At 66.8% G+C, this 459,365-nt stretch carries 431 protein-coding genes, 5 tRNA genes, 7 pseudogenes and 2 riboswitches (2 of these 445 only partly in view); of the genes and pseudogenes, 253 read left to right on the top strand and 190 right to left on the bottom strand.

Features of this window, described 5'->3' with window-relative positions:
• From MNAB215_RS06445 to MNAB215_RS06435, 3 genes are all read right to left on the bottom strand, one after another.
• A protein-coding gene (locus MNAB215_RS06445) for an alpha-(1->3)-arabinofuranosyltransferase (RefSeq protein ID WP_077077964.1) crosses the window boundary here: on the bottom strand, positions 1-3,020 show its 5' portion. 1,210 nt of this gene lie to the left of the window's left edge; 3,020 of the gene's 4,230 nt are visible here — the first part of the coding sequence; its start codon is at positions 3,018-3,020; its stop codon lies off the left edge, out of view.
• Between the two features lie 64 nt (positions 3,021-3,084).
• Positions 3,085-3,258 carry a DUF2613 domain-containing protein gene (locus tag MNAB215_RS06440; RefSeq protein WP_066947240.1) on the bottom strand — a complete coding sequence of 58 codons (174 nt, stop codon included), beginning with the start codon at positions 3,256-3,258 and terminating at the stop codon, positions 3,085-3,087.
• Between the two features lie 89 nt (positions 3,259-3,347).
• On the bottom strand, positions 3,348-3,554 hold the full coding sequence (locus MNAB215_RS06435; protein ID WP_077077963.1) for a DUF2613 family protein: 207 nt from the start codon (positions 3,552-3,554) through the stop codon (positions 3,348-3,350).
• Between the two features lie 168 nt (positions 3,555-3,722).
• On the opposite strand from MNAB215_RS06435, the gene MNAB215_RS06430 reads away from it, so the two are divergent.
• The 3 genes from MNAB215_RS06430 to MNAB215_RS06420 all read left to right on the top strand — a co-directional run bounded on the left by MNAB215_RS06430 (position 3,723) and on the right by MNAB215_RS06420 (position 6,878).
• Complete coding sequence (locus MNAB215_RS06430) at positions 3,723-4,865, top strand: glycoside hydrolase family 3 N-terminal domain-containing protein (RefSeq protein ID WP_077077962.1); 1,143 nt, start codon at positions 3,723-3,725, stop codon at positions 4,863-4,865.
• A gap of 66 nt (positions 4,866-4,931) precedes the next feature.
• Positions 4,932-5,585: a TetR/AcrR family transcriptional regulator gene (locus tag MNAB215_RS06425; RefSeq protein WP_077077961.1), complete on the top strand. Its 654-nt coding sequence runs from the start codon at positions 4,932-4,934 to the stop codon at positions 5,583-5,585.
• A 24-nt stretch (positions 5,586-5,609) separates the two neighbouring features.
• Positions 5,610-6,878, top strand: a complete 1,269-nt coding sequence (locus MNAB215_RS06420) for a chloride channel protein (protein WP_077077960.1) — start codon at positions 5,610-5,612, stop codon at positions 6,876-6,878.
• Positions 6,879-6,885: 7 nt separating this feature from the next.
• Here MNAB215_RS06420 and MNAB215_RS06415 read toward each other — a convergent pair whose 3' ends face one another.
• Complete coding sequence (locus MNAB215_RS06415) at positions 6,886-7,737, bottom strand: MaoC/PaaZ C-terminal domain-containing protein (RefSeq protein ID WP_077077959.1); 852 nt, start codon at positions 7,735-7,737, stop codon at positions 6,886-6,888.
• Positions 7,737-9,101 (bottom strand): 3-oxoacyl-ACP reductase, encoded by a 1,365-nt coding sequence (locus tag MNAB215_RS06410; protein WP_077077958.1) that lies wholly within the window; start codon positions 9,099-9,101, stop codon positions 7,737-7,739. The genes MNAB215_RS06415 and MNAB215_RS06410 overlap by 1 nt, the downstream gene beginning before the upstream one ends.
• Before the next feature lie 144 nt (positions 9,102-9,245).
• On the opposite strand from MNAB215_RS06410, the gene MNAB215_RS06405 reads away from it, so the two are divergent.
• Positions 9,246-10,559, top strand: coding sequence for an acetyl-CoA C-acetyltransferase (locus tag MNAB215_RS06405; RefSeq protein ID WP_077077957.1), 1,314 nt, complete (start codon positions 9,246-9,248; stop codon positions 10,557-10,559).
• A gap of 307 nt (positions 10,560-10,866) precedes the next feature.
• On the opposite strand, the gene MNAB215_RS06400 is transcribed toward MNAB215_RS06405, so the two are convergent.
• Positions 10,867-12,702, bottom strand: coding sequence for an acyl-CoA dehydrogenase (locus MNAB215_RS06400; RefSeq protein ID WP_077077956.1), 1,836 nt, complete (start codon positions 12,700-12,702; stop codon positions 10,867-10,869).
• Positions 12,703-12,903: 201 nt separating this feature from the next.
• Here MNAB215_RS06400 and MNAB215_RS06395 point away from each other — a divergent pair, with 201 nt between their 5' ends.
• Together MNAB215_RS06395 and MNAB215_RS06390 are read left to right on the top strand one after the other, a co-directional pair.
• On the top strand, positions 12,904-13,929 hold the full coding sequence (locus tag MNAB215_RS06395; protein ID WP_077077955.1) for an isopenicillin N synthase family dioxygenase: 1,026 nt from the start codon (positions 12,904-12,906) through the stop codon (positions 13,927-13,929).
• A gap of 38 nt (positions 13,930-13,967) precedes the next feature.
• On the top strand, positions 13,968-14,456 hold the full coding sequence (locus tag MNAB215_RS06390; RefSeq protein WP_077077954.1) for a flavin reductase family protein: 489 nt from the start codon (positions 13,968-13,970) through the stop codon (positions 14,454-14,456).
• Positions 14,457-14,474: 18 nt separating this feature from the next.
• On the opposite strand, the gene MNAB215_RS06385 is transcribed toward MNAB215_RS06390, so the two are convergent.
• From MNAB215_RS06385 to MNAB215_RS06370, 4 genes are all read right to left on the bottom strand, one after another.
• Positions 14,475-15,224, bottom strand: coding sequence for a succinate dehydrogenase/fumarate reductase iron-sulfur subunit (locus MNAB215_RS06385; protein ID WP_077077953.1), 750 nt, complete (start codon positions 15,222-15,224; stop codon positions 14,475-14,477).
• Complete coding sequence (locus MNAB215_RS06380; protein WP_077077952.1) at positions 15,224-17,137, bottom strand: fumarate reductase/succinate dehydrogenase flavoprotein subunit; 1,914 nt, start codon at positions 17,135-17,137, stop codon at positions 15,224-15,226. The genes MNAB215_RS06385 and MNAB215_RS06380 overlap by 1 nt, the downstream gene beginning before the upstream one ends.
• 43 nt (positions 17,138-17,180) lie before the next feature.
• Positions 17,181-18,008, bottom strand: a complete 828-nt coding sequence (locus MNAB215_RS06375; RefSeq protein ID WP_077077951.1) for a hypothetical protein — start codon at positions 18,006-18,008, stop codon at positions 17,181-17,183.
• 79 nt (positions 18,009-18,087) lie between these two features.
• Complete coding sequence (locus MNAB215_RS06370) at positions 18,088-18,384, bottom strand: hypothetical protein (protein WP_077077950.1); 297 nt, start codon at positions 18,382-18,384, stop codon at positions 18,088-18,090.
• Positions 18,385-18,496: 112 nt separating this feature from the next.
• Between MNAB215_RS06370 and MNAB215_RS06365 the strand changes: the two genes are divergently transcribed.
• Entirely contained in the window at positions 18,497-19,258 is a 762-nt protein-coding gene (locus MNAB215_RS06365; RefSeq protein ID WP_077077949.1) for an isocitrate lyase/PEP mutase family protein, read from the top strand.
• Here the strand turns inward: MNAB215_RS06365 and MNAB215_RS06360 are convergent.
• Entirely contained in the window at positions 19,255-19,755 is a 501-nt protein-coding gene (locus tag MNAB215_RS06360; RefSeq protein ID WP_077077948.1) for a winged helix-turn-helix transcriptional regulator, read from the bottom strand. The two genes, MNAB215_RS06365 and MNAB215_RS06360, sit on opposite strands and share 4 nt — an antisense overlap.
• Before the next feature lie 85 nt (positions 19,756-19,840).
• Here MNAB215_RS06360 and MNAB215_RS06355 point away from each other — a divergent pair, with 85 nt between their 5' ends.
• Together MNAB215_RS06355 and MNAB215_RS06350 are read left to right on the top strand one after the other, a co-directional pair.
• Positions 19,841-20,842 (top strand): quinone oxidoreductase family protein, encoded by a 1,002-nt coding sequence (locus MNAB215_RS06355; protein WP_077077947.1) that lies wholly within the window; start codon positions 19,841-19,843, stop codon positions 20,840-20,842.
• An 8-nt stretch (positions 20,843-20,850) separates the two neighbouring features.
• Positions 20,851-21,378, top strand: a complete 528-nt coding sequence (locus MNAB215_RS06350; protein ID WP_077077946.1) for a DUF302 domain-containing protein — start codon at positions 20,851-20,853, stop codon at positions 21,376-21,378.
• Between the two features lie 56 nt (positions 21,379-21,434).
• Here MNAB215_RS06350 and MNAB215_RS06345 read toward each other — a convergent pair whose 3' ends face one another.
• On the bottom strand, positions 21,435-21,875 hold the full coding sequence (locus MNAB215_RS06345; RefSeq protein WP_077077945.1) for an Hsp20/alpha crystallin family protein: 441 nt from the start codon (positions 21,873-21,875) through the stop codon (positions 21,435-21,437).
• A 224-nt stretch (positions 21,876-22,099) separates the two neighbouring features.
• Here MNAB215_RS06345 and nirB point away from each other — a divergent pair, with 224 nt between their 5' ends.
• Complete coding sequence (gene nirB / locus MNAB215_RS06340) at positions 22,100-24,667, top strand: nitrite reductase large subunit NirB (protein WP_083746018.1); 2,568 nt, start codon at positions 22,100-22,102, stop codon at positions 24,665-24,667.
• Between the two features lie 13 nt (positions 24,668-24,680).
• On the top strand, positions 24,681-25,040 hold the full coding sequence (gene nirD / locus MNAB215_RS06335) for a nitrite reductase small subunit NirD (RefSeq protein WP_077077943.1): 360 nt from the start codon (positions 24,681-24,683) through the stop codon (positions 25,038-25,040).
• 3 nt (positions 25,041-25,043) lie between these two features.
• Here nirD and MNAB215_RS06330 read toward each other — a convergent pair whose 3' ends face one another.
• The 9 genes from MNAB215_RS06330 to MNAB215_RS06290 all read right to left on the bottom strand — a co-directional run bounded on the left by MNAB215_RS06330 (position 25,044) and on the right by MNAB215_RS06290 (position 34,146).
• A complete protein-coding gene (locus tag MNAB215_RS06330) occupies positions 25,044-25,496 on the bottom strand; it encodes a TetR/AcrR family transcriptional regulator (protein ID WP_077077942.1) in 453 nt (150 codons plus the stop codon).
• Positions 25,497-25,520: 24 nt separating this feature from the next.
• Positions 25,521-26,261 (bottom strand): sirohydrochlorin chelatase, encoded by a 741-nt coding sequence (locus MNAB215_RS06325; protein WP_077077941.1) that lies wholly within the window; start codon positions 26,259-26,261, stop codon positions 25,521-25,523.
• Positions 26,258-27,403: a uroporphyrinogen-III synthase gene (locus MNAB215_RS06320; protein ID WP_077077940.1), complete on the bottom strand. Its 1,146-nt coding sequence runs from the start codon at positions 27,401-27,403 to the stop codon at positions 26,258-26,260. Before MNAB215_RS06320 ends, MNAB215_RS06325 begins: the two co-directional genes overlap by 4 nt.
• A 509-nt stretch (positions 27,404-27,912) precedes the next feature.
• Complete coding sequence (locus MNAB215_RS06315) at positions 27,913-29,322, bottom strand: nitrate/nitrite transporter (RefSeq protein ID WP_108637582.1); 1,410 nt, start codon at positions 29,320-29,322, stop codon at positions 27,913-27,915.
• Positions 29,323-29,532: 210 nt separating this feature from the next.
• Complete coding sequence (locus MNAB215_RS06310) at positions 29,533-30,078, bottom strand: GNAT family N-acetyltransferase (protein WP_077077938.1); 546 nt, start codon at positions 30,076-30,078, stop codon at positions 29,533-29,535.
• Between the two features lie 34 nt (positions 30,079-30,112).
• Positions 30,113-31,030, bottom strand: coding sequence for a 5-oxoprolinase/urea amidolyase family protein (locus MNAB215_RS06305; protein ID WP_077078463.1), 918 nt, complete (start codon positions 31,028-31,030; stop codon positions 30,113-30,115).
• A gap of 14 nt (positions 31,031-31,044) precedes the next feature.
• The gene (locus MNAB215_RS06300) at positions 31,045-31,707 is read right to left on the bottom strand and encodes a 5-oxoprolinase subunit B family protein (protein ID WP_077077937.1); all 663 of its coding nucleotides are present in this window, start codon (positions 31,705-31,707) and stop codon (positions 31,045-31,047) included.
• Between the two features lie 111 nt (positions 31,708-31,818).
• Entirely contained in the window at positions 31,819-32,829 is a 1,011-nt protein-coding gene (locus MNAB215_RS06295) for an ABC transporter substrate-binding protein (protein ID WP_077077936.1), read from the bottom strand.
• 57 nt (positions 32,830-32,886) lie between these two features.
• The gene (locus tag MNAB215_RS06290) at positions 32,887-34,146 is read right to left on the bottom strand and encodes a DNA polymerase domain-containing protein (RefSeq protein WP_077077935.1); all 1,260 of its coding nucleotides are present in this window, start codon (positions 34,144-34,146) and stop codon (positions 32,887-32,889) included.
• Between the two features lie 57 nt (positions 34,147-34,203).
• Here MNAB215_RS06290 and fadD2 point away from each other — a divergent pair, with 57 nt between their 5' ends.
• On the top strand, positions 34,204-35,883 hold the full coding sequence (gene fadD2 / locus MNAB215_RS06285; protein WP_077077934.1) for a long-chain-fatty-acid--CoA ligase FadD2: 1,680 nt from the start codon (positions 34,204-34,206) through the stop codon (positions 35,881-35,883).
• A 13-nt stretch (positions 35,884-35,896) separates the two neighbouring features.
• Here the strand turns inward: fadD2 and MNAB215_RS06280 are convergent, their stop codons facing one another.
• Positions 35,897-36,286, bottom strand: coding sequence for an ATPase (locus tag MNAB215_RS06280; protein ID WP_077077933.1), 390 nt, complete (start codon positions 36,284-36,286; stop codon positions 35,897-35,899).
• A gap of 595 nt (positions 36,287-36,881) precedes the next feature.
• Between MNAB215_RS06280 and MNAB215_RS29930 the strand changes: the two genes are divergently transcribed.
• Complete coding sequence (locus MNAB215_RS29930) at positions 36,882-37,259, top strand: hypothetical protein (protein ID WP_108637542.1); 378 nt, start codon at positions 36,882-36,884, stop codon at positions 37,257-37,259.
• 129 nt (positions 37,260-37,388) lie between these two features.
• On the opposite strand, the gene MNAB215_RS06270 is transcribed toward MNAB215_RS29930, so the two are convergent.
• From MNAB215_RS06270 to MNAB215_RS06255, 4 genes are read right to left on the bottom strand one after another with little or no spacing between them, the layout of a single operon-like run.
• On the bottom strand, positions 37,389-39,587 hold the full coding sequence (locus tag MNAB215_RS06270) for an acyl-CoA dehydrogenase family protein (RefSeq protein ID WP_077077932.1): 2,199 nt from the start codon (positions 39,585-39,587) through the stop codon (positions 37,389-37,391).
• A gap of 54 nt (positions 39,588-39,641) precedes the next feature.
• On the bottom strand, positions 39,642-40,589 hold the full coding sequence (locus MNAB215_RS06265) for a 2-hydroxyacid dehydrogenase (RefSeq protein ID WP_077077931.1): 948 nt from the start codon (positions 40,587-40,589) through the stop codon (positions 39,642-39,644).
• Between the two features lie 7 nt (positions 40,590-40,596).
• The gene (locus tag MNAB215_RS06260; protein WP_108637541.1) at positions 40,597-41,730 is read right to left on the bottom strand and encodes an alpha/beta hydrolase; all 1,134 of its coding nucleotides are present in this window, start codon (positions 41,728-41,730) and stop codon (positions 40,597-40,599) included.
• A 5-nt stretch (positions 41,731-41,735) separates the two neighbouring features.
• Entirely contained in the window at positions 41,736-42,374 is a 639-nt protein-coding gene (locus MNAB215_RS06255; protein WP_245830202.1) for a TetR/AcrR family transcriptional regulator, read from the bottom strand.
• A gap of 103 nt (positions 42,375-42,477) precedes the next feature.
• Between MNAB215_RS06255 and MNAB215_RS06250 the strand changes: the two genes are divergently transcribed.
• Both MNAB215_RS06250 and MNAB215_RS06245 read left to right on the top strand, forming a co-directional pair.
• The gene (locus MNAB215_RS06250) at positions 42,478-43,059 is read left to right on the top strand and encodes a VOC family protein (RefSeq protein WP_077077927.1); all 582 of its coding nucleotides are present in this window, start codon (positions 42,478-42,480) and stop codon (positions 43,057-43,059) included.
• A 34-nt stretch (positions 43,060-43,093) separates the two neighbouring features.
• The gene (locus MNAB215_RS06245) at positions 43,094-43,642 is read left to right on the top strand and encodes a hypothetical protein (RefSeq protein ID WP_077077926.1); all 549 of its coding nucleotides are present in this window, start codon (positions 43,094-43,096) and stop codon (positions 43,640-43,642) included.
• On the opposite strand, the gene MNAB215_RS06240 is transcribed toward MNAB215_RS06245, so the two are convergent.
• Positions 43,575-44,279 (bottom strand): TetR/AcrR family transcriptional regulator, encoded by a 705-nt coding sequence (locus tag MNAB215_RS06240; RefSeq protein WP_077077925.1) that lies wholly within the window; start codon positions 44,277-44,279, stop codon positions 43,575-43,577. The genes MNAB215_RS06245 and MNAB215_RS06240 overlap by 68 nt on opposite strands.
• A gap of 81 nt (positions 44,280-44,360) precedes the next feature.
• Here MNAB215_RS06240 and MNAB215_RS06235 point away from each other — a divergent pair, with 81 nt between their 5' ends.
• From MNAB215_RS06235 to MNAB215_RS06225, 3 genes are all read left to right on the top strand, one after another.
• A complete protein-coding gene (locus MNAB215_RS06235; protein WP_077077924.1) occupies positions 44,361-45,272 on the top strand; it encodes an oxygenase MpaB family protein in 912 nt (303 codons plus the stop codon).
• A gap of 100 nt (positions 45,273-45,372) precedes the next feature.
• On the top strand, positions 45,373-47,061 hold the full coding sequence (locus MNAB215_RS06230) for a PPE family protein (protein ID WP_077077923.1): 1,689 nt from the start codon (positions 45,373-45,375) through the stop codon (positions 47,059-47,061).
• Positions 47,051-47,326, top strand: coding sequence for a type B 50S ribosomal protein L31 (locus MNAB215_RS06225; RefSeq protein WP_077077922.1), 276 nt, complete (start codon positions 47,051-47,053; stop codon positions 47,324-47,326). Before MNAB215_RS06230 ends, MNAB215_RS06225 begins: the two co-directional genes overlap by 11 nt.
• Here the strand turns inward: MNAB215_RS06225 and MNAB215_RS06220 are convergent.
• From MNAB215_RS06220 to MNAB215_RS06210, 3 genes are all read right to left on the bottom strand, one after another.
• Positions 47,290-48,264, bottom strand: a complete 975-nt coding sequence (locus MNAB215_RS06220) for a sulfotransferase family protein (RefSeq protein ID WP_077077921.1) — start codon at positions 48,262-48,264, stop codon at positions 47,290-47,292. The two genes, MNAB215_RS06225 and MNAB215_RS06220, sit on opposite strands and share 37 nt — an antisense overlap.
• Positions 48,257-49,438 carry a cupin domain-containing protein gene (locus MNAB215_RS06215; protein WP_077077920.1) on the bottom strand — a complete coding sequence of 394 codons (1,182 nt, stop codon included), beginning with the start codon at positions 49,436-49,438 and terminating at the stop codon, positions 48,257-48,259. The genes MNAB215_RS06220 and MNAB215_RS06215 overlap by 8 nt, the downstream gene beginning before the upstream one ends.
• A gap of 455 nt (positions 49,439-49,893) precedes the next feature.
• The gene (locus MNAB215_RS06210) at positions 49,894-51,117 is read right to left on the bottom strand and encodes a cupin domain-containing protein (RefSeq protein ID WP_077077919.1); all 1,224 of its coding nucleotides are present in this window, start codon (positions 51,115-51,117) and stop codon (positions 49,894-49,896) included.
• A gap of 92 nt (positions 51,118-51,209) precedes the next feature.
• On the opposite strand from MNAB215_RS06210, the gene MNAB215_RS06205 reads away from it, so the two are divergent.
• From MNAB215_RS06205 to MNAB215_RS06140, 14 genes are all read left to right on the top strand, one after another.
• Positions 51,210-52,115, top strand: a complete 906-nt coding sequence (locus MNAB215_RS06205; protein WP_077077918.1) for a class I SAM-dependent methyltransferase — start codon at positions 51,210-51,212, stop codon at positions 52,113-52,115.
• A gap of 206 nt (positions 52,116-52,321) precedes the next feature.
• Positions 52,322-53,890 (top strand): PPE family protein, encoded by a 1,569-nt coding sequence (locus tag MNAB215_RS06200; protein ID WP_077077917.1) that lies wholly within the window; start codon positions 52,322-52,324, stop codon positions 53,888-53,890.
• 396 nt (positions 53,891-54,286) lie between these two features.
• A complete protein-coding gene (gene eccA / locus MNAB215_RS06195) occupies positions 54,287-56,140 on the top strand; it encodes a type VII secretion AAA-ATPase EccA (RefSeq protein ID WP_077077916.1) in 1,854 nt (617 codons plus the stop codon).
• Positions 56,137-57,747 (top strand): type VII secretion protein EccB, encoded by a 1,611-nt coding sequence (gene eccB / locus MNAB215_RS06190; RefSeq protein ID WP_077077915.1) that lies wholly within the window; start codon positions 56,137-56,139, stop codon positions 57,745-57,747. Before eccA ends, eccB begins: the two co-directional genes overlap by 4 nt.
• On the top strand, positions 57,744-61,724 hold the full coding sequence (gene eccCa / locus MNAB215_RS06185) for a type VII secretion protein EccCa (protein WP_077077914.1): 3,981 nt from the start codon (positions 57,744-57,746) through the stop codon (positions 61,722-61,724). Before eccB ends, eccCa begins: the two co-directional genes overlap by 4 nt.
• A 31-nt stretch (positions 61,725-61,755) precedes the next feature.
• The gene (locus tag MNAB215_RS06180; RefSeq protein ID WP_077077913.1) at positions 61,756-62,064 is read left to right on the top strand and encodes a PE family protein; all 309 of its coding nucleotides are present in this window, start codon (positions 61,756-61,758) and stop codon (positions 62,062-62,064) included.
• A gap of 2 nt (positions 62,065-62,066) precedes the next feature.
• Positions 62,067-63,563 (top strand): PPE family protein, encoded by a 1,497-nt coding sequence (locus tag MNAB215_RS06175; protein ID WP_077077912.1) that lies wholly within the window; start codon positions 62,067-62,069, stop codon positions 63,561-63,563.
• A gap of 66 nt (positions 63,564-63,629) precedes the next feature.
• On the top strand, positions 63,630-63,923 hold the full coding sequence (gene esxG / locus MNAB215_RS06170; RefSeq protein WP_077077911.1) for a type VII secretion system protein EsxG: 294 nt from the start codon (positions 63,630-63,632) through the stop codon (positions 63,921-63,923).
• Positions 63,924-63,953: 30 nt separating this feature from the next.
• Complete coding sequence (locus MNAB215_RS06165; protein WP_077077910.1) at positions 63,954-64,241, top strand: WXG100 family type VII secretion target; 288 nt, start codon at positions 63,954-63,956, stop codon at positions 64,239-64,241.
• 11 nt (positions 64,242-64,252) lie between these two features.
• Positions 64,253-65,131 (top strand): ESX secretion-associated protein EspG, encoded by an 879-nt coding sequence (locus tag MNAB215_RS06160; protein ID WP_077077909.1) that lies wholly within the window; start codon positions 64,253-64,255, stop codon positions 65,129-65,131.
• Between the two features lie 37 nt (positions 65,132-65,168).
• Entirely contained in the window at positions 65,169-66,626 is a 1,458-nt protein-coding gene (gene eccD / locus MNAB215_RS06155) for a type VII secretion integral membrane protein EccD (RefSeq protein ID WP_108637539.1), read from the top strand.
• A complete protein-coding gene (mycP, locus tag MNAB215_RS06150; protein WP_077077908.1) occupies positions 66,623-68,011 on the top strand; it encodes a type VII secretion-associated serine protease mycosin in 1,389 nt (462 codons plus the stop codon). The genes eccD and mycP overlap by 4 nt, the downstream gene beginning before the upstream one ends.
• Positions 68,008-69,018, top strand: a complete 1,011-nt coding sequence (eccE, locus tag MNAB215_RS06145; RefSeq protein ID WP_077077907.1) for a type VII secretion protein EccE — start codon at positions 68,008-68,010, stop codon at positions 69,016-69,018. The genes mycP and eccE overlap by 4 nt, the downstream gene beginning before the upstream one ends.
• 95 nt (positions 69,019-69,113) lie before the next feature.
• A complete protein-coding gene (locus MNAB215_RS06140) occupies positions 69,114-69,899 on the top strand; it encodes a trans-aconitate 2-methyltransferase (RefSeq protein WP_077077906.1) in 786 nt (261 codons plus the stop codon).
• Positions 69,900-69,908: 9 nt separating this feature from the next.
• Here the strand turns inward: MNAB215_RS06140 and MNAB215_RS06135 are convergent, their stop codons facing one another.
• The gene (locus MNAB215_RS06135) at positions 69,909-71,279 is read right to left on the bottom strand and encodes a sulfatase family protein (protein WP_077077905.1); all 1,371 of its coding nucleotides are present in this window, start codon (positions 71,277-71,279) and stop codon (positions 69,909-69,911) included.
• Between the two features lie 100 nt (positions 71,280-71,379).
• Here MNAB215_RS06135 and MNAB215_RS06130 point away from each other — a divergent pair, with 100 nt between their 5' ends.
• Positions 71,380-72,276, top strand: a complete 897-nt coding sequence (locus tag MNAB215_RS06130) for an SMP-30/gluconolactonase/LRE family protein (protein ID WP_245830140.1) — start codon at positions 71,380-71,382, stop codon at positions 72,274-72,276.
• Here the strand turns inward: MNAB215_RS06130 and bluB are convergent.
• On the bottom strand, positions 72,189-72,917 hold the full coding sequence (bluB, locus tag MNAB215_RS06125) for a 5,6-dimethylbenzimidazole synthase (RefSeq protein WP_083746015.1): 729 nt from the start codon (positions 72,915-72,917) through the stop codon (positions 72,189-72,191). The two genes, MNAB215_RS06130 and bluB, sit on opposite strands and share 88 nt — an antisense overlap.
• A 127-nt stretch (positions 72,918-73,044) precedes the next feature.
• Positions 73,045-73,527: a mitochondrial porin family protein gene (locus tag MNAB215_RS06120; protein ID WP_077077904.1), complete on the bottom strand. Its 483-nt coding sequence runs from the start codon at positions 73,525-73,527 to the stop codon at positions 73,045-73,047.
• A 163-nt stretch (positions 73,528-73,690) separates the two neighbouring features.
• On the opposite strand from MNAB215_RS06120, the gene MNAB215_RS06115 reads away from it, so the two are divergent.
• Positions 73,691-74,377 carry a L,D-transpeptidase family protein gene (locus MNAB215_RS06115; protein ID WP_077077903.1) on the top strand — a complete coding sequence of 229 codons (687 nt, stop codon included), beginning with the start codon at positions 73,691-73,693 and terminating at the stop codon, positions 74,375-74,377.
• A gap of 1 nt (position 74,378) precedes the next feature.
• Here MNAB215_RS06115 and MNAB215_RS06110 read toward each other — a convergent pair whose 3' ends face one another.
• Positions 74,379-74,858, bottom strand: a complete 480-nt coding sequence (locus MNAB215_RS06110) for a nuclear transport factor 2 family protein (RefSeq protein WP_174604526.1) — start codon at positions 74,856-74,858, stop codon at positions 74,379-74,381.
• A gap of 4 nt (positions 74,859-74,862) precedes the next feature.
• The gene (locus MNAB215_RS06105) at positions 74,863-75,483 is read right to left on the bottom strand and encodes a TetR/AcrR family transcriptional regulator (RefSeq protein WP_077077901.1); all 621 of its coding nucleotides are present in this window, start codon (positions 75,481-75,483) and stop codon (positions 74,863-74,865) included.
• A gap of 38 nt (positions 75,484-75,521) precedes the next feature.
• On the opposite strand from MNAB215_RS06105, the gene MNAB215_RS06100 reads away from it, so the two are divergent.
• The 4 genes and pseudogenes from MNAB215_RS06100 (at position 75,522) to MNAB215_RS29635 (ending at position 79,416) form a co-directional block, all read left to right on the top strand.
• Positions 75,522-76,751, top strand: coding sequence for a hypothetical protein (locus MNAB215_RS06100; RefSeq protein WP_077077900.1), 1,230 nt, complete (start codon positions 75,522-75,524; stop codon positions 76,749-76,751).
• A gap of 153 nt (positions 76,752-76,904) precedes the next feature.
• Positions 76,905-78,735 (top strand): annotated as a pseudogene (locus MNAB215_RS30475) (Hsp70 family protein).
• Positions 78,736-78,826: 91 nt separating this feature from the next.
• On the top strand, positions 78,827-79,216 hold the full coding sequence (locus MNAB215_RS06090; RefSeq protein WP_077077899.1) for a hypothetical protein: 390 nt from the start codon (positions 78,827-78,829) through the stop codon (positions 79,214-79,216).
• A gap of 53 nt (positions 79,217-79,269) precedes the next feature.
• Positions 79,270-79,416: a hypothetical protein gene (locus MNAB215_RS29635; RefSeq protein ID WP_165691529.1), complete on the top strand. Its 147-nt coding sequence runs from the start codon at positions 79,270-79,272 to the stop codon at positions 79,414-79,416.
• Positions 79,417-79,420: 4 nt separating this feature from the next.
• Here MNAB215_RS29635 and MNAB215_RS06085 read toward each other — a convergent pair.
• A pseudogene (locus tag MNAB215_RS06085) lies at positions 79,421-80,189 on the bottom strand (DUF3060 domain-containing protein).
• Positions 80,190-80,236: 47 nt separating this feature from the next.
• On the opposite strand from MNAB215_RS06085, the gene MNAB215_RS06080 reads away from it, so the two are divergent.
• Complete coding sequence (locus MNAB215_RS06080) at positions 80,237-81,262, top strand: NADP-dependent oxidoreductase (protein ID WP_077078459.1); 1,026 nt, start codon at positions 80,237-80,239, stop codon at positions 81,260-81,262.
• A gap of 4 nt (positions 81,263-81,266) precedes the next feature.
• Here MNAB215_RS06080 and MNAB215_RS29395 read toward each other — a convergent pair whose 3' ends face one another.
• Complete coding sequence (locus tag MNAB215_RS29395; RefSeq protein WP_077077898.1) at positions 81,267-81,914, bottom strand: hypothetical protein; 648 nt, start codon at positions 81,912-81,914, stop codon at positions 81,267-81,269.
• Between the two features lie 118 nt (positions 81,915-82,032).
• Between MNAB215_RS29395 and MNAB215_RS06070 the strand changes: the two genes are divergently transcribed.
• The 3 genes from MNAB215_RS06070 to MNAB215_RS06060 all read left to right on the top strand — a co-directional run bounded on the left by MNAB215_RS06070 (position 82,033) and on the right by MNAB215_RS06060 (position 84,247).
• Positions 82,033-82,452, top strand: coding sequence for a MarR family winged helix-turn-helix transcriptional regulator (locus MNAB215_RS06070; protein WP_077078458.1), 420 nt, complete (start codon positions 82,033-82,035; stop codon positions 82,450-82,452).
• Positions 82,433-83,287 carry a glycoside hydrolase family 16 protein gene (locus tag MNAB215_RS06065; RefSeq protein WP_108637537.1) on the top strand — a complete coding sequence of 285 codons (855 nt, stop codon included), beginning with the start codon at positions 82,433-82,435 and terminating at the stop codon, positions 83,285-83,287. The genes MNAB215_RS06070 and MNAB215_RS06065 overlap by 20 nt, the downstream gene beginning before the upstream one ends.
• A gap of 126 nt (positions 83,288-83,413) precedes the next feature.
• A complete protein-coding gene (locus MNAB215_RS06060; RefSeq protein ID WP_077077896.1) occupies positions 83,414-84,247 on the top strand; it encodes a glycoside hydrolase family 16 protein in 834 nt (277 codons plus the stop codon).
• Here the strand turns inward: MNAB215_RS06060 and MNAB215_RS06055 are convergent, their stop codons facing one another.
• The 3 genes from MNAB215_RS06055 to MNAB215_RS06045 all read right to left on the bottom strand — a co-directional run bounded on the left by MNAB215_RS06055 (position 84,248) and on the right by MNAB215_RS06045 (position 86,337).
• A complete protein-coding gene (locus MNAB215_RS06055) occupies positions 84,248-85,774 on the bottom strand; it encodes a glycosyltransferase family 39 protein (protein ID WP_077077895.1) in 1,527 nt (508 codons plus the stop codon).
• 31 nt (positions 85,775-85,805) lie between these two features.
• The gene (locus MNAB215_RS06050) at positions 85,806-86,030 is read right to left on the bottom strand and encodes a hypothetical protein (protein ID WP_077077894.1); all 225 of its coding nucleotides are present in this window, start codon (positions 86,028-86,030) and stop codon (positions 85,806-85,808) included.
• Positions 86,031-86,112: 82 nt separating this feature from the next.
• Positions 86,113-86,337 (bottom strand): hypothetical protein, encoded by a 225-nt coding sequence (locus MNAB215_RS06045; RefSeq protein WP_077077893.1) that lies wholly within the window; start codon positions 86,335-86,337, stop codon positions 86,113-86,115.
• A gap of 116 nt (positions 86,338-86,453) precedes the next feature.
• On the opposite strand from MNAB215_RS06045, the gene MNAB215_RS06040 reads away from it, so the two are divergent.
• The gene (locus MNAB215_RS06040) at positions 86,454-86,759 is read left to right on the top strand and encodes a hypothetical protein (protein WP_077077892.1); all 306 of its coding nucleotides are present in this window, start codon (positions 86,454-86,456) and stop codon (positions 86,757-86,759) included.
• 58 nt (positions 86,760-86,817) lie between these two features.
• Entirely contained in the window at positions 86,818-87,489 is a 672-nt protein-coding gene (locus MNAB215_RS06035) for a GAP family protein (RefSeq protein ID WP_077078457.1), read from the top strand.
• A 5-nt stretch (positions 87,490-87,494) separates the two neighbouring features.
• Here MNAB215_RS06035 and MNAB215_RS06030 read toward each other — a convergent pair whose 3' ends face one another.
• Positions 87,495-88,265 carry a hypothetical protein gene (locus tag MNAB215_RS06030; protein ID WP_077077891.1) on the bottom strand — a complete coding sequence of 257 codons (771 nt, stop codon included), beginning with the start codon at positions 88,263-88,265 and terminating at the stop codon, positions 87,495-87,497.
• A 2-nt stretch (positions 88,266-88,267) separates the two neighbouring features.
• Positions 88,268-89,032 (bottom strand): alpha/beta hydrolase family protein, encoded by a 765-nt coding sequence (locus tag MNAB215_RS06025; protein WP_077077890.1) that lies wholly within the window; start codon positions 89,030-89,032, stop codon positions 88,268-88,270.
• A gap of 75 nt (positions 89,033-89,107) precedes the next feature.
• Here MNAB215_RS06025 and MNAB215_RS06020 point away from each other — a divergent pair, with 75 nt between their 5' ends.
• Entirely contained in the window at positions 89,108-90,337 is a 1,230-nt protein-coding gene (locus tag MNAB215_RS06020) for an amidohydrolase family protein (RefSeq protein ID WP_077077889.1), read from the top strand.
• Here MNAB215_RS06020 and MNAB215_RS06010 read toward each other — a convergent pair whose 3' ends face one another.
• The gene (locus MNAB215_RS06010; protein ID WP_077077888.1) at positions 90,338-92,458 is read right to left on the bottom strand and encodes a DUF7159 family protein; all 2,121 of its coding nucleotides are present in this window, start codon (positions 92,456-92,458) and stop codon (positions 90,338-90,340) included.
• A gap of 278 nt (positions 92,459-92,736) precedes the next feature.
• Between MNAB215_RS06010 and MNAB215_RS06005 the strand changes: the two genes are divergently transcribed.
• A complete protein-coding gene (locus MNAB215_RS06005) occupies positions 92,737-93,264 on the top strand; it encodes a hypothetical protein (RefSeq protein WP_174604522.1) in 528 nt (175 codons plus the stop codon).
• Between the two features lie 186 nt (positions 93,265-93,450).
• Here the strand turns inward: MNAB215_RS06005 and MNAB215_RS06000 are convergent, their stop codons facing one another.
• The 4 genes from MNAB215_RS06000 to MNAB215_RS05980 form a co-directional block, all read right to left on the bottom strand.
• Positions 93,451-94,251, bottom strand: a complete 801-nt coding sequence (locus MNAB215_RS06000; RefSeq protein WP_077077886.1) for a L,D-transpeptidase — start codon at positions 94,249-94,251, stop codon at positions 93,451-93,453.
• A gap of 898 nt (positions 94,252-95,149) precedes the next feature.
• The gene (locus MNAB215_RS05990; protein WP_077077885.1) at positions 95,150-95,551 is read right to left on the bottom strand and encodes a hypothetical protein; all 402 of its coding nucleotides are present in this window, start codon (positions 95,549-95,551) and stop codon (positions 95,150-95,152) included.
• 219 nt (positions 95,552-95,770) lie between these two features.
• Positions 95,771-96,871: a ferritin-like domain-containing protein gene (locus MNAB215_RS05985; protein WP_077077884.1), complete on the bottom strand. Its 1,101-nt coding sequence runs from the start codon at positions 96,869-96,871 to the stop codon at positions 95,771-95,773.
• 130 nt (positions 96,872-97,001) lie between these two features.
• Positions 97,002-97,805: a mycofactocin-coupled SDR family oxidoreductase gene (locus MNAB215_RS05980; RefSeq protein ID WP_077077883.1), complete on the bottom strand. Its 804-nt coding sequence runs from the start codon at positions 97,803-97,805 to the stop codon at positions 97,002-97,004.
• Between the two features lie 125 nt (positions 97,806-97,930).
• Here MNAB215_RS05980 and MNAB215_RS05975 point away from each other — a divergent pair, with 125 nt between their 5' ends.
• Positions 97,931-99,079 (top strand): hypothetical protein, encoded by a 1,149-nt coding sequence (locus tag MNAB215_RS05975; RefSeq protein ID WP_131829085.1) that lies wholly within the window; start codon positions 97,931-97,933, stop codon positions 99,077-99,079.
• A 37-nt stretch (positions 99,080-99,116) separates the two neighbouring features.
• On the opposite strand, the gene MNAB215_RS05970 is transcribed toward MNAB215_RS05975, so the two are convergent.
• Positions 99,117-99,190 (bottom strand) — tRNA-Gly (locus MNAB215_RS05970).
• 126 nt (positions 99,191-99,316) lie between these two features.
• On the opposite strand from MNAB215_RS05970, the gene MNAB215_RS05965 reads away from it, so the two are divergent.
• The 9 genes from MNAB215_RS05965 (at position 99,317) to rfbA (ending at position 109,375) form a co-directional block, all read left to right on the top strand.
• Positions 99,317-99,952 (top strand): VldE C-terminal domain-containing protein, encoded by a 636-nt coding sequence (locus MNAB215_RS05965; RefSeq protein ID WP_217348907.1) that lies wholly within the window; start codon positions 99,317-99,319, stop codon positions 99,950-99,952.
• A 41-nt stretch (positions 99,953-99,993) separates the two neighbouring features.
• Positions 99,994-100,566 (top strand): dCTP deaminase, encoded by a 573-nt coding sequence (gene dcd / locus MNAB215_RS05960; protein WP_077077880.1) that lies wholly within the window; start codon positions 99,994-99,996, stop codon positions 100,564-100,566.
• Between the two features lie 106 nt (positions 100,567-100,672).
• Positions 100,673-102,493 carry a DUF7159 family protein gene (locus MNAB215_RS30145; RefSeq protein WP_165691528.1) on the top strand — a complete coding sequence of 607 codons (1,821 nt, stop codon included), beginning with the start codon at positions 100,673-100,675 and terminating at the stop codon, positions 102,491-102,493.
• Between the two features lie 143 nt (positions 102,494-102,636).
• Positions 102,637-104,211: a DUF7159 family protein gene (locus MNAB215_RS05950; protein ID WP_083746059.1), complete on the top strand. Its 1,575-nt coding sequence runs from the start codon at positions 102,637-102,639 to the stop codon at positions 104,209-104,211.
• Positions 104,212-104,364: 153 nt separating this feature from the next.
• Positions 104,365-105,879 (top strand): DUF7159 family protein, encoded by a 1,515-nt coding sequence (locus MNAB215_RS05945; RefSeq protein WP_077077877.1) that lies wholly within the window; start codon positions 104,365-104,367, stop codon positions 105,877-105,879.
• Between the two features lie 97 nt (positions 105,880-105,976).
• Positions 105,977-107,302, top strand: a complete 1,326-nt coding sequence (locus MNAB215_RS05940) for a UDP-glucose dehydrogenase family protein (RefSeq protein WP_077077876.1) — start codon at positions 105,977-105,979, stop codon at positions 107,300-107,302.
• A 23-nt stretch (positions 107,303-107,325) separates the two neighbouring features.
• On the top strand, positions 107,326-108,081 hold the full coding sequence (locus MNAB215_RS05935) for a maleylpyruvate isomerase family mycothiol-dependent enzyme (protein ID WP_077077875.1): 756 nt from the start codon (positions 107,326-107,328) through the stop codon (positions 108,079-108,081).
• 24 nt (positions 108,082-108,105) lie between these two features.
• The gene (locus MNAB215_RS05930; RefSeq protein ID WP_077077874.1) at positions 108,106-108,480 is read left to right on the top strand and encodes a nuclear transport factor 2 family protein; all 375 of its coding nucleotides are present in this window, start codon (positions 108,106-108,108) and stop codon (positions 108,478-108,480) included.
• Positions 108,481-108,508: 28 nt separating this feature from the next.
• A complete protein-coding gene (gene rfbA / locus MNAB215_RS05925) occupies positions 108,509-109,375 on the top strand; it encodes a glucose-1-phosphate thymidylyltransferase RfbA (RefSeq protein ID WP_077077873.1) in 867 nt (288 codons plus the stop codon).
• On the opposite strand, the gene MNAB215_RS05920 is transcribed toward rfbA, so the two are convergent.
• The 4 genes from MNAB215_RS05920 to iniR form a co-directional block, all read right to left on the bottom strand.
• On the bottom strand, positions 109,326-110,597 hold the full coding sequence (locus MNAB215_RS05920) for a YibE/F family protein (RefSeq protein ID WP_077078456.1): 1,272 nt from the start codon (positions 110,595-110,597) through the stop codon (positions 109,326-109,328). The genes rfbA and MNAB215_RS05920 overlap by 50 nt on opposite strands.
• A 31-nt stretch (positions 110,598-110,628) precedes the next feature.
• The gene (locus MNAB215_RS05915; RefSeq protein WP_077077872.1) at positions 110,629-111,918 is read right to left on the bottom strand and encodes a pyridoxal phosphate-dependent aminotransferase; all 1,290 of its coding nucleotides are present in this window, start codon (positions 111,916-111,918) and stop codon (positions 110,629-110,631) included.
• 30 nt (positions 111,919-111,948) lie between these two features.
• Complete coding sequence (locus tag MNAB215_RS05910; RefSeq protein ID WP_077077871.1) at positions 111,949-115,050, bottom strand: (Fe-S)-binding protein; 3,102 nt, start codon at positions 115,048-115,050, stop codon at positions 111,949-111,951.
• Between the two features lie 98 nt (positions 115,051-115,148).
• Positions 115,149-117,602, bottom strand: a complete 2,454-nt coding sequence (iniR, locus tag MNAB215_RS05905; protein ID WP_077077870.1) for an isoniazid response ATPase/transcriptional regulator IniR — start codon at positions 117,600-117,602, stop codon at positions 115,149-115,151.
• Positions 117,603-117,771: 169 nt separating this feature from the next.
• Here iniR and MNAB215_RS05900 point away from each other — a divergent pair, with 169 nt between their 5' ends.
• The 4 genes from MNAB215_RS05900 to iniC all read left to right on the top strand — a co-directional run bounded on the left by MNAB215_RS05900 (position 117,772) and on the right by iniC (position 123,915).
• Positions 117,772-118,299, top strand: a complete 528-nt coding sequence (locus MNAB215_RS05900; protein WP_077077869.1) for an Rv0340 family IniB-related protein — start codon at positions 117,772-117,774, stop codon at positions 118,297-118,299.
• A 201-nt stretch (positions 118,300-118,500) separates the two neighbouring features.
• Positions 118,501-120,501, top strand: a complete 2,001-nt coding sequence (locus MNAB215_RS30470) for an IniB N-terminal domain-containing protein (RefSeq protein WP_077077868.1) — start codon at positions 118,501-118,503, stop codon at positions 120,499-120,501.
• Between the two features lie 58 nt (positions 120,502-120,559).
• Entirely contained in the window at positions 120,560-122,401 is a 1,842-nt protein-coding gene (locus tag MNAB215_RS05890) for a dynamin-like GTPase family protein (protein ID WP_077077867.1), read from the top strand.
• Positions 122,398-123,915: an isoniazid-induced dynamin-like GTPase IniC gene (iniC, locus tag MNAB215_RS05885; protein ID WP_077077866.1), complete on the top strand. Its 1,518-nt coding sequence runs from the start codon at positions 122,398-122,400 to the stop codon at positions 123,913-123,915. The genes MNAB215_RS05890 and iniC overlap by 4 nt, the downstream gene beginning before the upstream one ends.
• On the opposite strand, the gene MNAB215_RS05880 is transcribed toward iniC, so the two are convergent.
• From MNAB215_RS05880 to MNAB215_RS05855, 6 genes are all read right to left on the bottom strand, one after another.
• A complete protein-coding gene (locus tag MNAB215_RS05880; RefSeq protein ID WP_077077865.1) occupies positions 123,912-125,576 on the bottom strand; it encodes an Hsp70 family protein in 1,665 nt (554 codons plus the stop codon). The genes iniC and MNAB215_RS05880 overlap by 4 nt on opposite strands.
• Before the next feature lie 57 nt (positions 125,577-125,633).
• Positions 125,634-126,116, bottom strand: coding sequence for an oligopeptide transporter substrate-binding protein (locus tag MNAB215_RS05875; RefSeq protein ID WP_131829084.1), 483 nt, complete (start codon positions 126,114-126,116; stop codon positions 125,634-125,636).
• A gap of 97 nt (positions 126,117-126,213) precedes the next feature.
• A complete protein-coding gene (locus MNAB215_RS05870) occupies positions 126,214-126,720 on the bottom strand; it encodes a hypothetical protein (RefSeq protein ID WP_077077863.1) in 507 nt (168 codons plus the stop codon).
• A 27-nt stretch (positions 126,721-126,747) separates the two neighbouring features.
• Positions 126,748-127,347, bottom strand: coding sequence for a hypothetical protein (locus MNAB215_RS05865; RefSeq protein ID WP_077077862.1), 600 nt, complete (start codon positions 127,345-127,347; stop codon positions 126,748-126,750).
• A gap of 120 nt (positions 127,348-127,467) precedes the next feature.
• A complete protein-coding gene (locus MNAB215_RS05860) occupies positions 127,468-128,418 on the bottom strand; it encodes an amidohydrolase family protein (RefSeq protein WP_077077861.1) in 951 nt (316 codons plus the stop codon).
• Positions 128,419-128,424: 6 nt separating this feature from the next.
• Positions 128,425-129,915: an aldehyde dehydrogenase family protein gene (locus MNAB215_RS05855; RefSeq protein ID WP_245830137.1), complete on the bottom strand. Its 1,491-nt coding sequence runs from the start codon at positions 129,913-129,915 to the stop codon at positions 128,425-128,427.
• A gap of 53 nt (positions 129,916-129,968) precedes the next feature.
• On the opposite strand from MNAB215_RS05855, the gene MNAB215_RS05850 reads away from it, so the two are divergent.
• Positions 129,969-130,895 carry a LysR family transcriptional regulator gene (locus MNAB215_RS05850; RefSeq protein ID WP_245830136.1) on the top strand — a complete coding sequence of 309 codons (927 nt, stop codon included), beginning with the start codon at positions 129,969-129,971 and terminating at the stop codon, positions 130,893-130,895.
• Here the strand turns inward: MNAB215_RS05850 and MNAB215_RS05845 are convergent.
• Together MNAB215_RS05845 and MNAB215_RS05840 are read right to left on the bottom strand one after the other, a co-directional pair.
• The gene (locus tag MNAB215_RS05845) at positions 130,892-132,034 is read right to left on the bottom strand and encodes a sulfotransferase family protein (protein WP_077078452.1); all 1,143 of its coding nucleotides are present in this window, start codon (positions 132,032-132,034) and stop codon (positions 130,892-130,894) included. The two genes, MNAB215_RS05850 and MNAB215_RS05845, sit on opposite strands and share 4 nt — an antisense overlap.
• Positions 132,034-133,437 carry a cytochrome P450 gene (locus MNAB215_RS05840; protein WP_077077860.1) on the bottom strand — a complete coding sequence of 468 codons (1,404 nt, stop codon included), beginning with the start codon at positions 133,435-133,437 and terminating at the stop codon, positions 132,034-132,036. Before MNAB215_RS05840 ends, MNAB215_RS05845 begins: the two co-directional genes overlap by 1 nt.
• Positions 133,438-133,950: 513 nt before the next feature.
• On the opposite strand from MNAB215_RS05840, the gene dnaK reads away from it, so the two are divergent.
• The 7 genes from dnaK (at position 133,951) to MNAB215_RS05805 (ending at position 140,973) form a co-directional block, all read left to right on the top strand.
• The gene (dnaK, locus tag MNAB215_RS05835; RefSeq protein WP_077077859.1) at positions 133,951-135,807 is read left to right on the top strand and encodes a molecular chaperone DnaK; all 1,857 of its coding nucleotides are present in this window, start codon (positions 133,951-133,953) and stop codon (positions 135,805-135,807) included.
• On the top strand, positions 135,804-136,463 hold the full coding sequence (gene grpE, locus MNAB215_RS05830) for a nucleotide exchange factor GrpE (RefSeq protein WP_077077858.1): 660 nt from the start codon (positions 135,804-135,806) through the stop codon (positions 136,461-136,463). The genes dnaK and grpE overlap by 4 nt, the downstream gene beginning before the upstream one ends.
• Before the next feature lie 44 nt (positions 136,464-136,507).
• Entirely contained in the window at positions 136,508-137,689 is a 1,182-nt protein-coding gene (dnaJ, locus tag MNAB215_RS05825) for a molecular chaperone DnaJ (RefSeq protein WP_077077857.1), read from the top strand.
• Entirely contained in the window at positions 137,689-138,075 is a 387-nt protein-coding gene (locus tag MNAB215_RS05820) for a heat shock protein transcriptional repressor HspR (protein WP_077077856.1), read from the top strand. The genes dnaJ and MNAB215_RS05820 overlap by 1 nt, the downstream gene beginning before the upstream one ends.
• A gap of 100 nt (positions 138,076-138,175) precedes the next feature.
• Positions 138,176-139,351 carry an oxygenase MpaB family protein gene (locus tag MNAB215_RS05815; RefSeq protein ID WP_077077855.1) on the top strand — a complete coding sequence of 392 codons (1,176 nt, stop codon included), beginning with the start codon at positions 138,176-138,178 and terminating at the stop codon, positions 139,349-139,351.
• Positions 139,348-140,139, top strand: a complete 792-nt coding sequence (locus MNAB215_RS05810) for a DUF5995 family protein (RefSeq protein ID WP_131829083.1) — start codon at positions 139,348-139,350, stop codon at positions 140,137-140,139. The genes MNAB215_RS05815 and MNAB215_RS05810 overlap by 4 nt, the downstream gene beginning before the upstream one ends.
• Positions 140,140-140,151: 12 nt before the next feature.
• Positions 140,152-140,973, top strand: a complete 822-nt coding sequence (locus tag MNAB215_RS05805) for a class I SAM-dependent methyltransferase (protein ID WP_083746011.1) — start codon at positions 140,152-140,154, stop codon at positions 140,971-140,973.
• Between the two features lie 8 nt (positions 140,974-140,981).
• Here the strand turns inward: MNAB215_RS05805 and MNAB215_RS05800 are convergent, their stop codons facing one another.
• The 5 genes from MNAB215_RS05800 to MNAB215_RS30745 form a co-directional block, all read right to left on the bottom strand.
• Positions 140,982-144,170 carry an ATP-binding protein gene (locus tag MNAB215_RS05800; protein WP_077077852.1) on the bottom strand — a complete coding sequence of 1,063 codons (3,189 nt, stop codon included), beginning with the start codon at positions 144,168-144,170 and terminating at the stop codon, positions 140,982-140,984.
• A 60-nt stretch (positions 144,171-144,230) separates the two neighbouring features.
• Entirely contained in the window at positions 144,231-144,761 is a 531-nt protein-coding gene (locus MNAB215_RS05795; RefSeq protein WP_077077851.1) for a hypothetical protein, read from the bottom strand.
• A gap of 11 nt (positions 144,762-144,772) precedes the next feature.
• On the bottom strand, positions 144,773-145,663 hold the full coding sequence (locus tag MNAB215_RS05790; protein ID WP_077077850.1) for an aldose 1-epimerase: 891 nt from the start codon (positions 145,661-145,663) through the stop codon (positions 144,773-144,775).
• Between the two features lie 108 nt (positions 145,664-145,771).
• Complete coding sequence (locus MNAB215_RS05785) at positions 145,772-146,941, bottom strand: FAD-binding oxidoreductase (protein WP_077077849.1); 1,170 nt, start codon at positions 146,939-146,941, stop codon at positions 145,772-145,774.
• Between the two features lie 36 nt (positions 146,942-146,977).
• Positions 146,978-147,931, bottom strand: coding sequence for a DUF3060 domain-containing protein (locus MNAB215_RS30745; protein ID WP_245830134.1), 954 nt, complete (start codon positions 147,929-147,931; stop codon positions 146,978-146,980).
• A gap of 118 nt (positions 147,932-148,049) precedes the next feature.
• Between MNAB215_RS30745 and clpB the strand changes: the two genes are divergently transcribed.
• The 7 genes from clpB to MNAB215_RS05745 all read left to right on the top strand — a co-directional run bounded on the left by clpB (position 148,050) and on the right by MNAB215_RS05745 (position 156,856).
• Complete coding sequence (clpB, locus tag MNAB215_RS05775; RefSeq protein ID WP_077077848.1) at positions 148,050-150,596, top strand: ATP-dependent chaperone ClpB; 2,547 nt, start codon at positions 148,050-148,052, stop codon at positions 150,594-150,596.
• A gap of 147 nt (positions 150,597-150,743) precedes the next feature.
• Positions 150,744-151,598 carry a trehalose monomycolate transport factor TtfA gene (gene ttfA / locus MNAB215_RS05770; protein WP_077077847.1) on the top strand — a complete coding sequence of 285 codons (855 nt, stop codon included), beginning with the start codon at positions 150,744-150,746 and terminating at the stop codon, positions 151,596-151,598.
• 46 nt (positions 151,599-151,644) lie between these two features.
• The gene (pyrE, locus tag MNAB215_RS05765) at positions 151,645-152,178 is read left to right on the top strand and encodes an orotate phosphoribosyltransferase (protein ID WP_077077846.1); all 534 of its coding nucleotides are present in this window, start codon (positions 151,645-151,647) and stop codon (positions 152,176-152,178) included.
• Between the two features lie 12 nt (positions 152,179-152,190).
• Positions 152,191-153,090, top strand: a complete 900-nt coding sequence (locus MNAB215_RS05760; protein WP_077077845.1) for a hypothetical protein — start codon at positions 152,191-152,193, stop codon at positions 153,088-153,090.
• Entirely contained in the window at positions 153,087-153,731 is a 645-nt protein-coding gene (locus MNAB215_RS05755; protein WP_077078450.1) for a TrmH family RNA methyltransferase, read from the top strand. The genes MNAB215_RS05760 and MNAB215_RS05755 overlap by 4 nt, the downstream gene beginning before the upstream one ends.
• 37 nt (positions 153,732-153,768) lie before the next feature.
• Complete coding sequence (locus tag MNAB215_RS05750; protein WP_077077844.1) at positions 153,769-154,887, top strand: glycoside hydrolase family 76 protein; 1,119 nt, start codon at positions 153,769-153,771, stop codon at positions 154,885-154,887.
• A 7-nt stretch (positions 154,888-154,894) separates the two neighbouring features.
• Entirely contained in the window at positions 154,895-156,856 is a 1,962-nt protein-coding gene (locus tag MNAB215_RS05745) for an acetoacetate--CoA ligase (protein ID WP_077077843.1), read from the top strand.
• Here the strand turns inward: MNAB215_RS05745 and MNAB215_RS05740 are convergent.
• Positions 156,812-157,504 (bottom strand): DedA family protein, encoded by a 693-nt coding sequence (locus MNAB215_RS05740; RefSeq protein WP_077077842.1) that lies wholly within the window; start codon positions 157,502-157,504, stop codon positions 156,812-156,814. The genes MNAB215_RS05745 and MNAB215_RS05740 overlap by 45 nt on opposite strands.
• A 92-nt stretch (positions 157,505-157,596) precedes the next feature.
• Between MNAB215_RS05740 and fbaA the strand changes: the two genes are divergently transcribed.
• Positions 157,597-158,631 (top strand): class II fructose-bisphosphate aldolase, encoded by a 1,035-nt coding sequence (fbaA, locus tag MNAB215_RS05735; protein ID WP_077077841.1) that lies wholly within the window; start codon positions 157,597-157,599, stop codon positions 158,629-158,631.
• Here fbaA and MNAB215_RS05730 read toward each other — a convergent pair.
• On the bottom strand, positions 158,628-159,476 hold the full coding sequence (locus MNAB215_RS05730) for an Rv0361 family membrane protein (protein ID WP_077077840.1): 849 nt from the start codon (positions 159,474-159,476) through the stop codon (positions 158,628-158,630). The two genes, fbaA and MNAB215_RS05730, sit on opposite strands and share 4 nt — an antisense overlap.
• A gap of 44 nt (positions 159,477-159,520) precedes the next feature.
• Between MNAB215_RS05730 and MNAB215_RS05725 the strand changes: the two genes are divergently transcribed.
• A complete protein-coding gene (locus tag MNAB215_RS05725) occupies positions 159,521-159,934 on the top strand; it encodes a DUF3151 domain-containing protein (protein ID WP_077078449.1) in 414 nt (137 codons plus the stop codon).
• Here the strand turns inward: MNAB215_RS05725 and MNAB215_RS05720 are convergent.
• The 3 genes from MNAB215_RS05720 to MNAB215_RS05710 are packed head-to-tail and all read right to left on the bottom strand — an operon-like array spanning position 159,931 to position 162,357.
• Positions 159,931-160,830, bottom strand: coding sequence for a cation diffusion facilitator family transporter (locus tag MNAB215_RS05720; RefSeq protein WP_077077839.1), 900 nt, complete (start codon positions 160,828-160,830; stop codon positions 159,931-159,933). The genes MNAB215_RS05725 and MNAB215_RS05720 overlap by 4 nt on opposite strands.
• A 40-nt stretch (positions 160,831-160,870) precedes the next feature.
• Positions 160,871-161,641, bottom strand: coding sequence for a site-2 protease family protein (locus MNAB215_RS05715; protein ID WP_077077838.1), 771 nt, complete (start codon positions 161,639-161,641; stop codon positions 160,871-160,873).
• A 44-nt stretch (positions 161,642-161,685) separates the two neighbouring features.
• Positions 161,686-162,357 (bottom strand): peptidase M50, encoded by a 672-nt coding sequence (locus MNAB215_RS05710; RefSeq protein ID WP_077077837.1) that lies wholly within the window; start codon positions 162,355-162,357, stop codon positions 161,686-161,688.
• Between the two features lie 80 nt (positions 162,358-162,437).
• On the opposite strand from MNAB215_RS05710, the gene MNAB215_RS05705 reads away from it, so the two are divergent.
• From MNAB215_RS05705 to MNAB215_RS05685, 5 genes are read left to right on the top strand one after another with little or no spacing between them, the layout of a single operon-like run.
• Positions 162,438-163,736: an adenylosuccinate synthase gene (locus tag MNAB215_RS05705; RefSeq protein WP_077077836.1), complete on the top strand. Its 1,299-nt coding sequence runs from the start codon at positions 162,438-162,440 to the stop codon at positions 163,734-163,736.
• Positions 163,733-164,380 carry a PaaI family thioesterase gene (locus MNAB215_RS05700; RefSeq protein WP_077077835.1) on the top strand — a complete coding sequence of 216 codons (648 nt, stop codon included), beginning with the start codon at positions 163,733-163,735 and terminating at the stop codon, positions 164,378-164,380. Before MNAB215_RS05705 ends, MNAB215_RS05700 begins: the two co-directional genes overlap by 4 nt.
• A gap of 41 nt (positions 164,381-164,421) precedes the next feature.
• On the top strand, positions 164,422-165,636 hold the full coding sequence (purT, locus tag MNAB215_RS05695) for a formate-dependent phosphoribosylglycinamide formyltransferase (protein ID WP_245830133.1): 1,215 nt from the start codon (positions 164,422-164,424) through the stop codon (positions 165,634-165,636).
• 19 nt (positions 165,637-165,655) lie between these two features.
• Positions 165,656-166,072 (top strand): rhodanese-like domain-containing protein, encoded by a 417-nt coding sequence (locus MNAB215_RS05690; RefSeq protein ID WP_077077834.1) that lies wholly within the window; start codon positions 165,656-165,658, stop codon positions 166,070-166,072.
• Between the two features lie 7 nt (positions 166,073-166,079).
• Entirely contained in the window at positions 166,080-167,300 is a 1,221-nt protein-coding gene (locus MNAB215_RS05685; RefSeq protein WP_077077833.1) for an O-succinylhomoserine sulfhydrylase, read from the top strand.
• On the opposite strand, the gene MNAB215_RS05680 is transcribed toward MNAB215_RS05685, so the two are convergent.
• Complete coding sequence (locus MNAB215_RS05680; protein ID WP_077078447.1) at positions 167,297-168,682, bottom strand: NAD(P)/FAD-dependent oxidoreductase; 1,386 nt, start codon at positions 168,680-168,682, stop codon at positions 167,297-167,299. The genes MNAB215_RS05685 and MNAB215_RS05680 overlap by 4 nt on opposite strands.
• A gap of 630 nt (positions 168,683-169,312) precedes the next feature.
• Here MNAB215_RS05680 and MNAB215_RS05675 point away from each other — a divergent pair.
• Both MNAB215_RS05675 and MNAB215_RS05670 read left to right on the top strand, forming a co-directional pair.
• The gene (locus tag MNAB215_RS05675; RefSeq protein ID WP_077077832.1) at positions 169,313-169,573 is read left to right on the top strand and encodes a hypothetical protein; all 261 of its coding nucleotides are present in this window, start codon (positions 169,313-169,315) and stop codon (positions 169,571-169,573) included.
• Positions 169,574-169,728: 155 nt separating this feature from the next.
• On the top strand, positions 169,729-170,079 hold the full coding sequence (locus MNAB215_RS05670; RefSeq protein ID WP_077077831.1) for a hypothetical protein: 351 nt from the start codon (positions 169,729-169,731) through the stop codon (positions 170,077-170,079).
• 1 nt (position 170,080) lies between these two features.
• Here MNAB215_RS05670 and MNAB215_RS05665 read toward each other — a convergent pair whose 3' ends face one another.
• Genes MNAB215_RS05665 through MNAB215_RS05655 form a run of 3 tightly spaced genes read right to left on the bottom strand, consistent with a single transcriptional unit; the run spans position 170,081 to position 173,122 of the window.
• The gene (locus MNAB215_RS05665) at positions 170,081-170,680 is read right to left on the bottom strand and encodes a hypothetical protein (RefSeq protein WP_077077830.1); all 600 of its coding nucleotides are present in this window, start codon (positions 170,678-170,680) and stop codon (positions 170,081-170,083) included.
• Between the two features lie 18 nt (positions 170,681-170,698).
• A complete protein-coding gene (locus MNAB215_RS05660) occupies positions 170,699-171,931 on the bottom strand; it encodes a serine hydrolase domain-containing protein (RefSeq protein ID WP_077077829.1) in 1,233 nt (410 codons plus the stop codon).
• Positions 171,932-171,937: 6 nt separating this feature from the next.
• Entirely contained in the window at positions 171,938-173,122 is a 1,185-nt protein-coding gene (locus MNAB215_RS05655) for an acyl-CoA dehydrogenase family protein (protein ID WP_077077828.1), read from the bottom strand.
• A 42-nt stretch (positions 173,123-173,164) separates the two neighbouring features.
• Between MNAB215_RS05655 and MNAB215_RS05650 the strand changes: the two genes are divergently transcribed.
• From MNAB215_RS05650 to MNAB215_RS05625, 6 genes are read left to right on the top strand one after another with little or no spacing between them, the layout of a single operon-like run.
• On the top strand, positions 173,165-173,536 hold the full coding sequence (locus tag MNAB215_RS05650) for a DUF3054 domain-containing protein (protein WP_077077827.1): 372 nt from the start codon (positions 173,165-173,167) through the stop codon (positions 173,534-173,536).
• Between the two features lie 7 nt (positions 173,537-173,543).
• A complete protein-coding gene (locus MNAB215_RS05645; RefSeq protein WP_077077826.1) occupies positions 173,544-174,470 on the top strand; it encodes an SAM-dependent methyltransferase in 927 nt (308 codons plus the stop codon).
• A gap of 10 nt (positions 174,471-174,480) precedes the next feature.
• A complete protein-coding gene (locus MNAB215_RS05640; protein WP_245830132.1) occupies positions 174,481-174,966 on the top strand; it encodes a GNAT family N-acetyltransferase in 486 nt (161 codons plus the stop codon).
• Positions 174,963-176,060, top strand: a complete 1,098-nt coding sequence (locus MNAB215_RS05635) for an LLM class flavin-dependent oxidoreductase (protein ID WP_077077824.1) — start codon at positions 174,963-174,965, stop codon at positions 176,058-176,060. Before MNAB215_RS05640 ends, MNAB215_RS05635 begins: the two co-directional genes overlap by 4 nt.
• Complete coding sequence (locus tag MNAB215_RS05630; RefSeq protein ID WP_077077823.1) at positions 176,057-177,178, top strand: LLM class flavin-dependent oxidoreductase; 1,122 nt, start codon at positions 176,057-176,059, stop codon at positions 177,176-177,178. Before MNAB215_RS05635 ends, MNAB215_RS05630 begins: the two co-directional genes overlap by 4 nt.
• On the top strand, positions 177,175-178,497 hold the full coding sequence (locus tag MNAB215_RS05625; RefSeq protein WP_077077822.1) for an NtaA/DmoA family FMN-dependent monooxygenase: 1,323 nt from the start codon (positions 177,175-177,177) through the stop codon (positions 178,495-178,497). The genes MNAB215_RS05630 and MNAB215_RS05625 overlap by 4 nt, the downstream gene beginning before the upstream one ends.
• Here MNAB215_RS05625 and MNAB215_RS05620 read toward each other — a convergent pair.
• Positions 178,494-178,829 carry a YnfA family protein gene (locus MNAB215_RS05620; protein ID WP_077077821.1) on the bottom strand — a complete coding sequence of 112 codons (336 nt, stop codon included), beginning with the start codon at positions 178,827-178,829 and terminating at the stop codon, positions 178,494-178,496. The two genes, MNAB215_RS05625 and MNAB215_RS05620, sit on opposite strands and share 4 nt — an antisense overlap.
• A complete protein-coding gene (locus MNAB215_RS05615; protein ID WP_077077820.1) occupies positions 178,826-179,578 on the bottom strand; it encodes an MBL fold metallo-hydrolase in 753 nt (250 codons plus the stop codon). The genes MNAB215_RS05620 and MNAB215_RS05615 overlap by 4 nt, the downstream gene beginning before the upstream one ends.
• 194 nt (positions 179,579-179,772) lie before the next feature.
• Between MNAB215_RS05615 and fgd the strand changes: the two genes are divergently transcribed.
• From fgd to MNAB215_RS05600, 3 genes are read left to right on the top strand one after another with little or no spacing between them, the layout of a single operon-like run.
• Positions 179,773-180,783, top strand: coding sequence for a glucose-6-phosphate dehydrogenase (coenzyme-F420) (gene fgd, locus MNAB215_RS05610; protein ID WP_077077819.1), 1,011 nt, complete (start codon positions 179,773-179,775; stop codon positions 180,781-180,783).
• Entirely contained in the window at positions 180,776-182,851 is a 2,076-nt protein-coding gene (pta, locus tag MNAB215_RS05605; RefSeq protein WP_077077818.1) for a phosphate acetyltransferase, read from the top strand. The genes fgd and pta overlap by 8 nt, the downstream gene beginning before the upstream one ends.
• Positions 182,844-183,998, top strand: a complete 1,155-nt coding sequence (locus MNAB215_RS05600; protein WP_077077817.1) for an acetate kinase — start codon at positions 182,844-182,846, stop codon at positions 183,996-183,998. The genes pta and MNAB215_RS05600 overlap by 8 nt, the downstream gene beginning before the upstream one ends.
• Here MNAB215_RS05600 and MNAB215_RS05595 read toward each other — a convergent pair.
• Both MNAB215_RS05595 and MNAB215_RS05590 read right to left on the bottom strand, forming a co-directional pair.
• On the bottom strand, positions 183,993-185,186 hold the full coding sequence (locus tag MNAB215_RS05595; protein ID WP_077077816.1) for a DUF1501 domain-containing protein: 1,194 nt from the start codon (positions 185,184-185,186) through the stop codon (positions 183,993-183,995). The two genes, MNAB215_RS05600 and MNAB215_RS05595, sit on opposite strands and share 6 nt — an antisense overlap.
• 15 nt (positions 185,187-185,201) lie before the next feature.
• Positions 185,202-186,524 carry a DUF1800 domain-containing protein gene (locus MNAB215_RS05590; protein WP_077077815.1) on the bottom strand — a complete coding sequence of 441 codons (1,323 nt, stop codon included), beginning with the start codon at positions 186,522-186,524 and terminating at the stop codon, positions 185,202-185,204.
• A 123-nt stretch (positions 186,525-186,647) separates the two neighbouring features.
• On the opposite strand from MNAB215_RS05590, the gene MNAB215_RS05585 reads away from it, so the two are divergent.
• Complete coding sequence (locus MNAB215_RS05585; protein ID WP_077077814.1) at positions 186,648-187,502, top strand: hypothetical protein; 855 nt, start codon at positions 186,648-186,650, stop codon at positions 187,500-187,502.
• Positions 187,503-187,869: 367 nt separating this feature from the next.
• Here MNAB215_RS05585 and MNAB215_RS05580 read toward each other — a convergent pair whose 3' ends face one another.
• From MNAB215_RS05580 to glnX, 3 genes are all read right to left on the bottom strand, one after another.
• The gene (locus MNAB215_RS05580) at positions 187,870-190,158 is read right to left on the bottom strand and encodes a serine/threonine-protein kinase PknG (protein WP_077077813.1); all 2,289 of its coding nucleotides are present in this window, start codon (positions 190,156-190,158) and stop codon (positions 187,870-187,872) included.
• Positions 190,158-191,081: a glutamate ABC transporter substrate-binding protein gene (locus MNAB215_RS05575; RefSeq protein WP_108637577.1), complete on the bottom strand. Its 924-nt coding sequence runs from the start codon at positions 191,079-191,081 to the stop codon at positions 190,158-190,160. The genes MNAB215_RS05580 and MNAB215_RS05575 overlap by 1 nt, the downstream gene beginning before the upstream one ends.
• Positions 191,082-191,143: 62 nt before the next feature.
• Entirely contained in the window at positions 191,144-192,463 is a 1,320-nt protein-coding gene (gene glnX / locus MNAB215_RS05570) for a protein kinase G-activating protein GlnX (protein ID WP_077077811.1), read from the bottom strand.
• A gap of 131 nt (positions 192,464-192,594) precedes the next feature.
• On the opposite strand from glnX, the gene MNAB215_RS05565 reads away from it, so the two are divergent.
• Positions 192,595-193,221: an NUDIX hydrolase gene (locus MNAB215_RS05565; RefSeq protein ID WP_077077810.1), complete on the top strand. Its 627-nt coding sequence runs from the start codon at positions 192,595-192,597 to the stop codon at positions 193,219-193,221.
• Here MNAB215_RS05565 and thiE read toward each other — a convergent pair.
• Positions 193,193-193,864 (bottom strand): thiamine phosphate synthase, encoded by a 672-nt coding sequence (gene thiE / locus MNAB215_RS05560; RefSeq protein ID WP_077077809.1) that lies wholly within the window; start codon positions 193,862-193,864, stop codon positions 193,193-193,195. The genes MNAB215_RS05565 and thiE overlap by 29 nt on opposite strands.
• A 34-nt stretch (positions 193,865-193,898) precedes the next feature.
• A riboswitch (TPP riboswitch) is annotated at positions 193,899-194,022 on the top strand.
• Between thiE and thiO the strand changes: the two genes are divergently transcribed.
• From thiO to MNAB215_RS05540, 4 genes are all read left to right on the top strand, one after another.
• On the top strand, positions 194,013-195,023 hold the full coding sequence (thiO, locus tag MNAB215_RS05555; protein ID WP_077077808.1) for a glycine oxidase ThiO: 1,011 nt from the start codon (positions 194,013-194,015) through the stop codon (positions 195,021-195,023). (Overlaps the previous riboswitch by 10 nt.)
• The gene (gene thiS, locus MNAB215_RS05550; protein WP_077077807.1) at positions 195,023-195,220 is read left to right on the top strand and encodes a sulfur carrier protein ThiS; all 198 of its coding nucleotides are present in this window, start codon (positions 195,023-195,025) and stop codon (positions 195,218-195,220) included. The genes thiO and thiS overlap by 1 nt, the downstream gene beginning before the upstream one ends.
• Positions 195,213-195,971 carry a thiazole synthase gene (gene thiG / locus MNAB215_RS05545; RefSeq protein ID WP_077077806.1) on the top strand — a complete coding sequence of 253 codons (759 nt, stop codon included), beginning with the start codon at positions 195,213-195,215 and terminating at the stop codon, positions 195,969-195,971. The genes thiS and thiG overlap by 8 nt, the downstream gene beginning before the upstream one ends.
• Positions 195,968-196,735 carry an SGNH/GDSL hydrolase family protein gene (locus MNAB215_RS05540; protein ID WP_077077805.1) on the top strand — a complete coding sequence of 256 codons (768 nt, stop codon included), beginning with the start codon at positions 195,968-195,970 and terminating at the stop codon, positions 196,733-196,735. Before thiG ends, MNAB215_RS05540 begins: the two co-directional genes overlap by 4 nt.
• A 3-nt stretch (positions 196,736-196,738) precedes the next feature.
• Here the strand turns inward: MNAB215_RS05540 and MNAB215_RS05535 are convergent, their stop codons facing one another.
• The gene (locus MNAB215_RS05535) at positions 196,739-197,260 is read right to left on the bottom strand and encodes a hypothetical protein (protein ID WP_077077804.1); all 522 of its coding nucleotides are present in this window, start codon (positions 197,258-197,260) and stop codon (positions 196,739-196,741) included.
• A 93-nt stretch (positions 197,261-197,353) separates the two neighbouring features.
• Positions 197,354-197,905, bottom strand: a complete 552-nt coding sequence (locus MNAB215_RS05530) for a serine/threonine protein kinase (protein WP_077077803.1) — start codon at positions 197,903-197,905, stop codon at positions 197,354-197,356.
• A 155-nt stretch (positions 197,906-198,060) separates the two neighbouring features.
• Between MNAB215_RS05530 and MNAB215_RS05525 the strand changes: the two genes are divergently transcribed.
• From MNAB215_RS05525 to MNAB215_RS05500, 6 genes are all read left to right on the top strand, one after another.
• On the top strand, positions 198,061-198,405 hold the full coding sequence (locus MNAB215_RS05525; RefSeq protein ID WP_077077802.1) for a CD225/dispanin family protein: 345 nt from the start codon (positions 198,061-198,063) through the stop codon (positions 198,403-198,405).
• A 104-nt stretch (positions 198,406-198,509) separates the two neighbouring features.
• Positions 198,510-198,845 (top strand): DUF2752 domain-containing protein, encoded by a 336-nt coding sequence (locus MNAB215_RS05520; RefSeq protein ID WP_083746057.1) that lies wholly within the window; start codon positions 198,510-198,512, stop codon positions 198,843-198,845.
• A 52-nt stretch (positions 198,846-198,897) separates the two neighbouring features.
• A complete protein-coding gene (locus MNAB215_RS05515) occupies positions 198,898-200,397 on the top strand; it encodes a M28 family metallopeptidase (RefSeq protein ID WP_077077800.1) in 1,500 nt (499 codons plus the stop codon).
• The gene (locus MNAB215_RS05510) at positions 200,394-201,866 is read left to right on the top strand and encodes a M28 family peptidase (protein ID WP_077077799.1); all 1,473 of its coding nucleotides are present in this window, start codon (positions 200,394-200,396) and stop codon (positions 201,864-201,866) included. The genes MNAB215_RS05515 and MNAB215_RS05510 overlap by 4 nt, the downstream gene beginning before the upstream one ends.
• Positions 201,867-202,004: 138 nt before the next feature.
• A complete protein-coding gene (locus tag MNAB215_RS05505) occupies positions 202,005-203,465 on the top strand; it encodes a neutral zinc metallopeptidase (protein ID WP_425436424.1) in 1,461 nt (486 codons plus the stop codon).
• A 78-nt stretch (positions 203,466-203,543) separates the two neighbouring features.
• Positions 203,544-203,972 carry a DUF4190 domain-containing protein gene (locus tag MNAB215_RS05500; RefSeq protein WP_077077798.1) on the top strand — a complete coding sequence of 143 codons (429 nt, stop codon included), beginning with the start codon at positions 203,544-203,546 and terminating at the stop codon, positions 203,970-203,972.
• A 12-nt stretch (positions 203,973-203,984) separates the two neighbouring features.
• On the opposite strand, the gene MNAB215_RS05495 is transcribed toward MNAB215_RS05500, so the two are convergent.
• Genes MNAB215_RS05495 through MNAB215_RS05485 form a run of 3 tightly spaced genes read right to left on the bottom strand, consistent with a single transcriptional unit; the run spans position 203,985 to position 205,590 of the window.
• Entirely contained in the window at positions 203,985-204,860 is an 876-nt protein-coding gene (locus tag MNAB215_RS05495; protein WP_077077797.1) for an LLM class F420-dependent oxidoreductase, read from the bottom strand.
• 16 nt (positions 204,861-204,876) lie between these two features.
• Positions 204,877-205,314 carry a MarR family winged helix-turn-helix transcriptional regulator gene (locus tag MNAB215_RS05490; protein ID WP_077077796.1) on the bottom strand — a complete coding sequence of 146 codons (438 nt, stop codon included), beginning with the start codon at positions 205,312-205,314 and terminating at the stop codon, positions 204,877-204,879.
• Between the two features lie 51 nt (positions 205,315-205,365).
• Positions 205,366-205,590: a hypothetical protein gene (locus tag MNAB215_RS05485; protein WP_083746010.1), complete on the bottom strand. Its 225-nt coding sequence runs from the start codon at positions 205,588-205,590 to the stop codon at positions 205,366-205,368.
• A 37-nt stretch (positions 205,591-205,627) separates the two neighbouring features.
• Here MNAB215_RS05485 and MNAB215_RS05480 point away from each other — a divergent pair, with 37 nt between their 5' ends.
• Complete coding sequence (locus MNAB215_RS05480; RefSeq protein ID WP_077077795.1) at positions 205,628-205,885, top strand: hypothetical protein; 258 nt, start codon at positions 205,628-205,630, stop codon at positions 205,883-205,885.
• 3 nt (positions 205,886-205,888) lie between these two features.
• Here the strand turns inward: MNAB215_RS05480 and MNAB215_RS05475 are convergent, their stop codons facing one another.
• From MNAB215_RS05475 to thiC, 3 genes are all read right to left on the bottom strand, one after another.
• Complete coding sequence (locus MNAB215_RS05475) at positions 205,889-206,521, bottom strand: alpha/beta hydrolase family protein (RefSeq protein WP_077078444.1); 633 nt, start codon at positions 206,519-206,521, stop codon at positions 205,889-205,891.
• An 8-nt stretch (positions 206,522-206,529) separates the two neighbouring features.
• On the bottom strand, positions 206,530-207,357 hold the full coding sequence (gene thiD / locus MNAB215_RS05470; RefSeq protein ID WP_077077794.1) for a bifunctional hydroxymethylpyrimidine kinase/phosphomethylpyrimidine kinase: 828 nt from the start codon (positions 207,355-207,357) through the stop codon (positions 206,530-206,532).
• Complete coding sequence (gene thiC / locus MNAB215_RS05465; RefSeq protein WP_077078443.1) at positions 207,354-208,994, bottom strand: phosphomethylpyrimidine synthase ThiC; 1,641 nt, start codon at positions 208,992-208,994, stop codon at positions 207,354-207,356. Before thiC ends, thiD begins: the two co-directional genes overlap by 4 nt.
• Positions 208,985-209,095: riboswitch (TPP riboswitch) on the bottom strand. (Overlaps the previous gene by 10 nt.)
• 146 nt (positions 209,096-209,241) lie before the next feature.
• Here thiC and MNAB215_RS05460 point away from each other — a divergent pair.
• From MNAB215_RS05460 to MNAB215_RS05445, 4 genes are all read left to right on the top strand, one after another.
• On the top strand, positions 209,242-209,895 hold the full coding sequence (locus tag MNAB215_RS05460) for a PAS and ANTAR domain-containing protein (RefSeq protein WP_077078442.1): 654 nt from the start codon (positions 209,242-209,244) through the stop codon (positions 209,893-209,895).
• Positions 209,896-209,962: 67 nt separating this feature from the next.
• Positions 209,963-210,325: an STAS domain-containing protein gene (locus tag MNAB215_RS05455; RefSeq protein ID WP_077077793.1), complete on the top strand. Its 363-nt coding sequence runs from the start codon at positions 209,963-209,965 to the stop codon at positions 210,323-210,325.
• Positions 210,322-214,209, top strand: a complete 3,888-nt coding sequence (locus MNAB215_RS05450) for a SpoIIE family protein phosphatase (protein ID WP_077077792.1) — start codon at positions 210,322-210,324, stop codon at positions 214,207-214,209. Before MNAB215_RS05455 ends, MNAB215_RS05450 begins: the two co-directional genes overlap by 4 nt.
• Positions 214,202-214,528 carry an STAS domain-containing protein gene (locus MNAB215_RS05445; RefSeq protein ID WP_077077791.1) on the top strand — a complete coding sequence of 109 codons (327 nt, stop codon included), beginning with the start codon at positions 214,202-214,204 and terminating at the stop codon, positions 214,526-214,528. Before MNAB215_RS05450 ends, MNAB215_RS05445 begins: the two co-directional genes overlap by 8 nt.
• Here MNAB215_RS05445 and MNAB215_RS05440 read toward each other — a convergent pair.
• Positions 214,525-214,800, bottom strand: a complete 276-nt coding sequence (locus tag MNAB215_RS05440) for a hypothetical protein (RefSeq protein ID WP_108637576.1) — start codon at positions 214,798-214,800, stop codon at positions 214,525-214,527. The genes MNAB215_RS05445 and MNAB215_RS05440 overlap by 4 nt on opposite strands.
• Positions 214,801-214,863: 63 nt before the next feature.
• On the opposite strand from MNAB215_RS05440, the gene MNAB215_RS05435 reads away from it, so the two are divergent.
• Positions 214,864-215,163 carry an Rv1535 domain-containing protein gene (locus MNAB215_RS05435; protein ID WP_131829082.1) on the top strand — a complete coding sequence of 100 codons (300 nt, stop codon included), beginning with the start codon at positions 214,864-214,866 and terminating at the stop codon, positions 215,161-215,163.
• Between the two features lie 32 nt (positions 215,164-215,195).
• Here the strand turns inward: MNAB215_RS05435 and MNAB215_RS05430 are convergent, their stop codons facing one another.
• The 4 genes from MNAB215_RS05430 to MNAB215_RS05415 all read right to left on the bottom strand — a co-directional run bounded on the left by MNAB215_RS05430 (position 215,196) and on the right by MNAB215_RS05415 (position 218,045).
• Positions 215,196-215,645: a hypothetical protein gene (locus MNAB215_RS05430; RefSeq protein WP_077077788.1), complete on the bottom strand. Its 450-nt coding sequence runs from the start codon at positions 215,643-215,645 to the stop codon at positions 215,196-215,198.
• A 176-nt stretch (positions 215,646-215,821) separates the two neighbouring features.
• Positions 215,822-216,643, bottom strand: a complete 822-nt coding sequence (locus tag MNAB215_RS05425) for an exodeoxyribonuclease III (protein ID WP_077077787.1) — start codon at positions 216,641-216,643, stop codon at positions 215,822-215,824.
• Between the two features lie 2 nt (positions 216,644-216,645).
• Positions 216,646-217,452: a GNAT family N-acetyltransferase, cg3035/Rv0428c family gene (locus tag MNAB215_RS05420; protein ID WP_077077786.1), complete on the bottom strand. Its 807-nt coding sequence runs from the start codon at positions 217,450-217,452 to the stop codon at positions 216,646-216,648.
• A complete protein-coding gene (locus tag MNAB215_RS05415) occupies positions 217,452-218,045 on the bottom strand; it encodes a peptide deformylase (protein WP_077077785.1) in 594 nt (197 codons plus the stop codon). Before MNAB215_RS05415 ends, MNAB215_RS05420 begins: the two co-directional genes overlap by 1 nt.
• Positions 218,046-218,251: 206 nt before the next feature.
• On the opposite strand from MNAB215_RS05415, the gene napA reads away from it, so the two are divergent.
• Genes napA through MNAB215_RS05380 form a run of 7 tightly spaced genes read left to right on the top strand, consistent with a single transcriptional unit; the run spans position 218,252 to position 223,458 of the window.
• Positions 218,252-218,560, top strand: coding sequence for a nucleoid-associated protein NapA (napA, locus tag MNAB215_RS05410; protein WP_077077784.1), 309 nt, complete (start codon positions 218,252-218,254; stop codon positions 218,558-218,560).
• 19 nt (positions 218,561-218,579) lie between these two features.
• Positions 218,580-219,062 carry a LytR C-terminal domain-containing protein gene (locus MNAB215_RS05405; protein ID WP_077077783.1) on the top strand — a complete coding sequence of 161 codons (483 nt, stop codon included), beginning with the start codon at positions 218,580-218,582 and terminating at the stop codon, positions 219,060-219,062.
• A 32-nt stretch (positions 219,063-219,094) separates the two neighbouring features.
• Complete coding sequence (gene sodC / locus MNAB215_RS05400; RefSeq protein ID WP_077077782.1) at positions 219,095-219,829, top strand: superoxide dismutase[Cu-Zn]; 735 nt, start codon at positions 219,095-219,097, stop codon at positions 219,827-219,829.
• Entirely contained in the window at positions 219,810-220,973 is a 1,164-nt protein-coding gene (locus MNAB215_RS05395; protein WP_077077781.1) for a glutamate--cysteine ligase, read from the top strand. The genes sodC and MNAB215_RS05395 overlap by 20 nt, the downstream gene beginning before the upstream one ends.
• The gene (locus MNAB215_RS05390; RefSeq protein WP_077077780.1) at positions 220,973-221,620 is read left to right on the top strand and encodes an LON peptidase substrate-binding domain-containing protein; all 648 of its coding nucleotides are present in this window, start codon (positions 220,973-220,975) and stop codon (positions 221,618-221,620) included. The genes MNAB215_RS05395 and MNAB215_RS05390 overlap by 1 nt, the downstream gene beginning before the upstream one ends.
• Positions 221,621-222,643, top strand: coding sequence for a TIGR03617 family F420-dependent LLM class oxidoreductase (locus MNAB215_RS05385; RefSeq protein ID WP_077077779.1), 1,023 nt, complete (start codon positions 221,621-221,623; stop codon positions 222,641-222,643).
• A complete protein-coding gene (locus tag MNAB215_RS05380; RefSeq protein WP_077077778.1) occupies positions 222,640-223,458 on the top strand; it encodes an enoyl-CoA hydratase-related protein in 819 nt (272 codons plus the stop codon). The genes MNAB215_RS05385 and MNAB215_RS05380 overlap by 4 nt, the downstream gene beginning before the upstream one ends.
• Positions 223,459-223,529: 71 nt before the next feature.
• Here the strand turns inward: MNAB215_RS05380 and MNAB215_RS05375 are convergent, their stop codons facing one another.
• Entirely contained in the window at positions 223,530-224,459 is a 930-nt protein-coding gene (locus MNAB215_RS05375; protein ID WP_077077777.1) for an SDR family NAD(P)-dependent oxidoreductase, read from the bottom strand.
• Positions 224,460-224,565: 106 nt separating this feature from the next.
• On the bottom strand, positions 224,566-226,008 hold the full coding sequence (locus MNAB215_RS05370; RefSeq protein WP_245830131.1) for an MFS transporter: 1,443 nt from the start codon (positions 226,006-226,008) through the stop codon (positions 224,566-224,568).
• Between the two features lie 12 nt (positions 226,009-226,020).
• Between MNAB215_RS05370 and MNAB215_RS05365 the strand changes: the two genes are divergently transcribed.
• On the top strand, positions 226,021-226,314 hold the full coding sequence (locus MNAB215_RS05365; protein WP_077077776.1) for a hypothetical protein: 294 nt from the start codon (positions 226,021-226,023) through the stop codon (positions 226,312-226,314).
• Here MNAB215_RS05365 and MNAB215_RS05360 read toward each other — a convergent pair.
• Genes MNAB215_RS05360 through moeA form a run of 4 tightly spaced genes read right to left on the bottom strand, consistent with a single transcriptional unit; the run spans position 226,288 to position 231,288 of the window.
• Complete coding sequence (locus tag MNAB215_RS05360; protein WP_077077775.1) at positions 226,288-228,465, bottom strand: AAA family ATPase; 2,178 nt, start codon at positions 228,463-228,465, stop codon at positions 226,288-226,290. The two genes, MNAB215_RS05365 and MNAB215_RS05360, sit on opposite strands and share 27 nt — an antisense overlap.
• The gene (pssA, locus tag MNAB215_RS05355) at positions 228,462-229,364 is read right to left on the bottom strand and encodes a CDP-diacylglycerol--serine O-phosphatidyltransferase (RefSeq protein ID WP_077077774.1); all 903 of its coding nucleotides are present in this window, start codon (positions 229,362-229,364) and stop codon (positions 228,462-228,464) included. The genes MNAB215_RS05360 and pssA overlap by 4 nt, the downstream gene beginning before the upstream one ends.
• Positions 229,361-230,056: a phosphatidylserine decarboxylase gene (locus MNAB215_RS05350; RefSeq protein ID WP_077077773.1), complete on the bottom strand. Its 696-nt coding sequence runs from the start codon at positions 230,054-230,056 to the stop codon at positions 229,361-229,363. Before MNAB215_RS05350 ends, pssA begins: the two co-directional genes overlap by 4 nt.
• 26 nt (positions 230,057-230,082) lie before the next feature.
• Positions 230,083-231,288, bottom strand: a complete 1,206-nt coding sequence (gene moeA, locus MNAB215_RS05345; protein WP_077077772.1) for a molybdopterin molybdotransferase MoeA — start codon at positions 231,286-231,288, stop codon at positions 230,083-230,085.
• Between the two features lie 145 nt (positions 231,289-231,433).
• On the opposite strand from moeA, the gene MNAB215_RS05340 reads away from it, so the two are divergent.
• Positions 231,434-231,916 (top strand): VOC family protein, encoded by a 483-nt coding sequence (locus tag MNAB215_RS05340; protein ID WP_077077771.1) that lies wholly within the window; start codon positions 231,434-231,436, stop codon positions 231,914-231,916.
• A complete protein-coding gene (locus MNAB215_RS05335) occupies positions 231,913-233,358 on the top strand; it encodes a flavin-containing monooxygenase (protein ID WP_245830130.1) in 1,446 nt (481 codons plus the stop codon). The genes MNAB215_RS05340 and MNAB215_RS05335 overlap by 4 nt, the downstream gene beginning before the upstream one ends.
• Before the next feature lie 97 nt (positions 233,359-233,455).
• Here MNAB215_RS05335 and MNAB215_RS05325 read toward each other — a convergent pair whose 3' ends face one another.
• On the bottom strand, positions 233,456-234,382 hold the full coding sequence (locus MNAB215_RS05325) for an SDR family NAD(P)-dependent oxidoreductase (protein ID WP_077077770.1): 927 nt from the start codon (positions 234,380-234,382) through the stop codon (positions 233,456-233,458).
• A gap of 100 nt (positions 234,383-234,482) precedes the next feature.
• On the opposite strand from MNAB215_RS05325, the gene MNAB215_RS05320 reads away from it, so the two are divergent.
• The 3 genes from MNAB215_RS05320 to MNAB215_RS05310 all read left to right on the top strand — a co-directional run bounded on the left by MNAB215_RS05320 (position 234,483) and on the right by MNAB215_RS05310 (position 237,904).
• Entirely contained in the window at positions 234,483-235,049 is a 567-nt protein-coding gene (locus MNAB215_RS05320; RefSeq protein ID WP_077077769.1) for a TetR/AcrR family transcriptional regulator, read from the top strand.
• 198 nt (positions 235,050-235,247) lie between these two features.
• Positions 235,248-236,873: a chaperonin GroEL gene (groL, locus tag MNAB215_RS05315; protein WP_077077768.1), complete on the top strand. Its 1,626-nt coding sequence runs from the start codon at positions 235,248-235,250 to the stop codon at positions 236,871-236,873.
• Between the two features lie 194 nt (positions 236,874-237,067).
• The gene (locus tag MNAB215_RS05310) at positions 237,068-237,904 is read left to right on the top strand and encodes an SDR family NAD(P)-dependent oxidoreductase (protein ID WP_077077767.1); all 837 of its coding nucleotides are present in this window, start codon (positions 237,068-237,070) and stop codon (positions 237,902-237,904) included.
• Here MNAB215_RS05310 and MNAB215_RS05305 read toward each other — a convergent pair.
• The 4 genes and pseudogenes from MNAB215_RS05305 to MNAB215_RS05290 all read right to left on the bottom strand — a co-directional run bounded on the left by MNAB215_RS05305 (position 237,893) and on the right by MNAB215_RS05290 (position 241,527).
• On the bottom strand, positions 237,893-238,456 hold the full coding sequence (locus tag MNAB215_RS05305; RefSeq protein ID WP_077077766.1) for a carboxymuconolactone decarboxylase family protein: 564 nt from the start codon (positions 238,454-238,456) through the stop codon (positions 237,893-237,895). The genes MNAB215_RS05310 and MNAB215_RS05305 overlap by 12 nt on opposite strands.
• An 18-nt stretch (positions 238,457-238,474) precedes the next feature.
• Entirely contained in the window at positions 238,475-238,903 is a 429-nt protein-coding gene (locus MNAB215_RS05300) for a hypothetical protein (RefSeq protein ID WP_077077765.1), read from the bottom strand.
• A gap of 329 nt (positions 238,904-239,232) precedes the next feature.
• Positions 239,233-239,764: pseudogene (locus tag MNAB215_RS30740) on the bottom strand (PPE family protein); the annotation flags it as partial.
• A 38-nt stretch (positions 239,765-239,802) separates the two neighbouring features.
• The gene (locus MNAB215_RS05290) at positions 239,803-241,527 is read right to left on the bottom strand and encodes an N-acyl-D-amino-acid deacylase family protein (RefSeq protein WP_077077764.1); all 1,725 of its coding nucleotides are present in this window, start codon (positions 241,525-241,527) and stop codon (positions 239,803-239,805) included.
• A gap of 45 nt (positions 241,528-241,572) precedes the next feature.
• Here MNAB215_RS05290 and MNAB215_RS29630 point away from each other — a divergent pair, with 45 nt between their 5' ends.
• The 3 genes from MNAB215_RS29630 to MNAB215_RS05280 are packed head-to-tail and all read left to right on the top strand — an operon-like array spanning position 241,573 to position 243,149.
• On the top strand, positions 241,573-241,725 hold the full coding sequence (locus MNAB215_RS29630; RefSeq protein ID WP_165691545.1) for a VOC family protein: 153 nt from the start codon (positions 241,573-241,575) through the stop codon (positions 241,723-241,725).
• A 22-nt stretch (positions 241,726-241,747) separates the two neighbouring features.
• Positions 241,748-242,266 carry a mycothiol transferase gene (locus MNAB215_RS05285; RefSeq protein ID WP_077077763.1) on the top strand — a complete coding sequence of 173 codons (519 nt, stop codon included), beginning with the start codon at positions 241,748-241,750 and terminating at the stop codon, positions 242,264-242,266.
• Positions 242,267-242,276: 10 nt separating this feature from the next.
• Positions 242,277-243,149, top strand: a complete 873-nt coding sequence (locus MNAB215_RS05280; protein ID WP_077077762.1) for a hypothetical protein — start codon at positions 242,277-242,279, stop codon at positions 243,147-243,149.
• 19 nt (positions 243,150-243,168) lie between these two features.
• Here the strand turns inward: MNAB215_RS05280 and MNAB215_RS05275 are convergent, their stop codons facing one another.
• From MNAB215_RS05275 to MNAB215_RS05260, 4 genes are read right to left on the bottom strand one after another with little or no spacing between them, the layout of a single operon-like run.
• Positions 243,169-243,876, bottom strand: coding sequence for an anti-sigma factor (locus MNAB215_RS05275; RefSeq protein WP_077077761.1), 708 nt, complete (start codon positions 243,874-243,876; stop codon positions 243,169-243,171).
• Entirely contained in the window at positions 243,873-244,436 is a 564-nt protein-coding gene (locus tag MNAB215_RS05270; protein ID WP_077078439.1) for a sigma-70 family RNA polymerase sigma factor, read from the bottom strand. The genes MNAB215_RS05275 and MNAB215_RS05270 overlap by 4 nt, the downstream gene beginning before the upstream one ends.
• 45 nt (positions 244,437-244,481) lie before the next feature.
• Positions 244,482-246,209, bottom strand: a complete 1,728-nt coding sequence (locus tag MNAB215_RS05265) for a cytochrome c biogenesis protein DipZ (RefSeq protein ID WP_077077760.1) — start codon at positions 246,207-246,209, stop codon at positions 244,482-244,484.
• 52 nt (positions 246,210-246,261) lie between these two features.
• A complete protein-coding gene (locus tag MNAB215_RS05260) occupies positions 246,262-249,153 on the bottom strand; it encodes an MMPL/RND family transporter (RefSeq protein WP_077077759.1) in 2,892 nt (963 codons plus the stop codon).
• Between the two features lie 286 nt (positions 249,154-249,439).
• Here MNAB215_RS05260 and MNAB215_RS05255 point away from each other — a divergent pair.
• From MNAB215_RS05255 to MNAB215_RS05240, 3 genes and pseudogenes are all read left to right on the top strand, one after another.
• Positions 249,440-250,127 (top strand): annotated as a pseudogene (locus MNAB215_RS05255) (TetR/AcrR family transcriptional regulator).
• Between the two features lie 222 nt (positions 250,128-250,349).
• Positions 250,350-250,757, top strand: a complete 408-nt coding sequence (locus MNAB215_RS05245) for an MmpS family transport accessory protein (RefSeq protein ID WP_077078438.1) — start codon at positions 250,350-250,352, stop codon at positions 250,755-250,757.
• A 53-nt stretch (positions 250,758-250,810) separates the two neighbouring features.
• Entirely contained in the window at positions 250,811-253,738 is a 2,928-nt protein-coding gene (locus MNAB215_RS05240; RefSeq protein WP_077078437.1) for an MMPL/RND family transporter, read from the top strand.
• A 13-nt stretch (positions 253,739-253,751) separates the two neighbouring features.
• Here the strand turns inward: MNAB215_RS05240 and MNAB215_RS05235 are convergent, their stop codons facing one another.
• The 5 genes from MNAB215_RS05235 to MNAB215_RS05215 form a co-directional block, all read right to left on the bottom strand.
• Positions 253,752-254,012: a hypothetical protein gene (locus tag MNAB215_RS05235; RefSeq protein ID WP_077077756.1), complete on the bottom strand. Its 261-nt coding sequence runs from the start codon at positions 254,010-254,012 to the stop codon at positions 253,752-253,754.
• A gap of 106 nt (positions 254,013-254,118) precedes the next feature.
• Positions 254,119-254,571, bottom strand: a complete 453-nt coding sequence (locus MNAB215_RS05230; protein WP_077077755.1) for a DUF5078 domain-containing protein — start codon at positions 254,569-254,571, stop codon at positions 254,119-254,121.
• Positions 254,572-254,635: 64 nt separating this feature from the next.
• Positions 254,636-255,562: a crotonase/enoyl-CoA hydratase family protein gene (locus MNAB215_RS05225; protein ID WP_077077754.1), complete on the bottom strand. Its 927-nt coding sequence runs from the start codon at positions 255,560-255,562 to the stop codon at positions 254,636-254,638.
• The gene (locus tag MNAB215_RS05220) at positions 255,559-255,870 is read right to left on the bottom strand and encodes a hypothetical protein (RefSeq protein WP_077077753.1); all 312 of its coding nucleotides are present in this window, start codon (positions 255,868-255,870) and stop codon (positions 255,559-255,561) included. Before MNAB215_RS05220 ends, MNAB215_RS05225 begins: the two co-directional genes overlap by 4 nt.
• Before the next feature lie 26 nt (positions 255,871-255,896).
• Positions 255,897-257,927, bottom strand: coding sequence for a prolyl oligopeptidase family serine peptidase (locus MNAB215_RS05215; RefSeq protein ID WP_077078436.1), 2,031 nt, complete (start codon positions 257,925-257,927; stop codon positions 255,897-255,899).
• 77 nt (positions 257,928-258,004) lie between these two features.
• Here MNAB215_RS05215 and exaC point away from each other — a divergent pair, with 77 nt between their 5' ends.
• Genes exaC through MNAB215_RS05185 form a run of 6 tightly spaced genes read left to right on the top strand, consistent with a single transcriptional unit; the run spans position 258,005 to position 262,565 of the window.
• Positions 258,005-259,528 carry an acetaldehyde dehydrogenase ExaC gene (gene exaC / locus MNAB215_RS05210; protein WP_077077752.1) on the top strand — a complete coding sequence of 508 codons (1,524 nt, stop codon included), beginning with the start codon at positions 258,005-258,007 and terminating at the stop codon, positions 259,526-259,528.
• Positions 259,528-260,025: a DUF779 domain-containing protein gene (locus MNAB215_RS05205; RefSeq protein WP_077077751.1), complete on the top strand. Its 498-nt coding sequence runs from the start codon at positions 259,528-259,530 to the stop codon at positions 260,023-260,025. The genes exaC and MNAB215_RS05205 overlap by 1 nt, the downstream gene beginning before the upstream one ends.
• 10 nt (positions 260,026-260,035) lie before the next feature.
• Positions 260,036-260,314: a putative holin gene (locus MNAB215_RS05200; RefSeq protein ID WP_174604519.1), complete on the top strand. Its 279-nt coding sequence runs from the start codon at positions 260,036-260,038 to the stop codon at positions 260,312-260,314.
• Positions 260,307-260,873, top strand: a complete 567-nt coding sequence (locus MNAB215_RS05195) for a hypothetical protein (RefSeq protein WP_077077750.1) — start codon at positions 260,307-260,309, stop codon at positions 260,871-260,873. Before MNAB215_RS05200 ends, MNAB215_RS05195 begins: the two co-directional genes overlap by 8 nt.
• A gap of 18 nt (positions 260,874-260,891) precedes the next feature.
• Entirely contained in the window at positions 260,892-262,286 is a 1,395-nt protein-coding gene (gene lpdA, locus MNAB215_RS05190) for a dihydrolipoyl dehydrogenase (protein ID WP_077077749.1), read from the top strand.
• 3 nt (positions 262,287-262,289) lie between these two features.
• Positions 262,290-262,565: a hypothetical protein gene (locus MNAB215_RS05185; protein ID WP_077077748.1), complete on the top strand. Its 276-nt coding sequence runs from the start codon at positions 262,290-262,292 to the stop codon at positions 262,563-262,565.
• On the opposite strand, the gene MNAB215_RS05180 is transcribed toward MNAB215_RS05185, so the two are convergent.
• Positions 262,556-263,146: a carboxymuconolactone decarboxylase family protein gene (locus MNAB215_RS05180; protein ID WP_077077747.1), complete on the bottom strand. Its 591-nt coding sequence runs from the start codon at positions 263,144-263,146 to the stop codon at positions 262,556-262,558. The two genes, MNAB215_RS05185 and MNAB215_RS05180, sit on opposite strands and share 10 nt — an antisense overlap.
• Complete coding sequence (gene ramB / locus MNAB215_RS05175) at positions 263,143-264,561, bottom strand: acetate metabolism transcriptional regulator RamB (protein WP_077077746.1); 1,419 nt, start codon at positions 264,559-264,561, stop codon at positions 263,143-263,145. Before ramB ends, MNAB215_RS05180 begins: the two co-directional genes overlap by 4 nt.
• 162 nt (positions 264,562-264,723) lie before the next feature.
• On the opposite strand from ramB, the gene MNAB215_RS05170 reads away from it, so the two are divergent.
• The 4 genes from MNAB215_RS05170 (at position 264,724) to MNAB215_RS05155 (ending at position 268,995) form a co-directional block, all read left to right on the top strand.
• Positions 264,724-265,518, top strand: coding sequence for an acyl-[acyl-carrier-protein] thioesterase (locus MNAB215_RS05170; protein WP_077077745.1), 795 nt, complete (start codon positions 264,724-264,726; stop codon positions 265,516-265,518).
• A gap of 268 nt (positions 265,519-265,786) precedes the next feature.
• Positions 265,787-267,073 (top strand): isocitrate lyase, encoded by a 1,287-nt coding sequence (gene aceA, locus MNAB215_RS05165; protein WP_077077744.1) that lies wholly within the window; start codon positions 265,787-265,789, stop codon positions 267,071-267,073.
• Between the two features lie 126 nt (positions 267,074-267,199).
• A complete protein-coding gene (locus MNAB215_RS05160; protein WP_077078434.1) occupies positions 267,200-268,063 on the top strand; it encodes a 3-hydroxybutyryl-CoA dehydrogenase in 864 nt (287 codons plus the stop codon).
• A 71-nt stretch (positions 268,064-268,134) separates the two neighbouring features.
• The gene (locus MNAB215_RS05155) at positions 268,135-268,995 is read left to right on the top strand and encodes a cyclopropane mycolic acid synthase family methyltransferase (protein WP_077077743.1); all 861 of its coding nucleotides are present in this window, start codon (positions 268,135-268,137) and stop codon (positions 268,993-268,995) included.
• Positions 268,996-269,015: 20 nt separating this feature from the next.
• Here MNAB215_RS05155 and pcaA read toward each other — a convergent pair whose 3' ends face one another.
• Positions 269,016-269,879, bottom strand: a complete 864-nt coding sequence (pcaA, locus tag MNAB215_RS05150; RefSeq protein WP_077077742.1) for a cyclopropane mycolic acid synthase PcaA — start codon at positions 269,877-269,879, stop codon at positions 269,016-269,018.
• A gap of 195 nt (positions 269,880-270,074) precedes the next feature.
• Positions 270,075-270,776 (bottom strand): TetR/AcrR family transcriptional regulator, encoded by a 702-nt coding sequence (locus MNAB215_RS05145; RefSeq protein ID WP_077078433.1) that lies wholly within the window; start codon positions 270,774-270,776, stop codon positions 270,075-270,077.
• A gap of 122 nt (positions 270,777-270,898) precedes the next feature.
• Here MNAB215_RS05145 and MNAB215_RS05140 point away from each other — a divergent pair, with 122 nt between their 5' ends.
• From MNAB215_RS05140 to deoC, 6 genes and pseudogenes are all read left to right on the top strand, one after another.
• Positions 270,899-272,248 (top strand): DUF445 domain-containing protein, encoded by a 1,350-nt coding sequence (locus MNAB215_RS05140; RefSeq protein ID WP_425436398.1) that lies wholly within the window; start codon positions 270,899-270,901, stop codon positions 272,246-272,248.
• 100 nt (positions 272,249-272,348) lie between these two features.
• Positions 272,349-272,768 (top strand): helix-turn-helix domain-containing protein, encoded by a 420-nt coding sequence (locus MNAB215_RS05135; RefSeq protein ID WP_077077740.1) that lies wholly within the window; start codon positions 272,349-272,351, stop codon positions 272,766-272,768.
• A gap of 298 nt (positions 272,769-273,066) precedes the next feature.
• The gene (locus tag MNAB215_RS05130) at positions 273,067-273,672 is read left to right on the top strand and encodes a heparin-binding hemagglutinin (RefSeq protein WP_077077739.1); all 606 of its coding nucleotides are present in this window, start codon (positions 273,067-273,069) and stop codon (positions 273,670-273,672) included.
• 72 nt (positions 273,673-273,744) lie between these two features.
• Positions 273,745-274,032, top strand: coding sequence for a DUF2516 family protein (locus MNAB215_RS05125; RefSeq protein WP_077077738.1), 288 nt, complete (start codon positions 273,745-273,747; stop codon positions 274,030-274,032).
• A 4-nt stretch (positions 274,033-274,036) separates the two neighbouring features.
• Positions 274,037-274,472, top strand: a pseudogene (locus tag MNAB215_RS05120) (DUF2599 domain-containing protein).
• Entirely contained in the window at positions 274,472-275,152 is a 681-nt protein-coding gene (gene deoC / locus MNAB215_RS05115; protein WP_077077736.1) for a deoxyribose-phosphate aldolase, read from the top strand. The pseudogene MNAB215_RS05120 and the gene deoC overlap by 1 nt, the downstream one beginning before the upstream one ends.
• Before the next feature lie 9 nt (positions 275,153-275,161).
• Here deoC and MNAB215_RS05110 read toward each other — a convergent pair whose 3' ends face one another.
• Genes MNAB215_RS05110 through MNAB215_RS05100 form a run of 3 tightly spaced genes read right to left on the bottom strand, consistent with a single transcriptional unit; the run spans position 275,162 to position 277,575 of the window.
• Positions 275,162-276,196 (bottom strand): LmeA family phospholipid-binding protein, encoded by a 1,035-nt coding sequence (locus MNAB215_RS05110; protein WP_083746006.1) that lies wholly within the window; start codon positions 276,194-276,196, stop codon positions 275,162-275,164.
• Positions 276,193-277,023 carry a carbon-nitrogen hydrolase family protein gene (locus MNAB215_RS05105; protein WP_077077735.1) on the bottom strand — a complete coding sequence of 277 codons (831 nt, stop codon included), beginning with the start codon at positions 277,021-277,023 and terminating at the stop codon, positions 276,193-276,195. The genes MNAB215_RS05110 and MNAB215_RS05105 overlap by 4 nt, the downstream gene beginning before the upstream one ends.
• 27 nt (positions 277,024-277,050) lie before the next feature.
• Positions 277,051-277,575 (bottom strand): DUF2505 domain-containing protein, encoded by a 525-nt coding sequence (locus tag MNAB215_RS05100; protein ID WP_077077734.1) that lies wholly within the window; start codon positions 277,573-277,575, stop codon positions 277,051-277,053.
• Between the two features lie 26 nt (positions 277,576-277,601).
• On the opposite strand from MNAB215_RS05100, the gene MNAB215_RS05095 reads away from it, so the two are divergent.
• Together MNAB215_RS05095 and MNAB215_RS05090 are read left to right on the top strand one after the other, a co-directional pair.
• The gene (locus MNAB215_RS05095; RefSeq protein WP_077077733.1) at positions 277,602-278,702 is read left to right on the top strand and encodes a UDP-N-acetylmuramate dehydrogenase; all 1,101 of its coding nucleotides are present in this window, start codon (positions 277,602-277,604) and stop codon (positions 278,700-278,702) included.
• Between the two features lie 25 nt (positions 278,703-278,727).
• Complete coding sequence (locus tag MNAB215_RS05090; protein ID WP_108637572.1) at positions 278,728-280,101, top strand: L,D-transpeptidase; 1,374 nt, start codon at positions 278,728-278,730, stop codon at positions 280,099-280,101.
• Here the strand turns inward: MNAB215_RS05090 and MNAB215_RS05085 are convergent.
• Positions 280,098-280,847 (bottom strand): SDR family oxidoreductase, encoded by a 750-nt coding sequence (locus tag MNAB215_RS05085; protein WP_077077731.1) that lies wholly within the window; start codon positions 280,845-280,847, stop codon positions 280,098-280,100. The two genes, MNAB215_RS05090 and MNAB215_RS05085, sit on opposite strands and share 4 nt — an antisense overlap.
• Positions 280,848-281,016: 169 nt before the next feature.
• On the opposite strand from MNAB215_RS05085, the gene MNAB215_RS05075 reads away from it, so the two are divergent.
• The 6 genes from MNAB215_RS05075 (at position 281,017) to regX (ending at position 287,100) form a co-directional block, all read left to right on the top strand.
• Positions 281,017-282,330 carry an ROK family protein gene (locus MNAB215_RS05075; protein ID WP_083746005.1) on the top strand — a complete coding sequence of 438 codons (1,314 nt, stop codon included), beginning with the start codon at positions 281,017-281,019 and terminating at the stop codon, positions 282,328-282,330.
• 57 nt (positions 282,331-282,387) lie between these two features.
• Complete coding sequence (gene mshA / locus MNAB215_RS05070; RefSeq protein ID WP_077077728.1) at positions 282,388-283,722, top strand: D-inositol-3-phosphate glycosyltransferase; 1,335 nt, start codon at positions 282,388-282,390, stop codon at positions 283,720-283,722.
• The gene (locus tag MNAB215_RS05065; protein WP_077077727.1) at positions 283,719-284,270 is read left to right on the top strand and encodes a type III secretion system chaperone family protein; all 552 of its coding nucleotides are present in this window, start codon (positions 283,719-283,721) and stop codon (positions 284,268-284,270) included. The genes mshA and MNAB215_RS05065 overlap by 4 nt, the downstream gene beginning before the upstream one ends.
• Before the next feature lie 12 nt (positions 284,271-284,282).
• Positions 284,283-285,038 carry a phosphoglyceromutase gene (locus tag MNAB215_RS05060; RefSeq protein WP_077077726.1) on the top strand — a complete coding sequence of 252 codons (756 nt, stop codon included), beginning with the start codon at positions 284,283-284,285 and terminating at the stop codon, positions 285,036-285,038.
• A gap of 152 nt (positions 285,039-285,190) precedes the next feature.
• The gene (locus tag MNAB215_RS05055; RefSeq protein ID WP_108637534.1) at positions 285,191-286,420 is read left to right on the top strand and encodes a sensor histidine kinase; all 1,230 of its coding nucleotides are present in this window, start codon (positions 285,191-285,193) and stop codon (positions 286,418-286,420) included.
• Positions 286,417-287,100, top strand: a complete 684-nt coding sequence (gene regX / locus MNAB215_RS05050) for a two-component sensory transduction protein RegX (RefSeq protein ID WP_077077725.1) — start codon at positions 286,417-286,419, stop codon at positions 287,098-287,100. Before MNAB215_RS05055 ends, regX begins: the two co-directional genes overlap by 4 nt.
• Here regX and MNAB215_RS05045 read toward each other — a convergent pair.
• The 3 genes from MNAB215_RS05045 to MNAB215_RS05035 all read right to left on the bottom strand — a co-directional run bounded on the left by MNAB215_RS05045 (position 287,097) and on the right by MNAB215_RS05035 (position 289,475).
• Positions 287,097-287,576 carry an NUDIX hydrolase gene (locus MNAB215_RS05045; RefSeq protein WP_077077724.1) on the bottom strand — a complete coding sequence of 160 codons (480 nt, stop codon included), beginning with the start codon at positions 287,574-287,576 and terminating at the stop codon, positions 287,097-287,099. The genes regX and MNAB215_RS05045 overlap by 4 nt on opposite strands.
• A gap of 25 nt (positions 287,577-287,601) precedes the next feature.
• Complete coding sequence (locus MNAB215_RS05040) at positions 287,602-288,552, bottom strand: hypothetical protein (protein ID WP_077077723.1); 951 nt, start codon at positions 288,550-288,552, stop codon at positions 287,602-287,604.
• 137 nt (positions 288,553-288,689) lie between these two features.
• Positions 288,690-289,475 (bottom strand): DUF3109 family protein, encoded by a 786-nt coding sequence (locus tag MNAB215_RS05035; RefSeq protein ID WP_077077722.1) that lies wholly within the window; start codon positions 289,473-289,475, stop codon positions 288,690-288,692.
• A 125-nt stretch (positions 289,476-289,600) separates the two neighbouring features.
• Here MNAB215_RS05035 and MNAB215_RS05030 point away from each other — a divergent pair, with 125 nt between their 5' ends.
• The 9 genes from MNAB215_RS05030 to MNAB215_RS04990 all read left to right on the top strand — a co-directional run bounded on the left by MNAB215_RS05030 (position 289,601) and on the right by MNAB215_RS04990 (position 297,281).
• Positions 289,601-290,617, top strand: a complete 1,017-nt coding sequence (locus MNAB215_RS05030) for a Ppx/GppA family phosphatase (RefSeq protein ID WP_077077721.1) — start codon at positions 289,601-289,603, stop codon at positions 290,615-290,617.
• Positions 290,614-291,666, top strand: a complete 1,053-nt coding sequence (locus tag MNAB215_RS29625; RefSeq protein WP_077077720.1) for a hypothetical protein — start codon at positions 290,614-290,616, stop codon at positions 291,664-291,666. Before MNAB215_RS05030 ends, MNAB215_RS29625 begins: the two co-directional genes overlap by 4 nt.
• A 16-nt stretch (positions 291,667-291,682) precedes the next feature.
• The gene (locus tag MNAB215_RS05020; RefSeq protein ID WP_077077719.1) at positions 291,683-292,525 is read left to right on the top strand and encodes a sugar phosphate isomerase/epimerase family protein; all 843 of its coding nucleotides are present in this window, start codon (positions 291,683-291,685) and stop codon (positions 292,523-292,525) included.
• A 37-nt stretch (positions 292,526-292,562) separates the two neighbouring features.
• Entirely contained in the window at positions 292,563-293,393 is an 831-nt protein-coding gene (locus tag MNAB215_RS05015; RefSeq protein ID WP_077077718.1) for a thioesterase family protein, read from the top strand.
• A 35-nt stretch (positions 293,394-293,428) separates the two neighbouring features.
• Positions 293,429-294,298 (top strand): pyrroline-5-carboxylate reductase, encoded by an 870-nt coding sequence (gene proC, locus MNAB215_RS05010; protein WP_077077717.1) that lies wholly within the window; start codon positions 293,429-293,431, stop codon positions 294,296-294,298.
• Between the two features lie 143 nt (positions 294,299-294,441).
• On the top strand, positions 294,442-294,699 hold the full coding sequence (locus tag MNAB215_RS05005) for a cell division/environmental response transcriptional regulator (RefSeq protein ID WP_077077716.1): 258 nt from the start codon (positions 294,442-294,444) through the stop codon (positions 294,697-294,699).
• A 195-nt stretch (positions 294,700-294,894) separates the two neighbouring features.
• On the top strand, positions 294,895-294,996 hold the full coding sequence (locus MNAB215_RS05000) for a 30S ribosomal protein bS22 (protein WP_003402602.1): 102 nt from the start codon (positions 294,895-294,897) through the stop codon (positions 294,994-294,996).
• A gap of 84 nt (positions 294,997-295,080) precedes the next feature.
• Positions 295,081-296,208, top strand: coding sequence for an SDR family oxidoreductase (locus tag MNAB215_RS04995; RefSeq protein ID WP_077077715.1), 1,128 nt, complete (start codon positions 295,081-295,083; stop codon positions 296,206-296,208).
• A complete protein-coding gene (locus MNAB215_RS04990; protein WP_108637533.1) occupies positions 296,190-297,281 on the top strand; it encodes a lysophospholipid acyltransferase family protein in 1,092 nt (363 codons plus the stop codon). The genes MNAB215_RS04995 and MNAB215_RS04990 overlap by 19 nt, the downstream gene beginning before the upstream one ends.
• A gap of 81 nt (positions 297,282-297,362) precedes the next feature.
• Here the strand turns inward: MNAB215_RS04990 and MNAB215_RS04985 are convergent, their stop codons facing one another.
• The 6 genes from MNAB215_RS04985 to MNAB215_RS04955 all read right to left on the bottom strand — a co-directional run bounded on the left by MNAB215_RS04985 (position 297,363) and on the right by MNAB215_RS04955 (position 303,822).
• Positions 297,363-298,286, bottom strand: a complete 924-nt coding sequence (locus tag MNAB215_RS04985) for a cyclopropane mycolic acid synthase family methyltransferase (RefSeq protein WP_077077714.1) — start codon at positions 298,284-298,286, stop codon at positions 297,363-297,365.
• A gap of 11 nt (positions 298,287-298,297) precedes the next feature.
• Entirely contained in the window at positions 298,298-298,813 is a 516-nt protein-coding gene (locus tag MNAB215_RS04980; RefSeq protein ID WP_077077713.1) for an FAS1-like dehydratase domain-containing protein, read from the bottom strand.
• Positions 298,814-298,856: 43 nt separating this feature from the next.
• Positions 298,857-299,777, bottom strand: a complete 921-nt coding sequence (locus MNAB215_RS04975) for an HAD family hydrolase (protein ID WP_077077712.1) — start codon at positions 299,775-299,777, stop codon at positions 298,857-298,859.
• Positions 299,778-300,598: 821 nt separating this feature from the next.
• The gene (locus tag MNAB215_RS04965) at positions 300,599-303,223 is read right to left on the bottom strand and encodes a TNT domain-containing protein (protein WP_077077710.1); all 2,625 of its coding nucleotides are present in this window, start codon (positions 303,221-303,223) and stop codon (positions 300,599-300,601) included.
• A gap of 4 nt (positions 303,224-303,227) precedes the next feature.
• Complete coding sequence (locus MNAB215_RS04960; RefSeq protein WP_077077709.1) at positions 303,228-303,518, bottom strand: WXG100 family type VII secretion target; 291 nt, start codon at positions 303,516-303,518, stop codon at positions 303,228-303,230.
• On the bottom strand, positions 303,511-303,822 hold the full coding sequence (locus tag MNAB215_RS04955; RefSeq protein WP_077077708.1) for a WXG100 family type VII secretion target: 312 nt from the start codon (positions 303,820-303,822) through the stop codon (positions 303,511-303,513). Before MNAB215_RS04955 ends, MNAB215_RS04960 begins: the two co-directional genes overlap by 8 nt.
• Positions 303,823-303,901: 79 nt before the next feature.
• Between MNAB215_RS04955 and MNAB215_RS04950 the strand changes: the two genes are divergently transcribed.
• The 7 genes from MNAB215_RS04950 to MNAB215_RS04920 all read left to right on the top strand — a co-directional run bounded on the left by MNAB215_RS04950 (position 303,902) and on the right by MNAB215_RS04920 (position 310,125).
• Complete coding sequence (locus MNAB215_RS04950; RefSeq protein ID WP_077077707.1) at positions 303,902-304,171, top strand: glutaredoxin family protein; 270 nt, start codon at positions 303,902-303,904, stop codon at positions 304,169-304,171.
• Between the two features lie 114 nt (positions 304,172-304,285).
• Positions 304,286-305,659: a glutamyl-tRNA reductase gene (locus MNAB215_RS04945; RefSeq protein WP_077077706.1), complete on the top strand. Its 1,374-nt coding sequence runs from the start codon at positions 304,286-304,288 to the stop codon at positions 305,657-305,659.
• 13 nt (positions 305,660-305,672) lie between these two features.
• Positions 305,673-306,620, top strand: coding sequence for a hydroxymethylbilane synthase (hemC, locus tag MNAB215_RS04940; protein ID WP_077078429.1), 948 nt, complete (start codon positions 305,673-305,675; stop codon positions 306,618-306,620).
• Between the two features lie 23 nt (positions 306,621-306,643).
• Entirely contained in the window at positions 306,644-308,311 is a 1,668-nt protein-coding gene (locus MNAB215_RS04935; RefSeq protein ID WP_077077705.1) for a bifunctional uroporphyrinogen-III C-methyltransferase/uroporphyrinogen-III synthase, read from the top strand.
• A gap of 3 nt (positions 308,312-308,314) precedes the next feature.
• On the top strand, positions 308,315-309,295 hold the full coding sequence (gene hemB, locus MNAB215_RS04930; RefSeq protein WP_077077704.1) for a porphobilinogen synthase: 981 nt from the start codon (positions 308,315-308,317) through the stop codon (positions 309,293-309,295).
• 42 nt (positions 309,296-309,337) lie between these two features.
• Positions 309,338-309,883 carry a DUF3093 domain-containing protein gene (locus tag MNAB215_RS04925; protein WP_077077703.1) on the top strand — a complete coding sequence of 182 codons (546 nt, stop codon included), beginning with the start codon at positions 309,338-309,340 and terminating at the stop codon, positions 309,881-309,883.
• The gene (locus tag MNAB215_RS04920; RefSeq protein WP_077077702.1) at positions 309,880-310,125 is read left to right on the top strand and encodes a hypothetical protein; all 246 of its coding nucleotides are present in this window, start codon (positions 309,880-309,882) and stop codon (positions 310,123-310,125) included. The genes MNAB215_RS04925 and MNAB215_RS04920 overlap by 4 nt, the downstream gene beginning before the upstream one ends.
• On the opposite strand, the gene MNAB215_RS04915 is transcribed toward MNAB215_RS04920, so the two are convergent.
• On the bottom strand, positions 310,122-310,565 hold the full coding sequence (locus MNAB215_RS04915; RefSeq protein ID WP_077077701.1) for an STAS domain-containing protein: 444 nt from the start codon (positions 310,563-310,565) through the stop codon (positions 310,122-310,124). The genes MNAB215_RS04920 and MNAB215_RS04915 overlap by 4 nt on opposite strands.
• 299 nt (positions 310,566-310,864) lie before the next feature.
• Here MNAB215_RS04915 and MNAB215_RS04910 point away from each other — a divergent pair, with 299 nt between their 5' ends.
• Both MNAB215_RS04910 and MNAB215_RS04905 read left to right on the top strand, forming a co-directional pair.
• Positions 310,865-312,103 (top strand): acyltransferase family protein, encoded by a 1,239-nt coding sequence (locus tag MNAB215_RS04910; RefSeq protein WP_077077700.1) that lies wholly within the window; start codon positions 310,865-310,867, stop codon positions 312,101-312,103.
• 153 nt (positions 312,104-312,256) lie between these two features.
• Positions 312,257-312,958, top strand: a complete 702-nt coding sequence (locus MNAB215_RS04905) for an Rv0518 family GDSL lipase (RefSeq protein ID WP_077078428.1) — start codon at positions 312,257-312,259, stop codon at positions 312,956-312,958.
• A 371-nt stretch (positions 312,959-313,329) separates the two neighbouring features.
• Here MNAB215_RS04905 and MNAB215_RS04900 read toward each other — a convergent pair whose 3' ends face one another.
• Together MNAB215_RS04900 and MNAB215_RS04895 are read right to left on the bottom strand one after the other, a co-directional pair.
• Entirely contained in the window at positions 313,330-315,492 is a 2,163-nt protein-coding gene (locus MNAB215_RS04900; protein ID WP_077077699.1) for an acyltransferase family protein, read from the bottom strand.
• A 17-nt stretch (positions 315,493-315,509) separates the two neighbouring features.
• Positions 315,510-316,388, bottom strand: coding sequence for an alpha/beta hydrolase (locus tag MNAB215_RS04895; protein ID WP_077077698.1), 879 nt, complete (start codon positions 316,386-316,388; stop codon positions 315,510-315,512).
• Positions 316,389-316,541: 153 nt separating this feature from the next.
• Between MNAB215_RS04895 and MNAB215_RS04890 the strand changes: the two genes are divergently transcribed.
• The 5 genes and pseudogenes from MNAB215_RS04890 to MNAB215_RS04870 all read left to right on the top strand — a co-directional run bounded on the left by MNAB215_RS04890 (position 316,542) and on the right by MNAB215_RS04870 (position 323,035).
• The gene (locus MNAB215_RS04890) at positions 316,542-318,143 is read left to right on the top strand and encodes a phospholipase C (RefSeq protein WP_077077697.1); all 1,602 of its coding nucleotides are present in this window, start codon (positions 316,542-316,544) and stop codon (positions 318,141-318,143) included.
• Between the two features lie 126 nt (positions 318,144-318,269).
• Positions 318,270-319,415: an LLM class flavin-dependent oxidoreductase gene (locus tag MNAB215_RS04885; RefSeq protein WP_077078427.1), complete on the top strand. Its 1,146-nt coding sequence runs from the start codon at positions 318,270-318,272 to the stop codon at positions 319,413-319,415.
• Between the two features lie 2 nt (positions 319,416-319,417).
• Positions 319,418-320,752 carry an MFS transporter gene (locus MNAB215_RS04880; RefSeq protein ID WP_077077696.1) on the top strand — a complete coding sequence of 445 codons (1,335 nt, stop codon included), beginning with the start codon at positions 319,418-319,420 and terminating at the stop codon, positions 320,750-320,752.
• Positions 320,753-320,843: 91 nt separating this feature from the next.
• Positions 320,844-321,580, top strand: a pseudogene (locus MNAB215_RS30735) (class I SAM-dependent methyltransferase).
• A gap of 105 nt (positions 321,581-321,685) precedes the next feature.
• Positions 321,686-323,035 (top strand): amino acid permease, encoded by a 1,350-nt coding sequence (locus tag MNAB215_RS04870; protein ID WP_077077695.1) that lies wholly within the window; start codon positions 321,686-321,688, stop codon positions 323,033-323,035.
• Here the strand turns inward: MNAB215_RS04870 and MNAB215_RS04865 are convergent.
• Both MNAB215_RS04865 and MNAB215_RS04860 read right to left on the bottom strand, forming a co-directional pair.
• Positions 323,019-323,414, bottom strand: a complete 396-nt coding sequence (locus MNAB215_RS04865; RefSeq protein WP_077077694.1) for a nitroreductase family deazaflavin-dependent oxidoreductase — start codon at positions 323,412-323,414, stop codon at positions 323,019-323,021. The genes MNAB215_RS04870 and MNAB215_RS04865 overlap by 17 nt on opposite strands.
• Positions 323,415-323,499: 85 nt before the next feature.
• Positions 323,500-324,693, bottom strand: a complete 1,194-nt coding sequence (locus MNAB215_RS04860) for a cytochrome P450 (protein WP_108637568.1) — start codon at positions 324,691-324,693, stop codon at positions 323,500-323,502.
• A gap of 79 nt (positions 324,694-324,772) precedes the next feature.
• Between MNAB215_RS04860 and MNAB215_RS04855 the strand changes: the two genes are divergently transcribed.
• From MNAB215_RS04855 to MNAB215_RS04820, 8 genes are read left to right on the top strand one after another with little or no spacing between them, the layout of a single operon-like run.
• Complete coding sequence (locus tag MNAB215_RS04855; RefSeq protein ID WP_245830128.1) at positions 324,773-325,345, top strand: TetR/AcrR family transcriptional regulator; 573 nt, start codon at positions 324,773-324,775, stop codon at positions 325,343-325,345.
• Between the two features lie 56 nt (positions 325,346-325,401).
• Positions 325,402-326,745 (top strand): glutamate-1-semialdehyde 2,1-aminomutase, encoded by a 1,344-nt coding sequence (gene hemL / locus MNAB215_RS04850; protein WP_077077693.1) that lies wholly within the window; start codon positions 325,402-325,404, stop codon positions 326,743-326,745.
• A complete protein-coding gene (locus tag MNAB215_RS04845) occupies positions 326,745-327,353 on the top strand; it encodes a histidine phosphatase family protein (protein WP_077077692.1) in 609 nt (202 codons plus the stop codon). Before hemL ends, MNAB215_RS04845 begins: the two co-directional genes overlap by 1 nt.
• Positions 327,350-327,952 carry a TlpA disulfide reductase family protein gene (locus MNAB215_RS04840; RefSeq protein WP_077077691.1) on the top strand — a complete coding sequence of 201 codons (603 nt, stop codon included), beginning with the start codon at positions 327,350-327,352 and terminating at the stop codon, positions 327,950-327,952. Before MNAB215_RS04845 ends, MNAB215_RS04840 begins: the two co-directional genes overlap by 4 nt.
• On the top strand, positions 327,949-328,728 hold the full coding sequence (locus tag MNAB215_RS04835; RefSeq protein ID WP_077077690.1) for a cytochrome c biogenesis CcdA family protein: 780 nt from the start codon (positions 327,949-327,951) through the stop codon (positions 328,726-328,728). Before MNAB215_RS04840 ends, MNAB215_RS04835 begins: the two co-directional genes overlap by 4 nt.
• Before the next feature lie 50 nt (positions 328,729-328,778).
• On the top strand, positions 328,779-330,350 hold the full coding sequence (locus tag MNAB215_RS04830; RefSeq protein WP_077078424.1) for a cytochrome c biogenesis protein ResB: 1,572 nt from the start codon (positions 328,779-328,781) through the stop codon (positions 330,348-330,350).
• On the top strand, positions 330,347-331,324 hold the full coding sequence (gene ccsB / locus MNAB215_RS04825; RefSeq protein WP_077077689.1) for a c-type cytochrome biogenesis protein CcsB: 978 nt from the start codon (positions 330,347-330,349) through the stop codon (positions 331,322-331,324). The genes MNAB215_RS04830 and ccsB overlap by 4 nt, the downstream gene beginning before the upstream one ends.
• A 45-nt stretch (positions 331,325-331,369) precedes the next feature.
• Positions 331,370-332,644, top strand: a complete 1,275-nt coding sequence (locus tag MNAB215_RS04820) for a MinD/ParA family ATP-binding protein (protein WP_077078423.1) — start codon at positions 331,370-331,372, stop codon at positions 332,642-332,644.
• 6 nt (positions 332,645-332,650) lie between these two features.
• On the opposite strand, the gene MNAB215_RS29620 is transcribed toward MNAB215_RS04820, so the two are convergent.
• On the bottom strand, positions 332,651-332,803 hold the full coding sequence (locus MNAB215_RS29620) for a hypothetical protein (protein WP_165691527.1): 153 nt from the start codon (positions 332,801-332,803) through the stop codon (positions 332,651-332,653).
• 119 nt (positions 332,804-332,922) lie between these two features.
• On the opposite strand from MNAB215_RS29620, the gene MNAB215_RS04815 reads away from it, so the two are divergent.
• Complete coding sequence (locus MNAB215_RS04815) at positions 332,923-333,237, top strand: DUF4229 domain-containing protein (protein ID WP_245830194.1); 315 nt, start codon at positions 332,923-332,925, stop codon at positions 333,235-333,237.
• Here MNAB215_RS04815 and fabH read toward each other — a convergent pair.
• Both fabH and MNAB215_RS04805 read right to left on the bottom strand, forming a co-directional pair.
• Positions 333,234-334,241 carry a beta-ketoacyl-ACP synthase III gene (gene fabH, locus MNAB215_RS04810; RefSeq protein ID WP_077078422.1) on the bottom strand — a complete coding sequence of 336 codons (1,008 nt, stop codon included), beginning with the start codon at positions 334,239-334,241 and terminating at the stop codon, positions 333,234-333,236. The two genes, MNAB215_RS04815 and fabH, sit on opposite strands and share 4 nt — an antisense overlap.
• 124 nt (positions 334,242-334,365) lie before the next feature.
• Positions 334,366-335,238, bottom strand: a complete 873-nt coding sequence (locus MNAB215_RS04805) for a 1,4-dihydroxy-2-naphthoate polyprenyltransferase (protein ID WP_077077687.1) — start codon at positions 335,236-335,238, stop codon at positions 334,366-334,368.
• Positions 335,239-335,272: 34 nt separating this feature from the next.
• Here MNAB215_RS04805 and MNAB215_RS04800 point away from each other — a divergent pair, with 34 nt between their 5' ends.
• Together MNAB215_RS04800 and MNAB215_RS04795 are read left to right on the top strand one after the other, a co-directional pair.
• Complete coding sequence (locus tag MNAB215_RS04800) at positions 335,273-336,049, top strand: S-methyl-5'-thioadenosine phosphorylase (protein ID WP_245830127.1); 777 nt, start codon at positions 335,273-335,275, stop codon at positions 336,047-336,049.
• The gene (locus MNAB215_RS04795) at positions 336,046-337,086 is read left to right on the top strand and encodes an NAD-dependent epimerase/dehydratase family protein (protein ID WP_077077685.1); all 1,041 of its coding nucleotides are present in this window, start codon (positions 336,046-336,048) and stop codon (positions 337,084-337,086) included. Before MNAB215_RS04800 ends, MNAB215_RS04795 begins: the two co-directional genes overlap by 4 nt.
• Here MNAB215_RS04795 and MNAB215_RS04790 read toward each other — a convergent pair.
• Complete coding sequence (locus MNAB215_RS04790) at positions 337,083-338,621, bottom strand: DUF7937 domain-containing protein (RefSeq protein ID WP_245830192.1); 1,539 nt, start codon at positions 338,619-338,621, stop codon at positions 337,083-337,085. The genes MNAB215_RS04795 and MNAB215_RS04790 overlap by 4 nt on opposite strands.
• Positions 338,622-339,083: 462 nt before the next feature.
• Between MNAB215_RS04790 and MNAB215_RS04785 the strand changes: the two genes are divergently transcribed.
• The 3 genes from MNAB215_RS04785 to MNAB215_RS04775 are packed head-to-tail and all read left to right on the top strand — an operon-like array spanning position 339,084 to position 342,206.
• The gene (locus tag MNAB215_RS04785; protein WP_077077683.1) at positions 339,084-340,886 is read left to right on the top strand and encodes a DUF7159 family protein; all 1,803 of its coding nucleotides are present in this window, start codon (positions 339,084-339,086) and stop codon (positions 340,884-340,886) included.
• A gap of 4 nt (positions 340,887-340,890) precedes the next feature.
• Positions 340,891-341,547, top strand: coding sequence for a glycosyltransferase family 2 protein (locus MNAB215_RS04780; RefSeq protein ID WP_217348906.1), 657 nt, complete (start codon positions 340,891-340,893; stop codon positions 341,545-341,547).
• Positions 341,544-342,206, top strand: a complete 663-nt coding sequence (locus MNAB215_RS04775; RefSeq protein WP_077077682.1) for a TIGR04282 family arsenosugar biosynthesis glycosyltransferase — start codon at positions 341,544-341,546, stop codon at positions 342,204-342,206. Before MNAB215_RS04780 ends, MNAB215_RS04775 begins: the two co-directional genes overlap by 4 nt.
• Positions 342,207-342,345: 139 nt before the next feature.
• Here the strand turns inward: MNAB215_RS04775 and MNAB215_RS04770 are convergent, their stop codons facing one another.
• The 11 genes from MNAB215_RS04770 to MNAB215_RS04720 form a co-directional block, all read right to left on the bottom strand.
• Positions 342,346-343,596 (bottom strand): APC family permease, encoded by a 1,251-nt coding sequence (locus MNAB215_RS04770; RefSeq protein WP_077077681.1) that lies wholly within the window; start codon positions 343,594-343,596, stop codon positions 342,346-342,348.
• A 6-nt stretch (positions 343,597-343,602) separates the two neighbouring features.
• Entirely contained in the window at positions 343,603-344,955 is a 1,353-nt protein-coding gene (locus MNAB215_RS04765; protein WP_077077680.1) for a hypothetical protein, read from the bottom strand.
• Positions 344,956-344,966: 11 nt separating this feature from the next.
• Positions 344,967-346,070, bottom strand: coding sequence for an o-succinylbenzoate--CoA ligase (gene menE / locus MNAB215_RS04760; protein WP_217348905.1), 1,104 nt, complete (start codon positions 346,068-346,070; stop codon positions 344,967-344,969).
• Positions 346,071-346,114: 44 nt separating this feature from the next.
• Positions 346,115-346,438 carry a DUF3349 domain-containing protein gene (locus tag MNAB215_RS04755; RefSeq protein WP_077077678.1) on the bottom strand — a complete coding sequence of 108 codons (324 nt, stop codon included), beginning with the start codon at positions 346,436-346,438 and terminating at the stop codon, positions 346,115-346,117.
• A gap of 49 nt (positions 346,439-346,487) precedes the next feature.
• Complete coding sequence (locus MNAB215_RS04750) at positions 346,488-346,787, bottom strand: hypothetical protein (protein ID WP_077077677.1); 300 nt, start codon at positions 346,785-346,787, stop codon at positions 346,488-346,490.
• Entirely contained in the window at positions 346,784-347,986 is a 1,203-nt protein-coding gene (locus MNAB215_RS04745) for an inorganic phosphate transporter (protein WP_077077676.1), read from the bottom strand. Before MNAB215_RS04745 ends, MNAB215_RS04750 begins: the two co-directional genes overlap by 4 nt.
• 97 nt (positions 347,987-348,083) lie before the next feature.
• The gene (locus MNAB215_RS04740) at positions 348,084-348,491 is read right to left on the bottom strand and encodes a VOC family protein (protein ID WP_077077675.1); all 408 of its coding nucleotides are present in this window, start codon (positions 348,489-348,491) and stop codon (positions 348,084-348,086) included.
• A gap of 35 nt (positions 348,492-348,526) precedes the next feature.
• On the bottom strand, positions 348,527-349,423 hold the full coding sequence (locus MNAB215_RS04735; protein WP_077077674.1) for an SDR family oxidoreductase: 897 nt from the start codon (positions 349,421-349,423) through the stop codon (positions 348,527-348,529).
• Positions 349,424-349,456: 33 nt separating this feature from the next.
• Positions 349,457-350,359 (bottom strand): 1,4-dihydroxy-2-naphthoyl-CoA synthase, encoded by a 903-nt coding sequence (locus MNAB215_RS04730; RefSeq protein WP_077077673.1) that lies wholly within the window; start codon positions 350,357-350,359, stop codon positions 349,457-349,459.
• 12 nt (positions 350,360-350,371) lie between these two features.
• Complete coding sequence (locus tag MNAB215_RS04725; RefSeq protein ID WP_077077672.1) at positions 350,372-350,827, bottom strand: nitroreductase family deazaflavin-dependent oxidoreductase; 456 nt, start codon at positions 350,825-350,827, stop codon at positions 350,372-350,374.
• A gap of 14 nt (positions 350,828-350,841) precedes the next feature.
• Positions 350,842-351,795 carry an aldo/keto reductase gene (locus MNAB215_RS04720; protein ID WP_077077671.1) on the bottom strand — a complete coding sequence of 318 codons (954 nt, stop codon included), beginning with the start codon at positions 351,793-351,795 and terminating at the stop codon, positions 350,842-350,844.
• An 84-nt stretch (positions 351,796-351,879) separates the two neighbouring features.
• Here MNAB215_RS04720 and MNAB215_RS04715 point away from each other — a divergent pair, with 84 nt between their 5' ends.
• Positions 351,880-352,428 (top strand): TetR/AcrR family transcriptional regulator, encoded by a 549-nt coding sequence (locus MNAB215_RS04715; RefSeq protein ID WP_077077670.1) that lies wholly within the window; start codon positions 351,880-351,882, stop codon positions 352,426-352,428.
• Here the strand turns inward: MNAB215_RS04715 and fadD8 are convergent.
• Positions 352,425-354,026 carry a fatty-acid--CoA ligase FadD8 gene (gene fadD8, locus MNAB215_RS04710; RefSeq protein ID WP_077077669.1) on the bottom strand — a complete coding sequence of 534 codons (1,602 nt, stop codon included), beginning with the start codon at positions 354,024-354,026 and terminating at the stop codon, positions 352,425-352,427. The two genes, MNAB215_RS04715 and fadD8, sit on opposite strands and share 4 nt — an antisense overlap.
• 131 nt (positions 354,027-354,157) lie before the next feature.
• Here fadD8 and MNAB215_RS04705 point away from each other — a divergent pair, with 131 nt between their 5' ends.
• The 6 genes from MNAB215_RS04705 to MNAB215_RS04680 all read left to right on the top strand — a co-directional run bounded on the left by MNAB215_RS04705 (position 354,158) and on the right by MNAB215_RS04680 (position 361,018).
• Positions 354,158-355,774 carry an amidohydrolase gene (locus MNAB215_RS04705; RefSeq protein ID WP_077077668.1) on the top strand — a complete coding sequence of 539 codons (1,617 nt, stop codon included), beginning with the start codon at positions 354,158-354,160 and terminating at the stop codon, positions 355,772-355,774.
• Entirely contained in the window at positions 355,771-356,745 is a 975-nt protein-coding gene (locus tag MNAB215_RS04700; protein WP_077077667.1) for an o-succinylbenzoate synthase, read from the top strand. Before MNAB215_RS04705 ends, MNAB215_RS04700 begins: the two co-directional genes overlap by 4 nt.
• The gene (locus MNAB215_RS04695) at positions 356,738-357,526 is read left to right on the top strand and encodes an alpha/beta fold hydrolase (RefSeq protein ID WP_077077666.1); all 789 of its coding nucleotides are present in this window, start codon (positions 356,738-356,740) and stop codon (positions 357,524-357,526) included. Before MNAB215_RS04700 ends, MNAB215_RS04695 begins: the two co-directional genes overlap by 8 nt.
• Positions 357,527-357,618: 92 nt before the next feature.
• Positions 357,619-359,268, top strand: coding sequence for a 2-succinyl-5-enolpyruvyl-6-hydroxy-3-cyclohexene-1-carboxylic-acid synthase (gene menD, locus MNAB215_RS04690; protein ID WP_077077665.1), 1,650 nt, complete (start codon positions 357,619-357,621; stop codon positions 359,266-359,268).
• On the top strand, positions 359,265-359,786 hold the full coding sequence (locus MNAB215_RS04685; RefSeq protein ID WP_077077664.1) for a DUF3592 domain-containing protein: 522 nt from the start codon (positions 359,265-359,267) through the stop codon (positions 359,784-359,786). Before menD ends, MNAB215_RS04685 begins: the two co-directional genes overlap by 4 nt.
• 80 nt (positions 359,787-359,866) lie before the next feature.
• Positions 359,867-361,018, top strand: coding sequence for a glycosyltransferase family 4 protein (locus MNAB215_RS04680; RefSeq protein ID WP_077078420.1), 1,152 nt, complete (start codon positions 359,867-359,869; stop codon positions 361,016-361,018).
• 25 nt (positions 361,019-361,043) lie between these two features.
• On the opposite strand, the gene MNAB215_RS04675 is transcribed toward MNAB215_RS04680, so the two are convergent.
• Positions 361,044-361,868 carry an SDR family oxidoreductase gene (locus tag MNAB215_RS04675; protein ID WP_077078419.1) on the bottom strand — a complete coding sequence of 275 codons (825 nt, stop codon included), beginning with the start codon at positions 361,866-361,868 and terminating at the stop codon, positions 361,044-361,046.
• 64 nt (positions 361,869-361,932) lie between these two features.
• Here MNAB215_RS04675 and MNAB215_RS04670 point away from each other — a divergent pair, with 64 nt between their 5' ends.
• Positions 361,933-362,625 (top strand): demethylmenaquinone methyltransferase, encoded by a 693-nt coding sequence (locus MNAB215_RS04670; protein ID WP_077077663.1) that lies wholly within the window; start codon positions 361,933-361,935, stop codon positions 362,623-362,625.
• Positions 362,626-362,632: 7 nt separating this feature from the next.
• Here the strand turns inward: MNAB215_RS04670 and MNAB215_RS04665 are convergent, their stop codons facing one another.
• From MNAB215_RS04665 to menJ, 3 genes are all read right to left on the bottom strand, one after another.
• A complete protein-coding gene (locus MNAB215_RS04665; RefSeq protein ID WP_077077662.1) occupies positions 362,633-363,046 on the bottom strand; it encodes a DUF732 domain-containing protein in 414 nt (137 codons plus the stop codon).
• A 45-nt stretch (positions 363,047-363,091) separates the two neighbouring features.
• Positions 363,092-363,769, bottom strand: a complete 678-nt coding sequence (locus MNAB215_RS04660; RefSeq protein ID WP_077077661.1) for a class I SAM-dependent methyltransferase — start codon at positions 363,767-363,769, stop codon at positions 363,092-363,094.
• A gap of 84 nt (positions 363,770-363,853) precedes the next feature.
• The gene (menJ, locus tag MNAB215_RS04655; protein ID WP_425436397.1) at positions 363,854-365,074 is read right to left on the bottom strand and encodes a menaquinone reductase; all 1,221 of its coding nucleotides are present in this window, start codon (positions 365,072-365,074) and stop codon (positions 363,854-363,856) included.
• A gap of 21 nt (positions 365,075-365,095) precedes the next feature.
• Between menJ and grcC1 the strand changes: the two genes are divergently transcribed.
• From grcC1 to msrB, 3 genes are all read left to right on the top strand, one after another.
• Positions 365,096-366,103 (top strand): nonaprenyl/(2E,6E)-farnesyl/geranylgeranyl diphosphat synthase, encoded by a 1,008-nt coding sequence (grcC1, locus tag MNAB215_RS04650; RefSeq protein ID WP_077077659.1) that lies wholly within the window; start codon positions 365,096-365,098, stop codon positions 366,101-366,103.
• A gap of 92 nt (positions 366,104-366,195) precedes the next feature.
• Positions 366,196-367,065 carry a zinc metalloprotease HtpX gene (htpX, locus tag MNAB215_RS04645; protein ID WP_077077658.1) on the top strand — a complete coding sequence of 290 codons (870 nt, stop codon included), beginning with the start codon at positions 366,196-366,198 and terminating at the stop codon, positions 367,063-367,065.
• A gap of 33 nt (positions 367,066-367,098) precedes the next feature.
• Positions 367,099-367,632, top strand: a complete 534-nt coding sequence (gene msrB, locus MNAB215_RS04640; protein WP_077078418.1) for a peptide-methionine (R)-S-oxide reductase MsrB — start codon at positions 367,099-367,101, stop codon at positions 367,630-367,632.
• Positions 367,633-367,641: 9 nt separating this feature from the next.
• Here the strand turns inward: msrB and MNAB215_RS04635 are convergent, their stop codons facing one another.
• The 5 genes from MNAB215_RS04635 to MNAB215_RS04615 all read right to left on the bottom strand — a co-directional run bounded on the left by MNAB215_RS04635 (position 367,642) and on the right by MNAB215_RS04615 (position 373,109).
• Complete coding sequence (locus MNAB215_RS04635) at positions 367,642-369,186, bottom strand: SulP family inorganic anion transporter (protein ID WP_077077657.1); 1,545 nt, start codon at positions 369,184-369,186, stop codon at positions 367,642-367,644.
• 247 nt (positions 369,187-369,433) lie between these two features.
• A complete protein-coding gene (locus MNAB215_RS04630; RefSeq protein ID WP_077077656.1) occupies positions 369,434-370,459 on the bottom strand; it encodes an NAD(P)H-dependent glycerol-3-phosphate dehydrogenase in 1,026 nt (341 codons plus the stop codon).
• Between the two features lie 81 nt (positions 370,460-370,540).
• Positions 370,541-372,019: a flavin-containing monooxygenase gene (locus tag MNAB215_RS04625; RefSeq protein WP_077077655.1), complete on the bottom strand. Its 1,479-nt coding sequence runs from the start codon at positions 372,017-372,019 to the stop codon at positions 370,541-370,543.
• Between the two features lie 74 nt (positions 372,020-372,093).
• Positions 372,094-372,594, bottom strand: coding sequence for a DinB family protein (locus MNAB215_RS04620; protein ID WP_083746000.1), 501 nt, complete (start codon positions 372,592-372,594; stop codon positions 372,094-372,096).
• 23 nt (positions 372,595-372,617) lie between these two features.
• Complete coding sequence (locus MNAB215_RS04615) at positions 372,618-373,109, bottom strand: YajQ family cyclic di-GMP-binding protein (protein WP_077077654.1); 492 nt, start codon at positions 373,107-373,109, stop codon at positions 372,618-372,620.
• 68 nt (positions 373,110-373,177) lie between these two features.
• Between MNAB215_RS04615 and MNAB215_RS04610 the strand changes: the two genes are divergently transcribed.
• Positions 373,178-373,263: transfer RNA gene (locus tag MNAB215_RS04610), tRNA-Tyr, on the top strand.
• A 249-nt stretch (positions 373,264-373,512) separates the two neighbouring features.
• Entirely contained in the window at positions 373,513-374,493 is a 981-nt protein-coding gene (locus tag MNAB215_RS04605) for an acyl-ACP desaturase (protein ID WP_077078416.1), read from the top strand.
• 1,712 nt (positions 374,494-376,205) lie between these two features.
• Here the strand turns inward: MNAB215_RS04605 and MNAB215_RS04595 are convergent.
• The 6 genes from MNAB215_RS04595 to MNAB215_RS04570 all read right to left on the bottom strand — a co-directional run bounded on the left by MNAB215_RS04595 (position 376,206) and on the right by MNAB215_RS04570 (position 386,258).
• The gene (locus MNAB215_RS04595; RefSeq protein ID WP_425436396.1) at positions 376,206-377,564 is read right to left on the bottom strand and encodes a hypothetical protein; all 1,359 of its coding nucleotides are present in this window, start codon (positions 377,562-377,564) and stop codon (positions 376,206-376,208) included.
• A gap of 104 nt (positions 377,565-377,668) precedes the next feature.
• Positions 377,669-380,287 carry an ATP-binding protein gene (locus tag MNAB215_RS04590; RefSeq protein WP_165691526.1) on the bottom strand — a complete coding sequence of 873 codons (2,619 nt, stop codon included), beginning with the start codon at positions 380,285-380,287 and terminating at the stop codon, positions 377,669-377,671.
• 57 nt (positions 380,288-380,344) lie between these two features.
• Positions 380,345-381,328: a DUF1214 domain-containing protein gene (locus tag MNAB215_RS04585; protein WP_425436395.1), complete on the bottom strand. Its 984-nt coding sequence runs from the start codon at positions 381,326-381,328 to the stop codon at positions 380,345-380,347.
• Between the two features lie 34 nt (positions 381,329-381,362).
• On the bottom strand, positions 381,363-382,598 hold the full coding sequence (locus MNAB215_RS04580; RefSeq protein ID WP_077077650.1) for a cytochrome P450: 1,236 nt from the start codon (positions 382,596-382,598) through the stop codon (positions 381,363-381,365).
• A gap of 158 nt (positions 382,599-382,756) precedes the next feature.
• Positions 382,757-384,007: a cytochrome P450 gene (locus MNAB215_RS04575; RefSeq protein WP_077077649.1), complete on the bottom strand. Its 1,251-nt coding sequence runs from the start codon at positions 384,005-384,007 to the stop codon at positions 382,757-382,759.
• 82 nt (positions 384,008-384,089) lie between these two features.
• A complete protein-coding gene (locus tag MNAB215_RS04570; RefSeq protein ID WP_077078414.1) occupies positions 384,090-386,258 on the bottom strand; it encodes an FUSC family protein in 2,169 nt (722 codons plus the stop codon).
• Positions 386,259-386,289: 31 nt separating this feature from the next.
• On the opposite strand from MNAB215_RS04570, the gene galT reads away from it, so the two are divergent.
• Positions 386,290-387,453: a galactose-1-phosphate uridylyltransferase gene (gene galT / locus MNAB215_RS04565; protein WP_077077648.1), complete on the top strand. Its 1,164-nt coding sequence runs from the start codon at positions 386,290-386,292 to the stop codon at positions 387,451-387,453.
• A complete protein-coding gene (locus MNAB215_RS04560; protein ID WP_077077647.1) occupies positions 387,450-388,565 on the top strand; it encodes a galactokinase in 1,116 nt (371 codons plus the stop codon). Before galT ends, MNAB215_RS04560 begins: the two co-directional genes overlap by 4 nt.
• Here MNAB215_RS04560 and MNAB215_RS04555 read toward each other — a convergent pair.
• Positions 388,549-389,034: a hypothetical protein gene (locus MNAB215_RS04555; RefSeq protein ID WP_077077646.1), complete on the bottom strand. Its 486-nt coding sequence runs from the start codon at positions 389,032-389,034 to the stop codon at positions 388,549-388,551. The genes MNAB215_RS04560 and MNAB215_RS04555 overlap by 17 nt on opposite strands.
• Before the next feature lie 135 nt (positions 389,035-389,169).
• Here MNAB215_RS04555 and MNAB215_RS04550 point away from each other — a divergent pair, with 135 nt between their 5' ends.
• Positions 389,170-391,791: a GH92 family glycosyl hydrolase gene (locus MNAB215_RS04550; RefSeq protein WP_077077645.1), complete on the top strand. Its 2,622-nt coding sequence runs from the start codon at positions 389,170-389,172 to the stop codon at positions 391,789-391,791.
• Between the two features lie 6 nt (positions 391,792-391,797).
• Here the strand turns inward: MNAB215_RS04550 and MNAB215_RS04545 are convergent, their stop codons facing one another.
• A complete protein-coding gene (locus tag MNAB215_RS04545; protein WP_077077644.1) occupies positions 391,798-394,176 on the bottom strand; it encodes a lysylphosphatidylglycerol synthase transmembrane domain-containing protein in 2,379 nt (792 codons plus the stop codon).
• A gap of 161 nt (positions 394,177-394,337) precedes the next feature.
• Between MNAB215_RS04545 and MNAB215_RS04540 the strand changes: the two genes are divergently transcribed.
• From MNAB215_RS04540 to MNAB215_RS04530, 3 genes are all read left to right on the top strand, one after another.
• Positions 394,338-395,285: a class I SAM-dependent methyltransferase gene (locus MNAB215_RS04540; protein ID WP_077077643.1), complete on the top strand. Its 948-nt coding sequence runs from the start codon at positions 394,338-394,340 to the stop codon at positions 395,283-395,285.
• Positions 395,286-395,430: 145 nt separating this feature from the next.
• Positions 395,431-396,894 (top strand): CehA/McbA family metallohydrolase, encoded by a 1,464-nt coding sequence (locus MNAB215_RS04535; RefSeq protein WP_077077642.1) that lies wholly within the window; start codon positions 395,431-395,433, stop codon positions 396,892-396,894.
• Between the two features lie 60 nt (positions 396,895-396,954).
• Positions 396,955-397,470 (top strand): nitroreductase family protein, encoded by a 516-nt coding sequence (locus tag MNAB215_RS04530; RefSeq protein WP_077077641.1) that lies wholly within the window; start codon positions 396,955-396,957, stop codon positions 397,468-397,470.
• Between the two features lie 8 nt (positions 397,471-397,478).
• Here MNAB215_RS04530 and MNAB215_RS04525 read toward each other — a convergent pair whose 3' ends face one another.
• Genes MNAB215_RS04525 through MNAB215_RS04515 form a run of 3 tightly spaced genes read right to left on the bottom strand, consistent with a single transcriptional unit; the run spans position 397,479 to position 400,350 of the window.
• Complete coding sequence (locus MNAB215_RS04525) at positions 397,479-398,747, bottom strand: cytochrome P450 (protein ID WP_077077640.1); 1,269 nt, start codon at positions 398,745-398,747, stop codon at positions 397,479-397,481.
• Between the two features lie 4 nt (positions 398,748-398,751).
• Positions 398,752-400,140: an NAD(P)/FAD-dependent oxidoreductase gene (locus MNAB215_RS04520; protein WP_077077639.1), complete on the bottom strand. Its 1,389-nt coding sequence runs from the start codon at positions 400,138-400,140 to the stop codon at positions 398,752-398,754.
• A 9-nt stretch (positions 400,141-400,149) separates the two neighbouring features.
• Complete coding sequence (locus MNAB215_RS04515) at positions 400,150-400,350, bottom strand: ferredoxin (protein ID WP_077077638.1); 201 nt, start codon at positions 400,348-400,350, stop codon at positions 400,150-400,152.
• Positions 400,351-400,492: 142 nt separating this feature from the next.
• Here MNAB215_RS04515 and MNAB215_RS04510 point away from each other — a divergent pair, with 142 nt between their 5' ends.
• Positions 400,493-401,500, top strand: coding sequence for a patatin-like phospholipase family protein (locus tag MNAB215_RS04510; protein WP_077077637.1), 1,008 nt, complete (start codon positions 400,493-400,495; stop codon positions 401,498-401,500).
• Between the two features lie 131 nt (positions 401,501-401,631).
• Here the strand turns inward: MNAB215_RS04510 and MNAB215_RS04505 are convergent, their stop codons facing one another.
• From MNAB215_RS04505 to MNAB215_RS04495, 3 genes and pseudogenes are all read right to left on the bottom strand, one after another.
• Entirely contained in the window at positions 401,632-402,327 is a 696-nt protein-coding gene (locus tag MNAB215_RS04505; protein ID WP_077077636.1) for a crotonase/enoyl-CoA hydratase family protein, read from the bottom strand.
• Positions 402,328-402,361: 34 nt separating this feature from the next.
• A pseudogene (locus MNAB215_RS04500) lies at positions 402,362-403,251 on the bottom strand (hypothetical protein).
• An 88-nt stretch (positions 403,252-403,339) separates the two neighbouring features.
• On the bottom strand, positions 403,340-404,062 hold the full coding sequence (locus MNAB215_RS04495) for an MBL fold metallo-hydrolase (protein ID WP_077077635.1): 723 nt from the start codon (positions 404,060-404,062) through the stop codon (positions 403,340-403,342).
• A gap of 114 nt (positions 404,063-404,176) precedes the next feature.
• Here MNAB215_RS04495 and MNAB215_RS04490 point away from each other — a divergent pair, with 114 nt between their 5' ends.
• The 12 genes from MNAB215_RS04490 (at position 404,177) to rplA (ending at position 409,218) form a co-directional block, all read left to right on the top strand.
• Positions 404,177-404,386 (top strand): type II toxin-antitoxin system VapB family antitoxin, encoded by a 210-nt coding sequence (locus MNAB215_RS04490; RefSeq protein WP_077077634.1) that lies wholly within the window; start codon positions 404,177-404,179, stop codon positions 404,384-404,386.
• A 97-nt stretch (positions 404,387-404,483) separates the two neighbouring features.
• A tRNA-Thr gene (locus MNAB215_RS04485) sits at positions 404,484-404,556 on the top strand.
• A 36-nt stretch (positions 404,557-404,592) separates the two neighbouring features.
• A tRNA-Met gene (locus MNAB215_RS04480) sits at positions 404,593-404,666 on the top strand.
• A gap of 46 nt (positions 404,667-404,712) precedes the next feature.
• Positions 404,713-404,880 (top strand): 50S ribosomal protein L33, encoded by a 168-nt coding sequence (gene rpmG / locus MNAB215_RS04475; protein WP_066818100.1) that lies wholly within the window; start codon positions 404,713-404,715, stop codon positions 404,878-404,880.
• A gap of 56 nt (positions 404,881-404,936) precedes the next feature.
• On the top strand, positions 404,937-405,416 hold the full coding sequence (gene hadA, locus MNAB215_RS04470) for a (3R)-hydroxyacyl-ACP dehydratase subunit HadA (protein WP_077077633.1): 480 nt from the start codon (positions 404,937-404,939) through the stop codon (positions 405,414-405,416).
• Positions 405,403-405,831, top strand: coding sequence for a (3R)-hydroxyacyl-ACP dehydratase subunit HadB (hadB, locus tag MNAB215_RS04465; protein ID WP_077077632.1), 429 nt, complete (start codon positions 405,403-405,405; stop codon positions 405,829-405,831). The genes hadA and hadB overlap by 14 nt, the downstream gene beginning before the upstream one ends.
• A 3-nt stretch (positions 405,832-405,834) precedes the next feature.
• Positions 405,835-406,335 carry a (3R)-hydroxyacyl-ACP dehydratase subunit HadC gene (gene hadC / locus MNAB215_RS04460; protein WP_077077631.1) on the top strand — a complete coding sequence of 167 codons (501 nt, stop codon included), beginning with the start codon at positions 405,835-405,837 and terminating at the stop codon, positions 406,333-406,335.
• 150 nt (positions 406,336-406,485) lie between these two features.
• Positions 406,486-406,558, top strand: a tRNA-Trp gene (locus tag MNAB215_RS04455).
• Positions 406,559-406,651: 93 nt separating this feature from the next.
• Entirely contained in the window at positions 406,652-407,098 is a 447-nt protein-coding gene (gene secE / locus MNAB215_RS04450) for a preprotein translocase subunit SecE (protein ID WP_077077630.1), read from the top strand.
• Between the two features lie 32 nt (positions 407,099-407,130).
• Positions 407,131-407,928, top strand: a complete 798-nt coding sequence (gene nusG / locus MNAB215_RS04445) for a transcription termination/antitermination protein NusG (protein ID WP_077077629.1) — start codon at positions 407,131-407,133, stop codon at positions 407,926-407,928.
• 26 nt (positions 407,929-407,954) lie between these two features.
• Entirely contained in the window at positions 407,955-408,383 is a 429-nt protein-coding gene (gene rplK, locus MNAB215_RS04440) for a 50S ribosomal protein L11 (protein ID WP_077077628.1), read from the top strand.
• Between the two features lie 127 nt (positions 408,384-408,510).
• Positions 408,511-409,218 (top strand): 50S ribosomal protein L1, encoded by a 708-nt coding sequence (gene rplA, locus MNAB215_RS04435; protein WP_077077627.1) that lies wholly within the window; start codon positions 408,511-408,513, stop codon positions 409,216-409,218.
• A 141-nt stretch (positions 409,219-409,359) separates the two neighbouring features.
• Here the strand turns inward: rplA and MNAB215_RS04430 are convergent, their stop codons facing one another.
• The 9 genes from MNAB215_RS04430 to MNAB215_RS04390 all read right to left on the bottom strand — a co-directional run bounded on the left by MNAB215_RS04430 (position 409,360) and on the right by MNAB215_RS04390 (position 418,419).
• Positions 409,360-410,577 (bottom strand): RNA polymerase sigma factor, encoded by a 1,218-nt coding sequence (locus MNAB215_RS04430; protein ID WP_077077626.1) that lies wholly within the window; start codon positions 410,575-410,577, stop codon positions 409,360-409,362.
• 10 nt (positions 410,578-410,587) lie between these two features.
• Positions 410,588-411,286, bottom strand: coding sequence for a YciI family protein (locus MNAB215_RS04425; RefSeq protein ID WP_077078412.1), 699 nt, complete (start codon positions 411,284-411,286; stop codon positions 410,588-410,590).
• Positions 411,287-411,378: 92 nt separating this feature from the next.
• The gene (gene mmaA4 / locus MNAB215_RS04420; protein WP_077077625.1) at positions 411,379-412,275 is read right to left on the bottom strand and encodes a hydroxymycolate synthase MmaA4; all 897 of its coding nucleotides are present in this window, start codon (positions 412,273-412,275) and stop codon (positions 411,379-411,381) included.
• A gap of 140 nt (positions 412,276-412,415) precedes the next feature.
• The gene (locus MNAB215_RS04415; RefSeq protein ID WP_077077624.1) at positions 412,416-413,297 is read right to left on the bottom strand and encodes a cyclopropane mycolic acid synthase family methyltransferase; all 882 of its coding nucleotides are present in this window, start codon (positions 413,295-413,297) and stop codon (positions 412,416-412,418) included.
• A 195-nt stretch (positions 413,298-413,492) separates the two neighbouring features.
• On the bottom strand, positions 413,493-414,356 hold the full coding sequence (locus MNAB215_RS04410; protein ID WP_077077623.1) for a cyclopropane mycolic acid synthase family methyltransferase: 864 nt from the start codon (positions 414,354-414,356) through the stop codon (positions 413,493-413,495).
• A 147-nt stretch (positions 414,357-414,503) separates the two neighbouring features.
• Positions 414,504-415,370, bottom strand: a complete 867-nt coding sequence (locus MNAB215_RS04405; RefSeq protein ID WP_077077622.1) for a cyclopropane mycolic acid synthase family methyltransferase — start codon at positions 415,368-415,370, stop codon at positions 414,504-414,506.
• Positions 415,371-415,467: 97 nt separating this feature from the next.
• Positions 415,468-416,373 carry an alpha/beta fold hydrolase gene (locus tag MNAB215_RS04400; protein WP_077077621.1) on the bottom strand — a complete coding sequence of 302 codons (906 nt, stop codon included), beginning with the start codon at positions 416,371-416,373 and terminating at the stop codon, positions 415,468-415,470.
• Between the two features lie 10 nt (positions 416,374-416,383).
• Positions 416,384-417,730: an ABC1 kinase family protein gene (locus tag MNAB215_RS04395; protein ID WP_077077620.1), complete on the bottom strand. Its 1,347-nt coding sequence runs from the start codon at positions 417,728-417,730 to the stop codon at positions 416,384-416,386.
• A 74-nt stretch (positions 417,731-417,804) separates the two neighbouring features.
• Positions 417,805-418,419: a DinB family protein gene (locus tag MNAB215_RS04390; protein WP_077077619.1), complete on the bottom strand. Its 615-nt coding sequence runs from the start codon at positions 418,417-418,419 to the stop codon at positions 417,805-417,807.
• Positions 418,420-418,495: 76 nt separating this feature from the next.
• Here MNAB215_RS04390 and MNAB215_RS04385 point away from each other — a divergent pair, with 76 nt between their 5' ends.
• From MNAB215_RS04385 to rplL, 5 genes are all read left to right on the top strand, one after another.
• Positions 418,496-422,701, top strand: coding sequence for a glycoside hydrolase family 38 N-terminal domain-containing protein (locus MNAB215_RS04385; protein WP_077077618.1), 4,206 nt, complete (start codon positions 418,496-418,498; stop codon positions 422,699-422,701).
• Positions 422,698-423,315 carry a DUF7158 domain-containing protein gene (locus MNAB215_RS04380; RefSeq protein WP_077077617.1) on the top strand — a complete coding sequence of 206 codons (618 nt, stop codon included), beginning with the start codon at positions 422,698-422,700 and terminating at the stop codon, positions 423,313-423,315. Before MNAB215_RS04385 ends, MNAB215_RS04380 begins: the two co-directional genes overlap by 4 nt.
• Positions 423,316-423,320: 5 nt before the next feature.
• Positions 423,321-424,226: an ROK family protein gene (locus MNAB215_RS04375; RefSeq protein WP_077077616.1), complete on the top strand. Its 906-nt coding sequence runs from the start codon at positions 423,321-423,323 to the stop codon at positions 424,224-424,226.
• Between the two features lie 336 nt (positions 424,227-424,562).
• Positions 424,563-425,207: a 50S ribosomal protein L10 gene (rplJ, locus tag MNAB215_RS04370; RefSeq protein WP_077077615.1), complete on the top strand. Its 645-nt coding sequence runs from the start codon at positions 424,563-424,565 to the stop codon at positions 425,205-425,207.
• Between the two features lie 42 nt (positions 425,208-425,249).
• Positions 425,250-425,642 carry a 50S ribosomal protein L7/L12 gene (gene rplL, locus MNAB215_RS04365; protein WP_077077614.1) on the top strand — a complete coding sequence of 131 codons (393 nt, stop codon included), beginning with the start codon at positions 425,250-425,252 and terminating at the stop codon, positions 425,640-425,642.
• A 26-nt stretch (positions 425,643-425,668) separates the two neighbouring features.
• Here the strand turns inward: rplL and MNAB215_RS04360 are convergent, their stop codons facing one another.
• A complete protein-coding gene (locus MNAB215_RS04360; protein WP_077077613.1) occupies positions 425,669-426,379 on the bottom strand; it encodes a TetR/AcrR family transcriptional regulator in 711 nt (236 codons plus the stop codon).
• Positions 426,380-426,450: 71 nt separating this feature from the next.
• Between MNAB215_RS04360 and MNAB215_RS04355 the strand changes: the two genes are divergently transcribed.
• The 10 genes from MNAB215_RS04355 to MNAB215_RS04310 all read left to right on the top strand — a co-directional run bounded on the left by MNAB215_RS04355 (position 426,451) and on the right by MNAB215_RS04310 (position 442,982).
• The gene (locus MNAB215_RS04355) at positions 426,451-427,965 is read left to right on the top strand and encodes a carotenoid oxygenase family protein (RefSeq protein WP_077077612.1); all 1,515 of its coding nucleotides are present in this window, start codon (positions 426,451-426,453) and stop codon (positions 427,963-427,965) included.
• A 179-nt stretch (positions 427,966-428,144) separates the two neighbouring features.
• A complete protein-coding gene (locus MNAB215_RS04350; protein ID WP_077077611.1) occupies positions 428,145-429,149 on the top strand; it encodes an ABC transporter ATP-binding protein in 1,005 nt (334 codons plus the stop codon).
• Between the two features lie 467 nt (positions 429,150-429,616).
• The gene (rpoB, locus tag MNAB215_RS04345; protein ID WP_077078411.1) at positions 429,617-433,114 is read left to right on the top strand and encodes a DNA-directed RNA polymerase subunit beta; all 3,498 of its coding nucleotides are present in this window, start codon (positions 429,617-429,619) and stop codon (positions 433,112-433,114) included.
• 47 nt (positions 433,115-433,161) lie between these two features.
• Positions 433,162-437,112 carry a DNA-directed RNA polymerase subunit beta' gene (locus MNAB215_RS04340; protein ID WP_077077610.1) on the top strand — a complete coding sequence of 1,317 codons (3,951 nt, stop codon included), beginning with the start codon at positions 433,162-433,164 and terminating at the stop codon, positions 437,110-437,112.
• A 142-nt stretch (positions 437,113-437,254) separates the two neighbouring features.
• Positions 437,255-438,013 carry a deoxyribonuclease IV gene (locus MNAB215_RS04335; protein WP_077077609.1) on the top strand — a complete coding sequence of 253 codons (759 nt, stop codon included), beginning with the start codon at positions 437,255-437,257 and terminating at the stop codon, positions 438,011-438,013.
• 10 nt (positions 438,014-438,023) lie between these two features.
• Positions 438,024-438,860, top strand: a complete 837-nt coding sequence (locus tag MNAB215_RS04330; protein ID WP_077077608.1) for an extracellular catalytic domain type 1 short-chain-length polyhydroxyalkanoate depolymerase — start codon at positions 438,024-438,026, stop codon at positions 438,858-438,860.
• Positions 438,861-438,906: 46 nt separating this feature from the next.
• Complete coding sequence (locus MNAB215_RS04325; protein ID WP_077078410.1) at positions 438,907-440,535, top strand: acyl-CoA dehydrogenase family protein; 1,629 nt, start codon at positions 438,907-438,909, stop codon at positions 440,533-440,535.
• Positions 440,536-440,543: 8 nt separating this feature from the next.
• A complete protein-coding gene (locus MNAB215_RS04320; RefSeq protein WP_077077607.1) occupies positions 440,544-441,482 on the top strand; it encodes a crotonase/enoyl-CoA hydratase family protein in 939 nt (312 codons plus the stop codon).
• A 13-nt stretch (positions 441,483-441,495) separates the two neighbouring features.
• Complete coding sequence (locus MNAB215_RS04315) at positions 441,496-442,218, top strand: PaaX family transcriptional regulator C-terminal domain-containing protein (RefSeq protein ID WP_077077606.1); 723 nt, start codon at positions 441,496-441,498, stop codon at positions 442,216-442,218.
• Positions 442,215-442,982 carry a crotonase/enoyl-CoA hydratase family protein gene (locus MNAB215_RS04310; protein WP_077077605.1) on the top strand — a complete coding sequence of 256 codons (768 nt, stop codon included), beginning with the start codon at positions 442,215-442,217 and terminating at the stop codon, positions 442,980-442,982. Before MNAB215_RS04315 ends, MNAB215_RS04310 begins: the two co-directional genes overlap by 4 nt.
• Positions 442,983-442,992: 10 nt before the next feature.
• Here MNAB215_RS04310 and MNAB215_RS04305 read toward each other — a convergent pair whose 3' ends face one another.
• Both MNAB215_RS04305 and MNAB215_RS04300 read right to left on the bottom strand, forming a co-directional pair.
• Positions 442,993-443,436, bottom strand: a complete 444-nt coding sequence (locus MNAB215_RS04305) for a DUF3060 domain-containing protein (RefSeq protein WP_077077604.1) — start codon at positions 443,434-443,436, stop codon at positions 442,993-442,995.
• A gap of 79 nt (positions 443,437-443,515) precedes the next feature.
• Complete coding sequence (locus tag MNAB215_RS04300; RefSeq protein ID WP_077077603.1) at positions 443,516-443,893, bottom strand: DUF3060 domain-containing protein; 378 nt, start codon at positions 443,891-443,893, stop codon at positions 443,516-443,518.
• Positions 443,894-444,075: 182 nt separating this feature from the next.
• Between MNAB215_RS04300 and MNAB215_RS04295 the strand changes: the two genes are divergently transcribed.
• From MNAB215_RS04295 to MNAB215_RS04250, 10 genes are all read left to right on the top strand, one after another.
• On the top strand, positions 444,076-444,723 hold the full coding sequence (locus MNAB215_RS04295) for a TetR/AcrR family transcriptional regulator (protein ID WP_077077602.1): 648 nt from the start codon (positions 444,076-444,078) through the stop codon (positions 444,721-444,723).
• Between the two features lie 269 nt (positions 444,724-444,992).
• Positions 444,993-445,367 (top strand): 30S ribosomal protein S12, encoded by a 375-nt coding sequence (gene rpsL / locus MNAB215_RS04290; protein WP_007167812.1) that lies wholly within the window; start codon positions 444,993-444,995, stop codon positions 445,365-445,367.
• The gene (gene rpsG / locus MNAB215_RS04285) at positions 445,367-445,837 is read left to right on the top strand and encodes a 30S ribosomal protein S7 (RefSeq protein ID WP_077077601.1); all 471 of its coding nucleotides are present in this window, start codon (positions 445,367-445,369) and stop codon (positions 445,835-445,837) included. The genes rpsL and rpsG overlap by 1 nt, the downstream gene beginning before the upstream one ends.
• Before the next feature lie 87 nt (positions 445,838-445,924).
• A complete protein-coding gene (gene fusA, locus MNAB215_RS04280; RefSeq protein ID WP_077077600.1) occupies positions 445,925-448,030 on the top strand; it encodes an elongation factor G in 2,106 nt (701 codons plus the stop codon).
• A gap of 219 nt (positions 448,031-448,249) precedes the next feature.
• Entirely contained in the window at positions 448,250-449,440 is a 1,191-nt protein-coding gene (gene tuf / locus MNAB215_RS04275; protein WP_077077599.1) for an elongation factor Tu, read from the top strand.
• Positions 449,441-449,614: 174 nt separating this feature from the next.
• Positions 449,615-450,397 carry a PE family protein gene (locus MNAB215_RS30465; protein ID WP_077077598.1) on the top strand — a complete coding sequence of 261 codons (783 nt, stop codon included), beginning with the start codon at positions 449,615-449,617 and terminating at the stop codon, positions 450,395-450,397.
• A gap of 128 nt (positions 450,398-450,525) precedes the next feature.
• Positions 450,526-451,353 (top strand): SHOCT domain-containing protein, encoded by an 828-nt coding sequence (locus MNAB215_RS04265; protein ID WP_077077597.1) that lies wholly within the window; start codon positions 450,526-450,528, stop codon positions 451,351-451,353.
• A 77-nt stretch (positions 451,354-451,430) separates the two neighbouring features.
• Entirely contained in the window at positions 451,431-452,258 is an 828-nt protein-coding gene (locus MNAB215_RS04260) for a mycofactocin-coupled SDR family oxidoreductase (RefSeq protein ID WP_077077596.1), read from the top strand.
• 9 nt (positions 452,259-452,267) lie between these two features.
• Positions 452,268-453,479: an NAD(P)/FAD-dependent oxidoreductase gene (locus tag MNAB215_RS04255; RefSeq protein WP_077077595.1), complete on the top strand. Its 1,212-nt coding sequence runs from the start codon at positions 452,268-452,270 to the stop codon at positions 453,477-453,479.
• A 6-nt stretch (positions 453,480-453,485) separates the two neighbouring features.
• A complete protein-coding gene (locus MNAB215_RS04250) occupies positions 453,486-454,475 on the top strand; it encodes a D-2-hydroxyacid dehydrogenase family protein (protein WP_077077594.1) in 990 nt (329 codons plus the stop codon).
• A 31-nt stretch (positions 454,476-454,506) separates the two neighbouring features.
• Here the strand turns inward: MNAB215_RS04250 and MNAB215_RS04245 are convergent, their stop codons facing one another.
• Together MNAB215_RS04245 and mftR are read right to left on the bottom strand one after the other, a co-directional pair.
• Positions 454,507-455,547, bottom strand: coding sequence for a DUF2332 domain-containing protein (locus tag MNAB215_RS04245; RefSeq protein ID WP_077077593.1), 1,041 nt, complete (start codon positions 455,545-455,547; stop codon positions 454,507-454,509).
• Positions 455,544-456,140 carry a mycofactocin system transcriptional regulator gene (gene mftR / locus MNAB215_RS04240; protein WP_077077592.1) on the bottom strand — a complete coding sequence of 199 codons (597 nt, stop codon included), beginning with the start codon at positions 456,138-456,140 and terminating at the stop codon, positions 455,544-455,546. Before mftR ends, MNAB215_RS04245 begins: the two co-directional genes overlap by 4 nt.
• An 88-nt stretch (positions 456,141-456,228) precedes the next feature.
• Here mftR and mftA point away from each other — a divergent pair, with 88 nt between their 5' ends.
• From mftA to mftE, 5 genes are all read left to right on the top strand, one after another.
• Complete coding sequence (gene mftA, locus MNAB215_RS04235) at positions 456,229-456,318, top strand: mycofactocin precursor MftA (protein WP_077077591.1); 90 nt, start codon at positions 456,229-456,231, stop codon at positions 456,316-456,318.
• Positions 456,303-456,632, top strand: a complete 330-nt coding sequence (gene mftB / locus MNAB215_RS04230) for a mycofactocin biosynthesis chaperone MftB (protein WP_217348904.1) — start codon at positions 456,303-456,305, stop codon at positions 456,630-456,632. Before mftA ends, mftB begins: the two co-directional genes overlap by 16 nt.
• Positions 456,629-457,831 carry a mycofactocin radical SAM maturase gene (gene mftC, locus MNAB215_RS04225; RefSeq protein WP_077077589.1) on the top strand — a complete coding sequence of 401 codons (1,203 nt, stop codon included), beginning with the start codon at positions 456,629-456,631 and terminating at the stop codon, positions 457,829-457,831. Before mftB ends, mftC begins: the two co-directional genes overlap by 4 nt.
• 2 nt (positions 457,832-457,833) lie before the next feature.
• A complete protein-coding gene (gene mftD / locus MNAB215_RS04220; protein ID WP_077077588.1) occupies positions 457,834-459,021 on the top strand; it encodes a pre-mycofactocin synthase MftD in 1,188 nt (395 codons plus the stop codon).
• A gap of 220 nt (positions 459,022-459,241) precedes the next feature.
• Positions 459,242-459,365: the start of a mycofactocin biosynthesis peptidyl-dipeptidase MftE gene (gene mftE / locus MNAB215_RS04215; RefSeq protein ID WP_077077587.1), read on the top strand. Its footprint extends 620 nt past the window's final position; the window shows 124 of its 744 coding nt (coding positions 1-124); the start codon lies at positions 459,242-459,244; the stop codon falls past the right edge of the window.

Genomic DNA, 459,365 nt, shown 5'->3' with positions numbered 1-459,365 from the left:
AGCCCGGTGACCACGGTGGGCCGCGGCAACGTGATGGTCAATGTGGGCGGCGTCTTGTGCTGCACCACCCGCTGCGGCGCGGTCCACGCGGTGGCCGGGTCGCCATCGGTGGCCGCGTATGCCGAGCCAAGCACGTCCAGGGTGTCGGAATCCCCTTGAGCCCGAGTGGTATTCGGCTCGGCGATCAAATCGGCCAGCTTGGGTCCCTGTCGTGGCCGCACCCACACCGTCGGGCTCACCGACACCGGCGCCGCCACCGTCAGGGTCCGGCTGAAGTTCACCGGCTCTTCCGGTGCCAGTGCCATCGACGATGCACAGCGCACGGTGTCGGAAGCCGCGGCACAGCCCGGCCTGCCGAGCAGTTCCGATCCCAGATCCCATGCCGCGACCGCAGCGCCCGCCGGCGGTCCGGGCACCAGCACGGTGTGCCGCAGGTTCACCGGGTGCGCGAAGCCGGCCGCGTCGTACTGCGTGACAGAGAAGTCGGTGATGCCGAACTGCACACCGCCCGAACCGTCGTCGGTGCCCGTGGCGGTGACCCGCACCCACGGCGTCTCGCCGTACGGCAGCGCCGCGGTGAGCGGCTTACCTGCTTCGTCGAACCGCAATGTGGTGCTGCCCGTGGCGGTTTCGATCAGCATGCGTCGTACCTGTGCGCCGACGGCCGTCGCGCTGGGCGTCAGGGGGATCGCCGCGTTGGTCACCGGGTGGTCGAAATCCACTCGCAGCCACTGCCCGACGGCGGTCTGCAGTGCGCTGGATACCCACGCCGTTGCCGGGTCGCCGTCGATCGCGGCCGCGGGTGAGGTGGCCGGGGCCACGTCGGGCATGGCGGTGGAGTCCGACGACGAACTCGACACGGTGATGCGGCCGCCGGTCCAACCGCCGAAAACCGTGTCGGCGCCGGGAACGGGGTAGTCGGGCACGCGGTTGTAGGTGTGCCGGGTATCGCCGGCGGCCCGGGTCGCCGATGAGTGCTCGTCGACGCGACCATAGTCGGTTTCGCGCGCGACCGGGGTGTCGGTCACCGTCACTCCGGCGCCGGGAGGCGTTGTCATACCGGCATTTTGGGCGTCCGCGGTCATCAAGACCGGACCCAGCGGCGGCTGGCCCAGCAGCCGGCGCCGCTCGGCGAGGCGCAGCAGCACCTCTGGCCCGCCGTCGACTCGGGCCAGCTGGTCGGTGTCGACGAAGTAGGGCGCTCCGGGATCGCCTGCCGCCTCCCCTATCGGAGAGACCCGGTATATCTCCACCGCCGGGTAGCGCGGGCGCAGCCCGCTGTCGGCGACGAACCCGGCCAGAGTGCCGGGCCCCACCGGCTCACCGAATTGCGCGACCTTCTGCAACCCCGGCGATCCGTCGATGGCGCGGTGCACCAGGATCGGGCGGGCCGAGCGTGACGTCTCGGGATCCAGGTCGTTGCGCAGCACCACATACGAAATACCTTGGCGGGTAAGGGTATCGGCAAGACCGGCCGAGGGGCGCCCGGCGGCGAACAGGCGCTGCACCGAATCCAGCGCCCGGATGGTCTGCGGCGGTGTCAGCGGGATGGAGTCGCGCACGCCCCACGGGCTGCTGCCCAGCACCTGCAGCGGCTCGTCATGAGTGGTGCCCCAGACCTGGGTGGCGAACGGCGCACCGGGGACCACCAGCACACGTCCGGGGGACGGGCTCCCGTTCGGCGAAGAATTGTGCTCGCTGAGCCAGTCGGCGGCGTCGTGCCAGTACCGCGGTATCGCGCTGAACGTCCCCGGCGGGGCGAGTCGACCGGTCCACGCCAGCGAGGTGCTGACCATCAGCGCGGTCAGCACCACCACGGCCGCCGCCACCCGCTTGTCGCGCTCCAGGTGGGCGAATGCACGCAGCCACACCGGCCGCGGCGCGCTGCCCGGCAGCGGTATCCGGCTCAGCAGCTGCGCGATGCCCAGCACCATCGGGATCCGGATCACCGACTCCAGCTTGTGCACATTGCGCAGCGGCGCCCCGGCGGCGTCCAGGAACACCTGTACCTGGTGGGCCACCGGGGAGCCCAGCCCCCCGCTGTAGCCGACGGCCATCAACACCACCCCGACCAACAGCATCGTCACCAGCCGTCCCCGCGCCGGCATGCCCGGAAGGGCCAGACCGGCCAGCCCGGCCGCTGCGACCAGGCAGGTCGCCAGCACGGCCGCCGACCCGGTCACCAGCGGCGCGCCCGCGGTCGCCGTCGGTGCCACGAACGGGGTCCAGCTGTCGGTGCCGCGCAGCATCTCGACCAGCGACGACCACTGCGTCGTCACGCCGGAGGACTCGATGAAATCCAGAAACGGCGGGCTGACCTTGCGCAACAACGCCAGCGCCACCACCCACCACAGCGTGGCCAGGGCCAGGGCCAGCAGCCACCACGCGGTGTAGCGCCGCCACAATCGGTTGGGCCGGTGGCTTGCCCACCAGATCACCGCGGGCAGACAGCCCGCCAAGGTGGCGATGGCGTTCACGGCGCCCATCAACGCGACGGCCAGCCCGGCCTGGGCGGCCAGCGCCCGGACCGACCTGTGGGCCGGAGCCCGCAGCGCCAGAATCGTGGGCAGCAACACCCACGGCGCCAGCATGATCGGCAAGGTTTCCGACGAGATCGAGCCCAGCGTGGTCAGCACCCGCGGCGACAACGCGAACGCCACCGCGCCGATCACCCGCGACGACGGACTACCGACTCCCAGTGCCTCGGCGACCCGCAGCAACCCCCAGAAGCCGACAGTCAGGAGCAGCGCCCACCACAGCCGCTGCGTCACCCAGCCGGGCAGCCCGAGCAGGTGGCCGGCCAAGAAGAAGGTGCCGTGCGGAAATAGGTAACCGTAGGCCTGATTCTGGGCCTGGCCGAATGGCAGATCGCTGTTCCACAGGTTGGTGGCGCGCATCAGCAACCGCAGCGGATTAGCGGTCAGATCGAGCTTGGTGTCGGGCGATATCTGCCCGGGCGCCTGCAGGAACGTCAGCCCCAGCGCTGTCGCCCCGACCAGCACCAGCCAGCGGCGGGACAGCGGAGTTGCCGACGAGCCCGCGGCTGATTCCGCAGGCGCGGCCGGCGGAGTCTTGGCCGCCGGGTTAGCTACGGTTGCCGTACTCGACCCGGTTGAGCACTGACGACTGCGGATCGCCCCCGGGGAGTGGCGGCTTCGTGTCCTGTTGCACCATCAGCGTGACCCCGAAGATCGCCGCCGCGCCCAGCAGCAAACCCACCACAACGCTCGCGGCGGCGGGCGCAATGATCCGGTTCATCGACTGGCTCCTTGGGGAATCGCGGTCGTAGCTGAGGACAACCCAAAGGCCAACCTAGCAGAATGGCCGTCGCCCTCCTGGCCGGTGAGTCACGGCCAGGGTATGCAATGCCCGTGAAAGCACCGATCGCCGTAGTTCACCGGCAGTGGCCCGGAAATGTTCACCGGCGTCGGCGGAGCCTGGGCGGGCACCATGGTGTGGCCTTCGACCGCGAGCGTGGCGCCGACCGCCGCCGCGGCCCCGATCGACAGGCCCGCCGCGATGCTGGCGACGGCTGCCAAGGTGAACCCGGTCATCGCTGGCTCCCTCGCGTTGTCCCCTGCTAGCTCGCGCTAGTCCCTGCCAGTCAATAGGGTCAATCGCCAAGGTAACAGGGGTTGCCCCGGCCAGCAGTGAAGCGAGCGGCGGTGGCGCGCCTCGGTGCGGGGCGCCGGGCCCGATATGCGTCGTGACAACATGACCCGATGGCCTTCCCGCGCACCCTCGCTGTGCTCGCCGCCGCATCGGCGCTGGTAGTGGGCTGCGGGCACGACACGCCACGGCCCGGAGCGTCGACCCCGGTCAGCAAGCCGGTGGCCGCGCCCGCCCCACCGGTCTGCGGCGATCCGGCAACGGCGTTGTCGACCCGCGACAAGCTGGCGCAGCTGTTGATGGTCGGAGTGAAGAGCGCCGACGACGCCCGGGGCGTCGTGAACGGCTACCACGTCGGCGGCATCTTCATCGGCAGCTGGACGGACCTCTCCATCTTCAAGGGGGCGTTGGCCGACATCGCGGGCAGCGCCGGGCCGCTGCCGCTGGCCGTCAGCGTCGACGAAGAGGGCGGCCGGGTGTCGCGGCTGCGATCGTTGATCGGGTCGTCTCCGTCACCCCGGACGCTGGCCCAGACCCAGACACCCGCTCAAGTCCACGATCTGGCGGCCGATCGCGGCAAGAAGATGCACGACCTGGGCATCACGATCGACTTCGCGCCGGTCGTCGACGTGACCGACGCCCCCGACGACGGCGTCATCGGCAACCGCTCGTTCGGCAACGATCCGAATACGGTCACCCAGTACGCCGGGGCCTACGCACAGGGTCTGCGCGACGCCGGGGTGCTGCCGGTGCTCAAGCACTTCCCCGGCCACGGGCATGGCTCGGGTGATTCACACACCGGCGCCGTCGTGACCCCGCCGCTGAGCGACCTGCAGAACGTCGACCTGGTGCCCTACCGGACGCTGCTCACCGCGAACCCGGTCGGAGTGATGGTGGGCCACCTGCAGGTTCCCGGGCTGACCGGTGACGACCCGGCCACCCTGAGCCGGCCCGCGGTGCAGTTGCTGCGTGACGGCATCGGCTACGGCGCACCGCCTTTCAACGGTCCGGTGTTCAGCGACGACCTGTCCAGCATGGGCGCGATCTCGGATCGCTACGGCGTGGCCGAGGCGGCGCTGCGCACCCTGCAGGCCGGGATCGACGTCGCGCTCTGGGTCACCACCGACGAGGTGCCCGCGGTGCTGGACAGGCTGGAGAAGGCCGTGGCCGCAGGCGAATTGAGCATGCCTTCAGTGGACCAATCGGTGGCGCGGCTGGCGACGATGAAGGGCCGTAGCCGGGCGTGTGGACACTAACGCGCTGCATCATCGTTACTCTGGATTCAGATAGACAGGCGAGAAGGGCTTAGAAGGGCACAGCGGATGGCAGGTGGTACCAAGCGGTTACCGCGTGCTGTCCGTGAACAGCAGATGCTCGACGCCGCCGTGCAGATGTTCTCGGTCAACGGCTATCACGAGACCTCGATGGACACCATCGCCGCCGCGGCCGAGATCTCCAAGCCGATGCTCTACCTCTACTACGGTTCCAAAGAGGACTTGTTCGGCGCCTGCCTGAACCGCGAATTGAGCCGCTTCATCGAGGCGGTGCGCGCCGATATCGACTTCACCAAGAGCCCGAGGGACTTGCTGCGCAACACCATCGTCTCGTTCCTGCGCTACATCGAAGCCAACCGGGCGTCCTGGATTGTGATGTACACACAGGCGATCAGTTCGCAGGCCTTCGCGCACACCGTGCGTGAAGGCCGCGAGCAGATCATCGAGCTGGTGGCGGGGCTGGTGCGGGCCGGCAGTCGCACCCCGCGGCCGGACACCGAGCATCAGATGATGGCGGTGGCGCTGGTGGGCGCGGGCGAGGCGATGGCCAACCGCCTTTCCACCGGCGATGTCGACGCCGACGACGCCGCCGAGCTGATGATCGAGCTGTTCTGGCACGGCCTGCGGGGTGTACCGCAGGACCGCGACCTCGATGCCGCCGCGCTTCCCGACAAGGGCGGCCATAACGTCGCTGCCGGCTAGTCGCCGGTGACATAGATTCGTGCAGTGGCCTTCCAGGGGCGCTCGAAGCACGTCGACTTCTTTTGCGCGGTGGTCATCGTTGGATTGCTGGCCGGGGTCGCGGGCCTGTCGACGACATTCGTGCTGCGCTTCGTCCAGCACCTGACCTATCACTACAGCTTCGGCACCATGCTCACCGGGGTCAGCGGCAGCAGCCCGGTTCGCCGCGTGCTGGGACCGATGGCCGGCGCCGCGCTGGCGGGGATCGGCTGGTGGATCCTGCGGCGCAGATCCCAGGTTCCACCGTTGGCCGGGATCATCGCCCGTCATGAGCGGATACCGCGGCTGTCGTGGAGCGTCGACGCCATGCTGCAGGTGCTGCTGGTCGGTTCCGGCGCTTCCCTGGGCAGGGAGGGCGCCCCTCGCCAATTCGCCGCGGTGCTAGGCGATTTGGCGACGGGATGGCTCAAGCGGCTCTCGGCCCGCGACCGCGAGATCCTGCTGTCCTGCGCCGCGGGCGCCGGACTGGGTGCGGTGTACGCCGTTCCGCTGGCCGGCGCGCTGTTCTCGGTGCGGATCATGCTCAACACCTGGCATCCGCGCGCCGTGGGTGCGGCGCTTCTCACGTCCAGCCTGGCCGTCGCGGTCGGCTCGGTGGACACCCGCGATCAGCCCATCCTGGACTGGCCGATCGGGGAGTCGACGTATCTGCTGACCGCGCACGGGCTGATGATGGCGCCGCTGGCGCTGGGGGTCGGACTGGCGTTCAACCGGATCATGGCCGCGGCCCGCCCGGCCCGCCAGATCCGCAGCTGGGTTCTGGTCCCGGCGCTCGCCGGGGCGGGGCTGGTGATGGGCGTCTGTTCGCACTGGTGGCCGGAGTTGCCCGGCAACGGACGCAGCATCCTGACCGTCAGTCTCGCCAGCGGGCTGACGCTGTCGGCGGCGGTCGCGATCCTGATCCTGAAGCCGCTGCTGACCGCGCTGTTCCTGCGCGCGGGCGGGGCCGGCGGGATGCTGACCCCCTCGCTGGCCACTGGGGCTGCCGCCGGAGCGTCGATGGTGCTGCTGATCAACTGGGTGACCGGCGTGCACTTGCACGTGCCCGCGGTCTCGCTCGCCGGTGCAGCCGGGGTGCTCGCGGTAACCCAGGGGTCGCCGATCTGGGCGGCGATTTTCGTCTGGGAGCTCGCCCGGCCCCCGCTGTGGCTGTTTCTGGTGTTCCTGCTGACCGCCACCGGCGCACACGGACTGAACGTGCTGCTGCGACGCCGCGGCGTGCGGGCGCAGAAGCAGGACGAACGCGTCGGCTGAACGGCTACTACAGCGCCCGCACCGTGCCGGTCAGGTACGGGTACCCCTTGGCGATATTGCGCAACGACAGCTCCCAGCCGCCGGCGCGGGCGTCACCTTCGTCGATGTAGAGGCCGGTGGTCGCGGGCAGTATCACCGGCTTACCGAAGCGCACCGAATACCGCACGGCGTCGGGTAGTCGAGCCTCGATGTTGGCCAACACCGCTGCGGCACTGAACATTCCGTGTGCGATGACGGTCGGGAAGCCGAACAGCTTGGCGGCGATCGGGTTGGTATGGATCGGGTTGTGATCACCGCCTACGGCGGCATATCTCCGAATCTGGCCGGGGGTGATGCGCAAGATCGCGCTGGGCGGCGGCAGCTTCGGCTGCTTCTGCGGCGGCGGTTTGGGCTCGTCGGACAAGCTGGTGCGTTGCTGATGCAGGAACGTCGTAACCTGGTGCCAGGCAACGTCATTGCCCACGCTGACGTCGGTCACCAGGTCGACCAGCATGCCCTTGCGGTGCTCGCGCAGGTTTTCCGCGTGTACGCGCACCCCGACGGTGTCGGTGACCGCGATCGGCCGGTACTGCGTGATGTGATTCTCGGTGTGCACCGATCCCATTGCGGCGAAGGGAAAGTCGAAGCCGGTCACCAGGGACATCAACGCCGGAAAGGTCAGCGCGAAAGGGTAGGTGAGCGGCACGTTGTTGCCGTAGCGCAGTCCGGTGATCGCCGCGTACTCGGCCACGTTCGTGTGGTCGATGGGCAGCTCTTCGACGGTCACCGTGCGGCTGGGTAGCTGATCACCGCGGGGCACCAGTGGCAGCGCTCCTGCGGCCGCGCGCAACATGTTCCTCAGGCCGCTTGGCTGGTTCATCACGCACCCAACATGGCTTGGCCGCAAACGCGAATAACGTTTCCGGTCACTGCATTTGATGCAGGGCTGGCGAAGTAAGCGATGGCCTCGGCGACGTCGACGGGCTGGCCGCCCTGCAGTAGCGAGTTCATCCGGCGGCCCACCTCGCGGGTGGCCAACGGAATGGCCGCCGTCATCTGGGTTTCGATGAATCCCGGCGCGACGGCGTTGATGGTGATGCCCTTCTCGTAGAGGCTGGGTGCCAGCGCCTGGGTGAGCCCGATCATGCCGGCCTTCGTGGTCGCGTAGTTCGTCTGCCCGCGGTTGCCCGCGATGCCCGCCATCGACGACAGGCCGATCACCCGGCCGCCTTCGCCGATGCTGCCGTTACCGACCAGGCCCTCGGTAAGGCGTTGCGGGGCAAGCAGATTCACGGCCAAGACGGCATCCCAGCGGGCATCATCCATGTTGGCGAGCAGCTTGTCGCGGGTGATACCGGCGTTGTTGACCAGGATGCCGGCGTGCCCGGCGTAGTGGTCGCGCAGGTGCTCGGTGATCTTGTCGACGGCGTCGTCCGCGGTGACGTCGAGCCACAGTGCGGTGCCGCCGACCCTGCTGGCGGTTTCGGCCAGGGCGTCGGCGGCGGACTCCACGTCGATTGCGACCACCCGGGCGCCGTCGCGGGCGAACACCTCGGCGATCGTCGCCCCGATTCCGCGGGCGGCACCGGTCACGATGGCGACTTTCGAGTCCAGCGGCCTGTCCCAGTCGGCCGGGGGCGTGGAGTCGGCCTCCCCGACGTAGAACACCTGGCCGTCGACGTAGGCCGACTTGGCCGACAGGATGAACCGAAGGGTGGATTCCAGACCGGTCGCGGCGGGTTTGGCCGCAGGCGAGAGGTATACCAGCGCTGCGGTGGAGCCGTTGCGCAGCTCCTTGCCCAGCGATCGGGTGAAGCCCTCCAGCGCGCGCTGCGCGATCCGCTCGTCGGTGCTGCCCGCCAAGTCGGGCGTCGTGCCCACGACGACGACGCGGGCGGAGTGGCCCAGGTTGCGCAGCAGCGGCGTGAAGAAGTCGTGCAGGGCTTTGAGCCCGGCCGGTGCCGTGATCCCGGTGGCGTCGAAAACCAGGCCGCCGAACTGGTCGGCCCAGCGGCCGCCCAGGTTGTTGACCACCAGGTCGTAGTCCCTCTCCAGCGCGGCGCGCAGCGGCTCGACCACCCTGCCCTCACCCCCGATTAACAGCGATCCGGCCAGCGGGGCATCACCGGGCCGGTAGCGGCGCAGGTTCTCGGGTTGCGGGACGCCGAGTTGTTTTGCGACGAAGGAACCGGGGCCGGAGTTGACGACGTGGGAGAACAGATCGGACGAACCATTGGGAGCCACTGAGCTGCCTTCCGTTTGCTTGCGAGGTCTGCCGTTACAGGTCAACCGTATCGAGGACGAACTTACTGCAGAGTAAGAACGGTGAGTAGTATGGCCTCATCGGCCGATCCCCAAACTGACGAAGCTGGAGACACGGAGAAAAACATGGCCCCTGTAAGTGCTGAGAACAGGCAAAAGGTCGCCGTGTTGGGCGGCAATCGCATCCCGTTCGCGCGATCCGACGGCGCTTACGCGGAGGCGTCCAACCAGGACATGTTCACCGCGGCCCTGGGCGGGCTGGTAGACCGGTTCGGGCTGGCCGGCCAGCAACTGGGCGTGGTAGTCGGCGGGGCGGTGCTCAAACACAGCCGCGACTTCAACCTGATGCGCGAGTGCGTGCTCGGTTCGGAGCTGTCGTCCTACACGCCGGCGTTCGACATCCAGCAGGCCTGCGGCACCGGACTGCAGGCGGCGATCGCTGCCGCGGACGGCATCGCGGCAGGCCGCTACGACGTGGCCGCCGCCGGTGGGGTGGACACCACCTCTGACCCGCCCATCGGCCTGGGCGACAACCTGCGCCGCACCCTGCTGAAACTGCGCCGGGCCAAATCCAACGTCGCGCGGTTGAGGCTGGTGGGCACGCTGCCCGCCACCCTGGGCATCGAAATCCCCGCCAACAGTGAGCCCCGCACCGGGCTGTCGATGGGGGAGCACGCTGCCATCACCGCCAAACAACTCGGGATCAAGCGCGTCGACCAGGACGAGCTGGCCGTCGCCAGCCACCGCAACATGGCCGCCGCCTACGATCGTGGCTTCTTCGACGACCTGGTCACGCCCTTCCTGGGGCTCTACCGCGACGACAATCTGCGGGCCAACAGCAGTGTCGAGAAGCTGGCCACGCTACGTCCCGTTTTCGGTGTAAAGGCCGGCGACGCGACGATGACAGCGGGCAACTCCACTCCGCTGACCGACGGCGCCTCGGTCGCGCTGCTGGCCAGCGAGCAATGGGCAGCCGATCATTCATTGGCGCCGCTGGCCTATCTGGTGGATGCCGAGACGGCCGCGGTCGACTACGTCAACGGGCGTGACGGCCTGCTGATGGCGCCGACCTACGCGGTGCCCCGGCTGCTGGCCCGCAACGGGCTGAGCCTGCAGGATTTCGACTTCTACGAAATCCACGAGGCGTTCGCCTCGGTGGTGCTGGCTCACCTGCAGGCCTGGGAGTCCGAGGATTACTGCAAGGAGCGGCTGGGCCTGGACGCCGCGCTGGGATCGATCGACCGGTCGAAGCTCAACGTCAACGGTTCGTCACTGGCTGCCGGCCATCCCTTCGCGGCCACGGGCGGGCGGATCCTCGCGCAGGCGGCCAAGCAGCTGGCCGAGCAGAAGGCGGAGCGAAAGGGCGGCGGACCCGTCCGGGCGCTCATTTCCATCTGCGCTGCTGGGGGCCAGGGCGTGGCCGCGATTCTGCAGGCCTGACGGGTTTTCGGCCCGCCTCTTTGGCCCGCCCGCCGCGGGGATGAACTTTGTCACAGTGGCTTAGGAGCGGGAATAGATGGGTAATCCAAGTGTCGGATGGCCCTGTGTTGTGGTCAGAACCCCGACCCCGACGGCAACACGGGGCATCCCCGATACGGCCGCCGGTCTTCGGAACGGCGTGCGAAAAGGGCCGCCGCTGGAGTGAGGGGATCCAGCGGCGGTCTTTTTGGGACGCACCCCGAGACACAAGATCCCCCGCTTCAATGGCGAAGCGGGGGATTCTTGCGTTCGTGGTCGCAGAGGCGGCCTAGAAAGCGGCCTCGTCGAGCTCCATGATGTCGTTATCCAGCGTCTCGATGATCTCGCGAGTGCTGCTCAACAGCGGCAGGAAGCTCTTCGCGAAGAACGAGGCCACCGCGATCTTGCCCTCGTAAAAGGACCGCTCGGATCCGCTGGCGCCCTCGTCGAGCGCCTGCACGGCCACTGCGGCCTGGCGCTGCAGCAACCAGCCGATAACCAGGTCGCCGACGCTCATCAGGAAGCGAACCGAACCCAGCCCCACCTTGTACAGGCTGCTGACGTCTTCCTGGGCAGCCATCAGGTATCCGGTCAGCGTGGCCGCCATCGACTGGACATCGGCCAGCGCCTTGGCCAGCAGCTCGCGCTCACTCTTGAGCCGTCCGTTGCCGGACTCGCTGTCGACGAACTCCTGGATCTCACCCGACACGTGGGCCATCGCCGCACCCTTGTCGCGGACGATCTTCCGGAAGAAGAAGTCCTGCGCCTGGATGGCGGTGGTGCCCTCGTAGAGGGAGTCGATCTTCGCGTCACGAATGTACTGCTCGATGGGGTAGTCCTGCAGGAAGCCGGAACCACCGAATGTCTGCAGGCTCTCGGTCAGCTTGGCGTAGGCCTGCTCGGAACCCACACCCTTGACCACGGGCAGCATCAGGTCGTTGATCCTGACGGCCAGATCGGCGTCCACACCGTGCAGCGCCTCGGCGACCGCCGCGTCCTGGAAGGTCGCGGTGTACAGGTAGAGCGCACGCAGACCCTCGGCGTAGGCCTTCTGGGTCATCAGCGACCGGCGCACGTCCGGGTGGTGCGTGATGGTCACCCGCGGCGCGGTCTTGTCTGTCATCTGGGTGAGGTCGGCGCCCTGCACCCGGGACTTGGCGTACTCGAGTGCGTTGAGGTAGCCGGTCGACAGGGTGGCGATTGCCTTGGTGCCCACCATCATTCGGGCCATCTCGATGACCTCGAACATCTGCGCGATGCCGTTGTGCACCTCGCCGACCAGCCAGCCCTGGGCCGGCACATCGTGCTGACCGAAGGACAGCTCGCAGGTCGCGGAGACCTTCAGGCCCATCTTGTGCTCGACGTTGGTGACGAATACGCCGTTGCGCTCACCCGGCTCGCCGGTCTCGTGGTCGAACAGGAACTTGGGGACGATGAACAGCGACAGCCCCTTGGTGCCGGCGCCCGCGCCCTCGGGCCGGGCCAGTACCAGGTGAACGATGTTCTCGAACAGGTCATCGGAGTCGGCGGAAGTGATGAACCGCTTGACTCCTTCGATGTGCCAGGAGCCGTCCGCCTGCTGGACCGCCTTGGTGCGGCCGGCGCCGACGTCCGAGCCGGCATCCGGCTCGGTCAGCACCATGGTCGCGCCCCACCCGCGCTCAGCGCAGAGCACGGCCCACTTCTTCTGCTCCTCGGTGCCGAGGTGGTAGATGATGTTGGCGAATCCGGCGCCGCCGGCGTACATCCAGACCGCGGGGTTGGCGCCGAGGATGTGCTCGTGCAGCGCCCAGACCAGCGCCTTGGGCATCGGCATGCCACCGAGCACCTCGTCGATGCCGGCCTTGTCCCAGCCTGCGTCCTGCACTGCGCGGACCGACTTCTTGAAGGCTTCCGGCAACGTCACGGAGTGGGATTTCGGGTCGAAGACCGGCGGGTTGCGGTCGCCCTCGACGAATGACTCGGCGACGGGCCCCTCGGCCAGCCGGCTCATCTCGGTCAGCATTTCGTGGGCGGTGTCGACGTCGAGGTCGCTGTACTCGCCTTGGCCTAGGGCCTTGTCAACGCCGAATACCTCGAACAGGTTGAAAACCTGGTCACGGACGTTGCTCTTGTAGTGGCTCACTACGTTCCTCCTCGTTGAGAAAACCACGTGTGGTTGGGTACTTGGGCTAAGTTACCCACCAGTAACACGATTAAAATTAAACCGTTAGCGAGCTTGACGCAAGTCAATGTGAGCTATATTGCACCGTCTAACTAACCAACCGGTTGGCCAGTGTCGCCCTACCGCTTGGGTGGCCCCGCTACCTGCGGCGATAATGGAAACATGACGAGTGTGCAGCGCGCCGCAACGCTGCCCGTCGTGGATTTGCGGGCGTGTTCCGGCCAACTTCGCACGACCCTGCGTGAGGCAGCTCACGAGGTGGGATTCTTCTATCTGACCGGCCATGACGTGCCAGCGGCGCTCGTCGGACGGATGCTCGCGGCCGCCCGCGAATTGTTCGAACTCCCGCAGGCCGACAAGGATGCGATCGCCATGATGCGCAGCCCGCACTTCCGCGGCTACACCCGGCTGGGCGGCGAGCTGACCCGCGGTGAGGTCGATTGGCGCGAGCAGATTGATATCGGACCCGAGCGCCCGTCGGCCGGCGGTACCGGCGCACCGGACTATCTGTGGCTGCAGGGCCCGAATCAATGGCCGGCGGCGCTGCCCGAGCTGCCGGGGATCGTCGGCGAATGGGATGCCGCACTGTCCTCGGTAGCCCGGACGCTGCTGGCGCATTGGGCGGCGTCGTTGGGCGCTTCGCCGGACGTCTTCGATTCGGCATTCGCCGAAGCGCCCGCCACGCTGATCAAGATCATCCGCTATCCCGCCCGCGCCGCCAGCTCGCAGGGCGTGGGTGCGCATCGAGACTCCGGGGTGCTGACACTGTTGCTGCCCGAGCCGGGCAGCCGCGGCCTGCAGGTACGCCGCGGAGCACCCGCGCAGCCGGACGGGGGCTGGGTCGACGTGCCACCCATGGACGGCGCGTTCATCGTCAACATCGGCGAGCTGCTCGAGGTCGCGACGCGCGGCTACCTGCGGGCGACCGAGCACCGGGTACACCTCGACGGGCCGGCGACCGAACGGATTTCGGTGCCCTTCTTCTTCAATCCGCGCCTGGACGCGCAGCTACCGGTGCTGTCGCTGCCCGACGACCTCGCGGCGCGCACCGACACACGCTGGTCGCCAACCGAGGACCCGTCGGACCCGATCTTCTCGGTTTACGGGCGCAACGCGTGGAAAAGCAGGTTGCGTGCGCACCCGGATGTGGCTGACGCACATGGATACTCGGCAGGTAGGGTCGAATGAAGGATTCCGTCTTCGGCTCAAGGGGCGAATGAAGTCTGGTGAACGAGACGAACAAGCTGACAGCGTCGACGCTGCGTGAGGCCTTCGGCCACTTCCCGACCGGCGTGGTGGCCATTGCCGCGGAGGTGTCCGGAACCCGGGTGGGCTTGGCGGCCAGCACATTTGTCCCGGTTTCGCTGGACCCGCCGTTGGTGTCGTTCTGCGTGCAGAACACCTCGACGACCTGGCCCAAGCTCAAAGACCTGCCGATGCTGGGCATCAGCGTGCTGGGCGAGGCCCACGACGAGGCCGCGCGCACGCTGGCCGCCAAGAACGGGGACAGGTTCGCCGGCATGGAGACGGTGTCCAACGACTCGGGTGCCGTCTTCATCAAGGGCACCGGCCTATGGCTGGAAAGCGCGATCGAGCAACTGATTCCCGCCGGCGATCACACCATCGTGGTGCTGCGGGTTTCGGAGGTGACAATCGACGCCGAGGTCGCGCCGATTGTGTTCCACCGCAGCGCTTTCCGCCGGCTCGGCGGCTGAGGTTTCAGCGCCCGCTCGTCAGCGGCGAAACAGCTTGTTGCCCAACCACACGACGGGGTCGTATTTGCGGTCGGCGACGCGCTCTTTCATCGGGATCAGCGCGTTGTCGGTGATCTTGATGTGTTCCGGGCAGACCTCGGTGCAGCACTTGGTGATGTTGCAGAAGCCCAGGCCGAATTCCTCCTGGGCCTGGTCGCGCCGGTCCAGTGTGTCCAGCGGATGCATCTCGAGCTCGGCGGCCCGCATCAGGAAGCGGGGACCGGCGAAGGACTTCTTGTTCTCCTCGTGGTCGCGGACCACGTGGCAGACGTTGTTGCACAAGAAGCACTCGATGCACTTACGGAACTCCTGCGAGCGCTGGACGTCGACCTGCGCCATCCGGTACTCGCCGGGTTGTAGATCCTTGGGCGGCGCGAAAGACGGTATCTCGCGGGCCTTCTCGTAGTTGAACGAGACGTCGGTGACCAGGTCGCGGATCACTGGGAAGGTTCGCAACGGCGTCACGGTGACGACTTCATCCTCGGCGAACGTGGACATCCGGGTCATGCACATCAGCTTGGGCATGCCGTTGATTTCGGCCGAGCACGATCCACACTTGCCCGCCTTGCAATTCCAGCGGACTGCGAGATCGGGTGTCTGGGTCGCCTGCAGGCGATGGATGATGTCGAGCACCACCTCGCCCTCGTTGACCTCGACGGTGAAGTCCTGCAGCGCGCCGCTGGTGTCGTCACCGCGCCACACCCGCAAGTTCGCGTTGTAGCCGCTCATCAGCTTCTCCGTCCTGGGTGTTCGGTCAGCTCTTCGTCGGTGAAGTACTTCTCCAGCTCGGAGATCTCGAAGAGCTCCAGCAGATCCTCACGCATCGGGGACTGGTCTTCTCGGGTGATGGTGACGTCGGGAATCACGTCGTCGCCGGCCACGCGGCAGACCAGCAGCACCTTGCGCCACGACGGGTCCATCCCGGGGTGATCGTCGCGAGTGTGTCCACCGCGGCTCTCGGTGCGGGTCAGCGCGGCCTTGGCGACACATTCGCTGACCAGCAACTGGTTGCGCAGGTCGATGGCCAGGTTCCACCCGGGGTTATACGGGCGATCGCCCTCGACGTGGATGTGCTTGAAGCGCTCGCGGAGTTTGGTCAGCCGTTCGAGGGCCTCGGTGATCTCTTCCGACTTGCGGATGATCCCGACCAGGTCGTTCATCGACTGCTGCAGTTCGGACTGCAGCGTGTACGGGTTCTCCGCGGTGGCGCCGTTCGCCGGTGCCTCGAAGGGGGCCAGCGCCCGCTGCGCCGCGATCTCGATGGCCTCGTCGGACACCGTGGGGCGGCTGGCCAGCGCGCGTGCGTAGTCGGCGGCGCCCAGCCCGGCCCGGCGGCCGAAGACGAGCAGGTCCGACAGCGAGTTGCCGCCCAGCCGGTTGGAGCCGTGCATGCCGCCGGAGCACTCACCCGCGGCGAACAGCCCGGCGACGGTGGCCGCGCCGGTGTCGGGGTCTACCTCGACACCGCCCATCACGTAGTGACAAGTGGGCCCGACTTCCATCGGCTCCTTGGTGATGTCGACACCGGCCAGCTCCATGAACTGGTGGTACATCGACGGCAGCCGTCGCTTGATCTCCTCGGGTGTCAACCGGGAGGCGATGTCGAGGTAGACCCCGCCGTGCGGGGTGCCGCGACCCGACTTGACCTCGGAGTTGATGGCGCGCGCGACCTCATCGCGGGGCAGTAGGTCCGGGGTGCGACGGGCCGAGTCGTTGTCTTTGAGCCATTGGTCGGCCTCGTCCTCGGATTCGGCGTATTGGCCCTTGAACACCGGGGGGATGTAGTCGAACATGAAGCGCTTGCCCTCGGAGTTCTTCAGCACTCCACCGTCGCCGCGCACACCCTCGGTGACCAGGATCCCCTTCACGCTCGGTGGCCACACCATGCCCGTCGGGTGGAATTGGATGAACTCCATGTTGATCAGCGTCGCGCCGGCCCGCAGTGCCAGCGCGTGGCCGTCGCCGGTGTACTCCCACGAGTTCGACGTCACCTTGAACGACTTGCCGATCCCGCCAGTGGCCAACACCACCGCTGGAGCGTCGAAGACGATGAAGTTGCCGCTCTGGCGCCAGTAGCCGAACGCCCCGGCGATCCGGTCGCCGTCCTTGAGCAGCTCGGTGATCGCGCATTCGGCGTACACCTTGATCCGCGCTTCGTAGTCGCCGAGCTCGGCGAAATCCTCCTGCTGCAGCGAGACGATCTTCTGCTGCATGGTGCGGATCAGCTCCAGGCCGGTCCGGTCACCGACGTGTGCCAGCCGCGGGTAGGTATGCCCGCCGAAGTTCCGCTGGCTGATCTTGCCGTCCTTGAGGCGGTCGAACAGCGCGCCGTAGGTCTCCAGCTCCCAGACCCGGTCGGGAGCCTCCTTGGCGTGCAGCTCGGCCATCCGCCAGTTGTTCAGGAACTTCCCACCGCGCATGGTGTCGCCGAAGTGGGTCTTCCAGTTGTCCTTCGGGTTGGTGTTGCCCATCGAGGCCGCGCAACCGCCCTCGGCCATCACCGTGTGGGCCTTGCCGAATAGCGACTTGGACACGACCGCAACCTTGAGGCCGCGTTCGCGCGCTTCGATGACCGCGCGCAAACCCGCGCCGCCGGCACCGATCACGACGACGTCGTAGGAGTGCCGTTCGACCTCAGTCATAAAACCTCGCTCAACTATTCCTTGTTGTCCTCGGGAGGGCTTCTCAGCCAACAAATCTCAGGTCTGAAATGGTTCCGCTGGCCACTAGTGCGACATAGGCGTCGGTGAACATCAGCGTGCCCAGCGTGATCCACGCGTACAGCTTGTGCCGGGTGTTGAGCCGGCTTACCTGGGTCCAGATCCAGTACCGCACAGGGTGTTTGGAGAAGTGCTTGAGGCGCCCGCCGGTCACATGCCGGCAGGAATGGCAGGACAACGTGTAGATCCAGAGCATGATGACGTTGCCGAGCAGGATCAGGTTGCCGAGTCCGAAGCCGAAACCGCCCGGCCCGTTCCCGGAATGGAACGCGACGATCGCGTCGTAGCTGTTGATCACCGAGATGATGCCGGCGACGTAGAAGAAGTACCGGTGGGTGTTCTGGATGATCAGCGGAAGCTTGGTCTCGCCGCTGTAGTGCACGCGCGGCTCGGCCACTGCACAGGCGGTGGGCGATTGCCACACGGTGCGGTAGTAGGCGCCGCGGTAGTAGTAGCAGGTAAGCCGGAACAGCAGCAGGAATGGCAGCGTCAGCGCCGCGTACGGCACAAACCACCAGTTCGGCAGGATCTGCGGCCAGAATTCGCTGGCCTCACCGCAGGCCTTCGCCATGCACGGCGAGTAGAACGGCGTCAGGTAGTGATACTGCGGGACGAAGAAGTATTCCTTCTGCAATCCTCGCGCCGTCGCGTAAATGAGAAATGCGGCGAAGCCGAGGTCGATCCGCAACGGCGACAACCACCACCGGTCGGTGCGGAGCGTTCGCTCCTGGATGCGGGCGCGCGTCGGTGAAAAGACACCGGACGCAGGACTGTTCGCCGTGGGTGCGCTCATCTAGTGTTCCTCTTCGAACGGGCTGTTGATTCGAAGGGTACACAGAAAGACCCCCACTTTTCGCGGGGGGCTTGGATTGTCAGGCCCGGTTGTGACCCCCGACACCCTCGTCGTCGACATCGCGCCAAAAATCGCTGTCGTATTCGGTATCGGGAATGACGATCTTCTCACCGGATTGCTGCACGGTGGCGCCCGCTAGGTCTAATTCAGAAACATCGGTGTCGAGTAGTTCGACATCGCTGAGGATTCGGTCGGCGTCGATAACAATGCGGCGCATGGCCGGGCTGTCGCCGTAGCGCGCCTTCAACGAACTCACGCACCGCCGAAGGCCGCCGATGAGGTCATGCAGCTCGGCGAGTTCAGTGGTGGTGGACAACGGATCTCCTAGGGCTGAGGGTGTCACGGATCACAGTACGCTCTCGATAGTATCCACAGCACTGGACCGGACGCTGGACTCGCGACTTCGGGGGACGACGGAGCAAACACCGATGACAGGTCAAACCACGCTGGCGCAACGTGCCGCGGCGCTGCTCGAATTGCACCAGCCGGGCAATCCGGTGATCCTGCCGACGGTCTGGGATGCCTGGTCGGCTCGTCTGGCCACGGACGCCGGATTCGCCGCACTCACGGTGGGCAGTCATCCGCTGGCCGACTCGGTCGGCAAACCCGACGGCGAGGGCATGTCGTTCGACGATGTCCTGGCCCGCGTCGCCCAAATCACCGCGGCTGTCGACGTTCCGGTGTCGGTGGACATCGAATCGGGCTATGCCGAGCCGGCACAGCGCCTGATCGGGGGACTGCTGAGTGCCGGCGCCGTCGGGCTCAATATCGAGGACACCGTCCACTCGGAGGGCAAGCGGCTGCGGTCAGCCGGTGAACACGCGGAGTTGGTCGGCGCGCTGCGGTCGGCCGCCGACGCGGCCGGGGTGCATGTGGTGATCAACGCCCGCACCGATCTGTTCCTGCGCAATGACGGTGACGATGCCGATCGGGTCGAAAGGGCTGTGCAGCGACTGACTCAGGCAGCCGCGGCGGGCGCTGACGTCCTCTATCCAGTGGGTCGTCACGACCCGGAGACGTTGCGGCGCTTGGCCGTTGAGCTGCCGTTGCCGATCAATGCGATCGCACTGCCGGACCAGGACGATCCGGCGTCATTCGGTCCGCTCGGGGTGGGCCGGATCAGCTTTGGTCCCTTCCTGCAGGCTGCGCTGGGCCGTCGGGCCGCCGAACTGCTGGCCCGCTGGAGCTAGCCCGACCTGATCGGTTCGAGCATCCGGTGCGGCCGCCGCAGCGCCTCGCTGACCGGGTCGTCCCGCGAATCGCGGGGGCGTCGTGGCGGGTGCGCGACGAGATCGCCGACCTCGGGAACCTGTCCGCACCGCAGGCAGCCGCGGTCCCGGCCGATGGCGCCGCCGCAGTCCGCGTGCCGGTAGGTCCGGGTCGGCTTGTCCAGCAAGTGCTCGCCTCCCCACGTGATCATTGACCAGATCACTGGCCACAGTTGCCTGCCTTTGGCGGTCAGCTCGTACTCGTTCGCCTGCTTGGTCAGCACACCTTCGGAGACAAGGAACGCAAGCCGGTCGGCCAGCACCGCCTTGGGAATGCCGAGGTGATTGTGGAGGTCGCTGAAGCGTCGCGCCCCGTAGAAGGCGTCGCGCACGATCAGCAACGTCCAGCGTTCGCCGACGATCTCCAGGGACCGAGCGATCGGGCAATTCTCGTCGGGGTACTCGCGGGGAAGGGCCACGTCCCGATACTACCCCTTGCCGGTTCGTTCACCGAACCGTATAGTTCAAGCAGTCAGGTTCATTCACCGAACCAGCGAGGGCCCGATGAAGGCAGTCAGTTACGACCGCTTCGGCGGACCGGAAGTGCTGCATTACCTGGACCTTCCGGATCCCACGCCCGGTGCCGGGCAGTTGCTCATCCAAACCATCGCGGTGGGCGTCAACTTTCCCGACATTCGCGAGCGGCTGGGCGTCTACAACAAGGCCGAGACTCGCGTGGGCGGTGTGCAGCTTCCCCAGGTGGGTGGTCTCGCCGTCGCGGGCACCGTGGTCGCGACCGGTCCGCAGACCTCGGTGCCGGTGGGCAGTCGGGTGGTGGCCCTGATGAAGAAGGGGGCCTACGCCCAAGTCGCCGTCGCCGAGGAGCCATTGTGTGCCGTCGTCGACGAAGACGCTGACCTCCGGGTGTTGGCAGGGTTCGCGGCCCAGGCCGCGTGCGCACACCTGTTGCTGCAAGCGTCGACGACGCTGCGCACAGGGGAGTCGCTGTTGGTGCACGGCGCGGCGGGCGGGGTGGGCGGCCTTGCGGTGCAGATCGCGAAAGTGCTTGGAGCAAAGCCGATTATCGGCACCGCAAGCACGTCGGAGCGGCGGGAGTTCGTCAGGGCACTGGGCGCCGACGCGGCGATCTCCTACGACGAGCCGGGATGGACGGACCAGGTGCTCGAGCTGACGTCGGGGCGCGGTGTCGACGTCCTGATCGAGTCGATCGGCGGGGAGGTGTTCGAGCAGAACTTCGACGCGCTGGCCCCCTTCGGCAGGTATCTGTTGCTCGGCTCGTCGCGCGGCCCCGGCGAGCCGTTCGCTCCCCGTCGACTCATGACGAAATCACAAGCGCTGATTGGCTTTTACCTACCAGTCTTTTATGACCGACCCGAGCTGATCGGCAACGCGCTGCGCTTCCTCACCGACGGCCTCAAAACCGGGCAGATCACGTCGCAGGTGGACGAGGTGCTGCCGCTGAACCAAGCCGCCGAAGCCCATCGGCGGCTGGAAGGCCGCGAAGTGCGCGGCGTCATCGTCCTAGACCCAACTATCGAATCGTGAGGAATGCCATGACAAATAGCGTCGAGTTTGAAGTCACGCCGCACACCCTGAACCGCATCGACATCGCGACGGGTGTCGAGTTCGACGAATTCATCAGGGCCTTCGAGAAAGCGGCGCCCAACTTCGACCCCGCGACAGTGCGGCAAATTGTCGAACGTGGCGGCAGTTGGGATGACGTCCTGGCAGCCGCGGCGATCAACGCGCCGAATGACCTGATGGTCTACGCCAAGATCGACGGGCTGCCACTACTCGGCCTGGCCGGCCACGCCACGAAAGCAATCGAGTACCTGCTCGGCAACCACACCATCGCCGAGACGATGTTTCGGCACGACCCGAAGGCGTTGCTGTACGCGCCATTACGGCTGCTGATCCACGCCGACGCCGACGGCAATGCTGTCTTCTCGATGGACCAGCCCAGCGCCGCATTCGGCAGCCTCGGCATCGCGGAGGTGACGAAGGTGGGCGAGAGCCTGGATCGCAAAGTGGTAAACCTGTTGCGCATCATCGGCGTTGACGCCGATCTCGCTTTTGGCTAACGGAAGCGTGACATCCGGCGAAGCCTGGTGGCTTCGCCGGATGTACTCGTCGGGAACTACTTGGTGATCTCGATGCGCTGGGCCTGGCTTCCGGCGTACGCACCGGTGACCCGTACCGTTAGCACGCCGGCGTCGTAGGAGGCCGCGATGGCCTCGCCGGTGACGTGTGCGGGCAGCTGGAACGACCGGCGGAACGAGCCGTAGCGGATTTCGCGCAACGTGCGGCCGTTCTGCTCCTCGGAGTGCTCGTCGCGGTGTTCGCCGTGGATGACCAGGCGACCCTTGTCCACCTCGACGTTGACGTCCTTGTCGACGTCGACACCGGGCAATTCCAGCCGTACCACCGCGTCATCGCCGTCCTTGACGATCTCGGCAGCCGGCGTGAAACCGCTGGTCACTGGCTTAGCCCAGTCCGCTGCCGCGGCGGGGCCGAAGAAGTCGCGCAGCCACCGGTCGGTGTCCCAGGTCGGTCGCGACCACAATGCGAGGTTACTCATGGCATCTCCTTTTTCTTCCTTGAGTTCCGTTGTGAATGTGCTGTGACCGGCGCCCTGCCGGCCGGCTGTAAGGAATAACTTGAGTCGACCACGCTTAAGTTCCACATGGGTGTTCGCCGTGGGCGAACGAACATCACACAGGCGTTTGGAAGGAGTGAGACTGCCGTCACGCCGGCTTCACATTTTGCGATTTCCCCTTAATTTCCGGCTCCTATCCTCTTGGCATGGCCCCAGTCCCCAATGCGCACGCGCACTGTGCTGCCCGTCACATGGTTATGGTCGGGCACGGCATGGTGGGCCACCGCCTGGTCGAAGCGCTGCGAGCCCGCGATACCGACGGGTATTGGCAGATAACGGTTTTGGCCGAGGAAACCGACGCCGCCTATGACCGCGTCGGATTGACTTCGTACACCGAAAGCTGGGACCGCACCTTGCTGGCGCTGCCCGGCAACGACTACGCGGGCGACGAGCAGGTGCGGCTGCTGCTGAACGCGCGGGTCACCGAAATCGACCGCGCGACAAAGTCTGTACTCACCGCCGACGGTCAACGGCATCGCTACGACGCTCTGGTGCTGGCCACCGGCTCGTATGCTTTCGTCCCGCCGGTGCCCGGGCACGACCTGCCCGGCTGCCATGTTTACCGCACTCTCGACGACCTCGACGCGATTCGTGCGGCCGCCGAGCGGGCGCGTGACGGCGGTCATGACACCGCGGGTGTGGTGATCGGCGGCGGTCTGCTCGGACTCGAAGCCGCCAACGCGTTACGGCAATTCGGCTTACAGACGCACGTCGTCGAGATGATGCCGCGGCTGATGGCCCAGCAGATCGACGAGGGCGGCGGTGCGCTGCTGGCCAGGATGGTCACCGAACTTGGTATCTCGGTGCATGTCGGCACCGGTACCGAATCGATCCAAACCGCCCAGCGACCGGACGGCACGGCATCCACGCAGGTGCGGCTGACCGACGGCGACATCATCGACGCCGGCGTGGTGATCTTCGCGGCCGGCATCCGGCCGCGTGACGAACTGGCCGCAGCGGCGGGGCTGACGCTCGCCGAACGGGGCGGCGTTCTCACCGACTTATCCTGTCAGACAAGCGATCCCAACATCTACGCCGTCGGCGAGGTGGCTGCGATCGGCGGACGATGCTACGGCCTGGTCGGGCCGGGCTACACCTCCGCCGAGGTGGTGGTGGACCGGTTGCTGGGCGGTGCCGCCGAGTTCGGCGAAGCCGACATGTCCACCAAGCTCAAACTGCTGGGCGTCGACGTCGCCAGCTTCGGTGACGCGATGGGCGCGACAGAGAACTGCCTCGAGGTCGCCGTCAATGACGCGGTAAGCCGGACCTACGCCAAACTTGTGCTCTCCGACGACGCCAAGACCCTGCTCGGCGGGGTGCTGGTGGGCGACGCCTCCTCGTACGGCGTGCTGCGGCCGATGGTCGGCAGCGAGCTGCCCGGCGACCCGCTGGCGCTGATCGCACCGGCCCAATCCAGCAGTGGGGCTGCGGCTTTGGGAGTCGGTGCATTGCCGGACTCCGCGCAGATCTGCTCGTGCAACAACGTCACCAAGAGTGATCTGAAGTGTGCGATCGCCGACGGCTGCGCCGACGTGCCCGCACTCAAGTCGTGCACGGCGGCCGGCACCTCGTGTGGATCCTGCGTCCCGCTGCTCAAACAGCTGCTGGAAGCCGAGGGTGTGGCGGAGTCCAAGGCGCTGTGCGAGCACTTCGGCCAGTCTCGCGCCGAGCTGTTCGAGATCATCTCCGCCACCGAGATCCGCACCTTCTCGGGCTTGCTGGAGCGCTACGGCCGCGGAAAGGGTTGCGATATCTGCAAGCCCGTGGTCGCATCCATCCTCGCCTCCACCGGTTCCGAGCACATTCTGGAGGGCGAGCAGGCCTCGCTGCAGGATTCCAACGACCACTTTCTGGCCAACATCCAGAAGAACGGCAGCTACTCGATCGTGCCGCGGGTCGCCGGCGGTGACATCAAGCCGGAGCATCTGATCCTGATCGGACAGATCGCACAGGACTTCGGGCTATACACCAAGATCACCGGCGGCCAGAGGATTGACATGTTCGGGGCCCGGGTGGACCAGCTGCCGGAGATCTGGAGGCGGCTCGTCGACGGCGGCATGGAATCGGGGCACGCCTATGGGAAGGCGCTGCGCACGGTGAAGAGCTGCGTGGGCAGCGACTGGTGCCGTTACGGGCAGCAGGATTCGGTGCAGCTGGCGATCGACCTGGAGATGCGCTACCGCGGTCTGCGGGCACCGCACAAGATCAAGCTGGGCGTCTCGGGCTGTGCCCGCGAGTGCGCCGAGGCCCGCAGCAAGGACGTCGGCGTCATCGCCACCGAGAAGGGATGGAATCTCTACGTCGCCGGCAACGGTGGGATGACTCCCCGGCACGCCCAGTTGCTGGCCGGTGACCTGGACACCGAGACGTTGGTCCGATACGTCGACCGGTTCCTCATGTACTACATCCGCACGGCCGACCGGCTGCAGCGCACCGCGCCGTGGGTCGAGGCGATCGACGGCGGGCTCGACCACGTGCGCGAGGTCGTCTGCGACGACTCTCTGGGCCTGGCAGCTGAATTCGAGGCCGCAATGGAGCGGCATGTGCAGAACTACAAGTGCGAATGGAAGGGTGTGCTGGAGGATCCGGACAAGCTGTCGCGGTTCGTCTCCTTCGTCAACGCCCCGGATGCCGTCGATGAAACGGTGACCTTCACCGAACGGGCAGGGCGCAAAGTGCCTGTGCCCATTGGCATGCCGCAGATCCGTTCATGATTAGGGGGCAACTGTGACACTGGTCAACGACATCGTGGCGTGGACGACGGCCTGCTCATACGATCACCTCATCCCGGGGCGCGGCGTCGGCGTGCTGCTTGACGATGGCAGCCAGGCGGCGTTGTTCCGGCTGGACGACGGGTCGGTGCACGCGATCGGCAACCTGGATCCGTTCTCCGGCGCTTCGGTGATGTCGCGCGGCATCGTCGGCGACCGCGGCGGGCGGGCCGCCGTCCAATCGCCCATTCTCAAGCAGGCCTTCGCCTTCGACGACGGCTGCTGCCTGGACGACCCGCGGATCTCGGTGCCGGTGTATCAGGTTCGGGTCACCCCCGACGGACAGATCCAGATCGCCCGGCTGGCTACCGAGTAGACATCAGCGGCCGATATCGCCGACCAGGTAGCGCTGCATGGTCGGGCCGATCGCGTCGACGAGCGTCTCCACCGACATGGAGTGCAGCGGCTCGGAGCGAACGCCGTAGCGCATGATGCCCAGGCCGACCAACTGCGAAGCGCACAACGATGCGCGTACGGCGGCCTTGTCGGCGCCCAGCATTTTCAGCAGGGGGCCGAAAACCGGTCCGATGAACATGCTTTGTACGATCTCGGCCGTCTTGGCCATACCGGTCGATGCGATCGCACTGGCCGCGAACGGTCCACCGCCCGCGGCGTCCCATGTGGTGATCAACAGGTACAACGTTTGGCGGCCCACCTGGTTGACCCCGCCGGTGACGATTCGATCGACGAATTCCGGTGTGCCGAAGGGCAACCGCAGCATCTTGGCGACCGGGTCGAGGAGCCCACGCGATGGTTCTTCGCGACGGGGCATGATGCCAGGATCACCCCTGGGTGATCAAAGATCAAGCATTGCCGGCGTCGGCGCGCCCTGCCGGAGATGACGGTAGCGGGCTGCGGTGGCCAGCGCGGGTGGAACCGCGCGACGGAATCGGTCCGCGATCAGCCGCACCATTCCCGGATGATTGCCCAGCGGCCGGCTGACCACGTCGGCCCCGCAGGCGCGCAGCCGCTCGTGAAATAGGCCATCGGACAGTAGATACGACGCCACCGCCACCCGTCGCGCACCGCCGGCCCTTGCCTTTTCCACGGCCTCGCCGATCTGCGGGCCGCCGGCGGCAAAGCCCAGGCCCACCGGCGAACTGGTCATCGCTGACAACAGCGTGGCGGTGGTCTGCAGATCCGACCGAGCCCTGGCGTCCGATGTCCCTGCCGCGCCGAGGATTACGGAATCGCCTGGACGCCAACCCGATTCAATTAACTGATCGGCGACGATGCGCGTGATCCGGGCGCCCGGGCCCAGGGCGGGCGTGACGACGACATTGCGATGCCCGCTGGCCTCGACATGGGCGGGCAGATCGGCGCGGACGTGATACCCGCGGGACAAGAACGCCGGCACCACGATGGCCCGCGGGCCCGGGTCGGCGGAAAGCACCTCGTTGGGTGTGGGTCCCAGCACGTCGACGAACGCAACCTGTACCGTCTGCCCGAGCTGCGCGCCCACCCGCGCGGCGAGATTTCCGACCATTGCGACACCACCCGGGCGGCGGGTGCCATGCGCGGCAAGTATCAGGCTCACCAAACCCCTGCCGGTTCATCGATCGCCAGCCGGTAGCCCCGCTTGACGACGGTTGCGACAATCTGCTTGTCGCCCAACGCCGTTCGCAGGCGCAGCACAGCCGTATCAACGGCGTGCGTGTCGTTGCTGTTGCCGGGCAGCACCCGCAGCAAGTCGCCGCGGGAGACGACGTCTCCGGGCCGTTGTGCCAGCGCCCGTAGCACCGCCATTCCCGACCCGGACAGCGACTTGACGCAACCGTCGACCAGCACGCAGGTTCCCCGGATCTCGATCGCGTGGTCGGCGGCCTTCACCGTGCGAGACACCAACGGCGGCAGTTCCACGGCGATATGGCGGGCCAAGGCCCCCAACCGCATTCGTTCGGGCGACGATGTCGGGACGCCTTTTCGGATCAGCGGCTGGGAGGTCACCGGGCCGACGCACATCGCATGAACGTCAGTGCGCAGTGCGTCGAGCACCTGTCCCTCGATATCCAAGTCACGGCTGCGCTCCAGCACTGCCGCGGCGGCAGGTGCCGAGGTGAAGCTGACCGCGTCGAATTGCCGCCGGGCGATTCCCGTCACCAGCTGGTCGAAGTTCCCGCCCAAAGGTGTTGATTTCCAGCGATATACGCGGATCGATACCACCTCGGCACCCCCGGCACGCAGGCCGCCGAGAAATTCCGGGAACGGATCCCAGGCGTCCGCGGCTCCGTGCAGCTGGACGGCGATGCGCGCACCGGACACCCCGGACTTGAGCAGGTATTCGAGAAGCTCTTGAGAGGACTCGGATTTCGGGGACCACTCCTCGTGCAGCCCGGCCGCACGCAGGGCCCCGGTCGCCTTCGGCCCGCGGGCCAGGACCCGCGCCTCGGATAATGCCGCGAGCAGCTGAGTGGATAACCCCCACCCCTCAGCCGCGGCCAACCAGCCGCGAAAGCCGATGCCGGTGTGTGCGACCAAAATGTCGGGGGGATCGGCGATCAGAGCTTGGGTGTTGCTGTGCAGTTCGTCGTCGTCAGGCAGTGCGATCATGTTGATGGCCGGGGCGGCGCAGACCTCGGCGCCATTGCGGCTGAGCAGCGCGCACAGCTCCTCGGAGCGGCGCGCCGACGTCACCGCAATGCGGTAGCCGGTCAACGGTGGCGAGGCGGGCTGGCCCATATGCACTGTGTATGCCCGTGACGTTTCGGCCGTATTACCTAGCAATTGCTGACGCATTGCCCGCCCGTCTCAGACGCGGGCCAGGGCAGGTGAGGGCTGCGGCGCTGTTCGCCGCTGAGGTCCAGCGACAGAACCGCAGGTGCGCTGGAAGCTCGCAACGTGGTGCGCATGCAATCCTCTCGGCGAGCCCATGCATCAAACGAGCTCAATCCCTACGTCGAAGTGGGTGCCCCGAATTGAGAGGCCAACCCGGCCGTGCTTTCGATGCTCACATTTGCAGTGGAAGTCCGTCAACTCATTCTCGCCCAATTTCGCCTGTAGGTTGATTATCAGTTATCTGATAAGTCGCTGAACGACAACGCATTTGAATACCCGCAGCTCAAAACCGCCCGCTGACGGACAATTCCGTAAAGAACCCGTAAATATTTGGGGTTCATCGAACGCCTGTGGAATTCGGTGTGAGCTGAAATACATTTCGTGCTGAATGCGATGCCCCTCCCATGCCGGGGCTAGACCCGCGCCAGTCCGGCCGATATCTGCGCGCCCGGCTCGACGGGCGCAGTGACCTCGAGCGGCCGCCGCACGTAGATCGCCCACGTCAGCGCGGAGGCGCCCACGTAGACCAACATGAACGCCCAGAACGCCGCGGTGGCTGTGCCGCTGTGCAGATAAGACTGCCGCAGAGCCAGATTGACGCCGACGCCGCCGAGCGCGCCGACCGCCCCGGCAAAGCCGATCAGCGCGCCCGACATGGATCGCGACCACTGCCGGCGCTCACCCTCGCTGACCTGCAGCCGGTGGCTGCGAGCTTCGAAGATCGACGGAATCATCTTGTACACTGAGCCGTTGCCGATGCCGGACAAGACGAACAAGGCAACGAAGCCGATGACGTAACCCGCCATCGTCGCGGCCGACGTGCGCCCGTGCGCGTGGCCCCCGAAAGCGCTTGCACTGACCAGGATTCCGGCGGCGAGGATCATGGAACAGAACACCGCCAGGGTGACCCGGCCACCGCCGATGCGATCGGCCAGCTTGCCCCCGTACACCCGGGACAGCGATCCCAATAATGGCCCCAGAAAGGCGATCTGCGCGGCATGCAGCGATGCCTGTGCCGCGCTTTGACCGCTGGCCACGAAGTTCATCTGCAGCACCTGACCGAACGCGAACGAGAAGCCGATGAATGAGCCGAAGGTGCCGATGTAGAGCAGCGCGATCACCCAGGTGTGGGGTTCGGACAGCACCGCGCGCATGGTCCTCATCTCGATGCGGTACTGCTGCAGGTTGTCCATATAGATCGCGGCGCCGATTCCCGCAATCGCCAGCAGCACAAGGTAAATCGCGCATACCCAGTAGGGCTGGCGGTTACCGGCGGTCGCGATGACGAGCAGGCCGACCAGTTGCACCACCGGCACCCCGAGGTTGCCGCCGCCCGCGTTGACCGCGAGCGCCCAGCCTTTGAGTCGCTGGGGATAAAACGCATTGATGTTCGTCATCGAGGAGGCGAAGTTGCCGCCGCCCAGACCCGCCAGTGCCGCACACACCAGGTAGGGCCACAACGGCAGTCCGGGGTGCGCCAGTAACAGCATGGTGCCGACGGTCGGGATCAGCAGCACGAAAGCCGAGAAGATCGTCCAGTTGCGCCCGCCGAATCTCGCCGTGGCGAACGTATACGGGAAGCGCAGGCATCCGCCGACCAACGTTGCGGTGGCGCCCAATAAGAACTTGTCGCCCGCGGAAAACCCGTACACCGACGCAGGCATGAACAACACCATCACCGACCAGATGGACCAGATCGAGAAGCCGATGTGCTCGGCCGCCACTGACCAGATCAGGTTGCGACGGGCGATCTTCTTGTTGCCCGCCTCCCATGCGACGGTGTCTTCGGGGTCCCAGTCAGAGAGGACATGCGAACGGCCCAGCGAGATTCCCATGCGATCACGCTAGGAATCGTTTGTTGCCCGGGCGCTGCGTGCAGTGACTCGGGCGTGAATTTCCGCTCACCACATCAAGACTGATGCTGTGAGGCCGATCAACCAATGTGGCGCACGCCACAGCCACGCGCTGTGACTATCCCGATGTGGCGGGAGGATATCGGCGAATCATACTGGAAAATAACGTGTTTCGCATCGTTACCAGACGTCACCCGCGCGCCAATCGCACATCAGTGCCGTGGAGGTGTCCACATCGGCCATAACCGGCAACACGAAGATCGTTCCGTCGTCATCGGGGGTGCGGGTCGGACCGGTCGGGCTCAGCACCGACGTTGTTCCGCGCCAGGGCAACCAGCCGCGCTTGGCGTAGAGGCCGCGGGCCCGGGCCGATGAACTGAGCGCGCCCAGTTGGTAGGCGCCCCGCGTCACCTGCTCGACGCCGTCCAGTAGGGCGTGTACCAGCCCCTGGCCGCGGCAATCCTCCCGTACCGCGACGCCCTCGACGTAACCGCAGCGCAGCGCGGTGTCCCGGTAAAACAACCGCCGCTGGACAACCGACGCGTGCGCGATGATCGCGCCGTGCCGCCAGACCAGGGCGTGCATACCGCCCAGTGCGTGTTCCCAATCGTGCTCGGTGAAATTGCCGGCGAACGCGTCGCTGACCATGTCGTGGACCCGCTGCAGAGTCGTGCTGTCGAGATCGGCGGTGTGGACCAGGCGGGCGGTTTGTACCTGGGGGCGCACGATCCCTGTCTACCAGGCCCCCCGGGTGCCTGCATTAGGAGAACTGCCAGCCCGCGGAGTTCGCCTGCGACCCCGCCCCGACGGGAGACCGGGGCCGTGCCCAGTGCAGCCGGACAAGCTGGCCGGCCCGCACCTGAGCGACTTTGTCCATGTCGTCTTCGATGACCACGCCGACGACCGGGTAGCCACCGGTGACGGGATGGTCGGGCCCCAGAATCACCGGTAAACCGTTGGGCGGCACCTGAATTGCGCCGCGGGTGGCTCCCTCGCTGGGCAGTTGGCGGTCCGGGAACCGATATTGCAGCGGGCGCCCGACCAGCCGCATGCCCACTCGGTCACTGCGATCGGATGCCACCCAATCGGTGTGCACCAGGTTGTCGGGATCGGTGAACCAGTCGTCACGGGGCCCGGGCACCACCGACAGCTCGACGACATCGCCGGTGATGGCGGCGACCGGGGCCTGATCGAGTTCTGGGTAGTCGTCGGTGTGCTCGCCGACCGGCAGTCGGTCTCCGGTCTGCAGTGGCGACGGCCCGATCGCGGCCATCACGTCATAGCTTCGCGAGCCCAGCACCGGCTCCACGCAAATGCCACCACGCACCGCCAGGTAGGAACGCAACCCGGCGCGCGGGGTGCCGAACGAGATCACCTCGCCGGCGCGGACGCGGTGAATACTGTTGGTGCCGAACTTGATTCCGTTGATCGTCGGGTCGGTGTCGGCACCGGTCACCGCGATGTCGACGTCACCGCCGTGCACGCGGGCGCAGAATCCGCCGAACGTCACTTCGATGGTGGCGCGGTCGTCGGGGTTGGCGACCAGCCGGTTGGCCAGCTTGTGTGAACGGCGGTCGGCGGCCCCGGACCTGCCGACGCCAAGGTGGGCTTGTCCGACCCTGCCGAGGTCCTGGACGACGGCGAGCGGTCCGGTTCGGAGGATTTCCAGGGTTGTCACGGCATCCTCCTTGGTTACGCGGCCCGGAATCGGACCCACATGCCCTGCGTCAGCAGCGCGGGGTTCGGTCGACCGAGATCCCACAGCACCGCGTCGGTGTGGCCGATGAGTTGCCAGCCGCCGGGCGATTGGCGCGGGTATATCGCGCTGAATTCGCCGGCCAGGGCGACCGAGCCGGCCGGTACCGACGTCCGCGGCTCCGCGCGGCGTGGCACCCGCAGGCGCGCGTCGCCGTCGACCAGATACGCGAAACCTGGTGCAAATCCACTGAATCCGACTCGCCATAACGTGGCGGTGTGGGCGTCGACGACCTGTGCCGTCGACAGTCCGGTGTGGCTGGCGACCTCGGCGAGGTCGGGCCCGTCGTAGACGACGTCGATCACCACGTCGGCGTTGCGTTCCGTCGGGGCGGTGGTGTCGGCGATGACCCGCATCTTGCGGAGCCGCTGCCGGATGACGCCTTGATGGCGGGGGCCGACAAGCTTGACCAGTACCGTGCGGGCGGCCGGGACGATGTCGAGCACACCGGGCAGCGCCGCGGCACGCAGCGCGTCCACCCAGGCCAACACCTCAGCGCTGCTGCCGCATTGCACCATCAGCGCGTGGTCGCCGTAGTCGAAAACGGTGTTGCCGACCAGCTCGGTGGGCAGGTCCATGGGGAGATCCGTCACGCTCATTACTCGACAGTAACTTGCAATCCGTGCAGGCGGGAGGGGGCGGAGCGGGATTTTCGAGCACTGCCAGAGCTGCCTTACCGAACGCTCAAACAGGCGTTGCCCAAACGGGGTTTAACCGAGGATCTTGCTGATGAGCGGCGGCAGTTGGTCGGCGATCGTCGGGTAGCTGAGCACCGACGAAAACGCGATCGCACCGGCCTGGTCTTTGGTGGTGAAGATGTGCCGGTTTTGGGCGGTCGCTTGCGACCCTGCGACCTCGGGGTCGGCCAGCAGCGCCTTCTGGTCGTCCGCGCTATTGGTCGTCCAGATCACCACGTCGGCGGAGTCGAGCACCGTTTTGATCTGATCACGGGGAATGAGAGCGCGGTGATCGTCGCTGCCGAATCCCTTGATGCTGTCCGCGATGACCAGACCCATCTCGTTGAGGAAATCGGTCCGCCACCCGGCGAGGGTGGCCACCACGGTGCCCTGCCACAGCTTGCCCTGCATCAGCAATGCCTTCTTGCCCTTCCACTGCGGGTACTTCTGGGCAACGGCGGTAAACCCTTTGTCGACGGTGTCGATCAGTGACTTCATCTGGTCGGCCTGGAACACCGCCTGACCGATCGTGGTCGCCTGCACCTTCCACGGCTCGAAGAACGCGTCGCCGCCCGATTGCGCCACCGTGGGGGCGATCGCCGAGAGCTTCTGATACGTGTCCGCATCCACGCCAGCGTTGATCGCCACGATCAAATCCGGCTTCAGGCCGGCGATTTGGTCGACGGGGATTCCGCTGTCCAGGTTCAGCACCACCGGCTGTGCCGCGCCGAGCTTGGGCTGGGCCCATGGCCAGACGGCGAACGGCTGATCGCCGAACCAGTTGGTGACCGCGATCGGCACCACGCCCACCGCAAGCAGATCGTCCTGCTCGGTGTAGCCGGCGCTGACCACGCGCTTGGGCGGCTCCTTGACCACGGTCTGGCCGAAGAGGTGGGTGATGGTTACCGATCCTCCGCCGGAGGTGCTCGGTGTCGGCTTGGGCGACGAGCACCCCGAGGACAGGCCGGTCACCCCGGCCGCCGCCGCGGTCGCGGCAACCCCGGCGAGCTGCAAGAAGCCCCGCCGATTCCATCCCTGTCGCATCGCGTGAGAGTATCGCGTTCGGAACCCTCACCTGCATCGCCGCGCTGTTCTCGCCGGTCAGCCCCGCGGAATCTCGCGGCCCTGCTCCTCCTTGTTCCAAGGGCTGTAATCGGCGATCAGGTCCTCCTGGGGCGGCCGCTCGCCGATCGGGATGTGCTGCAGGTTGATTCGGATCCGGTACCAGATCGAACTCGGCCCGCGCATGCCGTCGACCAGCACGTCGGCCGGCTGCAGCCGGCCGGCCACCGCGGGGTATCGGCCCCGCCAGGTGTCCAGCGCGGCCATCGCCTCGTCTTTGGTTTTGGTGCGGGCGATTTCGATGAGCGGCATCGAAGACTGCCGCCGGCCGTCGGTTCGTTTTCCCGAGCCCCTCGGAGCCCGCTCCGGGGGGCCGAGTTCCTCGGCGAGCATGAGCAGCCGGTCCAACTCGCCGACCGCGTCATCCATCCCCGCCCACGGATCGCCGAGTTCGGCGAATCGGGCGGGCACGGTGTCGATGGTGAACGCCTCGGGCCGGCAGCCGGCGACCTCGTCCCAGTGCAGGGGAGTCGACACCCGGGCGTCGGGAGTGGCCCGCACCGAATAGGCCGAGGCGACGGTGCGGTCCTTGGCGTTCTGGTTGAAGTCGACGAAGCCGCCTCCGCGCCCCCCCTCCCCCCGGCGGCTGGCCGCCGCGTCGGGCCCCCGCCGCTCGACCTCACGCGCAACGGTCTGAGCGGCCAGTCGCACCTGACGAAACTCCCAGCGCGGGGCGATCCGCGCGTAGATGTGAAAACCGCGCGAGCCCGACGTCTTCGGCCACGCGACCAGGCCGTGGTCCTCCAGCACGTCGCGGGCCACCAATGCGACGTCGACGATCCGCTGCCAGCTAACCCCGGGCATCGGGTCCAAGTCGACCCGCAATTCGTCGGGATGATCGAGGTCGTCCGCCAGCACGGGATGCGGGTTGAGATCGACGCAGCCCAGATTGATCGCCCAGGCCAGTCCGGCGGCATCGTGGATGACGGCCTCCGCGGCCGATGTGCCGCGGGCGTAGCGAAGTTCTGCGACGTCGACAAAGTCCGGCCGTTTCGCCGGCGCGCGTTTCTGGAACACCGCCTCCTCAGCGATGCCCTTGACGAAGCGCTTGAGGATCATCGGCCGCCCCGCCACGCCCCGCAATGCCCCGTCGGAGACGGACAGGTAATAGCGGACCAGGTCGAGCTTGGTGTAAGGCCCTGTGTGGCCCCGGGCTTCGAACACGACTTTGTCGGGATGGGTGATGGTGACCTCGTGCCCGGCAACCTCTAGTGACGCCGGGCCGGACATGAGCCTCATCGTATTCCGAGAAAATTTTCTGGCCGCGTTGCGACCTGCGTCACATATGGTGAGATTATGCCTAATCTTTCTGGCCTCCCCGGGCAAGCCGTTTCCAAGGTCCAGCAGTACGTCGAGCGCGGCTCGGCCGAGCTGCACTACGTGCGGAAGATCTTCGAGGCGGGCGCGTTCAAGCTGGAGTCGCCGCTCAAGACGGCCGCGATGGCAACTGACATCGCGAAGTGGGGCGAGTTCGGCATGCTGCCCTCGCTGAACGCCAGGCGTACTCCCGATCGCGCGGCGCTGATCGACGAAGACGGCGAGTTCAGCTATCGCGAGCTCGATGAGGCCGCCCACGCGGTGGCCAACGGCCTGATCGACAAGGGCGTGAAGGGCGGCGACGGCGTCGCGATCCTGGCGCGCAACCACCGTTGGTTCGTCATCGCCAATTACGGCGCGGCCCGGGCCGGCGCCCGCATCATCCTGCTTAACAGCGAATTCTCCGGGCCGCAGATCAAAGAGGTCTCCGAGCGCGAGGGTGCCAAGGTGATCATCTACGACGACGAGTACACCAGCGCGGTCAGCAAGGCCGAGCCGGCGCTGGGCAAGCTGCGGGCGCTCGGCGTCAACCCGGACAGCGACGAACCGTCGGGCAGCACCGACGAGACGCTGGAAGAGCTGATCAAGCGCAGCAGCAAAGAACCCGCACCCAAGGCCGCCAAGCACGCGTCGATCATCATCCTGACCAGCGGGACCACCGGAACACCCAAGGGTGCGAACCGCAGCACCCCGCCGACCCTGGCCCCCGTCGGCGGCATCCTGTCGCATGTTCCGTTCAAGGCCAACGAGATCACCTCGCTGCCGGCGCCGATGTTCCACGCCCTCGGATATCTACACGCCACCATTGCGATGTTCCTGGGCTCCACGCTGGTGCTCCGGCGCAAATTCAAGCCGCCCCTGGTTCTGGAAGACATCGAGAAGTACAAGGTGACGGCCATGGTCGTGGTGCCGGTGATGTTGTCCCGCATCCTGGACACGCTGGAAAAGATCGACAAGAAGCCCGACCTGTCCAGCCTGAAGATCGTCTTCGTGTCCGGATCGCAATTGGGCGCCGAGCTGGCCAGCCGTGCGCTCAAGGACATCGGTCCGGTGATCTACAACATGTACGGCTCGACGGAGATCGCGTTCGCCACCATCGCCGGGCCACAGGACTTGGAAAAGAACGCGTCAACGGTCGGGCCGGTCGTCAAGGGAGTCAAGGTCAAGATCCTCGACGACAACGGCAACGAGTTGCCCCAGGGCGACGTCGGACGCATCTTCGTCGGCAATGCCTTCCCGTTCGAGGGCTACACCGGCGGCGGCCACAAGCAGATCATCGACGGCCTGATGTCCTCGGGTGATGTCGGCTATTTCGACGAGCATGGCCTGCTGTACGTCAGCGGCCGCGACGACGAGATGATTGTCTCCGGCGGCGAGAATGTCTTCCCGGCCGAGGTCGAGGACCTCATCAGTGGGCATCCCGAAGTGATCGAGGCCACCGCGATCGGCGTGGAGGACAACGAATGGGGCCATCGGCTACGCGCCTTCGTCGTCAAAAAGGACGGTGCCGGGGTCGACGAGGACACCATCAAGACCTATGTGCGCGACCACCTGGCCCGTTACAAGGTGCCCCGGGAGGTCGTCTTCCTCGAAGAGCTGCCGCGTAACCCGACGGGGAAGATCCTCAAGCGCGAGCTACGCGAAATCGAGATCGACTAGCCGCACCGGGCTATCAGCGCCGGTCCTCGATGGCGCGGACGATCTGGGACGCAAGTTTGGGGTCGGCCAGCAGTCGGTCGATGAGTGCGGTGAGCACCTCTTGGCCGGTCACCCGGGCGACGCCCAGGCGGTCGGCCGCTTCCCGCTGCCAGATGTCCAGGGCCCGGTGGGTGGCCGCGGGCAGGTCGACGGTGCGCCGTGTTCGTTGGATACGTGCCGGTTGATCGCCTGTGGATCGCTCGGGTGAGCGGGGCTCGGCCGGCTGGGTGACCGTCCGCGGAGGGCGCGGCTGCCGGAAACCGGTGAGGCGCTCGGTCGGCGCGGCGTCGCCGGGAGGTGTGGCGGACATGTTCGCGCGGAACGAGCCGGCACCTGATCCGATCTGGCCGGGGTTGAAGTTCACTGCGGCGTCCGTCCCTCCGTGGCTGCCAATCAGTATTTCAGTGCTTACAGCTACTGATTGTCGCACTGGCCCCGGCGTAAGTCGCGCCGCCGAGCCGTGAGACTTCCGTGCCCGGCTGACGGCACTTGGCGGCGGACTCGGCCGCAACCAGGCTCTACCAGCGGGTTTAGGTCGCAATTAGATCGATTTGCTGCAATATCCGTTTAGGCGCCAGAATATGCAACGATCTGATTTAAGACTTCAGTTCGTCGCCTCCGATTGCCCTTTGCATGAATTGGACTTTGTGCGAATTAGCGAATACGCATCGAATGATCTACTGAGATGCGCATTTACGTACATCAGTGAGTCAGTATAACCGCTATGAACTGCATCTTTATCGACTTCCGTACGTACTGATCTCAGTATCTACTCAAGTCCGTAGTGACGTATTTAATGGTTCGCGTAGCCATTTTTACTTCCGGAAGTCCGGAAATATGTGGCCGCAATTGTTGCCAACAAATTCACAGCATCGAATATCGATATTGCTATTGTTTGCCTAGCTATTTATGAGTAGCGTCCTGATCTGTCAGTACCAAGGTCTCGGAAGGAGCTCCTGATGACAATCTCACTGCGATCGATCCGCGGGGCGGCGGCTGGCACAGTCGGCGCCGCAGCGGTAGCCGGCGCGATGCTGTTCGGCGGCATGGCCACCGCTCAAGCCGCCCCAGCGCCCACTACCGGCACAAGCTTCGCTGAAGTCGGCCCGCACGGCCCCGCTGACATCCCGACCTGGGGTGGACGTGGTTTCGGCCACGGCGGTGGTTTCGGCCACGGCGGCTTCGGCCGCGGCGGCGGCGGCTGGGGCCGCGGCGGCGGCGGCTGGGGCCACGGCGGTTGGGGTCACGGCGGCTGGGGCCGCGGTAGTTGGGGCAACGGTGGCTGGGGTCACGGCTTCGGTGGCTGGGGCCACCGTGGATTTGGCCCGTGGTTCTGAAGCCTTTAAGCCTGCGTGGGTAGCGGCCATCCTCCCTGCCTGAGTCACCAGTTGGCCGCCCCACGCGGAGGGGGGATTCATGCCGACCTGGCAACCGCCGGGTCGGCATGGATCTGTTTAGGGGACTGTTTACGGGTCGCGGGGCAGACCCAGCAGCCGCTCGGCGATGATGTTGAGCTGGACCTCCGACGTGCCCCCATAGATAGTGGTGGCCCTGCTGGCCAGCAGGTACTCGCCCCACATGCCCGCCGGCTGATGGGGATCGCCGATCGCGGCGTCGGTGCCGAAGGAGGACACGGCGAATTCCGCGTAGCCCTGGCCGGTCCGCATCGACAGCAGTTTGGAGATAGCCGCCGACGGCATGGCGTCGCCGCCGGCCAGCGTCAACAGCGTCGAGCGCAGATTCAGCACCTTGGCCGCATGACCTTCAGCGATCAACTGCCCGGCCCGGTGCTGAGCGACCTGGTCGAAGTGTCCGTCGCGAACGAACTCGACGAACTGGGGCAGCGTCGCCAGGAAATTCGCGTCGCTGCTGCCGATCGACACACGCTCGGCCGTCAGGGTGTTGCGGCTGACCTCCCAGCCGCGGTTGACCTCGCCCAGCACGCACTCGTCGGGTACGAACACGTCGTCGATGTAGACGGTGTTGAACATTGCGTTGCCGGTGAGCTCGCGCAGCGGCTTGACGTCGACTCCCTCGCTCTTCATGTCCAGCAGGAAATACGTGATGCCGTTGTGTTTCGGCGCCGACGGATCCGTGCGGGCCAGCAGCGCTCCCCACTGGGAGAACTGTGCAGCGGTGGTCCAGATCTTCTGGCCGGTGATGCGCCAGCCACCGTCGACGCGGGTTGCCTTGGTGGTCAGCCCGGCCAGGTCCGATCCCGCACCCGGCTCGGAGAACAGCTGGCACCAGATCATCTCGCCGCGGAAGGTGGGCGGCAGGAACCGTTGTTTCTGCTCCTCGGTGCCGAACGCGACGATCGACGGGATGATCCACGCCGCGATACCCACCTGCGGCCGCTTGACCCGCCCGGTGCTGAACTCCTGGGCGATGAGGACCTGCTCGACCGGGCCGGACGCCCGGCCCCACGGCGCGGGCAGGTAGGGGAGCACCCAGCCGCCCTCGGCGAGCGCGACCGTGCGCGCTTGGCGGTCCATCTCTTTGAACGCGGCCACCTCGGCCCGGATCTCGGCCCGCAGCTTCTCGGTCTCCGGGTCCAGGTCGATATCCACCGCACGCATGCCGGTGGTGGTCGCGGTGTCCACGACCTTCTGCGGGTACTCCGAGCGGCGCCCGAAGCAGGCGGCCAGCATCAGCGCCCGGCGGTAGTAGACATTCGTGTCGTGCTCCCACGTGTAGCCGATGCCGCCGTGCACCTGGATGCAGTCCTGCGTGCAGCGCTGGGCGGCCGCGGGTGCCAGCGTCGCCGCCACCGCGGCGGCGAACTCGACCGCCGGTGCGGTGATGTCCCAATTATGTTGGCGCGCTTCATCAATCGCGCGGGCGGCATCCCACACCGCGGCGGTAGCCCGCTCGGTGTCCGCGATCATCTCCGCACACTTGTGCTTGATGGCCTGGAATTGGCCGATCGGCCTGCCGAACTGTTCGCGGATCTTGGCGTATTGCGACGCGGTGTCGGTCGCCCAGCGTGCCACGCCGATCGCCTCGGCGGACAGCAGTGTGGAAATCAGCGCGTACGCGGTGGCCATGGTCAAGGTGCTCAACACGGCGGCGTCGCCGACCTCGACCGCGTTGGCCCGCACGTGTGCGATCGGGCGCAGGGGGTCCAGGCTTTTGACTGGTTCGATCTCGAGGTCGTCGGCGCGCAGCACCACCCACTCGTCGCGGCTCTCGATCGCCACCGGAAGCACCAGCAGCGACGCCTGCGCCGCTGCGGGCACCGCACGGACCTCACCGCGGATCACCAACGCCTCGCCCTGCTTGGTGGCGGTCAACCCAGAATTCAGCGCGTAGGCGGCGACGGCCGCCCCCGACGCCAGGTCGGCGAGCACTTTCGCGTTTGGGTCGTGCGCAGAGATCAGCGCGCTGGCGATCGCCGACGGCACGAACGGCCCGGGCACCGCGCCGTAGCCGAACTCGGCGAGCACGATAGCCAGCTCGAGGATGCCGAATCCCTGCCCGCCGACATCTTCGGCCAGATGCACACCCGGCAGGCCCTGCTCGGCGGCCGCTTGCCAGTACGCTGGCGGGTTCTCAAGCGGCGTTTCCATGGCCGCGTGCAGCACCTCCGACGGCGCGACTCGCGCCACCAGAGACCGCACCGAGTCGGCCAGGTCTTGATGCTCAGGATTGATCGCGATCGGCATTGGTCGCCTTCCCATGCTTGCGGGGCCCGTTTCGGCCAAGCCCCCTCAATGTAACTAACCGGTCGGTTGGTTAACCACATTGGCCAGTGGCTGCCCATCGCGCAGCCGTCGGCAGTTGGCCACGGCTTCAGTCAGGTAACTCCGCATGCTGTCGGCGGTCAGTCCGCTGATGTGCGGCGTCACCACCACGTTGTCCAGGCCGAGCAGCGGATTGTCGGGGGCGACCGGCTCGAGCTCGAAAACGTCCAGTCCGGCGGCGGCCAGCTGTCCGCCGCGCAGCGCATCGACGAGCGCGCCCTCGTCGGCGATGGCGCCGCGTGAGGTGTTGACCAGTACCGCACCGGGTTTCATCCGCGCTATCCCGTCCCGGCTGAGCAGATGATGGGTGTCGGTCGTCAACGGCAGGTGCAGCGAAACGATGTCGCTGGCTGCCAGCAATTCGGGCAGCGCGCGCCAGCCCGGCGTCCCGTCGTCGTGGGTGCTGTTGTGCAGGACGGTGGCGCCCATTGCCGCAACGATGTCGTCCACCCGTCTGGCGATGTTGCCGTAGCCGACCAGGCCGACGGTGCAGCTGCCGATGTTGCGTACCTTCTCGCCGAGTTCGGGATTCGCCGGCCAGCCGCGTCCTTGACGGGTGGCGCCGTCCAGTGCCAGTAGCCGACGCATTGCGGCGAGCATGAGCAGCACCGTGCCTTCGGCCACCGCCGGCGCATTGGCGCCGGGCATATTGGCGACCGCGATGCCGCACTCCGTCGCGGTCGCGACGTCGATGGTGTTCACCCCGGCACCCAGTTTTTGCACCAGCCGCAGCCTCGTCCCGCGTCGCAAGTCGTCGCCCGACAGCGGCCGCAGCACGTGCCAGATCACCTCGGCCTCGGGCAACTCGCGGTAGAAAGTCGTGTCGTCGTCCTCGGCACACCACCGGATATCGATCCAATCCGCCTCGGCAGCAAGCAGATCCAGCGCCTTATCGCCGGCAACGAAGTGGGCTAGGACTCTCACGAGACCTTCAGCGCCAGCGCTTGCTGATCCATTTGGCGATGGTATCGGCTTGCTCGGTGCGCGCGCCCGGGGTGGTGAAGTAGTGGTCGGTGTCGATCGAGACCTGCGCCTTGTCGGCGCCGGCGAGTGCGTCATAGATGCGCTGGGCGTCGGACGGGAAGACTCCGCTATCGGCCTCGGCGTTGATCACCAGAGCGGGACAGGTGATCCGGCCCAGATGCGGCTCGGCCCGGGTCTGCGCCACCCGCAGGCTCCACATGTTCAGCCAGTTCCGCAGCGTGCAGGCCGCGGCGATGCCGTGCGCGGAGCGGTTCGCCTTGACCGGCACGCCCGCGTAGCACTGATTGGCCGGTCGCTTGCTCGGCTCGATGTTCGGGTCCACCATCCGCGGGTCCGCCCAGGTCCGCATCACGGTGAACGGGCGGTCCGAAAAGCCGGCAGCACGAACACGTTTGAGCTCGTCCTCCACCCAGTCGGTGATGGCGTGGTTGCGGGCGACCTGCGCCGCGCGGTAGCGGTCGAGGAACTCTGGTGGGTACGGCGGGCCGTTGGCGTCGTTGAACAGATCGAGGCTGGGATCGGTGGCAACGGGATCGTTCTCATCGACGACGGCGGCGTCCATCCATGCGGTCAGCACCTCGGGGCGCCCGGGGTGCGCCGCGGTGGCCAGGTACCCGTCGGCGGGAATCAACTCCGTCAGCCCGGCGGCCGGCCGCATCCCATCGAGCGGCGTCACGTTCGGTTCCACGGCCTGCGACTGATAGGCGGCCATCAACGAGCCGCCGCCCGAATTACCCAGTAGCACAACGGCATCAACGCCTTGAACGTCACGCAGCCAGCGCACCCCGACACCGATGTCGACCAGTGCGTGGTCGAGCAGAAAATTGGACTCGAAACCGCGGAACCTGGTGTTCCAGCCCAGGAATCCGATGCCGCGGATGGCCAGGTAATCGGCGAGATAGTGCTCGGAGAAATCGATTTGATAGTGCGTGGCGATCACCGCCACCTTCGGCTTGCGTCCCACTCCGCGGTGGTACAGCCCCTGGCATGGATGCCCACCCGCGGCTGCGCGCCCGGCCGTGCGCGACGGCAGCCCGACGAACTCGCGGATCACCCCGGCGGAACCCCCTCGACCGGCCAATTCAGTTATCCCCCTGGAGAGTAGATAGCGCGGTAGTAGATGTTGGCGAGGGTTTGGATGCAGGCCTCGTCGTCGGGTTCGCCGGAACGCGCCCCGCTGAGCTGGATGTAACAGAACTGGTTGAACATCGCCACGATGGCCTCGGCGATCAGCCGGGGGTCGTCGTCGGCGCAATGGCCATCGGCCTGAGCGCGCCTCACCGTCTCGGCGATGAATGAGATCGGTATCGCGCAGATTTCGGCCCAATACTGCGCGAAGTCGTCGTTGACCATCGCCAGCTGAGACACGCTGATGATCTCCGCGAGCCGGTTGCGGTAGGTATGCCAGTGCGCGGTGGCGGCCTGGTGCGCGCGGTCGCGGTGGGACAGGCCATGCCGGGTCACCGGAAGTGCGCGCTCGTTGGCCTCGTCCCGGAAACGCAGGGCCCACTGCCGGACCATTGCTTCCTTGGAGTCGTAGTAGTTGTAGAAGGATGCCGCCGAGCGGCCCGCCTCCGTGGCGATGTCGGCAATGGTCGTCGCCAGGATTCCCTTGCGCGCGATGACCGTTCGAGCGGCTGTGTCGATGGCGGCCTGTGTCCGCCTGCCGCGATGGGTCGGGAATTCGGTTGGCCGGGGGGGCCGGCTATTGGATTCCGCCGCGATCGACACCTGCTGCAAACCTCCCCTGGACAAAACTGAACCTGATGTTAGATTCAGATTCGGATCTTGGCTAGGCCGAGGCCCGGGGAACGATGGGAGCCGCATCATGATCAGGCCGGACTACACCAACACCGAGTTCGAGCTCGGCGGGATCAATCATGTTGCGCTGGTGTGTTCCGACATGCGGCGCACCGTGGAGTTCTACCGCGACATCCTCGGCATGCCGCTGATCAAGTCTCTTGATCTGCCGGATGGAGCGGGGCAACACTTCTTCTTCGACGCCGGCAACGGCGACTGCGTCGCGTTCTTCTGGTTTGCCGATGCGCCCGACCGGGTGCCGGGTATCTCGTCGCCGGGCGCGATCCCCGGCATCGGCGACATCACCAGCGCGGTTAGCACCATGAACCACTTGGCCTTTCATGTTCCGGCCGAGAAGTTCGACGCCTACCGCCAGCGGCTCAAAGACAAAGGCGTACGGGTGGGCCCGGTGCTCAACCACGACGAGAGCGAGAGGCAGGTGTCGGCGACGGTGCATCCCGGCGTGTACGTGCGCTCGTTCTACTTCCAGGATCCCGACGGGGTAACCCTCGAATTTGCTTGCTGGGTAAAGGAATTCGCCGAGGGTGACACGAAGGCTGTGCCGAAGACAGCGTCGGACCGGAGGTCGCGGGCGGCCGTCGTACGCTGAACGGTAAGACCGTGCCGAACCGGGGGACGCCACGATGACCGAGGGCATTTTGACCGATGAACAGATCGCAGCGCTGACGCCCGAGGAGCGGCGGGATCTGGTCACCCGGCTAGAGCAACCGCTGAGCGAACTGATCGATCCGATGCTGTTGGCCCGGATACGGCGTATCCGACTGGGACTCATGGTCCTTTGTTCGATCGCGATGATTCCCTGGCTGGTGTATCTGGCCCTGACGCTGCCGGACAGTTACGTCGCCCACAACTGGACGCTTACCTGGGTGGGTTTCGACATCCTGTTGGTGACGTTCATGCTGGCAACCGCCGTGTTCGGTTATTTTCGCCGCCAGGTGCTGATGTTTGCGGCCTTCACCGCCGGGGTGCTGCTGATCTGTGATGCGTGGTTCGACCTGATGACCGCGGGGCCCAACGACATTTGGCTGTCGGTGTTCACGGCGCTGGGCATCGAAGTGCCGTTGGCGATCTTCATGATCACCGGGGCGCAGCGGATCATGCGGCTCACCATGATGCGCCTTTGGCTGCTGGACCCGAAGATGCGGCTCTGGCACCTGCCGCTGTTTCCTTGAGGCCGAACAGGTTTGGATTGGCGAGTTTGTCGATCAGTGCCGCCAGCTGATCGACCAGCTGGTCGGGCTCCAGTCGTACGTCGGCGGCCAGCCAAGCGCTCAGCGTCTGTCCCACACCGCCGACCACGAAGTGCGCACCGGCCTTCATGCGATCGTTTGCCGGAATCCGCAGCGTGTCGCCGGCCTGCTGGCCGGTCAGCACGGCGAACAGGGCGGTTGATTCCGCGCGCTTGCGCACGATCACGGCATCGGCGAGTTGGGTGCTGAACAGCAGGCGTCCGATGCGGGCGTCTGCCGCGATGGTCTGCACGATGTTGGCCATCGCGGCGCGTGCTTGTTCGCGCGCCGGCACCGCCGCCACCGCGGCCTGGGTGGTGGCGGCCACACCGGCCACCACCCAGTCGAAGACAGCACTCACGAATTCGTCTTTGTCGCTGAAGCTTTCGTAAAAGTAGCGCGGGGTGAGTCCGGCCTGCCGGCAGGCGGCGCGAACCGTCAGCGCCGGCGTGCCCTGCGTGCCGGTTCCCAGCACGTCCAGGCCCGCGGCCAGCAGCCTGCCGCGGCGCTCGGCTACCCGCTTGGCCGCTTTGACGCCGCGGTACGGGCGCTCGCTTGCGGTCTCGGACATGAGCACCATCTTGACACCGAAGCCGGGCCGAGGGCAATATCAGGAAACAGGCGTTATCACATTAACCGCGAGGGCCCAGGAGGTCGTGGGATGGCAATTCGTGAGACGGTCGAGCCGCCGATCCCGCACGTCGAGCGCCCGATCGCCGATCCGCCGCGAAGGCAGTCGGGCAGGCAGCGCGGTCGCGCCCTGGGCAGCGACGAAGGTTTGATGGGCGTGGCGCTCCTGGCCGGCCCGGCCAACGTGATCATGCAGCTGGCGCGCCCCGGTGTCGGGTATGGCGTCATGGAGAGTCGCGTCGAGAGCGGACGGATCGACCTGCACCCGATCAAACGGGCGCGCACCACGTTCACCTACCTTGCGGTCGCCACCGCCGGCAGCGACGCGCAGAAAGACGCCTTCCGACGCGCCGTGAACCGCGCGCACGCGCAGGTGTACTCCACTGCGGAAAGCCCGGTGCAGTACAACGCCTTTGACCTGGACCTGCAACTGTGGGTGGGGGCGTGCCTCTACAAGGGCGGGGTCGACATCCACCGCATCTTCATCGGCGAGTTGGACGCCGAGGACGCCGAACGGAGTTATCGCGAAGGCATGACGCTGGCCACGACGCTGCAGGTTCCGTCCGAGATGTGGCCCGCGGATCGGGGGGCCTTCGACCGGTACTGGCAACAGTCGCTGGCGCAGGTGCACATCGACGATGCCGTACGCGACTACCTGTATCCGATCGCCGCGGGCCGAGTGCGCGGGGTGACACTGCCTCGTCGGTTGCAGCGTCTCTTGGACGACTTCAACCTGCTGATCACCACAGGCTTTCTGCCGCAACGGTTTCGCGATGAGATGCGGTTGCCCTGGGACGCGGCCAAGCAACGGCGATTCGATCGGCTGATGGATGTCTTGCGCACCGTCAACCGGCTGATGCCGCGGTTCGTCCGGCAGTTTCCGTTCAACGTGCTGCTGTGGGACGTCGACCGCCGAATCAGGACGGGACGGCCGTTGGTCTAGCGCCTGGCAGGGGCGCCGCGCGCGCACGTGTTGATAATGACAATCATATTCATTAAGCTCTGTTCGGTCTGGTTCCTCTCCCAGCCCGAGGAGTTCTGCGATGACGGCGCCCATTTGGATGGCCTCACCCCCGGAGGTGCACTCGACGTTGCTGAGTGCCGGCCCGGGGCCGGGGTCGTTGTTGGCTGCCGCGGGGGCATGGAACTCGTTGAGCGCCGAATACGCTTCAACGGCAGAACAACTCAGCGTCGTGTTGGCCGAGGTCCAGGCCGGGGCTTGGGAGGGGCCGAGTGCGGAGTCGTACGTGGCCGCTCATGTGCCGTATCTGGCGTGGCTGATAAAGGCCAGCGCCGACAGCGCGGCCACGGCCACCCAGCTGGAGACGACGGCCGCCGCCTACACCGCCGCGCTGGCGGCCATGCCCACGCTGCCCGAGCTGGCCGCCAACCACGTCGTGCATGGGGCGCTGCTGGCGACGAATTTCTTTGGGATCAACACCATTCCGATCGCGGTGAACGAAGCCGACTACGCGCGGATGTGGGTTCAGGCCGCCACCACCATGGGTACCTATGACGCGGTGTCCACCGCGGCGGTCGCCGCGACCCCGCAGGCTGACCCCGCGCCGACGATCGTGAAGGTCGATGACGCGGAAAGCGGTGACAGCCCCCCTAACCAGCCCCCCACCGACATCTCCGGCGACAACCCGCTGGGACTTCCGCAATGGCTCCGCGACCTCTTGAACCAGCTCGGTATCGGAAATGAACTGCTCGCCCACGACCCTACGGTTGATACACCGCTCGACCAACTCATCGCGAGTTTCCTGCACACCTTCGGGATCAATTGGAACCCCGCCATGGGCACCGTCAATGGCTTCACCTACGACCAATATACGAACCCACTCACACTGATTTTTTGGGTCGTGCGAGGGCTCGAAAAACTTGAGGATTTTCAGCAGTTTTTCCACTACTTGCTGCAAAATCCGATCGTGGCCTTCCAGTACCTGGGTAGCCTCATTTTGTTCGACTGGCCGCTCCACATAATCGAAGAACTTCCTTTCTTGCCGGAGTTGCTGTCGCCCGCGATCGCCGCAGGGGTGGCCCCATTCGCGGCGGGAGGCGCGCTCGCGGGGTTGGCCGGGCTGGCCGCAATACCTGCACCCCCGGTCCTACCGGTACCCGCCCCCATTGCGCCGCCCATCGCGCCGCCCATCATCCCGGCTCTGGGCTCGACTCCGATGGCCGCGCCGGCCCCGGCGCCTACCTCCGCGCCGTCACCGGCGCCCGCGACGAGTCCGGCGGCCAGCCCGGCGCCGCCACCGCCGGCGGCGACGCCGGCCGGGCCGGGTTTCGCCCCTCCGTACGCCATCGGGCCCGGCCTCGGGCTTGGCTCGGGGATGAGTAGCAGTGCTAGTTCGAGCGCGAAAAGGAAAGCGCCCGAACCCGATAGCGCCGCGGCGGCCGCAGCCGCTACGGCGGGCGAGGCGGCACGAGCCCGACGTCGCCGGCGGGCACGCCAACGCGGCTACGGCGATGAGTACATGGATATGAACGTCGACGTCGATCCGGACTGGGGCGCGCCAGCTGGCGAGGAGTCCCTCGTCTCAACGACGGCTTCGGACCGCGGGGCCGGGAATCTGGGCTTTGCCGGCACGGCACGCAGCGAAATAGACACGAAGGCAACGGGTTTGACGACACTGACCTCCGACGAGTTTGGCAGCGGCCCGAGGATGCCGATGCTGCCGGGCAGCTGGGGTTCCGACGGAGATCGAGAGGCTGCGAATGAAACCTGACATTCACCCCGATTACCACCCTGTGGTCTTCCAGGACGCCACTACCGGTGCGACGTTCCTGACTCGATCGACGATCACAAGTTCGCGGACCGTCGAGTGGCAATCGCCGGACGGAGCGCATACTTACCCACTCGTCGTTGTTGAGGTCACCTCGGATTCACACCCGTTTTGGACCGGGGGTCGCCGCATCGTCGACACCGCGGGGCAGGTGGAGAAATTCCACCGCCGCTACGGCAACCGGCAATCGCCGGCCAGCGCCCGATAGCCCGGTTCCACGAAGCGCCGAGCGGCCTCCCGCATGTCGTCGGTCAACGGGCGAAGCTGGGGGCTATCGCCCGAAAAGGGCTGGCGGATCAGACTCTTGGCGTAAAAACGAGACTCGAACCTCATGCGCTCGATTGCCGCATCATTGGCCTCGATGCCGAAATGCGATGCCGCGCTTTGCCATATCGCATCGGGAAGCTCACTGTAGTCGACGCACAACCGCCCCGACGGGTCGGTTGCGGCGGCGTCCAGCATCGCGGCAAGCACGCTGGCCGCGAACTCCGGACGCGTCATCGCCGGGATCGTCACCGGGTCAAGACCGAAACGCTGTGCGGCGTGCTGCGGCGTGGCCTGTAGTCGCAACCAGCCCGGTGGCATCGCGAGGAGTGAGGCCAGCACGCGCGCTGGTTCGCGCTGAACCCAGATCCACGGCGTTTCCGGAAACGCGGCAGCCAGAATCGCTCGGCGGCGGATATTCCAGCTCGTGCACTTGAGCACCAACCGTTGTTCGTCGCCGTGCCGACGGCGGCCGAGCGCCCGCACGACGAGTCGCACCAGCCGCACCAGCGTCGCGTCCTCGATCTGGCCGGGGCCGAGGCCGAGCAGCGTATTCAGCGGAGAAGGCTCGGAGACGACCACGACGCCGGGGAGCGTGCCCAGGAGCCGCGACACCAGCGTCGAGCCGCACCGAGAGAGGTGAAAGATCATGCCCGCCGGTTCGAGTGAGGGCTCGCCGTCGAGAACGTCGAGCGCCTCGAGCCCAGTGCGTACGACCGGACGGGCATGCGGGCCGGCCGCCCAACGAGCGATGGTCTGGTCGAAGAATGGATCGACGAAGCGCTCCGACGACAGATCGGCCCAGTAGACGACCGGAGCGGGCCCGGAGAACTCCAGCCTGACCGGTGTCCAGCGCGCCAGACCGGCGTGCGAATCAGTCATCGGTAAGCCGGATTAGGAATCCGCTCACAATCAACGATCGGACCAGCTCGATCTGCTGCTGGGTGCTCAGGTCGGGTAGGTCGCAAACCCGAAACGGCTCAGTGCTTTTCGAGATGAACTTCATCGCGGTTTCATGGTCGAGGCCGGCGCCCACCGACAGGGTTGCGAATTGCAGGGAGACGCCGCCGTCGACGGATTTCACTCGCGAATAGAGCGGCTGGTACTTCTGCACGAGAGTTTGCCCGTCGACATCGGCGCTGTGTGAAATCGGGCCGATTGGTGGGCATTTACCACGGCGGACTAGCACGTCCGCCAGTGTGTCGAGGCCTCCCGCGAGCGCATTCGGGTCCTCGAGTGTTTGGGCCGCCTCACGCATCAGAGCGCCCACAGTTGTGCGGACGTCGGCGTCATCGAGATGCCGTGACGGCAGAAGGGCGTTCCAGCGGTCATCCTGAAAGCTCTGCGAATACAACGTCCCGATCGCAAGCATCATCAGGGTCGGCGCGTGAATTCCGACGGTCAGGTGGACGGAAGACTCGGAGTGGGTCTCTGCCTCATGAATTCGGCCACGTGGCAGATAGAGCACGTCGCCGGCTTCGAGGCGTAGGTCGCTCGGTGGGGGAAGGCTGTCCGGAGCGATCGCTTTGTTCTTCTCGGGCCGCATCTCGCGGGGCAGTAAATCGACACCGTCATAGATATGCCAGGTTTTCGATCCCCGGATCTGCAAGATCAAAACGTCGTGGGCGTCGTAGTGCGGGACGAGCCCTTGTGACTCGGGCGGCGTGATGTAGGCATTGACCTGTATCGGAAAGTTCAGCTCGACCTCGATCGACTGGGACAGCAAAGCAATTGGGCGTACATACTGCTCGACGCCTTCACAGACGATCGTGTAGCCGTCCGCAAAGTCGTTACGGATGTGGAGGAGATCGAGACTGCCGTCGCCCAGCTGGTAGCTGTCGCCCCTTTTTTTGTCCTGTTGCCGTACCAGGCGCAGCGCCGAAGGGTAGCGGCGATACCGCTCCAGCAGTTCTTCCACCGCCGACGATCCTTCCAAGAGGCTATCGAAGTAGCCCTCGCAGCTACGTTTGATGTGGTACTGCGTCACTCCCCATATCTCGTCGAGAAATGTTTGCACCGTGAGGGGTTGAAGCAACCCGGCTAGCGATGGCTCGATGGTCGACCTCCCAAACCTCGTCGTGGTGTCGCACTTCGAAACTGTGTCTGGCCTTGCATCATCCCAGTTCGCAAGTCAGTTTGCCACGCCTATGTTCACTACTACCGTTGCGCCCCATAGGGAAAGCTGCGGCCGAGCGACCCTATGACGAGCCGCACCAGTTTAATCAGTGTTGCGTCTTCGATCTCATCGGGCGCCGGTCCGAGAAGTGCGTTAAGCGGCGCAGGCTCGGAAACCACGACGACGCCGGGAAGGATGCCCAGCAGCCGCGAGACCAGCGTCGACCCGCATCGCGAGAAATGAAAGATGACGCCCGCCCGCCCAGCGGGCGATGGTCTGATCGAAGAACGGGTCGACGAGGCGCGCTCTACCGAGAGGTCGGCCCAGTCGACCCGGGCGTGGGCCCGGAGAAGTCCAGCCGCACCGGCGTCCAGCGGACGAGGGCGGCGAACGAATCAGTCGTCGGGTAATCGGACAAGGAATCCGCTCACAATCAACGATCGGACAAGCTCGATCTGCTGGTGGATGGCCAGCTCGGGTAATTCGGAAACCCGAAATGGCTCAGTGCTTTTCGCGATGAACCGCAGTGCGGTTTCGTGGTCGGCGCCTACGCGTACCGATGAACTCGCGAACTGCAGCGAAACGCCGCCGTCAACAGCCCACACCCGCGCATAGAGCGGTTGATATTTCCGCACGAGTGTTTGTCCGTCGATTCCGAAGTGTGAAATCGGGCTGACGGGTGGGCATTTGCCGCGGCGGACCAAATCATCCGCAAATGCGGCTAGTACTTCGGCAATGGCCTTCGGGTCCCCGGCGGCTTGAAAGCCGTCACGCACCAGATCTCCAAGGGCGGCAGGTACGTCCGCGTCGTCGAGGTAACGCGGCGGTAGTTGGGCGTTTAAACGATCGTCGTTGAAGCTGTGCGAACGGAGCGCCCCGATGGCGAGCATGAGCAGGGTGGGCGGGTGCATTGCGACGGTCAGATGGATCGATGGCTCCGAGGTCGTCTCGGCCGCATGAAATCTGCCGCGTGGGAAGTAAAGCACGTCGCCGGCGTCCAGGCGCAAGTCTGTAGGCGTTAAGAGGTCGTCGACAGCAACCACTTTGTTTTTGTTGCGCTCGATCTCCCGCGGCGGTACCACGACGCCGTCGTACAGATGCCAGATCTTGGATCCCAGGACCTGCAGGACCAACACGTCGTGTGTGTCGTAGTGGGGAATGAGTCCCTGCGACACGGGCGGGGTGATGTAAACATTGACCTTTACGGGAAAGTTCAGCTCGACCTCGATGGAGTGCGACAACGTCGCAATCGCGCGCACGTGGCGCTCCACGCCGTCCAGCACGATTGTGTAGCCATTGGCAAAGTCGTTGCGAACGCTGTCGACATCGAGGCGGCCATCGATGAGTCGATAGCTGTTGGGACCCATCTTTTGGTCATTTCCCCGGACTAGGCGCACCGCCGACGGCTCGTGGCGAAATAAGTTCACAAGTTCGTCAATCCCCGATGAGCCCGGCAGGAGACCATCGAAGTAGCCCGCGCAGCAACGCTTGACGTGGTGCTGCGTTGCTCCCCATATCTCGTCGAGAAATGTTTGCACCGTGAGGGGTTGAAGCAACCAGGCTAGTGACGGCTCGATGATCGACCTCCCAAACGCCGGAAATGCGGTATTATCCAGCATTCCAGTTCGAGGACCAGTTTGCATCCCCAAGTTCACCACTACCGTTGCGCCCCATAGGGAAAGCTGTCCCGGACGCGGCGTAGTCTCGTGGCATGCGCAGTGAAGGCGATACCTGGGACATCACAACGAGTGTCGGTTCGACCGCGTTGTTCGTGGCGACAGCACGGGCGCTGGAGGCGCAGAAGCCCGATCCGCTGGTCGTCGACCCGTATGCCGAGATCTTCTGCCGGGCGGTCGGCGGTCCCGCTGCCGACGTCCTCGACGGCAAGATTCCCGACCACCAGCTGAAGACCGCCGATTTCGGCGAGCACTTCGTCAACTTTCAGGGGGCGCGCACCAAATACTTCGATGAGTATTTCCGCCGGGCCGCCGATGCGGGCGTGCGGCAGGTGGTCATCCTCGCGGCGGGACTGGACTCGCGCGCCTACCGGTTGGACTGGCCGGCGGGGACGACGATCTTCGAACTCGACCAGCCGCAGGTCCTCGATTTCAAGCGCGAGGTGCTCGCCGGCCAGGGGGCTCAACCACGGGCCGAGCGCAGGGAGATCGCCGTCGACCTGCGTGACGACTGGCCACAGGCCTTGCAGGACAACGGCTTTGATCCGGCTAAGCCTTCGGCGTGGATCGCCGAGGGGCTGCTGATCTATCTGCCGGCCAGCGCCCAGGAGCAGCTGTTCACCGGCATCGACTCGCTGGCCGGTCCCGGCAGCCACGTCGCGGTCGAGGACGGTGCGCCGATGAAGTCCGACGACTACGAGGCCGCTCTCGAAGAAGAACGGGCAGCCACCGCCGCGGGCGACGGCCGGGTGTTCTTCCAGCTGGTGTACAACGAGCAGCACGCGCCGGCCACCGAGTGGCTGAACAAGCATGGCTGGAACGCAGCCGACACTCCGCTGGCCGATTACCTGCGTCAGGTAGGCCGCCCAGTGCCCGGTCCGGAGACCGAAGCCGGGCCGATGATCGCGCGCAACACTTTGGTGAGTGCCGTCAGGGCGTGAGTCGATCAGAGCCACGTCGCCGGCGATCAGCGCTCCGGTTCCGATGAGCTTTTAAAGAATCGGCCTAGCGCCGGAACTCTTGCGGGCTTCCGTCCGACTACTGGTGGGGTCTTATTGTGCCGCCTTCTAGCCCAGGCGGTTGCTCTCACCCACTGAGGAGTCCGTGATATGGCGATACGCGCTGTTTGGCCTGGATCGGGCGGCGAATGACCGCACCGGTGTGGATGGCGCTCCCCCCAGAGGTGCATTCCACGTTGCTGAGCGGCGGTCCGGGGCCCGGCGGCTTGATGGCGTCGGCTGCGTCGTGGAGTTCGCTGAGTGCGACCTACGCTTCGGCCGCTGAAGAGCTGAGCTCGATCTTGGCGGCAGTGCAGGCCGGGGCGTGGGAGGGCCCCAGCGCCGAGCAGTACGTGGCTGCGCACGTGCCCTACTTGGCGTGGCTCGTCCAGGCCAGCGCCGACAGTGCGGCGGAGGCCGCCCAGCAGGAAACCGCGGCCACCGCCTACACCGTGGCCCTCGCCGCGATGCCGACCCTGCTGGAGTTGGCCACCAACCACGTGGTGCATGGGGCCTTGCTGGCAACGAACTTCTTCGGTATCAACACGATTCCCATTGCCGTCAACGAGGCCGACTACACGCGGATGTGGGTCCAGGCAGCCACCACGATGACTACCTATCAAGCGGTCACGACCGCCGCGGTAGCGGCGGCGCCGCAGGCTGATCCGGCGCCGCAGATCGTTCGGGCGGACGGCCCCGTCCAGACCGGACCGGGCACCACCGGTGGTGCCTACGGAGGCGACGGCGACAGCGACCTGGGCGTATTGCCGATTGTCGACAATGACGCCGGTGACCCGTGGAACCTGAGTTGGTGGATAAATCGATTCCTCGAACCCTTCCAAACCCTGTTCAGAGATGTCGGATTGATAGGGAAGGAACCCTTCTCACAGGTCCTATTCCAGTTCGAGGAGGACGTTGCTGGGGTATTCGCGGATGAGTTCGGCCATGCGATCCAGGCGCTTCAGTCTTTCGTCCCCCAACTTGTGACAATGGGGTTGGCCTTGCCGGCGGGACTGGCGGGAGCAGGAAGTTTGGTGAGCCTGGCCGCGCTGATCGAAACTCAGCCCGAAATTGCCCCACCCGTGGCACCACTGCCGCAGGCTCCCAACCTTCCGGTAGCCACGAGCAGTCCACCGACGATGAGTGCCGCAGCAGGGGCCCCGGCGCCTTCTTCGGCTCCGGCTTCGGCGCCGGCCAGTGCACCGGCCACAGCCCCTGCACCGTCGGCCCCTCCGCCCTCGACCGGTGTCGTCTCCGGTCCCTTCCCATACGTCGTGGGCGGTCCGACCCTCGGCGGCAACATGGGGATGAGCGCAAGTGCCCAGCGGAAGGCCCCGGAACCCGAAGCGGCCGCGGCAGTGGCGGCGGCGTCGGCACGCGAAGCGCAACGGGCGCAGCGGCGCCGTCGGGCGGCGCTGAGCGATCAGCACCGGGGCTACCGTTTCGAATTCCTCGATGACGGCCCCGTACCGGCGGTGGATGCCGGCCTACCAGGGGCCTCGGCCGGCTCGGCCCACCCGTCAGACCGGGGTGCCGGGTCGTTGGGCTTTGCCGGAACGGTCCGCAAAGACGCCGTGGAGGCGGCAGGGTTGGCCACGCTGGCCGGTGACGAGTTCCAGCGCGGGCCCACGCTGCCGATGCTTCCGGGAACCTGGGAGCCCGACGGGCCGCCGCCCGACTCGGGGGAGTCAGGCTCGTCACCGGGGCAAGACCGTTGACCTGGCCTGCGGAACTTTTTTGGTACGACAGCCGACTACTACGAGGATGCTCGTAGAGGCGCTCCGGCCCAGACGGTCACTCGAGCGAAACCGGATCGAAAAGGAGTCGCTGCCATGATCGCGCCGGTTTGCGTAGCCCCAGCGGCCGAGGCCCGTTCGGTGTTGCTGGCATGGCGCCCGGGGCCTTGTCGCGCGGTCTGTGCAACGCCCGACAGCTGGGAAATGAACATCTTTTGCTAATGAAAATCATTTTCAGTAAGCTACGCTACGGATGCCACCGAAAAGGAAGCAAACTCGCATGTCCAACGGGCTCAAGCGCCTCGACAGTTAGCTTATGCAATGCTAACTTCAGGCGAATCAGGTTAGGGGAGACTACCTAGATGGAAAGCAGCAACCGTGGAACGCGGTGACATTGGCATGCTCGCAGCTCAGCCGACTAATTCCGGAGTGAACGGCAAGGTCGACGGCGACACGGTGACCCGGTTCGCCACGTCCTGTCGCGCGCTGGGCATCGCGATCTACGAGCGCAAGCGCCCGGCCGATCTGGCGGCCGCTCGCTCGGGCTTCACCGAGCTGACCCGGACCGCCCACGACCAGTGCGACGCGTGGACGGGTCTGGCCGCCGCCGGCGACGTGTCGCTGCGCGTGCTTGAGGCCATCTCTCGCACAGTGACCACAGCGGGCAGGCTGCAGCGTCAGGTGGAACTGGAGCCCGGCGCACTGGGCTTCCGCTACGACACCGGTCTGTATCTACAGTTCCGTGCCAGCAACACTGACGAATTCCACCTCGCTTATGCGGCGGCGCTGGCAACTGCCGGGCGGTTCGCCGAAGCCCATCAAATCGTCTCCGGCTTCACCAAGCGCCGCCCGAGTTGGCGCGAGGCCCGCTGGGTCGATGTCGTCATCAACTACCGCGCCGAGCGGTGGTCCGACGTGGTCAAGCTCCTGACCCCGATCGTCAACGACCCCGAACTCGACGAGGCCTTCACCCACGCGGCCAAGATCGCCCTGGGCACCGCGCTCGCCCGGCTGGGCATGTTCGCCCCGGCGCTCTCCTATCTGGAGGAGCCCGAGGGGCCCGTCGCGGTGGCGGCCGTCGACGGCGCGTTGGCCAAAGCGCTTGTGCTGCGCGCGCACGTGGACGAGGACTCGGCAAGCGAAGTGCTGCAGGATCTGTACGCGGCCCATCCCGAGAACGAACAAGTCGAACAGGCACTGATCGACACCAGTTTTGGGATCGTGACCACCACCGCAGCACGGATCGAAGCTCGCACCGATCCGTGGGATCGCGAAACCGAGCCCAGTCCCGGTGATTTCGTCGACCCCGGAGCACAGGAGCGTAAGCGTGTGCTCCTGGCTGAGGCCGAACGCGAACTCGATGAATTTATCGGCTTGGACAAGGTTAAAGACCAGGTGGCTCGGTTGAAGAGTGCAGTGGCGATGGAGCTGGTGCGCAAACAGCGTGGGCTCGAAGTCGCTCAGCGCACCCACCATCTGGTCTTCACGGGGCCGCCCGGGACGGGCAAGACCACCATTGCCCGAGTCGTCGCCAAAATCTATTGCGGCCTCGGCCTTTTGAAGCGGGAGAACATCAAAGAGGTGCACCGCGCCGACCTCATCGGGCAACACATCGGGGAGACCGAGGCTAAGACGAACGCGATCATCGACAGCGCGTTGGACGGGGTGCTGTTCCTTGATGAGGCTTACTCGCTGGTGGCAACCGGTGCGAAGAACGACTTCGGCCTAGTGGCCATCGATACCCTGTTGGCCCGGATGGAGAACGACCGCGATCGGTTGGTGGTGATCGTGGCCGGGTACCGCGCTGACCTGGATCGCTTCCTTGACACCAACCAGGGGCTGCGCTCGCGCTTCACTCGCAGCATCGACTTCCCGTCGTACAAGCCGATTGAACTGATAGAGATCGCGAACTTCATGGCCGCCAAGCGCGACAGCGGATTCGATCAGGACGCGCTCGACACTCTCGAGGGGTTGTTCGCGCATCTGGCCAACTCGTCGAAACCGGATGCAGCCGGTGTGGAACGTCGCGGTCTTGATATTGCAGGCAACGGCCGATTCGTTCGTAACGTCGTCGAAAAGTCGGAAGAGGAACGTGAATTCCGGTTAGACCACTCCGAGCACGCCGAAACCGGCGAGTTCACCGATGAGGAGCTGAGGACGATCATCGCCGAGGACGTACGCAATTCGGTGGAGCCGCTGCTACAAGGCCTTGGCTTGCAGGTGCCCGCATGACCAACCCGGATTCCCAGGACGAACGGCGTTCGTTCACGTCGCGAACACCGGTCAACGACAACCCCGACCAAGTTGTCTACCGGCGCGGGTTCGTCACTCGTCACCAGGTGACCGGCTGGCGTTTTGTGATGCGCCGGATAGCCTCCGGAATTGCCTTGCACGACACCAGAATGCTGGTTGACCCGCTGCGCACCCAGTCGCGTGCCGTGTTGATGGGTGTGGTCATCGTGGTCACCGGCTTGGCGGGCTGCTTCGTGTTCTCGCTCATCCGGCCCAACGGGCAGGCGGGCAACAACGCGGTGCTCGCTGACCGCGAGACCGCGGCACTGTATGTGCGGGTGGGGGACGAACTGCACCCCGTGCTGAACCTGACCTCGGCGCGGCTGATCGTCGGCCGACCTGTTAATCCGGCTACGGTGAAAAGCACTGAACTGGACCGCTTTCCGCGTGGCAACCTGATCGGCATTCCTGGTGCACCCGAGCGAATGGTGCAGAATTCGTCGCACGACGCGAACTGGACGGTGTGCGACACGGTCAGTGAGCCCGCCCAAGGTGGGCGCGCCGCCCACAGCACCGGCGTCACGGTGATCGCCGGTCAGCCCGACACTCGCGGCGCACGGGCCACCACTCTCGGTGCAGCGCAGGGCATTCTGGTCGACAATTCCAACAGCACCTGGTTGCTGTGGGACGGCAAGCGCAGCCAGATCGACCTGGCCGATCACGCCGTGACCAATGCGCTTGGACTGGGTGCTGACGTGCCCGCGCCGCGGCCCGTCGCGCCCGGGTTGTTCAACGCGATCCCGGAGTCGCCGGCACTGGCGGCGCCGTCCATCCCCAATGCCGGTGCCGCGCCGGCGTTCGGCGCCCCCGGCCCGATCGGTGCGGTGGTCGTGTCCTACGCGTTGGACAAGACTTCGTCCGACGCGACACGGTACTACGCTGTGCTGCCCGACGGTCTGCAGCCGATCTCACCCGTGCTCGCCGCGATCCTGCGTAATACCAATTCATATGGTCTGGAGCAACCGCCCCGGCTTGGCGCGGACCAGGTCGCTAAGCTGCCGGTGTCGCGGCTGCTGGACACCGCTCGCTACCCGGGCCAGACCGTCAGCCTGATCGACGCTGCGAAAAGTCCCGTCACGTGCGCCTATTGGAGCAAGCCGTCTGGCGCTGCCAGCAGCTCACTAAGCCTGTTGTCCGGCTCGGCGGTGCCCGTGCCGGACGCGGTGCGCACCGTCGATCTGGTTGGCGCCGCCAGCGGTGCCCAAGGTGTCGCGACCCGGGTCGCGGTGGCGCCCGGCGCCGGATACTTTGCCCAGACCGTGGGGGGCGGCCCGACCTCACCCGGGGCCGGGTCGTTGTTCTGGGTCTCCGACACCGGAGTGCGCTACGGCATCGACACCGAGCCGGACAATTCCGGCGCCGGGCATGGGAAAGCCGTTGAGGCCCTTGGGCTGAGCGCCCCGCCGGTTCCGATCCCGTGGTCGATCCTGTCGCTGTTCGCGAGCGGCCCGACGTTATCGCGCGCGGATGCGTTGCTCGCGCACGACGGATTGCCCCCCGACAGCAAACCCGGCCGCCCCTTGTCGGCCGAAGGAGGGCTTCGATGAGCCGACTGATCTTTGAAGCCCGCCGACGGCTGGCGCCGCCAACCACTCGCAAGGGCACCATCCACATCGAGCCGCCGCCCGAGCTGCCCCGGGTGATTCCGCCGTCCTTCCTGCGGCGCGCAATGCCCTTTGTGATCGTCATCTTGATCGTCGGCATGATCGTCGCGTTGGTTGCCACCGGGATGCGGGTGATTTCCCCGCAGACCCTGTTCTTCCCGTTCGTGCTGCTTTTGGCGGCCACGGCGCTGTACCGCGGGAACGACAACAAGATGCGCACCGAAGAGGTGGACGCCGAACGCGCCGATTACCTGCGTTACCTGTCGGTGGTGCGGGACAACATCCGGACCCAGGCGGCCCAGCAGCGTGCCTCCGCTCACTGGTCACATCCGGAACCGGTTGCGCTGGCTGCTATCCCGGGCTCGCGGCGTCAGTGGGAGCGCGACCCGCACGACCCCGACTTCCTGGTGGTGCGGGCCGGCCGCGACGACGTGCCGCTGGACACCGCGCTGCGGGTCAAAGACACCGCCGACGAGATCGACCTGGAACCGGTGTCGCACAGTGCATTACGCAGCCTGCTTGACACCCAGCGGACTGTCGCCGACGTGCCGACCGGGATCGATCTGACCAAGGTCTCCCGCATCACCGTCGTGGGCGAGGCCGAAGAGGTACGGGCGGCGTTGCGCGCCTGGATCGCTCAGGCGGTCACCTGGCACGACCCGACGGTGCTCGGGGTGGCGCTGGCCACCCGCGACCTGGAGGGCCGCGATTGGGCCTGGCTGAAATGGCTGCCACACGTGGACATTCCCGGCGAGATCGACGGCGTCGGTCCGGCCCGTTATCTGTCGACCAATCCCGACGAGCTGATCTCGCTGCTGGGCCCGGCGCTGGCCGATCGGCCGGCGTTCACCGGTGAGCTCGCGGATGCGCTGCGGCACTTGCTCATCGTCGTCGATGACCCCGACTTCGACCTCAATGCTTCGGCGCTGGCGGCAGGCCGGTCCGGCGTCACCGTCGTGTACCGGTCGGCGACGGAGCCGAACCGCGAACAGTATTCGGATCCGGAGAAGCCGATCCTGCGCGTCGCGGACGGCGCCATCGAGCGCTGGCAGACTGGCGGCTGGCGGCACTACATCGGCGACGCGGATCAATTCGGCGTTGACGATGCCGCCCATCTGGCCCGGCAGCTGTCTCGCTGGGACTCCAATCCGACCCATACGGGGCTGCGCTCGGCGGCTACCCGGGGCGCCAGCTTCAACGCGCTGGTGGGGATTCCGGATGCGTCGCAGCTCGACGTGCCGACCCTGTGGGCTCCACGCCACCGTGACGACGAGTTGCGGGTGCCGATCGGCGTCACCACGACCGGCGAGCCACTGTTCTTCGACCTCAAGGACGAAGCAGAAGGCGGCATGGGTCCGCACGGCCTGATGATCGGTATGACCGGTTCGGGCAAGTCGCAGACCCTGATGTCGATTCTGTTGGCGCTGTTGACGACTCATCCGGCCGACCGGCTGATCGTCATCTACGCCGACTTCAAGGGTGAGGCCGGGGCCGACAGCTTCCGCGACTTCCCCCAGGTCGTCGCGGTGATCTCGAACATGGCCGAGAAGAAGTCGCTGGCCGACCGGTTCGCCGACACCCTGCGCGGTGAGGTGGCCCGTCGTGAGACCCTGCTGCGCGAGGCCGGCCGCCGGGTACAGGGCAGCGCGTTCAACTCGGTGGTGGAATACGAAAACGCGATCGCCGCCGGGCACGACCTGCCGCCGATCCCCACCCTGTTCGTGGTCGCCGACGAGTTCACCCTGATGCTCGCCGACTACCCGGAGTATGCGGAGCTTTTCGACTACGTGGCGCGCAAGGGCCGCTCGTTCCGCATCCACATCCTGTTCGCGTCCCAGACGCTGGACGTGGGCAAGATCAAGGACATCGACAAGAACACCTCGTACCGCATCGGGTTGAAGGTGGCCAGCCCCAGTGTTTCCCGTCAGATCATCGGCGTGGAGGATGCCTATCACGTCGAATCCGGCAAGGAGCACAAGGGCGTGGGATTCCTGGTGCCCGCCCCCGGCGCGGCTCCGATCAAATTCCGCAGTACCTACGTCGACGGCATTTACGACCCGCCGCGGACGGCCAAAGCCCTTGTCGTGCAATCGGCCCCGGAGCCGAAGCTGTTTCCGGCCGGACGCGTTGAGCCGGACCAGGGCACCGTGATTTCCGGCGCCGAGGAAGAGGAAGTGGTCGGGCCCCCGCGCAAGCTGATCGCGACCATCGGCGAACAACTCGCGCGTTACGGGCCGCGGGCGCCTCAGCTGTGGCTGCCGCCGCTGGACGAACCGATCCCGCTGACCGAGGTGCTCGCGCGCGCCGAGTTGCCGCAACGGCAGTGGCGCTGGCCGCTCGGTGAGATCGACAAGCCGTTCGAGATGCGGCGCGACCCACTCGTATTTGATGCCACGTCGGCGTCCGGCAACGTAGTGATCCACGGGGGGTCCAAGTCCGGCAAATCGTCTGCGCTGCAGACATTTATCTTGTCGGCGGCTAGCCTGCACTCGCCGCGCGACGTCACGTTCTACTGCCTGGACTACGGCGGCGGTCAGCTGCGCGCGCTGGAGGACCTAGCGCACGTCGGCAGCGTCGCGTCGGCGCTGGAGCCCGAACGCATCCGCCGCACCTTCGGTGAGCTGGAGCAGCTGCTGCTGTCCCGGCAGCAGCGCGAGTTGTTCCGTGACAAGCATGGGTCGGCGCCCGATGACGGCTTCGGCGAGGTGTTCTTAGTCATCGACAACCTGTACGCGTTCGGCCGCGACAACACCGATCAGTTCAACACCCGTAACCCGTTGCTGGCCAAGGTGACTGAACTCGTCAACGTCGGACTAGCGTACGGGATCCACGTAATCATCACCACGCCGAGCTGGTTGGAGGTGCCGCTGGCGATGCGGGACGGCCTCGGACTGCGCCTCGAACTCAAGCTGCACGACGCGCGCGACAGCAACGTGCGGGTGGCCGGCGCGCTGCGACGTCCCGCCGAGGCTGTGCCACACGACCAGCCCGGCCGCGGGTTGACCATGGCAGCCGAGCATTTCCTGTTCGCGGACCCCGCGCTGGACGCGGAAACAAACCCAGTGGCCGCGATCAACGAGCGCTACCCCGGGGTGACCGCGCCGCGGGTCCGACTGCTGCCGACCAACCTCGCGCCCGATGCGCTCGGGTCGCTGTATCGGGGCCCGGAGCAGGTGGTCATCGGTCAGCGCGAAGAGGACCTGGCGCCGGTCATTCTCGACTTCACCGAGAATCCGTTGCTGATGGTGTTCGGCGACAGCAAGTCTGGCAAGACCACACTGTTGCGCCACATCATCCGCACCGTGCGCGAGCACTCGAGCGCGGATCAGGTGGCCTTCACCGTGCTGGATCGGCGGCTGCATCTCGTCGAGGAGCCGCTGTTCCCGGACAACGAATACACCGCCAACATCGACCGCATCATCCCGGCGATGCTCGGACTGTCCAACATCATCGAATCGCGGCGGCCACCGGCGGGCCTGTCCGCGGCCGAATTGGCCCGATGGACCTATAGCGGCCACACCCATTACCTGATCATCGATGATGTCGACCAGATCCCGGATTCCCCGGCGATGAGCGGCCCGTACATCGGGCAGCGGCCGTGGAGCAGCCTGATCCCGCAACTGTCGCAGGCGGCGGATCTGGGGTTGCGGGTGATCGTCACGGCACGCGCCACCGGGTCGGGCCACGCACTGATGACCAGCCCGCTCCTGCGCCGATTCAACGACCTGCAGGCGACGACGCTGATGCTGGCGGGCAACCCGCAAGACAGCGGCAAGATCCGCGGACAGCGATTCGGCCGGTTGCCCGCCGGACGCGCGATTCTGTTGGGCGACAGCGATAGCCCGACGTATGTACAGCTGGTCAACCCCTTGGTTGGCGAGTCGGTAATTGGGGGAGCCGACGAGGGTTTCGCCCGCTGATGGTGAGTGAGATGCAGCGAAAGGAGCAGCTATGACGTTGCGAGTAGTGCCCGAAGGCCTGGCGGCGACCAGTGCGGCGGTGGAGGCGCTGACGGCGCGGCTGGCGGCCGCGCACGCGGCGGCGGCCCCGGCGATTACCGCGGTGGTGCCGCCTGCTGTCGATCCGGTGTCGCTGCAGACCGCCCTGGGCTTCAGCGCCCAGGGGCAGGAGCACGCTGCCGTCGCCGCGCAGGGTGTCGAACAGCTGGGCCGGGCCGGTGTCGGCGTTGGCCAGGCGGGAGCCAGCTATCTCATGGGCGATGCCGCGGCGGCCGCGACGTATGGAGCGGTGGGCCGCTGACAATGACCGCGCCCGTCTGGATGGCTTCTCCGCCGGAAGTGCACTCGGCGTTGCTGAGCGCTGGCCCGGGACCGGGGTCGCTGTTGGCGGCCGCCGGGGCGTGGATGTCGCTCAGCGCCGAATACGCTTCTACCGCAGCCGAACTCAGTGGGCTGTTGGGTGCGGTGCAGGCCGGAGCGTGGGACGGGCCGAGCGCCGAACAGTATGTGGCCGCGCACCTGCCGTATCTGGCGTGGCTGCAGCAGGCCAGTGTCGACAGTGCGGGTGCGGCCGCGCAGCATGAGGTCGCGGCGGCGGCGTACACCAGCGCGTTGGCGATCATGCCGACGCTGCCGGAGCTGGCGGCCAACCACGTCGTCCACGGCGTGCTGGTGGGGACGAACTTCTTTGGAATAAACACGATTCCGATCGCGCTGAACGAGGCCGACTACGCACGGATGTGGGCCCAGGCGGCTACCGCGATGGGTACCTACCAGGCGGTCTCGGGTACGGCGCTGGCCTCGGCACCCAGAACGTCCGCCGCGCCCAACATCGTGAATCCCGCTGGCGTGCAGGCCAACAACCTGTCCTTCGCGCCGCAGGCCGCTTCGGACTCCGGCAACTGGCTGGAGAACCTCCTCCAGCAGATCGCGCAGTTCCTGCAGGACATCGTGCAAGACCTGCAAAAGATGATTCAGCAATTGGCGTCGAGCTTGGGGCCGTGGCTGGTCGCCAACTTCCCGCTACTGTTCTTCATCGCCTACGAGGCGTTTTTCATTCCGGTCGGTTTTACGACCTGGGGCCTGGTTCTCAGCGCGCCATTACTGATACCGCTTGCTTTCGCCATCGGGATCACTGTCTTTTTGCAGATGTTCGACCTTCCACCGCTCGACGACTTCCCAGAGGCGGCACCAGCTCTCGCGCCCGAGGCTCAAGCGCCGCTACCGGTGGCGGCCATGGCCCCCACAACGGCCAGCCCCGCCGGCGCTCCGGCGTCGACGGCAGCGGCGGGTGCCGGTGCGGCTGCCGTGCCGGCTCCAGCTCCGGCGCCCTGGGTCTTTCCCTACGCGGTGGCCCTCGGCAATGATCCGGAAACGGGTTTCTCGCCGACGGTAGGTGGCCGCGGCGGGATGAAGGCGCCGTCGGCGACCATCCCCGCGGCCGCGGCGGCGGTGCCCGCCCGGGCGATTGGAGCCCGGCGGCGCCGGCGCTCGGCGATGCATGACCACGGCGACGAGTTCCTGGATATGAACGTCGACGTCGACCCCGATTGGGGCGGTCCGGCCAATGGCGCTGAGCGACTGGCCTTCGCGACGGCCTCCGCCAGCGGTGCCGGGCAGCTGGGATTCGCCGGGACGGCGGCCAGGGACGCGGATCTGGGGGCGGCGGGGTTGACCAAGTTGGCCGGCGACGAGTTCGGGGACAGCCCGCGCATGCCGATGGTGCCAGGCACCTGGGATCAGGACACTGAGGGCCCGAATGAGCCCGAGGAATCAGCAAGGGGGGGTCGAGACAGTTAGCAACGAGGCTTTCAGGATGGCTTTTGCAGACCGAAATTCGAAGAGACGGAATAGAAAGGAATCACTATGAGTCTTCTGGATGCTCATATTCCGCAGTTGGTGGCCTCGCAGTCGGCGTTCAGCGCCAAGGCGGCGCTGATGCGCAGCACCATCAGCCAGGCCGAGCAGGAAGCGTTGTCCGCGCAGGCATTTCACCAGGGGGAGTCCTCGGCAGCATTTCAGGCCGCGCACGCCCGCTTCGTCGAAGCCGCCACAAGGGTGAACACCCTGCTGGACATCGCGCAGGCCAACCTCGGCGACGCCGCGGGAACCTACGTGGCCGCAGACACCGCCGCAGCGTCGAGCTACACCGGATTCTGATCCGGCCGATAACACACGAAAGGGCTTGTGATGTCACAGATTATGTACAACTACCCGGCCATGCTCGGCCACTCCGCGGATATGTCGGGTTTCTCCGGCACGCTGCAGGGGCTCGGCGCCGATATCGCCACCGAGCAGGCCGCGCTACAGAACGCGTGGCAGGGTGACACCGGGATGACCTACCAGGTTTGGCAGGCGCAGTGGAACCACGCAATGGAATCGCTGGTGCGGGCCTACCAGTCGATGGCCGCCACCCACGAATCCAACACCATGGCGATGTACGCGCGAGACACCGCCGAAGCTGCTAAGTGGGGATAGTTCCTACCTAGATGAGTGCCGAACCCAACGCCGTCGAGCTGACAGTCGAGCAGGCGTGGTTCATCGCCGAAACCATTGGAGCGGGGACCTTTCCGTGGGTGCTGGCGATCACCACGCCGTACTGTGATGCCACGCAACGAAACGCGTTCTTGCAATGTCAGCAGGACGAGCTGACCAGGATGGGTCTGGTGTCGGCGGATGGTGTCGTCAACCCAGCGGTGGCCGACTGGATCCGGGTGGTTTGCCATCCGGACCGGTGGCTGGATTTGCGTTACGTGGGGTCTGCCGCGGCCACCGGTACCGGCGAGCTGCTGCGCGGGGTTGTCGCGCAGCGCGCCGGGACCACCGGTAAGACCTCGAAGACGATCGTGGCGCTGCGCAGTGCGCAGCTGATCACGTTCACCGCGATGGATATCGACGATGCACTGGCGTTGGTCCCGGTGTTGGGTGTAGGGCTGGCGCATCGGGCGCCGGCACGGTTCCACGAGTTCAGCATGCCGGCCCGTGTCGGAGCCCGCGCCGATGAACGGCTGCGCTCCGGCGATACGCTAGCGGAAGTCGTTGACTACCTGGGTATCCCGAAGTCGGCACGGCCAGTGGTGGAGGCCGTGTTCAATGGCCCACGCAGCTATGTCGAGATCGTCGCCGGCTCTCGCCGTGATGCTCAGCACGCCACCACCGAGGTTGGGGTGAGCATCGTGGACACCACCGCGGGCCGGGTACTGGTCAGCCCGTCCCGCGCGTTCGACGGCGAGTGGGTCTCGACGTTCAGTCCGGGCACCCCCTACGGGATCGCCATCGCGATCGAACAGCTGACCGCTAGCTTGCCGAACGGCCACTGGTTCCCCAGCCACCGGCTTTCCCGAGATTTCTCCACCCAAAACGCGTAATCGCACCCAGATAGAGAGAGAGCACGATGTCCCAGCAATGGCCCCAGCCAAATTCGGGGGTCCGGTGACCGCCGGTACCGTCATGCCGATCGTCCGCGTTGCCATCCTCGCGGACAGCCGCCTGACGGAGATGGCCCTGCCCGCGGAGTTGCCGCTGCGCGAAATCCTGCCCGCGGTCCAGCGATTGGTGGTCCCAGCGGCGCAGAACGGCGACGGTGGTGCCCTCAACGGCGCAGCTGGCGGCACGGTTTCGCACCTGAGCCTGGCTCCCATCGGCGGGGCGCCGTTCAGCCTGGACACCAGCCTGGACACCGTCGGAGTCGTCGACGGTGACCTGTTGGCGTTGCAGCCGGTGCCCGTCGGTCCGGCCGCACCCGGCATCGTCGAGGACATCGCCGACGCCGCGATGATCTTCTCGACCTCACGGGTAAAGCCTTGGGGCACAGCGCATATCCAGCGCGGAGCGCTCGTCGCGGCTATCGCCGTCGTCTTCGCGGCAACTGGTCTGGGTGTCACCTACCGGGTGGCGACCGGCGGACTGTCCGGCGTGGTCGCCGTCGGCGTGATCGCCGCTGTCACCGCGGTGGCCGGCCTGCTGATCACGGCGCGCGCCGAGCGCGCCGGGACGGCGCTGTCGATCGCCGCGTTGGTGCCCATCGCCGCCGCCCTGGCGTTGGCAGTGCCCGGGACATTCGGGCCGGCGCAGCTGATGCTGGCCGCCGCGGGTGTCGCCGCGTGGTCGCTGGTCGCGCTGCTGGTGCCGAGTCCCGAGCGTGAGCGCATCGTGGGTCTGTTCACCGCCGCGGCGGTGGTCGGCACGGGCGTGCTGCTGGCGGCGGGAGCCGAATTGCTCTGGCAATTACCCATACTCACCATCGGTGGCGGCCTCATCGTTGCGGCGGTGCTGGTCGCCATCGAGGCGGCCCAGCTGTCCGCGGTGTGGGCGCGCTTTCCGCTGCCGGTCATCCCGGCACCCGGTGATCCCAGCCCGTCAGCGCCGTCGTTGCGGGTGCTCGAGGACTTCCCGCGGCGGGTTCGCATCAGCGATGCCCATCAGAGCGGTTTCATCGCCGGCGCAGTGCTGCTCAGCGTGCTGGGATCCGTGGCGATCGCGCTGCGTCCCGAAACCCTCAGCGCCGCAGGCTGGTACGTGGTGGCGGCGACCGCGGCCACGTCCGTCCTGCGGGCCCGGGTGTGGGATTCGGCCGGCTGCAAGGCGTGGTTGCTTGCCCAGCCGTTCCTGGCCGCCGGCGTCCTGCTGGTGATCTACACCGCGACGGGACGTTACGGCGCAGCCCTGGGGGCGGCGCTGGTGCTCGGTGTGCTGGCGGTCCTCTGGGTCGTGGTGGCGCTGAACCCGGTCATCGCGTCCCCGGAAAGCTATTCGCTACCGGCGCGACGGCTGCTGGGTTTTGTGGCCTCCGGCCTGGATGCCTCGCTGATCCCCGTCATCGCCTTCCTGGTCGGCCTGTTCGGCTGGGTACTGAATCGATGATTCGGGCTGGCTTGGCCTGTCTCGCCGCGACGGTGACCGTCACGGTGTGGGCCTGCCCGTCGGCGCTGGCGATCAGCCAGCCCGCGGTCGACCCCGGGGTGCCACCGCCGAGCGGCACGCCGGGACCGGTGCAGCCGATGGAGCAGCGCGGCCCGTGCAGCGCGTCGGGCGTCATCGCGGGCAGCGATCCAGGCGCCGTCACGCCCAGCCAGGCGACGCTGAATCTTCCTGCGGCATGGCAGTTTTCCCGTGGTGACGGCCAAATCGTGGCGGTCATCGACACCGGTGTGCGTCCTAGTTCACGCCTGCCCAACGTCGACCCCGGCGGCGATTTCGTGGAGACGACCGACGGCCTGACCGACTGTGACGGCCACGGAACGCTGGTTGCCGGCCTCGTTGCCGGCCAGCCCGCCGACGACGGCTTCTCGGGCGTCGCACCCGCGGCACGCGTGCTCTCGATCCGGACGACGTCGGCGAAGTTCTCGCCCCGCACCACCGGCGGCGATCCGCTGCTCGCCCGCGCGTCGCTGGAGGTCACGGCGCTGGGCCGCGCGATCGTGCATGCCGCCGACCTCGGCGCCAGGGTGATCGATATCTCGACGGTGACGTGCGTGCCCGCCGATCGGCCCATCGACCAGGCGGCGCTCGGCGCGGCGATTCGCTACGCGGCCGTCGACAAGGACGCGGTGATCGTGGCGGCCGCCGGCAACACCGGGGCCACCGAATCGGGCGGCGGCGGAACCTCGTGCGAGGCCAACCCGCTGACCGACCTCAGCCGTCCGGGCGACCCACGCAACTGGGCCGGCGTCACGTCGGTCTCCGTCCCCTCGTTGTGGCAGCCCTATGTGCTGTCGGCGGCGGCGTTGACCCCGGACGGCCAGCCGTCGAAATTCACTATGTCCGGCCCGTGGGTGGGCGTTGCGGCGCCCGGCGAAAACATTGTGTCCGTGAGCAATCGCGACGGCGGTGGCCTGGCCAACGGCCTGCCCGACGACCACCAGCAGCTGGCGGCGCTCAGCGGCACCAGCTATGCGGCCGGCTATGTGGCGGGAGTCGCTGCGCTGGTGCGCAGCAAGTATCCGGCGCTCAGCGCGGCGGACGTGCTGCGTCGCATCACCGCGACCGCGCACAACGGCTCGCGGGCACCGTCGGATGTCGTCGGCGCCGGCAGCGTGGACCCGGTCGCCGCGCTGACGTGGCAACTGCCCGCGGGCAACCAGCCCGCTATGCCGTCGGCAAAGCCGGTCGCCGTTCCGCCGGCCCCGGCGCCCAAGGACACCACACCGCGCACCGTCGCCTTCGTCGGCGCCGCCGCTCTGGCGTTGGTTGTCGCGGTGGTCGCCGCAGTCGTGGCGATTGCCCGCAGAAAGGAACCCTCTTCATGAGCCAGTTGCGCTCGATCCCGCTCCCAGGCAGCGGCCGAATTACGTTGGCGGCGCTGGCTGTAGTGCCCGCGGCGATGGCGTACCCCTGGAATTCGACCCGCGACTACTGGGTGCTCGGCATCGCCGCCGTCGTCGTGGTCGTGCTGTTCGGGTGGTGGCATGGACTGCACTTCACGACCATCGCGGGCCGCCGGCTGGCGATGGCGGGTCGGCGCGGTAAGCCGATCCCACCCGCCAGGCCCGCCACCACAACCGCGCTGCTGCGCATCGGGCCGCCGGTCGACGACAACGAGGTGCTGCCGCTGCCGCTGATCGCCCGGTACCTGGACCGCTACGGTATCCGTGCCGATAAAATCCGAATCACCAGCCGCGACAACGCATCCGATGCTTCGCGGCGGGAGACCTGGATCGGGATCACAATATCGGCCGCCGACAACCTGGCGGCGCTGCAGGCCCGCTCGTCGCGGATCCCGTTGCAGGAGACCGCCGAAGTGGCGGCCCGTCGGCTCGCCGACCATCTTCGTGAGATCGGTTGGGAGGCCAACACGGTCGGTGCCGACGACGTGCCGCGGCTGGTCACGCCGAACATCCGCGAGACCTGGTCCGCATTGCAGCGGGGCGCCTCAGATTACGTTGTGGCGTACCAAATTAACGTGAACAACGCGTTGCCCGAGACGTTGGAGGCGATCCGGTCGTATCCGGCGCGCGAGACGTGCACGGCGCTGGAGATCGCCTGCGGTGGCACGGGCGGTCTCAACACGATCGCGGCCGCCTGCGCGTTTCTCACCGAGACGCCTGCCGATCCGGGGACACCGTTGCCCGGCCTGGTCGCCCAACGCGGCAATCAGCTGCCGGCACTGATCGCGCTGGATCTGTTGTCCACCCGACGACTTGACGGACACGTGGAGGCAGCCGACGGTGTGCTGGCGGGCCTCGACTGGCCCACTCCGTCGGCGGGGGCGCACCGGGCGCCCGACCCGAGATCCCTCGTCGACCAGGACGCCTGAGCAAATTCCGGGGCCTCTGGGGCGCCGATTGGCACCATGCGGTAATACGGATTGTCTATCCGCCGATTGCCGACGGTGCTGATCAGGAGGACGATATGTGGGATCCCGACGTCTACTTGGCGTTTGCGGACCATCGCAGCCGCCCGTTCTACGACCTGCTCTCGCGGGTCGGGGTCGAGCGCGCGCGTCGGGTGGCTGACCTGGGGTGTGGGCCCGGCAACCTGACGAAGTATCTGGAGAAGCGCTGGCCCGGCGCGGTCATCGAAGCTCTGGACACCTCGCCGGAGATGGTCGCCGCGGCGCGCGAACGCGGCATCGATGCCAGCGTCGGTGACGTGCGGGACTGGGCACCGAAGCCAGACACCGACGTGGTCGTCAGCAATGCGGCCTTGCATTGGGTGCCCGAACACGCCGATCTGCTGCAGCAGTGGGCCGGCCAGCTGGCTCCGGGAGCGTGGATCGCCGTGCAGATCCCCGGCAACTTCGAGACGCCGTCACATGCCGCGGTGCGCGCGGTGGCGCGTCGCGAGCACTACGCAAAAGCGTTGAAAGACATACCATTTCGAGTAGGCGCTGTGGTCCAGCCGCCAACGTACTACGCCAACATGCTGATGGATGCCGGCTGCCGGGTCGACGCCTGGGAAACGACGTACCTGCACCTGCTGACCGGCGAACACCCGGTGCTGGGCTGGATCACCGGCACCGCGCTGGTTCCGGTGCGCGAGCGTCTCGACGACGCGGGATGGGAGGAGTTCCGTCAGGAGCTGATCCCGCTGCTGGACGATGCCTACCCGCCTCGGGCCGACGGCACCACGATCTTCCCGTTCCGGCGGGTGTTCATGGTGGCCGAGGTCGGTGCGGCCGGTCGCTCGGCTCAGTAGTCGATTCGGCTATTCCTCGACGCCGCGGTCGACGGCGATCGCCGACCTGCTGGTCGGCGTGGTCCGATGGATCTGCAGATACGTTTCGGTGTAGCGCATCGCGATGCGGGTCCCGGCAAAGTCGGAGGGGATGACGTCGCCGGTCCGCTGCCGCCAATCATGCAGTCGGACAGCCAGATCGGCCGCGATCGCATCCATGCCGGGATCGCCGTCGGCGAGCAGGTTGCGTGTCTCGGTGGGATCGGTGCGCAGATCGTAGAGTTCGCGTTCGGGACGCGGTGACGTGACGAATGGCGCGACCGCCAGCCCCGACGGGCTCTCCTGGATATCCCAGGGCAGATCGAGCAGCGGCCTGGGCACGTAGTTCTCGATGTAGCTGTATTCCTTCGTGCGGATTGCCCTTATCGGATCGAACGAGTCGTGGTAGGTCTTCATGGTGTAGACCTGATCGCGCACCGGATCGGCCGGCGTCTGTGGCGCGAGCAGGGCGTGCGCATGTGACACGCCTTCGATGTCGGCCGGCACGTCGAGGCCCAGCAGCTCCAGCAACGTCGGGACCAGGTCGACGCCGCTGAACAACTCGTCGTAGACCACGGGCGCGGCGGCCCGGCTGGTGGGCGGGCGGATCAACAGCGCGATGCCCGTTCCAGCGTCGTAGAGTGTGGATTTCGCGCGGGGGAGGGCCGGGCCGTGATCGGTGAAGAACACCACCCAGGTCCGCTCGTCCAGGCCGGTCTCGGCCAGCGTGTCCAGCAGCCGGCCAACCGCGGCGTCGGCGGTGCTGATGGCCCCGTAGAAGTCGGCGAGGTCGCCGCGCACCTCGGGGGTATCGGGCAGGTAGTCGGGCGGGTCGACGATCGCGCTATCGGCCGGCTCGTAGCGATCGCGCGGGTAGGGCCGGTGGGTCTCGAAGAACCCGGCCGTCAACAGGAATGGCTGTCCGCGGCGTTGCGGAGCGTCGTCGCGCAGCCAGTCAGCTGCCTTCTCCACCACGTACTCGCAGTAGGAGTTCGACACGTCGAATTCGTCGAAGCCCAGCCGCTTCGGGTAAGAGGTCTCGTGCTGCATACCGAAAAGTACTGAATACCAACCAGAGTCGGATAAAATCTGGGGCAGCGTCTGTACCCCGCTGCGGTACTCCCAACCGTGGTGGGCCAGCCCGACCAGGCCGTTGCTCTGCGGGTAGCGGCCGGTGAAAAACGAACCGCGCGACGGCGAACACAGCGGTGCGGTGGCATGGGCCCTGGTGAACAGGAAGCTTTCGGCGGCAAGCCGATCAAGTCGCGGGCTGGACACGTCTGGGTGACCGTAGGCACCGAGGTAGCGTCCCAGGTCGTGCCAGTGCACGATCAGTACGTTGTCGCCCGTCAATTCCTTCACCTCTTCACCTTGCCTTGCGACCGGCGACGATACCGCAGTCACCTGCGGTGAGTCTGAGTGTGCTGACAAGTCAGACAACGTGGATGGAATTTAGCTCTCGTTGAAGGGAACCGGAGTGGACACGGTGCTGACAGGCCTGGGCATGCTGGAATCACCGCGCTGGCGGGCTGGACAGCTCTGGGTGGCTGACTGGACGGCCGGGCTGATCCGCGCGATCGACGCGTTCGGCAAGTACCGGATCGTGGTCGAACACCAGTCATTGCCAATGTGTTTCGACTTCCTGCCGGGCTCACCCGCCGAGGAAGGGCTGGTGCTGACGTCGAGCTCGCACAAGGCGTTGCTTCGGCTCTCGGCGGACGGGACGCTGTCGCGCTACGCCGACCTGTCGGCGCTGTCACCGTATGGCCCCAACGACATCGTGATCGACGGCCGCGGCAACGCCTACGTCAACAACGTCAACTTCGATTTCGCCGCGGGCCCGCCCGCCGGTGATCCCGCGCCCGGGTTCGTGGCCCTGGTGAACAACGGCGGCGTCCGCATCGTCGCCGACGACCTGGCCTTTCCCAATGGGATGGCCGTCACCGCCGACAACTCCACGCTCATCGTGGCCGAGTCGTACCGGCACCGGCTAACCGCGTTCGACATCGGCGCGGACGGATCGCTGTCGAATCGCCGGGTGTGGGCAGATGTGGGAGGGCACTCACCCGACGGCATCTGCCTGGACCGCGACGGCGCCACCTGGTACGCCGACGTCGGCGACGCCTGTTGCGTGCGCGTGTGCCAGGGCGGGGAGGTGCTGGACCGGGTCCAGCTCGATCGCGGCGCGTTCGCCTGCATGCTCGGCGGCGACGACCGCTCCACTCTGTTCGTGGTGGCCGCGCACTGGCCCGGCCCGCAGCGGTTGTTGGATCACACCGAGTGGGATGGCACCGTGCTGGCCGTCGCAGCCCCGGCCCCCGGTGCGGGCTGGCCGGGCGCCGATTCCCCGGGCGGTTGACCCCAGCGGTTTTCAGCGACGAACTCCGACAGCGGCCGGGCGTACGTCCAGCCGTCCAGTTCGAGGGCCGGCCGGTCCGGGAAGTCGGGGACCGGTCCCACGCACAGGATGGCCACGGGTTCTGCGTCGGCGGGCATCGCCAGCAGGGCCGCCAACGGCTGCGGGTCGAACAGCGACACCCAGCCCACCCCGACGCCCTCTGCCCGGGCCGCCAGCCACAGGTTCTGGATCGCACACGACACCGACGCGAGGTCCATGTGCGGCAGCGTGCGCCGGCCGAAGATGTGCGCGTCGCGTTTGTCGGACAGCGCCACCACCAAGAGTTCGGCGCAGTCGAGAATGCCCTCCACCTTCAGCTTCAGGAATTCCTCGCCCCGCGGCCCCAGGGCTTCCGCGGTGCGCGGGCGCTCCTCGGCGACCAGCGCGTGGATGCGCTTGCGCAGCGCGTCATCGGTGACGCGGATGAAGCGCCAGGGCTGCATCAGGCCGACGCTGGGCGCGTGGTGCGCGGCCTGCAACAGCCGGGCCAGCACGTCCTCGGGCACTGAGCTGTCGGGCACGAAACGGCGCATGTCGCGCCGCTCGGCGATCACCCGGTAGATGGCCTGGCGATCCCGCGCGCTGAACGCGTAGTCGGTCATAGCGCCATCGTAGAAACGACGTGGCCGATATCCATACCACGAGATAGTGCAGCGGGTTACCACCAGGCGAGATTGACATTATTGCGTGAATACACCAATGGCACGGTCCCGTGGCCGCGGATGACGATCACGGACTGTAGGTGACACCGACGGCCCGGTAGACGTATTCCGGTGGCACGTCGAAGGCCAGCGATTGCCGCGGCAGCCGGTCGAGCACGTCGGCTGCGATGTCGGTCTTGTAGTGCAGCGAGAGCTCGCCGGAGAACTTCGGGTCGACCTCGGCGACGTCGAGGTCGACCCGCAAGCCCGTCGACGAGATGGTGGCCTTCGCCGCCCCGGTCTGCGCCGCGTCCCAGCGCACGTCGACGGTGGGGCCGGCGAGCTTGGGCAGCATGGACAGCGTGGCCAGCACCCGCTGTGCGGTGAACACCAGCGAACCCGTGTAGCTGGCGACGCTGTGCGGTGCCCGCACGCCGGGGATGACGCCGCTGAAGCGCCGGGTCACGGAGACGTAGTCGGCGAGGTGGATGAGGCCTTCCGCCTCGACCTGAGCGTGCAGGTCGTCGGGGAGCTTGCCGATGCCGAAGAGCCTGCGGACAAAGACAGCCATGACGCCAGTATGACTCCGGTTGGCGGAGCCGCGTCACACCGAATTTGCCCGGTCTGCCGAAACCGCTGCTGTGCTGTAGTTTTCGTTGATCACGGGCCAGTGACCTAACTGGCCCTAAAGCTTTACTTGACCTTGAGTGAGGCGCTGCTTGACGATTGACGGTATGCGCCGACTGCTAGCTCTGCTGCGCACCGCGGCGTGCGCACTGTTCGCGATGCTTGTGCTCGCCCCGGCAAGCAGCGCCGCCCCGACGTCGACGGGCAACCCCCTGGCCGGCACCCCGTGGTTCGCCAGCCAGGTTGGCAATGCCACGCAGGTGGTTTCGGTCGTCAGCACCGGCGGGTCGAACGCGACTATCGACGTCTACCAGCGCACCGCCGCCGGCTGGCAGGCGCTGCGCACCGGCGTCCCGACCCACGTCGGCTCGGCGGGCATGGCCCCGCAGGCCAAGAGCGGGGTTCCGGCGACTCCGACCGGCGTCTACTCCCTCGACTCCGCCTTCGGCACCGCGCCGAACCCGGGCACGGCCCTGCCGTATACCCAAGTGGGACCGAACAATTGGTGGAGCGGCGACGACCATAGCCCAGCCACCTTCAACACCATGCAGGTGTGCGCGAAGGCGCAGTGCCCGTTCAACACGGCCGAGAGCGAGAACCTGCAGATCCCGCAGTACAAGCACGCCGTCGTGATGGGCGTCAACAAGAACAAGGTGCCCGGCGGGGGTGCGGCGTTCTTCTTCCACACCACCGACGGCAAGCCCACCGAGGGCTGCGTGGCGGTCGACGACGCTCAGCTGGTGTCGATCATGAAATGGCTGCAGCCCGGCGCGGTCATCGCGATCACCAAGTAGCTCAGTCGGCGCCCGCGACAGCACGGCCGGGCTTGACGTTAAAGTCCATGCCCTTCAACGACATTGTGGCGTCGTAGGTCCGGTCGTAGCCGGTTCCGCTGATCTTCCAGCCGTTCTCGGTACGCCGGTAGGTGTCGCGGTAGAAGGCCGCACCGATCAGCAGGAAGTCCAAATCGGCGACGATGACCTTGTCCTGCAGATACCAACTGCCCGTTGCGGTGTCGCCGCTCACGTTGATCTCGGGATGGGTCACCCGGTGTTCGGTGAGGACGTTGGCGGGCAGCGAGGTCCGCATGTACTCAACCAGGTCGGCGCGGTTGGTGAAGTGCAGCTCGTTGCCGATCGACGGCCCGTAGTCGGCCTTGATGTCCTCGGCCAGGGTGTCGGTGAACTCGTCCCAGTGCTTGGTGTCCAGGGCACGCAGATAGCGGTATTTGACTTGCTTGATGGCTTCGATATCGGCGAGATCGTCGAGGGTCATCCCGTCATTGCAGCACACGCGTGACCATGTCGATCAGGGCCCGTCGTTCCAGGGTCCAATCGATGGCGCTACCGGTGACCATCTGGGCCAATATCACACCGCGCAGTGTGGCCCAAATAACCTCGGCGACACCGGCATTGGCCGGATCGCTGGTGATCAGCCGGCCCAGCTGGCCGATCGCGGAGTTCATTTCGACGAGGTGGCGCCGCGACGATTGGCCCAGGCCGCCGCGGGTGGCCCGCAGGATTTCGAAAGCCGCCATCGACGTCGGACTGCTGTAGCAACTCCACGCGGTGTCGATGACGACCTCGATGCGCTCGCGCAGCGGCAATTCGCTGACATCGGCCGACGACAGGCTCTCGATCAGTCGGTCCACGCCGTCGTCGACGACGGCCATCAGCAGCCCGTTGCGGTCGCCGAAGTGGTACTGGATGACGCCCCACGTCACCCCCGCGCGCTCGGCCACGTGTTTGGCGGTGGCGGCGGCGAATCCTTCCTCGACGATGCAGCGGACCGTCTCGTCGATGATCCTCGCGCGGGTGGCGTCGCCGCGCTTGCGGGGCGCGCTGGTGCGCCGGGTGGGGCTCGCGGAGCGTCCGGGCGTCTGGCCTGCAACGATGGACATTGTTGACTTTATAACATAGTCAAGTCTATTTTTGTGCTGTGAACAGCCCTTCACGCTATGCGCAATTGTCCCGTGAGCAGCTGGCCGTGTTGGTCCCTGAGCTGCTGTTGATAGGCCAGCTGATCGACCGTTCCGGGATGGCCTGGTGTATCAGCTCGTTCGGCCGCGACGCGATGGTGCAGATCGCCATCGAGGAGTGGGCGGGCGCCAGCCCGATCTACACCCGGCGCATGCAGCAGGCGCTGAAATACGAGGGCGTCGACGTGGTGACCATTTTCAAGGGTCTACAGCTCGACATCGGCGCCCCGCCGCAGTTCATGGATTTCCGCTACACCGTCCACGATCGATGGCACGGCGAGTTCCAACTGGACCACTGCGGCGCCCTGATGGACGTCGAGCCGATGGGCGAGGAGTACGTCTTCGGCATGTGCCACACCATCGAGGACCCGACGTTCGACGCCACCGCGGTCGCGACCAACGTCCACGCTCAGGTGCGCCCGCTGCACCGCCCGCCGCGGACGCCCGCGGACCGGCATCCGCACTGCGCGTGGACCGTCATCATCGATGAGTCGTACCCCGAAGCGCAGGAAATTCCGGCGCTCGACATCGTGCGCCAAACCCGCGCCGCGACATGGGAACTCGCTCCCATCGATCCCTCCGACGAGGGGGAGGCGGACTACTCGGGCCCGTTGTTGTCCGATTTCGACTTCGCCTCGTTCTCACATTCGGCACTGGTCCGGATGGCCGACGAGGTCTGCCTGCAGATGCACCTGCTCTTTCTGTCCTTCGCGATCGCGGTGCGCGCACGTGCCGCCGATGAGGCCGAAGCTGTCTCGGTGTGCACCCGCGGCTTGATCGGCATCGCGGGCGTCGCCGCCGAACGCATACACAAGGCCCTGAAATTGCCGGGCGGGCCCGAAGGTGTGCTGCGAGTGCTGGAACTGCACCCCCTGCTCAATCCCGCGGGGTATGTCTCGGCGGACATCGAGGCCAACCGGCTGACCGTGCACCGGTCGCCGGGTCACGACGACGGTTCCTGGATCTCGTTGTGCTCGCCGGACTCTGTGCAGCCGCTACGAGCGATCGCTACCGCCGTGGACCCGCGTATCGAGGTGCGTGTTAGCGGGACGGACACCGACTGGACCGCGGGATTCACCGAAACCGATGCCACGGCAGCCGAACTACCTGAGGTGGAAGTCGTTAAGTTCAGTGGCGGCGCGTCGTTCCAATTCGAGCCGAGGCGTTCGCTGCCACTGACCGTCGTGTGACCACGGCGCGTTTGTCAAGGGGTTTTTAGTACCGCTTCGGTGACGCAATCGCATCGGGGCGATACCAATGACATTGCAAGCCATCGGCTTTCCGCGTGTCCGCGGCTATCGTTAACGCTGGCCATCGACCCCTATAGACGAAGGTTTCGCTCTATGTACGACCCCGTTGGGTTGTCGATCGGGACCACAAACCTGGTCGCCGCGAGTAGTGGAAGTGCACCGGTTACGCGCCGTGCTGTACTTAGCCTCTACCCGCACTGCGCGCCGAAAATCGGTGTGCCTGGCGAGAACCTGCCCCTGAGTGAGCCCGGCATGCTGCTGAGCGGCTTTGTGGAGCGCATCGGCGACTCGGTGGCGCTGGTGTCCAGCGACGGCTCGGCACACGACCCGGATCTGCTGATGGTCGAAGCCCTGGACGCTATGGTGCGCGCTGCCGGCGCGGACGCGGGGTCCTCGGAAATCTCGATAGCCGTCCCCGCGTACTGGAAAGCCGGGAGCGTCCAAGCGTTACGTAACGCGCTACGAACACATCTCGGCTTCGTGCGAAGCGGGATGGCGCCCCGCCTGGTAGCCGACACCGTCGCGGCATTGACCGCCGCGAATGCGGAGCTCTGCCTCGCGGCGACCGGCGTGGTCGGGCTGGTCGATTTCGGCGGCTCGGGAACGTCTGCCACACTGATGAATATCGCGGGGGATTTCGAACCCGTCACTCCCACACTGCGTTACCCGGACTTCTCCGGCGACGAGATCGACGCCGCGATTCTGCTGCGCGTTTTCGAGGAATTGGGCCACGGCAGTGGCATCGACCCGGCCAGCACGGCGGCGGTCGGGCAACTCGCGGCGCTGCGCGAGCAATGCCGTCTCGCCAAAGAGCAGCTATCCGTGGACACCGCCGTGGAATTCGTCGCTGAGCTCGGTGGGCGCAGGTCGAGCATGCGGGTGACCCGCGACGAGCTGGGCGACCTGATCCAGGACCGGCTCACCGGCTTCATCTTCGCCTTCGACGAGATGCTGGTCCGCAACCGCAAGAGCTGGACCGACCTGGCCGCCGTCGTCACCGTCGGCGGCGGTGCCGCCATTCCCCTTGTCAACGAACGCCTTTCGGTGCACACCCGCCGACCGGTGGTGTCTCCGTCGCAACCGGCATCCGCTGCGGCGGCCGGAGCCCTGCTGCTGGCCTCCCGCGGGGAAGAGCTGGATCTCCGGACCCGCACCTCAATTGGACTGCTGACGTCGGCCGCCGCCGCCGGCGAGGTCGTCGACCTGGGCGCCGGTGACCTTCTGGTGATCGACCATGACGCGATGACCGATCGCGAATTAGCTTGGTCGCAAACCGAATACCCCGGCGACATCCGGTTGCCCTACACGCCCGAAGCCTACGACGAGGACATTCAGGCCGGCTGGTCGATGCGGCTGAACCTGATCGACGACGAGGTCCCCGTGGGCCGGCCTTGGCGGCGCTTGCGGTTCTCGCAGTTGATCGTCGGGATGTGCGCCCTGGTCGCTATGACGGCGATCGGCGGTGTGGCCTACACGCTGGCGGGCATCGAGAATCGGGAAGCTCCACCGGTGCCCACGGTGGTTCCGGTGCCGGCGCCGCCGGGTGCCACCGCCGCCCAGTGCGGAACCGGCGCCCGTGAGCGTGCCGCCGCCGGTCGTCACGCATCCGCGTCCGCGTCCGCAGCCGCAGACGACGCAGCCACCGGTCATGACGACGCCGACGACGACGCCCCCTCCGCCGCCGCCCTCGACGACAACGCCGCCTCCGCCGCCGACCAGCACGACGACATCGGTGCCGATGACCACGCAGTGGATCCACGTCCCGCTGCTGCCGGTGCCGATACCGATCCAGGTTCCGGCCACCCAGGCCCCCCAGGCGCCGCAGTATCCGCAGCAGTACCCGGGCGGACAGTACCCCGGTGGCGGGTACGGCGGCGGCGGGTACGGGGGCGGCGGAAACCCGTTCCTGGGGCCCGGCTACTAGCGAGCCGCGTTCGGCTTGCAGCGGAGCCGATGGCGGATCGTCGCGACCGGGCGCACACTGGCAGTAACGCTACGAGCTGCAAGGAGGACGCATGGGCGAGCACGGTGCGTTCGGATTTGATCCCGACGACTTCGATCGAGTGATCAGGGAGGGCAGCGAGGGGCTGCGCGACGTGTTCGAGCGCGTCAGCAGGTTCGTCGGTGCCCCGGGCGCGCGGCCCGGGTGGTCATCGATCTTCGACGACCTGTCGCGGCGGCCCCGCCCGCAGCCGGAGACCACCGGCGAGGCCGGTGACGGGGTGTGGGCCATCTACACGGTGGACGCGTCCGGCGATGCCCGGGTCGAGCAGGTCTACGCGACCGAACTCGACGCGCTGCGGGCAAACAAGAACAACGTCGATCCCAAGCGCAAGGTTCGCTTTCTGCCGTACGGCATCGCGGTCAGCGTTCTGGACGACGACTCCGAGGAAGAGCCTGCGTAACCGCGGGTTTTTCTCGGTTCCCCCTGGCGGGGAATGCGCCTAGGGTTCGAACCGTGACGGCCGCAGCGTCGATGTGCCACCTGTGTAGGGCACAGCCGCGCGAGGGATGCCGGGAATTCTCGCACCGCTGTCGGGCCGGGGCGCAGGACGCCGACTTCGAGGGCTGTCTGGCGCAGGCCGACGCGATGGCCGGCGCCTGACGGATCAGCCCTGCCCGACGACATTCCCGTCGCCGGAGTTCGAGATCTGCGGCGAGCCCGAGTGGAACGTGACCTGGTTGTTGATGCCGGAGGCGTCGATGGAGTCGGCGGCGTCGACGGTGACGGAGTTCTTCATCCCGGACACGGTCACACTCGCGCAGTGCCCGACGATCACGATCGTGTTGGAGATCCCGCTGACCGTGACCACGCTGTCATTGCAGGCGATGGTTTTGTTCTCGCTGATGCCCGAGACGCTGAGCTGGCCACCCAGCGGCGGCAGCGGGGGCGTCGACGGACCGGCACTGGCCGTTGCAGATCCGCCGGCCGACGGAGTCGAGCTGCGCGGCGAGGTCCTCGGCAGATTCGTGACCGGCGCGGTCGATGTGGCCGAGGAAATGATCGATCGGACACCGGAGAGTTGGTGTGCGGCAAAGGCTGCGATCACGCCCGCGAGGACGAGCACGCCAACGACGACGGCGGTGCCCAGAATCCACCACAGGCGGTTGCCCCCGCCCGATTTCGGCGCCGCCGCGGTGTAGGGGCCACCGTAGTTGTAGGGCGGTGGCGCCAGTGGTGGCGGCACCGGAGTTGTAGGGCGGTGGCGCCAGTGGTGGCGGCACCGGACCGGGTGGTGGCGGGACGGGGCCAGGGGGCGGCGGGTAGGCCTGACCGCTGTAGGACGCGGGAGCGCCCAATTCGGACGCGCGTGCGGTGTCTGCCAACGGGCGCTCGAGGTCCCGGATCCGCTTTTCCGGATCATCTTGGGTTTCCATGCACAGATGCTCCCACCGGAACGCGCGCAATGGGTAGTTTCAGCACCGTGCCTGACTTGCCGAACCGCCAGATTGTGTTGCGCCGCCGTCCCGTCGGGCTGGTTCAGCCCGACGACACCGAGATGATCACCGCCGCCGCACCCGAGCCCGCCGAGGGCGAGGCGCTGCTCCGAACCACCTACGTGGGGCTCGACGCCGCCGTGCGGACCTGGCTGGACGACCAGCCAAGCTACCTTCCGCCGGTGCAGCTCGGCGAGGTCATCCGGGCGGCCGGCATCGGGGAGGTGGTCACGTCGCGCTGCGACGCCTATGCCGTCGGCGACGTGATCACCACGCTGACCGGCTTCCAGGAGTACGCCATCGTCCGTGACGACTTGTTCAGCACGCCCGTCTCGGAAGAGGACGCGGCGGACCAGCCGGCGGTGATGTCGCTGTACGGCCCAACCGGGGCCACCGCCTACATCGGCATGACCGACGTCGGCATGCCCCAGCCGGGCGAGACGGTGGTCGTCTCGGCGGCCGCGGGCGCCACCGGATCGATAGCGGGACAGATCGCCAAGATCGCCGGCGCCCGGGTAGTGGGCATAGCGGGCGGGCCGGAGAAGTGCCGGGCGGTGGTCGAGGACTTCGGGTTCGACGCGTGCATCGACTACAAGAACGACGACGTGGCGGCCGCGCTGAAACAGCATTGCCCGAAACGGGTCGACGTCTACTTCGACAACGTCGGCGGGCCGATCCTCAACGCGGTGCTGGGGCGGCTGGCCGCCAACGCGAGAGTAGTGCTCTGCGGCGTCATCTCGAGCTACCTGACCGGGGAGCACCCGGGGCCGGCCAACTACGTGAATCTGTTGGCGAAGACCGCGCGGATGCAGGGATTCAACGCCCTCGACCAATGGGGCCGCTTCGATGAGGCGCACGCCGCGCTGCGCAAGTGGGGGGCCGAGGGCCGCCTCGCGCACCGCGAGACCGTTTTCGACGGAATCGAGTCGTGCGTCGACGCCCTCAATGGGCTGTTCACCGGGGCCAACATCGGCAAGACGTTGGTCAAGCTCAGCGAACCCTCGGCCCCCTGAGGCGTTAGTCCTCGGCGAGGACGCGGTGCAGCGTCTTCTTGGCCTCGCGCACGGCCTCCAACACCTTGGTCCGGGCCTCGGCGAGCTGCTGCTTCTGCTCGTCGGTGCCGGTCCAGGTAATCGTGCGGGCAAGCCCGGCGAACTCGAACATCTCCCTGCGAATCTTGAAGGCATCGCCGAACTTGGCTGCGCGCCCCAGGAACGCATGCGCGGTTTCGCTGCTGACGCCTCGCCAGGCGAGCAGGTTCTGGCCGAACTCGGTCAGTGTCGCCACGCCGTTGTCGACGGACACCACACCGCGGCCCGCGAGCAGTCCGATGGCAAGCTCTGCCACGTCCTGCGGCGGAGTGAACGCCCCCTCGGTCGCCTCCGTTACCCGTTGCACGATCTGCGCGGCATCTGCCGGACCATCGAGCAACAACGCCGCGGTGACGAACGCCGCGCGCTTCAGCGGCGGGCGACCGCCACCGCCGGGGCCGAAGCCGCCGCCGCCGCCATGACCCCCGCCTTGCTTGCCCCAGCCACCGCCGAAGCCCCCGAAACCGCCTGGGCCAACACCGAAACCGCCGGGACCGCCAAAGCCGAAGCCACCTGGGCCACCGGGGCCGCCGAAGCCGGGACCGCCGGAGCCACCAAAAAATCCACCAGACATCCTTGTCTTCCTTTCCACATCGGACTATCAAGTTCCTTGATACCACCGAGCGCGGCAATGTCAATTAAATTGATGGTTGCCTGCGGTGAACCATTCGGGACATGCCAGCATGAGTGGCATGAGCGCATGCCGCGAAGAGCCGCTGGGGTTCCTGATGTACCGGGTGATGACGTCGTTGCGGCCCGCGGTGGCGGCCGAACTGAAGCCGCTCGGGCTCGGTCTGCCTGAGTTTGTGTGCATGCGGATCTTGTCCGAGCGCCCCGGACTCACCAGTGCCGAACTCGCCCGCGGCACCAACGTTTCGGCGCAGGCGGCCAACCAGGTGCTGCGCGCGCTCGAGGACCGCGGCGCGCTGAGCCGCCCTCCGGTGACCCCGGCCGGCCGGGCGATGCCGGCCCAGCTCACCCGGCGTGGCAAGGCGCTGCTGAAGCGCGCTGACGCCGCCGTCCTGCGAGCCGAACAGCAAATTTTGACGCGGCTCACCGCTGAACAGCAAAGCCAGCTCAAACAACTGCTTTATGCTGCGGGAACCCCGTAACAGAAGGGCTCAGATGGACCGTCGCCGGATGATGATGATGGCGGGGTTCGGTGCGCTCGCGGCGGTGGTCTCGATGCCGGATGCCGACGCGGCGCCCGCGACGGCGAGCGGGTCCTATCTGTTTCACGACGAGTTCGACGGTCCGGCCGGCTCGGCCCCTGATCCATCGAAGTGGGTGGTGTCGAGCAACCGGACACCGATCAATAACCCCGCGGGTTTTGACCGGCCGCAGTATTTCGGGCAGTACCGAGACAGCCGCCAAAACGTGTTCGTGGACGGCAAATCCAATCTCGTGCTGCGCGCGACCCGCGACGCCAACGGTTACTTCGGCGGCCTGGTGAGTGGCACGTGGCGGGGCGCGATCGGGACCACCTGGGAAGCCCGCATCAAACTCAACTGCCTCACCGGTGGTTGCTGGCCGGCCTGGTGGCTGTCCAACGACGACCCCGGCCGCAGCGGCGAGGTCGACCTGATGGAGTGGTACGGCAACGGGGACTGGCCGGCCGGTACCACGGTGCACGCCAACCCGGCCGGCACGGCATTCAAGACGCATCCGATCGCCGTGGACGGCGGGTGGCACACCTGGCGCGTGACGTGGAACCCCAGCGGCATCTACTTCTGGGAAGACTTCGTGGACGGCGCGTCACCGTACTTCAGCGTCCCGGCGACCGGCATCGACGACCTCAACGACCCGGTCCGCATGTGGCCCTTCAACGACGTCGGCTACACCCTGTTTCCCATCTTGAATCTGGCGGTGGGCGGCTCGGGCGGCGGCGACCCCGCCACCGGCTCCTACCCGGCGGAAATGCTGGTCGACTGGGTGCGGGTGTTTTGAGGCCCACGGGTGCAGGATGCGGCCCATCGCGGCGCATGGTTGTATAACCACGTTTGCGAGAGTTGGCCGAGGGGGATCGTGCCGAGTCGGACATCCCGGGGTTTTAGCGATGGGTGGTACGTGGATATGGATCGTCGCAGCATGTTGTTGACGACAGGGTTAGGCATGTTGGCGGCGGCCGCGTCGATGCCTCTCCCGGAAGCCGCGGCGCGCCCGGCATCGCCGGAGGCGCCGCCGTCGGCCGGCGGCGGGGGCTACATCTTTTCTGACGAATTCGACGGTCCCGCCGGCTCGCCTCCCGACCCGCGCAAGTGGACGATCCAGACCTGGCAGGACGACGTCTATCCACCGGTCGAGGGGATCTATCGCGACGACCGCCAAAACGTGTTCCAGGACGGCCACTCCAACCTCGTCCTCCGCGCCACGCACGATTTCCTGGGCAACGCTTATTACACCGGCAAGCTGCGCGGTAACTTCCGCAGCATGATCAACCAGACCTGGGAAGCCAAGATCAAGCTCGACTGCTTGTTCCCCGGCCTGTGGCCGTCGTTCTGGGGCGTCAACGAGGACCCGCTGCCGGACGGCGAGGTCGACATTTTCGAGTGGTACGGCAACGGCGAATGGGCCCCCGGTACCACGGTCCACGCGGCATCCAACGGGAAGACCTGGGAAGGCAAATCGATCCCTGGCCTGGTCGACGGTGACTGGCACACCTGGCGGATGTTTTGGGGCGAAAAGGGATTCGCCTTCTCGCGCGACGGCTCCGAGTACTTCAAGGTTCCCAACAAACCCATTCACGTCGCCGGCAACCCCCCGGAGGACATGCGTTGGCCGTTCAACAATCCCGGGTACTGGATGACGCCGATGTTCACCCTCGCCGTCGGCGGGGTGGGCGCCGGTGATCCCGCCGCGGGTGTCTTCCCGGCGTCCATGCTCGTGGACTACATCCGCATCTGGTAGCTACCGCTGCGCCTTGATCACCTGAACCAGGTTGAACTGCCAGCGCTCGACGAGCCGGAAGCCCAGGTCGTGTGGCACCGCGAAGGCCGGTGTCGGTCCGTAGACCGGGCCCGGCAGCAACGCCGAACCCTGCTCATGAGCGGGCAGTGACGCGTCGGCCTGGGTGATTATCCAGACGACACCGCAGTGACTCAACGGCGCGGCAACAACTTCGGGTATGAGGTTGGTGTCGAAAACCTCGTTGCGATCGGTGGCCCGCTGCCACAGGGTGAGGTCGATCAGCTTCCGGTACGCGTCCGGGCGCGCTGCCAGCAGCGGGCGCATCGGGGCCGGCATGAACGTCACCGTGTCGTTGACCAGTAAGCAGTCGCCCGGTGCTGCCTTCGCGGTGATCAGGTCGGCCACCTGACTGTAGTCCATCCCATATTTGGCATATGGATTGCGTTGCGCCCGAATATAATTCGGTGCCGCGGCGACGGTGAACAGGCCGACGATCGCGGTGGCCACCCAGGGTTTGGCGGCCACGCCGCCTACACAGACGCCCAGGATCAGGGCCATCGCCGGGGCGGTGAAAGCCAAGTAGCGCGGCGTGTAGATCGGATGAGCGAACGCCGACCATCCGACGATCAGGGCGGTCGGTAGCACCAACCAGGCCACGGCCAGCGTCAACAGCTGGCGGTCTTGCGCTGCGGGCTGGCCGGATGTGCGGAGCCACAAGACGATAGCCGTCGCGACGACCAACGCCGCCAGCACCGCGAACGGCGGGCTTCGTTCGAAGTATTGCTGAACCACCACGTCCTCGATCGTTCGGTGCCCGATCGGTGCGATCCATTTGAGCTGTCCAGTCTGCCCGACGGCCTCGATCACGAACGGCGCCAACGCACAGACCGTCAGGACCGACGTGACGGCGAACCGGACGACGACCCGTCGAGTGCGCCGCCAGGTGGCGATGAAGACGGCGTGGGCCAGCAACAGCAGCGCGAGGTAGATGTCCAGCAGAATCGACGCCGCCAGCCCGATGCCGTAACCCAGCCAGAGCCAACGGCTTTCACGCCGTGCCGTGTACACCAGCAGGATGGTCAGCCACGCCGCGGCCATCATCGAGACGGCATAGGGGCGGGCCTCGACACCGGCCCATGTCGACCGCGGCAAGATCGCGCAGATGACTCCGGCGGCCAGCGCGACGGTGCGGGACGAGAACTGCCTGCCCAGCACGACGACCCCGGCTGCGGCGCCGCCAACCGCCAAACCACTTGGCACACGGGACCAGAACTCGGTGGGCGGGACGATGTGAAACCAGCCGTGCATGAGCAGGTAGTACAGGCCGTGCACGGCATCGACGTTGCCCAGCATGTGCCACAACTGGGGCAGGGAACGGCTGTATGCGGCCGAGATGGTCGCGGCCTCGTCGTACCAGAACGACGGGCGGGCCGCGCCACCCAGACTCATTGCCGCGGCCAGGACTCCGACGATCAGCGGGTCACGCCAGGGCGCCGCACCAGGGTGCGGCCGTGACTCGCTGAACACGCCCGCTATGTTGCCAGAGGCGGGCGCAAGGCTAGGGGCTCAGCCAAACGTGCCAGAACCCGTCGGGACCGAACCGGCAGTCGAAGTGGTTGTACAGGTGGTCGTTGTAGGTGAGCTCGACGTGCGGGCCGTCGGCCATGCAACCGGCTTCGCTCGAGTAATTGCCATCGACCTCGACGTCGGCGCTGGCCACGCCAACTCCAGTCGTCATCAGCCCGCCGAATGCCACCAAGCCGGCAGCGAAAAGTCTGATCATCTCGACCCCCTTTAGTGTCCGTCGGTTTCGAGGCGAACTATATCGACCGGACCCGGCCGCCGCCTGGTGAATGAGCGGACTCCTAGTTGGTCAGATACAGGTAATACAGTCCGTCGCCGCGCTGGCGGCAGTCCCAATGGGTCCACAGCTGGTTGTTGTGGGCAACCTCGGCGTACGGGCCGTCGGCCGAGCAGGCGGACAACGTCGAATAGCCGCCGTTGACCTGGATTTCGTCGGCGCTGGCCACACCCGCCGGGGCGGTCAGCAGCGCGCCGCATGCCAGCAAGCCGGCAGCGATGACCCTCATGCGGATTCCTTTGGCTATCTGGCGGTTTCGAGGCGAACTATATCGACCGGCAGGGCACGCCGGGTAGATCAAGGAGAGGACTCCACCAACAGTTCATTCGAACGTATGATCGATCGATGGGTTCGCTCGCGTCGATCGGGTACAACGGCCAGCCGGCCCGAAACCCGTTTCGGGTGGTCCATCCGCCGATCACCGTCCTGGTCGACCTGACGGTTCTGTTTCCGCGCCAGCCGCACCGCTCGGGCCGGTATCAGCCGAACGGTCTACAGCTGCACAAGGTCGTCGAGGGACGGCTGAGTTGCTGGGGCATCTGCGAGCAGGGCGATTGGTGGGGGTTGGTGACCTACCCGGTCGTCTACGGATCCAAGCGACGAACCGTCACCCACTGGGTGCCGGCCTGGACGCTGCGCCGAACACGCTAGCCGGTCGGCCCGGGCCATTCAGTAGCACGAGCGTGGTGTGAATGAGAGGATTCTGCCCGTGGCAGGAAGCTGGAGCTCGTTGTTGACCACGCTCATTCCGCTGGCGCTCGTTAACGCCGTTTCACCACTGACGATCATCCCGGCCGTACTGGTTTTGCATGCCCCGCGGCCACGGCCTGCCGGGCTGGCTTTCCTCGGTGGCTGGGTGCTCGGACTGGCCGCGCAGACCGCGCTCTTCGTCGCGGGTTCCGGCGCGCTGGGCGGCATGCACAAGTCGCCACCGACGTGGGCGTCCTGGCTGCGCGTGGTCCTGGGTTCCGCGCTGATCCTATTCGGCATCTACCGGTGGCTGACCCGGCATCGCCATACCGAGTCGCCGAAGTGGATGCGGTCGTTCGACACCATCAGCCCCAGACGAGCGGCGATCACCGGATTGGTGCTGACGGTGGTTCGGGTCGAGGTGCTGGCCCTCAGCCTGGCCGCCGGATTGGCCATCGGTACCGGCGAACTCGATGACGTCGGTGAGGTCTGGGCGGGGCTGTTCTACGTTGCCCTTTCCGCGTCGACGGTCGCAGTTCCCATCCTGGCCTACGCCGCCGCGGGTCATCGCCTCGACAACTTCCTGGAACGCCTCAAAGAGTGGATGGAGAAGAACAACGCCGCGCTGCTGGCGGGAATACTGATACTGATCGGTTTGATGGTGCTTCACAACGGAATTCGCGCCTTATAGCGCACTCACCGGTAGCCGCCGTCGGACAGTCCGGCGGCCTCTTCGAGCCGGTTCGTCTTGCGAAACACTATGTCGCGCAGCACTTCCCAAATGTAGGCCGTGATCATGCGAGCATGGCCCTTAGCGGCCCACTGCTGGGAGTGGAGTTCCTCGTGATGGAGCACCCGGTCCAGCGCGAGGTTGCTTTCAAACGGCCTGCCGGTGCGGTCGGTGAACCAGGAGTGTCCCGACTCGACGATCTCGCGCAGCCACCGTGCGGGATCGCCCGCGCCGTCGATGTTGACCATGAAGATGTCACCCCAGGCCGTGCCGCCCTGCTGGCTGAACTGCCGCTGAATCCAGTTGCCGCCGAGGCCCATCAGCATGCCGTTCGGTGTCGCGACAAGGCGGCCGCCGTTGCCGTCGACGAACGCGACGTCCTGGTCGTAGCTCCACGCGTTGGCCTGCTGCCGGTCGATAATTCGCTGCACCTCGTCGGCGCTGTACGGCGTCTCGGCGAAGTCCGCGGGTCGCTCGCCTGCCTTGTCGTAGTCGGTGCCGGCGTTGAGGACATAGGTCAGCAGCGTGGCCGTGCGCGCCTCTCCCCCGCTGCAGCCGCGGGGGAGAAGGAAGAAGGACTTGCCGTCCGGGTCGTAGATCTCGGTTAATTGCTCAAGGACTGCGAAGCTCTGCGCGGTGATGCCGTGCCGCCGGGCGATTTCGGCGAGAACGCCGGATGGCACGCGCCGGCTCTCGGCATTCTGTCGCCACCGCCTGTGGAAGTCCTTCGGGTCCATCGCTAACTTGGATCGCCGAGGTACGCGTCGGCCCAGGCGCCGATGATTCGGCCCGCCCGGTGCGCCTGGCCGCGCGCGGTGAGCAGATGATCGGAGCCCTCGAGCGAGACGAAGCTGCGCGGGTGGCGGGCCAGGCGGAAGATCTCGCTGGCGTTCTCGATGCCGACCGTGTTGTCGGTGGGCGAGTGCAATATCAGCAGCGGCAGCCGCAGGCTTTTGATTTTGTGATGCAGATGGGCGGCGCGCACGTCCTCGACGAACGCTCGCTTTAGGGTTAGCTTGCGTCCACCCACCATCCACTCGGCGGTGCCCTCGGAGAGCACGCGTTCAACCACTGCGTCGTAATGCTTTTCGACGTGACTGGGATCAAACGGCGCCGCGACCGTCACGACCGACCGCACGCCCGGCGCCTGCATTGCCGCGGCGATGACGGCCGCGCCGCCCCACGAGTGCCCGATCAGGATGCCGGCCGGCGTCCCACGCGCGGCCATGAATTCGCATGCCCTGATGATGTCGTCGACCTTGACGGTGAACGACCCGTCGCCCCAGCCTCCCTCCGATCCGCCGAGGCCCAGCGCGTCGAAGCGCAGCATGCCGATGCCGTCGTCGGCGAGCTGTTTGCAGATCCGGGACGCGGCCGGGCAGTCCTTGCCGAGCGTGAAGCCATGCGCGAACACGCCCCAACCGCGCGCCGCCTGTTGCGGCAGCTCGATGATGCCGGCCAGGCTCGGCCCCGTGGAGCTCTGGAACGTGACACGTTCGGCCATGATGAAGATCTAACCTGCCGCAAACGATGTGCGTAAGGTATTGAGGCCCAAGGAGGCGGAAATGGCCGACGAGCGATGCTCGACCTGATCGTGCGCCGGGCCCGCTTCGGCACTGCCGACGGCCTGCGCACCGCCGATATCGGCATCGCGGACAAGCGAATCGCGGCGATCGCGCCGTCGCTGGCAACCGACGCACCCGTCGTCGAGGCCGATGGCGGCCTGGTGGTGCCGGGCCTCGTCGAGACTCATGTCCATCTCGACAAAACCTGCATCCTCGATCGTGTCGCGATCAGCGATGGCACGGTGCAGGAGGCCATCCGAGAGACCGCCCGAGCCAAGCGCGGTTTCACGGCCGAGGACGTTTTCGCCCGCGGCAGTCGCACCCTCGAGAAGAGCATCGGCCACGGGGTGATGCTCATGCGCACGCACGTCGAGGTCGATCCGACCATCGGGTTGCAGGGATTCTTCGGCGTGCAGGAACTGGCGCGCGCCTATGCGTGGGCGATCGATCTGCGGCTCTGCGTGTTTCCGCAGGAAGGACTCATCAATAATCCCGGCACGGATGCGCTTCTGGTGCAGGCGCTACGCGAGGGCGCGGAGGTGATCGGAGCCGCGCCCTATGCCGACAGCGATCCTCGCGGCCAGATCGACCGAATATTCGAGATAGCAAGGGATTTCGATGTCGACATCGACATGCATCTCGACCTCGCCGAGACGACGCACGACATGCAGGCCGAGTACGTCTGCCGCAAGAGCGAGGAATTCGGCTGGGGCGGACGCGTGACCATTGGGCATGTGACGCAAGCATCGTTGCTGCCGCCTGACGAATTCGATTTGCTGGCAAGGCGTCTCGCGAACGCTGGCGTGGGCGTTACAATCCTGCCGGCGACCGATCTCTACCTGATGGGCCGAGCGCCTACCCATGCCAAGCCGCGCGGAGTGGTGCACGCGGCGCCGCTACTGGCCCACGGCGTCAACTGCGCGATCTCCACCAACAACGTGCTCAACCCGTTCACGCCGTACGGCGACGCGTCGCTGATCCGCATGGCGAATCTGTACGCCAACGTCTGCCACGCGGCGGGCGAGGCGGCACTGGGCGAGTGCATGGCGATGATCACCGATCGCGCGGCGCGGCAGATGGGCGTTGCGGGGTATGGGATTACGGAGGGAGCGCCCGCGGATCTCGTGCTGCTCGACGCGACCGATCCCGCCGCCGCGATCGGCGAACTTGCGCAGCCACTGTGGGGCCTCAAGGCAGGGCGCACGACATTCCGGCGCGAGCGCCCGGTGCTGCTGCCGCCGTAGCTAGCCGCTGTCGGCACCGCCGGAACTGCTGCTGCTGGAGCCGCCGCTGTCGGCACCGCCGGAACTACTGCTGCTCGAGCCGCCGCTGTCGCTGCTGCCGGAGCTGCTGGAGCCGCCGGTGTCCGCGCCCCCGGCGGAACTGCTGGAGCCGCCGGTGTCCGCGCCGCCCGAACTGCTTGAACCGCCGCCAGTTTCGGCGCCGCCGCTCGAACTGCTGGTGCCGCCACCACTCTCGCTGCCGCCGCCTACCGAGCCGCCGCCTATTGAGCCACCGCCGGTCTCCGCGCCGCCCGAACTGCCGCCCCCGCCCGCCGAACCGCCACCGCTGTGCGGCTCGGCGCCGAATGGCCCACTGCCACCCGGAGATTCGCTTCCACCGCCAGGTGGCAATCCGCCGGTGTGGGGCTCGCTACCCCCAGGGGGCAGCCCGCCGGTGTGGGGCTCGCTCCCGCCAGGGGGCAGCCCGCCGGTGTGGGGCTCGCTACCGCCAGGAGGCATACCACCCTCGGGAGGCCCGGTGGGAGTGCCGTGCCCCGAACCGGGCCCACTGAGCGGGCCGCCGCCGTGGGGTCCACCGCCGCCGGGATTCCCATGCACGGGACCCGGCCCACTGGCCGGACCGCCGTCCCCGGGGCTGCCCGAGGGGCCTCCGGGCCTGCCTCCAGGATTCGGCCCTGGCCCTTGCCCCGGAGGGTTTTGATAGGGCGGCGGCGCATGTGGCGGTGGCACGTGAACCGGCGGCGGTTCGGCCGGTGGGGATGCGTGCGGCGGGGGTTGGACCACCGGCGGGCTGGCCGGAGGTTCGGGCAGGTGAACGGGCGGCACAGGAGCCGGAGCGATCGGCGGAAGCACCACTACCGGAACCGGGGCGGCCGGAACAGGTGCTGCCGGAACGGGAATCGGAGCGGCGGGCAGGGGAACGGGCACCGGCACGACCGGTGCCGCGGGGACTGGCGCCGCAGGGATCGGAGCCGCGGGGAGGGGCGGCGAGGCCGCATGCACCGGGGCCGCCGCCGGCGGGGCGCCCGCGGGGGGGCTGACCGGCCCGGGCGCGGCCACCTTCATCGCCCCCACCGGACCGGGCACGGGGACGAGCGCCTCCTGGACCGGAGCGATGAGGTCGTGGATCGGGGCGGGCAGCAGACCCACCGTCGAGCGAATCCCCAGTGACAGCGCTATCTCCAGCGCGAGTGCCGCGCTGATGGCGGCCACCGCCAACGCGGTTCCGACCAACAGCCCCGGCCGACGACGCGGCCCGCTGTCACCCGAAGGGTCGATGACGACGGTGGGGGCACTTGCCTCGTCGTCCGGCACAGCACTGTAGGCGAGGCCTTCGTCTGGATCGTCGTCAGTGATGCTGAGATATTCGGGGAGGGCGGACACGTCGAGTGCACCGGTGCCGGGATCTTGTGCGTAGGCCAGCACGGCAGTCGACGATGCGAGCACATTCGCCGACGCCAGGGCCGCCCCGCGGGCCAGCGCCGTCTCCGGTTCTTCGGGCGCGCTGACGGTAAGCGATGTCGCCTCTTGCAGATTCGGCTTGATCGCCGTGATATCGACACCCGAGCCGATCACTAGCAGGCCACCGGGTCGCGTAGCCAGCTCGTCGAGCCCGGCGACCATCGCCATCAGCTCTGCGCTCGATGAGGTTCCAGACGTGCTGTCCAGGCGTTCTTCGTGGATATCGGTGAGGGAACCGTCGGACGTCTCGACAATCGCTAACGTCGCGGTCTCGGGCTCGACGAAGAGCACCGCAGTCCGTTCGTAACCCATTGCCCCGCCGACAGATTGAGTCAGAGCGGCCGCGGCCAGGAACGCCGAGACCAGCATGACGTTCTCCACCTTGTGGGCGGCCAGGGCGTCGCGCAATGCCGCGGCTTCGAGCTGGTCGGTGCACGCCACCCCGACGGAGGAGAGCTCAAGGCCGGCGCCGACCGCATCGTCGCGGGTATCCAGGATCGCGGCGACAACGCGATCGGACGCGCTGACCGTGGGAGAGTCATCAGAAGCCATGACGGCGAACTCGCTCTCGTCCACCGTTGCGCCGTCGGCGTTTTCGCCTTGCAGCAAGACCATCTGAACAGAGGCCGGCGCCATCGAAACTCCGAGCACGATATCCATTACTCACGCCTCCCACAGGCAAGCGAACCGCTAACTGATCGTCACTGGCGAAGCTGTGCTGGAGGCCTGTCGACGTTATGTAAACGTTATGGAGCAACCCAATCGGAGCCTTGTAACACCGTCGTGACGTCACTGTTTGGAAACGACGCGGTGCGGCGTGGCGTGCGGTAGCACCTCGATCGCTAAAAATTGTGTCGGTCGTCGACAAACGACCTCGGTACAGCTACGCGGTGTCGATTGAAGAGGTATCTGAGCGCGAATAAAAGGAGTTGACGTTGATGGCGATCCTCGATCGGTTCAACATCAAAGTAGTTGCCAGCGCCGGGATGTTCGGAGCCGCTATCGCGTTAAGCCCGCACGCGGCGGCCATGCCGCTCAAAACGGGTGGTGCGTGCATATATCCGCAGGCGGGCGAAGCTGCCCCGTTCCCGGCCGCAGGCGGGCCGGTAGGTGCCGGCGGTGCGGCCGCGGGCGCGGGCGCATGCGGCGCTCCGCTCACCGACATGGCGGGTGTCCCCCTGGCGGCGCCTGGGGCGATTCCGGTGCCCGGCGGTGCTCCGATCATCGCACTCGGGCCGCCGCCGCTCGTTCCGCCGGTGCCGCTAGGGGCCCCGGTGGGTGCGCCGCTGCCGCTGGGTGCCCCACTGGTTGCACTGGGGGGTGCTCCGGCAGATGTCATCCCGGCCGCTCCACTGATCGACATGGCGGGCGTGAAGGATCAGCCAACCGGACCGGCGCCCACTGGCGGGCCCACGGTCGGTCAGCCGACATATCCCGGTCCTGCGCCCAATCCGTTCGCGCACTGACGCCAGTTGCGTTGCAACGAGACGGACCCGCTGGTAGCTGCCAGCGGGTCCGTCTCGTTGTAGGGGTCGCGAGAGAATGCCTTTGCGGCACTGAAAAGACGGCACGACAACAGAATTCGCTACGATGTATGGCCTGCGCGTCAGCCAGATGTGGGGCCGGTTAGAGAGCCAGCTGCGGTCGCGCTGTCACTCCTGCACAATCACCGGGTCGCCGATGTTGACCGTGTTGTAGTACCACTCGGCGTCTTCGGGGCTCAGGCTGATGCAGCCGTGGCTCACATTCTCCAGCCCCAGTGCGTTGACCGCCCACGGGGCCGAATGCACGAACAGGCCGTGGTTGGAGATACGGACGGCGTAGTTCACCGTGAGCAGGTAGCCGTCCGGAGCATCGACCGGGATGCCGACGCTGCTCGAATCCATCGTGATCGCACGCTCTTTGGACAGTACGGTGTAGGAGCCGACCGGGGTCGAGTACTCGGGCCTACCCAGTGAGGCCGGCAGCACACCCGGTTCCCCGAAGTGGGGACGGTGATGCGGCGTCGGAACTGAGGCCGCAGGATCGACTCCGTCGATGCTCACCTTGAACGTGTGCTGCGAGACGCTGGCAACGCCGACTACCTTAGCGCCCGTTTTGAATTCGCTGGACTCACCGTTCACCAAGAGCTTTATTGTGCTGTGCGCCGGCCAGTATTGGTCGGGAACCCATTGCACGACCTTGTTGTCCTGCCATTCGAACTTCCCGGTCATCGCGGGCGTCGTCTTGACGCCAAGGGCACGCTCGGCCAAGCTCCGATTGGCAACGGGTGCAACGAATGTCACGACTACGGGGTGCGCAACACCCACGACTTCGCCCCGCGTTGGCAGAAGCGAGGCAATGGCGGGCTCATACGACTGGGTCGCCGACGTGAGGGTGATATCGGTCGGCCGCGCCACAGCGATGGCTGCGATCCCGATGGCAACAAGAAGACACCGAACAACCGTCCGCATGGCCCCGATTCCTTTTATCTGACAGAGTTTCAATAACGATGGTAAAGCCGCCGTGACCAGCGGAAGCGCAAGGGCGCGTAGACAATCGATCAAGTATTGGTCACGTTTTGGCAACGACGGATTGGGGCCGATTAAATGCAAGAGAGCTGCAGGTTTAGTCAATCCATGTGATGCCATGGATCTGCATGGCTTGCATCAAGTCTGGGTCTTCCGGACTGATGCTCCTAGGGGTCGCGTGATCGCTTATCTGCCAAGGAGATTGGTGTTCTTGATCGCGCTCGTAGAGCGCCCAGAGTGTGAACGGATCGCCATGGCGAGACAGGTACTCGACTCCGCCGACTGATTCGCCTCCCGGTCCGCGGCGGGTGTAGATCCACGCCGATATCACCCCGGGCTGCGCATCGGCTGGCATGCCGGATCGCGCCGGCGTCGAGGTCTTTGCAGCCATGCCTCTTCGCGAGTTGAAGAAAACGTTTCCTCAGGGTCGGGAGTGTCTTGTGGTGGCCCGGTACGGCGAAGTATCCGGACAACATTGCCGAACAGGACAGTCGCGGTTCGCACCATACGTACGGAAGCTCTCCCGGGTTTGTCGTCGGGAAATAATCCTCATCGTCAGAGAGGATCTCGGCCAATTGCTGCGCCAGGACGGGGTCGGGCCGGAAGGGCGCGAGCACCTCGAGGTAGCACGCCAACGCGCAGTCGCCAACGTAGAGTGCACGCCAGTTCCCGTCAGGGTCGTCCCACCTGCCATGGAAACGACCGCCTTGCGCGTGCTCCCACGGCGTCCAGTCCCAGGGTGCGGGGGCGTAGCCGATGCGATGAACCTCTCGGACGACGTCGGTCGAACATTGCATGGGGCCTAACTCTGTCTTGATGGAGGACACAGTTGGCCGAACCGCTACCCGACGGCGACAAACTGACGCGCAGCGCCAATCACGCGGGCACCGTCGGTTTCGAGATCCCCATCGCGCAAGAGCCGGGCCGGCGACCAGTCGTCAAGGAAGGGGTTGAGGCCCTGAAACCAGGATTGCGCCACTTTCTTGCTGTCCCGCTCGCTGATCATCCGCGCCGCGCGATACGCCACACGCAGACGTTCGACATCGGCGGGGTTGGCGATCTTGCGACTGCCTTCGGCCCACTGCCGCACCGCGCGAGTCTCCTTGACCCTTCCTAAGTAGGCGACCAGCGTGGGCCCAAGCAGGTTTCTCAGGGCGTCGACCAACTCCGGCGTATCCATCGTGATCGCCTCGTTGTAGGCATTCAGGTCGGGTCGAGCGGCAGTCGCCGTCTTCGCAGCCATTTCTCTTCGCCTTCCCGCAGCCGTACACAGTGCTAACAACACTATAGATCACGAGTCAAATCACAGTCTGTATCACATCCGATATCACGTAAGACATCGCGCATCCGGCTCGCGGAAAAGTGGGCGCGGCCCAGGAAGCTAATTCCGTGACGGGGCCTGGCCGTGGAGTGTCCGCGTTACGACACCATGAATGGCCGGCTCGCCGAGGAGGACAATCGGTTAGCTGGCGCCCGCAGCGATCACCTGGTCGACCTCAAGGGCCCGGTCAGCCATCTCGGCGTGTGCCTTGTCCAGCGAGTCGGCCTGATCCTCGTCGGCCTTCATCAGCGCCTCGATGTCGAAGCCGGCCATGTCAAGGACACCCATGTCCGAGAAGGCCTTCTGCACCTTGTCGCCCCACAACCCGATGTCCTTAACGATCGGCACGATGCGGCTGAACAGGTGCGAGCGGAACTGGATCATGAGCGGCGACGTGTCGACCCAGTCGGCACACGCCTTGACGTCCATGCCGAGGGTCTCGAAAACCTCCTCGCCGCGGAACCGGTCGCGCATCAGGTAGCAGGCGTCCACGACGAACTCTTCACGCTCGTCGCGCTCGGCTTCCGTCAACGCCGAGTAGTAGTCCTTCAACGAGATCCGGCCAAAGGCGACGTGCCGGGCCTCGTCCTGCATGACGTAGGCGAGCAACTGCTTAGCCAGCGAGTCCGGTGGGGCCATGTCACGTAACACCCCGAAAGCGGCGAGCGCGAGCCCTTCGATCAGGACCTGCATGCCGAGGTACGGCATGTCCCAGCGCGAGTCGCGCAGGGTGTCGTCCAGCAGTGCGGTCAGGTGCTTGTTGATCGGATAGACCAGGCCGACCTTCTCCTGAAGGAACCGCGAGAACGTCTCGACGTGCCGGGCCTCGTCCATGGTCTGGGTGGCCGCGTAGAACTTCGCGTCCAAGTCGGGGACGACCTCGACGATCTTGGCCGAGCACACCATCGCCCCCTGCTCGCCGTGCAGGAACTGCGAGAACTGCCAGGATTGGAAGTGCAGGCGCATCTCGGCGCGACGTGATTCGTCTGCGGCGTCCCACATCGGGCTGCCGAACAGCGGATGGAACTCGTCGGGCAGCCCGACCGGATTCTTCGGGTCGACATCGTTCGACCAGTCGATGCGCGACTGGGCATCCCACTGCTTGTCCTTTCCCTTTTGGTACAGGGAAAGGAGCCGGGCGCGCCCCTCGTCGTACTCCCACGTGAAGCGGGCGTCGCCGGCGCTGGGGACCTCCCACGAGTACGGCTCGGGCACGTCGGTGTACTTGTCCCTCGTGGTCATGAGCAGCCGCCTCTCTGTGCGCTGTGACTAGTGGTCATATGACGTGTATCACATTGCGCCGCGGTCGGCGGCCCCGTCAACCCTGCCGGGCGGATCGAGTAGGCGACTACTCGCTACTCGACCCCGATCGTCAATGCATGCGCGCGCTGCCGCCGAGGCCGATCTCGAGGACGCTGCCGGTGATGACCCCGGGGTCGGTCACCAGGTACAGCACTCCGCGACTGACGTCCTCGGGCTGTAGCCACGGTTGCGGTATCGGGTTGGCTCTCATCATCCGGCGCACCAGATCGTCGGGAATGTCGTCGCCGCCGGCGGGCTGCACCATCGGTGTTTGAGTCGTGGTCGGGCAGACGACGTTGATCGTGATGCCGTCCTTGGCGACCTCCAGGGCGGCGCACTTCGCCAGGCCGATGACACCCCACTTGGTGGCGTTGTAGGCGGCCAGCTCGGGGATGCCCATGCGGCCGCCCATTGACGAGGTCACGACGATCCTTCCGAATTGCTGCTGTCGCATCACTGGTATGGCCGCCCGCAGGGTGTGAAATGCGCCGGTCAGATTCGTATCGACCAGGTGTTGCCACACCACGTCGCTGACGTCCACCAATTCGCCGGTGCTGACGACTCCGGCGTTGGCCACCACGATGTCGAGGCTGCCCATGTCGGTCACCGTCTGCGTGATCGCGGCGCCGACCGCGGCCGAATCGCGTACATCCAGGGTGAGCGGCAAGCAACGCCGACCGCGCTCTTCAACCAGCTTCGCCGTCTCGCGCAGGTCGTCCTCGGTGCCTAAGGGGTACGTCAGCTCCGCCATCGCATTCGGGGCATCGGCGACCACGATGTCGGCGCCCTCGGCCGCTAATGCCAACGCGTGTGCGCGGCCCTGCCCTCGAGCCCCGCCGGTAATGAAGGCCACGCGTCCATCCAAGGCACCCATACTGGTGAAGCTACCTGAAATCGATTGCTGTGGGCTATATTTCGGCGCCCGCCATGGCCGTCGCAATGCGCCTCACCCGGTTAACCCTCGGAATCGCTTCCGGTGCCCTATTATCCGGCCGGGGCGTGTCAGCGCTGTTGACCTTGGGAGTCTTAGTGGAGCGGTTGTGGTTTCGGCATGGCGTTTCCTGGACGGCGGCCGGACTCGCGGTCACGCTCGCGTTGGTGTTCGGGCTGGCGCTTGGGTGCAGCCAGGACCCGGGTTCGAGCTCGGGCGCGAATCCCGCCGGCTCTGGCCCGACGGATTTCCCGAACCCGTTGATGAGCGTGCTCACCAAGCTCGTGACGAAGGACATCCCCGCGGAGACCTACTTGGCGGTCAAGTACTCGCTGCTGTCGAATGCTCTGGCGAACCTCGACTTCAAGAAGGCCGGCCACACCAGCATCAGCGAACTGTCGAACAAGCAGGACTACGTCCAGTCGAAGGGCAATCAGCCCGGATTCTTCGCCAAGCCGTTCGCTGACAACAATGTCGACGTCAAGCAGGCCGACGGCGACGGGGGTCGCTACGACTACCTGAAGGACGGCGAGACATGGCTCGACTATGCGGCGGTCAATCTCGGCGGCGGCGTGTTCCACAACGGCTTTGGGCAAGAGGAGACGATGGCACTCGAGATGCCGGAACTCGCGAACGCGGCAGCGCAGGGCGGACATTTCACCCGCGGCCAGGGTTGCAAGGACAACGACAAACCGCGCCCGCTCGAGTGCAGCCCGGCACCGCTGTATGTCGGACCCGTGCACCGCACCATGAAGGTCGCTTCCGGCATCAATGAGCCAAACGGCAAATGGAAGTCGATGCCGATCGACGCGCTGTTGACGTACATGACGCCGCTGCCCAGGAATGTCGAACTCAATGTCTTGGCCGTCGCGCTCGCCAGCTTGGAGGGCACCACGGGGCAGGAAGCCGAGCAGCCGACGATCGATGACATGTTCAACACTTTGGCGGCCGGCTTCAAGCTGGCCAAGGACAACAAGGTGACAACGCTGAACACCGGCCCCATTGGAACGGGGATATTCAAGAACAGCACAAAGGTCGTCTACGTAATGCAGAAGCTGGCAGCAATGCAGGTCGGCATCAATCTGAGGTATTACGGCCTCAGCAAAGCCGATCAGTCGACGTGGGATCCGATTGTCGACCACATCGTCGCGGACTACAAGGGCGGCTCTCACACGGTGAAGCGACTGTTGGAACTCGCCCACGATTCACTGAAGTAGTCGAACCCGCGCATCCCTGCTTCGGTCGTGGATGGTGTGGAGCCGATGACGGGAATCGAACCCGCGTATTCAGCTTGGGAAGCTGATGTTCTGCCATTGAACTACATCGGCACTGTTGCCAAGGAAGGCTAGCATCCAGGGACAGATGCGCTGGTAGGTACGCCTAAGCACGGATATCCGGTCAAATTTACAATTTTCATATTTATTATTTCGTTATTGCGCCGTAATGTGCTTTGCGTGGGTCGGCATGAATTAGCCAGGAAGCCGCGGAAATCGCCGATGGTCCTGGCTGCGCTGCTCGCGGCTGCCGACGTCTTCTTCGCGACGGCGGGCGACGTCCACCCGTTCACGACCGCCGCGGCGGCAAAGACCGTGATTGGCGACGGGGCCCCGTTCAACCTGGAAATCGTCGGGGCGGCATCGAATATCAGGGATAAGGGTTCGCCCGACGGCCAGCCGGTGGCATCCAGATACCACACACGATCGCGCTTCCTGCCCGTCGGCGTCGCGCCCGAGCAGGGCCTTCAGGTCCGAACGATCCTGGCCGCCCGCAGTATCAGCGCGGCCTTCCCGCAAATCCACGAAATCGGCGGAGTGCGACCGGATCCGCTGCCGTGGCATCCCCTTGGCCTGGCCCTCGACGTGATGATTCCCGACCCCGGCAGTGCCCAGGGCATCGCGTTGGGTGACGCCATCGTCAAGTACGTGCTGGTGAACGCGAATCGATTCGGGATACAGGATGCGATTTGGCGTGGCGTGTACTACACGCCGACCGGCGCCCAGACGGCCCGATACGGCCACTTCGACCACGTCCACGTGACGACAACCGGGGGCGGATATCCCAAGGGCGGCGAAACGTATCTCGCTGACTGAAGCCCCGACGACGCGCGCGGAGCAACAGATAGGCTCGTCGGGTGCTGCTCTCCGATCGCGACCTCAGGGCTGAAATCTCCGCCGGACGGTTGGGCATCGACCCGTTCGACGACGCCCTGGTTCAGCCGTCCAGCGTGGACGTCCGCCTCGACCGAATGTTCCGTGTTTTCAACAACACTCGCTATACCCACATCGACCCCGCTCAGCGGCAGGACGAACTGACCAGCCTGGTGGAGCCGGCCGAAGGGGAGCCCTTCGTGCTGCACCCCGGCGAGTTCGTGCTCGGCTCGACCCTGGAGTTGGTCGCACTGGCCGACGACCTCGCCGGTCGCCTGGAAGGCAAATCGTCGCTGGGCCGGCTGGGCCTGCTGACGCATTCGACGGCGGGGTTCATCGACCCCGGCTTCAGCGGCCACATCACGCTCGAGCTCTCCAACGTCGCGAACCTGCCGATCACCCTGTGGCCCGGCATGAAGATCGGGCAGCTTTGCATTCTGCGACTGACCAGCCCGGCCGAGCACCCCTACGGCAGTTCGAGCGTCGGATCGAAATATCAGGGGCAGCGCGGCCCGACGCCGTCGCGGTCGTATGAAAATTTCATAAGTTCTACTTAAGTTCGCCAGGGTGCCCGCACAGCTTCTGTGCGAGACGATTAGCTAGTCAATGGTTTTCTCCTCCGCCCGGGCATAGCCCGGCTGCACCGCCTTTGGAGGGGTTGTTTTGGATATCGTGCTCGGGGTTTCGATGGCACCGGCTTCGGTCCAGATGGTTCTGGTCGAAGGCGAGAACGCCGACGGCGTGTTGGTCGAAGAGGACGAGTTCGACGTCACCGCTGCCGATGACTCGGATCCGACCAGTTCGCCGGATCAGGTGATTTCCGCGATCCTGGGTACCCGCGAAGGCGCGGCTGAAGCCGGCTACGAGCTGGCGTCCATCGGGGTGACGTGGACCGACCAGACCGAAGCAGCGGTGCTGCGCGACGCCCTCTCCATGTACAAGCTCGAGAACGTCATGCTGGTGTCGGCGTTCCTGGCCGCCACGGCTTTGGCTCAATCCGTTGGTGGCGCAATGGGTTACGAGCGCACGGCGGTACTTTTCGTGGAGCCCGACACCGCGACACTGGCCGTCGTTGAGACCGCCGACGGATCTATCGTCGACGTCTACAAAGAACACATTGACGCCGAGTCTTACGACGACGCCACCGCTCAGCTCGGTGGAATGGTCTACGCGCTCGAGGAGCTCGACTTCGCTCCCGGCGGACTCTTTCTGCTCGGGACAGGTGTGGATATCGCCGCGATCAAGCCGGCGCTGGAATCGGCCACCTCACTCAATGTGAGTGTGCCCGAAGAGCCGGAGACGGCGTTGGCCCGCGGGGCGGCCCTGGCATCGGCGAACGCCCCGTTGTTCGCTTCGTCGACCGCGGCACTGGCCTACGCGCAGGACCCCGGGACTGGGGTGGTCGACCTATTCGTGCTGCCCGAATACGTTGCCACTCCGCGGCGCACTGTTGACGAGTTCGGCGACGACCTGGCCTACAGCCTGGTGGCGGACGATGACGCCGACGCCCCGACCGTCGTCATCGACACCATCGACGCGTTCACGCCTGGCGAGAACCAACCGCGTCGACGGCCCGTCCTGCTGCTCGGTAGCGGGCTCGCGGTGGTGAGCATCAGCGCGGTGGTGGCGTTGGAAATCGCGCTGGCCATCGGCATCCGCAACACGACGGTGGCGCTTCAGCCCAGCCCGAACCAAAGTCTCATCGTCCCAGCGCAAGAGGCCCCAGCGCCCCCACGGATCGAAGCATCGGCTCCGGCGCCGAAAATCAGCCTGCCGGCACCGGTCGCGGCGCCCAGGCCGTTGATTCCACAGGCCGCCGCGGCACCAATTCCCGCGGCCCCTCCGGTGCCCGCGGCGCCGCCGGTGCCGGTGCCCGTGCCGATTGCGGCCCCGCCGATCGCGCCACTCCCGCTGCTGGCCCCTCGTCTGCCCCTGCTCAACCCGGTGCTGAGCCCGCCAATGCTCGAGGCGCCACCGCTTCTTGCGCCGCAACAACATGTGTGGACCCAACCACCGCCGGTGCGCATGCCGGAGCCGGCATCGCCGCCGGAAGGCGTTGGCTCAGAACCGCATTCACCACCGCACGACTTTCCTCCGGGGCAGGGCCTCACGCCCTACCCGAGCCAGGGTGGTGGACACGGTCCGTTCCCCGGTGCGGGTCCCGGTAGCACGGGCGGCGAGCACTTTCCCGCCCCCGGCGGTCTCGGCGGCGGTGAGCCGGCTGCTCCGCCGTTGTTCGGTGGTGGCCACGGGGGCGGGCCGTTCGGTGGTGGTGGTGAGCCGGCTGCTCCGCCGTTGTTCGGTGGTGGCCATGGGGGCGGGCCGTTCGGTGGTGGTGGTGAGCCGGCTGCTCCGCCTTTGTTCGGCGGCGGCCCATTAGGCGGAGGCGGCTTTGGCGGCGGTCACGGCGAAGGGGGCGGCGGTTTTGGTGGCGGCCACGGCGGTGGTGGTTTTGGTGGCGGCCACGGCGGTGGCCACCACTAGCGCGCGTAGGGTCGATCGTCGGGGAGGGTCACGCAGCTGCGGCGGGTTCGCGTTGCTGTGACGACTAATCAACGCTGATTAGTGCAGGTGTGCTGTCCGCCCGACTGGTGGGCGAGAAAGCGGACGACGGGGGGAGTTTCGCAGTGGAGGGCGTCGTACTTGGCGTCGCGACGGGGCCAACCAAGCTCCGCATGGTGGTAGTCGAAGGTGAGAACGCCGACGGAGTCATCGTCGACCAGGACAACCTCGACATTTCCGGCGACGGGCGGTCGTCTGCCGTGTCCGCCGAGGTCGTCTCGGCCATCCTGGGGACGCGGGAAGGCGCTGTCGAGGGCGGCTACCGGCTGCTATCGAGCGGAGTGAGCTACTCCGATCACAGAGAAGCCGCCCTGCTGCGTGACGCGCTGGCCGCCCACAAGGTCGAGAACGTGATGTTGGTCTCGGCCTTCCTGGCTGCCGCGGCGCTGGCCCAGGCTGTCGGCGATGCGACCAGCTACGCGCGCACCGCGCTTCTATTCGTCGAGCCGTATACCGCCACCTTAGCGGTGGTCAACACCGCTGACGGGTCGATCTCCGAGGTGCGGCGGAGGCTTCTCGACGATGATGAGGACCGGGCGGTGGCCGAACTCGTCGAGCTCGCGTCCAGTGCGGATTCTCTGGAGTCGACTCCGGACGGCATGCTGGTCGTCGGCTCCGGCGTCGATATTCCGCTGATCAAGCCGGCGTTGGAGTCCGCGACTTCGCTTGAGCTGTCAGTGCCTGACGAGCCGGAGATGGCGCTGGCCCAAGGTGCGGCATTGGCGTCAGCGAACGCGCCCCTGTTTGCGTCATCGACCGTCGCGTTGGCTTATGCGCAGGACCCTGGTACCGGTGTAGTGGATCCGCTGCTGTTGGCCGGTTCCGCCTATCTCGCTGAAAATATCAGTGCTGCAAGGTATTTCGATGATGTGGCGAATGGCTCGACGAATGTCGCCTATAGCGCCGTGCCGGACGAAGACGCCGAAGCTCACACCGCAATGGTTTTGCATGAGCGTGCCCAACGGCGCAAGTCTGTCCTGCTGGTCAGCAGTGTGCTGGCGGTGATATTCACCAGTGCGGTTGTGGCCCTTGAGATTGCGCTGGCGATCAGCATTCGCCCGACTGTCGCCCTGCGGCCGAGTCCCAACGAAAACGTCGTCGCCCCAGCGCATCCGGCGTCCGCTCCGCCCCAGGCTTCCGTCCCCGTGCCGAGGGTCGGGACGCCGAGGCCGCTCGCGGCGCCGCATCCGTTGAGCCCCCCGGCCATTGCGCCGGGGCCCGCGCTGGTGCCCGTGCCAGTGATCCCGCCGCCGGTGTTCGTGCCCATTCCCCATGCGCCGATTCCCGGACCTGGAGTGCCCGGTCGTGGCGGTCTCCTGGGACCCTTCGGCCGTGGTCCGTTCGGTGGTGGGCCCTTCGCCGGTGGGCGCGGTCCCTTTGGTGGCGGGCCGTTTCGGCGTGGTCCGTTCGGCGGCGGCGCGTTCGGTGGCGGCCCGTTCGGCGGTGGGCGCGGTCCCTTTGGTGGCAGCCCGTTCGGCGGTGGGCCGTTTGGGCGTGGTCCGTTCGGCGGCGGCCCGTTCGGTGGCGGACACGGACCCTTCGGTGGCGGCCGCTTCGGCGGCGGCCCCTTTGGCGGTGGTCACGGACCCTTCGGCGGCGGTCCCTTTGGCGGTGGTCACGGTGGCTTCGGACACCGCTAGCGGCGACTTCGGGCCCGGGCTCGGCCCGGCGCGCGGGCGTAAAATCGGGCATCGGGGGGAATACAGGGAGTACTCGTAACGTCCGGCCGCCGGCCGGCGTTTTCGGTGTGGATGCTCTCGATATCACTGGCCAGCAAAATTGGGGGAGGGGCTATGGACACCGTACTTGGTGTGTCGATGGCGCCAACGGCCGTCAGAATGGTACTGGTCGAAGGCGAGAATGGCGACGGTGCCACCGTCGACGAAGACAACTTCGATGTTGCCGCAGACGATGACGCAGCAACTCTTTCCGCTGCCGACCAAGTTGTCTCTGCGATCCTCGGAACGCAGGAAGGCGCGGCGCAGGGTGGCTACCAGCTGACCTCGACCGGAGTCACCTGGACAGATCCTGTCGAGGCAGCTGCACTGCGCGATGCGCTGGCCGCCCACAAGGTCGAGAACGTGATGTTGGTCTCGGCCTTCCTGGCTGCGGCCGCGCTGGCCCAGGCGGTCGGCAACGAAACCAACTACGCCCAGACCGCGCTGTTGTTCATCGAGCCCGACACCGCGACCTTGGCGGTCGTCAACACCTCGGACGGGTCGATTGCCGACGTTCACCGGCACGCCCTGCCCCAGGATGACGACGCGGCGGTCGCCGAGCTGGCCACCCTGGTCTCCAGCGCCGAGTCGCTCGAGACCCGCCCCGCCGCCGTGTTCGTCGTCGGCTCCGGCATCGATGTCCCGTTGATCAAGCCGGCGCTGGAGGCGGCGACCACGCTGCCGGTCACCGCCCCCGAGGAGCCGCACACCGCGCTTGCTCGCGGCGCCGCACTGGCGTCGGCGAATGCGCCTCTGTTTGTTTCGTCGACGGCGGCGCAGGCGTATGCCCAAGACCCCGGGACCGGGGCGATCGACCCGCTGGCCATTGCGCCCGGCTACTTCGACGTCCCGGATTCCGGCGACGGCGCCCTGGCCTACAGCGCTGTCCCCGACGACTTTGCCGAGTCGTACACCGGCACGCACACCGCCGCGACCGAACTCATCGCGGGCGACCACCACGACCGCAGGTCGTTCGGGCTGGTCGGCAGCGCGGTGGCGGCCATCTTCATCGTGGGTGTGGCCGCACTGGTGGTCTCGCTCGCCATTGCGATCCGTCCGACCGCCGGGGTGAAGCCCGTTCCGGGCCAAAACGTCGTCGCACCCGCTCAGGGCATACCCGCGCCTGCTGCCGCGCCCCCGGCCCCCGCACCGGCACCCGTCGCGGCACCTGCGCCGATCGCCGCACCGGCACCGGCACCTGCGCCGGTCGCCGCACCGGCCCCAGCGCCCGTCGCCGCGCCAGTGCCCGTTCCCGAGGCTCCCGCACCCATCCCTATACCGGACGCGCCACTACCCGCGGCCCCGGCGCCCCCTCCCGTGGCGCCCATTCCGGTGCCCATTCCGCTCCCGATACCCGGGATCGGTGGCCCGGGTATTCCGTTTGTGCCCGGCGCCCCCGGTCGCGGCGGCTTCCCCGGCGGCCCGGGCGGCGGCTTCCCCGGTGGTCCCGGCCCAGGTGGAGGCGGCTTCCCTGGCGGTGGTCACGGCGGCGGAGGCTTCCCCGGCGGCGGCGGATTCCCCGGCGGCCCCCACGGGGGTGGCGGATTCGGCGGCTTCGGTGGCGGCCACGGCGGCTTCGGGCGTCGGTAGCGGAATTGCGACGCCGGGGTTACCTAGTCACCTGCCGTTTGCCTCTCGCTCAGCGGCACGATGCAATTAGCTCATGAGGGCCACCTACACCGTTAATATGCGATGCACTGTTTTCGGTACCGGCTACCTGGGTGCCACGCACGCAGTCGGTATGGCTGAACTGGGACATGAAGTCATCGGGGTCGACATCGACCCGGGCAAAGTGGCCAAGCTCGCCGCGGGGGACATTCCGTTCTACGAGCCCGGCCTGCGTGAGCTGTTAACCGAGAACTTGGCGTCCGGGCGGCTGCGGTTCACCACCGACTACGAGCTGGCGGCCGAATTTGCCGACGTGCACTTCCTCGGAGTGGGCACGCCACAGAAGAAGGGCGAATACGGCGCCGACCTGTCGCATGTGCACGCGGTCATCGACAACCTCGTGCCCAGACTGACCAGGTCGGCTGTGCTCGTGGGCAAGTCGACGGTCCCGGTGGGCACCGCCGCGGACCTTCAGCAGCGGGCGGCCGCGCTGGCACCCGTTGGCGTCGACGTCGAGATCGCCTGGAACCCAGAGTTCCTGCGCGAGGGCTACGCCGTGCACGACACGTTGCAGCCGGACCGCATTGTGCTTGGCGTACAAGAGGATTCGGAGCGCGCCGAGGCGGTTGTTCGCGAGCTGTACGCGCCACTGCTCGACGCGGGTGCGCCGTTCCTGGTGACCGACCTGCAGACCGCCGAATTGGTCAAGGTCTCGGCCAATGCCTTTCTAGCGACCAAGATTTCGTTCATCAACGCCGTCTCGGAGGTATGCGAGGCGGCCGGCGCCGACGTCACCCTGTTGGCCGACGCACTCGGATACGACTCCCGCATCGGACGCAAATTCCTCAACGCTGGTTTGGGTTTCGGCGGCGGCTGCTTGCCCAAGGACATCCGCGCATTCATGGCCCGCGCCGGCGAGCTGGGCGCCAACCAGGCGCTGACGTTCCTGCGCGAGGTGGACAGCATCAACATGCGCAGGCGCACCAAGATGGTCGAGCTCGCGACAGCCGCGTGCGGCGGCGCGCTGCTCGGCGCCAACATCGCCGTGCTGGGCGCGGCCTTCAAACCCGAATCCGACGACGTCCGCGACTCCCCGGCGCTCAACGTCGCGGGTCAGCTGCAGCTCAACGGCGCCGCGGTCAACGTCTACGACCCGAAAGCCCTGGAAAACGCCCGTCGCCTGTTCCCCACGCTGAATTACGCGGTGTCGGTGACGGAGGCGTGCGACGGGGCTGACGCGGTCCTGGTGCTCACCGAGTGGCCGGAATTTACTCAACTCGATCCGAACGACTTGGCCGACCGGGTACGCGCCCGGGTGGTCGTCGACGGTCGCAACTGCCTCGATGCCGAGCGCTGGAAGCAAGCCGGCTGGCGGGTGTACCGGCTGGGCGCGCGTCGGCCCTAGCACAGGGTCGGTAGCCTGACCTGGTGGATTACCCGGCCGCGTTTCTCGAAGAAAACCGCGCCTTCTCGGAGCTCTTCCACGATGCCGACGGCGCAACGCCGGTGCAGGCGTGTCCCGGCTGGAGCCTCGATCAACTGTTCCGTCACGTCGGCCGCGGCGACCGTTGGGCAGCGCAGATCGTGCGCGATCGACTCGACCACTTCCTCGATGGCCGCAGCGTCGAAGCGGGCAAACCGCCGCCGGACCGGGCCGAGGCGATCACGTGGCTGCACGGTGGCGCTCAACTGCTGATTGAGGCCGTCGAGTCGGCGGGAGGCCAGACGCCGGTCTGGACCTTTCTCGGAACCCGTCCGGCGAACTGGTGGATCCGTCGTCGGCTGCAAGAGACGGCGGTGCACCGGGCCGACGCCGCCATCGCGGTCGGAACCGACTTCGCGCTCGCGCCCGACGTGGCGGCCGACGGCATCACCGAATTCCTCGAACGGATCGTGATCCAGGCCGGAGGGGACGGGGCGGCGCTGCCGCTGGAAGCCGGCACCTCCCTGCACCTGCACGCCACCGATCCTGGGCTCGGTGCAGCCGGCGAGTGGACGATCAACGTCTCCGGCGACGGGATCACCTGGTCACACGAACACGGCAAAGGCAGCGTGGCGCTGCGCGGGGGCGCCACCGAGCTGCTGCTGGCGATGGCGCGGCGCACCACGGTTGCCGACACCGGCATCGAAATCTTCGGCGACCACGCGGTGTGGCAAACCTGGCTGGATCGCACACCGCTCTAGCGCCCAGGCGGTAATTTGCAGACCATGACCACATCGGAGATCGCCACCGTGTTGGCTTGGCACGACGCTCTCAACACCGCCGACTTCGCGACCTTGGCGGCCTTGTCCAGCGACGACATCGAACTGGGTGAGGCGCACGGAGCCGCGCAGGGCCACGAGGCGCTGCGCAGATGGGCCGCCTCTCGCCAGGTGACCACGGAGCTCGGCCGAATGTATGTGCACGACGGGATAGTGGTCGCCGAACAGAAGGCCAGCGCCGCCGATAATCCTGGGGCGGTCACCGACGCCGCGTTGGCGTTTCGGGTGGTCCACGACCGCGTCACTTCGGTGTTCCGGCACGCGAGCCTGGCGGCGGCACTGGAGGCAACCGAACTCACTGAGGCCGACCTCGTCTCGTAGGGGTCGATCGAGGCATTAGGAGCCACGCATGCGCGGAATCATCTTGGCCGGCGGCTCGGGTACCCGGCTGCATCCGATCACCAACGGCATCAGCAAGCAGTTGCTGCCCGTCTACGACAAGCCGATGGTCTACTACCCGCTGACGACGCTGATGATGGCCGGCATCCGCGACATCGCGGTCATCACTACTCCGCACGACGCCGGCGGGTTTCAGCGGCTGCTGGGCGACGGCTCACAATTCGGCATCAACCTGACCTATATCGAACAGGAGCGACCCGACGGCCTGGCACAGGCTTTCGTCCTGGGCGCCAACCACATTGGCAATGACTGCGTCGCTTTGGTGTTGGGGGACAACATCTTCTACGGACCGAGGCTGGGTACCAGCCTCAGTCGATTCCAAACCATAAGCGGTGGAGCAATTTTCGCTTACTGGGTGGCCAACCCGTCGGCCTATGGTGTCGTCGAATTCAGTCCTGACGGCTTGGCGCTGTCGCTGGAGGAGAAGCCGGCCACGCCGAAGTCCAACTACGCGGTGCCTGGCTTGTACTTCTACGACAACGATGTGATCGAGATTGCGAAGGCTTTGCAGCCGTCGGCGCGCGGCGAGTACGAGATCACCGACGTCAACCGGATCTACCTCAACCGTGGGCGGCTGGCGGTCGAGGTGATGGCTCGTGGCACGGCCTGGCTGGACACCGGCACGTTCGACTCGCTGCTCGACGCCAGCGACTTCGTGCGCACCCTGGAACGACGGCAAGGCCTGAAAGTCAGTGTGCCCGAAGAAGTTGCGTGGCGGCAGGGCTGGGTCAGCGACGAGGAGCTGGCGGCCCGTGCCCACACCATGGTCAAGTCTGGCTATGGCGGCTATCTGCTCGAGCTGCTGGAACGGGGCTGACCGCGCTCGGTTTGGCGAGCACCGCGGCGATCGCTGTCGTCAGCGGCACTGACAGCGCGAGGCCGATGCCGCCTACTGCCGACCGCACGATCTCGATGGCCACGCTCTCGCTCATCAACACATCGCCCAGCGAGCGATTGGCTACGCTGAACAGCAACAGCAGCGGCAGCGAGCTGCCGGCGTAGGCCAGCACCAGTGTGTAGACCGTGCTGGCGATGTGATCGCGTCCCACCCGGATGGCGCTGACGAAGATGGACCGTCTCGTGATATCGCCGCCGACATTCGCCAGTTCGAAGACCGTCGACGCCTGCGTGATGGTCACGTCGTTGAGCACACCGAGTGATCCGATGATGAACCCGGCCAGCAGCAGGCCGCTGATCGACACGCTGCCCAGATACACGCTCACGGTGGAGTTCTGTTCGTCGGACAGTCCGGTGAGATGTGTCAATTGGATTGCTGCCCAAGATAATCCGGCAGCCAGCAGCAACGCCGACAAGGTCCCCAACAGCGCGGCGCTGGTCCGCAGGTTGACGCCGTGCGCGAGATAAATCACCGCATACAGGATCGCGGCCGATGCCACCAGCGCCACCGGCACCGCGGGCGCACCATCACGCAGCGCCGGCAGCAAGAACACGACGAGCACCCCGAACGCCACCACGATGCCGACCAGCGCCAGCAACCCACGCCAGCGGGCCACGGCGACGATCACCGCCGCGAACACGATGGCGAGGCCGATCAGCGGCCAGCCGCGTTCGAAGTCGTAGAACGCGTAGCTCGTGCCGCCCTGGGCATCGACCTGGCGCACCACGCGGATGTGATCACCCGCCGCGAACTGGGGCTGGCCGGGGCCGGGGGAGAACTCGAGCAAGGTGTTCGCGCCGGCGTTGGGTCCGGAATCGATGGCGACCAGTGTCTGCACGCATTGTCCCGAGCCTGCGGTGCCCGGCCGCGGCGCGGTGGTGAGCACCTGACTGGCCGAGGGGCTGCCGCAGTCACCTAGCCCGCTGGACACCACATGCCCGCGCTGGGTGCTGACCGCTGCGCCGGCCGCGTTTTGAAACGGCATGGGGATGTCGACGTGCTCGCGGCTCGGCCACAGCAGCGCCGCACCGGCGAGCACGGCCACACCAATCGCGACCAACAGCCCGACGACGATCTTGGCGGGCAGCGGCCCCAGCGGGGACGGGCCGGACGACAAGTTGTGCGAGTGGGAGTGCGTCACCCGCTCCACCGTAGAGGCGGTGGGTGCCTACTTACTGTCGATAGCCCGTCAAGAAGTTGCCCAGCCGGTCGATCGCGGCGGCCAGATCACGCGCCCAGGGCAGCGTCACGATGCGCAGGTGATCGGGCGCCGGCCAGTTGAACCCGGTGCCCTGGGTGACCAGGATCTTCTCCTGGAGCAGCAGATCCAGGACGAGCTGCTCGTCGTCTTCGATGTCGTAGACCTCGGGATCCAGCCGCGGGAACGCGTAGAGCGCACCGTCCGGCTTGACGCAGGAAACGCCCGGAATCTCGTTGAGCTTCGTCCACGCCACGTCGCGCTGCTCGAGCAGTCGGCCTCCGGGAAGTACCAGGTCATCGATGCTCTGGTAGCCGCCCAGGGCGACCTGGATCGCGTGCTGCGCGGGGACGTTGGGGCACAGCCGCATGTTGGCCAGCAGATTGATGCCCTCGATGAAGCTGCTGGCATGGTCCTTGGGACCGGAGATCGCGAGCCAGCCGGCGCGGTAGCCGGCGACGCGGTACGCCTTGGACAGACCGTTGAAGGTCAGGCACAACATGTCTGGTGCCAGGGTCGCCAGGCTGATGTGCTTGGCGTCGCCGTACAGGATCTTGTCGTAGATCTCGTCGGCGAGCAGTAGCAGCTGATGCTTACGCGCCAATTCGACCATCTGCGTGAGGATTTCACGGCTGTAGACGGCGCCGGTGGGGTTGTTCGGGTTGATCACGACCAGCGCCTTGGTGCGTTCGGTGATCTTGGACTCCAGGTCGACGAGATCGGGCTGCCAGCCTTGGGTCTCGTCACACAGGTAGTGCACCGGCGTGCCGCCCGCCAGCGAGGTCGACGCCGTCCACAGTGGATAGTCCGGCGAGGGAATCAACACCTGATCGCCGTTGTCCAGCAGGGCCTGCAGCGTCATCGTGATCAGCTCGGAGACCCCGTTGCCCAGGTATACGTCGTCCACGTCGAACCGCGGGAAACCCTCGACCAGCTCGTAGCGGGTGACCACCGCACGCCGGGCCGGCAGGATGCCTTGCGAGTCCGAGTAGCCCTGTGCGTACGGCAGCGCCTGGATCATGTCGCGCATGATGACGTCGGGTGCCTCGAAGCCGAATGGCGCCGGGTTGCCGATATTGAGCTTGAGGATCCGATGCCCTTCGGCCTCCAACCGGGCCGCGTGGGCGTGCACCGGCCCCCGGATTTCGTACAGAACGTCCTGAAGCTTGGACGACTGCGCGAAGGCCCGCTGCCGGTGATGACCGGAGACATGTGCAGGCACCTGGTGAGTAGTCACGCCACCTATGGTGCCATCACTGTCCACCGAAATTTGCTGACAGAGTTCAATCTGTGATCAACGCTTGCCCGGTGGACGCGCACCACGCGCAATGCCCAGCCCCTTAACGGGTGCTGGTGGCGGCGAACCGTTGCCGTCGGTTTGCTCTTTCGGTCCCGGTCCCGGTCCCGGTTCCGGCTCGGGTTCCGACTTCGCTACGGGTTGGTCCTCAGCTGTGGCCGCCGGGGCCGGGGTCTTTGCTGCGGGCGCCACGGGGGCGGATTTCTTGGCGCCGGGGCGCTTGGCTCCCGGGGCGAGGCCCAGCCCCTTCACCGGGGCCGCGGGAGCCTTGGCCTCGGGCGCTTCCGCGGCCGGTGCCTCAGTCTCGGCTTCCTCGGCCTTGGCCGCCGGAGCCTCGGTGTCGGCAGCGGGCGCCTCGGCCTTGGCCGCGGGTGCGGGTGCGGGTGCGGAGGCAACCTTCTTCGCGCCGGGTCGCTTGGCCCCAGCCGCCAGACCCAGCCCCTTCACCGGAGCGGCCGGCGCCTTGGCCTCGGGCGCTTCCGAAGCTTCCGCTTCCGGTGTGGCGGGTGCATCGGCGGCCTTGACTGCCGGTGCGGCTTTCTTCGCGCCGGGCCGCTTGGCGCCCCCGGCGATGCCCAGCCCCTTCACCGGTGCCGCGGGTGCCTCGGCTTCCGCTGTTGCGTCGGCTGCTTCGGCTTTGGCCGCGGGTTCGGCCGCTGCCTTCTTGGCGCCCGGCTTCTTTGCGCCGCCGGCGATGCCCAGGCCCTTAACGAGGGCTGCGGGCGCGGGGGCGGTCGTCGCCTCGGCGGTCGTCGCCGGAGCTTCGTCGGGTGCCTCCTCGGGCGCTTCCGCCGGCGCGCTCACGGCGGCCTTGGGCTTGGCTTCTTCTGCTGCTTCGACTTTGGCGGCCCGCTCGTCGGCCCTTTCGGAGGCCTCTTTGGCGGCCGTGCCCTTCTCCGGCAGCGTCGCCTTGTCGTAATCGAGGGACGCGAGCAGCACCTGGGCCACATCGAGTACCTCGACGCCGCTGCGGCCGGCCTCTTCCTGCCGGTCGTTGACGCCGTCGGTGACCATAACCCGGCAGAACGGGCACCCGGTGGCGATCGTCCCGGCGCCAGTGGCCAGCGCCTCGTCGACGCGCTCGTGGTTGATCCGCTTGCCGATGTGCTCTTCCATCCACATCCGTGCACCGCCGGCGCCGCAGCAGAAGCTGCGTTCGGCGTGCCGCGGCATCTCGGTGAACTTCGCGCCCGAGGCGCCGATCAGCTCACGCGGTGCCTCGTACACCTTGTTGTGGCGCCCCAGGTAGCAGGGGTCGTGGTAGGTGATGTCCTGGGAAACCGACGTCACCGGGACCAGCTTCTTGTCACGCACCAGCCGGTTGAGCAGCTGGGTGTGGTGCAGCACCGAATAGTTGGCGCCCAGTTGCCGGTATTCCTTGCCCAGCGTGTTGAAGCAGTGTGGGCAGCTGACGACGATCTTGCGGTCCACCGTCTCGACGCCCTCGAACAGCCCGTCGAGCGTTTCGACGGCCTGGGCGGCCAGTTGCTGGAACAGGAACTCGTTGCCGGAGCGGCGCGCCGAGTCGCCGTTGCAGGATTCGCCGGTGCCCAGCACCAGGTACTTCACCCCGGCGACCGCGAGCAGTTCGGCGACGGCCTTGGTGGTCTTCTTGGCCTTGTCGTCGTAGGCGCCCGCGCAGCCCACCCAGAACAGGTACTCGAAGCCGTCGAAGCTGTCGACGTCCTCGCCGTAGACCGGGACGTCGAAGTCGACCTCGGAGATCCAGTTGGTCCGGTCGGAGGCGTTCTGCCCCCACGGGTTGCCCTTGGTTTCCAGGTTCTTGAACAGCGTGGACAGTTCGGTCGGGAACTCCGACTCCATCATCACCTGGTAGCGGCGCATGTCGATGATGTGGTCGATGTGCTCGATGTCCACCGGGCACTGCTCGACGCAGGCCCCGCAGCTCACGCAGGACCACAGCACGTCGGGGTCGATGACACCGCCCTGCTCGGCGGTGCCCACCAGCGGGCGCGCGGCCTGCTCGGGGCCGTGCCCGGGCACCCGTCCGAAGCCGGATTCCGGCACGTGGTGGCCCTCTTCATGGACCGTCTCGAGGTCGAGACCCTCCAGCGGCTCTGCCTTCTTCTCGCCGAGGAGGTATGGCGCCTTGGCCATCCAGTGGTCGCGCAGGTCCATGATGACGAGCTTGGGCGACAACGGCTTACCGGTGTTCCAGGCCGGGCATTGCGACTGGCAGCGCCCGCACTCGGTACAGGTAGCGAAGTCGAGCATGCCCTTCCAGGTGAAGTCCTCGATCTTGCCGCGGCCGAAAACGGCGTCCTCGGCGGGATCTTCGAAATCGATTGGCTTGCCCTCGAACTCGAGCGGCAGCAGCGGGCCCAAGCCGTCGGGCAGTCGCTTGAACGTGACGTTGATGGGCGCGAGGAAGATGTGCAGGTGCTTGGAGTGCAGCACGATCAGCAGGAAGATCAACGCCACAGCGATGTGGGCCAGCAGCGCGACCGTCTCGATCCACTCGTTGGCGGTGACACCCAGCGGGTGCATGAGCGCGCCCATGGCGTGGGAGAAGAAAGCGCCCTCGCCGTAGGGGAGGGTTCCGGTGTTCGCCGAGGCGCCGCGGAAGATCGCGAAGCTGACGATGACCAGGGAGATCATGAACAGGATCAGCCAGGCGCCGCCGGTGTGTGAGCCGTAAAACCGGGATTGGCGGCCGTATTCCTTTGGCTCGCTGCGCAACCGGATGATCGCGAAGGTGATGATGCCGGCTAACACGGCCAGGGCGATGAAGTCCTGCAGAAAGCCCAGCGCGTTCCACCGGCCGACGATCGGGATGTGGAAGTTGGGCTGGAACAGGGTGCCGTAGGCCTCGATGTAGACCGTGATGAGGATGAAGAAGCCCCACATGGTGAAGAAGTGCGCCAGCCCGGGGATGGACCACTTCAGCAGCTTGCGCTGGCCGAACACCTCGGCGATCTGCGTCCAGACCCGGGTGCCCACGTGGTCGGTGCGCCCGGTCGCCGGCTGGCCCGCCATGATCAGCTTGAACAGCCACAGGACCCGTCGTGCCGCGAACAGCGCCACTATCGCCGTCCCACTCAGGCCCAGCGTCAACCTGATGATCGTCTGCGTGGTCACAGAAGGTCACTCCAATGCATCGTCAACCAACGAAAATCCGTTCGACAGCCCTGGCTCATATTGACATCTGCACGCCTTCCGACGCGAGAAAGGCTGCCCTAACCTGCGGCTGGGGCCTGCGGGTTCAGCATGGCACGCAGCATCGACAACATCTCGGAACGAGACCCGGCGCCCAGGCGGCGGCGGATGCGAGCGACGTGGTGCTCGACCGTCTTTGCCGAGATGAACAATTGCGCGCCGATGTCGCGATAGGGCATGCCGAGCAGCAGCAACTCGGCGACGTCTCGTTCGCGGTCGGACAGTGGCGAGCCCATCGACGGGTGGGTCGACTGTTGCGGCTGCGCGGTTGCCGCGGCACCACGGTCGCCGTGGGACATATCACTTGTCATCTCGGACACGTCGGTGGAGCTGGCGCCCAACTTGAGGTCCCGGGCCAGTTGCAGCATGGCGCCCGACACCCGGCCGTCGGAGGTCTGCAGCGCCGCCTGTCCGGCCAGTCGGGTGGCGTCCGACGTCAGCCCGACCTGCGACAGCGACCGGGCCGCGGCGGTCACCTCGTCGGCGTCGACCTGGTCGCCCAGCACCCGCAGCCATGTCCGGCCCGCCGCGGACAGGGCCCGCGCCAGCGTGCTGTCGCCCGCCGCTGCCGCGAGCGCCTGCCCGTGGGGCGCGACCGATTCCGGCGAACCGGCAAGGATGCCGGCGTGCACCCCGGACCAGTGCAGCGCTGTCGACCACAACACCGGGTTGCCCAGCGACGCCAGCACAGTGAAAGCCTGATCGAGACTGTGCCGCAACTGGTCGACCTGTCGCATCCGGGCGGCCGCCACCCACAGCTCGCCCAACGGCAGCAGCGCGAACAGGTCGATGGAGTACTCCGCGAGCACTTCCATAGCCGCATACCAATGCTTGTGCAGCGCTCCGGTATCGCCGCTGCGGCGTGCGATCGCGGTCCGCAGTGCCGCCGCCCACAACGCGTCGCGCGGGTGTAACTCGGCGGTGCCGACCGCCGCGGCGTCCGCACCTGCCGACGGCAATTGCCCGTCTTGCATCTTGATCCAGCCGGACAACAGAGCGTGCCGACTGTCGAACAGCACGGCGCCGCCGGCGCGCATGGCGCGGCCGATCACGCTGCGCGCCCGAACCGGATCGCCGCCGTGGATCGCGGCCAAGGTGACCAGCGCGGCCGGACTGTCGGGAAGGACCTCGACGGGGGTGTTCTCGGCGGCGATGGCCTGGCCGAGCTTTGCCATCGCCGCTGGATACGGGTGATCCATCGTCAGGAGCAACCCGTCGGCCAGGCTGCGGGAGGTGCGCGCCGCCACGGTCGGCGGACCGGCGTTCGCGAGGCCCAGCGCGCCGCGCGCTGCGGCCAGATCGGCGACGGCGGCGAACGTGATCGCTGCGGCCGCGCCGACGACCGTGTCCGGATGCGGGCCCAGCCAGCTGAATAACTCCGCCGCCTGAAGTGCGTTGCCGTCGTGGGCGGCGACGCTGGCCGCGATGCGCACGGCAGCCGCTCGTTCGGCGGAATCCGCGGAAGTCAGCAGGTCGTCGGCCAATGCCGCCGCGGCCGCACATTCTCCGGCGAGGGCGAGGCCGTCGGCCAGCCGCGCGGTCAGGCCGTCGGCGCCGGCGTCGACCGCGGCCCGATACAGTCGTGCGGCCCGGGCCGAGTCGCCGCGCGCCTTCGCGGCCTGCTCGGCGAGGATGCCGGCCAGCAGGCGGTCGCGCAGGCCGTGTTCGGCCAGCCGCAACGCGAGATCGGGCGACATCGCCGAGATGTCGAGTTGTGAACGTACGAGCGAGGTTTCAACCTCGTGGTGGTGCGCATTGCCGACGATCTGGGCAACCGCGTCGTGCAGCAGCCGCAGGAATCCCGCGCTGTGCGCCGGCTCGGCGAGGCCGCCGGCGCGGACTCGATCGACCAGCCGGCGTGCCTGCGTCGCCGAGACCCCTAGGGCCGCCGCGACGTCGGCCGGACCCAGCTCGTGGGTCAGCGACATGACCAGGAGGGTGTCGATGGTGAGTTCGTCGATCCGTCGCAGCCGTTCGATCAACGCGAACTTCGCGGCCTGCGCCGCGGACTTCGCGGTGTCGGCCGTTGCGCGCACCAGAAACGGGATACCGGCGGTGCAGTCCAGCAGGTGCTCCGCGACGTGCAGCGGCCCGAGTGAGACGCGCGGGTGATGTCGCTCGATGGCGATGGTCAGGTCGCGCAGTTGTTCCTGGGGTTCGGCGGCCACGACGATGGTCGCGACCGGGTCCGCGACCCGCTCGGTGAGGGCGCGCAGTTCGGGATCACCGAGCAAGTGAGCGTCGTCGATGACCCATGCCGCGTCGGGGGGATCGCCGGCGCGGGGCGGGTGTGCCAGCACCGTGAGCCCGGCATCGCGCAGGGCGCTGCGGACGGCGGCCGCGACGGTGCTCTTGCCGGCGCCGATACCCCCGCTGATCAGCAGCTTTGCCGGGGTGGTCGCGGCGTTGGCGAGGGCGGCGACGGCTTCGCGCTCGGCCGGTAGCGCCTGGGACCCCACTGCCTGGTTGGCCATCCCCGTAACCCTACCTTTCCCCTAATGCATCATCCCCTAATGACGTCGAGAGGCTGGTGGGTTACGCACCGATCACCTGGGGCGTCGCAGCCGATAGCATCGTGGTAGCTGATCGGGCCTCGCCGCTGGACGTCGGGCGGCCTGGCAGGGTGAAGCGAGGAGGTGTTCGGTGGCAAACTCATTGCTCGACTTTGTGATCTCGCTGGTACGCGATCCCGACGCCGCCGCCCGCTATGCCGCCAACCCCGCGCAGTCGATCGCCGACGCTCACCTAACCGATGTGACCAGCGTTGACGTGAATAACCTGATCCCCATGGTGTCGGATTCGCTGGCGATAGCCGGTCCTGCCGGTGCTGGGGCGAACGCGCCGGCCGCCGATCATGGCAACGTGTGGTCAAGCGGGGCCGCCGCGGCTGCCCTGGATGCATTCACGCCGCACGTGCCCGCCGGGGTAGCCGGCCAGCACGCCCCGACAAGCAGCGTGATCAACCAGCCGGCTATCCAGCCGCCGGCCGAACCGCGTCCACTGGATATCGACTCGCACGGGCCATCCGTGCAGTTCACCACCGCCGAGGTGGCCGATCCCGTGGCCGCTCACGGCGTACTGCCGGCCGACGATGTGGCCGTGTGGGATCACGCCGTTCCGCACCCGCATCCCACCGCGGCCGATCACCACGGCTTCGGCATTCACGGCTGAATCTCCGCGATTTATCACGCCCTGACGTGCTGAAATACCGCTTTGCGCCCGACTCCCTTGGGGCTTGGAAAATTCCCCTAATCCCCTAACGATAACTTCCGGTCGACCCCCGGGATCGCCCGATCAGTTAGGGGCTCAGGCCCCGATTCGGGTGGGCTGCCGGATCCATAACGTGGGATTCAGAAACGGAGGGAACCGATCATGAACGAGCTGATCCAGTACATCCTGGACCTGTTTAGAAATCCGGCCGCCGCCCAAGCTTTCCTTTCTGGCCCCGGGCAGGCCATGACCGAAGCCGGTCTGGTCAACGTGTCGCCGGACGAGTTTTCGTCTGCGGTGGCTAGTGCGGCCCCGGGTGTTTACCTCCCGCTTGGCGACCCGATCGGTGGTCTGCAGCAAGTGTTGGCCGACCAGTACGGCTACGGCCCCGGTTATGGGGGTTATGACCCGGGCTATGGCGGATACGACCCGGGTTATGGCGGATACGACCCTGGTTATGGCGGATACGGGACGGGACCCATTGCCGCCGTTGCGGAAGACGGCGCCGCGTTGGTGGCCGACGCCGTGGCCCCGGCCGTGGATGTTGCCGGAGCCGTCGACGCCGGCCTGATCGGCGCTGTCGACGGCGGATTCGTGGGCGCTGGGTTTGGCTGGCAGCCAGGTTGGGGGGCATTCGGACCGGGCACCGGCGAGTGGGGCCCCGGCTACGGACCGGGTTGGGGCGGGTTCCGGCCGGGTTGGGACCGCTTTCGGCCCGGTTGGGACGACCACCGCCCGGGCCGGGGTGAATTCCGGCCGGGTTGGGAGGAGCACCGCCCGGGCTGGGGTGAGTTCGGACCCGGCACGGGCGAGCGCGGCCCGGGTTGGGGTGGACGCGGACCCGGTTTCGAGCACGGCTGGGGCGGACCCCGGCCCGGCTTTGATCCTCGCGGGGGCGAGTTCGGTCCGCGCGCCGGTTTCGGTGGCCACGTCGGTCTGGGCGCCGAGGTCAACGGCGGCCCGGGCCTCGGCGTTGGTCTGCGCGGAGGTGGTGGCCTGGGTGCCCAAACCGGCGAAGCCGGGCTGCGTGGCGAAGCGGGGCTGGCCGGGCGCGCGGGCTTTGACGGCGGCGCCGGCCTTCATGGCGCCGCCGCAGGTGCCCGCGTCGGAAGTGGCGCCCGAGCCGGGATAGCAGAACAAGCTGGCGTCGACGCCGGAATGGGTGGGGGAGCCGCCTTCGGTGCCAACGGCGCAGGCGGCGTTGCGCTCGTCAACCAGGCCGGTTTCGCCGGCCCGGCGGGTGGCGGCCTGACCGGCGCGGCCGGTACAGGGGGACAGGCCGCCGCCGGTGCCGGATGGGCTGGTGCCGGCAATGTCGGCGGGGTCGCCGGTAGCAACAGCGCACTGGGTGCCGGCGCGAGCGGTCAAGCGGGGGTAATCGCTAGCGAAGGCGCCGCGCTGAACGGCGCCGCCACTCCCCACGTGGCGGGCCCGCCCGGCGGCGTCGGCGTCGGCGGCCAAGCCGGCGTCAGCGCTGCCGGGGGTGCGGGGCTGGGCATCGGCGGCGAACGCGGCACCGCCATGTTGAGCGGCAATGCCAGCGCCCTGGGCGGACACGCCACGCCAGCATCTGCGGCCCCGGCTATGGCGGGCGGCGCTGGTCTGGGCGGGCATGCGGGCGGCGGTGTCGGCGGCGGAGCCGGGCTGGGCGGCCAGGCAGGTGCCGGAGTGGGCGCCGGGGGCGGGGCTCACGGCGGCATCCTGGGTCAGGAAGGTGCGGCGCTGGGCGGTGGCGGCACGGTCGCCGGCGGCGGCGTCTCGGCTCCGCACGGCCCGGACGCCGCGGGCGGACCGGGCCCCGTCATTCAAGGCGGAGCCGGCGCTGGGGGCGGCATCGGTGGCCACACGGCGCCCCCGTCGAATCCCGGCTCCGGTGTCCACGGCGAAGGATCGGGTGGGCCCGGCATCCACGGCGGCGCGGGCACCCCGGTGATCCAGCAGCCGCAGGCGCATTCGCCCGCTCCGGTCGAGCACTCGCCCGCGCCGGTGCAGCACGCACCTGCGCCCGTGCAGCACGCGCCCGCTCCGGTGCAACACGCCCCGGCGCCGGCGCAGCACAGCCCGTCGGTGTTCGAGGGCACGCCGCATGCTCCCGCACCGGTGCACGCCCCGGACCCCGCTCCGCATCCGGCGGCGCCGGCGCACGCCGGCCCGCACGGCTGATACCTGCTGCGCCTACCGTGATCTCAGTGCATCGATGCGAGAAAGATGGAGTGGCACGGTGACTCAACCCAGTGACCCACGACGGGTCGGTGTGATCGTCGAATTGATCGACCACACCATGGCCATCGCCGAACTCAACGACCGCGACGACCTCGCCCAGCGACTGGCGCGGGCCCGCGAGCGCATCACCGATCCGCAGATCCGGGTGGTGATCGCCGGACAGCTCAAACAGGGCAAGAGCCAGCTGCTCAACTCGCTGCTCAATCTGCCGGTGGCCCGAGTGGGCGACGACGAGGCGACCGTGGTGGTCACCGTCGTCGGCTATGGCGACCCGCCGTGGGCTCGGCTCGTTGTGGCCGCGGGGCCGGGCGGCGAACCCGCGGCCGTCGACATCCCGATCGACGACGTCAGCACCGATGTGCGTCAAGCGCCCCAGGCCGGCGGACGCGAAGTGCTGCGCGCCGAAATCGGTGCGCCGAGCCCGCTTTTGCAGGGCGGCCTGGCGTTCGTCGACACCCCGGGCGTAGGCGGACATGGGCAACCGCACCTGTCCGCGACGCTGGGACTGCTGCCCGACGCGGACGCCATGATCATGGTCAGCGACACCAGCCAGGAGTTAACCGAACCCGAGATGTGGTTCATCCGCCAGGCGCACCGGATCTGCCCCGTCGCGGTGCTCGCGGCGACCAAAACCGACCTGTATCCGCACTGGCGCGAGATCGTCAGCACCAATGCCGCACACCTGCAGCGCGCCGGGGTGCAGATCCCCATCGTGGCGGTCTCGTCGCTGCTGCGCAGTCAGGCCGTCACGCTCAACGACCAGGAGCTCAACGAGGAATCCAACTTCCCGTCGATCGTCAAATTCCTCAGCGAGAAGGTGCTGTCCCGCGAGACCGACCGCGTGCGAGATGTCGTGTTATCCGAAATACGTTCGGCTGCAGAGCAATTGACCATGTCTGCCGGTTCGGAGCTGGCGGTGTTCAACGACCCAGGGCTACGGGACCAGCTTACCGAGGACCTGGAGCGGCGCAAGAGAGAGGCGCTGGACGGGCTGGAGCAGACCGCGTTGTGGCAGCAGGTCCTCAACGACGGATTCACCGATCTGAGCAACGATGTCGACCACGACATGCGCGCCCGATTCCGCGCTCTCACCGAGGGCATCGAGCGCCAGATCGATTCGTGTGACCCGACGCAGCACTGGGCGGAGATCGGCGGGGACGTCGAAGAAGCCGTCGCCACCGCCGTCGGGGACAACTTCGTGTGGGCCTACCAACGGGCCGAGGCGCTGGCGCACGACGTGGCCCAGTCGTTCGCCGACGCGGGCCTGGATTCGGTGATCACCCCCGCGCTGAGCCCCCAGGAGATGGGCGGCGATTTCGGCGGGCTCAACTCGCTGGCCCAGCTGGACGCCAAGCCGGCGGGCAAGGGGCAGAAAGTGGTCACCGGACTGCGTGGTTCCTACGGCGGTGTGGTGATGATCGGCATGCTCTCGTCGGTGGCCGGACTTGGCCTATTCAACCCGCTGTCGGTCGGGGCCGGGCTGGTCCTGGGCCGCATGGCCTACAAGGAGGACAAGGAGAATCGGCTGTTGCGGGCGCGCGCCGAGGCGAAGACCAACGTGCGGCGCTTCGTCGACGACGTCTCCTTCGTGGTCGGCAAGGAATCCCGGGACCGGCTCAAGATCATCCACCGCACGCTGCGCGACCACTACCGCGACATCGCCAACGAACTCTCCCGCTCGCTCAACGAATCGCTGCAGTCCACCGTCGCCGCGGCGCACGTCGAAGAAGCCGAACGCGACAACACGGTCCGCGAATTAGAGCGGCAGTTGAATATCTTGAATCAGGTCATCGACAATGTGGACAAACTGACGCCGCAGGTGACCGTAGGACGGGTGTGAGCACAAGCGATCGGGTCCGCGCGATTCTGGGCGGCACCATCGAGGCCTATCGTGGCGAGCCCGCGTTCCGGCAGCGACCCGAGGTCTTCCACGAATTGGACCGCATCGGCGCGCGCCTGGCCGAACCGATCCGCATCGCGCTGGCCGGCACGCTCAAGGCCGGAAAGTCCACTCTCGTCAACGCATTGGTGGGCCAGGACATCGCCCCGACGGATGCCACCGAGGCCACCCGGATCGTGACCTGGTTCCGCCACGGGCCCACCCCGAAGGTCACCGCAAACCATTGGGGCGGAAGGCATTCCAACGTGCCGATTAGCCATAACGGCGGCCTGTCCTTCGACTTTCGGGCGCTCAACCCGGCCGACGTAGCCGAGCTGGACGTCGAATGGCCCGCCCAAGAACTGGCCGACACCACGATCATCGACACCCCCGGGACGTCGTCGCTGACACGCGATGCGTCCGAGCGCACGCTGCGGCTGCTGGTTCCGCATGACGGGGTGCCACGCGTGGACGCGGTGGTGTTCCTGTTGCGCACCCTCAACGCCGCCGACGTCGCCCTGCTCCGCCAGATCGGCCAGCTCGTCGGCGGGTCGACGGGTGCGCTGGGCATCATCGGGGTGGCATCACGCGCCGACGAGATCGGTGCCGGACGGATCGACGCGATGCTGTCGGCCGCCGACGTGGCAAAGCGATTCACCAGCGAGATGAACCAGACCGGCATCTGTCAGGCGGTGGTGCCGGTGTCCGGCCTGCTCGCGCTCACCGCGCGGACGCTGCGCCAAAGCGAGTTCATGGCACTGCAGAAGCTTGCGGGTGCCGACCCCGCCGAACTGAGCAAGGCCATGCTGAGCGTGGATCGCTTCGTGCGGGCCAACGAGCAGTTGCCGGTCGACGCGGCGACCCGAGCCGAATTGCTCGAGCGATTCGGCATGTTCGGCATCCGGATTTCGATCGCGGTGCTGGCCGCCGGCGTCACCGATGCGGCGGGGCTGGCCGACGAACTGCTGGAACGCAGCGGGCTGGTGGCGCTGCGTGAGGTCATCGATCAGCAGTTCGCCCAGCGTTCCGAGATGCTCAAGGCGCATACCGCGCTGGTGACCCTGCGCAGGTTCGTCGAGGCCTTCCCCATCGTGGCCACGCCCTACATCATCGCCGACATCGATCCGCTACTCGCCGACACCCACGCGTTCGAGGAGCTTCGTCTGCTCGGTCAATTGCATTCGCGCCCAACAACATTGAACCCAGACGAGATCGCCTCCCTGCGCCGCATCATCGGTGGTGCGGGCACCCTGCCGGCCAGCCGGCTGGGGCTGAACGCCGAGGACCCCCACGCCGACCCGCACGAGGGTCCGCGCGCCGCGTTCGCCGCGGCGCAGCGCTGGCGCCGCCGGGCCGAGCATCCGCTGAACGACCCGTTCACCACCCGGGCTTGCCGTGCCGCGGTGCGCAGCGCCGAGGCGATGGTCGCCGACTTCGCCGCCCACGGCTACGACGTCAACGTGCAGCCGCGCTAGCGCCACCGGGGGAACAGCGGGAACAGGCGCGGCCTGTCTCGCGTGGGCGATGGCGGTTCCGTGGTTGTGGGCGGCAGCGTCGTCGTGGTGACCGGCGGTTGCGTCGTGGTCGGCGGTTGCGTGGTCGTCACCGGCGCCTCCGTGGTGGTCGGCGGTGGCGGTGGCGGCGCCTCGCTAGTAGTGGTGGTGGTCGTCGTCGACTCGGTCACCGTCACCGTCTGCGGCGTCGACGGGGCCGACGGCGCCGGAGTCGTCTGGCTCGGCGGCGTGACCGGAGGGGTTTCGTTGCGGCCCAAGGTAAGTGCCAACACCACGCCCAGCAGCAACAGGGCCAGGGCCGCGCTGCCCACACCAAAGACCAGCGCCGTGCGCTTGTACCAGGGCAGCGGCCCTGGCCCGACGCCGTAGCCGTCGTCTTCGGAGTCGTCGAAATCCATTGCGTCCCGGACGTATTGGCCACTGTGTTCCGGACCGGTGTAGGGGACCGGCCCGTCGTCCGCGTCGGGGTCTTCCGACCAGGCCAGGGGGCGGTCTTCCTCGATGCGGGCGCCGGGGAGCACCTGGGTCATGTCGGGCGCAGCGGCGGCGGCCAGTTCCGTCGGGTTCTCGACGACCGGGGCCGCGGTGGTGGGCGCCGGAGGTTGCTGCTCACCGAATGCGGCCGCGCCGACGGCGGCGCTGAAGGCGGGCGCCGGCGTGCTGTGCAGCGGCACCCCCAGCCGCTCGGAAAGCCGAGCCCCCAGCAGCGGGATGCTCGCGCCGCCGCCGACCGCGGCCACGGCGGTCAGGTCAGACGTACGAATCTCGTTGCGCTGTAATATCTCTTCGACCGAGCCGAGGAATCGGTCCAGCGACTCGGAGATGATTTCCTCGAATTCGTTGCGGGACAGCTGCACATCCTCGCCGGGGCCCAGCGCGACCGTGGCCGCGGACGCCGACGACAGCTCCTCCTTGGCGTGCCGGCATTGCTCGAGCTGACGGGTCAGCGACCCCATCCGCGTGGTGCTGGCCAGCCCGCCGGTGGTGTCGGCGTTCGGGGTGTTGCCCCGCAGGTGATTGAGGATGAGCTGATCGATCGCGTCGCCGGAGAAATCCCTATCCCGAACCGACGGGCCGATCTGGGCAAAGCCGGACCCGGCATCGACCAGCGTCACGGTGGTGCCCGCGGCCCCGAAGTCGCACAGCGCTACGACGCCGGTGGTGGGAAATCCCGGTTCGGCGCGCAGCGCGGTGAGCGCGGCCTCGGCGTCGGAGATCACTGCCGGGGCCGCACCGGCCGTCGTCAGTCCCGGCTGGGCGAAGAACTCTTCACGCAGCGCCGCGGACTGGCCTTCGGACCAATAGGCGGGGACCGCGATGGTGATCGGGGTTCCGTAGCCGACCGAGCGCGCCATCGCCTCGAGCGCCTCGACCGTCAACGCATCGCCCAGGTACTTGGTCCCGTCCGAAGCCACCAGCGGAGTGCGGTCCCCGACGCGCTCGACGAATCCCCGCATCACCAACCCGGATTCGGCCGCAGTCGGATTTTCCTCCGGCAGACCGACTTCGGATGGCTGCTGGTCGAACAGCGTCAACACGGATCTGCGAGTCACCGGGGCGCTGCCCGCGCGCGCGGCGACCAGGTTGGCCACCCCGATCGACAACCCGAGCGACTCGCTCATCTCGCATACCCCTGTAATTGCCTGTGGATTTCCCGTGAGTCTAGGTGCGGGACCGAATCACGGGCCGGGGGGCAAGGTGATTTCGGTCGGCAGCCCCGGTAGGCCCGGCAATGTCGGCAGCGTCGGCAGGGTGATCACCGACGGCAGTTGCGGCAACGGGAACGCCCCGGGTGACGAGGTGGTCGTAGCGGTCGGAGTGACGACGTCGGTGGTGGACGGCGCCGGAACTTCCGTGCTGATCGTCGAGGCCGTTTGCTGCGGAGTCGGCTGCGCAGTGGGAGGGACGACGGGCGGGGCGCTCGACGGGGGCGAGGTCGTCGCGGTGGGGGCGATGGTGATGGCCGGCTCCTGCGGCGGGGCGCCCTCGGCCAGCTGGATGATGCCCCACACGATCAGCGCAATCAGGATCGCGATCAGTACGCCCCAGCCGGCCAACGCAATTGGTCTGCGCCAGCCGGGAATCGGCTCCTGCGGCTCAGGTTCGTAGCCGCTCACGGTCGGGTCATACACGAGGAAGTCTGACGGCGCACGCCCTGCCATGGTCGCTGAGATTATCGGTGATGTTCACGCAGATACGGATGCCACACCCGCGACCACCGACCGGCAGTCAAACGTTGACCAGATCGCAACCAACTTGTTAGGACAGGCCCGGCACCGCCGTCGGCAGCCACGAGGGCCAGTGATGCCGACGCGTCGGTTGCTGCTGGGTGTAGGTGGGCTGTTGGGCCGGCGGCGGCGGCGTGCTGCTGGTGGTCGTCGTCGGTGCGGTGGTGGTCGGCGGCGGGGTCGTGGTTTCGGTGGCGCTGCTGCTGGTTGTGGTGGTTGGTGTCGTCGTCGACGTGGTCGTGGTCGAACTGGGAACGCTGCTGGTGCCCTGATCCTGCACGAGCTCCATAATCCCGTAGACGATCAGCGCGATCAGGATCAGTACAAAGATGCCCCACGCGATGAGCACGACCGGCCTGCGGTACCACTCGATGGGCTCGGGCTCTTCCTCGAAAGGATCGAGCGATCCGAATGGCGCGGGCTGATCACCGGGGGTTGGCAGCGGCCCAGGCGGCGGCGAGGGAGGCTGCTGTCCACCGATATTGATGTGCCGGGTCGGCTGATCGTTGAACTCGTCGGGCGGGCCATTGGGTGCCACGGCACTGATCGTACTGACCCCGCCCGCCTAGAACGTGTTGACCTTCTCGACGCTGACGAACATGCCGTGCCCGGTGTGGTCGTTGGAGAAGCTGGTCCCGGCCTCGGTGGCTTTGATCGTCCAGCCCTGCGCGTCGTAGGTCTTGTAGTCGATGGTGACGGTGGGGATGGCGCCCAGGTTGCCCAGCACCCACTGCACCGCTCCGCTGGAGGTGATGCTGACACCGTTGGCGTGCTCACCATCCTGCAGGGGGGAGTTGGTGAACGGGGCCTCGCATCCGACGGTGTCCTTGTTGATCTGGCAGCGGGTGACGCCGGACTTGGTTTCGATGAAGACGTAGCCGTTCTGATCCGGTGGCAGCGGGATGGCGCCGGCCGGCGTGGGCGGTCCCACCGGCGCTGACGGCGGGGCCGACGTAGGGCCCGGGATGGCCGACGGCGGCGACAACGTGGGAGCCTGCCTCGGCGTGGGAAAGCTCGGCTCCGACGGCCCGGCGCCGGGCCCGGCGACCGGCTTGCCTTCGATGGTCGAACCGCAGCCTGAGACCAACAAAGGGCCAGCTAGGATGGCCGCGAATATCAGCGAACCACCGGTCAAACCTCGTCGTGCACTTCGCGACAACCGCACGCGCTGCTCCCCGAAAATCACCGAATGTCAGAGGTCAGGGTACGCATTCGGCAGCGCGAGTTGCTGGCGCGACGCGGTGTTGAAATCTCGCCGAGAGCAAACTGTTACCGGCCTCGACGGCTACACGCCCAGCAGTTGCTCGGCGTTGCGGTGGCTGATGGCGGCCCGGTCGTCGTCGGACAGCGACAGCTTGTCGAGAAATTCGCAGGAGGCGCGCATCGACCAGAACGGATAATCGGTCGAAAACGCCACTCGCCCAACGCCGACCTGAGCGACCAGGTTGGCGTACATTGCCTCGTCGTTGAAATTGGCGAAGGTGTAGTGCAGGTTCTGCCGTAGGTAGGTGCTGACGGGATGCTTGAGCCCGGTCAGCTCCGGCTTCAGCGTGGCGTCGAATCGCGGGAGCATGAACGAGGTCCCTTCGCCCATGTGCCCGATGATGACCTGCAACCCCGGGTGCCGGTCGAAGACGCCACCGAGAATCAGCCGCAACACGTGGGTGGCGGTGTTGATGTGCCAACCCCAGCCGACCGTTGCCAGCGCGAACGTGACGTCGGGGGAGAAACCCGCATAACTGGATTCGATGACGCCCGCCGGCGGGATCGTCGGGTGCAGGTAGATCGGGACGTTCAACGCCGCCACGCGGTCGAGAACCGGCTCGAAGAAGGGGTCGTCCAGATAGCGACCCTGGCTGTGCCCGTTGATAACCGCGCCGGGAAACCCGAGTGTGCGTACCGCCCGCTCGAGTTCGTCGGCCGCCGCGTCGGGCGCGCTGATCGGGACGGTGGCAAACCCGGCCAGCCGATCCGGATAGCGCGCCACTGCCGCCGCGAGTTCGTCGTTGCATTCGCGCGCCAGCCCAACGGCTTCCGTGGCGTCCAGCTGTTCCACCCCTGGCGCGGCCAGCGACAGCACCGCGAGGTCGACGCCCGCGTCGTCCATCGCCGCGATGCGGCCGTCGCCGAGATCGCAGATCGGCTCGACGATGCCCGCGCGCGAGGCGAGCCAGCTCCCCGGTCCACGCAGGAATGCCGTTGTGGCGTAATGCTCTTCGAGAGCGATGGTCCGCATGCGGTGCTAGCCCTCCAGGACCCGGCGTGCGGCCGACCAATACGACAGCTCCTCGCGCTTGGCGGGCAGCCGAACCGTTTTGGTGTAACCGTATTCCGCCAACGTCTCCTGGGCGTGCTCGCGTCCGAATCCGCTGTGGCCGACGCCACCGAATCCGGTGCCGATCGATATCCGGTGATAGTTATTGACGAACACCGCCCCGGCCCTGATCTGCCGGCTCACCCGCAGCGCCCGATCGCTGTCCTGGGTGAACACCGCGGAAACCAGTCCGAAGGGCGTGCTGTTGGCGATCCGCACCGCCTCGTCTTCGTCGGCGAAGCGAATCAACGTGACGACCGGGCCGAAGATCTCCTCCCGGGCGACGCGCATCCGGGGGACCACATCGGTCAATACCGTTGGCGCAACGAAGAATCCCGCCGCCAGCCGCGGATCGTTGGGCAGCGGCGCCTGGGCCGCGATGGTCGCCCCTTCGGCCACGCCGATCTTGAGGTAGTTCAAGACCTGCTGCTGCTGGGCCCGGGTGACCAGCGGCCCGACGTCGGTGGTGGGATCGGCGCCGTCACCGACCCGCAGCCGGGTCACCGCCGCGCACAGCTTCTCGGAGAACTCGGTATAGATGCTGTCCTGCACCAGGATTCGCGATGCCGCGGTGCACGCCTCGCCCTGGTTGAAAAAGCCGCCGTCGACGGCGGCCAGCAATGCCTCGGGCAGATTCGCGTCACCGAAAACCAGCAGCGGGTTCTTGCCGCCCAGCTCCATCAGCGCAGGGGTGAGGTTGTTCGCGGCGGTGCGCAGCACCGCAGAGCCGGTCTTCGGCGATCCGGTGAACGACACCTTGCCGACCAGCCGATGGCCGGCCAGCGCGGCACCCACCTCGCCGCGGCCCGGCACGGCGTGCACCACCCGCTCGGGCAGCACCGAACTGATCAGCTCGACCATGCGCAGCACCACCGACGGCGTCTGCTCCGGTGGTTTGAGCACGATGGCGTTGCCGACGGCCAGGGCCGGTGCGACCTTGCCCGCGGTGTGGATCGGGGGCCAGTTGAACGGCACGATGCCGGCGATCACCCCGTAGGGTTCCAGCGTGCTCACGTCCAGCACCGGGCCGTAGTCGCGCGCCTGGCTCGGCATCGCTTCCACCGCGCTGGCGAAGTAGTCGAAGATGGCAATCGCGGCCTCGACGTCGAACTGGCGCGCCTGGGTGATGGGCTTGCCCATCTCCAGCGACTCGAGTGCGGCGATCTCGTCCGCGTGAGCCCGGATGATTTCGGCGACCTTGCGCAGGTATGCGCCGCGTTCCCGCGCCGGGCGCTGCTTCCAGCGCAGGTGCGCGGCGTGGGCCTTGCGCACCGCCTGGTCTACCTCGACCGGGCCGGCACCCTGAACAACGGTGACCGCCTGGCCGGTGGCGGGGTTCTCCACGACGAATTGGTCGTCGGTGGACGCCGACGACCAGCGTGTTCTGGTCCGGGTCAAGGGGATCATTTGCTGAGTCATACTGCGCCCGAGGCTACGCTGACCTGCGCAATCGGTGCCAACGACAGGTTTTGATGGGTGTCAGCACCTTCGGTGATAATGGCTGGGTGGAGCTGCGCCACCTCGAGTACTTTCTCGCCGTCGCCGAGAACCGCAGCTTCACCGAGGCCGCGAAGCGACTACACGTCGTCCAATCCGGGGTGTCCGCGACGATCAAGGCGCTGGAACGCGAACTCGGGGTGGACCTTTTCGTCCGCGGCCCGGGGGGCGTCACCCTGACCCCGGCCGGCCAGGAATTGCGACCGCGAGCCCGCGAAACCCTGGATGCCGCCCGCGCCGCCAGGGACGCCGTCAGCGCCACCCGCGGTTCCGTCCGGGGCACCGTCACGGTCGGGACGTTGACGCGGATCAACGTCATCGATCTGCCCACTCTGCTGGTCGACCTGCATGCCCGGCATCCCGAGGTCGTGGTCCATCTGCGCGCCGCCAGCGCCGGATCGGCCGGCCTACTCCGGCAACTCCGCGATGGCGACCTCGACGTCGCGTTTCTGGTTTTCACCGGCGCTGTCCCGGCCGACCTGGACGCGCGGCTCGCCGCAGCCGTCCCGCTACTGCTGGTTGTTCCCACCGATCATCGACTTGCACAACGTAATTCGGTGACGCTGGCCGAACTGGCCGGAATGTCCTTCGTGGACAGCCCATTGGGATACGGCACCAGGACCGTGATCGACAAAGCATTCGCCGAGGCGGGCATCGAACGGACGGTTGCGGTGGAGGTCGCCGACCTGGGCACGGCCGCGACGTATATCCGAAACGGGTTGGGAATCGGCTTTTTGAGTTGGAGCATTCTCGACGACATCGACGATTCCGGCCTGGCGACGGTCCGCATCTCCGATTACGAGCTCGAATGGCGGCTGTTCGTCACGACGTCCGCGCTGCGGCCGCCCAGCGCGGCCACCCGCGCCTTGCTCGCGCTGATCGACGAGACCCTACCGCGCTAGCAGCGGACGTCGCCCGCGGTCCGGTAGCCGTAGCGATCGATGACGTCGCCCCATTTCTCGTCGATCATCGCCCGCTGTTCGGCAGTCAGCTCGTAGCTGTTGGTCCGGTAATCCACGTGGTCGGCCAGGTATTCGCGCAGGCGTGGCAGGTACTGTTCGAAACCGCCGAGGTCAAGATGCTCGTAGAGGCGGCGCAGCTGGCCTTCGGGATCGCTGATCAGATCCTCGTAGCGCAATTCGTAAAAGCGGGACGGGTCAACGAGTTCGCGGCCCTCGTCCACTTTGCGGTACAGGTCGACGTAGGTGGAAAGAACCCGCTCGTCCAATCCCTCGAACGTCGGGCGTTGCAGGCTGTGCACACGGGACAACGACTTGAGCAGATGAATGCTGGACGGATACACGACATACGGATCGCGCATGATGTGGATGAACTTCGCATCCGGAAAGACCTCCAGCAGCGCCTTGATTCGGAAACTGTGGTTTGGGTTTTTCAGGACCACCGTCTTGCGGCGGCGGAAGTACAGCTGCTGAACGAACCGGAACAGCGGCCGCTTCCACGCTTCGAGCTCTTGCGGCGTCAGCTGCTCCAAATCGAGGTATCGCTCGTTTTGTGGCGGCCGATTCGGAAACGCCAGCGTCAGGTACGGCGACGGCTGTCCCTGCATGATCCAGAGGAACTCGTCTTCCTGCGGGTGATGCAGGCTCGAATCCATGTTGTCCATGGCCCGATGCTTGGACACCATGAATCCCGTCAGCGGCGCCAGCCGCTCAGTCAGCAGAAAGTGTTGCGGCGCAATGCATTGGTAGCCGGTCGGGCCGATGTATCGATCGTCGAGCACCAACAGCTCGTGCAGCAGCGTAGTGCCGGTACGCCAGTGCCCGACGATGAAGATGGGCGGATCGGCGATCACCGTTTCGGCCACTCGCTTGCCGAACACGAGCTTTTGCAGCAACCCCAAGATCGAATTGATAACGCTGACAAAGGTATACAGGACGGCGTAGTGCCAGCGACTCCAGTGCACGGCAAAACGGTTGCGGATCAGCAAGCGGGACCAGGCCGAGAAATTGCAGCCGATCCACACCGGCGCGGCCCACTCTCGCCACCTGGAAAGCAGCGACGTCTGCCGGGGAGCCGTCATCACACGGGCGACAAGCTGGTCGCCGTCACGCGGGGCGTCACGGCGACCTTCAGCCGGGTCAGGCCCCGAAGGTTCGCGTTCGTCGTCCACGCCGGAGGCTCGAGAACGTCGATGCGCTCGATGTGCTCGACGATCTCGCGCAACACCGCCTGGCCCTCCATCCGCGCCAGCTGAGCCCCCGGGCAGGCGTGAATGCCGGAGCCGAATGCCAGATGTCCGGCCGAGTTGCGGTCGGCGCGAAAGACATCCGGGTCGTCGAATTGCCGCGGGTCGCGGTTGGCCGCGCCCCACGCCAGCAGGACCAGGGATCCGGCCGGGATGACGGCATCGCCGACACGGTAGTCGACACGTGTTGTGCGGCAGATGTTTTGGACCGGGGACATGAAGCGAAGCTGTTCCTCGATCGCCGACGGGATCAGCTCCGGCCGTTGTGCCAGCAGCTCGAGCTGGTCCGGGAAGTTGGCCAGCGTGAGGAACAGGGTGCTGATCATGTTGGCGCTGGTCTCGTAGCCCGCGACCATCAGCAATACGGCGAACAACGACAATTCGCTGTCGCTGAGTCGTCCTTGTTCGGCCAGCGCGGTGAGCTGGCCAAGCACGGTGGAGTTCTTCAGCAGCCCGTTGTCGCGCCGGTGCGTGAACAGGGCACGCAGTTTGCGGAATCCGGTGATGCCCTGCATCAGCGAAACCAGCCCCTGCGTGGAGAAATTGACCTCGGTGATGCGGATCGCCTGGTTGGACAGACGGGCGAAAGCGGCCGCGTCGCCGCCCGCGACGCCCAGCACGTTCGTGATGGTGCGCATCGTCATTGGCGTGGCCACGGTGGACACGACGTCCGCCGGCGTCTGTGCCAGCAGCCGGCCGACCACCTCGCGGGCAAGCTCGTCGACCAGCGGGCGCCAGGTCTCCAGCGCACCGCGGCTCAAGCCCGGTGCCAGCTGCTTGCGCATCCGGGTGTGGGCCGGCTGATCGGAAGTGGGCAGGAAGGGCGGTGAGCCCTGCGAGAAGGTGACCCCGCTGGCGCTGGACAACACGTCGTGGTTGCGGGCAGCGTCGCGGACGTCGGAGTAGCGGCTCAGGATGTAGACATCGCGTTTGGGGTTGTAGTGCACTCGCTCGCCCGCCAGCAGCGCCCGGTAGTACGGATACGGGTTGGCGGCCGTCGCCGGGTCCAGCGGATCGAAATCGGTGAGCTGGACGTGCTGATGGGTGTTGCTGCCGACCAACCTCGAGCGGGCCTTCTTGGCGGTGGTGAGGGCGAGAACCTTGGCCACCATCGGCGCAGACGCCTTCGCAAGCTGTGCGTCACGGCGCATTGTGGTCGCCGTACCAAAATTGCTGGCCCTATACGGACAGCCAGGTACCCCAACCTGTGCTGTCGCGGATGGCCGCGTAGCTGTCATGATGCTGCGCCTTCCCCCGGTGTGTCCGAAGCACGACGGTACTGATCCGCCATGCCAGGCGCACCGCAGTTAACGGAAGTGTAATTAAGAATTGGTTGCGGACAGGCAACATATTTTCGAATCAATCGGCTTGGCGTGGGCTTTTGCCGAAAGTGACGATCACCACACCGCTCGTCGCCGCTCTCGGTGATCGAGAGAATGCCGAATCCTGAGGAGACCGACATGGCCATGGCGATGACCTTGGCAGTCGCAGCTAGGAGCGAGATAAGAACTGGCTCTGAAGGCCGTGAGAACGCGGCGTCGTTTGCCGTGAGCTGAGGATTTCGTCGATCTGGCCCGCCCGAACCGCCCCCGGGAACAAGTTGCGTCGGTCGCCCGTTAGCATGATCAACAAGTTGAGTGCATCAGACTCAATCCTGGGTTGACAGCAAGGCGTCGGCGGTAGCAGGCTTGAGCGGGGTTCACTCAGCATAGTGGCACCAAAGAAGCTCTACACCATCAGGAGGAATCACTATGGCTCGTGCGGTCGGAATCGACCTCGGGACCACCAACTCCGTCGTCGCAGTTCTCGAGGGTGGCGACCCTGTTGTCGTCGCCAACTCCGAGGGCTCACGGACGACGCCGTCGGTCGTTGCGTTCGCGCGCAACGGCGAAGTGCTGGTCGGCCAGCCCGCCAAGAACCAGGCGGTGACCAACGTCGACCGCACCATTCGCTCGGTCAAGCGGCACATGGGTACGGATTGGTCCGTCGAGATCGACGACAAGAAGTACACCGCGCAGGAGATCAGCGCCCGCATTCTGCAGAAGCTGAAGCGCGACGCCGAAAGCTACCTCGGTGAGGACATCACCGATGCGGTCATCACCGTGCCCGCCTACTTCAACGACGCCCAGCGTCAGGCGACCAAGGAAGCCGGCCAGATCGCCGGCCTCAACGTGCTGCGCATCGTCAACGAGCCGACCGCAGCGGCGCTGGCCTACGGGCTGGACAAGGGCGAGAAGGAACAGACCATCCTGGTCTTCGACCTCGGTGGCGGTACGTTCGACGTCTCGCTGCTCGAGATCGGTGAGGGCGTTGTCGAGGTTCGCGCTACCAGTGGTGACAACCACCTCGGTGGGGACGACTGGGACCAGCGGGTCGTCGACTGGCTGGTCGAGAAGTTCAAGGGCACCAGCGGCATCGACTTGACCAAGGACAAGATGGCGATGCAGCGGCTGCGCGAGGCTGCCGAGAAGGCCAAGATCGAGCTCTCGAGCTCGCAGAGCACCTCGATCAACCTGCCCTACATCACCGTCGACGCGGACAAGAACCCGCTGTTCCTCGACGAGCAGCTGACCCGCGCCGAGTTCCAGAAGATCACTCAGGATCTGCTGGACCGGACCCGTCAGCCGTTCCAGTCGGTGATCAAGGACGCCGGCATCTCGGTCTCCGAGATCGACCACGTGGTCCTGGTGGGTGGTTCCACCCGCATGCCCGCGGTGACCGACCTGGTCAAGGAGATGACCGGCGGCCAGGAGCCCAACAAGGGCGTCAACCCCGACGAGGTGGTGGCCGTTGGTGCCGCGCTGCAGGCGGGTGTCCTCAAGGGTGAGGTGAAAGACGTTCTACTGCTTGATGTTACGCCGCTGAGCCTGGGCATTGAGACCAAGGGTGGCGTGATGACCAAGCTCATCGAGCGCAACACCACCATCCCGACCAAGCGGTCGGAGACCTTCACCACGGCCGACGACAACCAGCCGTCCGTGCAGATTCAGGTCTTCCAGGGTGAGCGCGAAATCGCGTCGCACAACAAGCTGCTCGGCTCCTTCGAGCTGACCGGCATCCCGCCGGCTCCGCGCGGCGTCCCCCAGATCGAGGTCACCTTCGACATCGACGCCAACGGCATCGTGCACGTCACGGCCAAGGACAAGGGCACCGGCAAGGAGAACACGATCAAGATCCAGGAGGGCTCCGGCCTTTCCAAGGAAGAGATCGACCGGATGATCAAGGACGCCGAGGCTCACGCCGAGGAGGACCGTCAGCGCCGGGAAGAGGCCGACGTTCGCAACCAGGCCGAATCGCTGGTCTACCAGACGGAGAAGTTCGTCAAGGAGCAGCGCGAAGCCGAAGGCGGCTCGAAGGTTCCCGAGGAGACGCTGTCCAAGGTCGATGCCGCAATCGCCGACGCCAAGTCTGCACTGGGTGGCACCGACATCTCCGCGATCAAGTCCGCGATGGAGAAGCTGGGTCAGGAGTCCCAGGCCCTCGGGCAGGCCATCTACGAGGCCACCCAGTCGGAGCAGGCCGCCGGCGGTGCCGGTGAGCCGGGCCACGCCGGTGCCGACGATGTCGTCGACGCGGAGGTGGTTGACGACGACCGGGAGTCCAAGTGACACAGGGACACCAAGGCGAACACGAACCGGTGACGGTCACCGACAAACGTCGGATCGACCCCGAGACCGGCGAAGTACGGCACACCCCTCCCGGCTCCGAGCCGGGAGGGGCCGGGCCGGGGGCATTCGCGGGTGAAACTCCCGAGGAAGCCGGCAAGGCCGCCGAATTGCTCGGTGATCTCCAACGGGTGCAGGCCGATTTTGCCAACTACCGCAAGCGGGCGCTACGCGACCAGCAGGCCGCCGCGGACCGGGCCAAGGCCGGTGTCGTGAGCCAATTGCTGGGCGTGCTCGACGATCTCGATCTCGCGCGCAAGCACGGCGATCTGGAATCGGGCCCGCTGAAGTCGGTGGCCGACACGCTGATGAACGCGTTGACCGGGCTTGGTCTGACGTCGTTCGGCGCGGAGGGCGAAGACTTCGACCCCGTGCTGCACGAGGCCGTGCAGCACGAGGGCGACGGTTCGCGGCCGGTGATCGGCACCGTGATGCGGCAGGGCTACAAACTGGGCGAGCACGTGCTGCGGCACGCTCTGGTGGGCGTCGTCGACACCGTTTCCGGTGACGACGCCGAGGCGAACAGCGCCACCGTGGGCGTCGCCGAGGGCGCCCCGAACGCCGAACCGGGCGATAATGCCGACACCTCAGGCGATTAGGGCACAGAATTCACAAATAGAGAAAGGTGAGGGGGTGACGCGACATGGCCCAGCGTGAATGGGTCGAAAAGGACTTCTACAAGGAGCTGGGCGTCTCCTCCGAGGCCAGCCCCGAGGAAATCAAGCGCGCCTACCGTAAATTGGCGCGCGATCTGCACCCCGACGCGAATCCCGACAACCCCGCGGCCGGTGAACGATTCAAGGCGGTGTCCGAAGCGCACAACGTGTTGTCGGATCCGGCCAAGCGCAAGGAATACGACGAAACCCGCCGGCTATTCGCCGGTGGCGGCTTAGGCGGGCGCCGGTTCGACGCCAATGGCTTCACCGGTTTTGGCGGTGCGGGTGGCGATGGCGCCGAGTTCAACCTGAACGATTTGTTCGACGCCGCAGGCCGAAGCGGGGGGAACAACATCGGCGACCTGTTCGGTGGCCTGTTCGGGCGCGGCGCCAGTGCCCGGCCCAGCCGGCCGCGACGCGGCAACGACCTCGAGACCGAGACCGAGCTGGATTTCATCGAGGCCGCCAAGGGCGTGGCCATGCCGTTGCGGCTGACCAGTCCGGCACCGTGCACCAATTGCCATGGCAGCGGGGCGCGCCCGGGCACCAGCCCGAAGGTGTGCCCGAGCTGTAACGGCTCCGGGGTGATCAGCCGCAACCAGGGCGCGTTCGGGTTCTCCGAGCCCTGCACCGACTGCCGGGGCAGCGGCTCGATCATCGAGCACCCCTGCGACGAGTGCAAAGGCACCGGTGTCACCACCCGCACCCGCACCATCAATGTGCGGATCCCGCCGGGTGTCGAAGACGGACAACGGATCCGGTTGCCCGGGCAGGGCGAGGCCGGGTTGCGTGGCGCCCCGTCGGGTGACCTGTACGTGACGGTGCATGTGCGGCCGGACAAGGTTTTCGGCCGCGACGGCGACGACCTCACTGTGACGGTTCCGGTCAGCTTCAGCGAATTAGCTTTGGGTTCAACGCTTTCGGTTCCTACCCTGGATGGAAAGGTTGGCGTCCGGGTGCCCAAGGGCACCACCGACGGCCGCATCCTGAGGGTGCGCGGACGCGGTGTGCCTAAGCGCAGCGGCGGCAACGGCGACTTGCTCGTCACCGTGAAAGTGGCTGTCCCGCCGAACCTAGAGGGTCCGGCGGAGGAGGCGCTGCAGGCCTATGCGGAGGCCGAGCGGTCCAGTGGGTTCAATCCCCGGGCCGGATGGGCGGGTAATCGCTGATGGCCAAAAACTCTAAGCGAGACGATGCCCGGACCTTTTTGATCTCGGTGGCGGCCGAACTGGCCGGCATGCACGCGCAGACGCTGCGCACGTATGATCGCCTCGGTCTGGTGACCCCGCGCCGCACTTCCGGTGGCGGACGGCGGTATTCGCAGCACGACGTCGATCTGCTGCGCGAGGTGCAGCGGCTGTCGCAGGACGAGGGCGTCAACCTGGCCGGCATCAAACGCATTATCGAGCTGACCAATCAGGTCGAGGCACTGCAGTCGCGCCTGAAAGAAATGGTCGACGAGATAGCCGTGTTGCGGGCCAACCAGCGCCGCGACGTCGCAGTGGTGCCCAAGAGCACCGCGCTGGTGGTGTGGCAACCGCGCAAGTCGCGCTGACGCTGCGGGTAGGTAGCGGACTACTCGTGTTGCGGTGATATCTACGTTAACTGGGCATTTGCTCTAGCAGTAAGTGCGACCCGTCTGCCATGCTGCCTGCATGACGGGCGCACATGGGGGCTCCCGATGGACGTACGAGCTGCTCGATAAGAAGCGGCAGCAGGGGGATCCGCTGGCGGACGACGCCGTCGAAGAGCTGTTTAAGCGGGGCAACGTCCAAGCGGTCAACGACCTCATGCGCAACCTGGTGAGCAATGACCAGCCAGAGCCCAAGGGTTTGCCCGTCGAGATAAAGAAGTATCTTGATGCGACACCGACGGTTCTGCCGGGCTGGGCCGACGGGGACAAGATCAAGCGCGGGCAGGATCTGTTCGCACGCTACGGAGTACAGATCTCGGTGTGCCTTTTCTGCGCATCTCTGCCGACGGCCTACGCGGCGGCTAAGGGCGTAAAGGTGCTCACCCGGACCGCCCAGCTCGAAACCAATACGCGTCGGCGGGTGATGGAGACCGGCCAGTTTTTGATGAACGTGCTCGACGCTGACAGCTTCGAGCGCCACGGCAAGGGCTTTCGTACCATCCAGCACGTCCGCCTGATGCACGCTGCCGTGCGAGAGATGATCAAGCAGCGCAATGTGCAGCATCCCGGCTTCTGGGATGCCAACTGGGGCATACCGGTTAACCAGGAAGACCTCGCCGGGACGATGCTCTCGTTCTCCTACGTGCCGGTCGGCCCATTGCGCCGGTTGGGCGTGCCCGTCAAGGACGTGGACGCGGAGGCCTACCTGCATCTGTGGAACGTCATCGCCCACCTGCTCGGCGTCGATGACGACTTGCGTGTGGAGGGCATCGACGATGCCACCGCCCTGGTCGAGGCCATCCGGCGCCGGCAGTTCAGGGCGTCCCCCGAAGGGCGGGAGATGGCCGCTGCGCTGATGGAACTGCTCGACGAGATGACGCCCTTGCGCGAATTCGACAAAACGATTCCGCCGTTGATCCGTCACCTGGCCGGCGACGAGATCGCCGACATGCTGGCCGTGCCGCCGTCGAGGTATACCAACGACCTCGGGGACCTCACCGACGTCGTCAATTGGTTCTGGAAGCTCGCCTTCGGCTCGAACCTTCGCAACTCTGAGCGTTACCAAGTGGTCTCGAAACTGGCCCTCCCATTCGGGCGCGAGCTGATGCAGGCGCTGTTCAAACTTCAGCGTGGCGGGGTGCGGGCGTCGTTCGACATACCCGATCACCTGGCGAAGAAATGGCAGGTGTCGAAATGACGACCAAACTGGGTCGCCTCGCCAAGGCCACCAGCGTCGACGACGTGCTGACCAATGTCGCGCAGATCATCGACTGGGCCAGCAAAGAGGGAAGCCCCATCGGCTACTTCGCCGTCGTCTACCAGCGCGTCACCCTGGCCGTCCAGAAGGCAATCAAAACCCCCAAGAAGTTCGAGGACCCGGCCTTGGTCGCGAAGCTCGACGTCGGCTTCGCGCAGCGCTACTTCAGCGCGTTGAATGGATTCTTCTACCCCAACGCGGTCGGGGGTCTGACGCTGCCGTGGGAGGTCGCCTTCGTCGGCGCGCTGGACAAGCAGGCAATCATTTTGCAGCACTTGCTGATCGCGTTCAACGCTCACATCAGTTTCGACTTGGGGATGGCGTGCTGCACGGTCGCGCCGACCCCGGCCGCGTTGAACGCACTGAAGGGCGATTTCGACCGTGTCAACGAAATCCTCGCCGCTCAGATCCCCGGGATCGTGGATGTGCTGCAAAAGCTTTCGCCCGAGCTGGTTTGGACCCGTCGGCTGATACCGGATGAATTGCGGGTTTTCAATGGGATGTTGGAAAACATGCGTCGAGGCGCTTGGCTATTCGCCGTTTACATGGTCATGCATAGAGATGACGCGGACCAGAAGCGGGTGCGACAGGAGGCGGAGGCCGCGGTGTTGAATACCTGGTACCTGCAGGCGCCCGAGCGCTGCAGCCCTTTGCCGGCACTCATTCGTGGCATCGCCGAGCACGAGAGTCACGATGTGGCTGAGAACATGAAGGCGCTCCAAAAGTGAAGCACCCCAAGCATGACTGACTCAATTAGACCAATGGCCTTCTACGGCTGCGGTATCCGCGCAGAAGACGCGAGGTCGTCTCGGTCGATATGCGGGGATATCTATGCCGAGGATTTCATGACCAGTGAGGGCTCGGCGATCGTGTCCCGCTTTCATGGCCACGGCGACGATAGAACCAAGTCGGTCAACGTGGTGCGCTCAAGGATCTTTCAGGACGAGATCGCGCGGCGGCTGAAGGGCAACAAGGGTTTGCAAATCGTCAGTGTTAGGGCCGGTTTTGACAGCCGCCCCTACCGGCTGGCCGGCGGGCGCTGGGTCGATATCGACGGGCCGGACGTGATTGCACACAAGAATGCATGCCTTCCCGAGGAAGCCTGCGGAAATCCGTTGCGGCGCATAGCAGCAGACATCGCCAGGGGCGAGTTGCCTGCGGCGCTGCGCGAATGCGATCCGGGTGCGAACACCCTCGTCGTGATCGAAGGCGTCTTGATGTATCTCGAGATTGCCCGGGTCACGGAGCTACTGCAGCAGCTTCAGGACGCCTTTCCTGCACACATGTTGATCTGCGAGCTGCTGGACAGGACGTTCGTCAACAGGTACATGACCAAGAGCACCCGAGAGCAGACCGAGGCGCTAGGTGCTCGATTCACGTTGCTGGAAGACCGTCCCGAACAACTATTCTTCGACAGCGGCTATAAGCGTTGCGGTGAACCAATTTCCGTGGTCGAACGCGCACGCGATTTCCACGCCATTTTCATCCCCGGCTTCCTGTTCAAAACGGTGTTGCGGAGTATGCGCGATGGCTACCGCGTGCATACCTTCCAATACTCGTGACTGGCCGCTTACGACAGGATCTCTTGTGCTCTTTGGGATTCCGGCCAGCGAGCGTCGCCCCCAAAGCGGGCGACAGCGTCGGCCAGCTCGGACCGTTCACCGGTAGTCTCGAACAGATCCAATAGACAACGCAATTCGAATAGGGTGGCCTGTTGTTTGCGTGCGAACGCAAGCGCGGTGACCAGGGCGTCGCGGCGCTCCTCTGGATCTGTGAAGGTATGCGCGCGCACGCGCAGCAGTTCGGCGTCGTGGAAATGCATTCCGGTCTCGACCGCGTGGCCCAGCGCCATCTCGAGTCGTTCACGGGCCTGCTGCGGCTGGCCCGCGGCTATCAGCAAGCGACCGATGACGGCGTCTTTGAACGTCAGGTAGTTGTTGAGGTGCAGACGGCGTGAGCCGTCGACGCGCAGGGTTAACTTGGCGGCCAGGGCCGTCAGCGTGGCCGCGTCGGCGCCGGCGCGCAGCGCGTTGAGCCCTTTGACGGTGGCGTGCTCGGTGGAGCCGACCAAGCGCCACAAGTCGAGCCCCGACTTTTCGCTGAGCTGGCGGAGGTCGGCGATATGGGTGGCGGCCTCCGAGAGTCGGCCGGCCTCAAGGCATACCCAGATCTGCACGAAGTAGGTGAAGGCCCGGTTGTAGGCGTTCTGCGGATAGCCGAGGCTGTCGCTGCGGCATGTCGCTTGCGCGATTGCGGCTTCAGCGCCACTCAGGTCGCCGCGCACGACGTGGATCAACGCCAGGTAGTTATGCGCCGCGGTGATCGGGTCGGTCGCGATCCACCACGTCGCGTCCAATTTGTGCGGGTCGGCCGCGGAGCTGTCGGCCAATGCGCGCAACAGGTGCTTGCGGGCTCGCTCGAAGTCTCCTTCCAACCAGAAGACGGTGCCCAGCGACGCTTCGACTGCCGGGTAGCCCCACTGCCGGTCCAGCGCGATACGGCCGTACAACATTTCGAGCAGATCATGGGCCCGGCGTAGCTCGGCCCGGGTCACGTAGTAGCCGATCATCGCCGTCATCGTGCTCAGCAACTCATCGCGATAGTTACCGGTGCTGGCCAACGCCAAACACCGTTGGAAGTCGGCCGGCCCCTCGCCGCTCATGCTGCCCTGGGTAGCGCCTGTTAGGAAGCCACGCTCCAGCCGGAGGGCGATCTCCCTGCGGTCTCGTTGCGGTCCTGGCGCGCAGCTGGCGAGCCGTTTGAGGGCGTCCGTCAGACACACCAGCGCTTCGTGGACAGCGCCGCGGTGCCGGGCGTTAACCGACGCCTTCTGATACGCATCGACGGCGTCGTCGTATTGATGGGCCTGCTCGAAATGGCCTGCGACCACGCGCCAGTCCGGTTCGGCAGCGGCAGCCACCTCGACCAGCGCGTGGGCAGCGCGCGCGTGCAGGTCACGACCCAGGGATGGCGGAGCGAGCTCAGCGGCCACCTCACGCAGCAGCTCATGGCGGAATCGCCAGCCGTCGTCCCCGCGACGTTCCAGGACGCGCGCCTGCACGAGTTCGGCAACGACGTCGTCGACGTTGTTGGCGTTGGGCCCAACCACCGAACGAAGCAGGGCGAGATCCCCGGCGCGCCCGATGACCGCGGCCGCCTCCACGACGGGCACCACGTCGGTGTGGGGGTGATGCAACCTGGCGAACAGCGGCTCATATAGCGCTTCGGGCACGCGCGCGGCCGGCCCGGCGCCGTCGAGTTCCCCCACCACGTGTTCGATGTAGAACGGCACCCCGTCGCAGCGGTTGAGTACCTCGGCCCGCTGAGCATCGGTCACCGACGGGTCCAATGCATTAATCAGCGCATCGGACTCCTTGTCGGACAACGGGGAGAGATCGAAAAGTGTTACCGGCCAATCGTTTTGCAGCCAATCACCCTCGCGTCCCGTCGCGACCACCAGCAGCCGCCCGTCCGCGCTGGTGAGCAAAGCGTTGAGCAGCTCCAAGGTGGACGGGTCGAACCAGTGCACATCCTCCGCGATCACCAGCCCGGCATGGTCGCCGATGCACGCTAGTACGTACCGCTGAACCGTCGCGCCGATCAACTCGTAAAGGGTTCTGCCCTCCGCGGCAGCCGGGTCATAGCCGTGTTCGGGACCGACGCCGATGACCGGAGCAAGCAATGGCGTGGCAGTCACGGGATCGATTTCGCTGGAACGCAACTCGGCCTCAAGCAAGCGCAACCGCTCACGGCCGTCGGTGAGCCGGGTGATGCCGCATCGGCGCTCAATCAGCCTGCGCACGGGATGCAGGCCGGTGTCGGTATGCAGTGGCGACCCGAACAGCCGAACCACGGGGACGCTTGCGGCACGGACCATTTCGGCCGCCTCGGTCGCGAGCCGGGTCTTGCCTATCCCCGGCTCGCCGCGAAATACCACTCCCGGGACGGTGAGCATCCCCTCGCGTGCCTGGTGCCAGCTCTGCTCCAGCCAAGCCCGCTCACAGTCACGGCCGATCAGTGGTACCCGCCGCGGCGGCGCCACCTCTGGTCGTTCACCGAGCACCTGGTGATGGCCGATCAGACCATCGATACCCTTCACCGGGGCCGCCGGGCGGACGTCGAGGTCGAATAAGTGCTCCACCAGCGTCGCGACCGCCTCTGACACCGCGACTGTGCCAGGCTCGGCCAAACCCGAAATACGAGCGGTCAGGTTGGCGGCAAACCCGTAGACGTCGTCCTGATCTGTGTCGAGGTAGACCAGGCCACGGTGAATGCCGACCCGCACCTTGATGGTCACGCCGAACTTGCGCTGGGCCCGTTCGCTGAGCCGCGCAACCGCGCGAGTGATGTCCAGCCCGGCCGCGACGGCCCGCCGCGCATCGTTCTCGTGCGCTTCGGGGTGTCCGAACACCACCAGCACTCCGTCGCCCTTTATCGAGCAGATATGGCCCCTATATTGGTCGACGAGCCGGCGTACCTCATCCTGGTAGCGCCCGACCAGGGTGTGGTATTTCTCCGGTTCCAGATGCGTGGACAGCGCGGTCGAGTCGACAAGATCGGCGAACATGAGTGTCAGCCGCCGGATTTCGCCGTAGTGGGCGGGCGCGGTGAGCAGGTCCTCGGCTTCGAGGTTGCCGCTGTCGGCGGCTAGAACTTGCCCGGCCAACGTCGTCGCGGTCGCGCGATCGCCGGCGTTGATGGCCCGCACCGCGCGTTCCAGCAGTTCGTCGATTGAGGCAACGCTCTCGCCAGGGCTCACCCTGCTCCTTCAGCCCCCGGGACTGGGTAAGAATACCGCTCAACCGCTGCTATTTCAGCTCTACGCGCGCATCACGGTCTGCTTCGACCTGGTCTCGCGCACGAGCGGATGGTTGGGCCGCCAGCGGAATGCCAGATAACGCTGGGCATAACCGTGATACGGCACGCCCGGCGGCATCTCTCGGAGTGTCGATTCGGTGAATTCGAAGACATAGGAGCCGTGGCCGGCGATCCACAACGGCATCACCACTCCGCCCTCGACGCCGTGCGATTTCGGCAGTGGATCGGTCGTGGGGCCACGCCAGGTGTGCAGGTAGTCCAGTCGGTGCGGCGTTTCTCCGCGCCGAGCGAGCCCGACGCTTTTGATCGTCACCGGCTCGGATCCGTTGTTGATGACGGTCAAGATGAACGCCTGTCCCGAAGAGTTACGGACGCGGTGTTCCGATGCGGGAGCGTTCAATTCGCCGTCGTGCCGCGCGTCGACTTCAACGACCACCCTCGGCCACTTCAGCCACGCCAAGAACAAGCCTTGCATCAGCGACACCAGCGAAATGACAAATGCGGCGATGGCAATCCAGCCGGTGATTCCCATCTGCTGCCGCGCTAGACCCAGATCGAAAACACCGCGACCGCAGGCTCACCCGGGCGTGCAGACCGGAAGCCCCCGCGGCTGAGCGCATCGGTGGGAGCGGTCATGGGCTCGAAGCACACCAGGTCTTCGCCCACCGGTGCGAAGATCTGGGTCGCCGAATATCCCCGCTCGAAATGGACCTCCAGGCGGCGCCCGCCGCCCGACACCGCGAATACCGCGCCATCGTCGACCTGGTCGTAGGCATCATCAAAGGCCTTGTCGCCCAACGCTTCCTTGCCCGCCCCTTGCGATACGGCTTCGCCCGTGGGCAGTCCGCGTTCGTCGAGGCTCAGGTGTCGAAGGGGCGGAGTCTCGATGATCCACTCGCTGCGCGCGACGTCGGGCAGGCACAGATACGGGTGGAAGCCGAAGCACAGCGGCACCGCCCGGTCGCCGGTCGCGGTGACCGTGGTGCGCACGGTGAGCGTTCGGTCGGCCAGCCGCGCATTCACCGCCAGCAGGTGGGGATAGGGGAAGCTGGCCAGCAGCTCCGGCCGCGCGCCGAAGTCGACCTCGGCGGTCAGCTCGTTGGCCGATTCGGTCACCACGCGCCAGCCCGGGTACGCGGCCAGGACGCCATGGATGGGCAACCCGTTGGGGTCCGGGCGGACACCGTTTTCGCCCGGCGTTAGCTCCACAGTCACGTTCTCGGCCGTATACGTGTTGGCGCCCAACCGATTTGCCCAGGGATACAAGATCGGTATCCCCATCGTCTTGCCGGCCTGCAGGTAGGCGTCCAGCCCGCGGCGCTGGCCGAGCAACTCCACTCCCGAGTCGGTCAGCGAGGTGCCGATCATGCCCGCGTCAGGGACGAACTGCGCGGCTACCGACGACGACGGATCACGCAAGGTGACGAGGTGCACGCGGTTAGCCTAGCGGCGATCGCAAGCGCGGCGCTGGGGGTACCACCCGCTTGCGGGGGACCGGGCGCTGCGGATCGCCGCCACGGAACCGGGCCCGGACAAGCCTGCCTAGCGTGACAACGGGTCGTGCTGAATGCGCTCGGGCGGGGCGCCTTTCGCGATCAGCGCGGCCTTGGTGGCACTGACCATCGCCGGGCCGCCGCTGACCAGGATCTGCCGGTCGCCCCAGCCGCCGTACTTGGTCACCACCTCGGGCAGCCGCCCCGTCTGGTGCACGTGCAAACCGCGTGGCGGCGTGACATCGGGGTAGTCCGCGGCCCAGGCGGGGTCGCGGTTGTACTCCGACACCGGCGAGACCGAGAGCCAGGGGTTCTGGGTGGCGACTTGCCACAGTGTGGGCAGGTCGTAGAGCTCGCAGCGATAGCGCGCGCCGAAGAACAGGTGCACCCGCGGATTCTCCGCATAGCGGCTGAGGTCCACGATCAGTGCGCGCAGCGGCGCCAATCCGGTGCTGCCGGCCACCATCAGGACGTCGGGGCCGCCCCGATCGACCTGCAGGCCCCCGTGTGGGCTGGACAGCCGCCACCGGTCACCGGGCCGGGTCTCGTTGACGACGGCCGCGCTGACCAGGCCGCCGGGGACCTGGCGGACGTGGAATTCGATGCCGCCGTCCGGGTCGGCCGGGATCGCGGGGCTGAGATATCGCCAGCGGCGCGGGCATTGCGGGATGTGGACGTTGACGTATTGGCCGGGGTGATAGTGCATCGGGCGGTCCAGGCGCAGCCGCACCACCGCGAGATCGCGCGAGACCCGATGGTGCTCGACGACCGTGCCGTCCCACCAGGCGGGGCCCACCTCGGCGTCGGCGGCTCCGCTCATCACCCCGGTGATCAGGTTGAGCGACGCGGTGGCCGCGGCGTCCACGGCGGCTGTCCAGGTGTCGCCCAGGTGGGTGCGCAGTGCCGCGTAGAGCGCGGGACGCAGCGTCTCGTAATGCGTTGGCAGCACACCGTATTTGCGATGATCCCGGCCGAGCTGGGCAAGGAAGGCCACCGGTTCGGCCGCGCGCTGCTCCACCAATTCGCCGTACACCCAATGCAGCGCGTGGCCGAAAGCGGCTCGCTGAGCGTCCATTTCGGGGGGAAACAGATCGCGCACCGACACGTCAAGGGCGAACCAGTGGCTGTAGAACTGGCGGACGAGTTCCGCCGCGCCCGGTTCCTCCGGCCCCAGGGCGTCGCGCAACACCCGCAACGAATCGGGGTCCTCTAAGCTCACGGAGCCCGATTCTAAGCTCGCGGAGCGCTTTCACCGTCAGCCCTGCTGGACGGTGTTCGAGGTTCCGACGTTGGCGACCTTGGGCGAGCCCCAGTGATACGTGATCACGTTGCCCCGTCCCGATGCGCTCACCGCGTCCGTGTTGTCCACCGTGACGTGATTGCCGTTGCCGGAGACGCTGACGCTGGTGCAGTGGCCGGTGACGGAGACGGTGTTGTCCGCGCCGCTGACGGACAGGTAGCCGCCGTTGCAGGGGACCGTCTTCGTCGTGCCGGTGCCGCTGACCTGCAATGTGCCGGCCTGCGGCACGGTGGCCTGCGGGGTGTTGCCGGCGAAGTCGGCGCGGGACGCCGTGACCGCCAGCCCGGCCAGCACCAGCCAGCCGATCATCAGCAGCGACCAGCAGGCCATCCCGATCCGCAGCCGCGGCCGCAGGGTGCCGACCCAATTGCCCGTCTGGTCGCGGCCGAGGTCGTAGGCGAACGCGGTGACGCAGCGGGCCCGGTCCGGGTTGCGCACGTCGGCCAGGATCACCCCGTCGACGTATTCGCGTCCGCGCAGGACGAGATCGCCCTGCTGACCGTCGAGGGCGTAGCGGATGTGAGTCGTGGTGTTCGGGCCGCTCCAGCGCTGGCGCGCGACGGTCCATCCGCGCGCCACTGGAAGGGAGACGTTGTACCGGGTTGGCCGCCTGTAATAGGTTGTGTCCGTGAGTTTTTCGCTGTCGATGACGTCGGCGACCCGGCCCCACCGCAGTAGTCCCAGCCGGATGCGCGCGCCGCAGATTTGCGTGGCGTAGATCCCCGCCATGGTGAGCACCGCGACGGCGGCGAAGGCCCTGGGCTGCTGTATCCACAGCGTGATCGGTGTGATCGCGACGAAGCAGAGGGTGAAGACATACCGAAAGCGAAACGGCAGCAGCTCGGCCAGCCGGAATGCGGCCGGAATCCTGCGCGGGGGCGGCGCGAGGCCATTGTCAGTCTTTTTCATGGACCAAAGACCCCTGTTCGATCGGGACGAAAAAATCTAAACTTGAGCGGAACAGACTCAACCTTGACGGCGTTGAATAACGCGACAAGCATTTTCCCTATACCCGAACGGAGGTGTCGTGGACTCTTTCAACCCGACCACCAAGACGCAAGCGGCCCTGACATCCGCTTTACAGGCGGCCAGCGCCGCCGGTAACCCCGAGATCAGGCCCGCTCATCTGCTGTTGGCCCTGCTGACGCAGAACGACGGGATCGCTGCACCGCTGCTGGAGGCTGTCGGCGTCGAGCCCGCGACCATTCGCACCGAAGCGGAGCAGCTGCTCAAACGGCTGCCCCAGGCCAGCGGCTCCAGCTCGCAGCCACAGCTGTCCCGCGAATCGCTGGCCGCGATCACCACCGCCCAGCAACTGGCCACCGAGATGGACGACGAATACGTCTCCACCGAACACCTGATGGTGGGCCTGGCCACCGGCGACTCCGACGTCGCCAAACTGCTCACCGGTCATGGCGCGTCCCCGCAGGCGTTGCGGGAGGCGTTCGTCAAGGTCCGCGGCAGCGCCCGGGTCACCAGTCCCGAGCCGGAGGCCACCTATCAGGCGCTGGAGAAGTACTCCACCGACCTGACCGAGCGCGCGCGTGAAGGCAAACTCGACCCGGTCATTGGGCGGGACAACGAGATCCGCCGCGTCGTGCAGGTGCTTTCCCGTCGCACCAAGAACAACCCGGTGCTGATCGGCGAGCCCGGCGTCGGCAAGACCGCGATCGTCGAGGGGTTGGCCCAGCGCATCGTGGCCGGCGACGTGCCGGAGAGCCTGCGCGACAAGACCGTCGTCAGCCTGGACATGGGCTCGATGGTGGCCGGCGCCAAGTACCGCGGCGAGTTCGAGGAGCGGCTCAAGGCCGTGCTCGACGACATCAAGAACTCCGCAGGACAGATCATCACGTTCATCGACGAGCTGCACACCATCGTCGGCGCCGGTGCGACCGGCGAGGGGGCGATGGACGCCGGCAACATGATCAAGCCGATGCTGGCCCGTGGCGAGCTGCGGCTGGTCGGCGCCACCACGCTCGACGAGTACCGCAAGTACATCGAAAAGGATGCCGCGCTGGAGCGGCGTTTCCAGCAGGTGCTGGTCGGTGAGCCGTCGGTGGAGGACACCGTCGGCATTCTGCGCGGGCTGAAGGACCGCTACGAGGTGCACCACGGTGTCCGCATCACCGACTCCGCGCTGGTGGCCGCGGCCACGCTGTCCGACCGCTACATCACCGCCCGCTTCCTGCCGGACAAGGCCATCGACCTGGTCGACGAGGCCGCCAGCCGGCTCAAGATGGAGATCGACTCGCGTCCCGTCGAGATCGACGAGGTCGAGCGCCTGGTGCGCCGCCTCGAGATCGAAGAGATGGCGCTGGAAAAGGAAGAGGACGACGCGTCCAAGGAGCGGCTGGAGAAGCTGCGCTCCGAGCTGGCGGACCAGAAAGAAAAGCTGGCCGAGCTGACCACCAGGTGGCAGAACGAGAAGAGCGCGATCGACGTGGTCCGCGAACTCAAGGAGCAGCTGGACACGCTGCGCGGGGAGTCCGAGCGCGCCGAGCGCGACGGCGACCTCGCCAAGGCCGCCGAGCTGCGCTACGGGCGCATCCCCGAGGTCGAGAAGAAGCTCGATGCCGCCCTGCCGCACGCCGAGGCCCGCGACAACGTGATGCTCAAGGAGGAGGTCGGCCCCGACGACATCGCCGAGGTGGTGTCGGCGTGGACCGGAATCCCCGCCGGCCGCATGCTCGAGGGCGAGACCGCCAAGCTGCTGCGGATGGAAGACGAGCTGGGCAAGCGCGTCATCGGGCAAAAGAGGGCGGTGACGGCGGTGTCCGACGCGGTGCGCCGCAGCCGGGCCGGGGTCGCGGATCCGAACCGGCCCACCGGGTCGTTCATGTTCCTCGGGCCGACCGGTGTCGGTAAGACCGAGTTGGCCAAGGCGCTGGCGGAGTTCTTGTTCGACGACGAACGCGCGATGGTCCGCATCGACATGAGCGAGTACGGCGAGAAGCATTCGGTCGCCCGGCTCGTCGGCGCCCCGCCGGGCTACATCGGCTACGACCAGGGTGGTCAGCTGACCGAGGCGGTGCGGCGGCGGCCGTACACGGTGATTCTGTTCGACGAGATCGAAAAGGCCCACCCGGACGTGTTCGACGTGCTGCTGCAGGTGCTCGACGAGGGCCGGCTCACCGACGGGCAGGGCCGTACGGTCGACTTCCGCAACACCATCCTCATCCTGACGTCAAACCTTGGGTCGGGCGGCAGCGAGGAGCAGGTGATGGCCGCGGTGCGTTCGGCGTTCAAGCCGGAATTCATCAACCGGCTCGACGACGTGATCATCTTCCACGGCCTCGAGCCCGGCGAGCTGGTGTCGATCGTCGACATCCAGCTGGCCCAGCTGCAGAAGCGGCTGGCGCAGCGTCGGCTCACGCTGGAGGTGTCGCTGCCGGCCAAGCAGTGGCTGGCGCAGCGCGGGTTCGACCCGGTGTACGGCGCGCGGCCGTTGCGCAGGCTGGTGCAGCAGGCCATCGGCGACCAGTTGGCGAAGATGCTGCTGGCCGGCGAAGTGCACGACGGCGACACGATTCCGGTGAATGTCAGCCCCGACGGGGACGCGCTGATCCTGGGCTGAGCCAGGTAGCGCTATGCCGAGGTCCGCGTGGCCGGGGAGTGCCCCATTCGCCCGGCTACGCGGCACTCGCGATCGTCACGAGCTGTAACTGGGTTGTGACCTGGTCGCATTCTCGGTTCTGGACCAACAACAGATACCCTGTTTGGGATGGTCCCCCTTTGGTTCACGCTGTCCGCGCTGTGCTTCGTCGGCGCGGTGGTGTTGCTGTACGTCGACGTCGACAGACGCCGCGGTCGCAGCCGACGCCGTAAGTCGTGGGCGCGGTCGCACGGATTCGACTACGAGCGCGAATCGTCCGACATCCTCAAGCGCTGGAAACGCGGCGTGATCTCGACCGTGGGTGATGTCCCCGCCTACAACGTGGTGCTGGGCCAGATCCGCGGCGAGGCGGTCTACATCTTCGACCTCGAGGAAGTCGCGACGGTGATCGCGCTGCACCGCAAGGTGGGCACCAACGTCGTGGTCGATCTGCGGCTCAAGGGCCTCAAAGAGCCACGCGAGAGCGATATTTGGTTGCTGGGCGCGATCGGGCCGCGGATGGTGTACTCCACCAACCTGGACGCGGCCCGGCGGGCCTGCGACCGGCGCATGGTCACCTTCGCGCACACCGCACCCGACTCCGCCGAGATCATGTGGAACGAGCAGAACTGGACGCTGGTCGCGCTGCCGATCGCCAGCACCCGGGTCCAGTGGGACGAGGGCCTGCGCACGGTGCGTCAGTTCAACGACCTCCTGCGGGTGCTACCGCCGATACCCGCCGAGACCGACGAGACGGCGGGGCCGCGCACAGCGGCGCCCAGCCGCCCGCTGGCTCCGGCCGGGCGGGCGGAGTTGCCGCCCAGGCGCGCGGACCACGAAGTGTCCGGGCTGCTCGGCTCGGATGTTCAGGCGCCTCGCCGCAGCCCCGAGCCGGTCCGGCGGGACGAGGGACGCACCGAAGCGGTGCGGCGTTCGCCGCCGTCGGGGCGCAACGGCCAACAGGCCTCGAACTACCAGCACTGAAAAGCCCTGCACCGCAACCGCGGGGGCGTTCGCTACGCTGTCGGTCATGCCTGACCGCGATGAGCTGGCTGACCTGGTACGCCGGCTATCGGTGGTACACGGTCGCGTCACCCTCTCGTCGGGCAAAGAGGCCGACTACTACGTCGACCTGCGCCGCGCCACCCTGCACCACCGGGCTTCCGCGTTGATCGGCCGGTTGGTGCGCGAACTCACCGCGGATTGGGACTACGCGGTGGTCGGTGGGCTGACCCTGGGCGCCGACCCCGTCGCGACCGCCGTCATGCACGCACCCGGGCGCCCGATCGACGCCTTCGTGGTGCGCAAATCGGCCAAAACCCATGGGCTGCAACGTCTTATCGAGGGCTCTGAGGTATCCGGGCGGCGCGTGCTGGTCGTGGAGGACACCAGCACCACCGGCGGTTCGGCGCTGACGGCGGTGCACGCCGTGCAGGATGCGGGCGGCCAGGTGATCGGGGTGGCCACCGTGGTGGACCGCGCCACCGGCGCTGCCGAGGCGATCGAAGCCGAAGGAATCCCCTACCGCAGCGTGCTGGGCCTCGCCGACCTGGGGCTGGGCTAGCGACGGTTCACTGTGCGCATTCTGATCGCGGTGACCGCCTGCGTGGCGTTCGTCCTGGCGGCCTGTTCGAGTTCCAAGCATCCCGTTCGCCCGTATGGGGCGCAGGGCGCGCGGTTCGGCGAGTCGCTGGCGGTGCTGGGCTGGAACATGGCCGTGTCGAATCTGCGCTGGGACGGCGACTATGTGCTGGTCGACGTCGACGCGTCCCCGACGGATCCGCATGCGCCGCACGCCAAACAGGACGACATTCGGTTCGGGCTCTACGGTGCGCTGGCGCACCCGTTGGAGTCCGCCGGGCTGGGCAGCTGCGCCGCCGCGATGGCCAGCGTGCACGACATCACCACGCCGCTGTCGGCTCCCGGCGACCGGCTGACCGGCACGGTGTGCATGGGCCCGCTCCGCGACCACAGCGAGGTCCGCGGGGTGTACGCCTACTCGCCGCACGACCGCATCGCGAACACCTCGGCGGCCTATCCCGCGGCGTTCCCGGTGGGTTTGATGGCGACCAACGTCAACGACACCGGCCTGGTGGTGAAGACCGTCAGCCTGTCGGCCTGGCGCGCCGACGGAACCCCGATCACCCCTGCCCAACTCGGTGACCCCAAGGCGTTCACCGGCAACGGCTACATGTTGTTGGGACTGCAGGCCGATGCCGTCGCGGCCCGCTACCGCGACGACTCCGCCAGCCGTGGCGGCCCGATGATGCTGCTGGCCTCGCCCACCCTGCCCGGCGCCGGCCTCAACCAGGCGTGCGCGGCGTACGGTTCCGCGGTGCTGATCCTGCCCGACGCGTCGCTGGACGCGGTGCGCGTCGACGCATCGCTGTGCACCCAGGGCGAGATCAACGAGGCGCTGCTGTATGCGACGGTGGCGGTCGTCGGCACCCACGCCGGTGTGTGGACGCAGCGATGACCGGACCCGGGCCCACCGAGTGGGGGATACCGGCCGGCGGCGTCGGTCCCTGGCCCGGCGAACCGCCCGACGACCCACGGTATGACCCGATCCTGTTGCGCGACGGCGATACTCGCAATGTCGTCGACGCATATCGGTACTGGACCCGGGACGCGATCATCGCCGACATCGACACGCGACGCCATCCGCTGCACGTCGCGATCGAGAACTTCGGCCACGACGCCAACATCGGCTCGGTGGTGCGCACCGCCAACGCCTTCGCGGTGCACACCGTGCACATCGTCGGGCGGCGCCGCTGGAATCGCCGCGGCGCCATGGTGACCGACCGCTACCAACGGTTGTGCCACCACGACGACACCGCCGAACTGCTGGCCTTCGCTACCGACGCCGGGCTGACGGTCGTCGCGGTGGACAACGTGCCAGGGGCGGCCCGCCTCGAGCGGACCGAACTGCCGCGGGAGTGCCTGCTGGTGTTCGGCCAGGAAGGTCCCGGCATCACCGACGACACCAAGACCGGCGCGGCCGTCACGGTGTCGATCGCCCAGTTCGGCTCCACGCGCAGCATCAACGCCGGCGTCGCCGCGGGCATCGCGATGCACGCCTGGATCCGCCAGCACGGGGACATGAGCCGCGCCTGGTAGCGGTCGGCCGACACGGCGTGAGGAAGGATCGGCAGGTATGGACCAGCTATGGGCGAACCGGGCAGCCAGCTCCGAAGCCGCTGTCGCGCAACGACACCTGAGACGGCTGTGGGCGATGCCCGGAACGCAGCTGGGCGTGGTGGCGTGGCCGTCGGCGCGCCGCGAGCGGTTGTTCGGCACCTGGCATTACTGGTGGCAGGCGCATCTACTGGACTGCCTGATCGACGCGCAGCTGCGCGACCCGCAGCCGCAACGGCACACCGAGATCAAGCGCCAGGTCCGCTCACAGCGGCTGCGCAACTTCCGCTGGACCAACGGCTACTACGACGACATGGCGTGGCTGGCGCTGGCGCTCGAACGCGCCGCCCAGCTGGTCGGGATCGAGCGGCCGCGCGCGCTGGCGAAGCTCACCGACCAGCTCGTCAACGCCTGGGTGCCCGAAGACGGCGGCGGCATCCCGTGGCGCAAACAGGACCAGTTCTTCAACGCCCCGGCCAACGGCCCCGCGGGCATCCTGTTGGCCCGCTACGGCGGTCGGCTCAAGCGTGCCGAGCAGATCGCCGACTGGATCGACCAGACGCTGATCGACCCCGAGACACATCTGGTGTTCGACGGCATCAAGGCCGGCTCGCTGGTACGCCCGCAATACACCTACTGCCAGGGCGTGGTGCTCGGGCTGGAGACGGAACTGGCGGCACGCACCGGAGCGGAGGTCCGGCGCCGGCACGCGGCCCGGGTGTACCGCCTGGTCGCCGCCGTCGCCGAGCACATGGCGCCTGCCGGTGTGCTGAGGGGTTCCGGCGGCGGCGATGGCGGACTGTTCGCCGGCATCACCGCCCGCTATCTCGCGCTGGTGGCCACCACTCTGCCGGGGGAGTCGGCCGACGACGTCGTGGCCCGCGACACCGCTCGCTCCGTCGTGCTGGCGTCGGCGAGATCGGCGTGGGACTTCCGGCAGACGGTGGACGGGCTGCCGCTCTTCGGCCCGTTCTGGGACCGCGATGCCGAACTGCCGACGGCCGGCGGGCAGCGGGCGCAATTCGTCGCGGGCGCGGTGAACGCCTCCGAGACTGCCGAGCGCGATCTGTCGGTGCAGCTTTCGGGCTGGATGCTGATGGAGGCCGCCTGTAACGTCACCGCCGTGAGCGAGCGATGAGCGAATCATGAGCGAGTTCGATGGCGGCTGGACCCCTGACGAAGCGACGGTGGCCGCGGCGAACCTGACCCGCTTCCAGTCCTGGCTGGCCGAGACCGGGCGCGGCCAGTATGCCGATTACCAAGAGCTGTGGGCGAAGTCGGTGGACGACGTCGCATGGTTCTGGGACGCCGTGTGGAACTTCTACGACATCGAGGCGGACAGCCCTCCGACCGCGGTGCTGGCCGACCCGACGATGCCCGGCGCGCAGTGGTTTCCCGGCGCCACGATCAACTACGCCGGCGAGATCTTCCGGCATGCCACCGACGAGCGCCCCGCCATGATCGTCGCAGGTGAGGATGGCTCAACCGAGTGGTCATGGGCCCGGCTGCAGCGGGAGACGGCCGCGTTCGCGGCCTATCTGCGCGGCCTCGGCGTGCAATCCGGTGACGCCGTCGTCGGCTACCTGCCCAACGTCGGAGAGGCCGTCGTCGCCGCACTGGCCGCAGCGAGCGTGGGCGCGATCTGGGCGGTGTGCAACCAGGACGTCTCCGTCGACGGCGTGATCGCCAGGCTCGGCCAGGTGGAGCCCGCCGTGTTGGTCGCGACCGACGGGTCGCTGTACGCCGGCAAGCGTATCGACCGGCGCAGCGAAACGGCCGCGATCCGCGAGGCGATGCCGACGCTGCGGGCCACGGTGGTGGTGCCGCGGCTGGGCTTGGACTTCGAAGACAAAGCGGCGCAAGTGGTTTCGTGGGCCACGGCGGTGGCCGCGGATGCTCCACTGGAAATCGAGCCGGTCGGATTCGCCCACCCGCTCTGGGTGATGTTCTCGTCGGGAACCACCGGCAAGCCGAAGGGCATCGTGCACGGCCACGGCGGCGCGACGCTCGAGCACCTCAAGTACCTGAGCCTGCAACTGGACCTGCACCCCGGCGAGCGCTTCCTGTGGTACTCGTCGACCAGCTGGATGATGTGGAACCTGCAGGTGTCCGGGCTGCTCGTCGACACCACCATCGTGCTGTACGACGGCTGCCCGACGTACCCGACCACCGACGCTCTCTTCGGGGTGGCCGCCGACGCCGGGGTCGCGGTGTTGGGCGCCGGGGCGGGCTACCTGCTGGCCTGCGCCAAAGAGGAGCTGCGCCCGGGCAAGTCGTATCGGCTCGACGCGGTGCGCGCGGTGGGTTCGACCGGTTCACCGCTGCCGGGTTCGGCGTTCCGCTGGGTGCAGGAAGGACTGGGCCGGCGGGTTCCGGTGATCTCGATGTCCGGCGGCACCGATGTCTGCACGGCGTTCATCGGTGGCAGCCCGACGATGCCGATCGTCGCGGGCGAACTCAACTGCATCTGCCTGGGCGCCGCCATCGAGGCGTGGGTCGGCGAACACAACCCGGTCATCGGGGAAGAGGGCGAGCTGGTGCTGACCAAGCCCATGCCGTCGATGCCGGTGTTCTTCTGGGACGACGCCGACGGCAGCCGCTACCGCGCGGCCTACTTCGACAAGTATCCGGGCATCTGGTGTCACGGCGACTGGCTGACCATCACCGACCGGGGATCCGTTGTGGTGCACGGCCGTTCGGATGCCACCTTGAACCGGCTCGGTGTCCGGATGGGCAGCGCAGACATCTACGCGCCGGTGGAGCGCATGCCGGAGGTGCGCGACTGCGTGGTGGTCGGCATCGAGCAGAGCGACGGTGGCTACTGGATGCCGCTGTTCGTCGATCTGGCCGACGGCGTCGAGCTGGACGAGGAACTGCGGTCGAGGATCGTCACGGCCATCCGGAACGGGGCCTCACCGCGCCACGTGCCAGACGACATCCTCGTGGTCCCCGGTATCCCGCGCACCTTGACCGGCAAGCGGCTGGAAATCCCGATCAAGCGGATTCTGCTGGGCACCGCTCCGTCCGATGCCGTGCAGGCGAGTTCGGTCGACCGACCCGAGCTATTCGATGGTTTCGTTCAGTACCGGCGAACTACGGTCTCCTGATTCCTCGTCGGTGCGACGGCGCGCCAGGTAGGCGCGTCCTGCCGCGATGAACGCCGGCAACATCGACACGAACAGGATGACCAGGATGATCTTTTCCAGGTTCTGGTGCACGAACGGCGCGTTGCCCAGGAAGTAGCCGGCCACCGTGACGCCGCCACCCCACAGTGTGCCGCCGACGATGTCGAATCCCAGGAACACCGGATAACGCATGTACGACACCCCGGCGACCACCGGCGTGAACGTGCGGATGAACGGCATGAAGCGGGCCAGGATGATGGCCCACGGCCCGTACTTCTCGAAGAAGGCGTGGGAATCGGTGACGTAGTGCTTCTTGAAGAAGCGCGAGTCCTCCTTGCGGAACAGCGCCGGCCCGATTCGGCGGCCGATGAAATACCCGGTCTGGTCGCCCAGGATCGCGACGACCGCGACGGAGGGGGCCAGCACCCAGATGTTCATCGTCCCGTGCGCGGCCAGCAGGCCGCCGGTGAACAGCAGTGACTCGCCGGGCAGCAGCGGAAACAACAGGCCGGTCTCGACGAAGACGATGACGAGAATGGTGGGCAGCACCGCCGATGCGAACAAGCCCTGGGGGCCAATCCAGAACATCGGGTCGAGGATGTTGGGCAAGGCCGACACGGCGGTGCTCATGAGGTCACAACATACCGGTCCCCGGCCGACTGCCCACGGTCCGCGCTGAGTTGCGATACTGATGCGACTTCAGTCTTTCCAGGAGGAGCCTCATGCCCATCGCAATACCCGAGATCTACGCGGAGATGCTGGGACGCGCCAAAGAGAACTCGTACGCCTTCCCGGCCATCAACTGCACCTCTTCGGAGACCGTCAACGCCGCCATCAAGGGCTTTGCCGACGCGGGCAGTGACGGCATCATCCAGTTCTCCACCGGTGGCGCGGAATTCGCGTCCGGGCTCGGGGTCAAGGAGATGGTGACCGGCGCGGTCGCGCTGGCCAAGTTCACCCGCGTCATCGCGGCCAAGTACCCGATCAACGTCGCGCTGCACACTGACCACTGCCCGAAGGACAAGCTGGACACCTATGTGCGCCCGCTGCTGGCGATCTCGGCCGAGCGGGTCGCGGCGGGCAAGAACCCGCTGTTCCAGTCGCACATGTGGGACGGCTCGGCGGTGCCCATCGACGAGAACCTCGCCATCGCCAAGGAGCTGCTCAAGGCGGCCGCGGCGGCCAAGATCATCCTCGAGGTCGAGATCGGCGTCGTGGGCGGCGAGGAGGACGGCGTCGAGGGCGCCATCGACGACAAGCTCTACACCACCCCGGAGGACTTCGAGAAGACCATCGACGCGCTGGGCCACGGCGAGCACGGCCAGTACCTGCTGGCCGCGACGTTCGGCAACGTGCACGGCGTCTACAAGCCCGGCAACGTCAAGCTGCGCCCCGACATCCTCGATGAGGGCCAGAAGGTCGCGGTCGCCAAGCTCGGACTGCCCGACGGTGCCAAGCCCTTCGACTTCGTCTTCCACGGTGGCTCGGGGTCGCTGAAGTCGGAGATCGAAGAAGCGCTGCGCTACGGAGTGGTGAAGATGAACGTCGACACCGACACCCAGTACGCGTTCACGCGTCCGCTCGCCGGCCACATGTTCGCCAACTACGACGGCGTGCTCAAGATCGACGGCGAGGTCGGCAACAAAAAGTTCTACGACCCGCGCAGCTACCTCAAGAAGGCCGAAGCCTCGATGACCGAGCGCGTCATCGAGGCCTGCAACGACCTGCATTGCGCCGGGAAGTCGGTGGGGGTCTAGCCGCTGGGGGCCTGGCAGATCTTCCATTGGTCGTCGCGAAACTGGAGGTCGAGGCTGCGCGTCGAGCGCAGCTGCGGGTCGTAGGCCATGAACGTGGTGATGTTCGCCTCGGCGTGCTGGCCGTTGACGACGACCTGGTCGATGCTGGCGATCACCGGGTACTGCCTGGCCGCCGAAACCCGGTGGTATGTCTCATCCCACGCGCGTTCGTCGTAGTCCACGTACCCGTCGCGGGCGGTGCCGCAGGTCATCCCGCGCAGTGCGGTCAGGTCGCCCCGCTGCACGGCGACGTCGTACTGCTGGATGGTCTGGCGTACCTGGTCTTCCTGGGAAACCTTCGCGTGCTTGCCGCGGGTCAGCAGCACAGTGCCCAGAATGGCGATGGCCGCCAGGGCCAACACAATTACCGTAATCGCCAGGACCCAGCCCCAGTTGAAACTCTTGGATACCGACCGCAGCTTCCCGCCTTCTCGGCCCGGAATCGATTGTGGCACAGCAGATTTAGGGGTCCCCGGCGGCAGTGGCTGTCCGGGTGGCGGGGGGTGGCCCAGTGGTGGCGGCTGGCCCTGCGTTGTGGCGAACACCTCGGTGACGGGATCGGCCGCAGTGGCGATGATCGCCGTCTCTTTCGCGTCGAAACCTGGAGCGGTGAACCGGCGTTCGGGCTGCTGACCTTCCGGGGTGTCATCCTGCTCGTGGTCCGGATCGGGCTTGATCACCACGGTCTCGGTCTCGGGGTCGGGCGGCACCAGCGGGTAGCTCTCGGTTGCCTCTTCGGCCTGATCAAGGCCCGGCTCCTCACCCGGCGACGCGGGGCCGTGGTCGGGCTCCGGTGGGTTAGGCATGGTTGGAGCTTAGCGACCCGAGGCGCAACGGCAGAATGGAAGCCATGACGCCGATGGGTGACCTCCTAGGACCTGATCCGATCCTGCTTCCCGCCGACAGTGACGTCGAAGCGGAACTGCTGGCCAACGAAAATCCGGGCATCGTCGCCGCCGCGCATCCGTCGGCGTCGGTGGCCTGGGCGGCACTGGCGGAGGAGGCGCTGGCCGACGACAAAGCCATCACCGCCTACGCCTATGCCCGCACCGGCTACCACCGCGGCCTCGACCAGTTGCGCCGCAACGGCTGGAAGGGCTTCGGCCCGGTGCCGTATGCACACGAACCCAATCGCGGCTTCCTGCGCTGTGTGGCGGCGCTGGCGCGCGCGGCCGACACGATCGGTGAGACCGACGAGTATCGGCGCTGCCTGGACCTGCTCGACGATTGCGACCCCGAGGCCCGTAAAGCGCTGGGGCTCTAGAAGGTATCCGCGCAGTCGCTGTTGCCGCTCGGGCATTCGATCTGCACGGTGGCGTGATCCAGCCCCCGCTCATGCAGCACCGCGCGCGCGTCTTCGAGCACCCGGGCGGAGTCTGTGGAGCTGGTCAGGTGCGCGGTGCACATGTCCTTGCCGGGCGACAGCGTCCACACGTGCAGGTCGTGCACCTCGGTCACGCCGTCGACGGCACCGAGCGCCGACCGTAGCTCCTCGACGTCGATGTGGGCCGGCGACTGCTCCGACAGGATCCGCAGCGCCGCGCGGGCCAGTGAGATCGCGCGGGGCAGCACCCAGATCGCGACCAGGATGGCGACCACCACGTCGGCGTAGGGCCAGTGTGTGGTGATCGTGACGATCCCGGCGATCAGAACGCCCAGGCTGCCGACGGTGTCTGCGACGACCTCCATGTAGGCGCCCTTGACCGCGAGGCTGCCCTCGGAGTGCGACCGCAGCAGCATTGCCACTACGAAGTTGGCGACCAGGCCGGCCAGCGCCACGACGACCATCGGGACGCCGGGGATCTCCGTTCCCTTACCGATCCGTTCGATGGCTTCGTAAAGGATGAACGTGGCGACGCCGACCAGCAGCCCGGCATTGGCCACCGCGGTGAACACCTCGGCGCGATGCCAGCCGTAGGTGCGGTCGGGGGAGGTGCTGCCGCGCTTGGCCAGAACGACGGCGCCCAGGCCCATGAACACGGCCACGACGTCGGTCAGCATGTGCCCGGCATCGGCAAGCAGCGCAAGCGAATTGATGAGTAGCGAGGTGGTCAGCTCCACCACGAAGAACGCCGCCAGGATCGCTGCGGCCATGATCATGCGGGGAATCATCCGAGACGCGTCGGCCTCGGCGGGGGTGTGACTGTGTCCGGCGCCCATGGGGCATAATATATGCGTACTAACGCATGTATCGCAACCGTCAGAACCACTGGCTCCAAAAGCGGGTCAGCGAGTCGCCGGCGTTCGCGAGCAACGGCGGCACCCCGGAGAAGGCGAAGATCCAGTCGACGACGCCGAAGAGCCACCGGTTGACCGCGGGCGCCAACAGCAAAAACAGCAGGATGAACACGCCGTACTGCTTGGCCGGGGCCACGGCGCGCTGCGTCTCCGGGCTCAGATGCGGCTCTAATGCGTCGTAGCCGTCCAGGCCCGGGATGGGCAGCAGATTCAGCACCACCGCCATGATCTGCAGAAAGCCCAGAAATGCCACGCCGGCCCACAGCACCCAGTGGTTCGGGTCGAAGAATGCCCGGGTCAGTGCCAGCAGCAGCGCGGCAAGAACCAGGTTGGCGGCCGAGCCGGCGAGACTGACCAGGGTGCGGCGCATCGGCGTCATGAACCACGTCCGCAAATACACCGCGGCACCCGGCAGGCCGATGCCGCCTAGCAGGATGAACACCATCGGCATGATCAGCGACAGCGCCGGACTGGCGTAGCGCCGCGGATCCAGCGTCAGGTAGCCCCGCACCGCTTCGTCGCGGTCGCCGAAATGCCACGCGGTCGCGGCGTGTCCGAATTCGTGCAGGCACAGCGACACCAGCCAGCCTGCGATCACGAAGACGAACACCCCGGCGTAGGCCAGCGGGCGGGCGCTCGCCCCGGCCAGCCAGGCCAGCACACCGCCGACGGCCATTACGCCGAGCAGCGCCAAAAAAATGGGGCTGGGGCGCACCGAGCCCTGCGCCCTCATGTCCTTCAACGGAAATCGCCCGACGGGAAGCTCACCGGATGAAACTACCGAACCGACAACCAACCTTCGACGTGGCGGTAAAACGTCGACCTCCGCGCGCTACGCGGCGCGGCGACGCCGTCGCGCACCACCACGACGCCGGTGCAGCCGAGCTGGACGGCGCGGCCGGGGATCCAGCGCCGCCAGACCCGGCGCGCCCCGTCGACTGAGGCCCGCAGGCCCGGCACGGCCAGTGTCGGCTCGATGCGGACCCCGGGCACGTCGCCGTCGAACAGCTGGGTGTCGTCGACGACCGCCTCGCCGTGCAGCCGTTGCCGATCGTCGGGCGCGCGCCAGCTGGCCCGCCCCACGATCGCCGAGCCGGTCTCGTCGCGGATCAGGGTGACCCGGCCGGCCGCACCGCTGACCGCGCGCCGGGCCGCGCGGCGTCCGGCCGGCAGCCGGTAGATGCGGGTGGCCGGGGTGCGGCGGCGCGGCACGTAGGCCACTTCGACGTCGAGTCGCTCGGCACGCAACAGCCTGCTCAGCACCGCGGCCAGGTCGGCGTCGGCGCCGAGCACCACCAGCCGCCGGTAGGGTCCGATCGCGACGTCGATGCCTTCGGGGTCGCCCGGGCTTTGGCTGCGGTGAACAGGCAGGTCGCGCAGCGCCACCGGGACCCGCGCACCGCCGAACGACAACACCGCCACGCTGGCGGTGTCCGCGGCGATATTCATGGGCTCCTCGCGACCTGCTGGGATATGGTTGGTCCCCGGCTGGACCACAATAAGCAGGCGAAACCAGGCGGGAGCATGTCATGCCGGCAATAGTCCTCATCGGCGCTCAATGGGGCGACGAGGGCAAAGGTAAGGCGACTGACCTGCTCGGCGGCCGCGTGCAGTGGGTGGTGCGCTACCAGGGCGGCAACAACGCCGGACACACCGTTGTGCTGCCCACCGGCGAGAACTTCGCGCTGCACCTCATTCCGTCGGGCGTACTGACACCGGGCGTCACCAACGTCATCGGCAACGGCGTGGTGGTGGATCCCGCCGTGCTGCTCGACGAGCTCGAGGGCCTCGAGGACCGCGGGGTGGACACCTCGAAGCTGCTGATTTCGGCCGACGCGCATCTGCTGCTGCCGTACCACGTCGCCATCGACAAGGTCACCGAGCGCTACATGGGCAACAAGAAGATCGGCACCACCGGCCGCGGCATCGGCCCGTGCTACCAGGACAAGATCGCCCGGATGGGGATCCGGGTCGCCGACGTGCTCGACCCCGAGCTGCTCACTCAGAAGGTCGAGGCGGCGCTGGAGCTCAAGAACCAGATCCTGGTCAAGATCTACAACCGCAAGGCGCTGGACCCCGAACACATCGTCGAGGCGCTGCTGGCGCAGGCCGACGGATTCCGGCACCGAATCGCCGACACCCGGCTGCTGCTCAACGCGGCGCTGGAGGCCGGTGAGACCGTGTTGTTGGAGGGCTCGCAGGGCACGCTGCTCGACGTCGACCACGGCACGTATCCGTATGTGACGTCGTCGAATCCGACGGCGGGTGGCGCGGCCGTCGGCTCGGGCATCGGGCCCACCAGGATCACCACCGTGCTGGGAATTCTCAAGGCCTACACCACCCGGGTGGGTTCGGGCCCGTTCCCGACCGAGTTGTTCGACGAGAACGGCGAATACCTGTCCAAGACGGGCGGCGAATTCGGGGTCACCACCGGACGGCGCCGCCGCTGTGGCTGGTTCGATGCCGTCATCGCCCGCTATGCGACCCGGGTCAACGGCATCACCGATTACTTCCTCACCAAGCTCGACGTGCTGTCCAGCCTCGAGACCGTGCCGGTATGCGTCGGGTACCGGATCAACGGTGTGCAGACCAACGAAATGCCGATGACGCAGAGCGATCTGCACCGGGCCGAACCGATCTACGAGGAGCTGCCCGGCTGGTGGGAGGACATCTCCGGCGCACGTCAGTTCGACGACCTGCCCGCCAAGGCGCGCGACTATGTACTGCGTCTGGAAGAGCTTGGCGGAGCACACATTTCGTGTATCGGTGTCGGCCCGGGGCGCGATCAGACCATCGTGCGCCGCGACGTCCTGGCGGCCCGTCCGTGACGGATTCCGACACCGATCCGAAAGACCTCGACCCAGACTACGAGCACCACGGCGGCTTTCCCGAATACGGGCCGGCCAGCCCGGGCCCGGGATTCAAGCGGTTCGTGGAGGGCATGCGTCGGCTGCAGGACCTCGCCGTGTCGGCGGACCCCGGCGACGAACTCTGGGACGACGCTGCCGATCGTGTCGCGGCGCTGGTGGAGTTGCTCGAGCCGTATCAGGCCGACGGGGAAGGCAAGGCGCCGGCCGGGCGGACGCCGGACCTGCCCGGCATGGGCAGCCTGCTGCTGCCGCCGTGGATGCTGACGCGGTATGCGCCCGACGGTGTCGAAATGCGGGGCCATTTCACCCGATTTCACGTCGGCGGCAACAAGGCCGTGCACGGTGGAGTGCTGCCGCTGCTGTTTGACCACATGTTCGGGATGGTGTCGCACGCAGCGGGGCGCCCGATCAGCCGGACGGCGTTCCTGCATGTGGACTATCGCAAGATCACCCCGATCGACGTGCCGCTGGTGGTGCGGGGACGCGTCAGCAGCGTCGAGGGCCGCAAGGCGTTTGTGTCCGCGGAGCTGGTCGACACCGACGACACGCTGTTGGCCGAGGCCAACGGCCTGATGGTGCGCCTACTCCCCGGCCAGCCGTGACGAACCGTCGGCCAGAATTTCAACGCACCTATCCTTAGCTGGTGACTCAAGGACAGCCCGAACCGGTGCGGCCCCGCGTGATACTGCTCGGGTCCGACGAGCTGAGCCGGGAGTTGGCGGTCGCGCTGCGGCATCTCGGCGCCGAGGTCATCGCCGTCGACGAGTATCCGGACGCGCCCGCGCACGGGGTGGCCGACCAATCGGTGGTGCTCGCGCTGAACGACACCGCTGAGTTGTCGGCCCTGATCAAACGACTGCAGCCGGATTTCGTCGTGAGCGCCGCCGACGCGGTCTCCCTCGACGCCCTCGACGGGTTCGCCGCCGGCCCCCACAACGAGCTCACCGAGCTGGTGCCCAGCGCCCGAACCGTCCGGCTCACCGCCGACCGGGAAGGCCTGCGGCGGCTGGCCGCCGACCAGCTGGGCCTGCCCACCGCGCCGTTCTGGTTCGTCGGATCGGTCGGCGAACTGCACTCGGTGGCAGTGCACGCCGGGTTTCCGCTGCTGGTCGAACCGGCGGCCGGGGTGGTCGGACAGGGGCGCTCCCTGGTCGCGGGCCCCAACGAGGTCGAGCCCGCATGGCAGCGTGCGACGGGGCAGGGCAGCCAGCGGGTGCTGGCCGAAACGGTCGTCGAGGTCGAGTTTTACGTCACCCTGCTCGCAATTCGCAGCGACGGCCCGCACGGACCGGTGATCGAGTTCTGCTCACCCATCGGTCATCGCGGCGCCCACGCCGACGTGCAGGAATTCTGGCAGCCGCAACTGCTGAGCCCGGCCGCGACCGACGCCGCCAAGTCCATCGCCGCGCGCATCGTCAAGGCGCTCGGCGGGCGCGGTGTCTTCAGCGTCGAGTTGATGATCAACGGCGACGAGGTGTATTTCGCCGACGTCAGCGCCCGCCTGGCGCAGAGCGCCTGGGTGACCCTGCGCAGCCAGCGGCTTTCGGTCTTCGAACTGCAGGCTCGGGCGATTCTGGGCCTGCCGGTGGACACCCTGATGATCTCGCCGGCCGCCGCGCGCGCTATCGACCGTGACCCGGGCCGCGCGCCGGCCGCGGCATCGCTCGGCGCCGACGCGCTGGCCGGTGCGCTCGGCGTCCCGGAAACCGACCTTCGCGTGTTCGGGCGGGGGTCGGCGGACCGGCTGGGTATGGCGGTGGCGACGGCCCCGGAGGTGGCGACCGCACGCGAGCGCGCCCACGCCTCGGCCACCGCACTGTCGGGTGCGGCGACCGCGAGTTCGCAGCAGCCCAGCTGAATATGCGAGACTCACGCGAATGAGCTACGCAGGAGATATCACGCCGCTGGAGGCTTGGAAGCTGCTCAGCGACAACCCCGACGCGGTCCTGGTCGACGTGCGCACCGACGCGGAATGGCGATTCGTCGGGGTGCCCGACCTATCGAGCCTGGGCCGCGACGTGGTCTACATCGAGTGGAACACCAGCGCGGGGCGCCGCAACGAGAACTTCCTCGCCGAATTGAAGGAACAGGTCCCGAGTGATTCGGGGGAGCGCCCGGTGGTGTTTTTGTGCCGCTCGGGCAATCGCTCCATCGGAGCCGCCGAGGTCGCGACCGAGGCGGGTATCACCCCGTCCTACAACGTGCTGGACGGCTTCGAGGGGAATCTCGACGAGCAGGGACACCGAGGGGGAACCGGCTGGCGCGCACTCGGTTTGCCCTGGAAGCAGGGCTGACGCAGCGATGACCGATAGCGGTTCGGTTCGCACACCGAAAGCGCTGCCCGACGGCGTCAGCCAAGCCACCATCGGAGTGCGCGGCGGGCTGCTGCGGTCCGGGTTCGACGAGACCGCCGAGGCGATGTTCCTGACGTCGGGCTACGTCTACCCGTCGGCATCCATTGCCGAGCAGTCGTTTACCGGGGACGTCGACCACTTCGTCTACTCGCGCTACGGAAATCCCACGGTGAGCATGTTCGAGGAGCGGCTGCGCCTGATCGAGGGGGCGCCGGCGGCCTTCGCCACGGCCAGCGGCATGGCCGCGGTGTTCACCTCGCTGGGCGCGCTGCTGGCCGCCGGCGACCGATTGGTGGCCGCTCGCAGCCTGTTCGGTTCGTGCTTCGTGGTCTGCAGCGAGATCCTGCCCCGCTGGGGCGTCGAGACCGTCCTGGTCGACGGCGACGACCTCTCGCAATGGGAGCAGGCCCTGTCGGTGCCCACCCAAGCGGTGTTCTTCGAGACGCCGTCGAATCCGATGCAATCGCTGGTGGATATCGCCGCGGTGACCGAGCTCGCTCACGCCGCGGGCGCAAAGGTGGTGCTGGACAACGTCTTTGCCACACCCCTTCTGCAGCAAGGCTTTCCACTCGGCGTCGACGTGGTGGTGTATTCGGGCACCAAGCACATCGACGGCCAGGGCCGGGTGCTCGGCGGTGCCATCCTCGGCGACAAGGAGTACATCGACGGCCCGGTGCAGAAACTGATGCGGCACACCGGCCCCGCGATGAGTGCGTTCAACGCCTGGGTTTTATTGAAAGGCCTTGAGACACTTGCCGTTCGGGTTGACTACAGCAATGCCTCGGCCAACCGGATCGCCGAGTTCCTGGAGGGTCATCCGGCGGTGAGTTGGGTGCGCTACCCGTATCTGGTGTCGCATCCGCAGTACGACCTGGCCAAGCGACAGATGTCCGGCGGCGGCACGGTGGTCACCTTCGAGCTCAAGGCCCCGCCGGGCGCGGCGAAAGGACGGGCGTTCGAGGTGCTGGACAAGCTGCGGCTGATCGACATTTCGAACAACCTCGGCGACGCCAAATCCCTTGTCACACATCCCGCGACGACGACGCACCGGGCGATGGGACCGGAGGGTCGTGCCGCGATCGGGTTGGGTGACGGCGTGGTGCGCATCTCGGTCGGCCTGGAAAGCACCGACGATCTGATCGCCGATATAGACCAAGCGCTGAGCTAACCGGCTTTCTGTTCGGCCGGCGCTGCTCTTTGTTCACCTGCCACAATCGGTTCCTGCTGTGCCTGCGTATCCATCCAGTTCTGCGTCACCACCCTGGCGTACATCATCTGCGAGGTGATGGCCATCTGGCTCCTCCCGTCGCCCAGGAAGGTTATAAACCAGGCGATCACTGTGGTGAAACGGTTCTTGAAGCCGACCAGGTAAAGCAGGTGCAGCCCCAGCCACGCCAGCCAGGCGATGAACCCGCTGAACTCCAGCTTGCCGACCTGCGCGACGGCGCTGAATCGGGAGATCGTGGCCATACTGCCCTTGTCGAAGTACGCGAAGGGCTTGCGGGTTGCCGGATCGTCGGTGCCCTTGACCGCGTGCTTGATCAATGTCGTGGCGTAGCGCGCGCCTTGAATCGCGCCCTGGGCCATGCCGGGCACGCCGGGCACGGACATCAGGTCACCGACGACGAAGACGTTCGGGTGGCCCTTGACCGTCAGGTCGGGCTCCACGACCACCCGCCCGGCGCGGTCGACCTCGGTGCCGTCGGACTGGTCGGCGATGATCTTGCCCAGCGAGCTGGCCTGGACGCCGGCCGCCCAGACCTTGCACGCGCATTCGATGCGGCGCTTCGTGCCGTCTTTTTCCTTGACGGTGATGCCCATGTAGTCGACGTCGTCGACCATCGCGTTCAACTGGACTTCGACGCCCATTTTTTCGAGCCGCTGCTTGGCCTTGAGACCTAGTTTCTCGCCCATCGGCGGCAACACCGCGGGCGCCGCGTCGAGCAGGATCACCCGGCAATCGGTGGGCTCGATGGTCCGAAACGCGTCCTTGAGGGTGCGGTGGGCGAGTTCCTTGATCTGTCCGGCCACCTCCACGCCTGTGGGTCCGGCGCCGACGACGACGAACGTCAGGCGGCGTGCCCTCTCGGCCGGGTCGGTAGCGACCTCGGCCGCCTCGAACGCGCCGAGGATCCGGCCGCGCAGCTCCAGCGCGTCGTCGATGGTCTTCATGCCGGGTGCGTAGGTCGCGAACTGGTCGTTGCCGAAGTAGGACTGTTGGGCCCCGGCGGCCACGATCAGGCTGTCATAGGGCGTCACCGTCTCCATGCCCATCAACTTCGACGTCACCGTGTTGGCCTTCATGTCGATGTCGTCGACCTCACCCAGCAGCACCCGCACGTTTTTGTTCCTCTGCAGAATCAGCCTGGTGGCCGGGGCGATCTCGCCTTCGGACAGGATGCCGGTGGCCACTTGATAGAGCAGCGGCTGGAACAGGTGGGTGGTCGTTTTCGAGATGAGGGTGACGTCGACGTCGGCCCTTTTGAGTGCCTTGGCGGCGTTCAGGCCGCCGAAGCCGCTTCCGATGATGACGACTCGATGGCGCGACATGATGTCCCCTTCCCGTGCCGATCGTCTCTTCAGGTTTTCATAGTCGCCGCACCGCGTGTACATCGCACGACTCCACGTAACACCTTGATGTCGCGGTCGTGACGCCTCGCCGTCCGGCCTGCGGCTTGTGTCGGTTACCCGTTTTTTGTCCGAACTCACGTTTGATGACGAGCGGTCGCGGGCTCTGCTCGATCGTATGCGTGCCGCGGGGCGGGCCCAGGCCCTGGCAGCGGCCCCGCCGGCTGGACGCGGCCTGGCACGCACGGCAAGGCAAAAACTCGTTGATCTCCTTGTGCTGCAGTGGCTCTGGTCGACCAAAGTCATTGGGTGCCATAGCAATTCGTAGACGGAAGCGCCCACGCGGAAGTGTTTGATCCGGAACGGGGCTGGCGCGCCGGCTACCGCGAGCTGGTGGGATCGAGGTTGTGGGACTAAGTGCCCTATCGCGTGGCCGGGCGTCGGTGTTGGGATCCACGTGCAAGACAGCCGCAGGTGCCGAAGCGATCTCGAACTGCTGATGCAGCACCTGCAGGCCCTATGTGTCTGCCGCAAGGCCAACACCCGGAGGAGGAAATGACGTGAAGGTCGCCGCGTTCTACTTAAGCATCGCAGCGGTGGTAGTGGGCTGACATGACTGATAATTGGTTCTCCAGCATCAGCGCGCCGGGAACGTTGAGCCTCGTGGACGTGTGCGACCAAATCGAGCAGAAAATCCACGTCAACGCAGACAACCAGAAATTGCCGCGGGAGTTCCCCGACTGGCAGTCGTGCGTGGAAGATCGGGACGCCACCATCGCCAAGCTGAGCGCGGCTGTCGTCAACCTTTGCCGGATGGTCGAGTACTTGGCGTCGCAGCAGCAGCGCGGGGGCGCTAGCCACGCCGTTATCTGAGGCAAAGGGCATCGGCAAGAACCGGTGCGCCAGCGTTCCCCTCTCACCAGTCTCAGAGTCCGTTCTTATTTCGCACTGAGCTGCGGCTGCCATGGTCATGACTGTGCAGGCGTTTTTGGGATCGGTAGCGACGTAATCGGGATGGACTGGTCACCATGCAAATAACGAAAATCATGACGACGGCCCTGGTGTCGGGTGGCCTGGCTCTGGCCGGTCTCGGGTTGACCCCGGTGGCCCACGCCGACCCCACCACCGACTGGGGGCCGGCGAAACACTGGTGCCCAGGAGAACCCCTGCCGGCGACCGGAAATCACGTCACCGACCCGCTGCACGACTGGAACCCGACGGTGTGTCACACGTACTACTACCTGTGGCCCGGAATGGGCAATGTCTCTCACATGATCTGGGACGGGGACAACCCGCCGCCGAAGCCGCCGCCCCCGGTTGGCCTTTATTGCGACCCGGGGACGTTCTTCGGAAATTGCCGGATAGGAGACCATCCGTGACTCACGGCCAGGGCGAAGCGGTGCCCTGATAGTTGCCGTTGAGCTTCGCGCAGAACTCGGAGTTGGTGCCGGCGAGCAGGACGGAGTAGTCGCCGCCCTTGTTGTTGAACTGTTGCGGCGGATAGGTCCAGCCGCTGTTGCACGCCGCGGTCGTGCTGCCCGCGGAAGGTCTGCGCCAGTTGGTCATGATGCAGGCCTTCATGGCAGCCGTGTCGGGGTAGGCGCTTTTGGGGATGACCACCATGGCGCCACCCCACTGGCCGTCATTGCGCCGGTAGGCGCGTGCCCCGAATCCGGCGTTGTTCTGCTGGCAGCTCAAGGCGCGCTGAAACGCCATGAAGGGGCCGGCGAGGTCTCGGTTCGCGATACCTGCTGCGGCGGTGATGAATTGGGCGGCATCCGGGCCGTCGACCTCTTGAACTCCTGCGTCGTTCAGGCTCTTGAGCTGTTGCGACATCGCCTGTGCGTTGCCGCCGCCGCCGATGATCGGGCCGCCGTTGGTGGGCGTCATCGGCGGTAACCCCGTGTCGGCGACCGCCGTGGGCGGTACGGCCAACGCGCCCACGGTCAGCGCGCATGCCGCGATAGCAGAGATCCGCATAACCTCGACTCCTTCTGGTTATCTCCCCGGCGGCATCGGCGGGGCTTCGCTGGGAGCCATCACCGCACCGATCTTGCGAAACAGTATGTCGGCCTGGTTGCTGTAGTTGCCCTGGTCGTCGAAAGCCTCCGGCGCGTAGGTGACCGCGACGGCTATCGCGATCTTCTGTGCCGGTAAGTACGCCTCCGCGGCCGCGCATCCGGAGAATAACGGGTTCTGCATCAGCCAATCGCCCGAGGAGATGATCCCGAGGCCGTAGGTATAGCCCTCGTTCTGCTCGAAGCAGGTCGGGCAGCCCGGTTGAGCGTGTGTCTTGCCGCGCAGCGCGGTCGACACCATCTTCTTGTATGAGTCCGCCGTGAGCAGCTTGCCCGAGCCGACTCCGACCGCGGTGGCCTCCATGTCGTAGATGGTGGTGGTCTGAATGGCGCCGTGCGTGATGGTCCACGACGGATTCCAGTACGTCGACTCCTCGTAGAACGGTGTCCCGGCGGGGATCTTGAGGGCCGCACGCCGCTCTGAGCTGAACGCGTGCAGCACGGGCTGGGGGATTTCGGGCGTATCGGAGTTGGCGGTCGACTTCAGGCCCAGCGGCCCGAGCACCTCATCGCGCAGCAGGGTCGGCATGTCACGACCGGTGGCTTTCTCCAGCGCCAACCCCAGCAGCACGTAATCGGTGTGTGCGTAGTTCCAGTTCGAGCCCGGTTCATACAGCAGCGGACGGCCGGAGATCTGGCCGAGTATGTCTTGAGTTGTCCACTGCTGGAACGGATTTGCATACAGGCCGGTTTCGAACTGTTGGTTGCCGATGACGTAGTCGGGGTATCCGGCCGTCATCTGCGCAAGTTGCCCGAGCGTGACCCGGCCAGCGTTCGGAAAGTCGGGCAACCAGGTGGACAACTTGTCGTCGAGGCTCAGCTTCTTCTCGTCGACCAGCTTGAGCAGCAGCGTCGACACATAGGAGATCGCGACCGCGCCGTTGCGAAAGTGCATGTCGGGGGTGGCGGGCACACCCGACATCGAATCCCCGACGGCCTGGGTGACGATCTCCTTGCCGTCCACCGTGATCCGAACGATCACGGCCTTCAGGTGGGCCTGCGCCATGAAGTTCTGCGTGACCCGCAGCACGGCATCGGCCTTGGCACGATCCGCGGAGTCCGGCGGTGACGAGGCCGGCGGCGAACGATGCCCGCAGCCCGTCACGATCAACGCGGCGATCACCGCTGCCACCAGACGTCGCGCGATTGCCATGATGGGTCAGCGGAAGGCGTCGCTACCGGTGAAGGCCTGGCCGAGCACCAGCTGGTGCATCTCGGGCGTGCCCTCGTAGGTCAGCACCGATTCCAGGTTGACCATGTGCCGAATGACGGGGTACTCGAGTGATATCCCGTTGCCGCCCAATATGGTTCGAGCGGTCCGGCAGATCTCGATCGCTTCGCGGGTGTTGTTGAGCTTGCCGAAGCTGACCTGCTCGGGACGTAGCCCGACGGTGTCCTTGAGGCGACCGAGATGCAGCGACAGCAGCTGACCCTTGTGCAGTTCGACCGCCATGTCGACGAGCTTGGCCTGGGTCAACTGGAATCCGGCGATGGGACGGCCGAATTGGGTGCGCTGGGTCGAGTAGTCCAGCGCGGCCTGCCATGCGGAGCGGGCCGCCCCCATCGACCCCCAGATGATGCCGTAGCGCGCCTCGGACAGGCACGACAGCGGGCCGCGCAGCCCCTTCGCATCGGGCAGCATCGCGTCGGCGGGCAACCGCACGTCGTCGAGTACCAATTCGCTGGTGATCGACGCCCGCAGCGACAGCTTGTGGTGGATGGTGTTGGCGGTGAATCCCGCGGTCCGGGTGGGGACGATGAACCCGCGGATGCCCTCGTCGGTGGCCGCCCACACCACCGCGACGTCGGCGACCGAGCCGTTGGTGATCCACAGCTTGCGGCCGTTCAGCACCCAATCCGAACCATCTTGTCGGGCACGGGTTTTCATCGCGGCAGGATCGGATCCGACGTCGGGTTCGGTGAGTCCGAAGCAGCCGATCAGTTCGCCGGCGGCCATGCCGGGCAGCCACTGCTGCTTCTGTTCCTCGGACCCGAAGTTCCAGATTGCGAACATCGCGAGCGACCCCTGCACCGAGACCATCGACCGGATGCCGGAGTCGGCGGCCTCCAGCTCGACGCACGCCAGGCCGTAGTGCACCGCCGAGGCTTCGCCGCATCCGTAGCCGTGCAGGTGCATGCCGAGCAGGCCGAGCTGGCCGAACTGTTTGGCGAGGTCGCGCACCGGCAGGTCGCCGACCTCGAACCACTCCGCGATGTGCGGCAGGACGTGCTCGGAGCAGAACTGCCTGACGGTGTCGCGGACCGCGATCTCGTCGCTGGACAGCGATGCGTCGAGGCCCAGCGGGTCGTCTCGGTCGAACGCGGGCGGTTTTTCGGTGCTCATAGGGCTCAGCCTGCCACCGTGCGGCCCGGTAGTCTCGCCTGCATGCAACGGCTGGCGTGGCTGGCGTACCTTTTCGCCGACGTAATCGGCGTTTTGGTGTTTTGCGCGGTGGGACGACGCAGCCACGCCGAAGGCCTCACGATCACCGGCGTCGCCGTCACGGCCTGGCCGTTTCTCGCCGGAACCGTCGTCGGGTGGCTGGCGGCCCGCGCGTGGCGACGGCCCACGGCGGTGGTCCCCACCGGGCTGGTCGTCTGGCTGAGCACCGTGGTGATCGGCATGCTGTTGCGCAAGCTCAGTTCGGCGGGTGTGGCGGCGAGTTTCGTGGTGGTGGCCTCCGTGGTCACCGCGGTGTTCCTGCTCGGGTGGCGGGCGGCCGTCGGGCTGGCCCTGCGGCGCCGTTCCAACGTCTGACCCGACGATGGCCCGGACCGACGACGACACCTGGGATCTGGCCTCCGGCGTCGGAATGACGGCGACGTTCGGCGCCGCCACGCGGGCCGTGGCCACCAACACCGGACTGATCAACGATCCGTTCGCCGAGCGGCTGGTGCGCGCGGCCGGAGTGCACTACTTCACCCAGATGATCGAGAACGAGCGGTATGCCGACGACGGCGCCAACTCGGTCACCACCGGGCTCATCGCCGTGCTCGGGGCGCACACCCGGTTCCTGGACGACTACCTCGCCGACGCCGGGCGGGCGGGCATCCGCCAGGTGGTCCTCCTCGCGTCCGGGCTGGACACCCGGCCGTATCGGCTGTGGTGGCCGCCGGGAACCACGGTGTACGAAATCGATCAGCCCGCCGTCATCGATTTCAAGACCGACGTGCTGCGCGGGCTCGGCGCCGAGCCGGCCGTGAACCGCCGCGCGGTCGGTGTCGACCTTCGCCACGATTGGCTGGCAGCGCTGGTGCGGGTGGGCTTCGACGCCGCCGCGCCCACCGCGTGGATTGCCGAGAGCCTGCTGGTGGGCTTTCTCACGCCGGACGGGCAGGAGCGGCTGCTGCGGGACGTCACGGCGGCCAGCGCGCCCGGGAGCCGATTCGCGGCCGACCACATCTCCGCCTGGGACCCGTTGCAGCTGGAGGCCAGCCGCGGATTCGTGGACCGCTGGCGGCAGTTCGGGCTCGACATCGACCTGACCGGCTTGGTCTATCAGGGCGACTACAGCGACGTCCCGACCTATCTGGCCGACCACGGGTGGCAGCCGGTCGAGCGCAAGGTCGCCGAGGTGTTCGCCGCCGTCGGGATGGCCGACCGCTGGCGTGGCGGCCGCCACGACGACGCCATCGTCCCTGGATATGTGACGGCGACGCGGTCCGGAATGCCCCGGGCCGAGGAGCGTTAGAGGGTAGGTGGTGGCCAAGACTCAGCTCAGGTTCGTGCCGTCCTCGCTGGACGACGCGTTGGCGCAGCCGCTGCTGGCCGAGCTGGCGCTCGAGTACGCGAACCGCTACGACAGCGCACCCACGACCGTGCTGGCCTGGTTGAAGGACAACCCGACCGACGAGTTCGCGCCCCCGGACGGCGGCATGCTGATGGGTCTGCTCGACGGCCAACCGGTCACCGGCGGGGGATTTCGCCGATTCGACGCGCAGACCGCCGAACTCAAGAGGATCTGGACGGACAGCGCGCATCGCCGGCGCGGATACGCCGCGGCGCTGCTGACGCAACTGGAAGCCGAGATCGCGGCGCGCGGATACCGCAAGATCTACCTGATGACCGGTAATCGCCAGCCGGAGGCCGAGGAGCTGTACCTGGCCACCGGATACACCCGGTTGCCGGGACCGCTGCCGTCGGAAGGTCCGGTCTTCCCGATCGCCTTCGAGAAGTGGCTCACATGAGCGATCAGCTGCATCTGGCCGTCGCGCTGGACGGGTACGGGTGGGACCCGCAAGCATGGCGGGCCACCCTGGCGTCCGACCCCGACACGGCGTCGGTGCTCAGCGGTCGCTACTGGGCCGACCTGGCGACCACCGCCGAGCGGGGGTTGCTCGACTTCCTCACCATCGACGACACGCTGATGCCGCAGATCGGGCGCGGCGAGCGGATCGTTGCAGAACGGCTCGCCGGCCGGGGTGACGCGGTGCTGGTCGCGGCCCGCATCGCTCCCGCGACGCGGCATATCGGGCTGATTCCGGTGGCGACGGTGACGCATACCGAGCCCTTCCACATCTCCAAAGCCGTTGCCACCCTTGACTACGTCTCGCATGGCCGGGCCGGCTGGCAGCCCCGGGTCAGCTCGACCACGCACGAGGCGGCGCTGTTCGGGCGCCGCGACGGGTCACTGGACGGCCTGTTCGAGGAGGCGGTGGACTACGTCGACGTGGTGCGCCGGTTGTGGGACAGCTGGGAAGACGACGCGATCATTCGGGACGCGGCGACCGGGCGCTACGTCGACATCGACAAACTGCACTACGTCGACTTCACCGGAAAGTACTTCTCAGTCAAGGGACCGTCGATCACGCCGCGGCCGCCGCAGGGCCAGCCGGTGGTCACCGCCCTGGCGCACACCCGTCCGATCTATGAATTCGCCTCGGCCAGTGCCGATCTCGTGTTCATCACACCCCGCGACGACGCCTCGCTGCGCGGCATCCTCGACGAGGTCAACGCGGCCGGTGGCGCCGACCTCAAAGTGTTCGCGGACGTGCTGGTGTCATTCGGCGGCGCGGGCGACCCCCGCTCCGATGCGCTCAACTTCACCGGCAGCGCAACCGAATTGGTGGAGATGCTGCAGGAGTGGCAGCGGCTGGGCATCGACGGCGCGCGGTTGCGACCCGCCATCAACGCCACCGATCTCCCGGTGATCGTCAACGAGGTGGTTCCACTGCTACAGCGCGCCAACCGATTCCGCAGTCACTACGTCGAGGGTGAGACGCTGCGCGCGCGGCTTGGCCTGCCGGTCGCACCCAACCGCTACGCGAAGGTCGTCGGATGAACCCCGTGCCGCTGTCGATTCTGGACCTGGCGCCGATCAGCGCGGGCAGTGATGCGGCGACGGCGCTGCGCAACACCATCGACCTGGCCCAGCGCGCCGAACAGTGGGGGTTTCGCAGGTACTGGGTCGCCGAGCATCACTTCGTCGGCGTGGCCAGCGCCGCACCGGCGGTGCTGATCGGCCAGATTGCCGCCGCTACCAACAGGATTCAGGTGGGCGCGGCCGCGGTCCAGCTGGGTTACACCACGGCCGTCGCGGTGGTCGAGAGCTTCGGCATGCTCGAGGCCTTCTATCCCGGACGCATCGATCTCGGTATCGGCCGGTCCGGGCAGCGTCGCTCCGAGGAGCACAAACCCAAGAAGCCGAGAGAACCCAGGCCGCCGCGGGTGTGGCATGAGGTGGATGGCGTGGTCATTCCGACCCCGTTCGATCTGCGCGGACTGCTCGATCTGGAACGGTTGCAGCCCACGATGGAGATCCTGCAGCAGCCCGAGGCGGTGTCGCCCGATTTCGCCGAGCAGGTGAAAGACATTCTCGCGCTGCTGAACGGCACCTACCTCGCCGGCAAGTACGACGTGCACGCGGTGCCCGGCGAGGGTGCGGCGTTGACGCCGTGGATCTTCGGCAGCACCAGGGGACAAAGCGCCCGGGTGGCCGGGGCATTGGGATTGCCGTTCGTCGCGAGCTACCACATCACGCCGGCCACCGCGCTGGAGGCCATCGAGGCCTACCGCGACACGTTCGTCCCCTCGGCGGCGTTGGCGAGGCCCTATGTCGTGGTGTCGGCCGACATCGTGGTGGCCGACGACAGCGCCACCGCCCAGGACCTGGCGGCCGGCTACGGCCACTGGGTGTATTCGATCCGAACGGGTGTCGGGGCCATGCCCTATCCGGACCCCAGTGATCTCGGGACGCTGACCGAGGAACAGCTGTCCGTCGTAAAGGACCGGATCGCAACACAATTCGTCGGCAACCCGGATGAGGTTGCGCAGCGGCTCGAGGCACTGCAGCGGGTAACCGGTGCCGACGAACTGGTCGTCACCTCGGTGACCCATCGCCACCAGGACCGGCTGCGCTCGCACGAGCTGATCGCCAAGCGCTGGGGCCTGAGCTCATGAGCCGCAAGATGATTCACCTGGCCGCGCATTTCCCCGGCGTCAACAACACCACGGTGTGGACCGATCCGGGCGCGGGCAGCCAGATCGAATTCGACTCGTTCACCCATCTTGCGCGCACCGCCGAGCGGGGATTGTTCGACTTCTTCTTTTTGGCCGAGGGGCTGCGGCTGCGCGAACACCGCGGCCGGATCTACGACCTCGACGTCGTGGGCCGGCCGGACACCTTCACCGTGCTGGCGGCGCTGGCGGGTGTTACCGAGCGGATCGGGCTGACCGGAACGATCAACACCACGTTCAACGAACCGTTCGAAGTGGCAAGGCAATTCGCCACACTGGACCATCTCTCCGGTGGGCGGGCGGGCTGGAACATCGTCACGTCGTCGGATGCGTTCACCGGCGCCAACTTCCGCCGCGGCGGCTTTTTGGAGCATGCGGACCGTTACCTGCGGGCCGAAGAATTCCTCACCGTGGCGCGCCAATTCTGGGACGGCTGGGAAGACGGCGCCCGGCTGGCCGATGTCGAAAGCGGTACGTACGTCAACCCGTCGGGGCTTCGCGTCGTCGAGCACTCGGGCCCGCAGTTCGATGTCCGGGGACTGGCCACCCTGCCCGCGGGCCCGCAGGGTCACCCCATCCTGCTGCAGGCCGGGGACTCCGACGTCGGCCGCGCGTTCGGCGCCAGGCACGCCGACGCCATGTTCACCCTGCATTCCTCACTCGAGGACGGCCAGCGCTACTACGCCGACGTCAAGGGCCGGGCCGCATCGTATGGTCGAGACCCTAACCAGCTCAAGGTTTTTCCCGCCGCGACGTTCGTCCTCGGCGACACCGACGCCGACGCCGAGGACAAGGCGCGCCACATCCGCTACCAGCAGGTCAGCGGCGCTACCGCGATCGCGATGCTCGAGCAGGTGTGGGGCCGTGACCTTTCCGGCTACGACCCGGACGGCCCGCTACCCGATGTCGAGCCGGTCGTCGACAGCGACATCACCCGGGGACGGGTCCGGCACCCCGACCCGGCCGCGGTGATCCACCGCTATCGCGAACGCGCGGAAAACGAGAAGCTGTCGATCCGCGAGCTGGTCATCGCCGTCACCAGCCGCCAGCAATTCGTCGGCACCGCCGCGCGGATCGCCGACGAGATCGACCGCTACGTTCAGGCCGACGCCTGCGACGGGTTCATCCTGGTGCCGCACCTGACGCCGCACGGCCTGGACGAATTCGTCGACCGGGTGGTCCCGCTGCTACAGGAGCGCGGCGTCTATCGCAGCGAGTACACCGGCGAAACGTTGCGCGAACATCTGGCGCTCACGCCTTAGCGCCCGCGGGGCGCGTACATGATGACGGCCACGCCCAGCAGGCAGATCACCGCCCCGGTGATGTCCCATCGGTCGGGCCGGAACCCGTCGAAGCCCATGCCCCACAGCAGTGAGCCCGCCACGAACACGCCGCCGTATGCGGCCAGGATGCGGCCGAAATGGGCGTCGGGCTGCAGGGTGGCGACAAAGCCGTAGGCGCCCAGCGCGATGACACCCCAGCCCACCCACATCCAGCCACGGTGTTCCCGGATGCCCTGCCAGACCAGCCACGCGCCGCCGATCTCGAACAGGGCAGCGAGGACGAATAACGCGATCGACTTGGCAACCGTCACCGAGCGCCCGCTTTTTCCAGCGCCGCATCTGTCGCTTCGCGGATCGGGCCGCGCCACAGCGGGCCGTGGCCGGGCGCGAGGACCTCAGTCTCCAAAAGGGCTAGCGCCGAAAGGGTTCGGATGCAGTTCTCCTGGCTGTAGCTGAAGATCGCCGGCAGCAGTTGTGGCCCGTCGTGACGGATGAGCGGGTGCCCGGTGATCAACGCATCTCCGCTAGCCAGCACACCGTCGACCAGGTACGAGCAGTGGCCTCCTGTGTGGCCGGGGCTGAAAACGGGCCTCGGGTGGCCGGGCAGCCCCGCGGCGATCTCGGGAGTCAGCGGCTGGGTCGTCGGAATACCGTCGCGGATCAGGCCGCCGCTGCGCACCACATGGGCGGTCCACACCGCCCACCGGGGCCGCCAAATGCGCAGCGCCAGATCGAGAATCGACACCTGCTCCAAGTACTCCCGCTTGGCATGTCCCACTTCGTCGGCGTGGCAGTACACCGGAGTGCCGTGCTCGCCGGCGAACCAGATCGCTGAGCCCAGATGATCGATGTGCGCGTGCGTCAGCAAGATGGCGCGCACGTCGGCGGGGCCGTAGCCGAGCGCGGCCAGCGAGGCCAGTACGGCCTCGCGGTCACCCGGATAGCCGGCGTCGATCAGCAATACCCCGGATTCGTCGGTGACCAGCGTCCAATTGACGGCTTCACCCTGGGCGAGGTGCACGGTGTCGGTTGCTTGAACAAGTGCCGGTGCCGGTCCCATGCCGGTGAGTCTAGGAGCGATCGCAAGCGCAGCGAAGCTGGGCGCAGCGGGTCGCGACCGACGATAGGTGAGCGATCGCAAGCGCAGCGAAGCTGGGCGCAGCGGGTCGCGACCGACGATAGGTGAGCGATCGCAAGCGCAGCGAAGCTGGGCGCAGCGGGTCGCGACCGACGATCTAGGAGTAGAAAGAAGTCGTGGCTGAACTCAAACTTGGATACAAAGCATCCGCTGAACAATTCGCACCGCGCGAGCTCGTCGAACTGGCTGTCGCCGCCGAAGCGCACGGCATGGACAGCGCCACGGTCAGTGACCACTTCCAGCCCTGGCGTCACGAGGGTGGGCACGCCCCCTTTTCGCTGGCCTGGATGACCGCGGTCGGCGAACGAACCGAGCGGCTCATCCTGGGCACCTCGGTACTGACTCCGACCTTCCGCTACAACCCCGCCGTCATCGCGCAGGCCTTTGCCACGATGGGGTGCCTCTACCCGGATCGCATCTTCCTCGGTGTCGGCACCGGCGAGTCGCTGAACGAGATCGCCACCGGATACGAGGGCGAATGGCCGGAGTTCAAGGAGCGCTACGCCCGGCTGCGCGAATCGGTGCGACTGATGCGCGAGCTGTGGCTGGGCGACCGGGTCGACTTCGAGGGCGAGTACTACCACACCAAGGGCGCTTCGATTTACGACGTGCCCGAGGGCGGCATCCCGATCTACATCGCCGCGGGGGGCCCGCAAGTCGCCAAGTATGCGGGCCGCGCCGGCGACGGCTTCATCTGCACCTCCGGCAAGGGCGAGGAGCTGTACAAGGACAAGCTCATCCCCGCCATGAAGGAAGGCGCGGAGGCCGCGGGCAAGAATCCCGACGACATCGACCGGATGATCGAAATCAAGATCTCCTACGACACCGATCCGGACCTGGCGTTGGAGAACACCCGGTTCTGGGCGCCGCTGTCGCTGACGGCCGAACAGAAGACCAGCATTCACGACCCGATCGAGATGGAGGCGGCGGCCAACGCGCTGCCGATCGAACAGGTCGCCAAGCGCTGGATCGTCTCGTCGGACCCTGACGAGGCGGTGGAGAAGGTCGGTCAGTACGTCGGTTGGGGCCTCAACCACTTGGTGTTCCACGCGCCGGGCCACGACCAGCGCCGGTTCCTGGAGCTTTTCGAAAAGGATCTGGCGCCCAGATTGCGGCGACTTGGCTGACACGTCAGCGATCTACATCGCGGCGCCAGAGCCGGAGACCGGCAAATCGACGATCGCGCTGGGTCTGCTGAACCGATTGACCGCGACGGTCGCGAAAGTTGGTGTGTTCCGGCCGATCACCCGGCTCGGCGGCGAACGCGACTACATCCTGGAACTGCTGCTGACGCGCACTACCGCGGGCCTGTCCTATGAACAGTGTGTGGGCGTGACCTACCAGCAGCTGCACGCCGACATCGACGCCGCGATCACCGGCATCGTCGAGTCGTATCACGCCATGGCACAGGCGTGCGACGCGGTGGTGATCGTCGGTAGCGACTACACCGATGTCGCCAGCCCGGCCGAACTCTCGGTCAATGCCCGGATCGCGGTCAATCTCGGCGCGCCGGTGCTGCTGGTGGTAGGCGCCAACGACCGCACCGCTGAACAGGTCGCCAGCGTCGTCGAGATCTGTCTGACCGAGCTGGCGACTCAGCGTGCCCACACCGCGGCGGTGGTCGCCAACCGATGCGACCCGGCGGAAGTGGGTGCCGTTGCCGAAGCGCTGCACATGTTCACGCCGCGCGGCTACGTGCTGCCCGACGAGCCGCTGCTGCGGGCGCCGACGGTGGCCGAATTGCAGCAGGCCGTGCACGGGACGTTGGTCAGCGGCGACACCGCGCTCGTCGAGCGTGAGGCGATGAGCGTGCTGGTCGCCGGCATGACCGCGGACCATGTGCTGGAACGACTGCGCGACGGCATGGCGGTGATCACCCCCGGCGACCGTTCCGACGTCGTACTGGCCGCCGCCAGTGCGCATGCGGCCGAAGGGTTTCCGTCGCTGTGCTGCCTCATCCTCAACGGCGGGTTTACCTTGCATCCTTCCATCTCGACTCTGGTGTCCGGGCTGAGGCTTCGGCTGCCCATCGTCGCGACCGCATTGGGGACCTACGAAACAGCCAGCGCGGCCGCCTCGGCTCGCGGCCGGGTCACCGCGAAGTCGCAGCGCAAGATCGACACCGCCATCGAGCTGGTGAACAGCCACATGGATGTCGCGGATCTAGTTGCGCAGCTTGCGATTCCGTTCCCCACCGTGACGACACCGCAGATGTTCACCCACCGGCTGGCGCAGCAGGCGCGCTCCGATCGCAAGCACATCGTGCTGCCCGAGGGCGACGACGACCGCATCCTCGAGGCGGCTGGAAGGGTGCTGAGACGTTGCATCGCGGATTTGACGATCCTGGGCGATGAAGCCCAAATCCGCTTGCGCTCAGCCGAACTCGGTGTCGACCTGAGCGAGGCGAAAGTCATCGACCCGCGCGGCGGGGGCCTATGCGACCAGTTCGCAGCGCAATACGCCGAGTTGCGCAAGGCAAAGGGAATCACCGTCGAGCGGGCCCGCGAGATCATGAGCGATGTCTCGTATTTCGGGACCATGCTGGTGTACAACGGCATGGTCGACGGCATGGTCTCGGGCGCCGCCCACACCACCGCGCATACCGTTCGACCGGCGCTTGAAATCATCAGAACCGTTCCGGACGTATCGACGGTGTCCAGCATTTTCCTGATGTGCCTGCCCGATCGGGTGCTGGCCTACGGCGACTGCGCGATCATCCCGGACCCCACCCCCGAACAGCTCGCCGACATCGCGATCAGTTCGGCCCGCACCGCCGCGCAGTTCGGCATCGAGCCCAAAGTCGCGATGTTGTCCTACTCCACCGGCGACTCGGGCACCGGAGCCGACGTCGACAAGGTCAGGACGGCAACCGGATTGGTGCGGATGCGCGAGCCGCACCTGGCGGTCGAGGGTCCCATCCAATACGACGCGGCGGTAGAACCCTCGGTGGCCGCCACCAAGCTGGGCGACTCGCCGGTGGCCGGTCACGCCACGGTGCTGATCTTTCCCGACCTCAACACCGGCAACAACACCTACAAGGCGGTGCAGCGCAGCGCCGGGGCAATCGCGATCGGCCCGGTGCTGCAGGGCCTGCGCAAACCGGTGAACGACCTGTCCCGGGGTGCGCTGGTCGAAGACATCGTCAACACGATCGCCATCACCGCGATCCAGGCGCAGGGCGCGGGCCATGGCTGATCAGCTTGTGCTGGTGATCAATTCCGGCTCCTCCTCGCTGAAATTCCAACTGGTCGACCCGGTCTCCGGGGTGTCGCGCGACGGCGGCAAAGTCCAGCAGATCGGCGAGCCGTCGTCGCGGGCCGCCGATCACGAGGAGGCCCTGCGCCTCGCCTTCGAGCAGATGGCGGAGTCCGGCATCGACCTCAAGTCCTGCGGCCTGGTGGCGGTCGGCCACCGAGTCGTCCACGGGGGCAAGCACTTCTACCACCCGACGCTGCTCGACGATGACACGATCGCCGAGCTCGACAAGCTTTCCGAGCTGGCGCCACTGCACAATCCGCCCGCGATACGGGGAATCAAAGTGGCGCGCAAGCTGCTGCCCGACGTCGCGCACATCGCGGTCTTCGACACCGCGTTTTTTCACGACCTGCCGGCCGCGGCCGCGACCTACGCCATCAATCGAGAGTTGGCGCAGCGCTGGGAGATACGCCGCTACGGATTTCACGGCACATCGCACCGCTACGTCAGCGAGCAGGTCGCGGGCTTTTTGGACCGGCCGCTGGACCGGCTGAACCAGATCATTCTGCACCTGGGCAATGGCGACTCAGCCTCGGCGATCGCGGGCGGACGGCCGGTCGAAACATCGATGGGCCTGACCCCGCTGGAGGGGCTGGTGATGGGCACCCGTAGCGGCGACGTGGACCCCGGCGTCATCAGCTACCTGTGGCGGCGCGCGAAGATGAGTGTCGACGAGATCGAGTCCATGCTCAACCACCAGTCGGGGGTGTGGGGCCTGGCGGGGGAGAACGATTTCCGGCGACTCCGCCAGATGATCGAATCCGACGATGGCTCAGCGCAATTGGCGTACGACGTGTTCATTCACCGGTTGCGCAAGTACATCGGCGCCTACCTGGCGGTGCTGGGGCACACCGACGTGCTGACCTTCACAGCCGGCGTCGGCGAGAACGCGGCGGAGGTGCGCCGCGACGCGCTGGCCGGACTACAGGAGCTGGGCATCGTGGTCGACGAGAGCCGCAACTTCTCCGACGACAAAGGGGCGCGCCGGATTTCCAGCGACGACTCCCGGATCACCGTGCTGGTGCTGCCGACCAATGAAGAGCTGGCGATTGCGCGTGATTGCGTCGCCCTTCTTGCCGAACTATAGGAAGCCCAGACTGTTTCGGCCGGAGCCGACCGAAGGGGTGGGATCGGTCCCGACGGTGCGCGACAGCAGCTCGTAGTACACGTCGCGAAAGTCAGTGGTGTACTTGAGGTCTCCGTGGTCGAGATTGGTGAGGCTGGGTTCCTCACCGTAGAAGCCGCCCTTGACCGGCACGCCGGCAATGAAGACGGGGCCGGCGGTGCCGTGGTCGGTGCCCTGCGAGGCGTTGGCGGCCACCCTGCGACCGAACTCCGAATACGCCATCAGGACGACGTTTTTGCCGTGACGATCAGCGGCCATGTCGCGCAGGAACGGCGTGACCGCCTCGTCGAGGGTTTGCAGCAGACGCTGCTGGGTGTTGCGCTCGTTGGCGTGGGTGTCGAAGCCGCCGAGTTGCACCGTGTACACCCGCGTTGGTGCGCCGGCCCGCACGGCGGCCGCCACCATACTCAGCTGTGTTGCCAGCGAATTGTGCTCGGCGGAAGCGGGCTTGACCGACTCGAAGGTCTTGTTGGTAGTGCGTGTCGCGCGATAGGCCTTGCAGACCGCCGCCATTGCCGGGGTGTCGGCGCGGTCATCGTTGCCCAGCGCGCTCATGATGGCGTCGAACCTCTCTGCCTGCGCGGCCGGCACATGCGTGGTCGAAAGGGCTGCCGCCGTGTACTTTTCACCGACCGCAAGGGGCGGCAGCACTGGCCCGATGTTGACCGCGCGCAACGGGTCGTCGCCGGTGGCGTCGAGCCAGCGGCCGATCCAGCCGGTCGAGACCGGCTCGGCCGGCGACGCAGTCTGCCAGATGTCCATGGAACGGAAGTGGCTGTGGTCGGGCTGCGGATAGCTCACGCCGCGCACGATGGCGAGTTGGCGCTGCGTCCAGAGTTGGGCGAGGCCCTTCATCCCCGGGTTAAGGCCGAGCTGTGAGTCCAGGTGCAGCACGTCGCCCGCCGCGTAGGCAAGTTCGGGGCGCGCGTCGTGATAGGCGTTGTCGGCGTAGGGGATCAGGGTGTTGATCCCATCGTTGCCTCCGTAGAGCGTGACCAGTACGAGCACGCCGGCGCCGTCGGCGAGCGGGCGGTCCTGGGCCGCGCGCATCAAGTCTGGCCAACTCACCGCCGCCGCTGTGGAGAGCAGTCCGGCGGCGCCGGCACCCGCGCTGGCGATCAGGAATTTGCGGCGATTGATCTCGGGCATAGTTCGGCAATCTCGCTAGGACGTCAGGTATTCGGGCGTGTTGACGGCCGCCGCGACCAACTGCGGCGGTGTTCGCACCAGGGGTTCGAGTGCGTCGGCGGTGCGGTCTGACCAGGCGCCGACACCGATCAGGTAGCCGACCGCGTCGATGCGTTCGCCCGGGGCGGCGCTTTCGACGACGGACAGGTCGCCGTTGTGTGCAAGCTGGCTGGCGGCACGCAGCCGCGCCTCGGCGCTGGCGGTCGACAGCCACACCTGGCCGTGCGGCCAGCCACCGACGCTGGGCGGATAGAACGGGCGCTGTCCCAGCGCGTGCAAGGTCCCGTCGGCCATCTTCAACTGCGCGGGCGTATTCAGTGGTACGCGCAGCGCCCGGAGCACGCCGACCAGCCATTCGATCGGTGTGTTGATCTTGGTGTTCAGTGCGGCGGGGCCGGTGAACTCGTTGTCGGTAAGGATCGCGGCGGTCAGGGCCCGCAGGTTGCGGCCGGGGCCGTAGGCCGAGACCAGCCGGCTAAGTGTCTGCGGTTGCGGCGGGTCGTCGGACGCCAGTTGCTGCCACAGCCGTGTCGCGACGTATTCTGCCGACTTAGGTTGCGCCAGAACGGAATCGCAGAACCCAGCCGCGTCAAAGTTCCCGGTGCTGCCGAACAGTGTCTTGGCCCCTGCGTCGCGGCGTTTGGGGACGATCGCGGTCTGGCCGTCGGGGTCGATCACCCAGCCCGTGAGGGCGCGGGCCCCGGCGCGGACGTCGTCTTCGGTGTAGCCGTTGCCGTGGCCGAGCGCGAACAACTCCATGAATTCCCGGGCAAGGTTCTCGTTGGGCGACTTGGCCGTGTTGCTCTGGCCGTCCAGCCAGCGCAACATCGCTGCGTCGGTCAGCATCGCGTAGGCCAGGGTGTGGAAATCGCCCAACGACAAGGTGCGCAATTTCTGATTTTGGGCCGCCATCTGCGTGGCGGACCGGACTTTCTGCGCAGACGTGGCAAAGTGGTTGTGCCACAACAGTGTTAACTTTTCGCGCGCCGGCGCTCGGACGTACACCATGCGCTGTAGCCACCAGTCCGACAGCGCACCAAGTTGCTCGGTCAGCTGCTGGTTGTACTGCTTGCGGGTGGCCGGAGTGGCGCCCTTACCGGGCGGGCGTGGCACGGCGAACGACGGCATCGGGGTGGCGATCACCCCCGGGTCGGCGTCGGGGTTGGCACCCAGCATGGCGTCGACATAGGACGGCCAGTCCTGGCGGACCGCGGCGTCGACCTCGGGTCCGGTCACGCCGAACCCGGCGCGGCGCAGCGCGCGCGCCGTGGCGACCCATTGGCTGGACTGCCCTGGCATGAGTTAACTGTGAGGTGTCCAGCTGAAAATTCGCTGAGTTTTCTTGCGATTTTCTTGCGGCCCTGCATATCGCCTGTGGATAGCCGAAATCATCGCCCACGCTGATGTGCGATTGTTCGCGACATGGTGGAGGCGGGGAACCCTTTTGTCGGCAGCGAAGCACTGGCGGCTGGGGAGTTGAGCCGCCATCAACTGCGCACGCGCTATCGGGCGGCCTTTCCCAACGTGTATTTCGGCCGAGACGTCCGGCCTTCGCTGCGGCAGCGCACCGCCGCGGCCTGGCTCTGGTCCGGCCGGCGGGCGACCATCGCCGGTGCGGCCGCCGCGGCCTTGCACGGCGCCCAGTGGATTCCCGACGACGTCCCGGTTGAACTGGTGCACACCAACGCCCGCCCGCCGCACGGTGTGCTGACCCGGCGCGGCGTGTTGCACGACGGCGAGACGCAGATCATCGACGGCCGCCCCGTCACCACGCCCGAGCGGACCGCCTTCGATATCGGCCGGCGCGGTGCCGTTCATTCGGCCGTCGCCAGGCTGGACGCGCTCGCTCGCGCAACGGGTTTCAAGGTCGATGATGTGCTGCGGGTTGCGGAGAACCATTCGCGATCGCCGGGGCTGCGGTGTCTGGAAGCCGCGCTCGAGTTGCTCGACCCCGGCGCGCAATCACCCCGGGAAAGCTACCTGCGGCTACTGTTCATCGACGCGGGGCTGCCCCGCCCGCAGACGCAGATTCCGGTGCTGGGTGTCGACGGCATCCCGGTCGCCTACCTCGACATGGGTTGGCAGGAGTGGTTTGTCGCGGTCGAGTACGACGGCGACCAACACCGCACCGACCGCCGGCAGTACGTCAAAGACATCCGGCGGCTGGAGGATTTGAAGGACTTGGGCTGGACCGTCGTCCGGGTCGTGGCCGAAGACGGCCCGGCTAGCATCCTGCGCCGGGTTCGGGCGGCCATTGCGGGTTGTGGTGTGCGATAACGGCGTTGAGTGTGCACTCACGGCGGGAATCGAACCGAATTCCCGCCCTGGACGCACCCGCGACGCCCTGGCCGCACCCGCGACGCCCTAGCCGCACCCGCGACGCCCTAGCCGCACCCGCGACGGCTCCCGCCGCCCTAGCCGCACCCGCGCCGCCCTAGCCGCACCCGCGCCGCCCTGGACGCACCCGCGACGGCTCCCGCCGCCCTAGCCGCACCCCCGACGCCCTGGACGCACCCGCGACGGCTCCCGCCGCCCTGGACGCACCCGCGATGCCCTAGCCGCACCCGCGACGGCTCCCGCCGCCCTGGACGCACCCGCGACGCCCTGGACGCACCCGCGACGCCCGCAAAGCCGAAAGCCCGAACTAGAAGGTGCTGGTGGGCCGCACCTTGTTGGCCAAGTCGACCAGTGTGTATCGGTGTCGCTGCGTGGGCGCGACGCGGGCCAGGCTGCGCAAAGATGCCTCGACGCCCAGTCGCAGGCCGTGACTGGTGAAGGGGAAACCGAGGATGTGGTTGGTGCTGGCCTCGTTGCCTTCGAGCCAGTCCATCGCACTGCCGAGCACCAGCGCACGAATCTGCAGTACCCGGGGTTCGGTGGCCGGCAGCGCCTCCACCCGCCGGGCGGCATCGCGGATCTGCTGCTCGGTGATCTCCGACCGCGACCGGCCGGACAGCAGCGTGACCGCACTGGTCAGCCGCGCAGTGGTGAAATGCCTTGAGGCCGGCGGAACTTCGTCGAGGGTGCGCACTGCGCCGTTTCGATCACCCTCGGCGGACAGCGATCTGGCCAGGCCGAAGGCCGCCGAGATTACGCCATCATTGGTGCGCCACACCGTCTCGTAGAACTTGTGCACATCGCTGTTGCCGGCCAGCTCGCCGGTGGCGGCCAGCGCCAGTTTCGGCCCCAGCTCGCCGGGAAAGGTGTCGAGCACTTCGGTGAAATGCTTGATGGCGGAGTCGTAGTCGCCGGTCAGCAGCTCGGCGACGGCCCGATACCAGACCAGTCGCCAGCGCCAGCCCACTCGCTCGGCCAGGTCGTCGAGCTTGCGGGTTGCCTTGGCCACGTCGCCCAGGTCGAGCAGGGCACGGACCTCCATCAGCGGCAGCTCGACCGACTCCGACACATCGACGCCCTCGGCGTCCAGCACACCGTGCCGGGCCGCGCGCAGCGAGTCAAGCGTCTGCACCGGCTGCGAAAGCACCGTGGCCTGCAGCACCGGGGCGGCCACGTCGGTCGGATCGACCAGAGGCACCGGCAGCGCGGTCACGATTTCCCTGGCGGTCAGCTTCTCGGAATGCACCTGGCCGTCCAGATACACATCGGTGTGCGCCACCAGCAGGTCTACCCCATACGTAGAACGGCTGGGGCTGAAAACCGTTGACAGACCTGCCCGGGGCACCCCGGAGTCCTGGGCGACGACTTCGCGCAAGACGCCCATCAACTGTGCGGACATCTCTTCGGCGGAGGAGAACCGGCGACGCGGATCGGGGTCGGTCGCCCGTCGCAGCAGCCGACCGAACGAGTCGTATTTGGTCAGTACCGGATCGTCTTCGGGCAGCCCGTCGACATAGCGGCCGTTGCGGGTGCGCAGTGTCAACGTCAAGGCGGCCAAAGTCCGTCCCACCGTGTAGATATCGGTGGGGATCGTCGGGCCGGTACGCACGATCTCGGGCGCCTGAAATCCGGGCGTGCCGTAGAGATAGCCGAACGAATTGACCCGCGACACCGCGCCCAGGTCGATCAGCTTGAGTTGCTCCTCGGTCAACATGATGTTTTCCGGCTTGAGGTCGTTGTACACCAAGCCGATCGAATGCAGATAGCTCAACGCTGGCAGGATTTCCAGCAGGTAGGCGATGGCCTCGGCGACCGGAAGTTTCTCGTCCTTCTTCAGGCCCTGCTTGAGCGACTGTCCACCGATGTACTCCATGACGATGTAGCCGACCGGATCGCCGTGCCGATCGGTGTGCTCGACGAAGTTGAAGATCTGCACGATCTGCGGGTGGACCACCTCGGCGAGGAACTGCCGCTCGGCCATCGCGATCGCCTGTGCCTCGGCGTCACCGGAGTGGACCAGGCCTTTGAGCACCACCGGGCGGTCGTTGACATTGTGGTCGACCGCGAGGTAAACCCAGCCCAGCCCGCCGTGGGCGATGCACCCCTTGACCTCGTACTGGCCGGCGACGGTATCGCCCGGGTTCAGTTGGGGCAGAAACGAATACGGGCTTCCACAGAATGGGCAAGTGCCTTCGGACGCGCCCTTGCCCTCGGAGCCGGACCGGCCCACCGGCTTGCCGCAGTTCCAGCAGAACCGCTTGGACTCGGGCACCATGGGGTTCGTCATCAGGGCTTCGACCGGGTCGATGTCACGCGCCCGGGGGATCTCGACCAGCCCGCCGCCGAGCTGTCTGGTCGGCGGAAGCACCCGCGTCGCGACCGTCATCCGCTCCTGCGGTTCGGTGTCGATGCTGCCGAGCGAGATATGCGGCAGGTCGTCGTCATCATCGTCGAAGTCCGGGCGGAACACCGCCTGAGTCGCGTTGAGCCGACCCGTTGTCGGACCGCCGGCCGTGTCCATGGCCGGTTGGGTGCCGGGGCCGACCTCTTCGGAGTCGGAATCCGCCTGTGCGGTTTCGTTTTCCAGCTCGGCCATCAGTCCACGTACCTCGGTGTGGGCGGGATGGGTGCGGGGCCCAGAACCGTTAACCACTTGCGGTACAACGTGTTCCACGTGCCGTCTCGGCGAATCCGCTCGAGCGTGCCGTTGACGAACCGGACCAGGCCGGTGTTGTCCAGGTTGGTCCCGATGCCATAGGGCTGGGTGGCCATGTTCGGCCCGACGATGTGCAGGTAGGGGTCTTCCTCGACCAGACCGGCGAGGATCGAGTCGTCCGTGCTGACGGCGTCGATCTCGCGCTGCTGCATCGCGACCAGGCAGTCGGCCCAATTCACCACCGACACGATGACCGGTGGCGGGCTGATCTGCCGGATGCGGTGCAGCGACGTCGTGCCCCTGGCCACGCAGACTCGCTTGCCGGACAGGTCGCCCACCTTGACGATCATCGAGTCGCGCGGGGCGAGGATCCGCTGGCTGGCGTCGAGGTAGACGGTGGAGAAGTTCACCAGCTTGCGCCGCTCGCAGGTGATGGTCATGGTCTTGACGACGACGTCGACCTCGGACTGCTGCAACGCCGTGATGCGCTCGTCGCTGGACAGGATGCGGTACTCGACATGCGACGGGGCCCCGAAGATGTCGCGGGCGATCTCGCCGGCGATGTCGACGTCGAAACCGGTGATCTCGCCGGTGATCGGGTCGCGGAAGCTGAACAGATTGCTGCCGATGTCGAGCCCGACGACCAGCCTGCCGCGGGCCCGGATGTCGGCGACGGCGGCGTCGGCGTCCGCCTTGTTCGGGAAGGGACGCAGGCTGGCCGTCGCATCGCAGTCCTGGGTCGAATCGTCCGGCGGCAACGGCGGCTCGGCCGGCAATTGATCCATGCCGACCGGAGTGGGTGGCGGCAACGTCGGCGCGGTGGCCACCGTCAGCGACTCCGTGTGCCCGCAGCCCGCCAGCATGATCACCGTGGCGAGGACACCCGCCAAGGACTTCGCCCGCCGGACCCACGGCAGGCGCGTCACTATCGATACTCTTTCAGCCGAGGCCACAGGCCGAGCGCGACCGCGATGGCCGCACCCAGGCTGAGCACCACACCGCCGACCTGCGCGCCGGATAGCCCACTGCGCGCGTTGATCACGTCGTTGCGCAGGTGCGCGCGGCATTGCGTCATCGCCTTGCCCAACTCGTCTTCGAGCTTGTCGAACGCGGGGGTGGAGTCGTCTTCGGCGCTGCCCAGCGCGACCTGGGTGGCGGCCCGGTAGTTGCCGACCGAGATGTAGGAGTTGATCCGGTCGTTGGCCTGCCGCCACCGGACCAACAGCTGGTCGGCGCCCTGCAAGTCGGGTTTGTCGACGGCATCGGGGCGTGCCATGTACTGGTCGAGCTGCTGGTGCATGGCGTCGATGCGCTGATAGAACGACTGCTTGCGGACTTCTTCGTCGCCGCGCCGGATCAGCGACAGCGTCTCGTCGGCCCGTGCCTGCTGGGCGGTGATGGCGACGTTGGTCACAGTCTTGAGCGACTCGGCCGCAGTGTCTTTCGCGCTTCGACTGGCGGTCGTGGAGATCGTCAGCGCAGTTCCTACCCACACCACCATCACGAGGATACCGAGCGCGCCCACGACCAGGCCCGGATTGATTCGGCGCCGGGTGCGCCGGGCCAGCCAGCGATGCGAGAACGCGCCGAAGACGACCGTGCCGCCCACGACCAGGATCACCGGCGCGGGGAAGTGCGTCGATGCCGTCGTCTCCGAGTCCACCCGCTCCGAGGTGGCCTGGTAAAGCTGCGCGGCATCGGGCAGGATCGTCGACTGCATCAGCCCCGATGCCTCCGACAGATATGACGACCCGACCGGATTGCCCTCCCTGTTGTTGGTTCGCGCGATCTCGATCAACCCGGTATAGACGGCCAGTTCGGCATTGATTTTGCCGAGCAGCTGCACCAGCGGTTCATCGGTGAGTCCACTGGACGCCCGGGTGACCGCCACTGAGGCGTCGGTGATGGCCTGTTCGTAGCGCATCCGGACCGGCCGCGGCTCGGCCTGGGCGATGAACGCGGTGGCCGCCGCGGCGTCGGCCACCGACAGGGTGGTGTAGAGCCGTCCGGCGGCGAACGCCAGCGGCTCGGTGTGGTTGAGCACGGTCGAGAGCACCTGCTGTCGATGGTTGATCGTCGTCGACGTGGCGAAGGCGCTGGAGACGCCGAGCGCGGCCAGCACGATGCCGATGGTCAGGATGCGGCCGGGCGTCGTCGAGATGAACCACCAGCGCGGATGCGCCGGTTCGGCCGGCGACCGCGATCCCAGCGGCTCGGTCGACGGGTGCGCCAGCTCAACCGTCACGTCGCTTCAGACCTCATCTCTCGGCCGCTGAATTCGCTGTACTTACCTGTATAAGCGAATTCTAAGAGAATGTCTGCGCCGATGGGGGGAGGCGGACGCATTTTCAGCGATTGCCTGCATATCCTGATCTCGTGCAGGGCGACGGTGACGGATGGGTGATATCCGACAGCGGCGCCCACTACTGGGGCCGGTACGGCGCGGCGGGTCTGCTGCTGCGGGCCCCGCGGCCGGACGGCACCCCGGCGGTGCTGCTGCAGCATCGTGCGGTGTGGAGCCATCAGGGCGGCACCTGGGCATTGCCCGGTGGCGCGCGCGACAGTCACGAGACCGCCGAGGAAACCGCGGTTCGGGAGGCACACGAGGAGGCCGGCCTGCTCGCCGAGCGGGTTTCGGTGCGAGGCGAGGTGGTGACGGCCCGGGTCGCCGGGCTGGCCGGGACGCACTGGACCTACACCACCGTCGTTGCCGATGCCGCTGAACTGCTGCACACGGTGCCCAACCGGGAGAGCGCCGAAATGCGCTGGGTTGCCGAGGACGAGGTGGCGGACCTGCCGCTGCATCCCGGCTTCGCGGCCAGCTGGGAGCGGCTGCGCATCGCTCCGGCGGTGGTGCCGCTGGGCCACGGCGACGAACGGCGTCAGCGCCTGCCGCGCACGCTGGAGATCGAGGCCGGGGTCTTCGTCTGGTGCATGCCCGGCGACGAGGATCACACGCCGCCGAGTCCCCGCATCAATTCGCTGCTGCAAGCGCTGACCTGAGCTGTGCGGCGGCGGCCCGCGGGTCGTCGGCGGTGGTGATCGCGCGCACGACCACGATCCGCCGGGCTCCGGCGTCGAGCACCTCGGGCAGCCGCTGCGCATCGATGCCGCCGATGGCGAACCACGGTTTGCCGGTCCCGAGGGCGGTCGCCGCCCGGACGAGTTCCAGGCCCGGGGCGGCGCGGCCCGGCTTAGTCGGGGTGGGCCAGCAGGGGCCGACGCAGAAGTAATCGGCGTCGGAGCCGGCGGCCGCGGCGGCCTGTTCGGCGTCGTGGCTGGACAGGCCGATCAGCGTGTCCGGCCCGACGATGTCGCGCGCGACGCGCACCGGTAGGTCGCCCTGTCCCAGATGCAGCACGTCGGCGCCGGCCGCCCGGGCGATGTCGGCCCGGTCGTTGACGGCGAACAATGCACCGTGCCGGCGGGCCACGTCGGCCAGGATGTCGCACGCCGCCAACTCCTCGCGCGCTTCCAGCGGCCCGAACCGCTGCTCGCCGGCCGACCCCTTGTCGCGCAGCTGGACGATGTCCACCCCGCCGGCCAGCGCGGCATCGGCGAACTGAGCCAAGTCGCCGCGTTCCCGGCGGGCGTCGGTACACAGATAGAGCCGCGCTGACGCGAGACGTGGGACGAGTTGGTGCACACCGCGACGCTAGCGCGCTAGCGTAGAGGCCGAAGAACTTAGACACGGGAGTCCCCGGAGCGGGGCTGAGAGTGGGCACAGCCAGTCCATCTGGACCTGCCCTTACCGTCACACCTGATCCGGGTCATGCCGGCGAAGGGAGTAGAGGATGCAGTCTCCGGCCGACGTAGCCGTCATCGGCGGCGGCGTCATCGGGTTGTCGGTGGCGCGCCGGGCGGCGCGCGCGGGCTGGTCCGTGCGGGTGCACCGCACCGGCGACCGCGGCGCCTCCTGGGTCGCCGGCGGCATGCTGGCCCCACACAGCGAAGGCTGGCCCGGCGAGGAACGACTACTGCGGCTGGGCCTCGAGTCGCTGCGGCTATGGCGCGACGGCGGCTTTCTGGACGGGCTGCCGCCGGAGCTGATCACCGCTCGCGGGTCGCTGGTGGTGGCGGTCGACCGGGCCGACGTGGCAGACCTGCGCACCGTTGCCGACTGGTTGTCGGGCCAGGGGCATCCGGTGACCTGGGAGTCGGCCGCCCGTGATGTCGAACCGCTTCTGGCCCAAGGCATCCGGCACGGCTTTCAGGCGCCCACCGAGCTCGCGGTGGACAATCGCGCGCTCCTCGATGCGCTGGCGGCGGACTGCGAGCGCCTCGGCGTCGAGTGGGCGGGGCCGGTGCATGACATGACGCGTGTCGACGGTGACGCGGTGGTGATCGCCAACGGCATCGACGCGCCCTCCCTGTGGCCGGGGCTACCGATCCGCCCGGTCAAGGGTGAGGTGCTGCGTCTGCGCTGGCGAAAGGGTTGTATGCCGTTGCTGGGCAGGGTGATTCGCGCCCGGGTGCACGGCAGGCAGGTGTATCTGGTGCCGCGCGCGGACGGGGTCGTCGTCGGTGCCACGCAGTACGAGCACGGTCGCGACACCGCCCCGGTGGTGTCCGGGGTGCGCGACCTGCTCGACGACGCGTGCGCGGTGCTGCCCGCACTGGGCGAGTACGAGTTGGTCGAATGCGCCGCCGGGCTGCGCCCGATGACGCCCGATAATCTGCCTCTCGTGCACCGCCTCGACCAACGCACGTTCGTCGCCGCCGGCCATGGCCGGTCGGGCATCCTGCTGGCACCGTGGACCGCCGAACACGTCATTGCCGAGCTCGCAGCGGTGGGAGTCCACTGATGATCATCACGGTCAACGAACAACGGGTCGAGGTCGACGAACAGACCACCGTCGCGGGACTGCTGGCCTCACTGGGTTTCCCGGACCGCGGCGTAGCGGTGGCGGTGGGTGATGCCGTGCTGCCGAGATCTAATTGGACCACAACGCTTTTCGATGGCGCTCGACTCGAGGTGGTAACGGCGGTGCAAGGTGGTTGAACCCAAGCTGACGATTGCGGACCGCAGCTTCACCTCGCGGCTCATCATGGGGACCGGGGGTGCGGCCAACCTGTCGGTGCTGGAACAGGCGCTGATCGCCTCGGGTACCGAACTGACCACCGTCGCCATGCGCCGGGTCGACGTCGAGGGCGGGACCGGATTGCTGGACCTGCTCAACCGGCTGGGCATCACGCCGCTGCCCAACACCGCGGGCTGCCGAGGCGCGGCCGAGGCGGTGCTCACCGCGCAGCTGGCCCGCGAGGCGCTGAGCACCAACTGGGTCAAACTCGAAGTCATCGCCGACGAACGCACCTTGCTGCCCGACGCTGTCGAATTAGTCAGGGCGGCAGAACAATTGGTCGACGACGGATTCGTGGTGCTGCCCTACACCAACGATGATCCGGCGCTGGCCCGTCGGCTGGAGGACACCGGCTGCGCGGCGGTGATGCCGTTGGGCTCGCCGATCGGTACCGGCCTGGGGATCACCAATCCGCACAACATCGAGATGATCGTCGCCCGGGCCGGAGTTCCCGTGGTGCTCGACGCAGGCATCGGTACGGCCAGCGACGCGGCGCTGGCGATGGAGTTGGGTTGCGACGCCGTGCTATTGGCCTCCGCGGTGACCCGCGCCGCCGACCCGCCGGCCATGGCCGCCGCGATGTCGGCCGCTGTGACCGCCGGGCACCTGGCGCGGCGTGCCGGACGCATTCCCAAGCGATTCTGGGCGCAGGCATCCAGTCCCGACCGATGAAACGGTATGTCGCGCTGGGTAGTTCGATGGCCGCGGGCCCCGGTATCAGACCGGGCGCCGCGGGGGCGCCGCGGTTGTCGGGGCGATCGGCCCGCAACTACGCCCATCTGGTTGCCGAACGGTCGGGTTTCGAGCCGGTGGACGTCACCTTCTCCGGTGCCACCACCGCGCACCTGCTCACCGACCGCCAGCACGGTGCGCCGCCCCAGCTGACCGCGCTGGACGGCTCGGAAAGCTTGGTCACGGTGACCATCGGTGGCAACGACGTCGGCTACGTTCCGCTGCTAATGGCGGCCTCGTTGCCGCACTGGGCGCGTCGCCTACCGCTGCTCGGCGGGCGCATCGCCGAATTGCTGGACCGCGACGCGCGGGACCGGGCTTTGGCCGACGTGTTCCATGCGCTGTGCGCGGTCGGCCGTGAACTGCGCAGGCGCGCACCCGACGCCCGCGTCTTCTTCGTCGACTACCTGACCTTGCTACCGCCGGAAGGCGTTCCCGCGCAGCCTCTTTCGGAGGAAGACGCCGAGCTGGGCCGCCATGTGGCCGGCACTCTCGAACGCCTCACCGCCGACGCCGCGGCCGAAACCGGCTGCGGCGTCATCCATGCCGCCGCGGCCAGCCGGGAGCACCACGCATGGTCGGCCGAGCCGTGGACGACCACGCCGGGCACGTTCGTGGTGCCGCTGCCCGGCCGGCCCGCGCCGCTGCACCCCAACGCTGCCGGGATGAGCGCCGTCGCCGAGCTCGTTACAGCTGCGCTGTAACGATCAGCCGTTGGCCTGCCACCACTTGTACAGGCCCGCCGTGTCGCCGTTGCTCGCGCGGACGAAGGCCAGCACGTTCTTGGCATCCACCGTCCAAAGGACCTCGGCCTGACCCGAATCCGTCCCGCACGCCACCTGTCCGGCCGAATCGGTGTTGCTGCCCTGGTGCCACGTGGTCGGCGACGACGCGGTGCCGCAGTTGGCGAGGGTGTCGCTGCTAATGAGTTTGGTGAACGAGCTGGCCGTGTCGGCGCTGTTGCTGAACAGGAAATACTTGCCACCCATCGGACCGCTGGAGTCAGAGTTTTGTCCACACTGCACTACCGCGACCACAGTGGCGGTAAAGGAGCCCTGGACGTCGCTCACCTTTTGGGGCGAGCAATTGCTGGGGGTGTAGCCCTTCGACAGCGCGCTGTTCAGCGTGTCGTTGGGGTCAGCGTTGGCAATGGCTGTGCCCAGGCAGGCGAAACTGCCCAGGAGTGCTGTGGCCGTCGCGGCTCGCAGCACGTTGGTGAGATACGGCATCCTGCAACTCCTTTTGCCCGACTGCGGCGTAGCTAATTAACATCGGGATTGTATTTGCGTCCCACCCCGAAAAATAGTGTTTTCGAATTGTGGTCAGCCGTTGGCCCGCCACCACTGGAACAACGATCCAACGTCGGTGTTGGACGCGCGGATATAGCTCAGTATGTTCTTGGCGTCATTGGTCCAGATGATCTCGGCGCCGTTCTGGTACGTCCCGCATGCCACCGATCCCGCACTGGTGGTGGAACTGCCCTGGTGCCAGGAAGTGGGCGACTGGCCCTGGTCGCCGCACGCCGTCAAGACGTCGTCCTTGATGCTGTTCTTGAATACGGTGGCCAAATTGCCGCCATTGGTGAACAGGATGTACTTCGCCTGAACGGGCCCACTGGGGTCGGGGCTTTGTCCGCACGCGAGTGAAGCCAATTCACCGTTGATGATGTTTTGCGGCGTGCAGTTATTGAGGCCGTAGCCTTTTGACAGCGTGGCCGCCAGGGTGTTGAGATCTGCCGGACTCGCGGTGGGAGTGCTCGAGGTCGGAGTAGTGGTGGGGTCCGCATTCGCCGTCGCGGCGGCCATGGCGACAACCACGCCGCCCGCGAGCGCCGCAGCCGTCATGACGCGCAGAGGCGCGGCGAGATGGGGCATCCGATGGACTCCTTGGCGGTTTGCTAAAGGGATCGTAGGCCACGCCTGGGCCGGGCAGTACATTCCGCCACTCAAGGAAACCGTGCCGGGTTGCCGGGGCTCCGGTAGCGTAGGCACCGCCAGACGCCAGCTAACTTTTTTCGAGTGGAGAATCCATGACCGCACAGCCGCCCCCGCCCGGATACCCACCGCCACAGCCGGCCGCTCAACAGCCCAACAACTACTTGGTCTGGGCGATTCTGGCGACGGTGCTCTGCTTCCCGATCACGGGAATCGTGGCAATCGTCAAGGCCGCCTCGGTGAGCGGGTTGTGGGCCCAGGGCCGCTACGCCGAAGCCCAGGCAGCCGCCGACAGCGCCAAGAAGTGGGTGCGGTGGTCGGTCATCATCTGGGTCGTCCTCGTCGTCGTCTACCTGGCGATCATCGTGATTGTCATGGTGACCGCGCACCCCGAGAACCCAGCGCCGGCGTCAATGTCGATGCTGATGGGGACCTTCTAGCCCGACGCTGCTTGACGGTGACTCGTCCACGGCTTGCCCCGCATGGTCTCGGCGCCCCACTGGTGGTGGTGGCGTCGGCGACCGCGGCGTGCGCTGCCATCTGGATGGGCGATCCGACCACCCCCCACGGTCCGCTGCCGGTATGCCCCACCAAGGCGTTGCTGGGCATTGACTGCCCCGGCTGCGGCAGTCTGCGGATGCTGTATTCGCTTATGCACGGCAACGTGATCGCGGCCGCCAGGTTCAACGCGTTGGCTTTAATGGCCGTGGTGCTCTTGGTCTGGGCTTACCTGGCGTGGACCTACGGTCGGGTGACGGGCCGACGAATCCGAAGCTGGCAGCATTGGCGCTGGGCGCCAATGCTGACACTGGGGCTGGTCCTGGCGTGGTTTGTGGTGCGCAACATTCCGTTCGCGCCGTTCAACTCGCTGTATGTCTGACTTCTGCGTGTACGGAGCCTGATCCGCAAGGCGCGGTCTAACGTTGGGCTCGATGGTGAACAATTCGAGGACGATCCCGGCCGTGCTTGCTGTGGTCGCTCTCGCTGCGGTGCTGGTGGGCTGCTCTCATCGTTCGGCGAACTCGCAGCAGGCGACCGCCAACCCCGCCGCGACCGAGTTCGCCGCCGCACTGCATAAGAAGGTCACGACGGACGCGATGATGGCGCACCTGTCCAAGCTTCAGGACATTGCCAACGCCAACAACGGCACCCGGGCAGTCGGCACGCCGGGCTACGACGCCAGCGTCGATTATGTGGTGAATACGTTGCGCCGCACCGGTTTTGACGTGCTGACGCCCGAGTTCTCGGCGCGGGTGTTTCACGCCGACAAGCCCGTGGTCTCCGTCGCGGGCCGGGCCGTGGAGGCGCGCGCACTGGAATTCACCCTGGGCACCGGCCCAGACGGGGTGAGCGGGCCGCTGGTGAGCGCGCCGGGTGGTGACCGGCAGGGCTGTGTGGCCCCCGATTACGACACACTGCCGGTACCGGGCGCCGTGGTGTTGGTGGACCGCGGCACCTGCCCGTTCGCTCAAAAGGAAGACGCCGCGGCACAGCGTGGCGCCGTGGCGATGATCGTGGCCGACAACGTCGACGAGCAGGAAATGGGCGGGACACTCGGGGGCGCCACCGACGTCAAGATCCCGGTGGTCAGTGTGACCCGCTCCGTCGGAGTGCAGCTGCGCGCCCAGCCCGGGCCGGTCACCATCAAGGTGACGGCGAGCACCAAGAGCTTCAAGGCACGCAACATCATTGCGCAGACCAAGACGGGCTCGCCCACTGACGTGGTGATGGCCGGCGCGCACCTGGACAGCGTGCCGGAGGGTCCGGGTATCAACGACGACGGTTCGGGGGTGGCCGCTGTGCTGGAAACCGCTGTCCAGCTGGGGAATTCACCACAAGTGCACAATGCGGTGCGGTTCGGCTTCTGGGGCGCGGAGGAACTCGGCCTGATCGGGTCACGCAACTACGTCGAGTCGCTGAACTCCGAGGACCTCAAAAACATTGCGCTGTACCTGAACTTCGACATGCTCGCGTCGCCGAATCCGGGCTACTTCACCTATGACGGGGATCAATCCCTGCCCGCGGACGCCCGCGGTCATCCGGTGGTGCCGGAGGGCTCGGCCGGCATCGAGCGCACGCTGGTCGCCTACCTGAAGACGGCGGGCAAGACCCCGCAGGACACGTCGTTCGACGGCCGCTCCGATTACGACGGATTCACCCTGGCCGGTATCCCGGCGGGCGGCTTGTTCTCCGGCGCGGAGGCCAAGATGTCCGACGAACAGGCGAAGCTGTGGGGCGGAACCGCGGGTGCGCCATTCGATCCCAACTATCACCAGAAGACCGACACTCTCGACCATGTCGACCGCACCTCGCTGGGCATCCAGGGAGCCGGGGTGGCCTACGCCGTGGCGCTCTACGCGCAGGACCTCGGCGGCCGCAACGGTGTTCCGGTCATGGCCGATCGTGTCCGCCACACACTCTCGCGGCCATGACCGGCCGCCTGAGAGCAGCGGTGCTGCTCATCATTCTGGTGGTGACCGGGTGCTCGTCGCCGCATCGGGCACGACCCGCTGCCGCACCCGATCTGAGCAGAGAGTTGGCCGAAAAGGTCACCGCGGAGCGGATGTTCACCCATCTGCACGCGCTGCAGGACATCGCCAACGCCAATAAGGGGAGCAGGGCGGACGGCACACCAGGCTACGACGCCAGCGTCGAGTACGTCGCAAAAGCGCTGCGCAACAGGGGGTTTGATGTGTCGACGCCGCAATTCGACCGGTTGTACCCGATTTCGCCGGGCAAGCCGACATTGACGGTCGCCGGGCGCAGCTTTCAGGTCGATCAGGCGTCGCTGTTGGTCCGGACACCTCCAGGCGGCCTCACCGGACAACCGGTTCGCCCCATCGCGCCATCGGGATGTGCGGTCGGCGATTACCCGGCCGCCTTGCCGCCGGGGGCGATCGCCTTCGTCGATGACACCAGCTGCTCGGTGGTGGACAAGCAAAAGACCGCCGTGGCCAAGGGCGCGGTCGCGCTGATCGTGGTCAGCGCCCCCAACGCCCAGGGAGCCCCGCCGACGTTGTTCAACCCCGGCTATTTCAAACAGCTGACCGTGCCGGTCGCCGTCGTCAGCGACTACGGCGGCAAAGCGCTGGCGCAGGCGAGTGCCCCGGTACATCTGGTGCTCGATGCCGAGAACATCAAGATCACCTCGCGAAACGTGCTGGCGCAGACCAGGACCGGCTCGCCGAGTGACGTGATCGTCGTCGGCGCGCACCTCGATAGCCCACGGGACAGTCCGGGGATCAACGACAACGGATCCGGTGTGGCCGCGGTGCTGGAAACGGCGCTGCAGCTGGGACCGCTGGCCCCGGTCACCAACGCGGTGCGTTTCGTGTTCTGGGGAGCCGAGGAGGATGGCCTGGGCGGCGTCATGGACTACCTGTTCGGCCTGGATCGCGATCAACTCAACGACATTGCGATGTACCTGAACTTCACCATGCTGGCGTCGCCCAACGCGGGCTTCTTCACCGATGACGGCGATCAATCCGGTCCACCCTCGCCCGGGATCGCCCCGAGCGACGTCCCCGACGGCTCGGCGGGTATCGAGCGCACCCTGGCCGGCTATCTGAACCTGGCCGGGAAGCGGCCCGCGGTCATGCCGCTGAACCCCCGGGCAGACTACCACCCCTTCATGGTCGCGGGCATCCCGGTCGGCGGGATGACCGCGGGCGGCGCACAGCCGAAAACCACTGTGCAAGCACGACTATGGGGCGGGCAGCCCGGCGTGTGGTTCGACCCCAACTTCCAAACTCCCCGCGACACGGTCGACAATGTCAACCGGGATGCCTTGGCGGTCATGGGTTTTGGCGTGGCGTCCGCGGTCGGTAGCTACGCGGACTCGATCGGCGGGGCCAACGGCGTGCTGCCGCACGACAAGCGGCACCGCGCCCGGCTGCCCTGAGGGCGGGTCCGGCGCATTTTCAACCGGTAGACCCAATTCAGGTTGTGTGGTTTGCTGGGACTCGCATTTTTGCTACGCCCTGAAAGCTTCGGATCTAGAATGAGGTCCCTGAAGATGCTGTCATGCAGGCCGGTCGGGATGGGGTTGGTCATGAAGATCCGGGCCATCCTGAGGGCGGCAATCGCCTGCGCAACGACGGTGGTTGTCGTTGCGGGGTGCAGCACGATGACCCAGGGGCGGGCCCTGTCGATGCTCAACGACCCGTTCCGGGTCGGCGACCTGCCCGCCACCAACGGCCCGAGCGGCATCCGCGCGAATGCGCCGGCGCCCAACGGCACGGTGGTCAACACCGACAACGGATCGATCGACAAATTGTCGTTGCTGTCGGTCAACGACATCGAGGATTACTGGAAGTCCGTCTACAGCCAGTCGCTGAAAGGCACCTTCCTTCCGGTCGGCAAGCTGGTGTCCTACGACTCGAACAGTCCGAGCAGTCCGATCGTTTGCCACAACGACACCTACAAACTCGTCAACGCCTTTTTCACGTCGCGCTGCAACTTGATCGCCTGGGATCGCACGGTGTTCATGGCCGTCGCGCAACGCTATTTCGGCGACATGTCCGTGACGGGTGTGTTGGCGCACGAGTTCGGACATGCCTTGCAGCAGATGGCGAAACTCGTGACCAGATCCGATCCCACTATTGTTCGCGAGCAGCAGGCCGACTGTTTCGCGGGCGTTTATCTGTACTGGGTTGCCGCGGGCAAGTCGTCGCGGTTCACCCTGAGCACCGCCGACGGGCTCGACCACGTGCTGGCCGGCATCATCACCACCCGCGACCCGGTTCAGGATGCCGACACCGTCAACGACGACGAGCATGGGACCGCCCTGGATCGGATCAGCGCGTTCCAGATGGGGTTCGTCACGGGCGCTTCGGCCTGCGCGGGTATCAACAAGCAGGAGATCGCCCAACGCCGCGGTGACCTGCCGACCGCCTTGCAGGCCGATCCCAACGGGGACACCGGCACCGGTGAGGTGCCCATCGACGAAGACACCCTGTCAACGCTGATGGAATTGTTGGGAAAGGTGTTCTCGCCCAAGAATCCACCGACGTTGTCCTACAAGGCGGCCGGTTGCCCGGATGCCAAACCCAGCCCGCCGGCGTCCTATTGTCCGGCGACCAACACCATCGTCGTGGACCTGCCCGGGCTGACGCAGCTGGGCAAGGTCTCCAGCGAAAGCGAAGACACCCTGCCGCAGGGTGACGACACCGCACTCTCGGTGGTGATGTCCAGATACGCGCTGGCGGTGCAGCACGAACGAAATCTGCCGATGCAGAGTCCGTGGACCGCGCTGCGGACCGCGTGCCTGACCGGCGTCGTGCACCGCAAGATGGCCGAGCCGATCGAGACGCCCTCGCAGAAGGAGTTGTTGTTGACCGCCGGCGATCTCGACGAAGCCGTCGCCGGTTTGCTCACCAACCACATGGTTGCCAGCGACGCGGACGGGACCAGCGTGCCGGCCGGCTTCACGCGCATCGCGGCATTCCGCGGCGGCGTGGGAGGAAACATGGACGTGTGCTACTCCCGATACCCCGCATAACGGACGAAATCAATGAGCGACAAGCAACGACCTGCGGCGTAGAGTGTGTCCCACTTGACCCCAGCCTAGGAGGCGTCCTTGTCGGATCAACCGCCCAGCTACCCCCCGCCGCCGCCGGGTGGCTATCCGCCTCCGCCAGGACCGGGGTACCCCCCGCCGCCGGGGCCGGGCTACCCGCCGTCCCAGCCCGCCTCGGGCACCAACACTTTCGCCATCGTGTCGTTGGTGGCGTCGTTGTTGGGGTGGATCTGTGTGGGCGTCGGGTCCGTCGTCGGGGTGGTCTTCGGCTTCCTCGCGCTGAACCAGATCAAGCAGACTGGTCAGAGTGGCCGCGGCCTGGCGATCGCCGGAATCGTCATCGGCATCATCTCGATCGTGGGCGGCATCATCTACTGGATCATCGTGATGATCACCGCCGGCAGCAACACGCAGGTGAATACCAGCACGCCGCCCGCCGTCGTGATCACCGTTGACCAGCAGTCGCCCATGGCTGCTGTCGCAGCGTAAAACTGCGGGCGCTCAACCTATCTCGGTGAGCCTGGGTACCAATTCGTCGCAGAGCCGGCGGATATGGCCGACCGGGTCGGGGTTTCCCGGTAGGGGACCGACGTTGATCATCTCGATCCCGAGGTCGGCGAAGCGCTGCACGGTCTTCAGGTATTCGTCGATGTCCTGGAACGGATCGAGCGTCGCCAGGCCCCCGCACGTTTTGCGGATGTCATCGGGATCGCGACCTGCGTTGTCGCAGTGGCGGTTCAGCACGTCGATCTTGTGCTTGACCGCATCGACATCGGACTCCATGCTGTTCCACACGTCGGCGTACTCTGCGACCAGCCGTAGCGTCTTCTTCTCGCCGTCGCCGCCGATCAGAATCGGAGGACGGCGGATGGGTCGTGGCTCGCAGATTGTCTCGGCCAGCTGATAGTGCTTGCCGTCATACGGCCCGTCATCGTCGCTCCACATCTGCAGGCAGATCTGCAGCGTCTCTTCGAGCATCTCGAAGCGCTCGCGCAGCGGCGGATACGGAATGCCGAGTGCCGCGTGTTCGCGGTCGTACCAGGCCGCGCCGAGTCCCAGCATCGAACGGCCCTGCGACAGCACGTCCAGCGTGGTGACGGCCTTGGCCAGCACGCCCGGATAGCGATAGGTGACCCCGGTGACCAGCAGGCTCAGGTCGATCGATGTGGTCTGCGCGGCAAGGAAACCCAGCGAGGTATAGCCCTCGAGAAACGGGTCCTTGGCCGGACCGAGGTTTTCCATCTGCAGGAAGTGGTCGGCCAGGGTGAACAGCGTCGCTCCGCCTTGTTCGGCGGCGACGGCCGCGTCGGCCAATATCGGGCCCAGCTTCGCCGGGTCGCCCGGCAGGAAGTCGATAAAGTGCACCGCTAATTCCATTGCAATCAGCGTCCTTTCATGATTCGGTCAATCGCTCGAGCAGGGATAGCGCGTCGAGGATGATGCGTCGTTCGGGCTCGGAGTAGCGATCTTGCATGGCACGTGCCAGCCACTCCTCGCGCACCTGATGGTCGCTCTCGGCGCGCGCGCGGCCCGCCTCGGTCAACGAGAGCACTTGGCGCCGACCATCTTCGGGGTCGGGTGTGCGCTCGATGAGCCCGCGTTGGTACAGGGCGGCCACGATGGTTGCCATCGATTGGGGGCGTACCCGCTCCGCGCCGGCCAATGCGCTGGCCGACGATGCCCCCTCTTTCCGGAGCCGGGTGAGTACCGCTGTCTGTGACGGTGTCAGATCGCCGTCGATCGCGACATCTCTCAACCGACGTCGTAGTCGGCCGAACACCACCCGAAGGTCCCGGGCGGCGACTCCAGCGGATTCGCCGATGCCTTCCATGGCGCCAGCCTAAAGTAATCAGTTAAAACTGTCCAGTTTCAGCTGACTAAATCACGTCATGCAGACGTTGGAGAACAACAACACCGGCCAGGAAACGATCGCGCCGAGGAAAGACACCACGAGGTCCGCGCCCTGCATCCCGCGCAGATGGTCGGTGTGCGTCGACGACCAGAGCAGCCCGACGATGCAGTACGGAATGCCAAGGAACACGGCGACCGATATCCACTCGGCCACCGTCATCTCGTAATTCAGTAGTTGCCGCAGTTTGGCGATCACGTGCCTGCCTCCTCTTCCCAGCCGGTACGTTGCGAAAATGGCTTCCATTCGGCGGGTGCTCCAGCGTCCAGTGTCGGTCCAAGCGCTCCTGGAGTTCGGCATTTGGCTTGCATTGCCCTACCTCATCTTCGGATTTCTCTGGGCGGTCCTCCACGGCGACAAGGTCCAGGCGTTGCAGGAGGCGTGGACCAACGTCGTGCCCGCGGGAGCGGACGTTGCCGCGTTCGGCGAGGCGGCCGCGCTCTGGCCCGTGATGTTGTTGCTGCCCTCCACATGCGGGGCGCCCGGGCACTAGCTGTCAGCGCAAGAGTCGCAGCGCCGCCTCGACGGCCAGGGCGGGCACGTCGAGGGTCTTCGAACGCAGGTCGTGGCGTGCGCCGGTGATGTCGACGACCTCCGTCGGCGCGGCGATCAGCGCCGCAGCTTCGCGTACCTCCTCGGGTGTGCCGAACGGGTCCGAGGTGCCGTGGGTGAACACGGTGGGCACCGTGATGTCTGGCAGATGTTCGGTGCGGCGTCGTTCCGGCTTACCCGGTGGATGAACGGGATAGGAGAACAGCGTCAGGACGTCGACGCGCGGGGGCTTCGTCTCGGCGACCACCATCGACGTCTGGCGGCCGCCATAGGAATGGCCGCCGGCAATGAGCGGGCCATCGATAAGGTTGCCGCACAGGGCGATTGCCTCCTCGATTCCCGCGCGGTCGGCCGCCGCGGACCCGGACGGCGGACCGGTGGGCCTGCGCCGCCGATAGGGGAGGTTGTACCGGATCGCCAGCCAGCCGCCCCTGCTCCATTCGTCGCAAACCCGTTGCAGCAGTTCGGAATCACGATTGCCACCGGCCCCGTGGGTGAGCAGCACAATTCCTCTCGGGCGCCTGAAGGCGTCCGCTTCGGGTTCGTGTGCCACGCCCGCGATCTCGTCGAGGTTCACGTGCGCAATCATGAGAGCCGGAAAAGCGGTGAGACCGGGCCATGCCCGCGGCCCAGCGGATAAGCGGCGCGCAAACATTCGGTGACCCAGCGCTTCCCGAACCCGACCGCGTCGGGCACAGAGAAGCCGTAGGCCAGCGCGCACGCGACCGCTGCGGCCAGCGTGTCCCCGCCGCCGTGGTCGTCACCGGTGAGCAGTCGCGGCGAGTCGAACTCGTAGAAGTCGGCACCGTCATAGAGCAGGTCACAGCTGCGCTGCGACGAGCGCAGGTGGCCGCCCTTCACCAGCGCCCATCGCGGACCCAGCGCATGCAGGGCCTTGGCCGCCGCCCGCTGCGACTCGGCATCGACCACCTCGATGCCCACCAGCAGGCGCACCTCGTCGAGATTCGGCGTGACCAGCGTGGCCCACGGAAACAGTTGGTCGCGAAGCGAATCCAGCGCCGAAGCGGCCAGCAGCGGGTCGCCATGCATGGATGCGCAGACGGGATCGACGACGAGCGGGACCGTCAATTCGAGGCGGCGCCAGGTGCTGGCCACCGCCTCGATGATGCGCGACGACGCCAGCATTCCGGTCTTGGCGGCCTGGATGCCGATATCGGTGACGACGGCATCGATCTGATCGGCCACGACATCGTCGGGAACTTCGTGAAAACGCTGGACTCCCAACGAGTTCTGTACCGTTACCGCCGTCACCGCCACGCACGCGTGCAAGCCCAGCATCGCTATCGTGCGCATGTCGGCCTGAATGCCCGCGCCGCCCCCCGAGTCCGATCCGGCGACGGTCAGCACCCGCGGCGGGGTGGTGCCCGCCGGCGGCAGCGGCAGGTAATTCACTGCGTGAGCGGCAGATACACCCGATTGCCGTGCTCGGCGAATTCGGCCGACTTCTCTGCCATCCCGGTGGCGAACATGGCCTCGATGTCCTCTTCGGTCTCCAGGCCGTGCTTGGCGGCGTAGTCGCGGACATCCTGGGTGATGCGCATCGAGCAGAACTTCGGGCCGCACATCGAGCAGAAGTGCGCCGTCTTCGCGGGCTCCGCGGGCAGCGTCTCGTCGTGGTACTCCCGCGCGGTGTCGGGATCCAGCGACAGCGCGAACTGGTCGTTCCAGCGGAACTCGAAACGCGCCTGCGACAACGCATTGTCGCGGTCTTGGGCGTGCGGATGGCCCTTCGCAAGATCGCCTGCGTGCGCGGCGATCTTGTAGGCGATCACTCCGTCCTTGACGTCCTTGCGGTCGGGCAGCCCCAGGTGTTCCTTGGGTGTCACGTAGCAGAGCATCGCGGTGCCGGCCTGGGCGATGATGGCCGCGCCGATCGCCGAGGTGATGTGGTCGTAGGCCGGCGCAATGTCGGTGGCCAGCGGGCCCAGCGTGTAGAACGGGGCCTCCTCGCACCATTCCTCTTCCAGCCGCACATTCTCCACGATCTTGTGCATCGGGACGTGTCCCGGGCCCTCGATCATCACCTGCACGCCATGGGATTTCGCGATCTTGGTCAGCTCACCCAGGGTGCGCAGCTCGGCGAACTGCGCGGCGTCGTTGGCATCGGCGATCGACCCCGGTCGCAATCCGTCGCCGAGGGAGAACGTCACGTCGTAGCGGGCGAAGATCTCGCAGAGCTCGTCGAAGTTGGTGTACAGGAACGATTCCCGGTGGTGCGCCAGGCACCATGCCGCCATGATCGAGCCGCCGCGGGACACGATGCCGGTGACCCGCTTGGCGGTCAGCGGGACGTAGCGCAGCAGCACGCCGGCGTGCACGGTCATGTAGTCGACACCCTGCTCACACTGCTCAATCACGGTGTCGCGGTAGAGCTCCCAGGTCAACTCGGTCGGGTCGCCTTTGGTCTTTTCCAGCGCCTGGTAGATCGGCACGGTGCCGACCGGCACCGGCGAATTGCGCAGAATCCACTCGCGGGTCTCGTGGATGTTCTTGCCGGTGGACAGGTCCATGATGGTGTCGGCGCCCCACCGGGTGGCCCACACCATCTTGTCGACCTCCTCGGCGATCGACGATGTCACCGCCGAGTTGCCGATGTTCGCGTTGACCTTGGTCGCGAATGCCTTGCCGATGATCATCGGCTCGATCTCGGGGTGGTTGTGGTTGGCCGGGATCACCGCGCGGCCACGGGCGACCTCGTCGCGCACCAGCTCGGCGGCCATGCCCTCACGGGCGGCGATGTAGGCCATCTCGGCGGTGATCTCACCGGCACGCGCCCGCTGCAGCTGCGTGCCGCGGTCGCGGATCACGCCGGGGCGCGGCGGCAGCCCGGCCGCCAGGTCGATCGAGGCATCAGGGTCGGTGTAGGGCCCGGACGTGTCGTAGAGGTCGAAGTGGCCTCCGGTGGACAGGTTCACCCGCCGCAGCGGCACGCGCAGACGAGCGCCGCCGGGGGTGTCCAGTTCGCGGTAGGCCTTGCTGCTGCCCCAGATGGGGCCGGTGGTCACGGATGGTTCGACGATTGCGGTCATTTTCATCTCCCTACGCCGGCATTACCCGGTCAGGTTCGTACGGTCGACGGCCCCGAGCCGTCCTCTCAGCGCCCTTGGCGTGCGCTCCCGCGTGGATTGATGGTGTGTCTTCGATTCACGCTAGCGCAGCCGGGCGGTGAAGTCCCGTCCGGAACGGGGCCAGTAGCAGGTTTACCGAGGCGATGGAACAATTCGTGGCGTGGCCCACTCTGCTTCGACACGTACTGACGCCGGTGCGCGCGAAGTCCTGCCGGCCGTCGATGGCGCCGACGAGTACGTCAACGTGGGTGAGTTTCGCTTCTGGTTCGTCGGCCCGCGCTGGGAATGGTCCGACGAGGTGGCGCTGATGTACGGCTACGAACCCGGCTCGGTGGAACCGACCACGGAATTGCTGCTATCCCACAAACATTCAGACGACCGTGCCCACGTTCAGGATCTGCTCGATCGCGCACTGCATTCGGGGGGTTCGTTCTCCAGCCGTCACCGATTTCTCGACACCGCAGGCGTCGTGCACGACGCGCTCGTGGTGGCCGACCGCATGCTGGACGACAGCGGTGCGGTGGTGGGAACAGCCGGGTATTTCGTCGACCTCACCGATACCTTCCATGACAACCGCCGAGAGGTCCTCGACGAGGCCCTGCCCGATCTGGTGCAGGCCCGCGCCCTTATCGAGCAGGCCAAAGGTGCGCTGATGGCCGTGTACCGGCTCACCGCCGATCAGGCCTTCGCCGTGTTGCGATGGCGTTCGCAGGAGACCAACGTCAAACTGCGTGAGCTGGCCAAGCAGGTGCTCGACGACCTCGCCACGCTGCCGTCGTCGGCGCCGGACGTGCAGAGCGCATTCGACCATCTGCTGCTGACAGTGCACGAGCGCATCCAAGGGGCGGGATCTGACGGTTAGGGCCGCCATCGAGTTAAGCTCGGGACACCTGGGACGGCGGGCCGGGCGTAACGCAACAGGTGGGCTGATGGAATTGCTAGTAGTCGATTGTGAGGTTCGCCCGGAGGCGGTCGTCGTCAGCGCCAAGGGCGAATTGGATTCCAACACGGCCGAACAGTTCGCCGCCCAACTCGACGCCGGGCTGCGCCAAGCCGCAACCCACGCGGGTCGGCTGGTCATCCTGGATCTGGACGGACTGAGGTATTTCGGCAGTGCCGGCCTCAACGCCGTTCTGGACTGTCACCGCAGCGGGGTTGAAGCCGGAACGACAGTGCGGGTGGTCGCGGCCAACCCCGTCGTGGTGACGCCCATTCAAGTCACCAAGCTGGACGAGGTGCTGGCGCTGTACCGGTCGTTGCCCGACGCGCTGCAGGGCATCAGCGATCCGTGAGCCAGGAGCTGCCGCCCGATCTGGTTGCCGCCGTCGCACTAGGCGATGAGATGGGCCGGTTGTTCGCCGAATTCGATTGGGCAGCACACCCTTTAGGGCCGCCTGCAAACTGGCCGGCCGAGATGCGCACCACCGTGGCGACGACGCTGACGTCTCGGTTTCCGATCATCCTGTGGCTGGGGCCGCAGGATCTGTTCACGATGTACAACGAGGCCTATGTTCCGATCCTCGGCAACAGGCACCCGGCGGCGCTGGGCGAGCGTGGCGAGGAAGTCTGGTGGGACATCTGGGACTCGATCGGCCCGATGATCGCCAGCGTCATCGACACCGGCAAGGCGGTGTGGGTGGACGACATGATGTTGTCGGTGATCACCGCCGGCCGGCGCCAGGAACGATGGTTCACGTTCAGCTATGGCCCGTTGTTCGGTGACAACGGCGTGGTGTACGGCGTGGTCGCCACCGTCGCCGAGACCACGGAGCGGGTATTGAGCGAGCGCCGGTTGCACGTCCTCAATGCGATGGCGTCGGCGACGATGGAGAGCCGCAGCGTCGACGATGCGGTGAACGGCGCCCTGTCGGCGTGCGCTCAGCAACCCGCGGATCTGCCGTTCGTCGCCGTCTACGTGGGCGACGACACCGGCGAAGCGGATACCGCCGAGATCACGCTCCGTGGCGCCACGGGAGTGGTGTTGCCGCTGTTGCCGCGCACGCTGGAGGAATTGACCGACTGGGATCCCGCGCAGCGGTCGCGCTTGGAGACGCGGCTCATCGAGGACGTTCCTTCGCTAATACCGGGGATCGTCGACGTGCTGGGCGCCGATCACCCGGAGCAGGCCCTGGCGCTGCCGCTCGGCGAGGGGTCGATGACCGGCGCGCTGGTGGTGGGAGTCAACCCGCGTTGCCCCCTCAACGCTCAATACCGGGGCTTCTGTCAACTGCTCGCCGACCGGTTGTCCGCCGCGATCGCGTCGGCGGTCTCCTACGAGCACGAGCGGCAGCGCGGGGATGCGCTCGCCGAACTGGACCGTGCGAAGACGGCGTTTCTGACCAACGTCAGTCACGAGTTCCGCACCCCGCTGACGCTGTTGCTGGGTCCGCTCGATGATGCGCTGGAGGGGGCAGGCCCCGACGCGCTGCTGACCGACCGGTTGGGTACCGCACGGCGTAATGCACAACGGCTGCAGCGGTTGGTCGACTCGCTGCTGGACTTCTCCCGGATCGAAGCGGGTCGCGCGACAGCGAAATTGGTGTGCACCGACGTGGGTGCGCTGACGTCGCTTATCGCGTCCTCGTTCAGCGAACTCTGTGAACGCGCGGGGCTCGAGTTGATCGTCAACTGCGATTCCGTGCCGGCCGAGGTCGATCCGGCGATGTGGGAAACCGTCATGCTCAACCTGCTGTCGAACGCGGTGAAGTTCACCATGGGCGGCTCGATCACCGTCGAGGTGCACAGCGAATCGACGGAATGTCGAATTACTGTGTGCGACACTGGAGTTGGCGTCACGAAGGCGGATCTCAAACGGCTTGGCGAGCGATTTTTCCGCGGCGAGAACGCACGCGGCCGCAGCGTCGAGGGAACCGGAATCGGTTTGTCGGTGGTCCAGGGCCTGGTTGAGCTGCAGCATGGCACCGTGCAGATCGCCAGCGAGCTGGGCCGTGGCACCACGGTCACGATCCGGCTGCCCCAATCGATCGACGGCACCCCGGTCGAGCTTCGGGCCGCCGGGCCGGCGGACAGTCCGTACGTCGTCGAGGCAGACCAGTGGTTGGCCTCGACGGCCGACACCGAGTCGACCGACGACGGGCGCGAGTTGGTGCTCGTCGCCGACGACAACGCCGACATGCGGGCTCACCTGGAGCGCGTGTTATCGCCGCACTGGCGAACGGTGTTGGTGGCCGACGGCGAGACAGCCCTGCGGCGCACCCGCGAGCTTCGCCCGGCCGCCATCGTGACCGACGTGATGATGCCGCTGCTCGACGGCTTCGGCCTCGTCACGGCCATCCGTGCCGATCCCGACCTGGCCGCCACGCCGATTCTGATGTTGTCCGCCCGCGCCGGCGTGGAGGCCGTCAGTGAAGGCTTCGCCGGCGGCGCCGACGACTACCTGCCCAAACCGTTTCGCTCGCAGGAACTGGTCGAGCGGGTGGCGGCACGCTTGTCGGCCGCCGCCCGGGAACGAGCCGGCCGGCGGTCAGACGAACTCGAGGCCCAGATCGCCGCGGCGCACCTGCAACTCGATGCCGCGTTGCAGGCCGCCGATTCCGTCACGGCAATCGTGGATGCGCTGGTGGATTCGCCGCTGGGCTCAGGCGGCGCCAAGGCTGTCGTGCTTGGCGTGCTCGATGCCGAAATCAACAGTGTCCGTTTCGAGTACGGGGGAGCGGTGCCGGCCGAACTGCGCAGTCGCTACCATCTCGCGACTTTGGACACGCCGCTGGTGCCAATCGACGTCATCAAAACCGGTGAGCCGATGGTCATCACCGACACATTGCGCCTCGGCCCGCGGTATCGCCACGTGGTGGACGAAACCGCGGCCGAAGCGCGCTCCGGCGTCAGCCAGCCGTTGCGCGGCCGCGATGGCGGCGTCATCGGCTCCCTGGGTTTGTTGTGGGGCGCACCAAAAGATTTCGACCCCACAGAGCTCGAGACGTTCGCACGAACGGCTGAGCTCGTCCAGTCCGCGCTCGACCGTGTTCGCGTCATGGAACGCGAACACCGGATCGCCGTGGACTTCCAGGAGCATCTGCTCGACCTGGACCGCGGATCGACGGCCGCCGCGGTCGCGGCGTGTTATCAGCCGGCCGGAAAGACGATGCGCGTCGGCGGTGACTGGTATCTGGTTGCGCCGCTTGATCTTCCGGGACGGGTCGCGATATCGGTCGGCGACGTGGTCGGTCACGGTCTGCACGCGGCGACCGTGATGAGCAGGCTGCGCGCCGCGGTGGCCGCCACCGCCCTGACCGACCCGGATCCCGGGGCGGTGCTGGCGACACTGGATAGGTACGCGGCCACCGTGCCGGGGGCACGCTGCGCGACGGTGAGCTACGGCGTGATCCACACCGACGTGCAGACCGACGGCACCGACGTCGCGCGGATCAGCTATATCTGCGCGGGCCATCCGTATCCGTTGGTGGTGCCTCCCGACGGGCCGCCGGTTTTCCTGCAGTCAGGGCGGCGTCCGCCGGTGGCGGCGTGGGAAGGCCACGACGTCCACCACGTCGCCGAGCACGATCTGCCGGCGGGCAGCTGGGTGCTGTTCTACACCGATGGACTCATCGAGCGGCCAGGCGAACCCCTCGATGAGGGGTTCGCGCGGCTGCGCACGGCCGTGGCGCAGTGTGCCGACCTACCGGTGGGAGACATCTGCGACGAGTTGATCGATCGGATGGCGCCGCCCGGGGGCTACACCGACGACGTCGTCGTCCTGGCGTTGCGTCCGTGCCACACCACCGCGCGCAGTTTCACCGTGGTGCTACCGACTGGGCTGGCGCACACCATCGACGCGCGGCATCAGCTGCGCCGCTGGATGCGTGCGATCGGTATCGACCGGCAGCGGGAATCCGAGATCCTGCTGGCCATCGGCGAAGCGCTGACCAATGCGGTCGAGCACGGCAATCGGGAGGTCCCCGGCCAGACGGTGTCCATCGAGGCCTTTGTGCGCGGTGGCACGCTGGCGGCGACGGTCAGTGATGCCGGCCGGTGGACGGGAGATTCCTCGTTCAGCCAGCGCAGCCGCAAGCGCGGACGCGGGCTGACGCTGATTTACGGGCTCACCGATCACGTCGACACCGTGCGCACCTGGCAGGGCACCCGGGTCACGCTGCGTTTCGACCATGCGCTGGGCGCCGACCGCAATCTGCCCGAGGGGACAAGCAGTGGGTAGCTCGGTGTTCACCCTGCACGAACTCGGTGACGGACCGACGGCCGTGGTCGCGGCCGCCGGCGAGATCGACGCGACCAATGCCGACGACTTCGCGGAATCGGTCGGGGCGTTACCGGGTCCCCGGCCGGTCATCTTGGACCTGAGTGGGCTGCACTACCTGGACAGCGCGGGCTTCGCCGCGTTGGACCGCTTACTCGGGCAGGGCGCCGCCATCATCGTCGTCTCGCCGGAAAGTCCGGTGCACAGCGCGGCGCAGCTGATGGAGCTGCCCTTTCACCATGACGCCGAGGCCGCGCACCGGGAGCTGCAGCAGCGCTAGACCTCTTCCATCGCTTCGCCGAACTCCTCCAGGAGCCGGTTGTGGTGGTTGCTGGCCAGCACGTGTCCGGCGGCGATGACCAGCGCCACCGGCCAGTCGATGAGTTCGAGGGCCGCCAAGGCGGCCAGACCGCCGTAATACGCCAGCTGCTCGGGCCGCGGAATCTCGGTCCGGCCCAGCACCGGAAGGTTGATGACGAAGGTTTCGCCCTCGCGGATCTTCTCCACGGCCTCGGCCTGAGACGCCCTTTGACGAGCTTTCTTTTCCGCCATCATTTGCCTTTCAGTAACGAAGGGTTTGCCGTCGCGCCGGGTGATGAGTTCACCGTCGGACTTATGTCGACGACCGATAACCTGGCCGATCCGATAGTTTCGTCCGTTGTTTCCGTGCTGAGCGTGCCGTTAGTCGAACTCTATGCGCTGCTGTGGCGGGCGGGGGTTGTGGAGATCGCGGGGCCCGACCGGACTCCCGGGCTTGCCGCGAGGCTGGTAACCCGGGTGGCGCCGAGCCCCCGGCGGTCGGCATGCCCGGACCCGTCGGCACACGCTTTGCCCCGTTCGCGGCGGCAGCTGCAGCGTCGGCACCTGGCGCCCGGTCGATTCGACCGGGCCGCGTACATCCCCGCCGTCGGCTGACCACCAAAATTACGCAGCCCCCGGGTACTTGACTAGTTAGTGCTGCGCAGCTCGGCCGCGCCGGCGCGACGACCGGTCGCCTTCTTGGCCGTCGTCTTCGCGGCCGACTTCTGCGGACCTGCCTTCTTTACCGGCTGGTCCAGCTCCGGCTCGGTCGGCACCGGCTTGAGGTTCGCCTTCGCCCGCGGCTCGGGTTTCCGCCCCAGCCTGTGCAAGATCAACGCGCCGCCACCGACGGCCAGCAGGATCGGCCACTCGACCAGCCCGGCCACGCCGAGCGCGCCAAGGGCCAGTGCGGCCGCCGGGGTCGAATGACTGCCCGAGCTGATTCCGCGCTTAATGCCTTCGGCCGCTCCGGTAACGCCGCCGACAATCCCATTCACTGCTGCTCCGCCCACAGCACCGGCGGCGGCGGTGGTTGCGTCGGCCGCGCGATTGACCGTTTTCCCCGCGTTGCGGACGGCCCCTCCGACGACACCCATAATTACTCCTGGCCCTTCGATCACTCGTTGCAAACGCGATGCCAAACTGTATACCCGTTGAACGCGAAGTTAACAGCTGCAACGAAAATTGGTCACACATCTAACAGGCGAAATGCTGCCACGTTGTAAACGCGCAGACAACGCGAAGCCGGCTGGAATTTGGGTAGTTGCGGGACTTAGCTTTGGCTCAGCTCGACTAAAACCGGCGCATGATCGCTCGGTGCCTTGCCCTTGCGTTCGTCGCGGACGATCTGCGCGCCGGTCACGCGGTTAGCCAAGGCTGGTGAGCCGAGGATGAAGTCGATGCGCATGCCTTGTTTCTTCGGGAACCGTAGCTGGGTGTAATCCCAGTAGGTGTAGACCCCGGGCCCCGGCGTGAAAGGCCTTACCACGTCGGCGAATTGAGCATCGACTATCGCATTGAACGCACGGCGTTCTGGCTCGGAGACATGTGTGGCGCCGGTGAAGAATTCGGTGCTCCACACGTCGTCGTCGGTGGGGGCGATATTCCAATCGCCGACCAGCGCGATCTGGGCGGCGGGATCGTCGCGCAGCCACCCGGTCGCCGTATCACGTAGCGCGGCAAGCCAATCCAGCTTGTAGGCGTAGTGCGGGTCGTCCAGCGTGCGGCCGTTGGGCACATACAGGCTCCACACCCGCACGCCGGCGCAGGTGGCGCCCAGGGCGCGGGCCTCCGCGGTGGCCTCCACATCCGGCTTGCTACTCCATGTGGGCTGACCGTCGAAGCCGATCTGCACATCGTCGAGCCCGACGCGAGAGGCGATTGCCACGCCATTCCATTGATTGAAGCCGACGTGGGCCACCTCGTAGCCGAGTTCGAAAAACGGCAGGCTCGGAAATTGGGTGTCGGAGCATTTGGTCTCTTGCATGGCCAGCACGTCGATGTCGGCGCGAGCAAGCCAATCGACAACGCGGTCCAAACGGCTGCGAATCGAATTCACATTCCAGGTGGCCAGCCGAAGGGTGCCGTCGGGCATGGCTAGACGCTATCCCAATCGCCGGACCGGGCCGCGATGTAGCGGCGGCGGTGGTGCGGCCGGAACCCCAGGGCTTCGGCGAGGGCGGCCGTGACGGTGTCGTCGTCGCCGACGGGTAGGTAGCCGCGGGTCGCCCCGCAGCGCGCGCCCCAGGCCAACAGGGATTCGCACTCCCGGCGTGCGGCGCCCGGATCGTCGGCCGCGTCGATCTCGAACAGGCCGACCCAGCGGGTGCCGTCGGGCGCGTCGGTCACGGCGGCTCGGGCCAACTCCCCGAGCCGGGTGCACCGCCCGGTGGTGGCGGACACGTCGGCGTCGCGCACCGGGCGCACCAGGACCTGCTCGCCGTGTTCACTCGTCGCGCCGGGTGCCGGTGCCAACAAGCGGTCGGGAATGAGGAGCCACGGTGTCAGGTCGTGCCGTTGATACCAGGCGACGATTGCCGGGATCGCACTCCGCTGCGCCGAAAGATCCAGTGGCACAGCAGAATTCGCTGACCAAGCCGATTCCTTACCCCGGCGCAGCAGCCAGCCGTCCAGCCAGCTCTCTTCGGCTCCCGGCCACGCCGCGGCGGCGGCGTATTCGAGTCCACGGATCGCGGAGGTGCGCACGGGCGCGTCGGTCAGCGACCGCAGCGCGACCACGTCGGCGGGCGCGACCTCGACCACCGCGCCGGTCTTGGTCTGCACCCGCACCACCGGATCGACCGCGAGCAGGTGGCCGACGACGTCGGTGAGCGGCGGGACGGATCCTTTCGCGCGTCGGTAACGCACCGTCACCCGGGTGCCGAGGGCCGGCCACGAGAGCATCAGTGGCCGAACGGGTCCGGCTCCTCGCCGGGCGTCCACGACAGACCGGGAACGCCCCAGCTGTGCGACTTGACGGCGCGTTTCGCCGCCCGGGCATGCCGGCCGACGAGGCGGTCCAGGTACAGGTAACCGTCCAGGTGCCCGGTTTCGTGTTGCAGCATCCGGGCGAACAGGTCGGTGCCCTCGATGGTGACCGGATTGCCGTCGGCGTCCAGGCCGGTGACGCGCGCCCACTTCGCGCGCCCGGTCGGGAACGACTCGCCAGGCACCGACAAGCACCCTTCGTCGTCATTGTCCGGATCGGGCATGGTCTCGGGGATTTCGGAGGTTTCCAGGATCGGATTGATCACCACGCCGCGGCGGCGCTCTCGCGAGCCTCGGTCCTCCGCGCAGTCGTAGACGAACAACCGCAGGGCGTACCCGATCTGGTTCGCGGCCAGCCCGACGCCGTGGGCGGCGTCCATGGTGTCGTACATCGTGGAGATCAAACCGGCGAGATCGGCGGGGAGCGAACCGTCCGCGGCGACCAGCACTGGAGCGGTCGGGGTGTGCAACACCGGATCCCCGACGATGCGAATCGGAACGACTGCCATGGTCGGCTAGCTTAAGCGGTTCTTGCAGCGTGGCAGCGCGGCGGTCCGGGGGTACGTGGGCAATCGAAGCCAATCCGCCGACTCGCGGGTCTGCATTACGGCTTGAGGGTTCGCGCCGTGGTTCAATATTCGCCGAAACGTGCCCCTATGTAAGTCAAGTCATTCGAGCTACATGGAATTCGGCGGAAGGGTCCTGGGGAAGCGATATGGACAGCGCCATGGCGCGGGCAAATCAATCGGGGGACGATTCTGAGATCGCCGATGGGCTCACCCGCCGTGAACACGACATCTTGGCTTTCGAGCGGCAGTGGTGGAAGTTCGCCGGCATCAAGGAAGACGCCATCAAAGAGTTGTTCTCGATGTCGGCCACCCGTTACTACCAAGTGCTCAATGCGCTCGTCGATCGGCCCGAGGCATTGGCCGCCGATCCGATGCTGGTGAAGCGACTGCGGCGGCTACGTGCCAGTCGGCAGAAGGCCCGCGCGGCGCGGCGCCTCGGCTTCGAGGTGACCTGACTCGCTACAGTAGGGCTCAATGAAAGAGCGCGTCCCCGACTCCACGGGACTCCCCCTGCGGGCAATGGTGATGGTGCTGTTGTTCCTCGGCGTCATCTTCTTGCTGCTCGGGTGGCAGGCCCTGGGCTCGTCGGGGAACTCCGATGACGACACGGCGTCGCCGGTCTCCAGTGCGACCAGCGCCACCAGCCAGGCGTCGTCGACCTCCACGAGTGCCAAGCCCGCTTCCACGGACTCCGACGTGCACGTGTTCAACATCTCCGGCAAGGAGGGGATCGCCGGGCACGCGGCCGACCAACTCAAGTCCGCCGGCTTCAAGGTCGTCGATGTGGGGAACCTGACGTTGCCCGACGTGACAGTCACCACCGTGTACTTCACCGACGCCGACGACGAGCACGCCACCGCCGACGCGGTGGGCAAGAACCTGGGAGCGCCCGTCCTGCCGCGCACCCCAGCGCTCACCAATCAGCCGGGCGGCGTCATCGTCGTGGTGACCGGCTGACTCCAGGTCGTGGGCCGGGTTAGGCTCTCGCTATGCCTACGCCTGCCGGTCATCGCAATGCCGTTGCCGCCACCACGTCCGCACTGTCCCTGTCGTTTTTAGCCGCGAGCGTCGCGCTGGTGAGCGCCTGCTCGTCGCCCCAGCACGCGGCGACCACCCCGGGTACCACGCCCGCGGTCTGGACCGGATCACCCGCGCCCGCCGGCGCTTCCGGCGCGGAGGGAACCGAGGGCGCGCAGCCTGCACCGCAGCAGAGCGTGACCACCCATCTGCGCACCCCCGACGGCACCCAGGTGGCCACCGCGAAGTTCGACTTCAGCAACGGCTTCGCCACGGTCACCATTGCGACGACCGGCGTCGGTGCGCTCGCGCCCGGCTTCCACGGAGTGCACATCCACAAGGTGGGCAAGTGCGAGGCCAACTCGGTCGGACCCGACGGCGGCGCGCCCGGCGACTTCTTGTCCGCCGGTGGGCATTTCCAATCTCCCGGGCATAACGCCGAGCCGGCCAGCGGCGACCTGACCTCGCTCGAAGTTCGCCGCGACGGGGTCGGGATGTTGGTCACCACCACCGACGCCTTCACCCTGGACGACCTGATGACGGGTCAGAAGACCGCCGTCGTCATCCACGCCGGTGCCGACAACTTCGCCAACATCCCTTCGGACCGCTACAACCAGTCCAACGGCACGCCCGGTCCGGACGCGATGACGATGAGCACCGGTGACGCCGGCAAGCGGGTGGCGTGCGGTGTCATCGGAGCCGGCTAGTACGGCCCGCAAACGAGGCCCTGAAAGAGGCGAAGCCCACATCGGTTTCGCCCGCTCGCCGCGCCCAACCCTCGGTGTGGAGTGGGAGTTCGCGCTCGTCGACGCGCAGACCCGCGACCTGAGCAACGAAGCCACCGCGGTGATCGCCGAGATCGGCGAAAACCCGCGTGTGCACAAGGAATTGCTGCGCAACACCGTCGAGGTGGTGAGCGGCATCTGCGACAACGCGGGACAGGCGATGGACGACCTGCGCCAGACCCTTGGCCCTGCCCGGCGCATCGTCCGCGACCGCGGCATGGAGTTGTTCTGCGCCGGGGCTCACCCGTTCGCGCAGTGGTCGACCCAGAAGCTCACCGACGCGCCCCGCTATGCCGAGCTGATCAAGCGCACCCAGTGGTGGGGCAGGCAGATGCTGATCTGGGGTGTGCATGTGCACGTGGGGATCTCGTCGGCGCACAAGGTCATGCCGATCATGACGTCGCTGCTGAAGTACTACCCGCACCTGTTGGCGCTCTCGGCGTCGTCGCCTTGGTGGACCGGTGTGGACACCGGATACGCCAGTAACCGGGCCATGATGTTCCAGCAGTTGCCCACCGCCGGGCTGCCGTTCCAGTTCCAGACCTGGTCGGAGTTCGAAGGCTTCGTCTATGACCAGAAGAAGACCGGAATCATCGACCATGTCGACGAAGTCCGTTGGGACATCAGGCCTTCGCCGCACCTGGGCACCCTCGAGGTGCGGATCTGCGACGGGGTGTCCCGGCCGCGTGAGCTCGGCGCGCTGGTCGCGCTGACGCATTGCCTGGTCGTCGACCTGGACCGCCGGCTGGAGGCCGACGAGACGCTGCCGACCATGCCGCCCTGGCACAACCAGGAGAACAAGTGGCGCGCGGCGCGTTACGGCCTGGACGCGGTGATCATCCAGGACGCCGACAGCAACGAGCGGCTGGTCACCGACGATCTCATCGAGGTGCTCAACCGGCTTGAGCCGGTCGCCAAGTCGTTGCGCTGTGCGGACGAATTGGCCGCCGTGGCCGACATCTGCCGAGAGGGCGCGTCGTATCAGCGGCAGCGGCGGGTGGCCGAAGAGCACGACGGCGATCTGCGTGCGGTCGTCGATGCGCTCGTGGCTGAACTGGACATCTGATGGAATTGGCGATGTTTCCGCTCGAGGTGGCCCTGCTGCCGAACCAGGATCTGCCCTTGCGGATTTTCGAGCCACGTTATGTCGCACTGGTGCAACACTGCGTCGGCAGCGGCGAGCCCTTCGGCGTGGTACTGATCTCCCGCGGCCGCGAGGTCGGCGGCGGCGATGGGCGCTGTGACGTCGGCGTGCTGTGCACGATCACCGTGTACGTCGACCTGGGCGCTGATCGGTATGAACTGAGCTGCCGGACCGGGGAGCGAATTCGGGTGTGCGAGTGGCTGCCCGACGATCCCTACCCCCGTGCTGCCGTGCAGCTCTGGCCCGACGAGCCCGGCGACCCGGTGACGCCCAGCCAGTTGCGCGGCGTCGAAGACAAGGTGATCGGCTTGTTCGGACGGATCGCGGAAGCGCGCGGCGCCGCGCTGCCGGACCGGGAGGTGCTGCTGGGCTACGGCGAAACCCGCGCCGCCGATATCGGGGAGCGCTTGTACGCGTTGGCATCTCGCATCCCGCTCGGCGCGGCCGACCGGTACAGCGTGCTGCAGGCGCCGTCGTCGGCCGATCGACTAGCCGCGCTCGACGAGGCGGTCGTCGCACTCGCCGAGATGGTGGAGTTCCAGCTGTCGAGTAGAGGACCGGACGAATAAGTGAAAGTACATCTGCAGATCGACGGATCGCCGAACGGCGCGCGAGCCAGCGCCGCCGAGATCGCCGCGACGGGTGCCGACGGGTTGTTTACCTTCGAGGGCCAGCATGACGTCTTCTTTCCGTTGCTCATCGCAGCCGACGACAGCGACTTGGACTTGATGACGAACGTGGCGATCGCCGCGCCGCGCAGCCCGCTGCATCTGGCCCACGCCGCCTACGACTTGCAGGTCTACAGCGGCGGCCGGTTCCGGCTTGGGCTCGGTTCGCAGATCAGGGTTCACATCGAAAAGCGTTACGGCAGTAAGTGGGAACGGCCGGCGGCGCGGATGGCCGAGACCATCGGCGCGATCAAAGCGATCTTCGCGGCCTGGGAAGGCCAGTCCCGCCTCGACTTTCGCGGTGAATTCTTCACGCACACCCTGATGGCGCCCAATTTCAATCCCGGACCCAACCCGTTCGGGCCGCCGCCGGTGTTGATGGGCGCACTCGGGCCGATCATGACGCGCACCGCCGCAGAAGTCGCCGACGGCCTGCTGGTCATGCCGTTCAACAGCGCCGGCCACTTCGCCGAGCGCACACTGCCGGCGATCGACGAGGGCCTGCGCCGCTCGCAGCGGACGGCCGGCGAATTTCAGATCATCGCGCAGGCCATGGTCGCCGTCGGGCGCGACGACGCCGATTTGGCGGCCGCGGTCAACGGGGTCGCCTCCCTGATCGGGTTCTACGGCTCGACCCCCGCCTACCTGCCCGTCCTCGAGGTCGAGGGGTGGGCTGACATCCAGCCCGAGCTCAACGCGCTGTCCAAACAGGCTCGCTTCGCCGAAATGCGCGCCCTGATCACCGAACCCATGGTGGCCCGCATCGGCATTATGGGGACTCCCGAGGAATGCGCGCAGCAGATCGCCGCGCGGTTCGGCGATCGCGCCGGCGAGGTGTGCTGTTATTTCCCCGGCTACACCCCGCGCAGCGCCGACGTCGCCGATCTGATCAGCGCGTTGCACCGCGCCCCGGCCCTGCGATGAGCGCCGACGTCCTCGTCGAGGTCGACGGGGGCGTCGCGCTGCTCACGCTCAACCGGCCCGAGCACCTCAACGCCTACACCGCCAAGATGGGCACGCTGCTGAGCCAGGCCTACCGCGACTGCGACGAGGACGACGACGTCCGCGCCGTCGTGCTGACCGGGGCGGGCCGGGCCTTTTGCGCGGGTGCAGATTTCTCCAGCGGCGCAACGCCTTTCGACGCTCCGGACGAGAACAGCGCGTTCTCCGCGTCGCCGATCGACCCCGCGGCCTTCGAATTGCGCAAACCGGTGATCGCCGCCCTCAACGGTCACGCCGTGGGAATCGGCCTGACCATCGCGCTGCAGACCGACATTCGCATTGTCGCCGAGGACGCGAAATATGGTGTGGTACAAGTGCGTCGGGGAGTGATTCCCGACTGCATGGCGCACTGGACACTGACGCAGCTGACCAGCCTCGGGGTGGCCGCCGAGGTGCTGCTGACCGGGCGCACGTTCACCGGGGCGCAGGCCGCCGAGCTGGGTATCGCGAATCGGGCGTTGCCCGCCGAGCAAGTGCTCGGTCATGCGCTCGACATGGCTCGCGACATCGCGGTCAATGTGGCGCCGATGTCGGCGGCATTATGCAAGCGGCTGTTGTGGGACAGCGCAATTCACGGCTACACCCCGCGACAGGTCGCAACGCTGGAGACGCTGCTGCACCACCGGGTGATGGGCACTGCCGATGCGCGTGAAGGTGTGGCCGCCTTCGTGGACAAGCGGCCCCCGCAGTTCAGCTCCCGGCTGTCGAGCGAGTGGAGCGCTTTGCCGGAACCGTGAGCAACTCGGCGAGCGCCACGCCCAGATTCAATCTCGAGCTTGTGCCGTTCGACCCTGTTCACGTCTGTAGCCTATTGCGCGCACAACTGTTCGGAGAGGGTCCAGAAGTCCGCCGCGCGTTGCTCGTCGCACGCATGCGGCGCGGCGGTGTCGCTTATCCCGCAGTCTTCGAGGTACAGCCCACCCCGGCCGTCCAGCTCGGGGCTGACCGCCGCCCACACCTGTGTGGCCGCACCATGTTCGGGCATGACGAAGTCGAGGTGGCCGTCGCCTTCTTCGCCGCGGGTGGCGCTGTTGGCGGCGACGAGTTTGCGCAGGCGGGAGAAATCGTCCCGGGACATGTAGCGCGCCAGCGACGTGGCCACGGTGCCGGGGTGCACGGCGAAGGCGCGGACGCCCTCGCCACGCAGGCGCCGGTCGGCTTCTTTGGCGTGCAGGATGTTCGCCGTCTTCGACGCCCCGTATGCGGCGAACTTGTCGTAGTCGCGGCGTTGCCAATTGGGATCGGCGAAGTCGACATCGCCGATGGCGTGACCGCCCGAGGACAGGATGACCAGCCGGGCGCCCCGCGCGGCGATCAACTGCGGGGTCAATAGCCTGGTCAGCTCGAAATGGCCGAAATGATTTGTGCCGATTTGGATCTCGAACCCGTCACAGGTCCGGCCGAAAGGGGTGAACATGACTCCGGCGTTGTTCATCAAGACGTGGACCGCCGGCGCGATGTCACCGATCGCCGCGGTCGCCGCACGCACGCTGGCCAGCGAGGTGAGGTCGAGTGGCACCGTCGAGGTCCGCGCGCCGGGCACCTCGGCCGCGATCCAGTCGGCGGCTTCGGCCAAGGCATCGGGATTGCGGGCCGCGAGCACCACATGCGCGCCTGCGCCGGCCAGGGCGCGTGCGGACTCGCGGCCCAGCCCGGACGAGGCGCCGGTGATCACACACACCTTGCCGGACAGGTCGATTCCCTCGGCGATCTCCCAGGCGCTGCGGCGTTCTGTCATGCCCGTGCGAGCTGCCGGCGCGGGCGGACAAAGGCGGGGGGCGACATCAGGGCACCATAGCGCCTGCCTACAGCTGCGGGGCAAGAGTGCAGTCGACTGCACTGGGTTACGCGGGCGCGGGCACGACCACGGCACTGGGCTTGGCCAGCGAGATGCCGCTGACCAACGCTCCGACGAAGTACAGCGCCGCGGCGACCTGGAGCAGCCGCGCGAAACTGGTATCGGTGAGCATGCCGTTGGCGATCAGTCCGACGCAGGCCACCGAGCTCAGCGCCGACGTCCTGCCCACCGCGTTCTGCATGGCCGCCGCGACTCCGCTGCGCTCCGGCTCGACGGATGCCAGATTGGCTGCGGCCAGCGGCGTCATGGTGAGCGCCAAACCAATTGCCAACACGGCCGTCCCGGGCAGCAGATGGGTGACGATATTGAACCCGTGACCCGGGCGGATGAGCAGCAGACCCAACCCGGCCAGCAGGGGGCCTGTCGTCAGGAAGACCCGGGGCCCGATCCGCGCGGCCAGGCCGCCGATGCGCTTGGCCAACAGGAACGACATCACCGGCGTTGGCAGGGTGGCCAGACCCGCGACCGTCGCGCAATAACCGGCGACCTCTTGGGTGTACAGGGTGATCGCAAGGGCGCCCATGGCGCCGGCGCCGTAGACGAACGCGGTGGTCATGTTGGCGCCCGCGAAGTTGCGGATCGAGAACAAGCTGAGCGGCACCAACGGGTGAGTGGCGCGGCGCTGCCACGCCACGAACGCCAGCAGCATGCCGATCCCGATGGCCAGCGACGTGGCGACGCGGGGGTCGGCCCAGCCATGGTCCTTCGATTCGATGAGCGCATACACGGTGCCGGCCAGCCCGGCGGCCGACAGGGCAGCACCGGCCACGTCGAGACGGACCCGGTGGGCCGGCCGGGCCACTGGGCGCAGCCAAAACGTCAACGCGAAACCGATGACCATTGGGACCGCCGACAGGGCATAGATCCATCGCCAGCTCAGAAAGTCCACCGCCAGCCCGCCGAGCAGCGGACCGAGCGCGAACGCGGTTCCGGTCCAGGCGGTCCAGGTCCCGATGGCCGCGGGCCGATCCGCGCGATCGAACGTCGAATTGATCAGCGCGAGGGAGCCGGGGACCAGAAACGCCGCGCCCAGACCCTGGGTGACGCGCCCGGCAATCAGCATGACCGGCGAGGGCGCGGTGGCCGCCAGCACCGAGCCACTCCCGAAGGCCACCAGCCCGAACCGGATGACGGGAATCCGTCCGAAGAGGTCGGAGAGGGAACCGCCCGGCAGGATCATGGCCGCCTGCGCGAGCAGATAGCCGTCGACCACCCATTGCTGTAGGCAAAGGCCGCCCCCGAGGTCGCGCGCCGTGGCGGGCAGCGCCAGGTTGACGACGGTGACGTCGAGAAAGGCGACCATCGACACCATGGTGGCCACCAGCATGACCCGGCTCGTCGGCGCGGCATCGAGCAGTTTCAGCAGCGGGGCCGCCCGGCGTGCGGGAGGGGTGAGAACGATCCCCGGGGCGGTCTGTATCGCCGTCATACCGGTCTCACGATGCAGGCGTCGCCATCGTTCATCAGATTCCTCCTCTGGGGTGCCGGAGCGCAGAGAACCGACAACCCCTTCGGGAAGATGTATGCGATGGGGTTACGCGCGGACTGGGATTGCGCTGTGGTGCGCGTGTGGACCACGACGGTCGCTGCGCCGCGTCAGCCGCGGCGCCACGACCCGATGCAGGTGGCCGACCAGGGCCCGGTTGACGCCGTCGCTCGCGCGATCGCCGAGCTGGAGGCCGATGTCGCGATGTCGGTGCGTGCGATGCTAGAGAGCTTTCCCGAAAGCGCGTAGCGAGTCGACCTGCAGGGGATCCAGCGAGGGCCGAACGGTTTTGCGGGCCGCCTCGAGATCGGCCGCGGTCACTTCGGCGGCATCGATGGAGCGCCGCATCGCGGTCAGCGCGGCCTCCCGCAGCAGCGCCACGCAGTCGGCGGCGCTATAACCATCCAGTTCGGCGGCCACAGTGTCCAGGTCGACGTCGGCGCTCAACGGAACGGATTTTCCTGCAGTACGCAGGATTTCGCGGCGAGCCGGGGCATCGGGCGGTTCGACGAACACCAACCGTTCCAGCCGGCCCGGGCGCAGCAGCGCCGGGTCGATCAGATCGGGCCGGTTGGTAGCGCCCAGCACCACGACGTCGCGCAGCGGGTCGATGCCGTCGAGTTCGGTGAGCAGTGCGGCCACCACCCGATCGGTCACGCCCGAATCGAAGCTCTGCCCGCGCCGCGGCGCCAGTGCGTCAACCTCGTCGAGGAACACCAGCGACGGCGCGGAATCCCTGGCGCGCCGGAACAATTCACGCACCGCTTTCTCTGAGGCACCGACCCATTTGTCCATCAGCTCAGAGCCTTTGACGGCGTGCACACTCAGCTGGCCGGTGCTGGCCAGCGCGCGGACCACAAAGGTCTTGCCGCAGCCGGGCGGCCCGTACAGCAGCACCCCGCGCGGGGGATCGACGCCCAACCGGGCGAAAGTGTCGGGATGCTGCAGCGGCCACAGCACCGCTTCGGTCAGCGCCTGTTTGGCCTCGATCATGTCGCCGACATCGTCGAGCGTGACGTTTCCGACGGTCAATTCCTCGCTGGCCGAACGGGACAGCGGCCGGATGACGGTCAGCGCGCCGACGAGGTCGCCCTGGTTGAGTTTCGGTGGCTGACCGTCGGCGCTGGCGCGAGACGCTGCCCGCAGGGCGGCTTCGCGAACCAGTGCGGCCAGATCGGCGGCTACGAAACCCGGAGTGCGGCTGGCTATTTGGTCGAGTTCGAGTTGTTCGGTGGGCGCCGATTTCAGCAGCGTCTCCAGGAGTGCCTTCCGGGTGGCGCCGTCGGGCAGCGGCAGGCCCAGTTCCCGGTCGCACAGCTCGGGGGCGCGCAACCGCGCGTCGAGCTGATCCGGGTGCGCGGACGTCGCGATCAGGGCGACGCCGTCGGTGGCCACCGCGGAGCGCAGCTCGGCGAGGATCAGCGAGGCCACCGGCTCCGCAGTGGCGGGCAGCAGCGCATCGCCATCGGTGATCAGCAGTACGCCGCCGCCGTCGCGAACCGCCGTGATCGCCGCGGCCACGGCCTTGAGCCGGTCTTCGGCGGCCAGTGCGCCGATCTCGGGGCCGTCCAGCTCGACCAGCCTGCGGCCGGCGCACACCGCGCGGACCATCGTCGTCTTGCCCACCCCGGCCGGCCCCGACACCACCACGCCCAGATTCGTCCCGGCCCCAAGGGTTTTCAGCAGGTGCGGCTCGTCGAGGGCGAGCTTGAGCCACTCGGTGAGCTTGGCCGCCTGAGCTTGCGAGCCCTTGAGCTCGTCGACGGCGATCGCCGGCCTCGCGATGCCTACCCGTTCCCGCTCGGCCAAGACGCCGACGGGAACCCCGGCGCCCCAACTGACTTGGGAGTTCGGCTGCACGCTGACGTGTCCGTCGGGATCGACGCCGGTCACGGTCAGCAGCTCCGACGTCCAGCTGATCCCGACCGACGTTGCCAGTGCCCGGGTGGCGGCCGATGTCGAGGTGCCCGGCCCCAGATCGCGGGGCAGCAGCGACACCGCGTCGCCGACCGTCATCACCTTGCCGAGCAAGGCCTGTCGCAGGGTGATCGCGGCAATCGACTGGCTGGCCAGCGACGAGCCGCTCAGCGTCACCGACCGCGCTCCGTACACGGTGACCGCGCTGACGATCACCGCGCTGCCCTCGCGCAGCCCGGCGTTGGACAGCGTGACGTCGTCAAGCAGCACCGTGCTGACCGGGGAGTCTTGGTCGGCGAGGGCGGCCACCGCCGCCGTGGTCCGAGACCCGGTCAGCGACACCGCATCCCACTCGCGGATACCAAGAGCCGCAACGGCATTCGGGTGTAGCCGGACGACGCCGCGGCGGGAGTCGACGGCCGAGGTGTTCAGCCTTGCGGTCAGGGTGAGCTGTCCGGCTCCATCCCGGCCCGCGCGGGTCACGGCAGTCGCCCGCCCGGCTTGCGTAGGCCCAGTCGGGCCGCCGAGCGGCCGCCCGGTCGGCGCCCCAGCCGCGGCATCGGCCGGCGACCGGGTCCCGTCCGTCGGCCCGCGCGCCGCACGGCGCGTCGTTGCTCGGGTTTCTCGTCCCAGACCTCGGGGTGCGCGGCCAGCCAACGCTGATTACGGATCGCGAACGGAACGTGGCACAGGTAGGCGACGATGATCACCCAGATCAAGACGTAGGGCGCCAGCACCGCCGCCGCCGCGCAGATCGCCAGCACGGCCAGCAGCGGGGCCGCCCAGTTGGGCGGCACTGCGGCGGCGTGCATCTTGCGCATCGGGATCTTGCTGATCATCAGCATCGACGTTCCGGTGATCCAGAGGCAGAGGAACACCGTCGACGTCCACCAGCCCCCTTGGGGGAACTGCAATTTGAGCCCGATGAGACCGATCATGGAGACGGCGCCGGCCGGCGCGGGCATCCCGACGAAGAATTCACGCGCGTAGGCGGGCTGGCTTCCGTCGTCCTGCAGGGCGTTGAACCGTGCCAGCCGCAAGACCACGCACACCGCGTAGAGCAGCACCACGATCCACCCGGCCGGCGACGCCGACAGCAGCGTCACGTAGACGACGATCGCGGGCGTCACGCCGAAATTCACCGCGTCGGCCAGCGAGTCGATCTCCGCGCCCATCGCCGACTGGGCATCGAGCATCCGGGCCACCCGGCCGTCCAGGCCGTCCAGGATCGCCGCCGCGGCGATCAGTGCCATGGCGGCCTTGGGCTGATGCTCGAGGGCGAATTTGATCGACGTCAGCCCGGCGCAGATGGACAGCACCGTCATGGCGCTGGGCAGGATCTGCAGGTTCACCGGTCGCCTGCTCCGCAGCCTGTTGGTCATGGCAGCTCGGCCAACACGGTCTCGCCGCCCACCGCGCGCTGGCCCAGCCTGACCACGGGCTCGGAGCCCGGCGGCAGGTAGGTGTCCAGGCGCGAGCCGAACCGGATCAGGCCGTAGGTGTCGCCGATCGACAGCTTGTCCCCGACGTGGGCGTCGTTGACGATGCGGCGCGCCACCAGCCCGGCGATCTGCACGGCGACCACCTCGGCGCCGTCGGGCGTGCGGATCCGCATGCTGGTCCGTTCGTTGTCGGTGCTCGCGGCGGCCAGATCGGCGGAGCCGAACCGTCCCGGCCGGTGTTCGACGGCAATGACTTCGCCGCTGACCGGGGCGCGCTGCACGTGGGCGTCGAAGATCGACAGGAAGATGCTGATCCGCGGCAGGGGTGTGTCGCCCATGCCCAGTTCCGCGGGCGGGGCCGCCGAGTCGATCACGCAGACCACGCCGTCGGCGGGCGCGACGACGGCGCCGGGCCGGGTGGGGGGCACCCGCGCGGGGTGACGGAAGAACGCCGCGCAGGCGGTCGCGGCCAGCAGACCCGTCCGGCGCAGCCACCGGTGGTGGCGTCCGAGCGCGGCGACAGCAAGGCCGCCGGCGATGAACGGCACGCCGGCGTAGTGAACGGGCGGAACGGTCGAGCGCACCAATTCGAGCATGTGCTGCGCGTCATCCGGGCGGGGGCGTCGTGCCACTCGGTCATCTTACGAAGAATGTGGGCTCAGCTGAGATCCCAGACCCGCAGCTCGGTGCCCGCGGCCACCTCCACGACGTCTTCTGGCACGTCCAGCAGCGCGTTTGCCGAAGCGAGCCAACGCAGATGGTGTGAAGCTGGGGGACCGTAGCTGACGACGCTGCCCGTGTCGGCATCGAGCACGGCGCGGCGGAATTGGCGTTTGCCCCGCGGTGAGGTCAGCGACTCGGTGAGCACCGCGGGCCGCCGCGGGCGATCCGGATCCGGCAAGCCCATGGCCCGGCGCAGCGCGGGACGCAGGAACACCTCGAACGACACCAGCGCGCTCACCGGGTTACCGGGCAGGGTGACGATTGTCGCGCCGGCCACCCGGCCGATGCCCTGCGGCATGCCCGGCTGCATCGCAACTTTGACGAACTCCACACCCTGGTCGCCGGACCGGCCGAACGCGTCCTTGACGACCTCGTAGGCGCCGGCGCTGACTCCGCCGCTGGTGATGATCACATCGCAGCCGGCGGCGTGCCGGTCGAGGATGGCGCTGAATTGCGCGACGTCGTCCTCGGCGGTCGTGACGGCGACGATGTCGGCGCCCGCGTCGCGGACGGCCCCGGCCAGCATGACCGAGTTGGACTCGTAGATCTGGCCCGGCTGCAGCGGGGTGCCCGGTGTCACCAGCTCCGACCCGGTCGAGATCACCAGCACCCGCTGGTGTGGGATCACCCGCAGCCCGGCCAGCCCCAGCGCCGCGGCCAGCCCGAGCATCGCCGGTGTCACGACCTGGCCGGCGCGCAGAACCGTCGTGCCCACCGCCACGTCCTCGCCGGCCAACCGGATGTGCTTGCCGGGCGGCGAGCTCTGCCGGATCGCCACCGACTCCACACCGCCGTCGGTGTTCTCGACCGGCACGATGGTCGTCGCACCGGCCGGTACCGGTGCGCCCGTCATGATGCGGTGCGCCGTGCCTGGCCGCAGCGTCAACGTGTCGGTGCGCCCGGCCGGAATGTCCTCGGCCACCGGCAAAATCACCGGGTGATCGCCGGTGGCCTGCGCTATGTCCTCGGCGCGCACCGCGTAGCCGTCCATCGCCGAATTGTCGAAGACGGGCAGTGCCAGCTGGGCGACCACGTCGTCGGCCAGGACCAGCCCGTGGGCCTCGGGCAGCGTGAGGGTGACCGGCGCGCGGGGCCGGATCATTTCGGCTACAACGCGCTGATGTTCATCGACTGAGCGCACCCGGCCATTATCGGCCCGTCATATTCCGAAGCGGACGTGGTCCGACACATCGGCCGCCGACCATGTGTGGTGTACGTCGGTTTCAGCCACGGCGCGCAACGTATGGGCCTCCCGATCTTCGCCGCCCGGACGTACAGTCGAGAACGTGATTACCGGGTTGGCCCACACCGGGGTGTGTGTCCCGGATTGTGAAGCCGCGGTCGCGTTCTATCGCGACGTATTGGGCCTGCATGTGCTCTCGCCGCCGTATGTCATGGCCGGTAATGCCATTCGCGACGACATGGGTGAACTGGTGTCCGACCCGACCATGAAGGCGGCCATCGTCGGCTTCGCGGACGGCAGCGACCGGGTGCTGGAGGTGATCGAATACCTCAACATCGACGGGACCGATGCGCGGGCACGTGCGGCGCTGACCGACCACGGCCTGTCGCATGTCGCACTGATCTGTGAGGACCTCGACGCCACCCGGGCCGAACTGGAGAGCAAGGGTGTCCGCTTCCTGGTCAGCGGAATCGCCGACGTCGCGCGGGTGCGCACCACATGGTTCGTCGATCCGTGGGGTGTGGTGTTCATCCTGGTGGAAAAGAGCCGGACCGAGCGGCCGTATTTCGCGCAATTCGGGGCATGATGCCCGCAAAAATCTCCGTCGGGGTCATTGGCGCGGGCGCCGGCGGCATCGCGATGGGCATCCAGCTCGCCCAGGGCGGCTACGACTTCACCATCTTCGACCGCGCCGATGGATTTGGTGGGACGTGGCGGCACAACACATTTCCGGGTGCGGCGTGCGACGTCCCGTCGCATCTGTACTCGTACTCGTTCGCGCTCAACCCGCGGTGGAGCAAGACCTACGCCAACCAGCCCGAGATACTCGCCTACCTGGAGAAGGTGGCCGAGCAGTACGGCCTGGCGGCGCACCTGCGGCCGCACACCGCGATCAGCACGGTGCGCTGGTCGGACACCCGGCGGCGCTGGACGCTCGTCACCGACGACGGTGATGAGCACGAATTCGACGCCGTGGTCAGCGCCGTCGGGATGCTCGATGTGCCCAGCATCCCCGATATCCCTGGGGCGCAGCGGTTTCGGGGCCGCCGATTTCATTCGGCGCGTTGGGATCACCGAAAGTCCACGGCGGGGGAGCGGGTTGCATCCATCGGCACCGGGGCCAGCGCGATCCAATATGTTCCCGCCATCGCGCGAGAAACCGCGCACCTCACCGTCTTTCAGCGCACGCCGATCTGGATAGCGCCCCGGTTCGATTTCCCGTTCACCCCGGAGCAGCACGAAGAGTTCGAACGGAATCCCGCGGCGGCACAAAAGCTGCGCGACGAGGTCTTCGATGCGTACGAGACATCCAGTTTCGACGTCGACGCCACGCAGACCCGCGAAGCGACCGAGCTTGCCCGCAGCTACCTGCACCGCAAAGTGGCCGACCCCGATCTGCGTGCCAAGCTGACGCCGGACTATCCGGCCGGGTGTAAGCGGCCGCTGATGTCGCGCGAGTGGTACCCCACCTTCGCGCTGCCCAACGTCAGCTTGGAAACCACCGCCATCGCCGAGTTGACCGAATACGGGGTGCGCACGGCCGACGGGACCGAGCACCGCGTCGACACCATCATCTACGGCACCGGGTTCAAGGCTTCGGACTACCTGGCCAGCATCGACGTGTACGGAAGCGGCGGCCGCCATCTTCGCGACGACTGGAGCGACGGCGCCGAAGCCTACTTCGGGACGATGGTGGCCGGATACCCGAATTTCTTTATGCTGTATGGCCCTAACACCAACGGGGTCAATTCGATCATCTACATCCACGAGGCGCAGACGACCTTCATTCGCCACATCCTCGACGTGATGGAAGGCGGCGGAGCCCGCGCCGTCGAGGTGACGGCCGATGCGCAGCGCCGCTACAACGACGAGGTCCAGGCGGCGATGGTGGGCAAGGTCTGGCTGGCGTGCACCAACTACTTCCGTCATCCCAGCGGCAAGGTCGTCACCCAATTGCCCTACAGCGGAAAGCTTTTCTTCGAGCGCACCCGCAGCATGGTGCCCGGCGATTACGTGCTGAGCGACTAAGCCACTCGCATCGATGTCGGTCGAGGAGGCGATCGCGGCGATCGCCCCCAACCTGCAGCGCTACATCAGCGGCGATCTGACGGCGTAGGCCAGCCGGTCAGTCGACCGGATACACCACCCCGGTGAGTTCCTCGGAGACCGCCCACAGCCGGCGTTGCCGTTCGACATCGTGCGACTTAGGGCTGGACGCCACAATCCTTGGGTGGCCCCGCGTTTCGGCGGGCCCGTCCGGCCCGAAGTACTGCCCGCCGAGCACGGCCGGATCGGTCGCGGCGCGCAGTTGCGGCAGCGCGCCGGTGGCCGCGTCCTGGGCGACGAGCGGTTCGGCCGCCGAGTAGACCGGCATCAGCCACCTCGGCAGGTGGCGGGCCAGCTCGGTGCTCGAGCCGCCCGGGTGGGCGGCCGCGGCGATCGTCGTCCCGTGCGGTGCCAGCCGTCGCTGCAGTTCGTACGTGAACAGCAGGTTGGCCAGTTTGGACTGCCCGTAGGCCGCGACCCTGTTGTAGCGGCGCTCCCACTGCAGATCGTCGAAGTGAATGTCGGCCAGGATCCGGTGGCCGATGCTGCTGACCGTGACGACGCGCGAGCCGGCGACCGGCAGCAGCCGGTCCAGCAGCAGGCCGGTGAAGGCGAAGTGGCCCAGGTGGTTGGTGCCGAACTGCAGCTCGAACCCGTCCTTGGTGGTCGACTTCGGCGTCCACATCACCCCGGCGTTGTTGATCAGCAGGTCGATCCGGTCGTAGTCCGTCCGCAGCTGGGCGGCCGCGGCGCGAATGGACTCCAGCGACGTCAGGTCGAGCTCCTGCAGCTTGACGTCGGCGTTGGCGCTGGTCGCAGCGATACGGGAGGCGGCGTCCTTGCCCTTGTCGAGGTTGCGCACCGCGAGCACCACATGCGCGCCATGCCCGGCGAGCGCCAGCGCGGTCTCGTAGCCGAGGCCGGTGTTGGCGCCGGTGACGACGGCGACTCGGCCGGACTGGTCGGGAATGTCCGCGGTGGTCCAGTTGGCCTTCGAAAGGGCCATGGAATAGCTCCTCAGCTTATAGAGTAAACGGGGCGAGCGCTCCGGTTGATTGCAACTATACGGAACGTACGCCCCGCTTTGTCAACCCGAGGTGAATGAGATGGCGCAACCCGCACGGCCGCTGCGCGCCGACGCGGCGCGTAACCGCGCGCGGGTCCTGGACGTTGCCTACGAGACCTTCGCGGCCGAGGGCCTCGCGGTGCCGATCGACGAGATCGCCCGGCGCGCCGGTGTCGGGGCCGGCACCGTGTACCGGCACTTCCCGACAAAGGAAGCTTTGTTTGCCGCTGTTATCGAGGACCGGATGGAAAACCTGGTCGGCGATGGCTATGCGCTGCTGAAATCCGGACCTCCGGGGGAGGCGCTCTTCACTTATCTGCGTTCGCTGGTCCTGCAGTGGGGGGCCACCGACCGTGGACTGGTCGACGCGCTGGCGGGCATCGGCATCGACATCGAAACGGTGGCGCCCGACGCCGAGGATGCCTTCCTGGCCATGCTCGGGGACCTGTTGCGGGCGGCGCAGGAGGCGGGCACCGCCCGGCGCGATATCGGCGTGCGCGAAGTCAAGTCGATTCTGGTCGGATGCCAGGCGATGGAGGCTTACAACTCGGAGTTGGCCGAACGGGTCACCGACGTCGTCGTCGACGGTCTACGCGCGGCGCGGTAGGCATGGGGCCTTCTTGCACTCGGCATAGGCGAGTGCTAAGAATGACGTTGGCACTCGCGACTGGCGAGTGCTAGGTCGGGACGGTGAGGCCAGCTCTTGGTCGTCCGTCGCGGGCACTGCGCCCGGCCAGCGTAAGTAACCTGGTGGCCCACATATGGCCACCTGGTGTCATCCCCAATCCGGAGGAATCACTTCGCAATGGCCAAGACAATTGCGTACGACGAAGAGGCCCGTCGCGGCCTCGAGCGGGGCCTCAACGCCCTCGCCGACGCGGTAAAGGTGACGTTGGGCCCCAAGGGTCGCAACGTCGTCCTAGAGAAGAAGTGGGGCGCTCCCACGATCACCAACGATGGTGTGTCCATCGCCAAGGAGATCGACCTGGAGGACCCCTACGAGAAGATCGGCGCCGAGCTGGTCAAGGAAGTCGCCAAGAAGACCGACGACGTTGCCGGTGACGGCACGACGACGGCCACGGTGCTGGCCCAGGCGCTCGTCAAAGAGGGCCTGCGCAACGTCGCGGCCGGCGCCAACCCGCTGGCTCTCAAGCGCGGCATCGAAAAGGCCGTCGAGAAGATCACCGAGACCCTGCTGAAGTCGGCCAAGGACGTCGAGACCAAGGAGCAGATCGCTGCCACCGCCGGCATCTCGGCCGGTGACCAGTCGATCGGCGACCTGATCGCCGAGGCGATGGACAAGGTCGGCAACGAGGGCGTCATCACCGTCGAGGAGTCCAACACCTTCGGCCTGCAGCTCGAGCTCACCGAGGGCATGCGGTTCGACAAGGGTTACATCTCGGGCTACTTCGTCACCGACGCCGAGCGTCAGGAAGCTGTCCTGGAGGACCCCTACATCCTGCTGGTCAGCTCCAAGGTGTCGACCGTCAAGGACCTGCTGCCGCTGCTGGAGAAGGTCATTCAGGGCGGCAAGCCGCTGCTGATCATCGCCGAAGACGTCGAGGGTGAGGCCCTGTCCACCCTGGTCGTCAACAAGATCCGCGGCACCTTCAAGTCGGTGGCTGTCAAGGCCCCCGGCTTCGGTGACCGTCGCAAGGCGATGCTGCAGGACATGGCCATCCTCACCGGCGGTCAGGTCGTCAGCGAAGAGGTCGGCCTCTCGCTCGAGACCGCCGACATCTCGTTGCTGGGCAAGGCCCGCAAGGTGGTCATCACCAAGGACGAGACCACCATCGTCGAGGGCGCCGGTGACTCCGACGCCATCGCCGGCCGGGTGGCCCAGATCCGCGCCGAGATCGAGAACAGCGACTCCGACTACGACCGCGAGAAGCTGCAGGAGCGCCTGGCCAAGCTGGCCGGCGGTGTTGCGGTGATCAAGGCCGGGGCTGCCACCGAGGTGGAGCTCAAGGAGCGCAAGCACCGCATCGAGGACGCGGTCCGCAACGCCAAGGCTGCCGTCGAAGAGGGCATCGTCGCCGGTGGTGGTGTGGCCCTGCTGCAGGCGGCTCCCGCCCTGGACAAGCTGAAGCTGTCCGGTGACGAGGCCACCGGTGCCAACATCGTCCGCGTGGCGCTGTCGGCTCCGCTGAAGCAGATCGCCTTCAACTCCGGGCTGGAGCCCGGCGTTGTCGCCGAGAAGGTGGCCAACTCGCCCGCCGGGACCGGCCTGAACGCCGCGACCAATGAGTACGAGGACCTGCTCAAGGCCGGCGTTGCCGACCCGGTCAAGGTGACCCGTTCGGCGCTGCAGAACGCGGCGTCCATCGCGGGGCTGTTCCTGACCACCGAGGCCGTCGTCGCCGACAAGCCGGAGAAGGCGTCCGCCCCCGTGGGCGACCCCACCGGTGGCATGGGCGGCATGGACTTCTAAGGAGTCCTTCCAGCACGTCAACGAAAAAGCCCGGTCCCCTTGGGGGCCGGGCTTTTTCGTCTTGTCACACTCGCCACATCGGCCACTGTGCGGAGGCCGGCACGCGATCTGCGAAAGCGATATCGCCGGCGATATCTATTTCCGAGGTCGCCTAATGGCCGAAAAGCAGTGCCCCGGCCTTGTAGGTTCGACCCGTGGCCCTTCCGACTCCCGCACCCACCAATACCGCCGTCGTGACCGGGGCATCGTCGGGCATCGGCGCCGACATCGCCCGCGAGCTGGCCGATCGGGGACACGGCGTCACGCTCGTCGCCCGACGCGAAGACCGGCTTCGCGACCTGGCCGACGAACTCGCAAGCCGAGTCCGCGTCGAGGTAATCGCCTGCGACGTCGGGGATTCCGCGGCTCGCGGCGGCCTCTTCGACGAGGTCGACCGTCGCGGGCTGACCGTCGACATCCTGGTCAACAACGCCGGCATCGGGACCATCGGGTCCGTGACGAAAACACCCGTCGACGACGAGATCGCTCAGGTGCGGGTCAACGTCGAGGCGGTCATCGACCTGACGACGCGCGCGGTACAGCAGATGGTGCCGCGCGGTCGCGGCGCGATCCTCAACGTCGGATCCACCGCGGGCTACTACCCATTCCCGGGGCAGGTCGGCTACGCCGCGACCAAGGCGTTCGTGCGGACGTACACCGAGGGATTGCGCGCAGAACTCGCCGGCACCGGTGTCACCGTCGCGCTGCTGAGCCCTGGGCCGGTGCGCACCGAGTTCCTGAAGTCCGCCGGCATGGACGAGCGGAAGTTCGCCGACGCGTTCCCCAAGTCGCTGTGGATGCCGTCGCGGGAGGTGGCACGCGCCGGCGTCGACGCGCTCGACGGCGACAAAGGAAGCGTGATCCCCGGCTTGCCGAGCAGGCTGTCCACCCGGCTGCTTCAGTTAGTGCCACGACGGTTTCTGTTGCCGCTCTTGGCAAATCAGCATCCAGGCCTTAAAAGGGACTTAGGCAGGGACCGGTCAGCGAGCTGACGCGGGCCAGGGCCGCATCCAGCCCTCCACCGGAAGCGCGAGCGCGTTGCACAGCGTGCAGATGGTGCGATACCAGCCGACGGCCGTGAGCAACTCGATCCGCTGCTCGTCGTTAAGGAAGCTCCCCAGTCCTATCCACGTCGCCTCCGACCAGGAGCCGGTGCGCTCCAACTCGTCGACCGCCCCGATGAGCGTGCGTTCGGCCGGGCTCCACCGCGGGTCGTCGGCGCCGCCGGTGACCAGGGCGTCGCACTCGTCGTCGCTGACGCCCGCGATCGGACCCCAGAACGCCGCTTGGCCGCCCCACTCGTATTCGCAGCCGACCAGCGCGCAGATCCGCAGGATCGCGATCGTCCGCGTGCGTCCGGGCAAAAGTGCTGCGACATAAAGGGATTCACCGAGTTTGCGCAGCCGGGAGGCCAGCGCCGGATGACGTTGCAGACATCGCACCAACAGCAGCGGCTCGTAGGTGCGATCGGGATGGCCCCAGCTTTTGATGCCAGTGGCATCTTCCTCGCTCCACGGCGGAGCGAGCGGTGCGACGCGGCTCACGGATGAGACTGTACGGCCTCAGGCGGGCAGCGAGAACACCACGCAGTCGTGCAGGCAGCCCTTGGCGGCCTCGGAAGAATCCGGGTCCACGTCGCGATGCAGCAGCGCCCGGGTCGGCACGACCGCCAGCCGGGCGGTTTCGGCATCGGAGTCGGTGGCCTCGGCGTGGCCGTCGACGATCAGCGAGTAGCCGCCCGGCTCGGGCGGCGGCCACAGCAGGGTGACATCGCTGCGCTGGCTGAGGTTTTCGCGGGTGCGTCCACCGATCAGCCCGACGTCGATGACGGCTCGCTGCCCATCGGGGCCGTCGGGCAGTTCGCCCAGCTCGGGCTCGACCGTCACGGTGTGCACGCGGTAGTCGTCGTCGACGGTGATCAGGTACGCGAACGGGTAGTCGGGAAGTGCCGCGGCGAGCCGCGCGATGTCCACCCTCTTCTTCGCACGCATGCTGTCGAGGATAGGCGCCGGCTAGGGGCTTGTCGGGTGGAGCAGATCGGGGTGCCCGAGGCTCGGGCGCATGCCGGTGCCCGGGACGTCGGAGTTGAGCAGGCCGCCGGAGCCGAAGTTGGCGTGACTCATCCCGCCCGTGACGTGTTGGCCCGCGGTGAGTGCGCCGAGGTCCGGGGCGGCGTGACTGGCCGCCCCGGTCTGCAGGACCGGCGAGTTCAGGATCCCGTCTCCGGGGGCCAGGCCGAAGCTCGACGGGGTGTTGCCGGTCGGCGGCGCCGCTTGGGAAAGCCCCGACGCCAGGTGGCCGTGGCCGAAGTGGAAGCCGCGGTTGTGTACGACCTCCTGCCACGGGTCCAGATGTTGCACGGCCGCGGACGCGTCGGCGTGGTAATCGGACATGGCCGCCACGTCCGCAGCCCACATCTGCTCGTAGGCGGACTCGATGTCCATGATCGTCGGGGCGTTTTGGCCCAGGTGGTTCGTCGAGGCCAAGGCCTTCAGCAGCCCGCGATTGGCCGACACCACCGCGGGCTGGACCGTGGCCGCCTGCGCCGTCTCGAACGCTGCCGCCATGGCCGACGCCTGATTCGACGTCGCCTCCGCCTGGGCCGCCGCGGCGTTGAGCCAGCTCGCGTACTGCGAGGCGACGGCCATCATGGCGGTCGCCGATGGACCCTGCCACGCGCCCTTGGCCAGGTCCGATGTGACTGCAACAAACGACGACGCCGACGACGCCAGGTTTTCGGCAAGCCCGTCCCACGCCGCTGCTGCGGCCATCATCGGCGCCGACCCAGGACCGGTGAATAGGAGCTCTGAATTGATTTCTGGGGGCAACCGCGCGTAATGCGGGCTAGTCACCGCACCAACTTAGCCGCCCCGGCCCACCCCGCGTGGCGTTATCGTGCGGGGGCGGTCTGCCGGCCCCGAATCAGCTTGCCCGGACGCGCGTCGGTGGGCACGCCGTTCTCCGCGATCACCTCGCCGGACACGATCGTTGCGACGTAGCCGTCGGCGGTCTGGTCCAGGCGACGGCCGCCGGCGGGCAGGTCGTAGCTGATCACCGGCTTGTGTAGCCGCAGCGCCGCGTGGTCGATGACGTTGAGGTCGGCCTTGTAGCCGACGGCGATACGGCCGCGGTCGCCCAGCCCGGCGATGCGGGCCGGCACCGTGGTCAGCTCGCGAACCGCCTCGCCCACCGTGAAGCGCCCGGACTTGCGGTCGCGCGCCCAGTGCGCCAGGAAGTACGTCGAGTAGCTGGCGTCGCAGATCATGCCGTAGTGCGCCCCGCCGTCGCCGAGGCCGAGCACCACGTCGTCGCGGTGCAGCAGCTCGCCGACGGTGTCCAGCGAGTTGCGCTCCAGGTTGCTCGTCGCCACCAGCAACATCGCCCGGCCCTCGTCATCGAGCAGTCGGTCGTAGGCCTCCTCCATCGGGTCCACACCCTTGGCGCGGGCCCGGGCTCCGATGCTGTCCGCCGGGTTGGGCTCGTAGTTGGGGTTGTCGTCCAGCGGGAAGATCCAGTCCCACATCTGGGCCACGTAGAGGATCGGGTGACCGTGGCCGGGCTTGTCGGCGAGGATGCGGGCGCGCACCTCGGGCTTGCGCATCTCGGCGACCCGCTCGGCGAGCGGCAGGTGTGCGATCTCCTGGTAGCTGGGATAGAGCACGAACGGGTTGGCCGTCAGCTGCAGCCCGATGATCAACCCGATCGGGCGCGGCAGCAGCTGCGCGGTGATGTCGCCGCCCGCGGCGTTGGCCTTCTCGATCATGTTGATGGCGTCCGGCCACGTCGGGTCGCCCGCGTTGGCGACGACGAGCGTGAAGGTGACCGGTAGCCCGACATCCTCGGCGACGTCGAACACCGTCTGCAGCACGTGCTGGTAGCCGCCGGCCGGAATGTCGGGCACGAACTGCAGCAGGCCGCCGCCCGCGTCGACCACACCCCTGGCGATCTGTTCGATCTCCTCCCGGGCGGCTTCGTAACTCGGTATGGGCGAGCCACTTTCGGTCTTGTGGATGGTCAACCGTGACGAGGCGAAACCCAGCGCCCCGATCTCGATCGCCTCCTTGGCGAGCTCCCGCATCTTGGCCAGGTCCTCGGCGGTCGCCGGCTCGCGGTCGGCGCCGCGCTGACCCATCACGTAGACCCGCAGCGGGGAGTGCGGCAGGTAGGCGGCTACGTCGATGTCGCGTCTGCCGGCGTCCAGCGCATCCATGTATTCGGGGAAGGTTTCCCACGTCCAGGGCAGGCCGTCGGTCATCACGACACCGGGAATGTCCTCGACGCCGGCCATCACGTCGACCAGGACGTCATGGTCTTCTTGGCGGCACGGCGCAAAACCGACTCCGCAGTTGCCCATCACCACCGTGGTCACCCCGTGCGCCGACGACGGGGTCAGCCGTTCCGACCAGATCGCCTGCCCGTCGTAGTGGGTGTGCAGGTCGACGAAGCCGGGCGTCACCAACAGCCCGCCCGCGTCGATCTCGCGCTCGGCGGTGGCACCGTTCACGGCGCCGACCGCGGCGATGACGCCGTCGCTCACCGCGACGTCCCCGACGTACGGCTCACCCCCCTGGCCGTCGACAATCGTGCCATTGCGGATGATCAGGTCGTAGGTCATCTAATTAATCTACGACCGCGCCCGGGTCCGTGCCAGGATCTTTCCCTGATCGACCACATGGGAATCAGCTGCGCCGACTACCCGAAATCCCAGGCGTTCTACGACGGCGTGCTCGGCGTGCTCGGGTTCTCCCGGCGCCCCGGCTACTTCGCTGCCTTCGTCCGCGATCCCGACGGCAACAACGTCGAAGCGGTGTGACACGGCGCGTAGGGTCGGCCGTATGTCAGACAGTGCCGACGCCGCCGCGCAGGAGTTGCTTCGCGACGCGTTCACCCGGTTGATCGATCACGTCGACGAGCTGACCGACGACCTGACCGACGAGGTATCCGACTACCGCCCGACCCCCGACGCCAACAGCATCGCGTGGCTGATCTGGCACAGCGCGCGGGTGCAGGATATTCAGCTGGCCGGTGTGGCCGGGGTGGAGCAGGTGTGGTTCCGCGACGGCTGGGTGGACCGGTTCGGGCTGGACCTGCCGCGCAACGACACCGGCTACGGCCATGGCCCCGAACAGGTCGCGAAGGTGCGGGCTTCGGCCGACCTGCTGTCCGGCTACTACCGTGCGGTGCACAAGCTCAGCCTGGAGTATGTCGCCAGCGTGACCGCCGGGGAGCTGTCCCGAGTCGTGGACACCAACTGGGACCCGCCGGTGACGGCCAGTGCCCGGCTGGTGAGCATCATCGACGACTGTGCGCAGCACCTTGGGCAGGCCGCCTATCTGCGGGGAATCGCACAGTAGGTTCTAGGGCGTGCGATTTGCAGCGACGCTGGTGTTCTGGCTGGCCACCACGGTGGCGCTGGCCGTCGCGGTGCCCGCGCAGTGGGCGCAGCGCCATGTCGTGGACGTCGACGGCTACACCGCGATAGCGCAGAAAGCGGCGGCCGACCCGGCTCTGCAGGCCGCCATGGCGGGCGAACTTGCCACCAGGGCGATGGCGCTGATCGCCGCGCACAATGGGGGTCGCTACGGCGCCGACGGCACACGGGTACAGGCCGCCGCCGCGGCCTTCACGGCCGGCCCTGCGTTTCCGCCGTTATTCGCCCAGGCGAACCGCGTGGCCCACGATTGGCTGTTCACCGATGCGCGGTCCGGCCAGGACGGCAACCAGTGGATGGTCGACCTCGCGCCGATGCTCAACGACAGCTCGATCCGGGCGCTGCTCGACGGCTACCACGTGCCAGTGCCTGCGACGCTTGCCGTTCCGCTTACGGTGTCGGTGCCGTCGATGTCTGCGCCGTTGCGGCAGGGCCAGCTGAGCCGGGTCGCCGCCTGGGGTCCCTGGGTCAGCATCGGTGCGGCGGCGTGGTGCGGGTTCTGCGCGCTGCTGACCCTGCTGGCCGCGCGGCGGCGCGGCAAGGCGCTGACCAGCCTCGGCGTCTCGGCGCTGCTGGTCGGTGCGGCGGGATGGGCGGGCATCGAGGTCGGTGCGCGCTACGTCAACGACGCGTTGGGGCGCATGACGGGCAACGTCCGTGACGTCGCCGACGTCATGGTCGCCGACGCCGAGGCCAGCGCGCGCGGATGGCTCGACCTCACACTCGCCGCCGGCGTCGCGCTGGTGGTATTCGGCGTGCTGGTCGCGATGGTCGGCACTGTGTTGCTGGGCAAACGAGGATCGTGACGCGGAAGCCGGTGGTCCACTAGCTGAGCGGTAACTCGGCCAATATCTTCGTCGTCGGCTGCGGTGACCCGCTCCCGGGTTCGACGGTGAACGCCAGCGCGGTCGACGTTCCGAGGTTGGCCAGCGTCGCCGTCGTCGAGGGCGTGACGGCCGCGGGCCCCATGGTGCCGGCCGAAGTCGGGCCGTTAGCGCCGATCAACCACATCTGATAGACGGTGCCCTGGGCCGGCGGCGGCACGTTGTCCATCACCAGCACGCCCGCGTTGCGGTTGTGGGAGAACGTCACCGTGGCCGTCCCGCCGCCCAGCGGGCTGGATACCTTCCGCGCATCCGATGCCGACATGACCTGTTGGGCCAGCGACGGCGTCGCCGCCGGTCGCAACAGCACTTGGACACCCAACGCCGTCAGTCCCGCCACAATCGTCGCCGCGACGGACACCAAAAGCGTTGTGCGCCAGCGCATTTTCCGCTTAGCGGCGACCTCGTCGGGTTTCGCCAGGGCCAGCACGCTGGCTCGCAGGTGTGCGGGAGGCTCGGCGGTGGTCGACGCCGACAGCGCCGCCATCGTCTCCCGGACGGCACGAACTTCGTCGGCGAAGGCCGCCGCCACCGCGGGCGGCGCGGCCGCGACCCTGCGGTCGATGTCGGCGCGCTCGGCGTCGGACACGGCGTGCAGCGCGTACGGAGCGGCCAGCTCGGTCAATTCGAAGTCGTTGGGCTCGGTCATGACACATCCAGGCAGTTGCGTAACCCGCGCAGCGCGTCGCGGATGCGCGATTTGATCGTCGACAAATTAGCGGCCAACCGCTGCGAGACTTCGGTATACGTCAGGCCCCCGTAGTAGGCCAGCTCGATGCACTGCCGCTGCGCGTCGGTCAACCCCTCCAGGCATTCGGCCACCCGACGGTGCTCGTCGCCTGCGATCGCGGAGTCGGCGACGACATCACTGGCCGGGTCGACATTGGCTGCGCCGTAACGGGATTCCCGACGGCTGCCCGCTTGCTCGGAACGCACCCGGTCGATGGCCCGCCGGTGTGCCATGGTCAGCATCCAGGACAGGGCGGACCCTTTTGCCGGGTTGTACTCGGCTGCCGTCCGCCAGATCTCGAGGTAGACCTCCTGGGTGGTCTCTTCGCTATAGCCGGCATCCCGTAGTACCCGTATCACCAGGCCGAACACCCGGCTCTTGGTGAGGTCGTAGACGGCCGCGAAGGCCTCGGCGTCCCCGGCCGCCACCCGACGCAGCAACGCATCCAGGTTGCTGCTCGGGTGCGTCAGTTCCGTCATCATTCGCCAGCCTATCGCCCTTAATCCGTGGTGGTCGTCGGCGCGCTAGCCGAAGGTAAACGAAAACACTTGGAGTCCTTTGCCGATCTGCAGGTCGAGCTGATCGCGGTGCGCGGTGGAATCGGCCACGATCTGATGCAGGGTCGGCGGCCCGCTGATCGGTGTCGCGGTCGTCTTTCCGTCTCGGGTCACGGTGATGGTGCCGCTACCGGCGACGACGACGAACACGTCTTTGGCCGTGTAGTTCAACCGGATCGCGGCATCGTCGCTGTCCGCGGTCACCGCTTCGTCGTCCAGGGTCCAGCGCCCGCGCAACGCGAACTTGTCGTCAGCGAGGTTGGCGGGGAAGCTGAAGCCGGCAGGGCCGGCCTTGTATGCGCCGTCGCCGCCGTAGTTCGTGGCCTTGCCGGCCCCCAAGTAGGTCTCGGGCGTGAGGCCGGTCTGTGGTGTGGTGTCGACCGAGTTCACCGAACTGGGTAGCCGGACGCCAGGTTTGGCGTCGGTCAGCAACTGCCGGATCAGCTTGTCGGTGCCGTCGTAGTCACCCTCGCCGAACTTGGTGTGCCGGACGACTCCGTTGGCATCGATCAGGTACTCGGCGGGCCAGTAGAGGTTCTGGAAGCTGTTCCAGGTGGCGTAGTCGTTGTCCAGCGCGACGGGGTAGTCGATGTGCAACGCGGCGGCGCCGCTGGCGACGTTGCCCGCAACATGCTCGAAGGCGTACTCGGGGGTGTGTACCCCGATCGCCACGAATCCGCTGTCGCGATACCGGTTGTACCAATCGACGACGTGCGGGATGGCGCGTTGGCAGTTGATGCACGAGTAGGCCCAGAAGTCGATCAGGACCACCTTGCCCCGCACCGACGCGGCGTCGAGCGGTTTGCCGTCCGGGGTGTTGAGCCATCCGGTGATGCCGGTGATTGCGGGGGCCGGCCCGCACTGTTGCAGCTGGGCAGAGCCTTCGGTGCAGTCGCTCAATTGCCCGTTGCCGGTGTGGTCCGGGTTGAGCTGCAGCGCACTGTCCGCGGCCGGACTCGGCGTGCTGCCCGCGTTGAGCGTGCGCTGGATTTCGTTGGCCCCGAGCCGGTTCTGCATCGCCGTCGTGTAGTCGGGGATGGCGCGCTGCAGCGTCGCGGGCAGGTTGAAGACCAGTCCCACGGCCAGCACGATCATCATGATTCCGCCGGCGACTTGAATGGCCCGCTGCCGACGGCGGAATGCCGAGACGCGTTCGGCGACGCGCTGGCCGGCCACCGCGAAAGCCAACAACGGCAGCGCGTTGCCCACGGCGAACGCCGCGGTCAACACGAGAGTCCCCGGGCCGATGGATTCCGTGCCGCCGGCGACCACGATCGCGGCCAGCACCGGTCCCGCGCACGGCACATACAGCGCGCCCAGCGTTAGGCCAAGACCGAAACCGTCTGTGCCGCTTTTCGTTTCGCGTAGCGGAATGCGGGCGAACGGCCGCTCGATCACGTGTTGCACCGGCGGGAAGATCAAGCCCAGGCCGATGAGCGTCAGCACCACCAGGGCAGTCCACCGGATCGCGTCCTGGGGCAGATGCAATGCCGTCAGCAACGCGGACCCAACCAGCGTGGCCAGGCTGAAGCTGCACACCAGGCCGGCGATCACCAGATACGGTCGCGCGGCCGAACGCAAACCGCGGGTGTGCTCCGCGCCGGACAGGAAGATCACCGGCAGCACAGGCAAGACGCACGGCGAGATGCCGGTGATCAGGCCACCGAGAAATCCGATCAGGACGATGGTGTGCATTGTTGGTATTCGTAGTGGCCGGAGTCAAAGACGGGCGCGCGTGCCAACTTGGCTACTCGCTGTGGATCAGTGCACGAACCCACGGGCGGGGCCCCATCGTCCGAAGCAACGAACTGGCCGGCCGGGGGCGTACCCGCAGCGGCCACCAGAACCAGCGACCCAGCAACGCCGCGATGGACGGTGTCATGAACGCGCGGACAATCAACGTGTCGAATATCAGACCGAGGCCGATCGTGGTGCCCACCTGGGCGATAATTCGTAGCTCGCCGACGACCATGGATGCCATCGTGAACGCGAACACCAGTCCGGCGTTGGTCACGACCTTGCCGGTGCCGCCCATCGAGCGAATGATGCCGGTGTTCAATCCGGCATGGATCTCCTCTCGGAATCGGGAGACCAACAGCAGGTTGTAGTCAGATCCCACCGCCAGCAACACGATGACGGACATCGCCAGCACCAGCCAGTGCAACGGAGTGCCGAGCAGGTACTGCCAAACCAGCACGGACAACCCGAACGAAGCACCCAGGGACAGCGCGACCGTCCCTACGATGACGGCAGCGGCGACGAGGGCTCGGACGAGGATCAGCATGATGACGAAAACCAGGCACAGCGAAGAGATTCCGGCGATCAGCAGATCGAACGCAGCGCCCTGGGAGAAATCTTTGAATACGGCTGCCGTGCCGTAGAGATAGATCTTGGCGTTCTCCAGGGGAGTCACCTTCAACGCCTCTTCGGCGGCGGTGTGAATGGCATCGACGCTTGCCATGCCCTCGGATGTGGCGGGGTCTCCCCGGTGCAAAATAATGAACCGGGCCGCATGTCCGTCTGCCGACAGGAAGCTGTTCATGGCCCGCTTGAAGTCTTTGTTCTTGAAGACGTCGGGCGGTAGGTAGAACGAGTCGTCGTTCTTGGCGCCATCGAACGCGTGCCCCATGGCCGTTGAGTTATCGGCCGCGCTGTCCATCTGACCGAAGACGCCGGACATGGTGCTGTGCATGCTCAGCAGCATGGTCCGCATGGACCCCATGATGGCGATCTGCGGCAGAAGCTGCGCCGTCAACTGCGGCATCAGCGCGTCGAGCTGGTCGAGATTTCCCACCAGCGCGTGAAACTTCTCCGTGATTCCGTCAATGCTGTCGAGGGAATCAAAGATGGATCTTATCGAGAAACAAATGGGTATATCAAAGCAGTGCTTTTCCCAGTAGAAATAGCTTCGAAGCGGCCGGAAAAAATCCTCGAAATCCGCGATGTGATCGCGCAAATCGTCCGTTTTTTCTTCCATTTGGTGCGTGACGACGACCGTGTTGTGGGTAATCGCATTGAGCTCCTGCAACAGGTTGTACATGCCCTGCATCAACTGCTGCAACCTGGCGAGGTCCTCAGCCTGCGTGAGCAGGTCCTCCATCCGGGTTTCCTGAAACTTCAGCGTCTGCTGCTGAAAGGCTTGTTGCATGCTCATCAGGAATGGCAGGGTGGTGTGTTGCATCGGCGTCCCGTCGGGCCGGGTAATCGCTTGTACCCGGGATATTCCCGGAATTTCGATGAGGGCCTTCGCCACCTTGTTCAGGATGAGAAAGTCAGCCGGGTTTCGCAGGTCGTGGTCTGACTCGATCATGAGGATTTCGGGCTTCATCCGGGCCGGGGAGAAGTGGCGATCGGCGGCCGCGAATCCCTGATTGGCGGGAATGGACTGCGGTAAATAGGCCCGGTCGTTGTAGCTGGGCCGGTAACCGGGCAGGGTGAGCAGTCCGACCAACGCCACGGACAAGCTCGCGACGAGGATGGGTCCCGGCCACCGGACGATCGCCGTGCCAATCCTGCGCCAGCCGCGGAACTGCAGCTTTCGCTTCGGCTCGAACAGGCCGAAACGGCTGCCGACGGCCACAACCGCCGGCCCCAGCGTGAGCGCCACCGCGATGGCCATCACCAGTCCCGCCGCGCACGGGATGCCCAGCGTGTGAAACGACGGCATCCGCGCGAAGTTGAGGCAGAACATAGCCCCGGCAATCGTCAATCCGGAACCCAAGATGACATGCGCGGTCCCGCGGTACATCGTGTAGAACGCGGCTTCCTTGTCCTCACCGGCCTGCCGGGCTTCCTGATACCGCCCGACGAGGAATATCCCGTAGTCGGTTCCCGCCGCGATCGCCAGCGAAGTGAGCAGGCTGATCGCAAACGTGGTGAGGCCGATAGCACCCGTTTCGCCGATCGCGGCGACAATGCCACGGGCAGCCGATAATTCGATCCCGACCGTGAGCAGCAGCAGGATCACGGTGAAAATCGAGCGGTAGACGAGCATCAACATGAGGCAGACCACCCCGACCGACACCAGGGTGATCAGGGCCGTGGATTTGTCGCCGGCCTGGCGGGTATCGGAGGCCAGCGCCGAGGCCCCGGTGATCCAGACCTTGACCCCGGGCGGTGGCGGCGTGCTGTCGACGATTTTGCGCACCGCTTCGACGGAATCGTTGGCCAGCGCCTCGCCCTGGTTGCCGGCGAGATTCACCTGGACGATCACGGCTTTGCTGTCATTGCTCAGCGCGCCGGCCGCGGTGAGCGGATCGCCCCACCAGTCCTGGATGTGCTGGACGTGTTTCGTATCGTCGCGCAACTTGCGAATCATGCCGTCGTAGAACTTGTGGGCGTCATCGCCGAGGGGTTGATCGCCCTCCACGACGATCATCGCCGTGCTGTCCGAATTTCCTTCGTTGAACACTTTGCCGATGTGCCGCATCGACTTGAACGATGGTGCATCGTCGGGACTCAGCGAGACCGCTCGCTGGGCCCCGACCACTTCCAGTGGTGGGAGCGCGGTGCTCATGAGGACGATGATCCCTAGCCAGCCCAGGATGATCGGTATCGCGAGACGATGAATCAGCCTGGCGAGGCGGGGCCGCTCGTTATGGGCGTGGGGAGGCGCGTCGTTGGCGAATTGTGTTCTCACGGATATGCCACCAGGCCGCCCGCCGGGAACCGGCAGCCAGCCCAATATCGCGCCAGAAGCCTAGAAATTCCGAATCCCTTTCACCGGTCGGCGTTCGGCTGCCGGACCGTGCGTCGTCCGCCCCCGGATGCTAATTGAGATCGCCACGTCGGCGCCAAGTAAGTACTACAAAGGCTACCCTAAGCCTTTTGCGGGAAGTAACGCATATCGCGTGCGTAACGCTGAACGGGGCACGTCGATGGGGCCCGTGCAAATCACATAGTGTGCGTTATACAAATCACGTGATGTGCGTTATCCTCTGGCCCGTGGCGCAACTCACGTTCCAGCGCGCCCGCACCGCGGAGAACAAGCGCCGACGTGCGGCGGCACTCGTCGAGGCCGCGCGGTCACTGGCCGTCGAAAGCGGCGTCACGTCGGTCACGCTGACCGCCGTCGCGGGCCGCGCCGGTATTCACTACTCCGCGGTGCGCCGCTACTTCTCGTCGCACAAAGAGGTGCTGATGCACCTTGCGGCCGAGGGATGGGTGCGCTTCTCGGAAACGGTGTGCGCGGAGTTGGCCGAGTCTGGACCCAGGTCGCCGGCGCAGGTGGCCGAGACGTTGGCCAACGCCCTGGCGGCCGACACGCTGTTTTGCGACCTGCTCGCCAACCTGCACCTGCACCTCGAGCATGAAGTGCGCATCGAGCGGGTGGTCGAAATCAGGCGGACCATCAGTGCGGCCGCGGTCGCGGTCGCCGATGCGGTCGAGCGTGCGCTGCCCGCGCTTGGCCGCAGCGGTGCCTTCGACATCCTCATTGCCGCCTACTCGTTGGGCGCGGCTTTCTGGCAGATCGCCAACCCGCCGGAGCGGCTCACCGACGCCTACTCGAACGAGCCTGAGGTGCTGCCGCCCGAGTGGAACATCGACTTTGCCTCCGCGCTGACCCGACTATTGACCGCCACGTGCATCGGCCTCGTTTCCGAATCGCCATGAGCAGAAAAGAGATTGGCATGCATCAGGTGGGCGTGCTTACGTCTGCCCAGGCCGCAGGGCGCGCCATGGCGCCGATCTGTCAAGGATACTTAGCGCTCCAAAGCATCCCAGGCCAGCGCCAGATGGCCGGGATGGCTGGTGCGATCGAGCGGGCGTCCGGGCGCCCGATTAGCGGAAGGTAATTGGGTGGCGAAGGTTGCCGTTGCCAACACGGTGAAGAAGATGTGGATCGTATTCGTCATCGCCGCAGTTATCGCGGTGGCGGGGTTCGTCGTCCTTCGTCTCCGCTCGTTTTTCGGCGATCACGACACGCGAGGGATCGGCAGCAGCAGCCTCGACGACATCAAGCCGTTCAACCCAAAGCACGTGGTCTACAAGGTCTACGGGTCCGGGGCCACCGCGAACATCAACTATCTGGACATCAATGCCCAGCCGCGGCGGATAGACAACGTACCGCTGCCCTGGACGCTTTCGGTCACCACGACGCTGCCGTCGGTGAGCGTGAACGTCGTCGCGCAGACCGAGGGAGACCAGATCGGCTGCCAGATCATCGTGAACGACGTAGTCAAGGACGAAAGGTCGATCACCGGAGTGAACGCTGAAACCTTTTGCATAGTGAAGTCTGCATGAGTACCAACGGTGACGTGCATGTCGGTAAAAACGACGCCGTCGGGCTCCCGCACATGCCGTTCTTTGCGAAGAACGTCTACAAATTCGCCGGGCTGATCGTCCTGGGCTGGGTCGGGCTGGTGGTGTGCCTGAGCATGTTCGTCCCCGACCTGGAAACGGTCGGCAAGGCGCACACGGTGCCGATGAGCCCGAAAGAGGCGGCATCGATGAAGGCGACGCAGCGCGTCGGCAAGGTGTTCAACGAGTTCGACAGCGACAGCAACGTCATGGTCGTCCTGGAGGGCGACAAGCCGCTTGGCGACGACGCGCACCACTACTACGACGGGCTGGTCAGGAAGCTCGAGGCCGACACGACGCACGTCGAGCACGTGCAGGACTTCTGGGGCGACCCGCTGACGGCGGCCGGCTCGCAGAGCTCCGACGGTAAGGCCGCCTACGTGCAGATATACCTGCGCGGTAACCAGGGCGAGACCAGGGCCAACGAGTCCGTGCGGGCGGTCCGCAAGCTGGTGGAAGACACGCCGCCGCCGCCCGGGCTCCACGTCTATGTCACCGGCGCGGCGGCGCTGACCGCCGATCAGTCGGCGGCCGGCGACAAGGGCGTCATCTTGGTCACCCTGCTCACCTTCGTCGTGATCATCGTGATGTTGCTATGGGTCTACCGCTCGTTCGTCACCATGTTCGTCACCCTGCTCATGGTGGTGCTCGAACTGTTCGCGGCGCGGCAGGTTGTCGCGTTCCTGGCCGACAACGAAATCATCGGCCTGTCGACGTTCGCCGTGAACCTGCTGGTGTTGATGGTGATCGCGGCAAGTACCGACTACGCGATCTTCGTGCTGGGCCGGTATCAGGAGGCTCGATCGCTCGGCGAGGACCGAGAACAGGCCTTCTTCACCATGTTTCACGGGACCGCGCACGTGGTGCTGGGCTCCGGTCTGACCATTGCCGGAGCGATGTATTGCCTCAGCTTCACCCGCCTTCCTTATTTCCAGAGCCTCGGCGTCCCGTGTGCGGTGGGAACGCTTGTCGCCGTCATGGCGGCGCTCACACTGGGCCCGGCGATATTGGCGGTGGGGAGTCGGAGTCGTTTTCACCTGTTCGACCCCAAGCGCACGATGCGGACGCGCGGCTGGCGGCGGGTGGGTACTGCCATCGTCCGGTGGCCCGGGCCGATCCTGGCCGTGTCGATCGGCATCGCGCTCATCGGCCTACTCGCGCTGCCCGGGTACCGGACGAACTACGACAACCGTCAGTACCTGCCGCCCAGCACGAAGGCCGTCGTCGGATATGAGGCCGCGGAGCGGCACTTCTCCAACGCGCGGATGAATCCGGAACTGCTGATGATCGAGACCGATCACGACATGCGCAATCCGGCAAACATGTTGGTACTGGACAGGATCGCCAGGAACGTCTTCCACATCCCCGGCGTCGCCCGCGTCCAGACGATCACGCGGCCGCTTGGAGCGCCGATCGAGCACACCTCGATCCCGTTCCAGATCAGCATGCAGAACACGACGCAGGTCGAAAACCAGGAGTACATGAAGAAGCGGATGGCCGACATGCTGAAGCAGGCCGACGCGATGCAGGATTCCATCGACACGATGCAGCGGATGTACGACATCACCGCGCGGATGGCCGCGCTCACGCATCACATGAGTGGCCTCACCCACGACATGCTGGACATCACCGGCCAAATGCGGGATGAGATCGCCAATTTCGACGACTTCTTCCGTCCGATCCGCAGCTACTTCTACTGGGATAAGCATTGCTACGACATTCCGTCCTGCTGGGCGCTGCGGTCGATTCTGGACGCACTCGACGGTCTGGATCAGCTCGTCGAGAAGTTGGGGGGCCTTGCCGACGACATCTCCAAGTTGGACATCTTGCTGCCGCAGATGCTGGCCCAGATGCCGCCGATGATCGCGACGATGACGACGATGAAGCAGATGATGCTGACGATGCACAGCTCGATGAACTCGATGTACGACCAGATGGACGTAATGAGCCAGAACTCGACCGCCATGGGTCAGGCATTCGACGCGGCCAAGAACGACGACTCGTTCTACATTCCGCCGGAGGTCTTCGACAACCCCGATTTCAAGCGCGGTTTGAAGATGTTCCTGTCACCCGACGGCCACGCCGCCCGTTTCATCATCTCCCATGACGTGCCTCCGGCGACGCCCGAAGGCATTTCGCACGTCGACCCGATCAAGTTGGCGGCCAAGGAAGCCATCAAGGGAACGCCACTGGAGGGTTCCAAGATCTGGCTGGGCGGTACGGCCGCGGTCTACAAGGACATGCGCGACGGGTCCAAATACGACCTGATGATCGCCGGGATATCGGCGGCCAGCCTGATCCTCATCATCATGTTGATCATCACCCGCAGCCTGGTCGCCGCGATCACCATCGTGGGTACGGTGCTGCTGTCGTTGGGCGCCTCATTCGGCCTCTCGGTCCTGGTCTGGCAGGACATCCTGGGCATTGAACTGCACTGGATGGTGCTGGCGATGTCGGTCATCTTGCTGTTGGCGGTGGGATCCGACTACAACCTGCTGCTGGTTTCCCGGTTCAAAGAGGAGATCCATGCCGGAATCAGGACCGGCATCATCCGGTCGATGGCCGGCACCGGCGCGGTGGTGACGTCTGCCGGTCTGGTGTTCGCCGCCACCATGGCGACGTTTGCGATCAGCCCGCTGCGGGTCATGGGGCAGGTGGGTACCACCATCGCTCTCGGTCTGTTGTTCGACACGTTGATCGTGCGGTCGTTCATGATGCCGTCGGTCGCTGCACTGATGGGCCGCTGGTTCTGGTGGCCGACCCCGGTGCGCACGCGCCCGGCCAGCCAGATGCTTCGCCCGTACGGTTCGCGTTCGGCCGTCCGCGCGTACATGTTGCCTCCAGAGCCGGACCGTAATGTCCAGTCGCCCAACGGGGAGGCGGCCAACACCGATCGCTTCTCGGTGACCTCACCGCACTACTGACGCTCACCCTTCGTTACAGCGCCACCAGCTCGCGCACGGGATTGTCGTGCACTTCGGCTCCGCAGGACCGGCAGTGCGTTCCCGGGTAGCGCCTGACCCGTCCGACCTTCAGCGCGACGTCAGAGTGTGCGGTCCGGGTAGACACGACGCCCAGGATGTCGAGGATCTCGCCGTCATCGAGAGCGTGCACGTGGGCCACGCCCGCGGCCGAATTTGCGCGGTCGAGAATCGCTAGCGCGTCGAGCCGGCCGTCGTCTGCAAAGTGTGGGTGCATGCCCCAACTATGTCGTGCGGAAACGCTGGGCAATATCCGCCGAACAGCCCGTCGGGGGAGGAAATCGTTGTCCCCCGATGGGGGGACAACGAGGGTGCGAGGTCGGTTACGACCAGTTCCACACCGACATGTCGCCGGCAGGGTAGTTGGCGCAGGATTCGGTGGCCTTGGCCACGACACCCTTGTTGTTCCAGAAGACCTTCATGTGGTTCGGCCAGGCCACCCACAGCGGGTCGGAGACGGGCGCGTAGAAGTTCTCGGAGTAGTTCCGGCGGTCGGCCGGGGACAGCGAGTAGAACCAGTGCGCCTTGTCGATCGTCGCCTGCTGGACGTTCGGGTGGTTGTTGAAGTCGATCATGTAGCGCTGGTAGTACACCGGGCTGGTATCCCGGGTGGCCGCCAGCAGCTGCTCGGCGTCGCAGGTGGTGTTGATCATCCGGCGTGGGATCGGAAAGTCCTCCGTGGAGTCGGCCACAGCTGTCTTCGGGAAGACCGCAGCGGCGATACCCAGAGCGAGAAACACGGCACCTGCGCGCAGGCCGTTACTAAGCCGAGACATAGCGTCCACGGTAACACTTTTGGGTCGCACGGGGCCAACGGTTCCGGATTTTTAGTCGACCTTACTAATCCTCGCCATCAGGAACGATGACGTGCGAAGGGTCGGGCCGCAGCTCGGGCGGCGCCTGACTGTAATCGCCGAACGGGCCGTCCCGGCGCTCGACCGCGGCCCGCACCCCCTGCGTCTCGGCGAACCGGATGAACCCCAGGGCGTCCGGGGTGTTACGCATCAGGCCGTCGAGAATGCCGCCCAGCGTCTGCGTCGATGCCAGGCCCATGTTCTCGTAGGCCTGGTTGACGATCAGTTTCTGCGCCCGCAACTGCGACAGCGGGATCCGCGCCAGCTCGGCGGCGATCTCGGCGACCCGCGCCTCGAGCCGTTCGAATGGCACCGCCTCGTTGATCAGCTCGACGTCGGCGGCCTGGACGCCGGAGAGCGGTCGCCCGGTCAGCGAGTGCCACTTGGCCTTGGCCAGGCTCAGCCGATACAGCCACATCCCGGTCAGGTAGGCCCCCCACATCCGGCTGTACGGGGTGCCTATCACGGCGTCTTCGCTGGCGATGACGATATCGGCGCACAGCGCGTAGTCGCTGGCCCCGCCGACGCACCAGCCATGCACCTGGGCGATCACCGGTTTGGACGCCCGCCAGATGGCCATGAACTTCTGCGTCGGCCCGGTCTCGCGGGCGCTGACCATCGCGAAATCCTTGCCGGGATCCCACTGCCCGTCGGTCATCATGGTTTCGCCCCAGTGCTGGAAGCCGCCGCCGAAGTCGTAGCCCCCGGAGAAGGCGCGGCCCGCGCCGCGCAGGACGATGACCTTGACGTCCTGGTCGCGCTCGGCCAGCCCGATGGCCGCCTCGATCTCGTCCGGCATGGGCGGGACGATGGTGTTGAGCTGCTCCGGGCGGTTCAGCGTGATGGTCGCGACCGGGCCGGCCGTCCGGTACAGCAGCGTTTCGAATTCGGGCCTCTGGTCGCGCGGGGTCATTCGGGATCAGGCTCCCGGTTGTCCGGGTTCGACGCATAGATCTGCCCGCCGATCTTCAGATACGGCGTGATCATGTAGGCCGAACCCACGATGATCGCGGTGAAGATCACCCCCGAGGCGATGGCGTTCGGCCAGAGTTGGCCCGTCCCGACGGCGAAACAGACGATGCCGATGATCGACGTCGCCCAATAGAAGTGCCGGCCCCGCCGGCGGTCCTTGACGAAGCGGTAGCGCGCCTGCGCGTGCCCGGCGATGATGAAAACCAATCCGGCCACCACCAGCGCGGTTTCGATGCGTTCTATCGGCACGCAGACATCCTATGGCCGGCCCTGCGTCAGGCGGACAGCATCCGCCACAGGAACGAATAGCTCAGCGCCGCCTTGAACGCGGCCTGCTCGTTGTCGGCCGCACCGGCGTGCCCGCCCTCGATGTTCTCGTAGTACCAAATCCGATGACCGGCCTTCTCTAGCGCTGCCACCATCTTGCGGGCATGGCCCGGATGCACCCGGTCGTCGCGGGTGGACGTGGTGAACAGCACCGGCGGGTAGCGTTTGGAAGCCGAAATATTCTGGTATGGAGAATATTTGGAGATGAACGCCCAGTCGTCCGGATTGTCCGGGTCGCCGTACTCGGCGACCCACGAGGCGCCCGCCAGTAACAAGTGGTAGCGCTTCATGTCCAGCAGCGGGACGTCGCAGACCAGCGCGCCGAATTTCTCCGGGTACTTGGTCAGCATGATGCCCATCAACAGCCCGCCATTGCTGCCGCCCTGCGCGCCGAGTTGATCGACCGTCGTGATGCCGCGTTTCACCAAATCGTCTGCTACAGCGGCGAAGTCCTCGTCGACCTTGTGCCGGCCCTCGCGGATCGCCTGCGTGTGCCAGCCCGGTCCGTACTCGCCGCCGCCCCGAATGTTGGCCATCGCGTAGGTGCCGCCCCGGGCCAGCCACAACCGGCCAAGGACACCGCTGTACCCCGGCGTCTTGGACGACTCGAATCCGCCGTAGCCGCCCAGCAGTGTCGGGCCGGGCGTGCCGGCGTCGCGCAAACGTACGACGAAGTACGGGATCGACGTCCCATCCTTTGACGGCACGAAATACTGTTGCACGTCCAGGTTTTCAGCGTCGAAGAACGCGGGTGCGGACTTGATCTGTTCCAAGTGTTCGGCCTCGGTGCCGCGCAGCAGCCGCGAGGGTTGGTCGAATCCGCTTGAGTCCAGGAAAAACTCGTCGCCGGTGTCGTCGGCGGAGACGACCACGGTGTTGGTCGCCGCGGGGATGCCGGAGACGGCTGCGCGCCGCCACGTTCCGGGTGTGACGACTTCGACCCGGCTGGCCACATCGGCCAGTGTCACCAGCAGTAGCCGGTCGCGGGTCCAGGCGCTCTGATGCAGGCAGGTGTGCGTATCCGGCTCGAAGACCACCTGCAATTGTGCTGTACCGGAAAGGAATTCGTCGTAGTCAGCGGCCAGCAGTGACCCGGCGCGATAAGTGGCGCCACTGAAGGTCCAATCGGTGCGCGGCTCGATCAACAGCCACTCGCGGTGAATCGACACGCTCGCATCGCTGGGTACTTCGATGCGAATGAGCTCCGCGCCGCGGACTTCGAAAATTTCGTCGTTCCAGAAGTCGATGGCGCGACTGGCAAAGGTCCGCTCGAAACCTGGTGTCCGATCGGCATTCGCCGAGATACTGACGTCGGTGCCGGAACCTTCGAAGACGGTCTCCGCGTCGGCCAGCGGGGTGCCGCGGCGCCACCGCTTGGCGATGCGCGGGTAGCCGGACTCGGTGAGCGTGCCGGGACCGAAGTCGGTGCCCACCAGCACGGTATCCGGATCGGCCCAGCCGATTTGCGACTTGGCCTCCGGCAGCGCGAACCCGTCGGGAATGAATTCGCGTGTCAGCATGTCGAATTCGCGCACGACCACCGCATCCGAGCCGCCGCGAGACAGGCTGACCAGTGCGCGCGTCAGCTCCGGTTCGATCACGGTGGCGCCGGCCCACACCCACTTCTCATCGTCCGCCCGCCCGAGTTCGTCGACATCGATCAGCACATCCCACTCGGGGGAGTCGCTGCGATAGCTGTCCAGCGTGGTGCGCCGCCACAGCCCGCGTGGGTTGGCGGCGTCGCGCCAGAAGTTGTAGAGGTACTCGCCGCGGCGGCGCACGTAGGGGATCCGGGCATCGGTGTCCAACACCTCGAGCGCCTCGGTGCGCAACTGCTCGAACCGGGCATCGCAGAATTCGGCCTGAGTCGGCTTGTTGCGCGCACGGACCCAATCCAGCGCGGGCGCGTCGGTGACGTCCTCGAGCCACAGGTACGGGTCGTCGGGCAAATTGGGGTCCTCGGCAGGCTGCGCTGTCATGGAAGCCATTGTGGCCCCAGCGGTAGTGTGAGCTGTATTACAACTGTGGTTGACGATCCGAGCGAGGAGGCGAGCAGATGACTGTTTTCGCACGTCCAGGTTCTGCGGGGGCATTGATGTCGTACCAATCGCGATACGACAACTTCATCGGAGGCCAGTGGGTCCCCCCGACCAAGGGGCTGTACTTCGAGAACCCGACGCCGGTGACCGGGCAGGCCTTCTGCGAAGTGGCCCGCTCCGATGCGGCCGATGTCGACAAGGCACTCGACGCCGCGCACGCGGCGGCCCCCGCGTGGGGTAAGACCGCCCCGGCCGAGCGCGCCGCGATCCTGAACAAGATCGCCGACCGGATCGAGGCCAACAAGGACTCGCTTGCGCTGGCCGAAGTGTGGGACAACGGCAAACCGATCCGCGAGGCGCTGGCCGCCGACATCCCTTTGGCGGCCGACCATTTCCGGTATTTCGCCGCGGCCATCCGCGCTCAGGAGGGTTCGCTGTCGCAGATCGACGAGGACACCGTCGCCTACCACTTCCACGAGCCGCTCGGGGTGGTGGCGCAGATCATTCCGTGGAACTTCCCGATCCTGATGGGCGCATGGAAGCTGGCGCCGGCACTGGCGGCCGGCAACACCGTGGTGCTCAAGCCCGCCGAGCAGACGCCGGCGTCCATCCTGTATCTGATGTCGTTGATCGGCGACGTGATTCCGCCCGGCGTGGTCAACATCGTCAGCGGTTTCGGTGTCGAGGCCGGTAAGCCGCTGGCATCCAGCGACCGCATCGCCAAGGTCTCGTTCACCGGGGAAACCACCACCGGGCGCCTCATCATGCAGTACGCCTCGCAGAACCTCATCCCCGTCACCCTGGAGCTCGGCGGCAAGAGCCCGAACATCTTCTTCTCCGACGTGATGGCCGCCAACGACAACTTCCAGGACAAGGCGCTGGAAGGTTTCACCATGTTCGCCCTCAACCAGGGCGAGGTGTGTACCTGCCCGTCGCGCAGCCTTATTCAGACCGACATCCACGACGAGTTCCTCGAACTCGCCGCGATCCGCACCAAGGCCGTCCGTCAGGGCGATCCGCTGGATACCGAGACGATGCTGGGTTCGCAGGCCTCCAACGACCAGCTGGAAAAGGTGTTGTCCTACATCGAGATTGGCAAGGAAGAGGGCGCCAAGCTCATCACCGGCGGCGAGCGCGCCGAGCTGGGTGGCGACCTGTCCGGCGGCTTCTACGTGCAGCCGACGATCTTCTCCGGCAATAACAAGATGCGCATCTTCCAGGAAGAGATCTTCGGCCCGGTGGTCACGGTGACATCGTTCAACGACTACGACGACGCGATGCGTATCGCCAACGACACCCTCTACGGTTTGGGCGCGGGCGTGTGGAGCCGCGACGGCAACACCGCGTACCGAGCGGGCCGTGACATCCAGGCCGGCCGGGTGTGGGTGAACTGCTATCACGTCTATCCGCCGCACGCGGCGTTCGGCGGATACAAGCAGTCCGGTTTCGGCCGCGAGACCCACAAGATGGCGCTCGACCACTACCAGCAGACCAAGAACCTGATGGTGTCCTACGCCGACAAGGCGGTCGGGCTGTTCTGATGAACAACCCGACCGCGCCGGCTGCGGCGGTCATTACCGCCGCCGCTGCCGAGCTGTTGATCCGGCTGCAGGACCGCCACGGGCCGGTGATGTTCCATCAGTCCGGCGGCTGCTGCGACGGGTCGTCGCCGATGTGCTACCCGCTCGGGGACTTCTTGGTCGGCGACCGCGACGTCATGCTCGGGGTCCTCGACGTGGGCGCGCAGGGGGTGCCGGTGTGGATCTCGGGTCCGCAGTATCGGGCCTGGAAGCACACCCAGCTGGTCATCGACGTGGTGCCGGGCCGTGGCGGCGGGTTCAGCCTGGAAACCCCGGAGGGCCTGCGGTTTCTCAGCCGTGGCCGGGTCTTCACCGACGACGAGAAAGCGCTGCTGGAAGCCGTACCGGTGATCACCGGGGCCGATTACGAACACGGCGAACGCCCGTCGACGCGCGGCCCGGTTCTCGACCAGGCCACGCCCGAAACGTGCCCGCCTGGTGGCCGGGAACCGCAGTAAGGTCGTCAGCGTGGTCCCGTTCCCGCGTCCCTGGCTGCTGGCCAGCGCCATGCTGATCGGCAACGCAGTCGGGCTCTTGGCGGGCGTGGCGTTCACCGTGATCGTGCAGGCGCGCGTCCATCCCGAGACCGTCATCGCGCTGGTTGTCGGGGTGCCCAGCATCACCGGTTTGCTGGTGATCCTGTTCTCCGGCCGTCGGTGGGTCACCGTGCTCGGCGCGTTCATCCTGGCCCTGGCACCGGGCTGGTTCGGGGTGCTCGTCGCGGTCCAGGTGGCTTCGAATGGCTGACAAAGAGGTCGAGCGGGACCACGCCACCAATCCGGGCACCGAGGCGTTCGTCCCGGACTTCGGGGACACCGGTGAGCAGTCGGTGCCGTTTACTCCCGACTTCCACGACACCGGCCCGCTGTCGGCCAAGCAGCCCGCCGAGCCGGCGGCGCAGACCGACGATGAGCCCGAGACGCCCGACGCGGAGGCCGATCCGGCCGCGGCATCGGTGCATCCGGTGAGCGTGCCCGGTCGATACCAGTACCTGAAGTGGTGGAAGTTGGCCCTGGTGATCCTCGGGGTGTGGATCGCCGCGGCCGAGGTCGGCCTGAGCCTGTTCTATTGGTGGTACCACACCATCGACAAGACGGCGGCGGTGTTCATGGTGCTGGTCTACGTCGTCGCGTGCACCGTGGGTGGGGTGATGCTGGCGATGGTGCAAGGCAGGCCGCTGATCTCGGCATTGTCCATCGCGGTGATGTCGGGACCGTTTGCCTCCGTGGCCGCGGCGGCGCCGCTCTACGGCTATTACTACTGCGAGCGCACGGGTCATTGTCTGATCGGCGTCATCCCGTATTGACCCACTAGGGTAGGTGCCGTGACCCACTATGACGTCGTCGTCCTCGGGGCCGGTCCCGGCGGATATGTCGCAGCAATTCGCGCCGCACAGCTCGGCTTGAACACCGCAGTCGTCGAACCCAAGTACTGGGGTGGAGTCTGTCTCAACGTCGGCTGCATCCCGTCCAAGGCGCTGCTGCGCAACGCCGAACTCGCGCACATCTTTACCAAAGAGGCCAAGACATTTGGCATCAGCGGCGAGGCGACATTCGACTATGGTGCTGCCTTCGACCGCAGCCGCAAGGTGGCCGAGGGCCGTGTCGCCGGTGTGCACTTCTTGATGAAGAAGAACAAGATCACCGAGATTCACGGCTACGGCCGATTCACCGACCCGCACACGTTGTCGGTCGATCTCAATGACGGCGGCAGCGAAACGGTCACGTTCGACAACGTCATCATCGCCACCGGCAGCAGCACCCGGCTGGTTCCCGGGACCTCGCTGTCGCAGAACGTGGTCACCTACGAGGAACAGATCCTGTCCCGGGAGCTGCCCGAGTCGATCATCATCGCGGGAGCCGGTGCCATCGGCATGGAGTTCGGCTACGTGCTGAAGAACTACGGGGTCGACGTGACCATCGTCGAGTTCTTGCCGCGGGCGCTGCCCAACGAGGACGCCGAGGTCTCCAAGGAGATCGAGAAGCAGTTCAAGAAGCTAGGCGTGAAGATCTTGACCGGGACCAAGGTCGACTCCATCACCGACGACGGGTCCGTGGTCCGGGTAGCGATCAGCAAGGACGGAAACGCCGAAGAGCTCAAAGCCGAAAAGGTGTTGCAGGCCATCGGTTTTGCGCCCAACGTCGAGGGCTACGGACTCGAAGCGGCCGGCGTCGCGCTGACCGACCGCAAGGCCATCGGGATCACCGACTACATGCGGACCAACGTCGACCACATCTACGCCATCGGTGACGTCACCGGCAAGCTGCAGCTCGCGCACGTCGCCGAGGCGCAGGGTGTGGTGGCGGCCGAAACCATCGGCGGTGCAGAGACTTTGGCGCTCGGCGACTACCGCATGCTGCCGCGTGCGACCTTCTGCCAGCCCAATGTCGCCAGCTTCGGGCTCACCGAAGAGCAGGCCCGCGACGAAGGGTACGACGTCGTGGTGGCGAAGTTCCCCTTCACCGCCAACGCCAAAGCGCACGGCGTGGGCGACCCGAGCGGTTTCGTGAAGCTGGTCGCCGACGCGAAATACGGTGAACTGTTGGGCGGGCATCTGGTCGGCCACGACGTGTCGGAGTTGTTACCCGAGCTGACCCTGGCGCAGAAGTGGGATCTGACGGCAACTGAGCTGGCCCGCAATGTGCACACGCATCCGACCATGTCCGAGGCGCTGCAAGAGTGCTTCCACGGCCTGACCGGCCACATGATCAACTTCTAGCCGATGATTCGCCTCGACACCGTTGTCGGTGCGATCGGCGGCCTCACCGTCGGTTACGTGTTGTGGCTGCTTGCCATTTCGATCGCCGGTGACAACGCGACGGCGGGCCGATGGGCTCCGGTGATCCTGATCGTGTCGGCCGTGCTGGCGCTCTGCGCCGGGGTGTGGGGCTGGCAGCTAGGCCGGAGCGGACGCTATCCCTGGGCGGCGTTGGCGTTCGGCCTGCCGATACTGCCGGTGGTGTTGACGTTGGCCGTGCTTGCCGACATCTACGCGTGACGGCTGCCCGGGTAGTCCAGCGGGATGTTCAGCGCGGTTATCGTCGCGGCCAGAGCATCGTATTGCGTTGCGAGCAAGCAGAATTCGATTAGCCTCCGCCGGTCGAGATGACTCGCGAGTTGCTGCCAGGTGTCCTCGTTGATCGACCGATTCTTGATCAGCTCATCGGTCGCCTTCAGCAACGCAAGCTGGCGGGCGCTCAGAATGATTTGCGGCCCTTCGCTTTCCGGAGCATTCGGCCAGGCGAAAATCGTGGCCTGCATGTGGGCGTCCAGCCCGTGTTGGCGGGCCATCTGGCGGTGGTGTTGCAGCTCGTATTCGCACGAGCGCAAATGCGCGACGCGCAGGATCACCAACTCGGTGTCGACGCGCGGTAGCCTGCCGTGCAGCAGGCGGCCGCCATACATCGACCAGGCCCAAAACAAGCCTTGGCGCTGGCCGAGCGTGGTGAACAGATGCATCTCCGCCGCCCGCGTCGTGCGCGCGGCGCCCTTCGCGAGCATCCAGTTGATCGGTCCCAGGCGGCGCAGCTTGCTCGAGGACGGGACCCGGCCGACGTGATCGGCTGGTGCGTCGCTCATGGCTGCTTCACCAGATACGGGGACACCGTGCTGCGATGTTCGTCGAGATCGAGGGCTTTGCCCAGGGCGGGGAATGCCCGCTGCGGGCAGTTGTCACGTTCGCAGACACGGCAACCCGCGCCGATGGGTGTGGCGATTTCCCCGGACAAGTCGAGTCCTTCCGAGTAGACGAGCCGGTGCGCATGGCGAAGCTCGCAGCCCAGCCCGATGGCAAAGGTTTTGCCGGGCTGACCATACCGTGCAGGGCGTCGCTCCACCGTGCGGGCCACCCACATGTAATTGCGGCCGTCGGGCATCTGCGCGATCTGCACCAGAATCTTGCCGGGGTTGGCGAACGTCTCGTACACATTCCACAGCGGGCAGGTCCCGCCGCTGGAGGAGAAGTGAAAACCCGTGGCGGACTGACGTTTTGACATGTTCCCTGCCCGGTCCACGCGGACGAACGAGAATGGCACGCCGCGCATCGACGGCCGCTGCAGCGTGGAGAGCCGATGTGCGATGGTTTCGTAACTGACCGAATAGAACGCCGACAGCCGCTCGACGTCGTAGCGGAAGTTCTCGGCGACGTCGTGGAACTGGCGGTAGGGCAGCACCGCGGCCGCAGCGAAGTAGTTGGCCAATCCCAACCGGGCCAGCGTGTGTGACTCCGGGCTGGTGAACTTGCCCTCTTCGACCATGCTGTCGATCAGCCCGCCGTACTCCAGGTAGGCCAGCTCGGCGGCCATCTTGAACACCTGCTGCCCCACCGAGAGATGGTTGCTGAATTCCAGGGTGTTCGACCCGGGGTCGTAGCGGTGCAGCACGCTGTCTCCGAGGTCGATGCGCCTGGTGATGTGCACCCCGTGCACTTCGGTGAGCCGCCGCGTCAGCTCGCGGGCCAGATCGCCGTGGTGCAGCCGCATCTGATTCGTCAGGTCTTCGGCGGCGGTGTCCAGCTCGTGCAGGTAGTTCTGGCGTTCGTAGAAGTAGTCGCGGACCTCTTCGTGCGGCATCGTGATCGAGCCACTCCCGCTGCTGCCGTCGAAGAACCGCTCTTCGGTCGCGGCCGCGAGCTGGGCGGTGGTGATCCGGTAGCGCCGGTGCAGGTTGACCACCGCGCGTGCCAGGGCGGGGTGGGCGCTCACCATCTCGGCGACTTCGGGCGGTTCGACGTCGATGTCCAGGTCGCGGTCCATCGTCACTTCCCGCAGCTCGGCGACCAGGCGAGTGTCGTCCTGGGGCGCGAAGAACGTCGCGTCCACCCCGAACACCTCGGTGATGCGCAGCAGCACGGCGACCGTCAGCGGTCGAACGTCGTGCTCGATCTGGTTGAGATAGCTTGGCGAGATGTCCAGCATCTGGGCCAGTGCGGCCTGACTGAACCCGCGCTCGCCGCGCAGTTGTCGAACGCGTGATCCGACGTAAGTTTTGGACACTTTACTCAGGGTACTCGCCAGTGCGAAGACGAGGTTCGCAGACTTGGCATCCGTCGCCGTCGAGAGGCGATTGCTATTCGACGGACCGTGTTGGCATGATTCGCAGCGGGTGCCTCGGGGTTAACCTGAGGCACGGATGAAGGGACAGCGGGGAGCAAAGCCGTGAGCCTGGACAAAATAATGATGCCGGTGCCCGACGGTCACCCCGATGTATTCGATCGCGAATGGCCGCTGCGTGTCGGGGACATCGACCGCACCGGTCGGCTGCGGTTGGACGCGGCCTGCCGGCACATCCAGGACATCGGTTCGGACCAGCTCCGCGAGATGGGCTTTGAAGAGACCCACCCGCTGTGGATCGTGCGCCGGACCATGGTCGACCTGATCCGCCCGATCGAGTTCCAGGACATGCTGCGCTGTCGGCGCTGGTGTTCGGGCACGTCGAACCGGTGGTGTGAGATGCGGGTTCGCGTCGACGGACGCAAGGGCGGGCTGATCGAGTCCGAGGCGTTCTGGATCAACATCAACCGGGAGACCCAGATGCCGTCGCGCATCTCCGACGACTTCCTCGAAGGTCTGCACAAGACGACCTCGATTGACCGGCTGCGCTGGAAGGGTTACCTGAAGCCGGGCAGCCGCGACGACGCCACGGAGATCCACGAGTTCCCGGTCCGGGTCACCGACATCGACTTGTTCGACCACATGAACAACTCGGTGTATTGGAGCGTGGTCGAGGACTACCTCGCGTCGCACCTCGAGCTGGCCACCTGGCCGCTACGCATCACCATCGAGCACGAGGCTCCAGTGGCATTAGGCGACAAGCTGGAAATCCTCTCCCATGTTCACCCGGCCGGCTCCACGGATAAATTCGGCTCCGCGCTCGCAGATCGGCCTGTTACAACGCTCACATATGCGGTCGGCGACGAGACGAAAGCCGTCGCATCGATCTTCGCGATCTAACCGGACAACCGTCCTATTAAATCCCCGCGTGACCTGCGAATTTGGGGTTACTGACGGGTAGCTTCTGAAACGGTTAAGTTCTTAGCTGCCTTCGCAATCTTTGCAAAACTGCCTTGCGTCGTTGCCGAAATTGGCAATTGAAATGGGTGGACCAGCGTCAACCGGCTGTGCCATGGTCGTGTTAACACGCCAGTGAAGTTAAGCCTCCGGCTACCGCTTTGACAGCGGTGAGGCGTTGCCCGTTCAACTGAGTTAAGGAGTAAGCCCAATGTCTGTCGTTGGCACCCCGAAGAGCGCCGAACAGATCCAGCACGACTGGGACACCAACCCGCGGTGGAAGGACGTCAGCCGCACCTTTAAGGCCGAAGACGTCGTCGCCCTGCAGGGCAGCGTGGTGGAGGAGAACACCCTGGCCCGCCGTGGCGCGGAGGTGTTGTGGAACCAGCTGCACGACCTGGAGTTCGTCAACGCGCTGGGCGCGCTGACCGGCAACATGGCGGTCCAGCAGGTGCGGGCCGGCCTGAAGGCCATCTACCTCTCGGGGTGGCAGGTCGCCGGTGACGCGAACCTCTCGGGCCACACCTACCCCGACCAGAGCCTGTACCCGGCCAACTCGGTCCCGCAGGTCGTCCGCCGGATCAACAACGCGCTGCTGCGCGCCGACCAGATTGCCAAGGTCGAGGGTGACCGGTCCGTGGAAAACTGGCTCGCCCCGATCGTCGCCGACGGTGAGGCCGGCTTCGGTGGCGCGCTCAACGTCTACGAGCTGCAGAAGGCGATGATCGCCGCCGGTGTCGCCGGTTCGCACTGGGAGGACCAGCTGGCCTCGGAGAAGAAGTGCGGCCACCTCGGTGGCAAGGTGCTGATCCCGACCCAGCAGCACATCCGCACCCTGACCTCGGCCCGCCTGGCGGCGGACGTGTCGGACGTGCCGACCGTCGTGATCGCCCGTACCGATGCCGAGGCGGCGACGCTGATCACCTCCGACGTCGACGAGCGGGATCAGCCGTTCATCACCGGTGAGCGGACCAAGGAAGGCTTCTACCGGGTCAAGAACGGCCTGGAGCCGTGCATCGCCCGGGCCAAGGCCTACGCGCCCTACTCCGACCTGATCTGGATGGAGACCGGCACCCCGGACCTCGAGCTGGCGGCGAAGTTCGCCGAGGGAGTCAAGAGCGAGTTCCCCGACCAGATGCTGGCCTACAACTGCTCGCCGTCGTTCAACTGGCGCAAGCACCTCGACGACGCGACTATCGCGAAGTTCCAGAAGGAGCTCGGTGCGATGGGCTTCAAGTTCCAGTTCATCACGCTGGCCGGCTTCCACGCCCTGAACTACTCGATGTTCGATCTGGCCTACGGCTACGCCCGCAACCAGATGAGCGCCTACGTCGAGCTGCAGGAGCGCGAGTTCGACGCCGAGGAGCGCGGCTACACCGCGACCAAGCACCAGCGCGAGGTCGGCGCCGGTTACTTCGACCGGATCGCCACCACCGTCGACCCGACGTCGTCGACCACGGCCCTGACCGGTTCCACCGAAGAAGGTCAGTTCCACTGAGTCTGAACTGACTCGCACGCCGGGCAGACGCAGAATCGCACTTCTACAGCCCAGATGAAGCGATTCTGCGTCTTCTCGCGCGTGTAAGGTGCGTTGCACCACAGGATGATTCAGGAGAAACAAGCATTGAGTGACGCAGCGATCCAGCGGGTGGGGGTTGTCGGGGCCGGGCAGATGGGATCCGGTATCGCCGAAGTCTCCCTACGTGCGGGTGTCGGCGTGGCCGTGTACGAGGCCACCGAGGCGTTGGTCACGGCGGGACGCAACCGCATTGTGAAGTCGCTGGAGCGTGGCGTCAGCGCGGGCAAGGTGACCGAGCGCGAGCGCGACCGCGCGCTGAGCAACCTCACCTTCACCACCGACCTGGCTGACTTCGCCGACCGGCAGCTGGTCATCGAGGCCATCGTCGAAGACGAGGCCGTCAAGGCGAAGATCTTCGCCGAGTTGGACCGGGTCATCACCGATTCCGACGCGGTCCTGGCGTCCAACACCTCGAGCATCCCGATCATGAAGATCGCTGCCGCGACCAAGAACCCGCAACGGGTACTGGGCCTGCACTTCTTCAATCCCGTGCCGGTGCTGCCCCTGGTCGAGCTGGTCAGCACGCTGGTCACCGACGAAGCCGCGGCCGCGCGCACCGAGGAGTTCGCCGGCGCGGTTCTGGGCAAGCAGGTGGTGCGCTGCTCCGACCGGTCGGGCTTCGTCGTGAACGCGCTCCTGGTGCCCTATCTGCTGTCCGCGGTCCGCATGGTCGAGGCCGGCTTTGCCACCGTCGAAGATGTCGACAAAGCCGTTGTTGCCGGGCTGTCGCACCCGATGGGCCCGCTGCGGCTGTCCGACCTGGTCGGCCTGGACACCCTGAAGCTGATCGCGGACAAGATGTTCGACGAATTCAAGGAACCCCATTTCGCTCCGCCGCCGTTGCTGCTGCGAATGGTCGAGGCGGGCCGCCTGGGTAAGAAATCGGGACAAGGCTTCTACACGTACTGATGCGTGCCGTAGGGCGGCCTCGCGTCGGGTACCATTCGCGTCGGGCAACTTACGAGAGGTATCCACGAAGCATGAGCCAGTTGCGGCCTTATTACGAAGAGTCTCAGTCCATTTACGACGTCTCCGACGAGTTCTTCGCGCTATTTCTAGACCCCACCATGGCTTACACGTGCGCGTACTTCGAGCGCGACGACATGACGCTCGAAGAGGCATCGAACGCGAAATTCGACCTCGCCCTGGGAAAGCTGAACCTCGAGCCGGGCATGACGTTGCTGGACATCGGCTGCGGCTGGGGCGGTGCGCTGGTGCGCGCGATCGAGAAGTACGACGTCAACGTGATCGGTATCACGTTGAGTCGCAACCAGTTCGAGTACAGCAAGGCCAAGCTCGCCAAGATCCCCACCGACCGCACCGTCGAGGTGCGGCTGCAGGGCTGGGAGGAGTTTGAGGACAAGGTCGACCGGATTGTCACCATCGGCGCCTTCGAAGCGTTCAAGATGGAACGGTATGCCGCGTTCTTCGACCGGTCCTTCAATGCTCTTCCCGATGACGGCCGTATGTTGTTGCACACAATTTTGACGTACACCCAGAAGCAACAGTTCGAACGCGGTGTGTCAATAACCATGCGCGACATCCGATTTGCGCGTTTTATCGGCACCGAGATTTTCCCGGGCGGACAGTTGCCGGCTCAGGAAGACATTTTCAAGTTCGCGGGCGACGCGGGGTTCTCGGTCGAACGGGTGCAGCTGCTGCAGGAGCACTACGAGCGAACGCTGAATATCTGGGCGGCCAATCTGGAAGCCAACAAGGACAAGGCCATCGAGATCCAGTCAGAGGCCGTGTACGACAAGTACATGCACTACCTGACCGGGTGCGAGAACTTCTTCCGCAAGGGCATCAGCAACGTGGGGCAGTTCACCCTGGTGAAGTAGGGCTGCCGTTGTCGCCAGGACTACTTTTCCAACGTGAATTGGTCGACGTCCGTGTAGCCCTGGTGGAACAGCTTCGCGCAGCCCGTCAGGTACTTCATGTAACGGTCGTAGACCGTTTGCGACTGGATCTCGATGGCCTTGTCCTTGTTGGCTTCCAGCGCGGCGGCCCAGATCTCCAGGGTTCGCGCGTAGTGCAGCTGCAAGGACTGGGTCCGGGTGAGCGTGAAGCCGGCGTCGGAAGCGTGCTCTTCCACCAACGCGGGGGTGGGCAGCCAGCCGCCGGGGAAGATCTCGGCCAGGATGAACTGGGTGAAGTGAACGACTTCGTGGGTCAGCGGCAGGCCTTTGGCTCTGGCCTCCTTGAACGGGGGGCGCACGATGGTGTGCAGCATCAGCACGCCGTCGGCGGGCAGCACCGAGTGCGCCATCTCGAAGAACCGGGCCCATCGCGAGCGGCCGAAGTGCTCGAATGCCCCGATCGACACGATGCGGTCGACGGGCTCGCCGAAATTTTCCCAGCCCTCCAGCAAGACTCGCCGGGTGCGCGTGGTGTCCAGCTGATCGAACGACTTCTGGACGTGCGCGGCCTGGTTCTCGGACAACGTCAGGCCCACGACGTTGACGTCGTATTTCTCGATGGCGCGCCGCAGGGTGGCGCCCCAGCCGCAACCGATGTCCAGCAGCGTCATCCCGGGCTCGAGGCGCAGCTTGGACAGCGAGAGGTCGATCTTGGCGAGCTGCGCCTGTTCCAGCGTCATGTCGTCTTGGTCGAAGTACGCGCAGCTGTAGGTCTGCGAGGGGTCCAGAAAGAGACGGAAGAAGTCGTCAGAGAGATCGTAGTGCGCTTGCACGTTGCCGAAATGCGGCGTGAGCTGCACGGACATTAGGGGAGGAGCCTTTCTGTATTCCGGTGCGCGGGGGACGCTGGCAGGCGAGACAACTCGGTCTGCCCCGGATGCATCTCTGCATGGTATCGGGTGGAGAAGGTTAGGGCCGCATACTCGGCCGGGACATAGGGTCACACGGGCGGGGTGGCATTGACAAAACGAGCGATGTCGTACGGGTAGCCGGAGGAGGGTTCAGCGCTCCCGAGGTGGCGCGATCGGCGTTGGATGCGGCTCGGCGCGGAACTTCTCCAGCGAGCCGCCGACCTGCACGATGCCGCACAGCGCGTTCCAGCTGAGCATGGTCAGGTAGTCGATCAGCTCGTCGCGGGTCATCCGGGGATCCGACATCCACGAGTGGGTGGCCAGCTGCACGCCGCCGACGATCAGGTACGACCAGGGCTCCGCCCCGCCGGTTTCCACCCCGCCCTCGCGCATGCGACGGCGCATCAGCACCGCGATCATGCGGGCGATGATGCGCTCGGAGTCGGCGATCACCTTGCTCTTACTGGCCGAACTGTTGGCCATCACGAAGCGGTAGGGCTCGGGTTCGTTCGCCACCGTTTCGACGTACACCCGAATGACCTCGCGGGTCAGGTCGAGACCGTCCAGATCCGAGGTCAGTGCGGCGGCCATGTTGGGGATCAGCGTGGTCTGGGTGAATCGCATCATCACCGCGGTCGTCAGGTCGTTCTTGTCGACGAAGTAGCGATAGAGCACCGTCTTCGAGACGCCGATCTCCGCGGCGATCTCGTCCATGCTCAGGTAGCGGCCTAGGCGGCGAATCGCTTCGATGGTGCCGTCGACGAGCTCGTTGCGCCGCTCCACCTTATGTTGGTGCCAGCGCCGCTTACGGCCATCCGTCTTCGCGGTTATTGCCGGGATTCGCTCTGCCACAGTCGACGATTCCATTCCTAGACGCACTCGATAGTACGGCTCGCGGACCTGGCAGGCGGACGGGACGCGGGTATCGCGAACAGCTGCGGTAACACTTACTCGTCCCGGCAATACATGATGGTGTGGTGGCACATCGCGCCCCCCAAGCATCCGCGGCATCGGAACCTCCCGTGCCGGAACGGGCTCGCACGTCCCTAGCGGAATCGTTCGCAGGTGCCGATCCGGAGGCCGACGCCGAGCGCCGGGTGGCCCTGCGCCGGATGAAGCTGGTGGCGCTGAGTTTCTTGATCGGCGCCACGGTCGTGTTCCTCGCCTGCCGATGGGCACAGGCCCACGGCGCGACGGGTACCTGGGTCGGCTACGTGGGCGCGGCCGCGGAGGCCGGCATGGTGGGCGCGCTGGCCGACTGGTTCGCGGTGACCGCGCTGTTCAAGCATCCGCTCGGCATACCCATCCCGCACACCGCGATTATCAAGCGCAAGAAGGACCAGCTCGGCGAGGGTCTGGGGACGTTCGTGCGGGAGAACTTCCTGTCTCCACCGGTGGTGGAGGCCAAAATTCGTGACGCGCAGGTCCCCGGCCGGCTCGGTAAGTGGCTGTCCGAGAGGGCGCACGCCGAACGGGTGGCCAGCGAGACGGCCACGGTGCTGCGTGTGCTGGTCGAGCTATTGCGCGACGAGGACGTTCAGCAGGTGATCGACCGGATGATCGTGCGCCGGATCGCCGAACCGCAGTGGGGCCCGCCGGTGGGTCGGGTACTGGCGACGCTGTTGGCCGAGAACCGGCAGGAAGCGCTGATCCAGTTGTTGGCCGACCGGGCGTTTCAGTGGTCGCTGAACGCGGGCGAGATCATCCAGCGGGTGGTCGAACGTGATTCGCCGACCTGGTCGCCGCGCTTCATCGACCATCTCGTCGGCGATCGCATCCATCGCGAGTTGATGGACTTCACCGACAAGGTGCGCCGTAATCCCGATCACGAGTTGCGGCGTTCGGCGACCCGCTTCCTCTTCGAGTTCGCCGATGACCTGCAGCACGACCCCGACACCATCGCGCGGGCGGATGCCGTCAAAGAGCAATTGATGGCTCGCGACGAGATCGCCAACGCTGCGGCGACGGCATGGAAGACGCTCAAGCGGTTGGTGCTCGAGGGCGTGGATGACCCGTCTTCCGCGTTGCGCACCCGCGTCGCCGACAGCGTGATGCGCATCGGGGAACGGCTGCGCGACGACGCCGACCTACGCGACAAGGTCGACAATTGGATCGTGCGTGCTGCCCAGCATCTGGTGACGCAGTACGGCATTGAGATCACCGCGATCATCACCGACACGATCGAGCGTTGGGATGCCGAGGAGGCCAGTCGGCGCATCGAACTGCACGTTGGCCGCGACCTGCAGTTTATTCGGATCAACGGCACCGTGGTGGGCGCCCTGGCGGGGCTGGCGATCTACGCCGTCGCGCAGCTGTTCTTCTAGCGCCGCTTTCTAGTAGTGCTAACAAGTGCTTGCAAAAGCAAGCACCGTTCCGTAGGCTGATGCCCATCGGCCATCGGCCATCGGACCAGAGGAGCGCGGCATGCCACCGGAGGAGAAGCTCTCCGCCAAGGTGTCCACGGCCGCGTCCGACATGGCTTCCGACATCGGCACCTTCATCAGGACCCAGCGGGAAAATGCCCAGGTCTCAGTGCGGCAGCTCGCCGAACGGGCGGGCGTCAGCAACCCGTACCTGAGTCAGGTGGAGCGCGGGCTGCGCAAGCCGTCCGCCGATGTGCTCAACCAGATCGCCAAGGCCCTGCGGGTTTCCGCCGAGGTGCTCTACGTGCAGGCCGGCATGCTCGAACCGAGCGATAAAAGCCAGGTGCGTGACGCCATCGTCACCGATACGGCGATCACCGAGCGGCAGAAGCAAGTGCTGCTCGACATCTACGCCTCTTTCACCCAACAAGGTGAATCGATCCACGAGGAGTGTCCGACCGATGACGACGGTCAGGCATAGACCAGCGGCCTTCGGGTTACCCACAGTCAAGTCAGCTAATCCTTCGGGCAATAGCCGGCGAAATACCGACAACGCTCTCGATGCCCGCCAGCCTGAGCGTCGGGTGCAGGCAAGGCAGACACCCGATACGCATTCGATCCTCAACCCGACCCGACCGATCAGGAGGTTTTCCGGCAAGTCGCGTGCCACGTCAATTCGCGGGTCTTGACCCTCCTCGCAGAGGAGCCGACGCTTGCCCTCCACCTTCTTAGAACGACGCAAACAGATCACTGAAAAAACACCATGAAAGGAAGAAACCATGGCTGAAAACTCGAACATCGAAGAATTGCGGGCTCCGTTGCTGGCTGCCCTGGGCGCCGCCGACCTGGCACTGGCCACCGTCAACGAGCTGCTCACCGGCCTGCGGGAGCGCGCCGAAGACACCCGCTCCGAAACCCGTAGCCGCGTCGAGGAGAGCCGTGCTCGCCTGGCCAAGCTGCAGGACGAGCTGCCGGAGCAGGTCACCGAGCTGCGCGAGCGGTTCACCCCCGAGGAGCTGCGCAAGGCTGCCGAGGGTTACCTGGACGCCGCGACCAACCGGTACAACGAGCTGGTCGAGCGTGGCGAAACCGCGCTGCAGCGGCTTCGCAGTCAGCGGCCGTTCGAGGAGACCACGGCACGCGCCGAGGGCTACGTAGACCAGGCCGTCGAGCTGACCCAAGAGGCGCTGGGCACTGTGGCGACGCAGACCCGCGCGGTCGGTGAGCGTGCGGCCAAGCTGGTCGGCATCGAGCTGCCCAAGAAGGCGGAGTCGGTCAAGGCGGCCGCCAAGAAGGCCCCGGCCAAGAAGGCTCCGGCAAAGAAGGCTCCGGCTAAGAAGGCTCCGGCCAAGAAGTCGGCGGCCAAAAAGGTCACCCAGAAGTAGTTCGAACTCCGAGTTGCCCTTCGGGGCAACTCGGAGTCGACGTTTTTGGCGGTGCCCGCATACCCTTAAGGCGTGAACCACGCCGTCGGAACCGTCATGTTGGTCTTGCAGATCGCCGTTCTGGTGATGGCGGTGTATGCGTTCATACACGCCGCGATGCAGCGAACCGACGCCTACACCGCAGCCGACAAGCTGACCAAGCCGGTCTGGCTGGTAATCCTGGGCCTAGCGGTCGCCCTGACGTCCATCCTGAGTTTCATCTTCGGCGTGCTCGGCATGGCGATCGCGGCCTGCGCGGCCGGCGTGTATCTGGTTGACGTGCGTCCCAAGCTCCTCGAAGTTCAGGGTAAGTCGCGCTGACGGGATGAAGGCCCTGCTAGCCGTCCCGGCGGCGGTGACGGCCGTACTGCTGGGCGTATTTCCGGCTGCGGCCTCGGCCGATCCCGGCGACGGGGCCGCCCACTCCCGGGTACTCGCCGCCCTACATCGATCACACCCAGTGGACGCAGTGGCAGCGGCTGACCAGCCTGCGGGTTTTCCCGACACCATCTGGCCGGTTGGCCTCCAGGCAACCCGGTTCGGACGCCGCCGCGGACGAGGCATGGGCCGAGGTGCTCACCAAGTCGTCGCACGCCGACACCCCCGGCATGCGCGCGCAATTCGTTTGCCATTGGCAGTTCGCTGAAATCGTGCAACCCGGCAAGCCCAGCTGGAACCTCGAGCCGTGGCGGCCGGTCGTCGATGACGCCGAAATGGTTGCGTCCGGATGTAATCCGGGCGGTCAGGAGGAGCCGTTCTAGTGGCAGGCCACCCCAGCCGAGGACATGTCGCCGCACTGGTTGACCACACGTTGCTCAAACCCGAGGCCACCGAGGCCGATGTGGTCGCGCTGGTCGTCGACGCCGTCGAGCTCGGCGTCTACGCGGTGTGCGTTTCGCCGTCGATGGTGCCAACCGCCGTCGCCACCGCCGACGGCGGGGTGCGGGTTGCCGCGGTGGCCGGTTTTCCGTCGGGCAAGCATGTCCCGGCGGTCAAGGCTCACGAGGCGGCGCTGGCGGTGGCATGCGGTGCCGTCGAGATCGACATGGTCATCGACGTCGGCGCCGCGCTGGCCGGAGACCTCGACGCGGTGCGCCTCGACATCGAGGCGGTGCGCGCCGCGGTACCGGCGGCGGTGCTCAAGGTGATCGTGGAATCGGCTGTGCTGCTTAATCTTTCGGGCGAGCGCCCGCTCACGGAGGTATGTCACGCCGCCGCGGCGGCGGGTGCAGACTTCGTCAAGACGTCAACCGGATTCCACCCGGCGGGCGGCGCGTCGGTGCGCGCGGTCGAGGTGATGGCAGCGACCGTCGGCGGGCGGCTTGGCGTCAAGGCCAGCGGCGGCATCCGGACGGCCGCCGACGCCATCGCGATGCTGGATGCCGGCGCCACCCGGCTCGGCCTGTCCGGGACCCGGTCCGTGCTCGACGGCCTCGGCTAGGCGCAGCCGTCAGATGTTGGCGAAGCAGGGGTCGTTGTTGTTGCCGGCCGGGATGGTCGCGTTCTGAGTGGAGAACTGGCTGGTCACACCGGTCGACGTCACCTGAACGCTGTCCGCGTGGATACCCAGCGGGAAGTTCTTGGTCAGGCTTGAGGTCAACGCATCCAGGTACGGCTGGATGGTTTCCTTCGGCACGGTGATGCCGAGCGGGTTGAAACTCTGGATCTGCAGCTGCAACCCGGTGCCGGATACCACCGGCTTGACCGTGATGTTGTCCAGCGGTCCCTTGAGCTCGATGGTGCCGTCGGCAGGGTGAGTGATCACGGTGCTGATGACGGCGGGACCGAGGAGCGGAATCTGGTTCTGCACAGACTGTTTGATGCCGTCACTCGTCCAGTCGATGGTGGCGACGAGCGATCCGATGGTGCCCTTCGATGTGGAGGTCTGCTTGTCGAGGTCGACATCTTTGATGTTGATGGCGATTTTCATGCCCTTGGCATCGCGGATCTGGTTGCCCGCCGTCGACACCGAGATGTTGGTGAACCGGTTGGTGGCGAGCTGCCACAGCAGCAACGGCGTCACTCCGAACGAGGCCGTGGCCTGATCGTTGACCTCGCACGCCACCGCCTGGGCGACCTTGCTTTGCGCGTCGTGACGGGCGTACAGCTCGCCGCCGATCAGCCCCGCCAGCACCAGCGACACCACGATGATGGCGATGAGCACGATGGACAGCGGGTCGCGCAGGGAGCGCTTTTTACGCTGCTTCGCCGGTGGGGGTTCGTGGTCGGGTGTGGCCAGCCGTTCCGTCGGCCCCGGGGGAACCGGCGGCGGTGGGGGACCGGGCTGCGGCGCGTTGGCATGACCCACGCCGAACTGCTCGGTCCGCTCCTGCGACAACGGCACGCTGGGCGCAGGTTGCCCCGGGGGGCCGGTGTGGATGTGCTCGGTGGGGCGCTCAGTCGGTTGCTGGCCGAACGGGCCCTGGCTGCCGGGACGGCCCCACGTCGACGGGCCCTCGGGTGGTGGTCCTGGTGGGTTCGTCACCCAATCGATTCTGCCCTATCGGCACGAGCAAAGTCAGAGCGGTTGCGTAGCACCGCGATGCTCTCCCGAGCGTCGGCCACCCGGTCGACGTCGATGTCGGTGACCACCAAGTCGGGATGGGCGCCGGCCGACGCCACCACTTCGCCGAACGGCGACGCCACCAAGCTCCCGCCCACGCCGGTCGGCGCGCCCGAGCCACCCAGCGCCTCACCGGGATCGGCCTGCCCCACCGCGGCGATGTAGCTCATCGAGTCCAGTGCCCGCGCCCGAGCCAGCAGCGTCCACTGCTCGAGTTTGCCGGGGCCCGAACCCCATGACGCGCAGGCCGTGACGAGCTGGGCGCCGCGGCGGGCCAGCTCGGTGTAGAGGGCGGGGAAGCGGATGTCGTAGCAAACCGTCAGCCCGACAGTCACACCGTCGACCGTGATCACTACCGGCTCGCGCCCGGCGGCCACCGTCCGTGACTCGGTAAAGCCGAACGCGTCGTAGAGGTGGATCTTGTCGTAGTGGGCGTCGGGCTGATTCGGTGAGCCCGGCCCGGCGGCGATCAGCGTGTTCCTCACCCGCCCGTCCCCGGACGGGGTGAACATGCCGGCAATCACGGTCAGGCCGGAGTCGCTGGCGATGCGCCGGACGCCGTCGCCCCACGGCCCGTCGACGGGCTCGGCGATCGGTGCCAGCGGGACGCCGAAGCGGCACATGGTCGCCTCCGGGAACACCACCAGCGTCGCCCCCGCGTCCGCGGCGCGGGCCGTGTACTCGCGGACCAGCTGCAGATTCGCCGCCGGATCGGTGCCACTGAGGATCTGCGCCAGCGCGATTCGCATAGGCCCCAGCTTAAAAGCCGAGTGGCTTCAGGCGTTGTTGGTGATCCATTGGGAGGTGAACTGCTGTTCTGCCATCACCAGGTTGGCCAGTTGGGTGCCGATGACCTTCTCCACCTTGCCGCCGATGAGGGGGATCCTGACGTGCACCGTGAGCTGGCACTCCAGCCGGGAGCCGCCCGACTCCGCCGCGGGGTACAGCAACGCGGTGCCCGACACCTTCGCCGGCGCACCCGCCACCGATCCGGTGAAGGTCCCCTTGGCGGTGCCGTCGTCGACCAGGTCCCAGCTCTCCTCGCGGGTGATGCGGATGTCGCCCCGGTGCAGCTGGGACATCATCGCCGGCAGCTTATTGCTATGCACGACCTGCAGGGTGACCACCTCGATGGTCCCGGCGTCTCCGGGATCGCCACCGACTCGAAGCGACTCCAGCTTCGCCTCGTCGACGCCGGATCCGGCCAGCCTGGCCAACCAGTAGTCCGCCTCGGTGAAGGCCCGCAGGACGTCTTCCACGCTGTCCTGGTATTCGGCGGACAAGTCAAATGAACGCGGCATAGCTGGTCAGGCTACCGTTACGGGCGATGAATCGGAGCGGTGTCGGGTCGCAATTTGCCGGCGCGTCGGTCGCCGAAGCGGTGCCGCTGGCGCCGTTGACCACCTTGCGGATCGGGCCGGTCGCGCACCGCCTGATCACCTGCACCAGCACCGACCAAGTGGTGGCCGTTTTGCGGCTGCTGGATGCCGAAACACGCGGGCCCGATCGCGGTCCGCTGCTGGTCTTGGCCGGTGGCTCCAACCTGGTGATCGCCGACACCCTTACCGACCTGACCGCGGTGCGGATGGCCAACGACGGCATCACCATCGACGGCAACATGGTGCGCGCCGAGGCGGGCGCGGTCTGGGACGACGTCGTGGTCGCAGCCATCGAGCGCGGCCTGGGTGGGCTGGAATGCCTGTCCGGCATCCCCGGATCGGCCGGGGCCACGCCGGTGCAGAACGTCGGCGCCTATGGCGCGGAAGTGTCGGACACCATCACACGGGTCCGGGTGTTGGACCGCAGCAGCGGGGACGTGCGCTGGATACCTGGCGACGAGCTTGGTTTCGGGTACCGCACCAGCGTCTTCAAACGCGCAGGCAGTGTTCACACCCCCACGGTCGTGCTGGAAGTGGAGTTCGCGCTGGATGCATCCGGCCGCAGCGCGCCGCTGCGCTACGGCGAGCTGACGGCGGCGCTGGGCGCCGACAGCGGCGAGCGGGCCGATCCGCGTGCGGTGCGCGAGGCGGTGCTGTCGCTGCGTGCTCGCAAGGGCATGGTGCTCGACGCGGCCGACCACGACACGTGGAGCGTGGGTTCGTTCTTCACCAACCCGGTCGTGACGCCGGAAAGCTACGGGCGGCTGGCCGCCCGGATCGACGTCCCGGTGCCGCACTATCCCGCACCCGACGGCGTCAAGCTGGCCGCCGGCTGGCTGGTGGAGCGGGCAGGATTCGGCAAGGGCTATCCGGACGACGACGCGGCCCCCTGCCGGTTGTCCACCAAGCACGCGCTGGCGCTGACCAACCGCGGCGGCGCCAGCGCGGAAGACGTGATTGCGTTGGCCCGCACCATCCGAGACGGGGTTCACGACGTGTTTGGCATCACACTCGAGCCGGAGCCCGTGCTGCTAGGTTGCACCCTGTAGCTGTCTCTTCAGCCCAGCTGTGACGCTGTCACCGAGCCGTCGTGACCGGGGCAGGGGCGGTGTCCCGGTATCTTTGAGTGTCGTGAACACAACCAGTGGCCAGCCGCCGATCAACCGGCGCCTGGCTTTGGCGGCCCTTGGGCTCGGTGTGTTCGCTCCCAGCGTTTTGGCGGCCTGCGACAGCCCCGCGGCCAAGCAACAAGCGGACAAAAAAGAGCAGCCGGCGGCGCGCCTGAAGTTCCAGCCCGCCGACGCGGCCAGCGACGTGGTCCCGATCGCACCGATCAGCGTGCAGATCGCCGACGGGTGGTTTCAGAAGGTCGCGTTGACCAATTCGGCGGGCAAAGCCATCGCCGGGGCCTTCAACGACGATCGCACCGTCTACACGATCACCGAACCGCTGGGCTACGACGCCACCTACACCTGGAGCGGCTCGGCCGTGGGCCACGACGGCAAGGCCGTTAACGTCGCGGGCAAGTTCACCACCGTGACGCCCAGCAAGAAGGTCGACGGCGGATTCCAGTTGGCCGACGGCCAGACCGTGGGGGTCGCGGCGCCGATCATCATCCAGTTCGATGCGCCGATCAGCGACAAGGCCGCCGTCGAGAGGGCGCTGACCGTCACCACCAACCCGCCCGTCGAGGGCAGCTGGGCCTGGCTGCCGGACGAGGTGGGAGGCGCCCGCATCCACTACCGGACCCGCGAGTACTACCCGGCGGGCACCACCGTCAACGTCGACGCCAAGTTCTACGGGCTGCCGTTCGGGGATGGCGCCTACGGCCTGCAGGACATGTCGCTGAAGATCCAGATCGGCCGCAAGCAGGTGGTCAAGGCCGAGGTCACCTCGCACCGCATCCAGGTGGTCCGCGACGAGGGCGTCATCATGGACTTCCCGTGCAGCTACGGCGAGGCCGACAAGGCCCGCAACGTCACCCGCAACGGCATCCATGTGGTCACCGAGAAGTACGCGGACTTCTACATGTCCAACCCGGCCGCCGGCTACACCAACGCCCACGAACGCTGGGCGGTGCGGATCTCCAACAACGGCGAGTTCATCCACGCCAACCCTTCGAGCGCAGGCGCGCAGGGCAACACCAACGTCACCAACGGCTGCATCAACCTGTCGACCGAAAATGCCGCGGAGTACTACCCCACAGCGATCTACGGCGACCCGGTCGAGGTGACCGGAAGCTCAATCCAGTTGTCCTACTCTGACGGCGACATCTGGGACTGGGCCGTGGACTGGAATACCTGGGTCGCGATGTCGGCGCTACCGGCAGCGAATGGGCGCCCGCCGTCGACGCAAATCCCGGTGACCGCGCCGGTCACGCCGTCGACCGCGCCCAGCCTGTCGGGGACCCCGACGACGACCACCACCTCGCCCAGCCCCGGCGGCTAGCTCCGGCGGTTGAACCTCGAAGCGCTGGCCTGATCGCGCGGCCGGATCACGATCAGGTCCAGGTCGACGTGTGCGGGCCGCGAGGCCACGAATCCGATGACCTCGGCCACGTCGGCGGCCACCAGCGGTGTGATGCCGTTGTAGACCGCGTCCGCGCGCTGCTCGTCGCCGTCGAAGCGGACCAGTGAGAACTCGGTTTCGACTGCGCCAGGGGCGATTTCGGTGAGCCGCACCGGCTTTCCCAATAGCTCGCCGCGCAATGTGCGGTGCAGCGCGCCCTGGGCGTGTTTGGCGGCCGTGTAGCCGGCACCGCCGTCGTAGACCTCGAGCGCCGCGATCGAGGTGACGGTGACGATCAGGCCGTCGCCGGAGTCGATGAGCTTGGGCAGCAGCGCGCGGGTGACCCGCAGCGTGCCGAGCACGTTGGTCTCCCACATCCACCGCCAGTGGTCCAAATCAGAGTCGACGACGAACGCCAGTCCGCGCGCCCCGCCCGCATTGTTGACCAGCACATCGACCCGGCTTAATTGGCTCGCCAGTTGCGCGACCGCGTCGTCATCTGTGACGTCAGCCACAATTGCGGTGCCGCCAATCTCGCGCGCGAGTGCGTTTATCCGGTCCGCTCGCCGCGCCACGGCGACTACGTGAAACCCAAGGGCTGCAAGGTTTTTGGCGGTTGCTTCGCCGATGCCCGAGCTGGCGCCGGTGACCACCGCGGTTCGTTGGTCCGCATTAGCTGAAGTCATCGAGACAACTCTAATAAACGTGCTAAATTCCTCTTGTGCATCACAGCGCCTTGTTCAACACCGCCGCCGCGTGTCTTTGCGCGGCATGTGCGTGTTGTTGCCGCGCACTTTGCCGCGCCTGACTCGCAGCAGGTGGGGCCGAAGACCGGCCATAGGACTCGGACAAAGGATGCTCGTGCGCTCGACAACTCTCACTCACACACACCATTCCACTACTCGCAAGGGTCACCTGCGGTTACACCGCCAGATCCTGCCGCCGGCGCTGCACATTGCTGACACAGCGGCGGCATCCGTATTCCGCGCGGTGCGGCTGCGTGGCCCGGTTGGCCGCGACGTCATCGCCGGCGTCACCTCGCTGAGCATCGCCACGGTGAACCGTCAGGTCATCTCGCTGCTCGACGCGGGCCTGCTGCGGGAACGCGCCGACCTGGCCGTCTCCGGGGCCATCGGGCGTCCCCGGGTGCCCGTAGAAATCAACCACGAACCGTTCGTCACGCTGGGTATTCACGTCGGTGCGCGGACCACCAGCATCGTGGCCGCCGACCTGTTCGGCCGCACGCTGGACACCGTCGAGACCCCGACGCCGCTGAGCCCGGCCGGGCCCGCGCTGAACTCGCTGGCCGAGAGCGCGAGCCGGTACCTGCGGCGCTGGCATCGCCGCCGGCCGCTGTGGGTCGGCGTCGCGATCGGTGGCACCGTCGACAGCGCCACCGGCCACGTCGATCACCCGAGGCTGGGCTGGCGCCAGGCTCCGGTCGGTCCGGTGCTGGCCGACGCGCTGAGCCTGCCCGTATCGGTGGCTTCGCACGTCGACGCCATGGCCGGAGCCGAGCTTCTACTCGGAATGCGGCGGTTCGCGCCCAGCTCACCGACCAGCCTCTACGTCTACGCACGCGAGACTGTGGGGTACGCGCTGGTGATCGGCGGACGGGTGCACTGCCCGTCCAGCGGTCCCGGCACGATCGCGGGCCTGCCCGCGTATTCCGAGTTGCTGGGTGGCTCCGGGCAACTGGAGTCGACGGTCAGCGACGAAGCGGTGCTGGCCGCCGCCCGCAAGCTGCGCATCCTGCCCACGGCTCCGCCGGGCCGGTCTAACGGCTCGGCGGCCGGCATCACCGACCTACTGAAGCTGGCCCGGGCCGGTAATCAGCCGGCCAAGGAACTTCTCACGGAGCGGGGCCGCGTGCTCGGCGAGGCGGTCGCGTTGCTGCGCGATCTGCTCAACCCCGACGAGCTGGTGGTCGGTGGCCAGGCATTCACCGAGTATCCGGAGGCCATGGAACGGGTCGAGGCGGCATTCACCGAGCGTTCGGTGCTGGCGCCGCGGGACATCCGCGTCACCGCGTTCGGCAATCGGGTGCAGGAGGCCGGGGCGGGCATCGTGTCGTTGGGCGGGCTGTACGCCGACCCGCTCGGTGCGATGCGTCGCGCCGGTGCGCTCGGCTCACGGCTGTCGGAGATCGCTCCCGAGACTTCTGCTTAGCGCGAAGTCGCCCGCACGCTCGAACTGGTCTGCGGCCGGTCCTGTAAAGATGAGAGTGTGCGGCACGACGACGTCCTCCAGCTGAACGATCCGCGCCGAGTCGCCGTGGTGGCCGTCCATACCTCGCCACTGGCCCAGCCGGGCACCGGCGACGCCGGCGGGATGAACGTCTACGTGCTGCAAAGCGCGCTGCACCTGGCGCGGCGGGGCATCGAGGTGGAGATCTTCACCCGGGCCACCGCGTCCGCCGACCCGCCGGTGCAGCGGGTGGCGCCCGGCGTGCTGGTGCGCAACGTGGTGGCGGGACCGTTCGAGGGCCTGGACAAATACGATCTGCCCACCCAGCTGTGTGCATTCGCGGCCGGGGTCCTGCGCGCCGAGGCATCCCACGAGCCGGGCTACTACGACATCGTGCACTCGCACTACTGGCTGTCCGGTCAGGTCGGTTGGCTGGCCCGCGACCGCTGGGCGGTGCCGCTGGTGCACACCGCCCACACGCTGGCCGCGGTGAAGAACGCCGCACTCGCCGACGGCGACACACCCGAGCCGCCGCTGCGTACGGTCGGCGAGCAGCAGGTCGTCGACGAGGCCGACCGGCTGATCGTCAACACCGATGATGAAGCGCAGCAACTGGTTTCGATCCATCACGCCGAGCGGGCGAAAATCGACGTGGTTCACCCCGGCGTCGACCTGGAGGTGTTCCGCCCGGGTGACCGCTTGGCCGCACGGGCCGCACTGGGGCTGGCGCCGGACGAAGACGTGGTGGCGTTCGTCGGTCGGATCCAGCCGCTGAAGGCGCCCGATATCGTGCTGCGCGCCGCGGCGAAGTTGCCGGGGGTGCGGGTGGTGGTGGCCGGCGGTCCGTCGGGCAGCGGGCTGGCCACTCCGGACGGGCTGGTCCGTCTGGCCGACGAACTCGGCATCACCGAGCGGGTGACCTTCCTGCCGCCGCAGTCCAGGGAAAATCTGGCCACCTTGTTCCAGGCCGCCAATTTGGTTGCGGTACCGAGCTATTCGGAGTCGTTCGGTTTGGTTGCCCTGGAGGCGCAGGCGTGTGGCACACCGGTGGCTGCGGCCGCGGTCGGCGGGCTGCCGGTGGCAGTGCGCGACGGGGTCACCGGCACGTTGGTGTCCGGGCACGACGTCGGCGACTGGGCGCATGCGCTCGACGAGCTGCTGCGCGTGGGCGCCGAACCCCGGGGCCGGGCGATGAGCCGCGCGGCCGCGGCCCACGCGGCGACGTTCTCGTGGGATCACACGACCGATGCGCTGCTGGCCAGCTATCGCCGTGCGATCGGCAATTTCACGGCCGGGCGCCAGCGGCGGGTGCGCGATCGGCTCTCGGCGCGCAAGCCGCGCCGCTGGACATCTCGCCGGGGGGTGGGAGCATGAATTCAACCGTGCAGAACGTGATCGAGCGCGCGCTGCAGGCCAGCGACCTGACGTACTCGAAACATGATGGCGCACATGGCGGTCTGGGCGGCCTGATAGTCGAGCTACCCGGCGAGCGAAAGCTCAAGACCAACACCATCCTGAGCATCGGGGAGCACTCGGTGCGCGTCGAGGCGTTCGTCTGCCGCAAGCCCGACGAGAACCACGAGGGCGTTTACCGGTTTCTGCTCAAGCGCAACCGCCGCCTCTACGGGGTCGCCTACACGCTGGACAACGTCGGCGACATCTACCTGATCGGCCGGATGTCGCTGGCATCGGTGGATGCCGACGAGATCGACCGGGTGTTGGGGCAAGTGCTCGAAGCGGTGGATTCGGACTTTAATACGTTGCTGGAGTTGGGTTTTCGCTCGTCGATCCAGAAAGAGTGGGACTGGCGGGTGTCCCGCGGCGAGTCGTTGAAGAACCTGGAGGCCTTCGCCCATCTGATCGATGACGACAGCGAAGACGACGATGACGACTCTCACAATGAGGGTGGCGCACGGCCGTGAAATGCTAGTCCAATGGGACAGCGAGACTCTGGCACCTTGGTGCTGCTCCGCCACGGCGAAAGCGAATGGAATTCCCTCAACCTGTTCACCGGGTGGGTCGACGTCGGGCTGACCGACAAAGGCCGGGCTGAGGCGGTCCGAAGCGGCGAATTGTTCGCCCAGCACAACCTGCTGCCCGACGTGTTGTATACCTCGCTGCTGCGGCGTGCGATCACCACCGCGCACTTGGCGCTGGATGCCGCCGACCGGCTGTGGATCCCGGTCCAGCGCAGCTGGCGGCTCAACGAACGCCACTACGGCGCCCTGCAGGGCCTGGACAAGGCCGAAACCAAGGCCAAGTACGGCGACGAGCAGTTCATGACCTGGCGGCGCAGCTATGACACGCCCCCGCCGCCGATCGAGAAGGGCAGCGAGTTCAGCCAGGACGCCGACCCTCGCTACGCCAACATCGGCGGCGGCCCGCTCACCGAATGCCTGGCCGACGTGGTGGCCCGCTTCCTGCCGTATTTCACCGACGTCATCGTCCCGGATCTGCGGACCGGCAAGACGGTGCTGATCGTCGCGCACGGCAACTCGCTGCGGGCCTTGGTGAAGTACCTCGATCAGATGTCCGACGAAGATGTCGTCGAGCTGAACATTCCCACCGGCATTCCGCTGCGCTACGACTTGGACGCCGATTTGCGGCCGGTGGTGCCTGGCGGTACGTACTTGGACCCCGAGGCGGCCGCTGCGGGCGCCGCGGCGGTAGCCAGTCAGGGATCCAAGTAGCGTGCCTTTTTCGCCCCGCCGTGAGCTGAAAAGCCCCAATGGCCAAACATCGTGTGAACGACGGCCGAACACCTGTGGCTCAAGTTGTGACTTGTCCGGTTTTAGCCTCGTTCCGCTAGGGCTGCGTTCACCAAATTTGTAGGATTTTGTGCGTGACCGTGTTCTCGGCGCTGTTGCTGGCCGGGGTGTTGTCCGTGCTGGCGCTGGTCGTAGGTGTGGCGACCGGCACTCGGTTGTCTCCGCGTATAGCGCGACGCCGCCAACGAGTGACCGCTGAGTCGACCGGGATCACCGTTGCCCAGATGCTGCAACGCATCGTCGCGCTGATGCCGATGGGCGCCGCGGTGGTGGACACTCACCGCGACGTCGTCTATCTCAACGATCGGGCCAGGGAGTTGGGCCTGGTGCGCGACCGGCAACTCGACGATCAGGCGTGGCAGGCCGCACAGCAGGCGCTGACCGGTGCCGACGCCGAATTCGACCTACAGCCACACAAACGCGCGGGCACCGGCAGGGCGGGCATATCGGTGCACGGACAGGCTCGGTTGTTGAGCGAGATAGACCGCCGCTTCGCCGTGGTCTTCGTGCACGACCAGTCCGATCACGCCCGGATGGAAGCGACCCGGCGCGACTTCGTGGCCAACGTCAGCCACGAGCTCAAGACGCCGGTCGGCGCGATGGCCCTGCTCGCCGAGGCCCTGCTGGCGTCGGCGGACGACTCCGAGACCGTGCGCCGATTCGCCGAGAAGGTGCTCATCGAGGCGAACCGTCTGGGGGACATGGTCGCCGAGCTCATCGAGCTGTCCCGGTTGCAAGGTGCCGAGCAGTTGCCGAACGTGATCGACGTCGACGTCGATTCTGTTGTCTCGGAGGCGATTTCACGCCACAAAGTGGCCGCTGAAAACGCCAATATCGAGGTTCGCACCGACGCTCCCAGCGGCTTGCGGGTGCTCGGCGACCAGACACTGTTGGTCACCGCGTTGGCCAACCTCGTCTCCAATGCCATCGCCTATTCGACTCCCGGTTCGCCGGTGTCGATCAGCCGTCGCCGTCGCGGCGAGAACATCGAGATCGCCGTCACCGACCGCGGCATCGGGATCGCGCTGGAAGACCAGGAGCGGGTCTTCGAGCGATTCTTCCGCGGCGACAAGGCGCGTTCGCGCGCCACCGGCGGCAGCGGGCTGGGGCTGGCCATCGTCAAACACGTCGCGGCCAACCACAACGGCAGCATCGGCGTGTGGAGCAAGCCGGGGACCGGATCCACCTTCACCTTGTCGATCCCGGCGTATCAGGACAACGACGGCGATGAGGAACTAGAGCAACCCCGGGCCCGCGAGGTGCGGCCCAACAGGTCCCAACGAGAGGAAGAACTAAGTCGATGACCAGTGTGCTGATCGTGGAAGACGAGGAGTCGCTTGCCGATCCGCTGGCCTTTCTCCTCCGCAAGGAGGGCTTCGAGGCCACGGTAATGACCGATGGCCCGGCAGCGCTCGCCGAATTCGATCGTGCCGGTGCCGACATCGTGCTACTCGATTTGATGCTGCCCGGCATGTCGGGCACTGACGTGTGCAAGCAGCTGCGGGCCCGCTCCAGCGTTCCGGTCATCATGGTGACGGCCCGCGACAGCGAGATCGACAAGGTGGTCGGCCTGGAGCTGGGCGCCGATGACTATGTGACCAAGCCGTATTCGGCGCGTGAACTCATCGCCCGGATCCGGGCGGTGCTGCGCCGTGGTGGCGACGACGATTCCGAAATCAGTGACGGTGTCCTGGAATCGGGTCCGGTGCGGATGGACGTCGAGCGTCACGTCGTCTCGGTCAACGGCGACGCAATTACTTTGCCGCTCAAGGAATTCGACCTGCTCGAATACCTGATGCGCAACAGCGGCCGAGTGCTCACCCGTGGGCAACTGATCGATCGGGTCTGGGGCGCCGACTACGTCGGCGACACCAAGACGCTCGACGTCCACGTCAAGCGCCTGCGGTCCAAGATCGAAGCCGACCCGGCCAACCCGGTTCACCTGGTGACGGTTCGGGGGCTGGGCTACAAGCTCGAGGGCTAGCCGGGGCTGGTGATTTCGAAAATGGTGCGGGCATCGTCGCTGACGCTCAACGTGATGCGCCGATGCATGTTTTCCGTCATTGGCGGAAGCTGATCGAGGTCGAACCAGGCCGCTTCGGTGCTCTCGTCATCGGCGGCAAACGGTTCCCCGGATAACCACTCCATCCGGAACACGTGGTTCAGATACTGGGCCTGATCACCATTGGCGTGCACGGTCGGCTTCGTCACATGCACCCACGCGAGCTTGGTAGCCCGCGCGCTGACTCCGGTTTCCTCGAGTACCTCACGGGCAGCGCCGTCCGCCGGATTTTCGCCGGGCTCGAGGATTCCGGTCACGGCGGTCCAAGCGCCATTGTCTGATCGCTTGACTAGCAATACTTTTCGGTCCCGGACCGTGACGGCGGTGATGCCGGCCAACCATAACGGCGCATGGCCGACGGCGCGACGCAGCTCGACGATGAATTCGGGAATTGGCACTCAACGTTCCTAACACAGGGTGCGGCTAGGGCCCGCGCAAGCCGACTTCGGCATGACCGGTCCCCAGCACCGACCAGCTGTGGTCGATAACCCGGGTGCCGTGCTCGCGGTGGCTGATCTCGATATGGATGTCGGCCTGCTCGGTGTTGGTGCACACCGCGGTGCGCCCATCGGGATCCGTGTAGCGAAGACTCACACACCTTTCCGCGGGCTGCTCGATCCGCATCGCCACCTCGCGGCGGCCGATGCGCCCCTCCAGTTGCCACTGTGGCAGGCCAAGCTTTGTTCGCATCCTCAGCGATGGCAAAGTGCTTGCGGGCCAATCCTTTCCGTTGACTCGAAAGCGGACGAAGGCCAGCGGCGGCAGTCCGCGTAGCACCGGTTTGCCCGACACGGCGGCAACCACCTCCAGCACGTCGCCGCCACCGAGTTCGGCGTGAATCCATCCCCAGCGTTCGGCATTTCCGTGTCCGTAGATGTGGGCGAGGCCGCCCCGCCAGCCGTCGACGCGGTGTGCAGTGTCGCCGATAGTGAGCGACCCGGTGAAATCGGCGGTAGGCGCGACGACCACCTGGGCGGCGGGCAGCAGCTCGCGCTCCCACGCCGCGCGGGGAAACGTCCACAACGGTGGAGCGGTGTCATTCCAGGACAAGTCCCACGCGAGTGATCCGGCCTGTCCGGTCAGCTTGTTGTCGCCCACGCGCACACCCGCGGCGTCGAACCACGCTGCGCCGGTCGCGGGCTGGACGGGCTCGGGCCCGAATCGCTCGGTGCGCGGCGGGCCGTCGGGCGGAAACCAAGTAGTCCAGCCGTGCGCGTAGGGCAGGTCCGCTGCGTGTATCGGCGAGACCGTCTCGCAGTGGATCCACAGTCCAGCTCGGGTGAGCCGATCCGACAGGGTGGCGTACCAGACTTCGAGGCGCCCGGCCTTGCCCCGCCAGCGCGGGGCGGCGGCTGTTCGGGTTTTGCCGTCCACCGGTCAAAGTTAGTCCGACGCGGGTGCGGTGAGGGCGTCGAGGGTGCGCTCAGGGCGTGAATTTCGGCGGAAACCCGCCGAGGGCGCACACCGAACGCCGAGGGCGCACACCGAACGCCGAAACCCCCCGAGGGCGGCTACTCGGCGACTCGAGTCGCCGGATGTATGGCGATAAGCCCTAACTTGTTGCGGCGCTTGCACATTGCCGCGAGTTCCGAGTAGGCCTTGGCGCCCAGCAGCTCGGTAAGCTCGTCGGCCAGGCTCTCGAACACCGGTTTGGCGCCGACATGGGCGGCCGGATCGCCGGTGCAATACCAGTGCAAGTCGGCGCCACCGGAGCCCCAGCCGCGGCGGTCGTATTCGGTGACCCAGGTCTTGAGGACCTCGGTGCCGTCGGGCCGCGTCACCCACTCCTGGCTGCGCCGGATCGGCAGCTGCCAGCACACGTCGGGTTTCATCGTCAGTGGCGGCACTCCCAGCTTCAGGGCTTTGCTGTGCAACGCGCATCCGGCGCCGCCGGGGAAACCGGGACGGTTCAAGAAAATGCACGCTTGCTTGTATTTGCGGGTGCGATATTGAGGTTGCCCCTCGTGCTCGTCGGGTTCGAGATAACCCTTGCGGCCCAAGCCCTTTTCGCGGAACTGCCAGTCCGCATCGGTCAGCTGCTTCACCGCGTCGTCGAGCCGGGCGCGGTCGTCGTCGTCGGAGAGGAACGCGCCGTGCGAGCAGCATCCGTCATCCGGGCGGCCCTCGACCGTGCCGCGGCAGGCCGGCGTGCCGAACACACATGTCCAGCGCGAGAGCAGCCAGGTGAGATCGGCCGCGATGAGGTGCTCGGGGTTGTCCGGGTCGTAGAACTCCACCCATTCGCGGGCGAAATCCAATTCAACTTCTTGCCCCGGCTCGGGGTGCGAATTCGCCACGGACTCAACGTTAGACCACAATTCCTGCAGTTCGCTTCGCTGACACCGGGCCGATGCGGCCGCCAATTGCAGCCGCCACCGCGGGGCGCGGCACGGTTCACAGCGGCGCACGATAGGTTTTTGTCGTGCGATTGGGCGTCCTCGACGTGGGGAGTAACACGGTTCATCTGCTGGTAGTCGACGCCCATCGCGGCGGGCATCCCACGCCGATGAGTTCTACGAAGGCCACGCTGCGGTTGGCCGAGTCCATCGACAGCTCGGGCAAGATCACCAAACGGGGCGCCGAGAAGCTGATCTCCACCATCGACGAGTTCGCCAAAATCGCGGACAGCTCGGGCTGTGAAGAGCTGATGGCCTTCGCGACCTCCGCGGTGCGCGACGCCGAGAACTCCGACGATGTGCTGTCGCGGGTGCGCAAAGAGACCGGCGTCGCGTTACAGGTGCTGACCGGGGTCGCCGAGTCGCGGCTGACCTTCCTGGCGGTGCGCCGCTGGTACGGGTGGAGCGCGGGGCGGATCATCAACCTCGACATCGGCGGCGGCTCGCTGGAATTGTCCAGCGGCGTCGACGAGGAGCCCGAAGTCGCGCTCTCGCTGCCGCTGGGCGCCGGGCGATTGACCCGCGAATGGCTGCCCGACGACCCACCCGGACGGCGGCGGGTGGGGATGCTGCGCGATTGGCTGGACGCCGAGATGGCGGATGCCAGTGCCGAGGTGCTCGAAGCAGGCAGCCCCGACCTGGCCGTCGCGACGTCGAAGACGTTCCGCTCGCTGGCGCGCCTCACCGGCGCGGCGCCGTCGGCCGCCGGGCCGCGGGTGAAGCGGACGCTGACCGCAAATGGCCTCAGACAACTCATATCTTTCATCTCTAGGATGACGACCGCTGACCGGGCAGAACTGGAAGGAGTGAGCGCCGAGCGAGCACCACAGATCGTGGCGGGGGCTCTGGTAGCGGAGGCGAGCATGCGAGCACTGTCGATAGAAACTGTGGATATCTGCCCGTGGGCGTTACGGGAAGGTCTCATCTTGCGCAAACTCGACAGCGAAGCCGACGGAACCGCGCTCGTGGATGCTTCGGTGCGCGATGCTAGAGGTCAGGTAGGTGATCGGAACTCACACCGATCGAGAGGCGACAAATCATGACCGGACCGCAACCCGAGACCGAGAGCCCAGGCACCCGGCCGATCTCAGTGGCCGAACTGCTGGCCCGCAACGGAACCATCGGCGCCCCGGCGGTCACCCGGCGGCGTCGCCGTCGCCGTGGCGACAACGACTCGGTCAGCGTCGCCGAGCTCACCGGCGAGCTACCGATCATCCGTGAGGATGAGCACCACGAGACTGAGCATGAAGCCAACGGGGCGGTCCAGGTGGCCGAACCCGCGCCCGAAGCGCCTGTTGAACCACCCTCGGCCGTAGATGTTCCCGCCACCGTCACCGAAGACAAGCCCAAGCCCCCGTACTGGTCGGAGCCCGAGCCGCGCTGGCCCAAGTCACCGCCCCAGCCGCAGCGCCCGGGCCCGCAGCTCAGCGCTTACCCGCGGCCCTTGCGCCGCCCCGATGCCGCCGCTGCCGCCGCTGCCGAGGTTCCCGGCAAACCGGGGTCGCAATCCGACGCCGAGACCATGAGCCCGGATCCCCTCGACCAGTACGCCGATATGCCGGTGGACGTGATGGATTCCGAGGTCCGCGAGGCCGAGCCCGCGACAGACGATTCGGCCTATGTGCGTTCCTACCTGCAGTCGTCGGATTCGACTCTGTTCGGCGGCCAGACCCTCGCCGACGAGGTGGCGCGGCGCCGCGGCGACGAGCGGGCCGCGGCGAGTGCCGAGTCCCCGGCCGCCGAAGCCGGAACCGACCACGGCGTCACCGAAGCCGAGGTGGTCCCCGGTGTGCGGGCAGCGGATGCTCATCCGGCGCCCGGCAGACTCCAATCCTTCTGGCGCGGCAGCTTGACCGTGTTGCAGTCGATCCTGGCCGTCGCATTCGGCGCCGGGCTCTTCATCGCCTTCGACCAGCTGTGGCGATGGAACAGCCTGGTGGCGCTGGTGCTCTCGGTGCTGGTCATCCTTGGCCTGGTCGCCGGGGTGCGAGTGGTTCGCAAGACCGAGGACATCGCCAGCACGTTGATCGCGGTGGCTGTGGGGGCGCTGATCACCCTGGGACCGCTGGCCTTGTCGTTGCAAACGGGCTAGGCGTCACCGGCAGACAGTGCGTCCAGCAATCAAAGTCGGCCTTTCCACGGCATCGGTCTACCCTTTGCGCGCGGAAGCCGCGTTCGAATACGCGGCCAGGCTCGGTTACGACGGCGTCGAGCTGATGGTGTGGAGCGAATCGGTCAGCCAGGACGTCGATGCCGTCTCCAAGCTGTCGCGCCGCTACCGCGTCCCGGTGCTCTCGGTGCACGCTCCCTGCCTGCTGATCTCGCAGCGGGTGTGGGGCTCCAACCCGATTCCCAAGCTGGAACGCAGCGTGCAGGCCGCCGAACAGCTGGGCGCGCAGACAGTCGTCGTGCACCCCCCGTTTCGCTGGCAGCGGCGCTACGCCGAAGGATTCTCCGAGCAGGTCTCTGCCCTGGAGGAATCCAGCGACGTGCTGATCGCCGTGGAAAACATGTTCCCATTCCGGGCCGACCGCTTTTTCGGGGCTGACCAGTCGCGGGAGCGGATGCGTAGGCGCGGCGGCGGACCAGGACCGGGGATCTCGGCGTTTTCGCCGTCCTACGACCCGCTGGACGGCAACCATGCCCACTACACGCTGGACTTGTCGCACACGTCGACGGCGGGCACCGACGCGCTGGACATGGCCGAGCGGATGGGCGCCGGACTGGTGCACCTGCACCTGTGCGACGGCAGCGGCCTGCCCGCCGACGAGCACCTGGTGCCGGGCCGCGGCACCGAACCCACCGCCGAGGTGTGCCAGCTGCTGGCCAGCGGCCATTTCGCCGGCCACGTCATTCTCGAGGTGTCGACGTCCAGCGCTCGTTCGGCCAACGAGCGCGAAGCCATGCTCGCCGAAGCGTTGCAGTTCGCCCGCACGCATCTGATGCGGTGAGCTGGCGTTGCCCTCGTTTGAGACCTCACAGGAGACCATGACCGCGCTATTCACCACCGCAATGGCGCTGCGGGAGGTCGATCCGGGCGTCTACGCCGGCGAGCTCAACCAGCATTGGACCATCGGCCCCAAGGTGCACGGGGGCGCGATGCTGGCGTTGTGCGCCCATGCGGCGCGTCTCGCGGGCGGCGGGGGGTCGTCCGCCGTACAACCGGTCGCCGTGTCGGCAAGCTTCCTGTGTGCGCCCGATCCGGGGCCGATGCGGCTGGTGACCTCGATGCGCAAGCGTGGCCGCCGGATCAGTGTGGTCGATGTCGAGTTGACGCAGGGCGATCGCACGGCGGTGCACGCCGTGGTCAATCTCGGCGAGCCGGAGCACTTTCCGCCCGACGGGCACGCCGAGCCGCTGCTGTCGGCGCACCCGGTGGTGGACCTGATGGCCCCGGAACCGCCGGACGACATCGAACCGATCGGTCCCGGCCATCCGCTGGCCGGCCTGGTGCACCTGAGCGGGGGCTGCGATATCCGGCCGCTGCTGTCGACGATGCAGCCCGGTGCGGGCGGAGGGCCGCCGATGCTGCAGATGTGGGCGCGTCCGCGAGATGTGGCTCCCGACGCGCTCTTTGCGCTCATGTGCGGCGATCTGTCGGCGCCGGTGACGTTTGCCGTGGATCGCACCGGCTGGGCGCCCACGATTGCGCTCACGGCCTTCCTGCGCGGCCTGCCCGCCGACGGCTGGCTGCGGGTGGTCTGCACCTGCCTGGAGATCGGGCACGACTGGTTCGACGAGGACCACATCGTGGTGGACAGCCTCGGGCGGCTGGTCGCGCAGTCGCGCCAACTGGCGATGGTGCCCCCGCCCCGGTAGCCGCGATCGGCCCCGCTGTCTGCGATGCTTTCGGCATGGCAAGAATCGCGATCATCGGTGGTGGCAGCATCGGCGAGGGATTGCTGTCGGGTCTGCTTCGCGCAGGCCACCAGGTCAAAGACCTGGTGGTGTCCGAACGCATACCCGAACGCGCGAAATATCTGGCCGACACCTATTCGGTGCGGGTGACATCGCCGAGCGACGCGGTGGACAGCGCGTCGTTTGTGGTCGTCGCGGTGAAGCCGGCCGATGTCGAGTCGGTGCTGGGGGAGCTGGGCCGTGCCGCGGCCGCGGCCGAGGGTGACAGCGCCGAGCCGGTGTTCATCAGCGTCGCCGCGGGCATCGCGATCGCCTACTTCGAGTCCAGGCTGCCGGCCGGAACGCCGGTGATCCGCGCGATGCCCAACGCGGCGATGCTGGTGGGGGCGGGTGTGACCGCTTTGGCCACGGGCCGTTTCGTCTCTGCGGCCCAGCTTGAGGAGGCTTCGGCGCTGTTGGGCGCGGTGGGCGGCGTGCTGAGCGTTCCCGAATCGCAAATGGACGCGGTGACCGCCGTGTCGGGATCGGGTCCCGCGTACTTCTTTTTGCTGGTCGAGGCACTAATCGATGCCGGGGTCGCGGCGGGCCTGAGCCGCCAGGTGGCCACCGACCTGACCACGCAGACGCTGGCCGGGTCGGCGGCGATGCTGCTGGAGCGACTCGACGAGGACCAACTGGGCGCCGGCGAGGGGTCGGGGGTCCAGCCGAACACCACCGCGGCCCAGCTGCGGGCGACGGTGACCTCGCCGGGTGGAACTACGGCGGCTGCGCTGCGCGAACTCGAACGGGGCGGATTTCGGGCGGCTGTCGACGCCGCTGTTCAGGCCGCGAAAAGGCGTTCTGAGCAGCTAAGAATTACATCTTGATAATTTAAGGATTTCAAAATGATTATCCCCCACCAGTACCAGTAACCCCACTAGTCCCGCTATTCTCCTTGGTGTATGCCCGTGTGCGTGCCAGCGGTGGGGAAGCCGCTGGCGTTGCGCGGGCCTGACACGATTGGGTAGCGATGACGTCTACGAACGGACCATCGGCGCGAGATTCCGCAGGTAAGCCGCGGGATACTGCTTCGGTCGATGGCCAGCAGGCCAGGACACAATTTCTCACCGTCGCTGAAGTGGCGGCGCTGATGAGGGTCTCCAAAATGACGGTGTACCGCTTGGTGCACAACGGCGAGCTGCCGGCGGTTCGAGTCGGCCGGTCCTTCCGGGTGCACGCCAAGGCCGTCCACGACATGCTCGAGACGTCGTACTTCGACGCCGGCTGACCCGAAACCGCACGCGGCGTCGTCAGCCGCGCACGTCAGTTACCGACGATCGGTGCTGGCTCGCGCGGTGAACGGGTGGCGTGGCCCATGGCAGGGCCGCCGACACCGGTTTGGTGTTTGGTGCGGCCAGGCGGGTAAAGTGGCCAGGTCCTTTGGTAGTCCTTGAGAGCGGTCACGGGTTAGATAGCGGAGTTCATGGGTTCAGTAATCAAGAAGCGGCGCAAGCGTATGTCGAAGAAAAAGCACCGCAAATTGCTGCGTCGCACTCGGGTGCAACGCAGAAAACTCGGCAAGTAAGCCCAGCCCCGCGTAACTACCGGTACACGCCGACCCCCACGCTGCTGTAACCCTCCTGTTTGTCGCGGCCGTTAGGCTGTCCGGGTGGATTCTTCGAGCGGGGACGGCGCCGGAACCGGCGGCACCGCGAGCAATGTCGTGCACTACCCCAAGGTGGTGCTGGTCACCGGTGCGTGCCGTTTTCTCGGTGGTTATCTGACGGCCCGGCTCGCGCAGAACCCGTTGATCAACACGGTGATCGCGGTGGATGCGATCGCCCCCAGCAAAGACATGCTGCGCCGGATGGGCCGCGCCGAGTTTGTTCGCGCCGACATTCGTAATCCGTTCATCGCCAAGGTGATCCGCAATGGCGATGTCGACACGGTGGTGCATGCGGCGGCGGCGTCCTACGCGCCCCGGTCCGGCGGTACGGCGGCGTTGAAGGAACTCAACGTGATGGGCGCGATGCAATTGTTCGCGGCCTGCCAGAAGGCGCCGTCGGTGCGGCGCGTGGTGCTGAAGTCGACCTCCGAGGTGTATGGGTCGAGCCCGCACGATCCGGTGATGTTCACCGAGGACAGCACCAGTCGCCGTCCCATCCGCGGCGGTTTCGCCAAGGACAGCCTGGATATCGAGGGGTATGCGCGGGGGCTGGGCCGTCGCCGGCCCGATATCGCGGTGACCATTCTGCGGCTGGCCAACCTGATCGGCCCGGCGATGGACACCACGTTGTCGCGTTATTTGGCCGGGCCGTTGGTCCCGACGATGTTCGGGCGAGACGCCCGGCTGCAGTTGCTGCACGAGCAGGATGCACTGGGGGCGCTGGAGCGCGCGGCGATGGCCGGCAAGGCCGGCACATTCAACATCGGCGCCGACGGCATCATCATGTTGTCCCAGGCGATCCGGAGGGCGGGCCGAATCCCGTTGCCAGTTCCCGGGTTTGGGGTCTGGGCCCTGGATTCGCTGAGACGGGCTAACCGTTATAACGAGATCAACCGAGACCAGTTCAACTACTTGAGTTTTGGCCGCGTCATGGACACATCGCGGATGCATTCCGATCTCGGCTACCAGCCCAAGTGGACGACGGCCGAAGCCTTCGACGACTACGTCCGCGGCCGAAGCTTGACTCCCATAATCGACCCACATCGGGTACGCTCCTTAGAGGGTCGCGCCATAGCCTTAGCGCAGCGCTGGGGAAGCCGAAATCCAGTTCCATGGGGTGGGGTCAGGTAGATATCGTGGCGGGTGAAACCAGAGCGAATGTCATTCCCCTGCATAGCAATAGGGGACGCGTCGCAGCTCGCCGCAGAGCCGATCAACGTTCGGACGCCGCGCGTCAGCATCCATCGCAGCTGTCCGGTCCGCACGGCAGCGCCTCGGCCGAGCAGCTTGCTGCGGTGGTCAGCGAAATCGATGAGCACCGCCGCGTCGGGGGTGCGACAGCAACGGCCGACGCACCGCTCAACGAGCGTGCCCAGCAGGTGGCAGCGGTCGCTGGATTTCTCCGCAAACGGTTGACGGGTGATTACACCGTTGACGAGTTCGGCTTCGATCCACACTTCAATGACGCCATCGTCCGGCCTTTGCTGAGATTCTTTTTCAAGTCGTGGTTCCGGGTGGAAGTCAGCGGCATCGAGAACCTGCCGAGTGAGGGCGCCGCACTGCTGGTGGCCAACCACGCGGGAGTCCTGCCGTTCGACGGGTTGATGTTGTCCGCGGCGGTCCACGACGAGCACCCCGCGCACCGGGACATGCGCTTGCTGGCCGCCGACATGGTGTTCGACATGCCGCTGATCGGCGAGGCGGCCCGTAAAGCCGGCCACACCATGGCCTGCACCACCGACGCACACCGACTGCTGGCCGCGGGTGAACTCACCGCCGTGTTCCCGGAGGGCTACAAGGGTCTGGGCAAGCGCTTCGAGGATCGCTACCGGTTGCAGCGGTTCGGGCGCGGTGGTTTCGTCACGGCGGCGCTGCGCACCAAAGCGCCGATCATTCCCTGCTCGATCATCGGATCCGAAGAGATCTACCCGATGCTCACCGACGTCAAGCTGCTGGCGCGGCTGTTCGGCCTGCCCTACTTCCCGATCACCCCGCTGTTCCCGCTGGCCGGGCCTGCGGGCCTGCTGCCGCTGCCGTCGAAATGGCGCATCGCCTTCGGCGAGCCGATCCGCACCACCGATTACGCGGCCTCCGACGCTGAGGACCCGATGGTCACCTTCGAGTTGACCGACCAGGTGCGCGAGACAATCCAGCAGACGCTGTACCGGTTGCTCGCCGGGCGCCGCAACGTGTTCTTGGGCTGACTCTTCGCCTTTTCGCGCTGGTCGCTGGACAGCAAAGCGCCCCGGCACCAACGGCACCGGGGCGCTTATGCGTGCAAGCGGTTACTTGACCATCGTGAATTGGCAGACGTTCGTGTAGCCGTCGCGGAACAGGTCCGAGCAGCCCCGCAGGTACTTCAGGTAGATGTCGTAGGTCTCCTGCCCCTTCAGGGCAATCGCCTCGTCCTTGTGCGCCTCGAGGGCATCCCCCCAGGCGGTCAGCGTGGGCACGTAGTTCTTCCCGATCTTGTGGTGACGCTCGATCGTGAAACCCGCACCCGTCGCGTACTTGTCGACCAGATCGATCTGAGGCAACTTTCCGCCCGGGTAGATCTCCTTCAAGATGAAACTGATGAACCGCAGCAGGGTCATGTTCACCTGCAACCCGAGTTCTTTGCCCTCCTCGGCAGTGGGCACCACGATGGTGTGCAGCAGCATGCGGCCGTCGTCAGGCAGCAAGTCGTAGTACTTCTTGAAGAAGGTGGCGTAGCGCTCGTACCCGGCGTCGCCGGCGCCGTCGGCAAAGTGCTCGAACGCGCCCAACGACACGATGCGGTCGATCGGCTCGTCGAACTCCTCCCAGCCCTGGATCCGCACCTCTTTACGGCGGGGGCTGTCCATCTTGTCGAACTCGGCCACACAGTGGGCGTACTGGTTCTCGCTGAGGGTCAAGCCGATCACGTCGACGTCGTACTCCTGCACGGCGTGCCGCATCGTCGAGCCCCAGCCGCTGCCGATGTCGAGCAGCGTCATCCCGGGCTTGAGGTTCAGCTTGTCCAGCGCGAGCTTGCGCTTGGCGTACTGCGCTTCCTCCAGCGTCTTGGTCAGATTCTGTGGGTCCGGATTCTCGTCGAAGTAGCCGCAGCTGTACGTCATCGACGGGTCGAGCCAGAGCTTGAAAAACTCGTTCGACTTGTCGTAATGGGAGCGCACTGCCTCGACCGGTGGCTTTAGCTGGGTGCTACCCGTTTCCCCCTGTGAAGTCATTGAAATCGACCCTACTTTCCAGCAGATATGGATGCAATCGCGGCGACGGTTTCTTCAGCGCCAGCGTCTTGTTGTGCGGCTTCACCCAACATTGTCACGGTGCTCGTCACTATCGGGTTGCCCTCGGCGTCTGTGACTTCGCTGCGAATCTCGGCGATGACGGTGCCGTGGGACTCAATCACCGAGTCTAGATACGTGTCGAAGTACAACTTGTCGTGGGCCAGCATTGGCCGGTGAAACGTGAACTTCTGGTCGCGGTGAAGGACTCTCGCGATGTTGATCGGGATGCTGAATTTCGTGAAGATTTCCAGCTGTACCCTGCGTCCCGCGACGGCCAGGAAGGTCAGGGGGGCGACTACCTCGGGGTATCCGGCTGCCGCGGCGTCAGCGTCGCTGTGGTGCGCGGGATGGTCGTCTTTGACAGCGATCGCGAACTCCCGGATCTTCTCGCGTCCGACCTCGAAGTAGTCCGGAGCCCGGTAGTGGCTGCCGATGATGCCTTCGGCTCCTTCTGGGACTATTGTCATCCGCTGTGCTTTCCGCTCTGTTGGTTGCTAGCGGCGCAGCTTATCAGCGTGATTGGCGGCGCGATGCCAACGCAGCCAGCGCACCGCCTGCCGCACCCAAAGCCAACGCCGACGGTACGCCGATTCGGGCGGCCTTGCGGGCGGTCCTAAAGTCGCGAATTTCCCAGCCCCGCTCGCGGGCCAGGCTGCGCAGGCGGGCGTCGGGATTGATCGCGACCGCCGTGCCCATCAGCGACAGCATCGGTACGTCGTTGTAGCTGTCGGAGTAGGCGGTGCAGCGTTTGAGGTTGAGGCCTTCGCGAATCGCCAATGAACGTACCGCGTGAGCTTTGCCTGGGCCGTGCAGGATGTCGCCGACCAGCCGGCCGGTGAAGACGCCGTCGACCGACTCGGCGACGGTGCCCAGCGCGCCGGTAAGGCCGAGCCGGCGGGCGATCGTCGCCGCGAGTTCGTAGGGCGTCGCGGTGATCAGCCACACCTGCTGGCCGGCGTCGAGGTGCATTTGGGTGAGCTCGCGGGTGCCGTCCCAGATCTTGTCCACGATGATCTCGTCGTAGATCTCCTCGCCCAGAGCGACCAGCTCGTCGACCGACCGGCCCTCGATGAAGGCGAGCGCTTTGCGCCGGCCGGCGGCGACGTCGTTGCTGTTTTCCTTGCCCAGCAACTGAAACTTGGCCTGGGCGTAGACGAATCCGAGCACATCGCGGTAGGTGAAATAGTTGCGAGCCGCCAACCCGCGCCCGAAGTGGACTGCCGACGAGCCCTGAACCAGCGTGTTATCCACGTCGAAGAACGCGGCGGCGGTCAAGTCGATCGGCGGTTGTGGGCGACCTTCGCCCGCGGCGGCCTCGGCTTCCAGGCCTTCGAGGGCACGGGCGGCGCTGGCGTTGGCCGCCACCGATTCGAGGTCGAAGCCACTGGTGATGTCCGCGTTGCTCGACTCATCCGACTCAGAGGAAGTCATCGCCAATCCTCCTAAATCGCCGTGCCGCCGAGCGCCGATGCGGCCCCATGCCGCGCCGATATCAACCCTATCGGGCAGGTGCGGCGGGCCGGTTTACGCCTCTGGCCTACGGCCGGAGCGGTCTACCCTCGCCAGCTCGCGACTTGCGAGGTGATGCTCTCGGGCATGCCATCGAGCAATGCTGAGGTCAGCTCTTCGAACGACACTGCAAGCACTCCGATTCGTGGTTGTTCTGAAGGCAATGCGAATCCGTAAGAACTCGGATCATCTTCAAGTGTGTATCTCTTTAGATTTTGTGCAGCAAAACTTTCTTTTCGAGTCGGGGACCTCCTAGTCAGAAAATCAACAGCCTCCTGACTCGCTGACTCGACTCGTATGCGCGCGTCGAGGCCTCTAGCTTTCCATTCTACGAATAGGCTTTTCAAGCGGAGGCTGACACGAGCGCTGTCACCCATTCGCATTATCACGTATTTACCAGCATTCGAAAAACTTGAAAAAATAACTTGCATGTCTTCGGTCCTTTCGGACGCTCGTTCGTGCAGCAATGAACGTAAAACGCAGAAGTATTCTTCAGGTGTGGGTGCGATTATCCAAGCGCCCCAGTAGCCCTTTTCGGCCCACTCTGGCCACCTTCTGACTTTCTCTGAATAATCTGATCTCAGATATAGGCGGCCGTCTGTCCAGTCGGGTTCGTCGTACGGGCCACTGCCTATCAAGTTTGCGATCGAACGCCATAGGTCGTAGTAGCGAAAAAACTCAGCCGATTCGGTTTGGTGATCGAAACTTTTGTCCACCCTTGAAGTCCTCCTTTTGTCTTCCCGCTATCCCCGGGCCAAGTAGCCGTCTTCAATCAGTTGGTAGATCAGAACTATCTTCTTTTCGTCGTCTACGACTACCCACTGAGTTCCGCCGCCGGGCTGCCCGAACGCGTCGGCAACCTCTCCGTATCTGACTTCCCAACCCTCGGGCAATTCCATCCCTGTGCCGTGAAACCGATAGTAATCGCCTGATGAACCCGGGGCCAGGCCGCGTCCAGGATAACTGTCGCCGACCTGACCCATAAAGTCGCCTCTCATATCGCTGACTTCTCCGATTCGATCAAGTCGGACCGTTTCCGGAATGCTGCGTGCTGTTTCCCATTTTCCGTCCAAGAAGCCGTCTTTTTTAGGCCAGTCCCACGTGTCTTTTACGGGATCCCAATATCTGTCCAAGATGTCTTGGGCAGTCATTCCCTTATACGGGCTGTCCAACGCCGATTCGGCGATCTCCTTCGGACATCCGTGTTCTATGAGGTCGCGTACTAGTTTCTCGGGTGATTCGGCAAGCGCTAGCTGCGCTTGGCGCCATTCCGGCAAGTCCTCCGCCGCAGGGATCTGTGGGTGATGCCCATCGGCGGGGTCGTCGGGCGGCGCTCCGTCGTGCTTTGAATGTGGATCGTGCGGGTCTTTCGCTTCGCCGGGCTGACGGGGCGTTCCGTCGCCATCCCCCGGATGGTGCGGTTGCCCATCGCCCGGGCCGTGCGGGCCGCCGTCGCCTGGTCCTGGGGGCGTGCCCCCGTCTCCGGGGCCGTGCGGCGTCCCGTCGTGCGGTGGTCCTGACGGGGGACCGCCTGGGTCCCCACCTTGGGGTAGCCCACCGCCGGGTGGGGCTGCTTCGCCCGGAAGCCCGCCCGTGGGCAGAGACGGCGGCTCGGGCAACGACGGCATTGACGGCATTGACGGAGCCGACGCCGCCGGAGTGGCCGCTGACGGAACCGCGGTGGCCGGCACTCGGGCGGGCACGGCCTCATGTGGCTGCGCATGGGGTGCGGACGGGTGCTCCACGGGTGCAGCGACCGGTGGCTTGCTCGGTTCTGGCGGCGCCCCAACGGGTTTCGGCTCCCCACCATGGGGTGCCCCACCGGCGGGCGGCTTGGATTCGGTCGGACTATGCGGGAGCGGAGCGTCTCCGGGCGCGGATCCCGGCTTCGGCGGTGGTGGGGGCGCAGGGCGGCCCGGCTCTGGTGGCTTCGGGCCCTCGGGTGGCTTGGGACCTGCGGGTGGTGAGGCCTCTGGAGGCTTGGGCTCCGCGGGCGGCGTCACAGGCGGCTTCGGCGCTTCGGGAACCTTGGGCAGTTCCGCCGGCGTCTTCAGGGCCTTCAGCGCGTCGGCCGCGTCGCGGCCCACCTTGCCCAGCTTGGACAGCGGGCCGCCCGGAAGGGCCAACGTGGCGATATCGAACGCGGACTCGCCAAGTGCCCGGGCGGGGTCCTTTGACCACTCGTCCCAGTGGGTAACGCTCTTCCCGAGCGTTTTCCACGATTCCGCGACGCCCGGTCCACCATCGGGGCCCAAGCCGACTAGCGGTAGGGCGCCTTTGATTTCGCCTTCGAGGTCCTTGCCGTATCCAATCGGGTCGGTCAACATGCGGGTCGAGCTGATGTTGTAAAGCCCCACGACGAAATCGGCGGCCTCTTTTCCGAGGCCTGCGAAGGCTTTCCCGACCTCGTTGATGGCGCGGCCGATGTCGGTGCCGTGCAAGAACTGATCCCACTGCTTGGCTGCGTAGTCGCCCATCGTGGTGGCGATCGTGGCCGCCTCGCTGAGGTTGGCCGCGATCTCTGCCTGCAGCGCCGAGACCTCGCTCGCGAAGTTGTTGACCACCGTGCGGATGTCGTCGGCGATCTTTTTGATCTCGTCTTCGTCTTCGTCGGTCAGGATGTCCCAGACCTCTTTGATCCCGGTCATCGGATCGCAGATGCGTGACAACAGATCCAGGATCGCCGCGTGAACCTTGTCGATCTTGGCCGCGTAGCTGTTGAGTTGGGCGGCGATCTTTTGGCACTGCTGCACGATGCCGGTGGTGCTGGTGTAGGCGTCGGTGAACGCCTTGTCGATGGCCGGGCCCTCCGGAATCTGTTGGGCGCGAATGGCTCCCATCGGAGCACCGGTCCCGACGATTTCGGCCATCCCGAACTGGGTGCCCGCCGAACTCCACGCTGCGGCCGCGGCGCGCAATTTCCCCGAATCCCCAGTGGGCCATATCATTCCGATGTACGGAGCAACCCATCCCCAGCCGGCTGGGGGGCCGTCGCCGGCCCCGACCGACGACGGGGGGGAGCCCGCCGAAATCGGCCCCGTCATCGGGGGCGTCGGAAGCGGGCTCCCGTGGCCGGATATGTTGGACTGCGCTTCGGCCAGCGAGTAGTTGTGCGCCGACATTCGCACGCCATAACCTAAGCCGCACAACCCATTTCGGGTAGCCGCCATAGCCTTGACGAGCTGGGCCGCCGAACTGTCGTAGTTGTGTCCCAACGCCGCGCCAGCCGGATCGTCGCCGGCCATCCCGGAACACCCCGATAGTGCCGCGGTCAGCGTCGAAATAACCGAGCCCAAACCCTCGCCCGCGGTGACGACTTGGTTTCCTGCGCTGTCGAGAGCCGCGGGGTCCACCGCCAGCGGCGCCATCAGCTCACGACCACATGCTCAGATTCTTGGCGGCGGCGCCGGTGTAGTTGCCGTGCGCGGTGTGCGCGGCTGCCCGCAATTGAGCCAGCGCCTCGCGCATGATCGCCTCGCCCCGAGCCCAATGCTTGTGTGCCTCGGCGTGAGCGGCCGCACCCTCACCTGTCCAGGTCGTGTGCAAATTGCCTACCAGAGAATCGATTTCGGCAATCATGCTCTCGGCATAGCGCTGAAATTCCGCCATCCGCTCGACCGCGTCGGCCAGCGCCTCGGGATCCACCCGGAATGCCTCACTCACCGCGCACCACTCGCAACGACTGCGCGGAAGCGGCATCGTTTTGCGCGTAGCCCGTGCCGGCCTTGCCAACCGCCTTGGACAGCATCGATAAGCCCGTCTCGACCTCAACGGCTCCGCGGTGCCACAGCTGCCACGCGGAGCCGTAGGCGCTGCCGGATGCGCCTTGCCAGCCGCCCAGCATCTCGCCGATCTGACCGTCGAGTTCGGAGAGTTGATTTCGCAGCGACTCGGCAGCACCGAGCAGTCCTTGGGCGAACCCCTGCATCATCTGGGGATCGACACGCAGATTCTCGTCAGCGGCCATAACCGAAACCTAGCGACTACCGGGACCGCCCACAATTCACGCTGAGGGTGTCCAGCGGTGCTGATGCCACACTGGTGCCATGACCCAGCCGACAAGCCGGCCGCAGGTAGAGCTGCTGACCCGTGACGGATGCACCATCTGCGCACGCGTGCATGCGCGGCTGGCCGAACTCGCCGGTGAGCTGGGTTTCGATCTGTCGACGACCGACGTCGACGCCGCCGCGAAATCGGGCGCCCCGGGGCTGCGCGCCGAGTTCGGCGACCGCCTGCCGGTGATCCTGCTGGACGGCCGGGAACACAGTTACTGGGAGATCGACGAGCCCCGGCTGCGCGCTGATCTCGCACGATAGCGGGGCCGCAGCGGCCGTTGGCTCAATATTTGGTAGCCCAACGAATAAACGATTAACGTAGACGACTAGTTCAGTTACTGCTGGAAGCAAGGGAGCTGGCCAGGTGATGCTGCCGTGAGCATCCTGCTCTTCGGGGTTTCGCACCGCAGTGCGCCGGTCTCCGTCCTGGAACAAATCAGCATCAACGAATCCGATCAGACCAAGATCGTCGACAAGGTGCTGCAATCGCCGCTGGTCACCGAGGCGATGGTGTTGTCGACGTGCAACCGCGTCGAGGTCTATGCGGTGGTCGACGCGTTCCACGGCGGGCTGGCCGCAATCGGGCAGGTGCTGTCGGAACACTCCGGAATGCCCATGGGCGACCTGACCAAGTACGCCTACGTGCGCTATAGCGAGGCCGCCGTCGAGCATCTGTTCGCCGTCACCGGCGGGCTGGACTCGGCGGTCATCGGCGAGCAGCAGGTGCTCGGCCAGGTGCGCCGGGCCTATGCCAACGCCGAGGCCAACAGCACCGTCGGCCGGGTGCTGCACGAGCTGGCCCAGCGGGCACTGTCGGTCGGCAAGCGGGTGCACTCCGAAACGGGCATCGATGCTGCGGGCGCGTCGGTCGTCTCGGTCGCGCTGGGCATGGCCGAACGCACGCTGGGCGGGCTTTCGGGCCGGACGGCCGTGGTGATCGGCGCCGGTGCGATGGGCGCCCTGTCGGCGAGCCATTTGACCAGGGCCGGCATCGGACAAATCGTGGTGCTCAACCGTTCGCTGCCTCGCGCGCAGCGGCTGGCCCGCAAGATCCGCGAATCGGGCGTAGTGGCGCACGCGATGACGCTGGACGGGCTCGACCACGCGCTGGCCGACGCCGACGTCGTGGTCAGCTGCACCGGAGCCGTGAGCCCTGTGGTTTCCCTGGCCGACGTGCACCACGCGCTGGCCGCCTCACGCCGCGACGAAGCCACCCACCCGCTGGTGATCTGCGACCTGGGCATGCCGCGCGACGTCGACCCTGCGGTGGCCGGACTGCCTGGCGTCTGGGTCGTCGACGTGGACCGGATCCAGCGCGAACCGGCGGCCCACGCTGCGACCGCCGACGTCGACGCCGCCCGCCACATCGTGGCCAGCGAGGTCGCCGCCTACCTGGCGGGACAGCGGATGGCCGAGGTGACGCCGACGGTAACCGCGCTGCGCCAGCGGGCCGCCGATGTGGTCGAAGCCGAGCTGCTCCGCCTGGAGAACCGGCTGCCCGGCCTGGAGAGCGCCCAGCGCGAAGAGGTCGCCCGCACCGTCCGTCGGGTGGTGGACAAGCTGTTGCACGCGCCCACCGTGCGGATCAAGCAGCTCGCCAGCGCCCCCGGCGGTGACAGCTACGCCGAAGCGCTGCGTGAGCTTTTCGAGCTTGACCAGACGTCCGTCGACGCCGTTGCCACCGCCGGTGAATTGCCGGTTGTGTCAACGGGATTCGACGCGGGCAGCCCAAAGCAGTCCGCCGAGTAGCCAATTGGCGCACGTGATACGGATAGGCACGCGGGGCAGTCTGCTGGCCACCACCCAGGCCGGCATCGTCAAAGACACGCTCATCGCCAATGGTCATTCCGCGGAGCTGGTGATCATCAGCACTGCGGGCGACCGGTCTTCGGACCCCATCGAAACCCTGGGCGTGGGGGTGTTCACCACGGCGTTGCGCGAGGCCATCGAGGACGGCCGCGTCGACGCGGCCGTGCATTCGCACAAGGATCTGCCGACGGCCGATGACCCCAGGTTCACGATCGCGGCCATACCGGTCCGCAATGACCCGCGCGATGCGCTGGTAGCGCGCGACGGACTGGTGCTCGGCGAGTTGCCGACTGGTTCGCTGGTAGGAACGTCGTCCCCGCGACGGGCCGCGCAGCTTAGAGCATTGGGTCTCGGTTTGGAAATCCGCCCCCTACGAGGCAACCTAGATACCAGGTTGAACAGGGTAAGCAGTGGTGAACTTGACGCCGTCGTGGTGGCCCGGGCCGGTCTGGCTCGTCTGGGCCGCCTCGCCGATGTCACCGAGACGCTAGAGCCGGTGCAAATGTTGCCAGCACCGGCTCAGGGCGCGCTCGCCGTCGAATGCCGCTCCGGCGACATCCGATTGGCGGCGGTGCTGGCGGAGTTGGACGACGCCGACACGCGCGTGGCGGTCACCGCGGAGCGAGCTCTGCTAGCCGAACTGGAGGCGGGTTGCTCCGCACCGGTGGGAGCGATCGCTGAGGTGGTCGAGTCCATCGATGAGGACGGCCGGCTCTTCGAAGAGCTGTCGCTGCGCGGCTGCGTAGCGGCGCTGGACGGGTCCGATGTGATCCGTGCGTCCGGCATCGGCACTCCCGGTCGGGCTCGAGAGCTGGGGCTCTCGGTGGCCGCGGAGCTGTTCGAGCTGGGCGCCGGGGAGCTGATCGGCAATGCGCGGCAGGACCCCGCGCAAGGAAACTGAATGAGAGTGACGTGGGAGCGACAATGACGACGCGAGGGCGTAAGCCGAGACCGGGCCGCATCACTTTCGTGGGTTCGGGCCCCGGCGATCCGGGACTGCTGACCACGAAGGCTGCTACGGCGTTGGCCAACGCAGCCCTGGTGTTCACCGACCCCGACGTGCCCGACCCGGTGCTGGCGCTGATCGGCAAGGACCTGCCGCCGGTTTCCGGCCCGGTGCCTGCCGAACCGGCACCCGCGAATGCCGACGGGACCACCGATAGCGATCAGGGGCAGGCATCGCCCGCCGTGATCTCCGGCGGGCCCGACGTCCGCCCGGCCCTGGGCGAGCCTGCCGACGTCGCCAAGACGCTGGTCGCCGAGGCCCGAACCGGTGTCGACGTGGTGCGTCTGGTGGCCGGAGACCCGCTGACGGTCGACTCGGTGATCACCGAGGTGAACGCCGTCGCGCGCAGCCACCTGCACGTCGAGATCGTGCCCGGCCTGGCCGCCACCAGCGCGGTCCCGACCTACGCGGGACTGCCGTTGGGCTCCTCGCACACCGTCGCCGACGTGCGCGCCGACGTCGACTGGGAGGCCCTGGCCGCCGCCCCCGGACCGCTGATCCTGCAGGCCACAGGGTCGCATCTGGCCGAAGCGGCCCGCACCCTGATCGAGCATGAGCTGTCCGAGACCACGCCGTGTGTGGTGACCGCGCAGGGCACCACGTGTCAGCAGCGTTCGGTCGAAACCACGCTGCATGGGCTGACCGAGCCTGGTGTGCTGGACGGTGGCGCCAACCCGGCCGGTCCGCTGACCGGGCCGCTTGTGGTCACCATCGGCAAGACGGTGAGCAGCCGGGCGAAGCTGAACTGGTGGGAGAGCCGCGAACTGTACGGCTGGACCGTGTTGGTGCCGCGCACCAAGGACCAGGCCGGCGAGATGAGCGAGCGGCTGACCTCCTACGGCGCGCTGCCCGTCGAGGTGCCGACCATCGCCGTCGAGCCGCCGCGTAGTCCCGCCCAAATGGAGCGTGCGGTCAAGGGATTGGTCGACGGCCGATTCCAGTGGGTGGTGTTCACCTCGACCAACGCGGTGCGCGCCGTGTGGGAGAAGTTCGGCGAGTTCGGTCTGGACGCCCGCGCTTTCTCCGGCGTGAAGATCGCCTGCGTCGGAGAGTCGACGGCCGACCGGGTCCGCGCGTTCGGGATCAGCCCCGAGCTGGTGCCGGCCGGCGAGCAGTCCTCACTCGGTCTGCTGGACGACTTCCCGCCCTACGACAGCATTTTCGACCCGGTCAACCGGGTCCTGCTGCCGCGCGCCGACATCGCCACCGAGACGCTGGCCGAGGGCCTGCGCGAACGTGGTTGGGAGATCGAGGATGTCACCGCGTACCGGACGGTGCGTGCCGCACCTCCGCCGGCGTCCACCCGCGAGATGATCAAGACGGGCGGCTTCGACGCGGTGTGCTTCACGTCGAGTTCGACGGTGCGCAACCTGGTCGGCATCGCGGGCAAGCCGCACGCGCGCACCATCATCGCCTGCATCGGGCCCAAGACCGCCGAGACCGCCGCCGAGTTCGGTTTGCGGGTCGATGTCCAGCCCGAGACGGCGGCAATTGGCCCGCTGGTCGACGCACTGGCCGAGCATGCCGCGCGGTTGCGCGCCGAGGGCGCGCTGCCACCGCCGCGCAAGAAGAGCCGCAGGCGCTAGCTAATGGCCTACCCGCGGCATCGGCCGCGCCGGCTCCGCACCACCCCCGCGTTGCGTCGCTTGGTGGCGCAAACCTCGCTGGAGCCAAGGCATTTGGTGTTGCCGATGTTCGTGGCCGACGGTATCGACGAACCGCAGCCGATTCCGTCCATGCCGGGCGTGGTGCAGCAGAACCGGGATTCGCTGCGCAGCGCCGCCGCGGATGCGGTCACGGCAGGCGTCGGCGGGCTGATGCTCTTCGGTGTACCGCGCGAGCAGGACAAGGACTCGGCCGGCTCGGCCGGCACCGATCCCGACGGCATCCTCAACGTCGCGCTGCGCGACCTGTCCAAGGATCTCGGCGATGCCACCGTGCTGATGGCCGACACCTGCCTGGACGAGTTCACCGACCACGGCCACTGCGGCGTCCTCGACGAGCGGGGCCGCGTCGATAACGACGCCACCCTGGCGCGGTACGTGAAGCTGGCGGTGGCACAGGCACATTCGGGCGCTCATGTGGTGGCCCCGAGCGGGATGATGGATGGTCAGGTGGCCGCTATCCGCGACGGTCTGGACGCCGCGGGCCACAGCGACGTGGTGATCCTCGCGTACGCCGCGAAATTCGCCTCAGCGTTCTACGGCCCGTTTCGCGAGGCGGTGAGCTCGAGCCTGTCCGGGGATCGGCGGACCTATCAGCAGGAGTCGGGCAACATCCGGGAGGCGCTGCACGAGATCGAGCTGGACGTCGACGAGGGCGCCGACATCGTGATGGTCAAACCAGCGATGAGCTGTCTCGACGTGGTGGCGGCCGCGGCGGCGATCTCGCCGGTGCCGGTCGCGGCCTACCAGGTGTCGGGGGAGTACGCGATGATTCGTGCTGCGGCCGCCAACAACTGGATCGACGAACGCGCCGCCGCGCTGGAATCGCTGATCAGCATCCGCCGTGCCGGAGCCGATATCGTGCTGACCTACTGGGCCACGGCGGCGGCGGCTTGGCTGTCGTAGCGGGCGCATGTCGCGGGGTGAGAATCAGGGGATGAGGCTTCAATGACTGCAGCGCGGGACAGCGAACCCAAGCCGTTGTTCTATGAATCTGGTGCGAGCTGGCTGTGGGTGCTGACCGGCCCGCTCGCGGCGGCGTCGATGATTCTGATCGAGATATGGAGCGGCGCACAGGTTTCGCTGGCGGTGCCGGCGATCTTTTTGGTGATGGTGTCGGCGTTCGTGGCCTTGCAGGTGAAGGCGGCGCGCATCCACGTTTCGGTCGAGCTGACCCAAGACGCTCTGCGTCAGGGCACCGAAACCATCCTGGTGCGCGAGATCGTGAGGGTCTATCCGGAGGCGGAGAATTCGGTCAAGTCCGACAAGCCGCTGGCGAAGTGGCAGGAGGCGCGGGCGCTGGGCGAGCTGTCCGGGGTGCCGCGGCGCCGGGAGGGCATCGGCCTGAAGCTGACCGGGGGTCGTACCGCGCAGGCGTGGGCGCGCCGACACCGTCACCTTCGGGCGGCGCTGACTCCGCTGGTGCAGGAGCGGGTCGAGCCTGCCCGGTCAGACGCGATCGACGGCGACGACGACGCCGGGCCGACCCTGTGATCGGCCGTTACCGGGCGCTGCTGGAACTCGCGCTGGCCTGTGCCGCACTGGTCGGCGCCGGGGTGAGTTGGTTGCATGCGCGTTTCCCGCGGGGCGTGGGACCCGTCGCCGAGGGACAGCCGTCCACGATGTCGCTGGTCTATGACCCGCAGCTACTGCTGCTGACTATGCTGCTGGCGATTATCGCCGGCGTGCTGGCCGTGGTCGGGGTGGCCAGGTGGCGGCGCCTCAGGGCGCGCTAGGCCGTCTTCTTGATCAGCGGCAGCACCAGCTGACGCCGGATTACGATGGCGTTGGCCAGGTCGCGCAGCGCCTCGCTGACCGAGCGGGTGACCGGAAACATCGCCTCGTCGTGGTCGCAGCCGTCATCCAGCACGTCGAAAACCGCCGGGCTGGCCACCAGGGTCCACTCCACGCCGGCCGCGCGGCACTCGTCGTCGAATGCGGTTAGCAGCGAAATACCGGCCGCAGCACAGGGATTCACTTCGCTCATGTCGAGTACGACGGGGTTGTTCGCGAGGACGAAGCGGCGGATGTACTCGCCGGCCGGGTCGACGTTGAAGGCGTCGATCTCGCCACGGATGGTCACCACGGTCGCCAAGTGCCGGCAGTGGGCCCGGATCTGTGCGCCACCGCAGTCGAACGTGTCGTTGCCCTGCCTGGTGGCGATCGCGAAAGTCATGAGCAGCCTCTCCAAGACGATGGGAGCCCGACGCAGTGTCGACCAACCTGCCCTCAACGGTGCCTGCGAAATATAAGGAGACCGAAAGCCGCGTCTATTTTTTTGTTAAATAAGAGGGCTTTTGCGGGCTATTGGGGGCTTTTTACCGACTTGGCCGGGCCACGCCAGTGCCCTGACGCCGTCGGGGTGCTCGCTTTGTTAGGCTGCCAGGGCTACACGGTTGCGGGTCGGGGGGCTTGCGGTAGGGCGGAATCGCCCGGTCAGCCGGATGAAATAGCGAACGAGACGGAAAGAGCGTCGTGCGCAGCGGAGAGATCAAGGGTGAGATCAAAGCCCTGACCGGGCTGCGCATCGTCGCCGCGGTGTGGGTGGTCCTCTTCCATTTCCGGCCGATGCTCAGCGACATCTCGCCCGACTTCCGCGAGAACCTCGCGCCGGTGCTCAACTGCGGCGCCCAGGGCGTCGACCTGTTCTTCATCCTCAGTGGATTCGTGCTGGCCTGGAACTACCTCGATCGCATGGGCCGGTCGTGGTCGGCGCGCGCGACGCTGCACTTCCTGTGGTTGCGGCTGGCCAGGGTGTACCCGGTGTACCTGGTCACCCTGCACCTGGCCGCGCTGCTGGTGATCCTGTCGCTGCACGTCGGCCATGAGCCGCTGCCCGAGGTGGGATCGCTCACCGCGATCAGCTATGTGCGCCAGATCCTGCTGGTGCAGCTGTGGTTCGAGCCATTCTTCGACGGCACCAGCTGGGACGGGCCGGCCTGGTCGATCAGCGCGGAATGGCTGGCCTATCTGCTGTTCGGTGCGCTGATCCTGGTGATCTTCCGGATGAAGCTGGCCACCCGGGCGCGCACCCTGATGGTGCTGGCCTTCATCGCGCAGCTGCCGCCGCTGGTGCTGTTGTTGACCAGCGGCTTCTTCTATACGCCGTGGAGCTGGTTGCCGCGGATCGTGACCCAGTTCGTCGCAGGCGCGCTGGCCTGCGCCGCCGTTCGCCGGCTGGATCTGAGCGAGCGCGCTCGCCGCGTGGTCGGATACGTCTCCCTGCTGCTGCTCGTCGCCACGGTGGGCCTGATCTACCTGCTCGACACCTATCCGATCAGCGGAGTCCTGGACAGCGCCGGTGTGGTCGACATGCTGTTCGTGCCGCTGGTGATCACGCTGGCGGTCGGCCTGGGCAGCCTGCCGAGGCTGCTGTCGACCCGGGTGATGGTGTACGGCGGGCAGATCTCGTTCTGCCTGTACATGGTCCACGAGTTGGTGCACACCACCTGGGGTTGGGCCGTACTGCAGTTCCGGCTCACGCCGTGGGAATCCGATTCGCCGTGGAAATGGAACGTCATCGGCCTGATGGCGATCGCGCTGGCCATCTCGAGCCTGATGTACCACTGCGTCGAAGAGCCCGCGCGCCGCTGGATGCGTAGGATGGTCGACGTCCGACCGGCGACCACGAAGATCGAGTCCGTCGAGTCGGCCAACGCGAAACTTCACCAGATCGACGGTGCGCTGGAAGCGGTTTCGGCCCGAGCGGTGTGAGCCTTGCACCGGGTCGCCAATTATCCTGTGGCCCAGGCATCATCGGAATGCCCATCCGATAGCGGCCTGCCGCAGCGAAATTGGGCCGATTTCTCATACGATTCCGTTAATTTGGATGCTGCATACGTCACTGTTCACTGGGGGAGGTACGTGGTGAGTCGACTGGCCACATTCGTCATCAGCCTCGCCGCGGTGGCCGGCGCTGTTGCTCCGGTCTGGGAAAACCCGGCGCGGGTGCGGGCATACGAGACGCTGACGCTGGATTCCTCCGTGAACCACATCGCCGTGATCGGCGATTCGTACACCACCGGCAGCGACGAGGGCGGCCGGGGGCCCAAGGCGTGGACGGCCCGCGCGTGGCAGGCGTTGGCGCAACGCGGGATTCGGGTCGCGGCCGATGTGTCAGCCGAAGGCGGGGCCGGCTATGGCGTGCCGGGCAACCACGGCAGCATCTTCGAGGATCTGACCGCCCGGGCGGTCAAGCCGCAGGACGCCCTGGTGGTGTTCTTCGGCTCCCGCAATGACCAGCCTGTTGACCCTGGAGAGCTGGCCGACAGGACGCGCGAGACCTTTGCGCTGGCGCGCCGGTTCGCGCCGACGGCGAGGTTTCTGGTGATCGGTCCACCGTGGCCCACCGCCGACGTGCCCGCCGAGGTGCTGCAGGATCGCGACGTGCTCAATGCGGAGGCGCGGGCCGCGGGAGCGGCGTTCGTCGATCCCATCGGCGACCGCTGGTTCGTCGACCGGCCCGATCTGATCGGTCCCGATGGCGTGCACCCCAACGACGCGGGCCACGCGTACATGGCGGGCAAGATTGCCCCACTGGTGGGGATGCAGCTGTCGCGGCAAGCCTAGGTGTGTCGGGCCGCTTCTTGAGCAAACCGCACCCGCGGTCGGCGGCGCGATGTCCTTCCGATCGATGCGGGCGTCAAAGTCCCTATGCCGCAAAACATCAGCTCAAACGCGTAGATCTAGCCGGTCTCGTTGCGCAGGTGCGACGTTGCGCAGGTGCGACGGCCGGCCAAGCCTTAATCGTCGGCGTGGCGCTCGTAATCCCAGCGCTCCAGCCGCGCCTGCAGTTGCAGCATGCCGACACCGACGAGCGGTGCGGCAGCCGCCAAGCAGACCAACAGCAGTGGCGTCATCCCCAAACCTCCAAACCCCTTATCTTCCTAGCACGTTGGCTGACCTTGTGAGGTTCATTGACCAATAAAGTCATCGCTTAGTTATTCGCCCGTGACGGCACTGTCGGTTAGTGCGCCGAACACCGGGGCCAGCAGCCGCGCGTACTCGGTCGTCACGTGGTTGTCGTCGCGGAACACCAGGGTGTTGCCGACGATCATCGGGCAGCGTTCCGGGGTGCAGAACAGGTCGCTCACGTCGGCGTAGTGGCCGCCGGCACCGGTGACCGCTGCCTGCTCGGCCGCGACGCCCGCTCTGCTGACAGCGTCGGCTCGGGCCGGCGCGCAGGCGGTGGCGTCGTCGAGGTGACCGGACAGGCATGCGGGCACCGCGGAGCGCGGATCAGGGGCGGGTCCCAGGACCAGGACGGACGCACCGCTACGGCGTAACTGGGCGACCGTGTGGCCCAGCGTGTTGATCCAGGCGGGGTCGTAGGAGGTGAAGCCGAAGTCCGCGCCGTAGCGCCGGCTCATGCTCAGCACGACCAGACGCGGGTGCTCGGCGGTCACGCGCGCCAGGATCTGGCCGCGCCACTGTTCGCACTCGGTGTACTCACGGCCCAGATACGGGCTGTCGATGGGCAGGTCCTGTAGCGGGCAGGTCACTTTGGCCAGCGTTTCCAGCCGCCAGTGCCGTTGGTCGGCGAGTTGCTCAAACGCCGGGTTCCACATGGCGGCGTGCGAGTCGCCGATCAGGGCGACGGTCGTCGGCGAGGCGGTGTCGCCCGTCGCGCATTCGGCCTGCCCGACCTCGCGCCAGGATCGCACGCAGCCGTTGACGAATACCGCAGCCTTGTCGGCCGGAGCGTCAGCCAGCGACGGGTCCAGGTTCGAGGGCACAGCGCGCAGGCTCGCCGACGCCGCGACCGCGGCGCGCACCTGCGCGAACGCATCGCGGACCGCGGCCTCGCGCGGGTCGGCGGCCTGCGGATTGGCCCCCGCGAATGTCGCCGTGGGCAGCGCGACGATGTTGGCCGCCGCGGCGGCCGGCCCGTGACCCACCGGCACCGGAATCACCCTGAGCAGCAGCAGGCAGGCGCACGCGGCGACTCCGGTGGCGACGCCGGCCACGGCCAGGCTGGTCTTGGCCGATCGGCGTAGAGCGGCAGCGAAGCGTCCGGGGTTTTCGACCAGATGCAGGGTGATCACCGCGAGCCCGGCCGAGATGAAGATCGCGCTCAGCCGGGCCGGCAGGCCCGCGGGTTCGCCCAGCAGCTGCGGCAGCAGTAGCAGCACCGGCCAGTGCCACAGGTACCAGGAGTACGAGATCCGGCCGATCGCCCGCATCGCCGGCCGGCACAGCAGGCGACCGGGGCCCAGGCTGCCGGTGACGCTGCCGCCGCCGATCACCAGCGCGGTCCCCAGCACGGGCAGCAACGCCGCGGTACCGGGGTAGGGCGTGTGCGGGCCGAGCTGGGTGCAGGTGAGCAGGATCAGTGCCAGGCCGCCGCATCCGGCGACCGCCGCGGACAACAGGGGCAGCTGGCGCCACTGCGGAAGCGTCAGCGCCACCAGGCCGCCGACGGCCAGCTCCCAGGCGCGGGTCGGCAGCGAAAAGAACGCCCAGGACGGCGAGATGCGGGTCCACAGCACCGCCGCGGTCAGCGAGGCCGCACCGACCAATCCGAGCAGCACGGTGTACGGCAGTGCCCGGGCCGCGGCGCCGGGGCGCAGCCGGCCGATCAGCCACGCGGTGCCGATGATCAGCAGCGGCCACACCAGGTAGAACTGCTCCTCGACGCCCAGCGACCAGTAGTGCTGGAACGGCGAGGGCAGGTCGGCGGCCAGGTAGTCGGTGCCTTGCTGGGCGAACCGGTAGTTGCCGACATACAGCGCGCTGGCCACGCCATCGACGAAGACGCTGCGCGCCTGCAACGGCGGCAACACGATCGCCGCCGTGATCGCGGTGGCAATGCCGACCGTGGCCGCGGCGGGCAGCAGCCGGCGGGCCCGGGCACCGTAAAAGCTGCCCAGCGCAACGGCATTGGTAGTGGCGACCTCGCGCCAGAGCAGGCCGGTGATCAGGAAGCCGGAGATGACGAAGAAGACGTCCACACCGATGTAGCCGCCGGTTACACCCGGTATGCCCGCGTGGTAGAGCACGACCGCGATCACCGCGACCGCGCGCAGTCCCTCGATGTCCGGCCGGAATTCGCTTCGCTTGGTCCGGGTAGTGCCGCTGGGGATGACTTCCTGTCGGACTGTCATACCGTGTGCGTGCCTCGCTAAGTCGCCAGCCAGGAGAGCTCGCCGGGTAATTGCAAACGCCACCACGTCATGTCATGGCCGCCGATTGTGAAGCTTACTGCCGGTGGCGTTTTGAGTTGGCTCACGAATTGGCGTGTCGCGGGATAGAAGCGATCGAATGTTCCGCAGTCCACCCGCAGCGGAATCTGGGACAACGCCGGCAGGCCCATCACGCTGTTCGCCATCCAGTCCTCTTCGCTGTCAAACGCTTTGGGTGCGCAGTCGGCGTAGGACGTGTACAGCGCCGGGCTGATCGCGCAGATCCCCGCGGTCCGCGACGGCCCCAGCTTGGCGCCCAGGCGCAGTGCCCCGTATCCACCCATCGACCAGCCCATGAACCCGACCCGCGAGGTGTCCAGGCCCATCGAGCCCAGCATCGGCAGGAGTTCGTCGATGACCATCGCACCGGAGTCGGTGCCGTCGGCCCGCTTGTGCCAGTAGGAGTCGCTGCCGCCGTCGACGCCGACCACCGCGAACGGCGGCTTGCCCTCCTTGACCAGTCGGGCCAGCGCGTCCTCGACGCCGCAGTCCAGCATCATGTTCGCGTCGCCGTCCTTGCCGTGCAGCGCGATCACCGCCGGCAGCAATCCGCTCTGCGACGTCTGCCCGGGCGGCAGCGCGATCACCCAGTTGGTCTTGACGCCACCGCGCGCCTTCGAGATGAACGATCCCGTCAGTTTGTTGGGCAGGTTGCTGCTCGCGGTCGACGGTTCGAACGGGGTGGGTGACAGCGGCGCCGCTTGTGGCTGCGGGGGATCCACGAGCGCGCTCAGTGCCCAGGCGCCCATGGCTGCAGCGCTGGCACTAGCGCCCACTCGCAGCACCGCGCGGCGGGTCAGATCGGGCACGAAGGTCATAATCTCGCGCCCACTAGTTTTTTCCGACCCTACCGACCCCTTTGGAAGGGCTTTGTAATCCGGTGGCTATCGACCGGTTATTTCGAGCCACCGGCGACCGTTTGCCTCGAGGAATTTTGCGGATCTCGGCGCGGGCTGGTATGGCGTTGCGACATGGTATTACCGCGCGCCGCCGCCGTCAGTCGCCTCGCCGCAGCGCTTGTTCTCGTCGCCGCCTGCGCTCACCAGCCCGCGGCTCCGGGTGCCGAACCGCCCACCGCGACACCCATCCACCACCTGGTGGTCATCTTCGAGGAGAACGTCTCCTTCGATCACTACTTCGGGACATACCCTCATGCCGCCAACGCCGACGGCCAACCGTTCAACGCCAGACCCGGCACCCCCGCGGTCGACGGCCTGACGCCAGACCTGTTGACGCACAATCCCAACTCGGCGCAGCCGATGCGACTGGGCGGACCGGGCCAGCAGGTGACCTGCGATCAGGATCACGCTTACCAGGCCGAGCAGTCGGCCTTCAACGGCGGCGCGATGGACCGCTTCGTCGAGCACGACGAAGGCGAGACCTGCTCTCCGCCGGCCTTCAACGTCCCGGGGCTGGTGATGGGCTACTACGACGGCAACTCGGTGACTGCGCTGTGGAACTACGCGCAGCACTATTCGATGAGCGACAACTTCTACAACACCACCTTCGGCCCTTCGACGCCCGGCCATATCAACCTGATATCGGGCCAAACGCACGGAGTGACAAGTAAATTCATGCCGGGCGGGCTGCCGTTCCCGCCGCACACGGTGATCGACGACGCGGGCAATTGGCAAGGCACCCTGATCGACGATTCGCAGCCCTTCGGTGACGACTGCTCGTCGCGGGACCAGGTGCAGTTCGGCGCCAGCAACAGAAACGTCGGAGACCTGCTCAACGCCAAGGGCATCACCTGGGGCTACTTTCAGGGCGGTTTCAAACCCACCAGCAGAAGACCCGACGGCACCGCGCAGTGCGATGCGACGCACAATGTCGGCGCGGCCGTCGGCGGCACCGGAAAGACCGGGGCGCTGGCGTTCGGTACCAAGCCCGACTACGTCCCGCACCACGAGCCGTTCCAATACTACCCGTCGACGGCCAACCCACATCACTTGCCGCCCAGCGGAATCGACAAGATCGGCCGCACCGATCAGGCCAACCACCAATACGACGTGTCGGATTTCTGGGCCGCCGCCGACGCCGCCCAGCTGCCGTCGGTCAGCTTCCTCAAGCCACCCGCCTACCAGAACGCCCACGCCGGCTACTCGGATCCCGCCGACGAACAGCAGTTCCTCGTCGAGACCATCAATCATCTGCAGAAGCTGCCGCAGTGGCGCGACACCGCCGTCGTCGTCAGTTACGACGACTCCGACGGCTGGTATGACCACAAGGCGTCGACGATCGTATTGTCTTCGGCCACAACCGAAGACGCCCTGAACGGCCCGGGCCGTTGCGGAGATCCGGCCGCAGAGCCGATCGCCTACCAGGGCAGGTGCGGGTACGGGCCGCGGCTGCCGCTGCTGGTGGTTTCGCCTTACGCCAGAAGTAATTTCGTGGACCACACCCGCACCGACCAAACGTCGATCCTTCGGTTCATCGAAGACAACTGGAACACCGGCCGCATCGGCGACCACTCGTTCGACGAGCTCGCCGGCCCGCTGTCCGCTTTGTTCGACTTCACCGGTGCGCCGCAGCCGACGCTGACGCTCGACCCGCGCACCGGTAACCCGCAATAGCCCCGGGCCGGATCGAATCTGCCAGGTTTCAACCCTCGCGCTCGCGGGCGATGTTTCGCACGATGGAGCTTTCGTGCATGGTTTCGGGCGCCGGTCGACGGCGGAGCGAGAGTGGAAGAGGACTGGATGAGCCTGGCATTTCATTGGTTTTTACCGACGTACGGGGATTCGCGAAACCTCGTCGCCGGGGGCCACGGCACGGCCATGCACGGGGACCGACCGGCCACGTTGCGGTACCTGCACCAGATCTGCGCAGCGGCCGAGGACAACGGTTTCGAAGCGGTGCTCACCCCCACCGGATTGTGGTGTGAGGACGCCTGGTTGACGACGGCAGCGCTCATCGAGCGCACCGAGACCCTGAAGTTCCTGGTGGCATTCCGGCCGGGGCTGCTCAGCCCAACGCTGGCCGCGCAGATGGCCGGAACTTTCCAGCTGCACTCCGAGGGACGGCTGCTGCTCAACGTCGTCACCGGCGGCGAGCCGCACGAACAGCGGGCCTACGGCGACTTCCTGGATAAAGATGCGCGGTATGCGCGTACCGGGGAGTTCTTGCACGTGGTGCGGGAACTGTGGACCGCAAAGCAGCCGGTGACGTTTACCGGAGAACACATCCAGATCGAGGGTGCGCAGCTGAACAACCAACCCGACCCGATACCCCCAGTGTTCTTCGGCGGCTCGTCGGGATCAGCCGGGCCGGTCGCCGCCAAGTACTCCGACGTCTACCTCACCTGGGGCGAGCCGTTGACCGCGGTCGCGCAGAAACTCGACTGGGTGCGTGGGCTCGCCGTCGACGCCGGCCGGGTCCTGCAGTACGGCTTGCGGATTCACGTGATCAGCCGCCCCACCGCCGAAGAAGCGTGGGCCGAGGCGGACCGGCTGCTGGCCGGCGTCGACCCCGCCGATGTCCAACGGGTCCAGGCCAGCCTGGCCCGCAGCGAGTCGGAGGGGCAGCGCCGCATGCTGAGCCTGCACGGCGGCAAAAGCGGCGAACTGCTCGTCGGGCCCAACCTGTGGGCCGGAGTCGGCCTGGTTCGTGGGGGCGCGGGCACCGCCCTGGTCGGGTCGCACGCCGAGGTCGCCGAAAGGCTGGCGGAGTACGCGCAACTGGGCATCCGGCACTTCATCCTGTCGGGCTATCCGCACCTGGAAGAGGCCTACTGGTTCGGTGAGGGCGTGCTGCCACTGCTCGAGCGGATGCGGTTGTGGAAGCACCCCCATCGCCGGGCCCAGCCCCGTGCGGCGACGCCGTTCGCGGTCGCTTCGGCGCAGTAGCCATGTCGACCACGCTGCCCGCACCCGCGGCGGCCGACAGCCTGGACGAAACCGACGCCGATCGGCGCCGGCGGCTGCGCACCGTCGTCACCGCGAGCCTGCTCGGCACCACGGTGGAGTGGTACGACTTCTTCCTCTACGCCACCGCCGCCGGGCTGGTGTTCAACAAGCTGTTCTTCCCCAATGCCAGCTCGTTCGTGGGAACCCTGCTGGCGTTCGCGACCTTCGCCGTCGGGTTCGTCATGCGGCCGGTCGGGGGCCTGGTCTTCGGCCACATCGGCGACCGGATCGGCCGCAAGCGCAGCCTGGCGCTGACCATGCTGATCATGGGCTTCGCGACGGCCCTCATCGGGGTATTGCCGAGCGCCGCACAGATCGGGATATGGGCGCCGGTGCTGCTCCTGGTGCTGCGGATACTGCAGGGCTTCGCGCTGGGCGGCGAGTGGGGCGGCGCGGTGCTGCTGGCCGTCGAACACAGCCCGGGAGACCGACGTGGCCGATACGGCGCGATCCCGCAGATCGGCCTGGCCCTCGGACTGGCGCTGGGAACCGGGATTTTCGCCTACCTACAGGTTGCGTTGGGCTCGGCGGATTTTCTGGCCTACGGCTGGCGCATCGCGTTCCTGCTGAGCCTGGTGCTGGTGGCCGTCGGAATCGTGGTGCGGCTGAAGGTCGACGAAACGCCGGCATTTCAGGAGCTGCGTGACATCGAGGCGGCCTCCACCGTGCCGGTCCGCGACATCTTCCGCGGGGCTCGCGCCAGGCGCAATACGCTGCTCGGGCTGCTGGCCCGCTGGGCCGAGGGCTCAGCATTCAACACCTGGGGTGTGTTCGCCATCAGCTACGCCACTGGGGCGCTGGGCTTTCACAAGGTGCCCGTCCTGCTCGTGGTGACGATCGCCGCGCTGGTGATGGCCGTGCTGCTACCCGTATCGGGTGTGCTGTCCGACCGCTTCGGGCCTCGGCGGGTGTACCTGGCGGGTGTGGTCCTCTACGGCCTGGCCACGTTCCCGGTGTTCGCGCTGTTCGGGAGCAAGAACCTGGTCCTGTTCGGCCTGGCGATGGTCGTCGTGTTCGGCGTCGTGCACGCGCTTTTCTACGGCGCCCAGGGCACGCTTTTCTCGTCGTTGTATCCGACCCGAAGCCGCTACACCGGACTGTCGTTCGTCTACCAGTTCTCCGGGATCTACGCCTCGGGCGTGACCCCGATGATTTTGACCGCGCTGATCGCGGCCCAGCATGGCGCGCCGTGGCTGGCATGCGGGTATTTGGTTGGGACGGCAGTGATTAGCGTGGTCGCGACGTCGCTCCTGCGCGAGCGCGACCTGTATCTGTGAGCTGACCCGCAGTAGAAAATCGCGCTTCTCAGTAGGCTGCACTACGAAGATTGCCGTGCCCCGTCAGCAGTGACAGGGAAGCGAGAACACAATGACTGACGCGAACGGCGCCGGTTTCGAACAGCTCCACGACCAGGCGGAGCACACCGACAGGCGGATCCCCTGGGATATCGGCGGCCCGCAGCCGGCAGTGCAGCAACTTGTGGCCTACGGCGGGATCCGCGGTGAGGTGCTCGATCCCGGTACAGTCCCGGCTACCACGCTATTCATTTTGCAGCGCAAGGATATTCGGCAACAGGGATCGATGATTCGCCGTCGGCCATCGAGCGCGCCAAGCACAACGCCGAGCGAGCAGGGGTGCCGGTCGATTTCCAGGTGGGCGACGCCACCAGGCTGGAAGGTTTCGAGGGCCGATTCGACACCGTGGTGGACAGCGCGTTCTATCACGTGTTTTGAATGACGAGGACATCCAGACGCGGTACGCGCAGGCGCTGCACCGGCACCAAACCCGGGGCGCGTTTGTACATGTTCGAGTTCAGCCCGGACAACGTCAACGGACTGCAGTGGACAGCTATACCCGCCGACAACTTCGAGCGGGTTCTCGGTGCCAGCGGATGGCGCATCGACTACCTGGGCAGCACGACCTATCAGGCCCGCTTCCTCAAGGAGACGTTCGACGCCATGAAGACATTCGCGTCAGAGCATTAGGGCGAGATCCTGGAGCGGATGCGACCGCTGGTGCATCGGCTCGGCGTTATCGACCCCCTGCTGGAAGACCACCTGGTGCACCGTGCGGTGTGGTCCGTGGTTGCCAGCCGCCTGGACTGACCACGGTCCGAGGGGTGCCCGGGTGGTGCCCCGCTCGACGGTGTGTTGGGGTTAGTGACCAGTATCAGGTCGCAGGCACGGCCAAGGCCCAGGAGGTGGCTAGTCATGGCTAGCACTTCGCAGCTGCGGCAAGGCCTTTCCCAGCGACAGCTCAGTATGATCGCGCTCGGCGGCGTGATCGGAGCGGGATTGTTCGTCGGATCCGGCGTGGTGATCAAAGACACCGGGCCCGCCGCGTTCCTGACCTACGCGCTATGCGGTCTGCTGGTCGTCTTGGTGATGCGCATGCTCGGCGAGATGGCCGCCGCGAACCCGTCGACGGGATCGTTCGCCGACTACGCGGCCACCGCACTCGGTGGCTGGGCGGGCTTCTCCGTCGGCTGGCTGTACTGGTACTTCTGGGTGATCGTCGTCGGGTTCGAAGCCGTCGCCGGCGGAAAAGTGCTCAACTACTGGTTCCACGCGCCGCTGTGGCTACTCTCGCTGTGCCTGATGGTGCTGATGACCGCGACGAACCTGTTCTCGGTGTCGTCGTTCGGCGAGTTCGAATTCTGGTTCGCCGGAATCAAAGTCGCGACCATCGTCGCGTTTCTCGGCATCGGCGCGGCGTTCATCCTCGGGCTGTGGCCCGGTCATCACGGCGGGTTCGCCAACCTGACGGCGCAGGGCGGGTTCTTCCCGAAAGGCGTTGGTGCGGTGTTCGCCGCCATTGTGGTGGTGATCTTTTCGATGGTGGGGGCCGAGATCGTCACCGTCGCCGCGGCCGAAAGCCGCGACCCCGTGCTTGCGGTGCGGCGAGCGACCAGATCGGTGGTCGCTCGTATCGCGATCTTCTACGTCGGGTCGGTTTTTCTGCTCGTGGTGATCCTGCCGTGGAACTCGGTGGAGCTGGGCTCCTCGCCGTACGTCGCGGCGTTCAAACACATGGGTCTGGCCGGCGCGGATGAGGCCATGAATGCCGTGGTGCTCACGGCGGTGCTGTCCTGCCTGAACTCCGGCCTGTACACGGCGTCCCGGATGCTGTTCGTGCTCGCCGACCGCGACCAGGCACCCAAGGCGCTGGTCAAGCTCAGCCGCCGCGGAGTGCCGTCGGCCGCGATCCTGTTCTCGTCGGCGATCGGTTTCGGCTGCGTGCTGATGTCCTGGCTGGCGCCGCGCACGGTGTTCCTGTTCCTGCTCAACTCCTCGGGCGCCATCATCTTGTTCGTCTACTGGTTGATCGCTTTGTCGCAGATCGTGCTGCGCCGCCGTACCCCCGACGACGAGCTTGCGCTGAAAATGTGGTTCTTCCCGGTGCTGTCGATTCTCACGCTGGCCGGGATCACCGCCGTGCTGGTGCAGATGGCGTTCGACCGCTCGGCGCGCAGCCAGCTGTGGCTGTCGCTGTTGTCCTGGGCGGTGGTGATCGGGTTGTACTTGGTCGGCCGCGCCCGACGCGCTAGGGCGTCTTGCTGAACAGCACCGCCTGCTCGAACGGCAGTCGCCCGAACACGCGCCGCGTCCCGCTGCTCACGTGCTCGGCCGCCTCGTCGCGGGTGACGACCTGCGGGTTGGTGATGCCGAACGTCTTGCCGTGGCGGCGCATCTGTCCACCGCCGGCCGCCTTGAGGTTCTTCAGCCAGTCGCGGTCCGGGCCGTAGGTCAGCAGCACCGCGATGCCGGGCTTGCCGTCGACGGTGGCGTTGAACGCGCTGACCGGCGTGCTGAACTCCTTGCCGGACTTGCGGCCTTTGTGCTCGATGATGGCGAACGATGGGGCCCAGCCGGCCCACAGCTTCTGAATGGGATTGGTCACGTGCCGGTTGAAGCGGGCCAGGCCTTGTGGAAGTTGCATACCACCATCCAACTCGCCGGACCCGGCTCACTCAACCCGCATTCCCCGGTTGTCGGCATGTCTTTGCCCCCACGTCCGTTGGGTTTCACCAAGTCACGGGCAGTTCACCAAGCCCGCCGGCCAGCACGTCGTCGCGCGCCGTCAGGGTCGCACAGTCGACCGCCAGCCGCATCGACGGAAATCGCGGAATCAGTTGCGCGAATACGGTTTTGAGCTCGATGCGCGCCAACGGGGCGCCGAGGCAGTAACGCGCCCCGTACCCGAAGGTCAGGTGCGCCGTCTGCGCGCGCCCGAGATCGACCGCGTCCGGCTCGGCGAAGGCCGCCGGATCGTGATTGGCGGATCCGATGTCCAGCAGCACCAGGTCGCCTGCCCGGATCGTGACCCCTTCGATCCGGAAGTCCGCACGGGCGTATCGCGGAATGCCCGCGACGCCGGCGCCGCCGCGGGTCGAGGCCCGCAAGAGTTCCTCGACCGCATGGGGAATCAACTCCGGGTTGTCCGAAAGTTCTTGCCACCTAACGGGATTGGACAGCAGCAGGAGCACGCCCCAGCCGATCTGGACCACGGTCGTCTCGTGCCCGGCGAACAACAGATGCATGGAACGGGTGGCGGCCTCCTCGTCGGAGACCCCGTCGGTGGCGCACAGCCTCGACATCACATCGTCACCCGGATGCGCGCGTTTGTGCTTGACCAGCTCGAGGCCGTAGCGATAGAGCTCGGCCAGTCCGCGTTCCGACCGGGCACGGTCGCAGACGTTGGCGGTGTCGTCCGTCCACTGTCGGAACTGGTCGCGATCGGCGTAGGGCACCCCGAGCAATTCGCAGATCACCAGGATGGGCAGCGGCAGCGCCAGCGCGGCGTGCAGGTCGGCCGGCGAGCCCGCCTCGTCCAGGTCGTCGAGGAGCCCCGCGGTCAGCGCCTCCACCCTGGGTGCCAGGCCGCGCAGGTGCCTGGGGGAGAAGTGCGGCTGCAGCAGGGCGCGCATCCGCGTGTGGTCGGCTGTTTCGGTGTCGAAGTCGCCCAGCGGACCGCCGAACAGCGCCGATTCGCCGCTGCGCGCGGCGGTCTCGGGCCGCGGGTGCGAGCGGCCCAGCCTGGGGTCGTCGAGCAGCTCGCGCACCTGGGCGTAGCCGGTGATCAGCCAGGCCTCGTGGCCCACCGGGGTGCGCACTCGATGCACCGTGCCGAGCGACCGGAGTTGGCGCAGCGCGGGCGCCGTCTCGAGCGGGTGCGTGTGTCGGAACGGCAATTGCGGTAGTTGGACTGACGTGGCCACCACGCCTCCAATGCATTTGTATAATCAGACATATACAAAGCTAGTTGTAAACTCTAGCTTTGACAAGAAGGATTTGCGGGTGACCACGACCAAATCTGTGCCGACACGGCGGATGCCCCGCGCGCAACGGCGTGAGCAGATCCTCGGCGCCGCGACTCGGGCGTTCGCCCGCGCGGGCTTCGCCGACACCGGCCTCGACGTCATCGCCGCCGAGGCCGGCGTGACTCCCGTCATCGTCTACCGGCACTTCGCGTCCAAGGCCGACCTCTACCGGGCGGTCCTGGAATCCGCCGGCGACCGGCTGCGCGACGTCGTCGGCACGGACGCGTTCGACGACACCAGCATCCCCGCGCTGCTGCGGGCCGCAGCCGCCGATCCCGCCGCCTTCCGGCTGCTCTTCCGCTACGCCCCGCGTGAACCGGAATTCTCCGACGTCATCGAGGCTCATCAATCAGCGGCGACCGAGATCGCCCGTCGCAACCTCGCCGAGGTCGTCGACGAGCGATGGCGCAGCTGGGCGGCGGCGCTGCTACCGGCGCTGACCACGGACGCCGTCATCGCCTGGCTCGACGCCGGCCAACCCGACCCCGAGCAGGCGGCGCAGCGCATCCGTCACATCGTCGACGCCGTGATCCACGCCGCGCAGGAGTAGCCGAACTCTTACACCCTGTAGTTGATCGCGTTGCCAAGGCTGGAACACTGGTCTTCATGGGCAGCACTGATCAGGCCCCCGCTGCGGCCAGGGGAGCCGTCACCGTCTCGGCGAGGCTTTTCGACGAGGCGTGCGCGGTGATTCCGGGCGGGGTGAACTCGCCCGTGCGGGCCTTTACCGCGGTCGGTGGCACGCCGCGGTTCATCACCGAGGCGCGCGGCTGCTGGCTCACCGACGCCGACGGCAACCGCTACGTCGACTTGGTGTGCTCGTGGGGCCCGATGATCCTGGGCCACGCGCACCCGGCCGTGGTCGACGCGGTCGCCAAGGCCGCCGCCGCCGGGCTGTCGTTCGGCGCGCCCACCCCGACAGAAATCCAGCTGGCCCGCGAGATCATCGACCGGGTGGCTCCGGTCGAGCGGATCCGGCTGGTGAACTCCGGCACCGAGGCCACCATGAGCGCGGTGCGGCTGGCCCGCGGGTTCACCGGCCGGGCCAAGATCGTCAAGTTCTCCGGCTGCTACCACGGCCACGTGGACGCGCTGCTCGCCGACGCCGGCTCGGGGGTGGCGACGCTGGGTCTGCCGTCCTCGCCCGGGGTGACCGGTGCCGCCGCGGCCGACACGATTGTGTTGCCCTACAACGATATCGATGCTGTACGGCAGACCTTCGCCCAGTTCGGCGACCAGATCGCCGCGGTCATCACGGAGGCCAGCCCCGGCAACATGGGCGTCGTCCCGCCCGCGCCGGGCTACAACGCGGCGCTGCGCGCCGTCACCGCCGAACACGGTGCGCTGCTGATCATCGACGAGGTGATGACGGGTTTCCGGGTCAGCCGAAGTGGCTGGCATGGAATCGATCCGGTCGCCGCTGACCTGTTCACCTTCGGCAAGGTGATGAGCGGCGGGCTGCCGGCCGCCGCGTTCGGCGGACGGGCCGAGGTGATGGAGCGGCTTGCTCCGCTGGGCCCGGTGTATCAGGCCGGTACATTGTCGGGCAATCCGGTGGCGGTGGCCGCCGGGCTGGCCACGCTGCGCAACGCGGACGACGCGGCCTACGCCGCGCTGGACGCCAACGCTGACCGCCTCGCCGGGCTGTTCTCCGAAGCCTTGACGAATGCTGGTGTACCACATCAGATTCCGCGGGGTGGCAACATGCTCAGCGTATTCTTCAGCGACAGGCCGGTCACCGACTTCGCGTCCGCGCGCGGCAGCCAGACGTGGCGCTACCCACCGTTCTTCCATGCCCTGCTCGACGCGGGCGTGTACCCGCCGTGCAGCGCCTTCGAAGCCTGGTTTGTTTCAACGGCATTGGATGACAACGCTTTTGACCGTATCGCCGACGCGCTGCCCGGTGCGGCCCGTGCGGCCGCGAATGCCACTCAGGAGGGCAGGCCCTGATGGCCGAACAGACCCGGGTCCATGTGATGCGACACGGCGAGGTGTACAACCCCGACGGCATCCTGTACGGACGACTGCCCGGATTTCGCTTGTCCGACAAGGGGAAAGCGCAGGCGGCCGCGGTGGCAGAGGCGCTGGGGAACCGCGACGTCGTCGCCGTCATCGCCTCGCCGCTGGAGCGGGCCCAGGAAACGGCCGGATTCATCGCCGCCGAGCACGGCCTGCCCGTGGACGCCGACCCCGACCTGATCGAATCGGCCAACTTCTTCGAGGGCAAGCGCATGGGCCCGGGCGACGGCGCCTGGCGGGACCCGCGCTTCTGGTGGCAGCTGCGCAACCCGTTCACCCCGTCGTGGGGCGAGCCCTATGTCGAGATCGCGGACCGGATGAGGACCGCGGTGGACAAGGCGCGCGCCCGTGCCGCCGGTCATGAGGTGGTGTGCGTCAGCCATCAGCTGCCGGTGTGGACGTTGCGGCTGCATCTGACCGGCAAGCGGCTGTGGCACGACCCGCGGCGACGGGAATGCGGCCTGGCCTCCGTGACCACCCTGGTGTACGAGGGCGATCGCCTCGTCGACGTCGAGTACTTCGAACCGGTGGTCGCTTGAGCACGTTTCGGCTGGCCCTCGCCGGGGCAGTGGTGGTGTCCGGGTTGCTGTCAGGTTGCTCCGGTCGCGACGCCGTCGCGCAGGGCGGCACCTTCGAATTCGTCTCGCCCGGAGGCAAAACCGACCTCTACTACGACCCGCCCGCCAGCCGTAGCCACCCCGGCCCGCTGTCCGGGCCGGATCTGGCCGACCCGGCGCACCCGCGGTCGCTGGACGACCCGATCTTCGCCGGCAACGTCGTGGTCATCAACGTCTGGGGGCAGTGGTGTGGCCCGTGCCGGGCCGAGGTCAGCCAGCTGCAGCAGGTGTACGACGCCACCCGGGCCTCCGGGGTGTCCTTCCTGGGCATCGACGTCCGTGACAACAACCGCCAGGCCGCGCTGGACTTCATCGACGACCGCGGGGTGACGTTCCCGTCGATCTTCGACCCGGCGATGCGCACCCTGATCGCCTTCGGCGGCAAGTACCCCACCACCGTGATCCCGTCCACGCTGGTGCTGGACCGCCAGCACCGGGTGGCCGCGGTGTTCCTGCGCGAACTGCTCGCCGCCGATCTACAGCCCGTGGTCCAGCGGCTGGCCCGGGAACCGGGTCAATGAACCAGTTCACCCAGATCGCCGCCGCCGGACCGCTTCTGGTGGCACTGGGCGTGTGCCTGCTGGCCGGTCTGGTGTCGTTTGCGTCGCCGTGCGTAGTGCCGCTGGTGCCCGGCTACCTGTCGTATCTGGCCGCGGTCGTCGGGGTCGACGAGCAGCCGCCCCCGGGCGCGATCAAGGCCCCGCCGTCGGCCCGGTGGCGTGTCGCGGGATCGGCGGCATTGTTCGTTGCGGGGTTCACCACGGTGTTCGTGCTCGGCACCGTCGCCGTACTCGGGATGACCAGCACCCTGATCACCAACCAGCTGGTGTTGCAGCGGGTCGGCGGCGTGCTGACCATCGTCATGGGTCTGGTCTTCGTGGGTTTCGTCCCGGCCCTGCAGCGCCAAATCCGCTTCAGCCCAACGCAATTGACGACCGTCGCGGGGGCGCCGCTGCTAGGCGCGGTGTTCGCGCTGGGCTGGACGCCGTGCCTGGGGCCGACGTTGACCGGGGTGATCACCGTCGCCTCGGCCACCCAGGGCGCCAACGTCGCGCGGGGCATCGTGCTGGTGATCGCCTACTGCCTGGGGCTGGGCATCCCCTTCGTCTTGCTGGCGTTCGGCTCGGCCGGCGCAGTGGGGGGCCTGGCCTGGCTGCGACGGCACAGCCGGGCGATCCAGATTTTTGGCGGCATCCTGCTGATCGCGGTGGGCGTGCTGCTGGTCACCGGTGTGTGGAACGACTTCATCTCCTGGCTGCGCGACGCCTTCGTCAGCGACGTGAGGTTGCCGATTTGATCCCGCTGATAGTCGCCTACGTGCGCAACACCTGGCGCGCGCTGACCTCGATGGGCACCGCGCTGGTGCTGTTGTGTCTGCTCGCGCTCGGTGCGATCCCCGGCGCCCTGCTGCCGCAGCGCAGCCTCAACGCCGGCAAGGTCGACGAATACCTGGCCGCACATCCGACGATCGGTCCGTGGCTGGATCAGCTGCAGGCCTTCGACGTGTTCTCCAGCTTCTGGTTCACCGCCATCTATGTGCTGCTGTTCGTATCGCTGGTCGGCTGCCTCACCCCGCGGATGCTCGAGCACGCCCGCAGCCTGCGGGCCACGCCCGTCGCCGCCCCGCGAAACCTCAGCAGGCTGCCCAAGCACACCAGCTCCGAGCTCACCCTCGCCGACGAGGCCGACCTGAACGCGGTGGTCAACACCATCGCTGGTCGGCTGCGCGGCTGGCGCACCGCCATCCGGCATAACGAGGACACCGAGGCCGTCGAGATCTCCGCCGAGAAGGGCTATCTGCGCGAGTTGGGTAACATCGTTTTCCACTTCTCGTTGCTCGGCCTGCTGGTCGCGGTGGCCGTCGGCAAGCTGTTCGGGTACGAGGGCAACGTCATCGTCATCGCCGACGGCGGCCCCGGATTCTGCTCGGCCTCCCCCGCCGCCTTCGACTCCTTCCGCGCCGGAAACACCGTCGACGGCACCTCGCTGCACCCGATCTGCGTGCGGGTCAACGACTTTCAGGCGCACTATCTGCCGTCGGGGCAGGCCACCTCGTTTGCCGCGAACATCGACTATCAGGCTGGGCGCGATCTGGGCGCCAACAACTGGCGGCCCTACCGGCTGGAGGTCAACCACCCGCTGCGGGTCGGCGGCGACCGCGTCTACCTGCAGGGTCACGGCTACGCGCCCACCTTCACGGTGACCTTCCCGGACGGGCAGATGCGCACGTCGACCGTGCAGTGGCGGCCCGACAACCCGCAGACCCTGCTGTCGTCCGGGGTTGCGCGCATCGACCCGCCGGCAGGCAGCTACCCCAACGGCATCGAGCGTCGTCAACACGAGATCGCGATCCAGGGTCTGCTGGCGCCGACCGAGCAACTCGACGGCGTCCTGCTGTCGTCGCGATTCCCGGCGCTGGATGCCCCCGCGGTGGCCGTCGACATCTATCGCGGCGACACCGGTCTGGACAGCGGCCGGCCGCAGTCGCTGTTCGCCCTGGATCCCCGGCTGCTCGAGCAGGGCCGGCTGACCAAGGAAAAGCGGGTCAACCTGCGCGCCGGCCAAGAGGTCCGGATCGACCAAGGCCCGGGCGCCGGAACCGTCGTCCGCTTCGACGGCGCGGTGCCGTTCGTCAACCTGCAGGTCTCCCATGACCCGGGCCAGACCTGGGTGCTGATCTTCGCCATCACGATGATGGGCGGGCTGCTGGTGTCGCTGCTGGTGCGCCGCCGCCGGGTGTGGGTTCGTCTGACGCCGGCCGGTCAGGCGCCCGGTACGGTGAACGTCGAGCTAGGTGGCCTGGCCCGCACCGACAATTCCGGGTGGGGCGACGAGTTCGAGAAGCTGACGGAGCGGTTGGTTGCCGATCTCGGCGAGCCCGCAGCGTCCAGAAGGAGTTCTCAGGTGGACGTCACATGAATACCCTGCACGTCAACATCGGCCTGGCGCGCTACTCCGACTGGGCATTCACCTCGGCGGTGGTGGCCCTGGTCGTCGCGCTGCTGCTGCTGGCCTTCGAGCTGGCCTACGTCGGCGCCCGGCGCTCAGACCACCGCGCCGGGGTCCTGATCGGCGCGGTTTCCGCCGACAGCACGGCCCCGGGCATCGTCGAGGAGGCCCCGCAGCGGCCGTTCGACGAGCGCGTCGGACGGGCCGGCCTGGCCGTCACCTATCTCGGCATCGGGTTGCTGCTGACCTGCATCGTGCTACGCGGGCTCGCCACCATGCGGGTGCCCTGGGGCAACATGTACGAGTTCATCAACCTGACCTGCATGTGCGGGTTGATCGCCGGGGCGATCGTGCTGCGCCGCCCGCAATACCGCCCACTCTGGGTCTTCCTGCTTCTCCCGGTGCTGATCCTGCTCACGGTGTCCGGACGCTGGCTGTACACCAATGCCGCGCCGGTGATGCCCGCCCTGCAGTCCTACTGGCTGCCCATCCACGTCTCGGTGGTCAGCCTGGGTTCGGGTGTGTTCCTGGTCGCCGGCATCGCCAGCATCCTGTTCCTGCTGAAGACGTCCGGGCTGGGCGAACCGTCCGCGGAGGGCGCACTTGCGCGGGTGATACAGCGATTCCCCGACGCGCAGACCCTGGACCGCATCGCCTACCGCACCACGATCTTCGCGTTCCCGGTCTTCGGCTTCGGTGTGATCTTCGGCGCAATCTGGGCCGAAGAGGCGTGGGGCAGATATTGGGGCTGGGATCCCAAGGAGACGGTGTCGTTCGTGGCCTGGGTCATCTATGCGGCGTACCTGCATGCCAGGTCAACCGCGGGTTGGCGGGACCGCAAGGCCGCCTGGATCAATGTGGCGGGGTTCGTGGCAATGGTCTTCAATTTGTTCTTCGTTAACCTGGTGACGGTGGGTCTGCATTCGTATGCGGGCGTGGGGTGACGGCTAGGAACCGACTGAAGTAAGACGCACAGGGGGTAAGTGCACGTGTCCGAGCAGACAACCAGCGGCGTGGGGGCGCCCGAGCATCCGACGACGGAGATGCCACAAGATCCTCAGCAGCACCCGGGCCAGCCGCCCGCGGACGGCGGCGACGCACCGACGCGCGCGTTCGCGGGATTCCGCACCGAGCGGCGCGTCCCCGGCTCAGAACGTCGTGAGGCGCCCCCGCCGGCCGGGCTGCCGCCCTGGGATTCCACTCCGGTCACCGGGATACCGCGAATGGACCCGACCGCCTACGGCGCCTACTACAGCGGCCCACCCGACGCGCCGCGCACCGAGTCGCAGCCCGCGCCCTACCGGCCCGAGCACCTGCCGCACACGCCGTACCCGGAACTGTCCACCGGCATGCTGTTGCGCCCGATCAAGCCGCCGCCCTCGGAGGGCTGGCGCCGGTGGCTCTATTTGGCCTCCGGCCAGCTGATCAACCTCGGCGAGAGCCCACGCGCGGCGCGCCACAACAACCTGGTCGCGTCGATCAACCGGCCGCTGCGCGGTAGCTACCGCGTCGCGGTGGTGTCACTGAAGGGCGGCGTCGGCAAGACCACCATCGCCGCGACGCTGGGGGCGACCTTCGCCACCGTCCGCGGCGACCGGGTGGTGGCCGTCGACGCCAACCCCGACCGCGGCACGCTGAGCCAGAAAATTCCGTTGGAGACGACGTCCACGGTGCGCCAGCTGCTGCACGACGCCGGCACCATCGAGCGCTACAGCGACGTCCGCCGCTACACCTCGAAGGCCCCGACCGGGCTGGAAATCCTCGCCTCGGAGACCGATCCGGCCATCTCGGAGGCATTCAGCGCTGACGACTACAGCCGCACCCTGGACATCCTGGAGCGGTACTACGGCCTGGTGCTCACCGACTGCGGCCCCGGGCTGCTGCATTCGGCGATGTCGTCGGTGCTGGAGAACGCCGACCTGCTGATCGTGGTCGCCTCTGGCTCGATCGACGGCGCGCGCAGCGCCTCGGCGACGCTGGACTGGCTGGACGCACACGGCCACGAAGCGCTGGTCCGCAACTCGATCGCGGTCATCAACGCGGTGCGGCCGAAGACCGGCAAGGTCGACATGACCAAGGTCATCGATCACTTCTCGCGGCGCTGCCGCGCGGTGCGGTTGGTGCCCTACGACGCCCATCTCGACGAGGGCGGCGAGATCTCGCTGGGGCAACTGCGAAGGCAGACGCGCGAAGCGCTCACCGAGCTGGCCGCCGTTGTGGCCGAAGGGTTTCCCGGCGACCAGCCGAACTTGGGCCTGAGCTAACGGAGGTTAGTCGTCCCCGCGTCCTAATCGACGGAGGAAATCTGGATCGTCGTCGGGCCCGATGACGCGGCTCTTCGCTCGGTGGGTCTGTGACCGCGCCGCGCGCCAGCCAATGTAAACGAGCGTCCCCAACACCAGGACGATCAGCAGGTAGAGCATCTACACCTCCTTTGCCGAATATACCCGCGCCGTAGGCTCGTACCGTGTCAGAAGGGCCGAGCGGCAACAGCACTGGAGACCCGTCCGCGCACAACGCGGACGACGCCGCCAAAGATCGCGTGCTTCTCGATGTGGTGGGGTACGCGGTGGCGCGGCTGCTGCTGGTCGTCGTGCTGACCGGCGCGATCTACCTGGCGGCGCGGTTGCTCGGGGTCAGCGAGTTCCCGATCGCCGTCGCGGCGCTGTTCGGTCTGATCATCGCGATGCCACTCGGGATCTGGCTGTTCGGCCGGCAGCGTCGCCGCGCGACGGCCGCGCTCGCGATCGCCGGCGAACGCCGGCGCGCCGAACGCGATCAACTGCAGGCCCGGCTGCGCGGTGAGGCCGTCGACGACGAACCCGGCGCGGACGGTGACGAGGAGTCGGGCTCTTAGCCGTTGGGCAGCCGCACGACCTGCGCTGCGTAGCTCAGGCCCGCGCCGTATCCGATCAGCAGGGCCAGATCGCCGCCCTTGGCCGCCCCGGTCGCCAGGAGTTGGGCCATCGCCAGCGGAATGGACGCCGCGGACGTGTTTCCGGTGTGCTCGATGTCGTTGGCCAGCACCGCGTCCGAGCGCAGCTCGAGGTTCTTGGTCAGCACTTCGTTGATGCGGGCATTTGCCTGATGCGGGATGAACACGTCGATCTCGTCGGGCCGGACGCCCGCGGCGTCCATGGCCTGGCGCCCGACCTTGCCCATCTCGAATGCGGCCCAACGGAACACCGCGCTGCCTTCCAGCCGAAGGAACGGGCGCGGGCCGGTGGGTTCGTCCATGTAGTCGATCCAGTCGATGTCCTGGCGGATGGCATTCACCTGTTCGCCGTCGCTGCCCGCCACGGTCGGTCCGATGCCCTGCTCCGGCGTCTCACCCACCACCACCGCGGCCGCGCCGTCGGCGAAGATGAAGCAGTTGGTGCGGTCCAGCATGTCCACCGTGGGCGACAGTTTCTCCGTGCCGATCACCAGCATCTTGGCGGCGCTGCCGCCGCGGATCATGTCGGCGGCGACGCCGAGCGCGTACCCGAAGCCGGCGCACCCCGCCCCGATGTCGAACGCGGAGATGCCCGTCGCGCCCAGCCCCGTGGCGACCTCCGGCGCACACGGCGGGGTCTGCAGGAAATGGGTGCTGGTGGCGACGATCACGCCGTCGATGTCGGCCGCCGCGAGTGAGGCCTTGGCGATCGCCTCTCGGCTTGCCTCGATCGCCATCGAAGCGGCGGATTCGTGGCGGGCCGCGAAACGGCGCGTCTTGATGCCGGTGCGTGAATAGATCCACTCGTCGGATGAGTCGATGTTTTGACACAGCTCGTCGTTGGTGACCACCCGCTCGGGGCGGTAGGCCCCGACACTCAGCAATCCGATGTTCGTGGGCCCACTGGTCGCGGCGATCTGCAACATTTGCGCTCCTCGCTCGGTGTTCATCCAGCTAGCGGCGAAACAGGGGCCGAAGTCAACCCTCATTGTTATGGGATCCGTCGATGCGCGTTGAGCTCAGGTTCTCCGCGAGCTCAGTCAATGCTGCTCAGCGGGCCAGCGTCAAGGCCGCCGCCACCGCGACGGCCCACACCAGCATGGCCAGTCCGGTGTCGCGCAACACCGGAATGAGCTCGGGCCCGCCACGGCCGGTCCGCACCGGCTTCGCGGCGCGCAGCGCCAGCGGCGTGGCCGCCAACCCGACGGCACACCACGGCGTCGCCAGCATCAGCACCAGCGTCAGCACCCCGGCAACGGCCAGCAGCGCTTGGTAGAGCACCCGGGTGCGGGCATCGCCCAGGCGCACCGGCAGGGTGATCTTGCCCGACTCGGTGTCGGTCGGGATGTCGCGGAGGTTGTTGGCCACCAGCACCGCCGACGACAGCGCCCCGATGGACACCGCCAGTACCAGGCCGACCCAGTCCACCCGCAATGCCTGGGTGTACTGGGTGCCGAGCACGGCGACCAGGCCGAAGAACACGAAAACCGCGACCTCACCAAAGCCGGCATAGCCGTAGGGCCTGGATCCGCCGGTGTACAGCCACGCCCCCGCGATGCAGGCGGCCCCCACCGCGATCAGCCACGGTGCGGACAGCAGCGCGAGCGCCAGGCCCGCCGCCGCGCCCGCCGCCAGGCTGGTCACCGCCGCGGCCAGCACCGATCGGGGGGAGGCCAGCCGTGCGCCCACCAGGCGCACCGGGCCGGCCCGGTTGTCGTCGGTGCCCCGGACGCCGTCGGAGTAGTCGTTGGCGTAGTTGACGCCGATGATCAGGGCGAGCGCGACGGTGAGCGCCAGCAGCGCCTTCCACCACACGGCCGAGTGCAGCCAGGCCGCCGCGCCGGTGCCCGCGATGACCGGTGCCACCGCATTGGGCAGCGTCCGCGGCCGCGCACCCGAGATCCACTGCGCAACACTGGCCACCAGGCCATCCTGCCCTATGCATCACAATGGGCGGATGCTCGGAGTGATCGGCGGTAGCGGTTTCTACACGTTCTTCGATGCGGAGGTCCGCACGGTCACCCCCGACACCCCGTACGGTGCGCCCAGCGCCGCGATCACCGTCGGCACCATCGGCGAGCATGACGTCGCGTTCCTGCCCCGGCACGGCGCGAGCCATGAATTCTCGGCGCACACCGTGCCATACCGCGCCAACATGTGGGCCTTGCGCACGCTGGGCGTGCGCCGCGTTCTGGCGCCGTGTGCGGTGGGCAGCCTGACCCCCGACCACGGCGCGGGTGCCGTGGTGGTGCCCGACCAGCTGGTGGACCGAACCTCCGGCCGCGCCGACACCTATTTCGATTCCGGGGCCATCCACGTCGATTTCGCTGACCCGTACTGCCCGACGTTGCGCGCCGCGGTCACCGGCCTGCCCGGCGTGGTCGACGGCGGCACCATGGTGGTGATCCAGGGGCCGCGGTTTTCCACGCGAGCCGAAAGTCAGTGGTTCGCCTCGGCCGGGTTCTCCCTCGTGAACATGACCGGCTATCCGGAGGCGGTGCTGGCCAGGGAGCTCGAAATATGCTATGCGGCAGTCGCTTTGGTGACCGATCTGGACGCGGGGATTGCCGCGGGGGAGGGTGTGAAGGCCGTCGACGTCTTTGCGCAATTCGAAAAGAACATGGGCCTGTTCAAAAAGCTGGTGCGCGCGGCGATCGGCCGGATCGCCGTCGACCGCGACTGCACGCACTGCCTCGCGCACACCGGCGTCACGCTGCCCTTCGAGCTGCCATGAGGGTGCTGCTCACCGGCGCGGCCGGCTTCATCGGGTCGCGGGTGGCTGTGGCCCTACGGGCCGCGGGTCACGACGTGGTCGGCGTCGACCTGTTGCTGCCCGCTGCGCACGGCCCAAATTCCTTGTTGCCGAAGGGATGTCAACTCGTCGACGTCCGCGATGCCGAGGCGTTGGCACCGCTGCTGGACGGGGTGGACCTGGTGTGTCATCAGGCCGCGATGGTGGGTGCCGGCGTGAACGCCGCAGACGCGCCGGCCTACGGCGGCCACAACGACCTCGCCACCACCGTGCTGCTGGCCCAGATGTTCGCCGCCGGGGTGCGGCGTCTGGTGCTGGCGTCGTCGATGGTGGTCTACGGGCAGGGGCGCTATCGGTGTCCCGAGCACGGATCGATCGACCCGCTGCCGCGCAGCCGCGCCGACCTCGACGCGGGGATCTTCGAGCACCGCTGCCCCCTCGGCGGCGAGGAGTTGCGCTGGCAGCTCGTCAACGAGGATGCGGCGCTGCGGCCGCGCAGCCTGTACGCGGCCAGCAAGACCGCTCAGGAGCACTACGCGCTGGCCTGGTCGGAGTCGACGGGGGGCTCGGTGGTGGCGCTGCGCTACCACAATGTCTACGGTCCTGGCATGCCACGCGACACCCCCTACTCCGGAGTGGCCGCGATCTTCCGTTCGTCGTTGGAAAAGGGCGATCCACCAAGGGTTTTCGAGGACGGCGGGCAGATGCGTGATTTCGTCCACGTCGACGACGTGGCCGCGGCCAACCTGGCGGCGGCCGGCTTCCTGGCGGACGGCGGCTCCGGTTTCACGGCGGTCAACGTCTGCTCGGGACGGCCCATTTCCATCCTGGAGGTGGCCGGCGCGCTGTGCGAGGCGCGCGACGGTTCGGTGCGCCCGGTCGTGACCGGGCAGTATCGCAGCGGCGACGTGCGCCATATCGTCGCGGACCCCGGCCGGGCCGCCGCGGTGCTGGGTTTCCGTGCGGCCGTCGATCCGCGTGCGGGCCTGCGCGAGTTCGCCTTCGCGCCGCTGCGTTAAGAGTTCGGCGGCCGGTAGATCTGGGGCTTGGGCACCGGGATCTGCCCCGTGGTCGAGTCGTCGCCCCGGAAGATCCGCGGCCCCTGCGCCAATTGCGTTGTCGGCGGCCCGGTTTGGATGCGGGTGGTGGCCGCGGCCGACGGCGGTGCGGCTCCGGGGACCGGGATGCGGGTCGTCTGCTCGGCCACCGGTGGTGGGGGAGCGCCGGCCGGCGCAACGCGTTTGCGAGTGGCGCGGCGCTGTTGGCGCCGCAGCCGGCGACCGCTGAAGTGCCCGGTGATGATCGCTGCCACGAGGATGCACACGGCCAGCACGCCGAGCGTCACGTCGAAGGTGCTGGTGATCTGTTGGGCGAGATCGTTTCCGTAGACCGGGTTTTCGGCGACGGCAGTGGGTGGCTCGGCGAATCGCGGCGCCAGGGCGACGCCTACCACGACGCGGGCGATGCTCAGCGTCGCGACAACCCCGCACAGCGACGAGGTCAGTCGCGCCGACAGGCTCTCGTTGACCAGGTTGATGCGCAGCCAGATGGCCAGGACCGCGGTAACCAGATCGAAGGCCGCCAGCACCAGGGTGTCGTATCGCGAGTACGGGTAGTCCAGCGTCACCGCGACGGCCAGATCGTCGATCCGCATCAGCAGCGACCCCAGGCACCAGACGGCGATGAGCAGCAAGCCATTTCGGGCTGCGGTCCGCCACGCGTTCTCTTCGGTCGTCGACGGATGGCGCTGACGGGCCAGGGCGCGCGGCGCGAAAATCGCCGCGGCCGCCGCCCACGCCAGATACCCCTCGAACCCCACCCCGGCCGTCGAGGTGTTCTGCGCGATGCCGTGGAACGCATCGATGTCACGACCGACGGGCAGGAGCCACACGATGATCCCGGCGACCACCGTCGACGCGCCGAGGGCGACGGTTTCCAGCCGAGAACCCTTGGAACTGCGAACAAGCCACCGCGACGCGACGACCACGGCGATCAACGCGACGACGCCGTAGACCACCGCGGTGGCGATGACCGCGATGTTCTGTTTGCCGAACTGGGCGGAATCGCCAGGGCCGTGCAACGCGTAGCGCACCCGCCAGTACAGGTTGAAGCCGAAGCTGGCCGTCGCGAGGACTATCGACGCGTAGCCGATGATCCGGGCGGACCCCGCCCACCGGCCGAACGCCCCGTCCTCGGTGGCCCCGGTGATCGCCGGTTGCGCACTCAGCAACGCGCCGGCGATGCCCAGCCACGCGCCCGGCCCGACGCCACCCGGCACGTTCACAGTGCCACCGAATCGGACGGTTTCGAACACGTCGAAGCCGACGAAGGCAAGTACCAGCAGCAGGTAGGGGACGTTGAGCGCCAACCGAACCCGGTTTGCCCCTGGCTTCGCAGCCGGCAGGGCAACGGCAATCAGGGAAAGCAGCGTCACCGCACCCAACACCGCGAACAGGGTCGTGTTGCTGTCCGGGATTCCGATGCCGAAATACAGATTCCACGGCAGCAGCAGGCCGACGATCAGCAGGCCGGCCGCCTTCCCCTTGACCACCATGGTCCAGCGGCGCGATGGCCCGGCCTGCGGGTGCAGCCCGGCCTGCGGATGTAGCCCGGCGGGTCTCGGCTGCCCAGCGGTCCGCTGCGGGCCGGCGGGTGACTGCGTTGCGCGGGCGCCGGCGATGGGACCGGTCGGTGCGTCGTCGCTGCTCTGACTCACGGTTCCCCCCGGGTATCGAGGACGGTTACTGGCGGCGCACTTTCGCGTGTGTGGCGAGGGAGCCCCCCGCCGCGGCGACTGCGTTGCTTACTTGGAAACATAATCTCCGTTCGGGCGACGCGTCAGTGGCTAACTACGTCCGGCTGCGAGAACACGGTTGGGCGCCGCCGTTTGGCAAACTGGTTACGCTGCGCTCGTAGACGAATGTTGTTGCCCGAATGATTGTTAGTGCCGACGGTATCGCAGTCTAATGATGCCGGGACATGCTGGTTCTGGGGTGCCAGCCGAAGGAGAGCCGGGATGGACGTGGTGTTGGGGGTCGCGGTCACCGGCCCCGTTGCCCGCTTGGCGCTTGTCGGAACGGGTGTCGGGGCCCCCGACGTCATCGACCAGTCCGTCGTCGACTTGGCTAACAACCCGATCGAGCAACTGCTCGAGACCGTCGTCGGCACGAATCGGTTGTTGGCCGGGGAGAACCATCGCCTGGTCGGCACCCGGTTGTGCTGGACCGACAATCCCAAAGCCGATCAGCTGCGCCAGGCGCTGGAGGATTCCGGCGTGCACAACGTCGCGGTGCTGTCGGAGTCGCAAGCCGTCAAGTCCCTGATGCGCGCCGCCGGGCGACCCGGTGCGGCCCTGCTGTTCGACGACGAGACGGCAACGCTGTCGCTGGTGGATATGGCCACCGACGACGAGGATGCGCCGCCGACCCTGCTGGCGCGGGGCCCGCTGACGGTCGGCGACGAGACGGCCACGCTGGACACGCTGATGGCCAGGCTCGGCGACCAGCCGGACACCACCAGGGATGTCTACCTGGTGGGCGCGTCGGCCGATCTCGACCGGGTTGCCGACCAGCTTCGAGAGACGTCGACGATGCGGGTGCAGATCGCCGAGGACCCGACGTTCGCGCTCGCCCGCGGCGCCGCGTTGGCGGCCGCGCCGCTGGCCCCGGATGCGACGGCGATGGCGCCGGCCGCGGTGCTCACCGGCGACGAGACGGCGATGGCCCCAGCGGCGGGGCTGGCCGGCGATGCGACGGAGATCGTGCCCGCCGACGCGGCCGCTGCCGATCAGCAGTTGGCCTACTCGATGGCCGAGGACGACGCCGATCTGTTTGCGGACGACTTCGACGAGTTCGGCGATTACTACGACGCCGAGGCCGATACCGGCCCGCTGAAGCTCGACAGGCGCTCGCTGCTGATCGGCAATGCGGTCATCGCGTTCGCGATAGTCGGCTTCGCGTCGCTGGCCGTCGCGCTGGTGGTCGCCGTTCGGCCGACCGCGAGCGAAGAAGCAGTGGTGGGACACCAGAACGCGGCCCCCGGTAAGTTCATGCCGCTCTTGCCCACCCAGCAGCAGGCGCCGGTCCCGCCGCCCCCGCCGGAGGCGCCCAACGCGGGATACCAGGGCGGTGTCATTCCGGCTCCGGCCCAGGTGACGCCGGGCTTGGGCCCGGCGCCTGGCGGCCCGGTTCCCGTGACGCCGGGTGCACCGGGTGAGCCGGGAGTTCCGGGCTTCGTCCCGAACCCGAACCCGGGTGTGCCGGTCCCGGTGCCGATCATCATTCCGTTCCCGGGCTGGCGGCCGCAGCCCTGGGTGCCGCCCTGGAACCCGCCCTATCCGACACCGACCACGCCGACGACTCCCACGACGCCGACGACTCCCACCACGCCGACGACTCCCACGACGCCGACGACTCCCACGACGCCGACGACTCCCACGACGCCGACGGCCCCCACGACGCCGACGACCACCCCGTACACGCCACCTACGACTCCGACCACGACGCCCTACACGCCGATCACACCCACGACGACCGTTGCTCCGACGACGACCCCCTATTCACCGATTACGCCGACGACAACGGTTGCGCCGACGACCGTTCCGACGACCGTCGCGCCCACGTCTGTGGCGCCAACGACCGTTGCGCCAACTCAGGCACCCACGCAGGCGCCGACGACCGTCGCACCCACGCAGGCGCCGACCCAGGCACCCACGCAGGCGCCGACTCAGGCACCGGCGCACACCCAGGCGCCGGTGATCCCGACGCAACCGCACACGCAGGCGCCCGTGGCCCCGCAGCAACCGCATAGCCACAGCTGAGCCCGTGCCCGACGAACTGGTCACTGTCGTGCTGCCGTGCCTGAACGAGGCGGAGTCGCTGCCGGCGGTGCTGGCCGCCATTCCCGCCGGCTATCGAGCGCTGGTCGTCGACAACAACAGCACCGACGAAACCGCCGCGGTGGGCGCACTGCACGGGGCCGCGGTGGTCGCCGAACGGCGGCCCGGCTACGGCTCGGCGGTGCACGCGGGCGTGGTCGCCGCGACGACCCCGATCGTGGCGGTCATCGACGCCGACGGTTCGATGGACCCCGCCGACCTGCCGCGGCTGGTGGCCGCGCTGGAGCAGGGCGCCGATCTGGTGGTAGGCCGGCGCCGGCCCGTGCCCGGGTTGCACTGGCCGTGGGTCGCGCGGGTGGGCACCGTGGTGATGAGCTGGCGGTTGCGCACCCGTCACGGCCTGCCGGTGCACGACATCGCGCCGATGCGGGTGGCCCGGCGCGAGGCATTGCTGAATCTGGGTGTCGTCGACCGGCGCTCGGGGTATCCGCTTGAGCTGTTGGTCCGGGCGGCGGCCGCGGGCTGGCGCGTCGTCGAGTTCGACATCAACTACGGCCCCCGCACGGGCGGTGTATCCAAGGTCAGCGGTTCGCTGCGGGGCAGCGTGACCGCGATCCTGGACTTTTGGAAGGTGATCTCATGAGCGGCCTGCCCGTGACCCTGCTGGTGGTCGCCAAGGCGCCGGAACCGGGCCGGGCCAAGACGCGGCTAGGCGCGACGGTCGGTGATCTGGTGGCCGCCGACATCGCGGCCGCCGCACTGCTGGACACCCTGGACGCGGTGGCAGATACGCCGGTCGCGGCGCGGGTGGTGGCACTCGCCGGCGATCTGGACGCCGCCGCCGGCGCGGCGCAGATCCGGTATCGGCTCGAGGAGTTCACGGTGATCGAGCAACGCGGCGACGGCTTCGCCGATCGGCTCGCCAACGCCCACGCCGACTCGTCGAGCGGGTATCCGGTGCTGCAGATCGGGATGGACACCCCGCAAGTGACGTCTGGGCTCCTGGCCGATTGCGCCCGCCGACTGCTCCAGGCCCCGGCCGTGCTCGGGATGGCCCGCGACGGCGGGTGGTGGGCGCTTGGGGTGCAGACCCCGGGTATGGCCGACTGCCTACGTACCGTGCCGATGTCTCAATCCGATACCGGCGAGCTCACATTGAAAGCATTGCACGACAACGGAATTGATCCTGTCGCGGTCGAGTCGCTGGCCGATTTCGATATCGCCGACGACATCGCCGTGGTGCGCGACGCCTGTGGGCCGGACAGTCGCTTCGCGCGGGTCGCCCGCGCGGCCGGGCTGTAGCGGATCGGGCGTGCGGCCAGGGCGGTGAGCGTGCGTCCAGGGCGCGAAAATCGCCGGATTCCCACCGTCACCGCACACGCGACGCCGTCACCGCACACGCGAAGCGAGGCGGGGCCGCGCGACGCCGCGGGCGACGCCGTCAGGCTCGCCGACGCAAAACCGCGGCGCGACCGGCGATCCCGACAGCGAAGACCGCCAGTCCGGCGACCGCCGACTGCCACGGCAACGTAACGACCAGCAGCACGCACCCGGTCAGGCCGCAGATGTTCAGGACACGTCGCCGGGCGCCGGGCAGTGTGTAAGCGGCGGCATTGGCGATCGCGTAGTAGATCAACACCCCGAAGGAGGAGAAGCCGATCATCCCGCGCAGGTCGACGGTGACCACCAGCACACAGACCACCGCGGCGAGCGCGATCTCGGCGTGATGCGGTACCCGGTAGCGCGGGTGCACCGCAGCCAGCCAGGCCGGCAGATCGTGATGGCGGGCCATCGCCAGCACGGTGCGCCCGAGTCCGGCGACCAGTGCCAGCAGCGCACCCATGCTCGCCAGCGCGGCCCCGACTGTGATCACCGGAACCAGGGCCGGAATCCCCGCGGCCCGGACCGCCTCGGCCAGTGGCGCCGCCGCGTGTGCGAGCCGGTCGGGGCCCGCGGCGAGCAACGCGGCCACGGCGACAATCAGGTAGATCGCCACCGCTATCGCCAGCGCGAGGGTTATCGCCCGCGGGATGGTGTGCGCCGGATCGCGCACCTCTTCGCCCATCGTCGCGATACGGGCATACCCGGCGAACGCGAAGAACAACAGCCCGGCCGATTGCAGGACGCCGTAGACCGTGACCGCTGACCAAGCGTGCGCACCGATCAGATGCGATGGATCCGGCCTGGCCGTCGCGATGCCCACCACACACGCGGCCAGCGCAATGAGTGTGCACACCAGCAGGATTCGGGCCAGCATCGCGGTCTTGGTAACCCCGCGGTAGTTCAAGACAGTCAGCAACAGCACAGCGGCGACCGCGATGATCCGCTGCGCCCACGCCGGCCCCGGAATCGCATAGGCGGCGACGGTCAGCGCCATGGCCGCACACGAGGCGGTCTTGCCAACGACGAATCCCCACCCGGCGATGAAGCCCCACCAGGGGCCCAGGCGCTCGCGACCGTAGATGTACGTCCCGCCGGATGTCGGATACACCGCGGCCAATTGGGCCGACGCGCTCGCATTGCAATAAGCGATCACCGCGGCCAGCGCCAGCCCGATAAGCAGCCCGGCACCGGCCGCCCGGGCGGCCGGCCCGAACGCCGAGAACACCCCGGCACCGATCATCGAACCCAGGCCGATCACGACGGCATCGACGGTAGTGAGTCGGCGTGCCAGCCCCGGTTGTTCAGCCATGCCCGCCTACCAGTTCGTCACCATGACGGTGTTCACCAGCAGCGCGCCAACGACGTTCAGCGCCAGCAACACTCGATGCGACCGCACCGACAGCAGCGCCGGCGCCGCGGTGAGCCACAAGGTGAACGGCAACCATATTCGCTCGACCTCCGCCTTACTCAGCATGCTCAGGTCTGCGCAGGCGATAGCGGCCAGCATTGCCAGCAGCAGCAAGTGTAAGCCGCAGCGCCGACGGATGGCGGCCGCGTCGAACACGCGGGTGATGCCCGCGACACTGCCCAGCCCGATCGCGCACACCGCCGAGGCTAGATTGGCCCACCACCAGTACTGGAACGGCCGGTATCTCGCGATCCCCTGCCAATAACGTTGCTGCACAAGGGTATAACCATCGACCCAGGAGACCCCGGCGACGGCGAAACTCACCGCCACGGCCAGGGCGGCCGCGACCGCCGGACCGAACGCCCGCAGCGCTGTCTGCCGACTCGGGGCGGACGCCAGCACGGCCAACGCCGGAAGGCCGAGCAGCGCCAGGCCGTAACTGAGGAAAACCGCCCACCCGAGTAGCAGGCCCGCCGCAGCCGCGACCAGAATGGGGAACCGAAGTCGGCGGTGCACGGCCACCGCCAGCAGTGCGATGCCCCAGGCCGCGACCCCGGCGAAGTATCCGTCGGCCGAGACCGCCACCCAGATCGCCGTCGGCGCCACCGCGACGAATGGCGCTGCCCGCCTTGCGGTTTGCTCATCGGCCAGCGCGCGGACCGCGACAAGCACGGCCGCGGTCGCGCTGGACCCGGCCAGCAGGCACAGCAACCCGGCCCAGGCGCCGCCGTGCAGGCCGATCCGGTCGAGCCAGACGAACGTCAACAGCGCACCCGGCGGATGCCCCGACACGTGCGTCACCCACGAGTTCGGCTGGTAGTCGACAATCCGGCCGGCGAACGTGCGCACCGCCGCCGGAATGTCGGTGATGCCCGGCACCTGCGACAGATACTCTTCCGGCCTGGTCAACCGGCCGGCGAAGCCGCGCTGCCAGCCGTCGATCATCGCCAGCGCGAACGCCCACCCGCAGGCGACCGCCCAGCTGACCAGCGTCAGTGATCGCCACGAAAGCCTTTGTGCCACAACAGGTCCCCAAGCCACTGCGGCCATGGCGATCAGGATGGCGGGCACCGTTCCCCAGCTCGCGTGAATCTCCCACGTGCCGAACAGCGGGGACGCCTGCTCGTGGGTGCCAAACCGCTCGGGACCGATGTCGAGGCGAGGTCTGACCCCGCGATCAAGGCGCGGCAGCAGGACCGCGGCCGCCACGAGGACGGCCCCGGCGCCGACGGCGGCCGTTTCCCGGCGAGAGACTCTCACAAGCGTTCAGCCTATTGATCGGCGGCGAACCGGCGCGCCAACGCCCCGCGGTCCACCTTGCCGATGCCGCGCCGCGGCAATGCGTCGATGATGTGCAGCTCGCGCGGGGCGGCGGTGGCGTCCAGCGTCTGGCCCACGTGTGTCCGCAGTGCGTCCAGCGTCGGCGCCGCCCACCCGTCGCGTGGCACGACAGCCGCGACCACCCGCTGGCCGAGCCGGTCGTCGGCGACACCGAAGACCGCGACGTCGCTCACGGCGGGATGGGTGGCCAGCGCCGCCTCGACCGGTTGCGGCAGCACGGTCAGCCCGCCCGTGCTGATCGCGTCGTCGGCACGGCCCAGCACGGTGAGCACACCGGCCTCGTCGACGGAGCCCAGGTCGTCGGTGCGAAACCAGCCGGGCTCGGCGAACGGATCGGGGTCGACCGGATTGCGGTACCCTTTGGCCAGCGTCGTGCCCCCGATCGCGATGCGCCCGTCGGTGAGAGCCCGCAGCCGCACGCCGTCGAGCGGGACGCCGTCGTAGACGCAGCCGCCCGCGGTCTCGCTCATCCCATACGTGCGGACCACCGCGATGCCGGCCGCCGCGGCGGCGTCCAGGACCGGCCGCGGAGCCGGCCCGCCGCCGAGCAGGACGGCGTCCAGTTCGGCCAGCGCGGCCGCTGCGGCCGGGTCGACGATGGCCTTGGCCAACTGGGCGGCAACCAACGACGTGTACCGCCGCCCGGCGCCCAACCTTGCGATGGCAGCGGGTAATTCGGCGATATCGAAGCCCGCGGAGACGTCGAGTTCGACGGGCGTCGACCCGGCGCGCAGGCTGCGCACCAGCACCTGAATTCCGGCGATGTGATGCGACGGCAAGGCCAGCAGCCAGCGGCCAGGACCGCCGAGACGATCGTGAGTCGCATCCGCGCTGGCGGTCAGCGCGGATGCAGTGAGCAGGGCGCCCTTGGGCGCACCGGTGGTACCCGAGGTCGCCACCACCAGGGCCACGTCGTCGTCGACGGCCTCGCCCACCCGCAAGCCCGCCGTCAGAGCATCGTCGCCGTCAGTCGGCACCACGACGAGCGCGGGGTCACGACCAGTCAGCACCCGCTCCACGGCGGGCAGCAGCACGGCGACGGCGGAGCCTGGAGAGACGCTGAGGGCACGCAGAACAGCTATGCGTGCGCCTCGCCGTTGAGATTATCGTCCGTGTCGTCCTGCGCGTCGTCCAGTGGCCAACCCTTGGCGGCCAACCGGGCTCGCACCCGCTCGATGTCCGATTCCGCGGGCAGCTCGTCGGTGAGCTTGCTGATCATCACGCCGATGTCGATCTTGTCGAAGTCACCGCGCAGCATCAGCTCGTTGGCCACGAGCTTGACCTCGTCGTTGGACAACCGGTTGGCCAGCAGCGCAAGTAGCGCAAAGGTATCGGTTGGCGGGACGCCTTCCGGATAACCCGCGCGCAGCCACGAGACGACCGAACTCAGGAATCGGTTCACTTGATCACTCCGCCCGGGGGCTCGGTTGTTCGTGGACGACGATTCGATGTTACTTAAGCTTTGCCCCCAGGAACGGATACCCCGTGTGGTGGGCAATGAAATCACGTGCGATGTAAAGCACGCCGATGACGATCACTGTGACAACCAGTGCGTAGATCAGCCAGGCCAGTCCGGTCAGCACAGGGTTCTTCTGCGACGTGGTGCCCTCGGCGCCGGCGGCCCCGGCCCCGACTGCCTGCAGCCGGATCCCGAAGGCGAACAGCCCCGGCAGTGCGGCCCCGGCCAGCATGCTGAAGAACAAGATCTTCAGAGAGGCCTCGTAGTTGAACCACTCGCTGAACTGGCTCATGATGCACTCCCGGCGCTAACGCTGTCGTCGCCTACTTTGGGGCTCCCGGAACTGGGTGGCTCTTCGAGCCCGGCGGTCAGGTCACCTTTCCATTCGTCGTTGACGTTGTGTTGGTCGACCTTGTTCTTGCGCGACCGCATGTAGATGACGGTGGAGACCGCGATCAGCAGTCCGAACCCGACGATCGCGCCGGGGTAGCCGCCGATGTAGTGCACGATCCAGTAGGTGACCGCCCCGACCAGCCCGGCCAGCGGAAGCGTCACCAACCACGCGACCGCCATGCGTCCGGCCACACCCCAGCGCACCTCGCCGCCGGGCTTGCCCACTCCGCTGCCCATCACCGAGCCGGTGCAGACCTGCGTGGTCGACAGCGCGTAGCCGAAGTGAGCGGACAGCAGAATGACTGCGGCAGAGGATGATTCGGCGGCCATCCCCTGCGGCGACGTGATTTCGACGAGTCCCTTGCCCATGGTGCGGATGATTCGCCAGCCGCCCAGGTAGGTACCCGTCGCCATCGCCAGGGCGCAGGCCACGATGACCCACATCGGCGGGACCGCGGCGCTCTTGCTGACCGAGCCGTACGACATCAGCGCCAGGAAGATGATGCCCATCGTCTTCTGCGCGTCGTTGGTGCCGTGGGCCAGCGAGACCAGCGACGCCGAGCCGATCTGGCCGCGCCGGAACCCGGCTTCGGTGCGCTCCTTCTGCAGGCCGCGGGTGATCCGGAAGACCGCCCAGGTCGCGACTGCGCCGACGATGAGGGCAATGAACACCGACACGACGGCCGGGATGATCGCCTTCGACATCACGCCGTGCCAGATCACCCCGTGGGCGCCGACCGCGGCGATCGTGGCGCCGACGATGCCACCGATCAGGGCGTGCGACGAGCTCGAAGGAATACCGAGCAGCCAGGTCAGCAGGTTCCAGACCACACCGCCGACCAGCCCGGCGAACACCAGTTCCAGCGACACGACGCTGGAATCGATGAGGCCCTTGGCGATTGTTGCCGCGACGGTGGTGGAGAGGAATGCGCCCACCAGGTTGAGCGCCGCGGACAACGCGACGGCAGTCTTGGGCTTCAGCGCACCACTGGCGATGGAGGTTGCCATCGCGTTGGCGGTGTCATGGAAGCCGTTGGTGAAATCGAACGCGAGTGCCGTAACTACGACAATGATCAAGAGGAACAGTTGTATGTCCACAGCGCCTGATTCTGATGGTTGGGGAATTAAATTGTCGAATGCTCGGGGAAGGTAATCGCAGGTATATCTCGACTCGTCGCCAGATGTTACCTGTCAGTTAACCGGACTTTCCCTGGCGTTCACTTCGGGTGTCGCGGCGTAATGGGTGGTCACCCGGCACCTCGACGAAGATCAGCGTAAGGCCATCCGGATCGGTCACGTGCATCTCCTTGAGACCCCACGGTTCGCGCCGCGCCTCACGGGCAATCGGTACCCCGCGGTCCGTCAGCTCAGCCTGGGTCGCCTCGATGTCGCGGACCTGTAGCCACAGTGCCCCGGGGACGGCTCCCCGGGAATGGTCCGGACTGCTCCAGCCGGCCAGCTCCAGCAAAGATTGGCCGGCGAAAAATACTGTGCCCGCGCCGTATTCGCGGGCTATCGCCAGGCCGATCTCGTCGCGGTAGAACGTCAACGACCGCTCATAGTCCGCCGGACGAAGCAGCATCCGGCTGGACAGGATCTCCATGGGGGTGTGTCTATCACGTCGCTGGCCCTTATGGGTCAGCTACTTCCTTCTCGGTTCGGCTGCAGGTTCTGGCGCGCCATGATGGTGTTGACGAAACGGGGCCCGACGATGTCCAGCGCCCGCGCGGCGATGGCCATCCGCGGCGCGATCCGCACCGGCCGCCGCCGCGCCGCCGTCACCATCCACTCGGCGGCCTCTTCGGACGTGAGAGCGGGCAGCCCGTCGTAGGCGCGGGTGGGCTCGATCATCGGCGTGGCCACCAGCGGGTAGTACAGCGTCGTCGAATGCACGCCTCGCCGGCCCCACTCCGTCTCGGCGACGCGGCTCACCGCCGACAGCGCGGCCTTGGACGCGTTGTACACCGAGAACAGCGGCGAGGCCTCCGACAGCACACCCCAGGTCGACACGTTGATGATGTGACCGTCGCCGCGCTCGAGCATGCCGGGGGCCAGGCCGCGGATCAGGCGCAGCGGCGCGTAGTAGTTGAGCACCATCGTCCGCTCGACGTCGTGCCAGCGCTCCAGCGACTCGGCCAGCGAGCGGCGGATGGACCGGCCGGCGTTGTTGATCAGGATGTCGACGCCGCCGATGCGCTCGTCGACATCGGCGATGAGTGCGTCGACGGCATCCATGTCCGAGACGTCGCACGGGATCGATATCGCGTTGCCGCCCGCGGCCGTGATCCGCTTCGCCAGCGCGTCCAGCCGGTCCTGACGACGGGCGACGACCACCACGGTGGCGCCCTCGCGGGCCAGTTGTTCGGCCCCCGCCTCGCCGATGCCAGACGATGCCCCGGTCAGCAGAATCCGCTTGCCGTTCAGGTCAATCGGTTTGGCGACGGGCTGGTTGACCAGCACCTGCGGCCCACCGGGCGGCCGCATGCTTGCCAGCACGATCTGATCTCGGAACCGGCGAAGCGGACTTTTGCTCACACGTCGGGAGTCTAAAGGGGTGGCCGTCGCCGACTAGAAGTAGCGCGGATAGGGGCTCCAGTCGGGTGGCCGCTTCTCCAGGAACGCGTCGCGGCCCTCGACGGCCTCATCGGTCATGTACGCCAGCCGGGTCGCCTCGCCCGCGAACAACTGCTGGCCCACCAGACCGTCGTCGAGCAAGTTGAACGCGAACTTCAACATCCGTTGCGCCTGAGGCGATTTGGCGTTGATCGCCGCCGCCCACTCGATGCCGACCTTTTCCAGGTCGGCATGCTCGACGACCTCGTTGACCGCGCCCATGTGGTGCATCTGTTCGGCGGTGTACGGCCGGCCCAGGAAGAAGATCTCGCGGGCGAACTTCTGGCCGACCTGACGGGCCAGATACGCGCTGCCGTAGCCGCCGTCGAAGCTGCCGACGTCGGCGTCGGTCTGCTTGAAGCGGGCGTGCTCGCGGCTGGCCAGGGTCAGGTCGCAGACCACGTGCAGGCTGTGCCCGCCACCGGCGGCCCACCCGTTGACCAGGCAGATGACCACCTTGGGCATAAACCGGATCAGCCGCTGCACCTCGAGGATGTGCAGCCGGCCTGCCTGGGCGGCGTCGACCGTGTCGGCGGTCTCGCCGGAGGCGTACTGGTAGCCGGAGCGCCCACGGATACGCTGATCGCCGCCGGAGCAAAATGCCCAGCCCCCGTCCTTCGGCGACGGCCCGTTGCCGGTCAACAGCACCACACCGACATCAGGGGACATCCGGGCGTGGTCGAGCACCCGGTACAGCTCGTCGACGGTGTGCGGGCGAAACGCGTTGCGCACCTCGGGCCGGTCGAACGCCACCCGCACCGTCGCATCGTCGACGTGGCGGTGATAGGTGATGTCGGTCAGATCGCCGAACCCGTCGACTTCCCGCCAGGCGTGTGCGTCAAAGGGATTACCGCTCAAGGGGTTCAACTCCTATGCCGGGTCGAGGCGAAACACGGCGCAACGGCCGGCCAGCGCCTCGAACTCGTCGGGACGACCTTCGGTGACCAGGCCGGCTCGCTTCATGAAACCGACGCCCGTCGGCACCTCGGTCGGGAAGACCCGCAGGAACGGACGCGCCTCAGCGGCGGACAACTCCACCATCCGTACCCGCTCCCGGGTGCGGCCACGGCTGACCGTGACTTCGCCCGCGGCCCTGACGTTTCGTACCCAGTCCGCGCCGGGGAAGCCGGCGACGACGTACCGTTTGCCGTCCACCGTCATGGGGGTGACGGGCGTCGACCGGGGCGTGCCCGACTTGCGGCCCGGCACGGTCAACACCACCGGGCTCTCACCGCCGAAGCTCAGCCCCAGCCGCGACATCTGAATGAACACCTTGTTCGCCGGTTTCAGCCACCACGGCGGCTTGACGCTTTCAGCATCTGCCATGCCTGTCACAGTAGTCAGGCGGTCGGCGCCTCCTGGACCGGTTCTTGGAAGCTGGCCAAGCCGTGGAACTGCGGGCCGTCGCCCGGTGCGGTGACGCCGTCCAGCCGCGCGAGCGCGTCGGCCCCCAGCGCGACGGACCCCGCGCCCAAGTTCTCCTCGAGGTGCGCGATCGACCGGGTGCCGGGAATCAGCAACGTGTTCGGCGCGTGCGCCAACACCCACGCCAGCCCCACCTGGGCGGGTGTGGCGCCGAGTTCACCGCCGATGTCGAGCACCACGGGGTTGTCGGTGACCTTGGGAAAGCCCGGGAACGCAGAGCCCAGCGGGAAGTACGGCACCCACGCGATGCCCTCGGCGACGCACGCCTGCAGCGTCGCTTCCTGCGTCCGGTCGATCAGGCTGTAGGCGTTCTGCACGCAGACGATCCCGGCCGGCAGTGCGCGCCGCAGCACGTCCAGCGGTACGGCGCTGATGCCGATCGCGCCGATCTTGCCCTCGTCGCGCAGCGCTATCATCTCGGCCAGTTGATCGTCGACGTCGACGATCTGGTCGCCCTCGGCGGCCAGGCCGGGCCCCAGGTCGAGGCGCCGCAGATTGACCACCGGAACGCAGTCGAGGCCCAGTTGGCGCAGGTCGTCTTCGACGGCCGCACGCAGCTCGGCAGGCCGTTGCGCGGCGGCCAGCGGTATCGGGTTTTCGCCGGTGTAGCGCGCGCCGACCTTGCTGACGATGACGAGGTCGTCAGGGTAGGGGGCCAGTGCCGCGCGGATGCGTCGATTGACTTCGCCGGGGCCATAGAACGACGCGGTGTCGATGTGGTTGACGCCGAGTTCGACGGCTCGGCGCAGCACCGCGGTGGCGTCGGATGCCGTCACGTCTTCGAACAGCTGCATGGCCCCGTAGCCGACGCGGGCGACTGCCGCCGTGCCGATGCTGCCGACTCCGCCCGGCTGTGGTGTGTCCGTCATGGTGCTCCTAGATCGTGAGACACTCGATAAATGCGGAGGACCCTCCGCTTGCCCGAGCATAACAGAAACGGAGGATCCTCCGCTTTGGCCGCACCACGCCGGTCCGACGCACGCCGGAACCGCGAGAAGCTCCTCGAGGTGGCCACCGCGGCCTTCGCCAGCGCCGAGGGCCGACCGGTGTCGCTGGAGTCGATCGCGCGCGAGGCCGGCGTCGGGATTGGCACGCTCTACCGCCATTTCCCCACCCGGGAAGCCCTGGTCGAGGCGATCTACCGGGCCGAGCTCGCCGAAGTCGCCGCCGCGGCGGGGCAGCTGCTCACCCGGCATCCGCCTGCGGCCGCGCTGCGTCGCTGGATGGACCGCTACGCGAGCTTCGTGGCCGCCAAGCGCGGGATGGCCGAGTCGCTGCACGCGATCTTCGACTCAGGCGCCATGGAGCCCAGTCAGACTCGCGACAGCATCGTCGGCGCCGTCGACCTGCTGCTGCGGGCCGGCGCCGAGGGCGGCGGCCTGCGCGCCGACGTCCAGGCCGACGATGTGGTGTCCAGCCTGATCGGCATCTTCCTGGCCAGCGGCTCGCGGGAGCAGACCGGCCGCATGCTCGACCTACTGGCGGCGGGGATCGCTACCTAGCCGACGGCGCGGCCGGCGCCCTCCCAGAACCGCGCCCGCACCGCCTTCTTGTCCGGCTTGCCCAGCCCGGTCAACGGCAGCGCGTCGACGATCTCTATCCGCTTGGGTGACTGCACCGAACCCTTGCGGTCTTTGACCGCGGCCTGGATCTCGGCGGTCATCGCCTCGATCGCGGCGTCGTCGGTCGGGGCGTCGGAGCGCAGCACCACCACGGCGGTCACGGCCTCGCCCCACTTGTCGTCCGGCGTGCCGACCACGCACACCTGCGCGACGGCCGCATGCTCGGCGATGACGTCCTCGACCTCGCGGGGGAAGACGTTGAAGCCGCCGGTGACGATCATGTCCTTGACCCGGTCGACGATGAAGTAGAAGCCGTCCTCGTCCTCGCGGGCCATGTCGCCGGTGTGCAGCCAGCCGTCCTTGAACGTCTCGGCCGTCGCTTCGGGCAGCTGCCAGTAGCCGCCCGCCAAAAGCGGCCCACTGACGCAGATCTCGCCAGGCTCACCCTGCGGCACCGGCTTACCGTCCTCGCCCAGCAACGCCACGCGCGCGAACAGCGTCGGCCGTCCACACGAGGTCAGCCGTTTCTCGTCGTGATCGGTCTTGGCCAGGTAGGTGATCGCCATCGGCGCCTCGGACTGGCCGTAGTACTGGGCGAAGATCGGGCCGAACCGCCGGATCGCCTCGGCCAGCCGCACCGGGTTCATCGCCGAGGCGCCGTAGTACACGGTCTCCAGCGACGACAGGTCCCGGGTGTGCGAATCCGGGTGGTCCATCAGCGCGTACAGCATCGACGGCACCAGCATGGTCGCCGTAATCTTCTGCTCTTCAATGGTTTTCAGCACCTCGGCCGGATCGAACTTTCCCAGCACCACCATCTCGCCGCCCTTGACCACCGTCGGCGTGAAAAACGCTGCACCCGCATGCGACAGCGGGGTGCACATCAAGAACCGCGGGTGCTCCGGCCATTCCCATTCCGCGAGCTGGATCTGCGTCATCGCGGCGATGTTCCCGGTGGTGCCCATGACGCCCTTGGGCTTGCCGGTGGTGCCGCCGGTGTACGCCATGCCCCCGATGTGGTCGGGTGCCAACTCGGCCACCACCAGCGGCTTGGGCTCGTATTTGGCCGCCTCGGCCGACAGGTCGACCGCCACATCTTTCAAAGCCTCGGGTACCGGGCCGATGGTGAGGACCTGCTTGAGGGAGTCCACCTTCTCCAGCAGCCCCAGCGCGCGCTCGACGAACGCCGGGTTGGGGTCGACGATCAGCGAGCTGGCGCCGCAGTCGGAGAGGACGTAGGCATGGTCGTCCAGCGACCCCAGCGGGTGCAGGGCGGTGCGCCGATAGCCCTGGGTTTGGCTGGCGCCGAGGATCATCAGCACCTCGGGCCGGTTCAGCGCCAGCAGCCCCACAGTCACGCCGGTGCCGGCGCCCAGCGCCTCGAACGCCTGCGTGTACTGGCTGATCCGCTCGGCAAGCTGACCACCGGTCAGCGTGGTGTCGCCAAGAAACAGCACCGGACGGTTCTTGTGGCGCTTGAGGGCGCCTACTAGCAAGTGGCCGTTATGGGTCGGATGGCGCAACAGATCGTCACTCATGTGGCCAGACTAGAACGTGTTGCAATTCTTGTCTGCTACCCCCTCGAAGGGCGGCCGCAGACTGGGCTTTCCGTGGCGACCCGCTTCTTACGGCTACACCGCACTCGCGATCGCCACTAGGCTTTCTGCCCATGGCCGATGCAGACCCCGTCGCTGAATTAGTCATCACCGGAACCGTATTGACCGTCGATGAATCCCAGCCCACCGCCGAGGCGCTCGCCGTGGCCGACGGCCGAATCGTCGCCGTCGGTTCGCGCTCCGAGGTCGCCGCGCACGTCGGCCCCGACACCCGGACCATCGACATCGGCGACGGCTGCGTCATGCCGGGATTTATTGAGGCGCATGGCCATCCGCTAATGGAGGCCGTCGCGCTGTCGGACCGGCTCGTCGACATCCGCCCGGTCACCATCCCCGACCCCGACGACGTGGTCGCGGCCATCCACCACGAGGTGGCAAAGCGGGGGGCGACCGGCGCCTACCTGAACGGCTGGGACGCGCTGTTGCAGTCGGGTCTGCCGGATCCCACGCTGGCCTGGCTCGACGACGTCGCGCCGGACAGCCCGCTGGTCATCATCCACAACTCCGGGCACAAGGCCTTCTTCAATTCGCGCGCCGCGCAGCTCAACGGGCTGACCCGCGACACCCCCGACCCGAAGGGCGCCAAGTACGGCCGGGATGCCGACGGTGAACTCGACGGCACCGCCGAGGAAATCGCCGCGGTGTTTCCGCTGCTAAGTGGCGCCATCCAGGCCGATAGCTACCCGGCGATGCTGCTCGACGAGTGTGTGCGGCTCAACCGCGCCGGGCTGACCACGTGTTCGGAGATGGCGTTCGACCCGAATTTCGGGCCGCTGGTCGAGGAGCTGAGCGGCAAGCTAACGGTGCGGCTGCGGACCTACGAGGTCTCCAATCCGCAGATGTCCACCACCGCAAGCCCCGGCGAGGGCGACGACATGCTGCGCCAGGTCGGCATCAAGATCTGGGTCGACGGCTCGCCGTGGATCGGCAACATCGCGCTGAGTTTTCCCTACCTGGACACCGATGCGACCCGCACCATCGGTGTGACGCCCGGCTCCTGCGGATGCGCGAACTACACCGCCGAACAGCTGCGAGAAATCGTCGCCGCCTACTACCCGCTGGGCTGGCAGATGGCCTGCCATGTGCAGGGCGACGCCGGCGTCGACACCATCCTCGACGTGTATGAGGAAGCGCTGCAACGCAATCCGCGCGACGACCACCGGCTGCGGCTCGAGCACGTCGGCGCCATTCGTGACGAGCAACTGCAACGCGCCGCCGATCTCGGCGTCACCTGCAGCATCTTCGTCGACCAGATCCACTACTGGGGCGACGTCATTGTCGACGGGCTGTTCGGCGAAGAGCGCGGATCCCGTTGGATGCCAGCAGGATCCGCGGTGGCCACCGGCATGCGCATCTCGCTGCACAACGATCCGCCGGTCACACCCGAAGAGCCGCTGCGCAACATCAGCGTGGCGGTGACCCGCACGGCGCCCAGCGGCCGGGTGCTGGCGCCCGAAGAGTGTCTGACCGTCGACCAGGCGATCCGCGCGCAGACCATCGACGCCGCGTATCAGTTGTTCGCCGACGACGTGATCGGCTCGCTCGAGGTCGGCAAATACGCGGACCTGGTGGTGCTGTCGGCCGATCCGCGCACGGTGCCGCCCGAGCGGATCGCGGACCTCGAGGTGCGGGCCACGTATCTGGCGGGCCGCCAGGTCTATCAGCAGTGACGCCGCGGCTGGCGGAACTACTGGACCGCCTGCACGTGGTGGCGCTGCCGATGCGGGTGCGCTTTCGCGGCATCACCACCCGTGAGGTCGCGTTGCTCGAAGGCCCGGCCGGGTGGGGGGAGTTCGGGCCGTTTGTCGAATACGGGCCGGTGGAGGCCGCCGCCTGGCTGGCCTCCGGCATCGAGGGCGCCTACCGGCAGCCACCCCCGCCGCGGCGCGACCGCATCCCGATCAACGCCACCGTGCCCGCCGTCGCCGCTGCTCAGGTACCCGAGGTGCTGGCCCGCTTTCCCGGCGCCCGTACGGCGAAAGTCAAGGTCGCCGAGCCGGGGCAGACGCTGGCCGACGACGTCGAGCGGGTCAACGCGGTGCGCGAACTGGTTGCGACGGTGCGGGTGGACGCCAACGGCGGCTGGACCGTCGAGCAGGCGGCCCGGGCCGCGGCGGCCCTGACGGCCGACGGCCCGCTGGAGTACCTCGAACAGCCCTGCGCAGGCGTCGACGAGCTCGCCGAGCTGCGCCGGCGCGTCGACGTGCCGATCGCGGCCGACGAAAGCATCCGCAAGGCCGCCGACCCACTTGCCGTGGTCCGGGCTCACGCCGCCGACATCGCGGTGCTCAAAGTTGCTCCACTGGGCGGCATTTCGGCCCTGCTCGAGATCGCCGCGCAGATCGACATCCCGGTCGTGGTCTCCAGCGCGCTGGACTCCGCGGTGGGGATCGCGGCCGGGCTGAGCGCGGCGGCCGCGCTGCCGCGCCTCGAGCATGCCTGCGGGTTGGGGACGGGCGGCCTCTTCGTCGACGATGTCGCCGAGATCGCCGCGCCCGTTGACGGAAGCCTGGCCGTCGGGCCGGTGACGCCGGACCCCGAACGGCTGCGCGCCCTGGCCGCGCCGCCCGAGCGGCGACAGTGGTGGATCGACCGGGTCAACGCCTGCTATCCGCTGCTTGTACCGTCGTCGAGTGATTAATTTGGCTTACGACGACCGCGGGTCGGGTGACCCCGTGGTCTTTATCGCCGGCCAAGGCGGACCGGGGCGTACCTGGCTGCCGCATCAGGTTCCGGCGTTTCTGCAGGCGGGATACCGCGTCATTACGTTCGACAATCGCGGCATCGGTGCCACCGGAAGCGCCGAAGGCTTCACGACGCAGACCATGGTCGCCGACACGGCTGAACTGATCGAATCCCTGGGCGCCGCCCCGGCCCGCATCGTCGGAGTGTCGATGGGGGCGTTCATCGCGCAGGAACTCATGGTGGCCCGGCCCGAGCTGGTGCACGCCGCCGTCCTGATGGCTACCCGCGGCCGCCTGGACCGAGCCCGTCAGTCGTTTCACGAGGCCGAGGACGAGCTCTACGGGTCGGGCATCCAGCTGCCGCCCGCTTACGAGGCGAAAGTTCGCCTGCTGGAAAGCTTTTCGCGCAAGACGATCAACGATGACGCGGCCGTCGCCGACTGGTTCACCATGTTCAGCACGTGGCCCGTGCAACGCACTGCGGGGCTGCGCTGCCAGCTGGGGGTGTCTCCCAAGAACAACCGGTTGCCGGCGTACCGCAGCATCGCGGCGCCGGTACTGGTGATGGGCTTCTCCGACGATGTGGTGACGCCGCCGCACCTCGGACGCGAGGTCGCATCCGCCCTGCCCAACGGCCGCTACCTGCAGATACCCGACGCCGGGCATCTCGGCTTCCTGGAGCGGCCGGAGGCGGTCAACAACGCGGCGCTGCAGTTCTTCGCCAGCGTCAACGCATGAGCTGTCCAAGCCCCGGCTGTGCCTTAATTGCCCGCTTCCTCCCCGGGCCGCTCGCGGCCCGCATCGTCAGCGGGCTGTGACACCCTGTAGGAATGAACCCGTCGACGACACAGGCCCGCGTCGTCGTTGACGAGCTGATTCGCGGCGGTGTTCGCGATGTGGTGTTGTGCCCCGGCTCACGCAACGCGCCGCTGGCATTCGCGTTGCACGACGCCGACCGCTCCGGGCGAATCCGGTTGCATGTCCGCATCGACGAACGCACCGCGGGCTTTCTGGCCATCGGCCTGGCGATCGCCGCAGGCGCACCCGTCTGCGTTGCGATGACGTCGGGCACCGCCGTAGCCAATCTCGGCCCGGCGGTGGTCGAGGCCAACTACGCGCGGGTGCCGTTGATCGTGCTGTCGGCCAACCGGCCCTACGAACTGCTGGGCACCGGCGCGAACCAGACCATGGAGCAGCTCGGCTACTTCGGTACCCAGGTGCGCGCCATGATCAACCTGGGTCTGGCCGAGGACGCACCCGATCGGCTGGATTCGCTCAATGCCACCTGGCGATCGGCCACCTGCCGAGTGTTGGCCGCTGCCACGGGTTCTCGCACCGCCAACGCCGGTCCCGTGCACTTCGACATTCCGCTGCGCGAGCCGTTGGTACCCGACCCGGAACCCCGCGGTGCGGTGATCCCGCCGGGCCGCCCCGACGGCAAGCCATGGACCTACACGCCGCCGGTCACCTTCGACCAGCCACTGGATATCGATCTGTCGATCGACACCGTCGTCATCGCCGGGCACGGTGCGGGCCCGCAGCCCACCCTCGCTCAGCTGCCGACGGTGGCCGAGCCGACTGCGCTGCCCGCAACCAACCCGTTGCACCCGTTGGCGTTGCCGCTGCTGCACCCCAAGCAGGTGATCATGCTGGGCCGCCCGACCCTGCACCGCCCGGTGTCGGCGCTGCTGGCCGACCCGCGGGTGCCGGTGTACGCGCTGACCACCGGGCCGCGCTGGCCGGATGTCTCGGGTAACTCGGCGGCCACCGGCACCCGGGCGGTCACGTCGGGCACGCCCGATCCGGCGTGGTTGCAGCGTTGCGCCCAGGTGCACGAGCACGCGCTCGCGGCGGTCCGCGATCAGCTGGCGGCTCACCCGTTGACCACCGGCCTGCATGTCGCCGCCGCCGTGGCCGACGCGCTGCGGCCCGGCGATCAGCTCGTGCTGGGCGCGTCGAACCCGGTCCGCGATGCCGCACTGGTGGGCCTGGACACCGAAGGCATCCGGGTGCGGTCCAATCGTGGGGTCGCCGGCATCGACGGCACCGTGTCGACGGCGATCGGGGCGGCCTTAGCCCACGAGCGCACCGGCACCCCGGAGAGTCCGGCCCGCACCGTCGCGCTGCTCGGCGACCTGACCTTCGTGCACGACAGCTCCGGACTGCTGATCGGCCCCACCGAGCCGACGCCACGAAACCTGACCATCGTGGTGTCCAATGACAACGGCGGCGGGATCTTCGAGTTACTCGAGCAGGGTGACCCGCGGTTTTCCGACGTGTCTTCCCGGATCTTCGGCACGCCGCACGACGTCGACGTGGGCGCGCTGTGTCGCGCCTATCACGTGGAGAGCCGGCAGATCGAGGTCGACGAACTGGGAGCGGCGCTAAGCGAATCCGGCACCGGCATGCGGGTATTGGAGGTCAAGGCCGACCGGTCCTCGCTGCGGCAGTTGCACGCCGCCATCAGAGCTGCCCTGTGAGATCGCCAAAGGCCCTGCTGCGCATCTTGATCCACGGGCGCAGCGATGAACCGCCGGATACCCGGGCGAGGGCCGTGTTGCGGTGGGTGCGCATCACGGTGCTCATCATCGCCGGTTTGGTGACGCTGCAGTCGGTGTTGCTGGTAGCCGGTGCCTGGCGCGACGACGTTGCCATTCAACACAATATGGGTGTGGCGCAGGCCGAGGTGCTCAGCGCCGGACCGCGGCGCTCGACTATTGAGTTCGTCACACCCGAGCGGGTTACCTACCGACCGGAGCTCGGCGTGCTATATCCGTCCGAATTGTCCACCGGCATGCGGATATACGTGGAATACAACAAAAGTGACCCCAATCTGGTCCGAGTCCAGCACCGCAACGCCGGGCTGGCGATCATCCCGGCGGGGTCCATAGCGGTGGTGGCATGGCTTGTCGCGCTGGTTACGCTGGGGGGGCTGGCCCTGCTGGACAAGCGATTGGACGATCAGGTCGAGTCCGGGCAGGTTACTGGCGGTAGTTGATCCCATGTTGAGCAGGAGATTTCGCGTCGCGTATGCCCGTCGGCAACCTTAACGACAGTCAAAGCTGCCACCGTGGGGGTGTGCGCGTTGCCATCGTCGCAGAATCTTTCCTCCCGCATGTCAACGGCGTCAGCAACTCGGTGGTCCGGGTGCTCGAGCATTTGCGCCAAAACGGCCACGAGGCCCTCGTTATCGCACCCGACAACCCGCCGGGTGAACCCCCTGCCGACCGCATTCACGACGGCGTCCAGGTGCACCGGGTGCCGTCTCGCATGTTTCCGAAGGTGACCACGCTGCCGCTCGGTGTTCCCATGCCCCGAATGCTGAAGATGCTGCGCGCATTCGAACCCGACGTGGTTCACCTCGCGTCGCCGGCGCTGCTCGGATATGGCGGGGTCCGCGCCGCCCGCTACTTGGGCGTGCCGACGGTCGCGGTGTATCAAACCGACGTTCCCGGCTTCGCGGAGAGCTACGGCATCGGGATGACGACGCGGGCGGCGTGGGCGTGGTTCCGCCACCTGCACCGCCTAGCGGACCGCACCCTGGCGCCATCCACCGCAACAGTGGAATCCCTTGTCGCTCATCGTATTCCGCGAGTTCACCAGTGGGCTCGCGGTGTCGACGTGATCCGCTTCGCGCCGTCGGGCCGCGACGAGCTGCTCAGGCGGCACTGGTCGCCGGACAATAAGCCGATCGTCGGGTTCGTTGGTCGTCTCGCTCCGGAAAAGCATGTGGAGCGCCTTGCCGCACTGGCGGCCGGCGACGCGGTCCAGGTCGTCATCGTCGGCGATGGTGTCGACCGGGCCAAGCTCCAATCGGCAATGCCCTCAGCAGTTTTCACCGGTGCGCTCTACGGTGACGACCTGGCCGCAGCGTATGCCAGCATGGACGTCTTCGTGCACGCCGGCGAGCACGAGACGTTCTGCCAAGTCGTGCAAGAGGCGCTGGCCTCCGGGTTGCCGGTGATCGCGCCCGACGCGGGCGGACCACGCGACCTGGTAACCCCATGGCGCACTGGACTTTTGCTGCCCGTCGACGAGTTCGAGTCCCGGCTGCCCGCCGCTGTCGACCACCTGCTCGAAGAGCGACCACGCTATTCGCAGGCGGCCCGGCGCAGCGTGCTGGCCCGCAGCTGGTCGGCCATCTGCGACGAACTGCTCGGCCATTACTGGGCGGTGCAATCGCCCTATGCGGGCGCCAAACCGCGCACGTCGCTTCGCCGGTATGCGTAACGGCAACCGCCGGCTACAAAGAAAGTCAGCCCTGCGCGAGCTCGGCGACCGGCTGCCACTGCTCCCAGGTGCGTAACCGACTCTCGTAGTCGGCCTTGGCCGTCGCGAGCGGCGAGGCGCCGAAGAAGACCCGCAACGGCGGCTCCTCGGCGTCCACCACCTTCAGCAGCGCGGCCGCCGACGCTTCCGGATTGCCGGGATTGGCCCACCGCGTGCTGCGTTCGGCCTCGACCGCGGCGCGCACCTCGTCATAGTCGGACAGCCGCGCGGCGTGCTTTGCCGACGGGCCCGCCCAATCGGTGTCAAAACCGCCCGGTTCGATCAGCGTGACGTGCACCCCGAACGAGACGACCTCCTGCGCCAGCGCCTGCGAGAAGCCCTCCAGCGCCCACTTGGACGCGTGATACGCGCCGACCAACGGAAACGCCGAGATGCCCCCGATCGAGGACACCTGGATGATGTGACCGCTGCGCTGTGCCCGCAGGTATGGCAAGGCGGCCTGGGTGATCCACAGCGCGCCGAACAGATTGGTTTCGATCTGATCGCGTGCGTCCTGCTCGGACAGCTCTTCGACGAAGCCGAACTGGCCATAGCCGGCGTTGTTGACCACGATGTCCAATCGCCCGAAGTGGTCGTGTGCCTGCTTGACCGCGGCGAAGTCCGCCTCGCGATCGGTGACGTCCAACGCAATGGGCAGCAACGCGTCGCCGTATTTCTCCGCCAGGTCATCCAGCGAGGCCGTGTTGCGCGCGGTGGCGGCCACTTTGTCGCCCCGCTCCAGCGCGGCAATCGCCCAGGAGCGCCCGAATCCACGCGATGTACCGGTGATCAACCAAACTTTTTCGCTCACGCGCATGTGCAACGCATCCGCCGTCGTCTGATTCCCGATCCCGAGGCAAGGTAGCGTTCAGGTCGTGAATCGCGCGGCCCTGGACAAGGACCCCCGGGACGTCGCGTCGATGTTCGACGGCGTCGCCCGTCGCTACGACCTGACCAACACGGTGCTGTCACTCGGTCAGGACCGCGCCTGGCGGCGAGCCACCCGCGGGGCGCTGCGGATCGGGCCCGGCCAGAAGGTGCTCGACCTCGCCGCCGGCACCGCGGTGTCCACCGAAGAGCTGAGTAAATCCGGTGCGTGGTGCGTGGCGGCCGATTTCTCGGTCGGGATGCTGACGGCCGGCGGTGCGCGCAAGGTGCCCAAGGTGGCCGGCGACGCCACCAGGCTCCCGTTCGGTGACGGTGTGTTCGACGCGGTCACCATCAGCTTCGGGCTGCGCAACGTCGTCGACACGCTGGCGGGGCTGCGTGAAATGGCCCGCGTCACGCGGCCCGGGGGCCGGTTGGTGGTGTGCGAGTTCTCCACGCCCACAAACACATTGTTCGCCACCGCCTACAAGGAATATCTGATGCAGGCGCTGCCTCGGGTGGCGCGGGCGGTGTCCAGCAATCCCGACGCCTACGTATACCTCGCGGAATCCATCAGGGCGTGGCCCGACCAAGCGGCGCTGGCGCACCAAATCGAACAAGCCGGGTGGTCGGGAGTGCGGTGGCGCAATCTGACCGGCGGCATTGTGGCGCTACACGCCGCGCACAAGCCGCTGCGGTGAAACGAACCTAGTGGTTGTTGCCGGCGGCCTGCACGATGCCGACCTGGTCCGGGCAGTAGTGGTCGACCGCCGCTCCGAGGAACTGTAAGGCTTGCCCCTGGGTGGTGCCGCGCGGCAGGTTCTTCTGCAGGAAGTTGGCCGACGCGTATGCGTCGTGGTCCACACCGTGGGCCAACCGGTCGCAGGTGATCTTGCCGAGCCACGCGAGCTGGTCTTGCGGCTGGTAGATGCCGAAGCCGTTGACGGTGTTCTTGAACGGGGCGTCGTAGTCGCTGGGCGGCGACGGCGTCCTCGGCGTCGGGTATGGCGCCGTTGGCGGCGGGTCGGCCAGCGCGGGAGCGGTAGAATTCAGCGCGGGCACTGCCAGCGCGATTGCTGCTGCTGCCAAAGCGGCGGATGTGACCAGCTTGGTACCCCTCATTAGCCGGACTATACACGTCGAGTTTGAACCGGCGCGGGCCAATGGTCAGCCTAAATGCGCCGACAACAGCCAGCCGCCGATGGAGACCAGGCCGCTGGGTTCCTCGCGCACGTCGGTGACACCGGGCATGCCGAAGAAGTCCTTCGGGGCGTTTGCGTGCAGGCGCGCGGGCCTGATCTCGTCGACGACCCAGTACTTCGACACCACCTCGCGCAGCTCGTCGGCGGTCACCGCATTGATCGGGCCCGCCGGCATGGCGGCCTTGTCGAAGACCAGGGCGAAGTAGGAGGCGCCGGGGGCGGCGGCGCGGCTGATCGACCGCTGGTAACCCTCGCGCGCCTCCACTGGGATGGAGTGGAACAGGGTGCTGTCCACGATGGTGCCGAACCTGCCGTCGTAGCCGGTGAAGTTGCTGATGTCGGCGACCTCGAAGGTGGCCTTGGTCAGACCCCACTTCTCGGCCTCGCGACGGGCCAGCTCGATCGCGGTCGGGGACAGGTCGAGACCCACCGTCGTGTGGCCGAGCTCGGCCAGCGTCAGCGAAATGGCGGCTTCCCCGCAGCCCACGTCGAGGATGTCGCCGTGGAACTTGCGCTGATCGATCAGGGCGGACAGCTCCGGTTGCGGGGTGCCGATGCTCCAGGGCGGTCGCACTCCCTCGCCGAACTGGGTCGATTCGCCGCGGTAGGCGTTTTCGAACTCGAAATCAGTTGGTTGAGTCATGGGCCCATCGTATCTCAACCATCCTGATACATGTCAATGAAGTTGATATTGTGCACGCGTACGATTGCGGGCAAGAAAGTTGGCTCAGCTAAACGGTTTTCGGCGGTCGATGAGCTGAGATACGCGGCCGCCGCCGCGCCAGGCCCGTGCCACCCAGTCTGCGTCGTCGTCGGTGACCAGGTTGGCCATCACCCGCACGGCGATGGTCATCAGCGTGTCCGAACGCATCGCGATGGGCCCGGTGGTGGGCAGGAACCGCTGGAAGGTCAGCAGCAACGCCAGCCGTCGTGCGACCGAAAATCCCCGGCCGTAGTGCTGCTGCAACAACGACGGCCACACCGTCGACAGGTCGCGCGAGTCCAGCAGCTCGACGGCCAGCCTGCCCGTCTCCAGTCCATAGTCGATGCCCTCGCCGTTCAGGGGGTTCACGCAGGCCGCGGCGTCGCCGATCAGCATCCAGTTCGGCCCGGCCACCCCGGACACCGCGCCGCCCATCGGGAGCAGCGCCGACGACACGGCCCGCGGCGGGCCGGTGAAGCCCCACTCGTCGCGGCGCAGGTCGGTGTAGTAGTTGATCAGGGGCCGCAGCGACAGGTCGGCCGGTCGTTTCGCCGTGGACAGTGCCCCGACGCCGATGTTCACCTCGCCGTTGCCCAGCGGGAAGATCCAGCCGTAGCCGGGCAGCACCGTGCCGTCGCGGGACCGCAATTCCAGGTGTGAGGTCAGCCAGGGGTCCTCGCTGCGTTCTGTCGTCAAATATCCGCGGGCCGCGACGCCGTACACCGTCTCCTGGTGCCAGCTCCTGCCCAGCTTTCGGCCCAGCGGTGACCGGGCGCCGTCGGCGACGATGAGGTGGCGACAGCCCACCTCGGTGCCGTCGGCCAAGGTCAGCGAGACCACGCGCTGCGATGAGTCATGTTGTACGGCAACGGCTTTAGACCCGAGCAACATTCGCGCGCCGGATTCCTCGGCGACCTTGCGGATTCGGTCGTCGAGCTCGAGGCGGGCCACCGCGCTGCCGGTGGAGGGGAATGACGGTCCGGGCCAATCCACTTCGATCTCGCCGCCGAAACCGCTCATCCGCAGGCCCCGGTGCCGGATGCGGGTGTTCAGCCAGTCGCCCAGGCCCAGCCGTTCCAGTTCGGCCACCGCGCGCGGCGTGAGCCCGTCACCGCAGGGCTTGTCACGCGGGAAAGTGGCCGAGTCGACGACGAGGACGTCCTTGCCCGCGCGAGCTGCCCAGGCAGCGGCCGCCGAACCGGCAGGTCCGGCGCCCACGACCACCACGTCGGCCTTAGTGTTCACCCTCACCAGTATGTTGGTCGGGTGAGTACTCCGGCGACGGTGGTGGCGGGCTTCGACTTCGGCGATGCCGCGTTCGCCGCGACGGTGCGCGATGGCGTCGAGAAAATCGAGCAGCTCATGGATTTCGAACTGGGCAGCGCCGACCAGGTCATGACCGACTCGCTGACGCATCTGTTCAAGGCGGGCGGAAAGCGGTTCCGACCGCTATTCACCGTGCTGTCAGCGCAGATCGGACCCAACCCCAATGCCGATGAGGTGGCAATTGCCGGGGCGGTCATCGAGCTGGTGCACCTGGCCACGCTGTATCACGACGATGTGATGGACGAGGCTGAGGTGCGCCGCGGGGCGCCGACCGCCAATGTCCGCTGGAGCAACAACGTCGCCATCCTGGCCGGCGACTACTTGTTCGCGACGGCGTCGCGGCTGGTGTCACGGCTGGGGCCCGACGCGGTGCGGCTGATCGCCGAGACGTTCGCCCAGCTGGTCACCGGGCAGATGCGCGAGACCCGTGGTGTCGCCGAGGGAACGGACTCCATCGAGCACTACCTGAAGGTGGTGTACGAGAAGACGGCCTGCCTGATCTCCGCGGCCGGCGAGTTCGGCGCGATGTTCTCCGGAGCCGACGGCGAGGTGGTGGCCCGGCTGAGCAGGCTGGGCGGCATCGTGGGCACCGCGTTTCAGATCTCGGACGACATCATCGACATCGACAGCGATTCCCACGAGTCGGGCAAACTGCCCGGCACCGACGTGCGCGAGGGCGTGCACACCCTGCCGATGGTGTACGCCCTGCGCGAACCCGGACCGGATGGAGATCGGCTGCGCGAACTGCTGGCCGGACCCGTCGAAGATGACGACGCGGTGACCGAGGCGCTGACGTTGTTGCGGGCGTCGCCTGGCATGGCCCAGGCCAAGGACTTTCTGGCGCAGTACGCCGCACAAGCCCGCGATGAGCTGGCCCTTTTGCCCGATGTTGCGGGCCGCCGCGCGTTGGAGACGTTAGTCGAATACACGGTGAGCCGGCACGGCTAGCGCGCTGTGGAACCCGGAAGGTCATCCCGGGCGTTCAATATTCTGTACTCAGCATTTCGCGAGTGTTCTAGGTCTTTTCAAGGAGGACGCTGATGACCTGGCATTCCCATGCCAACGGCCTGAAGACGTTCGCCCTGTTGGCCGCTATGTCTGCGTTTATCGTTTTCGTCGGCCGGCTTTTCGGGCCGACGATGATGTGGCTGGCGGTGCTGTTCGCCGTCGGGATCAACATCTACACGTATTACAACAGCGACAAGCTGGCACTGCGCGCGATGCACGCCCAGCCCGTGACCGAACTGCAGGCGCCGGTGATCTACCGGATCGTCCGCGAGCTGGCCACCGCTGCGCACCAGCCGATGCCACGGCTCTACATCAGTGACACCAACGCACCCAACGCTTTCGCCACCGGCCGCAATCCGCGCAATGCCGCCGTGTGCTGCACCACGGGCATTCTGCAGATCCTCGACGAGCGCGAGCTGCGCGCCGTGCTGGGACACGAGTTGTCCCACGTGTACAACCGCGACATCCTGATTTCCTGCGTGGCCGGGGCGATGGCATCGATCATCACCGCGCTGGCCAACATGGCCATGTTCGCCGGAATGTTCGGCGGCAACCGCGACGAAGAGAATCCCATGGGAGGCTTTGGGCTGCTTCTGGTTTCGCTGCTGGGACCGATCGCGGCGACCGTGGTGAAGCTGGCCGTGTCCCGGTCGCGGGAGTACCAGGCTGACGAGTCGGGCGCCGTATTGACCGGCGACCCACTGGCCTTGGCTACGGCGCTGCGCAAGATCTCCGGGGGCGTGCAGGCGGCGCCGTTGCCGCCGGAGCCGCAACTGGCGAGCCAGGCACACCTGATGATCGCCAACCCGTTTCGTACGGGTGAGCGCATCGGCTCGCTGTTTTCCACGCACCCGCCGATCGAGGACCGTATCCGCCGGTTAGAGGCGATGGCGCGGGACTGACGGCGCGGCGGCGAACGGCCTACGATGGGGAAGATGACTTCCCCCACGCCACCGTCGTCGCGGCCGGATGTGACCCGCAGGCGCATATTGCTCGGCGCCGCGGTGTTGGGCGCGCTCGCCGGGTGTATCGCACAGGGTGCCCCCCTTGCGGCCGCTGCGCCGGGCATGCCGACCGATGCATTCGCGGTCACCCATACCGACGCGGAGTGGCGGCAACTTCTGACCCCGCAGCAGTACGCCGTGCTGCGCACGGCGGCTACCGAGTCGCCCTACAGCAGCCCGCTCAATGATGAGCACCGCACCGGGATCTTCGGGTGTGCGGGCTGCGCGCAGGACCTCTTCTCGTCCACCACCAAGTTCGACAGCGGCACCGGCTGGCCGAGCTTCTGGAAGGCCCTGCCCAACGCCGTACTCGAGAAGCAGGACAGCACCCTGGGCATGGCCCGTACCGAGGTGCTGTGCAGCCGCTGCGGCGGGCACCTCGGCCACGTCTTCGACGACGGCCCCCAACCAACGGGCCTGCGGTACTGCATGAACGGCGTGGCGCTGCGGTTCCGGCCCGCGTAGCACCGGCGTTTACGCGGCCGCCTCGGGCCTTTCGCCTTCCACGAGTTCGGTGTCCGGCCGGCGAATGAAATGACCTATCTCGACCACGCCCTGGACCCGGACCGCGCCATCCGTGGCCTCGTACTGTCGTTGCCAATCGGTAATCGCCTGGTGCGCAGCGTGATCCAGATAGCTGACGGCAATGTTGACCGTCACGGTCTGACCCAGCGGGATCGACGACAACACCCGGGTCAGCCGGGGGAGGGCAAGGAACGTGCACGCCGCACCCTCGACGGTTACCCGCCATTCGTCGCCCGACCACTGGGCATCGACTTTGACCCGGATCACCCGCCACCCGGTCAACACGATGGCCAGCGCGAGCCCGATCATCACGCCGTGTAGCAGATTGAGGAAGACGACGCTGACCGCGGTGACGACGTAGACGGCGAGATCCCGATGCTTCATTGCGGTTTCGATATGAGCGGGCTTCAGCAGCTGGATCCCGATGACGATGAGAAGGCCGGCGAGTGCCGCGGTCGGGATCTGGTCGACCAATCCCGCGAAGGGAATGCTGAACAGCAGGATCCATAGGCCGTGCATGATCGACGAGGCGCGGGTCTTTGCGCCGGCGGTGACATTGGTTGAGCTGCGCACGATTACACCCGTGACCGGTAGGCCACCAATCGTCCCCGAGACGATGTTGGCAGCGCCCTGCCCCATCAACTCGCGGTTGAAGTCGGTGCGTGGCCCGTTGTGCATCCGGTCGATGGACACCGCGGACAGCAGGCTCTCGACGCTGGCGATGAGCGCGACTGTGATGACGCCGATCGCGACGGCGGTCCAATCCCCGTCGGGAAGATCAGGCAGCTGCACCGCATCCAGCGGTGACCCGTCGAGGTCAATCCGCCTCACGTGGAACGGAAATGCCACCGAGATCACGGTCACTACGACAATCGCGACCAGCGGCCCCGGAATGACGCGCACCTTCGACGGGGCCCAACGCCACGCGATCAGGATGGCGATGACCAGAATTCCCAGCAGGACTCCGGGCCGGTGCGCCCCGATGATTTGACCGGGCAGCCCGATAACGTTGTGCCAGGCAGTGCTTTTGGATTTTCCGCCCAGCAGGACGTGTGCCTGTTGCAGCGCGATGGTGATCCCGATGCCGGCCAGCATCGCGTGCACGACGACGGGCGAGATGGCCAGCGCGGCTCGTGCCACCCGGCTAAGCCCCAGCGCGACCTGGAGAACGCCCGCGGCGACGGTGATCAAACACGTTACACCCCAACCAAAATCGGAGACCAGATCGGCGACGACCACGGTGAGCCCGGCCGCGGGCCCGCTGACTTGCAGCGGCGATCCGCCGACCGCACCGACGATGATGCCGCCGACGATCGCGGCGATCAGCCCGGCCAGCACCGGCGCATTCGAGGCAATCGCAATCCCCAGCGACAACGGAAGTGCGACAAGGAAAACCACGAGTGATGAGGGTAAGTCGTGCCGGATGATTGATCGTAGGCGCGCAATTCGCTGGTGCGTCCCACCGTGGTGAAGCTGCCGTTCGGTATCTTGCATCGTCGCTTCCCTCGTTAGGTGTCAGCGGGGGACGCCCTGATATCCGGCCCGCAATTGCGACAAGTCAACATCGCCGTAAACCTGCTCGCGCGCAAGCATTTTCAACGAGGCCAGCTCACGGTGAGCGGCCGGCAACGCCTGGCTACTCCGATTGACGGTATGGGCGCGGCCAAGCGTGGGTCAAGCTAACGGGCCGGGGACATATAGAACGCAAAGATTTTTGTAATCAATTAGTTAACTCCGCTGCTCAGAATCCCGAGCCGTGCACCTCGTGGCCTGGCGTTTCGGCGATCAGGCCGCTGTAGGCCTGCTCCACCGACGACCCGTGGTTGATCACGGCGTCGACCTCGCGAGCGATAGGCATGCTCAGGCCAGACTCATTGGCGAACTCCATGATCACGCTGGCGGCCTTGACGCCCTCGGCGACCTGGTTCATCGATGCGATGATTTCGTCGATGGGCTTGCCTGCGCCCAGCTGTTCCCCCACGTGACGGTTGCGGCTGCGCTGGCTGGTACAGGTGACGATGAGGTCGCCCAGGCCGGCCAATCCGGGGAATGTCTCCGGGTCCCCGCCCAGCGCCACGCCCAACTTCGTCATCTCGCGCAGGGCGCGGGCGATCACCAGTGCGCGGGTGTTTTCGCCGATGCCCAGCGAGTAGCCCATGCCGACCGCGATGGCAAAGACGTTCTTCAGCGCGCCGGCCATCTCGGCGCCGACCACATCGTCGGTGGTGTACACGCGGAACCGGCGGGTGCGGAACAGCCCGGACAGCTGGGTCGCCAGGTGTTGGTCGGGCATCGCCAACACTGCCGCGGCGGCATAGCCCTCGGCGACCTCGCGCGCGATGTTCGGCCCGGCGAGGATGCCCGCCGGATGACCGGGCAGCACCTCCTCGACGATCTGCGACATCCGCATATTGGTGCCCTGCTCAAGTCCCTTGACCAGCGACACCACCGGCACCCAGGGTCGCAACTCCTTGCCCAGTTCGGTGAGCACATCGCGGAACCCGTGTGAGGGCACGCCCATCACGACGACGTCGGCACAGCTGGCGGCCTCGGCGAAGTCGTTGGTGGCACGCAGCGTCTCGCTCAGGATCACGTCGTTGCCCAGGTAGCGGGTGTTGCGGTGATGCTCGTTGATGTCGGCGGCGGTCTCCTCGGAGCGCACCCACTGCAGCGTCGGGCCCCGGCGTGCGCAGATCGACGCCACTGTGGTTCCCCAGGAACCACCACCAAGGACAACGACTTTGGGTTCACGCTTCTCGGCTGCCATGTGGTCAGCGTATTGCCGAAACCTCACATTTAATAGGAGTTCATTCCAGCGTGATCGGCAGGTCCGCGCCGGGTAGCCGAGCTAGCCGGCGATGCGCGCCCGGTCACCGGCGTGGCCGAACACCATCGCTTCGTCGATGCGGTCGAAGCGGTAGTCGAGTGCGTCGGCGAGGTAGTCCTGCCGAACGTTCCACGGGCGTTTGGTGCCGGACTTGGGCAGTTCGTGGGCCGAGCGCTGAACGTATCCGGCCATGATGTCCCAGGACGGTTTGACGGCTATCGGCTCGTCGCCCCGGTGCGGGCTGGCATGGGTGTAGCCGTGAGAAGTCATGTACGCCAGCAATTTCGCGGTGGCGCGGGCCGTGATGTCGGCCCGCAGCGTCCAGGATGCGTTGGTGTAGCCGACGCACCAGAACAGGTTGGGCACGTCCTCGAGCATGTGCGCCTTGTAGACGAAGCGATCCCGGTGGTCGATCCTGACGCCGTCCAGGCTGATCGCGGTCCCGCCCAGAGCCTGCAGCTGCAGGCCGGTGGCAGTCACGACGATGTCGGCGTCGAGGTGCCCGCCGGACTTGAGCGCGATGCCGGTGGCGTCGAAGTGCTCGATGTGGTCGGTCACCACGTCGGCGCGCCCGGCGGCGATGGCGTTGTAGAGGTCGGCGTCCGGAATCAGGCACAGCCTCTGGTCCCACGGGTTGTATCGCGGCTTGAAGTGGGTGTCGACGGCGTAGCCGTCGGGCAGGTTCTTGACCGCCTGGCGCCGCAGCATCGCCTTGATGGGCGTGGGGAACCTCTGGGCGAATTTATAGAACAACGCTTCCTGTACCGCAGTCAAGTATCGGATCGTCAGGTGAGAAATCCTGCGCGGCAACACTTTACGGATAATGTCGGCACTCGGGCGGTTCTTCGGAGCCGAGATCAGGTAGGTCGGTGAGCGTTGCAGCATGGTCACGCTTGCGGCCCGCTCCGACAGCGACGGCAGCAGCGTGACCGCGGTGGCGCCGCTGCCGATCACCACGATCTTCTTCCCGGTGTAGTCGAGGTCTTCCGGCCAGTGCTGGGGGTGAACCACGGTGCCGCTGAACTGTTCGATGCCGGGGAAGTCGGGGGTGTAGCCCTGGTCGTAGTTGTAGTAGCCGCTGGCGAAATACACGAACCGGCTGCGGTAGCGCTTGCTGGCGCCGTCCTGGTCCACCGTGATCGTCCAGGTGTCGGTTGAGGAGTCCCAGTTCGCCGCGCGCACGTAGCTGTTGAACCGGATGTGGCGGTCGATGGCGTACTTACGTGCGGTGTCGGTCAGGTACTCGCGGATGTGGGCGGCGTCGGCGATGCCTTCCTGGCGGGTCCACGGCTCGAAGGGGAAGCACAGCGTGAAGATGCTGCTGTCGCAGCGCACGCCCGGGTAGCGGAACAGGTCCCACGTGCCGCCGATCTGCGCGCGACGCTCGAGGATCGTGTAGGTCAGACCCGGATTACGTTCGGCGATCCGATATGCCGCACCGATGCCGGAGATACCGGCCCCGACGATGATGACGTCGACAAAGTCGGCCTCAGGGGTCATCGTGAACCTCGCTTTAGTTGTGGGACTCGTCACTAGCCTAGGGCCGAGCGGCTGAGCGGATCAGCGAAACCCGGCTAGTCGATTTGGTGGGTGATGTCGCGCAGATGGTGTTGTGCCTCGTGCAGGGTATGCATGGCGACCCACCGCAACGATCGCTCGCTGGTTTCCGGGAAGTGATAGAGCAGCGTGCGGTTCCAGTCGTCGTCGGACAACCGGGTCAGGGCGTTGCCGAACATCTGCGCGGCGTCAGCCAGCTGGCGGGCCACGTCGGCGGGCTCCTGCTCGGCATACCCGTCGTGCACCACCCGCTCGTCGCGTCCCATCGCGGGGTAGTCCGGTCGATCCACCCGACGGGCGGCAAGCACGCGCTCGCGCTGGACGAGCAGCACATCGCGCAGATGGCATCCGTATTCCAGCGGCGACCAAACCTCGGGGTGTCGCCGCGACCGCACGTCGACGTCGCCGTCGCGCAATACGGCCGCGGCCGCGCCGACCCGTTCATTGATGGCCTCGACGGCGGTCGTGGCCTTAGTGAGGTCGTAAACGAAGCCGCACTGTGCACATTCCTCGGTCATCGCGACGGGCAGCAGGGCGCACGCTAGCGATAGTTCACGAACTGCAGCGCCACATCCAGGTCGGCGTTGCGCAGCAGCGCTTGGACGGCCTGCAGGTCGTCGCGCTTCTTGCTGGAGACCCGGATTTCGTCGCCCTGGATCTGGGCTTTGACGCCCTTGGGCCCCTCATCGCGAATGAGCTTGGTGACCTTTTTGGCGTTCTCGCTGTCGATGCCCTGCTTGAGGGTGCCGGTGAGCTTGAAGGTCTTGCCCGAGGCCTGCGGTTCGCCGGCATCGAAGGCCTTCATCGAGATGTCGCGACGGATCAGTTTTTCCTTGAACACGTCGACGGCAGCCTTGATGCGCTCCTCGGTGGAGGAGGTGAGCTCGACTGCCTCCTCGCCTTTCCACGCGATCGTGGTGTCGGTGCCGCGGAAGTCGAAGCGCGTAGCCAGTTCCTTGGCGGCCTGGTTTAGCGCGTTGTCGACTTCCTGCCGGTCGAACTTGCTGACGATGTCGAACGATGAGTCCGCCATGCAATGCCCTTCCTCGGTGGTGCTAGCCGTTTGTGCTCTGTCTACCCCTTCGTTGTAACCTGCTAGGCGGCAGGTTGCCCGAGTGGCCAATGGGAGCGGACTGTAAATCCGTCGGCTTACGCCTACACTGGTTCGAATCCAGTACCTGCCACCACAGGTCAGAGGCTGTTTCTGGGCCCGCGACAACGGTTTTGGACACCTCGGCCGTCGGGGGGCGTGGGAGCGGTCCGTTATTGGCGCCCGACGTGCCGACTGAGGTCCCGCTGGTTGCGCCGTCGCCCGCGTATCGTGCGATCCGGGATATAGCCGGCGCGAAGGACCGCTGGTCATATCCCACCAGCCGTGCGACAGATTCTTGAACCGCCGCTTGGCACGCGAATGCGATGTGACCGTGGGGGGTGTCATGTCTGGCCAGCTAACCGATCTACAGCTGCTGCACGAACTCGAGCCGCTTGTCGAGAAGTACATGAATCGGCACCTGAGCATGCACAAGCCCTGGAACCCGCACGACTACATTCCGTGGTCGGAGGGGAAGAACTTCTACGCGCTCGGTGGCCAGGATTGGGACCCCGAGCAGAGCAAGCTTTCTCAGGTCGCGCAGGTGGCGATGGTGCAGAACCTGGTCACCGAGGACAACCTGCCGTCCTATCACCGCGAGATCGCGATGAACATGGGCATGGACGGCGCCTGGGGTCAGTGGGTCAACCGCTGGACCGCCGAGGAGAACCGGCACGGCATCGCGCTGCGCGACTACCTGGTGGTGACGCGCTCGGTTGACCCCATCGAGCTGGAAACGCTTCGCCTCGAGGTGGTCAACCGCGGCTTCAGTCCAGGCCAGAACCAGCAGGGCGAATGCTTCGCCGCGAGCGTCACCGACTCCGTCCTCTATGTCAGTTTCCAGGAGCTGGCGACCCGGATTTCGCACCGCAACACCGGCAAGGCCTGCAACGACCCCATTGCCGACCAGCTGCTGGGCAAGATCTCGGCCGACGAGAACCTGCACATGATCTTCTACCGCGACATCAGCGAGGCCGCGTTCGACCTCGTCCCCAACCAGGCGATGAAATCGCTGCACATGGTGCTGCGTCAATTCAGGATGCCGGGCTTCTCGGTACCCGAGTTCCGGCGCAAGGCGGTGATCATCGCCGTCGGAGGTGTCTACGACATCGGTATCCACCTGAACGAGGTCGTGCTGCCGGTGCTGAAGAAATGGCGCATCTTCGAGCGCGAGGATTTCACCGGCGAGGCCGCCGGCATGCGCGACGACCTAGGCAAGCTCATGGACGAACTCGCCGCCGAGTCCGCCAAGTTCGAGGAGTCCAAGCAGCGCTACCTCGCGCGCCAGAATCGCGTCTCGGAGAAGTTGGCCGCCAAGACAGGCTGACCGCTCAGGTCGCGCGGTAGAAACGAGCTCAGGCTGTCGCCGTAGGCTCATGGCGATGCTGGAGACCTCCTGCGGGCCTGCGCGTTTGATGTGACCGCAGACGATGTCGTGTGGCGCCGCATGCCCGCGATCGTCCACCCGCTGGCGGTGGGACGGGCCTGCCCGAGGGCTTGCTGTTACATCGAGATGTTGATGAGCGAAAGCACCGGGCTGCACCCGGTTGCCGTCACGGCGGTAAAGGCGAGGATTACGGCGACAGCGACTTTGCTGGTGATTCCCGACATACATGCACTCCATTCGTTCGTGGCTCGACTAGACATTGGTGATGAGAGGCACCGGCACGTCCCGTGTGCCGCATGGTGTTTGCTGAGTTAGACAGCTGGCTCTTGAGGCGGCAGGCGAGCACCGTAACGAGGTTCTACGATCAGGCCCGCAGCGTCAAAAGCCAGCCGCTATCCCGCCGCTATCGCAAAGTCAGAATGAGAAGACCGAAAAGACCGGCGTGCATCCCGACGCGGTCAAGGCGGTGAAGGTGAGGATTGCCGCGACAGCGACTTTGCTGGTTAGGCCCGACATACATGCACTCCATTTCGTTTCCACTTTCCAGCTGGCTCACACGAAGCCAGACGGGCGGTGTCAGGAGGCACAATGTGCCGCCACTCCCGACTCCGAAACAACAAGAGCATGAAGGCGCCCACCGTCGCATTCAGTCCCGATTCAACCGGAGCAGAGCGTACCCCAAGAATGGTTAGGCATACCAGATCTACCGGCAAGTAAGGTTCTGATGTTGTATTGCGCCTTTAGGGACTCACTTTGCGGATGGCTTGCCGTCCCGGTATGCGCGACGTCGGACGGCGCGCACACCGGAAAGCGCCGCGACGATTGTGTCGGGCGCGAGTGATGAACTCGACTCACATATGCAGATTTGGCAGACACACGCACGCTTCAGTCTGCAGTGCGCGTGTTTGCTGACTCAGACGTCTGACCGCTTGACGCGTCCACGAGCTAAGGAAACAGACTGTCAGAAAGGGCCCGCGGCGCCGAAGGTCAAGGCGCTGTCCCTCAGGTAGTGAGGGCTCAGAACGAGAACAGCGAAAAGACCGGTGTGCATCCCGACGCGGTCAAGGCGGTGAAGGTGAGGATTGCGGCGACGCTGACTTTGCTGGTTATTCCCGACATGCATGCACTCCATTCGTCCCGATGTCGCCCCGGATCAAGGGGAAGCCGGGGCGTTGGCGTCGGGAGGCGCCGAAAAGCGGGCACTCGCGACGCCGATACAACAAGAGCATGAAGGCGCCCACCGTCGCATTCAGACCCGATTCGGCCGGAGCAGATAGTAACCCGCGACGAACGAGCAGCACTGGGAAACGGGCGATTGAGCGGATTTTTCTTATCTGTTGTCCGTGCGTCGACAAAGCCGATACTTACGTTCTCGAAAGATCAGTCCCATCGCCCACACCTAGCGTCGATGTTGTTACGCCGACGGGGGGAAGTTGATGACATCACGCATCAAGCCCCGTCGACTGCCGGCCTGTATCCCGCACCTTCCCTGCTGACGCTTCGCTCAGCGGAGAAGTGACCGCTGCCGCTGTGGACGTCGCCAATGTCGCCGACGTCCGCAGCGTCAGCACGCGGCCACACAGGTCAAATCCTGGACCTGTCGCTACCGGGGTCCGCGGGGCGGTGCAGGCGGCCGACTTGGCTTCCCGACGCTAGAACCAGGGGCCCGGGTAATGCCCTTCCTGGTCTTGCACCATGACGATCTCCTTGCACCCCCCGCTGGGCGGCGCGGCCGTCTCGCCGCGGCACACCAGCGTCCAGCCGGATATCCGCGAAAACGGTCGCACCGACCAGTTCGTCGCGACCGGGTCGGTGGCCGGCAGGGCGATGACGGCATATGTCCCGCCATCGTTGGTGATGTAGATGTGGTCGTCGAAGAACGCCAACTTCGATATCGACAACTTCTTCGCTTCGTCCCGGTTCTTCAACAGGTCCCACTGCTGGGTGCGCAAGTTCCACACGCCGAAGCCGAACTGCGAGTTGTCCGAATTGAGAGCATCGACGAAGAGTTTTCCGCCGGATAAGGTTGTGGCCAGTCCACTGCCCGAAACACGTTCGGAATCACCGAATTTGATCAGTGCCTTGGAGTTGAGATCGAGGAACACCGTCGATGCCACCTTGGGGTCGTACGAATCCCAGCGCGACATCTTCACCAATTTATCTGGCCCATCAGACAATTCGCCGTCAACGGTCCAAATGTCATTATTTTGATAAATGGACTCGCCGGTAGGGCGCCGCAGCTCTGCTCCCCATGTCTTGCCGGGCTCGGTGTTGCGTTGGAAGGAAAGAACGTCCTGCCATACCCGGCCGGGCTGCGGGTCATTCCACATCATGGAAAGGTCAGTGCTCGAGAGGATTACGGTTCGCGGCGGCGACGCGACGTGTCCGTCGGTAAAGGCATTCAGCCAGGCCGCGCCGGATGTGGTCGCAGCCAGGCCCCACTCCTTCGCGTCAGCCAATTTCAGGTCGGGGGTTGGCGGTTGCAGTTCTTTCGTCGCCAACGGCGCCGTCGACTTGAAGTCGAACACATAGGCCATCGCTTTGGTGAGTTCGGGTGCCAGTGCCTGCGCCGGCTTGAAAGTCGTGATGACATAGACGACTTTGAGATCGTCGATGGTGGTGCCGGCCAGCGCGCACACGCCGCCGGTCACATTTTCACCGACAGGAAGTGTGGGGATGGGCGGCGCCACGTATTGCCCGGTTTTCGGGTCGAACACTTTGGGGCGGATATCGTCGAGTGCTGTTTTGCTGAGTGAGAATTTATCCGGGCAGCCGAAGTAGGCCGTGCCGCCGTAACTCTTCCAATCCTTTTCCAAAGGACCGGTCACCGACGGCGCCGGGGGAGCCGTACTGGGCGCGGGTTTCGGCATCGAAGCGGCAGCCGGTGTCGCCGGTCTGGCCGCGGGCGGGGATGCGGTCTCCGAACACGACGCCACGATCAAACACAGCGCCCCGGCGACGACGGCAAGTCCGCCACCTCGCTTTTTCGCGAGCCGATAAAGCCCACCCATAAGCAAACCCCCGTTAACTTCGTGTAACCCACGAGCGTAGGGTGCGTCCCGGGCAAACGCGACTTGTGTCTGGCAGGTCTTTGTCACATTGCCGATGGCCTTTTCTACATCGAAGCGGCCAGCGCGACGTGGCCTTCGAAGCCGAGGTCTGCCGATTTCCGCCGGTATCGTTCCCGCAATTCCCGATAGCTGGATTCCTCCTTGCGGGCGCGGGCAAGTTGAGCGCGCATACGAAGCAACCAGACCTCGTACAGCGTCACACCCAGCTCGGACATCACGCTTGTCCACTGGGCGATGACCGCGTCGGCCTCCGCGAGGTCGCGATCCAACTTTCGGGTCAACAAGACCTCCACCAACGCCGCCGTTGCCGGGATGTTCCACATGACTGAACCCGCGGCGGTGTTGTGCGCAACCGCATGTCGCGCCAGATTGACCGCATTGTCGGTGTAGCCGAGTCGGGCCTGCTCGCGCGCCACGTAAGCCTCGACGATGGACTGGATGCTGGAAAACCGCTGCTGCCAATCACGTTCACTTACCATCAGCAGTAGCTGAAGGCCCGTGTCACGATCGGAGCCACCGTTGTGAATGAGGGCAATACCCCGTGCACTTCGGGCCAGATCGAGCCCGAGATTGTCGCCTGTCTGCTCTGCCAGCGCCAAGGTATCCGCGGTGTCGCGCAGCATGGCGGTGTAGGGCCGTATCACCCCGTAGGCCAACGGCATCACATACGAATACCAACTCACGCCGGAGAACGCGAATGCATCCAAGGTACGCGCGCGCACCATCGCTTGGTCGAAATCCGTTTTCCAGCCTGGCATTCCGAGACAAATGCGGGCGACACCTCGTACTGCGATCGCGGTCGGTACCGGAACGGCGAAGATGAGCTTGCCCTGGCCAAGGTCGCCTTCGGCGGCCTCGATGACACGTCGGGCAAACCGCAGCACTTCGGTCACATCGCCGACTTCATGCTTGGGGCCCAACACCGCCGCCGACAGCGAGACCGTCAAGGCCGGATCTCCGATTTCTACCAGCAACTGCGCCAGTTCCGATGCCAGATCGGCCGCCTCCCGCACCCGCGAGCTCAGGAACCGCGCTTGGATCATCCCGGCCATGCCGACAGCCAGTGACCGCTGATCACCTGCAGCGGTGCAGAGCTCGCGCAGTTCGGTGAAGTTTGCGATATCCCCCTCACCTCCGACACGAAACTCAGACCCGCACAACAGGGTTCGAGACGCAATGCGCATGGGCAGGTGGCCGGGATGGTTCTCGGGTATCCGATCGGCCATGTGCTGCGCGCGGCGCCAGCGTTCCCGTGCCGCGGCGACGTCGCGATTGCGCGACCAGGTCGCCGCGCGCATGTGCCAGGCGAAGGCCCCGGGCAGATCCGCCGCTGCTTCGAGGTGTTCCGCGATCAACGCGGCGTTATCGTCTCCCGAATCCTGCCTCTGTTCCAAGGCATTCGCCAAACGACGGTGCAGTTGTGCGCGATCGGATTTCAGCTGGGACTCGTAGGCGACGGCGCGGATAAGAGGGTGGCGAAAGGCGTATTCGCCGTGCGGCGTGAATCTCACCTGATCGACGACTTCGGCTTCGATCAACGCCGACACGTCGGGTTTCTCGTCCAGGTCGCTGAGAATATCTCCACCAAAATGCAGCCCGATCACCGCGGCCGCGTTCAGGGTGCGTTTAGCGGTGGGTTCAAGCCGATCGATGCGCGCCCCGATGGTGGCCTGCAGGGTAGCCGGCACCTGCACCTCAGCGAGGTCGGCGCGCTTCTGGTACTCACCGCGCCGGCCGTGCAGCACGCCACGTTCGGCCAAGTCGCGCACCATCTCCTCGGCGAAAAACGGGTTTCCGGCGGCGCGGGCGGTGACCAGCGCGGCCACCTCCGTCACCGATCCGTCTGTGCCAAGGAGTTCCGCGGTCAGCGCCGAGGCCTGCGCGCCGCTGAGCGGACGCAGCGCCAGCACCTGCGCTCCCGATATCCGGCTCAGCGCTCCACGATATTCGGGGCGGTATGTGACCAACACCAAAGATCGCGTATGTGTCAGTGCGGCAAGCATATTGGCCAACATCGATTCGCTGGCCCGGTCGATCCAGTGCGCATCTTCGATCACGTACACCGCCGGTGCGCTGCGGGCCAGCGACGCGGAATTGATCAGGGTGATCAACCGCCGCGTGCGCGCGTCGGGTGCGACATCGGGCAACGGGACCGACAGATCGCGGATGCCCAGCAGGTCGTCGAGTAGCAAGAGATCCTCGGGCTCGGCGTCGCCGAATCGCTCGCGCAAGCGGCCGCGGGCTGTATCCGTTGTGTACTGGTCGATTTCAAGTGCTGCGCGAAGCAGGTGCGCCACCGTACGAAACGGGATATCGCAGGCGTGCGACTCGCAGTAGGCGCCGAATACCGGGATACCGCGGGCCCCGGCGGTGGCCGCGGCTTCGCGGGCCAGCCGGCTCTTTCCGATGCCTGCCGGACCGGTGATGTTGACGATGCACCCGGCGCCGTTGACCGCCTCATCGAAAATGCCGCCGAGTGTGTTGAGTTCCCAGGTGCGACCGACCAGGGGCGCATCGCTGCGACGACCGGCCGGCTGATCCCTGGCAGCGAGCAGTAGCCGAGCGTGCAGCGGTGCGTCAAACCCCGATCCGCAAGCGTGACAGAAGCGAGCGTCGGTCGTCAGCGCCGCGGTGCCGCACACCCGGCATAACGTAGCTGACACGATCCGATACCTGCCGATCCGTGGTCGCGGTCACCCGGTCCCGGTCAGAATAGAGCCTCAGGAACTCGATGCAAGCGGCTGGGCTTCAGGGAATGTCCACTCACCGTTGAGGATCGCCTCGTGCGGTCGATACAGCCGGACGAGGTAGTTCCACCCGGGCGTGATCGGCAAGCAGTTTGCTGATTCGCTATCGCGGCCGCCGAACTGGATGGTGATGGTGCCGTCGGGGTCACGCTGGGCGGTGACGTTGTTCAGCGAATAGGCGTTCTGCGGATTGGGGGAGAAGTAGCCGTCCTTGTTGTAGACGGTGACCGACCAGAACCCGTCGACGGGAACCTGGCCCACCGTCAGTTGGTAGCCGGTGGTGCCGTCGTTGTTGGCCGGATGGAAGCTCAGGTACGTGGCATCTGTTTCGGGGTTTCCGCCCCATCCCGTTGCCGCGCCGATCAGCCGGCGGACCGGGTCGGTGTTGTCTTTGGTGCCGAACATCCCCGAGAATTCCGGCAACGTGGCGGCGAGTTGATTAAGTGCATCCCTTACGGCCTTCTGGCTGACGGGATCCCACTTCGGGATTTCAAAGCTGCCCGCCTCTTTCTGCGCAACCGCGACGGCATCTTGCAGCGCATGGACTTGTTCGATGTCGGCATCATCGTTGGGATTGACCAGGATGCGAATGACCACCATGACATACCGCGTACCGATCTCGGCGCGGGTCAGGGTGTGATCGCCCTGTCCATAGAACACGGCGGGCACGTAGTGGTCTTCGGTGATCACCTGCATTGACATGAATCGACCGTTGGGGTCGGGGAGCGACACCGTGACCGGTCCGGCGTCGAGGTCGAAGACGCCGGCCGAGTACAGCGTGTCGCGATTCGAGCGAATGACGAACTGCTTATCCAGCGGTGTGAGCTCCCGGATGTGCTTGAATCTGCCGACCCCGCCGTCTCTCACGATATTGCCGAAATACAGGTCACTCTCGGCGTGGGCGAAGTTGTCCGGTGAGACCGGCACCGCACCGTCGGATGTCTTGCGCGCTTTCACCATTGAAGACCCTACGCGCAACGGCAATGGATGACTATCGGGCCACTTCGAATTCGATGGGCAAACTCTTCGGCCCGCTCAGGCTCACCATGGGCTTCCACGGAACCGGTCCGGCGGTGCGCGGGTTTTTCAGCCGCTGGGCGAGCACGTTGAGCGCTTCGGCGATCTCCCGCCTGGCCAGGTTGGCGCCAAGGCAGTAGTGGACTCCACCGCCGAAGGTCAGGATCGCGGGGGCCCCTTCGCGGGTGATATCGACGCGATCCGGATCGTCGTAGATCGTTGGATCGCGGTTGGCCGCAGCGGTATTCACTAACACGTGGGTGCCTGCCGGGAAAATATAGCCGTCGAGCTCGACGTCTTGGGTCACCATGCGCAGGGTTCCGCACGCGATCGGCGAGTGACGCATCGTTTCCTCGACGGCCGGCATCGCCAATTCGGGTCGCTCCCTGAGTAACTCCCACTGCTCTGGGTGCTCGCACAGCACATGCACCGAGGCGGCCACCTGATTGCGGGTCGTGTCGGTGCCCGCCAGCAGCAGGCCGCCCGCGAGCATGCGCAGCTCGGCGGTGCTGAGGCGGTCACCGTCGTCCTCGGCCCGAATCAAGTCGGAAAGCAGGTCGTCGGTCAGGCTGTGCCGGCGCCTGGCGACCATGTCGTCGATATAGTCGTCGAGCTCTCGCCATGCGCGCATGGCGGCGGGCTCCACCTCGCGCACGTCGATGGTGAAGGTGAAGACCTTGAAAACGTCGTCGGCCCAACAGGAGAACTGTTCCCAATCCTCGCGGGGTGCGCCGAGCAGCGCGCAGATGATCGGAACCGGATAGGGGCGCGCGAGGTCGGTGACGACGTCGCAGCGGCCCGCGTCGCCAACCCGATCGACCAACGCGTTCATCACCTCGACCATGGTGTCGTGCAGGCGCAGGGTCGCTCTCGGCGTGAATGCCTTGGACGTCAGACTGCGCAGCCGATGGTGGGTGTCCCCCTCGATGCACAGCAGGCTGTTGACCACCTTGTCCCACAGTGGGCCGGATGTGATGCCCTGGGAGAGGAGGTTTATCCCGGGTGGGATTTGGAAGCGGGTGTCGCGCAGCACGGAACGGACCAGGCGGTACGACAGCACTTCGGGCCCGAACGGCCCGATCGCTATCGGCGCTTCCCGCTGCGCTGCGCGCAGGCGAGGGTAGACCTCGGCCGGACTCTCCTCCGCTGCGTAGTCGAGGGTCGGCAGATCGGAGTCGAAAACGCTTGCGGGAGCTGTACCTACGGTCATGACGGTCTCCTTAGCGCGGAAGCGCGGGGCGCGGAGCGCGTGGACAACTCTGAGCCAATGTATGGCCGCGCTGCACCGATGTCAACGATATGCGGTGCCGGGACCCGATGCTGGCCATACATTTTTATGGAAGCGTACGCCCGCTGGGATTGGTCGCCCTACTGCGGCACCGGGTGGGCGCGCTGGTAGTCGACCTGCCAGTGCTTGATGCCGTTGATGAACGGTGACCGCAGTCGCTCGGGCTCTCCTGCCGCGGCCAGGTCGGGTGCGTGGTCGGCGATCGCGTTGAACATCAGGTCGATCGTCATGCGAGCCAGGTTGGCTCCGATGCAATAATGCGCACCGGTGCCCCCGAACCCGAGGTGCGGGTTGGGGCTGCGCGAGATGTCGAAGGTGTACGGGTCGTCGAAGACCTCTTCGTCGAAGTTGGCCGAGCGGTAGAACAACGCCAACCGCTGGCCCGTCTCGATCCGCACCCCGCCGAGCTCCGTATCCACCAGCGCGGTGCGCTGGAATGCGGTGATCGGGGTGGCCCAGCGGATGATCTCGTCGGCCGCGGTCTTGGGCCGCTGCGCCTTGAAAAGCTCCCACTGGTCCCGGTTCTCGGTGAAGGCCATCATGCCCTGCGTGATCGAGTTGCGGGTCGTCTCGTTGCCGGCGACGGCGAGCGTGACCACAAACATGCCGAATTCGGCATCGGAGAGCCGTTGCCCGTCGGCGTCGGCCCTGACCAACGCCGTGACGATGTCATCGGCGGGGTTCTCGGCCTTCTGCGCCGCCAATTGCATTGCGTACCACATCAATTCGGCCGCAGCGGTCAACGAGTCCTTGTCGGCGAACTCGGGGTCGTCACTGCCGATCATGTTGTTCGACCAGTCGAACAGCTTGTCGTAGTCCTCGAGCGGCACCCCGAGCAGGCTGGCGATGGCCTCGAGCGGCAACTTGCAGGCGACCTGGCGGACGAAGTCGCCCGGGCCGTCCGTTGCCGCCTGGCTGATGATCTCCCGCGCTCGCTCCGCGAGGTCGGCGCGCAGCCGGTCGACGGCACGCGGTGTGAAGGCGCGGGAGACGATCTTGCGTAACCGGCTGTGTTCGGGATCGTCCATCATGATCATCGACGCCCGCCCGGCCTCGATCTGGCCCGCCGCCTGGTCTTCCGGATAGCGCGGCACGATGGACTTCGCGGCCGACGAGAAGACATCGCAGCGCAGCGAGGCCTCGCGGATATCGCGGTGCTTGCTGACCACCCAGTACCCACCGTCACCGAATCCGCCCTGATCGAGTGGCTGCTCGTTCCACCAGATCGGCGCCGCACGGCGCAGCTCGGCCAACTCCTGCACCGGTAGTCGGCGGGCGTAGATGTCGGGGTCGGTGAAGTCGAACCCGGGCGGAAGATTCGGAGTAGCGATGGGCCTGCTCCTCGCGACGTTGCGGCGGCGGTTGTTACGAGATGCTAGCCCCGGTCCGGCGCGACGTCGATGGTTGCGGAAATCAGCGTGCCGCCGGACTCGGGGCCTTTAGGCCGTCGCGGGCACCGAGGTTGATTGCCTCGGTGATGATGGACCGCTCGATCTGGCGGAGCGCGTGTACCGCGGTGAGGAACCGTCGAATATCGAGTTGCGGTTCACCCTCGCGGAGATTGCGGGCGCGGCACTCCGCGGAATCGAGGTCGTCGGTCGCGGAATCGACGGTCACGTCGTCGGCGCCGTCGACGAGCGCGATGAGCGCGTCGATGTTGCGCCGGGTCTGTGTCGCGGCGGAGATGAAGGCGTCCGACAACCGTTCGGACCCAACGGGGTCCTGGTATCGCTCGCTGTTGCGGGCCAGGCTTCGACCGTACTGATCGCACGCGCCGAATATCCGCAGACCGCGCTGAATGCTTCGCCGGCTGGCCGGGCCGGTGACACCGGCCAGCAACGGCTTGGCGGTGACCCGGAACTGTTGGAGGTTGCGGTCCAGCTCCCGCGCCCGTTCCGTCGGGCTGGTCGTCTCGTCACCGCCGAACATCGTCGCCGTGGAGATGTCGATCAGGTCCGACAGGCTGGCCAGAAACGTCTTGGTGTCCTTGCGGATAGCGGTCCGGGTATGCGTCGGCAGCACCACGATGGCTACGGCGATGCCGATCACGGCGCCGATCGCCGTCTCCTCGATCCGCAGCATCAGCACGCCGAGGGAGAATTCGCCGAGCAGACCGTAGAGCAACGCCAGCATCGTGGTGATCCAGAACGTCATCAGGCTGTAGGTCACCGTCATGAAATAGAAGGCGCAGAACAAGCACACGACGATCGCAACCAGCGATCCCGTCTTGTCGCCGGCGAACAGCGTGGCCACCAGCACGCCGCAGGGCACGCCGAGCACGGTGCCGAGCAGTCGTTGCCAGCCTTTGGTGAGCGTTTCGGCCCAGGAGTTGGTGCCCGCGAAGATCACGAATGCCGCAATCACCGCCCAATACCAGCGAGTGGGCGACAACAACTCGCCGGCCACGATGGTCAACGAGGCGGCGACGGCCACCTGGATGGCTTGCCGGGTCGTCTGCGGCAGGCCCTGCTCCGGCGGCTCGTCATCGGCGGGTGGCGCGCTGTCGATGGCCTCGACCGAGGCAGTATGCCCGGAAATGGCGCCCTCGACGATGGCCCGCACTTCGGCTGTCGCGGTGGCCGCGTTGATGATTGCCAGCGCAAGGCGGCGCACCGCGGCGTCGCCCTCGTCGTCGGTGGCGCTATCCGGCTGGTGGTCGAGAACCCGTTGAGCCTGGCTCGCAGCCTGCCGAAGGCCGCCCTCCTGTGGCGCGCGCATCGCCCGTGACAGCAGTGCGAGCGCCGTGACCATCTCGGCGCGGGTCGCGTCCGGTATCGCCGAGGGATCCTGCGAGGAGATTACGGCCGCTCGGCGGCCAGCGGTGGCGACCCATTCGATGGCGAGTTCGGCATCGAACAGCCACGGCGCCAATTGTTCTGCGCTGACGCCGCGGTAGAGCATGGCGGGGTTGAACTTGTCTTCGATCTGGTCCTGCATCATCAGGGCGGTCTCGTTGAGCCGGATGGTGCGGGCCCGCATCTGGCGGCGTCGGCGTTCATCGAGGCGGCCCGTGCGCACCACCTCGGCGGTAGTGTCGATGACGATGGCCATCCGCGCCCGCAGCGCCCGAATCGTCGCGTGCAGCACGCGTTCTGGTCGATCGGGCAGCACGTAGGTGCTCATCACGAACGTGCACACCGTCCCCACCACGACGGCCGCGATCAACCAGGGCAGCTCCGCGAGGCCGGCTCGCAGGTACAAGGTCATGAAGTAGGACATGAAGGCGACCATGCCCAGCGCTCTGCCGCGCGCTTGGAAGCGCCGGACGTAGACCGCGCCGAACACCACCGCCACGAAGACCACGTCGGCGGCGATGGGGTGCGGAGCCAGCAACGTGGCCGCGACGACGGATGCCGTCGCGGGCAGTGGGACGAGCGCCATGGTGATGCGCTGCTGTTGCGGGTCCGGCTCGTTGACGGATCGGGCCGCGATCATGGTGATGACGACGCCCAGCAGCGCCACCGTCAGCGGCTGACCGGTCGCTTTGGTCAGCACGGAGAGCACGGCGAGTGAGCAGCCCAGCGCGGCCGTGGTTCGAGTCGCCATGCGCAGCCGCAGCAGCCCCGGGTCAGACCCGATCAACCAGTTTCGGGCCCGTTCGTAGAGCACAGCTATGGGTGGACCTCCTCGCATCGGTGGGACACCCCATGGTTACCCGAACTCCGTCGCGGCGGCCAAGCTAGTCTTCGAGATCGTGACAGCGCCGACCCGGGCGAAGCTGGCCGATGGCCGTGAGCTGCTGTTCTTCGCGTTGCCCGGACATCGTCCGGCGCCGGTCACCGATCGCAGGCCCTTGCCGCAGCGCACCCCCGACCAGTCTCAGTTGCGGTTCGACCGGTCGACCGGGCAGTGGGTGATCATCGCCGCGCTGCGACAAGACCGCACCTATAAGCCGCCCCCCGACCAGTGCCCGCTGTGTCCGGGCCCGACCGGACTGACGAGCGAGGTGCCGGCACCGGACTACGACGTCGTCGTATTCGAGAACCGGTTTCCGAGCCTGTCCGGCGCCGGTGAGCCGGTGGGTGTGCCCGCCGGTGACGGCTTTGTGTCTGCTCCAGGGCATGGCCGCACGGAGGTGATCTGTTTTTCCAGCGACCACACCGGCTCGTTCGCGCAATTGCGTCCGGCGCACGCCCGGCTGGTGGTCGAGGCCTGGCGGCACCGCACCGCTGACCTGATGGCCGCACCGGGCATCGAGCAGGTGTTCTGTTTCGAAAACCGCGGCGAGGAAATCGGCGTGACGCTGACCCACCCGCACGGTCAGATCTACGGCTACCCCTATCTGACGCCGCGCACCGCCGCGATGCTCGGGCAGGCGCACGAGCATCGAATGCGTCACGGCGACAACCTCTTTGCCGACCTACTCGCGCGCGAGATCGCCGACGGCAGTCGCATCGTCGCGCGCACCGATCTGTTCACGGCGTTCGTACCGTTCGCCGCGCGCTGGCCGGTTGAGGTGCACATCTACCCGAACAGGTTCGTGCGCAACCTCGTCGACTTGAACGACGACGAGCTCGACGCGTTCGCCGAGGTCTACCTCGACGTGTTGGGCCGGTTCGACCGAATGTATTCGACTGCGCTGCCGTATATTTCGGCGCTGCACCAGTTCGCCGACACCAATGCTCAGGCGGAAGGCTACTTTCACGTCGAGCTGATGTCGATCCGGCGCAGCGCGACCAAGCTCAAGTACTTGGCGGCCTCGGAATCGGCGATGGACGCGTTCATCGGTGACGTCACTCCCGAGAGCGTGGCGGGGCGGCTGCGGGAACTTCGATGACGATCCGCTACGCCGCGCCCGGGCGGATCAACCTGATCGGCGAGCACACCGACTACAACTTCGGGTTCGCACTGCCGATCGCGCTGCCCCAGCGCACGGTGGCGAGCTTTGCCCCTGATCACGGCGATGCCATCACCGTGACCAGCGACCGCGCGGACGGCGCGGTGCGCATTCCGCTGGGCACCGCCCCCGGTGAGGTGGACGGCTGGGCGAGTTACGTGGCCGGAGTGATGTGGGCGCTGCGCCAGGCCGGTCACTCGGTGCCGGGCGGCGCGATGTCGATCACCAGCGACGTGGAGATGGGGTCGGGCCTGTCGTCGTCGGCGGCGCTGGAATGCGCGACGCTGGGCGCGATCACGTCGGCGACCGGTGCGTGCATCGACGCGAAGGACCAGGCGCTGCTCGCGCAGCGCGCCGAGAACGACTATGTCGGCGCCCCAACGGGTTTGCTCGACCAGCTGGCATCGCTGTTCGGCGCGCCGTCGACGGCCCTGCTCATCGACTTCCGCGACCTCACCGTCGAGCCGGTGGTCTTCGACCCCGATGGCTGCGGCGTCGCACTGCTGTTGATCGACTCCCGGTCGCGCCATCGTCACGCCGGCGGCGAGTACGCGGCCCGGCGTGCATCGTGCGAGCGGGTGGCCGCTGATCTCGGGGTGTCGTCATTGCGCGAGGTTCACGATCGCGGACCCTCGGTGCTGGCCTCCGTTACGGCCGCGGCGACCGATCCGGTCGACGTCCGTCGTGCCCGTCATGTGTTGACCGAGAACCAACGTGTGCTCGATTGTGTTGCTGTGCTAAGTGATTCGGACTTCGCCGAGGCGGGCCGGATCTTCACCGCTTCGCATGCGTCGATGCGCGACGATTTCGACATCACCACCGCCCACATCGACCTGATCGCCGATACCGCGGTTCGCGCGGGTGCCCTCGGCGCCCGGATGACCGGCGGCGGCTTCGGGGGCTGCGTGATCGCGCTGGTGCCGATCGATCGGGTGGAGGTGGTCGGCGAGGCGGTGCGACGGGCCGTGGGTAGGGCCGGGTTCGAGCGGCCAGTGATCACCCGAACCTACGCGGCCGCGGGCGCGGGGCCGCTCGTTACGGCGCCGGGGTGAACTTGATCGCGCACAACTTCATGCGGTCGACGGCCTCGGCGAACTCCTCGAGCGTCGGGACGCGCTGGTCGCGGAATTTCAATCCGATCATCACCTGGGCCCGGCGCGCGCCATAGGACTGTGCACACTTCAGGTAGAGACCCGAGACGATGGCGCGGTCGCGGATGAGCTCGCCGCGCATGGCGGTTGACTTGCCGTCGTAGACGACCTGGGCGTCCGCGCCGCCGCTGAAGTTCTGCTTCCATACAGCGCCGGTCAGCGCATACAGGTCGTTGTCGATCAGGTGGGCGCTCACCGGAATCGTGAACTCCCGCCCCGACTTTCGCCCGGTGAAGCTCAGCACCATGAGCTGCTTGCGTGCCGGCCCGGCGAGCGGCGTGCGCAGCAGGAATCCCAGTACCGGGTTGAGAATTTTGAGCAGGGCTGACGGTGGGTGCCCGGCATCGATCGCGTACGACTCTTCGGCCATGCGAATACCGTACGACCAAACCGGCCTCGCGGCGCAGGGGTTTTCAGTGTGCCGGTGTGGCCGTCGAATCCGTCGTTCTCGAAGATCCGTGTCGAAACGCCACGGCGAGACACGGTTATGCAGTAAGAGAGTCCTATGCGGTCGCCGAGGACCCTCATCGCGCTGGTAGCGGTTGCGGCTGTGTCCGCGACGTTCGTGGCGGCGGCTCCGCCTTTCGCATACGACGGTGAACCCTCGTTTGTCGCGAATCCGGTGGCTCATGTCGACACGCTGATTGGGACCGGCACGGGCGGTGAAACGGTTGGGGAGATCAACAACTTCCCTGGCCCCGCCGTGCCGTTCGGAATGGTGCAGTATTCGCCGGACACCGTTGGCAACTACGCCGGCTACAACTTCGACAACCCACGCGCGACAGGGTTCAGCATGACCCATGCCTCGGTGGGCTGTGCCGCATTCGGCGACATCTCCATGCTGCCGACCACCCGCGCGATCGGCTCGCAGCCCTGGAACGCCTGGGAACGGATCGCCCACGACAAAACAGAGCGTGGCGTGCCTGGGTACTACACGGTGCGGTTTCCCGAGACTGGGGTGACTGCGGAACTGACCGCCACTGCGCGCACCGGCGTCGGCCGGTTCAGCTACCCACACAACGGCCGTCCCGCCCTGTTCCATGTGCGTTCCGGCGCGTCGCTGGCGGGCAACTCCCGCGCGGCCATCCAGATCGGCGAGGACCAAACCACCATCACCGGCTGGGCGGGCAGCGGCAGCTTCTGCGACAAGCAAAACACCTACACCGTGTATTTCGCGATGAGGTTCAGCCAGCCGTTCACCACCTTCGGCACCTGGGATGGCGAAGCGGTCCATGCCGGAGCGCATGGTGCGGCTTCGCCCTACAGCGGCGGCTATGTGCAGTTCCCGGCGGGGTCGACGATCGAGGTGCGGACCGCGCTCTCCTACGTCAGCATCGACGCAGCGCGGGCAAACCTGGCAGCCGAGGGCGCCACGAGCTTCGAGGACGTCCGCAGCGCCGCGTCGTCGGCATGGAACGCCGCGCTGTCGCGCATCGCGGTCGCCGGCAGAAATGGCCGCGATATAGAGACCTTCTATACCTCCCTGTATCGATCGCTGTTGCACCCCAACACATTCAACGATGTTGACGGACGTTACATCGGATTCGACAACCTCATCCACAACGTGGCCGAGGGGCACACCCAGTACACGAATTTTTCCGACTGGGACACCTACCGATGTCTGGCTGCTCTGCAGGCGCTGCTGTTCCCGGAGCGTGCCAGCGACATGGCCCAATCGCTGGTCACTGACGCCGAGCAGAGCGGAGCGTTTCCGCGCTGGCCGCTTGCGAATGTCGCGACCGGTGAGATGACCGGAGACAACGTGGTGCCGCTCATCGCGAGCTTGCACGCTTACGGCGCTACCGACTTCGACGTGAAAACGGCACTGCACTACATGGTGAACGGGGCGACTACAGGCGGTATGGGGATGGGCGGCTACGTGGAGAGGCCGGGCATCGAGACCTACTTGCGCCTGGGTTATGCCCCGCACACGCGGGAGTTTGGCCCCGACGCGTCGATTACGCTGGAGTGGTCAATCGACGACTTCGCTATCTCGCGATTTGCCGAGTCGCTCGGGGATGTGGCGACAGCGGCCGAATTCCAGCGTCGAGCCCAGTACTGGCACAACCTGTTCAATCCCACCACCCACTTCATCTCGCCGCGCAACGGTTTCGGATTGTTCGACAGCGGACCGGGTTTCGTGCATTCTTCTACCGGCTTCGGCCAGGATGGCTTTGACGAGGGCAACGCCGAGCAATACGTCTGGTTGGTGCCGCACAATGTCGCCGGCCTGGCGACCGCGTTGGGTGGTCGCCAGGCCATGGCCGCCCGTCTGGACGAGTTCGTGAAGAAGCTCAACGAGGGTCCCGATGAGCCCTACCTCTGGGCCGGCAACGAGCCGGGCTTTGGAGTGCCGTGGCTATACAACTACGTTGGTCAGCCGTGGAAGACCCAGCACACGGTCGACCGGGTGCGCGGGTTGTTCGGTCCCACGCCCGATGGCGAGCCCGGGAACGACGACCTCGGCGCGATGGCCAGCTGGTATGTGTGGGCCGCCCTCGGCCTGTATCCGATTACGCCGGGAACACCCATCCTCACGGTAAGCACACCGATCTTCGACCGCGTCGTGATCGCGCTTCCGGGCGGAAAATTCATCCGGATGTTCGCGCCGGGTGCATCGGGACCAGACCCGCTGAGGTACATCAGCGGCCTGAAGATTGATGGGCAAGCCACCGACCACACTTGGCTGCCGGAGTCGATTATCCAGACGGGCGGTGAGCTCAGGTACTCGCTTGCGGCCCACGCCGACAAGGCTTGGGGCACAGCCGAATCCGCTGCGCCACCCTCGTTCGGTGAGTACAGTTCGGCGGTGGCCGTGAATGTTGCAAGCCCGGTCGTCGATATCGCCCCGGGAAGCACCGGCACGGTGGCTCTGGACGCCCAGCAGATGATCGACAAGACCGGCGGTTATACGATCAACGGGGTGTCCACCGACACGGGGATTACCGCGGCGCCGGTTTCTGGACAGTTCGGCGCCGGCGGGTCGGCCACCGCCACTGTCGCTATCAGCGTGGCGCAGTCGGTGCTCCCGGACTATTACCCGCTCTATCTCACCACCAGGGTCGGTGAGAGCGCGAGGATTTCAGTCGTCCTGGTGAGCGTTCAGGATACGACCGGCGAATCCTAATCAGCGCTACACCATTTCGTTTTCGGTCAGCCAGCGCATCACCGGCCAGCCGACGAAGACGGGAATCCAGCAGGTGAGCACCCGATACAGCAGAACCGACGGCACGCCGACCGCCGCGGGTACACCGAAGGCGGCGAGCCCACCGATCAGCGCAGCCTCGACGGCGCCGACACCGCCGGGCGTCGGCGCGGCCGAGGCGAGCGTTCCGCCGACCATCGTCACCACCGTGCAGGTGACAAACGTCGCCCCGCCCCCGAAGGCCTCGACACTGGCCCACAGGGCCAACGCTGCGCCGAGAGTCGTTCCGGTGCAACCGAGTACGATCAAGCCGAGTCGTTTGGGCTCACGCGCGACCTCGATGAGATCGCGGCTCAGCTCCTTCACTTTCGGGCGCAGGTCTGTCGCCAGCCAGCGCCGCAGGGTGGGCACGAACAGAAATGTGCCGACAATGCCCAGCGTCACACCCGCGATCAGGTACAGCACGGTGGCGTCCGGGACGAAATGCGACAGGTTCATCGATGCGCCCGCCACCGTGCTGAACAAAATCAGCAGTCCGAGGTGCATGATCACCTGCACGGATTGCTGCAGCGCCACCGCCGTGGTGGCCCGCATCGGAGACAGCCCGCCCCCCTTCTGCAAGTAGCGCGTGCTGAGCGCGAGCCCGCCGACTCCGGCCGGGGTCGTTGTCGCGGCAAAAGTGTTGGCCACCTGGGCAACTGAGAGCCGCCAAAAGCTCACCGTCTCGTCCGCGGAGGCCCACAGGGCGGCCGCCGCGCCCACGTACGTCGACGCCGATATCACCAAACCCAGCAGCGCCCACCACCAGTTCGCATGGCGCAGTTCGGAAAAGAAGGTCGGCACCGTGCTGATGAAGGGATATGCGACGTAGACGAGGGCGCCTAGCAGCACTAGTTGAATCACCTGGCTGCGGGTGAACCGGGTGATCGGTTCGGTCTTGATCTGATCGGCTCCCGTTTGGTGTTTGACCTCGGCGCGCAGGCGCGAAATGACACCGCTCGGATCGGTCACTGACTTCCGGATCCGTTTGGGCACAGCAGATTTGGTGAGCCGGCGCGAGGCCCTCAGGACGATGTCTTTGCCGAACACGTCGATCGCGGCGCCCACCGTGGATTTGGCGTCGTACAACGCCGACGTCGTCACCAGCAGTTGGACGATGTCGGATCGCAGTTGGGCATCGGTGGCACCGTATTCGGCGCTGCCGAATCCGCCGAAGAGCACCTCGCCGTCGTCGACCGTGATCTCGTTGCCGCGCAGGTCGCCGTGCGAGATCTGGTAGCCGTGCAAAGTGTGTAGCGCTTCCCACACTTTGGCGACCGGCGTGGTGTCGGCACATTCGTCGAGCGGGATCCCGCGAACGGGCTTGTGCGCGTAAAGCGTCCATCCCCTGTCCAGCGCCGCGAAGGCGATGGTCGAGGTGTTGGCGACGCCCGCATCGCCGATGGCGATGGCCATCAGCGCGCGGTGCTCGACGGCACGGCTCATCGAGGCCTGCAGTGGTGCGGTCTCGGTGTCGCGCAGTCGCAGCTTGCGCCAGAGTTCCCGCAGCGCACCCCCGCTGCGCTGGTGTGGGCCGTACAGCTCGATGTCCGCCGTGCAATCCGGATCCCCGGAATCCGAGGACAACACGAGCGCGCCCGGCCCGGCCGGCCGGACCACCGTGAGCCGCGATACGACGCAGCCGCGTTTGGCCATCGCGCGAACCGCCTCCTCCAGCGGGACTTCGAGGGCGGGAGTGCCGACGGCGAGGACCACCAGCGCACCGACGAACCACCCGACCGCAAGACCCACCAGGGAGCGGGCCGGGACGACGGCGCTGATGACGAGGTGAATGGGCACGAAGGCGAGCAACAGTGCCCACCACCAATGCCGCCAGCGCGCGGGCAGCCAGGGACCCGACACGGTCAGCACCGCCGCCAGCATGGCGATCCACCGCGGGTCGTCGAGGAACTGGGCCGGCAGGGTGCTGAGCCGATCCGAGAGGTCGAAGTGCCAGCGGGGCGCGGCGATGCGGTTGCTGCTGATCGACAACGGGAGGGCGGCCAGCATCGCGGCGGCCGCATACGCGCCCAACAGTTTCCATTGCCGGGCCACGATCAGGCCGATCAGGATCATGAACGGCAACGCCAGGATCGCGAGCCCGTACACCAGGTACACCACGTCGGACTGGGTGGGCGTCAAGACCCCCACGATTTCCGACACCGATTTCTCCAGCGCTATCCAGCGCGGACGGGTGATCACCGAGCTGGTGATCACGGTCGCGAGGAACACCGCGGACAGGATGAGCCGCAGGATGTCGTTGGTCCGTCGGGTCACAGGTTGCAGCAAGCTGCCCGAGACGCTGATCTCGCGCCCGTCAACTCGCATGTCAAAGATCCTTTGGATCGGGGGCCCGCGCAACTGACTGCCCGTCGACAACTTAACCGGATACCTGAGGGCCAGCGCGCGTGAACCTCGCGGACAGCTTGTTCACATACGACACGCGTAGGGTCGTTACCTAGGCGTACTAGTAAGCGGAGGGGTTGAGCGTGGCGAGAACCGACAACGACAGCTGGGAAATCACCGAGAGCGTGGGGGCGACGGCGCTGGGCGTCGCGGCCTCCCGGGCAGCGGAAACCGAGAGTGACAATCCCCTGATCCGCGACCCGTTCGCGCGGGTGTTCCTCGACGCCGTCGGTGATGGAGTCTGGAACTGGTTCTCGGCCCCACAGCTGCCCGCCGAGCTCCTGGAATCCGAGCCGGACTTGGCCCTGCAGATGCGCTCGATGGTCGGCTACATGGCGTCGCGGACCGCGTTTTTCGATTCCTTCTTCCTCGACGCGACGAACGCGGGCATCCGGCAGGTGGTGATCCTGGCCGCGGGCCTGGACGCGCGGTCGTGGCGGTTGCCCTGGCCGGACGGGACGACGGTCTACGAGCTCGACCAGCCCCGGGTGCTGGATTTCAAGGCTTCGACGCTGAACGAGCACGGCGCACAAGCCGCGTGCAATCGGATCGCGGTGCCAGTGGACCTGCGCCACGACTGGCCGGCCGCGTTGCGGCAGGCGGGTTTTGACCCCGCGGTGCCCAGCGTGTGGTCGGCGGAGGGACTGATGCCGTACCTGCCGGCCGTGGCCCAGGAGCTGCTCTTCGAGCGGGTGCAGGGCCTGACCGCCATCGGGAGCCGGGTCGCCGTCGAGGCGCTGGGGCCGAAGTTCCTCGATCCCGACACCAGGGCGAAGCGGCGCGCCCGGATGGACCGGGTGCGTACGTTCCTCGCCGAAAAAGACCCACAGCGCGAGATCCCGAGCACTGACGAGTTGTGGTACTTCGAGGAGCGCGAGGACGTCGGTGAGTGGTTCGGGCGCCACGGCTGGGATGTCACGGTCACGCTGTCGCTCGAGCTGATGGCCGGCTATGGGCGCAGGGTTCCCGAACAGGTCGAGGACCAGGTTCCGGGGAACTTGTTCGTCGCCGCGCAGCGGGCCAGGATCTAGCGAATCTCGAGCGCTTTGCGGGTCGCCGCCTCATCAGTCCTACAGCAAACCGACGGCATTCGTTCGTGTCGATGTAACGGGTGATTACTCCTTAATGGCGAATGCTGTTGGCGGATCCGATCGGACGCCAACAGGGGAGACAGCCATGAGCAACCCGCTGGTCGTGCACGGTGCGACAACCGAGCAACACGACGACGGGACGATCGAGATAGCGTTTTCGGGACGGTTTGGTTTCGGCATCTACCGGTGGGCCTACCTGCCGTTCCACGTGCCGGCCGGTGTGCAGCAAATTCGGGTCGGCACGTCTCATGAGGACTTCGCCGCGGCCGGGATCGCTCGGAACGTGTTGGATCTGGGCATCTTCGGTCCGCCCGGCTTCGACTTGGGCAATGCAGCCGGATTCAGGGGCTGGTCGGGCGGGGCCCGCGACGGCTTCGTGATCTCCAGCGGTTATGCCACCCCGGGCTATCTGGCGGGCCCGATCGAACCGGGTATCTGGGCCGTGGCGCTGGGCCCGGTGGTCCTGAGCCCGTGGGGAATGGCCTGGCAGGTGCGGGTCACAATGAGCGGCCAAGCGCCCGCCGAAGCCGGCCAACCCGCCGAGAGCGATCGCCGCGCCGTCGCGAGTGGCCCGGCGCCGGCGCCGCCGTCGGCCTCGGTTGGTGGTGCACGCTGGTACCGCGGAGACCTGCATCTGCACACCGTTCACTCCGACGGCGAGCGTGACCCTGATGAGCTGGTGTCGGCCGCACACGCCGCAAGGTTGGATTTCATCGTCTCCACCGAGCACAACACCAACTCGGCCAACCGGGTGTGGCCCCGATGCCGGAGCGGATCGCTGTTGATAATTCCCGGCGAGGAGGTCACCACCCGGCACGGCCACTGGCTTGCCGTGGGACTGTCAGCACACGCCTGGGTCGACTGGCGATACGGGCCACGCGATGGGGTGTTCGGCCGGTTCGCCGCCGAGGTTCGCCAGGCCGGCGGCTTGGTGGTCGCCGCGCATCCCGCGGTGCCGCTGCCGGGATCGGCATGGGAGTTCGGCTTCGGCGATGTGGACGCACTCGAGGTGTGGAACGGTCGCTGGAACGTCGATGATGAAGTGTCCCTTCGTATTTGGCAGCGGTTGTTGCGACAGGGCCGGCACATCGTCGCGGTCGGCGGCAGTGACTCGCACGGCAAACACCAAGTGGTCGGCTCGCCGCAGACGGCCGTGCATGCGCCCGAGTTGTCGATCGCCGCGATCGTCGACGGGCTGCGCCGCGGCCGCTCCTACATCGTCGGGTCATCCGAGGTCGCGTGCGAGCTGATCGCGACCTGCCCGAACAGCGGCGCCGACGAGGTGGCCGGTCCCGGACAGACATTGCGGGCGCCGCCCGGCGCGGCGGCGACGGTCACTGCCGTGATCAGCGGGGCCCCCGGCACAACCGCCGCCCTGATCACCGGGGCCGGGTGCGCGGGTCGGGCGAGTGTGCGATCGGCATCGGCCCGGTTGCAATGGGAGATCGACGCGGCGTCAGCGCGCTTCGCACGATTAGAGGTGCGCAGCGCGCGTCGCGGCCGGCTCGGCGCGATGGTCGCCTTGACGAATCCGGTGTGGCTAACCTGAGAAGGGGCAAGCCCCAACGTCATTCGCGGCGTTGACGGGCGCGGATGAGAGAGGTACGACATGGAAACCTGGGACGCGATCCGCGCCCGGCGCAACGTGCGCCAGTACACACCGCAACCGGTATCAGAGGACGACCTGAACCGAATCGCCGAAGCCGGGTGGCGGGCGCCGTCGGCGAAAAACCGCCAGCCATGGGACTTCGTGATCGTGACCGACAAGACGCAGCTGCAGGAGCTGTCCACGGTCTGGCGCGGCGCCGGGCACATCGCGGGCGCGCCCGCGGCCATCGCGCTGGTGGTGCCGGAACCACCGGACGAACGCAGGCTGGTGACCGACAACTACGACGTCGGCCAGGCGACGATGGCGATGATGATCGCGGCCACCGACCTGGGCATCGGCACCGGCCACTCGTCGGTGGGAGATCAGGCCAAGGCGCGCGCCATCCTGGGTGTGCCCGACGACCATCAGGTCGCCTTCCTACTCGGCGTCGGATATCCCGCCGATCGTCCGCTCACGGTGATCCGCAAACCCGACCGGCGGCCCTTCGACGAGGTTGTCCATCGCGGGCGTTGGTGAGCCGCTGCTCAGGGCAGGATCTGGTCGTAATCCACCAACAGATGCTGGGGCCCGCGGAACACCTGGCTGATCCGGTAGGGAGGCGGGTCTTCGACCAGCCGTGGATTGTCTACCCGGCGAAGAAACGCCTCGAAGGCGGTGTTGACTTCCAGCCGGGCCAGCGGACCGCCGAAGCAAATGTGGATGCCGCGGCCCCAGCCGACGTGCTCGTTGTCGGGGCGCTGCGGGTCGAACGCATTCGGATCGCGGAAGCGCCGCGGATCCCTGTTGGCCGCCCCGTACATCAGATATATGGGCGCGCCCTTGGGGATGGTGGTGCCGGCGATGTCAATATCGGCCAGCGCCGAGCGAGTCGGAAAGAATTGCACTGACGACTGCAAACGGAGCACTTCCTCGATGGCGCCCGGAATCAATTCCGGTGTGCTGCGCAGCAATTCGATCGACCACGGGTTGCGCAGTACGGTGAGCACGCAGTGCGCGATGAGATTGACCGTGGAGTCGTGACCGGCGAAGAACAGCAAGATGGTGTTGTTGACGATGGCGCTCATCGACATCCGCCCGTCGGCCCCGTTATCATGGACCAACTGCGAAATCATGCCTGGCCCAGGCGATTTCGCGGCCGTCTCGGCCAGCCCGAGGATGTACTTGTTCAGTTCGACATCGGCGGCTTCGCCCTTGGCGCGACGGGCCTGGCCCTCCTCGGTTTGGATGTCGGGGCCGAGGTCGAAGATGCCGGCCGTGATGTCGGCGAGCCACGCGTGAAACAGGGGCTCGTCTTCGATGGGCACGCCCATGATCCGGCAGATCACGTTGACCGGCAGCGGGTAGGCGAAGTCATCGACGACGTCGATGCGGGTCTTGCCCGTCGCGCTGTCGAGCATTTCGCCGACGATCTGCTGACAGAGCGCTTCCTGGCTCGGGATCAGATCCGGCGCATCGGGTGGTCCGAAAAAGTGCATGCACTGACGGCGCGCCCGGTCGTGGTCGGGCGGGTCCTGCGCGATGAAGCTGGGCTCCTGGCCGTAGGCCTCGGCCATCTCGACCACCGACTGGTCGGCGGCTCGTCGATTAAGGCCCGCCGGCGGGCGTCCTTTGCGCAGGTCTGAACTGACGCGCGGGTCGTGGGCCAGCGCCATGAGTTCGTCGTAGCCGGTGACGGCGTAGATGCCGTTGGTCACCCGTGCCACCGGTGTCTTGCGAAGCTCGTCGAAGAACGGGTAGGGGTTGGCGCGGTTTTCGTGCCGCATCGCGGCGTCAAATGCCTCTTCGGGGGTCATGGCACTACTCACTCATCTGGTGTCGAGGACGGAATTCCGCTCGCCTTTCGCTGGGGTCGTGGCCGGTCAGCACCACGTCCGGGGCTTCGGTCGGCACGCCGCGCGCGGGGAAGTCGGCGGGCATCACACGCATGCTCTCGGGAAAATCAAAACCGGGCGGATGCGGGGGAAACGGTCCGGAATGCGCGATCTGGTCGCGGTAGTAGTCGATCCATTTCGCGTGATTGAAAGTGACCGCGCCGACGATGCGGCCGCGACGACCGTACGCGGCGGCGAATCGGCGCTGCTGCACCGATCCCTGGGTGAAGACGATCTCGTCGCCGAATGACGGCACGCCGACGGATTTAATGTTGACACCGAACTGGGCCGACCAGAACTGCGGAATCAGTAGATGCGCCCAGCGGTCGACCTCGTCGCACACCATGTTGTGCGCGGCCACCCGGGCACCCAAGACGGCGTTGTCCCAATGTTCCATCGCCAGGAACTCGTAGTCGTAGAGGACATGCGGGGCCCGGGCGATGTCGCCGGCCACGAAGACGTGGTCGGTGACCACCGCATTGATGTCGAATGCGCGGCATCCAGCGTCGCAACCGACGCCCCAGAATCCGGCGGCCAGCCCAGCCCCCTCGAGCCACTCGACGTTGCGGATTGAGCCCAATGACGTCACCACCACGTCGACGTCGAGCGTGCTGCCGTCGGAGAGCCGCGCGCGCCGCACGTGCCCGTCCGCATCGCCCTCCAGCGCGAGTACCGAGACACCGGTGCGAAGATCCACGCCGGCCGCGCGCTGCATCTCGGCGGCGATCGCGCCGATCACGCCGCCCAGCGGGCCGCACAGCGGTGCCGGACCGCGCTCGGTGACGGTGACTTCCAGGTCAAGCTCCCGGCACACCGAGGCCACCTCCGACCCGATGAACCCGGAACCGATGATCAGCACCCGCCGCGGGCGGGCGCCCAGCGCGGCCTGCAATCGTGCGGCATCGGTGCTGGTGCGCACCGTGTGCACACCTTGCAGCGCGGCCTCCTCCGCGTTGGGCCATCGGCGCGACCGCACACCCGTGGCGATCAGCAGGCGGTCACCTGGCACCTCGCTACCGTCGGCGAGCCGCACCAGTTGATTGGCCCGGTCCAGGGCGGTCGCGGGAACCCCGAGTCGCCACTGTGCGTCCACCGCACGCAACCGCGGTAGCTTCGTATGATCGGCCGCCACCCACCCTTTGAGGACTTGCTTGGACAGCGGGGGCCGGTCGTACGGTTCGTCGGGTTCGTCGCCAACGATGGTCAGCTGTCCGCGAAAACCCTCTTCCCGCAACGCTTCAGCGGCACGCAGCCCGGCGAGCGAAGCGCCGACGATGACGATGCGGCCGGTGTCCTTGAAGCCGTTCGGGCTCATGCGGATTCGCTACTCTGCGTCGAGCTTGTCGACGATGATCGCCTGCACCGGGCAGGCCGCCGCTGCCCGCATGACCCGCAGACGCTGGGCGTCATCGGGGTTGGGATCGTAGGTCAGGGCCTCTTCGCCGTTGAGTCTGAGAACCTCCGGGGCCAGCGGTACGCAGTGGGCATACCCCAGGCAGCGGTTCAGGTCGACGACGATCCGCATAGCGACCCCGATCCTCGAAGCTGAAGATCCGACGCCTGGCAGCGTACTCCTGGGTGAAACCAATCGCGCTGTTTGCGAAACACTTTCGTGGTCGAACGGACTTCGTGTGCGTTCTCGGATTCGCCCAGGGCATGCTAGGGCGATGAACAGCAACGGCTCGAAGCCCGTGGATCTCGTGCTCTCCGGCGGCGGGGTCAAGTTCATCGGCCTGGTGGGTGCCATCGTCGCGCTGATGGATGCCGGGTATTCGATCAGGAGGGTGTCCGGGGTTTCGGCCGGCTCGATCGTGGCTGCAATCTTGGCCGCCGGGACCCATGATGGTCAGCTGACCGGCAGCGATGTCAAGGAACTCGCCTTTTCGGTACCACTGAACAAGTGGCGTGACGCGGGAACGGTTCCGTTGCTCGGCGCCGCGTGGGGGCTGGTGCGGGACTCAAGTATGTTCCGCGGTGACGTCGCCTACGAGTGGATCCGCAGCGAGCTGAACAACCTCGGTGTCGTCTCGTTCGGTGATCTACTCCTGGACGAGCACCAAGTGCCCGGGGAACGGCGTGACAAGTTGGTGGTTACGGTCGCTGACCTGACCGCGGCGCAGCTGGTGCGCTTGCCGTGGGACTACCGCCGGCTGTACGGACTGGATGCCGCTGAGCAATCGGTCGCCGAGGCGGTGCGCGCGTCGATGGCGATCCCGTTTTTCTACCGCCCGGTCAAGCTGACCGCGGCGAGCGGGGAGACGGCCACTCTGGTCGACGGGGGCGTGCTGTCGAACTTTCCGATCGACACCTTCGACCGGCCGGACGGCAAGGCGCCACGCTGGCCCACCTTCGGGATCACCGTCTTACCGAGGCTCAACGAGGGTCTCGGCGCGGTGATGCCCGCGTTCAAACCCTTGCGGTTCTTCGAGCAGACGGCACTGCTGGAGGGCCTGCTGACCACCATCTTGACGGGTCACGACCAGACGCATCTCAACCAGCCGTGGGTGTCCGCACGAGCCATCCCCGTCGAATCGACCGATGTGGGCGTCCTGGACTTCGATATCTCCAAGGGGCGCCTCGAACAGCTCTATGACAAGGGCTATGAGGCCGCCCAGGAATTTCTGTCGACGTGGGACTGGCAGGCGTATCTGAAGCGCTTCCGCTGGGCCGGTTGACGGTCTTGCCCTCGAACAAAGACCGGGCGCAAAGGTGAAGTGACGGCCCGTCGCGGGCGTGCCACACTTCCCAGTGGAGGAGGCGGCATGGGGGGTGAGGCGGTTGCCTGGGCAACCGCGTCGCCTCCTCCTTAAAGACCGAATTCGGCTTCTATGCCATCGATTCCGGCGCGCAGCCCCTTCAGCGCGTCGGCGCGAGCGCGCAATTTTGTTGCGGCATGGGCATGCTGATGCAACCCGGTGAATTGCTCGGCGGCTTCTTCGGCCCGACTCAACACCATCTCGGGCATCACGATCTCGTCGACAAAGCCTGCGGCGACAGCGGTTTCGCCGAAAAACGATTTGGCCAGCCCGGTGGCTTGCTGGTAGGCCGACCGCGTCAGCCGTAGCTTCATGATCTCGAGGGCCGCATACGGGATGGTCATGCCGATCGCGACCTCGTTGGCCTGGATGTTGTAGGCGTGGGCGGCCACCCGATGGTCGCCCGACGAGAGGAGAAACGCTCCCATCGCGATCGCGTGACCGGTGCAGGCCATCACCACCGGCTTGGGGTACGACAGGAGTCGATACGCCAACTCGAAGCCGCCCCTGAGCATGTCGATCGCCGGCTGAGCTTCGCCGGAGGTCAGGACCTTCAGGTCGAATCCGCCGCTGAACACGCGCTCGTTGCCCGCGATCACCAGGGCACCGGCGTTGTCACTGTCGGCCTGGTCGATCGCGTCGTTGAGCGCCTGCTGCATGGTCGGGCCGAGCGCATTGACTTTGCCGTCGTCCATCCGGATGACCGCGATGGGATCCTGCTTGCTGTAGGTGACCGGGCCGCTCATGGTTACTCCTTCGCAACGGGCGGACTCGATTGAATCAGATCAACACGGGACCCAACTCAGGCGGCCACGGGTGCCCCGCCGTCACACGTGCTGGTCGTGATGCTTGCCCAGGTCGTCCTGGGCGTTGCTCCAGCGCAGCTGGACGTCGGTGGGTTGGTCCAGCTGCCGGGTTCGCCACCTGTCCTGAGTTTCCCGAACGGCATTGTTGATCCGCTCGATCTCGCCGCGGAACACCTCCGGGCGCGTCTCCTTGCTGGCGTAGTGGAAGTAGGTCAGCAGGCTGCGCAGCAGCTCGAGTTTCTGCTTTTCCCGCTTCGCCAGGTCGTGGGTCGTCATCAGCTCGATGCGCTGGACGGGCGGCAGCGCGGCCCAATCCAACACCACGTCCGTCTGCAGCGCGCTGCGCTCGCGCTCCCAGAACCGCCAGCCGCGCGGCGTCTCGGGTCGGTCGTAGTAGCTCACCTTCCCGGTGAAGCGCGACTCGATGCCGCCGCCGATTTCCGCGCGGTCGAGCGCCGAATCCCACACCATCCGCCACTCCTGGCCGGGCGCGAGGACCGGCAGTTCGCTGGGTAGCTTCAGCTCGGCGACATCTGCGTAGCCGTCAGTGGCGTTTTCGTATTCGGCGACCGTCGGGGGATTAGTGAAGGAAAACCGGATGTCGTAGGCCGCGGTCCGGCCGAAGTTCTTGACCACCAGCTCGATCACGTGCCAGTCGGCCGCATGCGGCTCCATGAGCATCCCGACATGAGGCCGGGTTTGTTCTGCGGCCAACCGCCGATTACGCGAGATCTGATGATTCGTGAACACCAGCGTGATGATCGCGAGCGCGATCGCCGCCCACGCCGCCCACGCTATCCAGGTGCTGGACTCGACATCGGTCACCCCATGCCAGCCCCCCTGGATCCACCCCATGGAATCCATCCTTCCGCTTATATCCCAGCGGCCTGCGCACGAAACTTTGCCTAGTGCGCGATCACAACGACTGAACCAAGAAATGCCGCCGAGTCGTTCAACCGCCCATCAGCATTCGCCACTGGTCAAGGCTAGTCGCCCGATACACGTAATTGGAACGCTTGACCTCGGAGAGCGACGCGCTCGGATCGGTGGAATACCAGTGCCCCGGAAACACCGTCGGGTCACCTGGCAGCGTGGCGAGCTGCTGCAGACTGCGGTACATCTCATCGGAGTCGCCGCCCGGGAAGTCGGTGCGCCCGCAGCCGTCCAGGAACAACGTGTCACCGGCGACCAGCCGGCCGTCGAGGAGAAAGCATTGGCTGCCGGGCGTGTGACCCGGAGTGTGCAGCAGCTCGATTTCGATGTCGCCGACGCTGACCTTGTCGTGATTCTCATGAGTGGTGAGGTCGCCGAGGCCGATCCCGGTGACTCGCGAGACCCACAGCGCCTCATGGGTATTCACATGCACCGGCACATCGACCCGGCCCAGCAGCTCGGCCAGGCCCTTGAGTTCGAAGCCCATCATCGAGCCGCCCACATGGTCGGGGTGATGATGGGTGACCAGCACGCCGGACAGGTGCATGCCGTCTGCCTCCAGTGCGTCGACCAGATCACCGGCGGCGTAAGCCGGATCGACCACCACGCAGTCTCCGGTCTGACGGTCCCCGATCAGATAGGCGAAATTGCGCATTTGCGTTGCGATCGGATCGCCAGCGGCGAAATCCTGACCGGAGAGCAGTTGGCGGAAGTACAGCCGGTCGGCTGACGAATCTGACACGTCGACCAGACTATGACCCGGCCGGCGAACCTCGTGTTTCGGGCATGTGATGCCCCGCAAAAACTGTCGTCTCGACCCTGGATTGGGCCCGTGTGCTGCGAGTATTGTTAGTGCATGTTGAAGACGGTCGAGGTCGAGATCGACGATCTGGTCCAGGAAGCAATACAGCGGTACCACTTGGCTGACGCCCGCGAGGCCGTCTTTCTCGCGCTGCGCACCCTGCTCGGCAAGGATGACCTACCGGGTGAGCAGCAAGACGGTGAGTACGACGAGTTCAGCGACCTCAGCGTGTGGCAACCTCGCCGAAACGGCGACTCCGGCTGATTCGTCGGCCGATGGGGTCGGCGTGGTTTGGTGCCCTTGCGCGCCACGCTGTACCCTCTTCTAGGCCCTAGCCATGACTGGTCGCTATGGGTGAAAGGCCCCCTTAGCTCAGTCGGTAGAGCGTTTCCATGGTAAGGAAAAGGTCAACGGTTCGATTCCGTTAGGGGGCTCGGCGGACGCCGAGCAGGCTGGCAGTACCCACCAGAGGCGATGTAGCTCAGTCGGTTAGAGCGAACGACTCATAATCGTTAGGTCGCCGGTTCGAGTCCGGCCATCGCTACAACTTAACAACGCGACGTATACGAGAGATGTGAAAGAGAACCGTCATGGCTTCCAGTACCGACGTGCGGCCCAAGATCACCTTGGCATGTGACGTGTGCAAGCACCGTAACTACATCACCAAGAAGAACCGCCGCAACGACCCCGACCGGCTGGAGCTGAAGAAGTTCTGCCCCAACTGCGGCAAGCACCAGGCGCATCGCGAGACACGCTAACTATCCGCCACCGTTTCACTACACCCACCCAGGTTGACCAGGTAGGTTCGAGTGCCGTGTCGTTGAGCCGAAACATCGTCGGGATGCATTTCCGCTATCCCGACTATTACGTGGTGGAACGCGAGAAGATCCGTGAATACGCGGTGGCCGTCCAAAACGACGACGCCTCGTTCTTCGAGGAGGACGCGGCGGCCGAACTAGGCTACAAAGCGCTGGTAGCCCCGCTGACGTTTATCTGCGTATTCGGGTACCAGGCGCAGTCGGCGTTTTTCAAGCACGCGAACATCCTGGTCGAGGACGCCCAGATCGTTCAGGTCGACCAGGTGCTTAAATTCGAGAAGCCGATCGTGGCGGGGGACAAGCTGTACTGCGACGTGTCCGTGGATTCGATGCGTGAGACGCACGGCACCCAGATCATCGTGACGAAGAATGTCATTACCAACGGAAGCGGGGAGATCGTGCAGGAGACCTACACGACCCTGGCGGGCCGTGCCGGCGAGAACGGGGAAAAGGGATTTTCTGATGGCGCTGCGTGAGTTCAGTTCGGTGAAGGTGGGCGACCAGCTTCCGGAGAAGACCTATCCGCTGTCCCGCCAGGACTTGGTGAACTACGCGGGCGTGTCGGGCGACTTGAACCCGATCCACTGGGACGACGAGATCGCCAAGGTCGTCGGGCTGGACACCGCGATCGCCCACGGCATGCTGACCATGGGCATCGGCGGAGGTTACGTCACCTCGTGGGTCGGCGATCCGGGTGCGGTCACCGAGTACAACGTGCGGTTCACCGCCGTGGTGCCGGTACCGAACGACGGCAAGGGCGCCGAGCTGGTCTTCAGCGGCAGGGTGAAATCGGTCGATCCCGAGGAGAAATTGGTGACCATCGCGTTGACGGCCACCGCCGGCGGCAAGAAAATCTTCGGCCGGGCCATCGCATCGGCAAAGCTGGCGTAACCGATGGCGCTCAAAACCGACGTCCGCGGGATGAGCTGGATATACCCGGACTACTTCGAGGTCGGCCGTGAGCAGGTACGCGCATTCGCGCGAGCGGCCAAGTACGACAATCCCGCCTACTTCGACGAGGCGGCGGCCGCCGAATTGGGCTACAAGGCCCTGCTTGCCCCGCTGACCTTCGTGTCGATCTTCGCAAAACTCATCCAGGACGACTTCTTCCGGAACGTCGACGTGGGCTTGGAGACCATGCAGATCGTCCAGGTCGACCAGCAGTTCCTCTACCACACGCCGCTGCTCGTCGGCGACAAGCTCTTCGGCCGCATGGACATCGAGTCCGTGAACGAGCGCTTCGGTGCCGACATCGTCGTCACGAAAAACACCTGCTCGAACGAGGAGGGCGACGTACTGCTGAGCGCCTACACCACCCTGATGGGGCACGAGGGCGACGACTCCATCCAGCTCAGATGGGACAAGGAGACCGGGCAGGTCATCCGAACCGCGTAATTAGTATCTGACTCGCGCACCGATGTACACTCGGACCTCGGGGTTTTCCCAATGCAGCGCGCTGTCCGTCGGTTCGGTGATTGCCGAACGGGGAGCGCGCGAGTCATGTAAGCCCCGGTAGGTAAGCGCAGGTTGGCCTGCCAACCGCGAAGGGGCGTAGCTCAACTGGCAGAGCAGCGGTCTCCAAAACCGCAGGTTGCAGGTTCAAGTCCTGTCGCCCCTGCAGAAGGCGCAGACGTGCCATGCTGGACACTAGAGGGTGCCCAAATCAGCATGGCGCCGATCGTGGGATAGCTAGCGAACAAAGGAGCATGCGGTGAGCGACGAGGGCAGCGCTGCCAACGACGCCGCAAGCGACGGCGGCGACACGGAGGAAAGTCGCGACAGTGGCGGTCGCACGGCCGTGGTGACGCGGCCACAGCGTCCTACCGGCAAGCGTTCTCGGCAGCGAACGGTCGGCGCCGACGACGCCGACGTCGACTCGTCGGACGACGCTGAGGTCGAAGACAAAGGCAAGAAGGCCCCGACGGCCAAGAAGGCCAAGAAGCCGAAGAAGTCGGGGGCCCAGCGGGCGAACCCGTTCGTTTTCCTCTACAGCTACCTCAAGCAGGTCGTTGCGGAGATGCGGAAGGTGATCTGGCCGAACCGCAAACAGATGCTCACTTACACCTCAGTGGTGCTGGCGTTTCTCGCCTTCATGGTGGCGCTGGTCGGGCTCGCCGATTTCGGCCTGACCAAGCTCGTGCTGTTGGTGTTCGGCTGAGCTTGTGCAAGTAACAGAGAGGACTGAAAACCGTGACTACCTTCGACGGTGAACCGTCCGCGGGTGAGGCGGTCGACGTGCAAGAGGTCGCCGAGGTCTCGGAGACCTCGACGCATGCGGAGCCGACTGAGCACGCGGAGCCGACTGAGCACGCGGAGCCGACTGAGCACGCGGAGCCGGCTGAGCACGCGGAGCCGGCCGAGGATGTCGACCCCGCCGCCGCGCTGAAGGCGGACCTGCGCAGCAAGCCCGGCGACTGGTATGTCATCCACTCCTATGCGGGATACGAGAACAAGGTGAAAGCCAACCTCGAAACCCGTGTGCAGAACCTAGACGTCGGTGACTACATCTTCCAGGTGGAGGTGCCCACCGAAGAGGTCACCGAGATCAAGAACGGCCAGCGCAAGCAGGTCAATCGCAAGGTGCTGCCCGGTTACATCCTGGTGCGCATGGATCTGACCGACGACTCGTGGTCCGCGGTGCGCAACACCCCGGGTGTGACGGGATTCGTCGGCGCGACGTCGCGCCCTTCGGCGCTGAAGCTCGACGACGTGGTGAAGTTCCTGCTGCCGCCGGGGGCGGCGAAGAAGCCCGCCAAGGGTGCGGCCAGTACCGCGGCGGCCGCCGAGACGGGTGGCGTGGAGCGTCCGGTCATCGACGTCGAGTACGAGGTGGGCGAATCGGTGACGGTCATGGACGGACCGTTCGCGACGTTGCCGGCCACCATCAACGAGATCAACGCCGAACAGCAGAAGCTGAAGGTGCTGGTGTCGATCTTCGGCCGTGAAACACCGGTCGAACTGACCTTTAGCCAAGTCTCCAAGATTTAGAAACCCAGGAAGGAACGCACAATCTCATGGCCCCGAAGAAGAAAGTCGTCGGGCTGATCAAGCTTCAGATCACGGCTGGGCAGGCTAACCCTGCGCCGCCGGTCGGACCCGCGCTCGGCCAGCACGGCGTCAACATCATGGAGTTCTGCAAGGCGTACAACGCCGCGACGGAAAATCAGCGTGGCAATGTCATCCCGGTGGAGATCACGGTCTACGAAGACCGCAGCTTCACCTTTGCGCTCAAGACACCGCCCGCCGCCAAGCTGCTGCTCAAGGCCGCCGGCGTGGGCAAGGGCTCGGCCGAGCCGCACAAGACGAAGGTCGCCAAGGTCACCTGGGATCAGGTCCGCGAGATCGCCGAGACCAAGAAGACCGATCTCAATGCCAACGACATCGACGCCGCGGCCAAGATCATCGCCGGCACCGCCCGGTCGATGGGCATCACCGTCGAATAGTTCGACAACCACGTCGGATGACGATGCGGGCCGGCCACGGCCCGAGGAGGAATCCGACGAATCAGACGTGGGAGGGCCAGCTTCGGCCCGCTTCCTAACCACGACCCAACACCAGATTGGATAACCAATGAGCAAGAACAGCAAGGCATACCGCGCCGCCGCCGAAAAGGTGGACCGCGACAACCTCTACACCCCGCTGGAAGCCGCCAAGCTCGCCAAGGAGACGTCGTCGGCCAAGCAGGACTCGACCGTCGAGGTGGCGATCCGGCTCGGCGTCGACCCGCGCAAGGCCGACCAGATGGTCCGCGGCACGGTCAACCTGCCGCACGGCACGGGTAAGACCGCACGCGTCGCGGTGTTCGCGGTCGGCGACAAGGCCGAGCAGGCGAAGGCCGCCGGCGCCGACATCGTCGGCAGCGACGACCTGATCGAGAAGATCCAGGGCGGCTGGCTGGAATTCGACGCAGCGATCGCAACCCCCGACCAGATGGCCAAGGTCGGTCGCATCGCTCGGGTGCTGGGTCCGCGCGGCCTGATGCCGAACCCGAAGACCGGCACCGTCACCCCCGACGTCGCCAAGGCCGTGAACGACATCAAGGGCGGCAAGATCAACTTCCGCATCGACAAGCAGGCCAACCTGCACTTTGTCATCGGCAAGGCGTCGTTCGACGAGAAGAACCTCGCGGAGAACTACGGCGCCGCGCTGGACGAAGTGCTGCGGCTCAAGCCGTCGTCGTCCAAGGGTCGCTACCTGAAGAAGATCACCGTGTCGACGACCACCGGGCCGGGCATTCCCGTAGACCCGGCGATCACCCGGAACTTCGCCGAAGCGTAGGCGGCCGGCCCCGCGAGGGGCGAGAAGCATGTGACGTTTTGCCCGCCTCACAGCGACAACGATTGTCGCTCGGAGGCGGGCAAAATGCATGCCCCCGCCGCTCAGCTACGTCTTGGGCAGATGTGACCTCGGCCGCCTCGCTTAACCACCACACTCGGCGATACGCCGCCGCAGGAACTCGTGGCCCGGCTCGGAACCGTTGGACGCCAACGCCATTCGGTACCAAGTAAGAGCCTCGTCGGGTCGCCCCGCGCGCCGCAGCAGGTCGGCGCGCACCGTGGCGACCAGGTTCGAGCGGGCCAGCCGTTGGTCATGGGCCACCATGTCCAGCGCGGCCAGGCCGGCGTCGGGGCCGTCGCGCAGACCCAACGCCAGCGCGCGATTGGCGCGCACCACCGGCGACTCGGTCAGCTGCGCCAGCCGGTCGTAGGCCGTGCAGATGGTCGTCCAGTCGGTCTGCTCCCAGGACGGTGCCGTCGCGTGCAGCGCGGCGATCACCGCCTGGGGCAGATAGGGCCCCGTCGATCCCTGCGCCTGCCGCAACTGGTCTAGCCCGCGGGAAATGCGGCCGCGGTGCCACTTACGGCGGTCCTGTTCCTCGAGAGGCACCAGCATCCCGGCGTCATCCACCCGGGTTGCCCGTCGCGAATCGTGCAGCAGTATCAGGGCCGCCAGCGCATGTGCCTCCCGCTCGTCGGGCATCAGCGCGCATAGCTCGCCGGCCAGCCGAATCCCTTCGTCGCACAGTTCGTCTCGAATCGCCGACGGTCCCGCGGTCGACCAATACCCCTCGGTGAACACCGAATAGATGCAACTGAGTACATGCGGGGTGCGCTCGCCCAGCAGCTCGGCAGGCGGCACCCGCAGCGGGATGTTGGCGTGCCGGACCTTGTTCTTGGCGCGTGTGATGCGCTGGCCGACAGCCACTTCCGTTTGCAGCAGTGCTCGGGCGATCTCGGCGACGGTCAACCCCGACACCAGCCGCAGCGTGAGTGCGAGCTGTGATGGCCGATCCAGCGCCGGGTGTGCACAGGTGAACATCATCCGCAGCTCGTCGTCGCGAACCGGATGCGGCTCGGTGTGATCGGTTCGTGCCCGAATGTCGTCTAGCACAGCCGCCAATTCCTTTCCCGGACGGACGGTTTCACGCCGCAGACGGTCCCTGGCGCGGTTGCGCGCCACGGTCACCAGCCAACCTCCGGGATGATCCGGCACACCTTCGCGGGGCCACGTGCGCAGCGCCTCGGCGCAGGCTTCCTGGACGGCGTCCTCCGCGACGGTCAGGTCGCCGGACCACCGCGCGATGGCGGCGACTGCGGTTCCCCACTCCCGGCGAAAGACGCCGTCCAGGTTGGTCATTCGCGCGCCGCTACAGTCCTCCGATACCCGCCAATTGCCGTACCAGCACGGTAGAAGCGGGAATCAGCGACGCAAGCTTGACGGCCTCGTCGCGATCACCGGCGCTCAGCAGGTAGACGCCGGTGGCCACCTCGGCGCCCTCCACATACGGTCCGTCGGTGACGATGACCTCGCCGTCGCGCACCCGCACGGTCGTCGCGGTGGACGGGTCGTGCAATGCGGCACCGCCGAGCACGTGATCGCCCGCCGCGGTGTGGAAATCCGCGTGCTTGGCCGCCACCGCGTCCCACTCCGGTGTGCCCGGGGTGTGTGCGGATGCGGGTGGCTCCAGCAACAGGGCCAGCCAGTCGTTGCCGGTGAGCTTGCGGGACGGTTCCAAGGAGTGGACCACCGGCCAGACCTCCACGCCACCTCGCTTGGCTGCCGGGATGTCACGGGCCAAAGCCAGTGCCTCGTCCAGATTTTCGGCTTCGAATACGTAGTAGCCGCCGGCAACTTCGGCGCCTTCGGCGAACGGGCCGTCGGTAATGGCCGGTGCGTCGGGGCCGCCGGTGATGCGTACCGCGGCCGCGCCGGGCGCCAGCGCATCACCACCGCGGATCGCCGCCGCGGCCTTGGTGTGGAAGCTTTGGTAGGCCGCCATCTCGGCCGCCCCTTCATCAGGCGTGCGCTCTTTTTCCTCGCTGATCAACAATGCGAAGTACTGCATGTTCGTCACCTCTGGTCGGGAGCGAAGCCGTGTGCTCCACTCTCTACCTATTCGACGAACGGCGCAGCCCTAATCCGACAGGCGCGGAGAAACTAAGCCGCGGCACCCGGCTTGAGGTAGGTCACCAGGCTGCAGTCCAGTACCTCGTCGTCGAAGTAGTGCTCGCAGCCGCGCAGATACCTCATGTAGCGGTTGTAGACCTCTTCCGAGGTGCAGGCGATGGCCTCTTCGCGGTTGGACTCCAGCGCGTCGCCCCAGATGTGCAGCGTCTTGACATAGTGCGGCTGCAGCGAAAGTGGTTCGGGGACAATGAATCCCGCCTTCTCGCCGTGTTCGACCATCATCTCGGTGGTCGGCAGGCGCCCGCCCGGGAAGATCTCGGTGATGATGAACTTGATGAACTTGAGCATGTCGATGTTGATCTTCTTACCGCGGGCCGTGAAGTCGAACGGGTGATAGCTGACGCTGCTCTGCACGGTCATCCGGCCGTCGTCCGGCAACAGGTTGAAGCACCTCTTGAAGAAGTCGTCGTAGTTTTCGTGGCCGAAGTGTTCGAAGGCCTCGATGGAGACGATCCTGTCGACGGGGTCGTTGAAATCCTCCCAGCCGTGCAGCAGCACCTGGCGCGAACGGCTCGAGTCGATCGAGCTCAGCACCTGCTCGGAGCGCGCGTATTGGTTCTTGGAAAGTGTCAGGCCGATGACGTTGACATCGTATTTCTCCACCGCGCGCTTCATGGTGGTTCCCCACCCGCAGCCGATGTCGAGCAGGGTCATGCCGGGCTTGAGGTCAAGCTTGTCCAGATTGAGGTCGATCTTGGCGTACTGGGCTTGCTCGAGAGTGAGCTCCGGCGGCTCGAAGTACGCGCAGCTGTAGGTCCGGGTGGGGTCCTGGAACAGGGCAAAGAACTCGTCGGAGACGTCGTAGTGCGCCTGAATGTCGACGGCGCGCGTCCGCGTCTTCGTCGGACTCGTCGATTGTTCAGTCATTGTTGTCTTGTTCTCCTGAAATCACTGCTTGAAACCCCACCACGCATCACCAACCCGAGCGGACGCGCGACCTAACCAATGTAGTCGTGCCGTGCAACCGCCAATGTGGCGCGCCCCGCCGCGCTCGTTGGCTATGAAGTCTACTTTTCCAGCGTGAACTGGTTGCAGTCGATGTAACCGGTGCGGAAGCCCCTGGCGCAGCCGGTCAGGTATTTCATGTACCGGTCGTACATCTCTTCGGACTGAATCTCGATCGCCTCGGTTCTGTGCGCCTCCAACGCTTCGGCCCACAGATCGAGGGTCTTGGCGAAGTCCGCCTGCAGCGACTGGTTATGGGTCACGTTGAAACCGGCGTCCGTGGCGTGCTCGTCGACGGCCTCGATCGACGGCAGCCGACCGCCCGGGAAGATGTCGGTCAGGATGAACTTGATGAAACGAGCCAGCTCGAACGTCAACGGCAGGCCGCGCTCGACGATCTGGCGTCCGGTGATCCCGGTGATCGAATGCAGCAGCATGACGCCGTCGGAGGGCAGAGCGCTGTAGACGAATTTGAAGAAGTCGGTGTAGCGCTCGAAGCCGAAGTGCTCCAGCGCCTCGATCGTGACGATCCGGTCCACCGATTCGTCGAACTGTGCCCAGTCACTGAGATAGACCCGGTGTGAGCGGTTGGTGTCGACGGTGTCGAGCGCCTGCTCGCAGTATTCGGCCTGGTTCTTGGACAGTGTCAAACCGACGACGTTGACGTCGTACTTCTCGATGGCCCGCTTCATCGTCGAGCCCCAGCCACAGCCGATGTCGAGCAGGGTCATGCCAGGCTCGAGGCCCAGCTTGTCGAGCGTCAGGTCGAGCTTGGCGACCTGCGCTTCCTGCAAGGTCATGTCGTCGCGCGGAAAGTATGCACAGCTGTAGGTCCGCGTCGGATCCTGGAATAGCGCAAAGAATTCGTTCGACAGGTCGTAGTGCGCCTGGACGTCATCGGTTTTCTGCTGCGTGTGTGTCGAGCCTGATGGATTGCTAGGCATATGCCCCCCCGGATGGACAGCCACCTTACGAGGTAACCATCCCGGGGACCCTACACGGGTCCGGTTGTATCTCCCGTATTTGAAAGGCGGGTTCCACCGTTTTTCTCGATGGACGTCCGGCCTGTAGTAACAAGGCGGGTTCCACCGTTTTTCTCGATGGAGGTCCGGCCAGTAACAGTGTGAACGATACAGTGGCTACTTGGCCAGGGTGAACTGGTTGACGTCGATGTAGCCGATCCGGAACTGCTTGGCGCAGCCGGTCAGGTACTTCATGTACCGCTCGTAGACCTCTTCGGATTGAATCTCGATGGCCTCGGCTTTGTGCGCCTCCAGGGCCTCGGCCCACAGGTCGAGGGTCCTGGCGTAGTGCTGCTGCAGCGACTGGCGGCGGGTGAGCGTGAAGCCCGCGGCCGCGGCGTGGTCTTGCGCCATCTCGATCGTCGGCAATCGACCGCCCGGAAAGATTTCGGTCACGATGAACTTGATGAACCGAGCCATCTCGAAGGTCATCGGCATGCCGCGCTCGGCGATCTCCGGGCCGGTCAGTCCGGTGATCGTGTGCAGCAGCATCACGCCATCGTCGGGGAGGGCGCCGTAGGCGAACTTGAAGAAGTCGTCGTAGCGGTCGTGCCCGAAGTGCTCGAAGGCGCCGATCGACACGATCCGGTCGACGGGCTCGTCGAACTCCTCCCAGCCGTTGAGCAGCACCCGCCTGGTGCGCGGGCTGTCGATTGCCTCGAACGACTGCTGGACGTGGGCAGCCTGGTTTTTGGACAGCGTCAGGCCGACGACGTTGACGTCGTATTTCTCAATGGCCCGCCGAACGGTGGCGCCCCAACCGCAGCCGACGTCGAGCAGCGTCATGCCGGGCTGCAGGCCCAGCTTGCCTAGCGCCAGGTCGATCTTGGCGATCTGGGCCTCTTCCAGCGTCATGTCGTCGCGCTCGAAGTACGCGCAACTGTAGGTCTGGGTCGGGTCCAGGAAGAGCCGGAAGAAGTCATCGGATAGGTCGTAGTGCGACTGCACGTCGGCGAAATGTGGCTTGAGTTTCTTAGCCATGATTTAGTAATGCCCTTCCGAGCCTCGAGGCCCCTCGGTGCTCGCTTCGAATAGCACCGGACGTCCCCCCACTGATGCTTTAGGCATGCTATCCGATGGAGGGTGCAGCGCTAAATATCCTGGAGTTACCCCAGTTCAGCGGGGGTGTTACTTCTTTTCGATGGTGAACTGGCCGACGTTGGAGATGCCTTTGCGGAAGAGGCGCGCGCAGCCGGTCAGATAGCGCATGTAGCGGTCGTAGACCACTTCGGACTGAATGGCGATGGCGCGTTCGCGGTTGGCCTCCAAATTGGCCGCCCACATGTCCAAAGTCCGCGCGTAATGCGACTGGAGCAACTGGACCTCACCGAGGACGAACCCGCTCGCCTGAGAGAGGTCGACGATATCGGCTTCACCGCACATCTGGCCGCCAGGGAAGATTTCCTTCCCGAGGAAGTGCAGGAACTTCAGATCGGTCATCGTGATCGGGATGCCCATCTCTTGCCAATTCGACTGCGGATACGTGAATATGCTGTGCATCAGCAGCCGGCTGTCGCAGGGGAGAATCTTGTAGGCCCAGTCCCAGAATGCGGGCCAACGATCCTTTTTGAATGCGTCAAAGGCCTCGAAGCTGACGATGCGGTCGACCTGACCATCGAACTCTTCCCAGCCCTGCAACCGCGCCTCCGCGTGGCGGGTTGTCGCGATGTTGGCGAGCCTGGCTTTGCTGCGCTCATAGTGATTGCGGCTGAGCGTGATGCCGATGACATTCACGTCGTACTTCTCCACCGCCCGCACCACCGCGCCGCCCCAGCCGCAGCCGACGTCGAGCAGCGTCATCCCGGGCTCGAGGTTCAGCTTGTCCAGCGCCAGGTCCAATTTGGCGAGTTGGGCCTCTTCCAGCGTCATGTCGTCGCGCTTGAAGTACGCGCAGGTGTAGACCATGTTGGGGTCCAAGAACAATGCGAAGAAATCGTCCGAAATGTCGTAAGTCGCCTGCGACTCTTCGTAATACGGTCTCAGCTCGGCTGCCATAACATCCTCCCAGCGATAACGGTACAACGCTGCGAGACTCTGCGCGAAACGGTCGGTAAAGCCCTCAACCCGCGACGTGGCGTGGCCGATACCGCCCTCAGCCGGCCTCGGCGAAATTGCCTGCTAAAACGCCGATAACCCGATCCCACAGCTGCTGCGGCAGATCATGACCCATTCCGTCGAATAACACCAATCGAGCGCCGTCAATTGCCCGGGCGATCGCGCGGCCGCCGAACGGGCGCATCAGCTTGTCGGCGCGGCCGTGAATCACCACCGTCGGCGCGACGATGCGCCGGTTGTGGTGCGCCAGGCTGCCGCTGGCCAGGATCGCGCTGAACTGGTGGGCAACGCCCTGCGGGTGGTAGTTCCGGTCGTACCCCTCGGCGGCCTCGGCGCGGAGCCGTTCTTCGGGAGTCCGGTAACCCGGGCTGCCGATGATGCGGCTGACCCGGACCGAGTTGTCCAGGATCACCTCGCGCGGCGAGTCCGGCGGCGGGCCGATGAGCAAGGCCAGCAACGCGCGCGGGGCCGGCGGCGGCAATAACGCTGAATTGTTGCTGGAGAACAGGATTCCCAGCGATTTGGCTCGCTCGGTGAATCGCGCGGCGAACACCTGGGCGATCATGCCGCCCATCGACGCCCCGACGATGTGGGCCTGCTCGATGTTGAGATGATCCAGCACCGCCGCGGCGTCGTCCGCCATGTCTTCCAGCGTGTACGCCGCCTGGCTGCGCAGGCCGAGGAAGGACCTGAGCATTCGGAGCACGATCGGCTGGCCGGAGCTGTGGTGCTCGGTTTTGCTGGACAGGCCGATGTCCCGGTTGTCGTAACGAATGACACGCAGACCCTGGTTGACCAGCTTCTCGCAGAAGGCGGTGCGCCACAGCAGCAACTGGGCGCCCAGCCCCATAATCAGCAGCACGGGCGGGTCATCGATGTCGCCCATGTCCTCGTAGTAGAGCTTGAGGTCGCCAGACGTCGCGGTACCGGTGCGAATCTCCACTCGTGGCCCCCTATACCTCGACGTCGGACTGATGCTCGCGGCTGACCTCGACCATGAAGTTGGCGAAGTAGCCGGTGAGTTGCGGGTCCGACATCATCTGCCACTTGGGCGCCAGCAACTTCATGTACCGCTCTACGTAGAGGAACTGCTTGCCGATCAACACCAGCTCGCGGGGCAGCTTGACGTCGTAGGCGTCGGCCAGCGTCGAGAGCTGCCGCCCGATATCGGCGTAGGACAGGTCGCCCAGCGTCTGCATGGTCAGCGGGGTGGCGAACTGCTCCAGGTCCTTGGCGGCCTGGGCCTCCGGCTTCATGGTGCCGACGGCGCCCATCAGCACGACGATCTTGCCCGCCGAGGCGTGGTCCTTGGTCACCAGCAGCGCGTAGACCAGTTCGCGCAGCAGCCAGCGGGTGCGGGGATCGATGCGGCCCATGATCCCGAAGTCGAAGAACACGATGCGGCCGGCCTCGTCGACGTAGAGGTTCCCGGCGTGCAGGTCGCCGTGGAACAGCCCGTGCCGCAGCCCGCCCTCGAAAAGCGAGAACAGCAGCGCCTTGACCAGCTCGGTGCCGTCGAACCCGGCCTTGCGGATGGCGGCGGCGTCGTCGATGCGGATGCCGTGCACCCGCTCCATCGTCAGCACCCGGTCGCTGGTGAAATCCCAGTAAACCTGCGGCACCCTGATGTTCTTGCCCAGCGGCGACACATGCAGGTGCGAAACCCACGCCTCCATCGACTGCGCCTCGAGCCGGAAGTTCAGCTCTTCGGCCAGGTTGTCGGAGAAGTCGGCGACGACGTCTTGTGCCGAGAGCCGGCGTCCCAGCTTGGCCAGTTCGACAGCCTGGGCGAAACGCTTCAGGATCTGCAGGTCGGCGGCGACCCGGCGGCGAATGCCCGGGCGCTGGATCTTGACGACGACGTCCTCGCCGGTTTTCAGGGTCGCGTAGTGCACCTGAGCGATGGACGCCGAGGCGAACGGTTCTTCTTCGAAGGTCGCGAACAATTCCGACGGCTGCGCCCCGAGCTCCTGTTCGACAAGCTTGTGCACCTCTTGGGTGTTGGCGGGCGGCACCCGGTCGAGCAGGCCGCGGAATTCCCGGGACAGCGACTCGCCGAACGCTCCGGGGCTGGACGCGATGATTTGTCCGAACTTGACGTAAGTCGGCCCCAGGTCGGCGAAGGTTTGCGGTAGCTGCTTGATGACCTTTTGCTGAAGCGGACCCTTGCCCGTCAGTCCGGCGATGACGCGACCGGCAGTGCGGGTTACCTGCCAACCGGTGACGGCCATGCGGGCCGCTTCGACCGGCAGGGGCACCCGGTCAAGCCTGGCCACCTCGCGGTGTTCGGTAGGACTCATCCCAGCAGTCTGCCAAACCCCAGGTGTCAAGTCCCAATTCGTGTGAGCCCAATCGCAGGTGGCGGGCCCCGCCGCTACCCGCCGGCGCCCTTCTGCCCGCCCTTTTTCCAAGGCGTCACCCAGCCCTCGACCTGCCAGCCCTCCAGCCCGGCGAGCAGCTCGTACATGGTGGCACCGTCGATGGTTTCCCGGATGATGTCGGCGTGCCCGGCGTGCCTGGCCAGCTCGTTGATCACGTGCAGGATCACCCAGCGCACCGACCATGCCTTCTGATTCTTGGGAAACCAGGGGATGTCCTGGGGCACCGGCACCTGGGTGTCCAGGTCGGCCGTCTCCACCAGCCGCAGTGACTTGGCGTTTTCCTCCTCGTACGCCCGTAGCAGCCCGTCCAGCGTCTCGTCGGGCCGCATCACATGCTGGTCCCCGAAGTCTTTGGCGATCTCGTCGAACGGCCGCGGGTCCTTGGGCGGTAGTTCTGGGGCGGCGGCCACCCGGCCCATCCAGCTGCGCTGCATCCCGGTGACGTGCTTGACCAGCCCGCCGATCGACAGCGCGCTGGCCGCCGGCGTGGACCGGGCTTGCTCGTCGGTGAGGCCGTAGGCCACGGCGAAGTAGGCGCTTTGGTGGTAGGCCAGGTACTCGCGCAGGGCGCTGCGTTCGTCGGCTACGGGCGGGGCGAGGGCGGGCATGGGCAGAATCCTAGATCCGTTGTCCGACAACTCTCCATAACCTCCACGGCAGACGTGCGCGCCGTAAGGTGCGGGCATGCAGCTGATTTCGGCGGAGTCGACGGAGCTGTTCGTCGGGCCGCCGCAGGCGCCACTGCAGCTGGCCCGGGTCGCCGTCACCGGTGTCACCAAGCGCGCGGCGGTTCGGATCGACGGTGACGGCCTGGCCGCCGAGGCAGTCGTTGACCCCGGCGGCCAGGCCGTCGAGATCGCGGTCACGGTGGACCAACCGGTGGTCGGTCAGCGCCGGGCCGCCCGGGTGCACGCCGGCGGCGACAGCATGGCGTTTACCTTCACGGTGGCCGAGCCCGGATGGACGATGTTCATGGTCAGCCACTTTCACTACGACCCGGTGTGGTGGAACACGCAGGGCGCCTACACCAGCGAGTGGACCGCAGACCCGCCGGGAGCGGCGCGGCAGACCAACGCCTTCGAATTGGTGCACGCGCATCTGGAAATGGCGCGCCGCGAGCCCGAGTACAAGTTCGTGCTGGCCGAAGTGGACTACCTGAAGCCGTACTGGGATACCCGCCCCGAGGACCGCGCCGATCTTCGCCGGTTCATCGCCGAAGGCCGGGTCGAGATCATGGGCGGGACCTACAACGAGCCCAACACGAACCTGACCGGTCCGGAGACCACCATCCGAAACCTGATGCACGGCATCGGTTTTCAGCGCGACGTACTGGGCGCAGATCCGGCGACCGCATGGCAGCTCGACGTCTTCGGCCACGACCCACAGTTTCCCGGCCTGGTCGCCGATGCCGGCCTGACATCGAGCTCGTGGGCCCGCGGACCGCACCACCAGTGGGGCCCCACGCACAGCGACGTCGGTATGACCGGAATGCAGTTCTGCAGCGAGTTCGAATGGATCGCCCCGTCCGGGCGCGGCCTGCTCACGCACTACATGCCGGCGCACTACGGGGCGGGCTGGCCGATGGATTCCTCGACCTCGCTGTCCGAGGCGGAAGATGCCACCTATCTGTTGTTCGACCAGCTCAAGAGGGTCGCGCTGACCCGCAACGTGCTGCTCCCGGTCGGTACCGACTACACCCCGCCGAACAAGTGGGTCACCGCGATCCACCGCGACTGGGCCAAGCGCTACACCTGGCCGCGGTTCGTGTGTGCACTGCCGCGCGAGTTCTTCGCAGCGGTACGCGCCGAGCTCGACGAGCGCTCGGAGATGCCATCGCCCCAGACCCGCGACATGAATCCGATCTACACCGGCAAGGACGTGTCCTACATCGACACCAAGCAGGCCAACCGGGCAGCCGAAAACGCCGTCCTGGAGGCCGAACGCTTCGCGGTGTTCGCCGGTCTGATCGGCGGCGTCGACTACCCGCAGGCCGCCCTGGCCAAGGCGTGGGTGCAACTGGCCTACGGCGCCCACCACGACGCCATCACCGGATCGGAATCCGACCAGGTGTACCTCGACCTGCTGACGGGCTGGCGCGACGCATGGGAGCTGGGCCGCGAGGTGCGCGACAACTCCTTGGCACTGCTGTCCAGCGTCGTGGACAGTCACGCCGGTGACGTGATCGTGTGGAACCCGCTGGCCCGGCAGCGCACCGACATCGTCACGGCCCGGCTCGACGAGGCGCGGCCCGGCGGGGTTCGGGTATTGGACGCCGACGGCGCCGAGCAGCCGGCCCACGTCGAGCACGACGGCCGGTCGGTCAGCTGGCTGGCCGCCGATGTGCCGTCGCTGGGCTGGCGGGCGTATCGGCTGGTGCCGGCTGATGACGCGGCCGGGTGGACGCCGGTGCAGGGGCGCGAGATCGCCAACGAGCACTACCGGCTGCAGGTCGATCCGGCTCGCGGCGGGGGAGTCGTTTCCCTGGTCCAGGACGGTCGCCAGCTGATCGCCGACGGGCGGGTCGGCAACGAGCTCGCGGTCTACGAGGAGTATCCGTCGCATCCCAAGCAAAGCGAGGGGCCGTGGCATCTGCTGCCCAAGGGGCCGGTGGTCGGCTCGTCGGAATCAGCCGCGCGGGTGCAGGCCTACCTCGGCCCGCTCGGCCAACGGCTGGTGGTGCACGGCCGGATCGGCACGCTGCTGCGCTACACCCAGACGCTGACCCTGTGGCGCGACGTGGCGCGGGTGGAGTGCCGAACCACGATCGACGAGTTCACCGGCGAGGACCGGTTGGTGCGACTGCGCTGGCCGTGCCCGGTGCCGGGTGCCATGCCGGTCAGCGAGGTGGGCGACGCGGTCGTCGGGCGTGGGTTCGCGTTATTGCACGACGGGCCGCGTTCGGTGGACACCGCCGAGCACCCGTGGACGCTGGATAACCCGGCCTACGGCTGGTTCGGCTTGTCGTCGACGGCCCGGGTGCGCGTCGGCGGCACCGCGGTGCGGGCGCTGTCGGTGGCCGAGGTGGTCACGCCCGCCGAGTCGGTGTCCGGATCTTTGGCGCGCGATTTGATGGTCGCGCTGGTTCGCGCCGGCGTCACCGCCACCTGCAGCGGCGCCGACAAGCCGCGCTACGGCCACCTGGCCGTCGACTCCAACCTGCCCGATGTGCGGATCGTGCTGGGCGGGCCCGGCCGCAACGCCTTCGCCAAAGCGGTTCTCGCCGAGGCTGATCCGGTGTACGCCGAAGAGCTCGACCGGCAGCTGGCCGAAGGTGGCCGGGCCAGGCTGTGGGTGCCGGCGGCGACGTCGCTGGCCCAAGCGTGGGTGCCCGACGCCGACCTGCGCGCACCACGGACGCTGCCGGTGCTGGTGATCGACGCCGCCGACGAGAAGGGCCTGCGGGCCGAGATCGACTCGCTGGCAGACGATCTCGACGATGCGGAGATCGTCGTCGGCCAAGACATCCGGCGGGCCCCGGCGGGTGTCGAACACTTCGAGGCCCGAACCGTCGCGCTGCTCAACCGCGGGGTACCCAGCTTCGCCGTCGACTCCGAGGGCACCCTGCACACCGCGTTGATGCGGTCCTGCACCGGCTGGCCGTCCGGCGTCTGGATCGACGAGCCACGCCGCACCGCGCCCGACGGCTCCAACTTCCAACTCCAGCACTGGACACACCATTTCGACTACGCGCTCACTTGCGCCGACGGCGACTGGCGACAGGCCGAGATCCCAACCCGCAGTGCGCAATTCGCGCATCCCCTGCTGGCCGTGTGCCTGCGACCAGCGGAGGGCCGGCTGCCGTCATCGGGCTCACTGCTGCAGATAAACCCCGCCGACGCGGTGTCGCTGGGTGCGCTCAAGGCGACCGGAAACCCGCTGACGTCCGGGAGGGCCCAGCCGGTCGATGCCCGCGCGGTCACGCTGCGACTGGTGGAGACGACCGGGTCCAGCGCCCGCGTCGCGATCGACTCTGAGCTCGGCACGCTGCGGGCGGTACGGCCGGCCGATCTGCTGGAACGCCCCTTGGCGGGGTCGCGGGCGCGCAAACGGTCGGTCGATCTGCACGGCTACCAGGTGGCCACCGTGCTGGCCCGGCTCGAGATTCCCCGGCTCATCGACCGGGCCGACGCGCTGGGCCCCGACGCCGAGATCGCCCAGCCGCTCTACGCGCGGTACTGGCTGCACAACCGCGGCCCGGCGCCGTTGGGTGGGCTGCCGGTCGTCGCGCACCTGCACCCGACGGCGCTGAGCGCCGAGCCGGGCCGCGAGGTGGTGGTGCGTCTCACCGCGGCCAGCGATTGCACCGATGCCGCGCTGTCGGGCACCGTGACGGTGCGCTGTCCCGACGGCTGGCGGGCCACCCCCGCCGAGCTGCCGTTCACACTCGGCGGCGGCGCGCATCAGGAGGCCGACGTCGTTCTCGTGGTTCCTGCACACACCCAACCCGGGCTGTATCCGGTCCGCGCGCAGCTGCGCGTCACCGGGGAGACCGCCCCGGCCGCCTGGCGTCAGGCCGTCGAGGACGTGTGCATCGTGGAGGTCGGCCGGCCCGACCCGAACGAGGACCAAGCTGAGCTGGTCTACCTCGTCGACGAGCCGTCCGACGTCGAGCTGGCGCCCGGCGACTCGTCGCGACTTACCGTCACGGTTGGCACGCATGCCCGGGCGGACCTGTCGCTGGAGGCGCATCTGATCAGCCCCTGGGGCACCTGGGAGTGGATCGGCCCGGCCGCGCTCGGCGCGGTGCTGCCCGCGGGCGGCACCGTGGAGCTCGGCTTCGACGTCACGCCACCGGCGTGGGTGGAGCCGGGACAGTGGTGGGCCCTGGTCCGGGTCGGCTGTGCCGGCCGACTGCTGTACTCATCGGCGGTGAAAGTGAGGGTGAGATGAGCGTGCAACTGGTCGCTACCGTCGCCGGTCTCCCGATTTCGGTCGATGAAGTCGATTCGGCCGAAGCGCGATTGCGCGGTGGTGCCCGCGCGGCCGCACTGCCGGCCAGCGGCACCAGCGAGGGCCGTCAGTTGCGGCGCTGGCTCACGCAATTGATCGTGACGGAACGAGTGGTGGCGGCCGAGGTGGCCGCACGTGGTCTCACCGCGCGGGGTGCACCGGCCGAGGCCGAGGTGCTGCCCGATCTGACGGCCCGGCTGGAGATCGGCAGCGTGGCCGCCGCCGCCCTGGCCGACCCGCGGGCGCGCGCGCTGTTCGCCGACGTCACCGCCGCGGTCGAGGTCACCGACGGCGAGGTCGCCGATTACCACGTCCGCAACCCGCTGCGCTTCGCCGCCGCGCTCGGCGGCCGGGACGGATGGCGCGTGCCGTCGCTCACCAGCCCGCCGCTGACGGAGGTGCGGTCGCTGATCGCCGAGCACCTGCGCGGCGCTGCGCGGCGCCGCGCCTTCCGGGTGTGGCTGGACGCGCGCCGGGCCGCGCTGGTCGAGCTCGCCCCCGGCTACGAACATCCCGGCGATCCGCGCCAGCCCGACAACATCCATCGGCACTGATCGCTATGTTCACCCTCTGCCTGGACATCGGCGGCACCAAGGTCGCCGCCGGTCTGGCCGACGCCGAAGGCGTTCTCGTGCACACCGCCACCTGCCCCACCCCGGCCGGCGCCTCCGCTGAACTGGTATGGGTAGCCGTCGCCTCGATGATCGCCGACGAGTTACGGGCAGCCGACGGCGCCGTCCGTGCAGTGGGCATCGCTTGTTCCGGCCCCATCGACTTGAACAGCGGAAACGTCAGCCCGATCAACATCGCGAGCTGGCGCGGGTTTCCGCTGCGGGACAGGGTCGCGGCCACGGTGCCCGGCGTGCCAGTGCGGCTGGGCGGCGACGGTGTGTGTATGACCATGGGCGAACACTGGCACGGTGCCGGACGCGGTGCGGGCTTTCTCCTGGGCATGGTCGTCTCCACCGGCGTCGGTGGCGGATTGGTACTCAACGGTGCGCCCTATGCCGGGCGCACCGGCAACGCCGGCCACGTCGGTCATGTGGTGGTCGAACAAAACGGCGAGCCGTGCTCATGCGGTGGCCGCGGTTGCGTCGAAACCGTCGCGGCCGGGCCGTGGCTGGTGCGCTGGGCCCGGGCCAACGGCTGGTCCGCGCCGCCCGGTGCCGGCGCTCGCGAGCTGGCCGACGCGGCGGCGACCGGCAATGCGATAGCCGTGCGGGCGTTCCACCGGGGCGCCACCGCGCTCGCGGCGATGATCGCCTCGGTGGCAGCGGTATGCGACCTGGACCTCGTCGTGATCGGGGGAGGCGTCGCCAAATCCGGTCGCCTGCTCTTCGATCCGGTGCGCGCCGCGTTGGCCGACTATGCCCGACTGGATTTTCTGGCCGGCCTGCGTGTCGTCCCGGCCGAGCTGGGCGGCGACGCCGGTCTGGTCGGGGCCGCTAGGCTCGCGGGACTCTAGCCGGCAGCGCCGATCCCCTTGCGCTGCATGTGATCGATAGTGCACGCAGAGCGCCACGATGGTATTCGGCCTGGTGACCGTGGCCACCGTCGCTGGTCCGTGAGCTGTTTTGGCTGATTGTCCCGGCCACGCTATTCTTGTTGGCGATCCACCGAAGACCGTCGGTCACCGAGAAATCGGTTGAAGGTCCGGGAACATCCCGGCGGCCCACGCAGGAGGACGAGGCATCACCGCCGGCGTGCGCCGGCGTATTTCAACGCCCCGGCCGATTCCTGCGCCGGGGCGTTCGTCGTTTCTCGGTGATCACAGACGCCACTTTCCACCGAGGAGGTATGCATGGCCAAGGCTGACAAGGCCACCGCCGTTGCAGACATCGCAGAGCAGTTCACCGGCTCGACCGCGACCCTGATCACCGAATACCGCGGGTTGACGGTCGCCAACCTGGCCGAGCTGCGACGGTCTCTGGCGGGGTCGGCCACCTACACGGTGGCCAAGAACACGCTGATCAAGCGTGCCGCATCCGAAGCCGGGGTGCAGGGGCTCGACGGGCTGTTCGCCGGCCCGACGGCCATTGCGTTCGTCAGCGGTGAGCCGGTCGACGCCGCCAAGACCATCAAGACCTTCGCCAAGGAGCATCAGGCGCTGGTCATCAAGGGTGGCTACATGGACGGCCGGTTGTTGACGGTCGCCGAAGTCGAGCGGATCGCCGACCTGGAGTCTCGCGAGGTGTTGCTGGCCAAGCTGGCCGGTGCGATGAAGGCCAACCTCTCGAAGGCGGCCGGCCTGTTCAATGCGCCGGCCTCGCAGGTGGCCAGGCTCGTCGCCGCACTGCAGGAGAAGCGGGCCAACGAAGCTCCCGCAGAGCCGGCACCGGCTGCGGAAGCGGCCCCGGAGGCGGCGCCCGCCGCAGAGGCCGCCCCGGAGGTGGCCGCAGAACCAGCTTCGGAAACACCCGCCGAGACCACACCCGAAGCCGAATAAAACCAACCCACAAACCAGGGAAAACCAGGAAGGACCCACACCATGGCAAAAATCTCTACCGACGAGCTGCTTGACGCATTCAAGGAGCTGACCCTGCTGGAGCTCTCCGACTTCGTCAAGAAGTTCGAGGAGACCTTCGAGGTCACCGCCGCCGCCCCGGTCGCGGTCGCCGCAGCCGGCCCCGCCGCCGGTGGCGCTCCCGCCGAGGCCGCCGAGGAGCAGTCGGAGTTCGACGTCATCCTCGAGGCCGCCGGCGAAAAGAAGATCGGCGTCATCAAGGTCGTCCGCGAGATCGTTTCCGGCCTGGGCCTCAAGGAGGCCAAGGACCTGGTCGACGGCGCCCCCAAGCCGCTGCTCGAGAAGGTCGCCAAGGAAGCCGCCGAGGAGGCCAAGGGCAAGCTCGAGGCCGCTGGCGCCACGGTCACCGTCAAGTAGTTCGACTCGCGCAAACCCCCGGGATGTCAGGTCCCGGGGGTTTCGTGCGCTCGGCCCGCGGGTGCCGCCGAGCGCGCCGACTGCGCCACTCGCTCGGGTGAATCGCCGAGGGCAACAAGCAGATTCGAGTTCAGCGATTCGAACACCGACGCGACGGCCGCGCCGTCGCCCCCGTAATATCCGGCCAGCTCGAGCATCACGAAGCCGTGTATCAACGCCCAGATCTGGGCAGCGGTGGCGACGACGGACGCATCGTCGCCCGCAGCGCCGGCGGTGATCCGGCCGGCCAGCATGCACCGGTGTACCGCGCGCACCACGTGCGCGAAGCTGGGGTGGTGGTGCTCGATCTCGGCAACCGTCAGCGGCAGCACATTGCCGGCTGGTGCGTTGATGCCGTGCGCACTCGTGCTGCCGAACATCAGGCGATACATGTGGGGCCGCTGGGTGGCATAGCGGCGGTAGGCCCTACCGATGGTGATCAGGTCGGCGACCGGGTCGTCGGTCTGCGGCACGCTCTGCGCCGCGTCGATCTGCCGTAAGCCCTCCTCGGCCACCTCGGCGATGAGGCCCTGCATCCCGCCGAAGTGTGTGTACAGGGCCATCGTCGAGGTGCCCGCGGCGCCGGCAACCTTCCTGGTCTGCAGCGCATCGGGCCCGTGCTCGTCCAGCAGGGCGACGGCCGCGCGCAGCATCTCGTCGCGAACGCCGCGAACGGCGGGCTGTGTCTCCGAAGTCATCCTTGCCATCTTCTCATTAGGGGCGTACCGTTCCGATAACGCTGAAATAACAATGTTATAGGAGTTCAGCCATGACGACTACCGAATCCGTCACATCCCGGAATCCGTACCTTGAGGGCTTCCTTGCCCCGGTGCGCGACGAAGTCACCGCGACCGACCTCGAGGTCACCGGCCACCTGCCCGAGCATCTCGACGGGCGCTATCTGCGCAACGGGCCCAACCCGGCCGCGGAGGTCGATCCGGCCACTTACCACTGGTTCACCGGCGACGGCATGGTGCACGGGATAGCGCTGCGCGACGGACAGGCCCGCTGGTACCGCAACCGCTGGGTCCGCGGCCCCGCGGTGAGCGCCACCCTGGGCGAGCCTGCGCCCGGACGGGTCGACCCACGGGCGGGCATGCTCGGCATGGGCGCCAACACCAATGTGTTGTCGCACGCCGGGCGAACCCTGGCACTTGTCGAAGGCGGGGTCGCCAACTACGAACTCACCGACGAGCTGGACACCGTCGGCACCTGCGACTTCGACGGCACCCTGGCCGGCGGCTACACCGCGCATCCGCACCGTGATCCGCGCACCGGCGAACTGCATGCGGTGTCCTATTCTTTCGCGCGCGGACGCACCGTGCAGTACTCGGTGATCGACGCCAACGGCCGCGCCCGCCGCACGGTCGACATCAGCGTGAGCGGATCGCCGATGATGCACGACTTCTCGCTGACCGATAAATATGTCGTGATCTACGACCTGCCGGTGACCTTCGACCCGGTGCAGGTGATGCCGGCGTCGGTGCCACGCTGGATGCGGCTACCGGCCCGGCTGGTCGTGGAGTCGGTCATCGGGCGGGTCCGGATGCCCAGCCCGGTCGCGGCGATGCTCAGCCGCGACACGCGGCGCGCGGTCGGCCTGCCGTACGCGTGGAATCCTGACTACCCGGCGCGCATCGGGGTGATGCCCCGCGAAGGGGGCAACCGAGACGTCCGCTGGTTCGACATCGAGCCGTGCTACGTCTATCACCCGCTCAACGCCTATTCGGAGATGCGCGACGGAGCGGAGATCCTGGTGCTCGACGTGGTCCGTTACTCGCGGATGTTCGACCGCGACCGGCGCGGGCCGGGAGACACGATGCCGGTACTCGACCGGTGGACCATCAATCTGGCGACCGGCGCCGTGCAGACCGAATGCCGCGACGATAGGTCGCAGGAGTTCCCCCGAATCAACGAAAGCCTCACGGGTGCTCAGCACCGGTTCGGCTACACGGTCGGCATCGGTGGCGGGTTTCACGCCGCAGGGGGAACGAACGCGTCGTCGGCGCTGTACAAGCACGACTATGCGACGGGATCCAGCGAGGTCGCCGCACTTGATCCCGACCTTTTACTCGGCGAGATGTGCTTCGTGCCGAACCCGCCGCGCGGGGAGGGAACCGCGGCCGAGGACGACGGCGTGTTGATGGGCTACGGCTATCACCGCGGCCGCGACGAAGGCCAATTGGTGTTGCTCGACGCGCAGACCCTCGAGTCGATGGCGACGGTGCATCTACCCCAGCGCGTCCCGATGGGCTTTCACGGCAACTGGGCTCCGACCGTCTGACTCCGGTTTCGTCGGCGCCCCGGCGTGATTACCCTGCTCTCAGGGGTGGGTCTCAGGTCAGCGAAATTTTGGCGCCGGTGCTGTGCAACCATGATGCGCGGTCCCGGGCGTGCGCTACAGTGACTCATGCCACACAAAGGGGCAGGTAGCAGGCATAAGCGTGGATGGAAGGATCTCCCATGGGCGTCGCTATTGAGGTCAACGGCCTAACGAAGTCCTTCGGATCCTCGAGGATTTGGGAAGACGTGACCCTGGATATCCCGGCCGGGGAGGTCAGCGTTTTGCTGGGCCCGTCGGGTACCGGTAAGTCGGTGTTCCTGAAGTCCCTGATCGGTCTGCTGCGGCCGGAACGCGGTTCGATCCTCATCGACGGTACCGACATCCTCGAGTGCTCGGCCAAGGAGCTGTACGAGATCCGCACGTTGTTCGGGGTGCTGTTCCAGGACGGCGCGCTGTTCGGCTCGATGAACCTCTACGACAACACCGCGTTCCCGCTGCGTGAGCACACCAAGAAGAAGGAAGGCGAGATCCGTGACATCGTCATGGAGAAGCTGAGCCTGGTCGGCCTGGGCGGCGACGAGAAGAAGTTCCCCGGTGAGATCTCCGGTGGTATGCGCAAGCGCGCCGGCCTGGCGCGTGCCCTGGTCCTCGACCCGCAAATCATTCTCTGCGACGAGCCCGACTCGGGTCTGGACCCGGTCCGTACCGCCTACCTGAGCCAGCTGATCCTGGATATCAACGCCCAGATCGACGCGACCATCCTGATCGTGACGCACAACATCAGCGTTGCCCGCACCGTGCCCGACAACATCGGCATGTTGTTCCGCAAGCACCTGGTGATGTTCGGTCCCCGCGAGGTGCTGCTGACCAGCGACGAGCCGGTGGTCAGGCAGTTCCTGAACGGCCGCCGCATCGGCCCCATCGGCATGTCCGAGGAGAAGGACGAGACGACGATGGCCGAAGAGCAGGCCATGGTCGACGCGGGCCATCACTCCGGTGGCACCGAGGAAGTCGAGGGCGTGCCGCCGCAGATCGTCGCGACACCCGGCATGCCGGAGCGCAAGGCGGTGGCTCGGCGTCAGGCCCGGGTGCGCGAGATGCTGCACACGCTGCCCAAAGATGCCCAGGCTGCGATCCTCGACGACCTCGAGGGCACCCACAAGCTCCGGTCGCACGGCGCCTAGCCGACCAAGCACCCCGGCACTCCCAAACCATCCCGGCACACCTTCCGGGATGGTTTTCCGCTGCGCGATTACAAGCCATGGCCCGAGAATTTCACGATAACTTGGCGTAACTCGCCGCCGTTCCTCTTGACGACAGGGGCGTAAACGGGTCAATCTGTTGGGCAGCATGTACCCGCCCGAAAGTCGAGATGCCAGCCAGCGCCGAACTTTCTGGGCAGGTAATTGTGGGTAGTTGAGGAATGCGCGCGCCTGCGCTATTGTTGGACGTTGCGCTGGCTACTTCCTGCCCACCTCACCCGCCACTGACACTGTGGTCTTAGCCTGAGCCCCCTATCGTGGCTCAGCTATTTAGTTGCGCGCGTGAGATCCGGACAGATCGTTCGCCAGCTTGACCGACACAATTCGCGGCGAACAGGCCCGGTGGCCCCGGTACTCGTGAGTCGCACGAGGTGCTGGAAGGACGCATCTTGGCAGATTTCCGCCAGAGCAAGACGGACGCAAAGAGTTCCACCGACAATTCCGTACCCGGAGCACCTAACCGAGTTTCTTTTGCCAAGCTTCGCGAACCGCTCGAGGTTCCGGGGCTTCTTGACGTGCAGACCGACTCCTTTGAGTGGTTGATCGGCTCGCCTCGGTGGCGCGAGATCGCGGCCGGGCGCGGAGACGTCAACCCGGTGGGCGGACTCGAAGAGGTGCTCTACGAGCTGTCGCCGATCGAGGACTTCTCTGGGTCGATGTCGCTGTCTTTCTCTGATCCCCGTTTCGACGAAGTCAAGGCACCGGTCGACGAGTGCAAAGACAAGGACATGACGTACGCGGCCCCGCTGTTCGTCACGGCCGAGTTCATCAACAACAACACCGGTGAGATCAAGAGCCAGACGGTGTTCATGGGTGACTTCCCGATGATGACCGAGAAGGGCACCTTCATCATCAACGGGACCGAGCGTGTGGTGGTCAGCCAGCTGGTCCGCTCGCCGGGTGTGTACTTCGACGAGAGCATCGACAAGTCCACCGAGAAGCTGCTGCACAGCGTCAAGGTCATCCCGAGCCGCGGCGCGTGGCTGGAGTTCGACGTCGACAAGCGCGACACCGTCGGTGTGCGCATCGACCGCAAGCGTCGTCAGCCGGTCACCGTGCTGCTCAAGGCGCTGGGCTGGACCAACGAGCAGATCAGCGAGCGGTTCGGTTTCTCCGAGATCATGATGTCGACCCTGGAGAAGGACAACACCGCAGGCACCGACGAGGCGCTGCTGGACATCTACCGCAAACTGCGTCCGGGCGAGCCGCCGACCAAGGAGTCCGCGCAGACCCTGCTGGAGAACCTGTTCTTCAAGGAGAAGCGCTACGACCTGGCCCGGGTGGGCCGCTACAAGGTCAACAAGAAGCTCGGGCTGAACGTCGGCCAGCCGATCACGTCGTCGACGCTGACCGAAGAGGACGTCGTCGCCACCATCGAGTACCTGGTTCGCCTGCACGAGGGCCAGACTTTGATGACGGTGCCCGGGGGCGTCGAGGTCCCGGTGGAAACCGACGACATCGATCACTTCGGTAACCGCCGGTTGCGCACCGTGGGCGAGCTGATCCAGAACCAGATCCGGGTCGGTATGTCCCGGATGGAGCGCGTGGTCCGCGAGCGGATGACCACCCAGGACGTCGAGGCCATCACGCCGCAGACGCTGATCAACATCCGCCCGGTGGTCGCCGCGATCAAGGAGTTCTTCGGCACCAGCCAGCTGTCGCAGTTCATGGACCAGAACAACCCGCTGTCGGGTCTGACCCACAAGCGTCGCCTGTCGGCGCTGGGCCCGGGTGGTCTGTCGCGTGAACGCGCCGGGCTGGAGGTCCGTGACGTGCACCCGTCGCACTATGGCCGCATGTGCCCGATCGAGACCCCGGAAGGTCCGAACATCGGTCTGATCGGCTCGCTGTCGGTGTACGCGCGGGTGAACCCGTTCGGGTTCATCGAGACGCCGTACCGCAAGGTGAACGACGGTGTGGTCAGCGACGAGATCCAGTACCTGACCGCCGACGAGGAGGACCGCCACGTCGTGGCGCAGGCCAACTCGCCGATCGACGACAACGGCCAGTTCCTCGAGCCGCGTGTTCTGGTCCGCCGGAAGCAGGGCGAGGTCGAGTACGTGGCCTCGTCCGAGGTGGACTACATGGACGTGTCGCCGCGCCAGATGGTGTCGGTGGCCACCGCCATGATCCCGTTCCTCGAGCACGACGACGCCAACCGTGCCCTGATGGGTGCCAACATGCAGCGCCAGGCGGTTCCGCTGGTGCGCAGCGAGGCACCGCTGGTGGGTACCGGTATGGAGCTGCGCGCGGCGATCGACGCCGGCGACGTCGTGGTCGCCGACAAGGCCGGGGTGATCGAGGAGGTCTCCGCCGACTACATCACCGTGATGGCCGACGACGGCAGCCGGCACACCTACCGGATGCGTAAGTTCGCCCGTTCCAACCACGGCACCTGCGCCAACCAGTCGCCGATCGTCGACGCGGGAGACCGGGTCGAGGCCGGCCAGGTGATCGCGGACGGTCCGTGTACCGAAAACGGTGAGATGGCGCTGGGCAAGAACCTGCTCGTCGCGGTCATGCCGTGGGAGGGCCACAACTACGAGGACGCGATCATCCTGTCCAACCGCCTGGTTGAAGAGGACGTGCTCACCTCGATCCACATCGAGGAGCACGAGATCGATGCCCGCGACACCAAGCTGGGCGCCGAGGAGATCACCCGGGACATCCCGAACGTCTCCGACGAGGTGCTCGCCGACTTGGACGAGCGTGGCATCGTGCGTATCGGTGCCGAGGTGCGTGACGGCGACATCCTGGTCGGCAAGGTCACCCCTAAGGGTGAGACCGAGCTGACGCCCGAGGAGCGGCTGCTGCGCGCGATCTTCGGTGAGAAGGCCCGCGAGGTCCGCGACACGTCGCTGAAGGTGCCGCACGGTGAGTCCGGCAAGGTGATCGGTATTCGGGTGTTCTCCCGCGAGGACGACGACGAATTGCCTGCCGGTGTCAACGAGCTGGTCCGCGTCTACGTGGCCCAGAAGCGGAAGATCTCCGACGGGGACAAGCTGGCCGGTCGCCACGGCAACAAGGGCGTCATCGGCAAGATCCTGGCCGTCGAGGACATGCCGTTCATGCCGGACGGCACCCCCGTCGACATCATCCTGAACACCCACGGTGTGCCGCGACGGATGAACATCGGCCAGATCCTGGAGACCCACCTCGGGTGGGTGGCCAAGGCCGGATGGAAGATCGACGTGGCGGACGGCAGGCCGGACTGGGCGGTCAACCTCCCCGAGGAACTGCTGCACGCCGAGGGCAACCAGACCGTGTCGACCCCGGTGTTCGACGGCGCCAAGGAAGAGGAGCTGCAGGGTCTGCTGTCTTGCACGCTGCCCAACCGCGACGGCGACGTGATGGTCAACGGCGACGGCAAGGCGGTGCTCTTCGACGGGCGCAGCGGTGAGCCGTTCCCGTACCCGGTGACCGTTGGCTACATGTACATCATGAAGCTGCACCACCTGGTGGACGACAAGATCCACGCCCGCTCCACCGGTCCGTACTCGATGATCACCCAGCAGCCGCTGGGTGGTAAGGCGCAGTTCGGTGGTCAGCGGTTCGGTGAGATGGAGTGCTGGGCCATGCAGGCCTACGGCGCCGCGTACACGCTGCAGGAGTTGTTGACCATCAAGTCCGACGACACCGTCGGTCGGGTCAAGGTCTACGAAGCGATCGTCAAGGGCGAGAACATCCCGGAGCCGGGTATCCCCGAGTCGTTCAAGGTGTTGCTCAAGGAGCTGCAGTCGCTGTGCCTCAACGTTGAGGTGCTGTCGTCCGATGGCGCGGCGATCGAGCTGCGCGAGGGCGAGGACGAGGACCTGGAGCGCGCGGCAGCGAACCTGGGAATCAACTTGTCCCGCAACGAATCTGCGTCCGTTGAGGATCTGGCCTAACCAACGTTTTTCTCAGTATCTAAACCCGCAAGGGGAAAGGGAGTTACGTGCTCGACGTCAACTTCTTCGATGAACTCCGTATCGGCCTGGCCACTGCGGAGGACATCAGGCAATGGTCTTACGGCGAAGTCAAGAAGCCGGAGACGATCAACTACCGCACGCTGAAGCCGGAGAAAGACGGCCTGTTCTGCGAGAAGATCTTCGGACCGACTCGCGACTGGGAGTGCTACTGCGGCAAGTACAAGCGGGTGCGCTTCAAGGGCATCATCTGTGAGCGCTGTGGCGTCGAGGTGACTCGCGCCAAGGTGCGTCGTGAGCGGATGGGCCACATCGAGTTGGCCGCACCGGTCACGCACATCTGGTACTTCAAGGGTGTGCCGAGCCGGTTGGGCTACCTGCTGGACCTGGCGCCGAAGGATCTCGAGAAGATCATCTACTTCGCCGCGTACGTGATCACCGCGGTCGACACCGAGATGCGGCACAACGAGCTTTCGACGCTCGAGGCCGAAATGGTGGTGGAGCGCAAGGCCGTTGAGGACCAGCGCGACGCCGAGCTCGAAGCCCGGGCACAGAAGCTGGAGGCCGACCTGGCCGAGCTGGAGGCCGAGGGTGCGAAAGCCGATGCGCGCCGCAAGGTCCGCGACGGTGGCGAGCGTGAGATGCGCCAGCTCCGCGACCGTGCCCAGCGTGAGCTGGACCGGCTGGAGGAGATCTGGACCAACTTCACCAAGCTGGCTCCCAAGCAGCTGATCGTCGACGAGAACCTTTACCGCGAGCTCGTCGACCGTTACGGCGAGTACTTCACCGGCGCCATGGGCGCGGAGTCGATCCAGAAGCTGATCGAGAACTTCGACATCGACGCCGAGGCCGACATCCTGCGTGACGTCATCCGAAACGGCAAGGGGCAGAAGAAGCTTCGTGCGCTCAAGCGGCTCAAGGTGGTGGCTGCCTTCCAGCAGTCGGGCAACTCGCCGATGGGCATGGTGCTGGACGCCGTCCCGGTGATCCCGCCGGAGCTGCGCCCGATGGTGCAGCTCGACGGTGGCCGCTTCGCGACCAGCGACCTCAACGACCTGTACCGCCGCGTGATCAACCGCAACAACCGTCTCAAGCGACTGATCGACCTCGGTGCTCCCGAGATCATCGTCAACAACGAGAAGCGGATGCTGCAGGAGTCCGTGGACGCGCTGTTCGACAACGGCCGTCGCGGTCGCCCCGTCACCGGACCGGGTAACCGTCCGCTGAAGTCGCTGAGCGATCTGCTCAAGGGTAAGCAGGGCCGGTTCCGTCAGAACCTGCTCGGCAAGCGCGTCGACTACTCGGGCCGTTCGGTCATCGTGGTCGGTCCGCAGCTCAAGCTGCACCAGTGCGGTTTGCCCAAGCTGATGGCGCTGGAGCTGTTCAAGCCCTTCGTGATGAAGCGGCTCGTCGACCTCAACCACGCGCAGAACATCAAGAGCGCCAAGCGCATGGTGGAGCGTCAGCGTCCGCAGGTGTGGGACGTGCTCGAAGAGGTCATCGCCGAGCATCCGGTTCTGCTGAACCGTGCCCCCACCCTGCACCGCCTGGGTATCCAGGCCTTCGAGCCAATGTTGGTGGAAGGCAAGGCTATTCAGCTGCACCCGTTGGTGTGTGAGGCGTTCAACGCCGACTTCGACGGTGACCAGATGGCGGTGCACCTGCCGCTGAGCGCCGAGGCGCAGGCCGAGGCCCGCATCCTGATGCTGTCCTCCAACAACATCCTGTCGCCGGCATCCGGCCGGCCGCTGGCCATGCCACGTCTGGACATGGTGACCGGGCTGTTCTACCTGACCACCGAGGTCGACGGCGCCGACGGCGAATACCAGCCGGCTGCTACCGATCAGCCCGAGATTGGCGTGTATTCCTCACCGGCCGAGGCGATCATGGCCTCGGACCGTGGTGCGCTCTCGGTGCGGGCCAAGATCAAGGTGCGCTTGACGCAGCTGCGTCCGCCCGCCGAGATCGAGGCCGAGCTCTTCGGTCAGAACGGTTGGCAGCCCGGCGATGCATGGCTGGCCGACACGACCCTGGGCCGGGTGTTGTTCAACGAGCTGCTGCCGCTGGGCTACGCGTTCGTGAACAAGCAGATGCACAAGAAGGTGCAGGCCGCCATCATCAACGACCTGGCTGAGCGCTACCCGATGATCGTGGTCGCGCAGACCGTCGACAAGCTCAAGGACGCCGGTTTCTACTGGGCGACCCGCAGCGGCGTCACGGTCTCGATGGCCGACGTGCTGGTTCCGCCGCGGAAGAAGGAGATTCTCGACTTCTACGAGGACCGGGCCGACAAGGTCGAAAAGCAGTTCCAGCGTGGTGCGTTGAACCACGAGGAGCGCAACGAGGCGCTGGTGGAGATCTGGAAGGAAGCCACCGACGAGGTCGGTAAGGCACTGCGGGAGCACTACCCGAGCGACAACCCGATCATCACGATCGTGGAGTCCGGTGCCACGGGTAACTTCACCCAGACCCGAACGCTCGCTGGCATGAAGGGCTTGGTGACAAACCCCAAGGGTGAGTTCATCCCACGCCCGATCAAGTCGTCGTTCCGCGAGGGCCTGACGGTGCTGGAGTACTTCATCAACACCCACGGTGCTCGAAAGGGCTTGGCCGACACCGCGCTGCGCACCGCCGACTCGGGTTACCTGACTCGTCGTCTGGTGGACGTGAGCCAGGACGTCATCGTCCGCGAGCACGACTGCGAGACCGAGCGCGGCATCCTCGTCGAGCTGGCCGAGCGTCAGCCCGACGGCACGCTCATCCGCGACCCGTACATCGAAACCTCGGCGTACGCGCGGACTCTGGGTGCCGACGCGGTCGATGAGGCCGGCAACGTCGTCGTCGCGCGTGGTGAAGACCTGGGTGACCCGTCGATCGAAGCTCTACTGGCAGCGGGCATTACGCAGATCAAGGTCCGTTCGGTGCTGACGTGCACCACCGGCACCGGCGTCTGCGCAACCTGCTACGGGCGCTCCATGGCCACCGGCAAGCTGGTCGACATCGGCGAGGCCGTCGGTATCGTTGCGGCCCAGTCGATTGGTGAGCCCGGCACGCAGCTGACCATGCGTACCTTCCACCAGGGTGGTGTCGGTGAGGACATCACCGGCGGTCTGCCCCGTGTGCAGGAGCTGTTCGAGGCGCGGGTGCCGCGAGGCAAGGCGCCGATCGCCGACGTCACCGGGCGGGTTCAGCTCGAGGACGGTGAGCGCTTCTACAAGATCACCCTCGTCCCCGACGACGGCGGCGAGGAAGTCGTTTACGACAAGCTCTCCAAGCGGCAGCGGCTGCGGGTGTTCAAGCACGAGGACGGTTCCGAGCGAGTGCTGTCCGACGGCGACCACGTCGAGGTGGGCCAGCAGCTCATGGAAGGCTCGGCCGACCCGCACGAGGTGCTGCGCGTGCAGGGCCCCCGCCAGGTGCAGATCCACCTGGTCCGGGAGACCCAGGAGGTCTACCGCGCTCAGGGTGTGTCGATCCACGACAAGCACATCGAGGTGATCGTTCGGCAGATGCTGCGCCGCGTCACCATCATCGACTCGGGCGCGACGGAGTTCCTGCCCGGGTCGCTGATCGACCGTGCGGAGTTCGAGGCGGAGAACCGCCGGGTGGTGGCCGAGGGCGCCGAGCCCGCGGCCGGACGTCCGGTGCTGATGGGTATCACGAAGGCGTCGCTGGCCACCGACTCGTGGCTGAGTGCGGCGTCGTTCCAGGAGACCACGCGAGTGCTGACCGATGCGGCGATCAACTGCCGCAGCGACAAGCTGCAGGGTCTGAAGGAGAACGTGATCATCGGAAAGCTGATCCCGGCCGGCACCGGTATCAACCGGTACCGCAACATCCAGGTGCAGCCGACCGAGGAGGCCCGGGCCGCTGCGTACACGATCCCGTCGTACGAGGATCAGTACTACAGCCCGGACTTCGGCCAGGCCACCGGAGCCGCGGTTCCGCTGGACGACTACGGCTACAGCGACTACCGGTAGTGGCGATCGCGAACTCGGCGTAGCCGGGCGAAGCGAGTCGCGACCATCAGCACGAGTCAACGACGAAAGAGCCCCGGGCTTCGCACCCGGGGCTTTTTCGTTGCGCCGTCTTGCCGTCGGGATCGCTCACTAGACTGGCGACGTGCTCATTGGTTCACATGTCAGTCCGCAGGACCCGCTGGCCGCAGCGCAGGCCGAGGGTGCTGACGTCGTTCAGATTTTCCTCGGTAACCCACAGAGCTGGAAGGCGCCCAAGCCGCGCGAGGACGCCGCCGTGCTGAAGGCCGCGGCGCTGCCGATCTACGTGCACGCGCCCTACCTGATCAACGTCGCGTCGGCGAACAACAAGGTGCGCATTCCCTCGCGCAAGATCCTGCAGCAGACCTGCGATGCGGCCGCCGACATCGGCGCCGCGGCGGTCATCGTGCACGGGGGACACGTCGCCGACGACAACGATTTGGACGAGGGTTTCGGCCGCTGGCGCAAGGCGCTCGACCAGTTAGAGACCCACGTTCCGGTCTACCTGGAAAACACCGCCGGCGGCGACCACGCCATGGCGCGCCGCTTCGACATCATCGGCCGCCTCTGGGATGTCATCGGCGACACCGGAATTGGCTTCTGCCTGGATACCTGCCACACCTGGGCGGCGGGTGAGGCGCTGGTCGACGCGGTGGATCGCATCAAGGCGATCACCGGCCGCATCGATCTGGTGCACTGCAACGATTCCAAGGACGAGGCGGGCTCGGGCCGCGACCGCCACGCCAATTTGGGCACCGGCCAGATCGATCCTGAGTTGCTGATCGCCGCGGTCAAAGCGGCGGGGGCGCCGGTGATCTGCGAGACCTCCGACGAGGGCCGCAAAGACGACATCGCGTTCCTGAAGGAAAAAGCCAACGGCTGAGCGCAGGCGCCTGCTCGGTCGACTCGCAACCCTGTTCGGGGTTGTTCTCCTGGTCGCGAGTTGCTCCTTCGGGCCTAGGCTGCCGTCGGGTTTCGTCGCCGGCATCAGCATCCACCACATCAGAGCCGCCGGATACGATCGCAGCTATCGGCTCTACCAGCCCACTGGAATGCCGGCGTCGGCTCCGCTGGTGGTGATGTTGCACGGCTTTTCCGGCAGTGGGGTGCAGGCCGAAAGTGATTACGGCTGGGACGGATTGGCCGAATCGGGCAAATTCGTCGTCGCCTACCCAGATGGTCTCGGCCGGGCCTGGAACGTCAACGGGGAAGGCTGCTGCGGGCGACCGGGACGAGAAGGTGTTGACGACGTCGCCTTCATCACCGCCGTTGTCGGCGACATCGCCAAGAACCTCGGCATCAACCCCGCCAAGGTCTATGCAACCGGCATGAGCAACGGCGGCATCATGTCCTACACACTGGCGTGCACCACCGATATCTTCTCAGCGATCGGCCCGGTCGCCGGCATTCAGCTGAACCCATGCCAGTCCCCGCATCCGACATCGGTCATACATATTCACGGCACCGCGGATCGGCTGGTGCCCTACGGCGGAGGGCAGGGTTTCAGCGTCATTAATGGCGCATCGGTTCCACAGGTCGATGCGTTCTGGCGAAACGTCGATCAATGCGGCGCTCCGGCCGTCACGACCAGTGGTCCGCTCACCACGTCGTCCGCAGGATGCGCCGAGGGCCGCCAAGTCGCGCTCATCACGATCGACCAGGGTGTCCACGAATGGCCGCCGTTCGCGACCCGGGTGCTGTGGGAGTTCTTCGCCGCGCACCCGCGGTAGTGTTACACCTCTTGTGCGGCTGTTAGGAAACTGTAATATGGGTGGCATGCCTGACACCCATGTCGTCACCAACCAGGTTCCGCCGCTGGAGAACTACAACCCCGCGACATCCCCGATGCTTGTCGAGGCCCTGATCCGCGAAGGCGGACAATGGGGGCTCGAAGAGGTCAACGAGGTTGGGGCGCTCTCGGCGAGCCACGAGGCTGCGCGCTGGGGCGAACTCGCCGACCGCAATCAGCCCATCCTGCACACCCATGACCGCACCGGGCACCGCGTCGACGAGGTCGAGTACGACCCCGCCTACCACGAGCTGATGCGCGCGGCGATCGCGCACGGCATGCACGCTGCGCCGTGGGCCGACGATCGGCCCGGCGCGCATGTGGTGCGGGCCGCCAAGACGTCGGCGTGGACCGTGGAACCGGGTCACGTGTGCCCGATCTCGATGACCTATGCCGTCGTCCCGGCACTGCGTTTCAACCCGGAGCTGTCGGCCGTGTACGAGCCGTTGCTCACCAGCCGCGAGTACGACCCGGAGCTGAAGCTGCCCACCACCAAGCCCGGCATCACCGCGGGCATGTCGATGACGGAGAAGCAGGGCGGCTCTGACGTGCGGGCCGGCACCACGCAGGCGACCCCGAATGGCGACGGCACCTACAGCCTGACCGGACACAAGTGGTTCACCTCGGCGCCGATGTGTGACATCTTCCTGGTGCTGGCGCAGGCGCCGAATGGGCTGTCGTGCTTCATGTTGCCGCGGATCTTGCCCGACGGGACCCGCAACCGGATGTTCCTGCAGCGGCTCAAGGACAAGCTGGGCAACCACGCCAACGCGTCGAGCGAGGTCGAATATGACGGCGCCACCGCGTGGCTGGTCGGCGAGGAGGGCCGCGGCGTCCCGACCATCATCGAGATGGTGAACCTCACCCGGCTGGACTGCGCACTGGGCAGTGCCACCAGCATGCGCACCGGCCTGACCCGCGCCATCCACCACGCTCAGCATCGAAAGGCGTTCGGCGCCTATCTGATTGACCAACCACTGATGCGCAACGTGCTGGCCGACCTGGCCGTGGAGGCCGAGGCCGCCACCATCGTCGCAATGCGGATGGCCGGCGCCACCGACAAGGCGGTGCGTGGAGACCAGACCGAGGCTTTGCTGCGCCGCATCGGCCTGGCCGCAAGCAAGTACTGGATCTGCAAGCGCGCCACCCCGCACGCGGCCGAGGCGCTGGAGTGCCTGGGCGGCAACGGCTATGTCGAAGAGTCCGGGATGCCGCGGCTCTACCGTGAGGCCCCGCTGATGGGTATCTGGGAGGGATCGGGCAATGTCAGCGCGCTGGATACGCTGCGCGCCATGGCAACTCGTCCCGAATGCATCGAGGTGTTGTTCGGCGAACTGGCCGACAGCGCGGGTCAGGACGTCAGGCTGGGCAGCCACGTCGAGCGGCTCCGACAAGACCTGACCGACCTGGACACTATCCAATACCGCGCCCGCAAGGTCGCCGAAGACATCTGCCTGGCGCTGCAGGGGTCGCTGCTGGTGCGTCACGGCCATCCCGCCGTCGCCGAGGCATTCCTGGCGACCAGGCTGGGCGGCGCGTGGGGTGGCGCGTTCGGCACTATGCCGACCGGCCTGGACCTGGCGCCCATATTGGAGCGGGTTCTGGTAAAGGGCTGAGCCGCAACATGACTCACGCGATCAGGCCGGTCGACTTCAACAACCTGAAGACGATGACCTACGAGGTCACCGGCCGCGTAGCCCGCATCACCTTCAATCGGCCGGACAAAGGCAACGCGATCGTCGCCGACACCCCGCTGGAACTCTCGGCGTTGGTGGAACGTGCCGACCTCGACCCGAACGTGCACGTCATCCTCGTGTCCGGGCGCGGCGAGGGCTTCTGCGCGGGCTTCGACCTGTCCGCCTACGCCGACCGCACCGGCTCGGCCGGTGGCACCGGGGCGTATCAGGGCACGGTGCTCGACGGCAGGACCCAGGCCATCAACCACATGCCGGATCAGCCGTGGGACCCGATGATCGACTACCAGATGATGAGCCGGTTCGTCCGCGGTTTCTCCAGCCTTATGCACGCCGACAAGCCGACGGTCGTCAAGATCCACGGCTACTGCGTGGCCGGCGGAACCGACATCGCACTGCACGCCGACCAGGTGATCGCCGCCGCGGACGCCAAGATCGGCTACCCGCCGACCCGGGTCTGGGGTGTCCCGGCCGCTGGCCTGTGGGCGCACCGCCTCGGCGACCAGCGCGCCAAACGTCTGCTGTTCACCGGCGATTCGATCACCGGAGCCCAGGCCGCCGAATGGGGCCTCGCCGTAGAGGCACCCGATCCGAAAGACCTTGACGAGCGTACTGAGCGACTGGTGGAGCGAATCGCCGCGGTGCCGGTCAACCAGCTGATCATGGTCAAGCTCGCGTTGAATTCCGCTCTGCTGCAACAGGGTGTGGCCACCAGCAGGATGGTCAGCACCGTGTTCGACGGCGTCGCGCGCCACACGCCCGAAGGGCATGCCTTTGTCGCCGACTCGATCGAGCACGGCTTCCGCGAGGCGGTGCGCCATCGCGATGAGCCGTTCGGCGACTACGGCCGGCAGACGTCTCAGGTCTAGGCGGGTGTAATCCATGCCGAACATGACGGCCCGTTCCGTGGTGCTCAGTGTGCTGCTCGGTGCGCACCCCGCGTGGGCCAGCGCCGGCGAATTGATTAGGCTGACAGCCGATTTCGGTATCAAGGAGGCGACGCTACGCGTTGCGCTGACCCGCATGGTCGGTGCCGGCGACCTGATCCGGTCCGACGACGGCTATCGGCTTTCGGATCGGCTGCTGGCCCGCCAGCGCCGCCAGGACGACGCCATGCGCCCGCAAACCCGGGCCTGGCACGGTTACTGGCACGCCCTGATCGTCACCACAGTGGGTACCGATGCCCGCAGCCGCGCCGCGTTGCGAACCAGCATGCACCACAAGCGCTTCGGTGAACTGCGCGAGGGCGTGTGGATGCGGCCCGACAATCTGGACTTCGAGCTGGAGCCCGACGTCGCGCACCGGGTGCGGGTGCTGAGGGCACGCGATGACGCGCCGGAGCAGCTGGCCGGTCAGCTGTGGGACCTGCCCGAGTGGACCAGGGCGGGTGACCGATTGCTCGACGAGATGGCCGAAGCGGCCGACATTCCCGGCCGATTCATGGTCGCCGCGGCGATGGTGCGCCACCTGCTCACCGATCCGATGTTGCCCTCCGAGTTGCTGCCCGCGGATTGGCCGGGCGCGCGGCTGCGCGCCGCCTACTATGACTTCGCCACGGAACTGGCGCAACGACGTGACCTCACCCAACTGTTGGAGGCGAAATGAACGAGCCGGTGCGTGTGGAGCGCAAGGGTCCGGTTACCACGGTGATTCTGAACCGGCCGGGCGCGCGAAATGCTGTCAACGGTCCCACCGCCGCCGCACTCTGCGCTGCCTTCGACGAATTCGACCGTGACGATTCCGCCTCGGTGGCGGTGCTCTGGGGCGACGGCGGAACCTTCTGTGCGGGAGCCGATTTGAAGGCCTTTGGTACGCCGGAGGCCAACGTCGTGCATCGAACCGGGCCCGGCCCGATGGGCCCGTCGCGAATGGTGTTGTCCAAACCGGTAATTGCCGCGGTGAGCGGCTACGCCGTGGCCGGTGGTCTGGAGTTGGCCATCTGGTGTGACCTACGGGTCGCCGAGGAGGACGCCGTGTTCGGCGTGTTCTGCCGCCGCTGGGGAGTGCCGCTCATCGACGGGGGCACGGTGCGGCTGCCGCGGCTGATCGGCCACAGCCGGGCGATGGACCTGATTCTCACCGGCCGCGCGGTAGCCGCCGACGAAGCGCTGGCGATCGGGTTGGCCAATCGGGTGGTGGCCAAAGGCCAAGCGCGGCAAGCCGCCGAGGAGCTGGCCGCCGAATTGGCCGCCCTGCCGCAGCAGTGCCTGCGCTCCGATCGGCTGTCGGCGCTTGAGCAGTGGGGGCTGCCGGAATCGGAGGCCATCGACCGCGAATTCGCCAGCATCTCGAAAGTCGCCGCCGAAGCAAATGAAGGGGCCGGGCGGTTCGCCGCGGGCGCCGGGCGCCACGGAGCGCCAGCCGGTTAGGCGCCGGCGATCAGCTCGCTTTGTTGATCGTGTTGCCCGAGCCGAGGTTGTCCACCTTGGGGTCGCCGTCCTTGTAGGTGATGGCGTTGTTCAGTCCCAGCACCGTGATGCGGGTGTCGACCTTGTCGAAGTTGATCTTGTTGTTGGTACCGCCGATGGACGCCGTCGCGCAGCTACCGGTGATGGTCAGGGTGTTGTCCGAACCGGCCACGTTCAGCGATTTGCCGCTGCCGCAGTCCAGCGTCGCGGTCGTCCCCATCGATCCGTAGTTCAGCGTGTTGCCGATCTCGACCGACGCGGTGGTGCTCGCGCTGGTGCCGGTGGTCGGTGCGGCCGCGGCGCTCGTCGTCGTGGTGCTGCTGGTCGTTGCGGTGCCGCCCGGCGGGTTGGCGGTCGAACTGCAGCCGGCCAGTGCCAAGGCCGCGACGGCCGGGGCCAGCGCGTAGGCGGCCATCCTGGACGATCGGTCAATCATGTTGGCGCGCAACGCTCCTCGATTCCTTCGATTGGGCTCACAACAGGGTCGGCGCGGCTCAGCTTCCGACTTGCTGCAGCCGATTGGTCATGCCCAGTTCGCGTCCGCGGTCCCAGAGGATCGGCGAGCCGCCTTTGTAGAACACCGTCTGGTCGTAGCCGTACACGGTGATGTCGTGGCTGACCGAATCGGCGACGACGGTGTTGCCCGAGCCCATCATCGTCACCGCGTAGCAGTTGCCCAGCGCGGTCACGTTGTTGTTCGTGCCATTGACGACCAGGGTGGCGTCATTGCAGTCGAGCACCTGCTCGATGCCCATCCCGATGATGTGGGTGTCGCCGTTCTTGGCGTGCGCGGCCGGTGGTGGGGCAGCGACCGTGGCCGCGACGGCAGCGACACAGGTGGCCAGCGAGCCGGTGACGGCTGTCCAATTCAATGCGGGCCCCCTCGCGACGGGTGAATCTGCACGAATGAGCCTACGTGCATTTGCCTGCTCGGTGGCGAACTTTTTCCTCCGCGACCGCGCCGCCACGCCGCGGCCGGGCAGTTTCGCGACCGGGTCAACTAGAGTCATTAGTTGGCCTGCACCTGGGTCACCGCAATCGAAGGGCGATCGCCATGGCAGCTCAGCCAGTACCGCCGCCGGCGGCCGGGCGCCAGCGTGGGGGAAGATCCCCGTCCCGCCCGGCCAAGCTGAGCCGCGACGGCATCGTCGAAGGCGCGCTGACTTTCCTGGACCGGGAGGGCTGGGATTCGCTGACCATCAACGCGCTGGCCACCCAGCTGGGGACCAAGGGGCCGTCGCTGTACAACCACGTGGACAGCCTGGAAGACCTGCGCCGCGCGGTGCGGATCCGGGTCATCGACGACATCATCAGAATGCTCAATAGGGTCGGCGAGGGGCGCGCCCGCGATGACGCCGTGCTGGTCATGGCCGGTGCCTACCGCAGCTACGCGCATCACCACCCGGGCCGCTACTCGGCGTTCACCCGGATGCCCCTGGGCGGTGACGACCCCGAATACGCCGCCGCCACCCGGGGCGCGGCCGCGCCGGTGATCGCCGTGTTGTCCTCCTACGGTCTGGACGGCCAGGAGGCGTTCTACGCGGCGCTGGAATTCTGGTCTGCGCTGCACGGCTTCGTCCTGTTGGAGATGACCGGCGTCATGGACGACATCGACACCGACGCGCTGTTCTCCGACATGGTGTTACGCCTGGCTACGGGCCTGGACAGGCGCACCGCCCAGCACGGCGCCGGGCCGAACTGACCGCCGACCGGCCTCCGGGGGCGGGCGTGCGGCCGCCGCTTTGACCTGCCAGACCAGCGCCGGGTATTGTGGTAGCTCGTGCCTGGCGGCTTACGACGCCTGACGTAAGGAAGTGAATGCCGGGCTAATTCGCATGTCTCCGACGCACGGATGAATTCCGCTGCTGAGCGCTTGCGACACACCCGGCCGCGGGGTAAGGCGGCAGGGCATAACTGCAGTACACAGACTTAAGAACGCCAAGAAAGACCTCGAACACAGAAAGCCGGTAGATGCCAACCATTCAGCAGCTGGTCCGCAAGGGTCGCCGCGACAAGATCGCCAAGGTCAAAACCGCGGCCCTGAAGGGCAGCCCGCAGCGCCGTGGGGTATGCACCCGCGTGTACACCACCACCCCGAAGAAGCCGAACTCGGCGCTTCGGAAGGTCGCGCGTGTGAAGCTGACGAGCCAGGTCGAGGTCACGGCTTACATCCCGGGCGAAGGCCACAATCTGCAGGAGCACTCGATGGTGCTGGTCCGCGGCGGTCGGGTGAAGGACCTGCCCGGTGTGCGGTACAAGATCATCCGCGGTTCGCTCGACACTCAGGGTGTCAAGAACCGCAAGCAGGCGCGCAGCCGCTACGGCGCCAAGAAGGAGAAGAGCTAATGCCGCGCAAGGGCCCCGCGCCGAAGCGCCCGCTGGTCAACGACCCGGTCTACGGGTCGCAGCTCGTGACGCAGCTCGTCAACAAAGTCCTGCTGGACGGGAAGAAATCGCTGGCCGAACGCATTGTCTATGGTGCGCTCGAACAAGCCCGGGACAAGACCGGCACCGATCCGGTCGTCACCCTGAAGCGCGCCATGGACAACGTCAAGCCCGCCCTCGAGGTGCGCAGTCGCCGCGTCGGTGGCGCCACCTACCAGGTCCCGGTCGAGGTACGTCCGGAACGCTCGGTGACGCTGGCCCTCCGTTGGTTGGTCAGCTTCTCCAAGCAACGCCGGGAGAAGACCATGGTCGAGCGGTTGGCGAACGAGATCCTCGACGCCAGCAACGGCCTGGGTGCCGCCGTCAAACGACGTGAGGACACCCACAAGATGGCCGAGGCCAACCGCGCCTTCGCGCACTATCGCTGGTAGAGGCGCCAGCGGCGCCCAACTGGCACAGTGGCCAGGCGTGAACCAACAGCGAACTAACTACGCAATCGAAAGAGTGGGAAGACTTCTGTGGCACAGAAGGACGTGCTGACCGACCTGACCAAGGTCCGCAACATCGGCATCATGGCGCACATCGACGCCGGCAAGACCACGACGACCGAGCGCATCCTCTACTACACCGGCATCAGCTACAAGATCGGTGAGGTGCACGACGGCGCCGCCACCATGGACTGGATGGAACAGGAACAGGAGCGGGGGATCACCATCACCTCCGCCGCTACCACCTGCTTCTGGAACGACAACCAGATCAACATCATCGACACCCCGGGCCACGTCGACTTCACCGTCGAGGTGGAGCGCAGCCTGCGCGTGCTCGATGGTGCCGTCGCGGTGTTCGACGGTAAGGAAGGTGTCGAGCCGCAGTCCGAGCAGGTGTGGCGTCAGGCCGACAAGTACGACGTGCCGCGCATCTGCTTCGTCAACAAGATGGACAAGATCGGCGCCGACTTCTACTTCTCGGTCAAGACCATGGAAGACCGGCTGGGCGCGAACGTCATTCCGATCCAGCTGCCGGTCGGCTCCGAGGGCGACTTCGAGGGCATCGTCGACCTGGTCGAGATGAAGGCCAAGGTGTGGCGGGGCGAGACCAAGCTCGGCGAGACCTACGAGACCATCGACATCCCGGTTGAACTCCAGGAGAGGGCCGACGAGTACCGCACCAAGCTGCTCGAAGCCGTCGCCGAGACCGACGAAGCACTGTTGGAGAAGTATTTCGGCGGCGAGGAACTGTCGGTCGCGGAGATCAAGGGTGCGCTGCGCAAGCTCACCATCAGTTCGTCGGCTTACCTCGTGCTGTGCGGTAGCGCGTTCAAGAACAAGGGCGTGCAGCCGATGCTGGACGCCGTCATCGACTACCTGCCCTCGCCGCTGGACGTGCCGCCGGCCGTCGGCCACGCGCCCGGCAAGGAAGACGTAGAAGTCATCCGCAAGCCGTCGACCGACGAGCCGTTCTCGGCTCTGGCGTTCAAGGTCGCCACGCACCCGTTCTTCGGCAAGCTCACCTACGTGCGGGTGTACTCGGGCAAGGTTGATTCCGGGTCACAGGTCATCAACTCCACCAAGGGCAAAAAGGAGCGGCTGGGCAAGCTGTTCCAGATGCACGCCAACAAGGAGAACCCGGTGGAAACCGCCTCGGCGGGCCACATCTACGCGGTCATCGGCCTCAAGGACACCACAACAGGTGACACCCTGAGCGACCCGAACGACCAGGTTGTGCTGGAGTCGATGAGCTTCCCCGATCCGGTGATCGAGGTGGCGATCGAGCCCAAGACCAAGAGCGACCAGGAGAAGCTGAGCCTGTCGATCCAGAAGCTCGCCGAAGAGGATCCCACCTTCAAGGTGCACCAGGACAACGAGACCGGCCAGACCGTCATCGGCGGCATGGGCGAGCTGCACCTGGACATCCTGGTGGACCGCATGCGCCGTGAGTTCAAGGTCGAGGCCAATGTCGGTAAGCCCCAGGTGGCCTACAAGGAGACGATCAAGCGCGCGGTCGACAAGGTCGAGTTCACCCACAAGAAGCAGACGGGTGGATCCGGCCAGTTCGCGAAGGTGCTCATTGCCATCGAGCCGTTCCGTGGCGAGGACGGCGCCACCTACGAGTTCGAGAACAAGGTCACCGGTGGTCGCATCCCGCGTGAGTACATCCCCTCGGTGGACGCCGGCGCCCAAGACGCGATGCAATATGGCGTGCTTGCCGGTTATCCGTTGGTGAACTTGAAGGTCACGTTGCTCGATGGCGCCTACCACGAGGTGGACTCCTCGGAAATGGCGTTCAAGATCGCCGGTTCGCAGGTACTGAAAAAGGCTGCGCAGCAAGCGCAACCAGTCATCCTGGAGCCGATCATGGCCGTCGAGGTCACGACGCCCGAGGACTACATGGGTGACGTGATCGGCGACTTGAACTCCCGCCGTGGCCAGATCCAGGCCATGGAGGAGCGGAGCGGTGCACGCGTCGTTCGGGCGCACGTGCCGCTGTCGGAGATGTTCGGCTACGTCGGCGACCTGCGGTCCAAGACTCAAGGCCGGGCGAACTACTCCATGGTGTTCGACTCGTACGCCGAAGTTCCGGCGAACGTCTCCAAGGAGATCATCGCGAAGGCGACGGGCGAGTGAGTGTCAACTCACGAGCGCGGAGGCGAGCAATGCGCCGAAGCGAAGGCGACGGGCGAGTGAGTGTCAACTCACGAGCGCGGAGGCGAGCAATGCGCCGAAGCGAAGGCGACCGGTGCGTGAACATCGGCTCGGAGTAACCTGGCCCGGTCACTAACCGCGGCACAACTGAAAACATCAACACTGCTTTAACAAGCACTAACAGTCCAGGAGGACAATAAAGTGGCGAAGGCGAAGTTCGAGCGGACGAAGCCGCACGTCAACATCGGGACCATCGGTCACGTTGACCACGGCAAGACCACCCTGACCGCGGCTATCACCAAGGTCTTGCACGACAAGTACCCCACCCTGAACGAGTCGCGCGCGTTCGACCAGATCGACAATGCGCCCGAGGAGCGTCAGCGCGGCATCACGATCAACATCTCCCACGTGGAGTACCAGACCGAGAAGCGGCACTACGCCCACGTCGATGCCCCGGGTCACGCCGACTACATCAAGAACATGATCACCGGTGCGGCCCAGATGGACGGTGCGATCCTGGTGGTTGCCGCTACCGACGGTCCGATGCCGCAGACCCGTGAGCACGTGCTGCTGGCACGTCAGGTCGGTGTGCCCTACATCCTGGTCGCGCTGAACAAGGCCGACGCGGTGGACGACGAGGAGCTACTTGAGCTTGTCGAGCTCGAGGTCCGCGAGCTGCTGGCCGCCCAGGAGTTCGACGAGGAGGCCCCGGTCATCCGGGTCTCGGCGCTCAAGGCGCTCGAGGGCGACGCGAAGTGGGTCGAGTCCGTCGAGGAGCTGATGGACGCCGTCGACGAGTCGATTCCGGACCCGGTCCGCGAGACCGACAAGCCGTTCCTGATGCCGGTCGAGGACGTCTTCACCATCACCGGTCGTGGCACCGTGGTGACCGGCCGTGTGGAGCGCGGCGTGATCAACGTCAACGAAGAAGTCGAGATCGTCGGAATCAAGCCGACCAGCACCAAGACCACGGTCACCGGTGTGGAGATGTTCCGCAAGCTGCTCGACCAGGGCCAGGCCGGCGACAACGTCGGGCTGCTGCTGCGTGGTATCAAGCGTGAGGACGTCGAGCGCGGTCAGGTTGTCGTCAAGCCGGGCACCACCACGCCGCACACCGAGTTCGAGGGCAGCGTCTACATCCTGTCCAAGGACGAAGGTGGCCGGCACACGCCGTTCTTCAACAACTACCGTCCGCAGTTCTACTTCCGCACCACCGACGTGACCGGTGTGGTGACGCTGCCGGAGGGTACCGAGATGGTGATGCCCGGTGACAACACCAACATCACGGTGAAGCTGATCCAGCCCGTCGCCATGGACGACGGTCTGCGGTTCGCGATCCGCGAGGGTGGCCGTACCGTCGGCGCCGGCCGAGTCGTCAAGATCATCAACTAGGTTCGTCCGACTCAGCAAAGTCTGTTACAAGGCCCGAATTGCCGCGTAGGCAATTCGGGCCTTGTACTTTCGTTTGCGTCAGTATCTTCCTAGAAACTCCGGTAATATCTGCGTTGTCCAGTCTCGGGTTGACGGTGCATTCAGCCGGCCGTCGCGGTCTGGCGGGAGGATCGGATGTCGTTTGTCAACGCGACGCCGGAGTATGTGGCGGCGGCGGCATCCGACCTGGCAAATATCGGGTCCACGATCAGTTCCGCCAACTCAGCAGCAGTGGGTCCGACCTCGAGTGTTTCCGCCGCGGGTGCCGACTCCGTGTCGGCGGCGATCGCCCAGTTGTTTGGTGCGCATGCGCAGGCGTATCAGGCGATCAGCGCCCAGGCGGCGCAATTCCACCAGCAGTTTGTGCAGCTCATGAGCTCCGGCGCGGCCGAGTACGCCAGCGCCGAGGCGGCGAACGCCGGGCCCCTTCAGGCATCCCAGCCGCTGATCGGCGGCGCGGCCCAGGCGGGTTCGGTGGCGGCGGGAGTGCCGACGGCCAGCGCCGTCCAGCCGGCCGCGGTGGCGCCGGTCGCCGCTGCGCCCGCCGTCGCGGCGGGCCACCTGTCGTCCGCCATTTCGCCGGGGTTGGCGTCACCGGCGGCGGGGCCGGCCACCGCACCGGCCGCGGCGGCCTCAGCCGGGCCGCCGACGTCGATTGCTGCGCCGATATCCACGACAAAGGCCGAGACGCCGGCCTACCCGTCGGGACCAGTGCCGCCGGTGGCGACGCCGGCGACGGGAGTGCCCGGGCCGGTCAGCGCGCCGATAACGCAACTGTCAGCGGATTCCGGAGGATTCGCTCCGGCCAATGCGCTGCCGGCGGTGGTGCCGCCAGTGGCCGGCGCCGCGGCGGTGGCACCCGCTCATCCTCCGGCACCCGCCGCACCCAAGGAGCGGCCGAAGGTGACGCCGCGCTGATCGGGAACGGTGTGGGCGATCCGCTCGACCTCCCAAGCTATGAGCAGACTCTGAGACGCACGTTGTTTGCGCACGCGGCGCCGATTCAGCGCTAACCTGACACGAACTTCCCAAATCAGGAGGGTCACGTGTTGGCGCGCTACCTCAAGACACAGTTGTTGGTTTTGCTGTGCGGTGGCCTGGTCGGGCCGATCTTTCTGGTCGTCTACTTCACGCTGGGCCTGGACAACCTGCTGCAGTGGATGCTTTACGTGGGCCTGCTCATCACCGTGGCCGACGTGCTCATCGCACTCGCATTGACCAACTATGGGGCGAAGTCGGCGGCCAAATCGGCGGAGCTGGAGCAGCACGGGGTGCTGGCGCTCGCTCAGATCACCGGCCTGGCCGAGACCGGGACCCGGATCAACGAGCAGCCGGTGGTGAAGGTGAGCCTGCACATAGCCGGATTCGGCTTCCTGCCGTTCGACAGCCAGGACCGGGTCATCGCCAACGTCACACGGCTGGGCAACCTCACCGCGCGCAAGGTCGTGGTCCTGGTCAATCCGACCACCCAGGAATACCAAATCGACTGGGAGCGCAGCGCTTTGGTGAACGGACTGATGCCGGCTCAATTCACGGTGGCCGAGGACAACAGAACCTACGACCTGAGCGGACAAGCCGGGCCGCTGATGGAGATCCTGCAGATCCTCAAGGCCAACGGGGTTCCGCTGAACCGGATGGTCGATATCCGGTCGAACCCGGCACTGCGCCAGCAGATCCAGGCCGTGGTGCGCCGCGCCGCCGAACAACAATCGCCCGCCGCCCAGCCCGCGGGCGCCGGGCCTATCCCCGCTGCCCCACCGGTGCAGCAGCCGATCGCCGAGCGGCTGCAGGAGCTCGAGGCGCTGCGCGCCAAGGGTGTTGTGACCGACGAGGAGTACAACTCCCGGCGTGCCCAGATCATCTCGGAAATCTGAGCCTGGCAGGACTTCGGGCCAAGCTAGAACACGTTCCAGTTTCGCTGTTAGCCTGTCTTCGGCGAAAGGGGCATGCCGTGGCCGCAGGGGCTGGATCACTACAGGGACGGGTGGCATTCGTTACCGGTGCCGCTCGCGCCCAGGGGCGAGCGCACGCGGTGCGGCTCGCCCGCGAGGGCGCCGACATCATCGCGCTCGACATCTGCGCGCCGGTCTCGAGCACCATCACCTATACGCCGGCCACGCCCGAGGATCTGAGCGAGACGGTCCGCCTGGTCGAGGCCGAGGGCCGCAAGGTGCTCGCGCGGGAGGCCGACATTCGCGACGACGTCGCGCTGCGCGAGCTTGTCGCTGATGGCGTCGAACAGTTCGGCCGCCTCGACATCCTCGTCGCCAACGCCGGGGTGCTGGGCTGGGGCCGACTGTGGGAGCTCAGCGACGAGCAGTGGGACACCGTCATCGGGGTCAACCTGACGGGCACGTTTCGCACCCTGCGCGCCGCGATACCCACGATGATCGAGGCCGGCCACGGGGGCTCCATCGTGCTGGTCAGTTCGTCGGCGGGGCTGAAGGCCACGCCAGGCAACAGCCATTACTCGGCGAGCAAGCACGGAGTCACCGGGCTGACCAACTCGTTGGCGATCGAGCTGGGCGAATACGGCATCCGGGTCAACTCGATTCACCCGTATTCAATCGACACCCCAATGATCGAACCCGAAGCGATGATGGAGATTTTCGCCAAGCATCCCACCTATGTGCACAGCTTCCCGCCAATGCCGTTGCAGTACAAGGGCTTCATGACGGCGGACGAGGTGGCCGACGTCGTGGTCTGGCTCGCCGGCGACGGTTCCGCCACCTTGTCGGGCACGCAGATCCACGTAGACAAGGGCGCCTTAAAGTACTGAATCGCGATCGTGTATGAACACCACGTGACCAGTAGCCAAGGCGTGCACCACAGCGACAAGGGGATCGTGATCGTCGGCGGCGGTCTCGCCGCCGCCCGGACCGCCGAGCAACTGCGCCGGTCGGAGTTCACCGGGCGCATCACCATCGTGAGCGATGAGGAGCACCTGCCCTACGACCGGCCGCCCCTCTCCAAGGAGGTGCTGCGCAAAGAGGTCGATGACGTGGCCCTCAAACCGCGCGACTTCTACGACGAAAAAGGCATCATCTTGCGGCTGGGTGCCGCGGCCACCAGCCTGGACACCACCGCGCAGACCGTGACCCTCGCCGACGGTACGGTGCTCGGCTACGACGAGCTGGTGATCGCCACCGGTCTGGTGCCCCGGCGGATTCCGGCGTTCCCGGATCTCGAAGGAATCCGGGTGCTGCGGTCATATGACGAGAGCATGGCGTTGCGCGAACACGCATCCGAGGCGCGGCACGCCGTCGTCGTCGGCGCCGGCTTCATCGGCTGCGAGGTCGCAGCCAGCCTGCGCAGCCTGGGGGTCGAGGTGGTGCTGGTCGAACCGCAGCCGACGCCGTTGGCGTCCGTGCTCGGCGAGCAGATCGGTGCCCTGGTGTCGCGGCTGCACCGCGCGGAAGGCGTGGATGTGCGCACCGGCATCGGCGTGGCGCAGGTCCGCGGTGATCAGCACGTCGAACAGGTGGTGCTCGACGACGGCACCGAGCTGACGGCCGACCTGGTGGTCGTCGGAATCGGATCACGACCGGCCACCGAGTGGCTGCAGGGCAGCGGCGTCGAGGTCGACAACGGGGTGATCTGCGACGAGACCGGACGGACCAGCGCGGCGAACGTCTGGGCGCTCGGCGACGTCGCGTCCTGGCGTGACGCAACGGGACATCAAGCGCGCGTGGAACATTGGAGCAACGTCGCCGATCAGGCCCGGGTAGTAGTGCCCGCCATGCTGGGCCAGGATGTGCCGGATGTGGTTGTCGTGCCGTACTTCTGGAGCGACCAGTATGACGTCAAGATCCAGTGCCTGGGCGAGCCGGAAGCCACCGACACCGTGCACCTGGTCGAAGACGACGGACGAAAATTCCTGGCCTACTACGAACGCGACGGGGTCGTGGTCGGCGTCGTCGGCGGCGGGATGCCCGGCAAGGTCATGAAGGCCCGCGGCAAAATCGCCGCCGCTACCCCCATCTCCGAGATGCTGGGTTAGCACCTGATGCCCCGGGTGGCGATACTCGACGACTACGCCGGCGTGGCGCTGGAACTCGCCGACTGGTCCCCGGTGCAGAGCCGTTCCGACATCACCGTTTTCAACCGGCACCTCGGCGAAGCGGAGGCCTCCGGCGCGCTGCAACCCTTCGAGGTGCTGTGCACCGTGCGTGAGCGGATGGCGCTGCCGCGCACGCTCATCGAGCGGCTGCCGAACCTGAAACTGATCACCATCGTCGGCAGGAGTCTGCCGAACCTGGACATGGCCGCGGCCACCGAGCGCGGCGTGCTGGTCGCCCATTCCGATTTCGCCCATCCACGATTTCGCACCATCCGCGACGCCACTCCGGAACTCGCCTGGGGTTTGATGATCGCGACGGTGCGCAATCTCGCCGACGAACATCGCCGGATGCGCGACGGCGGGTGGCAGACCACGGTGGGCATGACGCTGGCCGGCAAAACGCTTGGGCTGCTTGGTCTCGGCCGGACCGGCAAACGCATGGCCGAATACGGAGGCGTGTTTGGTATGGAGGTCATTGCGTGGAGCCAGAACCTCACCGCCGAGGCCGCAGCGGCGGCCGGGGCGCGCCGGGTCGAGAAAGCGGAGCTGTTCGAACAATCCGATGTGGTCTCCGTCCACCTGGTGCTGTCCGAGCGCACCCGAGGACTGGTCGGCGAAACCGAACTGGCCCTGATGCGGCCACACACCTATTTGGTCAACACCTCCCGCGGCCCGATTGTCGATGAGAGCGCCCTGATCTCCGCACTGAAAACCGGGCGCATCGCCGGGGCCGGGCTGGACGTTTTCGACATCGAACCGCCTCCGGCCGATCATCCGTTGCGGCTGCTACCGAATGTGACGTTGTCGCCGCACCTCGGGTACGTCACCCGCGAAACACTGGCCGCCTTTTACGCGGACACCATCGAGGCCGTGGTGGCCTGGCTGGACGGGACGCCGATCCGGATCGCCAACCCCGAGGCGTCGAGCGCGGGCTAGTGCGCGACCTGGCCGCGAAGACCGTTGGTAATCAAGATGATTGCCAATTCACCGGCGGCCCGTGCGGGTGGCACTCGGCGAGGATCTCCAGCTCCCCGCCCGGCCAGCGACGGGCCCGCACCAGAAATCGTGGGTCGGATCCGTCGCGGGCGGGTTCCAGGGTGAGGTGCGCAAACGGCGACCGGGGATCGGCTTGTGCGCCCAGCGCGTTGACGCCGGCGCCGATCGCCTCGCGTTCACCGGCGGACAGGTACTGCCAGGTGATCGAGTGCCACAGCACCGTCAACGCGCCGTCGGTCAGCGTCAGGCCGGCGACCGCGTCGGCCGCGCTCTGGCGCACCAGCCGCACCGGGACGTTTCGGGCGACTGCGATCGCGCCGCGCAACCGGTCCAGTCTGGCCTCCTGGTCGGGCCAGACATAGCTCAACACCGTCAGCTCCCCGTCGCTGTGGGTCACGTCGATGGGCGCGATGTCATAACCGTGGCGTTCGGTGATCCGCAGAGCGGCCGCGGGCGGCAATGGGCCACGCCACGCGTTGTGGATGGTCACCGGCGAGTCGACCGGTCCCCATTCCCCGCCGGCGTGAGAGTAACGGTAGTGGTCGGCCCGCAGGTTCAGCCCGGCGCTCGACCCGATCTCGAAAAGCCTTATCGGAAAGCCGAATACGTGGTTAATGCGCAGGAGTCCGCCGATCAGGGCGGCAGCGCGGCCCACCTCGTTGGTCTGCGGCGGATGACCGAGTGCCGCGCGCAGCGCCTCGGTGTGGCTGGTGGCGGCGGCCGTGATCTGCGGCCAGGCCGACGGCGCGTCCCAGGTGCCGCCGGTGCTGGGATACCAGCGACGCAGTGCCGGGGCCCGTCCATCGAGAACCAACCGGTGCAGCCCACCGAGCAGCCGCAGCGGCACCGCGTGCCGCCCCGAATCTTCTTCGTGGCCAGACAAAATCGTCGCGAAGACGCCGCCGTCTTCGACATCGGCGGCTACCAGCTCACACAGATCGCCGTACATCGGTGAGCCGGAGCCCCTGCAGAACTGTCCCTGGGCCCGCAGGGTACCCAGTAGCTTTTTCATCGATCCAGGTCGTTCAGGCCGGTGGCGACCACGTCGAATGCGTCGGCGAGCGCTTCGGGCAATGTCACCGATTCGTCGCTGAGCCAATGCTCGTAGGCGCTCAGCGCGACCCCCAGCATCGTCCAGGCGACGGTTTGAGCCAGGGGGTCGGCGGTCTTGAGGTGCAGCCGGCGAGCCACGAAGCCGGCCATCACCTCGCGCCAGCCGGCGTACATGGTCATCGAATACGCCTGCAGTTCGGCGGTCTGCAGGATGACCCGCATGCGTTGGCGGTGCCGGACGGTCTCGGACTCGTCAAAGGTGTTGAACGCCAACAGCGCCGCGCGCAGTGCCGCACCTAACCGGACCCCCGGTTCGACGGCGTCGAGCAGGTCCTCGAGATGCGCGAGGTGGGTGTCGAAGTCGCCCCAGAGGATGGCGTTTTTCGACGCGTAGTAGCGGAACAGCGTGCGCCGCGAGATGCCGGCGGCCTGTGCGACATCGTCGACGCTCACCTCGCCGAAACCGTGGGTGGTGAAGAGCTCGATGGCGATGTCGGTGATGTGTTGTGGTGTCGTCGAGCGGCGCCGGCCCACTCGCGACTGCGGCGTCATCAGACCCGGCCTTCCATTGCGGCACTCGATGCCATATTGTGTCCAGATCGACCGATCATTGTCGAGTCCTAACGAGAGGCGGAGGCACATGGAGCACGAGACCCAGACTGACACCGAGCTTGTCACCGAAACTCTGGTGGAGGAAGTGTCCATCGACGGTATGTGCGGGGTCTACTGACCGTGCCTGCGCCCGCGCAGGCCCGACAGGGGAAAACCCTGTTCGACCCTGACCGCGGCTGGCGGTTGCACCCGCAGGTGGCGGTTCGGCCAGAACCGTTTGGCGCATTGCTGTACCACTTCGGCACCCGCAAGCTGTCTTTCCTGAAGAATCGCACCATCCTTGAGGTGGTGCGATCGCTGGACGATCATGCCGACGTCCGGTCCGCCTGCCGCGCCGCGGGTGTGGATGACGGCGGGTTGGGCCCCTATCTGCACGCGTTGGGCGTGCTGGCCGATTCCCAGATGCTGGTGCCCCGGGAGGACCATCAATGACAACAGCCGCCGTGCCCCGGCTGATCGAGCAGTTCGAGCATGGGCTCGAGGCTCCGATCTGCCTGACGTGGGAACTGACGTACGCGTGCAACCTGGCGTGCGTGCATTGCCTGTCCTCGTCGGGCAAGCGCGATCCGCGGGAGCTGTCCACCCGCCAATGCATGGACATCATCGACGAGCTGGAACGCATGCAGGTGTTCTACGTCAACATCGGTGGCGGGGAACCCACTGTGCGCCCGGACTTTTGGGAGCTTGTCGACTACGCGACCGCGCACCACGTCGGCGTGAAGTTCTCCACCAACGGCGTCCGGATCACCCCTGAGGTCGCCGCGCGGCTGGCCGCCAGCGACTACGTCGATGTGCAGATCTCGCTCGACGGGGCCACCGCCGAAGTCAACGATGCCGTCCGCGGCCCGGGGTCGTTCGCCATGGCGGTGCGCGCGCTGGAAAACCTGGCGGCGGCGGGCTTCTCCGACGCCAAGATCTCCGTGGTGGTCACCCGGCACAACGTCGACCAGCTCGACGAATTCGCGGCATTGGCAAGCCGTTACGGTGCCACGCTGCGGATCACCCGGCTGCGCCCGTCGGGACGGGGTGCCGACGTCTGGGAGGACCTACACCCCACCGCGGCCCAGCAGGTTCAGCTCTACGACTGGCTGGTTGCCAAGGGGGAGCGGGTGCTCACCGGTGACTCCTTCTTCCACCTGGCGCCGCTCGGCCAGTCCGGCGCGCTGGCCGGGCTGAACATGTGCGGGGCCGGGCGGGTGGTCTGCCTGATCGACCCGGTCGGCGATGTGTACGCCTGCCCGTTCGCCATCCACGACCGTTTCCTGGCGGGAAATGTGATGTCCGACGGCGGTTTTGACAATGTATGGAAGAACGCCCCGCTGTTTCGCGAGTTGCGCGAGCCGCAATCCGCCGGCGCCTGTGGCAGCTGCGGACACTACGACAGCTGCCGGGGCGGATGCATGGCGGCGAAATTCTTCACCGGCCTGCCCCTCGACGGCCCGGACCCCGAATGCGTCCAGGGGCATAGCGCGTCGGCGTTGACCCACGAGCGCGAGACGCCACGGCCTCGCGCCGACCACTCGCGCGGCCGTCCGGTCCGTCAACCGGTGCCACTCACGCTGTCCGTGCGGCCGTCGGTGCTCACGCCGGCCAGTCCGCCGGCGCGGCTGTGCAACGAAAGCCCGCTGTAACAATGGCCGCCGAATGGTTCGAAACGGTCGCCATCGCGCAGCAACGGGCAAAGCGGCGGCTACCGAAATCCGTGTATTCCTCCCTTATTTCGGCAAGCGAAAAGGGAATCACAGTCTCCGACAACGTCGAAGCCTTCAGCGAGCTTGGATTCGCCCCGCACGTCATTGGGGCGCTGGAGAAACGTGACCTGTCGACCACGGTTATGGGGCAGGATATTTCGCTTCCGGTGGTTATTTCTCCGACCGGTGTCCAGGCGGTCGATCCCGAGGGTGAAGTGGCGGTCGCCAGGGCTGCGGCGGCGCGCGGAACGGCGATGGGACTTTCGTCGTTCGCCAGCAAGCCGATCGAAGAGGTCATCGCCGCGAACCCCAAGGTCTTCTTCCAGGTGTACTGGCTCGGCGGGCGCGATGCGATCGCCGAGCGGGTGGAGCGCGCGCGAGCGGCCGGAGCGGTCGGGTTGATCGTCACCACCGACTGGTCGTTCTCGCACGGCCGGGACTGGGGCAGCCCCGCGATCCCGGAGGAGATGAACCTGCGGACCATCCTGCGGTTGTCCCCGGAGGCGGTCTTCAAGCCCCGGTGGCTGTGGAAGTTCGGCAAGACGCTGCGGCCACCGGACCTGCGGGTACCGAACCAGGGACGGCGCGGCGAGCCCGGACCTCCCTTCTTCGCCGCCTACGGAGAGTGGATGGGCACGCCACCGCCGACCTGGGAAGACATCGCCTGGCTGCGCGAGCTGTGGGGCGGGCCGTTCATGCTCAAGGGCGTGATGCGCGTCGATGACGCGAAAAGGGCTGTGGATGCCGGTGTTTCGGCGATATCGGTGTCGAACCACGGTGGCAACAACCTGGACGGCACACCGGCGTCGATTCGCGCGCTACCCGCGATCTCGGCTGCCGTCGGCGACCAGGTCGAGGTGTTGCTGGACGGTGGCATCCGCCGCGGCGGCGACGTCGTCAAGGCGGTGGCGCTCGGGGCGCGGGCCGTGATGATCGGCCGCGCGTACCTGTGGGGCCTCGCCGCGGGCGGGCAGACCGGTGTCGAAAACGTCCTCGACATTCTGCGTGGAGGTATCGACTCGGCGCTGTCGGGTCTCGGCCACGGTTCTGTTCACGACCTACGCCCCGACGACGTTCTCGTGCCGGCTGGATTCACCCGGGCACTCGGCGTGCCTGCCGGCGAGGGTTAGCCCACACAATTCCGGCTAAGTGGGGCAGCTTTACCGAGTTGTAAACCGGCGGAAAATTCGCCAGTCGAGGACTGGCGATCGGGGCGGGTAGCGAGCACAATGACGTCAGCGAAAATTGTTATACGCGTGGCAACCGTGACGGACGAGCCGAATTTCAGCCGTTCTATGAACGGCCCAGAAAAAAAATAACTTTGAAGGCGCAACAATTGGTGCACGCCAGGTGAATTCGGCCTACCATCACCGAGTGGCCGTACTCGGCGAATTAGGAACTGCGACGTCGAGCCAGCTATTAGGCACCCCGCCGTCGATTCTGATCCCGCTGGGGTCGACCGAGCAGCACGGTC

The organism is Mycobacterium numidiamassiliense (genome assembly GCF_900157365.1).
GTDB lineage: Bacteria > Actinomycetota > Actinomycetes > Mycobacteriales > Mycobacteriaceae > Mycobacterium > Mycobacterium numidiamassiliense.
This window is presented reverse-complemented; position numbering and strand designations above follow the sequence as displayed.

Bases quoted from the DNA above. Each gene is read 5' to 3' on its own strand.
- MNAB215_RS06440 (WP_066947240.1), bottom strand. From the start codon at position 3,258: ATGAACCGGATCATTGCGCCCGCCGCCGCGAGCGTTGTGGTGGGTTTG.
- MNAB215_RS06435 (WP_077077963.1), bottom strand. From the start codon at position 3,554: ATGACCGGGTTCACCTTGGCAGCCGTCGCCAGCATCGCGGCGGGCCTG.
- MNAB215_RS06430 (WP_077077962.1), top strand. From the start codon at position 3,723: ATGGCCTTCCCGCGCACCCTCGCTGTGCTCGCCGCCGCATCGGCGCTG.
- MNAB215_RS06425 (WP_077077961.1), top strand. From the start codon at position 4,932: ATGGCAGGTGGTACCAAGCGGTTACCGCGTGCTGTCCGTGAACAGCAG.
- MNAB215_RS06415 (WP_077077959.1), bottom strand. From the start codon at position 7,737: ATGAACCAGCCAAGCGGCCTGAGGAACATGTTGCGCGCGGCCGCAGGA.
- MNAB215_RS06405 (WP_077077957.1), top strand. From the start codon at position 9,246: ATGGCCCCTGTAAGTGCTGAGAACAGGCAAAAGGTCGCCGTGTTGGGC.
- MNAB215_RS06395 (WP_077077955.1), top strand. From the start codon at position 12,904: ATGACGAGTGTGCAGCGCGCCGCAACGCTGCCCGTCGTGGATTTGCGG.
- MNAB215_RS06385 (WP_077077953.1), bottom strand. From the start codon at position 15,224: ATGAGCGGCTACAACGCGAACTTGCGGGTGTGGCGCGGTGACGACACC.
- MNAB215_RS06380 (WP_077077952.1), bottom strand. From the start codon at position 17,137: ATGACTGAGGTCGAACGGCACTCCTACGACGTCGTCGTGATCGGTGCC.
- MNAB215_RS06375 (WP_077077951.1), bottom strand. From the start codon at position 18,008: ATGAGCGCACCCACGGCGAACAGTCCTGCGTCCGGTGTCTTTTCACCG.
- MNAB215_RS06365 (WP_077077949.1), top strand. From the start codon at position 18,497: ATGACAGGTCAAACCACGCTGGCGCAACGTGCCGCGGCGCTGCTCGAA.
- MNAB215_RS06355 (WP_077077947.1), top strand. From the start codon at position 19,841: ATGAAGGCAGTCAGTTACGACCGCTTCGGCGGACCGGAAGTGCTGCAT.
- MNAB215_RS06350 (WP_077077946.1), top strand. From the start codon at position 20,851: ATGACAAATAGCGTCGAGTTTGAAGTCACGCCGCACACCCTGAACCGC.
- MNAB215_RS06345 (WP_077077945.1), bottom strand. From the start codon at position 21,875: ATGAGTAACCTCGCATTGTGGTCGCGACCGACCTGGGACACCGACCGG.
- nirB (WP_083746018.1), top strand. From the start codon at position 22,100: ATGGCCCCAGTCCCCAATGCGCACGCGCACTGTGCTGCCCGTCACATG.
- MNAB215_RS06330 (WP_077077942.1), bottom strand. From the start codon at position 25,496: ATGCCCCGTCGCGAAGAACCATCGCGTGGGCTCCTCGACCCGGTCGCC.
- MNAB215_RS06320 (WP_077077940.1), bottom strand. From the start codon at position 27,403: ATGGGCCAGCCCGCCTCGCCACCGTTGACCGGCTACCGCATTGCGGTG.
- MNAB215_RS06300 (WP_077077937.1), bottom strand. From the start codon at position 31,707: ATGAGCGTGACGGATCTCCCCATGGACCTGCCCACCGAGCTGGTCGGC.
- MNAB215_RS06295 (WP_077077936.1), bottom strand. From the start codon at position 32,829: ATGCGACAGGGATGGAATCGGCGGGGCTTCTTGCAGCTCGCCGGGGTT.
- MNAB215_RS06290 (WP_077077935.1), bottom strand. From the start codon at position 34,146: ATGAGGCTCATGTCCGGCCCGGCGTCACTAGAGGTTGCCGGGCACGAG.
- fadD2 (WP_077077934.1), top strand. From the start codon at position 34,204: ATGCCTAATCTTTCTGGCCTCCCCGGGCAAGCCGTTTCCAAGGTCCAG.
- MNAB215_RS29930 (WP_108637542.1), top strand. From the start codon at position 36,882: ATGACAATCTCACTGCGATCGATCCGCGGGGCGGCGGCTGGCACAGTC.
- MNAB215_RS06270 (WP_077077932.1), bottom strand. From the start codon at position 39,587: ATGCCGATCGCGATCAATCCTGAGCATCAAGACCTGGCCGACTCGGTG.
- MNAB215_RS06250 (WP_077077927.1), top strand. From the start codon at position 42,478: ATGATCAGGCCGGACTACACCAACACCGAGTTCGAGCTCGGCGGGATC.
- MNAB215_RS06245 (WP_077077926.1), top strand. From the start codon at position 43,094: ATGACCGAGGGCATTTTGACCGATGAACAGATCGCAGCGCTGACGCCC.
- MNAB215_RS06240 (WP_077077925.1), bottom strand. From the start codon at position 44,279: ATGGTGCTCATGTCCGAGACCGCAAGCGAGCGCCCGTACCGCGGCGTC.
- MNAB215_RS06235 (WP_077077924.1), top strand. From the start codon at position 44,361: ATGGCAATTCGTGAGACGGTCGAGCCGCCGATCCCGCACGTCGAGCGC.
- MNAB215_RS06230 (WP_077077923.1), top strand. From the start codon at position 45,373: ATGACGGCGCCCATTTGGATGGCCTCACCCCCGGAGGTGCACTCGACG.
- MNAB215_RS06225 (WP_077077922.1), top strand. From the start codon at position 47,051: ATGAAACCTGACATTCACCCCGATTACCACCCTGTGGTCTTCCAGGAC.
- MNAB215_RS06220 (WP_077077921.1), bottom strand. From the start codon at position 48,264: ATGACTGATTCGCACGCCGGTCTGGCGCGCTGGACACCGGTCAGGCTG.
- MNAB215_RS06210 (WP_077077919.1), bottom strand. From the start codon at position 51,117: ATGCTGGATAATACCGCATTTCCGGCGTTTGGGAGGTCGATCATCGAG.
- MNAB215_RS06205 (WP_077077918.1), top strand. From the start codon at position 51,210: ATGCGCAGTGAAGGCGATACCTGGGACATCACAACGAGTGTCGGTTCG.
- MNAB215_RS06200 (WP_077077917.1), top strand. From the start codon at position 52,322: ATGACCGCACCGGTGTGGATGGCGCTCCCCCCAGAGGTGCATTCCACG.
- eccB (WP_077077915.1), top strand. From the start codon at position 56,137: ATGACCAACCCGGATTCCCAGGACGAACGGCGTTCGTTCACGTCGCGA.
- eccCa (WP_077077914.1), top strand. From the start codon at position 57,744: ATGAGCCGACTGATCTTTGAAGCCCGCCGACGGCTGGCGCCGCCAACC.
- MNAB215_RS06180 (WP_077077913.1), top strand. From the start codon at position 61,756: ATGACGTTGCGAGTAGTGCCCGAAGGCCTGGCGGCGACCAGTGCGGCG.
- MNAB215_RS06175 (WP_077077912.1), top strand. From the start codon at position 62,067: ATGACCGCGCCCGTCTGGATGGCTTCTCCGCCGGAAGTGCACTCGGCG.
- esxG (WP_077077911.1), top strand. From the start codon at position 63,630: ATGAGTCTTCTGGATGCTCATATTCCGCAGTTGGTGGCCTCGCAGTCG.
- MNAB215_RS06165 (WP_077077910.1), top strand. From the start codon at position 63,954: ATGTCACAGATTATGTACAACTACCCGGCCATGCTCGGCCACTCCGCG.
- MNAB215_RS06160 (WP_077077909.1), top strand. From the start codon at position 64,253: ATGAGTGCCGAACCCAACGCCGTCGAGCTGACAGTCGAGCAGGCGTGG.
- eccD (WP_108637539.1), top strand. From the start codon at position 65,169: ATGGCCCCAGCCAAATTCGGGGGTCCGGTGACCGCCGGTACCGTCATG.
- mycP (WP_077077908.1), top strand. From the start codon at position 66,623: ATGATTCGGGCTGGCTTGGCCTGTCTCGCCGCGACGGTGACCGTCACG.
- eccE (WP_077077907.1), top strand. From the start codon at position 68,008: ATGAGCCAGTTGCGCTCGATCCCGCTCCCAGGCAGCGGCCGAATTACG.
- MNAB215_RS06140 (WP_077077906.1), top strand. From the start codon at position 69,114: ATGTGGGATCCCGACGTCTACTTGGCGTTTGCGGACCATCGCAGCCGC.
- bluB (WP_083746015.1), bottom strand. From the start codon at position 72,917: ATGACCGACTACGCGTTCAGCGCGCGGGATCGCCAGGCCATCTACCGG.
- MNAB215_RS06120 (WP_077077904.1), bottom strand. From the start codon at position 73,527: ATGGCTGTCTTTGTCCGCAGGCTCTTCGGCATCGGCAAGCTCCCCGAC.
- MNAB215_RS06115 (WP_077077903.1), top strand. From the start codon at position 73,691: ATGCGCCGACTGCTAGCTCTGCTGCGCACCGCGGCGTGCGCACTGTTC.
- MNAB215_RS06110 (WP_174604526.1), bottom strand. From the start codon at position 74,858: ATGACCCTCGACGATCTCGCCGATATCGAAGCCATCAAGCAAGTCAAA.
- MNAB215_RS06105 (WP_077077901.1), bottom strand. From the start codon at position 75,483: ATGTCCATCGTTGCAGGCCAGACGCCCGGACGCTCCGCGAGCCCCACC.
- MNAB215_RS06090 (WP_077077899.1), top strand. From the start codon at position 78,827: ATGGGCGAGCACGGTGCGTTCGGATTTGATCCCGACGACTTCGATCGA.
- MNAB215_RS29395 (WP_077077898.1), bottom strand. From the start codon at position 81,914: ATGTCTGGTGGATTTTTTGGTGGCTCCGGCGGTCCCGGCTTCGGCGGC.
- MNAB215_RS06070 (WP_077078458.1), top strand. From the start codon at position 82,033: ATGAGCGCATGCCGCGAAGAGCCGCTGGGGTTCCTGATGTACCGGGTG.
- MNAB215_RS06065 (WP_108637537.1), top strand. From the start codon at position 82,433: ATGCTGCGGGAACCCCGTAACAGAAGGGCTCAGATGGACCGTCGCCGG.
- MNAB215_RS06060 (WP_077077896.1), top strand. From the start codon at position 83,414: ATGGATCGTCGCAGCATGTTGTTGACGACAGGGTTAGGCATGTTGGCG.
- MNAB215_RS06050 (WP_077077894.1), bottom strand. From the start codon at position 86,030: ATGATCAGACTTTTCGCTGCCGGCTTGGTGGCATTCGGCGGGCTGATG.
- MNAB215_RS06045 (WP_077077893.1), bottom strand. From the start codon at position 86,337: ATGAGGGTCATCGCTGCCGGCTTGCTGGCATGCGGCGCGCTGCTGACC.
- MNAB215_RS06040 (WP_077077892.1), top strand. From the start codon at position 86,454: ATGGGTTCGCTCGCGTCGATCGGGTACAACGGCCAGCCGGCCCGAAAC.
- MNAB215_RS06030 (WP_077077891.1), bottom strand. From the start codon at position 88,265: ATGGACCCGAAGGACTTCCACAGGCGGTGGCGACAGAATGCCGAGAGC.
- MNAB215_RS06025 (WP_077077890.1), bottom strand. From the start codon at position 89,032: ATGGCCGAACGTGTCACGTTCCAGAGCTCCACGGGGCCGAGCCTGGCC.
- MNAB215_RS06020 (WP_077077889.1), top strand. From the start codon at position 89,108: ATGCTCGACCTGATCGTGCGCCGGGCCCGCTTCGGCACTGCCGACGGC.
- MNAB215_RS06010 (WP_077077888.1), bottom strand. From the start codon at position 92,458: ATGGATATCGTGCTCGGAGTTTCGATGGCGCCGGCCTCTGTTCAGATG.
- MNAB215_RS06005 (WP_174604522.1), top strand. From the start codon at position 92,737: ATGGCGATCCTCGATCGGTTCAACATCAAAGTAGTTGCCAGCGCCGGG.
- MNAB215_RS06000 (WP_077077886.1), bottom strand. From the start codon at position 94,251: ATGCGGACGGTTGTTCGGTGTCTTCTTGTTGCCATCGGGATCGCAGCC.
- MNAB215_RS05990 (WP_077077885.1), bottom strand. From the start codon at position 95,551: ATGGCTGCGAAGACGGCGACTGCCGCTCGACCCGACCTGAATGCCTAC.
- MNAB215_RS05985 (WP_077077884.1), bottom strand. From the start codon at position 96,871: ATGACCACGAGGGACAAGTACACCGACGTGCCCGAGCCGTACTCGTGG.
- MNAB215_RS05980 (WP_077077883.1), bottom strand. From the start codon at position 97,805: ATGGGTGCCTTGGATGGACGCGTGGCCTTCATTACCGGCGGGGCTCGA.
- MNAB215_RS05945 (WP_077077877.1), top strand. From the start codon at position 104,365: ATGGACACCGTACTTGGTGTGTCGATGGCGCCAACGGCCGTCAGAATG.
- MNAB215_RS05940 (WP_077077876.1), top strand. From the start codon at position 105,977: ATGCGATGCACTGTTTTCGGTACCGGCTACCTGGGTGCCACGCACGCA.
- MNAB215_RS05930 (WP_077077874.1), top strand. From the start codon at position 108,106: ATGACCACATCGGAGATCGCCACCGTGTTGGCTTGGCACGACGCTCTC.
- rfbA (WP_077077873.1), top strand. From the start codon at position 108,509: ATGCGCGGAATCATCTTGGCCGGCGGCTCGGGTACCCGGCTGCATCCG.
- iniR (WP_077077870.1), bottom strand. From the start codon at position 117,602: ATGGCCAACCAGGCAGTGGGGTCCCAGGCGCTACCGGCCGAGCGCGAA.
- MNAB215_RS30470 (WP_077077868.1), top strand. From the start codon at position 118,501: ATGAACGAGCTGATCCAGTACATCCTGGACCTGTTTAGAAATCCGGCC.
- MNAB215_RS05880 (WP_077077865.1), bottom strand. From the start codon at position 125,576: ATGAGCGAGTCGCTCGGGTTGTCGATCGGGGTGGCCAACCTGGTCGCC.
- MNAB215_RS05875 (WP_131829084.1), bottom strand. From the start codon at position 126,116: ATGGCAGGGCGTGCGCCGTCAGACTTCCTCGTGTATGACCCGACCGTG.
- MNAB215_RS05860 (WP_077077861.1), bottom strand. From the start codon at position 128,418: ATGCGGACCATCGCTCTCGAAGAGCATTACGCCACAACGGCATTCCTG.
- MNAB215_RS05855 (WP_245830137.1), bottom strand. From the start codon at position 129,915: ATGACTCAGCAAATGATCCCCTTGACCCGGACCAGAACACGCTGGTCG.
- MNAB215_RS05850 (WP_245830136.1), top strand. From the start codon at position 129,969: ATGGGTGTCAGCACCTTCGGTGATAATGGCTGGGTGGAGCTGCGCCAC.
- MNAB215_RS05845 (WP_077078452.1), bottom strand. From the start codon at position 132,034: ATGACGGCTCCCCGGCAGACGTCGCTGCTTTCCAGGTGGCGAGAGTGG.
- MNAB215_RS05840 (WP_077077860.1), bottom strand. From the start codon at position 133,437: ATGACAGCTACGCGGCCATCCGCGACAGCACAGGTTGGGGTACCTGGC.
- dnaK (WP_077077859.1), top strand. From the start codon at position 133,951: ATGGCTCGTGCGGTCGGAATCGACCTCGGGACCACCAACTCCGTCGTC.
- dnaJ (WP_077077857.1), top strand. From the start codon at position 136,508: ATGGCCCAGCGTGAATGGGTCGAAAAGGACTTCTACAAGGAGCTGGGC.
- MNAB215_RS05820 (WP_077077856.1), top strand. From the start codon at position 137,689: ATGGCCAAAAACTCTAAGCGAGACGATGCCCGGACCTTTTTGATCTCG.
- MNAB215_RS05815 (WP_077077855.1), top strand. From the start codon at position 138,176: ATGACGGGCGCACATGGGGGCTCCCGATGGACGTACGAGCTGCTCGAT.
- MNAB215_RS05810 (WP_131829083.1), top strand. From the start codon at position 139,348: ATGACGACCAAACTGGGTCGCCTCGCCAAGGCCACCAGCGTCGACGAC.
- MNAB215_RS05805 (WP_083746011.1), top strand. From the start codon at position 140,152: ATGACTGACTCAATTAGACCAATGGCCTTCTACGGCTGCGGTATCCGC.
- MNAB215_RS05795 (WP_077077851.1), bottom strand. From the start codon at position 144,761: ATGGGAATCACCGGCTGGATTGCCATCGCCGCATTTGTCATTTCGCTG.
- MNAB215_RS30745 (WP_245830134.1), bottom strand. From the start codon at position 147,931: ATGAAAAAGACTGACAATGGCCTCGCGCCGCCCCCGCGCAGGATTCCG.
- ttfA (WP_077077847.1), top strand. From the start codon at position 150,744: ATGGTCCCCCTTTGGTTCACGCTGTCCGCGCTGTGCTTCGTCGGCGCG.
- pyrE (WP_077077846.1), top strand. From the start codon at position 151,645: ATGCCTGACCGCGATGAGCTGGCTGACCTGGTACGCCGGCTATCGGTG.
- MNAB215_RS05755 (WP_077078450.1), top strand. From the start codon at position 153,087: ATGACCGGACCCGGGCCCACCGAGTGGGGGATACCGGCCGGCGGCGTC.
- MNAB215_RS05750 (WP_077077844.1), top strand. From the start codon at position 153,769: ATGGACCAGCTATGGGCGAACCGGGCAGCCAGCTCCGAAGCCGCTGTC.
- MNAB215_RS05745 (WP_077077843.1), top strand. From the start codon at position 154,895: ATGAGCGAGTTCGATGGCGGCTGGACCCCTGACGAAGCGACGGTGGCC.
- MNAB215_RS05740 (WP_077077842.1), bottom strand. From the start codon at position 157,504: ATGAGCACCGCCGTGTCGGCCTTGCCCAACATCCTCGACCCGATGTTC.
- fbaA (WP_077077841.1), top strand. From the start codon at position 157,597: ATGCCCATCGCAATACCCGAGATCTACGCGGAGATGCTGGGACGCGCC.
- MNAB215_RS05730 (WP_077077840.1), bottom strand. From the start codon at position 159,476: ATGCCTAACCCACCGGAGCCCGACCACGGCCCCGCGTCGCCGGGTGAG.
- MNAB215_RS05725 (WP_077078449.1), top strand. From the start codon at position 159,521: ATGACGCCGATGGGTGACCTCCTAGGACCTGATCCGATCCTGCTTCCC.
- MNAB215_RS05720 (WP_077077839.1), bottom strand. From the start codon at position 160,830: ATGGGCGCCGGACACAGTCACACCCCCGCCGAGGCCGACGCGTCTCGG.
- MNAB215_RS05715 (WP_077077838.1), bottom strand. From the start codon at position 161,641: ATGAGGGCGCAGGGCTCGGTGCGCCCCAGCCCCATTTTTTTGGCGCTG.
- MNAB215_RS05710 (WP_077077837.1), bottom strand. From the start codon at position 162,357: ATGAATATCGCCGCGGACACCGCCAGCGTGGCGGTGTTGTCGTTCGGC.
- MNAB215_RS05705 (WP_077077836.1), top strand. From the start codon at position 162,438: ATGCCGGCAATAGTCCTCATCGGCGCTCAATGGGGCGACGAGGGCAAA.
- MNAB215_RS05690 (WP_077077834.1), top strand. From the start codon at position 165,656: ATGAGCTACGCAGGAGATATCACGCCGCTGGAGGCTTGGAAGCTGCTC.
- MNAB215_RS05685 (WP_077077833.1), top strand. From the start codon at position 166,080: ATGACCGATAGCGGTTCGGTTCGCACACCGAAAGCGCTGCCCGACGGC.
- MNAB215_RS05680 (WP_077078447.1), bottom strand. From the start codon at position 168,682: ATGTCGCGCCATCGAGTCGTCATCATCGGAAGCGGCTTCGGCGGCCTG.
- MNAB215_RS05675 (WP_077077832.1), top strand. From the start codon at position 169,313: ATGACTGATAATTGGTTCTCCAGCATCAGCGCGCCGGGAACGTTGAGC.
- MNAB215_RS05670 (WP_077077831.1), top strand. From the start codon at position 169,729: ATGCAAATAACGAAAATCATGACGACGGCCCTGGTGTCGGGTGGCCTG.
- MNAB215_RS05665 (WP_077077830.1), bottom strand. From the start codon at position 170,680: ATGCGGATCTCTGCTATCGCGGCATGCGCGCTGACCGTGGGCGCGTTG.
- MNAB215_RS05660 (WP_077077829.1), bottom strand. From the start codon at position 171,931: ATGGCAATCGCGCGACGTCTGGTGGCAGCGGTGATCGCCGCGTTGATC.
- MNAB215_RS05655 (WP_077077828.1), bottom strand. From the start codon at position 173,122: ATGAGCACCGAAAAACCGCCCGCGTTCGACCGAGACGACCCGCTGGGC.
- MNAB215_RS05650 (WP_077077827.1), top strand. From the start codon at position 173,165: ATGCAACGGCTGGCGTGGCTGGCGTACCTTTTCGCCGACGTAATCGGC.
- MNAB215_RS05645 (WP_077077826.1), top strand. From the start codon at position 173,544: ATGGCCCGGACCGACGACGACACCTGGGATCTGGCCTCCGGCGTCGGA.
- MNAB215_RS05635 (WP_077077824.1), top strand. From the start codon at position 174,963: ATGAGCGATCAGCTGCATCTGGCCGTCGCGCTGGACGGGTACGGGTGG.
- MNAB215_RS05630 (WP_077077823.1), top strand. From the start codon at position 176,057: ATGAACCCCGTGCCGCTGTCGATTCTGGACCTGGCGCCGATCAGCGCG.
- MNAB215_RS05625 (WP_077077822.1), top strand. From the start codon at position 177,175: ATGAGCCGCAAGATGATTCACCTGGCCGCGCATTTCCCCGGCGTCAAC.
- MNAB215_RS05615 (WP_077077820.1), bottom strand. From the start codon at position 179,578: ATGGGACCGGCACCGGCACTTGTTCAAGCAACCGACACCGTGCACCTC.
- MNAB215_RS05600 (WP_077077817.1), top strand. From the start codon at position 182,844: ATGGCTGATCAGCTTGTGCTGGTGATCAATTCCGGCTCCTCCTCGCTG.
- MNAB215_RS05595 (WP_077077816.1), bottom strand. From the start codon at position 185,186: ATGCCCGAGATCAATCGCCGCAAATTCCTGATCGCCAGCGCGGGTGCC.
- MNAB215_RS05590 (WP_077077815.1), bottom strand. From the start codon at position 186,524: ATGCCAGGGCAGTCCAGCCAATGGGTCGCCACGGCGCGCGCGCTGCGC.
- MNAB215_RS05585 (WP_077077814.1), top strand. From the start codon at position 186,648: ATGGTGGAGGCGGGGAACCCTTTTGTCGGCAGCGAAGCACTGGCGGCT.
- MNAB215_RS05580 (WP_077077813.1), bottom strand. From the start codon at position 190,158: ATGGCCGAGCTGGAAAACGAAACCGCACAGGCGGATTCCGACTCCGAA.
- MNAB215_RS05575 (WP_108637577.1), bottom strand. From the start codon at position 191,081: ATGCTGGCGGGCTGCGGGCACACGGAGTCGCTGACGGTGGCCACCGCG.
- thiO (WP_077077808.1), top strand. From the start codon at position 194,013: ATGCAGTCTCCGGCCGACGTAGCCGTCATCGGCGGCGGCGTCATCGGG.
- thiS (WP_077077807.1), top strand. From the start codon at position 195,023: ATGATCATCACGGTCAACGAACAACGGGTCGAGGTCGACGAACAGACC.
- MNAB215_RS05540 (WP_077077805.1), top strand. From the start codon at position 195,968: ATGAAACGGTATGTCGCGCTGGGTAGTTCGATGGCCGCGGGCCCCGGT.
- MNAB215_RS05535 (WP_077077804.1), bottom strand. From the start codon at position 197,260: ATGCCGTATCTCACCAACGTGCTGCGAGCCGCGACGGCCACAGCACTC.
- MNAB215_RS05530 (WP_077077803.1), bottom strand. From the start codon at position 197,905: ATGCCCCATCTCGCCGCGCCTCTGCGCGTCATGACGGCTGCGGCGCTC.
- MNAB215_RS05525 (WP_077077802.1), top strand. From the start codon at position 198,061: ATGACCGCACAGCCGCCCCCGCCCGGATACCCACCGCCACAGCCGGCC.
- MNAB215_RS05520 (WP_083746057.1), top strand. From the start codon at position 198,510: ATGGGCGATCCGACCACCCCCCACGGTCCGCTGCCGGTATGCCCCACC.
- MNAB215_RS05515 (WP_077077800.1), top strand. From the start codon at position 198,898: ATGGTGAACAATTCGAGGACGATCCCGGCCGTGCTTGCTGTGGTCGCT.
- MNAB215_RS05510 (WP_077077799.1), top strand. From the start codon at position 200,394: ATGACCGGCCGCCTGAGAGCAGCGGTGCTGCTCATCATTCTGGTGGTG.
- MNAB215_RS05505 (WP_425436424.1), top strand. From the start codon at position 202,005: ATGGGGTTGGTCATGAAGATCCGGGCCATCCTGAGGGCGGCAATCGCC.
- MNAB215_RS05495 (WP_077077797.1), bottom strand. From the start codon at position 204,860: ATGGAATTAGCGGTGCACTTTATCGACTTCCTGCCGGGCGACCCGGCG.
- MNAB215_RS05490 (WP_077077796.1), bottom strand. From the start codon at position 205,314: ATGGAAGGCATCGGCGAATCCGCTGGAGTCGCCGCCCGGGACCTTCGG.
- MNAB215_RS05480 (WP_077077795.1), top strand. From the start codon at position 205,628: ATGGCTTCCATTCGGCGGGTGCTCCAGCGTCCAGTGTCGGTCCAAGCG.
- thiC (WP_077078443.1), bottom strand. From the start codon at position 208,994: ATGACCGCAATCGTCGAACCATCCGTGACCACCGGCCCCATCTGGGGC.
- MNAB215_RS05455 (WP_077077793.1), top strand. From the start codon at position 209,963: ATGGAATTGCTAGTAGTCGATTGTGAGGTTCGCCCGGAGGCGGTCGTC.
- MNAB215_RS05440 (WP_108637576.1), bottom strand. From the start codon at position 214,800: ATGGCGGAAAAGAAAGCTCGTCAAAGGGCGTCTCAGGCCGAGGCCGTG.
- MNAB215_RS05435 (WP_131829082.1), top strand. From the start codon at position 214,864: ATGTCGACGACCGATAACCTGGCCGATCCGATAGTTTCGTCCGTTGTT.
- MNAB215_RS05430 (WP_077077788.1), bottom strand. From the start codon at position 215,645: ATGGGTGTCGTCGGAGGGGCCGTCCGCAACGCGGGGAAAACGGTCAAT.
- MNAB215_RS05425 (WP_077077787.1), bottom strand. From the start codon at position 216,643: ATGCCCGACGGCACCCTTCGGCTGGCCACCTGGAATGTGAATTCGATT.
- MNAB215_RS05420 (WP_077077786.1), bottom strand. From the start codon at position 217,452: ATGCTCTCGTGGCCGGCCCTCGGCACCCGGGTGACGGTGCGTTACCGA.
- MNAB215_RS05415 (WP_077077785.1), bottom strand. From the start codon at position 218,045: ATGGCAGTCGTTCCGATTCGCATCGTCGGGGATCCGGTGTTGCACACC.
- napA (WP_077077784.1), top strand. From the start codon at position 218,252: ATGGACAGCGCCATGGCGCGGGCAAATCAATCGGGGGACGATTCTGAG.
- MNAB215_RS05405 (WP_077077783.1), top strand. From the start codon at position 218,580: ATGAAAGAGCGCGTCCCCGACTCCACGGGACTCCCCCTGCGGGCAATG.
- sodC (WP_077077782.1), top strand. From the start codon at position 219,095: ATGCCTACGCCTGCCGGTCATCGCAATGCCGTTGCCGCCACCACGTCC.
- MNAB215_RS05390 (WP_077077780.1), top strand. From the start codon at position 220,973: ATGGAATTGGCGATGTTTCCGCTCGAGGTGGCCCTGCTGCCGAACCAG.
- MNAB215_RS05380 (WP_077077778.1), top strand. From the start codon at position 222,640: ATGAGCGCCGACGTCCTCGTCGAGGTCGACGGGGGCGTCGCGCTGCTC.
- MNAB215_RS05375 (WP_077077777.1), bottom strand. From the start codon at position 224,459: ATGACAGAACGCCGCAGCGCCTGGGAGATCGCCGAGGGAATCGACCTG.
- MNAB215_RS05370 (WP_245830131.1), bottom strand. From the start codon at position 226,008: ATGACGGCGATACAGACCGCCCCGGGGATCGTTCTCACCCCTCCCGCA.
- MNAB215_RS05365 (WP_077077776.1), top strand. From the start codon at position 226,021: ATGCAGGCGTCGCCATCGTTCATCAGATTCCTCCTCTGGGGTGCCGGA.
- pssA (WP_077077774.1), bottom strand. From the start codon at position 229,364: ATGACCAACAGGCTGCGGAGCAGGCGACCGGTGAACCTGCAGATCCTG.
- MNAB215_RS05335 (WP_245830130.1), top strand. From the start codon at position 231,913: ATGATGCCCGCAAAAATCTCCGTCGGGGTCATTGGCGCGGGCGCCGGC.
- MNAB215_RS05325 (WP_077077770.1), bottom strand. From the start codon at position 234,382: ATGGCCCTTTCGAAGGCCAACTGGACCACCGCGGACATTCCCGACCAG.
- MNAB215_RS05320 (WP_077077769.1), top strand. From the start codon at position 234,483: ATGGCGCAACCCGCACGGCCGCTGCGCGCCGACGCGGCGCGTAACCGC.
- groL (WP_077077768.1), top strand. From the start codon at position 235,248: ATGGCCAAGACAATTGCGTACGACGAAGAGGCCCGTCGCGGCCTCGAG.
- MNAB215_RS05300 (WP_077077765.1), bottom strand. From the start codon at position 238,903: ATGCGTGCGAAGAAGAGGGTGGACATCGCGCGGCTCGCCGCGGCACTT.
- MNAB215_RS05290 (WP_077077764.1), bottom strand. From the start codon at position 241,527: ATGACCTACGACCTGATCATCCGCAATGGCACGATTGTCGACGGCCAG.
- MNAB215_RS05285 (WP_077077763.1), top strand. From the start codon at position 241,748: ATGTCAGACAGTGCCGACGCCGCCGCGCAGGAGTTGCTTCGCGACGCG.
- MNAB215_RS05275 (WP_077077761.1), bottom strand. From the start codon at position 243,876: ATGACCGAGCCCAACGACTTCGAATTGACCGAGCTGGCCGCTCCGTAC.
- MNAB215_RS05270 (WP_077078439.1), bottom strand. From the start codon at position 244,436: ATGACGGAACTGACGCACCCGAGCAGCAACCTGGATGCGTTGCTGCGT.
- MNAB215_RS05265 (WP_077077760.1), bottom strand. From the start codon at position 246,209: ATGCACACCATCGTCCTGATCGGATTTCTCGGTGGCCTGATCACCGGC.
- MNAB215_RS05245 (WP_077078438.1), top strand. From the start codon at position 250,350: ATGTGGATCGTATTCGTCATCGCCGCAGTTATCGCGGTGGCGGGGTTC.
- MNAB215_RS05240 (WP_077078437.1), top strand. From the start codon at position 250,811: ATGCCGTTCTTTGCGAAGAACGTCTACAAATTCGCCGGGCTGATCGTC.
- MNAB215_RS05235 (WP_077077756.1), bottom strand. From the start codon at position 254,012: ATGCACCCACACTTTGCAGACGACGGCCGGCTCGACGCGCTAGCGATT.
- MNAB215_RS05230 (WP_077077755.1), bottom strand. From the start codon at position 254,571: ATGTCTCGGCTTAGTAACGGCCTGCGCGCAGGTGCCGTGTTTCTCGCT.
- MNAB215_RS05225 (WP_077077754.1), bottom strand. From the start codon at position 255,562: ATGACCCCGCGCGACCAGAGGCCCGAATTCGAAACGCTGCTGTACCGG.
- MNAB215_RS05215 (WP_077078436.1), bottom strand. From the start codon at position 257,927: ATGACAGCGCAGCCTGCCGAGGACCCCAATTTGCCCGACGACCCGTAC.
- exaC (WP_077077752.1), top strand. From the start codon at position 258,005: ATGACTGTTTTCGCACGTCCAGGTTCTGCGGGGGCATTGATGTCGTAC.
- MNAB215_RS05205 (WP_077077751.1), top strand. From the start codon at position 259,528: ATGAACAACCCGACCGCGCCGGCTGCGGCGGTCATTACCGCCGCCGCT.
- MNAB215_RS05195 (WP_077077750.1), top strand. From the start codon at position 260,307: ATGGCTGACAAAGAGGTCGAGCGGGACCACGCCACCAATCCGGGCACC.
- MNAB215_RS05185 (WP_077077748.1), top strand. From the start codon at position 262,290: ATGATTCGCCTCGACACCGTTGTCGGTGCGATCGGCGGCCTCACCGTC.
- MNAB215_RS05180 (WP_077077747.1), bottom strand. From the start codon at position 263,146: ATGAGCGACGCACCAGCCGATCACGTCGGCCGGGTCCCGTCCTCGAGC.
- aceA (WP_077077744.1), top strand. From the start codon at position 265,787: ATGTCTGTCGTTGGCACCCCGAAGAGCGCCGAACAGATCCAGCACGAC.
- MNAB215_RS05155 (WP_077077743.1), top strand. From the start codon at position 268,135: ATGAGCCAGTTGCGGCCTTATTACGAAGAGTCTCAGTCCATTTACGAC.
- pcaA (WP_077077742.1), bottom strand. From the start codon at position 269,879: ATGTCCGTGCAGCTCACGCCGCATTTCGGCAACGTGCAAGCGCACTAC.
- MNAB215_RS05135 (WP_077077740.1), top strand. From the start codon at position 272,349: ATGCCACCGGAGGAGAAGCTCTCCGCCAAGGTGTCCACGGCCGCGTCC.
- MNAB215_RS05130 (WP_077077739.1), top strand. From the start codon at position 273,067: ATGGCTGAAAACTCGAACATCGAAGAATTGCGGGCTCCGTTGCTGGCT.
- MNAB215_RS05105 (WP_077077735.1), bottom strand. From the start codon at position 277,023: ATGCGAATCGCGCTGGCGCAGATCCTCAGTGGCACCGATCCGGCGGCG.
- MNAB215_RS05100 (WP_077077734.1), bottom strand. From the start codon at position 277,575: ATGCCGCGTTCATTTGACTTGTCCGCCGAATACCAGGACAGCGTGGAA.
- MNAB215_RS05095 (WP_077077733.1), top strand. From the start codon at position 277,602: ATGAATCGGAGCGGTGTCGGGTCGCAATTTGCCGGCGCGTCGGTCGCC.
- MNAB215_RS05085 (WP_077077731.1), bottom strand. From the start codon at position 280,847: ATGACTTCAGCTAATGCGGACCAACGAACCGCGGTGGTCACCGGCGCC.
- MNAB215_RS05075 (WP_083746005.1), top strand. From the start codon at position 281,017: ATGCTCGTGCGCTCGACAACTCTCACTCACACACACCATTCCACTACT.
- MNAB215_RS05065 (WP_077077727.1), top strand. From the start codon at position 283,719: ATGAATTCAACCGTGCAGAACGTGATCGAGCGCGCGCTGCAGGCCAGC.
- MNAB215_RS05060 (WP_077077726.1), top strand. From the start codon at position 284,283: ATGGGACAGCGAGACTCTGGCACCTTGGTGCTGCTCCGCCACGGCGAA.
- regX (WP_077077725.1), top strand. From the start codon at position 286,417: ATGACCAGTGTGCTGATCGTGGAAGACGAGGAGTCGCTTGCCGATCCG.
- MNAB215_RS29625 (WP_077077720.1), top strand. From the start codon at position 290,614: ATGACCGGACCGCAACCCGAGACCGAGAGCCCAGGCACCCGGCCGATC.
- MNAB215_RS05015 (WP_077077718.1), top strand. From the start codon at position 292,563: ATGACCGCGCTATTCACCACCGCAATGGCGCTGCGGGAGGTCGATCCG.
- proC (WP_077077717.1), top strand. From the start codon at position 293,429: ATGGCAAGAATCGCGATCATCGGTGGTGGCAGCATCGGCGAGGGATTG.
- MNAB215_RS05005 (WP_077077716.1), top strand. From the start codon at position 294,442: ATGACGTCTACGAACGGACCATCGGCGCGAGATTCCGCAGGTAAGCCG.
- MNAB215_RS05000 (WP_003402602.1), top strand. From the start codon at position 294,895: ATGGGTTCAGTAATCAAGAAGCGGCGCAAGCGTATGTCGAAGAAAAAG.
- MNAB215_RS04990 (WP_108637533.1), top strand. From the start codon at position 296,190: ATGGGGTGGGGTCAGGTAGATATCGTGGCGGGTGAAACCAGAGCGAAT.
- MNAB215_RS04985 (WP_077077714.1), bottom strand. From the start codon at position 298,286: ATGACTTCACAGGGGGAAACGGGTAGCACCCAGCTAAAGCCACCGGTC.
- MNAB215_RS04980 (WP_077077713.1), bottom strand. From the start codon at position 298,813: ATGACAATAGTCCCAGAAGGAGCCGAAGGCATCATCGGCAGCCACTAC.
- MNAB215_RS04975 (WP_077077712.1), bottom strand. From the start codon at position 299,777: ATGACTTCCTCTGAGTCGGATGAGTCGAGCAACGCGGACATCACCAGT.
- MNAB215_RS04965 (WP_077077710.1), bottom strand. From the start codon at position 303,223: ATGGCGCCGCTGGCGGTGGACCCCGCGGCTCTCGACAGCGCAGGAAAC.
- MNAB215_RS04955 (WP_077077708.1), bottom strand. From the start codon at position 303,822: ATGGCCGCTGACGAGAATCTGCGTGTCGATCCCCAGATGATGCAGGGG.
- MNAB215_RS04950 (WP_077077707.1), top strand. From the start codon at position 303,902: ATGACCCAGCCGACAAGCCGGCCGCAGGTAGAGCTGCTGACCCGTGAC.
- MNAB215_RS04935 (WP_077077705.1), top strand. From the start codon at position 306,644: ATGACGACGCGAGGGCGTAAGCCGAGACCGGGCCGCATCACTTTCGTG.
- hemB (WP_077077704.1), top strand. From the start codon at position 308,315: ATGGCCTACCCGCGGCATCGGCCGCGCCGGCTCCGCACCACCCCCGCG.
- MNAB215_RS04925 (WP_077077703.1), top strand. From the start codon at position 309,338: ATGACTGCAGCGCGGGACAGCGAACCCAAGCCGTTGTTCTATGAATCT.
- MNAB215_RS04915 (WP_077077701.1), bottom strand. From the start codon at position 310,565: ATGACTTTCGCGATCGCCACCAGGCAGGGCAACGACACGTTCGACTGC.
- MNAB215_RS04900 (WP_077077699.1), bottom strand. From the start codon at position 315,492: ATGACAGTCCGACAGGAAGTCATCCCCAGCGGCACTACCCGGACCAAG.
- MNAB215_RS04895 (WP_077077698.1), bottom strand. From the start codon at position 316,388: ATGACCTTCGTGCCCGATCTGACCCGCCGCGCGGTGCTGCGAGTGGGC.
- MNAB215_RS04890 (WP_077077697.1), top strand. From the start codon at position 316,542: ATGGTATTACCGCGCGCCGCCGCCGTCAGTCGCCTCGCCGCAGCGCTT.
- MNAB215_RS04885 (WP_077078427.1), top strand. From the start codon at position 318,270: ATGAGCCTGGCATTTCATTGGTTTTTACCGACGTACGGGGATTCGCGA.
- MNAB215_RS04880 (WP_077077696.1), top strand. From the start codon at position 319,418: ATGTCGACCACGCTGCCCGCACCCGCGGCGGCCGACAGCCTGGACGAA.
- MNAB215_RS04870 (WP_077077695.1), top strand. From the start codon at position 321,686: ATGGCTAGCACTTCGCAGCTGCGGCAAGGCCTTTCCCAGCGACAGCTC.
- MNAB215_RS04865 (WP_077077694.1), bottom strand. From the start codon at position 323,414: ATGCAACTTCCACAAGGCCTGGCCCGCTTCAACCGGCACGTGACCAAT.
- hemL (WP_077077693.1), top strand. From the start codon at position 325,402: ATGGGCAGCACTGATCAGGCCCCCGCTGCGGCCAGGGGAGCCGTCACC.
- MNAB215_RS04845 (WP_077077692.1), top strand. From the start codon at position 326,745: ATGGCCGAACAGACCCGGGTCCATGTGATGCGACACGGCGAGGTGTAC.
- MNAB215_RS04835 (WP_077077690.1), top strand. From the start codon at position 327,949: ATGAACCAGTTCACCCAGATCGCCGCCGCCGGACCGCTTCTGGTGGCA.
- MNAB215_RS04830 (WP_077078424.1), top strand. From the start codon at position 328,779: ATGGGCACCGCGCTGGTGCTGTTGTGTCTGCTCGCGCTCGGTGCGATC.
- ccsB (WP_077077689.1), top strand. From the start codon at position 330,347: ATGAATACCCTGCACGTCAACATCGGCCTGGCGCGCTACTCCGACTGG.
- MNAB215_RS29620 (WP_165691527.1), bottom strand. From the start codon at position 332,803: ATGCTCTACCTGCTGATCGTCCTGGTGTTGGGGACGCTCGTTTACATT.
- fabH (WP_077078422.1), bottom strand. From the start codon at position 334,241: ATGTTGCAGATCGCCGCGACCAGTGGGCCCACGAACATCGGATTGCTG.
- MNAB215_RS04800 (WP_245830127.1), top strand. From the start codon at position 335,273: ATGCTCGGAGTGATCGGCGGTAGCGGTTTCTACACGTTCTTCGATGCG.
- MNAB215_RS04795 (WP_077077685.1), top strand. From the start codon at position 336,046: ATGAGGGTGCTGCTCACCGGCGCGGCCGGCTTCATCGGGTCGCGGGTG.
- MNAB215_RS04790 (WP_245830192.1), bottom strand. From the start codon at position 338,621: ATGGTGGTCAAGGGGAAGGCGGCCGGCCTGCTGATCGTCGGCCTGCTG.
- MNAB215_RS04785 (WP_077077683.1), top strand. From the start codon at position 339,084: ATGGACGTGGTGTTGGGGGTCGCGGTCACCGGCCCCGTTGCCCGCTTG.
- MNAB215_RS04775 (WP_077077682.1), top strand. From the start codon at position 341,544: ATGAGCGGCCTGCCCGTGACCCTGCTGGTGGTCGCCAAGGCGCCGGAA.
- MNAB215_RS04770 (WP_077077681.1), bottom strand. From the start codon at position 343,596: ATGGCTGAACAACCGGGGCTGGCACGCCGACTCACTACCGTCGATGCC.
- MNAB215_RS04750 (WP_077077677.1), bottom strand. From the start codon at position 346,787: ATGAGCCAGTTCAGCGAGTGGTTCAACTACGAGGCCTCTCTGAAGATC.
- MNAB215_RS04740 (WP_077077675.1), bottom strand. From the start codon at position 348,491: ATGGAGATCCTGTCCAGCCGGATGCTGCTTCGTCCGGCGGACTATGAG.
- MNAB215_RS04725 (WP_077077672.1), bottom strand. From the start codon at position 350,827: ATGGCAGATGCTGAAAGCGTCAAGCCGCCGTGGTGGCTGAAACCGGCG.
- MNAB215_RS04720 (WP_077077671.1), bottom strand. From the start codon at position 351,795: ATGACGGACACACCACAGCCGGGCGGAGTCGGCAGCATCGGCACGGCG.
- fadD8 (WP_077077669.1), bottom strand. From the start codon at position 354,026: ATGAGTGACGATCTGTTGCGCCATCCGACCCATAACGGCCACTTGCTA.
- MNAB215_RS04705 (WP_077077668.1), top strand. From the start codon at position 354,158: ATGGCCGATGCAGACCCCGTCGCTGAATTAGTCATCACCGGAACCGTA.
- menD (WP_077077665.1), top strand. From the start codon at position 357,619: ATGAACCCGTCGACGACACAGGCCCGCGTCGTCGTTGACGAGCTGATT.
- MNAB215_RS04665 (WP_077077662.1), bottom strand. From the start codon at position 363,046: ATGAGGGGTACCAAGCTGGTCACATCCGCCGCTTTGGCAGCAGCAGCA.
- MNAB215_RS04660 (WP_077077661.1), bottom strand. From the start codon at position 363,769: ATGACTCAACCAACTGATTTCGAGTTCGAAAACGCCTACCGCGGCGAA.
- htpX (WP_077077658.1), top strand. From the start codon at position 366,196: ATGACCTGGCATTCCCATGCCAACGGCCTGAAGACGTTCGCCCTGTTG.
- msrB (WP_077078418.1), top strand. From the start codon at position 367,099: ATGACTTCCCCCACGCCACCGTCGTCGCGGCCGGATGTGACCCGCAGG.
- MNAB215_RS04635 (WP_077077657.1), bottom strand. From the start codon at position 369,186: ATGCAAGATACCGAACGGCAGCTTCACCACGGTGGGACGCACCAGCGA.
- MNAB215_RS04630 (WP_077077656.1), bottom strand. From the start codon at position 370,459: ATGGCAGCCGAGAAGCGTGAACCCAAAGTCGTTGTCCTTGGTGGTGGT.
- MNAB215_RS04625 (WP_077077655.1), bottom strand. From the start codon at position 372,019: ATGACCCCTGAGGCCGACTTTGTCGACGTCATCATCGTCGGGGCCGGT.
- MNAB215_RS04620 (WP_083746000.1), bottom strand. From the start codon at position 372,594: ATGACCGAGGAATGTGCACAGTGCGGCTTCGTTTACGACCTCACTAAG.
- MNAB215_RS04615 (WP_077077654.1), bottom strand. From the start codon at position 373,109: ATGGCGGACTCATCGTTCGACATCGTCAGCAAGTTCGACCGGCAGGAA.
- MNAB215_RS04605 (WP_077078416.1), top strand. From the start codon at position 373,513: ATGTCTGGCCAGCTAACCGATCTACAGCTGCTGCACGAACTCGAGCCG.
- MNAB215_RS04595 (WP_425436396.1), bottom strand. From the start codon at position 377,564: ATGGGTGGGCTTTATCGGCTCGCGAAAAAGCGAGGTGGCGGACTTGCC.
- MNAB215_RS04580 (WP_077077650.1), bottom strand. From the start codon at position 382,598: ATGACCGTAGGTACAGCTCCCGCAAGCGTTTTCGACTCCGATCTGCCG.
- galT (WP_077077648.1), top strand. From the start codon at position 386,290: ATGGGTGGACCTCCTCGCATCGGTGGGACACCCCATGGTTACCCGAAC.
- MNAB215_RS04560 (WP_077077647.1), top strand. From the start codon at position 387,450: ATGACGATCCGCTACGCCGCGCCCGGGCGGATCAACCTGATCGGCGAG.
- MNAB215_RS04555 (WP_077077646.1), bottom strand. From the start codon at position 389,034: ATGGCCGAAGAGTCGTACGCGATCGATGCCGGGCACCCACCGTCAGCC.
- MNAB215_RS04550 (WP_077077645.1), top strand. From the start codon at position 389,170: ATGCGGTCGCCGAGGACCCTCATCGCGCTGGTAGCGGTTGCGGCTGTG.
- MNAB215_RS04545 (WP_077077644.1), bottom strand. From the start codon at position 394,176: ATGCGAGTTGACGGGCGCGAGATCAGCGTCTCGGGCAGCTTGCTGCAA.
- MNAB215_RS04535 (WP_077077642.1), top strand. From the start codon at position 395,431: ATGAGCAACCCGCTGGTCGTGCACGGTGCGACAACCGAGCAACACGAC.
- MNAB215_RS04530 (WP_077077641.1), top strand. From the start codon at position 396,955: ATGGAAACCTGGGACGCGATCCGCGCCCGGCGCAACGTGCGCCAGTAC.
- MNAB215_RS04525 (WP_077077640.1), bottom strand. From the start codon at position 398,747: ATGACCCCCGAAGAGGCATTTGACGCCGCGATGCGGCACGAAAACCGC.
- MNAB215_RS04520 (WP_077077639.1), bottom strand. From the start codon at position 400,140: ATGAGCCCGAACGGCTTCAAGGACACCGGCCGCATCGTCATCGTCGGC.
- MNAB215_RS04515 (WP_077077638.1), bottom strand. From the start codon at position 400,350: ATGCGGATCGTCGTCGACCTGAACCGCTGCCTGGGGTATGCCCACTGC.
- MNAB215_RS04510 (WP_077077637.1), top strand. From the start codon at position 400,493: ATGAACAGCAACGGCTCGAAGCCCGTGGATCTCGTGCTCTCCGGCGGC.
- MNAB215_RS04505 (WP_077077636.1), bottom strand. From the start codon at position 402,327: ATGAGCGGCCCGGTCACCTACAGCAAGCAGGATCCCATCGCGGTCATC.
- MNAB215_RS04490 (WP_077077634.1), top strand. From the start codon at position 404,177: ATGTTGAAGACGGTCGAGGTCGAGATCGACGATCTGGTCCAGGAAGCA.
- rpmG (WP_066818100.1), top strand. From the start codon at position 404,713: ATGGCTTCCAGTACCGACGTGCGGCCCAAGATCACCTTGGCATGTGAC.
- hadB (WP_077077632.1), top strand. From the start codon at position 405,403: ATGGCGCTGCGTGAGTTCAGTTCGGTGAAGGTGGGCGACCAGCTTCCG.
- hadC (WP_077077631.1), top strand. From the start codon at position 405,835: ATGGCGCTCAAAACCGACGTCCGCGGGATGAGCTGGATATACCCGGAC.
- rplK (WP_077077628.1), top strand. From the start codon at position 407,955: ATGGCCCCGAAGAAGAAAGTCGTCGGGCTGATCAAGCTTCAGATCACG.
- rplA (WP_077077627.1), top strand. From the start codon at position 408,511: ATGAGCAAGAACAGCAAGGCATACCGCGCCGCCGCCGAAAAGGTGGAC.
- MNAB215_RS04430 (WP_077077626.1), bottom strand. From the start codon at position 410,577: ATGACCAACCTGGACGGCGTCTTTCGCCGGGAGTGGGGAACCGCAGTC.
- MNAB215_RS04425 (WP_077078412.1), bottom strand. From the start codon at position 411,286: ATGCAGTACTTCGCATTGTTGATCAGCGAGGAAAAAGAGCGCACGCCT.
- mmaA4 (WP_077077625.1), bottom strand. From the start codon at position 412,275: ATGACTGAACAATCGACGAGTCCGACGAAGACGCGGACGCGCGCCGTC.
- MNAB215_RS04415 (WP_077077624.1), bottom strand. From the start codon at position 413,297: ATGCCTAGCAATCCATCAGGCTCGACACACACGCAGCAGAAAACCGAT.
- MNAB215_RS04410 (WP_077077623.1), bottom strand. From the start codon at position 414,356: ATGGCTAAGAAACTCAAGCCACATTTCGCCGACGTGCAGTCGCACTAC.
- MNAB215_RS04405 (WP_077077622.1), bottom strand. From the start codon at position 415,370: ATGGCAGCCGAGCTGAGACCGTATTACGAAGAGTCGCAGGCGACTTAC.
- MNAB215_RS04395 (WP_077077620.1), bottom strand. From the start codon at position 417,730: ATGAGTCCTACCGAACACCGCGAGGTGGCCAGGCTTGACCGGGTGCCC.
- MNAB215_RS04390 (WP_077077619.1), bottom strand. From the start codon at position 418,419: ATGCCCGCCCTCGCCCCGCCCGTAGCCGACGAACGCAGCGCCCTGCGC.
- MNAB215_RS04385 (WP_077077618.1), top strand. From the start codon at position 418,496: ATGCAGCTGATTTCGGCGGAGTCGACGGAGCTGTTCGTCGGGCCGCCG.
- MNAB215_RS04380 (WP_077077617.1), top strand. From the start codon at position 422,698: ATGAGCGTGCAACTGGTCGCTACCGTCGCCGGTCTCCCGATTTCGGTC.
- MNAB215_RS04375 (WP_077077616.1), top strand. From the start codon at position 423,321: ATGTTCACCCTCTGCCTGGACATCGGCGGCACCAAGGTCGCCGCCGGT.
- rplJ (WP_077077615.1), top strand. From the start codon at position 424,563: ATGGCCAAGGCTGACAAGGCCACCGCCGTTGCAGACATCGCAGAGCAG.
- rplL (WP_077077614.1), top strand. From the start codon at position 425,250: ATGGCAAAAATCTCTACCGACGAGCTGCTTGACGCATTCAAGGAGCTG.
- MNAB215_RS04360 (WP_077077613.1), bottom strand. From the start codon at position 426,379: ATGACTTCGGAGACACAGCCCGCCGTTCGCGGCGTTCGCGACGAGATG.
- MNAB215_RS04355 (WP_077077612.1), top strand. From the start codon at position 426,451: ATGACGACTACCGAATCCGTCACATCCCGGAATCCGTACCTTGAGGGC.
- MNAB215_RS04350 (WP_077077611.1), top strand. From the start codon at position 428,145: ATGGGCGTCGCTATTGAGGTCAACGGCCTAACGAAGTCCTTCGGATCC.
- MNAB215_RS04325 (WP_077078410.1), top strand. From the start codon at position 438,907: ATGCCTGACACCCATGTCGTCACCAACCAGGTTCCGCCGCTGGAGAAC.
- MNAB215_RS04320 (WP_077077607.1), top strand. From the start codon at position 440,544: ATGACTCACGCGATCAGGCCGGTCGACTTCAACAACCTGAAGACGATG.
- MNAB215_RS04315 (WP_077077606.1), top strand. From the start codon at position 441,496: ATGCCGAACATGACGGCCCGTTCCGTGGTGCTCAGTGTGCTGCTCGGT.
- MNAB215_RS04310 (WP_077077605.1), top strand. From the start codon at position 442,215: ATGAACGAGCCGGTGCGTGTGGAGCGCAAGGGTCCGGTTACCACGGTG.
- MNAB215_RS04305 (WP_077077604.1), bottom strand. From the start codon at position 443,436: ATGGCCGCCTACGCGCTGGCCCCGGCCGTCGCGGCCTTGGCACTGGCC.
- MNAB215_RS04295 (WP_077077602.1), top strand. From the start codon at position 444,076: ATGGCAGCTCAGCCAGTACCGCCGCCGGCGGCCGGGCGCCAGCGTGGG.
- rpsL (WP_007167812.1), top strand. From the start codon at position 444,993: ATGCCAACCATTCAGCAGCTGGTCCGCAAGGGTCGCCGCGACAAGATC.
- rpsG (WP_077077601.1), top strand. From the start codon at position 445,367: ATGCCGCGCAAGGGCCCCGCGCCGAAGCGCCCGCTGGTCAACGACCCG.
- MNAB215_RS30465 (WP_077077598.1), top strand. From the start codon at position 449,615: ATGTCGTTTGTCAACGCGACGCCGGAGTATGTGGCGGCGGCGGCATCC.
- MNAB215_RS04250 (WP_077077594.1), top strand. From the start codon at position 453,486: ATGCCCCGGGTGGCGATACTCGACGACTACGCCGGCGTGGCGCTGGAA.
- MNAB215_RS04245 (WP_077077593.1), bottom strand. From the start codon at position 455,547: ATGAAAAAGCTACTGGGTACCCTGCGGGCCCAGGGACAGTTCTGCAGG.
- mftR (WP_077077592.1), bottom strand. From the start codon at position 456,140: ATGACGCCGCAGTCGCGAGTGGGCCGGCGCCGCTCGACGACACCACAA.
- mftA (WP_077077591.1), top strand. From the start codon at position 456,229: ATGGAGCACGAGACCCAGACTGACACCGAGCTTGTCACCGAAACTCTG.
- mftC (WP_077077589.1), top strand. From the start codon at position 456,629: ATGACAACAGCCGCCGTGCCCCGGCTGATCGAGCAGTTCGAGCATGGG.
- mftD (WP_077077588.1), top strand. From the start codon at position 457,834: ATGGCCGCCGAATGGTTCGAAACGGTCGCCATCGCGCAGCAACGGGCA.